Source organism: Paracandidimonas soli (assembly GCF_004342005.1).
GTDB lineage: Bacteria > Pseudomonadota > Gammaproteobacteria > Burkholderiales > Burkholderiaceae_B > Paracandidimonas > Paracandidimonas soli.
This window is the reverse complement of record NZ_SMBX01000002.1, coordinates 57672-519044: the sequence shown is the minus strand read 5'-3', so window position 1 is coordinate 519044 and position 461373 is coordinate 57672. Positions and strand designations below refer to the sequence as shown.

Genomic DNA, 461373 nt, shown 5'->3' with positions numbered 1-461373 from the left:
CAGCGCAGCGGAGAGCCGCTGAACAAGCAATACATACTCGAACGCATGTTTTCCGGCGATACCGATGTCAACCTGGAGGCCATCGAAGTCGCCATCCACAGACTGCGCAAGAAACTGATGGACTCCGACGTCCAGATCGTCACCATGCGCGGGCTGGGCTATTCACTGGACGCTCTGAACGGCTCAGGCGATATCGCCGGCTCCGCGACAGAGGCCCGGGCGACCGGCAACGACAGATGAGCGGAGAGATTTCCTCATCCGCTCTTCACTACCAGGACGCTTTGCGATAGCCATGCCGGCAAAAGACAAACCCCATGCGAACAGACCGCAGCGCAGCCTGAAGAGCCTGCTGCTGCTATGGATCATCCCCATCCTGCTGCTGGTTTCGTCCCTCGGCCTGTGGAGTTCCAACACCGTGCTCAAGGAGCAGGTCGAGGCCGCGTACGACCGCTCCCTGGCGGGCGTGCTCAGAGCCATCGACATCAATATTTCCACGGATAGCGGCGGCCTGGCGCTGGAGCAGCCATACCGCCTGCTGGAGTTCTTCGACCTGACCGCCAGCGGCAATGTGTACTACCGCATCGCCACCGAGGACGGCCTGGCCGAGATCGGTCACGGCGGCCTTCCCCTGCCCTCGCATGCCATGGAGTCGGGGAAAATGTATTTTTTCAATGCCCGCTACCTGGACGAAGAACCTGTGCGGGCCGCCGTGCTGGCCCGCCCTTTGAGTCCGCCCCTGCATACGCAGCAAGGCGTCAGCCAGCGGGTCGTCATCCAGGTGGCCGAAAGCCTGGAACAGCGCCAGTCCTTCATCCAGGACATCCTGCTGCGGGCGGCAGGCCGGGACGTGCTGGTCATCGTTCTCAACGGCGTGCTGCTGGTCTGCGGCGTAATTTTCGCCTTGCGGCCGCTGCTGCGCCTGAGAAACGAGTTGGCGCAGCGCAGCACGGATGACCTCAGCCCCATTTCGCAGAAAGACGTGCCCTCCGAGGTCCTGCCGCTGGTGGAGGCCATCAATCACCATATGGAGCGCTATGCCCGCCAGGCAAAATCGCAGCGGCAGTTCCTGGATGACGCCTCGCATCAATTGCGCACGCCGCTGACGATACTGCGCACCCAGCTGGACTATGCGCTCAGGGAAAACGATCTGGAGGAAACCCGGGCCGCCATACACGCCATGCGCGATGGACTGGAGCGGGCAACGCGCGTCACGAACCAGATGCTGGCGCTGGCCAGGGCTCATGGCGCCGCGCAGCCGGAAGCCGCCATGGCGCGTGAATCGTTCTCGCTGAACAGGCTGGTGGAGGAAAGCACGCGCCTGATGCTGCCCGCAGCCAAGGCCAAGCGGCTGGACTACGGTATGGATCTCCCTCCTCGGCAAGTGCCTTTCACGGGCATGAAGCTGCTGCTCCAGGAGGCTATCGTCAACCTGATCGACAATGCGATCCGCTACAGCCCCGAGGGAGGCAGCGTCATGGTGCTGCTCTCCGCATCCGCGGATGAAATCCGCATCACGGTGGCCGACGACGGCCCGGGCATGAGCCCCCAGGACATGGCCAAGGCCGGCGTGCGTTTTCGCCGTGGCGCCGCCGGGAAAAGCCAGGCCGGCGCCGGGCTGGGGCTGGCCATTGTCAAGGCCATCGCGGAACTGCACATGGGCGAGCTGCGGCTTGCCTCTCCACGGAATCGCCAGGGGCTGGATGCTGAATTGGTGTTTTCCCTAATAAGGGTTTCCGCTAGTCCTGGGGATTCTGAAAGGTAACGGAAAGCTGGGAAGGCGTAACTTTGCCGGCGTGCCATTCTGCGCAACCGCAGAATCCGCTTACGATAATTGATGACCTTCCAGTCAACCGGAGAGACATATGTCCATGAAAACCGTTTCCAAGGCCATTGCGGGCGCAATGCTGGTGTCCGCATGTTTTGCCACGGCAGGCACCGCTGCGGCGGAACCCAACCGTCCCGAATGCGTTGCGCCGGCCCAGCCTGGCGGCGGCTTCGACCTGACCTGCCGCCTCGCCCAGGCTTCCCTGAAGGAAAGCGGCGCCCTGGAGAGCCCTCTGCGCATCGTCTACATGCCAGGCGGCATCGGCGCTGTTGCCTATAACAACATCGTTGCTCAGCGTCCCGGCGAAGCCGGCACTATCGTCGCCTTTTCGGGCGGTTCGCTGCTGAACCTGGCGCAAGGCAAGTTCGGCCGCTACAACGTCGACGACGTGCGCTGGCTGGCCGCGATCGGCGCGGACTACGGCGTCGCCATGGTGCGCGAGGACTCCGAGTTCACCAACCTCAACGAATTGATGGAAGGGCTGAAGAAGGACAGCAGCAAGATCATCTTCGGCGCCGGCGGCACTGTCGGCAGCCAGGACTGGATGAAGGCAGCCCTGACAGCGAAAGCGGCCGGAGTCGACTACAAGCGCATGCGATTCGTCGCCTTCGAAGGCGGCGGCGAAGGGGTCACCGCTCTGCGCGGCGGCCACATCCAGGCCTACATGGGCGACGCCGCCGAGGCCATCACCATGCTGGAAGGCGGCACGCCCATCCGCATCCTGGCCGTCTTCCACAACGAACGCCTGCCCGGCCGCCTGGCGGATGTCCCCACGGCCAAGGAACAAGGCTACGATATCGAATGGCCCATCATCCGCGGCTTCTATGTCGGCCCCAAGGTCAGCGACGCCGACTATCAGTGGTGGGTCGATGCGTTCGACAAGACCATGGCTTCGGAAAGCTTCGCCAAGCTCCAGACGCAGCAAGGCCTGTTCCCCCTGGCTCTGACTGGCGAGAAGCTTGACGCCTACGTCAAGGAGCGGGTCAAGCAGTACGCCGAGCTGGCGGACTCCTTCGGCCTGATCAAGAAGTAATTCCTGGCTGATTGATCTTTCATCCACCAACCGATGCCGGCCCAGCCCTTGCCCATGCGAGGCTGGGCCGGCATCGGGCCAACCAAAGACATATCCCATGAACGATCGCATACTCGGTATTGCCTCCCTGTTGCTGGCAATCTTCCTGACGTGGCAAAGCTACGGCATGGAGGCTCCGTTCTCCTATGAGCCTCTGGGGCCGAACGCCTTTCCCCTGATGATCGCATTCATCATCGGCGTCTGCGGCCTGATCCTCATCGTCAAAGGCAGCCTGATCGTCGATCGCAATCCTCCCGGCGCCAATGCCCGGATCGCCTCGATGGTGATCTGCATTGCCGCCTACGCCTTTCTGTTCCAGTGGGCGGGCTTCGTGATTGCGACCGCGGGCATGACCGCGATCGTGGGAAGACTGTTCGGCGGTAAATGGCTCTGGACCATTCTCAGCGGCGTGATCCTCGGCGTTGCTTTCTTCCTGCTGTTCGACAAGGCACTCGATGTGGTGCTTCCCACCGGCCTTCTCGGAGATCTCCTGTGAGCGGAATTCTTGATCATCTCTCTCTGGGCTTTGGCGTTGCGTTCTCTCCGCTGAATCTCCTGGTCGCCGCCATCGGCTCGTTCTTTGGCACGATCGTCGGGGTTTTGCCGGGGCTTGGGCCGATCAATGGCGTCGCCATGCTGATCCCCATCGCCTTCGCCATGAATCTGCCGCCCGAAACGGCGCTGATCCTCCTGGCGGCGGTTTATGTCGGCGCCGAATACGGCGGTCGCATTACCTCCATTCTCATCAACGTTCCCGGCGAAGCCGCGTCCGTCATGACGACGCTGGACGGTTATCCCCTTGCCCGCCAGGGCCTGGGCAGCGTGGCGCTGTCGCTGTCGGCATGGGCCTCGTTCGTCGGCTCTACCGTCGCCTTCATCGGCATCCTCGTCTTCGCTCCGATCCTCGCAAGCTGGGCGCTGGCATTCGGGCCGCCCGAGTACTTCGTGCTGATGGTATTCGCGTTCTGCTGCCTGACGGGCCTGCTGGGCAACCAGCCCACCAAGGGCGTGCTGGCCGCCATGATCGGCCTGGCCATCTCGACTGTCGGCGTCGACTCCAACTCGGGCGTGTATCGCTTTACCTTCGACCACCCCAATCTCGCCGACGGCATCGACTTCGTCGTCGTCGTCATCTCCCTGTTCGCTATCAGCGAAATGCTGCAGATGCTGGAGAACGTGGCGGGCGGCATGTCGGTCAAGGTGCCCAAGAGCGGCCGCAAGCTGTTCAATATGCAGGAGCTGCGCTTTACCTGGCCTACCGTGATGCGCAGCGCGCTGACCGGAGCCGGCATGGGCGTGCTTCCCGGCGCCGGCGCCAGCGTGGCGTCCGCCGTGGCCTATGCCAACGAAAAGCGCCTGATTGAGCAGCGCGACCCGAAAAACGCCAAGTTCGGCCAGGGAGACATGCGCGGCCTGGCCGCGCCGGAAGCGGCGAACAATGCCTCGGCAACCGGCTCCTTCATTCCAATGCTGACGCTGGGCGTGCCGGGTTCGGGAACGACGGCCGTCATGATGGGTGCGCTCACGCTCTACAACATTACGCCCGGGCCCGTCCTGTTCGAGACGCAGCCTGCGCTGGTGTGGGGCCTGATCGCTTCGCTCTTCATCGCCAACGTCATGTTGCTCGTCATGAACATCCCCATGGTGCGCGTGTTCGCCAGCATTCTGTCCATCCCGCCATGGCTGCTGGTGCCCGGCATCGTATCCGTCAGCATGATCGGCGTCTATGCCATCAATGCTACGACGTTCGATCTGTTGATGGTCTCCGGCCTCGGCCTGGTCGGTTACTTCCTGCGCAAGGCTTCGGTGCCCTTGGCTCCCCTGGTGCTGGGCGTGGTACTGGGCAATCTGATGGAGCAGAACCTGCGTCGCGCGCTTTCCATGTCGGACGGCGATGTAAGCATCCTGTTCCATAGTTCGGTGTCCATCACCTTCTGGGTGCTGACGGCGCTGGTCATCGCCTTGCCCATCACGTTCCGCCGCATTGCCAAGCGGCGTGCCAGGCAGCACGAGGCGGCCAATGATTCTCAGGCCTGATCGGCCGATGTAATCCGCTGCGAAGACACAATCTCCCGCGGCGCATGGCTGGAATGCTATCGGCATCCCAGCCATTTTGCATTTTTGCACGTGGTCATTTGGCGTCCTGGCGCTCCATGGCCGATAATCCCGGCTTGCGAATGTGGAATATCGAAGCATGAATATCGTTCGGCGCTTCCTGCTCGGTCTGGCCATCGCCCTGGCTGGTGCGGGAATTGCAAAGCTGCTGTCCTTTCCCCTGCCCTGGCTGCTCGGTCCGCTGCTGGCAACGGCGGCCACGAGGATGTCCGGCTTGCGCAGCTTCTGTCCACGCATGGTGCGCAATGCCGGCCAATGGGTGATCGGCATTTCCCTGGGGCTGTACTTCACACCGGAAGTCGCACGCCATGTGATCGACAATGCCTGGCTGATCTTTGCCGGCGTCCTGCACGCCCTGTTCCTGGGCTCTCTGGGCTGCTGGGTCATGCACCGCTATGCGGGACTGGATGCCAAGAGCGCCTGGTTCGCGGCTGCAATCGGCGGCGCCAGCGAAATGACGACCCAGGCGGAGCGCTATGGCGCTCAGGCGGATCGCGTGGCGACGGCGCACAGCCTGCGCGTATTGCTGGTCGTCGTGCTCGTCCCCTTCTTTTTCCAGTGGTGGATGGGTGCGCAGATGGTTCCTCGCGCTTACGCGACGCTGAGCGAAATCGACGCGCATCTGGGCGCCGTCGCGCTGTTCGTTCTGGGCAGTTGCGCAACGGTATTCCTGTTCCGGAAGCTGCGCGTGCCCAGCGCCTGGGTGCTGGGGCCGATGACCTTCACTCTGCTGCTGAGCACACAGGAAATCCGTGTATTCTCCGCCCTGCCGCAGGGTGTCCTGATCGCCGGGCAATTGATGATCGGCTGGTCGCTCGGCGACCGCTACCGCCCCGATTTCTTCCGTACTGCGCCGCGCCTGCTGGGTATCGTGACCGCATTTACCGTTGTCATGCTGCTGTTGTCCGCCGGCGTCGCCTGGATACTCGCGCGCTTGTCGGGCGCGTCCCTGCCGGTGATGCTGCTGGGCATGGCGCCAGGCGGAATTGCGGAAATGACCATCACAGCCAAGGCGCTCGGCCTGGCCGTGCCGCTGGTCACAGCCATGCAGGTCGTGCGTATGATAGTCGTGGTGCTGCTGACCACCCCTATCTATCGCTGCGCGCACGCCTGGGCGCGCAAGCGGCGCGTCACCGCATAGAAAAGCGATGCCGGCCCGGATCGAGATGCAATTTACTGCTTGATTTGATATTAATCATGATGCGACGGCATCGATGCTTTACCATATATACTGCTGTCTTTTTACAAATCCCCTACTGGGGTTCATGGTATAGGCCCATTGGGCAATCGCACTTCAAAGGACATTTATGACAACGATTCTCGTGCCGGTCGACGGATCCGTCTCCTCGCAAAACGCCGTAAAAGCAGCGCTCGACTGGACCAAGGGACGTAGCGATATTTCCCTGCATGTCATTACGATACAGCCGCCTATCCTGTCGGGCAATGTCAGCCGTTTTGTATCCGCCCAGACCATCCATGACTATTATCAGGAAGAAGGCCAGAAAGCGCTGGACGCAGTCAAGCCCCTGCTCGAAGGCAGCGGCGTGGAATGCAAGCAAAGCGTCGAGATCGGTCCGATCGCCCAGACCATCGTCGACTATGCCAATGCGCACAAGGCTGACTACATCATCATGGGTACACGCGGCTTGAGCCCTGTTTCGGGCCTGCTGCTGGGTTCCGTGGCCACCAAGGTCCTGAGCCTCGTCAACATTCCCGTGACCCTGGTGAAATAAGCTGCTATCAGCCGGCGAAGGGCTTCGCCCCTCGGGGCGGGCTCCGAAAGCCAAGGGCCGCAAGACATCGTGTCTGCGGCCCTTGTTTTTAATTTGTCAGTCCGATACGCAGCAGCTTCCCGTCGGGGGAGTCCGTCAACACGTAGACGTACCCGTCATATCCTTGCCTGACGTCCCGGATGCGCTCCTTGAGGTCCTGCAGCAGCCATTCCTCACTGACGACGCGCTCTCCGTCCAGTTGCAGGCGGATCAGCGCGCCCTCTTTCAACGCGCCGATGAACACGGAGCGCCTCCAGGCGGGAAAACGGTCGCTGTCGTAGAAGACCATTCCGCTGATCGCCGGGGAACGGCTCCAGTAATAGGCGGGCTGTGCCGTGCCATCGACATGGCTGCCCTCGGCCTCAGGGATCGCGAATCCCGTGTAGTTGCGGCCATAGGTCGCCAGCGGCCAGCCGTAGTTTTCTCCCGGCCTGACCCGGTTGATCTCGTCCCCGCCCCTGGGGCCGTGCTCATTGACCCACAGCTCGCCGTTCCATGGGTTCAGTGCCGCACCTTGCGGATTGCGGTGCCCGTAGGACCAAATAGCATCGAGGGCGCTTTTTCCCTGGGAAGGTCCGGCGGCGAAAGGATTGTCCGCCGGTATGCCGCCATCGGCATCGATCCGGATCACCTTGCCCTGCAGCTTGTCCAGATCCTGCGCCGTGGGGCGCTGGTTGTTCTCGCCCAGGGTTGCGTAGAGATGGCCCTTGCCGTCGAAGACCAGCCTTGCGCCGAAATGGTGTCCGCTGGACAGCTTGGGCGTCTGGCGGAAAATGACCCGGAAATCGGACAGCCGGTCGCCATCCTCGGAAAGCCGGCCATAGCCTATGGCCGTGCCCGCCTTGCCGTCCTCGCCAGCCTCTGCATAAGCCAGGTATACGCGCCGGTCCGAGACGAAATCCGGCGACAGTGCGACGTCCAGGAGCCCACCCTGCCCTTTGGCGAAGACCTCCGGCGTGCCCGCCACGGGCTCCCGCGCCAGCTCTCCATTGCGCAGCAGGCGCAGGCGTCCCGGCCGCTCCGTGATCAAGGCGTCCGTGCTGCCCGGGAAAAAGGCGATGGCCCAGGGGTGCTCCAGCCCCTGCACGATTTCCCTTGCCTGGATGGCGGATCCGGTTTGCGGCGCCGGCACGGGATCCTGGCCAGGGGCCTGCCCCGTCGATTGGGCCCAGGCGGACGGCGCCAGGATGACCAGGGCGGCCGCCAGGCGGATGGCTTGCGCCTGCGATGTCGAAATGAATGGCTTTCTGGTCATGAATGCTCTTTGAAGGAAAGCTGCCGTTTCAGCATGGGGTTCCATGCCACTGTACAACGGAATCCGGCATGCGTGCAGGAAGACTGTGCCGGGCTCCGGCTTGCGTTTCCGCCCGCCAGACAATAAAAAAACAGGCCCAGCCTGTTCAAGCGGAGCCTGCTGCAGAACGTGGTTTGCGTCGAGGCGAGAGGCGCAAGCCCTCCCGCCGCTCCCGCATCAGTTGTGCGTCATGTCGATGGGCACGATCCACTGGTCGTACTGCTCGTCGGTCAGGTGGCCCAGGGCAAGCGCTGCCTCGCGCAGCGTGGTCTGCTCTTTCTGGGCCTTCTTGGCGATGGCGGCGGCCTTGTCGTAGCCGATGTGGCGGTTCAGCGCGGTAACCAGCATCAGGTTCTTTTCCAGATTCGAGGCGATCTTTTCCTCGTTCGGCTCGATGCCCACGGCGCAGCCGTCATTGAAGGCGCGGCTGGCATCCGCCAGCAACTGGATGCTTTCCAGCACATTGTGCACCATGACGGGCTTGTAGACGTTGAGCTGGAAGTTGCCCTGCGTGCCCGAGAACGCCACCGCGGCGTCGTTGCCGAACACCTGAGCGCACACCATGGTCATGGCTTCGCACTGGGTGGGGTTGACCTTGCCGGGCATGATGGAGGAGCCCGGCTCGTTGTCGGGGATGATCAGCTCGCCGATGCCGCAGCGGGGGCCGCTGGCCAGCCAGCGCACGTCGTTGGCCATCTTGAACAGCGCGCCGGCCAGGGTGCGCAGCGCCGCCGATGTGTTGACCAGGGCGTCGTGCGCGGAAAGCGCGAAGAACTTGTTGGCGGCGGAACGGAACGGCAGGCCGGTGATGTCGGAAATGCGGGCCGCCGCGGTATCGCCGAATTTCGGGTGTGCGTTCAGGCCCGTGCCGACGGCCGTGCCGCCGATGGCCAGGTCATAGATGGCAGGCAGGGAGTTGCGCACGCTTTCCAGGCCGAAGTCGATCTGCGCGACCCAGCCGCCGATTTCCTGGCCCAGCGTGATGGGCGTGGCGTCTTGCAGGTGGGTGCGGCCGGTCTTGACGATATCCGCATATTGCTCTGCCTTGGCAGCCAGCGTGTTGCGCAGTTGCTCGACCGCGGGAAAAAGCTGGCGATGCAGTTCCTGCGCCACGGCGATGTGCATGGCGGTCGGGAACGTGTCATTGGAGGATTGGCCGCGGTTGACGTGGTCGTTGGGATGCACAGGAGCCTTGCTGCCCATGGTGCCGCCGGCCAGCTCGATGGCGCGATTGGAAATAACCTCGTTGGCGTTCATATTGGATTGCGTGCCAGAACCCGTCTGGAACACTACCAGAGGGAAGTGGTCGTTCAGCTTGCCCTCGATGACCTCGTCAGCCGCCTGCACGACCAGAGCCGCGATGTCCTTGGGGAGTTCGCCCAGTCCGGCATTGGCCTGGGCGGCCGCCTTCTTCAGAGTGCCGAGCGCGCTGATGACCGAGGGCTGCCACTGGAAACGCGAAACGCCAATGGGAAAATTCTGGATGGAACGCTGTGTCTGCGCACCCCAATAGCGATCCGCAGGGACCTCGATCGCACCCATCGAATCGGTTTCTGTACGGCTGGCGGCCATGGTAGAGCTCCTTAAAGTAAAAAACGGTGATTCTCTTGTTTCGGTACAGGTAATCAAACCCGACACTATACGACGTTTTCCTGCGGGCCGGCATATTCCCATGCCGTCCTCATGTAGTATTACCGGCGTGCCGCGGCGCCGCCCTGCTCCCGCTTGCCCACCCAGCAGTCCAGCACGTCGAGCATGCGGTTGGCGAAGCCCCATTCATTATCGAACCAGATGAAGAGATTGGCGAAACCGTCGCCATTTGTGCGCGTCTGGCTGCCATCGACGATGGCGGAATGAGGGTTGTGATTGAAATCGATGGACGCGTGCGGATTATCGGAATAATCCAGCAGGCCAGGCACGATTTCAGTGGCGTCTCGCATCAGCGCGTTGATGGCATCGGCGCCCTCGTTTTCCCGCAGGTTCAGCACCATGTCGATAGCCGAGACATTGTGGATGGGCACCCGGATGGCCTTGGCCTGCACCTTGCCGGCGAGATTGGGCAGGAGCCGCTCCACGCCCTGCGCCAGGCCGGTGGATACCGGCACGATGGATTGCATGGCCGAGCGCGTCCGGCGCAGGTCCCTGTGGTGGTAGCCGTCGATGAGCGGCTGGTCGTTCATGACGGAATGCAGCGTGGTCAGCAGCGCGTGCCTGATGCCATAGGCGCGGTCCAACAAGTCGAGCACAGGAACAATGGCATTGGTGGTGCACGAGGCCGCGGAAACGATGGTTTCGCCGCCGTGCAGCGACTCGTGGTTGACGCCATGCACGATGGTCGCGTCCACGTCCTGCGCGCTGTTGGCGGGCTGCGATACCAGCACCCTGGGACATCCGGCCCCGACGAAGCGCATCAGCCCTTCCCGGCTGCCGTACTGGCCGGAGCATTCCAGCAGATAATCGACGCCCTCTGCCCGCCAGTCCACCGCTTCCGGACTGTCGGCATGGGTGACGCGGATTTTCTGTCCGTTGATGCGCAGATGGCCGTCCTCGGCGGAAACATCGCCTGGGAAAATGCCATGAGTGGAATCGAAGCGGGTCAGGTAGGCCATGCTGTCCAGGTCCGAGGGTTCATTGACCAGAACCACCTGATAATAGTCGCCGCGGCCGGATTCCTGGAGGGCGCGCAGCACGCAACGGCCTATGCGGCCATAGCCATTGATGGCCAGACGGACCGGAAAATTCATGAAGTGCTCGACAGACGGCTGTTATTCCCAATCCGGTACTTTACTACGGATACCGCCCGACGTGGCCTGCCCGCGCCGCCTCAGTAGCGTACGGAAAAATCGATGACGATCTGGCCCGGCTCGCGGGATACATACTGGATGCCGAGCTGTTCGCCATAGAAATCGTCGATCTGGCGCAATAGCGGCAAAGGGTCGTGGTCATTGCAGAACCGCATGGTTTCCCCGGGCTGTAGTGAGGAAAGCGCGCCGAAGATGGCCGCATGCCGGAAACGCTTGGCCACGCCGCGCGCATCGAAGGGATAAGTGGCCTGCGGCAGGCTTTCGTCTGGCGTGCCGTGGTTCGTGGTCATGGCGGAACTCCTTGCAATGGTGGGTGAACCATCATTGTAGGCAGGCGTACCGCCGCAGCCGCGGTGAACCCTATGCGGATCAGGGTTACTGAAGGACTCAGAACGTAATGGAGAAACCGCCGTCCACGACCAGGATATGGCCGTTGACATAGCTTGCCGCCGGAGATGCCAGGAACACTGCCGCGCCGGCGATCTCGTCCGGCCTCGCCCAGCGCTCCAGGGGATTGCGCCCCACCACATGCCGGCCCTTGACGGGATCGGCGGCCAGCGCCGCATTGGATTCCGTGGCGAACGTGCCCGGCGCGATTCCGTTGCTCGTGATGCCGTGCCGGCCGTATTCCACGGCCAGCGACCTGACCATGCCTGCCAGCCCCTGCTTGGCGATGGGATAGACGGCGTCTCCCGCCCGCGCCAGCATGCCGGCGATCGATGTCATGGTGACGATGCGCCCCTGGCTGCCGGCAGCCAGCATCGCGCCCGCGGCCTGCCGCGACAATGTCACGCAAGAGGTCAGATTGGTATGCAGGTGCGCCGCGATCTCCCGCGTCGTACTGTCCTGCATCGAGCTGCGCAGCCTGACTCCCACATTGTTGACCAGGATGTCCGGCACGCCCGCATCCGCGCACAGGGCGGCATACGCCTGTTCCTGCCTGTCGATGTCGGAGACATCGGCCTGCCACGCATGGGGAACATGGCCCGTGCGCTCGGTCAGGCGTCGCGCAGCCAGCTCCAGGCGTTCGAGGTTGCGGCCATTGAGAATGACACGCGCGCCGCTGGCGGCATAGGCGCAGGCGATGGCGAAGCCCAGCCCTTGCGTCGATCCTGTGATCAACGCCAGCTTGTCCCGCAGCGAGAAATCCGGAGCGGCGCACGGCATGGCGGGCATATGGCTTTCCTGCATGGCTCAGGCGGATTTTCCGATGGACTGCGCCGCCATCCAGACCTGCATGACGGCGCGGCTGCGCTGGCGCAGGTACTGCGCCGCATTGCGGCATGCGTCCTCCAGCGCGACCGGTCCGGGTGCGATGCTGAAGGAGGCGGTGATGCCCGCCTCGTACAAGGCTTCGTAGCCGTCGCCCAGCGAGCCGGCGATGGCGATGACGGGAATGCGCTTTGCCGCTGCATGGCGGGCGACGCCGGCCGGCGTCTTGCCGAGCAACGTCTGCCGGTCCATGCGCCCTTCCCCGGTGATGACGAGGTCCGCGCCATCCAGCACCTCGTCCAGTCCGGACAGGGCTGCCACCAGTTCGATGCCTGGCTGGAACGTAGCGTCGAACAGGGCTTTCATCGGCAGGCCGATGCCGCCGGCGGCGCCCATGCCGGGCATGTCCCGGAAATCCAGGCCCGTGTGCGCCTGCAGGATATCGGCGAAATGCGCGAGCGCTGCATCCAGCTGCGCCACGTCGGCTGCCGAAGCGCCCTTCTGCGGGCCGAAAATGGCGGATGCGCCGCGTTCGCCGCAAAGCGGATTGTCCACATCCACAGCCAGTTCGAAACGCGCTTGCGCAAGGCGCGGATCGACGCCCGACGTATCGATGCGATGCAGTCCGGCCAGCGCCGCCCCGCCGGACGCCAGGTCTCGCCCTTCGGCATCCAGGAGGCGTACGCCCAGCGCCTGGATCAGGCCTGCGCCGGCATCGTTGCTCGCGCTGCCACCAAGCCCCATGATGATGTGCGTGGCGCCCGCCCGCAGTGCTTCCGCGATCAATTGCCCCACGCCGAAACTGCTGGCATCGAGCACCCGCCTGTCCTTCGGCGCGATCTGCTCGAGTCCGGCGGCCGTGGCCATTTCGACGAAGGCGCGTCCGTTGCCCAGCCAGCCCCAGGCGGCATCCACCTCCTGGCCGTTGGCGTTGCGGACCCTGGCTGCGCGGCGCTCTCCGCCCGTTGCCGCCAGTACGGCGTCCAGCGAGCCTTCGCCGCCATCGGCCATGGGGATGCAGATGGTTTCCGCCTCCGGGCAAGCAGCCTTGATGCCCTCGGCAATGGCCTGGGCCACACCGGATGCGCTCAGGCTTTCCTTGAAGGAATCGGGTGCAATGACGACACGCATGAAACAGGACTACCTATGTGTATGGATGAATGGAAGCTCAGCGCGCCGGCGCGGGCACCACGTTGCGCGGCGCGCCTTCGATGAAGGCTTCCACATTGTCGACCAATTGGTCAGCCAGGCCCTGCATGGCCTCGTCGCTGGCCCAGGCCACGTGCGGCGTCAGGATGAAGTTGGGAAGGTCAAGCAGGGACATGAATACATGATCCGGCGCGGGAGGTTCTGCCGTGACCACATCGAAGCCGGCGCCGGCAATCTGCCCGCCACGCAGCGCCTTTGCCAGGGCCTCTTCATTGACGAGACCGCCGCGCGAAGTGTTGATGAGCAGCGGCTTGCGCTTCATCAGGGCGAATTCCGGCGCATCGATGATGTTGCGGGTTTCCGGCTTCAGCGGACAATGCAGGCTGATGATGTCGCTTTGCTCCATCACGGTTTCGAACGGTGTATAGAGGCTGCCTTGCCTGGGCCCGTTCTTGCGCGCGGCAAACAGGACTTTCATGCCAAGGCCTCGGGCGATGGCCGCGACCGACTGGCCCAGCGCGCCTTCGCCGATGATGCCGATGACGGAGCCCGCCAGATCCCGGATCGGATAGTCGAAGTAGCAGAACTGCCTGGCTTCCTGCCAGCGCCCCGCCTTCACCGATGCGTGATAGGCCATGATGCTGCGCCGCAGGGCGAAGATCAGCGCGAACGTATGTTCAGGCACCGTGTTGACGGCATAGCCACGGATATTGGACACCACGACGTCCTTGTCGGCCGCCGCCTTGAGGTCGATGACATCCGTACCCGTTGCGGCCACGGCGATCAGGCGCAGGCGTTTCGCCCCGGCGATTGCGTCTTCGCGCACCGGAGCCTTGTTGGTGATGACGATGTCGGCGTCGCGGATGCGCTCGGCCACCAGTTCGGGGCTTGTGCGATCGTGGATGGTCAGCTCATGCGGAAATGCGAATGGGCGCAGGTGCGTGTGCGGGGCAAGGGTGTCGCGATCCAGGAATACGACGTTCAGCTTCTGTTGCGTCATAGCGTTGTCTCTTTGCTGTTATTGCTGTAGGGCCTGGCAATGGTAACACCCCTGCGCGGACTCAGGCGCCCAGATAGGCCTTGCGCACGTCGTCATTGATGAGCAGGTTTGCTCCCGTGTCCGCAAGCACCACCTTGCCCGTTTCCAGCACGTAGCCCCGGTCGGCGATCTGCAAGGCCTTGTTGGCGTTCTGCTCGACCAGAAACACAGTCATCCCCTCGTCCCGGATCGTGCGGATGATGTCGAATATCTGGGCGATGATCAGCGGCGCCAGGCCCAGCGTGGGCTCGTCGAGCAGCAGCAGGCGCGGACGTGTCATCAACGCCCTGCCGATGGCCAGCATCTGCTGCTCTCCGCCCGACATGGTGCCCGCCCGCTGGTTGCTGCGCTCCTTCAGGCGAGGAAAGAGATGATAGACATGCTCGATGCTTGCCTCGATCTCCTGCTTGCCGAGGAAGAATCCGCCCATGTGCAGGTTTTCCAGCACGGTCAGGTCGGGAAAGACGCGCCGCCCTTCGGGCGAAATGCCGATCCCGCGGCGCATGATGGTATGCGTGTCTTCCTTGGTGATGTCGTGGCCTTCGAAGGTGATGGCGCCCGAGCTCGCCCTGGGCGAGCCGCACACAGTCATCAGCAGCGTCGTCTTGCCCGCTCCGTTCGCGCCGATCAGGGTGACGATTTCGCCCTTGTTGACTTCCACCGACACATCGTTGAGCGCCTGGATGGCGCCGTAATGCGTGTGCACGTTCTGTAGCTTCAGCACTTATTCTTCCCCCAGATAGGCCTTGATGACGCGCGGATCCGTGCGCACATCGTTGGGCAGCCCTGTTGTAATGGGCTGACCGTGTTCCATGACCATGATGCGGTCGGAGATGCCCATGACGAGGCTCATGTCGTGTTCGATCAGCAGCACCGCAACGCCGAACTCCTTGCGCAGCCTGTCGATCAGCGCGCTGAGATCCCGTTTTTCCTGGGGATTCAGGCCGGCGGCGGGTTCGTCCAGCATCAGCAGTCGCGGAGAGGTGATCATGCAGCGCGCGATTTCCAGCCGGCGCTGGTGCCCGTAGGCCAGATTGCCCGCTTCGCGGTTAGCATAGTCGCGCAGGCCCATGAACTCCAGCCATTGCACGGCATTCGCCAGAGCCTGCGCCTCGGACCGCCGATAGGACGGGGTCTTCAGCAGCCCATGCAGCAAATTGGTGTTGATGTGCGCATGCTGGGCGACCAGCAGGTTTTCCAGCACGGTCAGTTTCTTGAACAGCCGGACGTTCTGGAACGTGCGCACCAGCCCGTGGCGCGCCACCTTGTGGCTGGAGAGGCCATGGATGGGCTTGCCGTCCATGTGGATGTTGCCGCTCGTCGGCTTGTAGAAGCCGCCCACGCAGTTGAATACCGTGGTCTTGCCCGCGCCGTTGGGGCCGATGATGGCGAAAACCTCGTCGCGGCGCACGTCGAAGGCGACCTTGGAGACAGCCAGCAGACCGCCGAAGCGCATGGTCAGGTCGGAAACGCTCAGTAGTACGTCGCTCATGATGCAAGCTCCACATGCGGGCGTTTCACCGGCAGCAGCCCCTGGGGCCGCCACATCATCATCAACACCATGACAAGGCCGAAAATCAGCATTCGGTATTCGGCGAATTCGCGCGCGATTTCGGGCACGACCGTCAACAGGACAGCGGCCAGGATGACGCCCACCTGCGAGCCCATGCCGCCCAGCACCACGATGGCCAGGATCAGCGCGGACTCGATGAAGGTGAAGGACTCGGGATTGACCAGGCCCTGGCGGGCGGCGAAGAAAGCCCCGCCGAAGCCGGCGAACATGGCGCCGATGGTGAAAGCCGACAGCTTGATGTTGGTGGGGTTCAGGCCTAGCGAACGGCAGGCGATCTCGTCTTCGCGCAGGGCTTCCCATGCGCGGCCCACCGGCATGCGGACCAGGCGATTGGAAACGAACAATGTGATCAGCGCCAGGCACAGCGCCATCAGGTAAAGATAAACAATGACGTCCTGGTTGGAGAACGTCCACCCCACCAGCTCATGGAACGTGGTCTGCCCTTCGGGCGCGCGCCTTGCCATGGGATAGCCGAATACGGTCGGCTTGGGAATGCCGGAGATGCCGTCGGGACCGCCGGTGAACGAGTAGAGATTGATCAGCAGCAGGCGGATGATTTCCCCGAAACCGAGCGTGACGATGGCGAGATAGTCGCCGCGCAGCCGCAGGACGGGAAAGCCCAGCAGATAGCCGAACAGCGCCGCGCAGCCGCCGGCCAGCGGCAATGCCTGCCAGAAGCCCCAGCCGGCCCAGTGATACAGCAGCGCATAGGTATAGGCGCCCACGGCGTAGAAACCCACGAAGCCGAGGTCCAGCAGCCCGGCGAAGCCCACCACGATGTTCAGGCCCAGGCCCAGCATGACGTAGATCAGCACCAGCGTGGCGATATCGACCTGCGCCCTGCCCGTGAAGAACGGCCATACCAGCGCGATGGCGATCAGCACGAGAATGATGCCCTTGCGCGCGGTCTCCGACAGCGGCGGCAGCGAGAAGGCTCGCTGCTTTCCACCCATGGCCTTGCGCAGCAGCGGCCTCACCATCTGGAAGACGAACACGACGGCCATGCCGCCCAGGATCATCTTCCAGTCGGCCTGGAGATGCGTCTGCATGCCGGAGCGCAGGATCTGGAAGCCGAAAATGGGCGCAATGATAACGCCCGTCATCAGCGCCGCGATGAATGCGTTTTTGAATGCTTTGTCCATTAGACTTTTTCCACTTCGGGTTTGCCAAGAAGTCCGGTAGGACGGAACAACAGGATCAGCACCAGCAGGCTGAACGCCACGATATCCTTGTATTGGGAGGAGATATAAGCGGCGGCGAATGTCTCGGCCAACCCCAGCAGCACGCCGCCCAGCATGGCGCCGGGAATACTGCCGATGCCGCCCAGCACGGCCGCGGTAAACGCCTTGATCCCGGCGATGAAGCCAATGAAGGGATTCAGCTTGCCAATGGCCAGCGCAATCAGCACGCCGCCCACGGCCGCCAGCATGGCGCCGATGATGAAGGTATAGGAAATGATCCGGTTGGTGTCGATGCCCAACAGGTTCGCCATGCGCATGTCCTGGGAGCAGGCGCGCGAGGCGCGGCCGGTGCGCGAGTACTTGATATACAGCGTCAATGCGGCCATCAGGATGACGGCCACGACGATGATCATGATGCGCGAATACGGAGCCGTGACGACGAAGTCCGAACCCAGGCTGAACTGGAACGAGCCGGAGACCAGCGCGGGAACGGCCATGTCGCGGGCGCCCTGCCCGATGGCAACCCAGTTCTGCAGGAAGATCGACATGCCGATGGCAGAGATCAGCGGCACCAGGCGCGGGCCTCCGCGCAGCGGCGCATAGGCGACTTTTTCGATGGCATAGCCGTAGACGCCCGTGACCAGCACGGCCACCAGCAGCATCAGGAGGATGACAACGGCGACGGGCAGGCCGCTGCCGACGCCGATGGCTGAAAGCGTGACCAGGCCGACATAGGCGCCGATCATGTAGATCTCGCCGTGGGCGAAGTTGATCATGCCGATGATGCCGTAGACCATGGTGTAGCCAATGGCGATCAGGGCATAGATGGCGCCCAGTGACAGGCCGTTGAACAGCTGCTGCACCAATTGGGGAAGTAATTCAGACATAAGAGTAGTTCCGGTAACGTTGCGACCCGGGGCTTGCGGAAAACGGCGTGCATTTTATGTTATTTGCCGTGCCGCCTGGTCTGATCCAGGGCGAAGCCATAGCATGAGAAGGAATAGGCCCCAGCCTGGAACAAGGCTGGAGCCCGGCGATCATGGAAAGCTTACAGCAATTCCAGATTGCCTTTTTCATCCCATTTGAAGACGGCGAACTCGAATTCCTTCAGGTCGCCCTTCTCGTCGTACTCGACCTTGCCGATGGCCGTGTCGAACGTGGTTGCGTGGATGTAGTCCGCGCCCTTCGTCGGGTCTTCGCCGACTGCGTCGATGGTCTGGGCGATGATCTGCACCGCGGCGTAGGCCGGGAACGTGAATGCGCCGTTCGGGCTGCGCTTGTAGGTCTTGAAGTGCTCCATGACCTTGGCATTGCTTTCCATCTTGGTGAAGTCGGTCGGCAGCGTAACCAGCAGGCCGCTTACAGCCGGGCCGGCAATGGCCACAAGATCCTGGTTGGCGACGCCTTCAGGCCCCATGAACTGGGTGGTCAGGCCCTGTTCGCGCGCCTGGCGCAGCAGCAGGCCGAGTTCGGCGTGGTAGCCGCCGAAATAGACCAGATCCGCGCCCGAACCCTTCAGCTTGGTGATGACGGCGGAATAGTCGCTGTCGCCGACGTTGATGCCCTCGTACAGCCCAATCTTGACGCCCGCCTGCTGCAGGCTGTCGCGCACCTGCGAAGCCACGCCGGAGCCGTAGGTCTGTTTGTCGTGCAGCACGGCGACGTTCTTGGGCTTGAGCGTGTCGGCGATGTACTTGGCCGCGAACGGACCTTGCTGGTCGTCGCGTCCGATGGTGCGAAAGAAGAAATGCGGCTTGATGGTGTCGGTCACCAGCGGAGAGGTCGCGCCCGGGGTGATCGCGACAATGCCCTCTTGCTCATACACGTTGACGGCGGGAACCGTCGTACCCGAGCAGGCATGCGCTACGGCGAACTTGGCGCCGGAGTTCACGACCCGGTTGGCCGCGGGAACCGCCTGCTTCGGCTCGCAGCCGTCATCGATGAGCAGCGGTTCGAGCTTGCGCCCCTTGACGCCGCCTGCGGCGTTGATGGCATCGATGGCAGTCAGCGCGCCGGCCTGGATCTGGTCGCCGTATTGCGTGGCCGGACCAGTCATGGGTTGCGGAATACCGATCTTGATGGGATCGGCCGCCATGACGCTGGCGGACATAGCGACTGCACTGAACGCCAATACCAGGCTTGGGGCTTTTTTGATCAGTTTCATGCAGATACATCTCCTGTGGCGCAGGTCGCAACGAGAGGCTTGTGGCGCCCGTTTCTGTTTGTTGCGGCAAGCTGTGTAATGAAAGGCTCCGCTTGTAGCGGCGAACGTATTCTGCCCACCGCAGCGGTGTCTTGTCACTACGGATAACTACCGAGGCGGCGCCGCGCCCCGCTTTTGTGCGGGCGGGGCCGTCTCCGGGGTGCGCCGCGCCCCGCATCAGGGCGCATTACCTGGCGAATTCGCCTGCCAGCTCTCCCGCGCGGACACGGGCCGCCTCCATGGCCTGCTTGACGGTGGCAGCCACCTTGCCCGTCTCCAGCACGCCCAGCGCGGCGGCGGTCGTGCCGCCCTTGGAGGTGACGCGGTCGCGGAGCACGGACGGGGGCTCGGGAGACATTGCTGCGAGCTCCGTCGCGCCGCGCAGCGTCGCCAGGGCGAGCATGCGGGATTTCTCCGGCGACAGACCCATGGCGATGCCGCCGTCGATCAGCGCCTCCAGGAAATAGAACACATAGGCGGGGCCGCTGCCGGAAAGTCCGGTGACGGCGTCGATTTGCTCGTCCGAGTCGACCCAGGTGATTTCTCCCGTCGCCTTGAGCAGTTGCTGCACCACGCCGCGGTCCTCGTCAGAAACATCGTCGAGCGCGAACAGGCCGCTGGCGCCCGCGCCGATGAGCGCAGGTGTATTCGGCATGCAGCGCACAATGCGCTTATGGCCGCCCAGCCAGCCGGAAATTGCGCTGCCCGGTATGCCCGCCGCCACGCTGACGATCAGGGTATCCGGCGTCAGGAACGGCCTGCAGGCGGCGACGACGTCCTTCATGACCTGGGGCTTGACGGCAAATACCCAGATGCGCTGCCCGGCGAGCTGCTCGCCGGCCTGGGCCGCGCTCTGCGTGCCCTGCTGCTCCCAGCGCCGGCGCGTATCCTCGTGCGGATCGATGACAAGGACGTCGTGCGCGCCGCAGCGCTTGCCGATCAGGCCCGAAGCCAGGGCGGTTGCCATATTGCCGCCGCCGATGAATGCCAGTGTCAATGCTTGTTGTGCGGAAGTATTCATGATTACTATTGCGAAGAGTTCCAGGGAGGGTGGGGATCCGGAATGGTGCGCCCGTGGCCGGCCCGTATCGCAGGGGCGAAATGGCAGGCAAAGACATGACATAATAATCCCTGACTTCCTTATTTGGCGAAACCATCCCGCTCATGGCGGGATCCGGGCCCGGCCAGCCGCCGGGACGGAAAGAACCTGCTTATCAATGACACACTCCCCCGGCAATATAAATTCGATGGCTCCCTGGATCCAGGCGCTGGGCGATGGGGCCTGGACCATCTACTTCGGTCGCGCCATCACGCGGCAGGCCAATGCACGCGCCCTCTCTTTTTGCTCCCTGCTGGCCCGTCATGCGGGCACAGGCGTCTTGACCGGCATTTTGGAATGGACGCCCGCCTTCACATCCGTCACAGTGCATGCGGATCCTCGCCAGGAGACGCTCTCGGGCCTGGACGCGGCCCTGCTGGATCTGGCGGGGCAGGCGGAAGACCAGTTGCCTCCAGGCAGGACATGGGAGATTCCCGCCTGCTTCGACGAAAACTATGCGCCCGATCTCCACTCTCTTGCCGAAGCCTGCTCCCTGAGCCCCGAGCACATCATCGAGCGAATGCAGGAATCCATGCTTACCGTGGGCATGCTCGGCTTCATGCCGGGGCTTCCCTACCTGGACGGCATACCGGCGGAAATGCAGCAGCCTCGCCGCAAGACGCCGCGCACTTCCGTGCCGGAGCGCTCCATTGCCGTCGCCGGGACCCAGTGCGTGATCTATCCCTGGCAATGCCCCGCCGGCTGGCACCTGCTGGGACGTACACCCGTCCCCCTGTTCAGCCTGAACTGGAAGAGCCGGCCCGCCCTGCTCGCTCCGGGAGACTCGGTGCGCTGGCGCCCCATCTCCGTGGACGAATACCTGGAACTCGAGCAAGCCTGCGCCGCTGCCGACTGGCAGCCGGAAAGCCTGCTGGCCGACGCACAGACGCAGGCGCAGACGCCATCCGCGCGCTTCAGCCTGGACAGCGAAGGATGTGCGCCGGCCGCCGTCGCAGAGTCCCGCTCATGCCTGGAAATCCTGGATGGCGCATGGGGCGTCTCCGTGCAGGATGAAGGACGCAGCGGCTGGCGCTATCTGGGCGTTCCCCTGGCCGGCGCGCACGATCCCGAAACCTTCCGGATCGCCAATGCGCTTGCCGGCGCGCCGGAAGGCTCGGCCGCGCTGGAGCTCCTGGGCGGCGGCCCCCGGTTCCGCGTCGCAGGCCCCGCCGTGCGCTGCGGTCTGGCCGGAGACGCACTGCTCAAGGTTTCCCGGGCTAGCGGCGAATCCCTGGAGATTCCCTCAGGGCGCGGAACCGTCCTGAAGCCGGGGGATGTCGCCAGCGTCGTCTGCCATTCGCCCCGCCCTGCCTATCTGGCTTTCAGCGGCGGCATCCAGCTCGATCCGGTCCTGGGCAGCCGCTCCACTTATCTGCGCTCCCGCCTGGGCGGCCTGGAGGGGCGCACGCTGCAGACGGGCGACCGGCTGGAAACCGGAAGCCTGCCGGCCAGCGAACAGGGCTGCGACCTCCTGCTAGGGCCGGATCCGGCCCGGGAGCCGGCGGACGACGCAGCGCCCGTCGAGCTGCGCGTGATCGCCGGCCCGCAGCGCGATCACTTTACGCCGCAGGCGCTGGAACAGTTCTACTCCACCGTCTATACCGTATCCCCGCAGGCGGACCGCATGGGCCTGCGCCTGCACGGGCCCGCGCTCGAGCACGGTGAGCTCGGCGCCGACATTCCCAGCGACGGCATCGTGCCCGGCGCCATACAGGTGCCCGCGGACGGCATGCCCATCATCCTGCTTTCCGATGCGCAGACCACGGGCGGCTACACCAAGCCTTGCGTCGTCATCCGCGCGGACATGCCGCTGCTGGGCCGGCTCGTTCCCGGGGATCGCATCCGCTTCGTCGAGATCGGCATGCAGGAAGCCCGACGGGTCCAACATGAAGCCGCCGCCGCATTCCGTCGCAGGCTGGATGCCATCGAGCGCCTCGCCGTGGCGGGCGCTCCGGACGAATCCCGGCTGCGCAGGGCCAACCTGGCCAGCGGCATCATTATTTCTTCTTCGAATGAATGACAGGCTTAGGGCCTGTTACCGCTAAAAGGAGCCTCGCATGGCAACGAACAGCACACACACTGAGACACCGACTGTTGGACTGAACGCCGATCTGGGCGAAAGCTTCGGCGCATGGAAAATGGGCATGGACGAAGCCTTGCTGCAGATTATCGACTCGGCGAATATCGCATGCGGCTTCCACGCAGGCGATCCTCTCGTCATGCGCAACACCATACGGACAGCCAAGGCAAACAACGTCGATATCGGCGCTCATCCCTCCTTTCCCGACCTGCAGGGCTTCGGACGCCGCAACATGGTCATGGCGCCCGATGAGCTCGAAGCCGCCATCATCTACCAGATCGCCGCGCTCGACGGCATGGCGAAGGCGGAAGGCGCCCGCGTCGTCCACGTCAAGGCGCATGGCGCGCTGAACAATATGGCCGCGGCCGACTATGCGCTGGCCCAGGTCGTGGCCAGGGCCATCCACGCCTACGATCCGTCGCTGGTCCTGCTGTCGCCCGCCCTGTCGCAGCTCAGCCGCGCCGGAAAGGAGCAAGGGCTGCGCGTCGCCGAGGAAGCCTTCGCCGACCGCGCCTATGAGGAAGACGGTTCGCTGGTCTCGCGCAGCAAGCCCGGCGCCATGATCCACGGCGCCGAAGCCTCGCTTGCGCACGTCAAGCGCATGCTGGAAAGCGGCGGACTGATTTCCGCGTCGGGCAAGGTGCTCTCCACTCCCATCCACAGCATTTGCGTGCACGGCGACGGCCCCGATGCGGTGAATACCGCCAGGTTGCTGCGCGACTCGCTGCGCGCCGAAGGCTATACGCTGAAAGGCCTTGCATGAGCCTCGCGGACAACCAGGTGCTGCCGCTGCTGTTCGACGACGGCAGCGCATCCGCCGGAGCGTCTGCCATGGTTCGCCATGGCGCGGCGGTATCCGGTATTCAGGGTCGGATCGCCGAAACCCCTGTCAGCCTGTTCCTGCTGTCGAGCGTGGACGGTGTTTCCGCCGGCGACCTGCGTCTTCTGGCCGGGCAGATACGCGCAGCCTCCGGCGAGGGGCATACCATCGTGCTGGCGTTGGGCGGCAACGTCATGTTGCGCGACGATCCGGGCCTGGCCGGGGCCCAGGCGGCGCTCTTTCTCGCCCTGTCGGAATCTGCCGAGAATCGCTGCCTGCTTTCCATTGTGGCTGCCGATACCAGCGGCTTCCTGTCCACGCTGCCCTGCCTTGCCGATGCGGCCTTCTTCGTGCAGGGTTCCGGCAGGTTGGCGCTGAGCGCGGCCGATGCGGTGGAAGCCGTCTGCGGCGTGCGCCAGGACCCGGAGCAATTGGGCGGAGCACTGGCCCATGCCCGCGCCGGCGGCATCGCCTGCCGGGCATGCCCGCACCTGCTCGATGCCGTGCTCCAGGCCAGGCGCTATCTGCTGGCGACATCGGATAGTTCACCGTCATTCCATGATCAGCTTCGCGCGCAGGAAGACGCGGCGCTGGCCTGCCTGGACGAGTTGCTGCCGCCGGACGATGGCAATGGAGCCTACGATATCCGTGTGCTGCTGGAGGCAGTCCTCGATCCCGGCAGCTTCCTGGAGCTGCAGGCCGGCAGGGAAACCTCGCTGATCACGGGGTTCGCCCGCCTGCGCGGACAGGCATGCGCCATCGTGGCCAGCGATCCCGGCATCCTGGCCGGCTGCCTGGATGCCGCCGCTCTGGAGAAGGCCAGCCGCTTCCTCGCGCTATGCGTCAGACGCCGCATGCCCGTCGTCAGCCTGATCGATGCGCCAGGTTTCGTCCCCGGAGAGGCGCAGGAGCGTGCGGGCATCGCAGCCCTGGCCGCGCGCCTCATGCAACAATGGCAGCGGCATGGCAAAATCGTCACGCTGGTCCTTCGCGATGCGCTGGGCGCGGCAGGCCTAGCCATGGGGCTGTCCGCCAGCCTGGATCGCCGGACCTGCCTGGCCTGGAACGGGGCCAGAATAAGCGCCGGCGGCAGGCGCGGCATACCCGCCGGGGACGACGGCATAACGCGCATCGCTCCGGCACTGACCGCCCAATCGCTCGCACGCCTGCTGTCCCGGGACGCAAGCGGCAAATTCACGGAATCACCCTCGGAAGTTCCTCATGTTCACTAAGCTCCTGATCGCCAATCGCGGAGAAATCGCCTGCCGCATCATGCGCACGGCCAGGCGCTTGGGGATCGCCACCGTAGCCGTCTATTCCGATGCCGACAGGCATGCGCAACACGTGCGCCTGGCGGACGAAGCCGTTCGCATCGGGCCGGCTCCTTCGCGCAATTCGTACCTGAATATCGAAGCCATTCTGCAGGCCTGCAGGCAAACCGGCGCTCAAGCCGTCCACCCGGGCTACGGCTTTCTTTCGGAAAATGCGGCCTTTGCGCAGGCGCTGGAAGACGCCGGCATCGTGTTCGTAGGGCCGCGAGCGGACGCCATCCGCGCCATGGGCGACAAGATCGCCTCCCGCCTGGTCGCGCAAAAAGCCGGCGTCAACACCATTCCCGGCCATGACGCGGTCATCGACTCCGCGGAAGAAGCGGTCGAAATCGCCCGCGGTATCGGTTACCCGGTCATGATCAAGGCCTCGGCGGGCGGCGGAGGCAAGGGCCTGCGCGTGGCCTACGACGACGCCCAGGCCCTGAGCGGCTTCCAGTCGTGCCGCAGCGAGGCCATGCGCAGCTTCGGCGACGACCGGATCTTCATCGAGAAATACATCGAGCAGCCCCGTCATATCGAAATTCAGGTGCTGGCCGATGCGCATGGCAATGCCGTCTATCTGTGGGAACGCGAATGCTCCCTGCAGCGCCGCCACCAGAAGCTGATCGAAGAAGCGCCAAGCGCCTTCCTGTCGGAGCCCACCCGCAAGGCCATGGGAGAACAGGCCGTGGCGCTGGCGCACGCCGTCGACTATCTCACCGCGGGCACAGTGGAGTTCGTAGTCGGCAAGGACCAGTCTTTCTATTTCCTCGAAATGAACACACGGCTTCAGGTAGAGCACCCCGTCACCGAAGCCATCACAGGCCTCGACCTGGTCGAATGGATGCTGCGCGCCGCCGCGGGCGAGCCCCTGACTTTCGGGCAGGAGGATATCCCCCGCAATGGCTGGGCCATCGAGTGCCGCATCAATGCGGAGGATCCCTATCACGATAATCTGCCGTCCACAGGCCGCGTGACCCTGTTCCAGCCGCCGGAAGGCATGGACGGCGTCCGGGTGGACAGCGGCGTGACGCACGGTTCCGATATCCCCGTGCACTACGATCCCATGATGGCGAAGCTGATCGTGCATGCGCCGGACCGCAAGCAGGCCATCGCGCGCATGGCGGAGGCCATCGACCGCTTCGTCATACGCGGGGTGGATTCCAGTTTGCCGCTGCAGGCCGAGCTGATCCGCCATCCGGCCTTCGCCGCCTGCGACTTCGATACCGGCTTCCTGCAGGCGCACTACCCCGCCGGGCTGCGGGCCGACGTTCAGTTCGACGGTATGTCCGACGCCCTGGCGGCGCTGGTCGCGGCAAAGCATTGCCTGGACGGATCCCTGCATGCCGCCCGGGACGAGGAAATCCGTCTGGCGGTCTACTCGGTTGCCGATCCGAAGACATGCCGCCTGCTGGCGCTGAAGCGGGAAAACCCGGATACGAACGATGCGCGCATTCGTTTTACCGTGCGGACGAAGGCCGGAACGCAGATCCGCATTGCGATTGCGCGCGGGCAGGTCGCGGGCCTGCTCTGTGCCGAAGCGGATGGCAAGCCCCTGGCGGCGCAGATAGTCCAGTTGCCCGGCGCCAAAGGCTATGAATACCGGCTCCAGCAGGCCGGCCTGCGCCTGGATCTGGGCGTCCTGTCCCAGGCCAGCCATCAGGCGCTGCTGTATATGCCTGCGCCCGAATCCAAAGACGGCGGACTGCGGATCTCCGTGCCCATGGCCGGCGTCCTGCTGTCCATCGCCGTCAAGGAAGGCGACGAAATCCATGCCGGCGACGTGGTCGGTGTCGTGGAGGCCATGAAAATGGAGCATGCCATCACAGCGCAGGCCGATGGCCGGGTGACGGAGGTCAATTTCCAGCCGGGACAAAGAGCCGGCTCGGGAGATGTACTGTTGAGGCTGTCCGCCCTGTCCTGAGGCCGGACTTGCGGGGACGCCAAAAAAAGGCGGGACGGTTCAGAACCGCCCCGCCTTTTTCTTTGCGTCGGCCCGATCAGGCGATGCATGCCCCGGGGCCGACCACCCTACTTACTCGTACAGGCTCTTGCTGCCGTCCTTGTGCCAGTTGAAGACATCGAAGCGGAAGTCTTTCAGGTCGCCCTGCTCGTTCCAGGAGATCGTGCCGATTGGCGTCTTGACTGAGTTGGCGTGCAGGTATTGCGCGACCTTGGCGGGATCGTTGACGCCAGCGCCCTTGATGCCTTCGGCGATGGCCTGCGTGGCTGCATACGCCGTCATCTGGAAGGCTCCGCTGGCGTCGCGCTTCTTGTCGGCGAATGCCTTGACGATGGCTGCATTGTCGGGATCCTTGGTGAAGTCGGCCGGCAGTGTCACCAGAAGGCCTTCCACGGCTTCGCCTGCGATGGCGTTGATGTCGGGATTGCCCACGCCTTCGGGGCCCATGAAGCGCACATTCTTCAGGCCCTGCTCAGAACCCTGGCGCAGCAGCAGTCCGGCTTCGGGGTGATAGCCGCCGAAATAGACGAAGTCGACGCCGGCGCTCTTGAGCTTGGTAATCACGGCGGAGTAATCGCTGTCGCCCGCATTGATACCTTCGTAGATGGCGACCTTGATGCCCGCGGCTTCCAGATCGCGCTTCACCGCGGCGGCGATGCCCTGGCCGTAGGACTGCTTGTCGTGCAGCACGGCGACCTGCTGCGGCTTGATCTTGTCGATGATGAACTTGGCCGCGGCCGGGCCCTGCTGATCGTCGCGCCCGATGGTGCGCAGGATCATTTCGTAGTTCTTGCCGTCTGTGACGGCCGGCGCCGTGGCCGAGGGCGTGATCATCAGTACGCCTTCGTTGTCGTAGACGTCGGTGGCGGCGATGGTCGCGCCGGAGCAGACGTGGCCGACGACATAGCCGATCTTGTCATTGACGACACGGTTGGCGACGACAGGCCCTTGCTTGGGCTCGCAACCGTCGTCGATCGTGACGACTTCCAGCGTCTTGCCCAGTACGCCGCCTCCGGCGTTGATGACCTCGACGGCGGTATCAACCCCTTGCTTCACCATGTCTCCGTATTGCGTGAGCGAACCCGTGAAAGGTCCGGCGATGGCGATACGGATGCTGTCGGCATGGGCGACCGGCGCGGCGGCCAGGCCCGCAACCATGCTCAATGCGGCAACCAGAGGGGTGAGGTGAGATTTGATGTTCATGTGTGCCTCCTTGTAGACCTGCGAAGGATACACCGAAGCCCATCGCCTTGCACGCCAAGCCCCTGAATGCAGCATGCCCGGCTTCGAGGCCGGGCATGCTGTGCTGGCGCTGGCGCGGTTGCGCTATTGCGCAGCCCTGAAACGCGTTACTGCAGCAGGCTGCGCAGCATCCAGGCGTTTTTCTCGTGCACGTCCAGGCGGCGCGTCAGCAGGTCGGCGGTCGGCGCATCGTCGGCCTCGTCGGCGCGCTTGAGCGCGGCGCGGGCGGTCTTGGCGACGGCTTCGTTGCCCTTGACCAGCAGTTGCACCATCTCGGTGGCGTCTGGCACGTTCTTGGGTTCCGCGATGGAGCTCAGGCTGGCGTACTGCGCATAGGTACCGGGAGCATAGTGACCCAGAGCGCGGATGCGCTCGGCGATCTCGTCCAGCGCCTGCCATTCTTCGCTGTACTGGTCCATGAACATTACGTGCAGCGTATTGAACAGCGGCCCGGTGACGTTCCAGTGGAAATTGTGCGTCATCAGATACAGTGTGTAGGAATCCGCCAGGAACTTGGATAGTTCCTTGACGATTGCCGCCCTGTCTTTTTCGCTGATGCCGATATCGATCCGGAGGCCCTCGCTGGGAATGGCCGTGGTTTTGCTTGTTTTGCGAGCTTTGGTCATGATGAACAATCTCCGTCAGTCATTCAATGAAGATAACGACTTCAGGATAGCACGGCGCACGGCAATATCACACCCCGGAGCACGGCCGCGGCGTCAGCCTTTGCCCACAGGGTTGCCGTCGTCATCCAGATACTGCACGCCGGGCAGGCCGCAGGCCCGGATCGCCTGCGTCAATGCGTCGATGGCGTTGATTCTGGGGAAGCTCTTGCGCCATGCCAGCACGATCCTGCGGTCGGGAATGGGCCTGGAAAACGGGACATAGGTCAGGTATTGGCTTTCCGCGCTGTTCGTGGCGATGGCGCTGGCAGGCAGCACCGTGACGCCGATCCCCGCCGCGACCATATGGCGTATGGTTTCCAGTGAGGAGCCTTCGAAAGTACGCTGGATGCCCTCGCTCGCGGCCGAGAAGCGCGCCAGTTCCGGGCATACGCCCAGAACTTGGTCTCGGAAACAATGCCCCGTACCCAGCAGCAGCATGGTCTCGTTTTTCAGTTCGGCGGCGTCGATCTGCTCTTTTTGCGCAAGCGGATGCTGGGACGGAACGGATACAACGAAAGGCTCGTCATAGAGCGGACGCACCGTCAACCCCACTTCCGGCAGCGGCAACGCGACGATCGCGCAGTCTATTTCCCCCTGCCGCAGCAGCTCAAGCAGGCGCTGCGTCATGTTTTCCTGCAGCAGCAGCGGCATCTGCGGCGTCATGCGTATCTGCTCCGGCACCAGCCTGGGCAGCAGGTACGGCCCCACGGTGTGGATGACACCCACGCGCAGCGGGCCTTCCAGCGGATCATTCCCCTGTCTCGCGATTTCCCTGAGATTGGCGCTTTCCTCCAGCACCCTCTGGGCCTGTTCCACGACGCGCATGCCGATGGGCGTCACGCCTATCTCGTTCCCGCCTCGCTCGAACAAGGTGACGCCCAGTTCGTCCTCCAGCTTGCGTATGGCGACCGACAGCGTCGGCTGGCTGACGAAACAAGCTTCGGCCGCCCTGCCGAAATGCCGTTCGCGGGCGACTGCGACGATGTATTTCAATTCGGTAAGTGTCATGTCCGCTCTCTTGCGATGCCGATGCCGGCATCATCCGTTCTTGTCATGTGCGCAGGAAATCCTGCTTGCCCTTCATCCACCTGTGCATGTGCCTGCGCGCATGCCCTGGATACCTGCTGCGCATCAGCCCAACCGCCTCCTGCGCCTTTTCCACCAGTTGCGTATCCTCCGCCAGGCTGGCGAACCTCAGGATATCGGTTCCCGATTGCCTGATGCCCAGAAACTCCCCCGGCCCGCGCAGATCCAGATCACGCCGCGCGATTTCGAAGCCATCCGTGGTTTCGTACATGGCGCGCAAGCGCTGCCTGGCAATGAGCGACAGCGGCGACTGGTACATCAGCACGCAGACAGACTGAGCGCTGCCCCGCCCCACCCGGCCCCTCAGCTGGTGCAGTTGCGCCAGGCCGAAGCGCTCCGCATGCTCGACGACCATCAGCGAGGCATTGGGGACGTCCACGCCCACTTCGATCACGGTCGTCGCCACCAGAACGTCGTACTCGCCCGAGCGGAAGGCATCCATGACCCTGGATTTCTCCGCCGTCGGCAGACGGCCGTGGATCAGTCCGATGCGCAGGTCGGGCAAAAGCCCGGCCAGGGACTGAAAGGTATCTTCCGCTGTCTGCAGCTGCAGCGCTTCACTCTCCTGAACCAGCGGGCACACCCAGTACGCCTGCCTGCCCTGCCTGACTTCTGCCACCACCCGCTGGATGACCTCGTCGCGGCGGGCGTTGTCCGCCAACTTGGTCACGACGGGCGTGCGTCCCGGCGGAAGCGTATCGATCACGGACACATCTAGGTCGGCGAAAAAAGTCATGGCCAGCGTGCGCGGGATAGGCGTGGCGCTCATGTGCAACTGATGCGGGATGATTGTGGTCGCCACCTCCTCTCCCTTGCGGCTCAGCTGCAGGCGCTGGCCCACGCCGAAACGATGCTGTTCGTCCAGGATAATGAGCCCCAGCCGGGCGAACGACAGCCCTTCCTGTATCAGGGCTTGCGTGCCTACGATCAGTTGCGCCGACCCGGACTCTATCGCCTGCAAGGCTTCCTTGCGCTTTTTGCCCGTCAGGCTCCCCGTCAGCCAGCACACGCTGATGCCCAGCGGAGCCAGCCAGCCCATCAGCTTGTCGAAATGCTGGGTAGCCAGGAGCTCCGTCGGCGCCATGATGGCGACCTGCTGACCACTGTCAATGGCCTGGGTAGCTGCGAATGCGGCGACGATGGTCTTGCCGCTGCCGACATCTCCCTGCAACAGTCTGTGCATGGGATGGGCACGCGTGAGGTCTGCACCGATTTCAGCGATGACGCGCTCCTGCGCTTCGGTCAGCTGGAATGGCAGGCTGGAGCGCAATGCCTGTTCCAGCGCGCCGTTGCGCACGGACAATTGGTGCGCATGCTGTCTCATGCGCTCTTCGCGGGCAATGGCCAGCGAAAGCTGCTGGGCCAGAAGCTCGTCGAACTTGATGCGCTTCCAGGCCGGATGCCCTTTCTCGCGCAAGGAGGCTTCCGACACATCGGGTGGCGGATTGTGCAGCAAGCGGATGGCATCGCGAAACGGCATCAGTCCGTGCTGCTCGCGCAGCGCTTCCGGCAGCGTGTCGGACAGGTCGGCGATGTCCAGCGCGCGCGCAATCGCCTTGCGCAGATAGCCCTGGGTCAGTCCGGCCGTCGATGGATAGACCGGGGTCAGCGAAGAAGGCAGCGGCTCTTCCTGGCGTCCGATATGCGGATGCACCATTTCCAGGCCGTCGAAGCCTCGCCGAACCTCTCCGCGCACTCGCAGGGCCGCACCCGCCTGCAGCTGTTTTTGCTGATTGGGATAGAAATGCAGCCAGCGCAGCGCGATGCGCCCGGTACCGTCCTCGACCACGGCATGGAGCTGGCGGCGAGGCCTGAGCTGGACTTCGCTGCGTATGACTGTCACATCCACCTGCGCCGCCTGCCCCGGCACCAACCCACCGACCGCGTGGATGCGCGTTTCGTCTTCATAGCGCAGCGGCAGGTGCACGATCAGGTCCTGCGGCGTCCTAAGCCCCAGCTGCAGCAGCTTGCGCTCGGACGGCGTCAACCCGTCGGGTCGCGCGGGCGCGCCGGAACGGGACGCCCGCCTGTCCGAAGTCGTGGGCATGCGCGTCAGATGACGATGATGGCCTCCACTTCGAACTGCGCCCCTTTGGGCAGGCTGGCCACTCCAACGGTAGAGCGTGACGGAAACGGCTGCGGAATCAGGTCGGCCATGATGGCATTCGCGCTGGCGAACTTACTCAGGTCCGTCAGGAACAGCGTCAGTTTGACGATGCTTTCCAGCGTGCCGCCCGCTTCTTCGATGACGGCCTTCATATTGGAGAAAGCCTGGCGCACCTGGGCTTCGAAATTCTCGGAAACCAGCTCGCCGGTCTCGGGTTCCAGTCCGATCTGGCCGGACAGGTAGACGGTCCGGCCCTGCGGAGCGACGATGGCCTGGGAATAAGGCCCGACTGCCGCCGGCGCGGCTTCCGTATGTATGACTGATTTGCCCATGTGACACCTCCGATGGATTTTTCAAATAGCTCCAGTTCCGGATCGTGCGTGAACGCGAAGGCGAAACGCTGGCATGGCAAGCGAAGCCGGCAAAGCGCACGTTCGATATGGAAATGGAATAAGGACTATCGGAGTGTATACATCTATAGCCGGAATTAAAAGCCCCGCGGGGTTGGCCGCAGGGCTTTAATGGATCGGGCTGGTACGGCGCCGGGATGGCGCGACGACTTTACTTGTCGACGAACGCGCGCTCGATGACGTAGTCGCCGGGCTGGCCGACGCCGGGAGAGACGGTGAAACCGCGGCTGTTGAGCATGTTGCTGATGTCCGCCAGCATAGCGGGACTACCGCAGATCATGCCGCGATCTGTCTCGGGGTTGAGCGGCGGCAAGCCGATGTCGGTGAACAACTGGCCGCTTTCCACCAGCTCGGTGATGCGGCCCTGGTTGCGGAAAGGCTCGCGCGTGACCGTGGGATAGTAGATCAGCTTTTCGCGGACGACGTCGCCGAAGTATTCGTTCTGCGGCAGCTCGTTCTGGATGAAATCCGCATAGGCCAGTTCGCTGACGAAGCGCACGCCATGCAGCAACACCACCTTTTCGAACTTTTCGTAGGTCTCGGGATCCTGGATGATGCTCATGAAGGGAGCCAAGCCCGTGCCGGTAGCGAACAGGTAAAGGTTCCTGGCGCCGGGTTTCAGATCGTCGATGACCAGCGTGCCCACCGGCTTCCTGCTCACAAGGACGGAATCCCCGACCTTCAGGTGCTGCAGGCGGGAAGTCAGCGGACCGTCCTGCACCTTGATGCTGAGGAACTCGAGGTTTTCGCTGTAGTTCGGGCTGGCGATACTGTAGGCGCGCATCAGCGGCTTGCCGTCGACTTCCAGACCGAGCATGACGAAATGGCCGTTATGGAAACGCAAGGAAGCATCGCGCGTCGTAGTGAAGGAAAAGAGCGTGTCGTTCCAGTGATGCACACTGAGAACCTTCTCGGTATTGAATGCAGCCATGAAGAAAAAATTATCCGTCGGGATCTGAAAAGATCGAAAAATTAGGTATGCCACGCAGCAAAAAAACGACGCCGGGCGGCAGGCAAGTCCAGGGGATTATATCGCCAGCAGGCGCTTGCTCTTTCCGCAAGGCCTTCTGCCATCGACAAGGACCTTAATATGGATCAAGGATTTACGCTGTTGTAAGCGCATGGATCCCGGATGGTGAAACGAATGGCTGCGCGCCATCGAAGCAGCAATCGCAAGATTCGTCATTCTACAGCAGCTTGTTGATAAGAATCATTTCTGATGAGTTAGAATAGCTGTTGCCCCGCCACTGGCAAACATGCGCCGCTCGCGAGACCTGTTTCCACCCAGGAAGCCTCATCTTCATGCGGCATCGGCGCCATCACGATTCCACACAGGAGACCCCCATGCGAACAGGTTCCGCACTACTGCCACTGATCCGCGGCCTTGCGCTGTCCGGACTCATCGCCCTTCCCGCCTTCGCCGCTGCCAACGACGTCACCGTCTACACGACGCGCGAGCCCAAGCTCATCCAGCCTCTGATCGAGGAGTTCACCAAGGATACCGGCGTCAAGGTCAATACCGTTTTCGTCAAGGACGGCCTGATCGAGCGTGTCAGGACCGAAGGCGAAAAATCCCCCGCCGACATCCTCATGACCGTGGATATCGGCAACCTGCTGGACCTCGTCGAGGCCGGCGTGACACAGCCCGTCGAATCCAAGGTGCTGCAGGAAGCCATCCCCAAAAACCTGCGCGGCAGCGACAACCAGTGGTACACCCTGTCCCTGCGCGATCGCGTGGCCTATGTCGCCGCCGACCTGAAAGTCGATGCCATCACCTATGAGGCCTTTGCCGACCCCCGCTGGAAAGGCAAAGTCTGCATCCGGTCCGGCCAGCATCCCTACAATACCGCGCTGATCGCGGCCATGATCGCCCACAATGGCGCCGAGGCCACCGAGGCGTGGCTGCGCAATCTCAAGAACAACCTGGCCCGCAAGGCGGCCGGCGGCGATCGCGACGTCGCCCGCGACATCCTGGGCGGCATCTGCGATATCGGCCTTGCCAATGCCTATTACGTCGGCCACATGAAGAATGCCGAGCCCGGCACCGACGCGCGCAAGTGGGGCGACGCCATCAAAGTAGTCCGTCCGACCTTCGCAAGCGCCGACGGCCAGGGCACGCACGTGAACATCTCGGGCGCCGCCGTGGCGCGCCACTCGCCCAACCGGGACAATGCCGTCAAGCTGCTGGAATACCTGGTTTCGGACAAGGCGCAGAATCTCTACGCCAAGGCCAACTACGAATACCCGGTCAAGGCCGGCGTGACGCTCGATCCGGTAGTGGAAAGCTTCGGCCCCCTGAAAGTGGACTCCCTTCCCCTGACGGAAATCGCCAAGCATCGCAAGCAGGCCAGCGAACTGGTGGACAAGGTAGGCTTCAACAATTGATGTCCATCCCGCCAGTTTCCACCCACGGAGCGGATCGGGTCTGAATCTTGCGATACCTGCGTCTTCTTCCCGGCGGGGCGGCCACGCCTTTTGCCGCCCTGCTCGTTGCGCTTTGCGTCATGGCCCCGGTGGCGACTCTACTGTGGCACGCGCTTCACGGCTCATTCGAGCATTGGGCCCACCTGGCGCAATACGTCCTGCCAGTAGCCTTGCGCAATACCGCCTTGCTGCTGGCGGGCGTGGGCGTTCTCGTATCCTGCCTCGGAGTGGGCAGCGCATGGCTGGTCACTGCCTACGATTTTCCTACCCGCCGCGTGCTCTCCTGGGCGCTGCTGCTGCCGCTGGCGGTTCCCACCTACATCATCGCATTCGCCTATCTGGACCTTCTGCATCCCATCGGCCCCATCCAGACGCTGGTCCGCGACATCCTGGGCTACGACAGTCCCCGGCAGTTTCGTCTGCCTGACATCCGTTCCCTGCCCGGGGCCGTGTTCCTGCTGGGATTCGTGCTGTATCCCTATGTCTACCTGACCACACGCATCATGTTCTCCTCGCAGGCAGCCAGCCTGCTGGAGGCCGGCCGCATCCTTGGAGAAACCCGCCGCAGCGTGTTCTTCCGGATCGCGCTGCCCATGGCGCGCCCCGCCATTGCCGTAGGAGTCAGCCTGGCCTTGCTGGAAACTCTCAACGACATCGGCGCATCGGAATTCCTCGGCGTGCAGACACTGACGGTATCCATCTACACGACCTGGGTGACGCGATCCGACCTGGCTGGCGCAGCCCAGATCTCGCTTGCCATGCTGGTGCTCGTGGCCGGACTGATCCTGCTGGAGCGCCATGGCAGGAGACATCAGCGCTACGCGCTCACGCAGCGCTCGCGTCCCTTGCGGCCCCAGACGCTCTCCCCCGCCCGGTCCCTCCTGGCCGCCCTGCTCGGCTGGACGCCGATCGTGATCGGCTTCGTCGCTCCAGCCCTGTACCTGTTGAACGAAACCGTCAAACGGCTGGGCTCGGCCGGCCAGTTGTCCAGCCAGTTGATCTCCAGCGCCGTCAATACCGTATCCGTCTCGCTGAGCGCTACATTGCTGACAATTCTCTGCGGCCTGCTGGTGGTGTGGGTGGCAAGGCCGTCCCGGCGCCCATCCGCGCTGTTCGGCATCGCTGCGCGCTTCTCTACCATAGGCTACGCGATTCCCGGCACTGTGCTTGCTATCGGACTGCTGACGCCGTTCGTCCTGGTCGACGGACTGTTCAACCATATCCTGTCGCTGTTTTCCCGGATCAGTCCCCAGCTCTGGCTGACGGGATCCTTCACCGCCCTCGTCATTGCCTATGCCATTCGTTTCCTGGCGATTTCCGTAGGCGGCCTCGAAGCCGGGCTGGCAAGGATTCCGCCCTCGCTGGAACAATCCTCCCGCCTGCTGGGCGAGACTTCGGCAGGCACGCTCAGGCGCGTGCATCTGCCCCTGCTGCGGCCGGCCATCGGCGCCGCCGCTTTGCTGGTATTCGTCGACGCCATGAAGGAATTGCCCGCCACGCTGCTATTGCGGCCCGTCAACTTCGAGACTCTGGCCACCTGGCTCTACGCGGAGGCGGCGCGCGGCACCTATGAAGAAGGAGCGATTGCCGCGCTCGGCATCGTGCTGGCCGGCCTCCTGCCCGTGATCCTGCTGGCAAGAACCCAGTTTTCCATGGAAAAGAAAACGTGATCGAAACATCGTCGCCCACCGGCCATAGTAGTGGCTCCGATTCGCCAAGGAGCGGAATGCCGCCCGCTCTCAGCGCCGCGCCGGACGCGCCTTCCGTCTCTACGCCCGATCGGCTTGTGCTGGACGGCATATCCCTCGGCTACGAAAGCCGCAACGGCTACCGCGCCGTCGTCGACGATTTGTCCCTGACTCTGGAGCAAGGCGCCATCGGCTGCCTGCTGGGCTCTTCGGGCTGCGGCAAAACCACGATATTGCGCGCCATCGCCGGCTTCGAGCCGTTGCGTTCGGGGGTCATCCGCCTGGGCAGCGAAACGCTGTCCGGCGATGGCATCCAGGTGCTTCCGGAGCGCCGCCGCGTGGGCATGATGTTCCAGGACTATGCTCTGTTCCCCCATTTGACGGTGGAGGGCAACGTGGCCTTCGGCCTGCGCAAGCGGCCCGCAGCGGAGCGCCTCCGGCGCACCGCCGAAATGCTGGAGCTGGTAGGACTTTCGGCGCTGGCGCGCAGCTATCCGCACGAATTATCCGGAGGGCAGCAGCAGCGCGTCGCCCTGGCCAGGGCATTGGCGCCGGAACCGGAACTGCTGTTGCTGGACGAGCCGTTTTCGAACCTGGACGTCGACACGCGCGAACGCCTGGCCTACGAAGTGCGCGATATCCTCAAGCGCACCGGCCACACCGCGCTGCTGGTCACGCACAACCAGGCCGAAGCCTTCGCCATAGCCGACCAGATAGGCATCATGCGAGAAGGAAAAATCGAGCAGTGGGACAGCCCATGGCGGCTGCATCATCATCCCGCCAACGACTTCGTGGCCGAATTCATTCGTCGGGAATCATTGATGAGCAGCCGCGCGAACGCCTCGATGCGCGGCGCTTCGACCGGCAGCCGCCACCCTTAGGACCGCGTCAGCGATCATCCAGCCCCAGTTCGGCGCACTTGCGCGTCAGCGTGTTCCTGCCGATCCCAAGCCGCATGGCCGCTTCCGCCCTGCGACCGTGCGTATGCCGCAAGGCGGCGGCGATCAGCACTTTCTCGAAATCCCGCAGCATGGAGCTCATCAGGGCGGGCTCATTGCATGCCAGCCTGCCGGACACATCCTCCTCCAGCAACGCCAGCCATCCCGCACCGCCCTGCTCCGGTTCACCTCCGGCCGCGCCCGCGGCTGTGGCTCCGGGAGCTGCATCGGAGAACGGCTCGCCAGGCTGCCGGACATCCTTCTCCAGGACTTCCGGAGGCAGATCCCTGGCATGCACGCGCTGGCTCGGCGCCATCACGCTCAGCCATTGGCAGATGTTCTCGAGCTGACGTACATTGCCCGGATAGTCGAACGCCTGAAGGGCCCGCATGGCGTCGTCCTCCAGGATGCGTACCGGGACGCCCAGGCTGCCGGCGCTGTTCTGCAGGAACAGGCGGGCCAGGGCCGGGATGTCCTCTTTCCGGTCGCGCAGCGCTGGCAGCCGCAGGCGAATCACGTTCAGGCGATGGAACAGGTCTTCGCGGAACTGGCCTTGCGCCACGCGCTGCTCCAGCGGCTGGTGCGTGGCGGTCACGATGCGGACATCCACCTTCACAGCCTGCGAGCCTCCGATGCGGTAGAAACAGCCGTCGGCCAATACTCGCAGCAGACGCGTCTGCAATTCGAAAGGCATGTCGCCGATTTCGTCCAGGAACAGCGTGCCTCCATCCGCCTCCTCGAAGCGGCCCCGGCGCGATTGCGCCGCGCCGGTGAAGGCGCCGCGTTCGTGGCCAAACAGCTCAGCCTCGAGCAGATCCTTCGGTATGGCGGCCGCATTCAACGCGACGAAAGGCCCCTTGGCCCGCGCGCTGTGTTCGTGCAGCGCCCTGGCCACTAGCTCCTTGCCTGTGCCGGACTCTCCTGTTATCAGGACCGTCGCGCTGGAGCCGGCCAGGCGCCCGATGGCCCTGTAGACATCCTGCATGGCGGGCGATGCGGACTGCAGCAGCGCTTTCTTTGCGATGCCCTGCGTTGCGGCCGGATATGCCTCCGGGTTCGAAGCCGACTCCAGCAGGGTATCATCCTCGGCCTGCGGCACGGGCGGCGCTTTCTGCCCGTGCTCATTGACGGCCCGCTGGATCAGCGCCACGGCGGCATCGATATCGAACGGTTTGGTCAGGTAGTCGTAGGCGCCGCGCTGGAAGGCGGCGACCGTACTGCTCAGATCGCTGAATGCCGTCATGACGATGACAGCGATCTCGGGGTAATCCTTGCGAATCCGGTTCAGCAGGCTGAGGCCGTCGCGGCCCGGCATGCGGATATCGGTCACGAGCACCGCAGGCCTGGCGCCCTGCAGCGCCAGCAGCGCCTCGTCGCCAGAGGCGAAGCTGCGCACCGGCAGGGACACGCGCCCCATCGCCTTTTCGAGCACCCAGCGGATGCTTTGGTCATCATCGACAATCCAGACTGCGCTCATCAAGACATCTCCATCGGCAATATCAGCCGAAATTCCGTGTGGCCCGGCCGTGACTCGAACTCGATCAGGCCGCCGTGCTGCTGCGCGTACTCCTGCGCCAGGTTGAGCCCCAGGCCGGTTCCCTGGGGCCGGCCGGTCGCCAGCGGATGAAAAATCGTTTCCTTCAGGGACTCTGGCACGCCTGGTCCGTTATCAATGACCGACAGAATGACGGCCAGGCCGCCATGGCTGTGCGGCAGATACAGGCAATGCCCGATCCGGGTGCGCAGCGTCAGCCGCGGCTCGCCGTACTCCCGGCCAGCCTCGCTGCGGCGGCCTTCCGTCAGCGCCTGCCCCGCATTGCGCGCCATGTTCAGCAAGGTTTGGACCAGGCGCTGGAAATCGCCGCTCACGTCCGGCACCGAGGAGTCGTAGTCGCGCACGATCTCGAACCGGTCGGCGAACTCCGAGCGCACCAGGGTGTAGACTCGCTCGCAGACCTCGTGGATATTGAAGGTCGACAGCTGCAGCGCTTCTCCCTGCGGCGCGATCAGGCGATCGATCAACGCCGACAGACGCCCCGTTTCGGCCACGATGACCCGGGTATAGTCGCGCAGCGAAGGATCGCCGCCCGTGCGCTCCAGACTGGCCAGTTCCCCGTCCAGCAGTTGCGCCGCGCCGCGTATCCCGCCCAGCGGATTCTTGATCTCGTGCGCAAGATTGCGCAACAGCGAACGCTGGGATTCGCGCTCGCGCGTCATGGCGTGATGCCTGTCGAGCAACTGCTCACGTTCCGGCGTGCGCAGTTCCAGCACTGCCGCCCATGGCGCTCCCGCAAGCGGCAACAGCGTCATGTTGACCGGCACGTCGCCAGTCCTGCGCCTGGCGATCAGCGCATAATGCAGCGTGCCGTATTCGCCCCGTAGCGCGCCGGGAAGCCGGTTCTGCAACACCTCGTCCGGCTCGAACAGGTCCTGCGCCAGCACGCCCTGCAGCACCTTGCGCGAGACGCCGAACAGCTCTTCCGCCGCGGCATTGGCATGCGCCACGGCGCCCTGCTCGCCCAGCATCAGGACGGCGGTGGAAAGCACATCGTAGGCGGCAAGATCCATGGCATGTTCCGTGCAGAATGCTGTCGGGCCTCATTCATGGCTTCCCGCCCCAGCCAAGGCGGCAGGAAGCCGCCGGCGCGACGCATGTCGCACCGGGCTGCAATATCCTGAGCCGCGAGCGGCCGTCGGATCAGAGGCTGTAGTACATGTCGAACTCGACCGGATGCGGCGTCATGCGCAGGCGAGTGACCTCCCCCATCTTCAGGGCGATGTAGGCATCCAGCAGATCGTTCGTGAATACGCCGCCGCGGGTCAGGAACTCGCGGTCCGCATCCAGGGCCGCCAAGGCCTCTTCCAGCGACGCGCAGACGGTCGGGATCTTCGCATCCTCTTCCGGCGGCAGATCGTACAGATTCTTGTCGGCGGGATCGCCGGGGTGGATCTTGTTCTGCACGCCGTCCAGGCCCGCCATCATCAATGCCGAGAATGCCAGGTACGGATTGGCCATGGGATCCGGGAAGCGGGCCTCGACGCGGCGCGCCTTGGGGCTGCTCACGTACGGAATACGGATGGATGCCGAGCGATTGCGGGCCGAATACGCCAGCTTGATGGGAGCCTCGTAGTGAGGCACCAGGCGCTTGTACGAGTTGGTCGCCGGGTTGGTGATGGCATTGAGCGCGCGCGCGTGCTTGATGATGCCGCCAATGTAGTACAGCGCGAATTCCGACAGGCCTGCATAGCCGTTGCCCGCGAACAGGTTCTGGCCATCCTTCCAGATGGACTGGTGCACGTGCATGCCCGAACCGTTGTCGCCGACGATGGGCTTGGGCATGAATGTGGCGGTCTTGCCGTAGACATGCGCAACGTTCAGGATGGTGTACTTCAGGATCTGGTTCCAGTCGGCGCGCTCGACCAGCGTGCTGAACTTCGTGCCTATTTCCAGCTGTCCGGCGCCGGCCACTTCGTGGTGGTGCACTTCGACGGGTACGCCCTGCTGTTCCAGCAGCAGGCTCATTTCGGAGCGCATGTCATGAAACGAATCGACAGGAGGAACCGGCACATAGCCGCCCTTGACGGTGGGACGATGGCCCAGATTGTTCTTCTCGTCGTTGGCGCGAGACCACGGCCCTTCGTCCGAATGGATCTTGACGAAGCTGCCCGACATGTCGTCGTTCCAGCTGACACCGTCGAAGACGAAGAATTCAGGTTCCGGACCGAAATAGGCAGTATCGCCCAGGCCGGAAGACTTCAGGTAGGCTTCCGCACGCTTGGCCAGCGAACGAGGATCGCGCTCATAGCCCTTGAGATCGGAAGGCTCGACCACGTCGGCCGTCAGGATCAGCGTGGGCTCTTCGCGAAACGGATCCATGCGTGCCGTCTTTGCGTCGGGGATCAGGACCATGTCGGAGGCTTCGATACCCTTCCAGCCCGGCAGCGACGAACCGTCGAACGCCTGCCCGGATTCGAGTTTTTCTTCGTCTACGGTGTGCGCAGGCAGGGTCATGTGATGCTCGCGGCCCAGCGTATCGGTAAAGCGCAGATCCACGAAAGCGATTTCGCGTTCGGCGATCAGTTTGATGACATCTTCATTTGTGGACATGGGGGCTCCTGCCTGGATAGAGTCGAAAATAAGTGGCGTTGCATGAACCATAAAGCAAAACCCGTGCCAGCGGGTTCCCGCCCTGAACTGCGCGGGACACAGGCAGTCTGACTATGGATGGATGCACTCTTATGGTGCATTATGCACCAAAACATGGCTCGTCATGGTGCGGAAGCTCCCCGTGGCGCGCCTTGTGCGCGGGGCTCTCGCCCTCAAACAGAGCGTTTTTCCGGTGCGGGCCGATGGGCCCGCACGCTTACGCAACAGTTGGACAGCTTACAGGAAGGATTCCTGCAGATCGTTGAGAAACTGCCATCCCAGCGGCGTGGCCTGCAGCCTGCCCACGCCAGGGTCCATCAGGCCCCGGGCCACTGCCTTCCGGATGGCCTGCTCCGCCTGCAGCAGCGGGTAGCCCGTCCTCTCGGGGTAATAGCTGGTGGGCACGCCCTCCCTGAGGCGCAAGGCATTCAGCATGAACTCGAAGGTGATTTCTTCCGCACTCACCTGGCGTGTTTCCGCAATGTGGCTGCCGTCGCGCAGCACTGCACTGCGCATCCAGGAGTCGGGATTGCGCAGCTTTGCATGGCGTTCGATGCGGTCATGAAAGGTAAGTTTGCCGTGCGCTCCGGGACCGATGCCGAGATAGTCGCCGAATTCCCAATAGTTGCGGTTGTGCCGGCACTCCGCCCCGTCTCTGGCGTACGCGGACACCTCGTAGCGCCGCCATCCGCCCTGTTCCAGCAGCAAGGCGCCCCGCTCCTGCATGGCCGCGCCCAGGTCGTCATCGGGAATCTTGGGTGGATATTTGGCGAATACGGTATTCGGCTCCAGCGTCAGGTGGTAGAACGAGAGATGCTCCGTGCCGAACGACATGGCTTCGCGCAGATCGCGCTCCATGGCATGCATATCCTGCCCGGGCAGTGCGAACATGATGTCCAGGTTGATCCGGGAGACGGCTTGCTGCGCAATGGCGATGGCCTTGCGCGCTTGGTCCGCGTCGTGGATGCGGCCCAGCGTCTTCAGCGCCCTGTCGTCGAACGACTGTATGCCGAGCGAAACCCGGTTGACGCCGCTGGCGGCGTAGTCCCGCAGCCGCCCCGCTTCCGTCGCTCCGGGATTCGCCTCGATCGTGATCTCCGCGTCCGGCAGCAGGTTGAGGCATGCGCGCAGCATCGCCAGCAACTGATCCATGGCCGAAGCCGACAGCAGGCTCGGCGTTCCGCCTCCGATGAAGACGGAAATGACCTGGCGCCCCCAGATCAGCGGCAGCGCCTGCTCCAGATCGGCGCTCAGGGCCTGCAGGTACTGCTGCTCGGGAATCTCGCCCGACAGGGCGTGCGAATTGAAATCGCAATAAGGACACTTGCGCACGCACCAGGGCACATGCACATATAAGGACAAAGGCGGCAAGGACGAGAACTGCGGCCTGCCCGACAGCATGGAGGGATCACGCGCCCTGACCTTGGGACGCGCTTTCATCTGGGAATCTGCCCGGGCTGACACTCAGACTGCTCCTTCCCGGGCTTTCAGGGCCGTCAGCAACGCCTGCAAGGCCTGGCCGCGATGGCTGATGCGGTTCTTTGCCTCGGGAGCCAGCTCGGCCACCGTCATGCCCTGCGCGGGAATATAGAAGTGGGGGTCGTAGCCGAAACCGTTTCCACCCTTGGGCTCGTCCACGATCTCGCCCGCCCACTCTCCCTGCGCCACGATGGGACAGGGATCGTCGACATGGCCGACATAGACCAGGACAGCGACATAGCGCGCCTTACGGTTGGGCTGGCCTTGCAGTTCGCGCACCAGATGCGCATTGTTGGCGGCATCGGAGCGCTCTCCGCCGGCAAGCATGGCGTAGCGTGCCGACATGACGCCGGGAGCTCCTGCAAGCGCATCGACGCACAGGCCTGAATCGTCCGCCAGCGCCGGCCGGCCGGTGAGGAGGCTGGCATGGCGGGCCTTGGCCAGCGCATTTTCCAGGAACGTGAAATAAGGCTCCTCCGCTTCCGGAACGCCAAGCTCGCCCTGGGCGATCATGCGGAACCCCGCCGTGCCGAGAATGGCGGAAAACTCGCGCAGCTTGCCTGCGTTATTGGAGGCCAGAACAATGTCCTTGCCGTCGGGGAGAGGTGTGGAAGATAGAGTTTCGGACATGAAGATACCGTAGGCAATACTTGTTCAGGGCTGCGCCGCGCGCGCGCCATCGTCTTCGCAGACGCTGCGCATCTGCGCCTGGGTCACAGAGCTTCCCGGCGGCACGCTCTGCGTCAGCCAGACATTGCCCCCGATGGTGGAACCTGCGCCGATCGTCACTCTGCCGAGGATCGTGGCGCCAGCATAGATGACCACATCGTCCTCGACGATGGGGTGGCGTGGATGCCCCTTGATCAGCATCCCCTTCTCGTCCGCCGCAAAGCTCTTGGCGCCCAGCGTCACATGCTGATAGAGGCGTACGCGCTCGCCGATGATCGTGGTTTCTCCAATGACCACGCCGATGCCGTGATCGATGAAGAAGCTTGCGCCGATCTGTGCTCCGGGGTTGATGTCGATGCCCGTCTCCCGCTGCGACAGGCTGGCGATCATCCTGGCCAGGAATTTCAGATCCATCCGGTACAGCGCATGCGCCATGCGATGGCACATGATGGCGCGCATGCCCGGATAGCACAGCAGGATTTCGGCCATGTGCGACGCCGCGGGGTCTCCAGCATAGGCGGCGCGCACGTCGCTGACCAGAAGGTTGCGGATTTCCGGCAGTTGCGCAGCAAAACGGGCCGTCAATTCCAGCGCCTTGTCGCGCAGAAGCTCTTCATCGTCCAGCGGATAGGGACTGCGCTCTTCTGCCTGCGGACGGAACCGCAGGCTGCGCCTGACTTGCTCAGCCAGCGCATTGAGCGCATTGCCCAGCGTATTGCCCACGAAATAATCGATGCTGCCGTCCGTCAGGTCGGACGGGCCGTAGTGCGTGGGAAACAGCGAGGAGGACAGATCGCCCAGGATGACCTCGAGCGCTTCCAGGGAGGGCAGCTCGCGTACGCCGCCCCGATGGCGGATGTGGTGCGTCTGCTCGCGCGAGTGCCGCAGCGCGCTCACGAGTTCCTGAAGCTTCCAGTCGCTGTCGGCTTCCGGAGTCAGAGTCGCGAAAACCCGTTTGTTGTTCACCATGTTTCCATGATCTCCATTATGTTGCGAACGAGCGCGGTCTCAGCGGCCGGACGCTTTGCCCAGCGCCTCCAGCTGCAGCCGCGTCAGCGATGCGATGCCCTGCCGTGCCAGGTCCATGAGGCTGTCCAGCGCCTGGCGGTCGAACGCCCTGCCTTCCGCCGTGCCCTGTACCTCGACGAAGCCGCCCTCGCCCGTCATGACAATGTTCATATCGGCATCGCAGGACGAGTCCTCCTGGTAGTCCAGGTCGAGCACCGCCCGGCCATCGACCAGCCCCGTGGAAACGGCTGCCACGCTGCCGATGATTGGATCCTGCTGCAGGATGCCCTCGCGCATCAATCGCTGCACCGCGATGGCGCTTGCCAGCCAGGCGCCCGTGATACTGGCGCAGCGCGTACCGCCGTCGGCCTGCAGGACATCGCAATCGATATGCAGCGTGCGCTCGCCCAGCAAGGACAGATCGAATACCGCGCGCAGGCTGCGGCCGATGAGCCGCTGGATTTCCTGGGTGCGTCCCGACTGCTTGCCCTTGGCCGCTTCACGGTCGGAGCGAGTATGCGTCGACCTGGGCAGCATGCCGTATTCCGCCGTGACCCAGCCCTGGCCTTTTCCCTTCAAAAAAGGAGGCACCTTCTCCAGCACGCTGGCATTGCAAAGCACATGTGTATCGCCGGCGCGAATGAGCACGGATCCTTCCGCATGGCGCGTAAAGCCCGGCTCCAGGGAGATATTGCGAAGCTGGTCGGGCGCGCGTCCGGAAGGACGCTGAAAAGTATTTTCTGGCAAAAGAAACTCCCGCAAACTGCCTGCGCCGCATGGGGCGCCGTAAAGCCTGACCACGTGCCAAAGCGCAAACCTCGGCCTTCAGGCCGAGGTCAAGCGAGGCAGTGTCCATACGGCGCCGCAGGCGCCTCTGTATGGTGGCGAGGAAGCTCCCGACTTCAGGCGGGAGCGACTCACAGTGTAAACCTTGTCCCGCATGACTGCACGATTGCGCGCGCCGTGGGCGATAATGGAGGCCGCCGTTCTCATCGCCGGGTCGTCCCGGGATGAAGGCCCCGCGCCCAGGCATCTTTTTCACATCGAATCAGGAACACACATGATTTCCAGCATGACAGCGTTTGGCAGTGCCCGCGTCGAAAACGAAGCGGGCAGCGTCAGCCTGGAGTTTCGCACCGTCAACAACCGCTTTCTCGACGTCAGCCTCAGGCTGCCCGACGACTTGCGCGCCGCCGAACAACCCTTGCGCGAACTGATCGGCAGAACACTGAACCGAGGCAAGATCGATGCACGTCTGAGCTACTCCCTGGCGGTCGCGCGCACTGTGCGCACGCTCGACGCCGGCATTCTCGAGGATCAGGCGGACCTGCTCGCGCAGGCCAGGTCCGTCATCCCCGATACACCCGCGCCCCGGCTCGAGGAATTGCTTCAGGCGTCCTCGGGCGGAAACGATGGCAGGGGCATGGAGCCGGACACCTGGGTTCCCATGTGCCTGCAGGCCGCGGAACAGGCCCTGGCCGAGCTGCAGGCCAACCGGCTGCGCGAAGGCGCCAGGCTGGCAACCGCCATGCTCGAACAGGCCGGGCAGATGCAGCAAATCGTGGATCAGATCGAGCAAGAGCAGCCCGCCCTGCTGGAGGAGCATCGATCCAAGATCGCGCGCAAGCTGCAGGACGCCCTCAATGCCGTCAGCCCCGAAGGGTTCGCGCAGATCAGCGGCGCAGAACTGTCGGCGCGCATCGCCCAGGAATCATCGCTGTTCTCGCTGCGCGTGGACATTGCGGAAGAGCTGGCCCGGCTGCGTTCGCACATCAGTGAACTGCGCCATCTGCTGGCGCCCGCCGAGTCTCGGAGCAATGGCTCGCACTCTTCCGCTGCTCCCGCGAAAAAAGCCGGCAGCACAGGCAAGCGCCTGGACTTCCTGTTCCAGGAAATGAACCGCGAAGCCAATACCCTGGGCTCGAAATCAGCCAGCCTGACCGTAACCCGCGCCGCCATCGACCTGAAGCTGCTGATCGAGCAGTTGCGGGAACAGGCGCAGAATATCGAGTAGGACTCCAGCACGCCTGATGCACCACCCGAAAGGCACCCAACGCTACAAGCGAGCATCGGTACTGCCGAGAGGCCGCAACAGCAGCATGAATAGACGACTTGCCGCGCTTGTCCTGGCGCTTGTTCCACTTGGCCTGCATGCCCACCCTCACGCATGGATCGATGTGCGAAGCACGATCGTCATGTCGGCCGAGGGTCTGATTTCAGCCATCGAGGAGGAGTGGCTGTTCGACGATATGTACAGCTCGGCCATTCTCGAGGGCTTGGCCGATAATGGCGCGGAGAAAGAGGTGGCCGTTCGCGACTTCGCCGCCGAGGTCATCGGGAACCTTGGCCCCTATGGCTATTTCATGAAGGTCGCCGAGGATGGCCGTCCGGTCCAGATAGACACCGTCACGCAGTTCAAAAGCGAAATGAAGGGCGAGCAATTGCTGCTGTCCTTTACCGCTCCCCTTGCCAGGCCCGTGGATCCCCAGCACCACGCCGTCCAGTTCTCCGTGTACGACCCCACCTATTTCATTCGGATGGTCCATCGTCCAGACGATCCGCCCTCCATCAAGAGCAAAGAAAAAAATCATTGCCGGGTCCACGTCGAACCGCCCAATCCGTCTCCAGCAACCATTGCGCGCGCGTTCGCCCTGGACCGCGGAGCCTCGCCCGACGACACGCTGGGCGATCTCTTCGCGGAAAAGGTGCATATCCGATGCAAATGATACGTGGCAAGAGGAGCGCTCGCATGCTGGCCGGATGCGCCCTGGCCGGCATCCTGGTCGTCCTGGCATGGGGGCTGCTGGACCGCTACGACGCATGGAACAGGCTTCTGGCCTGGATCATGACGACACAGGCCGACTTGCACCAGCAACTTGCCTCTGCCATGCGCCAGGTCTCCCGGCAAGGATGGGCCGCGACGTGGCCGCTCATCGGGATCAGCCTGCTCTACGGCATTTTCCATGCGGCCGGCCCCGGCCACGGCAAAGCGGTGATTGCTACCTACCTGGGTACCAGCAGGATGCGTTTGCGGCGCGGCCTGATCCTGTCGATCTCGTCGGCCATCATCCAGGGCATCGTGGCGGTGCTTCTCGTCGAAGTCGTGGCCAATCTGCTGAGCTTCTCGCTGCGGCGCACCCAGGGCGCCGCAGGCCAGCTGGAAAACCTCAGCTTCGCCCTGGTTGCGCTACTCGGAGCCGTGCTGGCCCTGCGCAGCGCAAGAGCGCTCTATCGCCGCTGGCACCATGCGAAGCGCCCCAAGGGCTCCCTGTTTTCAGGCGATGGCAAGATGCGGGCGTATTGCGCCGAATGCGGCGGCCCGCACCGCTTGTCGGACGAGCATATAGACCAGCCCCTGACATGGCGTACCGGACTGCCCATCATCCTAGCCATCGGGATGCGGCCATGTACCGGCGCCATACTCGTACTGCTTGTTGCCTATTCCCTGGACTTGCGCTGGGTCGGCATTGCCGCCGTACTGGCCATGTCGCTTGGTACCGCAGCAACTGTGAGCCTCCTGGCCACGGCGGCCGTGTCGTTTCGACATCTCGCGCTGCGCTTTTTCCAACGCGGGACGGCGTCCGGGCACCGAACTGCCACCATTTTCGACATACTGGGCCTCATCGGCGGAACGGCGATCGGTCTCATGGGGATCGGCCTGCTCCAGCAAGGGCTGAGCGCAGTGCCTCATCCCATCTTGTAGCAACGGCCTGGGCCTTATGGCTGCAACTCCAGCAGTCTGGCACGCAGCGCCTCGCTGAACGGCTGAGACCTGCGCTGCGCCTTATTGATCTGCACAATGACCACTTCTGCCCGCGCGGCGCATTTTCCATCCTGGAAAATAGCTTGGTCCAGCGTAAAGGAGCTGCGCCCGATCTTTTGCATGCGGATGCCGATCTCCACTTCTCCCGGGCAGAGAATCTCGCGCAGGAAATCGATGCCCAGCCGCGCCACGACATACTGGCACCCTTCGTCCAGCAGCCGGTCTTCGCGTTCCTGCACCATGACGACCCGGGCGGTTTCCAGGTAAGTGACGAACACAGCGTTGTTGACGTGGCCATGGCCATCCGTGTCGCGGTAGCGGACCCGCTCTGTTATCGTGAACGGATAGTCTTCGATGCCGGGAGTATCGTGCGTCGTCATTCTGCGTCTCCGGCGTCTTTTGCGCCCGATTTCGTGTTTTCGGGCCAGTAATAGTCCGAACCATAGTTGCGCGCGCCGAAGATCGCGGTTCCAATCCGCACCTCCGTCGAGCCTTCTTCGATGGCGATCTCGAAATCGCCGCTCATTCCCATGGAAAGGCGGTCCAGGGATACGCCGTCGATGGTCTCGTCGCGCAGGCGGTCGCGCAATTCGCGCAACTGCCGAAAGCACGAGCGTACCGCGGCGTCGTTGCTTTCGTTGATGGCCAGCGTCATCAGGCCGCGCACCCGGATCGTGGAGATGTCGCGCGCGAGAAACCTCAGGAAATCCGCGACTTCCGCCGGATCCATGCCGTATTTGGTCGGTTCCGAGGAGGTCTTGACCTGCACCAGGGCGTCGATGGCCCGCCCTTCCTGCTGCAACCTGCGGTCCAGAGCGATGGCCAGATCCTTGCGGTCCAGCGACTGGACCTCGGAAGCCATCCGGGCGATATCCTTGGCCTTGTTCGTCTGCAGATGGCCGATCATGACCCAGTCGATTCCGCAATCGGACAAGGGCTCGAACTTCTCGCGGATCTCTTGCGCCTTGTTCTCGCCGAAACGGCGCTCTCCCGCCGCAACGGCTTCTCTGATGGCCTGCTCGCCGAACGTCTTGGAAACGGGAAGCAGCACGACCGAGCCCGCCTCGCGGCCGCAGCGCAAGGCTGCCTCGTCCATGCGTCGACGGATCGCATCGAGCCGCTGGACCAACGAATCACTTCCGGAGTCTTTGTTCACCACGATATCACCCAACCAAACAAAACAATCAAAACGCTCTGAAAATCGAGCATCAAGACGCAATGTAATCGACCCGCCCCTCATCCGCAAACCGGCCAGACAGCCATTGATGAGTCATTCCCGCCTGAAGTCGAGAGCTTCCTCGTCACCATACGGGGGCGCCTGCGGCGCCGTACGGATATTACCTCGCTCGACCTCGGTCTGAAGGCCGAGACTTTCGCTTTGGCCCGTGGTCAGTCCCTAATTAGTTTGCATAGAAATGATTTATTGTCGTATGATTTCTTTAGCTATGATTAGACTGAGAAACAGCCAGGGCTCATACGCTTCATCGCATCGGCATGCCCGCTGAACACTACGGTATGCGCTGGCGCAAGATTGCCGAGGAGTCCGGCAGCTTCCTCCAGGCCGGATTCCGGCGAACACAACAGACAGAGGCAGACTCCATGACCAGACATCATTCCAGCAAAGCGGGTATCCGCCCCAACAACTCATTCTCTAAGGCATTGGCAGCCGCGACGCTCGTTTCCCTCGCCGCAACCGCGCCGTACGCCGCCCAAGCGGCCGATCTGGACGCCATCAAATCCAAGGGCACGATCCGCATCGCCGTCGCCAATGAAATTCCCTACGGCTACATGGACATCAGCGGCGAGGCCAAGGGCGCGGGCCCAGATGTGGCCAAGCACATCGTGAAGGAACTGGGCATAGCCAACATCGAGTGGATTCCCACCAGCTTCAGCTCTCTCATTCCAGGACTGCAGGCCAACCGTTTCGACATGGTCGCCGCCGAGATGGCCATCCTGCCGCAGCGCTGCCAGCAGGTGCACTTTTCCAACCCCAACAGTTCCTATGGCGAAGGCCTGCTGGTGGCCAAGGGCAATCCCGACGACGTCCATCGCTACGAAGACTTCGCAGATTCCGACAAAAAGGTCGCCATCATGGCGGGCGCGGACCAGTTGGAGATGTTCCAGGCCCTGGGCGTCCCAGCCGACAGAATGGTTACCATCGCCAATAATGCCGATGCCATCTCCACGGTATCCACAGGACGGGCGAGCGCATATGCCGCTACCAGTCTTACGGTCAGCGAGCTTGCCGGCAAGAGCGATCGCGTAGAGGCCGCCGAAAACTTCTCCGATCCGGTCGTCGACGGCGAGCCCGTGCGCAGCTGGGGCGGATTCACGTTCTCCAAAGATTCGGAAAGCCTGCGCGACGCCGTCAATGAACAACTGGCCGAGTTCAAGAAGACCGATGCCTGGAAGGAAATCCTGACCCAGTACGGCTTCAGCGCCGCCGACCTCGAAGGCTCGTTCACCAAGACGGCGGAAGACCTTTGCTCGGGCTGAGCCTCAGGCGATTCGCACTCTCTCCCCACGGCTCGAATGCCGCCCGGATCCGCCAGACGCGGCGCAAGCTCCTGCGGGCCGTGTCGTGTCCGGTTCTCTCCCCGGGAGCACGATCCCGTCATGACCAACGGTGGTATCCCGCATGAGCTGGACTGAATATCTGCCTCCCCTGCTGCAAGGGGCATGGCTGACCGCCCAACTGACGTTCTACTCGACGATACTCGGCGCCTTGTGCGCCTTTGCCTTCGGCATAGGAAAGCTGGCGCACAATCCCCTGCTGCGCTGGGTCTCGATCAGCTTCATCGAAGTCTTTCGCGGCACCTCGCTGCTGGTCCAGCTGTTCTGGCTCTACTTCGCCCTGCCCGTATTCGGGCAGTGGATCGGCGTGGACCTGCGCCTGCCGCCGCTCGTGGCCGGGGTGCTCGCGCTGAGCCTGAACATCGGCGCCTATGGCGCGGAAGTCGTCAGGGGAGCCATCCAGTCGGTGGCGCCATCGCAATACGAGGCGGCCAAGGCGCTGGACTTCACGCCGCGCCAGACGTTGTGGCGCATTGCCCTGCCCCAGGCCATCCCCGAGATGATGCCCAGCTTCGGCAACCTGGCCGTCCAGAATCTCAAGGACACGGCCCTGGTCTCCCTGATCAGCCTGGGAGACCTGGCCTTCCGCGCCGAGCAGATCCGCAACTTCACTCAGGACAGCACGACTGTCTACAGCATGCTGCTGCTCATGTACTTTGGCATGGCGCTGGTGCTCACGGCAATCATGAAGCTGCTCGAACGCTCCGTAGGCCGCTGGCGCGCAGGGAGGACATGACATGATGTTCGGAATCGAGTGGGACACCACCAACAACTGGCTGTTCGCCGCCTCCATACTGCCCATACTGCTCAGGGGCATGGTCGTCACGCTGCAGGCCACCGTCGTCGGCTTCCTGATTGCAGCCGTGCTGGGCCTGATCCTGGCCGCATTGAAGGCAGCCCGCCTGCGCATCATTTCCTGGCCGGCGCGGCTGTTCACCGAATTCGTCCGCGATACACCGCTGCTGGCGCAACTGTTCTTCCTGTACTACGTGCTGCCGGAATACGGTATCGTGCTGCCGGCCTTCCTGACGGGCGCCCTGGCGCTCGGGCTGCAATACAGCGCCTATACTTCGGAGGTCTACCGCGCGGGCATCGAGTCCGTCGCCCGTGGCCAGACCGAGGCGGCGTGCGCACTGGACATTCCTCCGCTGCGCACCTTCGGCACCATCATCGTTCCCCAGGCCATCCCCCGCATCATTCCCGCGCTCGGCAACTACCTGGTCTCCATCATGAAGGATGTTCCCATCCTGTCCGTCGTATCCGTCATCGAAATGCTGAGCGTCGCCAAAATCATCGGCGACCGCACCTTCAACTACTTGGTGCCGCTGTCCATGGTCGGAGCGCTATATCTGGTCATGACGCTGATCGCCGCGGCCGGCGTGCGCTATCTGGACCGGCGGCTGCCCAAACAAGGAATCCCCCTGCGATGAACACAAGCGATACTTCCCTTCCGGTTTCCGCCGCATCTCCCGCCGCGCAGGCATCCGAACCCGTCGACATCATCACGTTCAAGGATGTCGTCAAACGATTCGGCGACGTGACGGTTCTCGACCGCCTGAATTTCTCCGTGCGCAAGGGCGAGAAAGTCACGATCATCGGCCCTTCGGGCTCGGGCAAATCCACCGTGCTGCGCATACTGATGACACTGGAGAACATCGACGAAGGCGTCATTCACGTCGCCGGCAAGCCGCTGTGGCACGAAGAGAAAAATGGGGAGCTGCAGCCTGCCTCGGAAGAACACCTGCGTGAAATGCGCAAGGAAATGGGCATGGTGTTCCAGCAGTTCAATCTGTTCCCGCACATGACGGTGCGCCGCAACATCACCGAGGCGCCGGTCCATGTCCTGGGACTGGGCAAAGAAGAAGCCAATGCGCGCGCGGAAACCTATCTGGAGCTGGTGGGGCTTTCCGACCAGGCCGACAAGTTTCCCAGCCAGCTTTCGGGCGGCCAGCAGCAGCGGGTGGCCATTGCGCGGGCGCTGGCCATGAAACCCAACATCATGCTGTTCGACGAACCCACGTCCGCCCTGGATCCCGAGCTGGTCGGCGAAGTGCTCAACGTCATCCAGCGCCTGGCCGACCAGGACGATCTGACCATCCTTCTTGTGACGCACGAGATGCAGTTCGCCAAGCAGATCTCCGACCGCGTCTGCTTCTTTGACAAGGGCGTGATCGTGGAACAGGGACCGCCCGAACAGGTGTTCACCGAGCCTCAAGAGGCGCGGACACAAGAGTTCCTGAAGGGGTTCATCAATCCGGAAGGATGAAGGAAAGACCCCCACGCCGCGCAGGCTAGTGCCTGCTTGCGCTCCACCGCGCGGCCTGCAGGCCGCTTGGATTCGCCAGGCACAGGACAGTCCGCAGTGGACTGTCCTGTGCCCGGGCTCATCCCCAAGGGGGCGTTTTTACCTTGGGCCGGCCCGGCGGTAAAAATATCCCGATACCATCAGGTACCGGGATACGATTCACGCCATGCCCGAGCCTATTGGTACTCGGGCTGCCGCAGGGGTTTCAGGGGCTCGAACGCCTCCCTCGTCGCGATATGCTCCGGCCGTGGAGCCAGCCCGTACTTGGGATCGCCCAGGGTGTTCTCCATGCTGTTGTAGACCATGAAGACATTGGCGCGCGGCCACGGCGAGATATTGCTGCTCGACCCATGCATGGTGTTGCAATCGAAGAATATGACCGAGCCCGGCCGGGCGGTCGCGGCATGGACGCCGCCCTGCTCCGCCAGCAACTGAAGGCTGAGCTCGTCCGGTATGCCCGTTTCCTGCTTCTTGAGAGAACTCTTGTAGTTCTCCTCGGGGGTTTCCCCCTTGCACGAAATGAAGTGCAGATGCGAACCCGGCATCAGCATCAGCGGACCGTTGCAGGCGGTGTTATCGGTCAGCAGCACGGAGCAGCTCAGCGCGCGCATGCGCGGCATGCCGTCCTCCACATGCCAGGTCTCGAAGTCCGAGTGCCAGTAGAACTCCTTGCCGGTGAAGCCAGGCTTCAGATTGGCGCGGGTCTGGTGCAGATAGACTTCGGACCCCAGTATCTGGCGCGCCACATCGAGCAGTCGCGGATCACGCGCCAGGGCCGCCAGTTTCTGGCTGAGCTTGTGCACGGCGAAGACGGAGCGCACGACATCGCTGCCGCGCTCTGTCACTGCCTCTTCCCTGCGGCGTATGACTGGGTCGTTCGACAGGCGGACAACCTCGTCCAGCAGCGCCTGCGTTTCGGTGTCGTCGAAAACACCGTCCAGCACCAGGAATCCGTTTTTCTCGTAGGAGGCCAGCGTCTGCGCATCCAGCGCATCTGCATAGGCCCCGCCTTCATAGACTACAGGTTCTTCCCTGGCCATGATGGCGACGGCGCGTTCCGTGCGGGAAAGATAGCGTTCATGAACTAGACTCATGATGTCATCTCCTTGTTGTTGCCGCCGGACCGCCCCAAGGCAAAATGCGTCTCCCCGGCGAATCCCGGCGGCGTGCGGGCCGCGGGATGGAGCGCAAGCCAAGGCGCGGCACGGGGCGTGTTCCTAGGCCTCCGCCGTGTCGATGCTGGCTGGATAGATTCCGTCGGCGTCATGTACCTCGTCGCCTCTGAGCGGAGGGTTGAATACGCAAATGACGCGCAGCGGCGCGGCGCCGCCGCGCAGGTAATGAGCGTCGTGCTGGTCCAGCGCATACACCACGCCCGGTCCCAATGCATACCGCTTGCCATCCGCCGTGGTCTCGATCTCACCGTCGCCTTCGACGCACCACACGGCCTCCAGATGGTTGGCATAGCGGATGTAGGTTTCCGTGCCCGGAAAAATGACGGTTTCATGGAAAGAAAACCCCATGCCGTCCTTCTTCAGCAGCACGCGGCGGCTTACCCAGTTGTCGGTCCTGACTTCGTGCTCGGTGCCGATCACATCGTTGACATTGCGTACGATCATCCTGCTTTCCTCCCCAGTCGAACGACGCTGGCGGAGTGCCTGGACTCGCTCAGGACCTGCGCCACGCTGCGCTCGATGACTTCGAGGCCTTGCAGCAGATAGGTGTCTTCGATGGTCAGCGCGGGCAGCAGCTTGAGTACTTCGTCGTTCGCGCCCGAAGTCTCGATGACCAGACCCTGCAGGAAGGCTTCCTGCGACACGCGTCCCGCCATGCCTTCCTGATTCATGACCAGACCCTGGATCAAGCCGCGTCCGCGCACGCTCAGGCCTGTTCCGGGATAGCTGTGCACCAGGTTTTCCAGCCAGTCGCGCACGATGCGCTCTTTCCTGGCGACTTCACCCGCGAAGATATCATCGCTCCAGTAGCGCTCGAGCGCGTGCGCCGCCGTGACGAAGGCCAGGTTGTTGCCGCGGAAAGTGCCGCTGTGCGCGCCAGGCTTCCAGATGTCGAGCTCGGGCTTGAACATGACCAGCGACATGGGCAGGCCGAATCCGGAAAGCGATTTCGACAGCGTAATGATGTCGGGCTGGATGCCGGCGTTCTCGAAGCTGAAGAAGCTGCCCGTGCGCCCGCAGCCGACCTGGATGTCGTCGACGATCAGCAGCATGTCGTGCTTGCGGCAGAGGCGCTCCAGCTCGCGCAGCCAGCGCCATGTAGCGACATTGACCCCGCCTTCTCCCTGCACGGTTTCCACGATGACAGCCGCTGGATGGTCCAGCCCGCTGCTGGGATCCTCGAGCATGCGCTCGAAATAGCTGATGGTATCGACGTCCGGACCCAGATAGCCATCGAAAGGCATGAAGGTCGTGTTGGCCAGTGCAACGCCGGCCGCATTGCGGAACTTGGCGTTGGCAGTCACGGCAAGCGAACCGCCGCTGACGCCGTGGAAACCATGGGTGAAGCTGACGATGTTCTGGCGTCCTTTTACCTGGCGGGCAAGCTTCAGGGCCGCTTCGACGGCATTCGTGCCTGTCGGGCCCGTGAATTGCAGGGTATAGCGCCAGTTGCGGGGCTTCAGCAGGACGCGCTCGACTGTTTCAAGGAAATATTTCTTTGCCTCGGTAGCCATATCGAGGCCATGCACAATACCGTCGGTATTCAGGTATTCGATCAGTCTCTCTTTCAGTGCAGGATTGTTATGGCCGTAATTCAGCGTTCCTGCTCCGCTGAAGAAATCAACATATTCCTTGTTCGTGTCGTCAATCAGCAGGGAACCTCTGGCCTGGCTGAATATCACTGGGAAGGACCGGATGTACCCACGAACCTCTGACTCCATCCGGTCGAATATTTTTAATTTCATTCTCGGTTACCTCTCATGTAAGTGGCGCATTGGATCATTCTCATCCGCATGGCGGATGGCGCCGGTTCATTGGAATGGACCTAGCCTGAGCAAAGGCTCGTCCTCGTGCGACTGCCCGCCGAAAAGCGAACGGTCGAACATCGGGGTTTCCGACAGGACTGCGCCCCGGCGGCGGGCCAGCGCGTTGAACAATGCGCGCGAACCCTGGTTGTCGGGGCTGACGGTGGTCTCGATGAAACGCACGCCCCTGGAAATCTGTTCCTGCAGCAAACGGTCGAGCATGGTCGCAGCCAGCCCTCGTCCTCGCTGCGAAGGATGCACGGCAACCTGCCAGATGAACAGCGTGTCCGCGCGCTGCGGCACGATAAAGCCGGAGATGAAGCCCGCCAGATCATCATCTTCCTGACGGCAGGCTACGATGCATGTATCCTGGAAATATTGCGCCAGCAGCAGATAGGCATAGACGGTATTCGTGTCGAGAGGGGGACAAGCCGCGATGAGGGCATGGATTCGCGCGCCATCGTTTGCGCAAGGACGTCGCAGGATCAGTGCTTCATCGCGTACTGTGTCGGTATCCATGTTCAAACCGCAAGCCCCGACTCCGGCGGTACCTCGCCCAGAGGCACATCCAGGATGGGCGCTGCGCTATCCTGCCCAGCCTCTGCGGACACCGTTCCGTTGGCATCGATCAGGTCAACGATGCGCTCCAGCGACAGCGTGATGGTCGCCTGCTCGAGCTCCGGCAATGCATTGAGCGCATCCGCCAGCTTTTTCTGCAAGGGAGACGGCGTATCCTGGGCCAGCTGAATGCCCGTTTCGGTTGCCGTCACGAACACGATGCGGCGGTCCTGCTTGCCCCTTTCCCGGCGGATCAGGCCCTTGTCCTCCAGGCGGTCAAGAATGCCGACCACCGTGCTGGGGCTGACATGCACCTCCCGGCTGATCGCCGTGGCAGTCATCGGACCATGCTTGATGACCGCACGCAGGCAGATCAGCTGCGGCGCCGTGATGTTGCTGTAAGCCGCCAACTGCCTGGAATGCAGCGCGACCGAGCGGGTAATGCGGCGCAATGCGCTGAGAATGCGCAGATCATAGGATTGCTGTACGCCGGTTGAGTCCGTCATGATGATGACACCCTGCAGAAAATTGATTTCTATTCAAATGATACGAGAGCAAATTATTGCACCCATCATGCGGCAGGTCAAATAACGAAAACGAAAGGAAAAGCGGCCTGACTCAAGGAGCCAGGCCGCCCGGGAAATACGCCGCAGACTGCAGCGCGCTCGAGAAAACCGGGGACGGAGGCGCGGATCTGGACCGCCTCCCTGCGCGATCAGGTTCTGTCGGCGTTCCCAGCCACCGCCTTGTAGACGATGGCGCCGATGATGCCGCCCAGAATCGGCGCAACCCAGAACATCCAGAGCTGCGACAAGGCCCAATCGCCCACGAACAGGGCCGGCCCCGTGCTGCGGGCGGGATTGACGGAGGTATTAGTCACGGGGATGCTGATCAGGTGGATCAGCGTCAGCGCAAGACCGATGGCGATGGGCGCGAAACCGGCCGGAGCCCGCTTGTCGGTCGCCCCGAGAATGACAATAAGGAATCCCGCCGTCAATACGACCTCGAGCAGGAAGCCTGCCTGCAGCGTATAGCCGCCGGGAGAGTGCTCGCCATAGCCATTGGAGGCCATGCCTCCCGCCAGGCTGAAATCGGGATTGCCGCTTGCCACCAGATACAGCACGCCGGCCGCCAGCGTTGCACCCACGACCTGCGCGATGATATAGGCCGGCAGATCCCTGGCATCGAACCGGCCGCCGACAACCAGGCCGATGGATACCGCGGGATTCAGGTGGGCGCCGGAAATATGGCCGATTGCATAGGCCATGGTCAGCACGGTCAGACCGAATGCCAGTGCGACACCGGCAAAGCCGATGCCGAAACCGGGGAACCCGGCAGCCAGAACCGCGGCGCCGCAACCGCCGAGGACAAGCCAGAATGTACCGATCAATTCGGCCAATGCGCGTTTGCTCAATGACATGAGAGTACTCCTTGAACAGGATAATCAAAAACAGGAAAAATCATCCGCTGGGCGATATTTCGATCCAGCCTGGAGCGCATGATAGGTCAATCGTTACCGAATACAGCCATTAACTTCAGGGTTATTCACAATGCTTCACATTACTGTGACTGGCTCGTTCTTGCACAAGGGCGCAAATTTTCTGCCATAGCTAGAATTTTGTTTATAAAAACAGGGTAAACCACTAATACAAATAAGATTTTTCTGATATTATCGCAACCGTCAACCTGTCGCTGCCGCTCAGCCCCATTCTTCCTGGTCGAACCATGTCCACATTCCTTCCGGCATTTCCCGCCATCAGGCCATTGCTGCTTGCCATGCTGCTGGCGCTGTTCTGCCTGACAGGCGCCCAATCGGCCGTCGCCGCCTCGCAATCCTCGCTCAAGGCCAGCGCCTCAGGCTCGGCCAGTGCCAGCAAGGCAAAATCCACCAAGGCCAAAAAGACGGATGCAAAGGCGGTAGCCAAGACCAAAAAAAGCGGCAAAGGAAAAACCGCCGCGGCTGGCAGCGCCAAGAAAAGCACTGCCAAGGCAAGCCCTTCCAAAAAAACAGCCTCGAAGAAAGCCTCGGCCAAGAAGACAAGTACTGCCAAGGCAAAAAGCACCAAAAAAACGAGCCCGACCAAGACAGTCACAGCCAAGAAATCGGGTGCGGCCAAGGCCAGCGTGGCCAAATCCGGCGTCAATACGCGCGCCAGGCTGAGCCAGCGCGCCGCGGGCTCGGGCGCTGTCATGACGGCCGCGTACAGCCCTTCCGCCCACGCCGGCGCGGACTCCCTCGAGCCGCCCCGCTCCGAAGTCGCCCTGGTCATCGACCTGGAAAGCTCCAGCGTGCTGTATGAGAAAAACAGCAGCGAAGTCCGCCCCATCGCATCCATCACCAAGCTCATGACGGCGCTCGTCGTGCTCGAAGGCGGCCAGCCGCTGTCGGAAAAACTGGACGTCACCAGCGACGATATCGATCGCCTGCGCAACTCCGGCTCGCGGCTGCCCACAGGCGCCACGCTCACTCGCGAAGAACTGCTGCTGCTTGCGCTGATGTCTTCGGAAAACCGCGCGGCACATGCGCTGGGCCGCAATTATCCCGGCGGCATCACCGCATTCGTGAAGGCCATGAACCGCAAGGCGGCGGAGCTCGGCATGAGCCAGAGCCGGTTCGCGGACCCCACCGGGCTGTCCAGCGAAAACGTGTCTACCCCCTACGACCTCGTCAAGCTCCTGAAGGCGACCAGCGCGCATCCGCTCATCAGCCGCCACACGACCGAGCCGTCGCACGATATTTCGCTCCAGAACGGCAGCCAGCTGACCTACAAGAATACCAACCGGCTCCTGGGCAATGACGAATGGAACATCCAGGTATCCAAGACCGGCTTCATCAAGGAAGCCGGACGCTGCCTCGTCATGCTGACGCGCCTGCAGGATCGCGAGGTCGCCGTCATACTGCTGAACTCCAACGGCAGCCTCACCCGTTTCGCGGACGCCGTCAGGGTGCGGCGCCTGATCGAAAGCCAGGGCACCCTGGCCATGCTCTGAGTCTGAGCATGCAATGCCGTCCCCTTTGCGGCGCGTGCTGCATTGCGCCGTCCATTGCCAGCCCCATTCCCGGCATGCCTCGCGGCAAACCCGCAGGCGTGCCCTGCATCCAGCTGGATGAAGACTACCGCTGCAAGCTGTTCGACAAACCCGAACGACCAGCCTTCTGCGGCGGCCTGAAGCCGGCCGCCGACATGTGCGGCATGACGCGCGAACACGCCATCGCCTGGCTCGCCGACCTGGAAAAGGCGACAGCCCCGTCATGAGTGCCGGCATGCGCAACAAGTGGTAGCATCGCCTCTGCGTTCCATACCGGCGCCCGCGCATCAGACAATCACCAAAACATGCAGAACTGGTTCAGGCTTTCACTCATCTCTTCCGGCTTCATCGCCGTCCTGGTCGGCTACACCAGCTCGGTAGCCATCGTATTCCAGGCCGCCACAGCCGCGGGAGCGACCACCGAACAGATCAGTTCATGGATGTGGGCCCTGGGCCTGGGCATGGGCGCCACCTGCATCGGCCTGTCGCTGCGCTACCGCGCCCCCATCCTCACCGCATGGTCCACTCCGGGCGCTGCGTTGCTGGCCACCAGCCTGCCCGGGTTGGGTATCGGCCAGTCCATCGGAGTCTTCCTGTTCTGCTCGCTGCTCATCACTATCAGCGGCATGACCGGCGCCTTCCAGCGCATCGTCCAGCGCGTGCCGCACCATATCGCCTCCGCCATGCTGGCGGGCGTCCTGTTCCGCTTCGGCGCCGAACTGTTCATCGCCATGCAGAACCAGTGGCTGATGGTGGGGACCATGTTCATCGCCTTTCTGCTGGCTCGCCGCTACCTGCCCCGCTACACCATCCCCCTGGCTCTCGCCGCAGGGATCGCGGCCGCCGCCATGCTGGGGCAACTGCGCCTGGAACGGCTCGAATGGGAGCTTGCCCGCCCTGTTCTGATGATGCCCGAATTCTCCCTCTCCGCCCTGCTGGGCGTCGGCCTGCCCCTATTCATCGTCACCATGACGTCGCAGAACGTCCCCGGCCTGGCGGTACTGCGCGCCAACGGCTACCAGACACCCGCATCGCCGCTGATCAGCTGGACCGGATTCACGGGCGTCCTGCTGGCCCCCTTCGGCGGATACTCCTACAACCTGGCCGCCATTACCGCCGCCATCTGCATGAGCCGCGACGCCGACCCCGACCCCTCCCGACGCTATCTCGCCGCCGTCTGGGCCGGCATCTTCTACCTGGTGATAGGCATCTTCGGCGCCACCGTCGCAGGCCTGTTCGAGGCCTTCCCGCCCGCCCTGGTCGCAGCCATCGCCGGCCTTGCCTTGCTAGGCACCATCGGCAACAGCCTGGCCACAGCCCTGTCCGACGAAAAGGGCCGGGATGCGGCCCTGATCACATTCCTGGCCACGGCATCGGGAATTTCATTCGCAGGCATCAGCAGCGCATTCTGGGGCATGCTGCTGGGGTTCGCGCTGCACCTGCTGACCGCCAGGCGCAGGTAAGGCCGCGCGATCCGCAAAGCCCCCCTATTAGCCATGGCTAACAATCATGAGCCTGCATGCCTGATGCCAATGAGCGCCTGCTGCTCCCCCTGAGCGCCAATGCCCAGCCCGCTGCCGCACAGTCTCATCCAGGCACATTGGAGGGAGGGTAGCCCCGAAGGGGCCGAGGGCGCCTGCTGGCGCGCCCGAGCCGACTGACTGGGCCTGGATGAGACTGTGCGACAGCGGGCGGGTTAGCACTTAGCCTTGCATCAAACAAAACCGCCAACGCAAAAGTAAAGCACCCTAGCGCTGCGCCCGAGCCGATCTCTGTTGCCCCGTCTCGGTAGTCCCCCGCTTCGCAAGTTCGGCTGCACCCTGCCCGCCGATCTTCAGCCCCGCCTCCTGCAGTGCGACCGCTTTTTTACTCCCGATCCCCTTCACACGATCCGACAGATCCTCGAACGAAGCATAAGGACCGCCCCTGCCGCGCTCATCCAGTATCGTCTGGGCCGTCTTCGGTCCGATCCCGCGCACACCCTGCAACTGCTCCAGCGTCGCCTGATTGACATCGACCGCCAGCGCCGCGCCCGACGCCGCAAGCGCCACCGCCAGCCCCAGTGATCTCAGCAGCCTGGCTGGCCCGCGGATCCGCCGGGAAAACGCCGCCCTGCCGCCGATGCACCGGACAGCGAAAGGCGCACCTGCCGGACTCTCCGCTGAAGCGGGACTGGCAACGGTCGATTGAGTGAATGGATTCATGGCTGAGCTCCTTGCAGATTGGAAAGAAGACGCGCCCGGCAGCAAAATGCCTCCCACGCTGCGCCTTCGGCTTGCTGCATCCCACCTCGCGGCCTGCATGCCGCTCGGATTCGTCAGGCACCGCACAGCCCGCAGGGGCTGTCCTGTGTCCAGACTCATCCCAGGGAGGACGCTTTTGCCTAGGGGCGGCCCGGCGGCAAAAAAGCCAGCGCGACACGTCCCCACCATCATGCGACAGAACCCCAGTCCGTTCCCGCCAAAGAGGCGGAAATAGCCACTTCGGAAACTACCCCAGCAAATGCGTGACGTATTTTTCCACGCCGCGCTGGACATCCATGAAAGGCTTGTCATATCCCGCGGCGCGCAATGCCGTCAGATCGGCCTGCGTGTGGCTTTGGTAGCGGCCCTTCAGATCGTCCGGGAAAGGAATGTATTCAAGCTGCTCCTGCCCGACCAGGTCCTCCAGCGGCAAGACCGCCTGCCCCCCGTGCGTGCGCAGCGTATTGACCACGGTCTGGGCCACGTCATTGAAAGGCTGCGCCCTGCCCGTGCCGCAATTGAACACCCCTGAAACCTGCGGATTTCCCAGGAAGAACAGATTCACATCCACCACATCGTCCACGTGAATGAAATCCCGCATCTGGCCCCCGTCCGCATAACCGTCCCAGCCGCCGAACAGACGCACGCTGCCCTGCTCGCGGAACTGATTGAAATTATGGAAGGCAACGGATGCCATGCGCCCCTTGTGCTGCTCGCCCGGGCCATAGACATTGAAATAGCGCAGGCCCACCACCGGCGCGGAAAGCGCATCCAGGTGGCGGCGCAGCACCTGGTCGAACAGGAACTTGGAATAGCCGTAGACGTTCAATGGCGCTTCGTTGCGGATATCTTCCACATAGTTCGGACCAGCCCCATAGACGGCCGCCGAAGACGCATACAGGAACGGCGTGCGATGCTGCTGGCAGAACTGGAACAGCTCCAGCGTCACCCTGTAGTTGTTGTCCATCATGTAGTGGCCGTTGCGTTCCGTCGTGTCGGAGCATGCCCCCTGGTGCAGGACGGCTTCGACGCGCGGCAAAGTATTGCCCAGCACGCGCGCGCGAAACTCATCCTTGTGCATGTAGTCCGCAATGTCCAGATCGACGAGATTGACGAACTTGTCACCCTGAGTCAGATCGTCGACCACCAGGATGTCCTTGTGTCCGCGACGATTCAGCCCCCGCACGATATTGCTTCCGATGAAGCCCGCCGCGCCAGTTACGATAATCATTTCAATTCCTCCGCCGTCACAATCGACGTACCCAGTTTTCCTACGACGATGCCGCCCGCGCGGTTGGCCCAGTCCGCGGACCGGGTCCAGTCCTCTCCGGCCGCCCGCATGACGGCAAGCGTCGCCAGCACGGTATCTCCAGCGCCGGACACATCGAATACTTCCTGCGCATGTGTCGGGAAATGCTCCCGGCCATGCGCCGTGAACAGCGTCATGCCCTGCTCGGAACGCGTCACCAGCAACGCCTCCAGCTCCAGCTTCCGGCGCAGTTCCTGGGCGCGCTGCTGCAGGTCCTCTTCCGATTTCCAGCGCCCCACGGCCTCGATCAGTTCCGCGCGATTCGGCGTGACCAGCGTGGCGCCATGATAGCGTTCGTATGTCGCCCCCTTGGGGTCCACCAGCACCGGTACGCCCGCCTGCCTGGCATGGGCGATCAGTTGCTCGACGCGGTCCAGCGCACCCTTGGCGTAATCGGACAGCACCAGTACATCGTGCGAGGCGATCAGGCTCTCCGCCTGGCGGGACAAGGCATCCAGGCTTGCCGCCGAAGGATGCTCTTCGAAATCGACGCGCAGCAACTGCTGCTGCCGGCCCAGCACCCGCATCTTCAGCGTCGTCGGCAGGCTCTCGTCTTCGACGCAGTCCGCCTCGATGCCGGACTCCGACGCCAGCGCGGCGACGCTGCGCCCCGCTTCATCTCTGCCGACGATGCCCAGCAGCGTGGCATGCCCGCCCAGGGCCACGATATTGCGCGCCACGTTGGCCGCGCCGCCCAGGCGATCCTCGCGCTTGGCGATCTTCACGACCGGCACCGGCGCCTCGGGAGAGATGCGATCGACATCCCCGAACCAGTAGCGATCCAGCATGAGATCGCCGATGACCAGAATCCTGGTCTTGCGCACCGCCTCTTCGGGGAATCGGCTCATCGCAGTTCCTCCACGCGGCGGGGTGTATAGGTTTCCCATGAATTGCACCCCGGGCACTGCCAATAATACGTCTTGGCCTCGAACCCGCAAACCTTGCACGAATAGCGGTCCAGGCGCTGGGTGTGCCGATGGATCAGCGAGCGCAGCAGGCCGAAATCCGCCCCGCCCGTCAGGGGCGGCATATCGGTTCCGTCGAGCGGCGCGCTGGCCGCCTGCGCCTTGCCGATTTCCACATCCAGCACGCGATCCAGCCCCAGCAGCGAGGGATGCCGGCTCAGGGCATCGCGCGCAAAGTCCCAGGCGACCTGCCTGCCCCGGGCTTCCCTCAGTTCCCGGAACAGCACGCTGAACACATCCAGCGACGGATGAGAGGCGTAATGCTCCTGCAAGAGCTGCAGCCCCCTTTCCGGATCCCCCGCCTTGCGCCAGCTTTCCAGCAGCCCGGAGGCAATCAGGCTGGCGTAGGTAGGCGCGTTGCGCAGCACCGAGCCGAGATACGTACGCTCCAGGCCGTTGTCTTCGCGCAGGCGCGCCTGCAAGGCGCGCAGCATGGCGATACGGGCTTCTGCGCCCTCCGTGTCACCGCCGTGCGCACGCAGCGACTGCACCGCGTGCTCCGCCGCGTCCAGCGCTTCGTCCGCCTGATCGGGCTGCGGAGGGCGCGCCGTCAGCGCGGCATGGGCGCGCTCGCATTGATAGTGCGCCAATTGCGGCACGGGCTCGTCCACCAGCGCCCTCAGCCGCTTGACAGCGTCGATGGCGCGGATCCAGTCATGCTCCGACTCGTAGATGCGAATCAGCGCCTTGACGGCCGGCACAGCGAAGCGGGTATCGAGGAGTTGCTCGAACGCCTGCTCCGCGCGGTCGAGCAGGCCCGCCTTCAGGAAGTCCTGCCCCAGCTCATGCAAGGCATGCTCGCGTTCCGCCTCCGGCAGATCGGCGCGCGAAAGCAGGCTTTGATGAACACGGATGGCGCGCTCCATTTCGCCTCGCCTGCGAAACAGGCTGCCCAGGGCGAAGTGCAGTTCCGTCGTTTCCGGATCCAGCCGCGCAACTTCGATGAAGGCATCGATGGCGCGGTCGGGCTCTTCATTGAGAAGAAAATTGAGTCCCTTGAAATAGGACTTGGGCAGAGTGCGCGTCTCGGACAGCAATTGCCGTATGTCGACGCGTGCGGCAATCCAGCCCAGCGCGAACAGCAACGGCAGAAAAATCAGCCACCACGGTTGAAAATCCACAGATCATTCCTGTAAAAACCCCCACGCTGCGCCTTCGGCTTGCTGCCCCCAAGGGGGCGCTTTTTGCCTTGGGGCGGCCCGGCGGCAAAAAATTTCACAGCGGCGCCAGGGGCGCAACGGTTTCCGGGGCCTCCGGGCTCGTCGTGCCCGCCGGATAGCGGATCTCGTCTTCCAGGCGGGTGATCTCGCGCTTGAGGCGCTTGATTTCGCGGTTGCGCCGCATGACGGAGCCCATCGCCAGCAGCAGCCCGAAGACGGCGCCCAGCACAAACACGACCAGCATCACCACGATCAGCGGAACGCCCGTCAGATAGTAGTCTCCATAGAAACGGACATCGACTGCGCCTGTGTTGTTCAGCGCGAACATGAGTACCAGCACAAACACCAACAGCCGCACCAGCCAGACGACATAACGCATGGTGAAATCTCCGTTCAATTATTTTTGAGGCAATGTCCGCATTGTAATTGCATTTTCCCCGGATACGGACCCAGGCCGCACGGCTTGCGCAAACATGGAAGCCTGAACAGACAGGCCCCCTGGATGAGGGGGCCTGTTTTTACCTTCGTGTGACGAACCGCAATCGCACCAGAGTCATTCCGCAACCATGGTTGCGGGCTTCTCCGCCTGCTCGGGATCCACCCGTTCGCGCAATTCCTTGCCGGCCTTGAAATGCGGCACCTGCTTACCAGGCACCATCACTTTTTCGCCGGACTTCGGGTTGCGCCCTACCCTGGGCTGCCGGGACGACAGGGAAAAGCTGCCGAAGCCCCTTATCTCGATGCGCTGGCCGTCGGCCAAAGCCTGGGTCATGGCATCGAGCAGGGTCTTGACTGCATAGTCCATGTCGCGCCCCGCCAACTGCGGATAACGACTGGCCAGAATTGCGATCAATTCGGACTTCGTCACGCCGATTAGCCGTCGTCGCGCGCTTGGTCGAGCTTGGCCTTGAGCAGCGCACCAAGGTTGGTGGTGCCCGAGGAGGCGCTGGCTTCCGACATGCGCTGGATGGTATCGGCGGTTTCTGCGGTTTCGCGCGCCTTGATCGACAACTGGATCGAACGCGTCTTGCGGTCGATGTTGATGATCATGGCTTCGAGGTTTTCGCCTTCCTTCAGGACGGTGGTTGCATCCTCGACGCGGCCGGTGGAGATTTCCGAAGCGCGCAGGTAGCCTTCCACATCGACGGACAGCGTGACAACGGCGCCCTTGGCTTCGACGGACTTGATCACGCCGGGAACGACGGCGCCCTTGTCATGTGTTGCAACGAAGTTGTTGAAGGGGTCGCCTTCCAGTTGCTTGATACCCAGGGAGATGCGCTCTTTCTCGGTATCGATGCCCAGGACCACGGCGTCGATTTCGTCGCCCTTCTTGAAGTTGCGAACGGCTTCTTCGCCGGTTTCCGTCCAGGACAGGTCGGACAGGTGGACCAGGCCGTCGATGCCGCCGGGCAGGCCGACGAACACACCGAAATCGGTGATCGACTTGATGGCGCCGTGAACCTTGTCGCCGCGCTTGAAGTTGATGGAGAACTCTTCCCACGGATTGGCGCGGCACTGCTTCATGCCCAGCGAGATGCGGCGACGGTCTTCGTCGATCTCCAGGACCATGACTTCGACTTCCTCGCCCAGCGTGACGACCTTGCGCGGATCGACGTTCTTGTTGGTCCAGTCCATTTCGGAGACGTGCACCAGACCTTCGATGCCGGCTTCGACTTCGACGAACGCACCGTAGTCGGTCAGGTTGGTCACCTTGCCGAACAGGCGCGTGCCTTGCGGGTAGCGGCGGGCCAGGCCGATCCAGGGATCTTCGCCCAGCTGCTTGACGCCCAGGGAAACGCGGCTCTTTTCCTGGTCGAACTTGAGCACCTTGGCCTCGACTTCCTGGCCCACTTGCAGGACTTCGGAAGGATGGCGGACACGGCGCCATGCCATGTCGGTGATGTGCAGCAGGCCGTCGATGCCGCCCAGGTCGATGAACGCGCCGTAGTCGGTGATGTTCTTGACGATACCCTTGACGATGGCGCCTTCGGCCAGCGTTTCGAGCAGCTTCTGGCGCTCTTCGCCCATGCTGGCTTCAAGGACGGAGCGGCGCGACAGCACGACGTTGTTGCGCTTGCGGTCCAGCTTGATGACCTTGAATTCCAGAGTTTTGCCTTCGTACGGCGTGGTGTCCTTGACGGGACGCAGGTCGACCAGCGAACCGGGCAGGAACGCGCGGATGCCGTTGGTCATGACCGTCAGGCCGCCCTTGACCTTGCCGGTGATGGTGCCGGTGACCAGTTCGCCGGATTCCAGCGCCTGCTCCAGCGACAGCCAGGCCGACAGGCGCTTGGCGCGGTCGCGCGACAGGATGGTGTCGCCGTAGCCGTTTTCCAGGGAGTCGATGGCGACCGAGACGAAATCGCCGGCCTGCACTTCGAGTTCGCCCTGGTCGTTCAGGAATTCTTCCAGAGGAATCAGAGCCTCGGATTTGAGGCCGGCGTTGACGACGACGAAATTGTGATCGACACGCACGACTTCGGCCGAAATGACTTCACCGGACTTCATGTCCTGGTTCTTGATGCTTTCGGCAAACAGATCGGCAAAACTTTCACCGCCAAAAGCGGCGGTATTGGTGGAAGTGGAAGACATTAAATGAGATCCATGAGCCAGTACTGCGCTCGGTAAAAAGTGAAAAACACACCTGGGCGGCGCCTGCCGCTGCGGTGGAGTCAAAACATGACCCGGATGCTTCTTCGAAGATGGAATTGCCAAACCACCCTACGAATCGTTCCGGATCCCCAAGCCCGACCAGAGATCGAGCACTGCTGCAACGGTTTCCTCGATGGTCAGCGTCGAAGAATCCACTACCCTGGCATCGGGCGCCGCGGCAAGCGGCGCGACACTGCGCATGCGGTCTCTCTCGTCCCGAAGGCGCATATCCTCTGCCAAGCTCTCAAGATTAACAGAAATTCCTTTCTCCATCAACTGCTTACAGCGCCTTTCCGCCCTGGCCTGCACACTGGCCTCCAGAAAGATCTTCAGCGGCGCGTCCGGGAAGACCACCGTCCCCATGTCGCGGCCGTCCGCGACCAGCCCCGGCGAGCGGCGAAATGCGCGCTGGCGCTGCAGCAGCGCCTCGCGCAGCAACGGATAGGCGGCGATCCTGGAAGCCAGGTTTCCCACCGATTCCTGGCGGATATCGGCCGAGATGTCCCGCTCGCCCATCAGGACGGCGCCCGCGGAAAAGCGCACTTCCATGCTGGCGGCGATGGCTGCGACCGTACCCTTGTCCTCGGGATCCGTGCCCGACTCCTGCACGATCAGCGCAACGATGCGGTACAGCGCCCCGCTGTCGAGCACATGCCAGCCCAGGGCGTCCGCCACGCGGTGTGCGACCGTCCCCTTCCCCGATGCAGTGGGCCCGTCGATCGCGATGACCGGAGCCTGGCTTGTCTGATTCACCATAACGATCGCCCTCCTTCAGGAAACCATGCCCTGGAACACGGGGAAGTAGCCCGGGAACGTCTTGCCCACGCACTCCGGATCAAGGATGGTCACCGTTTTCGGTCCGAAGGACGCCAGTGAAAAGCACATGGCCATGCGGTGATCGTCGTAGGTGGCGATCTCGGCCTCCTTCCAGCCGTCCCTGGACAAGGGGTGGACGGTCAGCCAGTCATCGCCGGACGCGACCGTGGCGCCCAGCTTTTCCAGCTCGGTGTGCATGGCATGGATGCGGTCTGTTTCCTTGACCCGCCAGCTGCCGATATTGCGCAGCGTGCACGGACCGTCGGCGAACAGCCCCAGCACGGCGGCCGTCATGGCGGCATCGGGAATCAGGTTGAAGTCCTCATCGAAGGCGCGCAGCGTGCCGCCCTGCGCGACACGCACGCCCGAGACTTCGAGCGCATGCGCCTCCCGGCGAACCTTGGCGCCCATGCGCTCCAGCACGTCCGCAAACGTAATGTCGCCCTGGATGCTTTCCCCGCCCACGCCGTGGATGACGACGGGACCGCCGCCGATGGCTCCCAGCGCCATGAAATACGAAGCGGTGGAGGCATCTCCTTCGACGCGCAAATCGCCAGGCGAACGGTAGGCCGCATCCGCGCCGATGACGAAGCGCTGCCAGCCTTCGCGAGTCACCTTGACGCCGAAGCGGTCCATCAGGTTCAGCGTGATATTGATGTAGGGCTTGGATATCAGCTCGCCCTCGACTTCGACGGTCAGGGGCTGGCCCGTGGCCGCCGTATGCAGCGGCGCAGCCATCAGCAGCGCCGTCAGGAACTGGCTGGAAACAGAGCCCTTGACGCGCACCGGCATGCCGGACTTCAGATCGGGCATGCCGATCCTGAGCGGCGGATAGCCTTCATTGCCCTCGTAGAGGATGTCGGCCCCCATGCTGCGCAGGGCGTCGACCAGGTCTCCGATCGGGCGCTCGTGCATGCGCGGCACGCCCGACAGGCGGTATTCCCCGCCGCTCAGCGCCAGGGCGGCCGTCAGGGGCCGGAATGCGGTGCCCGCATTGCCGAGATGGATATCCTCCGGCCCCGGCCGCAGCGCACTGCCGCCATGGACGACGACCTCGTCCTGGGCAATGCGATCCACCCGGACGCCCAACTGGTCCAGCGCCTGCAGCATGACGCGCGTATCGTCGGAATCCAGCAGGCCCGAGATGCGCGTTTCACCTTGCGCCAGCGCCGCCAGCAGCAACACGCGGTTGGAAATGCTCTTGGATCCCGGCAGGTTCATTTGCCCTGCCGCCTGCGCCACCGGCGCAAGCGGCAGCATTGTTGTCTTGCTCATTCGTGTCCGCTCCTGCTTCCCCAGAACCGGCGCGCCACGGCGGCGCGTTCCAGCAGCTCGTGCAATTCCCGCGCATCCCCTTGCGCCAGCGCGCTTTCCGTCTGCTCGAGAAGCGCGCGGAACGCTTTCAGCTCCTGCAGCACCGCATCCCGGTTCGCCATGAAAATGTCCTGCCACATCTCCGCCGAGCCGGCCGAGATGCGCGTGAAATCCCTGAAGCCGCTGCCCGCCAGGGAAAGCCGCAGATCGGCGTCGTCCGCGCCGGAGACCTGCGCCATGAATACCGACGCCAGGAAATGCGGCACGTGGCTGACCGACGCCAGCGCGGCATCGTGCGCATCAGGCTCCATCAGCACGACGCGCGCGCCGCAGGCTTTCCACAGGTCGATGGCAAGCGTCCTGCACTGTTCCGTGTTTTCTTCCAGCGGCGTCAGCACGACGGTGCGTCCCACGAACAAGTCCGCGCTCGCCGCCTCCGGGCCCGTCTTCTCGGCGCCCGCGATGGGATGCCCCGGAACAAAACATTCCGATCGATCTCCCAGCGCGCTCCTGGCCGCTTTCACGACATCCGCCTTCGTACTGCCGACATCGGTCAGCAAGGCATCCGGCTTCAGGAACGGCAGCAGGCGGGAAAGAATCGCCGGAATGGCGCCCACCGGCGTCGCCAGGACTATGATGTCCGCCTGCCGCGCGGCATCCTCCAACGCTACGGCCTCGTCGATGAGTCCCAGGCCTTTCGCGCGGACCAATGCATCCCTGCTGCGGCCGGCGCCAATCACCTTGCCGACCTTGCCCGCCCTGCGCAACGCCGCGGCGAACGAACCTCCGATCAGCCCGACGCCAACGACGGCAAGGACAGGAAGCTCCCGCCCGGGAGCCGCATCGAGCGCTGCGCTCATCGTTCCGCCAGGCTGTCTTTCAGCGCATCGATCAGCCTGGCGTTTTCTTCCGGCAGGCCGATCGAAATGCGCAGCCACTCCGGCAGGCCATCGCCGACGACGGGACGCACGATGACTCCTCGGCGCAGCAGCGCCTGGTTCAACCGCGCGGCATCGCCGACACGCACCAGCACGAAATTGCCGTAGCTGGGCACATACTCAAGCCCCATTTCCTCGAAGGCGCTCGACAGGACCTTCTTGCCGTCGCGGTTCAGTTCGTAGGTTCGCTGCAGGAACGCCTTGTCCTGCAAGGCTGCGATGGCCGCCGCCTGCGCCAGGCTGTTGACATTGAAGGGCTGGCGCACGCGGTTGAGCAGGTCGGTCAGGCGCGGCTGCGCCAGGCTGAATCCCACACGCAGTCCCGCCAGGCCATAGGCCTTGGACAAGGTGCGCGACACGATGAGATTGGGGAAACGCTCGACCAGCCTGGCGCTGTCGAAACGCAGCTCCGGATCCAGGTACTCGTTGTAGGCTTCGTCCAGCAATACGGTGACGCGCTCCCCATGCGTATTCCAGACCTTTTCCAGGAACGCGGTCACGGCCTCGCCCGGCTGGTAGGTGCCCGTGGGGTTGTTGGGATTCGCGATGAACACCAGCCGCGTGTCCGGCTCGATGGCGTCGAACATGGCATCCAGGTCATGCCCGTGGTTCCTGGCGGGCGTCATCAGGTGGCGCGCGCCGCGCGCCTGGGTCGCCAGGCGATAGACGGCGAACGCATATTGCGAATAGACGGCCGAGGTCCCGGGACCGAGCAGGGCTAGCGATGCCAGTTCCAGCAGATCGTTCGAGCCGTTGCCCAGTGTGATCCAGGCGGCGGGCAAGCCGTAGATCTTCGATAGCAGCGCCTTCAGTTCGAAACCGTTGGGATCGGGATAGCGTCCCAGGTCGCTCACAGCCTGCGCAATGGCCATCTTTGCCGATTCCGGCATGCCCAGCGGGTTTTCATTGGAAGCCAGCTTGATGATACCGGCGGGATCCAGGCCGAATTCCCGCGCCAGTTCCGAAATGGGCTTGCCCGGCTGGTATGGCGCAATCGACAGGATATGCGCTGCAACCGTCGGCGCTTCGCCGACAGCCGCCGTTGCTTGCGTCGTCATTGTCTCGTCCTCATTGCCTGGGATAGGAGCCCAGCACCTTGAAAAATGCCACCTGCTTCTTCAGGTCCGTCAATGCCTGCCTGACCGAAGGCTCCTCCCTGTGGCCCAGGAGGTCGATATAGAAGTAGTACTCCCACTGCCCCGTGCGCGCGGGACGCGATTCGAGACGCGTCATCGATACGCCGTTGGCCGCCAGCGGCGACAACATGTCGTAGACCGCGCCGGGCCTGTTGGGTACGGCCAGAATGATGCTGGTCTTATCGTCCCCGCTGGGCAGCGTTTCGATATTGCCGATGGCCAGGAAGCGCGTACGGTTCTGCGCATCGTCCTGAATGCCCGGAACGGTGATTCCCAGCCCCCAGGCCAGCGCCGCGCCTTCGCCTGCAATGGCGGCAACCGTCGGATCCTGCGATGCGATGCGGGCCGCCTCGGCATTGCTCGCTGCTGTTTCGCGCAGCAGCCCCGGCTGGTTGCGCGTCAGCCAGTCCTGGCATTGCGCCAGCGCCTGCGGATGCGCCATGACCCGGGTCACGCCTTCGAGGGTGCCCGATTGCGTCAGCAGGTTGTGGCGGATGTACATGGAGCGCTCGCCCAGCACCCTGAGCGGAGAGTTCAGCAACAGGTCCAGCGTGCGGTTGACAGCGCCTTCGGTCGAATTCTCGACGGGAACCATGCCCGCATTGGCCTGGCCCGCCTCGACGGCCCGGAAGACCTCGTCGAACGAATCGCACCGGACGCGCCGGATGGCGTGCCCGAAGTGCTGCAGCGCGGCTTCCTCGGAGAAGGATCCCTGCGGCCCGAGATAGGCGACCGCCAGCTCGCTCTCCAGCCCGCGGCACGTGGAAATGATCTGGCTCCAGACCGCTTCGAGCGCCTGCGAGGTGAACGGGCCGCGATTGAGCTCCTGCAGCCGCCGTATGACCTGGGCCTCGCGCTCAGGCTTCAGGATGGGATCGTTGGCATCGAATTCTTTCTTGGCGTCGCCGACGGCCAATGCCGCCTTCGCCCGCTCGTTCAGCAGGCCTAGGATCTGCTCGTCGATGGAATCGATCTTCTCGCGCAGCGGAAGCAGTTTGTCTTTCAGGGAATCAGCCATGGCGACGTTCGAAGTCCTGCAGGAAGGAGATCAATGCCTCGACCCCTTCCAGGGGCATGGCGTTGTAGATGGATGCGCGCATGCCGCCCACGGCCTTGTGGCCCTTGAGCTGGAGCAGGTTCGCTGCTTCCGATTGCGCCAGGAACTCCGCGTTCAGGGTTTCGTCGCGCAGGAAGAACGGCACGTTCATGCGCGAGCGCGACGCGGGATGCACGCGGCTGACATACAGCTTCGAGCTGTCCAGGTAGCTGTACAGCAGCTCGGCCTTGCGGCAGTTCAGTTCTTCCATGGCCGCGATGCCGCCATGCGCCTTGATCCATTTGAACACCAATCCAGCGATGTAGATGGCGTAGGTCGGCGGCGTATTGAACATGGAGTCGTTTTCCGCCACGGGCTGGTAGTTCAGCACCGACGGGCATTCGGGCAAGGCATGCCCCAGCAGATCCTTGCGCACGAATACCATCGTGACGCCGGCGATGCCGGCGTTCTTCTGCGCGCCGGCGTAGATGACGCTGGCTTTCGAGAAGTCGATGGGACGCGACAGGATATGCGAAGAAGCATCGACGACCAGGGGCACGTCGGGCGCGCCGAGCTCGCGCATCTCCGGCCAATCGGCGAACTCCAGCCCGCCGATGGTCTCGTTGCTGCACAGATGCAGGTAGGACGCGTCGGGACGCACGCGCCAGAGGTCCGGGGTCGGATACCAGGTCCAGGGATCCTGGCGCGCGCCGTCGACGACGATCTCATCGCCGCTGGAGGCTGCTATGGCAATGTCGCCGTAGCGCTGCGCTTCCTTGTAGGACTTGTTCGACCAGTGGCCCGACAGAATGTAGTCGGCCTTGCGGGCGGGCTTGCGCGCGATCAGGTTCAGCGGCACAAGCGCGTTCTGCCCGCTGCCGCCGCCCTGCATGAACAGGATGGCGAAATCGTCGGGTACGGACAGCAGCTCGCGCAGATCCGCCACCGTTTCCTGGTAGATGCGCGTGAAATGCTTGCCCCTGTGGCTCATTTCCATGACGGACATGCCGCTTCCCTGCCAATCGGTCAGTTCGGCCGCCGCCTGTTCGAGTACTTCCAGCGGCAGGGTCGAAGGACCCGCCGAAAAATTCCATGCTCGTGTCACGATGCTTCCCCGTTCCCCTGTGAACCTTCCTGTGCGCCATCGTCCCCGACGGCAGTATCGGTAGCGGCGCCTTGCACGGCGTCTTCGCCATCGCCCTCCTCTTCGTCGTCGGCATCGCTTTCCACGACACGCCTGACGCCCGAAAGCACACTGCCCTCATCGACATTGATGAGCGTGACGCCCTGCGTGGCGCGGCCCATCTCGCGGACCTCGGACACGCGCGTGCGCACCAGCACCCCGCCGGTCGTGATCAGCATGATTTCGTCCGCAGGATCGACCAGCACCGCGCCCACGACCTTGCCGTTGCGCGCCGAAGTCTGGATGGCGATCATCCCCTTGGTGCCGCGGCCATGGCGGGTGTATTCGGTGATGGAAGTGCGCTTGCCGAAACCGTTTTCGGTGGCCGTCAGCACGCTTTGCGTTTCGTCGCCGGCGACCAGCAGCGCAATGACGTTCTGGCCGTCTTCCAGCTGCATGCCTCGTACGCCGCGCGCGGTCCGGCTGAGGGGGCGCACGTCGTTTTCGTCGAAGCGCACGGCCTTGCCCGCGTCGGAGAACAGCATGACGTCATGCTCGCCGTCGGTGAGGTCCGCGCCGATGAGGTAGTCGCCCTCGTCCAGCGCCACGGCGATGATGCCCGACTTGCGCGGATTGGAGAAATCGGAAAGCGGCGTCTTCTTGACTGTGCCCCGCGAGGTCGCCATGAATACGTAGTGATCTTCGCTGAATTCCTTGACGGCCAGCACGACCGTGATCTTTTCGCCGTCGACCAGCGGGAACATATTGACGATGGGCCGCCCGCGCGAGTTGCGCGACCCTTGCGGCACTTCCCAGACCTTGAGCCAGTAGACGCGCCCGCGATCGGAGAAGCACAGCAGGTAATCATGCGTGTTGGCGATGAAGAGCTGGTCGACCCAGTCATTCTCCTTCATCGCGGTCGCCTGCTTGCCGCGCCCGCCGCGCTTCTGCGCACGGTACTCGGACAGCGGCTGGCTCTTGATATAGCCGCTCTGCGACAAGGTCACCACCATGTCCATCGGCGTGATGAGGTCTTCGGTATCCAGTTCGGTCGCGTTGTGCTCGATGTGCGAGCGGCGCGTATCCTTGGCGCCGGTGCCGAACTCCTGCTTGATGGCGGTCAGTTCGTCGCCGATGATGGCCGTGACGCGCTCCGGCCGGGCCAGGATGTCAAGCAGGTCCGTGATGGTTGCCATGACGTCCTTGTATTCGCCGACGATCTTGTCCTGCTCCAGGCCGGTCAGGCGCTGCAGGCGCATGTTCAGGATTTCCTGGGCCTGCACTTCGCTGAGGCGGTACATGCCGTCGTCCTGCATGCCGAAGCCGGCGGCCAGGTGGTCCGGCCTGTAGGCGGCGCGCCCGCCGGGCGTATTGCCCGCATCGGCGCGATCCAGCATTTCACGCACCAGCGCGGAATCCCAGGTACGCTCCATCAGCGCCTGTCGCGCGACGGGGGGCGTCGGCGCGGCCTTGATGATGGCGATGAAATCATCGATATTGGCCAGCGCAACGGCCAGGCCTTCCAGCACGTGCCCGCGTTCGCGCGCCTTGCGCAGCTGGAACACGGTGCGGCGGGTGACGACCTCGCGGCGATGCGACAGGAAGTACTCCACCATCTGCTTCAGGTTCAGCAGGCGCGGCTGGCCGTCGACCAGCGCCACCATGTTCATGCCGAACGTATCCTGCAGCTGCGTATTCTTGTACAGGTTGTTCAACACGACCTCGGGCACTTCGCCGCGCTTGAGTTCGATCACCAGGCGCATGCCGTCCTTGTCGGACTCGTCGCGGATATCGGAGATGCCCTCGATCTTCTTTTCGTTGACCAGTTCGGCGATGCGTTCCTGCAGCGACTTCTTGTTGACCTGGTAGGGAATCTCGTCGACCACGATGGCCTGGCGATTGCCCTTCTCCATGTCCTCGAAATGGGTTTTGGCGCGCATGATGACGCGGCCGCGGCCGGTGCGATAGCCTTCGCGCACGCCGGACATGCCGTAGATGATGCCGCCCGTGGGAAAATCAGGCGCCGGAATATGCTCGATCAGTTCATCGACCGAGCACAGCGGATTGCGCAGGCAGAACAGGCAGCCGTCGATGATTTCCGACAGATTGTGCGGCGGGATGTTGGTGGCCATGCCCACGGCGATGCCGGAGCTGCCGTTGACCAGCAGGTTCGGCAGCCGCGACGGCAGCAGCAGCGGCTCCTGCTCGCTTCCGTCGTAGTTGGGGCCGAAATCCACGGTCTCCTGGTCGATATCAGCCAGCAGCTCGTGGGCGATCTTCGCCAGGCGGATCTCGGTGTACCGCATGGCGGCCGCATTGTCGCCGTCGACCGAGCCGAAGTTGCCCTGCCCGTCCACCAGCATGTAGCGCAGCGAAAAATCCTGCGCCATGCGCACGATCGTGTCGTAGACGGCGGAGTCTCCGTGCGGGTGATATTTACCGATGACGTCGCCGACGATACGCGCCGACTTCTTGTAGGCTCGGTTCCAGTCGTTGTTCAGCTCATGCATGGCGTACAGCACACGCCTGTGCACAGGCTTCAGCCCGTCACGTACATCCGGCAACGCACGCCCCACGATCACGCTCATCGCATAATCGAGGTAGCTGCGACGCATTTCGTCTTCCAATGAAATTGAAAGCGTCTCCCTGGCAAAGGAATCCATATGGCTCAGAAACTCGCTAAATACTGGTAAGAGAGGCCCGCGGGCAAAGGAGAAATTCTAGCACCCCGGCCGGATTAATCCCGAACCGCGTTGAAGGCCGGGGCTCGCCGCGAGAAAAACACCCTCATGCCTGATGCTTCGCATCAGCGCCTCCATCCGGGACGGATGTTTTATATAAGGCTTGCCTGGCGCTAAAAAGACAGGCGGAATGAGATAAAAATGCGCATTTGCGCAACACTCGTGTGTAGCCAAAAACCAACAATATTGTCAAAGATGTCCTGGAAATCCAATTATCTGCGGGATATGGGCCAAACAAGCTTAACGAAGCCAGCGTAAATGCCGTAAGATTCGCCCTAACACGCATGAAGCCCAGCGCAATACCTTGATCAACCTCATGGCGTTGCTATACTGGTTCCGTTTTCTTGATATGCGGCGGGGGTTCGCTGCGGTCACTTACCAGCATTAAGCTCAAACGAGGAGAAACATGAACAAACCCTCCAAAATCGCTCTCGCTCTTGCCTTTGCTGCTGCTACGGCAGCCGGCTCGGCTTCCGCACAAACCGTCGACAACTGGCGCGGCAACTTTGGTGACGTCTGGAAGAACGGCACCAACGAACTGTGCTGGCGCAACAACTTCTGGACGCCTGCCACCGGCATCGCCGGCTGCGACGGTGTTCCTGTTGCCCAGGCTGCTCCCGCTCCCCAGGTTGTCGCCCCCACGGCTTCCAAAGTTGTCCTGAACGCCGACACGTTCTTCGACTTCGACAAGGCCACCATCAAGCCCGAAGGCCGTCAGATTCTGGATCAGGTTGCATCGCAAGCCGCTTCCATCAACCTGGAAACGCTGATCGCCACCGGCCACACGGACTCCACTGGTCCTGAAGCCTACAACCAAGGCCTGTCCGAGCGTCGTGCAAACGCCGTCAAGGACTACCTGGTCGGCAAGGGCGTGCCCGCTGACCGCGTTTACGTTGAAGGCAAGGGCGAAACCAGCCCCGTCGCTTCCAACGCTACTCGCGAAGGCCGCGCACAAAACCGTCGCGTGGAAATCGAAATCGTCGGCACCCGCCGCTAATTTCGACCGGAAGGCAGCCTGACGCTGCCCTCCTTCGCTTCAGGGCTTGCCCTGGAAGCCGCGAAATCCCCTGCACCCTCGGTCAGGGGATTTTTCTTTGCCTGCGCCAGGCACTCGTGCAGGTACAATGGCGTTTTCTGTCCCCCCCGGATGCATCAGTCATGACCAGCCAGACCACACACAGCAACGCCGACCAGGCCGAGCTCGACAAATTCAGCGCGCTTGCCTCGCGCTGGTGGGATCCCGAAAGCGAATTCAAACCGCTCCATGCCATCAACCCGCTGCGGCTGGGCTGGATCATCTCCCATACCGGAGACCTGTCCGGCAAGCGCGTCGTGGACGTCGGCTGCGGCGGCGGCATACTGTCCGAAAGCCTGGCCACATCCGGCGCCCAGGTAACGGGCATCGACCTTGCCGAGCGCTCGCTCAAGATCGCGCGCCTGCACGGCCTGGAGTCCGGCGTGTCGGTGGACTACCGCGCCGTCAGCGCCGAACAGCTGGCCCAGGAAGAGCCAGAGCAGTTCGACGTCGTTACCTGCATGGAAATGCTGGAACACGTCCCCGACCCCGCCTCCATCGTCCGTGCCTGCGCCGACATGGCCAAGCCCGGCGGCTGGATCTTCTTCTCCACGCTGAACCGCAACCCCAAATCGTTCCTGTTTGCCATCATCGGCGCTGAATACGTGCTCAAGCTGCTGCCCAAGGGCACGCACAGCTACGAAAGCTTCATCAAGCCCAGCGAGCTGGCATCGGCCGCCCGCCAGGCCGGCCTGGAGACTTGCGGCATGAAAGGCCTGGAGTACAACCCGTTCAGCAAAACCTATCGCCTGTCCGGCGATGTTTCGGTCAACTACCTGATGGCCGCGCGCAAGCCGGCACGCTCCGCATGACACGACTGGTACTTTTCGATTTCGACGGCACGCTGGTCGACAGCGCTCCCAACCTCGCCCTGGCCGCCAACAGGCAGCGCGAGCGGCGCGGACTGCCGCCCCTGCCCTATGAGGCCTATCGCCCCCATGCCTCGCACGGCGCGCGCGGCCTGCTCAAGGTGGCGCTGGACATGGACTCTTCGCACCCGGAATACGACAAGACGCGCCAGCAATTCCTGGACGACTACGCCGGCGACATGACGTCCCGCACGTCGCTGTTTCCCGGTATTGCCGAACTGCTGGACGCGCTGGACGCCGAAGGCCTGGCCTGGGGCATCGTCACCAACAAGCTCAGCTATCTTGCCCTGCCGCTGATAGAACACCTGGGCCTGGCCGGCCGCACTCGCGTCATCGTCGGCGGCGACACCACCGGATACAGCAAGCCGCATCCGGAGCCGCTGCAATACGCCGCGCGCACGGCCGGCTTTGCTTGCGAAGCCTCCCTCTACATCGGCGACGACGAGCGCGACATCATCGCCGGCAAGGCCGCGGGCATGCCGACCATTGCGGCCACCTACGGTTATTGCGATCCCGCCTCTGCGGCGCAATGGCAGGCGGACTGCATCGCATCCAGACCGATCGACCTGCATCCAGCCATACGCAGATTTGCCTGAACCCGGCGAAACGTCCGCCGGGCGGGTCCCCCATGGCTCTTGCCGGGCATATCCTCCATAATCAGGGATATCGCCAACCACTTCATGGAGCATGCGAGATGGATATGCCCACCCCAGGCCGGCCCGCTGTCACGGCAGACCTCGATCTCAGGGCTCACTGGATGCCCTTCAGCGCCAACCGCCAATTCCAGCAGGACCCGCGCTTCATCGTGGGCGCCCATGGCAAGTGGCTGGTCGACAGCAGCGGACGCCAGGTATTCGACAGCCTGTCGGGTCTGTGGACCTGCGGCGCAGGGCATTCGCGCGAAGGCATCCGCAAGGCGGTGTCCGACCAGCTCGGCTCGCTCGATTACTCACCCGCATTCCATTTCGGCCACCCTTTGTCCTTCCAGTTGGCCGAGCGCATTGTCTCTCACCTTCCCGATAATCTCGGCCACGTCTTTTTCACGGACTCGGGCTCCGAAGCGGCCGATACCGCGCTGAAGATGGCGCGCGCCTACTGGCGCATCAAGGGCCAGCCCGCCAAGACCAGGCTGATCGGCCGCGCCCGCGGCTATCACGGCGTGAACATTGGCGGGACGAGCCTGGGCGGCATCGGCGGCAACCGCAAGATGTTCGGGCAGTTGCTGGACGCGGACCATCTTCCCCACACCCTGCAGGCCGGGCAGGCATTCGTGCGCGGCATGCCGGAAACCGGCGGCGTCGCACTTGCGGACGAACTCCTGCGGCTCATAGAGCTGCATGATGCCTCCACCATTGCCGCCGTCATTGTCGAACCCATGTCCGGATCCGCCGGCGTGCTGGTTCCGCCGCAAGGATATCTGCAACGGCTCAGGGAAATCTGCGATAAGCACCAGATCCTGCTGATCTTTGATGAGGTCATCTCGGGCTTCGGCCGTCTCGGCGCCTACAGCGCCGCGGAGAAATTCGGCGTCTCTCCCGACCTGATGATGCTGGCCAAGCAGATCACCAACGGCGCCGTCCCCATGGGGGCCGTCGTCGCCAGCCGCGACATCTACGATGCCTTCATGCAGCAAGACCTGCCCAGGCACGCCATCGAATTCAGTCACGGCTATACCTATTCGGCCCATCCCGTCGCCTGCGCCGCCGGCCTCGCATCCCTGGACATCCTGCGCGACGAACAATTGGTCTCGCAAGCGGCGGAACTGGCGCCCGTATTCGAATCCGCCATCCATGGGCTCAGGGGGTGCAAACACATCGTGGACATCCGCAACTGCGGGCTGGCCGGCGCATTGCAGCTCGAAGCGCGCGATGGAGACGCCGCGGTCCGGCCGTTCGAGGCGGGGCTGAAGCTCTGGCAGGCGGGCTTCTACGTCCGCTTCGGCGGAGATACGCTGCAGTTCGGGCCGCCCTTCACCACGACAGCCGAGGAACTGGACCGGCTGTTCAGCGCTGTGGGCGATACCCTGCAGCAGATCGCCTGATACCAGCGCTGGAAAAAGCAGCATCGCAATCCGCCCTGTGCCTCGCATAGGGCGTTTTTTTGCCGCCGGGCCGCCCCTAGGCAAAAAGCGTCCCCTTGGGGATGAGCCCGGACATAAGACAGTCCACTGCGGACTGTCTTATGCCTGGCGAATCCAAGCGGCCTGCAGGCCGCGCGGTGGAGCGCAAGCGGGCGCCAGCCTGCGCAGCGTGGGGGCCTTTTTTTCATACTTACTCCGGATTGGTGCAATACACGGCCCTTTGCGCCCCGGATGCGTGCGCATGGGGAAAACCCCGGCAAGAAACATTTGTTTTTCCCGGCAAAGCTTAAGTATCATTTGTTTTATTTCAGGGCCCGACGGCCTTGCAGCAGAAAGCAGGAGTAGGACGTACCCCCCATGCCGGCAAAAGAAAAGCATCTTCCTGAAGACCGACTGCGGCAGCACTATCATGCGCTGTCTCCGGAACTTCAGCGCGCCGCAGACTGGGTCATGTCTCATCCTGCGGAGGTCGGACTGTGGTCCATGCGCCGCCAGGCAATGGCGCTTTCCGTCTCACCCGCCACCATGCTCAGGCTCGCCCGCTCCGTCGGCTATCCCAGCTACAACAGTTTCCGTCTGCCTTTTCAGAAGGCGCTGACCGAGCCCCTTGCCGCCAGCGTCCAGCATGTGCAGCGCACGCATCGCCACGCGGGTCCGATGCAGCGCGACCAGCTTGCCGACATCCAGCGCCAGGCCGTTTCGGCGGCGGCAGGCCTGAATACGTCCGAGGCCATCGACGCGGCCGCCCGCGCCATCCTCCAGGCCAGCCATGTCGGCTTCCTCGGATCGCGCATCTGCCATGCCCTGGCCTTTCACCTGAACTACTCCTATCACCTCCTGAAGGGCAACGGCAGCCTGATCGACGGCGTCGGCGGCACGCTGTCCGAACAGATCCATGCCATGCAGTCCCGGGACGTCGTCGTCGCCATCGCGCTGAATCCCTATTCCCGCTCGACCATCGAGGCGGCGCGCCTTGCCTGCCAGCAGGACGCCTGCCTGATCGCCCTGACCGACAGCAGCCAGTCTCCCCTGGCGCAGATCGCGAAGCACACGCTGCTGTTCGGAGCCGCGTCCTCTCGCAGCTCCGAAGCCATGGAGGCTCCCGCCACCTTCTTCCATACCGTGACCGGCGCGACTGCGCTGATCGAACAGTTGCTTGCCCGCATCGCCGCGCTCGGCGGCGGCGCAGTGCAGCGGCGCGCCGCCGAGATCGGCAGGCGCCTGCACCAGACCCAGGCCTACTGGGAGGCCAGTATTCCCAGAGAATTCCCTCGCACAATCTCCAGGACATCATCATGAGCTCCACTTACGTCATGCACCGCTCCCTGCGCAACACGCCGCCAGTCGCCACCCGTGGCAAAGGCGTATGGCTCTACGACGCCGGAGGCAACGCCTGGCTCGACGGTTCGGGCGGCGCGGCGGTCTCCTGCCTCGGCCACGGCCATCCGGCCGTCATCGACGCCATGCACAGGCAGATCGACCAGCTTGCCTACGCCCATACCGGCTTCTTCACCACGGAGCCGGCAGAAACGCTCGCCCAGCGCCTGGTCGACGACGCCCCGGGGGACGCCTCGCATGCCTACTTCGTATCCGGCGGCTCCGAGGCGATCGAAGCCGCGCTGAAAATGGCACGCCAGTATTTCGTCGAAATCGGCCAGCCCCAGCGCACGCACATCATCGCCCGCCGTCAAAGCTATCACGGCAATACGCTCGGCGCGCTCGCCGTGGGAGGCAACGAATGGCGCCGCCAGCAGTTCGCCCCACTGCTGATCGACGTCGCACATGTCTCGCCCTGCTATGAATACCGCGACAGGCACGAAAACGAAACAGCCGAGCAGTACAGCCAGCGGCTGGTGCGCGAGCTCGAAGACACGATCCTGAAGCTGGGCGCGGACAAGGTCATCGCCTTCTGCGCCGAGCCCATCGTCGGCGCCACCGCCGGCGCCCTCCCGCCCACGCCCGGCTACTTCAAGGGGGTGCGCGAGATCTGCGACAAATACGGCATCCTGCTGATCGCCGACGAAGTCATGTGCGGCATGGGCCGCACCGGCACGCTGTATGCCGTCGAACAGGAAGACATCGTCCCCGATCTCATCACCATCGCCAAGGGCCTGGGCGGCGGCTACCAGCCCATCGGCGCCGTCGTCGTGCAAAAGCGCATTGCCGATGCCATGCAGAAAGGCACCGGCTTCTTCCAGCACGGACACACTTACATTGGCCATGCCACGGCCTGCGCCGCCGCGCTGGCCGTGCAGAACGTCATCCGCGACGAAAACCTGCTGGAGCGCGTACGCCAGCTGAGCCTGGTGCTGCAGCAAGAGCTGCGCGAACGCTTCAGCGGCCATCCCCATGTCGGGGACATACGCGGCCGCGGGCTGTTCTTCGGCCTGGAACTGGTGAAAGATCGCGCAACGAAACAGGTATTCGACCCCGCCCTGCAACTGCATGCGCGCGTCAAACGCGAGGCTTTTGCCCGTGGCCTCATGGTTTACCCTATGGGGGGAACTATTGATGGACGTCAAGGAGACCACATTTTGCTTGCGCCTCCGTTTATTATTACGGAAAACGAAATAGACATGCTCGTGCAACGCTTGGCGGCCGCCATCCAGGCTGCCATCGAAAGTCTGCCGGCCTGACCAGGCCCAGACCGACACGTTGTCCAGCAGGATTCGGTTTTCGGCGCCATGTGCGCCATAATCCATCCGGCCACAAACCGGTTTACAACAATGACCAAGGAGTACAACACCATGACAGCAGCTCTGCTCAAATCCCCCCTGAAAGGCAAACGTTTCGTCGTCACTGCGGCTCTTACTGCAGTCATCGGCGCAATGGGCGTATTCCACCAGCCCGCGCAGGCCCAGCAGAAATTCGTTAGCATCGGCACCGGCGGCGTGACGGGCGTCTATTACGCAGCCGGCGGCGCCATCTGCCGTCTGGTCAACAAGGACCGCGCGGAGCACGGCGTGCGCTGCTCCGTCGAATCCACCGGGGGTTCCGTCTTCAACGTGAACACCATCAAGGCTGGCGAACTGGATCTGGGCGTCGTGCAGTCCGACGTAGGGTTCAACTCCTACAATGGCGAAGGCCAGTTCAAGGATTCGGGCGCCTACAAGGACCTCCGCTCCGTCTTTTCCCTGCACCCCGAACCTTTCACCACAGTGGTCCGCAAAGAATCCAACGTCAAGACATTCGACGACCTGAAGGGCAAGCGCTTCAACGTCGGCAACCCTGGTTCGGGCACTCGCGCCTCGCTGGAGCAGTTGATCGCCGCCAAGGGCTGGACGCTGAAGGACTTCGCACTGGCCTCCGAACTGCGCCCCGATGAACATGGCGCCGCCACTTGCGACGGCAAGATCGACGGCTTCTTCTACGGTGTGGGTCACCCGTCCGCCAACATCCAGGACCCCACCACCACCTGCGGCGCGCAGCTGGTTTCCATCACCGGCGAAGCCGTGGACAAGCTGGTCGAGCAGTACCCCTACTATGCCAAGGCAACCATCCCCGGCGGCCTGTATCCCAACAATCCCAACGACACTGAAACCTACGGCGTGCTCGCCACCATGGTCACATCGGCCAAGGTTCCCGATGACACCGTCTACAAGATCGTGAAGGCTGTCTTCGAAAACTTCGAGGACTTCAAGAAGCTGCACCCCGCCTTCGCCCATCTGAAGAAGGAAGAGATGGTCAAGAACGGCCTGTCCGCTCCGCTGCATCCGGGCGCCGAGAAGTACTTCAAGGAACAGGGTCTCCTGTAATCAGCTCGCAGAGATCCGCGCAACCAGGCTCCACGGGCCTGCGCGCGGACAATTCGGTATCGGTCCCGGCGCACTCCGCCGGGACCGAGCAGATCCTCCGGGGTGCAATGCCCCGGCATAACCAAGATCGAGACGAATCATGAGCAATAAACCCAACGCCAGCGCAACGAACGAAGAACTCGAACAGCTGGTTGCCGACGTCGACCGTGGCGGCCGCGACATTTCCGGCTTCGCTGGCGCTGTCCTGTTCGGAGGCGCCGTAGTCTGGGCGCTGTTCCAGCTGTGGTACGCATCGCCCCTACCGTTTACTCTGCGCCTGGGCATCTTCAACGATACCGAGGCGCGCTCCCTGCACCTGGGCCTGGCAATGTTCCTGGGCTACCTGGCATTCCCCGCGCGCAAATCATCGCCCAAGGACAGGATTCCCCTGCATGACTGGGTCCTGGCCATCGTGGCCGGCCTGTGCGGCGCCTACCTGTATCTGGCATACAACCAGCTGGCCATGCGCCCCGGCCAGCCCACCACGTTCGACGTCACCGTCGCCGCCATCGGGCTGGTGCTGCTGCTCGAAGTGACCCGGCGCGCCCTTGGCGCTCCCATGGCCATCCTGGGCACCGTATTCATCCTGTACGTGTTCCTGGGCCCCTGGCTGCCCGACGTACTGGCGCACCGCGGCGCATCGCTGGAGCGCATGGTCAGCCACATGTGGCTGACGACCGAAGGCGTGTACGGCGTGGCGCTAGGCGTATCCGTATCGTACATCTTCATCTTCGTCATGTTGGGCTCGCTGCTGGACAAATGCGGCGCGGGCAACTACATGATGCAGGTATCGTTCGCCCTGCTCGGCCACTTGCGCGGCGGCCCTGCGAAAGTGGCCGTCGTATCGTCCGCCGTCAACGGCATTGTGTCCGCCTCCTCCGTGGCCAACGTCGTCACGGGCGGCATCTTCACGATACCGCTGATGAAAAAAGCGGGCTATGGCGGCATACGCGCAGGCGCCATCGAAACGGCATCGTCGGTCAACGGACAGATCATGCCTCCCGTCATGGGCGCGGCGGCCTTCCTGATGATCGAATACGTCGGCATCCCCTATACCGACATCATCAAGCACGCCCTGCTGCCCGCCTCCATCTCCTACATCGCCCTGTTCTACATCGTGCACCTGGAAGCGCTGAAACTCGGCATCCAGCCCATGATGTCGGCGGGCGCTCCCAAAACGCCGATGCAGAAACTGGCGGGCTGGGGCATGGGGGTCTCGGGCACACTGATCGTCGTGGGACTGGTCTACTGGATCGGCGTCGGCGTGCAGGCGGTGGCCGGCAATGCCGCCATGCCCATCCTGCTGGGACTGCTGCTGGCGCTGTATGTGTGGCTGCTGCATATCGCCTCGCGCCATCCCGACCTGCCGGAAGAAATCAGCATCACCAATCCGCAGCGTCCCGAAACCTGGCCCACAGTGCGCGCAGGCCTGTATTTCCTGATCCCGATCGGCATCCTGGTCTGGTGCCTGACGGTGGAAATGCTGTCCGCCGGGCTGTCGGCATTCTGGGCCGTCGCATCCATGCTGTTCCTGATGGCGACCCAGCGTCCGCTGATCGCCTGGTTCCGCAAACAGGCCGTTCGCCCCGCTGCGGAACACGGCCTGAAGGAAACCATCGTCGGGCTCCAGGAAGGCGCGCGCAACATGATCGGCATCGCCATCGCCTGCGGCACGGCCGGCCTGATCGTGGGCGGCATCACGCTGACCGGCCTCGGGCTGCGCATGACTTCGTTCGTGGAATTGGTTTCCATGGGCAATGTGCTGCTCATGCTGGTGTTCACGGCGGCCGTCTGCCTGGTGCTCGGCCTGGGCATGCCCACGACAGCCAACTATATCCTCATGGCGACACTGATGGCGCCCGTCGTCGTCGAACTGGGCGCGCAGAACGGCCTGATCATTCCGCTGATCGCCGTGCACATGTTCGTGTTCTACTTCGGCATCATGGCGGACATCACGCCGCCGGTGGGCCTCGCGACATTCGCGGCGGCGGCCATTTCGGGAGAAGATCCGATCAAGACGGGCGTGCAGGGCGTCACCTACGCCATGCGTACCGCCGTGCTGCCCTTCATGTTCATCTTCAATCCGCTGCTGCTGCTGATCGACATCGAAGGCACCTGGGAACTGATCCTGGTCGTGGCCGGCGCAACGCTGGCTTCGCTGACCTTCGCCGCCGCAACCATACGCTGGATGCGCGTTCGCTGCACATGGACCGAAACGCTGCTGCTGTTGTTGGTGACCTTCATGCTGTTCCGTCCGGACTGGTTCATGAACTACCTGGCGCCCAAGCACGTCGCCAGGCCGGCCGCGGAAATCCTGCAGATCGCCACGGAACTGCCGCCCAAGGCGCGCATCGTCGCCGTCCTCGAAGGCATGAATATCGAGGGTGACGAACTGGTCAAGACCGTGGCCGTGCCGTTGCAGGCGCTGCCCGAGGACAGCAACCTGGAAGGCGAGGCCATCGGCCGGCAACGCCTGCGCAATGCGGGAGTCACGCTGTCGGCGCTCGGCGACCAGGTGCAGATCGCCAACGTGGGTTTCAGCACGGCCGCCTATCGCGCCGGCTGGGAACAAGGCTGGGACGTCAAGGAAGTCAAGATACCCAATCCATCCCGCCCGTCCGAGTTCTGGACCTATCTGCCCGCGGTTCTGATCCTGATCGCCATCTGGCTCGCGCAAGGCCGCCGGATGCGCAAGGAGTCCGAAGCCTGATCCCGCTTCATCGGGGATCGAACACAGGGGCGGCAGGATGCCGCCCCTGTGCTTTTCCGCGTGACCTTCCTGCAATGGACAATATCTCCCAAGGGTGTATATTTACGTCGATGGAACAAGCGCAACACCCCGACAGCAATCCTCTTCCTCCCAATACGAACAAGACACGCCTGCTCGCCATGGCCGGAGTCGCGGCTACCGTGGTGCTGGTGGCATTCGACTCCACCATCGTCGCCAACATGCTGCCGCGTGCGGCGCAGGCGCTGGGCGGCATGAGCCTCTACGCGTGGGCGGGCACCGGCTACCTGTTGTCGATGGCGGCCTCCATCCTCGTCTTCGGCCGCATCGGCGACCTCTACGGGCGGCGCGAACTCATGCTTCTGTCCGTGGCCATCGTCGCCTTCGGATCGCTCATGTGCGGCTTTGCCGACAGCATGCCTCAACTGATCGCGTGGCGTACTTTCCAGGGCATAGGCGGGGGCATGATGATCGCTACCGCGTTCGCCGCGCCGGCCGATCTGTTCCCCGATGTGCGCGAGCGCGTGCAATGGATGGCCCTGGTCTCCGTCACCTTCGCCATCGCCAGCGGCATAGGTCCGGTCCTGGGCGGCGCCATCACCCAGGAGCTGGGCTGGCGCGCCGCGTTCTTCGTCACTCCTACCGCAGGCGCATTCGCCCTGTTCATGCTGTTCCGTTTCTTCCCCAGGATCGCCTGCCCCACGCCGCGCGATGCCCGGCATATAGACTGGCCCGGCGCCGCGCTGCTGGTCGTCGCCATTGCCTCGCCGCTGGCGGCCCTCGAACTGGGCCTGTCTTCCGGCGCGCATCGCAAGCCGGTGCTGGCCGCGCTCCTGACCCTGGCGGGCCTCGTCGCCGCGCTGCTGTTCCTATGGCACACCAAGCGCGCGGCATCGCCGATATTTCCGCCGCGCGTGCTGGGCACGCGCGATGCCCGCCTGCTGAACCTCAGCGCCATTCTCGTCGGCGCCATCATGTTCATTCTGATCTTCTATTCACCGCTCATGCTGCAAGACACGCTGGGGCTGCGGCCCGGAAAAGCAGGGCTGCTGATGACACCGCTGGTCGTCGGCATCCCCGTGGGCAGCCTGGTCAACGGCAGGCTGTTTCCCTTGCAGAAGCAGCCGCAGCGCCTGCTGACCTTCGGCTTCAGCGCCTTGCTGGCCGGATGCCTGATGATACTGACCATCGGCAACGACTCAGGGGCGCTCTGGATACTGCTCAGCTTTTCCATGGCCGGCTTCGGGCTCGGCTTTATCCTGCCCAACCTGACACTGTTCATGCAGATGCTCAGCGAGCCCAGGGACATCGGCGTATCATCCGGCCTGGTGCAGACTACCCGCGCCATCGGCAGCGCCCTGGGCACAGCCGCCATCGGCATCGTCATCGCCAGGAGCTCGGTCGCATCGGGAATTCAGGCGGGGCTGATCGCATGCGGAGCCATGAGCATCATCTGCATGCTGCTGTCCAGCAGGATACAAATGCGCAATACTCCTCGATAAGGCCGCATTCCCTGACCAGGCCGGGAAAAAGCCTAGCCGCCCTCCGCCCCCGTCGACACGACCTTGCCGGCATCGCGCGAAGCACGCCACTGCCTGTGCTTGCTGTCCATGCTCAGGCCGATGATGGAGTCTCCCGCCACCCTGCCGATATACTGCGTCGCTTCGGCGCCGTCGCGAACCAGGAAATGCACGTCTGTGCCTCGCATGGCTCCCGCCTCGACCAGCAGCTCCCTTCCGTTGCGCTCGAGCGTCCCCTGGAGACGCTGGAATGTCTGCCGCAAGCTCAGCCGATGCGGCTCGCCGTCGATATCGACATTCCATTCGCCTTCGATATTGGCAGGGACGATCCAGAGGTACAGGCTGGCGCCGTCGCGGTGATCGCTTTCATCGCTTTCCCATTCGCCCATGTCGAAAGCATGCGATACCACCCGCGTTCCCGGCGCAAGCTCGCTCAGAATCCGCGGACGCAGCTTCATGTTGACGTCCGGCAGCAGGTACATGGTCAGCACCGTGGCGCTCGAGATATCCGTCTCGAACAGGTCCTGGACTTCGAATCTCACACGATCGCCGACACCCGCCTCGCGGGCCGATTCGCGGGCCTTGTCCACCAGATCGGGAACGATTTCCACCCCAAAGCCATACCTGGCCTTGCGGTCCCTGACGGCGGCGATGGGAATGCGGCCATCCCCGGAGCCCAGGTCGATCAGGTAGTCCTCTTCGTTGACACCGGCAAGGTCCAGCATGCGCTCGACCACGCCGTCCGCCGTCTTCACGTAGGGCACGTCCAGCTCGAGGAACGGGAAGGGTATGCCGCCCGGCTTGACCGAGCTCTGCTCGAACTCCAGGGTCTGGGCCGAGCCGGCACCGCAGAAGGCCGCCAGCATCAACGGAGCCAGCCTGGCGGCAAAAAAGGCCCCCACGCTGCGCAGGCTGGCGCCTGCTTGCTTCCCCCCAAGGGGGCGCTTTTTGCCTAGGGGCGGCCCGGCGGCAAAAGAAGAACGGCGTCGGGAGGCTCCCGGCGTCAACAGCATCATGACATCGACTCCATGAGAACGGTACCGCCGTACCGGAAAGACCATGCGAACAACATCACTTTACCCGAAATACCCAGGTGCCCGCCTGTTTTTCCCTCTTTTTAATCTGGATCAAGAAAAAACGAAATGCCCGCGATGCTTTCTTGACCACACTATATATTGAAAATAATATACATGAAACACTATATATAGTGAATCGGAGGTCTCATGGCGCCAGATGCCATTTCGCTGTCTCAGCATCGCAATCGACAAACCAGCGCGCCGTCCGGGCAAGGCGCATCTCATGCCGGCAAACCCGCCGGGCACGAATCCCCGCCCCTCATCGACGTCGCAACGTCCGTCAACGAATACCTGGCGCAGCAGGATTGGCGGGTCAACGCCAACGCCAACCAGGGCTATTCCCTGGGCGGGCTTATCCTGAACGTCTCCGGCAAGGTCATCGCCAATTACTGGCTCAGCCATGTCTATCCGGCGGAAATCGGCAACGCCCACCGCGAAGCCGATCTGCACATCCACGACCTCGACATGCTTTCGGGCTATTGCGCCGGATGGTCCCTGCGCACCCTGCTCAACGAAGGCCTGAACGGCGTTCCCGGCAAGGTGGAATCCATCGCGCCCAGGCATATGTCCAGCGCGATCGGCCAGATCGTCAACTTCCTGGGCACGCTGCAGAACGAATGGGCCGGCGCCCAGGCGTTCAGCTCCTTCGACACCTACATGGCGCCCTTCATCCGCAAGGACGATCTGCGCTACGAAGAGGTCAAGCAGTACATGCAGGAGCTGATCTACAACCTCAACGTTCCTTCGCGCTGGGGCACGCAGACGCCATTCACCAACCTCACATTCGACTGGGTCTGCCCGGAAGATCTGCGCGAGCAGGTTCCCGTCATCGGCGGCGAGGAGATGCCTTTCACCTATGGCGAGCTCCAGTCCGAAATGGACATGATCAATCGCGCCTACATCGAGATCATGACGGCGGGCGACGCCAAGGGCCGGGTCTTCACCTTTCCCATTCCCACCTACAACATCACGGCGGATTTCGACTGGCACAGCCCGAATGCCGATCTGCTGTTCGAAATGACGGCCCGCTACGGCCTGCCGTATTTCCAGAACTTCATCAACTCCGAGCTGTCCCCCAACATGATCCGCTCGATGTGCTGCCGCCTGCAACTGGACCTGCGCGAACTGCTCAAGCGCGGCAACGGTCTGTTCGGCTCCGCCGAGCAGACCGGATCGCTGGGCGTAGTCACCATCAACTGCGCGCGCCTGGGCTACCTGCATGCGGGAGACGAGCCCGCCCTGCTGCGGCGTCTGGACGAGCTGCTCGAACTGGGCAAACGCAGCCTGGAAATCAAGCGCACCGTCATCCAGGAATACATGGACAACGGGCTGTTCCCCTATACCAAGCGCTACCTGGGCACCTTGCGCAATCATTTCTCCACACTGGGCGTCAACGGTATCAACGAAATGATCCGCAACTTCACGCGCGACCGGCACGATATCACAACCGCCGAAGGCTATGCGCTGGCCGTGCGCCTGCTGGATCACGTGCGCATGCGCATGGTGCAATTCCAGGAAGAAACCGGCCACATGTACAACCTCGAGGCCACGCCAGCCGAAGGCACGACCTACCGCTTCGCCAAGGAAGACCGCAAGCGCTTCCCCGATATCCTGCAGGCGGGCACCGAGGACATGCCCTACTACACGAACTCGTCGCAATTGCCCGTGGGCTTCACCGACGATCCGTTCGAGGCGCTAGAACGCCAGGACGAGCTGCAGCGCAAGTACACCGGTGGAACGGTACTGCACCTGTACATGACGGAGCCCATCTCCAGCGCCGATGCCTGCCGCAATCTGGTCAAGCGCGCGCTGAGCCGCTTTTCGCTGCCCTACATTACCGTCACGCCGACCTTTTCCATCTGCCCCAAGCACGGCTACCTGGCCGGCAAGCATCCCTTCTGCCCCAAGTGCGACGAGGAACTGCTGGCGCAAAAAAGGCAGCAGGCGGTCGCCTGAACATCGCATCCCCCACCCAACCAACCATACGAGGCCTATCATGATCCAGACACAAGCCATGCAATCGACCGACACCATCACACTGCGCGACGACGAGCGCCAGCCTTGCGAAATCTGGACGCGCGTCATGGGATACCATCGCCCCATGTCGTCGTTCAATATCGGCAAGAAAGGCGAGTTCCACGAACGCAAGTACTTCGTCGAAGGGCGCGCCAAAGCGCTGTCCAAAGCCGCATGACCGAAGAAGCCTGCCGTGCGATCCGGATCGGTGGGCTGGCGCCTTTCAGCGCCACCGACTATCCGGGTGTGTTTTCCGCAGTCCTGTTCGTCCAGGGCTGTCCCTGGCGTTGCGGCTATTGCCACAACCCGCACCTGCAACCGCGCGGCACAGACCATGCCATCGCCTGGCATGACATCATGGACCTGCTGCAGCGCAGGCGCGGCCTGATCGATGCCGTCGTCTTCAGCGGCGGAGAGCCGACCATAGACCCCGGACTGCGCAGCGCCATGGACGACGTGCGCGGCCTGGGGTTCCGCATCGGCCTGCATACCGGCGGCATCTACCCCGACCGCCTGGCCGATGTGCTCCCGCTCGTCGATTGGGTGGGACTGGACATCAAGGCCCCCTTCGACGTCTACGATACCGTCACACAGGTCAGCGGCAGCAGCCAGCCTGCCCTGCGCAGTCTCGAAATGATACTGTCGCACGGCACGGACCTCGAATGCCGCACCACGCTGCATCCCTCGCTGCTTGCGCCGGACGATATCCTGCGCCTCGCCAGATCGCTGGCCGATATGGAAGTGGAGAACTACGCGTTGCAATTGTTCCGCAAGCAGGGCTGCAGCGACAGCGGGTTGCTGCGCGCACCGATGCACGACTACCCCGGCAAGTCCCTGATCGATACCGTGCGCGGCCTGTTTCCCCGCTTTACGTTTCGGGAAGGCTGAGTTCGGGTTCTCGGCCAAATTCCGGCCTTCTTCTTTCTTATGGGGCAAGCGGCGGCGTGGGGGCTTTTTTACCGCCGGGCTATCTCAGCCTTCCTGGCAGAGGCAGGCCCCTGGCGCGCAGGCGCTGCATCAGCGCCATGGGCAACAGGTGCTGCGGAACCAGCGACGACAGGTCGATGGCATCCAGTGTGTTCTTGACCAGCAGACCCAGCTCGGTATCCCCTTCCAGCACCAGCCTGCGGCTGAAGAACAGCGTATCGGGATCCTCCTTCCGCATGGCAAGCAGGAAAAAATCATGCAGGCTGGCACAGATCGCCAGATCCACTTCGCCCTCGTGGCGCGCGGCGATGAACGCCCGGTTGCGCCAGATGAAATCGAATGCGACTCCGGCATCGCGCACCTGGATGCGCAAGGTCCGGTTCTCCAGCAATAGCAGGATGTCTGGCTGCAGATGCCTTGCCAGGGCAAGGTTCAGCCCCAGGACGAACAGTACCGAACCGGGATAGGCAGGCAGAACGGAAAAGGCTTGTCGTACCGGGGCCGGTACCTGATAACCTGGTGTCGTCATGGCCGTAAGCTCCTTCGAAAGGTGAATGTGCTCCACCTTCGCGCGGGACCGCTATCCGGGGATGCGGCGAAGTGGGCGTGCCACGCATGATGCCCTCGCTCACATTCGCACGCCATGATCTGCCTCAATAATCAAAGCCGGGCCGCAACGTATTTCGTCCCGGCATGATCTGCATCAGGTTTTGCTGCCGGGCCGCCTTAAGCAAAAAGGCCCCCTTTCGGGGGCAGCAAGCCGAAGGCGCAGCGTGGGGGCATTTTTTGCCGCCGGGACGCCTCTGGACGCTTCAGGCCGCCATTTCCAGGCCAGGCCGGCCGAACCAGTACCCGTTGCAGGGCCCCTCGGGCATCAGCGGCAACAACTGGTCGTTGGCTTCGGCGAGCCCCAGCGTTCCATCCATCACCTTGCGGAAGATGGACAGGATCTCCAGCGTATGCCTGGACTGCGGGCTGATACGCACCACCTCGGCGCCCAGGGCGCCGAACGCATGCAATTGGTCCAGCAAGGTGTAGACCAGCGCCGACTGCGTCTGGATGCCGTTGATGGTCAGGAACGGCTGCCCTTCTTTCGTGCGCATGAGCAGCCCGTCGGGATGATCCATGCAGACATACTGGCAGTTGTCCTTGGGAATGTTGCGATTGCGCGCCGTGAAGCAGCGGGCAGAGAACGCCAGCGGCAGCTTGCCGTAGGAGAAAATCTCCGCCGGAATGCGCCGCTCGCCCTCGGACTGGATCTGGCCCAGCGTATCCCTGCCCATTTCCAGCGGCATGACCCAGCGCACGGCGCCGAGGCCAGCCAGCAAATCACGCGTAGGCGCATTGTAGATGTTCAGGAAAGGCCCCGCGATGAACGGCCTGCCTTGCATCAGGCGTACGGCTCCCATATCGTTGGCTTCGACCTGATAGCGCGTGTTCTCGGCAATCTTGCGCAGTGTCGTCAGGTCCTGGCCGGATTCCAGCAGGACCTGCGTCGACAGGATCACTTTCTTGCCCGCTTCGTCCAGCATTTCCGCAACTTCCAGCCAATCGGCAAGACGCAGCTCGTGCCTTCGGGAACAAACGGTTTCGCCCAGGTAGACGATGTCGGCACAGGAATCGCGCAGACTTTCATAGAATTGCAGCACCTCGACGCGCGACCAGTAGTACTGCAGCGGCCCGACGGCCAGTTTCAGTTGTGTCTTCATTTCCATGGCCTGTGATACGCTCCGAGTGTGTGCTGCTGCCCCTCGGCAACCTTGTTCAATTCCGCCATCCAGGCGGGCTTCACGGAATAACGGGCCATGTTGGCCGCGCACTGATCGATGGCCTCGCGCCATACCCTGGCCACCTGTCCGGCGTAGGCCGGACTGCGTTGCCTGCCTTCAATCTTGACGGCGCTGATGCCAAGCTGCATCAGCCTGGGCAGCAATTCCAGCGTATTCAGGCTGGTAGGCTCTTCCAGCGCATAGTAGTTTTCATCCGCGACGTCGAAACGGCCTTTGCATAATGTGGGATAGCCCGCGTTTTCTCCTTCTTCGTAGCGGTCGATCAGGACGCCGTTCAGGCGCGACTCCAGGCCCTTGCCCGTCTGCTGCCAGCGCACGTATTTGGCCGGAGAGCAGACACCCTTGGTATTGGGGGACTCGCCAGTCACGTAGGACGATAGTGCGCAGCGCCCTTCCACCATTACGCACAGGCTGCCGAAACCGAACACTTCGATTTCGATGTCGGTCTTCTCGCAGACCATTTCCACCTGGGCCATGGAAAGCACACGGGGCAATACGGCGCGCGTTACGCCGAAATGCTCCTGATAGAAGTTGATGGCCTCGTAGTTGGTGGCCGATCCCTGCACCGACAGATGCAGTTCGAGATGCGGATAATGCGTGCGCGCATAGCGCATCAGCCCCGGATCCGCCAGCAGGATAGCGTCAATGTCGGCGCGCGCGGCGCGATCGACTGCCGCGTGCCATTGCTGCCATGCATTGCCCTGGGGGTAGGTATTGAGCGCCAGCAGTACCTTGCGGCCGCGCGCATGGGCATAGCAGATACCTTCGTTGATCGCGGCTTCGTCGAAATTGAGCCCCGCGAAATTGCGGGCATTGGTAGCGTCGCGAAACCCCAGATAGACGCTGTCCGCCCCGTTGTCTATCGCGGCCTTCAGGCCGGGAAGACTGCCCGCGGGACAAAGCAGCTCGGGTTTGGCGAACGATTGGGGCGGGGGCGCATGCGTGGATGCGCTGCTGGAAGGCAACATCGGCAGAACTCCTGAAACAAGGACAACAATCGAATGACTGCTGCGCCTGGTCCTGGAGTTCGATGCCGGCAAACCTGGCGACAATGCCATTGTCGCTAACACGGGTATATCGACTTGCCTGTCCCGTGCCGCCGGCACTGCCTTCGTCTACCCCGCCGTTGCTTCGGTGGCGGGGCGTCGTGGTTTACACAGTCGTCGATTCCGTATAGGAATATGCCGGCACGACGGTAGGCGCCGCAGCCGACATGAAGGCGGGCTTGAGGCCCGCTATCATGTATTCGATCAGTTCCCGCACAGGACGGATGGCGCTGCCGAACGGCAGTTTTTCCGAGCCACGGAAAAACAGGCCGCGCTTGACATCGCCCGCCAGCGCGAACGCCAACTGGGTATCGATGCAGAACTGGCCTGCCTTGTCATTGCCGTCGCGCCAGCCGCACTGATGCAGGCAATCGAAACCTGCCGTGCAAGGCTTGACCTTGGCAATGCGTTGCATCTTTGCTTCCTTGTCGAGGTAGTTTTCCAGCCAGGGCGTACGCACGGCGCGCGCGGGCAGGCCCGCGGTGCTCATGAACGTGACGATGTCCTCCGGCTTGGCCTCGGCAAGCACTCTCTTGAAATTGATGTGGGCATCGCCTTCCTGCGTGACGGCAAAGGCCGAGCCCAGTTGCACCGCGTCCGCACCCATCGCCAGCAGCGAACCGACCTGCTCGTGAGTATGAACGCCGCCCGCTGCGATCAGCGGAATATTCTCGCCTTCGATGCCCAGGTCCTTGAACAATTGCCGGGCACCCGGCAGGACGCTGGTGAACTGGAAGGCGGGATTGTCGATATCGGCGATCGAAGCCGCGCCCAGGTGGCCCGCCGCGTGCTTGGGATTCTCGATGACGATGGCATCGGGAAGGCGATTCTTGCGCATCCAGCGCTTCAGAATGACGCCGATGCCGCGCACGTCGGACAGGATGGGAATCAGGGCGACCTTGGGAAAATTGGCGGTCAGGTCCGGCAAGTCGAGCGGCAGGCCCGCGCCGACGACCACGGCGTCGGTCTCGCTTTCGCATGCCTGACGCACATAGGGAGCGTATTCGGCCACGGCGCGCATGACGTTGACGGCGATGGCGCCGTTTCCGCCCGACAACTGCTTGGCCGCCTTGATCTCGCGGTCGAGCGCAATCAGGTTGACCGAATTGATGAGTTCCTTGTCTTTGTTTTTCGTGAGGTTGGTCTGCGCCATCAGGTCCGGGTGATGCCGGCGCAGATCCACGCTGGAAATGGTGCCGAGCGCGCCATATGACGCAACGGTGCCGGCCAGACGATGCGCCGAGATGCCTACGCCCATCCCGCCTTGTACGATGGGAAGCAGCGATTTGCCCTTGAGCTTGACGCGTTCGAATAAGGTCTGCAACACGATAAGTTGATCCTGATAGTGACTAGTTGTGACCAGCCATTCTAAAGCAGTCATGTACTATGACGCCAGACGAGGCCGGGCTCTTTAATTTAAATCAAAGATGTGGAGATTTTATGGCTTCAGAATCACGACATGCCGAAAGACCCTGAACCCACCATTACATTGGACGTGCGCCACCTGGCGCCGCCGGAACCACTGGAACTCGCCATGGAAGCGATTTTCCGGCTGCCTCCCGATGGCAGACTGTGCCTGCGCATCCATCGGGAACCTTATCCACTGTACGATATTTTGCGCAACAATGGGTACTTTTATGCTGTTTTTCCAACAAAAACAGGGTTCGATATCCACATTTGGCAAGATAGCTCATGCAACGCGCCCTGAACTATGACCTGACTCCGGCGCTTTCGGTTCCCCTGCGTTTTTTCCTGTCCGCCCTGATCTTCGCCCTGCTGGCGAGCCTGCTGCTGCTCTGGGCCGGTCCTCAGGCCCTGTCATCCCGCTGGACGCCAGCCGTGCTGGCCATGACCCACCTCTGGCTGCTGGGCTGCTTCACCCTGACCATCATCGGCGCCCTGTTCCAACTGTTTCCCGTCGTCGGCGGGCGCTCCCTTCCTGGAGGAAACCTCTACGCCAACACCATCCTGGCCTGTATCTCGGCCGGCGCGCTGCTGCTGGCACTGGCCTTCCTGTCCGGCACGCGCCAGTTGTTCCCCATGGCCGCCGTCACAGCCGGCGGAGGCCTGACCCTCTTCCTGCTGGGCTGCCTGCATGCGCTCGCCAGTCCGCGTCCTCCTCTGCCCGAAGGCGCGAAACCCATGTTCCGGACCCTGGCGCTCGCACTGTGCTTCCTGTCGTTCGCACTATTGAGCGGCGTCGTCAACGCCATGCTGCGCAGCGGCTCTCTCGCTACTCATCAATGGCTGTCCTCCATCGCATGGCTGGCTCCCGGAGCTCTGACGGATGCGCATGCCGTGCTCGGACTGCTGGGATGGATCGCAATGATGATCATGGCGGTCGCACCGCAAGTCATTCCCATGTTCCAGGCCACCGAACCCTATCCCTACCGATCGGAATGGCGACTCCCCATCCTGTTCGCCCTGGTCCTGCTGTCCTGGCTGCTTTGCGCGTTGCTGCCCGCATTCTCGTGGATACGGCAGACGGCCGTGGCCGCAATACTGCTGGCCTGCCTGGCATTCGCCCTGCTGACGCTGAAAACCCTGAAAACGCGCAAGCGCGCCGAGCCCGACGGCACCACTGGCTTCTGGCAAGCGGCCATGGCCTTCCTGATCCTGGCCTGCTTCTCATGGATGGCAGCCGACACGCCCCTGCTGGCCGGCGTGCTGCTGGCCGGCGCCGCCTTTTCCGCCATCAACGGCATGCTGTACCAGATAGTTCCTTTCCTGATCTGGCTGCATGCGCATCACCAGGCAAAACAGCGCAGACCCATCATGCCGAAAATGCGCGACATCATTCCCCTGCGCCAGGCGCGCCGGCAATGCGGATTACATATTGCCGCCCTGGCCCTGCTGGCCGGCGCTACGCTGTATCCCGCATATCTTGCCCGACCCGCCGCCCTGGCGATGCTGGCATCCGTGCTATGGCTGTGCGCCAATCTGTGGCGGGCGCTGCGCATTTACCGCGCAGCGTTGCAAAGCCTGCAGTAGGCGAGAATCGAAGGCATAAGTGTGCTGATCGATGCCAGCGAGCGCCTGGCCCGCCTGGCCACCGATGTCTAGCCTGCTGTCGGGCAGTGCCATCCAGGCACATTGGAGGGAGGGAAGCCCCAACGGGGCCGAGGGCGCCTGCTGGCGCGCCCGAGCCGACCGACTGGGCCTGGATGGCACTGCCCGACAGCAGGCGGGTTAGCACTTCCGCCTGAAGACATGGCCTGACTAATAAACCGAGCGGCCAAGGCCCTGTGTTCCAGAAAGCGCTCAGGCCACCAGTATCGTCAGCTTGGCCACGCCCAGCGCGAGCGTCTTCAGCCCCACATCCCGGAACTGGATCTGCGCCTGCGCATCCTGGCCGCTGCCGCTCAAACCAATGACAGTGCCCTCGCCAAACCGAGGATGCGCCACCCCCGTGCCGATGCGGAAATGCTGCTCGCCCACCGTCACACCCGAGCTCGCCCTCCTGGGCGCCATCGGCGCAATCGCATTCGTCGACGGCCGACTATACGCATCGCCGTGCCAGCCGCTCTCCGGCATCCGCTGCCGAACCTTCGGACTCAGCCACTTCACATGCGCATCGGGCAGCTCATCCAGGAAGCGCGAACGCATCGCATAGCGCGTCTTGCCATGCAGCATTCGGCTTTGCGCCAGCGTGACATACAGCTTCTTGCGGGCGCGCGTAATGGCCACATACATCAGCCGGCGCTCCTCCTCCAGCCCTCCCTGCTCCAGAATGCTGTTCTCATGCGGGAACAGCCCCTCTTCCAGGCCGGTGACGAACACCGTATCGAACTCCAGCCCCTTCGCCGCGTGGACAGTCATCAGCTGGATCGCGTCCTGACCCGCCTGCGCCTGGTTTTCTCCGGCCTCCAGCGAAGCATGCGTCAGGAACGCCGCCAGCGGCGAAAGCGCCGCCGCCACCGTGAGCCCGCTGTCCGCCAGGCCGAAAGGATCGTCCTCAGTGTCCGAAGGCTCGGCGCCGACTCCGGGCATCTGCACGGCAACGCCAGCAGGCAAGCCCTCCATGTTCTCTTCGGCCGCGAACATGGCCGCGGCATTCACCAGTTCCTTCAGGTTCTCGATGCGGTCCGCGCCCTCTTTGTCGTTCAAGTAGTGCGTCAGCAGGCCGCTATGGTGCAACACATGCTCGATCAGCTCCGGCAGGCTCAGGGATTGCGCCTCGAAACGCATTTCCTGGATGCGCTGCACGAACGCCGCCAGATTGCCGCCGCCCTTCCCGGGCACGAACGGCACTGCGCGGAACAGGCTGATACCGTGCTCGCGCGCCAGATCGCCAAGCTGCTCCAGCGTGCGTGCGCCGATGCCGCGCGCCGGAAAATTGACGACCCGCAACCAAGAAGTGTCGTCGTGCGGATTATCCAGCAGCCGCAGATAGGCCAGCGCATGCTTGATCTCCTGCCGCTCGAAGAAACGCAGGCCGCCATAGACCTTATAGGGAATGGCGGCGCGGAACAGCGCATGCTCGACCATGCGCGACTGCGCATTGCTGCGGTACAGCACGGCAATTTCCTGGCGCAGGCTGCCATCATCGATCTGCGCCTTGATCTCATCCACGATCCATTGCGCCTCGAGCTGGTCCGACGGCTGCTCAATGATGCGCACCGGTTCGCCATGGCCCGAGTCGGTCCAGAGATTCTTGCCCAGCCTGTCCTCGTTGTTGGAGATCAGCGCATTCGCGCAATCGAGGATGTGGCCCGAAGAGCGATAATTCTGCTCCAGGCGTATCACACGGCCCCTGGCGTAATTGCGCTCGAAATCCTTCATGTTGCCGACGTCGGCTCCGCGGAAGGCGTAGATGGACTGATCATCGTCGCCGACGGCGAAGATCGGCGCGCCTGCGCCGGCAAGCAGCGTCAGCCAGCGATACTGCAGGGCATTGGTGTCCTGGAACTCGTCGACCAGGATATGGCTGAAGCGGCGCTGGTAATGCTCGCGGATCGGCGCATTGCGCACCAGCAGTTCATAGGCTCGCAGCAGCAGCTCGGCGAAATCGACCACGCCCTCGCGCTCGCACTGCTCCTGGTACAGGCGATAGATGTCGATCTGGCGCCTGCGGTGCGGATCCCAGGCCTCCATGTCGTCCGGACGCTCGCCCTGTTCCTTGGCCCCGTTGATGAAATACTGCATATCCCTGGGAGGGTACTTTTCATCGTCGATGCCTTCGTTCTTCAGCAGGCGCTTGATCGCCGACAGCTGATCGGCGCTGTCTAGTATCTGGAAGGTCTGCGACAGGCCCGCGTCGCGATGGTGCGCCCGCAGCAGGCGATTGCACAGCCCGTGGAACGTGCCTACCCAAAGCCCGCGGGTATGAATGGGCAGCATGGCCGAGAGCCTGGTCAGCATCTCGCGCGCCGCTTTGTTCGTGAATGTGACGGCCAGCAGGCTGTAAGGACTTGCCTGCCCCGTCTGGATGAGCCACGCCATGCGTGTCGTCAGCACACGCGTCTTGCCGCTGCCCGCGCCGGCGAGAACCAGCGCGTGCTCGGAGGAAAGAGTAACGGCGGCCTGTTGCTGGGGATTGAGCCCTTCGATCATGCCGCGTAGCGGCGCAGGCGGCTGGCGAATTCCTGCAGGCTTTCGATGCCGCTTTGCTGCGCGCGCTGGCACCAGGCCTGGAGGTCATGCAGGAGCTGCTCGCTGGTGGCGCTGGAGCTTTCCCAGACGCGCTCCAGCTCCTGGCGCATCTGCACCAGGGTGGACAGCGACTTGTTCTGCGCCAGCACGGTGTCGACCGCGACACGCTGTTCCGGTGCCAGTTCGCTGGCGTCCGGCTGGGTCAGCCACTTGCCCGCCTGCTTGAGCGAGACGAAAGCGTTGTTCATCTGGTCTGCCGGCTTCAGGCGCTCGAGTTCCTCGCTGACGGCCTTCTTGATCAGCCTGGTATAGCGGGCCAGGATCTCGTAACGGTGCGTGATGACGCCATTCAGGGTGTTGAGGCTGATGGGGTCGGCGTCCGTCACCGGCTCCAGCTTGAGCTTGGGTGCACGCTTCTTCACCTTGGCAAGGCCGAGGAGCTCCAGGGCGCGGATATAGCCCCAGCCCAGGTCGAATTCGTACCACTTGGCGGAAAACTTGGCCGACGTGCCGTAGGCATGGTGGTTGTTGTGCAGTTCTTCGCCGCCGATGATGATGCCCCAGGGAGCGACATTGGTGCTGGTGTCCGGGCTGGCATAGTTGCGGTAGCCCCAGAAGTGGCCCAGACCGTTGACCACGCCGGCGGCCCAGAACGGAATCCATGCCATCTGCACGGCCCATACCGCCAGGCCCAGCACGCCGAAGAGCGCCAGGTCGATGCCCAGCATGATCATGATGCCCAGCAGGCTGTGGCGCGAATACAGCTTGCGCTCGATCCAGTCGTCGGGAGTGCCGTGGCCGAAGCGCTTGAGCGTTTCCGGATTGGTCGCCTCTTCGCGGTACAGCTCGGCGCCGCGGAAGAAGACTTTGCTCAGCCCGAACACCATGGGCGAATGGGGATCGCCTTCGCGCTCCACCTTGGCGTGGTGCTTGCGGTGGATGGCAACCCATTCCTTGGTAACCATGCCCGTCGTCATCCAGAGCCAGAACCTGAAGAAATGCATGACGGCGGGATGCAGGTCGAGCCCGCGGTGCGCCTGGCTGCGATGCAGGAAGACCGTGACGGAGATGATGGTGATATGCGTCAGCACCAGGGTGATGATGACAACTTTCCACCAAGCCAACTGAAGCAGGCCGCCGGAAAGGAACGCAAGGATGGAGTCCATAGGGCTGATGGGCCTTTAATAGAAGAACAGGAAAAGTGTATCCCGTTAACAGCCTCTATGACAATGGAATGACGGTCAAGTTCAGGCAGTTTTTCCCCACACCCCCTGCGACACTCTCTTAATTTGTTGTTTTTTCTTCAAAATCAACAACCTGCGTGCTCTCCTGCGTACGCTCCAGCACAGCGGCAAAAAAGCCGTCCGTGCCATGCGCATCCGGCCGCAGGCGCAGGAAATCGTCCTCCATTGCCAGGCCCTGGCAGCGGTCCGCAAGGATTTCGCCCGCGTTGCGCAGGCGAAATGCGGGGTTTTCCTCAAGGAAGCGCATCACCTGCTGCTCGTTTTCCTCCGGCAGGAGACTGCAGGTCGCATAGACCAGGCGCCCTCCCGGCTTCACGCAGCGGGCCGCCTGGCGCAGGATCTGCGCCTGCGTCTTCAGCAGTTCTCCCACCGATTCCGGGTGCTGGCGCCACTTCAGGTCGGGATTCCGCCTCAGGGTGCCGATGCCGCTGCAGGGCGCATCCACCAGCACGCGATGCGCCTTGCCCCGCAGGCGTCCCACCCGGGTGTCGTTGCCCGTGCTGATGACGACCGGCACCACATTGGACAGCCCGCTGCGCGCCAGCCTGGGCTTGGCGCGCGCCAGCCTGGGCGCGGACACGTCAAATGCATACAGCCGTCCGGTCGAACGCATCAGGGCGCCGATCAGGAGCGTCTTTCCGCCCGCGCCCGCGCAATAATCGATGATCATTTCGCCACGCTTCGGCGCCACCAGGGCCGCCAGGAGCTGGCTGCCCTCGTCCTGCACCTCGATCTCGCCCTTCTCGAACAGCTTCCAGCGGTTAAGGGGCGGCCTGCCCTGCAGACGGATGCCCCAGGGTGAATAAGGCGTGGCCTGCGCCGCGCAGGCCGCGTAAGCGTCTTCCTGCAACTGCCCCAGAACTTCGTCCCGTGAGGTTTTCAGGGGATTGACCCGGATGTCCAGCGGCGCATTCTGATTCAGCGCCTCCATCAGAGCCTCGGCATCGGCCATGCCGCCCAGTTTCTCGTCCAGCCAGTCCGGCAGACTGTATCTGACCCCGCGAGGCAGCGTATCGGGACGTATGGCAAGCACATGCGACAGCCAGCCCTGCTCCGCATCGCCCAGGCTCTGCATCAGGCGCTCGGCGCCCAGCGTACTCGCCAGCCCCAGAACGGCCAGGCGGCGGGCCGCCGGCCCCGAGCCGCTTTGCGCATAGTGCCTGTAGCGGCGCAGATGGCGCAGCACGTCGAATACCGCGTCGGCCACCTCGCTGCGATCCCTGGAACCCAGCTTGGGATTCTGGCGCAGCCAGCGCGACAATACCGCGTCCGCGGGCAGGCTCCATTGCAGCACCTCGCCCAGTACTTCGCGCACCTGCTCGATGCGAACCGCCACGATGTCCCTGCGTTCCGCGCCCGCGTCAGCGGCACCGGTACGGCGCATCGATTTTCCTGGAGCGGGCTTTCCCGCCAGCCTGCGGCGATCCCTGCCCTTGTCTGTCGTCGTACGGCTCATTCCTGCTCTCCCGGCGCAATGCGCCCTTCGTCCGCCGCCAGCCAGAAGGACCGCATCGGATTTCCTGTGATCGATACCCTGCCCTGACCGTCCAGCGATACACTGCCCTGCGCGAGCCAGCGCGCCGCACGTGCATAGAGGGGGTGCTCCACTTGCAGCACGCGCTGCGCCAGGGTTTCCTCGCTGTCGTGCGCCTCGACCGGCACTGCCGCCTGGGCGATGATGGGACCGTGATCCAGCACGGGAGTGACGAAATGCACCGTGCAGCCGTGCCATGCCACGCCCGCCGCCAGCGCCTGGCGATGGGTATGCATGCCCGGAAACGCGGGCAGCAGCGAAGGATGGATGTTGACGATGCGGCGCTCGAAGCGCTGCACGAAGGCATCGGTCAGCACCCGCATGAAGCCTGCCAGCAGAATGTAGTCCGGCCGGAAGGACGCAACCGCATCCCCCAGGGCGGCATCGAACAGCTCGCGCGAAGCATAGGCGCGGTGATCCAGCGCCACGGTTTCCAGTCCCTGCCGGCGCGCCCACTCCAGGCCCGAAGCATCCGGCCGGTTGGAGATGACCGCGCACACCCGGGCCTTCAGCGCGGGATCGGCCAGAACCTTCACCAGCGCCTGCATATTCGATCCGCGGCCGGAAATCAGGATCACGAACCGCCGTGTTTCAGAATTTGTTGCGTCCAAGACTACAATTCCAGATTCAGCAAAAACGGGATTGTAATCTTTTGCCGTGAAACCTACGCCGAGCATCTACCGCCATCTCCCCCGCCACGACACACGCCGCCCCAGCGCCGTGACGATCGGCAATTTCGACGGCGTTCACCTGGGGCACCGCGCCATCCTCTCCTGTCTGCGCGCTGCGGCCGCCGAGCACTCGCTCTGCCCGACCGTCATGACGTTCTCCCCTCATCCCCGGGCTTTCTTTGCCCGGCGGGCCCAGCGGCCCGAGCTGATCCCCACGCAGATCAGCAGCCTGCGCGACAAGGTCGCGCTGCTGGCGGGCGAAGGCATCGAACAGATTGCGCTCGTCCGCTTCAACCAGGCCTTCGCCGAGCTTTCGCCGGAAACCTTCATTTCGCGCCTGCTGGTCGACGGACTCAACACCCGCTGGCTGCTGGTCGGCGAGGATTTCCGCTTCGGCAACAAGCGAGCCGGCGACATCGCCCTTCTGCGCCAGGCCGGCGAACGCTACGGTTTTTCCGTCCAGACCATTGCCGACGTCACCGACAGCCACGAGCGCCGCATTTCCAGCACCGATGTGCGGACTGCGCTGGCCGTGGGCGAACTGGAGCGGGCCCGGGCCCTGCTGGGAGCGCCGTTCCGCATCAGCGGCCACGTCATTCACGGCCGCAAGCTGGGACGCACCATCGGCTTCCCCACGCTGAACCTGCGGGTTCCCGACCCCTGCGCGGCACGCTCCGGCATCTACGTGGTGCGCGTGCACGGACTGGCCGACGAGCCGCTGGCCGGCGTGGCCAGCCTTGGCGTGCGCCCCACGGTGGCCGACGGCGGCGCATTGCTGCTGGAAACACACTTGCTCGACCGCAGCCTGGACGCATACGGTAAACTCGCGTCTGTAGAATTCCTCAGATACCTGCGGGACGAAGAGAAATTCCCCGACCTTCCCACACTGACTGCCGCCATTGCCAGCGATGTGCGTGGCGCACGCGACTATTTCGCCATCCATGGACTATAAAAACACGCTGAACCTTCCCGATTCCCCGTTTCCCATGCGGGGCGATCTGGCCAAACGCGAACCCGGCTGGATTGCCGAATGGGAGAGCAACAAGATCTACGCAGCCATCCGCGCCGCCTGCAAGGGCCGCCCGCGCTTCGTGCTGCACGATGGTCCTCCCTATGCGAACGGCGACATCCACATTGGCCATGCAGTCAACAAGATACTGAAGGACATCATCGTCAAGAGCCGCAACATGGCCGGCTATGACGCGCACTACGTGCCCGGCTGGGACTGCCACGGCATGCCCATCGAGATCCAGATCGAAAAGAAATACGGCAAGCACCTGCCGGTCGCCGAAGTCCAGGCCAAGGCCCGCGCCTATGCGCTGGAGCAGATCGACCGCCAGCGCAAGGACTTCAAGCGCCTGGGCGTGCTGGCCGACTGGGACCATCCCTACCTGACCATGAACTTCAGCAACGAAGCCGACGAGCTTCGCGCGCTGGGCAAGATCCTGGAAAAAGGCTACGTCTACCGCGGCCTGAAACCCGTCAACTGGTGCTTCGACTGCGCTTCCGCGCTGGCCGAGGCAGAAGTCGAATACGCAGACCGCAAGGATCCCGCCATCCATACTGCATTCCCGTTCGACGAACCGGCACGCCTGGCCGCTGCATTCGGCTTGCCGTCCGTTGCCGACGGCGCGCTGGTCATATGGACCACAACGCCCTGGACCATTCCCGCCAACCAGGCGCTGAATGTGCATCCCGAGATCAGCTACGCGCTGGTCAGGCTGGACCAGCCCCGCGAAACGGGAGAGTTGCTGCTGATCGCCGAAGATCGCGTCGCAGCCTGCCTGGACGAGTGGAAGCTGTCGGCCAGCGTCATCGCCACGGCGCCAGGCGCGGCGCTCGACGGCATCCGCTTCCGCCATCCGCTGCACGACGTCCACGAAGGCTACCGCCGCACCTCGCCCATCTACCTCGCGGACTACGTCACGCTGGACACGGGTACCGGCATCGTGCACTCGGCGCCCGCCTATGGCGTGGAAGACTTCATTTCCTGCAAGCAGCACGGCCTGGCCGACGACGACATCATCAGCCCAGTCCTGGCCGACGGCCGCTATGCCGAAAGCCTGCCGCTGTTCGGCGGCCTGACCATCTGGGACGCCAACCCCAGGATCGTGCATGCGCTGCAAACCGCCGGTGTCCTGCTCAAGTCCGAAAACCACGTGCACAGCTACATGCATTGCTGGCGCCACAAGTCTCCCGTCATCTACCGCGCCACCAGCCAGTGGTTCGCAGGCATGGACCGCACGCCGGCCGACGGCGGCAAGAGCCTGCGTGAATCCGCGCTCGAAGGCATCGAGGCGACCGCCTTCTACCCCGCCTGGGGCAAGGCCCGCCTGCACGCCATGATCGCCAACCGGCCCGACTGGACCTTGTCGCGCCAGCGCCAGTGGGGCGTGCCCATGGCATTCTTCGTGCACAAGGAAACCGGCCAGCTCCATCCCCGTACTCCCGAGCTGATCGAACAGGTGGCGCAACGCATCGAAGCCCATGGCATCGAAGCCTGGCAATCCCTGGATCCGCGCGAACTGCTGGGCGACGAAGCCGACCAGTACGAAAAAAACCGCGACACGCTGGACGTCTGGTTCGATTCCGGCACGACCCACGCCACCGTGCTGGGCGGCCAGGACCACGCCATCAAGGGTTCGCATGGCGAATCGCTGCAATGGCCCGCCGACCTCTACCTGGAAGGGTCGGACCAGCATCGCGGCTGGTTCCACTCCTCGCTGCTGACCGGCTGCATGCTGTATGGCCGCCCGCCCTACAAGGCCTTGTTGACGCACGGCTTCGTGGTGGACGGGGACGGCCGCAAGATGAGCAAATCGATCGGCAACGTCATTTTCCCGCAGAAGATCGCCGACTCCCTGGGCGCGGAGATCCTGCGCCTGTGGACCGCATCCACGGACTACTCCGGCGAGCTGTCCATCTCCGACGAAATCCTCAAGCGCGTGGTCGAAGGCTATCGCCGCATCCGCAATACGCTGAAGTTCCTGCTGGGCAACCTGGCCGACTTCGATCCCGAGCAGCATGCGGTTCCCTACGGGCAATTGTTCGACATCGACCGCTACGCCCTGCTGATGACTGCGCAGATGCAGGCCGAGGTCCTGCCCCTGTACGAACGCTACGAGTTCCACCCCGCCGTGGCCCGGCTGCAGATCTTCTGTTCGGAGGACCTGGGCGCGTTCTACCTCGACGTGCTGAAGGACAGGCTCTACATCACGGGCAAGGACAGCCTGGCCCGCCGCTCGGCCCAGACCGCGTTGTATCAGCTGACGCAGGCCCTGCTGAAGCTGCTGGCGCCCATCCTGTCGTTTACGGCCGAAGAAGCCTGGAAAGCGCTGCACGGCGAAAAGGCCGGCGCCACGATCTTCACCGAGCTGTTCCAACCCTTGCCCGACCCGGCAAGCGACACTGCGCTGATTGCCGCCTGGGAGCGCCTGCGCGCCATCCGCGCCAACGTCATGCGCAGTATCGAGGACGTCCGCTCCGCCGGCAATATCGGCTCGTCCCTGGCCGCGGAAATCGACATCCATGCTGGCGGCGAGGACTACGATGTCCTGGCAGCACTGGAAGACGATCTGCGCTTCGTCCTGATCACGTCGCGCGCCACCGTGCATCGCAGCGAAGACGAAACGCCGCGCATCGTGGTCACGCCCTCGTCGCACGACAAGTGCGGCCGCTGCTGGCACCACCGTCCCGAGGTCGGCCAGGATCCGGAGCATCCGGAACTCTGCGGCCGCTGCGCCGATACGCTGAATGGCAAGACGGAAGACCGCAGCCATGCCTGACCAGGCATCTCCCCGCGATGAGCGGGCAGCGACAGGAAAACCCTTCCTGTTCTGGCTGCTCGTCGCGCTCGGCATCATCGTCCTCGATCAATTGACCAAGCTGTATTTCGACACGCAGCTGGCATATGGCGAGCGCTGGCCGCTGCTGCCGGTCTTCGACTTCACGCTGCTCTACAACAGGGGCGCCGCCTTCAGCTTCCTGGCGTCGGGCGAAGGCTGGCAGCGCTGGCTGTTCACCGGCATCGCGCTGGGCGCGTCGGTGCTGATCCTGCATCTGCTGCGCAGACATCCCGGGCAGACCCTGTTCTGCACGTCGCTCAGTCTCATCCTTGGCGGGGCCATCGGCAATCTCGCGGATCGCCTGTATCATGGTCATGTCGTCGATTTCCTGCTTTTCTACTGGAACGACTGGTATTTCCCGGCCTTCAACGTGGCGGATATCGCCATTACGTGCGGCGCGGCCCTCCTCATACTGGACGAGCTGCTGCGCATGCGCCGCGACAGGAAGCAGGCGGCCGGCGCCAGCGACCAATAAACACGGGCCCTTCATCAAATGAAACAGGTAACGTCCATCCCCGACCTTGCCGGCAAGCGCATCGTCCTCGGACTGACCGGCGGCATCGCCTGCTACAAGTCGGCCGAGTTCCTGCGGCGAGCCCAGGATCACGGCGCCGTCGTCGATGTCGTCATGACGCCCGCCGCCACGCATTTCATCACACCGACCACCATGCAGGCGCTGTCGGGCAATCCCGTTTTCATCGATACCGATGACGGCAGGGTTTCGAACAGCATGGCGCACATCAACCTGGGCCGCAGCGCCGATGCCATCCTCATCGCGCCGGCCAGCGCCGACTTCATCGCCAAGCTGGCGCACGGCATGGCCGACGATCTGCTGTCCACGCTATGCCTGGCGCGCGGGCAGTGTCCCCTGCTGGTGGCTCCCGCCATGAACCGCGAAATGTGGGCGCATCCCGCCACGCAGCGCAATGTCGCCCAGTTGCGGGCTGACGGCGTCGTTATTCTCGGCCCGGGCTCGGGCAGCCAGGCCTGCGGGGAGACCGGCGACGGCCGCATGCTGGAGCCGCATGAGCTCCTGTCCGACCTGATCGATCACTTCCAGCCCAAGCACCTGGCAGGCAAGCGCGTGCTCATCACGGCAGGCCCGACTTCGGAGGCCATCGATCCCGTGCGCGTCATCACCAACCGCTCGTCGGGAAAAACAGGCTACGCCATCGCTCAGGCGGCGCGTGAAGCCGGCGCGCAGGTCGTCCTCGTTTCCGGCCCCACTTCGCTTCCCTGCCCCCGGCATGTCCTGCGCATCGATACCGAAAGCGCCATAGACATGCATGCCATCGTGATGAACGAGGCTACGCAGGCTGATATTTTCATCTCCGTCGCCGCCGTCGCCGACTGGCATGTCATCAACAGCAGCCAGCAAAAACTGAAGAAGACGGAACAAGGCCAGGGACTGCCCGAATTGCAGTTCGCCCCCAACCCCGACATTCTCGCCGAAGTCGCCAGGCTCAGTGACGGCCCCTGGTGCGTGGGCTTCGCCGCCGAGACCGAAAACCTGCACGAGCATGCCGAAGCCAAGCGCAAGCGCAAAGGCATCCCCCTGCTGGTCGGCAACCTGGCCCAGCACGCCATGAACGCCGATACGACCCAGTTCGTTCTGTTCGACGACAAGGGTCACCAGGCACTGCCCGCGCAGCCCAAACTGTCCGCCGCGCGCGAGCTGATACTCGCCATTGCGCAGCGGCACTCTTCCATACAGGCAAAATCGCAAGGAACCCATCGCAAATGAAGCGTGTAGCACTGAAAATCCTGGATCCGCGCATGCGGGACAATCTGCCCGCCTATGCCACCTCCGGCTCGGCCGGCCTTGATCTGCGCGCCTGCCTGGATGAAGCCATCACACTGCAGCCGGGCCAGACAGAACTCGTATCCACAGGACTTTCCATCCACCTGGCCGATCCGGGCTACGCCGCCGTCATCCTGCCCCGCTCAGGGCTGGGCCACAAGCACGGCATCGTGCTGGGCAATCTGGTCGGCCTGATCGACTCCGACTATCAGGGCCCCCTGATGGTGTCCGTCTGGAATCGCGGCAATACGCCGTTCGTGCTCGAACCCATGGAAAGGCTGGCGCAACTGGTCGTGGTTCCCGTCGCTCAGGTCCAGTTCGACGTCGTCGACAGCTTCGAGGACAGCGAGCGCGGCAGCGGCGGCTTCGGCAGCACCGGACGCGGCTGAGCGGCCGCGGGCCGCCCGGCCCCGCCTTGCGGTAGACTGTCTTACCTGCGCGCATGCAATGCGCATCCGCGCCACGATCCGCTACCGCACAGGAGGAAGCCTTGTCCAGCACATCACTCTATCGGCGCCTCGGCGCCAGCAATCTGCGCGTCTCCAGGCTGTGCCTGGGCGCCATGATGTTCGGCGGCGCGACCGACAAGGCCGAATCCGGCCGTATCGTCGCCTCGGCGCGCGAGCGCGGCCTGAATTTCATCGACACGGCCGACATCTACAACCAGGGCGCCTCGGAAGAGGTCGTGGGCGAACTGCTGGACGGCCAGCGCGACAGCTGGGTGCTGGCCACCAAGATCGGCAATGCGGCCCGCCCCGACATTCCGAACGAGTCCCGCTATTCCCGCCAATGGCTGGTTCGCGGTGTGGAGAACAGCCTGCGCCGCCTGCGCACGGACTATATCGACATCCTCTACCTGCACCGCGACTTTCACCGGGAAAACCTGGAAGAAACCGCCCTGGCGCTGGGCGACCTGATCCGGGCCGGGAAAATCCGCAGTTTCGGCCTGTCCAATTTCCGCGGCTGGCGCATTGCCGAGATGGTCCATCTTTGCAGACAGTTGCACGTGCCGCAGCCCGTCGTGCTGCAGCCCTGCTACAACCTGCTCAACCGGGGGCCCGAGGTCGAGGTCTTGCCGGCCTGCGAACACTACGGACTGGGCGTGGTGCCATACAGCCCGATCGCGCGCGGCGTGCTGACCGGCAAATACCAGCCCGGCGCACAGCCCGATGCAGATACGCGCATGGGCCGCGGCGACGTCCGCATTCGCGAGACGGAGTTTCGCGAAGAGTCCCTGGCCATCGCCCAGACCATTGCGGAGCATGCGCGCCAGCGGGGCGTGAACCCGGGTCAGTTCGCCACCGCCTGGGTGCTGGCCAATCCCATCGTCACCTCCGTCATCGCGGGCCCGCGCACCCTGGCGCAGATGGAAGACTACTACGGCGCGCTGGACATCGCGATTTCGCCCGAAGAAGAAGCCATGGTCGATGCGCTCGTCTCGCCCGGACATCCTTCCACGCCGGGCTACAACGACCCCGGCCATCCCTTCTACGGACGGCCTGTGTAGATACGCTCGAATACCGCCAGCGATTCGACATGCCCCGTATGCGGAAACATGTTGATGACGCCGGCGGCAAGCAGCCGATAGGACTTGGCAAGGATGCCCGCATCCCTGGCCAGCGTCGCCGGATTACAGGACACATAGACGATGCGCTCCGGCGCCTCTCCCGGCGCCAGGCCGGCGAGCGCCAGGCAAAGCGCCTGGGCGCCGTCGCGCGGAGGGTCCAGGAGCACGCGGTCGAAGCGCTTTTGCCGGCGCAGCCAGTGCGCGTCAACAGCAAACAGGTCCGTCGTCGCAAAGCGCACTTTTTCCTGCAGATGGTTGTCCTGTGCAGCCTGCATCGCGCGCTCGGTCAAGGCGCGGCTGCCTTCGACGCCAAGCACCTGTCTTGCCTGAATGGCCAGCGGCAGCGAGAAATTTCCCAGGCCACAGAAGAAATCCGCCACCCGGTCCGTCGGCCTGGCATCCAGCAATTGCAGCGCCTTCGACACCATGACCTGATTAAGTCCCGGATTGGCCTGGGTGAAATCCGTCGGGAAATACGGCATGCGCAAGCCAAACGCAGGCAGAGCATAGGACAGCGCATCCCGGTCGCCAGGGTTCAGCGGATGCAGTTCGCGCCTCGACGGCGGCTGCAGCCACCAGAGGATGCCGTGCCGCGCCGCGAATTCGCGCAGAAGGGCAATATCCTCACGGCTCAGCGCATGCTCATGGTGCAGCACCAGGGCGGTTGCAGCGCTGCCCGCCGCCACGCCGATTTCCCGGATCGACTGCGGCATCGACAGACTGGCAACCATTGCATGCAGCGCCGGCAGCAGACTCGAGACGTGGGCCGGCAATACGGCGCAGCTTTGCACATCGGCGATACGATGGCTGCCCTGCTCGCGATAGCCTATGCGCACGACGCCCGCCGCTGCGCGCACGGCCAGCCGGGCGCGATGGCGGTAGGCCCATTCGGGACCGTGCAGCGGCGGCAGTATCTGCTCAGGCTTCACACCTCCGATCCGCCGCAGAGTATCCTCCAGCACGCGCTGCTTTGTCGCCACCTGGGCCGAAGGTTCTAGATGCTGCATGCTGCAGCCGCCACAGGTATCCGCATACAGGCACGGCGCCCGCCTGCGCTGCGGCGAAGGCTTCAGCACCTGGTCCAGTCTGGCCAGCGCATATCGCGCCTTTTCCTGGAGCACGCTGGCCCGTACCAGTTCGCCGGGCAAGGCGCCCTCGACGAAAAATACCTTGCCGTCATGCCTTGCCACTCCCCTTCCTTCGATATCCAGGGAGTCTATGTGCAATACGCAGGCCGGAGGCATGATGGATGAAAGGTTCGGCGTATGAAGAGGAACGGTATTTTATACGCATCCCCGCTGCAGACATGTCCGCAGGGAATTCACGGCGGCCCCGGTTCTCAGCCGGCGGCGCTCGCGGTACTGCAGCGCAGGCTCTGCAGGCCGGCATCCCGCGACAAAGCTTCTCCCTTCACGCTTGAAGCAATGGCCTGCGAGAAACGCTCCAGCAGTGCCTTCTGCGCCTCGACCAGCGGTTCCACGCCCGCTGTGTCGACAGGCTGCGTGGCCATTGCGCGGCAGAAGCGCGCTCCTGTCGTCGCCGAAGGCGGGGACAGCCGCCAGGTCGCCTCCAGCGTTGCGCCATCGCCGTTGCGCATCTCGAAGCGATTGACCGTAAAACCTATCGTCCAGACTGCGAGCCCCTGCGGCGCACGCATGCCGTCGATCGACAAGGCATCCAACCGGTCTGCCAGCGACAGCGACAGCGCCTGCCGTATCTCATCGGCCAGCGGAGCTGCCCAGACACTTTCGTTGAGCAGCAGCAGCAGCGCATCGGAATCCGGCCTGGACAGGACGATCTGGGGCCGGTCCACCTGAGCGGGAAGGCCTACGGGCTGCAGATGGATGGCAATCGCCTGCGAGGCCGCCGCGCGGCCGGAGGCCGACTGTCCATTCTGCGGTGAAACCAGCGAAAAATAACGGCTTGCCGGCGTCGTTGCGCAAGCGGCCAGCAACAGGGCTGGAATCGCCGCCAGTAATCGGAAAGATTGCTTCATCTCTTTTCTCCAAATCCTTTGCCGAAGCGCTCGTGAGTCACTCCCGCCTGAAGTCGGGAGCTTCCTCGCCACAATACGGGGGCGCCTGCGGCGCCACATGAACACTGCCTCGCTTGACCTCGTCGTGAACGACGAGGCTTGCGCTTTGACCCGTGGTCAGTCGGTCAGGACGGCATCGCGCGGCCTGCCGCGCAGCAATGCCCCGGGATTGGTCTGCAGGTAGTCCGCCAGCGCACGCATGGAACGCGCCGCGCTGTTGAGCTCCTTGAGGACGGTATCCATGGACCCCGTGATGCCGGAGTCCGGAGCCAGCAGCCCCGAGACCGCGTCCAGGGACTTCCTGGCCGACTTCAGCATTTCAGCCGCCTGCGGCGTCAATGTCTTGTCCATGCTGTCGGCAAGCTTGCCGAACGACTGCAGACTGCTGCGCAGGTCCTGACTGATGCCGTCGAACGGTATGGCATCAATCTTCGACACGATGCTGCTGATCTGCTGCTGCAAGCGGTCGAAATCGCCGGATATGACCGGAATCTGCAACGGCCGGTAGGCATCGTTGAACGTGACCTTTTCGGCCTTCGGGAAGAAATCCAGGGCAATGTACTGCTGCCCCGTCAGCAGGTTGCCCGCCCGCATCTGCGCCCGCAGCCCATTTTCCACCATGGGCTTGAACAGGGCGGCGACCGTATCCTCGCTCATCTGGCCCTTCATGCGCGCCAACTGCTGCTCGAAAAGCTCTCCCAGACGCGCAGGGTAGATATCGGCGCTCACCAGCGCGTAGAAGCGCATGGTGTTGTAATCGAACGCCATATCGATTTCCGTCACATGGCCCAGTTCCAGCCCCCTGAAATCGACGGGCGCGCCGATCTTCAGCCCGCGTATGGAGTGGCGCAGTTCCATCTCGATCTCTATCGGTTCTCCATCCGGCTTGGCAAGCGCTTCTTCCTTGCTTCTCGCCAGCTTGAACACGGCCTCCGGCTCGGCGCGGGCAGTATCGTCCTCTCCTCCCGGTGCGAAGGAAATGGCCCCGGCAACGATGGATGCCAGCGACACCGCCTCCATATTGAAGCCGTCGGCGCCAACCGAAGCCTGCAGCCCGCTGGCGTTCCAGAAGCGCGCATCCCTGGTCACCAGGCGATCGTGCGGCGCATCGATGAACACCTGTATGTCCACGGAAGCCCCGCTATCCTCGAGCGCATAGCCGATGACCCGCCCCACTTCGATGCGGCGGTAATAGACGGGAGATCCTACTTCGAACGCGCCCAGCTCCGACGCTTTCAGGGTGAAGCGCGATCCCGCGCGCGTGCTGACCACCTCGGGCGGTTTTTCCAGCCCCTCGAATTCATACACGGCATCTGCCGACGCACTGTCGTCGGCCCGGGGAATATCCACGCTGATATACGGCCCCGACAGCAGCGTTCCCAGCCCGGAGACGCCGCTGACACCCAGACGGGGCCGGACAACCCAGAACCTGGTTTCCGGGCGGGTGATGTGCTCTGAACCTTCGCGGTCCAGCTGTATCTTCACGAGCACGCGCGAGCGGTCCGGCGCAACCCGGATATCCGATACGGCGCCGACGGCCACGTCGCGATAGCGCAATTTGGTCTGCCCTACCTCCAGCCCTTCCGCCGACTCGAAACTGACGGTGACTTCGGGCCCGGTCTGCAGCCAGTCCCTGACCAGCAGCGACGCGCCTGCCAGCAGCGCGACCAGAGGCACCAGCCATATCCAGGAAATGCGTCCCTTCTCCCGCTGGACCACTTCCGGCTCCTGCGCGGGCGCCGCTTCCGGCGCTCCGCTCTTGTCTTCAGTCATCTTGTCTTGCGTCATGAGTGATTTGTGGAATGATTGCGCGGCCTGCCGCCCCTGTCCGATTGCCGGGAACCGGCCTGCCGGCATCCGGGACGCTGTGCGCCTGCGCCGGCCTGGCGTCCCAGCCCTTGCGCGGATCGAAGCTCAGCGCGGCCAGCATGGTCAGCACCACGACCAGACCGAAGCTGAAGGCTCCCGAGCCCGCTTGGACCTGGGATATGCCCGGGAAATCCGCCATGGCTGAAAGCAGTACCACCACGAACACGTCCAGCATGGACCATTGCCCGATGAACTCGACCAATTCGTACAAGCGCGTGCGCTGGCGCTGCGTGGCGGCGTTGGCCCATCGCCGTTTTAACATAAGTACAGACAGCGCAAGCAGCTTGGTCATGGGCACCACGACGCTGGCGATGAATACGATGACGGCCAGGTCCCAGGAGCCGAGCTGCCACAGCTCGATCACGCCGCCGATGATGGTGTGGGAACTCAGTCCGGCGGGCGTGCGCACCCACATCACAGGCAGGATGTTTGCGGGAATATAGAGGATCGTCGCGGCAACCACCAGTGCGGCGGCCCTGGACAGGCTGTCCGGCTTGCGGCGATGCACCCGGGCGCCGCAACGGCCGCAATGCGCCAGGCCGGCCGGCTGGACATAGCCGCAATCGGAACACGACGCAGCCATCTGCCGGTCTTTCAGCCTGCGTCCCGATACCGGCGCCAGGCCGGCATCCTCCGCCTCGCGCCAGAGCGACAGCGCGGTAACACGGCTGAGCATGGTCATCAGGATGGACAGCACGGCAAACGCCCAGATGGCTGGACCCGGCTCCAGCCTCGCCATGCCCGCCAGTTTGACGATGGCGACGACGATGGCGAGCAGCAGGACCGGCATCATGCTCCAGGGAGCCAGATGGCGCAGTATCCGCATGCCATGGCGGAAATCCCAGGGCAGGCGCCCCTTGGCCAGGCAAAGCAGCGCCCACAACAGAAACAGCAGCTGCGTCAATGGAATCAGGAAAGCGAACAACCCTGTCATCAGGGACAGGCCGATATGCCCCTGCACCCATGTCATGCGCAGCGCCTGCGGCAGCGTCGCATGGACTTCCTTGCCGGCCAGCGTCAGCGAGCCGAGCGGCGACAGATTGGCGATGGCGAACACCATCAGCGCGGCCAGCACCAGCGCGATCCAGCCCGTCAGGGAAATGCTGCTCCTGTGATAGAGCACATAGCCGCACTGGCGGCAGTTGGCCTGGGCGCGCACCGCGATGGGAACCCGCTCATGCATACTGCCGCAGTGCGGGCAAGCCACACGGGGATGGAATCCCTCCATCAATCTACCAGTTCGGGTTCCGGCTGTATCGAAGCTGGTTTCTGCGCGCTGCCGCCGTCCTTGTCATCGAAGCGCAGCACCACCTTCGAAGCCTCGTCCAGGTCAACCGTCACGCTGCCCCCGGAAACCAGCCTGCCGAAGAGCAGTTCGTCCGCCAGAGCGCGGCGGATCGTATCCTGGATGAGCCGCTGCATGGGCCTTGCCCCCATCGCCGGGTCGAAGCCGTTGCTGGCAAGGTAGTCGCGCAGCGCCTGCGTGAAGACGACATCCACGCGCTTTTCGTGAAGCTGGTCTTCCAACTGCATCAGGAACTTGTCGACCACCCGCAGGATGATTTCCCGCGACAGCGGCGTGAAGCCGATGATGGCGTCCAGCCTGTTGCGGAATTCGGGCGTGAATGCGCGCTTGATCTCCGCCATCTCGTCCCCCGAACGCGAGGCCGCGGCAAAGCCGATGCTGTTGCGGTTCAGGGTGTCGGCGCCGGCATTGGTCGTCATGACGATGATTACGTTGCGGAAGTCGGTCTTGCGCCCGTTGTTGTCCGTCAGCGTGCCATGGTCCATGACCTGCAGCAGGATGTTGTAGACATCGGGATGCGCCTTCTCGATTTCATCGAGCAGCAGCACGCAATGCGGCTGCTTGCTGACGGCCTCGGTCAGCAGTCCGCCCTGGTCGAATCCGACATAGCCCGGCGGCGCGCCGATCAGCCGGGATACGGCATGGCGCTCCATGTATTCCGACATGTCGAAGCGCAGCAGCTCCACGCCCAGCATGAATGCCAGTTGGCGCGCGACTTCGGTCTTCCCGACACCGGTCGGGCCGGAAAAGAGGAAGGCGCCGATGGGCTTCTCTGGTTTGCCCAGGCCGGAGCGCGCCATCTTGATCGATGCCGCCAGCGCCTCGATGGCCTGATCCTGGCCGAACACCACCGTCTTGAGGTCGCGCTCAAGCGTGGCCAGGCGGTTGCGGTCGTCCGTGGAGACCGTCTGCGGCGGAATGCGCGCGATCTTGGCCACCGTCGCCTCGATCTCGGCCTTGCCGATGACCTTCTTCTGGCGTGAACGCGGCAGCAGCCGCTGGGCGGCGCCCGCCTCGTCGATGACATCGATGGCCTTGTCCGGCAGGAAGCGGTCGTTGATGTGCCTGGCCGCCAGTTCCACCGCCGCCGTCAGGGCCGCGGCGGAATAGCGTACGCCGTGGTGCGCCTCGAAGTGCGTCTTGAGGCCGCGCAGGATCTGGATGGTCTGTGCCACCGTGGGCTCGGCCACGTCAATTTTCTGGAACCGGCGCGACAGCGCGTGGTCCTTCTCGAAAATGCCGCGGTATTCGTTGTAGGTGGTGGCTCCCATGCACTTCATCTGTCCCGACGACAGCGCGGGCTTGAGCAGGTTGGAAGCATCCAGCGTGCCGCCCGAAGCCGAACCGGCCCCGATCAGCGTATGGATCTCATCGATGAACAACACCGCATGCGCGTTGTCCTGCAGGGACTTCAGCACGCCCTTGAGGCGCTGCTCGAAATCGCCCCTGTACTTGGTGCCGGCCAGCAAGGCGCCCATGTCCAGCGCATAGACCTGCGCCTTGAGCAGGATGTCGGGCACTTCGCCGCGCGTGATGCGGCGGGCCAGGCCTTCGGCGATGGCGGTCTTGCCCACACCTGCCTCGCCCACCAGCAGGGGGTTGTTCTTGCGCCTGCGGCACAGCACCTGGATGACGCGCTCGACTTCGGATTCGCGTCCGATGAGCGGATCAATGCGGCCGCGCCTGGCCTCGGCGTTGAGGTCGATCGCGTACAGCTCCAGCGGAGACTTCTGCTGGTCGGATTTGGTCTCGACCGTATTCTGCGCACCGCCCTTCGATTGTTCCAGCACGGGCGGCGTGTCCTGCGTCTTGGTGATGCCATGGGACAGGAAATTCACCACGTCCAGCCGCGTCACGCCCTGCTGCAGCAGATAATAGACCGCGTGCGAGTCCTTTTCGCCGTACATGGCGACCAGTACGTTGGCGCCCGTGACCGAGTTCTTGGCGCTGTTGCCCGAGGACACGTGCATGATCGCCCTCTGGATGACGCGCTGGAACCCCAACGTGGGTTGCGTGTCGACTTCGTCCTCTCCGGGAAACACCGGCGTGTTCTCGGAAATGAATTTGCGCAGATCGCGGCGCAAGGCTTCGATATCGGCGGCGCAGGCGCGCAGCACCTCGACGGCGGCAGCATTATCGAGCAGCGACAACAGCAGATGCTCGACCGTGATGAACTCATGCCGCGCCGCGCGGGCATCGACAAAAGCCATGTGCAGGCTGACTTCAAGTTCTTCGGAAATCACGCTTCCTCCATTACATTTCGAAGCGGACACAACGGTATCATGCCCTCATCCCGCGCCTTCGGACTTGCCGGATCATGCTCCCGGCTTCCGGCGCCGATATCGCTCGACGACATGAACGATATCCACAGTTCCTATTCTATGACTAAAACCTCATTGCGGCATGCACCGGGCGGCAGTTCAATTGCCGGCGGGCACCGGTTCCATGACGCATTGCAGCGGGTGCTGCCTGGCATACGCCAGCTGGCGCACCATTTCAACGCGGGTAGCCGCGATATCGCGCGGATAGATCCCGCAGATGCCGCGTCCCTCGTGATGAACTTTTAGCATGATTTGCGAGGCTTCTTCCTCGGATTTGCCAAAAATACGCTGCAATACGCTGACGACGAAGTCCATCGGCGTGTAATCGTCATTGAGCAGCAGCACCTGGTACAGCGGCGGCGGCGATATGCGCGCGGGAGCCTTTGCCAGCGCGGTATCCTGATTCATCGTGATCTGCGTAATAACCATAAAAGATCAAAGCGCTTTTGTCCTGGGCCAAGCCCGCGGCAAAAAGCTGAAAACTAAGTAATTTCCATAGTTGACCATATCGGCTGGAATTGCGCATTATCACACTGTTCCGGAGCCGGGCAAGTCTTGTTTTTTCCCCCGGCTCCGGAATGCGTTGGCTAAAGGTTAAAGTATGACTTGTAGTCCAGCTTCAACTCAACACTCTAGTCGAGAGGCAGTCAGAATGTCCGATTCAACCGCAACCCCCACGCCCGGCGACGCCGAAAAGCTGACCGGGACCGTCAAATGGTTCAATGACGCCAAAGGCTTTGGCTTCATTACTCCCGACAACGGGGGCGAGGACCTGTTCGCTCATTTCTCCTCCATCCAGATGAGCGGCTTCAAAACCCTGAAAGAAGGCCAGAAGGTCTCGTTCGAGATCGCACAGGGTCCGAAAGGCAAGCAGGCGCTGAATATCAACGCTGCCTGAACTGATCCGACGGGTTGAGTGCACCTCCACACCGCAGGTGCATTGACGGCGCCTGCATTCTGTTCCAGCCAACAGTATGATGACGCGACAAATTCCATTCCCGAAGCCGGGGCAGAAAAGCCCCGGCTTTCTATTGTTCCTTCTTCTCGTTTTCCTGTTCCTGTCGCAGGCGGATCGCGCGCATGCTCGCCAGGCGATGCTGCTGCCCACCGCCTCGCTGACGCTGAAGCAACGTGAAATACGGGTCGAAGTCGCCGCCACGGACGCCAGCCGGAACCAGGGCCTGATGTTCCGCACCAGTCTGCCTCCCGATCACGGCATGCTGTTTGCGTTCGATACGCCGAGCCGGACCTGCTTCTGGATGAAGAACACGCTGATCCCGCTGTCGATCGCCTTCATCGACGGAACAGGCAGGATCATCAACATACTGGACATGCAGCCTCATAGCCTGGACAACCATTGCCCCGAAAGCGCCATGCGTTATGCGCTGGAAATGCCCAAGGGATGGTTCCGCGATGCCGGCATCGAGGCGGGCGACAAGGTCGAGGGCCTGCCGGCGGCCAACTAGCGCGTATCACTCTCCCGGCCGCCCGCCTGGGCCCGGACGCGGCCGTCGCTGAACTGCAACTCCAGCGCCTGGCCCGGACGCACCTGCCCCATGCTGCGCACCACCCTGCCTTCCGCGTCCCATACCAGGGCATAGCCGCGCTCCAGCACCCCCTCGGGGTTCAGGGCCTCCAGCATCTGCGCCAGCGTCGAAAGGCGCGCCCGCTGCCGCTGCAGGCGATGCTCCAGCAGGCGCTGCAGATCTCCGGAAAGACGCTGCACCTGCAAGCGCCGATCCTGGAGATCCGGAGAGGCCTGCCGCAAGCGTCCCGCCAGGACCTCCAGCCGCCCCCGCCCCTGGGCAGGCTGGCGCATCAGGCGCAACAAGCGCTGCTGCAACGAAGCCAGGGACTGGCGCCGCTGCGCCAGGCGCTGTCCGGGCGACACCAGCATTGCCGCCGCCCTGTCCAGCCGCAGGGACGCCATTTGCAGGTGGCGCGTCTGCAAAGCGTGCAGATTCCTGGCCAGTGCCTGGAGCTGGGCCAGGCAGCGGCTGCGCGAGCGGCAGCACAGTTCCGCCGCGGCCGTCGGCGTCGCCGCCCGGACGTCGGCGGCGAAATCCGCCAGCGTCACATCCGTCTCATGTCCGACGCCGCTGATCACGGGCAAGGGACTGGCGGCCACCGCCCGCACCACGCGCTCGTCATTGAAGCACCACAGATCTTCCAGGCTGCCGCCGCCGCGCACAAGCAGGATCGTATCCACCTCGCCGCGCGTTCCCGCCGCCTCCAGGGCCGCCAGCAGGCCTGAAGCAGCCTCGGCGCCCTGGACCGGGCTGGGGTAGATCACCACCCGGACATGCGGCGCCCTGCGCCTCAGCGTGGTCAGCACGTCTCTGAGCGCCGCCGCAGCCAGCGAAGTCACTATTCCGACCGCCCTGGGCATGGCCACGGGCTCGCGCTTGCGTCCGCTGTCGAACAGGCCCTCGGCCGTCAACTGCTCCTTCAGGCGCAGGAACTGCTCATGCAGATTGCCCAGTCCCGCGCGCCGCATGGCATCGACCTGGAGCTGGTAGTCTCCCCGCGGCTCGTACAGCGTGACCGTGGCCCGGAACTCGAACTGCTCGCCGGGCCTGGGCGTCAGGCCGACCAGCCTGGCCCTGTTCCTGAACATGACAGCCCTGACCGCGGCCGCCTCGTCCTTGATCGAAAAGTACCAATGCCCCGAAGCCGCCTGGGTGAAATTGGAGATCTCTCCACGCACCCAGACCTGGGGAAACTCCGAGGCCAGCAAGCGCCCTACGGCGCGATTGAGCTGCCCTACGGAGAAAATGACGCCGGATGCAGCATCCACCATAAAAAAAACTCCCACGCTGCGCGGGCCTGCCGCCCGCTTGCCATCCCCAAGGGGACGTCCTTAACCTTGATCCGACCGGCGGTAAAAACCTTGTTCACCAATGCCGGGTGTCCATGCTGTCCACAGAAAACGGCCTTTTGTCAAATCATCGAAATATCAATCCGATTCTGCCCAATGATGCGTAAAAACTTTAAACAAAATCAGCAAGTACATGATTTTAAAATAATTTAAATAAACCTGGTCCGGTGTTCGAGAAATGCCCAACGGACCGCAAAACGCCACAAAGACTGCACTCCCGCTCTTTTATGCACAGAATTATCCACAGATTCTGTGGATACCCTGCGCAAAGCCAGCACCATCGCGGATTTGCCCTCCGGAAATGGCGTAAACAGGCCTGATCCGAGGATCAGGAACTGGCAACAGCCGCCCCGTCCGCCTTTTCCCTCACCGCAGCCTTTACCTCGTAAAATACCGCCAGACCACATTGCGATGCTTCCATCGCCCGTGCCACCCGAACCCGAGACGGAGCCCACCTTGCTTGAAATCATCGACGCCGCCGGCTGGCCGATCTGGCTGCTTATTGCCGCTTCCGTCATCTGCCTTGCACTGATCCTGGAACGCCTGCTGTCGCTGCGGCAAGCACGCATCGCGCCCGCAAGGCTGGCCGAGCACGTGGCCGAGCTTGCCCTACGCCGCACGCCCTCGCCGGAGGCGCTGCGCAAGCTGTCCGACAATTCCGCGCTGGGGCGCGTGCTGGCCGAAGTCTTTCTTCAACGCGACAAACCGGAATCGTACCGCATCGCCGCCATCGAGAGCACGGGCCGCGACATGGCCATGCGGCTGAACCGCTACCTGCCCGCGCTGGGCACCATCGCCGTCGTCGCTCCGTTGCTGGGGCTGTTCGGCACGGTGGTCGGCATGATCGAGATCTTCGCCTCCTTCACCCCCGAGGGAGGAGACCCCGCCCAGTTGGCGCGCGGCATCTCCGTTGCGCTCTACAACACGGCCTTCGGCATCATCATCGCCATCCCCGCCCTGGTGTTTCACCGCCTGTTCCGCACTCGCGTGGACGGCTATCTGCACCGGATGGAGCGGGATGCCTCCGCATTGGACCGGCTATTGGACGACCTGGCCGACGCCTCCCGGGAGCCCCGGCAATGAATTTTCGCCGAACGCTGCGCGAGGATGAGCTGGAAATCAACCTGATTCCGCTCATCGATGTGCTGCTGGTCATCCTGATCTTCCTTGCCGCCAGCACCTCGTTCGTGCGCTACCAGCAGATGCAGCTGGCGCTGCCCCAGGCGCAGGCCGAGGCGGCCGAACCCCAGGCGCTGACGCTTGCCGTCAGCCAGGACAATCAGTACGCCCTGGAAGCGCAATGGCTGTCCGGCGCCAATGTCGACGAAATGGCGGCCGAGCTGCGCAAAGCCGCCGCCGGGATGGAAAATCCGCTGCTTGTCATCTACGCCGACGCCAAGGCCACGCATGAGTCCGTCGTCCGCGCCATGCAGGCGGCGCGGCAGGCGGGCATCAGCCGCGTCAGCTTCGCCACGCAGGGGACGCCTTGAGCTTCGGTGCCCGTCTGGCCGCCTTCGCCCATGGCGTATGGCGCGGGAAAGGCATCGTCAGCACGCTGCTGCTGCCCCTGTCCTGGCTCACCGCACTGGCGGTCGAGCGCAAACGCAGGCGCTACCGCGACAGCCCCGGCCTGGCCTGGCGCGCCCCGACTCCCGTCATCGTGGTCGGCAATATATTCATCGGCGGCACGGGCAAGACGCCGGTCGTCATCGCGCTGGCGCAGGCGCTGCACAGGCACGGCTGGCGCCCCGGCGTCATCAGCCGGGGCTACGGCATCGAGACCGGAGCCGAGCCACGCGTCGCGCAGGGCATGCCCGATCCGGCCCTGGTCGGGGACGAACCCGCCCTGATCGCCCGCGCAGCAGCGACGCCGATCGCGGTACATCCGCGCCGCAAGCTGGCGGCGCAGGCATTGCTGCAGGCCTGCCCGGAAGTCGACGTGCTTATTTCCGACGACGGTCTCCAGCATCTGGAACTGGCCCGCGACATCGAAATCGTCGTCCAGGACGAGCGCGGCGCAGGCAACGGCAGGCTCCTGCCGGCAGGCCCGCTGCGCGAACCGGCCGAACGCCTGTCATCGGTCGATTACCTGGTCACGCAACAACTGCAGCTGTCTGAATCGCAGGACGCCGTGCGGGCCGAGATGCGCCCTCTGTCTATCGGCATGTGCATGCGCCCCGTACGTGTCGTCCACTTGATTTCGGGCGAAGAAATGGACTGGTACGCCTGGGTGGAAAAGCACGCCGGCCAGCGTCCCGCCGCAGCGGCAGCCATCGGCAATCCGGCCAGGTTTTTCGACATGCTGCGCCGGTCCGGCCTGGCGCCGGATCCAACTCTGCCGCTTCCCGACCATTATGGCTACCGGGAGTCTCCATTCGATGGCTTCGGCGCGGCCCCGATACTGATCACGCCAAAGGACGCCGTCAAATGCCAGCATCTCGCGGACGACCGGCTGTGGTCGGTGCAGACCGAAACGGTGTTCTCCGATCCGGGCTGGCCGGACTCCGTCCACCAGCGCCTTCTAGGCCTGCGCAGCCCGCATTAGCGCGCTACACTCACGCCATACGCAATTTCACTCCACAGGACCGCTTATGCAAACCCGTCTGCTAGAAATTCTGGTCTGCCCCGTCACCAAAGGCCGGCTGCGCTATGACCGCGACCGCCAGGAACTGATCAGCCAGGCCGCCAAGCTGGCATTTCCGATCCGCGACGGCATCCCCATCCTGCTGGAAAGCGAAGCGCGCCGACTGGACGACGCCGACGCACAATGAACTTCACCGCCATAGTTCCCGCGCGGGCCGCATCCACGCGCCTGCCCGACAAGCCGCTGCTGGACATCGCCGGCAAGCCCATGGTCGTCCGCACGGCGGAGCAGGCCCTGAAGTCCGGCGCGCTGCGGGTCGTCATCGCCACTGACGACACACGCATCCTCGATGCGGCGCAATCCCACGGCGTGCACGCCGTGCTGACGCGACGGGACCATCCCACCGGCACCGACCGGCTGGCGGAAGCCGTGGACATCCTCGGCCTGCCCGATGACGCGATCATCGTCAATGTACAGGGCGACGAACCTCTGATCGACCCTGCGCTCGTGCGCTCGGTCGCAGAACTGCTGTCCCGCACGCCTGAAGCGGCCATCGCCACCTGCGCGGCGCGCATCACGCAGGCGGAAACCCTGTTCAACCCCAATGCCGTCAAAGTCGTCCTGAACGCCGCCGGACTGGCCCTGTTCTTCTCCCGCGCGCCCATTCCCTGGGCCCGCGACGCCTACGGGCAGACGCGCGACAACATCCTCGAAAAAGCACAGCAGGCGCTGGACGACGGGCTTCCCGCATTGCACCATATCGGCCTGTACGCGTACCGGGCGGAGTTCCTGCGCCGCTTTCCGGCCCTTCCCGAAGGGCATCTGGAAAAACGCGAATCCCTGGAACAACTGCGCGCGCTGGAGCACGGCCACGGCATTGCCGTGCACATTGCCGACTCGCACCCGGCCGCCGGCGTCGATACCCGGGAAGATCTCGGCCGGGTGCGCCAGGTTTTTGCAAATCGGTTATAAATCGTTCTCGGCCAGATTTCACAGCGCACGGTACGCGGCTTTCCCGCACCTGCATGGCGTTCCGGCGCCCTTGCCCGGCATCGTCCCGCGCCGCGTCCGATCTGTTCCATGCAAGACATGCTGCATTGCGGCATAATTCAAAAAATCCAGAAAAACCCTGCAGGAGGAATTCATGCGACTGATATTGCTAGGCGCACCAGGTGCCGGCAAAGGCACACAGGCTGCCTTCATTACCGAAAAGTTCGGCATCCCCCAGATCTCCACCGGAGACATGCTGCGCGCAGCGGTCAAGGCACAAACCCCTCTGGGTATCGAAGCCAAGAAGATCATGGATGCGGGCCAGCTCGTATCCGACGACATCATCATCGGCCTGGTCCGCGACCGCCTGCAGCAGCCCGACTGTGCCAACGGTTATCTGTTCGACGGTTTCCCCCGCACCATTCCCCAGGCCGACGCCCTGAAAGAGGCCGATATCGCCCTGGACTATGTCGTTGAAATCATCGTCCCCGAAGAGAACATCGTCGAGCGCGTAACGGGACGCCGCGTGCACCCCGCAAGCGGCCGCTCCTACCACGTGAAGTTCAATCCGCCCAAGGTCGAAGGCATCGACGACATCAGCGGCGAACCTCTGGTCCAGCGCGACGACGACAAGGAAGACACCGTGCGCAACCGTCTGTCGGTCTACCGCAACCAGACGCAGCCCCTGGTCGAATACTATTCGTCCTGGGCCAAGTCCGGAGACGCCAGGGCCCCCAAATACCGGCATCTGTCCGGCGTGGGCAGCGTGGATGAAATCCGCGAACGGATTTTCCAGGCGCTGGAAAACTGATCCACAGGGGCTTTCTAGCCCCTGTTTTCAATGGGTACGCAACCAGGGGAAGCAATGGAAATCAAGGACAAGGTATTTCTCGTCACGGGAGCGGCATCAGGGCTGGGCGCCGGCACCGCAAAGATGCTCGTTTCGCAAGGAGCCAGCGTCGTGCTGGCGGACCTGCAGGACGAGGCCGGCCGGGCGCTGGCGAGCGAGCTTGGACAGGCCTACGTCCATTGCGACGTCACCAGCGAGGCCGACGGACAGGCTGCCGTGGATGCCGCTACCGCCATCGGTCCGCTGTTCGGCCTGATCAACTGCGCCGGCATCGCGCCAGCCTCGCGTACAGTGGGAAAGAACGGTCCGCATGCGCTGGATCTCTTTCAGAAAGTCATTTCCATCAACCTGATCGGCACATTCAACATGATCCGGCTGGCCGCCGCCGCCATGAGCCGCAACACGCCCGAACCAACGGGCGAACGCGGCGTCATCGTCAATACAGCCTCCGTCGCCGCCTACGACGGCCAGATCGGCCAGGCGGCCTATGCCGCCTCCAAGGGAGGCGTCGTCGGAATGACACTGCCCATCGCCCGCGATCTCGCCAGGGACGGCATCCGCAACGTCACCATCGCCCCGGGCATCTTCGGCACGCCCATGATGTTCGGCATGCCCCAGGAAGTCCAGGATTCGCTGGCCGCCAGCATCCCCTTCCCCTCGCGCCTCGGCACGCCTGAAGACTACGCGAAGCTGGTCCACAGCATTCTGACCAACGACATGCTCAATGGCGAAACCATCCGTCTCGATGGCGCCATCCGCATGGGGCCGAAGTAAGGCGATCCCGGCCGCGCATGGGTCTGTTCAGGTCCGCCGCCACCGTCAGCGGCTTCACTCTGCTTTCCCGCATCACAGGTCTGGTGCGGGACATTGTCATCGCGGCCACGCACGGCGCGGGCCCGCTGACCGATGCCTTCTGGGTGGCCTTCCGCATCCCCAACCTGCTGCGCCGCCTGTTCGCCGAAGGCGCTTTCTCGCAGGCCTTCGTTCCCATCCTGGGCCAGGCCCGTACCACGGAAGATGAACACCAGGTCAGATTGCTGCTCGATCGCGTCGCGCGCCTGCTGACGCTGGCGCTGATGGTGGTCACCCTGCTGGGCATTCTAGCAGCCCCCTTGGTCGTCAGCGCCATGGGCAGCGGCATGCGCGCGCCGGACAGGCAGGAGGAATTCCTCTCCGCCGTGTGGATGACTCGGGTGATGTTCCCCTATATCGTCTGCATGTCGCTGGTCGCACTGGCATCCGGCGTGCTGAACACCTGGAGCCGATTCGCGGTACCGGCCTTCACGCCAGTCCTGCTCAACCTGTCCATGATAGGCGCCAGCCTGTGGCTGGCGCCCCTGTTCGAGACGCCCATCCACTCCCTGGCCGTCGGCGTCATGATCGGCGGCATCCTGCAGCTTGCCGTGCAATGGACCGCGCTGGTCCGGCTGGGCATGCGGCCCCGCATCGGCGGCTCCGTCGGGGACGCCTGGCGCGACAGCCGTGTCCGGCGCGTGCTGAAACAGATGGCGCCCGCCATCCTGGGCGTGTCCGTGGCCCAGATCTCCCTGCTGATCAACACCAATATCGCCACCTGGCTGACGCCGGGCAGCGTGACGTGGCTGTCGTTCGCCGACCGCCTGATGGAATTCCCCACCGCTCTGCTGGGCATCGCCCTCGGCACCGTACTGCTGCCCAGCCTGTCCGCCGCCAATGCGCGCTCGGACGCGGCGGGCTACAGCGCCCTGATGGACTGGGGACTGCGCCTCGTTCTGCTGCTGGGCCTGCCCGCCATGCTGGGGCTGGCGCTGTTGTCGGACGCGCTGGTCGCCACCCTCTTCCACTACGGCGCATTCTCCGCTTCGGACGTGGCGCAGACGCGGCTGGCGGTCACCGCCTATGCCGCCGGGCTGCTGGGCCTGCTGTCGATCAAGATACTGGCCCCGGGCTTCTATGCCAAGCAGGACATCCGCACGCCCGTGCGCGTCGCCATTATCGTCCTGGTCCTGACGCAATTGATGAACCTGGCGTTCGTTCCCCTGTTCGCCCATGCCGGCCTGGCGCTGTCCGTCGGACTGGGGGCCATGTGCAATGCCGCCATGCTGCTCGTCATCCTTCATCGCAGGCGCATCTATCGGCCCTCTCCCGGCTGGCCGGCCTTCCTGCTGCGCCTGGCCTTGCCGCTGTGCGCGCTTGCCGCCACCCTGCTGCTGGCCTCCCGCGAACTGGACTGGATCGCGCTGGGCAATACCCCCCTGCTGCGCGCCGCCTGGCTGGCGGGCGTCATCGCCGCATGCATGGCCGTCTATTTCACGACACTGTGGATTACAGGTTTTAGGCCAAAAGACTTTACACGGCGCGGCAGGTAGGATAGAATTATTGTCTTTGCCGAACCTCGCATATACTACAACTGCACTATACGTTGTACGCAAGCCCGGCTCAATACACCAACGCAACAGAACTACAGCAGATACACAACTATGGCCAACACCGCCCAAGCACGCAAACGCGCCCGTCAATCGGTTGCCCGCAACTCGCACAATGCCAGCCTGCGCTCCATGCTGCGCACGTCCATCAAGCGCGTGCGCCAGGCCATTGCAGCTGGCGACAAGACCGCTGCCGCCGAAGTCTATCGCAAGACGACCAGCATCATCGATCGCGTGGCTGACAAGAACATCATCCACAAGAACAAGGCCGCTCGCCACAAGAGCCGCCTGGCTGCTGCCCTGAAGGCACTGGCCTGATTCCAGGCGGGCCTCGGCCCGCCTTGCCCTGAACACAGACATCGGGGCAACGCCGCAAGCGGCAGCCATCGCGCCGCTGGAATGGGACGCTATTTATGCGTCCCTTTTTGCGTTTCCCCATCCGCCCGCCCCTCTCCCAGCTCCACACCTTCTCATTCCGGCCCGCTCTCCACAGGCCAATTCCCTGCGCCACAGCCGCGGTCTTCGGTGCCAGAAGCATCCGAAGCGCCGCCGGCTTGCAACGTCCCGCTTACCACCCAAGCCAGCCTGCTCAGCCATCGCGCACGCGACAACAGCATATCCGGCGATCCAAGCTGACACGATCTCTCACAATTCGACCGGCGCATTCATCTCCGTATATACCCTTAAATTTGTTCTATATAAAAACTATTGTTCTATATTCGAATTTTTAATAGAATACCAGAATCGATAACAGCTTGAGCAGGACCGCTTTTCCGGTCCGTCAAGTCAATCTCGCATCCGCAGGAGACACTCTTGATCAATAAGATCTCGGCATCCGTGGCCCAGGCTCTGGAAGGCATTCAGGATGGCGCCACCGTCCTCATCGGGGGCTTCGGCACGGCCGGCATTCCGGTTGAACTGATCGACGGGCTGTGCGCAATGCCCGTGCGCGACCTTACCGTTGTCAACAACAATGCCGGCAATGGCGATACGGGGCTGGCCGCCCTGCTGAAGTCCGGCAAAGTACGCAAAATCATCTGCAGCTTTCCACGACAAGCGGATTCACACGTATTCGATGCGCTCTACCGCGCAGGAAAGATCGAGCTCGAACTGGTTCCACAAGGCACGCTGGCCGAAAGGCTGCGCGCGGCGGGCGCAGGCATCGGCGCATTCTTCTGCCCGACCGGCTACGGCACCGAGCTGGCCGGCAATCGCGAAACACGGGAAATCAATGGCCGCCATTACGTACTGGAAGAGCCCATCCATGGCGATGTCGCGCTCATCAAGGCCGAGCGCGGCGACCGCTGGGGCAATCTGCTGTATCGAAAATCGGCGCGCAATTTCGGACCTGTCATGGCAACCGCCGCGCGCCTGACCGTCGCCTCCGTGCATGACATCGTTGAACTGGGCGAACTGGATCCGGAAGCCATCGTGACGCCGGGCATCTATGTCGATCGCATCGTCAAGATCGAACGTCGCGCGACTACGGCCGGCGGCTTCGTGCGTTGAGCCGCGCCAGCCGTACCGAATCCGTACCAACAAATGATGACCGCCACCGCGCAGACGCGGCCGCACATTGCAGCAAAAGGAATACACATGGCCAACTACCGACCACGCTCCAGAGATGAACTCGCCCAGCGCATCGCGCAGGACATCCATGAAGGGGCCTATGTCAATCTCGGCATCGGCATGCCCACCCTGGTCGCCAACTATCTGCCACCGGATCGCGAGGTCGTGCTGCACAGCGAAAACGGTATTCTCGGAATGGGGCCTGCGCCGGCGGAAGGCGACGAGGACTACGACCTCATCAATGCCGGCAAGCAGCCCGTCACCCTGCTGCCAGGCGGCGCCTATTTCCATCACTCCGACAGTTTCGCCATGATGCGCGGCGGCCACCTGGACATCTGCGTGCTGGGCGCATTTCAGGTATCGGCCACCGGCGATCTGGCCAACTGGAGCACGGGCGAATCCGGCGCCATCCCGGCGGTCGGAGGCGCCATGGATCTGGCCATCGGGGCAAAACAGACCTGGGTCATGACCAATCTGTTGACACGCAACGGCGACAGCAAGATCGTCGAACAATGCGCCTACCCCCTGACCGGCGTCGGCTGCGTTTCGAGAGTCTACAGCGACCTTGCCACGTTGGAATGCACACCCCGCGGGCTCGTACTGATCGATCTGGTTCCGGGACTGGACAAAGCGGAGCTGGAGCGCATCATCGCACTTCCGATCGCCGACGCAGCCTGAGCGAACATCGACATCCTCCACATGCAACGGACATGACCATGACTCTGAAAACCGCCACTCTTGTCACTGGAGGCAGCGCCGGCATCGGCCGAGCCATCTGCGAAATGCTTCTGGCCGAAGGACGGACCGTCATCAACCTGGATTATGTTCGTCCAGACTGGCAGCATCCCAAGCTGGCCTTTTTTCAGGCCGATCTGACGAACGCGGAGCAAACCCAGGCGCAGGCGCGCAGCATCACGCAGCAATATGCCGTCACGGCTCTGGTCAACAATGCCGGAGCCACGCGTCCGGGGACGATCGATACCGCCAGCCTCGCCGATCTCGACTATGTCGTCGCGCTGCACTTCCAGGCCAGCATCCTCCTGACTCAAGCGGTTCTGCCATCGCTGCGCGCCTGCGGCAATGGCCGCATCGTCAACATCAGTTCCCGCGCCGCGCTGGGCAAGCCCGAGCGCATCGTCTATTCCGCGACGAAGGCCGGCCTCATCGGCATGACCCGCACGCTGGCCATGGAGCTGGGCGGCGACGGAATCACGGTCAACGCGATCGGACCCGGCCCCATCGCAACAGAATTGTTTCGCAACAGCAACCCGGAAGGCGCGCCCAGGACGCAGCGCATCATCGACAGCATCGCCGTCAAACGCCTCGGCACGCCCGAGGACGTTGCCCGCGCGGCCATGTTCTTCCTTTCCCCTGACAACGGTTTCGTTACAGGACAAGTCCTGTACGTATGCGGCGGCACGACGCTCGGCACGGCCGCCATCTGAACCCCCTTCCGCGCCCGCCTTGCCGGCCACGAACCGGCAGGGATGCGCAGGACAGGATTGCCGGCACCCTCATAACCATAATGCATTATCCAAGGAGCCTGACATGCAAAAGCAAGCAAACACCTTTTTCTCCGGCAGGGCCCGCCGCTCCATCCTGCGCGCGCTCGGCTTGACCGGTGCGCTAGCATTCACCGGAATGACCGCGACGGCCCCCAGCGCCTCGGCCGCCCAGGCATTCCCACAGAAGCCGATCACCATCATCGTGCCGTTCTCCGCGGGTGGAACCACCGATATTCTGGCGCGCATCGTCGGTCAATACCTCGCCGCCAAGTTCGGGCAAAGCGTCGTCATCGACAACCGGGCCGGCGCCGGCGGCAATATCGGCGGACAGGCCGCCGCCCGCGCGGCTGCGGACGGCTATACCCTTTTCATGGGAACAGTCGGCACCCATGCCATCAACGCCAGCCTGTACCGCAACATGCCGTTCGATCCAATCAAGGACTTCGCTCCCCTGACCCGCGTCGCGCTGGTTCCCAACCTGCTGGTGACCAATCCGGCGCAGCCCTACCGCACCGTCAAGGAGCTCATCGAATACGCCAAGGCAAACCCGGGCAAGATCAATTTCGCCTCCTCCGGCAACGGCAGCTCCATTCACTTGTCGGGCGAGCTTTTCAAGCAACTGGCCGAAATCGACATGCAGCACGTTCCCTACCGAGGCAGCGCGCCAGCCGTCACGGATCTGCTTGGTAACCAGGTGGACATCATGTTCGACAACCTGCCCTCAGCCATGCAGCATGTGCGCGGCGGCACCCTGGTTCCCATAGCCGTGACGACCGCGGAGCGTTCGCCGGAACTCCCTGAAATCCCGACCATTGCCGAATCGGGCCTGCCCCGCTACGAGGCCACTTCATGGTTCGGTATGTTCGCTCCGGCTGGCACGCCGGCGGACATCATCGGCACGCTGAATACCGCCATCGTGGAAGCCCTGAAGAACCCCGAAGTCATCGAAAAATTCACCGCGCAAGGCGCCCAGGTTTACAGTGAAACACCCGAATCCTTTGCCAAATTCATCGCGAGCGAGCATGAAAAATGGGCTGGCGTCGTGCAAGCGTCCGGTGCCAGCGTCGATTGATACAGGAAAGACAACATGAATCCGCAAGCTTTCATCTGCGATGCCATTCGAACGCCCTTCGGCCGCTACGGCGGCGCGCTTTCCAGCGTACGCCCCGATGATCTGGGCGCCGCTGTCATCAAGGCGCTTATGGAGCGCAATACAGGCGTCGACTGGCAGGCGCTGGACGACATCCTGTTCGGCTGCGCCAACCAGGCCGGCGAAGACAACCGCAACGTCGCCCGCATGTCCGGCCTGCTGGCGGGGCTTCCCGTCGAGGCTCCAGGCGCCACCATCAACCGCCTTTGCGGTTCCGGGCTGGATGCCATCGGCTCCGCGGCGCGCGCCATTCGCGCCGGCGACGCCACGCTCATGCTGGCCGGCGGCACGGAAAGCATGAGCCGTGCGCCATTCGTCATACCCAAGGCGGACAGCGCCTTTACGCGCAACGCGGCCATCCACGATACGACCATCGGCTGGCGGTTCGTCAATGCACGCATGAAGGCGCTATATGGCGTCGATTCCATGCCGGAAACTGCCGAAAACGTCGCCACCGATTTCGGTATCGAGCGCGAAGCCCAGGATCGCATGGCGCTGGCCAGCCAGACCAAGGCACTGGCCGCGCAGCAGGCCGGCATTCTCGCCGAGGAAATCACGCCTGTCGGCATCCCGCAACGCAAAGGCGATCCCATCATCGTCGCGCACGATGAACATCCACGCCAGACCTCAATGGAGGCGCTTGCCCGTCTGAAAGGCGTCGTCCGTCCGGACGGCACCGTCACGGCCGGCAACGCCAGCGGCGTCAACGATGGCGCCTGCGCCTTGCTTCTGGCCGATGAGGCCAGCGCCGCGCGGCACGGACTGACGCCGCGCGCACGCATTGTCGGCATGGCGGTCGCCGGCGTCCCACCCCGCATCATGGGCATCGGTCCCGCGCCCGCCACCAGGAAACTGCTGGCGCAAACCGGCATTTCCCTGGACCAGCTCGACGTGATCGAGCTGAATGAAGCCTTTGCCGCGCAAGGCCTGGCCGTACTCAGGCAATTGGGCCTGCCGGACGACGATCCTCGCGTCAATCCGAATGGCGGCGCTATTGCGCTCGGCCATCCGCTGGGAGCCAGCGGCGCCAGGCTGGCGACGACTGCGGTCAACCAGTTGCACCGCACCTCCGGCCGCTATGCGCTCTGCACCATGTGCATCGGCGTGGGACAAGGCATTGCAATCCTTCTGGAACGCGTATGAAGCGCCTCTCCATCATAGGCGCCGGCAACATGGGCAGCGCCATTGCCAGCCTGTTCTTGCTTCATGGCTGGCAGGCACGCCTGATCGATCCCTCCGAGCAGGCGCGGCTATCGTCCCGGCGCAAAGTGCTGGGCGCTCAGGCCGGCGGATCGGAGGACGATTCGCGCATCTCCTGGCATGCCAGTCTGGCCGCCGCGCATGACGCCGAGCTGGTCATCGAAGCCGCACCGGAAAACCTGGAGCTGAAAACAGAGATATTCCGGCAGCTCGAAGACATCTGTTCGCCGCAGACCATCCTGGCGAGCAATACCTCCGGCATACCGATCAACATGCTCGCGCAGGCCCTGTCCCGTCCTGAGCGGTTCATCGGCGCTCATTTTTTCACGCCGGCGGACATCATCCCCCTGGTCGAAATCGTGCCATCCCTGCTCACCGCCCCGGAAACCGGCGAATACATGCTGGCCGTCCTGCGCGGCACTGGCAAGCTGCCGGTTCTGCTGAAGCAGGACATTCCGGGATTCATCGCCAACCGCCTGCAGCACGCCCTGGCGCGCGAAGCCATGTCGCTACTGGAAAAAGGCGTCGCTTCCGCCCGGGACATAGACACTGTCGCGAAATGGAGCCTGGGAGTGCGGCTGGCGCTCACCGGCCCCCTGGAGCAGCGCGACATCAACGGACTCGACATCCATCACGCCATTGCCGGCTATCTTTACGAAAATCTGGAAAGCTCCCGGCAGCCTCTGCGCATCCTGGCGGAAAAGGTCGAGCAAGGCCGTCTCGGCGTCAAAAGCGGGCACGGCTTCTACGACTGGGACCAGCCGGAGCAACGCCGGTCGCTGCGGCGCAAAGATGCCGCGCTGCGCCGCCTGGTGTCTCTGCTCCGGGAGTCCGAAACTGAAGGGCATGCCGAACAGTGACGGAGAAGCTCTGTTCCCCGGACCGGAGTTCTTCATTCACTGCCTGCCCGACGGCTCGCTTATAATTTGCGATCCTCCGAACCTCCCGCCCGGCGCCCGCAGGCGTCCGCTTCCTGTTTCATGACCGACACCACTCCCAGCACGGAAGGCAAAAAGACTCCTGGCGACAGCTATGTGCAGTCTTTTGCCCGCGGCCTTGCCGTCATCCGCAGCTTCAGCGCCCAGCATCCCTCTCAGACCATGACTGAAGTCGCCCAGCGCACAGGCCTGACCAGGGCCGGGGCCAGGCGAATCCTGCATACGCTCCACGGCTTGGGCTATGTGGATATCAATGGGCGCCAGTTCCGGCTGACAGCCAAGGTCCTGGACCTGGGCTTCGCCTATCTCAGCTCCTTGCCGCTCTGGAGCCTGGCCGAACCGTTCATGGAGAGCTTCGTCCAGGAAGTGCAGGAATCCTCGTCCGCCGCCGTCCTGGACGACAAGGAAATCGTCTACGTGCTGCGGGTGCCGACCAAGAAGATCATGTCGATCACACTGGGCATAGGCAGCCGGCTGCCAGCCTACTGCTCCTCCATGGGCCGCGTGCTTCTGGCCGGCCTGGACGACGCATCGCTGGAACAGCAGTTGGCCAGCACCGAGCTACTGGCGAGAACGCCCCACACACTGACCGATCGCGCGGCATTGCGCGAGGAAATCCTGCGCGTGCGCCAGCAAGGCTGGGCCCTGATCAATGAAGAGCTGGAAGAAGGCCTGATATCGCTAGCGGCCCCCATACGCTCACGCAGCGGCCACGTGGTCGCTGCCATCAATGTCAGCATGCACAAAAGCCGGCAATCCGTCGAAGGCATGCAACAACACATCCTGCCCAAGCTTCTGGCGACGGCCAGGCAGATATCGGAGCGCATCTCGCACTCCGCCGGCTTCTGATCCTTGCGGGAAAACCGCATCTCTCCCGCAAAACACAATCTGCGGAACGGACGGCTGCCTACATACGGAAACAAAGAAGCCCCCACGCTGCGCCTTCGGCTTGCTGCCCTCCCAAGGAGGGCGCTTTTTTCCTAGGGAGCGGCCCGGCGGCAAAAAAGGCCTCCCACGCTGCGCCTTCGGCTTGCTGCCCTCCCAAGGAGGGCGCTTTTTTCCTAGGGAGCGGCCCGGCGGCAAAAAGGCCCCGCCATGATGAATCTCTCATGACGGGGACGCAGGTATCCGGACCAAGGTCTGACTGTCTCTGGGCCCGGCAAATACGCCATCAGGCCGCGACGGTTTCCTCGACAGCGGTCTCCACCGAATGACGGATAAGGTAGTCGAAGGCCGACAGCGAGGCCTTCGCGCCCTCGCCCGTGGCGATGATGATCTGCTTGTACGGCACGGTCGTCACGTCGCCTGCGGCGAATACGCCGGGCAGCGAGGTCTGGCCCCTGGCATCGACCTCGATCTCGCCATGACGGCTGAGATCCAGCGTTCCCTTCAGCCATTCGGTATTCGGCATCAGCCCGATCTGGACGAACACGCCTTCCAGTTCGATGTGATGCTGTTCGCCCGTGACGCGATCCTTGTAGTCCAGCCCGTTGACCTTCTTGCCGTCGCCCGTGATTTCCGTGGTCTGGGCGCTGACGAAGACCTTGACGTTGGGCAGGCTGCGCAACTTGTCCTGCAGGACCTGGTCCGCCCTGAGGGCATCGCCGAATTCCAGCAACGTGACTTCGCTGGCCACGCCGGCCAGGTCGATGGCGGCCTCGACGCCGGAGTTGCCTCCGCCGATGACAGAGACACGCTTACCCTTGAACAGAGGACCGTCGCAGTGCGGGCAGTAGGCCACGCCATGGTTGCGATACTCGCGCTCGCCCGGCACGTTGACCTCGCGCCAGCGGGCTCCCGTAGCCAGGATGACAGTGCGCGCCTTCAGCGTTGCGCCGCTTGCCAACGAGACTTCGTGCAGATTGCCTGCCGTCTTCAGCGCGGTCGCCGTCTGCAGGTTGATGATGTCGACGTCATATTCGCGCACGTGCTGTTCCAGCGCCGCGGCAAACTTCGGACCTTCGGTATGCGGCACGGAAATGAAATTCTCGATTGCCAGCGTGTCCAGCACCTGGCCGCCGAAACGCTCCGCAACGACACCCGTGCGGATACCCTTGCGGGCGGCATAGATGGCCGCAGCCGCGCCGGCCGGGCCGCCGCCGACCACCAGCAGGTCGTAGGGCGCCCTGGCGTTGATCTTTTCCGCCTCGCGCTCGGCCGCTCCGGTATCCAGCTTTGCCAGGATCTCCTCGGCGCTGCTGCGGCCCTGGCCGAACAGTTCGCCGTTCAGGTAGACCGTGGGCACCGACTGGATCTCGCGCTTCTCGACCTCATCCTGGAACAGCGCACCGTCGATCGTGACCACCTGGATGCGGGGGTTGATGACGGAAAGCGCGTTCAGCGCCTGCACCACGTCGGGGCAGTTCTGGCAGGAAAGGGAGATATAGACTTCGAAGCGGTAGTCGCCGTCGAGCTCGCGCACGTGGTCGATGACATCCTGTTCCAGCTTGATGGGATGTCCGCCGACCTGCAGCAATGCCAGTACCAGCGATGTGAATTCGTGTCCCATCGGGATGCCCGCGAACTGGACGCCGATATCGGTGCCCGCGCGCTGGATGGTAAACGAAGGCTTGCGCTGGCCTTCCGGCGCATTCTCGACGTATGTAATCTTGTCCGACAGAGTCGCGATGTCCTGCAGCAGTCCGTGCAGTTCACCCGCTTTTGCCGAGTCATCCAGCGACGCCCGCAGCTCGATTGGAAAGGTGACCCGTTCCAGATAGGATTGCAATTGTGACTTCAGCGATGCGTCCAGCATGACGACTCCTTGAATGATGCGGTTTTGCTATTGTCTTGTCTTTGCTGCGGCTCCGGGCATGTCGCGCCCGGGCGCATCCCGCCCGACCGATGCAGTGCCGGATAAGGCACCGCATCGGCCCAGCAGGTGTTCCTGATCCAATTCAATGTTTCAGGCTTGGCGCCTGGATTTAGATCTTGCCGACCAGATCCAGCGAAGGCTTCAGCGTTTCAGCGCCTTCCTTCCACTTGGCGGGGCAGACTTCGCCGGGGTGCGAAGCGACGTACTGGGCGGCCTTGACCTTGCGCAGCAGTTCGGAAGCATCGCGGCCGATGCCGTTGTCATGGATTTCGCACAGCTTGATCTGGCCTTCGGGGTTAATCAGGAAGGTGCCGCGCAGCGCCAGGCCTTCTTCTTCGATCAGCACGTCGAAGTTGCGCGCCAGCGTTGCGGTGGGGTCGCCGACCAGCGGGTACTGGACTTTCTTGATGGCGTCCGAAGTGTCGTGCCATGCTTTGTGCGAGAAGTGCGTATCGGTGGAAACGCCGTAGACTTCGACGCCCAGCTTCTGGAACTCGGCATAGTTGTCAGCCAGGTCTTCCAGTTCGGTCGGGCACACGAACGTGAAGTCGGCGGGGTAGAACACGACGACCGACCACTTGCCCTTGAGCGACTCGTCGGTAACTTCGATGAACTTGCCGTTCTGGTAAGCCGTTGCCTTGAATGGTAGAACCTGGGTGTTGATCAGAGACATTGCAGATATCCTTTTGCTAAGTCGTGTTGAGGAAAACCGTAGAATAAACAATATCTGGAAATTAATAAAATTGATTAATTTTATAAAGCAGATATGTAAATTCTATGATTGGGGCGGAAAGCCATATTTCAAGAGCCGGCCCGCAGGGAGATTCATTCCTGAGATTTCGCCCGACGAAAGACTAGTCTGACTCCATGACAATCTGACGTCAAACTCCGGCCGCAACATGGCACAGATCCGCGCCTGCCCGCAATACCCCTACCCTTCGGGCCCATCCGCGGATGACGCCGCCCAGCGAAGACGCATGTTCTGATGCGTGCCCGACCGCCTCGCCGCCGTAGCATCTTGTCATCTCTTTTCTTGACAAGAAACCGTCCAGGCGGTATCTTTCTACGATGTCCGAAGCCCATCATCGCAAAAAACAACCCGTCGTAGTCCGCCGGCAGTTGCTGGACGAGGCTGCGGCATTGGCCGTGGAGCAAGGCCTTACCGGCCTGACCCTGGAGGCGGTCGCTCGCGCCGCCGGCGTCAGCAAGGGCGGCCTGCTGCACCACTTCCCCAGCAAGCACGCCCTGCTCGAAGCCCTTTGCGACGAATTCCTGCGGCGCCTGGAAGAGCGCATCGCCCAGGCGATGGCCCAGGACGAAATCGAAACCGGCCGCTTTGCCCGCGCCTATCTCGATGCCATGGCCAGCCGCGACTGGATGGCGGGAAATGGCCAATGGGCAGTGCTGTCCGTCATGCTGTTCTCCGAGCCGGAATGGCGCAGGCGCTGGCACGACTGGGTCGAAGGCCGCCTACGCCAGAACGGGGATATCGACGCTTCTCCGGCAACCTGGATCGTGCGGCTGGCGGCCGACGGCCTCTGGCTGTCCGACCTGGTCGAGGGCCGGCAAAACCAGCCGCAAAGGCGCAAGGCAGTCCTGGAAGAACTGCGCGCCATGACCACGCGTCCGAAGGACTATCCCTGCCTGGAGCCCAAGGCTCCCGCCGAAGGTTTCCAACACTAGCCGGCGGAGGAATACCTCCGCCCCCGAGGGCCGCAGTTATCCGGATCGCGAAAACAGGCATCCGGCCCGCCCAGCAACCGAACGCACTGTCCTGGAACAGGCGAGCAGACCATCACATATGCTGCAGACACCCTACTACCTGATCGATGAATCCCGTCTCCTGGAGAACCTGCGCATCATGCAGCGCCTCCGGGAGCGCTCCGGCGCCAAGACGCTGCTGGCCCTGAAGTGCTTCGCCACCTGGTCCGCCTTCGGCCTCATGCGCCAGTACATGGATGGCACCACATCCTCCTCGCTGTACGAAGTCAAGCTGGGCCACCAGAAGTTCGGTGGAGAAACCCACGCCTACAGCGTCGCCTATGCCGATCACGAAATCGGCGAAGTGCTGGCGCATTCGGACAAGATCATTTTCAACTCCATCAGTCAGCTCGAGCGCTTCGAGCAGGCATCTTCCGGTCACGTGCGCGGGCTGCGCGTCAACCCGCAGGCCAGCAACTCCCCCTACCTGCTGGCGGATCCCTCACGCCCTCACAGCAGGCTGGGCGAATCCGATCCCGAGCGCATCGCCTCGGTCATCGACCGGATCTCGGGCTTCATGATTCACAACAATTGCGAAAACCGCGACTTCGCCCTGTTCGACGAAATGCTGTCGCAGATCGAATCCCGCTTCGGCCATTTGCTGCATAAAGTAGAATGGGTCAGCCTGGGCGGCGGCATCCACTTCACGGGCAAGGACTATCCCCTGGATGCCTTCGCCGACCGCCTGAAGGCCTTCGCCGAAACCTACGGCGTCCAGGTCTACCTGGAACCCGGCGAAGCAGCCATCACCAACAGCGCTACGCTGGAAGTCTCGGTGCTGGATGTGCTGGAAAACGGCGGCAAGAAGCTGGCCATCGTCGACAGCTCGATCGAAGCCCATATGCTGGACCTGCTGATCTACCGGCTGAGCGCCAGGATCGAGCCCGACGCAGGCGAACATGCCTACATGGTCTGCGGCAAGTCCTGCCTGGCGGGCGACATCTTCGGCGAATTCCGCTTCGATCGGCCGCTGCGGGTCGGCGACCGCATCTCCATACAGGACGCGGCCGGCTACACCATGGTAAAGAAAAACTGGTTCAACGGCGTCAACATGCCGTCCATCGCCGTCAAGCGCCTCGACGGCACCACTCAACTCGTCAAGGAGTTCGTTTTCGATGATTACGTACAGAGTCTTTCCTGACCATCCCTGCCCCCACTAACCACTATCACGAGAGTCCGAACCGACATGAAAAGAAATGTCCTCATTATCGGCGCTGGCGGTGTAGGCCAGGTCGCTGCGCACAAATGCGCTCAACACAACGATACGCTGGGCGACATCCATATCGCCTCGCGCACGGTCGAGAAATGCCAGGCCATCATTGACAGCATCCATGAAAAACGCAGCCTGAAGGCTCCAGGCGTGCTGCAGGCTCATGCACTGGATGCGCTGGACATCGAGGCGGTCAAATCCCTTATATCCAGCACCAATGCACAGATCGTCATCAATGTCGGATCCGCTTTCGTCAACATGCCGGTGCTGCAGGCCTGCATCGAAACAGGCGCCGCCTACATCGACACTGCCATCCACGAAGACCCGGCCAAGGTCTGCGAACAGCCTCCGTGGTATGCCAACTATGAATGGAAGCGCCGCGACGCCTGCAGGGAAAACGGCATTACCGCCATCCTCGGCATCGGCTTCGATCCCGGCGTCGTCAACGCCTACGCCGCGCTGGCCTGCAAATCCTATTTCGACCGCGTGGACTCCATCGACATCATCGACGTCAACGCCGGCAGCCACGGCCGCTACTTCGCCACGAACTTCAACCCGGAAATCAACTTCCGGGAATTCACTGGGCGCGCATGGACGTGGCAGAACAATGCCTGGGTAGCCAACAGCATGTTCGAAGTCCACCGCACGGACTTCCTCCCCGTCGTCGGCACGCAGACCACCTACCTGACCGGCCATGACGAGATCCACAGCCTGTCCCATCACCTGAAAGTACCGAACATACGCTTCTGGATGGGCTTCGGCGAACACTACATCAATGTATTCAATGTCCTGAACAATCTGGGCCTGCTCTCGGAAAAGCCTGTGCGCCTGGACGACGGGCAGTCCGTCGTCCCCCTGCAAGTCGTCAAGGCCATCCTGCCCGATCCCGCGTCCCTTGCGCCCGACTACACCGGCAAGACCTGCATCGGCAATCTCGTCAAGGGAGAAAAGGACGGCAGGCATCGCGAGATTTTCATCTACAACATCTGCAGCCACGAGGAAAGCTATGCGGAAACCGGCAGCCAGGCCATTTCCTACACGGCCGGCGTTCCAGCGGCGGCCGCCGCATTGCTGATCGCCCGCGGAGACTGGGACGTCAAGACGATGGCCAACGTGGAGGAACTGCCTCCCGAACCTCTGCTGGAACTGCTCAACGACATCGGCCTGCCCACACGCATCCAGGAGGGCGAATCGGACCAGTTGCTGGAACTCTGCGCCGAATCCTTCGCCGAATGAAAGAAAGCGGCGCTTCCCATCCACGGGAAGCGCCGCTTTCCATTGCGCATCGGGTTGAAGGCGGCGTCGCCGCCCAACACCACTTTCGGTTTACATTGCGGCCATCATCGCACGCTGAATGAATTCCTCGACGGGCATGGTCTGGCCATTGAGATCGATATTGCCATCCGTGTACGAAATCTTGATGGCGATATCCCCGCTCTCCTGCGCCACGAGACCCGCACCGTGCAGCCTTGCCGTGTACTGGTCGAACAGCATGCCGCCGAAGCTTTCCATGGCTTCCGCATCGCCGCCTTCGCCGCCCTGTGCCTGGCTGAAGAGACGCAGGAACATGTCGCGGGAGATCATCACATCCAGGTTAGCCTTGTCCAGATAGGCCAGCTCGGCGATTTCGGCTTCCTGGGCGCTGCCGTCCTTCAGGTCCACGTTCAGGATCAGGCGGCTTTCTCCCTTATCGTTCCTCCAGGACAGGGGATCGATCGAAATGCTGGGAGCGGTCTTGAACAGCTCCACGAACTTGGCGGCCAGCGCGCCGGAAGCTTCCGTGCCCATGCCGACCTCTTCCGGATCGCTTTGCTCCAACAGCGCGGCCAGCTCTCCGAGTACTTTGGCATCCAGCCCGGTCGCGCTCACGCGCAGGCCGATGGTGCCCAGATCCATGCCAGACGCCTTGACCGAACCAAAGGTATAGCGCAGATCGCCATCGATGATGTCGCCCTGCTGCTCGCTGCTCAGCGCAACCTCCAGCTTGCCGAGCTCGACGTCGGCAAGTTCCGATCCTGAAACCTGCACCAGGCCGACGGATGCCTTGCTCTCCGACTGCAACACATTCTCGTCATTGCGCTTCGCATTGCTTTCCAGGACGACATCGCGAATCAGCAACTGGCCGGTATCGTCCTTGATGTCCAGCAGCGCGAATCCGCCATCGGCCGTACCTTCTTCCCAATTGCCGGCGAAATTCATGTTCAGATCGGCGCCGCTGAAGCTGATGCGCACATCGTCCTTGGCCAGATCGACAGGCGCGAAGCGCCAGTCGGATACGCCCTCGCCGCCCAGGCCGATGCTGGTACGCACCCGCATCGGCTCGCCCTTGGCCGAATCGAACCACGGCTTGAGCGTTTCGGTGGGGATGAGCTTGGACTGGCTATAGGCCAGCAGCGGCTTGAGAGTGCCGGACGCCAACGCTCCCCAGGGGAAAGGCCCGTGCTGCAGGTCGTCCTGCAGCAGCAGCTCGATGGCCTCGCCGTCGGCATCGCGCAATTGCAGCGAATACTTCACATCCGACGAAAAGATTCCGCGCTGGTACTCCAGAATGGAAATCTTCAGGTCTTCGCCGGAAAAATCCGGTCCGAGCACGGTAATCAGCTTCTGGTTGGCCTCTTCGACCGCCTGCGTCACCTTGGTCTGGGCCTGCTTGCCAATGTACCAGGATGCCCCGCCATAAGCCAGGACAAGCGCTGCCACCACCGCAACGACGGCTGTACTTTTTTTCATAGAAAGATTTCCTTGGTTTGAAACAATGGATGATCTGGGATTACTTGCCGGACCCGCTCTTGGAAACGGATTCGTCCGCCAGCTTGCGCGACAGCTCCCTGGGCAGGGGGAACGATACGTTTTCCTCCGCTCCCTCCAGCGTGCGCACGGAAATTGCGCCCAGTTCCTTCAGGCGGCCTATCACTTGCTCCACCAGCACCTCGGGCGCGGACGCGCCCGCCGTCACCCCGACGCGCTTCGCGCCTTCCAGCCATGCCGGATCGATCATGCCCGGGTCGTCCACGAGGTAAGCGGCCGCGCCCTTGCGCTCGGCAACTTCCCTCAGGCGGTTGGAATTCGAACTGTTCGTACTGCCCACCACGATCACCAGATCGCACGTCGGCGCCATGATCTTGACGGCGTCCTGGCGGTTCTGCGTGGCATAGCAGATATCGCTTTTCTTGGGCTCGGCGATGCCGGGGAAGCGGTCGCGCAGGGCTTGCGCCACGCGCTGCGCATCGTCCACGGAGAGTGTCGTCTGCGTCACGAACGCCAGATTGCCGGGATCCTGGACTTCGAGCTCCAGCACGTCTTCCGGCGTTTCCACCAAGTGCATGCCGCCATCGGCCTGCCCCAGCGTCCCTTCGACCTCGGGATGACCCTTATGGCCGATCATGATGATTTCGCGGCCTGCCGCGCGCATGCGCGACACCTCGATATGCACCTTGGTCACCAGGGGGCATGTAGCATCGAATACCTTGAGCCCCATGCGCTCGGCATCCTCCCGCACCTTCCTGGAGACGCCGTGCGCGGAAAACACGACGATAGAGCCTTTCGGCGCTTCCTCGAGTTCCTGGATGAACACGGCGCCTTTCGCCCTCAGGTCCTGCACCACGTAGCGGTTATGCACGATTTCATGGCGGACATAAATGGGCGCGCCATGCAGTTCGAGCGCGCGCTCGACGATATCGATGGCCCTGTCCACCCCGGCGCAAAAACCGCGCGGCTGCGCCAGCACGATTTCCGCATGCATATCGGTATTGGATGACTGCGCCATTACAGCACTCCGAGGATGGAAACATCCAGCTTCAGGTCCGCGCCCGCCAGCGGATGGTTGAAATCGAACAGCGCCCAGTCGTCGCCCAGCTCCTTGAGCACGCCCGAATAGCTTCCCCCATTGGGCGCGGAGAACTCGACCAGGTCCCCGGGCTGGAAGTTCGCATCCTCGCCGCCGTGCTCGGCCAGCAGGCTCAGCGACACGCGCTGGAGCAGCTCGGGGTTGCGCTCGCCGTAGGCCTGCGCCGCCGGAATCTCATAGCTGAAGGCCTCGCCTTCCTGCCGGCCGACCAGCGGCGCTTCCATGGCCGGGGCCCATTGGCCGTCGCCCATCTGCAGGGTGCCCGGCCTGCCGGTGAACGTATCGGCAAAGACCGAACCGGCGGCGGAGCCGCTCAGGAGCGTCACGCGATAGTGCAGGGTCAGGTAGGAATCTGCAAGGACAAAAGCATTCACTGGTTCAGACATGGCAATCTAATTCTGTCACTGTAGCGGGTAGTTTGAAAGTCACCGGATGAAACACTGCCTGCGGCACAATCATGAAAAACCAAGCAATCGTCCCGTTGCACGAGCGTCCCCGCGAACGCCTGCTGGCCCACGGGCCTTCCGCCCTGACATCGCCGGAACTGCTGGCCATCATCCTGCGCACCGGCATTCCCGGTTGTGACGCCGTGGCCCTGGGCCACGCGCTGATGCAGCAGTTTAACGGTTTACGAGGCCTGCTGTCAGCCGACGCAGGCAGCCTGATGCGCACGCGCGGCCTGGGCAAGGCCAAAACCTGCGAACTGCTCGCCGTCAGCGAACTTGCCCGCCGCTCGCTGGGAGAGACCCTGGCCAACGGGCACTGCCTGGATCAGCCCGGCAAGGTCAAGCAATTCTGCGCGGCGCACCTGGCCCACCTGAAGGTCGAGCACTGCATGGCCCTCTTCCTCGACAGCCAGCACAGGCTGATCTGCCACGAAACCCTGTCCCGCGGCACGCTCAGCCAGGCGTCGGTCTACCCTCGCGAGGTGGTCAAGGCCGCCCTGGCCCATCATGCCGCCGCAGTCATCCTGTCGCACAATCACCCGTCCGGCGTCCGTGATCCCAGCCACGCCGACCTGGCGCTGACCCGCCACCTGCGCAATGCCCTGCAGCTCATCGACGTGCGGCTGCTGGATCACATGATCGTCACGCCCGACACCGTGACATCCCTGGCGGAGCGCGGCGACATGGCATAATTCCCGCATGCACAGTTCCATCCTTGCGACACCGTCCAGCGCTCCCGCCACCGTCCTCGTCGTGGATGACGACGCCGTCATGCGGCAGCGCCTGCACGCCTATTTTTCCAAAGAGGGCTACCGCGTGCTTGCAGCCGAGGACGGATCGGGGATGTGGAGCATACTGGCGTCATCTCCCGTCGCGCTGATCCTGCTGGACATCAATCTTCCCGGCCAGGACGGCATTTCCCTGGCGCGCGAGATCCGGGCCCGCAATGCGGGCATCGGCATCATCCTCGTCACCAGCCGCACGGAAGACATCGACAAGATCGTGGGCCTGGAAGTGGGCGCCGACGACTATGTCACAAAGCCTTTCAACCCTCGGCTCCTGCTTGCACGCGCGAAAACCCTGCTCAGGCGGACAGTGGCCGCTCAAGCGCCAGGGAGCATCGGACACCGGCGCCTGTCTTTCGCCGGCTTCGTCCTGGATACGGAACAGCGGCGCCTCTTCAACACCCAAGGCCGGGAAGTGCCCCTGACGCGCGGCGAGTTTTCCCTGCTGCGAACACTGGTGCAGCATCCGGGCGCCGTACTCGACCGGGACCGCCTATGCCATGCCATCGGGGGCAAGGACTGGAGTCCGGCCGACCGCACCGTCGATGTGCTGATCCGCAGGCTGCGCGCCAAGCTGGACACGGATACGCTGCCATCCCTGATCACGACCGTCAGGGGAGAAGGCTACCGTCTTGCGGCCGAGGTCACGGCGGCCGACAACCACGCCAACGCAGCCGGAACCGCCTGACACAAGGCCTGCGCCTCTCCAGTCCAGGCCGCTTCGGCGCTCGTCCCGTCCATCAACCCCGCTTCCAGCGCGGCCGCTTGCGCCGCAAGCCGCTCCAGCCCAAGGTTGGCGGCCGAACCTCGCAGGCGATGGACATGGTAGCGGCACGCATCCCTGTCCCTCGTGGATATCGCAGCCTCCAGCGCCGTCATCGACTCCTGGCTCTGCCTCTGGAATGCATCGGCGATCTGCCACAATACATCGGCGCCCAAGGCTTCGGCCTCTTCCCGCAGGAAATCGAGATTTCCCCAGGTCTGTCCGCAGGCTGGCGCCGGCTCGCTCCTCTGCTCCACGGTTTCCGGCGCCAGCCCGCCTGCCGCGCCACTCGGTTCCTGCGCCTCATCTCCCCCGATGCGCGCCTCCATGACCTGCACAATGACGTCGGCAAGCCGTTCCCTGCGAAATGGCTTGCCCAGATAGGCATCGCAACCAGCAGCCAGCAAATGGCCTGCCTTCGCCTCCGACACATGCGCGGACATCAGGATGACGGGGAATGTCTCTTTGCCAGGCAAGGCGCGCAGCCTGGCCATGAGATCCAGGCCGTTGCCGTCCGGCAGATGCATGTCGATCAACGCCAGATCGAATGCCCGGCGCTCGAAAGCGCGCAGCGCGTGCGCCGCGCTGTCCGCAGCCTCCACGGCATGCCCCGTGGACGCCAGGAAGCGGTTTGCCACCATACGTGTCACGGCATCGTCCTCGACCAGCAGGATCCGCTGCGCGGCAACGCCCCCCTTCCGCTCCTGTTTCGACCGTGGCGGCAGGACCTCCGTCTCGGCCTGCGCCATCTTCAGAGGCAGTGCAAACGACACCGTCGTTCCCTCTCCCGGCGAGCTGTCCATCCAGATGGAACCTCCCATGGCCTCCACCAGACGGCGGCACACCGCCAACCCCAGCCCGGTTCCTCCATGCTGGCTGCGCCCCTCCTTCCCCTGGACGAAAGGCTCGAACAGGCTCGCCTGCTGCTCTCGCGGAATGCCGATGCCGCTGTCGATCACGGAAAATGCCAGGATGCAATGCTCCTGCGCCCTCTCGCGCACCTCCACGCAGATCTCGATCACCCCGTCATCGGTGAACTTGATGGCATTGCCGACCAGATTCAGCAGCACCTGCGCCAACTTGCGCCTGTCGCCAAACAGCGCGGCAGGCACATCCGTGGCGATGTTCTCCGTAAGGGCCAGGCCCTTCTCCTGCGCCCGCGCACCCTGCACGGCAAGAATATCGTCCAGCAACGCACGCAGCCGGAAGCGGCCATGATCGATCTGCGGCCGCGAGACTTCGTACTGGGCATAGCTGAGCATGTCTTCCAGAATCTCCAGCAGCAAGGTCGCCGCCGTGCGCATCTGCGCCGTCAGTTGCCGCTGCCAGGGCTCCAGGTCCGAGTCGTCCAGCAGTTCCAGCGTCCCCAGCACGCCGATCATCGGTGTGCGCAGCTCGTGGCTCATGACGCCAAGGAATGCCGTCTTGGAGCGGTTCGCCTGCTCCGCCTGCGTCCTGGCTGTAGCGTGTTCCTGCATTTCGCGGGCCAGCGCCTCGTTGGCCTTGCGCAACTGCGCCGTGCGCTGGGCCACCTCCTGCTCCAGGTTTTCCCGCTCCTGCTCCAGCTCGCGCGCCAACCGATCCCGCTCCAGTGCGTTGTCCCGGAAGCGGGACAACGCATGCGCCAGCGACGACAACTCGTCATCGCCCCGCAAATCGATGAAGACATCCCGCTGCCCGTCCGCAAGGTCCAGCGTGGCCGATTCCAGCTTCTTCAACCGGGAGAAGATATGCCTGCGCAGCACATAGAACAGCATGGCGCACGAAAGCAGCATCAGCAGGACCGCCATCGTGCCGAACGCCAGCATGCCGGAGGAGACCGCGTCCCTGGCCTTTGCGGTGGCGGACGCCAGCATCTGCCCGCTGCGCATTATCAGTTCCCCCGCCAGCGCATCCAGACGCGCGGTCTGCTGCCCCAGGCTCGTCTGCAGCCTGTCCGTCCTGTCGGACAGCGCAAGCTCTCTCGCCCGCAGCGAAAACACGCCATCACGGTCCAGCAGGCTGGCAAGATGCGCGTACAGCCGCCGGCTGGTACTGTGATCCCCCGGGTCCTGCACATTGAGCAGCCGCCGCCTCATGGTCTGCAGATGCCTGGCATAGTCCGCGCGCCCGGCCTCCAGCCTGCCCTCGTCGTCGAACTCCTGCAGCCGCTCGATCAGCGACGACAGATTGTGCACGGCCAGCCGCAGTTCGTACATGCGCTCCAGGTGATCAAGATCGATGTCGATGAGATTCTCCTGCACGCTCGGGCGCAGCTCTTCGCCGGCCACGAGACTGGAGGTCAGCACGGAAACCAGCCTCGCCATGGCATTGTCGGCCTGGTTCTCGGACAGTTGCTCCATGTCCCTGATGGTCGCGCGATGACTGCGCAGTTGCCGATCCCTCTCCGCGGACAAAGTCAGGCGCATGACGATAGCCTGCGTCATCTCCGTCACGGTATCGGACAAGTCCCCGTATGTCTGGCGCAGGCGGGCGATAAGCTCCTGTTCCACGTGTGTGCTCTTCAGCGAGTCGATGCGTGCGCGCATGGCCGTCATTTCGTTTTCCAGGGATGCGCGCAACAGTGAGACTTCCACGGTATCGGAGGCCCGGTTCATCTGCGGGGCCAGCGCCGCCAGCCGGGCATTGCCGCGGACCAGGGCATGCATGGCCTCCGCATCCGGCATGGTTTCCGCCAGGATGGTTTGCTGGCTGTCCACCACGCGCTGGAAGCTGACCCAGCCCACCACGGCAACCAGTGCAATGCCCAGGGCGCTGAGGATCAGGCCGAGCGCCAGCTTCTCGCGTATGCCGAACCGCCTTCGCGCAATGCCGCTATTGGCCAAGGCCTGCGTATTGCCGGACAATGTATGCTTCATGGATTCGATGATCTGGTGACATGGCGAGAACAATGGCCACATTCTACCGTCGGCACTCCCGGGCCGGTCGCCGCCTGCTGGCCGCCTTGGCGCTGCTTCCAGCGTTGTGGGGCAGCCAGGTCGCCGCCGGCGAGCGGTGGCCCCTGATGCTGTGGGATGCTCCACAAGAACAGCGCCAGCTGCTGCGCGAGGCCTCGGATACGCCGCTCGCCACACGCGGATGGCGGCTGTGCGCCATCTACCCGCACCTCAAGGACGGCTATTGGCTTGCCGTGAACTACGGCATGAAAGAAGAGGCCCGCCGGCTGGGCGTCGGGCTGGAAATAGCGGAATCGGGCGGATATCACAACCTGGAAGAACAGCGCCAGCAGGTCTCCAAAGCCCTGGACGACAAGAATTGCCATGCCTTGCTGCTCGGCACAGTGTCCTATGACGGCCTGAACGATCTACTGTCCGGTCATGCCGGCGCCAAGCCCGTGCTCGCCCTCGCCAACGACATCGCTCCCGCCGGCGTTCAGGGAAAGATCGGCGTCCCCTGGCAGCAACTGGGCCTGGAGATCGGGCGCTGGCTCGCCGAACGCCATCCGGCCGGAACTCCCTCCACCGATATCGCCTGGTTTCTCGGGCCGCAGGAAGCCGGCTGGGTCGGGTTCCTCGATGCCGGGTTTCGCGAAGGCATCGCCGGCAGCGCGATCAATGTAGCCGTCACGAAATGGGGCGACACGGGCCGGTTGACGCAGCGGCGGCTGGTCGAGGAAGCCTTGGAAGAACATCCCGGCCTGCGCTACCTGGCAGGCACCGCCGTCATGGCGGAGGTAGCCATCGCCGAACTGCGGCACAAAGGCCTGCAGGATCGCATAGGCCTGGTTTCCAGCTATATGACGCCCGGTGCCTATGGCGGCCTGTCGCGCGGCCGCATTCTCGCGGCAGTCAGCGACTTTCCCGTGCTGCAAGGCAAGCTCGCCGTGCAGCAGGCGGTCTCGCATCTGGAGGGAGTTCCGGCCAGATCCTTCATCGGCCCGGAGGTCTCCCTGCTCACTCGCGATACGGTGGCGCAATACCCCGCCCGATGGATACTGCCACCGGCCGGATTCACGCCGATCTATACATTGCCGCCCAATCCCGCCCTGCCATCGCCCTGATCATGTAAACGCCGTTAACAAAACCGGGGCCGACATTAACGCGATATCCAACCGGGTTAACACCCGGTTCGCATAATGGTCATGGAAACAATGCCCATGATGGGCGGGGAGCATGACCATGACCATGATTACACGCAGGGGATTCCTGAAAACGACGATAGCCACTGCAGTCGCCGGCAGCAGCCTGCGGGTGTTTTCACCCAGTGAAGCCTTCGGCGCCGATACCGTGCTGATCCCGCACGCCTCCCACTACGGTCCCTTCAAGGCCGTGGTGCAGAACGGCGTCCTCGTCGGCGTCCAGCCGCTGAAGAACTACGACGCCATGCCTACGGAAATGCTGCTCGACGGCGTGGTGAGCCGCACCTACCATCCCACGCGTGTGAAGTACCCCATGGTCCGCCGCTCTTATCTCGAAAATCCGCGCGGCGACACCAGGCCCGAACTGCGCGGCAAGGATCCGTTTGTGCGCGTCAGCTGGGACGAAGCGCTGGCCCTGACCGCCGATGCCATCCTGCGCACTATCGAAGAGCACGGCAACGAAGCCATCTTCAGTTCTTCCTATGGCGGCTGGTCGCATGCCGGCTCCTTCCGTCCCCAAGTGCTGCAAGGCCGCCTGTTCGGCCTGATCGGCGGCCACAGCGTGACCACGGGCGACTATTCCGCGGGCGCTTCCCAGGTCAGCCTGCCGCACATCATCGGCGACATGGAGGTCTACTCTCCACAAAGCGCCTGGGAAACCGTCATGAAGCACACAGAAGTTTTCGTGCTGATCGGCTGCGATCCCTGGAAGAACAACCGCATCGAATTCACGGTGCCCGACCACCAGATGTACCCGCTGTGGAAGAAGATCCGCGCCGCCGGCGTGAAGTTCATCTCCATCAACCCGCAGTACACCACGACGGACGAAGCGCTCGACGCCGACTGGGTGAAGATAGTGCCGAACACCGACACGGCCCTGTTCCTGGCCATGGCCTATCATGTCTACACCACGGGGCGCCACGACCAGAAATACCTGGACAAGTACACGGTCGGCTTCGACAAGTTCCTGCCCTACCTGCTCGGCAAGGACGCCGACGGCACGCCGCCCAAGACCCCCGAATGGGCGGCCTCCATCACCGGCATCCCCGCTGAGAAGATCCGCGAGCTGGCCGAGCTGTTCGCTTCGCGCCGCACGCAGTTCGCCGGCGCCTGGTCGCTGCAGCGCGCGCACCACGGCGAGATGTCTCACTGGGCCATCATCGCCCTCGCCTCCATGCTGGGCAAGATCGGCAAGCCCGGCGAAGGCGTGGGCTTCAGTTGGCACTATGGCGGCGGCGGCATGCCGGTATCCGGCAAGCGCGGCCCCGTCGGCCTGTCCCAGGGCCGCAATCCGGTCAAGACACGCTGCCCGGCTTCGCGCATTTCGGAAATGCTGCTCAACCCTGGCAAGGAATACACGCGCGACGGCTCCACAATGAAGTACCCGGACGTGCACATGATCTACAACGCCGGCAACAACTTCGTCTCGCACCAGCAGGACACCAACGAGCTGCTGCGCGCCATGAACGCCAAGGTCCACACAGTGGTCAACCAGGATCCCTGGTGGTGCGCCTCTTCACGCTATGCCGATATCGTGCTGCCGGCCAACACCACGCTGGAACGCAACGATATCTCCTCCGGCGGCACCTACAGCATGGACAAGGTCTATGCGCTACGCCAGGTCATCGAGCCCTACGGCGAAAGCCTGGACGACTACGAGATCTTCCGCAGGCTGGGCGGCATGCTCGGCGTCGAATTCGGCTTCACCGAAGGCAAGACCATGATGGATTGGATCAAGGAAGCCTACGCCAATACCGATACCGAGATATCCTTCGAAGAGTTCTGGGAAACCGGCGTCGCCGACATGTCCGTGCCCGATGAGGCCCGCGAGTGGGTGCGCCATGGCGACTTCTACACCGATCCGCAGGCTAATCCGCTGCACACGCAGTCCGGCAAGATCGAGCTTTATTGCGAAGCGTTCGCCCGCTTCAAGATGAATGAATGCCCGCCCATACCCAAGTTCCTGGAGCCTGCCGAGTACCTGGGCAACGCCAAGCCGGGGCAGGTGCATGTCGTCAGCCCGCACCCCTACATGCGCCTGCATTCGCAGATGGCCAACGCCAGCATCAACAAGATCCTGAACATCCAGGATCGCGAGTTCGCACTGATCAGCGTCGAGGACGCCAAGGAGCGCGGCGTGTCCGACGGCGATCTGATCGAGGTCTACAACGATCGCGGCGCGCTGATCGTCGGCGCGCGCGTGTCCGACAAAATCATGAAAGGCGTCATCAGCATCTTCGAAGGCGCATGGATATCCAAGGACAGCAAGGGCCGCTGCAACAGCGGCGCCATCAACGTGCTGACGACCAGCGTCGCCTCTTCGGATCTGAGCCAGGCCAACAGCGCCAATACCTGCCTGGCATACTTCCGCAAGTGCGAGGATGCCGAGGGTCCCAACCGGGCCTACGAGCCGCCCCGCATCGACGAGCGCGAAACGGTCTCGTACCAAACGGACATCGCCGCGCTGACCCTGGAAGACCGCGCCTTCAAGGCGCGCTCGGCCGCCACTGAAGAAATGCTGCCCGGCGAAAAGCTGTTCTACCAGCGCTGCACACTCTGCCACGTGGCTCGCGAACCCAGCGATCATACCGTGCTGCAGTGGTACGGCATCACGGAAAGCATGTTCCCGCGCGCCGGCCTGACCGACGAAGAACGCAAGCTGGTGATGGAGTTCCTGGAGGCCAATGCCAAGGACGCCGCAGTGAAATAGGCCGCTTCCACATCACGGCCGCATACAGGCGTTCGGTTTTTCGGGGAGCATCCGGCAGGAATGCGGACATGTCACCACATTGCAACATGACATCGTCACAATCATCTCATTTGATTGCATTTCCTTTGATGCTCCCCGACAGGATCGCCTCCATGCCGACCAAGTTGCACGTCCGCACCATTCTCCTGCTGGTGCTGTCCGGTTTCATCGTCCTTTTCATTTCTTCCGGAGTCGCTGGCATATTCATGCTCAAGAGCACTCAGAGAACGATATCGGACCTGGGGCGCCATGGCATCGAGCAGGCCAACCGCCTGTCGGATGCCACGCTCGCCCTTTTCCTTGGCCGGGTCGCATTGATCAATGCCAAGACATACATGGAAGGAGGGCTGGAGGAACAACGCGATGAAGCGCTGGCTCAGGCCGGTACGCTGCTGGAGCGCAGCGCGACCGCGTTCGGGCAATTCCATCAGTCCCTCCAGGCGGAGGCGGACAGCCCTCCCGCCGGGCAGCCCGCCTTGGTACAGCACTATCATGCCTTGCTGGACGATACCCTGCATCCGCTCTCAACCGCGCTGCGCAGCTGGAACGGCATAGAAGCCAACCGTATCGTGGACCAGGCGATGGAGCCGGCCACCAATACTTTCCTTGCCTCGCTGGAAGCATTCCAGCAACGCAACCGAACAATGGCGCAGCAAGGCATCCAGCATGCCAACCATATTTCGTTCAGGGCAATCCAGGCGCTGTCGCTCGTACTTGCGCTGTCGCTTCTCATGGCGTTCGGCATTCACCGAATTTTCCGCAAAGCCCTGCTGCGCCCTCTCAATGGCTTGCTGTCCCATTTCAATACCATGGCCACCGGCGACCTGCGACCGCAGCTTCCTTCCGGCGGCACGACAGAAATCGGCCGTCTCCAGGAAGGCGTCCGGCACATGCAGGCCAGCCTGGTCCGTACCGTGGCCTCCATGCAGGACGAGGCCAATGCCATGTATACCGACACAAATGATATCGCGCAGCGCAACCGGCAGATATCCACGCAGATCGACACGCAGGCCCAGGCGCTGGACCAGGCCGCGCTTGCCATAGACACACTGGAAAAAAACGTGGCGCAAAGCAGCCGCCATGCAACGGAAGCCACGGAGCTGGCCCAGGAGGCGCAGGCCACCGCCAGCCTGGGCCATACGGCGGTATCCGAGGTCATTTCCAGTATGGGCGAGATATCCTCGTGCGCAAAACATATCAGCACCATTGTTCAACTGATCAATGGCATCGCAACGCAAACCAATCTGCTGGCGCTGAATGCCGCCGTCGAAGCGGCACGGGCAGGCGTTCACGGCAGAGGGTTTGCCGTCGTAGCCAATGAAGTTCGGGAACTGGCGCATCGCAGCAGCCAGGCCGCCAACGACATCAAGGAGTTGATTGCCGCATCAGACCAAAGCGTGGCGGCAGGCACTATGCAGGTCCGGCAGGCAGGCCAGGCAATGGATGCCATCCTGACAGCCGTCGCATCCGTCAACCAGAGGATAGCCTGGATCGCACAAGCCAGCGCGCAACAGACGCAGGATATCGCTGAAGTCAAATGCGCGGTCGGCAGTGTCCGGCAGAATGCGCAGGCCAATCTCGATCTGGTCCAGCAGACAGGCAACGCCACCATGGCCCTGAGCGAACAGGCCCTGCGCCTGCATGCCATTGCCTCCGACTTCCGGTTTTCCGGCGATGCCGCCCAGCCCCAGCAGCCCGCAAGCGACACGGAAGCCTCGGCACATATCGTGCTGCTTTCCGCGACGGCGTAGCACTTCCTGGAGACAGGCACCGGCTGCCGGGCTTCCAATCAGCCGCGCTTTGGCGCGTGGTCAGTCGCGGCGGCCCTCACCCTGCCTGCGCAGTCGGGCGTGCAGGATCAAGCAGCACAACACCGCTCCCGCGGCCAGACTGGTATGGCCGCTGAACATGACCAGCCCCAGACTCCATCCTTGCCACCAGACAAGCAGCGCCAACACCGCCGCCAGGACGATGGCGCCGGACAGCCGCAACCATCGCGACGCGCGCGCATCAGGCTGGCGACCGCACAGATCTTCCCTCACCCGCTCCGCGGCGAACGCCAGAAAGCCAAGGCCAAGAATGCTTCCAACCAGTGCAAGCAAATGCATCATGCCTGCGCTCCCCGCGCCGCAGGCCTGGGCTTGGCATGCCTGGCCGCCGCCGGCACATGGCGCCACAGACGCCAGGCCAGCACGCCATGCAGCCCAGCCAGGCCAAGAAACAGGCAATCCGCCCCCACGAAAACCCAGTCTCCGGATGCAAGACTGCGAAACAAGGAGCGCTCAGTCGTCACGGCATTGAGCAAAGGAAGTCCCCCCAGGACAAGCGCCGCAAGCATCCACTGCTCCAGCCATGCCGCCTTTGGCGGCCGTACCAGCGCATGCGCCAGCGCAAGCAGCCAGGCGACAAAGAAAACCTGTATTTCCCCTGCCGCGCGCATCGGCGCGTCAACCGGCAGCAGGCGATTGGCCCAAAGAAAGGCTCCCATCGCCACCGACAGTCCGGCAATACCGGCGATGTTCAGGCGCTCGACCAGCCAAAGTCCCGCATGCCCATTCTTTCCTGAAGCCTGCAGCTTCTGCCTGCGCTTGACGGTCCACAACACCAGTCCGGTGCCCACCACCGCCGTGCCGGCAAGGCTTACGATAAAGTACAGCCACCGTGTCACGGTGTCGCTGAACCGCCCAAGATGCAATCCGTAAAGCACACCGCGGGTCTCCGCCGCAGCGCCGACGCTGTCGCGCGTTTCCAGCAGTCGCCCCGTGCTGCCTTCGAACAGCATGTATTGGGGACTCATGGAGACACGCCCCGCCTCTGCACGCACAATGGAAACACGCGCGGCAGCATCGCCGGCAAGGCTGACGCTGATGCGTCCCACATTGCCTCCACCCCAGCGTTCCTGCGCCTGGCCCGCCATTGGGCCCAGCGGCGCCAGCGCGACGCTCTGCCCGCCGGGTTGCGCGGGAGGAGAGAAAGCGCCGAGCTGCGCGCTGAGCGCCTGCCGCTCCTGCGGCGTGTTTACAGCGGCCTGCTGGCCCCACGGCATATACATCGCCATGAGCGTCACCAGGCCGGTGTAAGTGATCATCAAATGAAAAGGCAGCCCGAACACAGACAAGGCGTTGTGCGCATCCAGCCAGGAACGCTGCCCTTTACCCCAGCGGAAGGTGAAGAAATCCACGAAAATCTTCTTGTGCGTAATGATGCCGCTAATGATGGCGACCAGCATGAACATCGCAGCCAGCCCCGCCAGCCATCTGCCCCAGAACACCGGGATGTGGTGGAACTGGAAATGGAAGCGATAAAAGAAATCCCCGCCCATGGTTTCACGGGAATCGACGGCATTTCCCGTCAGCGGATCGAAATAGCCGTCCCGAAAACCTCGCCGGCCTTGCTCCTTCGGATCGCGCCAGAACGCGTAGACAAGCGGATTGCGCGCATCCGGGAGCCTTATGCTCCATTGCGGTGCACCATCGAATGCCTGCGCCATGCGCTGCGCCACGATGCCGGGATCCGGCACATTCAGCCGACGCGCCACCTCAGGCCGCATCCACTGAGACAGCTCGTCCTTGAAATAGGCGACCGTGCCAGTCAGGAACATGGCGTACAGCACCCAGCCCAGCAGCAGCCCGACCCATGTGTGCAGGCCGGACATGCTTTGACGCAGGCCCTGAGGTCGTTTGCCCATCGGTTTTCCCGCCATCATGCGGCCTCTGCACCAAACCAGACCCAGCACGACGCCAACAGCAACGGAAACGCCGCCAACAGCAGCCCGCCCCAGGCACGCGGCGCACTGCGGGCCGCGAACACCCAGATGACGGCTCCTGCATAGACGATAAAACTCAGCATCATTCCGGACAGGACTGCCTGCGGCTTGCTTGACGGTATTGCCAGCACGGCGACGCTGCTCAGCGCCGCCAACGCATAACCGCCGAACAGTGCAGCGGCTATACGGGATGCAAGAGGCGCAAAGCGATAAATACGTTGCATGTGTAACTTTATTGCTTTCATAAAAACGTCTTACGCTCTGTCATGCAGTCAAAAATCGACGGTTGCGGACAATACAAACGTTCGGCCTGCCGCATTGGTTGCATAAGTGCCTGAAGCCAGCCAATATTTTCTATCAGTCAAGTTCTCGACATTCGCGCGCAATACAACCGGCTTTCCTGCAATGACTGTGGAGTATCGTGCCCCCACGTCAAATCGCGTCACGCCAGGAAGACGACGCGTATTTGCGTTATCGAGATACATGGAAGACGTACGAATCATGCGCCCATTCAGGCTCAAGCCATTGACCCACGGCGTATCCCAATCCAGCCCCAGGTTATACATGCTGCTCGGCACGCCTGGAGCCCGGTTCCCTTCGTTAACCCCATTTTGGGTTTTGGTCAGCTTCCCATCGATAAAAGATGCACTGGCGAACATCCGCAGGCCTGGCTGCAGTTCACCATATGCAGTGATCTCGAGGCCACGGTTGCGTTGCTCACCAAAATAGCCATAGCTCTTTGTCCCATCGGGGTAGAATTCCTCCTGGCCAGCGGGCCGCGCCATCTGATAAACCGACACTGTCGTCATCAAGCTTCCCCAATCCACTTTGACGCCAGCCTCGTACTGCTTGGTTTTGTAGGGGTCGAGAACTTCGCCGGTATTCCTGTAGCCTGCTCCGACAACCCTGCCCGCCGAAAGGCCTGCGGTGTAATTGGCGTACAACGATACGTTTTCAGTAGGTTTCACCACCAAGCCGGCAACAGGAGAAATCGCACTGGCTTTATAGCCGCTGGTGCGTGCGCCGGTTGTTGTGTTGTAGTTCTCGGTATCGACGGTTTGCTTGCGTGCTCCCAGTGTCAGCAGCACGCGATCCTCCGCGAAAGACATCGTGTCCGCAATCACGATACTCGTCAATGTCTTTTCCGAACTACGCTTTGGCTCCAGCCTTTGCGTAGGCCCCGCGGGCAACGGCACGGGATCGTAGATATTCGACCACTCTCCAGGATCGTTTGCGATAGCGCTGTATGCATTGCCTGATTCTTGCGTCAAGCGCGTGGCGCCAAGCGCCAACCTGTGACCAATAGCACCCGTATTGAATACAGCGCTCAATCCAGCATCCGTATTCCAGGTTTCGCTATAAGAGTCATAAAATGTGCTGGCTACCCTGAAGTTTCCCTCTGCATCCGAGCGCTCAGGATTGACCGGGAATATCTGCCTGGCTTTGCCATCCCTATAGCCCACCGCCACATGCGCAGTGATCCTGTCCGTCAGGTCATATTCCAAACGAGAAGCTACAGTGCTATCCCGTTGTGTCAGTCGCGTACCGGGGTAAAAGCCGATGTCGCCATCCGGCGCTGCCGGCATCTCTGTCACATCATTGAGAAATCCGATCTGAGAACGAAAATCCTCTACCGTGTCGTCCAGATAAATAGCATCCATGGACCAGCGCAAACGCTCGCCCGTGTAATCAAGGCCAAGTGCAGCCAGTCCAAGATCTTGTTTGCCGCCCTTGATGGATGCCTCTCCGCCCTTCAGCACGCCATTGAAACGCACACCCCATTCTTTCGCCTCGCCGAAGCGCCTGCCGACGTCCATGTGCGCCGACAGATTCTTGCTGCTGACATATGAAGTCGTCAAACGCGTCAGTGGCTCGTTGCCCGCCCGCTTGCTCCGCATGTTGATGCTTCCGCCAATACTGCCATTCGGAGGAATGCCACGCATCAAGGTACCCGGTCCTTTGAGCACCTCGACTCGCTCAATGATCTGGACAGGAATACGACTGGAGGATACCAGACTGTACAGACCATTGAACCCGACTTCGCCACTGCCTACGCTCCACCCCCTGATCTGAAAATCTTCTCCGAAACCTGCCGGAGCAGTCGTCGTGCGCACGGACGCATCATTGACTACGATATCAGCCAAAGTCCGGGCTTGCTGATCTTCTATCATGGCCGAGGTGTAGTTGGTCATGCTGAACGGCGTATCCATGGTATCGCTCGTCCCCAGGATACCCAGGCTTCCACCTCGCGCCATCTGCCCTCCGGCATATGTTCCAAGCAGGCCTCCCTCGAACGAGCCGCGAACCTCCACGGTATCCAGTACCGCTGCCTCCGCATCGGCAACGCGCGACAAAGAAACATTGTTGCCATTCCTGCGGAACGCGATTCCTGTGCCAGCCAGAAGGCGACGCAGCGCCTCTTCCGGCGGCAGGTTGCCGGACAGCGCGGGCGCCTGATAGCCATCCACCAGATTCTGCGCAAAGAAAATCTGCAACGACGCCTGCTCGCCCAGTTGCAGCAACGCTTTGCTCAGCGGCTGAGACGGGATGCTGATCTGCACTGGCTGCTCCTGCGCCTGCGCGGGGAGTGTCCCGAACGCCACAGCAAGAGCAAGGGCCAGCGCCGTCATGCCCTGTTTCAGGCCAGACTTCCTTATGCGCGACTCTGCGCGAGATTTCGAAATATTCACTGTCTTACATCGTCCAATAAATGAGCATTCCACGCATCAGCGCAAAACGTTCGATCAAGAGTTCTGGCCGGACCTGTCGCGCAGAAACGGAACAGCTCCCCCTATCTAAACAGACGAGCGAGCGCGTCAAATATCGGAATAGAAATGATAATGATTATTGAAACTCAATGTAACAAAGAATAGGCATACCGTCTGCCCCGCAAGCTTCCCCCGTGCTTTCAGCGGTCGCTGATGCGTACCTGCCCGTCCGGAAGATGAAAGACGCGCACAGGCGCAAAATCCGGGAGCGTATCGATCAATGCAAGCGGATCATCCACACTGAAGATCCCCGCGATGCGATAGTCTTGCAGCGATGGCGCATCCAGTCTTGCCGGCTTGGGCAGATAGCGGTTGATTTCCTCTATCGCCTGCCGCAGCGGCGTATTTTCGAAAACAACTTTCCCGCGCTGCCAGGCCAGCCGCTTGGACAAATCGGTCGAATGCACTTCGCCCAGCATCTGCGCCGCATCCGACTCCACCGCCTGCCCTCGCGTCAATGCGCGCGACTCCCTGTTCCACCAGGGGCCGCGAGATACGCTGACGGATCCCGACGCGACACTGACCTGCATATGCCCGCGTTCATGGCGGACATTGAACTGCGTGCCTGTAACGACAATCCGGCTATCCGCCGCATTCACGATAAATGGGCGCTGCGCATCATGGCTGACGGAAAAGTAGATTTCTCCTTCCTCCAGATCAATGATGCGCCGGTCTTCATACAACCTCGCTTCCGCCAGAGTGCCTGTATTGATGAGCAGCGTGGTGCCGTCAGGCAAGACCACCTCGCGGCGCTCTCCGCGCAGAGAGGTGATCCGGTTTACATGGATGGGCGAGGCCTGGGTCAGCCATCGGAAACCAAGACTGCCAAGAACGCCCAGGGAACAGGCTCCCGCCACACCCACGCCCAAGGAGAACCGGCGCCGGCCGACATTCGCGGCCGGCTGCAGAACGGGATTCTGCCGGGCAAGAATACTGCGCAGCTCCCCTTCCGGTATCTGCAAGGTCGCACTCCATATCTGCTGCACATTACGGTATTGCCGACGATTCTCGGGATCGGCCTGGTACCAGCGCTCGAACTCGCACCGCCCCTCTTCCGTGACCTTGCCGGAATGCATATAGGCAAACCACGAGGCTGCCAGATCACGAGGGTCATCCGATATAGAAGTAACGCTTGATGGCTTCATTGAATACAGCACACATGCTTGCGCGACAGAGCAGCCGTGCATTGCAACACAGGTGCTTCCACTATTAAAGACGAACGAAGCCGGTCATTACCGGAATGATCATGGCGCATATTTTTGTAACTTTCTGTTTAGATGCTGCAGCGCCCTGGTCATATGCTTTTCCACCATCGCCCTGGATATCCCCATGGCGCGAGCGATCTCGGCATGCGTCCACCCTTCGAGCCGATGGCGTACGTAGACTTGCTGGCAGGATAGCGGCAGCTCCGCCAACGCGGTCTTTAGATCATCCACCAGTTGCCGGGAGAACACTTCCGACTCGAGATCCGAAACCATCGGATGCTCTCGTTCTTCAAGCTCATGCAATGGCAAGACAGGCAATATCGCATTGCGGCGATGCCTGTCGATCACGCCATTGGCCACGCTGCGCCTGAGATATGCCCTGGGATCATCGATGGCCGCAGCGTCGTTCTCCAGGATACGCAACACGGCGTCCTGCATTGCATCCTCCGCATCCTCATGGATACCGACCTTACGCCCCCATGTCTCCGCCAGCGCATGGTAATGCGCAAGCCAGCTTTTCAGGGAAACATTGAAACGGGCCATGAAAATACATATCGGGTGGGCGTGAAGAACAATAGATAATAACAATTATTCTCATTTATTAAAAATTATACCGAGCGGCTTTACAACACATCCGTGCTGCATTGACGGCGCACTACTTCCGCCCCGGCCGCATGCGATCCGGAAGCAAGCCATTCACGACCTGCATCACCATACCCCTCAGCCATAGACTCAGCCTATCCCGCTCATTGCGCTCGCTCCAGACCATTAACATGCGCGCTTCCCTCAGCTCGGTCGGCAACTGCACGAGCCCCAGGTCGAAATACCGGCAATACTTCTCGGCAATCAGGCGAGGCATAGTAGTGGCGTAGTCTGTTTCCATCAGGAAATACGGTGCCAGGCCGAAGTTGGAGACATAGGCGCTGAAACGCATGTTGTAGCCGCTGTCCTGAAGTGCGCGGTCGAAATTGGTCTGCTTCCCGTACATATGCGAAAACGCCAGCCACTTCACATGCTGAAGATCCTGCAAGCCGAAACGCTGACGCTTTGCCAGCGGATGACTGGACGAAAGCACACCCACCCGTTCATCCTCGAACAGGACTTGCCTTGGGAAACGCAGGGGCAAGCCCTGGAAAAGGCCGATGGCCAGATCCATACTGGCGGAATCAAGGTCGTCAGGAGAAAAATCGCCATGCACCGGCTGGAATCGCACCGTCAGGCCTGGCGCTTCCTTCTGCAAGGCCAACGTCAGGGGCGCCGCCAGCAGCAGTTCGATATGCGCAGCCGCACCGATATTGATGACGCCGGCAAGCTCGGAAGCCTTGAATGGCTGGCCTTCGCCCAAAGCGTGCTCCAGGCCCGCCAAAGCCTCGCGTACCTGCCTGTGCAGCGCCAGCGCGCGCTCGGTCGGCACAAGGCGTTTCCTGATGAAAACAAACACCGGATCTTTCAGCAGCGCTCTCAAGCGCGCAAGATCCCGGCTGATGGCGGGCTGGCTTTTATTCAGGCGCGCAGCGGTCAGCGTGACGCTGCGCGTGTCCATCAGCGAATCAAAACAGAGCAGCAGCGACATGCTGGTGCGACGCAACAGGGAAAAATCCTGCGATTGATCCAACTGCATAAAGCTGCCCTATGCATAACATTAATGATATGAATTTTATCAAAACTAATCATTATTCAAATACAAGGCGGCTGACTAGAATCCTGCCATGATCCCAACGACTAGGAGGCAACACATGAGATCCCTGAAACTATCCACCCTGGCCCTGGCCACGGTAGCCGCCGTCGCGCTGCCCGCCCTGACGCAAGCTGCGGACGCCTTTCCGCAACGCCCCGTCACCATCGTGGTTCCCTTCCCCGCCGGAGGCACGCCAGACATCATTGCCCGGATGCTTGCGGACAAGGCCGGCGCAAGCCTGAAACAGACCGTCATCGTGGAAAACAAAGCGGGAGCGGGTGGAAACATCGGCGTCAAGCATGTCTCCCGCACAAAATCCGACGGCTATACGCTCGTCATGTGCGCCTACAGCTGCGCTGTATCGCCCTCCCTCTACAAGCCTGCGCCCTACAGCATTTCGGATGACTTCACGCCTGTGACCCTTGTAGGCACTGTTCCCAGCGTCTTGGTTGTGAATCCCCAGGTGCCGGCAAAAGACGTGAAAAGCTTCGTCGAATATGCCAAGGCCAATCCCGGCAAGCTGAACGCCGCGTCTTCGGGCATCGGCGGCTCCGCCCACCTGGCGCTCGAACTCCTGAAACGCGAGGCCCAAGTGGACATCGCCCATATCCCCTACAAGGGAGCCGGACAGGTTGCCGGCGACCTGCTCGGTGGACAGGTCGACATGTACTTCGACAATCTGCCAGCCTCTCTGGCAAGCATCCGGGACGGCCGCCTGGTCGCCATCGCCATAGCGGGAAAGACGCGCGCCAACGCAATTCCCGATGTGCCCACGTTTGCCGAATCCGGCTATCCCAAAATGCTGATCAACCCATGGTTCGGACTGCTGGCCCCCGCGGGAACGCCGGCAGGCGCGGTCGAAGCCCTGAATACGGCATTCAATCAGGCGCTGAACGATCCCGACATCAAAAAGCGCCTGGATACGCTCGGCGTGAATCCGGCGGGAGGCTCGCCCGCAGAACTCGCCTCGTTCCTGGAAAGGGAAACTTCCGCTATCGCGCAACTGATCGAAGAAAACGGCATCACCGCGAAGGAATAAGTCTTTTTCCGCCAGGCAATTCTTCTCCCCGCGCCGGCGCATGCCGACGCACGACATGAAACACGCATGAGCACGACCGCAGCACCAGAACCGCTACACCTTCGCGCAATGGGGTCCTTCCATGTAGGCGGGCGGCGCGTCCTGCTTTCAGGCAAGCCCTGCTACAGCCGCACCATGAGCGAAGGCGGGGAGCCCGTCAACATCAATCCGAACGGAACCTACGCCATCGAGCAGATGTACGTCCAGTACTTTTTGCCCCAACATCCCAACGGCAAAGGCCCCCTGGTTTTCTGGCACGGCGGAGGCATGACGGGCGCCGCCTGGGAAACCAAGCCCGATGGCGCAGACGGCTGGGTCAATTATTTCATCCGTCAGGGCTGGGATGTCTATGTCTGCGATGCCGTCGAACGAGGACGGTCGGGCTTCGCCCCGTTCCCGGATATCTGGCCGGAGGGTCCCATCATCCAGACAGTGGACGATGTGTATGCTCGCTTTCGCATCGGCAGGGGCGAGCACAGCTATTATCCCGACCCAGCGTTGCGTACAGCTCATCCGGATACTCGCTTTCCGCTGGCGCATTTCGATGATTTCTGTATGCAGATGGTGCCGCGCTGGACACATACCAATCAGGCCATGATAGATGCATTCCAGGCGCTGCTTGAACGCATCGGCCCGGCCAGCATCGTCTGTCACTCCCAGTCAGGGCCGTTGGCAATGCAACTTGCCAATGCTGTCCCCAAACACCTTCGCGCGCTCGTCGCCATCGAGCCTGCCGGCATTCCTGCGGAAATCGAAACCTACGCTACCCCTACCCTCATCGTCATGGGCGGCAATCTTGCCGGTGACGAGCGCTGGCAGCGATTGGGCGAAAAGATATCTGCCTTTGCCGGCCGGCATGAATGCGTGCAAGTGCTTGACCTGGAAGCGCTGGGCATCTCAGGCAACTCGCATGTGCTGATGATGGATGACAACAGCGACGATATCGCCCTGCACATCCAGAAGTGGCTGCTGCACACCCTTCCCCAGTGACCGCGCACCCAGGCGCAGGCTCGTCGTCCACGGCAGGATCACGCGATACGGTACGCCTTGTAATGCAACGAAAAAGCGTCCGGCTTCAGGCAGGAACAGCATACGCCAAGCTTTCCGCTCATGGCGGGCCTTGACGGAGTAGAATCCAGTCTTGGCATCACCACTGAACAGAAATTTCCATGAGCAACACATTGATAGAAGCTTTCAAGAAACGCCGCAGCCAGTACGCCCTGGGCAAGGATCTGCCCATATCGCAGCAGGAAACCTCCGCACTGATCCAGGAAGCCATCAAGCACTCCCCCTCGTCGTTCAACTCGCAAAGCTCGCGCGCCGTCATCCTGTTCGGCGCCCAGAGCGAAAAACTCTGGGGCATTGTCAAGGAAGAGCTGCGCAAGATCGTCCCCGTCGATGCATTCTCCGCCACCGAGGCCAAGATCGACAGCTTCGCCGCGGGCGCAGGGACCGTGCTGTTCTACGAAGACCAGGACGTCATCTCCGGCCTGCAGCAAAAATTCCCGCTGTACGCCGACAATTTCCCCGTCTGGTCCGAGCACTCCTCCGGCATCGCCCAGTTCGCCGCATGGACTGCGCTTGCCAATGCTGGCATCGGAGCCAGCCTGCAGCACTACAATCCCTTGCCCGACGCGGCCGCGGCGGCGGAATGGCAGCTCCCCGCCAGCTGGAAGCTGCGCGCGCAGATGCCGTTCGGCTCGAACCAGGGCGGCTTCAAGAACAAGACCTTCATGGACGACGCACAGCGCTTTCGCGTGTTCGGCTAGATAGCGTCCTCCCCGAGCGCGGCCCATTTCCGGAGTCTCCATGTCTCTGTCCGCCTTTGCCTTGATCGTCCTGGCCGCGCTCATCCACGCCAGCTGGAACCTGCTTGCCAAGCGCGCGGCACAGGCGGGACCGGTCTTCGTATTCGCCTATACGGGAGTTTCCTGCGTCACCTACTTTCCATGGGTGCTCTGGATCTTCCTGGGCGACGGCATCTCCTGGAGCGGCGCCGGCATCGCCTGCATACTGGCCAGCGGCGCCCTGCACCTGGCCTACAGTCTGTGCCTCCAGCGCGGCTACCAGGTCGCCGACCTGTCGGTGGTCTATCCCGTGGCGCGCGGCACCGGACCGATGCTGTCCACGATAGGCGCGTTCCTGCTGCTGGGGGAATCTCCGTCGATCACCGGCGTCGCCGGACTGTTGGCCATCGTCGTCGGGATCCTGCTGATCTCCACGCAAGGGCAACTGTCCCGCTTCGCGGATCCCGCCGCATTGGTCGGCGTCCGCTGGGGAGCGACCACGGGCACGGCCATCGCTGGCTACACGGTCGTCGATGCCTACGGCGTCAAGATGCTGGGCATACACCCTGTCGTGCTGGACTGGTGCGCCAATGTCGTGCGCATGCTCATGCTGCTGCCCTGGCTCATGGCACACCGCCGCGAAGCCATGGCCAGCATGCGCGGGCACTGGGGCCTGGCCATCGCGGTGGGCGTGCTCTCTCCCCTGTCCTACATTCTTGTGCTTCAGGCCCTGAGAGCGGGCGCGCCGCTGAGCCTGGCCGCTCCCGCTCGGGAAATGTCGATGATGGCCGGCGCTCTGATGGGTGCGCTCATCCTGAAGGAGGCTGTTGGAATATGGCGCCTGGTCGGCTGCCTCGTCATGATCTGCGGCGTGGCATTGCTGGCTCAGTAACGAATCACGCTCCCGGCAGCCTGCCGGGAGCGCTGCAGCTTGGGCGCGTGGTCACAGCACCGGCGCGATCGCCAGCAGATGATTGGAAAACCCGGTTTCCGTCTCGCAGCGCCAGGTCGCCCACAGCTTGCGGTTCTCGGCCGAGCCCGCATCCAGCTCCAACGCCAGCCAGTTCCGGGCAGCCTTGACGTACTGGTCATGCCCGGGAAACATCATCATCTCGGCGACATACTGGACATCGATGTTCTGCTGGCTCTTGGCGCTGCTGTTGAGCCAGAACAGGAACAGCCGCTCCATCACTCCCATCAGCGAAGGATGCACGACCGCCGACGACGTCAGTTGGTGGATCTGCGACCATGTCTCGGAAGCCGGCAGATCCTTCTTGTAGGCGGTCCCCCAGGCGGCCACGTGCACGTCGCCCGATACCAGCGACACGCGAATCTTCTTGTCCCGCGCCAGGCTGCTCAGCACCTCCAGCAGACGCTTGCGCTCCCCTTCGTGATCATCATGGGACCAATGGTCCTTCAGGTCGTCGGCATTGCTGTCCGTAACGTGATCCTGCCCGAACTTGTCGAGCAGCAGCTCCGCCATCGACAACTTGGGGTGTACGACCGGCACCGACGACATGAATAGCAAATGCCCACAGGCCGATCGCGTCGACCGGCGGCTTCCATTGCCTCCGCCCAGGCCGCCTATCCACGCCTTGAGCCGGCCCCAGGTATCGTTGCCAATGACCTGGGTGCGCGAACGCTCGGTCCGCAGATCCGCCGCCACAATGGCCACGGGCCCGACCGCATACGCCGAACTGAAGCCGGGTTGCGCATCCAGCATGGGCAAGGCAAGCCTGTCCTGCGCCAGCGCCTGGCTCCAGGCAATGGGCCTGAACATGGGATCCTGGCGCGCGAATCCGGGCGGTGTCGCATCCTCCAGCTCCGGCAGATCCTGCAGCGCATGCTGCATCTGGAAGACCCAGAACGCCCGCCGGGCATGGCGGAACATGACTTCGAACAGCTGGCACTGCTGCATTTCGGGGCTGAAGGAACCCCAGCCATCGAAGATATCATGATCGTCCCACATCATGATGGCCGGGATGCTCGCCAAGGCTACACTGGCATCCAGCGCTGGTTCCGGAGACGACCAGGACTTGCGTCCCGCCGGCAGCCAGCGCTGCTGGTACAGGCCCAGATAGTAAGACTCGATCTCCCGTTCCAGCGCCTTGCCAACCTCGAAGGCCAGTTGCCGATCGCGCGGCATCGCAACCCATTCCCTCAGCGCCTTGATGTCTTCCCAGATCGAATCGAAATAGATCTGGTCTCCGCCCATCAGCATCAGATGGAAGCGCTGCAGCCCCCTGTCGTGGATGCGCTGCTCGTGCCACAACTGCTCCTTGTCCAGCAGCTTGGCTTCGCCCGCGCCCGACTTCGCGCGCAATTCGCGATCATGGCTGTAGAGCAGGTCTTCCCACACGGAATTCGCGGTCCGGACGATCTTGCGCATGGCTGACGGATCCGAAAAGCCATTGCAGGATACATACGCCATGCGCGGCGCATCCGCCTTGCCCGGCACGGTAAAGCTCCACTGCAGGCCGCCGGGAATTCCGTAAGACACCCTACGCTCCCCCACCTGCATATCGCAGGAAATGTCATAGCGCAGATAGCGCTCCCCTTTGTGCAGCAACAGTTCTCGCGGCGCGGGACACTTGTGCCCGTCGACCTCCAGAGCCGGCACGGGCGCGGACTCCTTCAATCCGATCAGCGCCGTCACCCGCCATGCATTGTTCTTGCCTACACCGCGAAACGACAGCACAGGCCCGAGCAGCAGATCTTTCTCGCTCATCCCCTGTATGCGTGATTTGGCCACGGTACACCCCCTATCGCGTGAAAACCGCCAGACCGGAAATAGTCTTGTCTCTATTGCTTCATTATTGATTCTTGCCACGATACGCCGGCGCGGGTGATACATCCATCCGCCGGGCGGCAGCATCGCGATCGACTTTAACAGAAACGCCGTCGTTGGCGCATGGCCAGCGACGGCGTCGAAAAGAAAAATACGGTCTCGCCATAACGGCAGAATTCACGTTCCGGCCCGATACCTGGTTTCTGCCTACGGCATATCGGGCTTTGTCTCCTCTGAGGGCAGCGGCTTGGGATTACGCTCCGGTACGGGCGGCCGGCCAACGGCCTGGCTTAGCGCCTCGACGGTACGCGCATCCGCCGGCTCGATATGGCCGTCCTTGCCGCGCCCGAACTGCAGGACAGTATGCGGGTAGGGAATCTCGATGCCAGCGGCGTCGAAGTATTTCTTCACCAGGCGATTGAAGGCGCGCTGCACGGCCCATTGCATTCCCGGAGTCGTCTTGATCAGCACTCGTATCGTAAAGCCGCGCTCGTTCAGGGCGGTCACTCCCGGAATGGAAATATCCTCCAGGATCTCGGAAGCCAGCTCCGGATCCTGTTTGAGCTCGGCGAACGCCTGTTCCAGCTGCTTGACGGCCTCGTCCACGTTCTCGCGATGACCGATGTTGTATTCACCGAAGTGATAGCCGTAATCCCGAGTGTGGTTGCTCACCTTGTCGATGGTGGAAAACGGAATCAGGTGATAGCCGCCATCCAGCGTGCGAATGGCCACCGACCGTATCGTGATTTTCTCCACCGTGCCGAACAGGCCCACGACCTCGACAATATCGTTCTGGTTCATCCCGTTTTCCAACTGGATGAAAATCCCGGTAATGACATCCTGCACCAGCTTCTGGGCGCCAAAGCCGATGGCCAGGCCGACCACCCCGGCCCCCGCGATCAGCGGGCCGATATCGATGCCGATCTGCGACAGCACCACCAGCACCGTCAAGGTGGCGATCACGGCCGATGCCGCGCTGCGGAACAGCATCAGCAAGGTCTTCTCGCGTTCCGTCGGCTTGTTCTTGCCCGTGGAAATGCCCAGCCTGTGCTCGATGATGCTGGCCAGGACCGTCCAGACCAGGGCCGCGACCAGCAGGATGATGCCGACGTGGATCAGCGTGCCGACCGCCTTCTGCCCGTTCTCGGAACCAAGCCAGCCGGCCAGATCGAAGATCCTCCATGCATCCAGCACCACCAGCACGACCACGATGAGGATCAGCAGGCGCAGGCTGCGCAGGAATGCCGGCACATAGGCATTGACGCGCGCCTCCAGCAGGGGCAAGGCCTTGCGCCAGTTGTCCGGCAGATTGATATGGCGAGCCAGCAGTGCGGACAATATCGCCGACAGCAGCAGGCCGGCAAGCACCGCCACGATGGTCTGCACCGTGGCATGGAACATGAAATCGAAGGCATGCTGCTGATTGGTCTGGCTGACGATGAAAAAGACGGTGAAATACGTCAGCACCATCCAGTGCCATATCCTGGCCAGGATCCGCAATAGAGTACCGAATACCGGCGCGGCGGATTTCTCGGCATAAGCCCGCAGGCCCTCGCTGACTTCCCGGCGATTTCTCCACACCATGGAAATGGCATACAGGTAAACCATCAGCATCAGCACCAGCCCCAGCAACCGACCCGTCCCCTCGCTCAGCAATGCCTGAGCCACAGGCACCGCCACCATCAGGCTGTAGCCGGCCGCCGCGATCAGGATGATGAGCCAGCGGTTCCAGTAGGCAGCCGTCTCCGAGGACAGGGGCAACAGGCGCAACTGATCATAGCGGGTCGAGAACACTGCGCGGGAAACCGCCTTGGAGGACTCCACCAGCACGAACGCCGTCAGGAACTGCATGGCGAACAAGGACGCGCTCGCGCCCGGGCTGGCAAACAGGATCACCGCGGCATAGGCCGCCAGCGCCGCCAGCGCGACCACGGCGATATCGACAGCAAAGGCTCCGATGACGGCCAGCAGCTTGCGCCCCAGCGCCAGCGACTTCAGCCGGCGCTTCGCCTTGCCCGGCTCCTGGACCGGCGCGGCAGGCTGCGGCGGCTTGCCGGCATCGAGCATGACCCAGTCGTTCATCCGCCTGAATGCGTAGCTGGCCGCCAGCCGCAGCAAGACATAGGCAAGCAGCGCGGAAATGATGGCGATGGCCAGGCCAGCCAAGGCAGGCCGCCACTGCTCCATCCGGTTCGCCGGCACAGGATTGCCAGTCGCCAGCGCCTTGACCACCAGCCAGGTTTCCGCGATATCGCTCTTCATGCCTGCGGCAAATGCCTGGAGTGCGCCGGGAATCGTATCTTCCGGTTTTCCGGGCGTCTGCGCGGGAGGGCTGCTCCCGGCCTGCCTGCTCGCGGCGGACGGCTGCGCCGCAGCCTCGGCGCCCGCCTCTCCCGCCCGGGAACGCAGTTGCTGAATCAGTTGTTCGCGCATCTGCCGGTCCTCCAGCAGATCGGCAAGCGCTTCATACGAGGCATCCCTGCTCTCTGCCGGAGCCCCGCCCTGCTGCGCATGGCTCGCGGAGATGGAAAACCACAAGAGCACCGAGCACAGCAAGGCCATGAGCCCCTTGCCTGCCCGGCCGACTTTCAAATGATTGTGCGCCCTGAAAGAAAACAAATTCCCGGCTCCCTTTGCTGAATGATCGACTGAAAAGCAAAAGCGGCTTGCTACAGGCATGCCGCTTGTTTCTTTAAAGGGTAACATCCGGGGCTGGAAGAGGACAAAGAGATGTAACTTCATCCTTCAGGAGCCGGATCCAAAGCAGCATCGAACGGAAGCGCACCGGTAACCACCAGATTCCGCGCTTCCCTCGATCCCATTCACGGCGCCATCCGTTCGAGAACGGCGGCCGCCTGCTCGACGCCGCCCAGGATGGCATCCGCGACACGCTGGGAAAATCCTCGGGGCAGTTCCGCCTGGACCTGAGCAATGGCCGCCGGCGTGCGAGCCAGTATGTCTTCGATGATCGGCTCGGCCGTAGAGGCATAGCCCACTTTCTTCGCAGTGCTGTTGAAATGCCTGCGCTGGATGCCATGCATTTCATAGTGCCTGTTCTTGCCGAGCAAGGCCATGGCCAGCTTGATCTCACGCGGCGACCATTGATTGGAGCCGCGGCCCAGGACCGGATACGCCGACATCACATCGTACAGGTGCGTCAGTTGGAAACGGCCGCGCGGCAGTATCCGGAGGCTGAAGTTCTTGGCATGGCCGTCAGGCGCGCGCAAAAGCCAGAACAGGACCTGGGCAGCCATCAGCGCCTTCATGTCGGCCTCGGCATTCATCGACTGACGCAGCGTAGAGAACAAGGCCTTGAGCCCCGGCCCTCCCTCGCTCTCGTATTTGCGCAACGGCGAGCAGCCCTCCACTTGGCAGAAATCCTCCTGCGGCAAGCGCATGAGCCACCCGCCATCGGGAGAGATGCGACGATCGAAGCGCTCGACAACCAGAACGCGTTGCGTTCCAAAAGTCGCAATATCGGCCTCGGCTGCGCTCAATCCATAGGCCTTCAGCAGCCTGAGGCACAGCCATTCATTGTCGACGGAAGTGCTGAAATCCGCCCTCCTGCCGCCCACCAGCCCAAGCGGCAACTTGAAAATATGGCTCGTAGGCGTGGCGCCGAGCGGCACATGCCATTTCCCGTTCCACCACAGGAAAGCGGTCTTTTCCTGGGCGCCCGCCAGGGAAATGCGGAAATCCGCATCCCTATCCCTGCCTGCCGCGAACGCGTGCGGCGAAACCATTTCAAGCAGATGCCGTTCGATATCCTCCTCGGACACAGGCGCCGCATCGATGCGGTCATGGCCGTCCGGCGCCTCATCCTCCCCCAGTATCTGTACCGCGCCCACGCAATCGCGTCCGATGGCCGTCAGCAGATCGAAGGGGCCGGTCGAGTCCGCCCTGAAGCGCTCGGCCACTCGCCTGCGGATGGCGTCGCTATCAGGCAGGAGATTGTCGAAATAATTCGCCACCTTCTCGCCCTTGAGAGGCAAATTCTGCAAATTGAACGGCAAGGACAAAGAAAGCGGGCGGCCGATCCCGGCGTCCACCCACTGAGAGTCATACTGCAGCTCCATCTCGCCGCGCGCAGGAAGGGTCCATCGCCCCACACGGACGCCATTGGTCCAGATGGACAGGCTTCGGCTATGCGATCTGCGACCCATGCTCACCAGTCCGCGCTCTTGCCGGAATACGGGGCAAGAACGCCGCGCAGACCGACGGCCAGCTCCAGGTCCAGCACGGAACACCAGGCCAGCAATTGCTCCACGCTCAGCTCGTGCGCATTCAGCTCCAGATGAGAAACGCGAGACTGGCTCAGGCCGATACGGCTCGCCAGCGACGACTGGGTCATTCCCTTGGCCTTGCGGGCGGCTTGAAGAAGCGGCCCGAGCTGCGAGGCAGTCGCCAGGATTTGAGGCGATGAAGACATGGCAAAATACCTGAAATTCAAGTAAATCGAATTTATCTGAAATTCAGGTATTCGTCAATTATTTGTATTCCAAGTATTTAATGCCATACTGCGCGGCTTACTCTCCAAGTGCCAGTCGCAAGGCGGCATCGCAATGCACCAGCGTGGTGTCGAAGACCGGCACCGGCACATTGTCCTGATCGAGCAACATCCCCACCTCGGTGCAACCCAGGATCAGGCAATCCGCACCGCGATCCACAAGACGCCCTGCAATCGCCACATACGCCGCCTCGCTCTGCGGAGTGATCACGTCGCGGCAAAGTTCTTCATAGATGATGCGATGGGTTTCAGCGCGATCCGGCGCTTCGGGAATGACAGGCGCAAGGCCTGCCTGTGCCAGGCGGTCGGTGTAGAAAGTCTGCTCCATCGTGAACGCGGTAGCCATCAAGCCCGGCGAATGCAGCCCCTCGCGCTGAATGGCGCCAGCGGTTGCATCCGCAATATGCAGCAGCGGAATCGAAACGCCTTCCATCATCCGGTCGGCCAGCTTGTGCATGGTATTGGTCGCCAGAACGACGAAGCCCGCTCCTCCGCGCTCCAGCGCCTTGGCCTCACGGTTCAGGATCTCGCCGGCCTTGTCCCAGTTTCCCGCCATCTGCAGCGCCTCGATCTCCGCAAAATCGAGGGAGCGGATCAGCAGTTCCGGGGAATGCAGCCCTCTCAGGCGCTCCCTGGTCAGTTGGCAAAGCTGGCGGTAGTAGATCTGGGTCGAGGCGGCGGACATGCCCCCCAGTATGCCTATTGTCTTCATGTGGTTCGATCCTTGGCGGGAATTGCGCAAATCCAAGTATACGAGGCCGAACCCTCATTCCACCCTGAGCACATCCAACTGCCAGACCGACAGCCCAAAGGATTCCTCGCGCTCCTTCTGCGGCAAGTTGTCATAGGGATAAATCACGAACAGAGGCCCCTTGTCGCGCGCCGGCAAGGGCCTGCCATCCATGCGCAGCGCGACGATCACGTCGTATTTTTCGGTGTGCTCGAAAGGAATGTCGGCGGTGAAATCACTCACCGCGACGGCCGCAATGCGGGTGCCGCTGACATCGGCGGTCGCAAGCACGTCCCTCAACAGCGGCCCCTGGAATGACACAGGCCGCAGATACCAGGGCGTACTCACTTTATGGATGTGTTGCGGCAGCGCCTGCAGCGTGCTCATGTCGAATGTCGTCCGCCGCCCATGACCCTCAACCGTCAGAACAACTTTGCCGGCATTCGCCGATTGCCCAGGCGCTGCGATCTCCCGCGGACGTATGGAGACTGCAACCAGCACCGCCACGGCGGCGAGCAGCATAAGATAGAATACGCCAAACAGCATGAGACGCCTGCCGTCTGTCTGGCGGCGGCGCTCCTGGAATGAGGTTTGCGGCTTGCTGCGCAGGAAACGGATCATGTCGATTCCTCCTGCCGCGCGACTCGCGCAAGCGTTTCGATATCCACGTCGTCGATCTGCTCGGACTTCATGAAAGTCCGGGCATAATCCAGCCATACAAGGCTGCGCAGGAAATACTGGTACAACTCTGGATCCAGATGTCCGTCCCTGCACATGGCAGCCATGATGCCCAGCGACTCAGACAGTGTCTTGGATTGTTTGTAGGGCCTGTCAGCAGCGGTAAGCGCCTCGAACACATCCGCCAGCGCCATGATCCGTTCGGTGGTCTGCAACTGATCACCGCGCAGGCGGCGCGGATAGCCATTACCGTCCATGCGCTCATGATGATTGCCCGCAATGTCGGGCACTCGTTCCAGATGCGGGGGCCAAGGCAGACGCTTGAGCATGATGATTGTCTGCACGATATGATCGTTGATGATGAAACGATCCTCATCGGTGAGCGTACCGCGCCGAATGGACAAGTTATGCAGTTCTCCCATGTGCTGCCGGTGCGCGGGCAGCTTCATGTCGAACCCCCATATGTTGCGCGGATCGTCGCGCTCCACGGCAGGCCTCTGCGTATCATCCCAGGGCACCATATGATGCGGCTGATCGGCAAGCAATCGCTCGACAGCGGGCAAGACGGGCGGCTCTGGCCGGCTTTGCGCAAGCCGCAGTGCGGCCTGCGCATCCAGGCCCAGTGCATCGTCAAAATGACGCAACCAAGTCTGCGCGCCAATGGCTTGCAGACGCTCGACGGCCTCGTCAGACAGGAACTCGCTGCCGATATTGCATTCGGCGATGAAGCTGAAGTCTTCGCGCAGCTGCGCTTGGCGCACATCGCGCTGGAGGCCGGCAACGTGCGCGTCTTCTCCGTTCAATCGGGCCTCAAGACAGTGGATCTCGGCATCGCGCCAGAGGATTTCGAAGCGCATGCGGATCTCATGGATGCGGTTGTAGACGACTTCCAGCTTGGTAGCCTTGTCCATGATGTGCTCCGGACTGGTCACCTTGCCGCAATCGTGCAGCCACGCCCCAAGCTGAAATGACTGACGTTCGTCATCGTCAAGATGGAAGTCCGCGTATGGTCCGCTGCTTTCGGCTTCCATGCGATCCGCCAGCAAGGTAGCCAATTGTGGCACCCGCTCGCAATGTCCGCCTGTATAGGGGCTCTTGGCATCGATGGCATCGGCCACGATCCGAGTCACGGATTCGAACAGCCTGCGCTGCGCCTCGATGAGCTGGCGCGTCTCGATGGCCACGGCCAGCATGCCGGTCAGGCGATCGGTAAAGGCCAAAAACTCCGGTGTTGCATGATCCCAGTCTTCATCGTGCACCAGCACAAGCAGTCCTTGCGGCTGGCTGTGGCGGCCATGCAGCGCAAAAGCGATGCGGCGGCGTCCCCGGTCCTGGGCGCCGGCAAGCGCCGCCTCCCCTTCATGCGCACTCATCGATTCCCGCAACGCGCCCTGCTCTCCGAATGCGGCCGCACGAGTCAGGCCGTTCCTATCGCGATCGAAGAGGTAGACGGCGCCGCCTTCGCAGCGTGTGGCATGGACGAGTTTTTCCAGCACCTGCACGAGCATAGTCTCGATGCGAGGCTCGGTGCCAAGCACGCGGCTGATCGACAGCAGTGCTTCCATTGAGCCCGCGACCTTGTCCATCACGCCATTGAGCGCATCCACCTCGCGCAACATCGAAGCAGAGCGCTCCTTGCGGCGACGGAAATCGAACCGCGACATGCGCAGTGCCTGCGCCGTCATGCCCTCCAGCGCATGGCCTACGGCACTGCCGACCTGCCAGCCGAACGGCAGGAACAGCACGATCAGCGCAATCGATATCAGGATCATGCGTGTTCGATTGAGTGCCAGCGCACCTAGCAATTCGTCCGAGGGAGCTGCGGCCAGCAAGCGCATGTCCACGCCGTCGATACCATCGAAGGGCAGCACCACCCCAGACCATTCAAGCCCATCGGACGTATAGGAAACGACCCGGCCGTCATCAGCGGCAACTTGCCACAAGCTGGCAAGCGCATCGATTCCCAGCGTATCCAGCGAGTGGAGGGCAAAATCGTCCCAATCCGGCTTGTGCACCAGCAACGCTTCCATGTCGCGATAGCCGATCACTCTGCCGTCCTCTTCCACCAGCGCCAGCTCGGTGTTGGGGGTCATGCTCAGGCCGCCCAACGCTTCGCCCAAGTCCTCAAGCGTCACATCCACGGCCACGATAGCGTTCCCCGAGTGGGACAGGCGTGACAGCGTGATCCCCACCTGACGGGTCGAAAAGAAGACATAAGGCCTCGAAGTGACAGTGGCCACCGTATCCATCGCGCCGATATACCAGGGCCGCTCGCGCGGATCGAATCGATAGTCCGGCTCGGAGCGGCGCATAACCAGGTCGTGCTTGGCGTCGTAGAACAGGTACTGCCCGCGCCGGGTGCCGTCATTCCCGCTCTCCACCGTTTGCACAAGGTAGTTCGCCTGGGGAGGGGCCTGGAAACGCGCGCGGATGTCGCGCCTGTCCAGCGCCCGCATGAGAAGGAAGTCGCCATTCTGATAGCCTACATGGATGGCTGATACCAGCGGATTTGCGACCAGTTCGGCCGCCAGGGCGCTGCGCCGCTCTAGCCGCTCATCGAGCTCCGCCGCATCGGCTATGGGATCGAACGCAAGCGTGCGCAGCGAGACCGAGCCGGGCTCGATGATGCGGCGCGAACGCTCCGCCACAATCTGGCTTGTATCGCGCGCTACCGTCGCAGCCATATCCAGCAGAATGGCCCGTGATCCATACCAACTGAGCGTGATCAGCGCCAAAGCGACGAGGGCCATCGCTGCTACTGCGATGCACGCGATGACAAGCCGCACAGGCCAGGAGCGAGCCGGATGGGGATTCCGAGACGTTTGCAGCACTTGTGACATGGATATCTCCCTTTCCGAGGGAATCGACGCGAGCCCGCCGTTACCCATGCTCAAGGGCTCTCATGTCTTCCGATGCCATCGTGCCGCAGAATGGCGATTTTTATCTCAAGCTATGACGCCTGCCCGTTCATGGCGGGAAGCTATTGATCGCAGCGCTGTCCCCTGCCGCATATCACGCCTTGCAAACAGCTTCCAGCCGCTCCAAAACAGGATCGAGCACCCTGCTTGCATCCATGAATATCGATCCAGAACGTCATGACGTAAGAAATATTATATGGAAGTATTATTTTTTTGCTACTCTTTGGCGCAAAAAATATCGGTGCCCGGGGCCCGCAAATCGCCTCCGATGCGCCTTGACCCTTGCCCGTGGCTCCGCCATGCATCCACACCAGCACCGGGCAGCAGCCTGCAGTGGAAGGCGTCCAGACACTGAGATACAGGCAGTCCTCCGCCATTGCCGCCGCAGGCTAGTTCAGCCAAGTCTGGTTGCCTCGCAGGGATTGCAGGCTGGCCGGGACAGATAGCCTCGCGCACGCCGACCCACGCCTTCGAGCCTCAGGCCGCCGCCAGTTGATGGACGCACTTCTGGACTTCATCGGCGCTGCAGGCCACACGGGCAGGCACGCGATAGACTTTTTCCAACGGTCCCAGCCTGGCCTGCAATACCGCCAAGCCGCTGGTGTCTTCGCACATCAGGATCATGCCTTTGCAATACATTCCAAAAGCATCGCGGTGCGCCTTCAGCCACAGGACGGTTTTCTTGAAGCCTTCGGGATCCCCTTGCTGACCAGGGCCTGGCAAGCGCTCGTAAACCAGTACGAAAGCCTGTCTCGCCTGTAGCAGACTTTCCATGTCGGCAAGCCACTGGCCGATCTGTCCGGGAGACAACGGAAACTCGCGCATGCGTGCCGCAGGCAACGCAGACGTGTCCAGGAATCGGGTCGGGCCAGACAACATGCATCTCCTTGTGTGAGTCTCGCTCATCAATCTACTCCCAGGCCCTTACCGGGATTAACATATCAAAAAGAGCCAAAGAAATACCATGGCGACGGGCTGCATAGAAATCTTTATTGGAGAACTGCAGCATGATGAGACGCCTTGCCCCCACAAAAATCTTCACGCTGCTCGAACCCGGCCCGGTCGTGCTGGTCACGACGCACCATGCAGGGCGAAGCAATATCATGACCATATCGTGGACGATGGTAATGGAATTCACGCCGCGCTTTGCGATCTGCACCGGAGCGTGGAACCACTCGTTCATCGCGCTGGAAAAAACGCGCGAATGCGTAATCGCCATCCCCTCCGCCGACATGCTCGACACCGTCGTCGGCATCGGCACCTGCTCAGGTGCGGACACCGACAAGTTCGAGCGCTTCGGCCTCACGCCCTCCAAAGGCAAATACGTGCAGGCTCCGCTGGTCGCGCAATGCCTGGCGAACATTGAATGCAAGGTCGCCAATATCATCACTTCGCACGGCATTGTCGTGCTCGATGGCCTGGCCGCGTATGTCAATCAACAAAAACCCGACCAGCGCATGCTGCACGCCATCGGCGACGGCACTTTCGTCGCCGATGGCGAACGCTTCGACCGCAAGAAGGCGATGCGGTCGAAGCTGCCTGACGGCGTTTAGGCGCCTTGACGAAGTTGCGCGACAAAATTCGGCAGCTATGCAGACTTGTCTGTCATTTACGCGGGCTTAGGTGCCTTTTTTGCTATCTAGCGCCGGACATTGCCGAGCACCAGATCACTCCCATTCGATCGTCGCAGGCGGCTTCGAGCTCACGTCGTACGTAACCCGGTTGATTCCGCGGACTTCATTGATCACCCTACCCGACACCCGTTTGAGCAGTGCATAAGGCAGTTCGGCCCAGTCCGCCGTCATGAAGTCGCTGGTCTGCACGGCGCGCAGCGCCACGACGTAGTCATAGGTGCGGCCATCGCCCATGACCCCCACCGACTTGACCGGCAGGAATACGGTGAATGCCTGCGATGTCAGGTCGTACCAGCTCTTGCCCGTTTCGGGATCGATGGTGTTGCGCAGCTCTTCGATGAAGATGGCGTCTGCGCGGCGCAGCAAGTCGGCATACTCCTTCTTGACCTCGCCCAGGATGCGCACGCCCAGGCCGGGGCCGGGGAACGGATGGCGGTAAACCATGTCGTGCGGCAGGCCCAGCGCCACGCCCAGCTTGCGCACTTCGTCCTTGAACAGTTCGCGCAAGGGCTCCAGCAGCTTCAGGTTCAGCGTATCCGGCAGGCCGCCCACGTTGTGGTGCGACTTGATCGCCACCGCCTTGCCCGTCTTGGAGGCGGCGGACTCGATCACGTCGGGATAAATGGTGCCTTGCGCCAGCCAGCGCGCGTTCGTCATCTTGCCCGCCTCTTCCTGGAAGACCTCGACGAACTCGCGACCGATGATCTTGCGCTTGGCTTCGGGATCCGAAACGCCGGCCAGCTTGCCCATGAACTGTTCCGTGGCATCCACGTGGATGACGCGCACGCCCAGATTGTCGGCGAATGTCTTCATGACCTGGTCGGCTTCGTTCAGGCGCAGCAGGCCATGGTCGACGAAAACGCAGGTCAGTTGATCGCCGATGGCGCGATGGATCAGCGCCGCCGCCACGGAGGAATCGACGCCGCCCGACAGACCCAGCAGCACGTGCTCGTCGCCCACCTGCTCGCGGATGCGCGCGACGGCTTCTTCTATGTAGTCGGGCATGTTCCAGTCGCCCGAGCATGCGCAGATATCGCGCACGAAGCGCTTCAGCAAAGCCTCGCCCTGGACGGTGTGCGTGACCTCGGGATGGAACTGCACGCCGTAGAAGCCTCGCTCCTCGTCGGCCATGCCGGCGATCGGGCAGGACGTCGTCGACGCCATGAGATTGAAGCCGGGAGGCAGCTCCGTGACCTTGTCGCCGTGGCTCATCCAGACCTTCAGCATGCCGTGGCCTTCCGCCGTGGCGAAATCCTGGATGCCGTCGAGCAGGCGCGTATGCCCGTGGGCGCGCACTTCCGCATAGCCGAATTCGCGATGATCGGAAAACTCGACCTTGCCGCCCAGCTGCAGCGCCATGGACTGCATGCCGTAGCAGATGCCCAGCACGGGAACGCCGGCGCTGAATACGCCAGCAGGTACTTTCAGCGAGTTTTCGTGATAGGCGGAGGCATGGCTGCCCGACAGGATGATGCCCTTCAGGCCTTGCTCTTTCTGCTCCTGGATGAAGGCGTCGTCCACGTCTCCCGGATGGATTTCACTGTAGACGCCGGCCTCGCGCACGCGGCGGGCGATGAGTTGGGTGACTTGCGAACCGTAGTCCAGGATCAGGATGCGCTGGTGCATGATGAATTCGGCTGGTAGAAAAGATGGAATTGGAAAATCTGCGGGAGAAAATGCCAGCCTGTGCTGGACATGCGGCAATCATGCCGCATGGTGAAGCGCCGGAATGGACGGCCTGCGGCAGGCATGCGCGCCAGTCCGGCGGACATCAGGCTCAGTCAGCCCTGTAGTTGGGCGCTTCCTTGGTGATCTGCACGTCGTGCACGTGGGATTCGCGTACGCCGGCGGCGGTGATCTCGACGAATTCCGCTTTCTCGTGCAGGTCTGCGATCGAGCCGCAGCCGCAATAGCCCATCGAGGCGCGCAGGCCGCCGATCAGTTGGTAGATGATGGCGATGACGCTGCCCTTGTACGGCACGCGGCCTTCGATGCCTTCCGGCACGAGCTTGTCGACGTTGTTGGACGGATCCTGGAAATAGCGGTCGGCGGAACCGTCCGCCATGGCGCCCAGGCTGCCCATGCCGCGATACGACTTGTAGGAGCGTCCCTGGAACAGCACTACCTCGCCAGGCGCTTCTTCCGTGCCCGCGAACATGCCGCCCATCATGCAGGCGGATGCGCCAGCGGCCAGGGCCTTCGAAACATCACCGGAAAAGCGGATGCCGCCGTCAGCGATCAGGGGCACGCCAGTGCCCTTCAGTGCTCCGGCCACATCGGAAATGGCGGAGATCTGCGGTACGCCGACACCGGCGACGATGCGCGTCGTGCAGATGGAGCCCGGGCCGATGCCGACCTTGACGCCATCGGCGCCCGCCTCGACCAGCGCTTTTGCCGCGGCGCCCGTGGCAATGTTGCCGCCGATGACCTGGATGCGCGGGTAGTTCTTCTTGACCCAGCGCACGCGATCGATAACGCCTTTGGTATGTCCATGGGCTGTATCGACCACGATGACGTCGACGCCGGCATTGGCCAGCTTTTCGACGCGCTCGTCGGTACCCTCGCCCACGCCGACCGCCGCGCCTACGCGCAACTGGCCCTGGGCATCCTTGGATGCCAGCGGGTGCTCGGTGTTCTTGACAATATCCTTGACTGTCGCCAGGCCGCGCAGCTCGAAGTTGTCGTTGACGATCAGCACGCGCTCCAGGCGGTGCTTGTGCATCAGGGCTTGCGCTTCTTCCAGCGTGGCGCCTTCCTGCATGGTGACCAGGCGGTCTTGCGGGGTCATGATGTCGCGCAGCGGAAGATCGAGACGGTCTTCGAAACGCAGGTCGCGGTTGGTGACGATGCCGACCAGCTTGCGGCCTTCGACGACGGGCAGGCCGGAGAAGCCGTGCTGGCGTTGCAGCGCAATGGCGTCGCGCACCTTCATCGTGGGCGTCACGGTGACCGGATCGATGACGATGCCGAATTCGTGGCGTTTGACGCGCGAGACTTCGCGCGCCTGCTGATCGCTGGTGAGGTTCTTGTGGATGATCCCGATGCCGCCTTCCTGCGCCATGGCGATGGCCAGGCGCGCTTCGGTCACCGTATCCATTGCGGCGGAAACCAGAGGGATGTTCAGCGTGATGTCGCGTGTAAGACGCGAAGCCAGGGATGTGTCACGCGGGAGGATGTCGGAATAGGCTGGAACCAGCAAGACATCGTCGAATGTAAGCGCTTTTTTGATGAGACGCATAAACCTTGCTCCGGGCAAAGCGAGATTATACGCCTAAGTCGCTGCAAATGCAGAGCCGCCGCCGAAGAGCGCCCCCGGCGAGCGATTCGCTGCGAAAAGAACCATCTTTGCATTTATTGAAACATTTTCAATAAAAACCGGGCTTAACACATTGACATAAAATGGAAATTTAACTTTAATAACAAATAAGACGATTGTCTTACAAAGACTCATCACACATGCAGGAGGAAATATGCTCGACAGCGCACTTTCCGTTTTTCTGCTGACACTTGGCGGCGGCATCATAGCCACACTGCTCGTGATCGCAGCCTGGGAACAGAAACCCTGATTGTTTCCAAGCCCCCCGCCACGCAGAAATCGCACTAAGCGCAGCCTCGCGCGGCTCACAGCCCGGGCAACAAGTTGCGCGGCAGGACGGCATTTTTTGCCGCACCATAAAAAACGCTTGCCGTATAACTGCCGGCAAGCGTTTTTTATTGCAGCGCGGCATTTACGCCGCGCCTTATGCATCAGGAATTCTGGTCTTCGCCCTTGATGGCGTTTTCGGCTTCGGGGAGTATCTTGACCTTGGCCTGTTCGCGCAGCGCCCGCAACACTGCCTGCTCTTCCAACTGCCCCCAGGCTGACCCGATCTCTTCGTTCAGACCCGCCAGCAATCCCTGGTCGACGCTGCTGCCATCGCTGGCCTGCTCGACCCTTGCAATGACATAGCCCGTCTCGTCGCCAACGCCGACGTAGGCCGGCAAGGCGTCCGTGCCGGCAGCGAAGACCGCGTCGAACAACGGCTTGCTCAAACCCTGCGATTGCAGGCGGCTGACCTTGCGCGGCTCGGAGAAGCCTTCGGGCAGCACATCGGCGGATGCCGCCTTGTATTTTTCCAGCGCGGCCTCGCCCGCCTTGCGCGCGGCCTCTGCGGCACGCTCGTCGACCAGGCGGCTTGCGATACGATCCTTCACGGCGGCCAGTTCGGGAATGTGTTCAGGCTTGCGATCAGCAACGCGCACGACCACCATGGTGTCGGGAGAAATCTCGATCACGCCCGAATTCTGCTTGTCAGCCAGGACAGCCGAGGAGAAAAGCGCGCGTCTGACGCGCACGTCTTCGAGGATGGCTGCGTGCTGGCCCGCGCTTGCGGCATTCTTGCCAGCCTCGTCTTCGCTCAGCAGGCGGTCGCGCGCAACGCCGTCCGCCGCGCGGATCTCCAGTCCCAATGCGGAAGCGGCCGGCTCCAGGCTTTCGGGATTGTCATACACCAGCCCCGTCAGCTTGCTCGCCATATCGGAAAACTGCTCGGCGCCCAACTGGCGGCGAACCTCGGACTCGACCTTGGCGCGCGCCTGCTCGAAACTTTCTCCTTGCTCCGCCTGGACGTCATCGGCCTTGAACACATGGAAGCCTTCGGGACCTTCGACGACGCCGGACACCTTGCCTTTTTCCAGGGCAAACACCGCCTTTTCGATGGCTTCCGGCCACATGCCATGCGAAATCCAGCCCAGCTTGCCGCCATTGCGGGCGGTGCCCGCATCCTGCGACGCCTCGCGCGCCACATCGGCGAACGACGCGGGATCCGCCGCGACGCGATCCGCGATTTCCTGGGCGCTCTTGCGGGCGGCTTCGCGCGCTTCGCCGTTTGCGCCCGCCGGCACGGAAATCAGGATATGGCTGACGTCCACCCTAGGCGGCTGGACATAGCGCGCTTTGTTCTGCTCGTAGTATTTCTTGAGTTCGGCCTCGCTGATCGCGGGCAGGTTCTTCATTGCCGCCTCTTCGTTCAGCAGCAGGTACTGGATGCTTACCTGCTCCGGCAGGGCGAATTCCGACTTGTGCTCTTCATACCAGGCGGCGATGTCCTCGTCGCTGACCTGTATGCCTTCCCGGTAGTCGGCGGCATCGAAGCTTGCCAGGCGCAGCGTGCGTTCCGCCACCAGCGCCTGGCGCAGCAGGCTTGCCACGGGCGCGGGCACGGTGCCTGTCGCCCGCACGGGACCAAGCACGCGATCCAGGGCCAGCTCGGAGCGGCGGCCCTGCTCGTACATTTTGCTGTCCAGTCCGGACATGGCCAGCAGCTCGTTGTACCGGCCGGCGGAGAACTTGCCGTCTTCCTGGAAATCCGGGGTATTGGCGATCACATTGCGCAATGCGGCATCCGAGGCGCTGAAGCGCTCGTTGGTCGCCACGTCGATGATGACCCGGCGATCGATCAGGGATTCGAGCAGCGCCCGGCGCGTAGGCTCGTTTTCCAGCAGCGCGGGATCGAATGCGGTACCCATCTGGCGCTGGAACTGATCCAGTTGCGCGCGGCGGGCCTGGTCGTATTCCTGCGTAGTGATGGCGGAATCGCCCACCTTGACCAGTTCGTTGTCACCGGACACATAAGTGGTATAGCCACTGACGCCAATAAGAACGAACGAAGGCAGAATCAACACCAGCAACACCAGCTGCATCAGTCGCTGGTGCGTACGGATAAAATCAAACATGGATCTCTCTTTCGGGTCCCGGGAAACGCCGGTACACATGAAAATTTTCGGCAAGTTTACACTACATGAACCGGCTCATCGCGAATTCAGCCCGGCATCTTCCCGCCTTTTCTTGCAGAAAACGGTAAAAATATCTGTTTTCGCCCCCCCTCTTTTGATATACATCCGCAGCACAGGACTCAGAACATGCACAGCTATCGCCACGGCTTTCACGCAGCCAACCACGCCGACGTCCTGAAACACGCGGTTTTCGTGCATATTCTGGACTATTTCAATAAAAAGGATACTCCATACCGCGTCATCGATACGCATGCCGGCGCGGGCGTCTACGATCTTCACGACGAATGGGCCGCGCACAGCAATGAAGCCGCACAGGGAGGCCTGAAACTCGCCGGCCGCGCCGGCGACACTCCATCTCTCGTGCAGCGCTACCTGGAAGCTACAGGCCTGCAGCAGCCCGACGCCGCTGTGCGCAGCTATCCAGGCTCTCCCTGGCTGGCGCTCAATGCGCTGCGGCCCGGCGACCAGCTCCACCTGTTCGAAACGCATCCCACGGAGATCGAAGTCCTGTCCGGCAACCTGAGGCGGCGCCGTGGAATCCCTCCGAGGCAGGTCAGCCTGCACGCCTCGGACGGCTTCGACGGCATCAAGGGGCTGCTGCCGCCGCCCTCGCGCCGCGGCATCGTCATCATCGACCCATCGTACGAAGACAAGAACGACTACAAGCGGCTGCCGAAGGCGCTGGAAGAAGGCCTCAAGCGTTTCGCCACCGGCTGCTACGCAATATGGCACCCGCTGGTCCAGCGGAGGGAGGCGGACAATCTGGTGCGCAGCCTGCAGAAACTGCCGGACTGCGAATGGCTGCACGCTACGCTGTCGGTCAGCTCACCGTCTCCCGATGGTTTCGGCATGCACGGCAGCGGCATGTTCGTCATCAATCCTCCCTGGACGCTGCGCCAGGCGCTTGCCGACGCGCAGCCCTGGATGGCGCGCCAGCTGGGCCAGGACGCCAAGGCCGGCTACACGCTGCGGGGCAGCGAAGAGATGCGCGCCAAAGGCCATTCGGGTGCGGAGCGCAAGCCCGCCGCACCCGGCGGCACTCAGCGCAGGCCGGCCGGCGCCGGAAATCAGAAGAAACGCTCACCTTCCTTCAGGTAGCGCCACTGGCCGCTGGGCAGGTCGCCCAGCACGATCCTGCCCATGCGGACGCGCTTCAGGCCCACGACCTTCAGGCCCACCTGTTCGCACATGCGGCGGATCTGGCGCTTGCGCCCTTCGTTCAGGATGAAGCGCAACTGGTCCTCGTTCTGCCAGGTGACATGCGCCGGCCGCAGCTTCTTGCCGTCCAGCACCAGGCCGTGGTTCAGCAGCGCCAGGCCGCTGGCGCCTAGCTTGCCCTGCACGCGCACCAGGTATTCTTTTTCGATTTCCGAGTCTTCGCCGATCAACTGGCGGGCGATGCGGCCGTCCTGGGTCAGGATGAGCAGGCCTTGGGAGTCGATGTCCAGCCGGCCGGCCGGCGCCAGCCCGCGCAGATGCGACGGATCGAACTTGAGCGGAGAGCGGTCGTTGCGATAGCGGGTTTCGGGCCGGATCAGCGCGGCCGCCCAGCGATAGCCTTTCTCGGCCTGCCCCGAGACATAGCCCACAGGCTTGTTCAGCAGGATGGTGATGCGTTCCTGCTGGCGCTGGCGCGCCTGGCGCTCCAGCGTGATTTTCTGGTTTGGCCAGGCCTTGGAGCCCAGTTCGCTGACCACGACGCCATCCACGCGCACCCAGCCGCGTTCGATGAAGGCATCGGCCTCGCGACGGGAGCACATGCCTTGTTCGGCCATGAGTTTCGAGATTCGTATTTTTTCCATAGCCACTATTGTAGGAGTTTGGCGATAATAACGGGTATGGATGCACACAAGTTTCTGCCAACCCGCTGGACCGCCGTACCGCCCGCTTCCCTGCCCCTGCCGAAACGCCAATGGCTGCTGCGCCCCGGCGCCCTGACCAATGGGCTTCGCCAGCAGGGCAACATGCTGTTGAGAGTCATGGGCGAATGGGCCTGGGGCCTGTCCGCCATCGAAGCATGCATGCTGCAGATGCCGGCAGGCACCCCGGTCTGGATCCGCGAAGTCCTGATGTCCATCGACGGCGTCGACAGCGTCTACGCCCGCAGCTTCACACCCTTGAGGGCATCCCATGGCCTCTGGCAGGGAATGCGCAGCCTGCGCTCCCGTCCTCTGGCCGATATGCTGTATCACGATCCGCAGATCAGCCGCTCCCCTTTCATGGTGCGCAAGCTGGACAGGCGCGATCCCCTGTTCCGTTCCCTGTGCAAGGCGGGCCTGTCGGATCTCGACAGGCCGGACAGGCCCTGGGCGCGGTGCTCCATATTCCGCCGCAGCGGGCAGCCCCTGCTCGTGGCTGAATGCTTTCTGCCCGAATTCTGGCAACTGCTGGAACGTTGACCGGCGCGCCGTTCCGTTTATCTACAGGGCATCCTGACCCGTTTCCCCGGTACGGATACGCACCGCCTGCTCGACCGCGGTCACGAAAATCTTGCCGTCCCCGATCTTGCCCGTGAACGCGGCCTTGACGACGGCGTCGATGGCGGCTTCCGCCATGGCGGCGGGCACGACGACGTCTATCCTTATCTTGGGCAGGAAATCAACGACATATTCCGCCCCTCGATAGAGCTCCGTGTGGCCCTTCTGCCGGCCAAACCCCTTGACCTCCGTCACCGTCAGGCCGTTCACGCCGATTTCCGCCAGCGCCTCCCGTACCTCATCCAGCTTGAATGGCTTGATGATTGCCGTAACCTGTTTCATGATCGACGCTCCATGCGTTTCGTAGAAATATTATCCATCCAGGGCTTCCGTCGCGGCGCAAGCCACCGGCAGCCGCCAGCCGCGCCCGAAGGCGCGCGACGTGATATTCGGGCCGATGGCCGCCTGGCGGCGCTTGTATTCGCTGATGCGGACCAGGCGCAGCACGCGATGCACGGTATCCGCATCGTATCCCTGCGCGACGATGGCTCCCGCGCAGGCATCGTGCTCGATGTGCTGCTCGAGAATGGCGTCCAGCACATCATACGGCGGCAGGCTGTCCTGGTCGGTCTGGTCCGGGCGCAATTCCGCCGAAGGCGGGCGTTCGATGATGCGCACGGGAATGACGGGCGATTGCGCGTTGCGCCATCGCGCCAGCGCATAGACCAGAGTCTTGGGCACGTCCTTCAGGACGGCGAACGCCCCGACCATGTCGCCGTACAGCGTGCAATACCCGGTCGCCAGCTCCGACTTGTTGCCCGTCGTCAGGACCAGCGCCCCGCTCTTGTTCGATAGGGCCATCAGCAGGTTTCCACGAATGCGTGCCTGGATGTTTTCTTCCGTCGTGTCGGCGGCAAGCCCGGCGAACGCCGGCGCCAGCGCGGTATCGAAAGCTTCCACCAGGCCTCCTATCGCAATCTCGCGGTAGGCCACGCCCAGGCCTTCGGCCATTTCCCTGGCGTCGTGCGTGGAAATATCCGCCGTATAGCGAGAAGGCATCATGACCGTGCCGACGTTTTCAGCTCCCAGGGCGTCCACTGCAATCGCAAGCACCAGCGCGGAATCCATGCCGCCGGAAAGGCCGATCAGGGCGCGGGAGAAGCCGGTCTTGCCGACGTAATCGCGCACTGCCAGCACCAGGGCGCCCCAGACCTGCGCATGCATCTCGGACAAGGAATCCTCTCCCACCTGAGCATCGTCCGCCCTTGCGTCGGTATCCAGCATGCGCACGGCGACAGTCTCTTCGAACTGGGGCGCCTGGAAGCAGACATTGCCGCCGGCGTCCGTCATGAAAGAACCGCCATCGAACACCAGCTCATCCTGCCCCCCGATCTGGTTGACATACGCCACGGGCAGGCCCGCCGAATAGCGCCGCACGGTTTCCCTGCGCTCGCGGACCTTGTGCTGAGTGAAGGGCGACGCGTTTAGCACCAGCATGGCCTGCGCGCCCAGTTCCCGGGCGCGATATGCGCACCCTTCCTTCCACAGGTCTTCGCAAATGGCCACGCCGAACTGCACGCCATCGGCCTCGAACACGAGGGGTTCATCTCCCGCCCTGAAATAGCGGCGCTCATCGAACACGCCGTAATTGGGCAGTTCCTGCTTGCGATACAGGCCGATGCGCCTGCCGCCCTCGAAGACGGAAGCGGCGTTGAACAAACCGCCCGACTCGTGGCTCACATGCCCCACCACGGCCGTCAGACCCTCGAAAGCGGCCAAGCCGGCCTGCAGGCGTTCGAGCATGCGGTCCTGCTCGCTCAGGAAAGCGGGGCGGAACAGCAGGTCTTCCGTGGGATATCCGGTCAATGCCATTTCGGGAGTGACCAGCAGCCGCGCGCCGCCGGCATGCGCCTGGGCGGCAGCCGCCAGTATCTTCGCCGCATTGCCGGCCAGATCCCCGACCCTGGTGTTGATCTGCGCCATGCCGATCGCCACACGCCCCATGATGTTCACCACCCTGTAAAAAGCTTGAAAGGCAAAATTATCGCACGCGCCCGCCCTACTGCGAGGCCGGACCCGCCTCCTGGGGCGATGGCTGCACCGCATAGGCGCGCTCCATCGCCTCGCGCCGGGAACCGCCTCCCAGGCCTCTGGCGATATCGCTGCCCGACGGCGCCTGGTAGAGACGCAGCCGGAGTTCGGGCAGCACCGCCAGCAGATGATCGAAAATGTCTCCCTGGATGCGCTCGTACTCCACCCAGGCGGTCTTGTTGGCGAAACAATACACCTCGACCGGCACGCCCTGAGCGTCCGGCTCCATCATGCGCACGATCATCAGCATGTCCTGGTGCAGCTCGCGGTTTTGCCGCAGATAGGCCAGCGCATAGGCACGGAAGGTTCCGATATTCGTCAGCCGGCGGCGGTTCGCATCCACGCGCGCCGCTTCGCCCAGCGCTCGATTGGTCTGCTCCACCTCGCGCTGTTTTTCCAGCAGGTATTCGTGCAGCAGGGAATAGCGGCTCAGGCTGCTGATCTCCTCATCGTCCAGGAAGCGGATGGAACTCGCATCGATGCGCAGGGTGCGCTTGATCCTCCGCCCGCCCGATTCGAACATGTGCCGCCAGTTCTTGTAGCTTTCCGAGAACAGCTTGTACGTGGGGATCGTCGTGACCGTCTTGTCCCAGTTCTGCACCTTGACGGTATGCAGCGCCATGTCGATGACGAAGCCGTCCGCCCCGGCCTGGGGCATTTCTATCCAGTCGCCGATGCGCAGCATGTCGTTGGCCGTCATCTGCGTGCTTGCCACCATGGACAGCAGCGTATCCTTGAATACCAGCAGCAATACGGCCGACAAGGCGCCGATGCCAGAGAGCATCAGCAGCGGAGAACGATTGATGATGATGGAGAGAATCAGCACCAGCCCGACGCACCAGACCACGATCTTCGCCAGCTCCAGATAGCCTTTGATCGAATATGTCTGCGCCCGCGCCGATTGCGCATAGATATCCTGCCATGCGGACAGGATGGCGTTGATCGCCACGAACAGGAACACCATTCCCGCGATCAGGAACAGCCGCGCCAGCAGGCTGCCCAGGGACGCATCCATCGGCAGCAGGTATATCTGGCTCATGACCAGCATCAAGGGCACTGCATAGCTCAGCCGCCGCGCCACACGCCTGCGCTTCAACGCCTCGGCCCAGTGTCCCTTGCCCACGGCGGTCAGCATGCGCCGGGCCAGCAACGCCAGCAGTTTCGAGACCACGAAGCCGGTCACGAGCGATATCAGCACCAGCAGCACCACGCCCGCCACGATCTGGCCCATAGCGGTATTGAGCACCCAATGACCGAGCGGTGTTTCTCCAAGTTCCGTCATCCAAGCTGTAATGTTCAGCATTTTTCCCCTGTTTACTGCATTGCGTAAGGTGACAACGGCAGCATACCGCAGCCTGTTTGCGGCCGAAACTATAACCTGCAATCCAGGCATTGGCGGGACCCGGAACCACTGCCCGCGCCAAGCGCAGGCCGGCTCATCTATAATGATCCGTATTATTTCAACCGCCAGAATCTCCCATGCAAAACCAGTTCGACAACAAAGCCCAGGCGTGGTCCGCCCGTTTCTCCGAACCAGTCTCCGATCTCGTCAAGCGCTATACCGCTTCGGTCGATTTCGACAAGCGCCTGGCCCTGTTCGACATCCAGGGGTCCCTGGCGCATGCCGACATGCTTGCCGCCGTCGGTGTCATAACCCAGGAAGACAAGACAGCCATCGAGCGCGGCATGGCGCGCATCCTCGAAGAAATCGAGCTCGACCGGTTCGAATGGTCGCTCGACCTGGAAGACGTGCACCTGAATATCGAAAAGCGCCTGGTCGAACTGATCGGCGATGCCGGCAAGCGCCTTCACACGGGCCGCTCCCGCAACGACCAGGTCGCCACCGACATCCGTCTCTGGCTGCGCAGCGAAATCGACATCGCCATCCAGCTGCTCGGACAACTGCGCGCCAAGCTGGCGACCCTTGCCCTAACGCATGCGGCAACCATCCTGCCGGGCTTCACCCACCTGCAGGTCGCCCAGCCCGTCACGTTCGGCCATCACCTGCTGGCATACGCGGAAATGTTCGGCCGCGACGCCGAACGCCTTGCCGACACCCGCAAACGGGTCAACCGCCTGCCGCTGGGCGCTGCCGCCCTGGCCGGCACCACTTACCCCATCGACCGCGAACGCGTCGCGAAGACGCTGGAATTCGACGGCGTGGCGCGCAACTCGCTGGATGCCGTTTCCGACCGTGATTTCGCCATTGAGTTCTGCTCGGCCGCCGCGCTGATCATGGTACACATTTCCCGCTTCTCCGAAGAGCTGGTCCTGTGGATGAGTCCGCGTGTGGGCTTCATCGACCTGGCCGACCGCTTCTGCACCGGCAGTTCCATCATGCCGCAAAAGAAGAATCCCGACGTTCCCGAGCTGGCGCGCGGCAAGACCGGCCGCGTCAACGGCCATCTGATGGCCCTGCTGACCCTCATGAAGGGCCAGCCCCTGGCCTACAACAAGGACAACCAGGAAGACAAGGAAGGCCTGTTCGACTCGGCCGACACCATCCGCGACACGCTGACCATTTTCGTCGACCTGGTCGACGGCATCCGCGTCAACGCCGAAGCCATGCGCTCGGCGGCGCTGCAAGGCTTTGCCACCGCAACCGATCTTGCCGACTACCTGGTCAAGAAAGGCGTGCCCTTCCGCGATGCCCACGAGGCCGTGGCCCATGCCGTGCGTACCTGCGAAGCCAAGGGCTGCGACCTGTCCGACCTGCCGCTGAACGAGCTGCAGCAGTTCCATGCATCCATCGGCGACGACATCTACCAGGTCCTGACGCTGGAAGGCTCGATCGCCGCACGCAACCATATCGGCGGAACCGCGCCCGAACGCGTCATGGAAGAAGCCCGCCGCATCCTGGCGCAATATCAGTGATGCCCTCCGCATCAAAGGCGTGAATGCACAAATGCCGGCTCCAGGCCGGCATTTTCATTTCCTGGAGCCCAGTCCCGGATAAAACAGATTCCGGCGCGGCTTCGCGCCGGAGCGGCATCACTCGAATACCGCCATGGACTCCACATGCCCCGTATGCGGGAACATGTTGACCACGCCGGCCGAACGCAGGCGGTATTTGCCGCGATGCACGAGTATCGCGGCGTCCCTGGCCAGGGTGACGGGATTACAGGAGACGTAGACGATGCGCTTCGGGCGCTCGTCCGGCGTCAGTTCGGCCAACGCCAGAGAGACCGCTTCCGCGCCCTCCCTGGGCGGATCGATCAGCATGCGGTCGAAATAGCCCAGACTGCGCAGCCAGCCCGCATCCACCTCGAACAGATTCAGCATCCCGAATGCCGCCTTGTCCTGCAAGCCATGCAGGACAGCACCCTGCATGGCGCGCTCGGTCAGGGCCTTGCTGCCTTCAACGCCCAGCACGCTGCCGGCAACCCTTGCCAACGGCAACGAAAAATTGCCCAGTCCGCAGAACAGATCCGCGACCCGATCCTGCGGACCCGGTTCCAGCAGACGGATGGCGCGCTGGATCAGCATGCGATTGATATGCGGGTTGACCTGAGTGAAATCCGTCGGCCTGTAGACCATGCGCAAGCCATATTCCGGCAATTCATAGGCCAGATCTTCGACACGGGCAGGATCCAGCGGCGCCACGGTTTCCGGCCCCTTGGGCTGCAGCCACCAGCTCACGTTCCAGGTCTCGCCGAATGCCCGCAAGGCGGACAGATCGTCTTCCGTCAGGGGTTCCAGGTGACGCAGCACCAGCGCCGTCGTGCGGTCGCCGACGGAAACTTCGATCTGCGGATAGCGATGCGGGTTCGACAGGCCGCCGATCAGTTCGCGCAGAGGCACCAGCATATCGGACACATGAACCGGCAAAATACGACAGGAAGCCATGTCCGTCACATAGCTGCCATTGCGTTCGCGGAACCCGACCAGCATCCCGCCTTTCTTGACCACCCTGCGCACGGAAAGACGCGCGCGATAGCGGTAGTTCCAGTACGGGCCGTGCATCGGCGCAAGCACATGCCCGATCTTCAGGCTGCCTTGCTCCTGGAAGGCCTCTTCGAGCACCCGCTGCTTCACCGCCACCTGCGCCGCAGGTTCCAGATGCTGCATCTTGCAGCCGCCGCAGACGCCGAAATAAGGACAGGGAGGCTCGACGCGCTGCGCGGAACGGCGCACCACCCGATCAAGCCTGGCCTTGTCGTATTCCGTACCCAGCTTGACCTTGTGCGCCATGACGCGCTCGCCCGGCAAGGCGGAATCGACCAGCACGCGCTTGCCGTCCTTTACGGCAATACCGCGCGCATCAAGGTCCAGGGATTCGATTTCGTAGAGTTCGGACATTCGCTTTCAGGCAAAACAAGGATAACTTTTGATTTTGACATTATTACCCTGTTTCCGTCGAGTCCGGCGATCCGGATCGTGCGATGGAATGCGGTATCTTCCGGCAGTGCAAACGCAAAGGGCGGCATGCCATGGCATGCCGCCCTTGTTGCAGGCCTCCCGCAGTGAACGGCGCGGCTTGAGCTTGGGCGCGTGGTCAGGATGCCTGGGGACCGCCTTCGTGACGTGGGTGCTCACGCCCCTCGCCGCGATGCATCCTGTCGTGGCGGCCCTTGCCGTCCTTCAAGTGCTGCGCGATTTTTTCCTGCTGGGCGGGCTGCAGCGCATCCCACAGGGCCAGCCATTTTTCCTGCACTTCCTTGCGCTTGCCGGCCTGCGCCTCATGCGCCGCTTCCATGGCGCCGATGGCCGCCCTGGGGTCCAGCTTGCCTTCCTTCAATTGAGCATCCCTGCTCTCGAAGGCCTGCTTCATCAGCTCGCGCCTTTCTTCATGCAATGTGTTCTGGGCCTTCCTGGCGTCCTCCAGCAGCGTTTTCTGCGCGTCCGTCAGTTCCAGATCCTTGAGCACCTTGCCGCTCAGGGGACCGATGCCGGGGATCATCAATGCGTTGCCGCCCCAGCGTTTCGCATGGTGGCGCCTGCCTTCCTTGCTGTCTTTGGCGTCGGCCTTGCCCGCATCGGCGGAAGCAAGCACCGTCACGGGAGCCAGCAACGTAGCCGTTGCAGGAGACGCAGCGGACGAAACGCCGGCGGCGCCAACGAGACCGCCGGCCACGACAGCCAGCAATGCGGATTTCAGGGTAACAATACGGGATGTCATGTGCGTGCTCCATACTGGATTGAAGAGCCTCCAGTATGGTGTCCGGGCCATTTCGAGCCTGTTTCAGGCAGGGGCCCCGATCTTTCAGCCGGTTTCAGTCCTGGGCTCCGTCCCAGGCCTCCAGGTACTCAAGCCAGTGGTCCGCATCGCTTTCCAGCAGGGTATCGCGCACGAGCTGCACCTCGGCCTCGTAGGCCTGGCGGTCCAGCTCGCCCTTGATCAGCCTGTACCGGCAGAACAGCAGCCAGGTATTGACCACATCGGTTTCGCAATAGGCGCGGACGCTGTCGCGTTCTCCTGCCGCCCAGGCGCGCCAGACCTGGCTGCCGTCCATGCCGAGCTTGCCGGGGAAGCCGCACAGCCTGGCAAGATCGTCCATGGGGGCATTGGCCCTGCCGTTGAACTTGGCCAGCAAATCCATCAGGTCGATATGGCGATTGTGATAGCGATTGATGTAGTTGTTGAACTTGAAATCGCGGTCGTCCTCGCCGGTATCCCAGTAGCGCGGCGCCTGCACGCCGTGGATCAGACTGCGATAGTGCAGGACGGGCAGGTCGAAACCGGACCCGTTCCAACTGACCAGCCGGGGCACATAGCGCTCGATCGTCTTGAAGAAGCCCGAGATCAGCGCAGATTCGGGGTCTCCGTCCTGACCGATGGTACGCACCCGAAAACCCTGGTCGTCGCGGAACACTGCGCCGATGACGGCGATCTTGTGCAAGTGCAGTGGCAGAAAATCACTGCCATGGGAAGCCTGACGCTCGGCAAGCGCCTTTTCCACCACCTGCACATCGTCCATTTCGCCGCCCCAGCCGTTGAGCTTGCGCAGCGCATCGGCATCGGGGATGGTCTCAAGATCGAAAACCAGCGTAGGTATCATGAGGCTTCCGGTCAGCGCGACGGCAGATAGGACAGCGGATTGACCGGCGTACCCCTGCGGCGGATTTCAAAATGCAGGCGCGGAGAAGTGGTATCCGTCTGGCCGATAGTCGCAATCTTCGCGCCCTTCTTGACCTGTTCGCCCGTCTTGACCAGCAGCGTCTGATTGTGCGCATACGCCGTGATGAAACCATCACTGTGGCCCAGCAGGATCAGATTGCCCAGGCCGCGCACGCCATTGCCCGCATACATGACCTTGCCATCGGCGGCGGCCTGGACGGGATCGCCTTCCGCGCCTTCGATGTCGATGCCCTTGGTGTTCGCATTGAACCCCTGGATGATCTTGCCGCCGGACGGCCAGCTCCATTGGATCAGGGCCGCATCGCTGGCGCGCGGCGCGCTTGCGGGCACCGACGGCGTCACCGGCGTCACGGGAGCCGGCGTCGACGCAGGCGGGGCCGGGGGGGTTTCCGTGCCTGGGGCCTGGGTCGGCGCCGGCGTGGGCGACGGACCCGTGGCGACGTTCGCGCTGCCACCCAGCCTGAGCACCTGCCCGATCCTCAACTGGCTCGGATCCGAGATGCTATTGAGCCTGACCAGCGTGCTGACGTCGACCCCGGTGCTTTGCGAGATTTTGTAGAGCGTATCGCCGGCGCGTACGGTATATGTCTTTCCTGCCATGTTGATGGCATTGTCCGTTGCGGGCGGTCCCTGCGTCAGGTCCGTGACCGGGGCCGGCGACATGCGCGAAGAGCACCCCGCCAGCGCGGCGGCAACCACCAGCAGCGCCACGAACGTTTTCCTGCCGGCGATGCCGGACACATCAGAACGTACCGCAAAGCACGGAGCGGATATCCCTGCGTGCATATGAATCTCCTAGATGAATCTTTGAATCCAAGCCTGTACTTCGAGTCTAAGCCTGTATGCCGGAACGCAACGGTACGAACCGGACCTGCTCGAGCTCTTCACGCCGCCATGACGCCTTGCCTGTGCGCTCGATCAGCACGAGGCGCTGCGACACCCCGCCCTCGGGCGCAATCAGCCGCGCACCGATGGCAAGCTGCTCCAGCAGGCCGCGCGGAATCTCCAGCCCGGCGGCGGCAACCACGATAGCATCGAAAGGCGCAGCCGACGAGACTCCCAGCGTACCATCTCCGAACGAAAGACGAACCCTGTTATTGAGCTTCAGGGCCTTCAAATGTTCCCGAGCCATGTCGTAAAGCCCGCGGATGCGCTCGACGGCGAACACCTCCCTGGTCACATGCGCAAGAACAGCCGCCTGGTAGCCGCAACCCGCACCGACCTCCAACACCCTGGCAGGCGAGCGCTCATGCAATACGGCGGAAATCATGCGTGCCACGACCCAAGGCTGGGAAATGGTCTGCCCGAATCCGATAGGCAGTGCGGCATCTTCATAGGCGCGGCTGGCAAGCCCCTGATCCACGAACAGATGGCGCGGAACCGCCAGCATGGCTGCCAGAACGCGATCGTCGACGATACCCTGCTTTCGCAGGCGCTCGACCATCATGCCACGCGAACGATCCGAGTTCAAACCCAAATTGACCATTGTTGATGGTGCCTGCGGCGCTTTTGCCGCTGCAAGCGCGGCAGCCACCGGACGCTGCATGGCCCCGGGCGCGGAAATCCGCGTATTGCTGTTGGCCGGCGTGAACGCCTGCTGGCCGCTCGTGCTGCGCCCGAAACGGGAGAATCCGTGGATGGCGCCGGGCGCTAGAGGCTTGCGCATGACTTTTCTGCCCAGGAACGGATCTTCTCCAGTTGCTCGTAATGGGTAAGATCGAATTTCAATGGCGTGATGGACACCATATTATGCCCCGTCGCGCCGAAATCCGTATCCGTCGCGTTGTCGGAGACACCGCCCACCGGACCTATCCAGTAGACAGGATCGCCGTACGGCGTGCTGCTGCGGATAACGGGCTCCGACGGATGGCGCTTGCCCAGGCGCGTGACGCGCATGCCCTGCAGTACCTGGTACGGCACCGCAGGTATATTCACATTGAGCAAGGTGCTGCCGTCGATCGGCTCCTGCAAATGGCGTTCGACAATCTGCCTTGCAATGCGCGCTGCCGTGTCGAGATGCTTCCAGCCTTTCTGCACCAGGGAAAACGCCATCGCGGGAATGCCGAACAAATGCCCTTCGGTCGCGGCGGCCACGGTGCCCGAATACAGAGTATCGTCTCCCATGTTGGCGCCGTTGTTGATGCCGGACACGATAAGATCGGGCCTGAAGTCCAGGATGCCTGTCAATGCGATGTGCACGCAATCGGAAGGCGTGCCGTTGACATAGTGGAACCCGTTGGGAGCCTGCCTGACCGACAGCGGCCGGTTCAGCGTCAGGGAGTTGGAGGAGCCGCTGCAATTGGTTTCGGGCGCGACCACCGTCAGCTCGCCAAGGCCCGCCAGTGCATCCACGAGCGCCTCGATTCCCGCTGCGTTGTAACCATCGTCGTTTGAAACCAGTATGCGCATATTCCTTACACTCTTGCTCATGCTTGCGAATCGTCAGGGATTGTACCCGTTCGTTTTGGCGTTTTGTGGGAGTGCCGTTAGAATCAGCTCCTCCGAGGAGAGGTGAGTCACCATGACATCCAGTTTATCCGTACTGTCCGGCCTTGTTGTCGTTCTGCTGTCCTACCTGGCGGGATCTATCCCCTTTGCCGTCGTCGTCAGCCGCCTGATGGGCCTGAAAGACCCGCGCACCTTCGGCTCCGGCAATCCGGGCGCCACCAACGTGTTGCGCACGGGCAACAAGACGGCCGCCATCCTCACGCTGCTCGGAGACATGGCGAAGGGCCTGGTCGCGGTTTGCGCCGCGGGCTATCTGCAGGAAAGCCAGGGGCTGCCCGATTGGGTTTTCCCCGCCAGCGCGCTGGCCGTATTCCTGGGCCACCTCTACCCCCTCTTCCTGAAATTCAAGGGGGGCAAAGGCGTCGCCACGGCGCTCGGCGTGCTGCTCGCCATTTCCCCCTGGCTCGGACTGGCCACCGCGGCCACCTGGCTCATCGTCGCCTACGCCACGCGCTATTCCTCCCTGGCGGCCCTGCTGGCCGCGGTTTTCGCCCCGCTCTATCATATCTTCGGCAGCAACGTGGCCTGGGAACGCGATACCAGCGTGACCCTGGCCATCTTCATCATCTCCGCTCTGCTTATCTCGCGGCATGGCGCCAACATCCAGCGCCTGCTCCAGGGCAAGGAAAGCCGCATCGGGGAAAAGAAGAAAACCCGCTGACAGCAAGCCGGAACGACAGGCAAAGGCAATACGGAATGAAAAAAGGCCCCCACGCCGCGCCTTCGGCTTGCTGGCCCCCAAGGGGGCGTTTCCATCCTGGGGCGGCCCGGCGATGAAAAAGGCACGGCTCGTGTCCGTCGTCGACGTGCACATCATCTTCGAAAACGAGAAAGGCGAATGGCTGTTCAGCCGGCGGGCCAACACCGGCTACAAGGACGGACAGTTCTCGCTCGTCGCCGGCCACCTGGAGCCCGGCGAGTCGCTCAAGGCATGCGCCATCCGCGAAGCCATGGAAGAAGCCGGCGTCGCCGTGGATACGGATGCGCTCGAACTCCGGCATGTCATGCGCCGCGATTCGGACCAGCACCGCATCAGTTTTTTCTTCTTGTGCCGGACATGGACGGGTACGTTGGAAAACAGGGAGCCCCACAAGTGCGCGGGATTCCTGTGGCGCAGGCCCGATGAGCCGCCCCTGCCCATCGTGGACCATGTGGAGCGGGCGATTCAGTCGATCCGCACCGGAGAGCTTGTGGGGGATTACACCGCTCCGGGCTTTGCGCCCTGAACCACCGGCGATTCGAGCGCCACGGCCCGACGCAGCGGCCCGGAAAGCCCGCCTCCGCTTCAGGCCTGCCCGACCTTGGCGCAGACATCCTCCAGCGGCCAGCGCGGCCTGACGGTGAAGGCATGATTCGTCGGCTCCAAACGCTCCAGCCCCGCCTTGATGCGCAGGGCCGCCGCATGGGCGATCATGGCGCCATTGTCGGTGCACAGCTCCAGCGGCGGGAAAAACACCTTGCCACCGCGCTTTTCCATGGTCCCCACCAGGCGCTCGCGCAACAGGCGATTGGCGCCCACGCCGCCAGCCACAACCAGCCTGCGCAAGCCGGTCTGCTTCATGGCCTTGAGCGCCTTGCCGGCCAGCACATCGACGATGGCCTCTTCGGTGGCTGCGGCAAGATCCGCCATCTGCTGATCCGACAGCGGCGTCTTCTGCGCCCTGACCTTGGTCAGCACGGCGGTCTTCAGGCCGCTGAAACTGAAATCCAGATCCTGGCTGCGCAGCATCGGCCTGGGCAGTTGATACTGCGAGGCATCCCCTTGCTGCGCCAGGCGAGACAGTGCCGGGCCGCCCGGATATCCCAGCCCCAGCAGCTTGGCCGTCTTGTCGAACGCCTCGCCCGCGGCGTCGTCCAGCGTTTCACCCAGCAATTCATAGGAACCCACGCCATCGACACGCATCAGTTGCGTATGTCCGCCAGACACCAGCAACGCCACAAACGGAAATTCGGGTACGGGATCGGCCAGCAAGGGCGACAGCAGATGCCCTTCCAGGTGGTGGACAGGCACGGCAGGCACTTCCAGCGCCCAGGCCAGGGATTGCGCCACGCTGGCGCCGACCAGCAGCGCGCCCGCCAGGCCGGGGCCCGCCGTATAGGCCACGGCATCCACATCGCCCAGGGACAGCCCCGCCTTGTCCAGGACTTCCCTGGTCAGCGGCAAGGCCCGCCGGATATGGTCCCGCGAAGCCAGTTCTGGCACCACGCCTCCATACTCCTGGTGCATGGCCACCTGACTGTGCAGGGCATGCGCCAGCAGGCCGCGTTCCGTACAGACCGCGGCCACGCCGGTTTCGTCACAGGAGCTTTCAAAGCCGAGAATAATCATGGCCGCAAGTTTACCCGGAATTGCCCGCCACATCAGTCCGGACGCAGGCCTGTGCCGCCGCTGCGAAATCGGGGCGGCATGGTGGCTGCGCAGCGCAGCCCCATAGCCCCGGCGCGCCGTCGAGAGTGCGGCTGAAGCCGAAATCGGCATAGAATGCCAGCTTGCAACGTTCAGCCAACCTGAGGGGGAAAGCATGCTCGAACGATTTTTCCAGCTGCGTGAGCACGACACGACGCTGCGCACCGAAATCCTTGCCGGTGTGACGACATTCCTGACCATGTCATACATCATCTTCGTGAACCCGGACATCCTGTCCTCTACTGGCATGGACCGCAACGCCGTCTTCGTCGCTACCTGCCTTGCGGCCGCGCTGGGTACGCTCATCATGGCGCTGGTGGCCAACTGGCCCATCGGCATGGCACCCGGCATGGGCCTGAACGCCTTCTTCGCCTTCACTGTCGTGGCGACCATGGGCTACAGCTGGCAGCAGGCGCTGGGCGCCGTCTTCATCTCCGGCGTGATCTTCCTCGTCCTCACCGTCACCGGCGTGCGCTCCTGGCTGATCGCCGGCATCCCCAAGTCCCTGCGCTCCGCCATCGCCGCCGGCATCGGCCTGTTCCTGGGCATCATCGCGCTCAGCAGCGCAGGCATCGTGGTTTCCCACCCGGCAACCAAGGTCAGCCTGGGCGACCTCACCGCCGCGCCCGCGCTCTACGCCATGCTGGGCTTCTTCATCATCGCCACGCTCGACAGTCTGAAGGTCCGGGGCGCCATCCTCATCGGCATCCTCGCCGTGACCGTCCTATCCATGCTGACGGGCCACAACACATTCAACGGCCTCGTCTCCATGCCACCCAGCCTTGCGCCCACCTTCATGAAAATGGACATCGTGGGAGCGCTGAGCACAGGCTTCATCCACGTCATCCTGGTATTCGTCCTGGTCGAAGTATTCGATGCCACCGGCACTCTGATCGGCGTGGCGAAGCGCGCCAACCTGCTGCCCGAAGGCAAGCCCAACCGCCTGGGGCGCGCCTTGTTCGCCGACAGCACCGCCATCGTGGCCGGCTCCGTGCTGGGAACCAGCAGCACGACGGCCTATGTAGAAAGCGCCTCCGGCGTCCAGGCCGGGGGACGCACCGGGCTGACCGCACTGACCGTCGCCGTGCTGTTCCTGCTGGCCCTGTTCCTGGCGCCCCTGGCCGGCTCCGTGCCTGCCTATGCCACAGCCCCGGCGCTGATCTACGTCGCGGGCCTGATGATGCGCGAACTGACGGAAATCGACTGGGAAGAGCTGACCGAGGCCATTCCCGCCGCCCTGACCGCCCTCATCATGCCGTTCACCTACTCCATCGCCAACGGCCTGGCCTTCGGCTTCATCAGCTACGTCGTCCTCAAGGCAACCACTGGACGCTTCCGCGACATCCACCCCGCCACGCTGCTGGTGGCGGCGCTGTTCGTCCTGAAATACGCCTTCTTCCCGGAGGGATGAGTCTGGACATAGGACAGTCCTGAGGACTGTCCTATGCCTGACGAATCCGAGCGGCATGCAAGCCGCGAGGTGGACCGCGAAGCGGAGCCTGGACACAGAATAGTCCCTGCGGACTATTCTGTGCCTGGCGAACCTGAGCGGCATGCAGGCCGCGAAGTGGACCGCGAAGCGGAGCTCGGACATAAGACAGTCCCTGCGGACTGTCCTATGCCTGACGAATCCGAGCGGCATGCAGGCCGCAATCACTCCCCTATTTCAGCCTGCGCCTGCCCCCGCGTAAGATCGGTCAGCACTTTCACGAACGCATCGACTTCCATCGAAGGCACTGCCAGCCTCCACTGCACGCCGCCGGCATCGAACTGCTCGTCCACCACGCGGATGCCGAATCCGGCAAAGCGCGACCGCACCAGCGCCATATCGCCGAACAGGCAACTACAGCGCACCTCGGTTTCCTGAACCAATTCAGTCTTGTCCGCCAGCCGCAGGCATTGCGCCGCGGTTCCGCCATAAGCGCGCACCAGCCCGCCCGGCCCCAGCTTGATGCCGCCGAACCAGCGCACCACCAGCACGGCGACCCGATCGCACTGCTGCGACTCTATGGCCTGGAGAATGGGTCGCCCCGCCGTGCCGCCAGGCTCGCCGTCGTCATTGAAACGATAGAGATCGCCGATCCGGTAGGCCCAGCAATTGTGGGTAGCCGCAGGCACCGAATTGGCCGCGAAGAAATCCATGGCCTCCTGCACGGAAGCCACGGACTGCGCAAACACGAGGAACCGGCTCTTGCGGATGTCTTCCTCGTAGCTTGCCGGCGCGGTCAAGGTATAAGGCATGGCGGCTCGCGCCTCGTCCGGCAGATTTACAGCAGGTTTTCGCGCGCCGCCAGATAATCCTCGTACTCGCCCGGATAATCGATGATCTTGCCGTCGGGCAGGATTTCAATAATGCGGTCGGCAATGCCGGATACGAACTGGCGGTCGTGTGACACGAAGATCAGCGTCCCCTTGTACAGCTCCAGCGCGAACTGCAGCGACTCGATGGACTCCATGTCCAGGTGATTGGTCGGCTCGTCCATCAGCATGACATTGTGCCGGCCCAGCATCAGCCTGCCGAAAGTCATGCGATTCTTCTCGCCGCCCGACAGGACATGGACTTCCTTGTTGATCTCGTCGCTGGAAAACAGCAGACGGCCAAGCACCGACCGCATGGCCTGGTCATCATCGCCGGGCTGGCGATAATCCGACAGCCAGTCGAACAGATTCACCTTGGCCTGGAATTGATCGGCGACATCCTGCGCCATATAGCCGATATCGGCATTCTCGGACCACTTCACCGTGCCCGAGTCCGGCGCCAGATCGCCGCCCAGCAGACGCAGCAACGTGGTCTTGCCCACGCCGTTCGCGCCAATGATGGCAACTTTCTGGCCCGCCTCGATCATGCCCGAGTAATTCGTGATAATGGGCTTGTCGTAAGCCTTGGACAGGCCTTCCACGGTAACCGCCAGGCGATGCAATGGCTTGTTCTGCTCGAAGCGGATATAGGGATTCTGCCGCGAAGAAGGCTTGACCTCGACCGTCTCCGCCTTGATGCGATCGATCTGCTTGATGCGCGAAGTCGCCTGGCGCGCCTTGGACTTGTTGGCCGAGAAACGGCGCACGAAGTCCTGCAGCTCGGCCATGCGCTCCTTGGCTTTGGCATTGACCGCCTGCGTCTTTTCCTTCGCCTGCGTCGAGGCCAGCATGTAATCGTCGTAATTGCCCGGATAAATGCGCAGCTCGCGATAGTCCAGATCGGCCATGTGCGTGCACACCTGGTTCAGGAAGTGCCGATCGTGACTGATGATGATCATCGTGCTCTGGTAGCCGTTGATCACATCCTCCAGCCAGCGGATGGTATTGATGTCCAGGTTGTTGGTCGGCTCGTCCAGCAACAGCACGTCCGGATTCGAGAACAGCGCCTGCGCCAGCAGCACCCGCAGCTTCCAGCCCGGCGCAATCTCGCGCATCGGCAGCTCATGCTGGCTGACCGGAATCTCCAGCCCCAGCAACAGCTCGCCCGCGCGCGCCTGCGCCGTATAACCGTCGTACTCCGCGAACTTGGCCTCGAGCTCGGCGGCGCGCATATAGTCGTCTTCCGTGGCCTCCAGGTTGGCGTAGATCGCATCCCGCTCCGCCATGGCCTGCCACATTTCCACGTGCCCCATCATCACCACGTCGAGCACGCGCTCATCCTCGAAGGCGAACTGATCCTGGCGCAGCTTGCCCAGCCGCACCCCCGGATCCAGCGCCACATTGCCGCTGGAAGGCTCGAGATCGCCGCCAATGATCTTCATGAAAGTGGACTTTCCTGAACCATTGGCCCCGATAAGCCCATAGCGATTGCCTTCGCCGAACTTGACGCTGACATTCTCGAACAAAGGTTTCGAGCCGAACTGGATGGTAAGGTTTGAGGTGGAGATCACGACGAAGTGTGCCTGCAAAAAATAAGAAATAACCGTCTAGTTTAACAAGACAGGCCATCCCAGGCAGCAAACACCCGCAGACAAAGAAGATTTACCCGTCTCACGGCCCAGGCACAAGACTGCAATCCAGCCCGCAAGCAAAACAGTCGAAGCAACATTCAACACGCTTGAGACAACGCCCAACAGCCTCCCACTCCAAGGCGTCTTAAAAAGAAAAGAGGCACCTATCAAATCAACAGGCACCTCCAAAATTCCTAGAGCGCAATAATCACCGCTTGGGCAAATACCGCATGGCATCGACCGCCTTGCCGTTGTACCTGAGTTCAAAATACAGCACCGTGCGATTGATATCCGTGCTCCCCATCTCGGCAACCTTCTGCCCCTGCTTCACCGACTGCCCCTCCGAAACCGCCAGCGAACGATTATGCGCATACACACTGATATAGTCCGAAGCGTGCCGGACAATGATCAGATTCCCATAACCCCGCAAGCCATTGCCCGAATAGACCACCGTCCCGGCAGCCACCGCCTTCACCGGCGTACCTGCCTTATTGCTGATATAGACGCCATGCGGACTGGGACCCGTACTGCTGCGAACCGCACTGCCCTCCGCCGGCCACGCCAGCCCGATCGTTGTGCGCGGCACCGCCGCGGCCGGCGCCTGGCGCTGCCCCCGCACCACCGTGCCGGAACCCGCATCAGGCAGGCTTCCCGAAGCGGCCGGGCCCGAAGACGCGCTTCCTACCCTCAGCACCTGCCCCACCTTGATATTGTTGGGATTGCGCAGATTATTCATCCGCATCAGCGAATCCACCGACTGGCCGTGCTTGCGCGCGATCTGCGTCAGCGTGTCCCCAGCAACGACACGATACTGTCCGGGCCCCACGGCCTTCTGCCCGGTCGTGCCGCAAGCCGCCAGCAGCGCCAGGCAGACGGCGGCCAGACACAGACGCAGCGAACGCAGATGCAACGCGGAAAGCCCGCCCCGCGGAGCAGCGACACATGGCGAAAACCGGAAAAACGACAATGAAGACACAGGGAGCAACCGAAGAATGACATTCGCAAACCAAAAGATTACCAAGAATCGCTCCCCATTGCCGGTTTCCATATGCAAGCGCAGGCCGAAGACGACCTGATATGATGCGCACACCTTTCGCGCACCAGCGCGTAATCCAGCGTAATCCAGAACACCAAGACCATCTCCATCCCATGACCTCCGCCCACCCACAGACCGCCGGAGCGGCCGAGCCCGAACTGCGCCGTGAACTCAAGGCCCGCCACCTGTCCATGATCGCCATCGGCGGCTCCATCGGCACCGGCCTGTTCGTGGCTTCGGGGGCCACCATCTCCCAGGCTGGCCCGGGCGGCGCATTGCTCGCCTATGCACTGATCGGCATCATGGTCTACTTTCTGATGACCAGCCTCGGCGAGCTGGCCGCCTGCCTCCCCGTATCGGGCTCATTCGCGACCTATGGCGCGCGCTACGTCGACGAAGGCTTTGGATTCGCGCTGGGCTGGAACTACTGGTACAACTGGGCCGTCACCATCGCCGTCGACCTGGTGGCCGCGCAGCTCGTCATGAACTACTGGTTTCCCGACATACCCGGCGTGCTCTGGAGCGCGCTGTTCCTGCTGCTGATGTTCCTGCTGAACAATATCTCCGTCAAAGGCTTCGGCGAAGCCGAATACTGGTTCGCCGCCATCAAGGTCGTGACGGTCCTGATCTTCATCGCCACGGGCCTGCTGATGATCGCAGGCATCCTGCAGGGACGCCACGCCGGCATCATGGAAAATTGGTTCATCGGCGACGCTCCCTTCGCGGGCGGATTCGCCGCCCTGATAGGCGTGGCCATGATCGTCGGGTTTTCCTTCCAGGGCACCGAGCTCATCGGCATCGCGGCGGGTGAATCCCAGGACCCGGCGCGCAACATCCCCCGCGCCGTCAAGCAGATCTTCTGGCGCATCCTGCTGTTCTATATTTTCTCCATCCTGATCATCGGTCTGCTCATCCCCTACACCGATCCGCAATTGCTGGGCAGCGAAGTCACTGACATCAGCATCAGCCCGTTCACCATGGTCTTCGAGAAAGCAGGCCTGCTGTCCGCCGCGGCCGTCATGAACGCCGTCGTGCTGACTTCTGTGCTGTCCGCCGGCAACTCCGGCATGTATGCTTCGACGCGCATGCTCTTCAACCTGGCCCGGGAAGGCAAGGCGCCCCGGATCTTCGCCCGGCTCTCGGCCAATGGCGTGCCGCGCTACGCGCTGCTGGCGACGACGCTGATCGCCGCGCTGTGCTTCGTCAGCTCGGTCTACAGCCCCAATGCAGTCTACATCTGGCTGCTGAACACATCGGGCATGACGGGCTTCATCGCCTGGCTGGGCATCGCCATCAGCCATTACCGCTTTCGCCGTGGCTACGTCCTGCAGGGCAATGACCCGGCCAGCCTGCCTTACCAGTCGAAGTTGTTCCCGTTCGGCCCGGTCTTCGCCTTCATCCTCTGCCTGATCATCACTCTGGGACAGAACTACCAGGCCTTCCTGCAGGACCGCATCGACTGGAACGGAGCTGTGGCGACCTATATCGGACTGCCGTTGTTCCTGGGCATATGGCTGGGCTATCGCCTGGTAAAGGGCTCTCGCATCATCCCCTACGCCGAAATGGTGTTCCCCGATGCGGCAAACGCCAGCAAGGCGTCGCCCGCCAGCCGGTAGCGCGTCCATTCGGATTGAGGCTGCGCGCCTATGGCTTCATAGACGCGAATGGCCGGCTCATTCCAGTCGAGCACGCTCCACTCCATGCGCCTGCAGCCTTCCCGTACGGCGATCCCGGCAACGGCATGCAGCAGGCGCTTGCCCGCGCCCAGGCCACGGTATTCCGGCGAGACATACAGATCTTCCAGATAGATGCCGTGATGGCCCAGCCAGGTGGAATAGCTGGCGAAATACACGGCGAATCCCGCCGGCTTGCCGTCCACCTCGCAGATCAGGGCCGCGCTGGACCTCGGCTCGTCGAACAGGCTGCGCTCGATATCCGCCACGCCGGATTCGACTTCGTGCTCGGCCCTCTCATAAATGGCCAGATCGACGATAAAACGATGGATGAGCGCCGCGTCGCCGCGTTGCGCCGGACGGATACTGATGTCTGCCATGATGCCTGGTTTCCCGCGATTGAAATGCAAGACCGCATTGTAGACAGGATCGGCTCGGGCATGCCGCCCGGGGCGGGCGGGTGAGTCACTCCCTCTGAACTGCTCGACCTCGGTCTGAAGGCCGAGGCTTGCGCTTGGGCGCGTGGTCACATGGTCTGCCTGCGCTCCCGGATTTCCAGGTCGTGCGTCCGCTGCTGCTTGCTTTCGTACATTCTCGCATCCGCCAGCGCAAGCGCTTTCTGCAGGGAGCCGGTTTCCGACTTGGCCGCCACGCCGATGGAAGCCATGATGCCTCTTTTCCCCAGCAGCCAGCACAGGCGCTCGCCCAGGCTGCAGGCATCGGCAAGCGACGTATCCGGCAACAGCATGGCGAACTCGTCTCCGCCAAGCCTGGCCACGCAGTCATGCGAGCGCAGGGATTTCCTGACCGCCCTGGCCGTGATCTTCAGGACGTCGTCGCCCGCCTGATGCCCGCGCGTGTCATTGATGCGCTTGAAATCGTCAAGATCAAGAAAAGCAACGGCAATTTCTCCCGCCGCCTTGCGCGCGCCGCTCAGCGCAAGCCCCCATCCCGCGCGGTTCAGCACCCCCGTCAAAGGATCGATGCGGGCTCCCTGCTGGGCTTTCAGCATCAGCTTGTCCGCCATGGCGAGATCGGCCTGCAGGCTGAGCGCATGGGCCATGGTATTGAGGCACAGCATGATCACGGGCGCGCAGAAAAGAGGAACCTCCCTCGGACCCTCCTCCCTGAACAGAAAGCCCGCGACGACACCGGTCAGATTGCCGTGCCTGTCGGGCAGGAAGGCCTTGAATACATATTTCGGACACGACGCCCTCTTCTGGTCGCATACCGGCGCCATGCGGCAGGCCTGCAGATCCGGCCAGCGGTGCAGCCTGCCGTCCATGCTGGAAGACAAGCGATCGCTGGCAAGCGCCTTGCGCATGCAGATGGCGGAAACCCCGTCCGCTTCGCCCTGCGTGGCGACGACCTCGAGCCGCTTGCCATCCCGCCTGCCCACCATCCAGCAGTCCATGGGCAGGAATAGCTGCAGCAGATCCAGCTGCGCCGGCAATATCTGCTTGGCGAGGCGATCAGCCCCCTTGATGGAGGCGTCGTACCCATCCGCAGCATTGGCCATAAACATATCCTCCATGCCTTCAATCCAGCAAGGCATCGTTCACTTGCTGCAGGCGGCCGTCACCCACATACGGGATCATGTCCAGCGCCCGGATCCGCTCCACGGTCTCCTTCAGGCACTGGTACTGCGCAGACGGGCAATAGTCGATGGCGATGACCGGCAGCCCATATTGCCGCTTCACCTCATCCACTCTATCCAGCAGCCATTTGCGATCATCTTCGGGCACGTCGACGTATTGGCCGCGCGCTTCGCTCCAGCCCTTGAACAGCGACTCGAACGCGACGGCGTACACATGCTCGTGCGTGGCGGGCAGGAGCTCGAACCCGCGATTCAGGATCAGGCGGGCCGTTGGAAAGCGCTGCCGTATCGCGCGTATGACGGCAATCAGCCCCGCCTGGCTGTCGCGCCTGTCCAGCGCATCCCGCGCGACCAACTGGTAGGAGTCCAGCGTATCGAGGAAGAATCCGGTGTAGCCTCTCTTCCATAGAGGAGCGATGATGCGTTCGGTCATGAACTCCGGCCATCCTTCCGCCGTCTGGTCGATGACGTCGGACCGCCATTCCTTGTTGTAGCCCGCGATCCACGACGCCGGAATTGCCTTGTAGTACTCCCTGGAGCGGCTCACTTCGCCCACGCTCACATAGGCGAACCAGCGCGTCCGCGTCTCTCCCTCCTTCGGCGGAGAAAAGCCTGTGTCGGGCTCGACCACTGCCAGGTCGAAACGGCTCAGCCGGTCCACCGCCGGCCGGTCTCCGTAATAGAATACGATGCTGTCGGCCGCAAACTCCGCCCCGGCCTGCATTTCCCCGATGGGCAAGGACAGGAACAGTCCCATGACCATGCGGGCATACAGGGGAATCTTGCGAACGGACGGCATGGCGGATTTCATGACCAGCGCGAGGCTCCTTTCAGTTTCGACAGGCCCTAGGCCTTCTGCAGCATGTAGGTTTCATATTCCAGACGGTCGAAGCCCCGGTTCAGCATGAAAACCGCCACGAGCACGACAATCACCAGGGCGCCGGCGAAGCCATAGCCATAGGTGTTGGGGCCAAGCTCCAGCGTAATCCACGTCAATGCGCCGTTCAGTCCCACGAACAGCGCCGTCAGCGCAAGCACGATGCCTCGGCGGTCCAGATACAGGAAAATGTTCAGGCACCCCAGGAACAGCACCTGCAGGCTGGCGGCCACCACATCGATCCGCAGCAGAGGCAGATACAGCACGGAAATGCCCGCCGCCTCCAGCAGCCTGTCGCCGAAGGCGAAAACCAGCAGGGTAACCACGGCCTGGATCTTCAGTATCTCGTACAGCCCCGCCCTGGCGCCGCGCACCATGTCATTGCGCATCTCCCGGATGTGCGACAGGGTGGAGCCATTGCGTACTGCGGAGTAATAGGCGTTGTAGCTGTCGGCAAAGTCTGTTTCCAGACGCAACAGGAAGACGGCCATGCCCGGGATGATGCACAGGTAGGCCAGGAATACCGGCAAATCGTAGATCACGGAAGCATGCAAGGGGCCTATCACCCTGGTCCCCGTGGCCGAGAACCAGAACATGAACTTGTCCAGCCACACGCCCAGGTTGAACAGCAGCCCCACCATGACCAGGCTGGGATAGACATAGCGCCGGTCGAACACCTCGAACGCCATGTAGCGCCTGTCCCCTGACATGTGATCGCGGCGCATGACCGCCGCCATGCAGGCCAGCAAGACGAAATGCCCCGCGACGAAGCCGGCCATCAGTCCCTCCAGCCCGTATCGGCTCAGGCCCGCGGCAACCGCTACAGTGACGGTGTAGCCCACGAAAAAGGCAGCCAGGATGATCGAGTACCGCTTGAGACTCGCCAGGAAGATGATGCATATCCAGATATTGCTCACGATGACGAAACCCATCACCATCAGCACGCGATACGACAGGCTCGTACCGTCGAACGCGAAGATGGCCAGGCACACCGCCAGCGATCCGGTGAAGAGGGTCGTAGTCACCATCATCCCGTTGTAATTGGGCAGGACCCGGTCATGCTGGCCCTGGAACAGGCGGTCGGAAATGAAACGCGTGAACAGCAGCTGCACGGCCCCGGTGATCACCAGGCTGAAGGAAATGAGGTAAGTTACCGATACCTGGAACTGCACGATCAATACCGGCGGATCCACGACGCCCAGGCTGAGCGCGCCGATGAACAGTATGCCCAATATCGACAGAATCAGAGGCCCCGCGCTGATGATGCCGGCATAGACGAACGCCGACAGATCCGAGCTCAGGCTGTCGCGCCGCAATAGCCTCTTTAGCTGGAATCCGACGCCGGCCATGGCTTAGCCCTCCTCCACGGATAAAACTGACCTATGCATCAGCTTCAGATACAGCTCCCGGTAGCTGTCCTGCATCAAGGTATCGGTGTAATAGCGCTCCACTCTGGCGACTCCGGCCGCCTGGGCGGCTTGCCAGACGTCGGGCCGCTCCAGCAGGCCGAGGATCGCCTGTGCGAACAGATCGGGATTGGCGATGGGCACCAATTCTCCGGCGCGGCCCAGCGCCCTGTCGGCCTCGTCCCTTCCTTCGATCAGGCTGCGGCAGCAGCCCACCTCGGTCGTGACGACGGGAACGCCTGCTGCAAAGGCTTCCAGGATCACCAGCGGCAACCCTTCGCTGATCGAGCTCAGGGCCACCAGGCCGACCTGGGGCAGGAAGCTGTCGACCCGCTGCATCCCCATGAATCTGAGCCTGTCCTGTATTCCCAGGCTCGCGGCCAAGTCGCGGCACTCCTGCGCATATTGGGGATCCTCACCATCGGGGCCGATGATCCAGCCTTCCAGCTCCGGCATGCTGCGGCTGGCCACGAAAATCGCCCGGATGAATGTCTTGACGTCCTTGATGGGCACGACCCTTCCGATGAATGCAACGACTTTCGCAGTTCCAGTCTCGCGCTGGTCCCGCAAGGGCGCGAATCTCGAAACCGCAATGCCGTTGGGGATGACGCGCGTCTTCTCCCGGCTGGCGCCATCGTGGATCTGGCGCATGCGATTGCCTTCGTACAAGGATACGATGTCGTCGGCGGCTTCATAGCAGATACGGCCCAGCGCCTCGAAAAACCGCACCCAAAGGTCCTGCAGATAGCCGACACGGCTCGTATCCCTTTCGAATACCCCGCGGTTGTCGCGTATCCATTGGCTTTGCAGCAGATCGATCTTGCGTTCCTTGGTGTAGATACCATGCTCCGACACCAGCAGGCGGCCCTGCCCCCGGAAACTGAGCAAAGCCCCCAGAAATCCCGCATAGCCGGTGGACACCGTGTGGTAGATCCTGGCGGAGGGCAGTTGCTCGCTGATGCGCACCAGCTGCCATATGGGTTTGTGCATGATGCGTATCGTCCAGAAATAATCCGTGAACGACGGATCCGTGCAATAGGCCTCATATCGCTCACTGATCATCTCCCATGAGTATTCGGAATGCAGGAACTCCTGCTCGCCCAGCCCGCCATTGGGTGCCAGCATGGGCATCAGTTCCCGCATCAGCCCGGCGATGGCGCCCCGCATCTCCGGCTCGCGCAGCGCATCGTGCATATGCGATACGCTCGCAAAGGCGTCGCGTTTTCCCATGCTCGCCCGCATGGGAGGAGGAGCCGGGGTTTCATGGATGAAATGCTCTTCGAAGTGCACCACATTATCGGGAAGCGCGTAGGAGGGATCGCCATAATCCTGGCGGCGGCCTCCCATGAACACCAGGGCGAAGGCGTATTGCGGAAAGGCCCGTATCATCTTGTCGACCCAGGACGACACGCCGCCGGGGACGTAGGGAAATGTCCCCTCCAGCAGCAGGATGATATCGGCCGAAGGCGCCCGGCGGTTCAGATGCGTTTTCATGTCGTCCAGTAGCGCACGCTAGCTTGCAGCGCCGGCGGCAGGATGCCGTCGCGCAATGGTTCAATGATCGGGCCGATGCGCGAATATTCGCGCTGCATGAAGGCGGCCTCCGCCAGCCAGGGCAGCAGGCGCTGGGCCGGAAACCGCCTGACCTGGGCGTGCTCCAGGAAAACCTCGGCCTGCTGCGGCCTGCCGTCCAGCAGGGCGCAGCGGCCAAGCAGATACCACATGGCCGCATTGTTTTCATCCAGCGCCAACGCGGAACGCGCATATCTCTCGACCCGCTCCAGCGCATGGCGCCGCAGTTCGCCCTGAGCCAGGTTCTGGTGGATCAGTTCCCAATGCAATTCCGCCAGCTCGCTGCTCAACAGGGATTTCTCTCCATCCGTCGCGGCCATGTCCCTGCGCCGCGACACGGCAAGAATCCTCTGCATGATGAGGTTCTCGGCCGCATTCGGAATGCCGTATGCCAGCAGCCGTATTTCTTCCAGGGGATCCGACAGCAGGTCGTGCAGCATCCCCCCGGTCACATTCAGGGGAAGGGAGCGCATGGCGACCATGGCCCCCACCCTGTCGTCGTCGAGGGCGCTGCGATTGTTCAGCCGGACCCGCAGGCGCGCCCCTGTTCCGTAGGAGACATGCGAAGCCAGGGACGGGATGAATCGGGGCGCTTCGAGCGCCTGCGACTCAGCTCCGCGTCCATCCCCGGGGAATATGGCAGGCGCCAGCACCATGCACAGGAACAGGATCTGGCCCGCAACCGGCAGGAACAGGGAAAGGCAGAAGGCATGGACGAACACTTCTCGTCTGTATCGGCGCGATTTTCCCGGCATGCAGCAGGCAAAGCACAACGCGGCGGCAAAGGCGGCCAGCGCCTGCCAGCCCAGCAGCACCGGCCAGGATACGCTCGTCCCGCGCCAGCCCGGCAACAGCGGCGCCGCCGCCTCGAACTGGGCGAACACGGCCAAAGCGGCCAGAAGGAGGGTGATCAGGAGCCTAATCATGGCGCCCGCACCGCAAAACAAGGTACTCCAACCCATATGCGGACGCCTCGGCATCCACGGCGACGCTGTGCGATACGGCGCCGGACTGCGCCAGATCCACGCCGAACTGCGTCTGGGCCACATGTGCAATACGCGAAAAATATCCGTTGACACCCACCTCGTCCGTCAGCGGCAGAAGCGCGATCGCCACCCTCGCCTCCTCCTGATCGTAGACCCACAGCAAATCCAGCATCCGGCGCTGCCTCGTCAGTTGCTCGATCATGGCATCGCCCAGCGTGCCGACGGGAAACACCATGCCCGCCATCATGGAGCGCACTCCGCTGCAGCGCTGTATATGCGCCAGCCTGGCCAGGTCCAGCGCGAACTCATGAGGGCACTGCGGCAACCGGCTCTGCACCGGCGCGACCAGGGCATGCTGCTCAAGGCCATCGGCGTAATAGCTCAACAGCACCAGCAGCAACTGCAGATTTTCATGCGTGAGCGACAGGAACGCCATCTGGCGCACGATCAGCACGCCAAACAGGCGTCCCGATGCGGACAGGAGAGGCGCGCACACCAGATAGCCGCCCTGCGCGTCATCGGTCTGGCGCAAATGCCGCAAATCCTTCTGCAGCAGGCACTCCCTTAGCAGCGCATCGCCGGTATCGGGCTTGAACGGCGCGCCGACAGATGCGGCGGGAGCCGGATCAAGGCCTTGCGCCGTCATGGCGAAGATCGAGGCCTGTCCGATACGGCAGCCGCTGGCTGCAAAGTCCAGGACGACATCGGCATTGGGCAGCGCGGCATCCCCGGAAGAACGGCTGGACGAGGGCACTGCGCGGGAGGCGTTCTCCGCCGGCAGGCTGCGCACGCGCTCGATAGCGTCGCGCAACGTGAAAGGCTTGCCCAGGATGTCCCGCTCCAGGCGCTCGTGCGAGACCCGCAGCAGATAATGGTTATTGGTGAGCGCCACCAGACTGTCGTCCAGATAGGCATTGATCGCGCGCAAGCGCCTTTCGCGCGCGGACCAGATGTCGCTGAAATGACCCGTAATGACCAGTTGCGCCATCCCGCCCGCAAACAGCATTTCGGGAAAGGCCATCGTTCCCTGGCCTCCGTGGAAGACGAACCAGGCAGCCGCGATGCACAATCCGGCAAGCACGCCCAGGATGGCCCCATAACGCAGAGCGAACACTGTGGCGGCAAGCCATATCCACGGAAATCCGATTTCCAGGAACAAGGGATCGGCAGGCCGCATCAAGCGGCACAACGCCAGCACCAGCGCCATGCCGGCAAGCACCTCGACGACGGCCAGCGGGCGTACGGCAACGGGCGCAAGCGTCCGTCCGTACGTGCTGGAGCCGCCCTCTCCCCTCTGATCGGTTTTTTGCTTCTTCGGCATCGCATGCGCCAGGCTGCTGTCGTGCACGGCATCACCTTTTATTTGACGGACAAGGGATCGAGCATTTCTTTGATCAGGGTCTGGCCGACCCCCGCCAGGCTGGAACGGCTCCAGCCGCTGCGGCTGCCCGTCGCGCTCCATACCACCGCGGCATTGGAGACATCGACAAGATGAAAGGTCACGCCCACGGCGGGCTCGCCGTCCAGGCCCACCTTGTAGCGCCACTCCTGCACCGAGCCGGTCAGCGCATAGCGGGCGCCGGAACTGCGCGCCCATTCCAGCGCCTGCTGCTGCATCCGGTCCGCGCTGCCGGCTATCAGCAGATCCGTGGTCTCGTCCTGCGGATACGACTGCAGGTTGGTAAAGCCCTTCTGATACAGCAGGCTCTGCGTGATGCTGCGCACGCGCTGCCCCGCCTCCGGCGTTTCGGTGTAGTTTGCGATCGGAAGCACCGCCAGCCCGTCGGCGGCGGCGAATCCAGGCCCGCTGCTGACATCGACAGTCGAACAAGCGCCGAGCAATCCCAGTGCAGCAAGGGCGGTCCACAACTTCGCGTGCTTGATATTGGAAACTTTCATATCTCACTCCAGGTTGTAATCAAGCGCAGTCCGGATTGGCGCCGCGCTCTGCGTTGCCATGACTAGAAAAACAATCGATAAGACAATCCGATACGGCTCATCGAGCTCCCGTCTCCCTGCCGCGCCGCCGTATGCGAATAGAAAACATGGAGATGGTCGCCGCCAAACACCGAGCCGCCGGCGCCGAAATTGACAAGGGCTCCCCAGCCCTCCTTGCTGTCATGCACATAGCCGGCGTCAAGAAACAATCGCCAGCGCCGCCAGTAGGCATTCTGGTCGCTGGAGCCGAAACCCACGATCACTCCGTACTGCGTAAAGTCTTCCGGCACGATTTCCGAGGCCGATAGCGAATGCCCGGAGGGCAGCAGCCTGCGCATGCGATGGATGGTGTTGCCGCTTGCCGAGTACGTGCCGTGCGCCGCCGTCAGCCGGACGCTCCAGTCGGGATGGGACAACAGGAATCGATAGCCCAGATCTCCCGAAACCTCCAGCCCGCGGCCGATATAGGTACGATCCTGATCAAGCAGGCGATTGGCCTGCGCGCTGCCCCACAGGAACCATCGCGCGCCGCTATCCCATTGCCATGACACCTGGGCCAGATCCTTGGCCCCTCCCGCCTGCAACAGTTGCGACGCATCGGTGAACTGGTTCAGTCCCAGCAGGAACGAAGTCTTGAAAGCGCCCTGCCGGTTCAGATCTGCACGCAGGCTGACTGTATGGAAGGTCTCGCTGGCGTTGCGCACGCCGACCGTCATGGAAAGCTTCCGCTCCGGCGTCGTATCGGAAAGCGTGAGGTTGAGTTCCCTGTCATGGGAAGGTACCCACGCCAATACGTCCTGGTCCGTCGTTTTCTGCCTCCGATCGATCGCCTCCATGCCGATGCCCCAGCGATTCGTCAGCTTCAATCCGCCAGTCACGGACGTTTGCAGGTATTTCAGCGAATCGTTATCGACATGCTCGACATCCATGCCCATCGCCGGACGATCGCGCATCAGGAGATCGGCCATCGCCTGGTACCTGGCATCGCTTTCCGGGGCCCCGTCCATAGCGTCGAACGCCAGCATCTGGGCTTCGGGTATCCGTCCGACGGCGGCAAGCGCATCGACCCTGCTTTCAACCGGTATGTTCTTGCGCCTGTCGTCCAGCAGGATTCCCAGTTCAACAGGATCACCTTCCATCAGCGCCAGCGTCACCTCGGCATCGACCGGGCTGAGCAGACGATCCGCATATCTCCTGGTCAGCCATGCCCGCGCCAGGCTGTCATGCTCCCCGCCCAGCGCCCATGCAAGCACCGCATCCCTCAGTACCGGCCCGATGGGCTCCCGCCGATTGCGTCCGCCATCCGCCGTCGAGGGAACGACCTCATCGAGCGCGGGCAGGCTCGCCTTGTCGCCAAGCAGGGACCGCGTCAGCTCGGCCTGTTCGGGTGAGCGGATTTCCTGGCGCAACAGCTTTACCAGCAGCGCGCGAGAGTAATCGCCGTTGGCCAGTTGCTGGCTCAACGCAATACGAGCGGCGTTGCGATGGCGGGCATCCTGCGGCGTCGGCCCGAACAGATCCCATGCGCCGCCCTCCGCGGCGCCCGAAGCTTCCAGATCCTGTCCCAGGGGAGCCTTCTCGCGCAACAGCTTCCAGGCCTGCCTCCTGATCCTCCATGCACGCTCGACGTGGCCCGACGCTTCTTCGGCATCCGCAAGCATCATCAGCCACAAAGGATCATCCCCGCTGCTCAATCGCTGCCTGCGCAAATAATGCGCCGCGCTGACTGGATTGCCCAGGCGCATCTGCGCGGCGGCAAGGACATCCCAATAGCTGGCATGGGTCTGCGCCGCCTTGCGCCAGCGGTGCACTGCCTTCCGGAGTTCTGCCTCCGTGCCGAACCAGGTCAGGGTCCACAGGTAGGCCACCCGCACATAGTCATCCGCATCCGGCATGTTCGCCGCTGCGCGCAGGTCGGCAAGCGCGGCCTCCCAGCGCTGGGTGCCGATGTAGTAATCGGCGCGGGCGCTCAGCAACTGCCCGGAATGCGCAAAGAACCCTCGCTGCTCCGGCGGCAGGGCGCGCAGCAACTGCTCGATCCGCCCCCAGGCGCGCACGGAAGCATACATGCGCAAGGCGGATTGCAATGCAGCGGGCGAGCCGTCCTTGCGGAACTGCGCCTCGGCCAGCCGGCCGCCATCGATCGGACTCAGCTCGTAAAGATAGGCAAGAGCATTCAGGTCGGCATCGTTGGCCTGCCCAGTCTCCAGCAGCCCCTCATGCGCGAATCCGGCGTCCTCGCGGCTTCGCGCCAAGCGTGCCAGCTCGCTGTACAGCCTCCAGTAAGGCACGGTCTCCGGGCCCCTTCCCGCCTGGTCGCGCGCATCGCGCAATCTGGCCAGGGCGCCGGCAAGATCTCCCTGTGCGTAATCCATGCTTGCCAGCCGCATGGCATATTGCCAGGCATTGGCGCCGGACCCTCCCAGCGCTTCATAGGCCTGCCTGGCGGCCTCATCATTTCCCGAGCGCTCGGCAAGGTCCGCATAGCGTTCGAGCATGGGCGTGCGCAGCGATCCCTGCGCCCTGCTCTTCAGGTAGGCCAATCCCGCCTCGGGCTGGCCGAGTAGCTCATAGGCGTGCACCACCTGGTCCAGCAGCTCCAGATCGCCGGGCGCCCGGGCCGACATGTGCTTGAGAGCCGCAAGCTGGGCGGCATTGTCGTTCAATTGCATCGACAGGACGAGGACATTGGCCCATGCCTGCTCGTTGCCCGAAGCCTGGGCGTATTGCAGCCAATGACGCAGCGCCGTCCTGGGATTGCCGTTCCATTCGGCCACCTGGGCCAGCCTGGGGCCCCATACCTGCGGATCCCTGCCTTCATCCAGAGCACGCTGCGCGGTCCGCTCGGCATCCGAAAGCTGGCGGCTTTCCACGAACGCCTGGAAGGCGATATCCAGGTCATCGACATCTCCTTCCTGATTTTCGGACATGCCTGCGGCGTTCTCCGCCATGAACCGGCCGGCCGCATCCGACGGCCTGAAATCCGCATGACGGACGGGCAATCCGCCTCTCCAGAAGCCGGCCTGCATCGACGCGCCCCCCATATCAGACCAGACCAGGCCGATGCGCGACGATCCGGCCCTGTCCTCCTGCCTCGTCTGGATCAGCGCGCGCGCATATCGCGTCATCAGGTCCGTCCGATGCGCCTGGCGGGCCAGATCGATCAGGTAGCGCAAAGTAGCGGGATCGTCCATCAGGTCTCCCGCACGTCGCTCGCCCGCCTCGCAAGCCTGGCCCACCTTTCCTCCGGCCACGAAGGCGCCCAGCCCGGCCTGGAAGTACCGGCGCTGCTCATCGCGGTCCTGTGCCGCCTCCCGGGCGGAAAAATAAGCCTCCGCCGCATCCTCATAGGCCTGCCGGCCCAGCGCGAAGTCCCCCCGCTTCCCCAGCCAATGCGCGGCATTGCCGGAGTCCTCCGCTGCCAGCCGGCTGTAATAGCGCTCCGCCACGGCGTCGGCGCCCGTCGCTTCCGCCTTCTGCGCCAGCCACTCCATGGAGGAAGGATCCAGCGGCAGCGGCAAGCTTCCCTCCATCGTTGCATGCAGCCGATGCATCAAGGCTTCGCGCCGGGGATCGCCCGGTTCAAACTCATAGGCATGCTGCTCGAGCGCCATGATTTCCAGCATCATGACACGCTGCCGCGCCTGGCCGTCGCCAAGCGGCTTCAGCCGCTCGATGACCCTCAGCATGGAAGTCCAGCGCCCCGCCCGCATGTATTCAGCCGCCAGCGCATTCAGCCCGGCCTGCGTGCCGGAAGCGCCTTCACTTGTCTCCGCGTGCTGACGCATCCAGGCCAGCAGATAGGCATCATCGTCATCCTGCGCGGGCGCCAAGGCCAGAACCTGACGCCAGGCCTCCTGGTCGTTGGAAGCCTGCGCATACCACAGCCAATGCTCCAGGGCGACGCCCGGATGCTGGTTCCACTGCGCCGCCCTTGCCAGATTCGCGCTCCATGCAAGACGGTCCAGGCCCGCATCCAGCGCCATTCGTGCAACCTGCTCCGCATCATCCAGCGCGCCGCTTTCAATGAAAGTCTGGTAGACCAGCTTGTACTCCTCCTCCAGCGCAGCCATGTCCGTGCCCGCATCGTGGCTCAGCGCGGACGCATGCGCCGCGACCAGAACGATGGAGGCATCCCTGCCGCGCGCCTGCTGGCGCGGCCCTCCGACCGCCTTGAGCAGGGATCGCGCATAGACGGCGGCCAGATCGCCCCTGTTGGCCTGCCGCGCCAGCGTCAGCAGATATCTCAGTGTCTGGCTGTCGCTTGCCAGCACGCCCAGCCTCTGCTGGGCTTCGGCGCAGGCCTGCTCGACCTTCCCCGCCGACTCCAGCACCTGCAGCGCCCGGATGAAATAATGGCGCTTCTCATCGAACAAAACGGCCGTCTCATAGGCGGAGAAAAAGGAGAAGGCAGCGGTTTCATAAGCCTGGGTAGCCAATGCCACTTCGCCGAGCCTGGCCTGCCAGCGGGCGGAATTCTCAGTATCGGTCTGCGCAAGCTTCTGGTAGAAGCGCACCATTGCATCATCGGCACCCGCCGTACGGGCCTTTTCCGCCAGCGAGCGCATGGCGGCGATATTCCAGGACAGCCCCGCCGCCTCGCCGAGAATCGCCGCAACGCGGTTCACACCCAGTTCCCGCTCAGGCGCGTCCTCCGGCAAGGCGTACGCCATCTGTTCGGTGGCCACAAGCTCCAGGAACAGCGCCTTCCTCTTGCCCGTATCGTCCTGCGCCGCCTGGGAGAAGCGACGGGACGCACCCAGGGCGGATTGCCAGCGTCCCAGCTCGAGATACTGCATGGCCAGGGACTCCAGATATGCGGGCGAATCCGGCTCGACCAGCAGCCAAGCCTCGAGATAGGCGACGGAAATCATCGATGCCTGCTGTGTCGACAGGCTGCGCGTATGCACGTCGGCCCTCGGATAGGCCGCCACCAGCGCAGCAATGACGACGGCGCCAAGCAGCAGGGACAGCCATGCGGGACACAATTGTTCTCGGATCTTATTCACAATGCACCCTGATCGAATGATAGACAACGGGCTTGGCCGCATTTCCCGCGACATCGACCCGGCCCGCGCTTCGCCCGGATCCCCTGGAGCCGTCGGCTACGCTCGACACGCAACCCGACATATCAGCAAACTGCACGAACGGCTTGTAGTAACCGCCGAGTTCGAACTGCATGCCGCGCCCCTGGCGCTGGAAATTCCTGACGAACCCGGATGCCTCCTGTATGTACGGCAAACCCTGCTTCCCGGCGGATGCGATGCGAAAAGATGCTTCATCCCCTCCCATGTGGATGTACAGTCCGCCTGGTCCCGGCTTGTAGCCCATCACGCCTGTGGCTCCGGCCAGTTCCGGCACCCCTGCCCCAGGCCAGCGCAACTGGCGCAGATCGGCGCCGGAACGGACTATCCACCGGTCCCCGTCCCTGGCAACCGACACTCGGCGCCACTGCAGGACCCGCTTGATGTATTCCGTGGTGTATACGGGAAAAACGGGCTGCTTCATTGCCGTATCGAACACATGCTCCAACGCCGCCAGTGATGCTTTTTTCGTGGCCGAATAGAAGTGGTAGTAGATATCCAGCGCCTTGAAGCGGATGGGCTCGTCCGTCATGGCGAACGTCTCGATCACGCGCTTGAATCCATAGAACGGCCCCAGCCAATCATTGGTGTACACGTTCTCGTTCATGGTGGCGGCATACACCTGGTATGCGTCGGGATCGTCATCCTTGGCCACGCCGTAAGGCGCGATATTGGTCCAGCTGTTCCTGGCCTTGGTGATCACCGTATTGCCGCCATTGATCGACAGCACGCCCGCCTGCGCCGCCTTGCGCAAGGCGAGCGGACGCATCTCGGTATCTCCCGTCCACAGCATGGCCTCCACCCTTTTACCGGGAGGCGCCAGGCGCTGATTGATGTAATCGATACTGCCGAAGATCTCCCTGTCCAGATCGAATTCGTATCCGGGAATATCCATGGAAAACGGATCGGCCGCTTCTTCCGGCGTCTGGTGGAAAGGCTTGATGCGCTTTCCCGTCCGATTGTCGATCTGCCACGAGAAGAAGGGGTGGGAATAGCTGTGGCTGGCTATCTCCACATTCGGCAGTGCGAAGATCTTTCTCGCCAGCGGCTCCAGCTTCGGACTGAGTTCCGGATAGGCGCCCTCGGGGCCAATCTCGCCCTCGATCACCGAGACCGTCATCGGCACGGGATACTTGGTCAGGATACGGCGATACAGTACTTCCGCACTGAACTCGTCCGCTGCGCTGGAAAACTCTGCCCTGGAAACGAAGCCATCGCCGTCCACCTGCGTGAACATCAGCCGGCGACCGTTTTCCGATGTCACGTCAGGTACCGGCATTTCCGGCAATTGCAATGCCTGCCTGAAGAAATCGATCGGCTGGAACACCAGGCGATATTCGCGCAAGGCATCCAGAAACACCACATCGTAAGGTGTCAGCGTATAGCCGCCCCACGATGTCAAGGCTGCGGCATCGTAAACATAGGAGTCGAACGCCAGTCGCAGCAAAGACGCATCGGCGGACCCCGCCCTGACTCCCACGACATCGCGCGCATCCGGCGACGGCAGCGTTTCGAAGCCCATCAAGGGCTCCTTGCCGACAACTTGAGGCACGCTGCCCGGCGGCACCTTGCCCGGCACGCCCTCGAGCCCCAGCGCAGCCAACGCGGCGCTATCCAGGGGAAAGCCGAAACTTCCGATCACGGCCACCCGCATTCCTTCCCGGATACGAGCCAGCAGCCATTGCCGCCAGATTCCCGCCTTCGGCGCCTGCTGATTCAAGGCCACCACAATGCCGGCATACCTGTCGCTGCCTATGTTCGCCGGCAGGTCCTTGCTGTTGAGATCCAGATACTGGACGTCGTATCCCAGATAGTTCAATGGCATGGAAAGCCCTATCACTCCCACGCTCTGATCGAGGGACTGGTCTCTGCCCAACGCCTGCACCATCAATATCTTGCGGGGCATCACCTCGATGCGTCCCGTCCCCACTATCCCCATGCCGGGCGCGGTGACGAAGGGCTGCACGCCATCTTCCTGCAAGCGCCGCGCCAGATCGCGGCGGCAGGCCTTGTCGCCGGCAAGACAGTAGTCGACGGCAACCACCGGCAGCGCGAATTCCGACTGCAATTGCCGGATTTCCCCCAGCAAGCCGTCGCGCAACCCATCGGGCGTTTTGCCCATCATCCCGGTAAAGCCGCCGGGCCGGTGATAAAGCGAATCGACCACCAGCGCGTACAGGCTTGCGGCGCGCGCGTGCGCCAGAGCGATATGGTTGCGCAGCATGAGCCTGGCTTCTGGATAGCGATCGCGGATAGCGTCCATCAGCGCCAGCATGCCGTCGTCGCTCCCGCCGGCATCGGCCTGCACGCCATCGTCGAGCAGAAAGCCGCGATACCCCTCGTCCCACAAGACCTGGATGCCGGACATGACGGCCTGGCCGGCAGCATCCGAAGCCGAACGCTTCCAGGATGCCAGATCCAGGCGGGCGAACCAGGACGTATGCGGAGCCGCGCTGGCATCCGGCAGGCGCGCCCGCGCGGGATCGATCACAACCGCATCGAAGGCCTGCAGCTCGTCGACCGGCAGCGCGTCCTGATAATAAAAAGCTACGTTGGGAGCTTTGGCGGAAACGAGCGACTGCGTCGTTTCCGCGGCATGCGCTGAAGCCAGCCAGGCGAAAATGAACGGCAGCCCCCATGCAAGGCTGTGCCGCAGCAGCCGGGCGATGCAAACATGCCGCCGCCATCCCTTCAGGCCGGCTGCCTGAATGTATACAAAACGTGTCTTGTTTTGCAGCGTCTTTGTCATGTTGGCACCGTCGGTCGACCATGCATGCATATCGTTCTTACGCACCGAAATGTTTTTTTTCTTTTGTAATAGGATAAAGACACCGCTGCGCGTACGACATGCGCCAATTACCCTAGGGCTGGCGCTCAAAAGGTCTAGTACTTTTGGCTGTTGGTACTAACCCTTAGCCATTTTTCATAGACAAAGGCCCGGTTTCCACCCAGGAAGCCTCACGTCGCAGCCTCGCAAAAATCATCAAAACAAACGACTCCGGTACGGCGAAGACGGAGGGATTCCAACCCTTGGAACGCGCGATCGGGCCGGCGGCACTCACACCGGCATTTGCTCCTAGGACAAATAACCGCCCGAGGCTTACGCCATACGCCGCATGTTCGGCGCGTTTTACATCTCTATCATTGGCTTGCAAACAGATTTCCAGACGTAAAAAAATTCAAGCTTGCACGGATCAATAGGGGCTTTGGCGATGAGACCGCTGACCATAGTTGCACTTTCCGTTGCACTGGCCTTGCCGGGAACACTGGTCCAGGCGCAGGGCGATATCGCAAAGGGCAACGCGGCAAAAAGCGCTGGCGCAAAGCAGAACGGCGTCAGGAACGGCAGTGCGGTCAAGAACAGCCTTCCCGAAACCGCCATGGACAAGCTTGCAGCGGAACAGGAGAAAAAGACGATTTTCGAAGATCCGCTCCAAGGCGTGATCGTGAACCGGACCGTCACGGTACTGGGCAACGATTTCTATCAGTACTTTTCCACGTACTGGAATGAGCTCAACGAAAACAACCGGTACTCGATCGCCATCTACGAGCGGCCGACGGCCCGCTGGGGCAGCGAGATCTGGATCCAGTTTCGCCAGGATCGCGTCTTCCATACATTCCTGTCGCCGGCCCGCCAGGCCGCCAAGGGAGTCGCGGAAGCCGCTGCCGCAATCGTCGAACAGAACATCACCCGCACCGAAATCCACCGCATGACCTTCCAAGACCACGATTTGGCGCCCGAAGAACTATAGCTATCCAAAGGAGAAGATGATGTCCGCACAAAAACAACCCCGAATTCGCAGCGCCGTGCTGACGCTATGCCTGTGCGCAGGCACGACATCCGCTGGAGCCACCGAACTGGTGTATTACCCGCTCAACCCCTCTTTCGGCGGCAGCCCCCTGAACGGGCCCGTGTTGCTGAATTCGGCCATCGCCACCAACAAGCACAAGGCGCCGGACATTGACTCCGACCGGCTCGGCATCGAACAGCGCACGCCGCTGCAGAACTTCCAGGAAAGCCTCGAGCGCTCGATCCTGAACCGCCTGTCTTCGGCAGCCGCATCGAAGCTGTTCGACGCGCAGGGAAATTTCGTGCCCGGCACGCTGCAGACGGAAAACTTCATCATCACGATCGCCGACATGGGCGGCGGCATCTTCTCGGTCACCACCGAAGACAAGTCGACCGGCAATGTCACCACATTCCAGGTCAGCAGTCTGGGAGGTTTCTGATGAACGCCCTGCCATGGCCCGGCCGCCTGTCGCCCTCGCAACGATCCCTCCGGCTCAGTCTGTCCATCCTTTCCTGCCTGCTGGTTTCGGCATGCGCCCTGCCCCGCGAACCTTCCCAGGTCGCCAATGCGGCGCAGCTCACGCCAGCGACTCCATCAACCTACGATCTGCGCAGCCTGCCTCCGCCCAAGGGAAAAATCACCGCCGCGGTCTATGGCTTCCGCGACCAGACCGGCCAATACAAGCCTGCGCCCGACAGCTCTTTCTCGACCTCGGTCACGCAAGGAGCGGCATCGATGCTGGTCAAGGCGCTGAAGGAATCGGGATGGTTCACTCCCGTAGAACGCGAGAGCCTGCAGGAGCTGCTCACGGAACGGCGCATCGTACGCGCGCTGGACGGATCGCAGGACAAGGCGCCAAGCATCCATATTCCCGCGCTGGTGCCCGCATCCATCCTGATCAACGGAGGCATCATCTCGTATGAAAGCAATGTGCGTACCGGCGGCCTGGGCGCCAGGTTCCTGGGCATAGGCCTGTCGACGCAATACCGCGTGGATCAGGTCACCGTGGGGCTGCGCAGCGTCGACATACGTACGGGAGAAGTCCTGCAGACGGTATCGACCACCAAGACCATCTTTTCCTATGAGGTCCGGCCCAGCGTCTTCAAGTTCGTGAACTTCAAGGACCTGCTCGAGGTCGAGGGCGGCATCACCCGCAACGAGCCGGCGCAGCTGTGCGTGAAGGAAGCGATCGAGGCTGCCGTCATCCATCTCACAGTCCAAGGCGTCAAGGCCGGCAACTGGGCGCTGGCAAACCAGGACGACTGGTATTCCCCCCTCTTCCAGAACTATTTGCAGGAAGAACAAACCTATGCATTGGCATTGCCCGAAGACGATGCCTCGACGAACCAGGCAAGCAGCGGCGCAGTCGAGCCCAATCAGTAGAAACATCGACCGCGCATTTTGCCAGGCAACAGCCGTCCGGTCTCAAAGGCCGCCGGATGACTGAGAAGGGAAGCAGGTCTTTATTTCGAGGAGAGCACACATGAAAACCAAACTGTCCACTCTGGCCCTGGGAATCGCCGTAGCCTTCGGCTCGACGGCCGTCATGGCCGCCAACACGGCGGACGTCTATCAAAAAGGCAACTACAACCAGGGCTTCATCACTCAGGACGACAACAACAACACCCAGGGAGCCATCAACCAGACCGGCGACAATAACTATGCCGCCATCACTCAGGATGACAACACGAACTCGACCGCGCTGGTCAATGTCTGGCAGGGTGACAGGGATAGAAGCTATATCAACCAGGACAACACGAAAAACAGCTCGGCCAAGATCTGGGTCAATCATGGGGATCGCAACCTCAATGTCATCGACCAGACCGGGACCAACTTCGTGACAGCCTATGTATCCACCACTGGCGACCGCAACAACAACACCATCGATCAGAACCGGGTCAGCAGCTCCAGCGCCGGCATCGACCAGGACGCCAGCCGGAGCTCCGCCTACATCGAACAAGGCCGGTCCGGCTATGGCTATCATAGCAGCGGCAACAACCAGAGCGCCTACATCAGCCAGTATGCCGGCAGCAGCCACGACGCCAGCATCGTGCAGAAAGGATCGCATCTCGAAGCCTACATCGAGCAAGGCGGCAGCAAATGGTCTTCCGGCAATACCGCCGCGATCAACCAGACCGGCACAGGCTCTCATTCCAGCGACAGGAACGTCGCTACCGTCGCGCAGCACGGCTCAGGCAATGACAGCTATACCATGCAAAACGGCAGGGATCTTCTTTCCTACGTTACGCAGGTCGGCTCCAACAATAGCTCCAACGTCGTCCAGATGGGCAGGAATCACACCAGCCACGTAACGCAGAATGGCTACGGAAATACGTCCAACGTCGTTCAGACCGGCTACTGATGCCGATCGGGCAGACTGCTTCGGCAGTCTGCTTGCGCACGAGCCCGGCACCCCAGGGCCCGTGCGTTTCCGACTCCAGTGATTGCCTCAGGAGAAAACGCTCATGAACGTGGATGCCGACATCCAAGTCTGGCTGGAAACTGTCGCCGGCACTCAGCCCAGCGTCATCGTTCCTTATGTGCAAAGCGCCGGAGGCGGCCCCCTGCACTACGAAATACAGGCTGTCAGGGAAGGCCCCCAAGGCCGCGCCGTCATCAGGCAAGGCAGCAATGTCACTCTTGCCGCCGGCAAGCCGACCGCGCTCAGCAATATGGCGATCAGCCGCAACTCGGGCGAAACCTGCGACATCGTCATTTTCATTACCGGAAAAGAGGGGTCATTGCCGGAATCCGGCAGAAGCTATCAATTTCCTTGCCCTGATTGAAATATCAAGGTATAAAAAATAAGCAAATTAATGCATCATTATTTCAATTTAATTCAAATATTACTCTTTCCATTATTCTACATTTCATAATTCAAGAATAATCTGTCGCTACAGCCGACAGTTAGATACGCAGTGGCGTTTGCCCCAGGCAGACGCACCCGGGAGGAATGCGACATGTCTGCGATCATGCTCGTTGAACCACACCCGCTGCTGCGGCTGGGTATCCTGCAGCTTTTGTCCTCAGGCCTGTCGGGCAGCACCGCAAAAGGCGTCGACTACACCGCCCTTTCGGAGACCTGCGCCGAAAAAGGGTGCGAGCTCCTCATCCTTTCCATCCCCTCATTCGAACGATTTCACCAGCTCATTTCGGCCGCCAGCCATGCCTATGAGCCCAAGGCGATACTCCTGCTTTCCGAAAGCAGCGGCATACCGGACTGGATCCAGGAATGTCCCCCCATCGTCCTGGGCTACGTCCCAAAGAGCGCCACTCCCGAATTGCTGCTTGCCGCCGTCAAGCTGGTCCTGGCGGGAGGAACCTGTTTTCCCCTCCAGAACCCGGCTGCCGCCGAAAGGCCGGCGAATGCGAATGGCATGGCGCCGATCCCCCATGCCGAACCCGCGCGCTGGAATGCACGAACAAGCGCATCCGGATCCGAACGCGAATGCGAAAAACTGGGCCTGACGCCGCGCCAGTACGAGGTGCTGGTGTTGCTGGCGCGCGGATATCCCATGAAGACGATCGGGAGCCTGCTGAACATTTCGGTTGCAACGGCAAAGGCGCATACGGAAATGCTGTATCAGCGGCTGGACGTCCATAGCCGGAATGCGGCGGTATATACCGCCATATCGCGCGGCGCCACTCTGGGCTGGCCCAGCATCCAGGCAGCACAACAGCAATACGGCGCAAGCCGCGATCATGACGGAGCTGAAGGTTTCCTGCCCCAAGGACAGGCATCCGGAGAGGGCCTGAGCATTACTGCCAGAAAATGAAAAAGGCCTTACAGTGATTCACTGTAAGGCCTTTCAGGGTATTTTTTTGGTCGGGACGGAGTGATTCGAACACTCGACCCCTTGCACCCCATGCAAGTGCGCTACCAGGCTGCGCTACGCCCCGAACAAGCAAAAGATTATAGAACACAATTTATTTTTTTTCAAACGCAAGAATCCTTCCACACTGTATCTTCAGCCTGCTGCATCCCGGCCCGCACGTGAGTCCGCTCCCGCCTGAAGCTCCCGATACCGCCCGCCTTGATTGATTGTCACAGGCAATCACTAACTATATAATTAGGAATAATTCTCGTTTACGAAGATAGGCAATGCCGTGCCCTCTCCTGATCCGTCGCCAGCCGCAACTTCTGTGGAAACGATCTATGCCAGTCATCATTGCTGGCTGAAAGGCTGGCTGCACCGCAAGCTGAACAACGCAAGCGATGCCGCGGATCTGATGCAGGACACCTTCCTGAGGTTGATGCAATCCCGATACAGGAATACGCCGCAGCCGCAGCCTCGCGCCCTGCTCACGCATATCGCCAAAGGCCTGCTCATCGATCACTGGCGGCGCAAGGACGTCGAGCAGGCCTATCTGGAAGCGCTGGCGCATGCGCCAGCCCAGCATGAGCCTTCACCTGAGGAGCGCTACCTGGTCATCGAAGCGCTGGTCCGAATCGACGCTATGCTCTCCAGCCTGCAGGAAAAGACGCGCACCGCTTTTCTGCTGGCGCAAATCCATGGCCTAACCCTGGAGCAGATATCCCAAAAAACCGGCATGCCCGTCATTACTGTGCGCAGACATCTGCACAAGGCGCTGGTCGCCTGCATGAGCGCCCGCCTAGCTTTCGACGATCCGCCAGACAAGGCTGACGTCCATGACTGCGCAGTGGCCAATCGATGCTGACCGGATCCGGCAACCCCGGTATATCCACTCGGACACCATCATGACAGCTCATCCTTCCTCCAGTTCTTCTCAAGCGGACCTGCTGAACGAAGCGGCCCACTGGGCGCTGACGCAGCAATTCGACACCTTTGGCGAAAAAGACCGCGAAGCTTTTGTGCGCTGGTATCGCCAAAGCCCGGCCCATGCGCAAGCCTGGGAGCATGCCCAGGCCGTCCTGCAGACATTCCGCCAACTTCCCGCCGACATAGGCAAAGACGCCATACAGGCGCTGAGCTCGATGAAACGACGCCATCTGCTGCGCACGCTCTGTACGGCAGGCGTCCTGATTCCCTCCGGCCTGCTGCTGGCGTATCGTATGCCATGGCAGTCTTGGACCGCCGACCTGACGACAGCCACGGGAGAAATCGGTTCTTTCACGCTTGCCGACGGCACCGAGCTGGTGCTGAACACGGCATCCGCCGTTGACGTCGCCTTCACGGCCAGCGAACGCCGGTTGCGCCTACGGCGCGGCGAAATTCTGGTCCGTACGCACCCGGATCAACAAACACCGTCCCGACCTTTCCTGGTGGAGTCATCGCACGGTTTGATACAAGCCATGGGCACCCGATTTTCCGTCAGGAACCTATCCAATGAAAGCACGCTCGTCGCTGTCCTTGAACACGCCGTTTCCATCCAGCCGAGCGAAATGGATCAAGCAGAACTCCTGATCATATCCGCCGGCTGGCAAACGACATTCACCCGATCCGGTATTGCGACGCCGTCCCGGCTGGAGAATTCCGCCGCATACTGGGAAAACCACATGCTGGTCGCCCAGAACATGCGCCTGGCCGACGTCATCCAGGAGTTGGGGCGTTACCACAAAGGTGTGCTGCGCTGCCATCCCGATGTAGCGGATCTGCGTATTTCCGGCGCCATCAAGCTGACGAATACCGATGCCGCCCTGGAATTGCTGCAACGCCATTTCCCCTTGCGCGTCAACCGGCTGAGCCGTTACTGGATCAACGTAGGCCCGGCCTGAAGACATCCCTTCAGGCCTTCAGAATTTTTTCTCGAACATCAAGCTGACCTCGGTGCGGTCTCGCTCGTATATGGGCAGGTTGCTGGTGATCTTCAGGTAGCTGACGTTCAGTTTTGGTTCCAGGCCGGCAATCTTGAAACCCGGCGCCCAGAGCGAAACATCGATGCGCAGTTCGCGATCGCGCCTCTTCTGGTTCAGGAACAAGGCATAGGGTGCGTCATAAGACTGCCTGCCATAGCGGGCGCTCACGCGGGCGCCGAGCGTATTGCCGAAGGTCTTGACCACGCCCGCTTGCAGCCAGGGAAACCGGTAGGAATATTCGGACGCGGCGACCGATTCGCGCTGCAGGCCAAGGCTACCGAAGGCCAGCAGGCTCGGCGAGAAAATACGCACCGCCGTCAGCGACATGATGTCCAGGTGGCCATCATAGGCGGCATAATCCTGATCATCATACTTGCGCTTGAGCCACAGCCAGGATCCCATCAGTTGCCAGGCCTGCGTGGGGCGCCAGCCGTATTCCATGCTCAGGCCGCGGTTGTGGCTGTAGCGGCCGCCTCCCATCCATATCTGGCCGATCTGCGGCGTAGCCGCGAACCAGGTATCGAAGTTCTGCCATTTATAGCCTCCGCGCAGGGTAAGCGAACGATCGCTGTAGTCGCGTTCCGTCTCGTAGGCCACGCCGTCGATGTCGGCGCTCACGGTGTAGTAGTGATGACCGGCGATATTGCGTTCGACGCTGGCGCCGCCCGCATATTTCAGCCCCCAGTCCGACTTGGGCAATTCATCCCGGCCCTTGGCGAAAGGCGCCCAGAATGTCCACTCGCCGACGGCCAGGGGCAGATAGAAGATACGGTCGCGGTTGGCCGAATTGACATTGTTGTTATAGGCCAGTCCGGCGCCCAGCCGGAAATCCCAGCGGCGCTGCTGCGCCAGCGCCTGCCGGTACAGCACGATGCTGCGCTGAGCCGCGGATTCCAGCGGACGCTGGCGCAACAGGGCGAGTTCGGCGTCGGACTGCCTGAACTGCCGGTCTTCCATCAGCATGGTGGCCAGTTCCAGACGCACATAATCCAGATCGGGATGCTGTTCGACGAGCCGGCGGTAGAGCATGATCGCTTCCGCCAGACGACCGTCGTGCCGCAGCAGCGCGCCCTGCACATAGTCGCGCAGGATGGAATCGACGCCTCGCATCCATGGATAGAAGCGCATGATCCGTCGCAGCGTGTCCCAGTCTTCCTGCAGCATCGCCTGGTTCAGGATCATCTCGGTCAGCTTGACGTCGCGCGCCAGGTCCTGATCGGTGAGCTCCACCTGCGGCTGTGCCGGCTGCGCGGGCTGGCGGTGCACGATCGACGGCGTGGGCGACTGCGGCTGTGGCAGAAACGGCTGCTCCGGCTCCAGCGGACGTATCGGCGCAGGCAGCCCCGGAGCCGGAGCGGCAGGCTGAGCTCGGATCGTACCGTGCAGGAAGCACAGTACGAGCAAGCCCGGGACGAGCGAAACGGCAAAACAACGGCGAAGCAGGATGAAAGACGGCATGGGATTTCCGGGATGCGGATGCGGGGATGCGCAAAAGGATTGCAGGGGCATGATGCACCCCTGCAATCCAGGACCGGCATGGTCCCTGGCCGTCGTCATTGGATATAAATAGAATTGCAAATAATATTGATATTTATTTATACACCAAGGACGACTGCCAGGCGCCATTGCGGCTTACTGCTTGACGCCGATGATGGCCGCAGAGCCGATGCGATCCGGCAGGCCCTGGATGGAACCGGCGATTTCCGCGCCGTTCGGGCCGAACAGGGTCAGGTTGTAGGTGGCGCTGGACGAGGGACCGCCGATTTCGGCCCATGCATCCGCATTGCTGACATCCGCATCGGTTACCGTGACGCCGCCATTGAACACCAACCCATTGGATGTAGCGATGAGATTGGTCGCGTTCAGCTTGCCGCTGTTGATGTCGAAGAAAATATCATCGCCGGTCGAGGACTGCGAACCGGGGATCTTGATCTCGTTCAGGGAGAACGTGCCTTGTCCCACGGCAGAGCTCGGGCCCAAAACCGTTACGCCATAGTTGAAGTCGCCGCGCGGGAAATTGGTGAACGCCACACCGGTATAGCTGTAGGTGCCGTTTACCAGCGTGCCGGGCGTGGTCTGCTCGCCGACCACGCTCTTGACGAAGTGGCGGGCCTCGGTACCGCGCGAGAGGTTGACCACGGCCGCCGAGTAGTTCTGGCGATAGAGGCGGTATACCACGGGCGCGTTGGCGGCAGCCGAGTTGTCGTTCACGCTTAGCAGAATGTCGTTGTGGCCATGGCCGTTGGCGCCGTCCTTGCCGTACAGCTTGAACGCCTGCAGGCTGTTCAGATCAAACGTGCTGGCAATGGTCGTGCTGGACTGGTCGGGCACGGACAGCGCCGTGGACGGACCATAGGTCTGGCCATTGTAGTTGAACGAACCCAGATAAGGCGCGTTGGCGACATTGCCGTTCTGGTTGAGGTCCAACTGGTTCCATGCGGCGGCGGCACCGCTGAAGCCAACGGCCAGCAAGGCGGCGGAAAACATGATGGGTTTACGGATCTTCATTGCAATACTCCTTGACGAAAGGAACATCAAATCGGCGCCAAAAGGCGGGCGCCTCGCCATGGCGGATAGCCTGTCGGACTACCCTTCCTTCGACCGTATGCATTGCGAGCGGGCGACCGACATTCCTGAAACCACTCGGGTTTCGCAAAAACAACTCTTACAGCCGATAGCTCAAGGTAAGCAACACATTTCGCGGCGCGCCAGAAATATAGGAACGCTCATGCTGGTAATAGACCTTGTCGAACACGTTGTTGACGTTCAGCTGCATACTGAAATTCCTGTCGATCTGGTAGCGGGCCATCAGGTCGACGAGGTGATAGGCGTCCTGCTTCATCATTTGCTGCTCGACCTGGGTTTTGTGCGTGGGAATCCAGGCCGACTGCGTGCTGCTCTGCCAGCGCCAGCCCAGCCCCAGCGTCAGCTTGTCCAGGCGGTAGGTCGTGAAAAGCTTGAAGGATTTTTCCGGCGCGCGATAGGAAGCGGTGAAATCGTCGCGCGCGCCCAGCAGGACTTCTCCCGCATTCGAGGGAACGACCTGTTTCTGCTTGACGTAACCGGCAGCGATATTCCAGTTCGGCGTAATGGCGCCGGCGATGTTGAATTCCCAGCCATAGACGCGCCAGCCCTCGTCGGTCGTGCCCGAGGTGCTGGCATCGTAGGTCTGGTAGGGGAAATCCTTCTGCCGCATCTTGAAATACGATGCGGCGACATTGAGCCGGTCGTCGAAGAATGCGCCTTTCAGGCCGCCTTCATAGGTGATGGAGCGCACCGGAGACAGCCATTCTCCCGTCGCGAGATTGGTCGTATTGTTGGAGTTGATGTCGCGCACATAGGTCGTGGTATAGCTGGCATAGGCGTTGATCTGCGGCGTGATTTCATAGATCAGCCCGGCATAGGGCAGGAATTTGGGTTCCAGCCTGTGCGGCGTGGCGGCCCGACTGACGTAATTGCCTTCGCAGTAATTCCTGATGGATTGAATGGCATCAGCGCTGCAGGTGAAGTAAGGATCATCCTGCCTGTCCCTGGCCCAGCGCCCCCCCAGGATCAGGTGCGTGCGCTCGAACGGACGCAGATGGCTGGCAAAATAAAGCCCAGTCTGGCGTGTTCTGGTATGTGTAGTGATCTGCCTGTCGAACAGGTTCTGATAGCCGGAATAGCCGCCCTCCACTGTCCATTCCGTTGGCGCCCTGTTGCCGCCGTTGGCATTCCATTCGCCGATGGAAATGCCGGATTTGTATTCGCATGTCTCAGTTCGTAGTTGAATCTGCTGATCAAAATGGGCCTCAAATGCTTCCAACGACCCCCAAATGAGTTCCGCGTATGGCCGATAGACTTCACGGCTATTGTCAAGTGCGGCAAATGCTTCCTCAGAACACATCTGCTTATGCTGCCCGCTGTATCCGCCAATGACTGCGTTATTGTTCGCTGAGTCCGATGCGTACCCCCAGTGCAGCTTGCGATGCACTGCATAATAGTTGGCCCCGACAACGAAATCCTGCTGCCGTCCGGCCAGTTCGAAGCTGCCCTTCAAGTGCAGGTCAAAGGCTTTGACTTCGTTTTCCCTATCGTCGCGTCTGGCAGCATAGGATGCGCGGTCGGCCGAGGGCACATAGTAAGTCGTGCCGATCTCTCCGTAGAGCTTGTCGTCCTTGTTGTTGGCGTAGTTGAAGCTGGCCTTCAGCGCCCAGTCGTTGTCGAATATGTGCTCCCAGCTCGCAAAGACGTTGGTGTATTTCCTCTTCGTGCGCGACCAGGGCGTGGCGTTGTTGAAGTTGCGGTCCACGGCTTCGGTTTCCTGCGCATATGGGCGGCCGTCCTGCGTATAGTCCAGAATTTCCGAATAGCGCGCAATCCCATGGGGTGAAGCTCCTTTCAGCTCATAGTCGAAATGCGTCACGCCCAGGCTGACACGGTCGCTGGCGGTCACGTCCAGTTCCCCTATCAACGAAACCGCCTGGCGGTCGCTGCTGACGCGATCCACCCAATGGTCGCCTTTCTGCAGGGCCGCCGCCAGGCGCACGCGCAGCCTGTCGTTGATCGGCGTGGAAAAGTCGAATTCGCCACGGCGCGTGTTCCAGCTGCCGTACTTCAGGCTGGCCGACAGGTGGCGATCCGCATAGGGATGCTTGCGCACGAAATTCAGGCTGGCCGAGGCATCCCCCGCCCCGCCCGTCAGGCTGTTCGAGCCGCGGATCACGTCAATGCGCTCGTACAGGAAGGAATCCTGCATGCCGATGTCGCCATTGGCCGAGCCCGACAGGATATAGGTGCTGGCCATGACGCCGTCCATCTGCACCGAGGTGACGGGAAAGGTGCGCGAGTAGATGGGCTGGCTGCCCGCGCCGGCCACGCCGGCGGTCACCAGCGTGATGCCGGGCGTCTGGTCCAGCACCTCATTGAGCGCCAGCAGACCCTGGTCCTGGATCTGCTGCGCCGTGAACGTGGTCATGCTTTGCGGGGTCTCCTTGGGCGCCAGGTCGAGCTTGGTGGCGCTGGAGGTGCGGGTGACGGTGTAGCCGGTGTTGGGGGCGGAACCTTCGCTTTGCGCGCCGGCGACGGTAATGCTCGCCAATGCCGTAACGTCGGCGTCAGCATCGGCGCCATCCGCCTGCGTCCGGGGCGTATCCGGCAAGGCGCGCAGCACATACTCCCCGCCAGGCGCGCGGATCGCTTCGAACCCCGAGCCGGACAGCAGAACGGCAAAGCCCTCGTCCACGGCATAATCGCCCTGCAGGCCTCCAGTCGTACGGCCCGCCAGCACCAGCGGATCGAACATCAGTTGCACGCCGGCGACTGCGGCGAACTCCGACAGGGCATGTCCCAGTTGGCCCTCACCAATCGTGTAATGGCGCGCCGCCGCCTGCGCCTGCGCTTCGCCATAATGCAACACCCCACCCGCCACGCCCGCCGCGGCAAGCACATGAAGCACCAGCGATGTTTTCATGCTGAACCGCCCGGCGGACCGGACGCAGCGACGCGACAAAGACCTCATTCTTCATTCCCCGTAGTTTTATTCGTTATGGTGAAGCGCCCCATGAAATAGGAAGCGTTATCATCCATACCGGATCAGAAACGAAAAATGATCACCCAGCGGCAAAAAAATCACCTGGCGGCGCTGCAGGATCTTGCGCTTTGAGGCAAACTATTCTGCTTCCCCCATCCGTTCCGGAGAACACGCAGTGAAATACCGCAACCTAGGCCGCACCGACGTCAAACTCAGCCTCATCGGGCTGGGCACCATGACGTGGGGAGAACAGAACACGGAAGCCGAAGCGCATTCGCAGATCGACTTCGCGCTGGATCGCGGCATCAACCTGGTGGACACCGCCGAGATGTACCCCGTGCCGCCCAGGCCGGAAACGCAGGGCCTGACGGAACGCTATATCGGCACCTGGCTCGCCAAGAGCGGCCGCCGGCAGGATATCTTCCTGGCCAGCAAGGCGGCGGGCCCGGTGCGCGACGCCAAGCGTCCGGGGCACATCCGCGAAGGCAAGACCTTCCTGGATCGCGCCAATCTGACCCAGGCGCTGCACGACAGCCTGAAACGCCTCCAGACAGACTACCTGGATCTCTACCAGTTGCACTGGCCCGACCGCACCACAGCGACGTTCGGCAAGCTGGCCTACCCCTGGGTCAAGGACGAAACCACCACGCCCATCCTGGAAACGCTTTCCGTGCTGGACGAGTTCGTCCGCGCCGGGAAGATCCGCCATATCGGATTGTCGAACGAAACGCCGTGGGGACTGGCGCAGTTCCTGCACCTGGCGCAAACGCACAATCTGCCCCGCGTCGCCTCCATCCAGAATCCCTACAGCCTGCTGAACCGCCTGTTCGAATCCGGCCTGTCGGAATTCACTCAGTTCGAGCAGGTCAGCCTGCTGGCCTACTCGCCGCTGGGCATGGGCATGCTGACTGGCAAATACCGCAATGGCGCGCGTCCCGAAGGCGCGCGCCTGAGCAGGTTCACCCGATTCGACCGCTACAGCCGCCCGCAGACGATCGCAGCCACCGACCGCTACGTCCAGCTCGCGCTGGATCACGGCCTGTCGCCCGCCCAGCTTGCCCTGGCATGGGTCAACGAACAGCCGTTCGTCGCCAGCAATATCATCGGCGCCACGACGCTCGAACAACTGAAGGAAAATATCGACAGCATCGATATCTCGCTCCCGGAAGAGGTTCTGAAGGAAATCGCGTCCATCCACCGGGATCATCCCAACCCCGCGCCCTGAGCGCGGCAAGGGCGGCGGCCTGTCCCGCCGCCCTTGCCTGCTACAATCGCGCCATCCCTCAACCGCACTCAACCTGCACCTCATACAGTACGTCCGACATGGGTTTTGAACAGCTCGCTGCTCTTCGCGATCAGCTAGCCGCGGAAGCGGCAAAAAACAAACGGCCCGCGCGCAAACCTTCCTCCAGGAAGGACGAGGCCTCGCACCCATCGCAGGCCGGCAAGCCCGCGCAGGAAAAGGCGCAGCGCAAAGCGCAGGACAAGAACCGTACGGCGCAGAAGCCGCGCCGGGAGCCGCAGCCCCAGGTCGAGCCCGTGGTGCTGAACATTTCACGCCTGCAGCGCCAGTACCCCAAGGCCTTTCCCAAGCGCCCCGATCCCAAGGTGCCGCTGAAGCTCGGCATCCACAACGATTTGTACGCACAATCGGAAACGCTGGGCCTGACTCAGGAAGAGATCAAGGAAGCCATACAGACCTGGTGCCAGGGCAGCCGCTACTGGAGCTGCCTGGTGCTGGACGCGCCCCGCATCGACCTGTCCGGCGAAGTCGTCGGCGTCGTCACCGAAGCCGAGGCCAAGCGCGCCAAGCAACTGGCCTCCCGCCAGCGCTGGCAGGCGCGCAACGCGCAGAAGAAAGCCGCCAAGGAGGTCAAGACGCCTGCTGCGAACGCGAAAACACCCGCTGAGCCCGGCGTTGAAACGAAGGCCGGCGCCGAAACAACGGCGGAACAGGCCGTCGAACAAACCCCTGCGCCGCTCGTAGCCGGAACTGCCCCTTTCGCATCCGGGCAGGAAAGCATTGCGGCGGTTTCGGAGACACAGCCTGCGGCCAGCGATAATGCTGCCGCCCCGGACTTCTTGCCGGAACAAGACAGCGATACGCCTCAAGGATCCTGAAAACAGGTCTGGCGCTGAATCTCCGATCCAGCGCCAGCGGGCACTCCGCCTCAATCGAACGCAATCTGCATCTTCATCCAGACAGTCCTGCCTGACTCGTACAGCCGCGTGCTTTGCGGGATGACGCCTATCTCCGCGCCGCTGCGCGACAGATGCTCGGCATAGGTCTTGTCGAATACATTATCGACTCCTGCCGTCAGCAGAATGTTCTTGCGTGGTTTCCAGCCGGCATTGAGCGACAGCACGCCGAAGCCCGCGGACTCGCCCACGTCCTGCCCGGCGATGCCGCCCATGCCTTTGTCATAGCGTCCCTGCGACGCAACCACACGCCATAACACCCCTGCAGAGTAAGGGCCTGTCTCGTAGTTCAAGCCCAGGCGCACTTCCAGCGGCGGCTGTTGCGCCAATGGGCGATCGTCGCTGCGGTTCTTGCCATAGACATAGGCCACGCTTGCCGTCGCCTGCCATTTCGGGTGAAAGCGGTAGCCCAGATCCAATTCCCCGCCCATGACGCGGGCATCGACATTGCGCGCAACGACGGCGCTGGCGTTTCTCCAGTCCAGCAGGATCTGGTCATCGACATGCGCATAGAAACCCGACAAGGAAGCCATCCAATCGCCACGCTTCCAGGTCATGCCGATATCGAGCTGCGTGGTCTTTTCCGGCTTGACGCTCAGGATGGCATCCTTGCCGTCGGCATCGACCCGGTTCATGCGCTCCCAATAGTCCGGAAAACGCTGGGCATGGCCGACGCCCGCATAATAGGTGCCGGCGCCATCGGCGAAATCGCTCTCGAACCTGGCGAACCCGCTGGTCAGCGTGCGTTTGTCCTTCTGTCCATGCAGGGAATTGGGGCGCTGCATCATCATGGAACCGACGGTCTTGCGCTGGTCCTCGGCCTCATGGCGATCCACCCTGACGCCGCCGATGACACGTTGCTCGTCGCTCAGTTCGTAGGTGGCCTCCGCAAACAGGCCGAACTGGCGGAATGCCATGTTTTTCTTGCGCTCCAGGTTCCTGTAGCCGTCCGCTGCCTCGGCGCTGGCGCCCATGCCCATGCGGCTGCGGTGAGAATCGTGCTTCATGTCGAAACCCGTCACCACCTGCAGCGGCTCAGCCAGGCGCAGCGTTACGGCCGCACGGCCGCCGACAGTTTCCCTGTCGGGATTCATGGCCCTGAAGGACATCATGCCGCCGCCGGGATTGTCGCGCAGACTGTAGTTGTCCATCACATGATCCACATAATTGCGATAAATGCGCGCCTCGACCTTTTCCAGCAGGGGAGATATGCGCTGCTTGTCGAATGCCAGCGACACATTCTCGCGTCGGAACTTCGATCCGTCCATGGAGCGATCTCCGTACGCTGCCTCGCCGTCGCTGAGGGCAGCCGACAGTTCCAGCCGGGTATTATCGTCCGGCGTCCAGCCTATGGCGGCATTGGTGCTCCAGCGCGTGTAGGAGGAATGCACCTTGCGGCCATCCCCATCCTTGTAGTCATCGGCATCGGCGCGCGTCGCGCCGGCCTGGACATAGAAGTCGGGATTGCCGACGCGCACATCAGCCATCTGGTCGTTGCGGCCAAAGCTGCCGAACGTAGCGCTGGCATTGCCCTTCCAGCCGAAGACATCGAACCGCCGGATATCGCGCTCGAACAGGACTACGCCCGCCGATTGCCCCGCACCGTACAGCACGCTCTGCGGCCCCTTGCGTACGATCACGCGATCATATTGTTCCGGGTACACATAGGCCGTTGGAGGGTCCATCCGGTTGCCACAACCGCCGTAGATCTCCTGGCCATCGAGCAGAATGCCCAGCCGGGAGCCGGAGAATCCGCGAAATACAGGATCACCGTCCGTGCCGCCTTTGCGGATGACGGAGAAACCGGGAATGCTTTTCAGGAAGTCGGCGCCATCATGGGCAGGCAATGGCTGCCTGGGCGCCTTGGGGTCGGTGATTACAGTCAATGGTGCTTCGGTGGCAGGGGCCGTCACGACCGTAGGAGACAAAGTAAACACGGGAACCGTCTGCGCATTGGCAAGCGGAAAGACCGTTATGAGAGACAGGAGAGCAAAGGAAGACTGGAGTTCTGGTTTCATGATTCGACTCGCAAGACTCGACGAGCGCTGGCGCAGCGCTTCATGCGGCTGCATACCGCGCAGTGATAAACGGACATCGCAGGCGCTCCGGAACACGGATGGTTCGCGCGCGATGCGGTCATTGCCGCATCCAGCCAGCAGGTCACGCCGCGCCGGCTTGCAGGCGCGCCATGTCCCGAACCGTCATTCGGCGGTATCAGCGGGTGGCTGTCGTGGTGCGGAAAACAATCCTGGAAACAGGATCAGCTTGCGAGCGGCGGCGCCCTGACGGGCAGCCGCATCCAGGCATCGTCATCCGGCAGGAAAACCTCCCGCCCTGCAGCGGGATATGACGGAGCCTGGGTATCTGAGGGAAGGAAGAAAAAGCTGAAAGCCAGCAGCGCCGGGACTGCATGCGCGGCCGCGCAGAAAATGCAGTGCTGCGGACTCTGGGCGATGATATCCGTCGTGTCGCCGTTGTCATCGAACAGATAGTCCGCCGGCAGCACCATCATGCCGGCTGGCGTGCAGATGACGATGGGAAAGTCGCCATGCCCGGATGAGGGCGAGGGAGAGAATGACAGCGACGCCGCGGCGACACCTTGCGCCCCCAGCGCGAGCAGCAGCGCCAGGGAGCAGAAACGGAGATGTCGTTGGAACCATCGCATCATGATGCGCACGATGGTATCACGCAGGGAACCGCCCGATATTGCGCCAAGACAAAGCTGGCGTCATTTGTCAGAAAATCGCGGCTACAGCATGCCGAGCTGCAGGCGCGCCACTTCGCTCATCATCTCGCGGCCCCAGGGCGGATCCCAGACCAGATCCATGACAGCCTCTTCGACGCCGGGGATGGCCAGCAGCTTGATCCTGGCCTCGTCGGCGATCATGGTGCCCATGCCGCAGCCAGGAGCAGTCAGCGTCATGCGAGCCTCAATGCGGTAGCGTTCCGGCCCCAGCTCGACCACGTCGATGCCGTAGACCAGCCCGAGATTCACGATATCGACGGGGATTTCGGGATCGAAGCAGGTCGCCAACTGATCCCACGCCATATTGCGCACGTACTCTTCCGTGATGGGGCCGTCCGGGCGTGGGAGCTCCGAATCCGTTGCTTCGAGCCCCAGCGCATCGGCGTCCTTGCCTTCCACCCGGTACAGATTGCCTTCCACCAGGACGGTATAGCTGCCGCCCAGCTGCTGCGTAATGCGCGCCATGCAGCCCTCTTCGATAGTGACCGGAGAACCGTACGGAATCGTGACCGCGGGGCAATCGCGGCTGACCCTGATTTCTTCTGTGTCGCTGTAGTAACTCATACAAGCAGACTCCTGTGATGCCTCATTGCTACGAGCCCCGGCCTATTCGGTCTTGGCGGTTTCCATCGATTGCGTGATGGCGTTGTGCAGCGTGTGCCACGCCAGCGTCGCGCATTTCACCCGCGCAGGAAATTCGCGCACGCCCGACAGCACCTCCAGCTTGCCGAAATCCTTTTCCGGGTGGTTCTCGGTCAGCATGATGTGCATGTCGCGGAACAGCGCCACGGCCTCATCCACCGTCTTGCCGCGCACGGCTTCCGTCATCAACGACGCCGATGCGGTTGAAATGGCGCAGCCATGGCCGATGAAGCTGACATCCTGGATGCGGCCGTCCTCCAGCCTGACATACACCGTAAGCTGATCGCCGCACAGAGGGTTGTGGCCATCGGCGGAATGCGTCGCGTCCTCGATCTTGCGGAAATTGCGCGGACTGCGATTGTGATCGAAGATGACTTCCTGGTAGAGCTCGCGCAGATCACCAGCGCCCATATCAGCTCCTTATGCCGAACAGTGATTGCGCCTTGCCGATGGCATCGACCAGCGCATCGACATCGGCCAGGCTGTTGTACAGCGCGAAAGACGCCCTGGCTGTTCCCGGAATGCCGAAATGCGTCATGATGGGCATGGCGCAATGGTGGCCGGCCCGGATCGCCACGCCCTCGGAATCCAGGATGGTGCCGAGGTCGTGCGGATGGATGCCGTCTACCATGAACGAGACGATGGCCGCCTTGTGCGCTGCCGTGCCCAGGATGCGGATGCCCGGCAGCCGCTGCAGTTGTTCCTGCGTGTAGTCGAGCAATATCTGCTCATGGCGCGCGATGGCGTCCAGCCCCACGGACTGCACATACTCGATGGCTGCGGCCAGGCCGACCGTGCCGGCAATGTTGGGCGTGCCCGCTTCGAAGCGCTGCGGCGCGGGGGCATAGGTGCTGCCTTCGAAAGCGACAGTAAGAATCATGTCGCCGCCGCCCTGCCAGGGAGGCATGGCATCGAGCAGGGCCTTGCGTCCGTACAATGCGCCGATACCCGTGGGGCCGTACAGCTTGTGTCCCGAGAACACGTAGAAATCGCAATCCAGCGCCTGCACATCGACGCGCTGGTGAGCCACCGCCTGGGCGCCGTCGATCAGCACCAGGGCGCCGGCCTCGTGCGCCATGCGCGTCATTTCCTCGACCGGATTCACGGTGCCCAATGCATTGGACACGTGCGTGAATGCAGCAAGGCGCGTGCGTTCGTTCAGCAGTGCACGAAATGCGTCAAGGTCGACTTCGCCGCTTTCGGTCATGGGCGCCACGCGCAACACCGCGCCGGTCTGCTCGCACAGTAGTTGCCAGGGCACGATATTGGAGTGGTGCTCCAGCCATGTCAGCAGGATCTCGTCGCCCGCCTTCAGGTTCGCCCTGCCCCACGATGCGGCCACCAGGTTGATGGCTTCGGTCGTGCCGCGCGTGAACACGATTTCGTTCGCCAGCCTTGCATTGAGCAGGCCGCGCACGGATTCGCGCGCAATCTCGTACAGGTCGGTGGCGTGCTGCGACAGCCAGTGCACGCCTCGATGGATATTGGCGTTCGAGCGTTCGTAGAAGACGCGCTCCGCCTCGATGACGGACGCTGGCTTCTGCGTGGTTGCGCCATTGTCCAGGTAATGCAGCGTCTTGCCGTGCACCGGATTCGCCAGCAGCGGGAAATCGGCGGCGCGATCCAGCAGGCCTTCCTGTACCTGAAGTGCTTCTGCTTCGCTCATGCGAGTTCTCCGAGAACATCGCCGCCAGGCAGCAGGCCGCGGATCGCGCCGATAGCCGAAGCCCTCAGCGATTGCGACTGGATGCGCTGCAGCGCTTCGGCGGCGAAAGCGTAGATCAGCATGCTGCGCGCATGCTCCTTGTCCATCCCGCGCGAGCGCAGGTAGAACAAGCTGTCGGCATCCAGCTGGCCGACCGTCGCGCCGTGCGCGCACTTGACGTCGTCCGCGTAGATTTCCAGCTCGGGCTGCGCATCGGAGCGCGCCAGGCGCGACAGCAGCAGACTGTCGGAACGCTGGATCGCATCGGTGCGGTCGGCGCCTTCGGCCACCAGGATGCGGCCGTTGAATACCCCGCGCGACGCATCGGCCAGGATGCCGCGATAATACTCGCGGCTAGCGCCATGCGGATGCGCGTGGTTGATCAGGGTATGGTGATCCACATGCCGGCGGCCGTCCACGAAATACAGCCCGTTGAGCAGGGTTTCGCAATGCGTGCCGAGCAGATGCGTCGCAATGTCGGTGCGGGCCAGCCTGGCCCCGAAGGACAATGAATGCGATTCATGGCTGGACTTGCCTTCCTGCGTGATATCGATGGCGCCGATATGGAAGGTTTTGTCGCCTTCCTGCTGCAGCTTCAGATGCGTGATGTTCGCATCACTGGCCACGAATGTGCGTGTCGCCGTATTCGTGAAGCTGTTCAGCCCGTTTTCACCCAGATAATGCTCGACGACTGTGGCGATCGCGCCGTTGTCGGCCACGATGATATTGCGCACGAACGACGCGCTGTCACCCGTCAGCGTCAGGAAAACCAGGTGGACCGGCGCTTCCAGCGCCGCGCCGCGAGGCAGCGACACGAACGCGCCGTCGGCGGCGAGCGCCAGGTTCAGCGCATGTACGGAAGCGCCCTCGTCCGCGTCTCCAAGCCAGCCTTCCAGCGCGGCGGGATCGCGATCCACGGCCGCGGCCAGCGTCTCGATGCGCACGCCCGACGGCAGCGAGCCGATATCGGACAGCGCCGCATCATGAACGCCGTCGACGAAAACCAGCCAGTGTCCAGTCTGTGATTGCTTCAACGGCTGCAGCAAGGCCTCGGCCCTGCCACGTGCATCCCGCCCGCCGTCGGCCCAGCCGAAAAATGACTGTTCCAGGCTGGCCAGCGAGGTATGGCGCCATCCTTCCTGCTTCGCGCCGGGCCAGCCTTCGTCGGCAAAGCGGTTGATGGCCTGCTGGCGGCGCTGCGCCAGCCAATCGATCGATGCGCCGGGCAGGGACGCCGCCCTGGCCCGGAATGCATCGTTCCAGGGTTGTACGCTGCTCATGCCCGGGCTCCCTTGGCCGCTTCTTCGTCGATCCAGCCGTAGCCGTGCTCTTCCAGCTCGAGCGCCAGCTCGCGGCCGCCCGAGCGGACGATGCGGCCCTTGGACAGCACATGCACGTAGTCCGGCACGATGTAGTCCAGCAGGCGCTGATAGTGCGTGATCACGACCAGGGCGCGCTCGGGCGAGCGCAAGCGGTTGACGCCGTCGGCCACGATCTTGAGCGCATCGATATCCAGACCCGAATCGGTTTCGTCCAGGATGGCCAGCTTGGGCTCCAGCAGCGCCATCTGCAGCACTTCGTTGCGCTTCTTTTCGCCGCCCGAGAAGCCTTCGTTCACAGAACGGTACAGGAATTCCTCGCGCATGCCGACGGCCTTCATTTCGGCCTTGACGCGCTGCAGGAAGTCCATGGCGTCCAGTTCGGGCAGGCCGCGGTGCTTGCGCACGGCGTTGACGGCAGCCTTCAGGAAGTAGGCGTTGGAGACGCCGGGGATCTCGATGGGATACTGGAACGCCAGGAACAGGCCGGAGCGGGCGCGGTCCTCGATGGACATTTCCAGCAGGTCCTGTCCTTCATACTCGACCGAGCCTTCGGTCACTGTGTAGTCGTCGCGGCCGGCCAGCACTTGCGACAGCGTGCTCTTGCCCGAGCCGTTGGGCCCCATGATGGCATGGACTTCGCCCGCGTTCACGTTCAGCGACAGGCCGTTGAGGATCGCCTTGTCTTCGACGGTGGCGTGCAAATTGTTGATTTTCAGCATTTTCATATGACTCCGATTAACCCACGCTGCCTTCCAGGCTGACGCCGAGCAGATTCTGCGCCTCGACCGCGAATTCCATGGGCAATTCCTTGATGACTTCCTTGCAGAAACCGTTCACGATCATCGAAACGGCGTCTTCGGCCGACAGGCCGCGCTGCATGGCGTAGAACAGTTGGTCTTCCCCGATGCGCGAAGCGGTAGCTTCGTGCTCGACGCTGGCGCTGGGGTTCTGCACCTCCACTGTCGGGAAAGTGTGCGCCGCGCAGGTCTTGCCGATGAGCAGCGAATCGCATTGCGTGAAATTGCGCGCCCCTTCCGCCTTGGGCGTGATGCGCACCAGGCCGCGGAAGGTGTTGCTGCCGTAGCCCGCGGAAATACCTTTGGAGATGATGGTGCTGGTCGTGTTGCGGCCCATATGGATCATCTTGGTGCCGGTGTCGGCCTGCTGGCGATGATTGCTGAGCGCCACGGAATAGAATTCGCCGACGGAATCATCGCCGCGCAGGATGACGCTGGGATACTTCCAGGTAATGGCCGAGCCCGTTTCCACCTGCGTCCAGGAAATGCTGGAGCGCGCGCCGCGACAGTCGCCGCGCTTGGTCACGAAATTGTAGATGCCCCCCTTGCCATCCTTGTCGCCGGGGTACCAGTTCTGGACGGTGGAGTACTTGATGCGGGCGCCGTCCAGCGCGACCAGTTCCACCACCGCCGCATGCAACTGGTTTTCATCGCGCATTGGCGCAGTACAGCCTTCCAGGTAGCTGACCGAAGCGCCCTCGTCGGCGATGATCAGCGTGCGCTCGAACTGCCCGGTGTTCTGCGCATTGATGCGGAAATACGTGGACAGTTCCATCGGGCAGCGCACGCCCTTGGGAATGTAGACAAACGATCCGTCGGAGAATACGGCGGAATTCAGCGCGGCGTAGAAGTTGTCGCCCTGGGGGACCACCGTGCCGAGGTATTGCTTGATGAGCTCGGGATGCTCCTTGACCGCTTCCGAGAAGGAACAGAAGATCACGCCGGCTTCCGCCAGTTGCTTGCGGAATGTCGTGGCCACGGATACGGAATCGAACACGGCGTCCACGGCGACGCCTGCCAGGCGGGCGCGCTCGTGCAGCGGAACGCCCAGCTTCTCGTAGGTGCGCAGCAGTTCGGGATCGACTTCATCCAGGCTCTTCGGCCCGTCTTTCTTCTTGGGCGCGGAATAATAGCTGATGTCCTGGAAGTCGACCGGCGGGAAGTCCACCTTGGCCCATACGGGCGGCTTCATGGTCTGCCAGAGACGGAAGGCCTCGAGCCTCCAGTCCAGCAGGAACTGAGGCTCGCCCTTGATTGCGGAAAGACGGCGTATGACATCTTCCGACAGGCCGGGAGGGAATGTCTCGGATTCGATCTCCGTGACAAAACCCGCCGTGTATTCCCGATCCAGGAACGAATCGAGTTGGTCGTTGACGGTGCTCATTTACGAAAACTCCAGGGCGTGGAATGCTGGGATTCGGTACAGACCGCGGCATCGAGGGCGGTTCTGTCCATCAGGGGAAATTCGACAGGGGGCGAAGGCGCGGGGCGCATCATGTCGGCCACGCTGACGTCTTCGAGCGTGCGCCGCACGATGGCATTGATACGCTGCCAGTTCATGCGCATATTGCAGTCGGACTCGATGCTGCAGGTGCCGGGCTGCGCCGTGCACTCGGTCAGGCCGAACGGCTGCTCTTCGAGGGCGTCGATGATCTGCGCGACATTGATCTGCTCCGCCGGACGCGCCAGCGCGTAGCCGCCGCGCACTCCCCTGCTGCTCTTGACCAGATCGTGCTGGCCCAGCAGCTTGAGGATCTTGCTGGCGACAGGCTGCCCCAGGCCAAGCGTGGCCGCGAGCTCGGATGCGCTGAAAAGGCGATCGGGCTGCTGGGCCATGTGAGCCAGCATCAGGGTGCCGTAATCGATGAGTTTGCTGACACGCAGCATGAAGGAGATCTCCGAAGCGGAACTACAGTACATATAGTACTACTTTGGTACTATATTATCAACGCCTGGAGCCTGAAAAAGAAGCAGGCCGAATACTAGCACGGGCGGCCTGCCGTTCCTGGGCAAAGCGCCGGGCGCCGGAGCCCCTTGTTGTAAATTTGCAGCAACCGGTATCGCTCAGGCATCGTCCGACTGGCTGGCCTGCATGGCCCACATGCGCGCATAACGTCCGTTGCCCCGCATCAGCGTATCGTGCGAGCCGCGCTCCATCACCCTGCCGCCCTCCATGACGAGAATCTCGTCGGCATCCACCACGGTGGACAGGCGGTGCGCGATGATCAGCGTGGTCCTGTCCCTGGAAATCCGGCTCAGCTCATCCTGGATGGCTCGCTCCGTACGGGTATCGAGCGCGCTGGTCGCTTCGTCCAGGATCAGGATGGGAGGATTCTTCAGCAGGGTCCGGGCAATGGCGACACGCTGCTTTTCCCCGCCCGACAGTTTCAGCCCGCGCTCGCCCACCGGCGTATCGTAGCCCTGGGGCAGGCTCATGACGAACTCGTGGATGCTGGCGGCCTTCGCCGCCTGGATGATCTCTTCGCGCGATGCCAGCGGATTGCCATAGGCGATGTTGTACAGGATGGTGTCGTTGAACAGCACGGTATCCTGCGGCACGATGCCGATATGCCGGCGCAGGCTGGCCTGCGTCATGTCGCGGATATCCGTGCCATTGACACGTATCGCGCCCGAGCCTGCGTCGTAGAAGCGATACAACAGCCGCGACAGCGTGGATTTCCCCGCTCCCGAAGCGCCCACCACCGCCAGTGTCGAACCTGCCGGTATCGCAAAGCTCACGTCGAACAGGATCTGCCTGTCGGGGTTGTAGCCGAAATCGACGTGCTCGAATTCGACGCTGGCCGCATCCGCGCGCAGGCATGCCGCATCCGGCTTGTCGGCGACCTCTGCGCCCTGGTCCAGCAGGCCGAACATGCGCTCCATATCCGCCAGCGCATGCTTGATTTCCCTGTATACGAAGCCCAGGAAGTTCAAGGGTGTATAGAGTTGCGTCAGGAAGGCGGACACCAGCACCACGTCGCCGACCGACATCGTCCCCTCGACCACGCCGTCGGCCGACAGCCACAGCAGCAGGACGATGCCCGCCGAAATGATGGCGCCCTGCCCCATGTTGAGGAGGTTCAGCGACACCTGGTTGCGCACGGCGGAATCGACCCAGCGCTCCAGGTTGGCGTCATAGCGCTTCAGCTCATAGGCCTCATTGCCGAAGTACTTGACCGTCTCGTAGTTGAGCAAGGCGTCGATCGCCTTGCTGTTGGCCTTGCTGTCCAGGTCGTTCATGCTGCGGCGGTACACCATCCGTTTTTCCGTCACGACCAGCGTGAACACGATGTAGGCCAGGATCGTCCCCAGCGTGACCACGGCGAATGGCCATTCATAGCGCCAGAGCAGGATGGCTGCCACCATGACGATTTCCAGCAGCGTCGGCAGGATGCTGAACAGCATGAAGTTCAGCAGGAAGCCGATGCCTTTCGTGCCCCGCTCGATGTCTCGGCTCAGGCCTCCCGTCTGGCGATCCAGGTGGAAGCGCATGGAGAGCGACAGCAGATGCTCGAACACGCGCGTGGCGATGCGGCGTATGGCGCCCTGCGTCACGCGGGCGAACAGGGCGTCGCGCAGTTCGCCGAGCACTGTGGTCAGCAGGCGCGCCAGGCCATAGCCCAGCAGCGCGGCCACGGGCAGGACCAGCAGGCTGGGTGCTACGCCCAGCTGGTCGACGATATCCTTCAGGTACAGGGGCGCACTGACGCTGGCGACCTTGGCGCCCACCAGACAGGACATCGCCAGGATGACGCGCCACTTGAACTGCCAGACGTACGGCAGCAGCGACTTGATGGTCTGAAGATCGTTCCGGGAGACGGGAGAGGAAGCGGATGATGCTGGTTTCATGATGGCCGCATTGTACGTTGGAAGCCGCGGCGTCGCTTGAAACGGGGGCGCCGGGCCCTGCTGAATATCCTCCGTCCGGTGATACACTGCCCTGCATCCACTTGCCTTTCTTCTTACGGGTACCCGCATGCCAATTCTGCTTCTGGGAAAAACAGGCCAGGTCGGCCTTCAACTGCAACGCTCTCTTGCCCTGCTCGGCCAGGTCATCGCGCTGGATCGCAGCGAGGCGGATCTTTCGCAGCCTGACTCCCTGATGGCCATACTGGCGCGCCACAAGCCCAGCATCATCGTCAATGCCGCCGCCCACACGGCGGTGGACCGCGCGGAAAGCGACAGCGCCACGGCCCACGACGTGAACGCCCGCTCCGTCGGCGTGCTGGCCCAATATGCCGCCCGCCACGGCATCCTGCTTGTGCACTATTCGACCGACTATGTCTTCGATGGCAGCAAGTCCTCGCCTTATGTGGAAACCGACCCGACCAACCCCCTGAATGTCTACGGACAAACCAAGCTCGCCGGCGAGCAGGCCATTGCCGACAGCGGCTGCCAGTCGCTGGTGTTGCGCACCAGCTGGGTCGTGTCATCGCTGGGAAACAATTTCCTGACCACCATCCTGCGCCTGGCCCAGGAGCGCGAGCATCTGCGCGTCGTCTCCGATCAGTTCGGCGCGCCGACATCCGCCGAACTGATCGCGGATGCCAGCGCTCTCGCCATCCACGCCTGGCAGCAGCAGCGCCTGGCATGCGGCCTGTATCACCTGACAGCCTCGGGCTGTACCTCCTGGCACGGGCTGGCGGAGCATACCGTATGGCGCCTGCAGTCCGAAGGCGTGAAACTCGTCCTGAAATCAGAAAACATCGAGCCCATCGCCACCAGCGAATATCCGACGGCGGCCAAACGCCCGCTCAACTCGATCCTGTCCAGCGACAAGCTAAGCCAGGCATTGGGACTGCATCTGCCGGACTGGTCCTTTCACGTGGACCGCGCCATCGACCAGCTCGCAGCCAGCCGGGCGCCATAACCCGACTTCGCCAAGGGATATACCGCAATGCGGCATATGCCGTGCTAAACTCGCGCCTGTTCTTTGGGGAGTAGCCTGCTTCCGTCTCCGGAAGCGCCATCGTCAACATGCTTGGCCCACAAGGCCATGGCGATGGCATCATCCAGATTGGCAAGACCATCGACATATTCGCGCAGTCCTTTGGTCGGGCGCATGCGAATATGCCGTGGTAACCGCAGCCCGACCTGGAAGCCTCATGACTTTCGCCGCTACCATGCTCCTTGCCTTCGCCATGTCGACCGACGCCTTCGCCGCGTCCATCGGCAAGGGAGCCACGCTGCACAAGCCCCGTTTCGCCGATGCCATACGCATCGGCGCTCTGTTCGGCATCATCGAAGCAACAACGCCCGTCATCGGCTGGATGCTGGGCATGCTGGCCGCCAGCTATATTTCCGCCTGGGACCACTGGATCGCGTTCGCCATGCTTTCCTGTCTGGGCGCCGCCATGATCTGGCGCAGCTTCAGCCAGGAGGAACCGGAGCCGCCGCGCCCCGCGTCCAAGTCCGTCCGCACCCTGGCGCTGACGGCCGTCGCCACCAGCATAGACGCCATGGCCGTCGGCATCAGTCTTGCCTTCCTGGATGTCTCCATCATTCCGACCGCGCTGGCCATCGGCGCCGCCACCATGCTGATGACCACCATAGGCGTCATGCTGGGCCGCGCGCTGGGCGCGCTTGTGGGCCGCCGCGCCGAGCTGCTGGGCGGGCTGATCCTCGTCGGCATCGGTATCGGCATTCTCTATTCCCATATGCAATCCGTCGCCTGAGCCCGTTTCCCCGCCTGGCGGCGCCTTTTTACAACCGGGACGGGGGCGAAAAGATGACCCCAAGGCGGCTGGCGCAGTAGAATCTGCGTCTTTTGCATCTTTGCACGGACCTGCCAGCATGTCAGCCACCTCTTCGCCGCCCTCCGCATCCCGGGAGCCCAACGATCTCATCTACGGCCCGGAAGATTCGCCCCGCCCATTCGTGTCCCTGCTTGCGGCCTTCCAGCACCTGCTGGCCATCATCGTTCCCATCGTGACGCCGGGCCTGCTCATCTGCCAGGCCCTGGGCGTATCGCCGCGCGACACCAATATGATCGTTTCCATGTCGCTGGTCATCTCCGGGATTGCCACGTTCGTGCAATGCCGGCGCTTCGGTCCCTTCGGCGCCGGCCTCCTCATCGTCCAGGGCACCAGTTTCAATTTCGTCGGCCCGCTGATCGCGGGCGGCGCGCTGATGGTCAAGCAGGGAACCCCGGTGGAAGCAGTCATGGCGGCCATCTTCGGCGTCGTCATTGCCGGGTCCTTTGTCGAAATCGGCATTTCCCGCATTCTGCCGTTCGTCAAGCGCCTGATCACGCCGCTGGTGACCGGCATCGTGGTGCTGCTGATCGGCCTTACGCTGATCAAGGTCGGCCTGATCAGCATGGGCGGCGGCTTCTCCGCCATGGGCGACGGCACGTTCGCCAACCGCGACAACCTTATCCTGTCGGGCAGCGTGCTGGCCATCATCGTCATCCTGAACCGCATTCCTCTGGCCTGGATTCGCAGCGCCGCCCTGGTGATCGCCCTGTTGGCCGGCTATCTGATCGCAGGCTACATGGGGCGGCTGGATTTCACCGGCATGCATGAGGCCGCGCTGTTCGAGCTGCCTCGTCCGCTGCATTTCGGCCTGGGCTTTTCCTGGTCGCTGTTCATTCCCATGATCATCATCTACCTGGTGACTTCGCTGGAAGCCATCGGCGACATCACGGCGACCAGCAAGATCTCGCGCGAGCCCGTTGAAGGTCCCGTCTGGATGCGGCGCATCAAGGGCGGCGTACTGGTCAATGGCGCGAATTCTCTGCTGGCTGGCATTTTCAATACCTTCCCCAGCTCGGTCTTCGCGCAGAACAATGGCGTCATCCAGTTGACCGGCATCGCCAGCCGCCATATCGGCATGTGGATCGCCGCCATGCTGCTGCTTCTCGGCCTGTTCCCGACGGTCGCCGGAGTCATGCAGGCCGTTCCCGAGCCCGTGCTGGGCGGCGCCGCCATGGTCATGTTCGGCGCGGTTGCTGCGGCCGGCATCAATATTCTCGCCGGCATCCGCCTGGATCGCCGCGCGCTGCTGATCATCGCCGTGTCGCTGGCGCTTGGTCTGGGCGTGTCGCAGGTGCCGGAGTTCGTCGCACACATGCCGTCGGCCTTGCGCAATGTGCTGGAGTCGGGCGTGGCCACCGGCGGTATCTGCGCCCTGCTGATGAACTGGTTCCTGCCCGAGCTCGCGCAGGAAGACGCCGTACCGGAAGGAGCCTGAGCCATGGCGTTGCGCGCGACCGTCTACAAGGCGGAGCTCCATGTCGCCGACAATGACCGTGGCTACTATGGAAGCCACAGTGTCACGGTGGCTCGCCACCCATCGGAGACCGATGAGCGCCTGATGGTGCGCCTGCTGGCCTATGCGCTGTACGCCGATGCCGATGAGCGTCTGGCCTTCACGCGGGGGCTGAGCGAAACGGACGAGCCGGATCTGTGGCGCCAGGATCTGACTGGCGCCGTGGAGCTCTGGATCGAAACCGGGCTGCCGGACGAGCGGCGGCTGCTGAAGGCCAGCGGCCGTGCGGAACAGGTCGTTGTGTTCGCCTACGGGCGCAATGCGGAGCTGTGGTGGAAAGGCGTGCAGAACAAGGTTTCGCGCGCGCGCAATCTGAAGGTGTTCCTGTTGCCTGCCGAGCAGACGCAGGCTTTGGCGCAGCTGGCGCAGCGCAATATGACGCTGAACATGAATGTGCAGGATGGCACGGTCTGGGTATCCGGGGATGCTGGAGAGGCGTCAGTGGAGGTGATTGCGCGGGAAGACTGAGACGATGCGCCTTGCCGTTTGACACGCCCTCTTCTGTTTGAGGGCGTTTTCTTTTTTGCCGCACTTGTGCGCGTTCTTCTGGCTGCCTGTCGCGGTGCATGAGTGCTGCGCCTGTCGGCCTGGTTTGGCTCCGTCCGGAGCCAAACTTCCCCTGCGTCGGCTCGTCCGCGCCTCCGCGCTACCTTCGCCTGCACGCGGGCAGACCTCAAACGGCGCTGCACTCATGCACCACGACAGGCAGCTCACATCAGCGTAGCTTAAAGCACGCCAGGATGTTCTACTGTCAGATATATTCCCGCCTTGCCCTGGTTAGCAGCAAGACGGTTGGAAATTTAAAGCTTCGCCTTGACCTGTGCGGACACTGCGGACATGTCGGCGCGGCCTGCCAGCGAGGATTTCAGGATGGCCATGATCTTGCCCATGGCGGCGGGGCCTGTGGCGCCCTGCTCCTGCACGGAGGCGATTGCAGCATCGATGGCGGCTTCGACTTCCGCCGGATCGGCCGCCTTGGGCAGGTATTCCTGCAGTACCTGGATCTCGGCTTTTTCCTGCTCGGCGGTTTCCGTGCGGCCGGCCTGCTCGTAGGCGGCCACGGACTCGCGGCGCTGTTTTACCTGCTTCTCGATGATGGCGGTGACGTCGGCATCGCCCAGGTCCTTGCGCTCGTCGACTTCCTTCTGCTTGATGGCCGCCTGGAGCAGGCGCAGCGTGCCAAGGCGGGCGGTATCGCGGGCGCGCATGGCGGATTTGACGTCGTCGGAAATGCGGTCTTTGAGCGTCTGGCTCATGATGGAATCCTGGTAAGTCCAAAGCGCCATTTTACGCGATGCCAAAGCGCGAAGCCAATGCGCATCACCCTCCGGGATGTGCAGAAACCTGCGCCCGGCAGCCTGCCTGATCAACCCCGCGCTTGATCTCGCCGTGAACAACAAGGATCAGGCGCATTGGGGCTTGGTCACAGCTGATAGTTCAAGGTCAGCATGAAATTGCGGGGTGCGCCGTAGCTGTTGCCACCCGTCGACCATCCCAGTCCCTGGTAATACATTTTGTCGAACAAATTATTCACGTTCAGACGCAGATCCAGTTTGTCATTGAACCGATAACCGGCATGCAGGCCAAAGATCGCATATCCCCCCTGCTGGATACGCTCATCATCAGAAGCGCGAATGCCGCTCTGCACGTAAAGCGAACCGCCTACACGCCAACGGCTATAGTCGCCCGGCAGACGATATGTGGTGGATGCCTTGAATTGATGACGGGGATAATCGGTATCGAACGGTTTGCCGACATTGGCCGGATCCGAATCGCGCACGTATTTTGCCGAAACATAGGTATAACCGGCTGTTGCCTGCCAGCCCGACATAAGCTCGCCGCTGACCTCCAGCTCGACCCCTTTGCTTTCCACTTCGCCGGATGCGCGCTGGCAATACCCCTGGATGCTGCCGGGGCAAGGATTCGGGCCGGACAAGTCGCTGATGGCGCGATTGCGCTGGTTGATCTGGAACACCGCCAGGCTGGTATTCAGGCGACCACCATAGTATTCCCCTTTGATGCCGAGCTCATAGTTGGTGCCTGTAATCGGCTTGAGCAGCTCATTATTGATATCCCGCTTTTCCTGAGGCAGGAAAATCTCTGTCCAGCTGGCATATACCGAATGACGGTCATCCAGGTCAAAGACCAGGCCAGCGTACGGCGTAATCTCTTGCGTGATTTTGTAGCCAGCGCCGGTCCCGTTGTTTTCATAGTCATACCAGCTCATGCGCGCGCCGATGATGACCGAAAGCGGATCGCTGAGACTGAAGCGCGCCGAACTATACAAACCTTTTTCACGCAAGGTGTATTGGTATGTCCAGCGATCCGGATTGATAGGTCCCGGCGCCTCTGCGGCATGCGGATCCCAGTTCCATGGATCCAGCGGCAAGGGGTTTGAGCGGATGCTCCAGTCACCATAGTTGTCATTGATGGCCTTGCGCTGGCTGACACCAACAACTGCCTCGTGAGTACGGCCAAACAAGTCGAAGGGGCCGCTCAACATGGCGTCGAGACTGGTCTGCGAATTGTCCAGCCAGTAAGCCTGGGTATTTTGTGTGAACGCGCCTTCGGACCCACCGATGGACGAGAACATCATGTCCAGTTTTTGCCAGCGTTTGACGGCGGAGAGGCGCGCTTTCCAGCCGTTGGCGAATCGATGGTCGATTTCGGCAAAAACGGTCGTATCGGTCTGGTTCCAGAAATCGTAGGCATTGCCCAGCGTGGTCGAACGCGGCAAGCCAAGCTGGCTGCCGTCGTCGCGTGTTGGGAACTCCTGATAACCGCCATCGTTCTCGTACTTGCGGTAGTGGGCTCCAAATGTCAGTGTTGTGCCAGACGCGATGTCGGCCTCAAGAATGCCGTACAGTTGCTGAGTGCGGTCATGCGCCACACTGTAGAAGTTGTCCTTGTCCTGCATGGCGAATACGGCGCGGCCCCGTAATGTCTTGGCTTTATTGAGCGCATCGGCGGCATCGAGCTGCAACTGGTAGTTGTCCCAACTGCCTGCGCTTGCCGTAAGGGATACCTGAGGCTCCGCTGTGGGCCGCTTGCGTACCAGGTTGATGCTGGCGGCAGGATTGCCGCTGCCACTGGTCAAGCCATTGGCGCCGCGCACCACTTCAATGCGATCATAGATGGCGAGGTCGGCATTGTCCGCATTGAAAGTACCGTTGGCGCCCATGCCTGTCGGCAAGCCGTCGAGCATCATGTTATCGACCGCGAAGCCGCGCGCGCTGAAGCTGCCCGAGTTGCCTGAGTAATAGCCCTTTTGCATCACCAGGCCGGTAATGCTCTGCACGGCATCATCCAGCGTGGAGATCCCCTGGTCCTCCATCTGCTGGCGCGTCAGCACACTGACCGACTGCGGGGTTTCGCGCGGCGACAGGCTCAGCCGCGTCGCCGTGGACATGGCGCGCGTGGTATAGCTGCCCGTGCCTTCGGTAGTTTCGCCCAGACGGCTGCCCGTTACCGTCACGGCCCCCAGCTGCGCAACCCCTCCGGAGGACGCTCGTGGAATCTCGCGCAGGCGATACGTACCTCCCGGCTCAGGAAGCGCCACCAGCCCTGTTCCCGCCAGCAGCGCATCCAGCGCTGCCTGCGGCGCGAGAGAGCCCGACAGGCCAGGACTGGTCTTTCCCCCGGCCAGTTCACCGGCTCCAGCCACAAGCACGCCCGACTCGCTCGCGAAGCGCGCGAGCACCGTGCTCAATGGGCCGGCCGGAATATCGTAGCGGCGAATATTTTGCTGCGAGGCCTGCACCGGCAAGACAGCTTGCGCTTGAGCGCTTGCCGGCCATGCCGACAAGACCAGCACGCTGCCGGCAAAGGCCAGCTGGATCAGGCTCGCCATCGGCGCCATGCGGAAACCGGGGCTGTTGCGGCTCGATGAAGAAAAGGCGACCGCTTCACGGGCGGTGCAAACAGAATGACGGGACATGACGGGCTCTGTTCCTTGGAAACTGGATGATCGGCGAGAACGTGTTGTCCGCATCGATCAACGCCGTCTCCTGGTCTGCAGCCGGCGGCATATGCCTGCGTTTGATTACGTTCTCATCAGGTATATCGAATGAACCGCCCAAAAGCGGAACCTGCACCGATGCGATATTCCAGATTTTTCGACGGGACGCAGCACGACCACGCAAGGGCCGCTTGGCCAGAGCCGCAATGGAAAGGAACGCGGCCGCCTTCCAGCACTCAGCGACTGCGGCCGGAGCCACCTGCCGGCTCGATACTGATCCACCAGGACAAGGTGCGCTTGATCCTGATGGGCAGAACCGCTTCGAGCATCGCCAAGGCCCGGTCGGGATCCGTGGCCGGATAGCTGCCGATGACGGGCAGATGCGCAACTTCGGGCGCAACGCCCAGATGGCCGCCGCGATAACGCTGCAGCTCGCGCGCAACCTCGGCCAGCGGTGTGTTTTCCGTAACGAGAATGCCGCGAGTCCAGGCCTCGCGCGCCGGATCGGCGGTCTGCGTGCCTGCCAGCGACTCATCCGTGAACCGAGTCTGCCGGCCTGCCCCGACGATACGGGTAACGCCGGATTCCGCCGTGCGCACTTCGACCGCCCCCTGATAGACGGCCAGCAGGGTTTCACTGCCATCGCGCCTTACAGTAAAGCGCGTGCCCAGGGCACGCAACCGCCCCTGGGGCGTATCGACAACGAAGGGACGGCCCGGATCCTCTGCTGTCTGTATCAGTATCTCGCCGGAAACCAGCGACAGACGGCGCAAGCGGTCGCCATAGTCCTGATTGAAAGCGCCGCCGGGGCCCAGCCAGACCTCCGAACCATCAGGCAGCGCAAGCTGGCGCACTTCTCCCATAGCGCTGCGGTGATCAGCGGACCAGGCCAGCGCAATGCTCGATAGCGGCGTATGACGCCATGCCGTCCAACCCGCCAGACCGCCCCCGGCCAGCATTCCCAGGCCCAGCAATACCTGACGGCGACGCGCCATGCGATGGTTTGCAGAGCAAAAACCCTTGACGGCAGCTTCGCGGTTGACGCTGGCCTGGATAGGCTCGAAGCGGCCGCTGATCCGCTCGACATAGCGCCAGGCTGTGCGATGCTCCTGCCTGCAATCGAGCCAGGCCTGCCATCTCACGCGGTCCTCGGCAGAGGCTTCGCCAGACCGCAACAGCGCAAACCACTCTGCGGCCTGCTCCAATGCCTGATGCGATGGCTCGGGCGATCCGGCGAGGAGAAGATCGGACGCTGTCATGGGAGCTACTGGCGGAAGCGACACATCAAGCCGAGTCAGACAAGGCTGCACCGGAAAGCGGCATGGACAATGGCGACTCGCCCGCCACCCGCCGAGCCTCCAACTGGAGACAACACAACATGGCATGGGTCACGTACCTGCGCACCATGCGGGCAGAAACGCCCAAGGCCTCGGCGACTTCCCTGTCGGTCATTTCATAGGCCATCGCCATGATGAAGGCATTGCCGGCCTTCACGGGCAGACTGCGGATCATGCCGTCGATCTCATGCAAGGCTTCCAGCACGATGGCCTGATGCTCGGCTGACGGCGCCAGCGCCTCGGGGCGAGCGGCCAATTCTTCCAGCCATGCCTGCTCGATCTGACGGCGTCGCCACAGATCGACGCACATGCCGTTGGCCATCGTCCGCAAATAGACGCGCGCCTCCGGCTCGCTGCCGAAATGGCGCGGCTTGTGGAGCAACCGCAAAAAGATGTCGTGCGCCAAATCAGCCGCATCCGACGAATCGCCCAGCCGGCGACGCAACCATCCCTGCAACCACCCATGATAGTTGTGATACAAGGATTCCAGGTCCGGCGAAAATGCCTTGGTTTGCACAATGATTCCAGTCGTATTCGCTTATTCAATACAACGGATCAAGTTGAATTAAATAAGAATCATTCTCAATTATGATGAAAATACGATAGTTTTGCAACAACCACTTGCTCGCAAAGAAAGCGTCAAGGTCCAAGACGCCCCTCAAGGCAAACCACGTCCCGCCTTCCAGCCAGCAGCGTTTACAGCCACACAAATGCAAGCTGTCCGTTGCGGCGAATGGCAGTGGCGCCGGCTTGAGGCCCGCCCGCGTGCAGGCGAAGGCAGCACGGACGTGCGGACGAGCCGACGCAGGGGGCATTTGGCTCCGGATGGAGCCAAACCGGGCCGATAAGGCGCCACTGCCATTCGCCGCAACGGACAGCCAGCAGAAAGAGAAGAGAGAAAAACGGGAGAAGAGAAAGAAAACCCAAGAATGGCGCTTCAGGCCACCCCGTCGCACGACTCCGTCATCACTTTGCAAGGCAGGCAAGGATAATCCGTATATCCCTTGGCCCCATCCGCATAGAACAAAGACGCATCCCAGTCGTTCAGCTCGGCGCCCTCGCGAAGCCGTCGCACCAGATCCGGATTTGCGATGAACGCACGGCCAAACGCCACCGCATCCATCCTTCCAGCCCGCAACGCCGCCCGCGCGCTTTCCAAGGTAAGGCCGTCATTCAGGATCAGGGTACCGTTATAGTTCTGACGCACGCCATTGGCATAGACCTCGCCACCGGCGGCCTGCCTGACAAATACGAATGCCAGCCTGCGCTGATTCAACGCGCGCGCCACACTGTTGAATAACGTAAGCGGATCCGAATCGCTCATGCCATGCACCGTGCCGCCCGGCGACAGATGGACTCCCACGCGTCCGCTGCCCCAGACACCGATACATGCATCCACGACTTCCAGCAGCAAACGCATGCGGTTCTGTATCGAACCGCCGTACTCGTCGCAGCGATGATTGCTGCCATCGTGCAGGAACTGATCAAGCAGATAGCCGTTGGCCGCGTGGATCTCCACGCCATCGAAACCCGCGTCCATCGCATTTCTCGCCGCCTGCGCGAAATCCGCAGCAATGCCTTGCATCTCTTCCAGATGCAGCGCCCTGGGCACCACGAAATTGCGCTGGGGACGCAGCAGATTCACCGTTCCCGGACAGGCGATGGCGCTGGGCGCCACGGGAATGCCTCCGTTCAGATGCTCCGGATCCGACACGCGGCCGACATGCCAAAGCTGCAGAAACATCCTGCCCCCCTTGTCATGTACCGCCTTGGTGATCTTCTGCCAGCCCTCAACCTGCGCGCGCGACCAGATGCCCGGCGTATTCGGATAGCCTACTCCCTGCGGCGACACACTGGTTGCTTCCGACAATATCAGGCCCGCAGACGCCCGCTGCGCATAGTAGGTGCGCATGAGCTCATTGGGAATGCGGCCCGGCGCGGCACGTGTCCGCGTCAATGGCGACATGACAATACGATTGCGCAATTCAATTGCCCCCAAATGCATGGGGTCAAACAGATCAGCCATAAAGCTATACCACCCGGCACGCGCAATGCCAATACCGGAATTTTAGAATCTATCAGGGTTTCCACTATACTGCACGACGCCTGATCGTGCATCTTTGTTACATATATCCCATTCGTACAGCAGGGAAAAGCACCGCACCTGAAAGCAGTCTGAATGAATGGGAAACACCCGCCCAGCATCTGCGCTAAACTGGAATATGCAGTATCGAGCGTACTGCATTTCAAGGAAATCATACGATCATGGGACAATTCGCCGTCATCGGTCTTGGTCGCTTCGGCTCCGCCACCGCCCTTGAACTGACCAAGCTTGGACATTCCGTTCTGGGGGTCGATGCAGTCAACAAAATCGTGGATGCATATGCCGAGGAACTGACGCATGCCGTCATCGCCGATGCCACCGACCAGCACGCGCTGGAAGAGCTGGGCCTGGACAACTATGACGTCGTGCTCGTGGCCATGGGCGACCTGCAGCCCAGCCTGATGTGCGTCGTCCACCTGAAAAGCCTGGGCATCAAGACCATCTGGGTCAAGGCTACATCGCGCGCCCATCACCTCATTCTGAGCAAGCTCGGCGTCAACCGGATCATCCACCCCGAAGAAGAAATGGGAGTCCGAGTCGCCCAGGCGCTGAGCTATCCCATGGTGAACGACTACATCCCGCTGGGCAACGGCGAGTTCGTCGTGGAAATCGACGTAGCAACGCAACTCGAAGGCCAGACACTGGGCAAGCTGCTCGCCAGCGCGAAAAGCATCATCCATTTCCTGCTGATCAAGCGCAAAGGCGAAATCATCATGCATCCCGATAACGCCTTCACGCTACAGGCGCATGACGTGCTGCTCGTCTCGGGCCAGCTCCATGCCTTGAAAGCCCTGGCTCCGCAACTGAAATAGCCATGCGCAACTGGCATCCGCGCAGCACCATTGCGTCGTATCAGCGCATGCGGCGCAACGGCGTATTCCAGGCCAGCCCGCCCGCGGTGCTGGCCGGCGGATTCCTGCTGCTGATCCTGATCGGCACCGTACTGCTGTCCCTGCCCATCTCGCAGCGCGAGCCGTTCAGCGTGCTCTCGGCTTTCTTCACCGCCACTTCCGCGGTCACCATCACTGGCCTGACCGTAATCGACGTAAGCCAATCGTTGACTCACTTCGGACAGATCGTTCTGGCTCTGCTGGTGCAAATCGGCGGACTGGGGTTCGTCACGCTGGCAGTCGTCGCCGCGCTGACGCTGGGCCGGCGCATCAGCCTGAAACAGCAGGCGCTGGTGCTGGAGGCATTCAATCAGACCAGCGTAGTCAAAGTCAGACGTGCAGCCTTTGCCGTCTTCCGCATATCCATCACCATACAGTTGGCCGGCGCCCTGATTCTGTTTCTTTGGTGGCTGCAAGACAAGGCATGGCTGACCGCGCTGTACCACGCATTGTTCTACGCCGGCATTGCCTTCAATCAAGCGGGCTTTTCCCTGAATGCCGACAACCTGATGCCGTATGCGGGCTCGCCCGTGATCCTGCTGACCATCAGCTCTCTCATCATCCTGGGCGGCATCGGCTTTACCGTACTGAGCGAGGTCTGGCAAAAGCGGCGCTGGTCCCACTTCAGCGTCTATACGCGCGCCATCATCATCGCCACGCTGTGCCTGAACCTGTTCGGATTCGTCATGATCTTCCTGCTGGAGTCCGGCAATCCCGGCACGCTCGGTCCTATGTCCTGGGATATGCGCCTGCTCAACGCCTGGATGCAGGCCATCACGACCCGCACCGCTGGCTTCAACAGCGTGGACACCGCCCAGCTCACCGACAGCACCGCCTTGCTGATGATGGCCCTGATGTTCATCGGTGGCGGGTCGCTCAGTACGGCCAGCGGCATCAAGGTCGGCACCTTCATCGTGCTGCTTGCCGCCGTGCGCTCCTACTTGCTGCATCGTGAGGAAATCGTACTGATGAAGCGCAGCATTTCGCCCGAAATCGTGCGGAAATCGCTTGCGCTGCTGCTGGTCACCACCTTCAGCGCCTTCATGGGCATTTTCCTGATGACGCTGCTCGAGGATGCTCCCTTCCTGGACATCGCCTTCGAAGTCATCTCGGCGCTCAGCACCACCGGCCTGAGTCGCGACCTGACGATGAATCTCAGCCAGCCCAGCCAGTTCCTGCTGACCGTCCTGATGTTCGTCGGGCGGATCGGCCCGCTGACATTGATATACAGCCTGGCCACGCAAAGGCGCAGCCGCGTCCGCTACCCCGAAAGCCACTTCCAGGTGGGGTAAAGATCGAAAACAGCAGATCCTCCACCCAGCCCGCAAAGCACAAAAAAGGGAGACGGCCATTACGCTTCGTCTCCCTTTTCCATTAGCTGTCGGCACCCGATAGGCCAAGCACAGGCTGACAGACGGCTCTCGCCGCCTCATTGAACCTGCGGCCACTCCCCCGTCATCACCGTCTGCGCCAGCGTCGCCGGCGAGATGCCTTCGAGCGCGCCCTGGGCGGCAACCCGGCCCGCTTTCAGGATCACGACCCGATCGGCCACCTGGACAACGTCATCCATATTGTGGCTGATCAGCAGTACCGTGACTCCCGTGTCCTTCAAATGCCGGATCAGCGCCAGGACCTTGGCGGTTTCCTTGACGCCCAGCGCGGCCGTGGGCTCGTCCATGATCACGATGCTGGCGTTCCAGAGCAGGGCCCGGGCAATGGCGATGGCCTGGCGCTGGCCGCCGGAAAAATCGGCGACCGGGCGCTCGACATCGTCGATGTTCTGGTTCAGCCGGGCCAGGTATTCGGCGGCGCCGGCCCGCATGCGCTTTTTGTCCAGGATGCTGAAACCGGGGAACAGTGTCTTGCGTATTTCCGCTCCCACGAACACGTTCTGCCATACACTGAGCTGGGGCGCCAGGGCCAGGTCCTGGTAGATGGTGGCAACGCCATGGACCAGTGCGTCGTGCGGCGAAGACCAGCGGACTTCCCGGCCGTTCAGCCGCAATGTGCCCGAGGTCTGCGCATGCGCGCCGGAGATCACCTTGATCAGCGTGCTCTTGCCGGCGCCATTGTCGCCGCAGATGGCCAGCACCTCGCCCTCATTGGCATGCAGGCTCACGCCCCGCAACGCCTGGACCGCGCCATAGCTTTTGGTCAGGCCTTCCAGTTCAAGAACTTTGGTCACGGCGTTATTTCTGCAGGTATTTGTCGACGTTGCTGGCATCTACCAATTCCGCGTCCAGATAAATGTACGGCCCGTGGTGGATTGCACTCTTGTCTTCTTTCTTGATGGCGACGCGGTCGATGACCTCTACGGCCTTCTCGCCCATTTTCTCGAAAGGCAGCATGACGGTCGCCATCAGCAGCGAATCGGGATCCGCGATGCGGCGATAGGTTTCATCGCTGCCGTCGATGCTGACCAGCACCGGCTTGCCTTTCTTGGCACCCTGCTGGCGCAGGATATCGTCGATGATGTAGGCCTGCGCGTCGAAGGATGCCCAGATGCCGTCCACATTGCCCTGGTTCTTCAGCAACAAGGCATTCATGCCCGCCATGACGTCATCGCGCCACGAGGCGGTGCGCGCCATGCTGTGCGAGCCTATTTCCTTGACGGCGGTGTTTTCGCTGAGCACCGCATCCAGCATCTTGCCGCGTATGCGCGTGCCGACATTGCCTTCGAAGCGCTGGCTCAGGATATTGCCCTGATAATTCAGGTTGTCCAGCAGATACAGGGCCGCCTGCGCTCCGGCCGCGTATTCATTGACCGAGATGTCGAACAGCACGTCGGGGCTGGCGCCGCTGACGACAGTCACCACGGGAATGCCGGCCTCCTTGGCCTTCTTGAACTGTTCCGCGGCCTGCAAAGGCTTGCCCATGGCGACGATGATGCCGGCGGGCCTGGTCAGCAACAGGTTGTCCAACTGATGGATATGCGCGGCCATGTCTCCCTTGCTGTTCAGCACCTGGACATCCCAACCCTTGGCCTCGGCCGCCGCCTTGGCGGCATTGGCCACCCGGGCGTGGGTTTCGGAAGACATCTGGAAGCCGATGACGGCCAGCTTGGGCGCAGCGGCATGCGCGGCATGGGCAAAACAGACGGAAGCCAGCACGGCTCCCGCGTATCGCGCGAAATGATGCAACATAGAATCAGTTCCTGAAGTGACGTTGTTATATGGAGAATGCCGCTTTCTTGAGCACGGACGATGAGAAGGCCACCGACATCACGATGATGATGCCCAGCAAAATATCCTGGAAATAATACTCCATCCCCATCAGTATCAGACCGTTGCCCAACATGCCGATGATCACCGCGCCGAACAGGGTTCCGAGCACATTGGCGCGGCCAGGCTCGAACATGGTCATGCCCAGCAGCACGGCGGCGATGGCGGTCAGCATCAAGTCGGCGGCGGAGTTGGGAGAGGCGCTGGCCAGGCTGGAAGTCATGAGCACGGCCGTGATGCCGGCCGCCAGGCCCGACAGGGCCAGGCCGATGATCTTGATGGCCCTGACATTGATGCCCGCCAGGCGGGCGGCCTCGGTAGCCTCGCCCACCGCAAGCATGCGAAAGCCCAGCCTCGTCTGCTTCAGCAGGAACAGCGCCAGCACGCTGAGCAGCACAAGCCAGAAGATCAGGGCCGGAATCCCGAACACGTCGCCCCGCCCTATCCAAAGGAAGCGGCTATCCCACTGGCCGACGAAGGCCACGCCCTGCGTGACCATGAAGGAAAATCCATTGGCGATCGAGGCCGTGGCCAGCGTGGCGATCAGCGAGGGCACGCGCACCACCGTCACCAGGATGCCATTGAGCAGGCCCGCGCCAACACCGACCAGCAGCCCGGCAAGCACGGCAATCTCGGGACCGTGGCCGTGGTGGATGAACCACCCCGTGCAGACCGCGCACAGGCTGCAGACATTCGCGAACGACAGATCCAGTTCGGCTACCAGGAAGGCCAGGGAAAAGCCCAGTCCCAGTATCGCCATGAAGCTGATCTGCTTGATGATATTGGACAGGTTCTGCACCGCCAGGAAATTCGGCGCGAATACGGCGAAGAAAGCGAACAGCAGCAATCCGGCGACACATGTGCCGTAGCGTCCCAGCCATGTCTTGAAGACGGTGGAATTCATAGTAGCGTAAGGTCCCTGCTCAATCGGGTGGAAAACTCTTCTACCCGGGAATCATAATATGCGGCGCGAGCCGGATCCGGCTCGACCACCCTGCCGCCGGCATTGATCGCCGCCTGGGCCTGCGCAATGTCGCGGTACAGTCCCAGGCCTATGCATGCCGTCAACGCAGCGCCGGCCAGGGGCGAATCGCCGGACGCGCTGGGCCTGACCCGCATGCCGAATGCATCGGCGCGCGCCTGCATCCAGGCATCGTGCAAGGTGCCGCCGCCATCCATATACAGAAAAGCGTCCGGCCTGCGCGCATCCATGGCATCCAGCGCCAGCCGGTGCGCCAGCACCAGCCCTTCGACCAGAGCCAGCGCGAAATCGCAGCGCCGGTGCCTGTCCCGGACCTGCTGAAAACTGGCCGAAAGCGTGCTGCTCCACCACGGCATGCGTTCGCCGGACAGATAAGGCAGGCATATGGGCAGGTCCACGCCGTCCGACTCGGCGGCGGCCGCCAGCGTATCGGCCGGATTGTCGCTGTCCAGAAACGCCCGTGCAAACCATGCCAGGGTTCCCAGCCCGGTCTGGCAAGGGCCGCCGGTCTGCCATAGATCCGGCGTCCAGGCGATGGAAACCATGCCGGCCACCGTCCGCGGCATCCGGCTGAACGTTCCCAGCACCTGGGTCGTGCCCGATATGTCATAGACATTGCCGTCGGCAATCGCGCCCATGCCGAGGCTGGACGCCCAGGTATCGAAGCTGCCGACCACAACCGGCGTACCGGCCAATGCGCGCAGCGCTTGCGGAATCGAAGGCTGGACCGGTCCGAGGATATGCGTGGGCAAGGCCGGCGCCGGCACCACGGAGGCGGTAAAGCCCAGTCGGGCCAGTACGTCCTCCAGCCTCAGGCCGCTATCCTGCGCGGGGCGGATCCTGCTGTATGCCACCGTGTCCGTGGCCCACAGGCCTGTCAGGCGGAAATTCAGCCAATCCTTCAGTTCGACCATGGCATGCGGCCTGCCGCCATGCTCATGCGTGAACTGCAGCAGACGCGCCAGCGGATGGAATGCGCCATGGCCCGCTGTTTCCCGGTCGATGCCATAGGCCTGCGCCACGGCGCCGGACTGCTCCTCGCCGCTGGGATCGCTCCACAGCATGACGGGCGCCAGAGGCGCTCCCGCAGGATCGACAAATACATGAGAGCGCGTCACGCCTGTCAGCGCCAGCGCCAGGATATTGCGGGGCGCCTGCGGCGAACGGCACAGCCTGGCAAGCAGGCCTTCGACCGCCCGCCAGACGTCCTCGGCATTGATGGCATCCGAGCGCAGCGGGGATGCCGCGCGCTCGAGCGCCTCTATCTCTCCATCCGGACGCACCCAGCCAGCCTTGAGCCAGGTGGACCCCAGGTCCAGCGCCAGAACGGCGGAATCGTCAGCAACCATAGATACCCAAAATACTTTGCGACACGAAGAACGCAGGCTATTGCACAGCGGTACGTAGTTTATGCGCTATCACGGGTTGATGGGAGCGGCAGGACGGCCAGCCGCCACTCCCGCCATATTCGCCTAGGGTAATCACCTACTATCAATGATATGTTTATTTTCATAGAATTTTCATTAAAGAAAATTTTTATATCATCCCATGAAAACACAATCGACCGGACAGCCCAGGAAGAATCAGCAGGACGTATCGATACAGTCGCGTATCGCGCGCGCCCTGCCGACCTTGACGGCAGCACAAATCAAGATGGCCGAATTCACCCAGACGCAAATGCTGCGCTCGGCAACGATGAGCATCGAGGAATTCGCCAAGGCGAACGACGTATCCTGCGCGACGGCAAACCGGTTCGCCCGCATGCTCGGCTTCGACAAATACTCCAGCTTCCGGGCATGCCTGATGCGTGAGTTCGAAAAATCGATGGCTCCCGTCGCCCGGCTGCGCCAGGCGCAATCCGACAGCCAGGCCACCAATCACAAGATCATCGTTTCTGCGCTGGACATGGATATCGAGAACCTCCAGGCCACGCGCAAGATGCTGACCTCGACGGAGTGCGAACGCGCGGTCAAGGCCATCATCGGCGCCGATCGCGTTTTCATCATCGGCATGGGCACCAGCGCGCACCTGGCGGGCCAGTTCGAGTACGGGCTCAATCCCTATTGTCGCAATGTGCAATCGCTGGCCTCCATCGCAGGTTCCGTAGGCGCTGCCCGCCGGCTGCACGATGTCACGGAAAACGACCTGATCATTGCGATCATGTTTCCCCAATACGTGCACGATACGGCGCAACTCGCCCACTTTGCCCACAAGCGAGGCGCAAAGGTGCTGGCGCTGACCGACGGCCCCACCTCGCCCCTGGTCTCCTTCGCCGACATCTCGCTCTATCTGAAGACGCAAAGACAGTTCGCCTCGAACTCCGACGCCATCGTACTTTCCACGATCCAGGGCCTGTGCGGCGCCGTCGCCTACAGGCAGCCGGACGCGGCGGATGCCGCCGCTTCGATGAACTCCGCTACCCGGCCATGGCTGCTGACCAGCGACACGCTGCAGCATCTCAGCCGCTCAGGCCATAAACCATGACCAGCAACGCATCCACGCAGCCTTCCATGCCCACCTCGCCACGCTCCATCGGAACCCTGCCCTGGGCCACCTGCATTCACCGCGCCGTTGTCGCGCTCGTGTATGCCTTCATGCTGTGTCCCTTGTTCTTCGTCATCTGGCTGAGCTTCTTCCAGGATGCCATCCTGACATTCCCGCCGTCCGGCTATACATGGAAATGGTATGTGAACGCCTGGGAGAACCAGGCATTTCTCAACGGACTGATCATCAGCCTCCAGGTCGCCGCCGTCTCGGCCGTCGTCAGCGTCACCCTGGGCGTGACGGCGGCGCTGGGCCTGGTCCGCTATCGCTTCCGTGGCGCGGGCATCGTCAATACCCTGCTGCTTTCCCCCTTGCTCATACCGGGCATCATCATCGGCGTAGCCACCTACCTGTTCTACATCCGCGCGGAAAACATGCTGGACATGGACATCGTGGGAACGTACGGCGGCCTTCTGCTCGCGCACATCTGCCTGACCATCCCGTGGACCGTCCGCCTGGTCAGCGCCAGCCTGGTGGGCGTCGACCCGTCCATCGAGGAAGCCGCGCGAAACCTCGGCGCGTCTGCTCCCAAAGCCCTGCTGCTCGTGACGCTGCCCATGCTGCGTCCCGCCATCGTGGCGGCAGCGCTGTTCAGCTTCATCATTTCCTTCGAGAACCTGGAGTTGTCGCTGTCGCTGGTCGGTCCCGGCAGCACCACCCTTCCTATCGCGATCATGCAGTATCTGGAATTCAATCTCGACCCCACGCTGGCAGCCGTATCAACCGTGCAGATCGTCCTGCTCGGCGCGGCCATGCTGATCACCGACCGCTACGTCAAACTCAGCCAGGTAGTATAAAAATGGCCCATATTTCCATACGCAATCTCAAAAAACAATTCGGCCAGACCGTTGCCGTCTCGGATTTCTCGCTGGACATCGCGGACGGCGAACTGGTGACCTTTCTCGGCCCCAGCGGCTGCGGGAAAACGACAACGCTGCGGATGGTCGCAGGATTCATCGCCCCTACGGCCGGATCCATCCATATCGGCGACACCGATGTCACTCGCCTGCCGGTACACAAGCGCGAAACCGGAATGGTGTTCCAGCGCTACGCATTGTTTCCCCACATGACGGTGGAGCAGAACGTGGCATTCGGACTGGAAATGCATAAAGTCGATCGGCGCGAACGCCAGACCCGCATCCAGGAAGTGCTGTCGCTGGTGCGCATGTCGCACCTGGCCCAGCGCTATCCCCGCGAACTCTCGGGCGGCCAGCAGCAGCGGGTCGCAATCGCCCGCGCACTCGCCATCCGGCCCAGGGCCTTTCTGCTGGACGAACCGCTCTCCAACCTGGACGCGAAGCTCCGGCTCGAAGTACGCGAAGAAATCCGCACGCTCCAGCAGGAACTCGGCCTCAGCACGATTTTCGTGACACACGATCAGGAGGAAGCCCTGGCGATCTCCGACCGCATGGCGGTCATGTTCGACGGCAAGGTGCAGCAGGTAGGCACTCCCGAAGAACTGTACGAGCGGCCGGCGAATCTGTTCGTCGCCAGCTTCCTGGGGCGAATGAACTTTCTTCCCGGCAGCCATGCCGGCTCTACCGAGTTCATCGCAGCCTCGTCCACATCGATCAAAGCCGACGGCCTGACCGCAAGCACCAGGCAGTTGGGGCTGCGGCCCGAGCGCATACGCCTGAGCCCGACGCCGCAAGCCGGCTTCGCCAATCAGTTGGCCGGCGCCATCGATAACGTCAGCTATCTGGGCGATCAGCTCGATATCCGCTTCCGCGCCGCTTCAGGCTTGCAGCTGATCATCCAGGCGCCCAATCTCCCCGAGCCTGGCAACGGATTCCGGTGCTGGCAACCGGGCATGGCGGCTGTCGCAAACTTCCATGCCCATGACTGCATCGCTTTCTCAGAGGCCGCAGCATGACGCACGCAGCCTCCCGCGCCTGGCAAGGCCCCAGCCTGGCAGGCCCTGCATCTCTGGTCGTGCTGGCCATCATTGTCCTGCCCATGCTTGTGCTGCTGCAGGGCAGCTTCGAAGCCAGTTCCGCGCAATCCGTCATCCAGCAGGGATTGACGCTTGCCAACTACCAGAGGTTCTTTACGGATCCCTATTACCTGGACATCTTCTTCGTCACCGTCAAGGTCGCAGCGCTCTGCACCGTGCTCGCCCTGGTCCTGGGGTTTCCCGTGGCCTACTTCCTGGCTCGCACGCAAAGCCGGCACAAAAGCCTGCTGATCATTCTCGTGGTGTTTCCGCTTCTGGTCGGCAATGTCGTTCGCGCGGCGGGCTGGATGATCATACTCGGCCACGCCGGCGCGATTAACTCCCTGCTGGGCTGGCTGGGCCTGGCGGACGAGCCGCTCAAGCTGCTTTACACGCCCGCGGCCGTCGTGGTCGGAACCACCGGCATCGTTCTTCCCTACCTCATTCTGACGCTGCAAAGCGTACTGGAAGGCATCGACTTTTCAGTGGAAGAAGCAGCGCGCAACCTCGGCGCCAATCCCATCGTCACTTTCCTGCGCGTCACCCTGCCGATCGCGACGCCAGGCGTGGCGGCCGGCACGGTGCTGGTGTTCATACTTTGCATGAACGCCTACGCAACCCCCGTGCTGCTGGGAGGCACCGGCATCACCATGATGGCGCCCGCCCTGTACGACCAGATCACGAAAGCCGCCGACTGGCCTTTCGGATCCGCGATGGCGCTCATCCTCGTCGTATCGACCCTGGTCATGGCGCTGATCTCGCACAGCCTCATCAACCGCAAGTACGCCAAGACCATGGCAGCCTGATTTTCCGCCTCCGGGCCGCACCGGGGAAAATGCCTCCCTCAGGGGGCAGCAAGCCAAAGGCGCGGCGTGGGAGCATTTTCGAGCTTCACCAACCCAAAGCATAGAGAGCACCATGAATTTCAATCGCAGACATTTCATCAAGGCGGCAAGCTCATTGACCTTGGCCTCGACAGTCCCCTCGCTGGCATGGGCGGCCGGATCATGCGACAAGGACCTCGTTGTCGGAACCTGGGGAGGCGATTACCAACGGCTGCTGCAGCAGAACCTCGACCCGCTGGTGAAGCCCGAAGGCATCAATGTCGTCTACGATGTCGGCGCGGCCCTGCAGCGCCAGACGAAACTGCGCGCGGAAAGAGGCGCGCGCCGCAGCACCATGGACATCGTCCTGCTGCGCGACAACGACATGTACCAGATGGCGCACGAGAACACGCTCGCCCCGCTCGACGAAGCGGCCCTGCCGAACCTGCAGCATGTGATCCCTTCCCTCAAGACCGATTACGCCATTCCTCACATCTTCAGCGCACTGGTCCTCGTCTACAACACCGAGTTCCTGAAGACGGCCCCGGAGAGCTTTGCTTCGCTGCTCGACGCCAGCCTCAAGGGCAAAGTGGGCGTCGTCGACGATCAGTACGATTACCTGACGCTTGCCGGCGCCCTTGCATCAGGCAAACCGGGCGACGACCTGCAGGCAGGCCAGGACTTCCTCCTTGCCCTGCGCGAGAACGCGCCCAAGGTCTACCCCTCGGTGGATGCGCTGGCAAGCGCGCTCAAGAGCGGGGAAATCTGGGTCACTATGACATGGAAAGCGCGCGCGCTGCAATGGTCGAAGGCAGCGCTGCCCGTAGCCTATGTCTTCCCCAAGGAAGGCGCGCTTCCGGCCACGTTCTGCGCGGGCCTGTCGGGCGGCAGCAAGAATGCCGCATGCGCGGCCCGCTATCTGAACAGCATGCTCGAGCCGAAGGCCCAGCTCGCCTTCGCCGAAGCCATGGGCTATGCGCCGACGGTGCTGAACGCCCAGCTCCCTCCCTCTTTGCAGGACTCCGTCGGCTTCGACAGCGCCCAGCTGGACCTGCTCGTGCCTGTCAACTTCGAGCTGCTGATGCAGAACAAAAGCCGTCTGCTCGACTTCTGGAACCGCCAGTTCCGCGCAGGCCTCTGATATCGTCATGGCGCCATGGCTGGAGCATGGCGCCATCGTTCGCCAACAAGGAAGCTATTTTGATTATCGTATGCAACAACGAAGGTAAATCCGGCATCCCGGTCACGGCCGAGATGCTCTCGCGTGGCGCGTCGGCGCTGGATGCCCTGGAGGCCGGCGTGCGCGTGGTCGAGGACGACCCCGAAGTGCGCACCGTCGGCACCGGCGGCTGGCCGAATTTGCTCGGCGACGTCGAGCTGGACGCATCGGTCATGTGCGGCTCGACGCTGCGGACCGGCGCCATCGGCGCCCTGAAAGGCTACACCCACCCCGTCAGCATCGCCCGCCAACTGCTGGAGCGCCTGCCCCATGAATTTCTCGTCGGCGACGGCGCCGCCCGCTTCGCCCATGAAATCGGAGCGGAAACCGGCGAACTGCTGCGTCCCCATGCAAAGACCGCCTGGCAGCGGTGGTTCGACAGCGAAATCAAGCCCGAACACCAGGCCGCATGGCCCGATGCTCCCTTGATCGAATACTGCCACAATGCCGTGGATCCCGAGATAGGCAAGGATACGACCGTATTCCTCTGCATGGACCAGCACCGGCATATCGCCTCGGCCACAAGCACTTCAGGCTGGGGATGGAAGTACCCGGGCAGGCTCGGCGACAGCCCCGTCATCGGAGCCGGATCCTACGCCGACAGCCGCTATGGCGCATGCGCATGCACTGGCGCCGGAGAAATGACCATCCGCACAGGCACGGCCAGGGCCGTCGTGCTGTACATGAAGATGGGCATGAGCGTCGAACGGGCCGTCGATGAGGCGGTCAATGACATGCGCGCCCTGAAGGGCGGGCTGATCAGCCGCGTCACCATCCATGCCATCGACAATCGCGGCAACCATCGTACCGTGGCGGTCAACGGCCTGCCCGACAATCACTACTGGCTGTGGCTGCCCTCGATGAAGGCGCCCGAGGCGCGCCCCGCCGAAATCATCCAGATATCGGACGAGGAGCCCCAGAACAAGCCATTCGCAATGGCGGTGTATACGAAAGAGCCGTAAAGCCGCAAAGGCGCGGCGGAAACCCCGCCGATTACAGCGCTCTGACCCGGGTCTTCTGCGCGCCGCCCTTCTGCCGCCGCAGCGTATTCCTCAGCGGCAGCGCAAAGGGCCCGGCCTCGATATGGAAGACGTCGCCGGGCTCGGTGGCGATGCCGTCGGCGCAGCTGAGCGTGGCTGTGCCGAAGAAATGCGCGTGCACGTCGCCCGGGCGCAGGAACTGCGCATACTTGAAGTGATGCGCCTCCAGATTCGCCAGGGTATGCGACATGTTCGCCTCGCCCGACAGGAACGGCTTTTCCCACAGGGTTGCGCCATTGCGCACGATGCGCGAAACGCCGCGCACATCCTGGGGCAGCTCTCCCAGCAGCATGCACGGACCGAAGCTGGCCGGGCGCAGCTTGGAATGCGCCAGGTACAGGTAATTCTGGCGCTCCGTGACGTGATCCGAGAACTCGTTGCCCAGGGCGTAGCCCAGGCGCCTGGGCTCGCCCTGCGCGTCTATCAGGTACAGGCCCACGATTTCCGGCTCTTCGCCGCCATCCAGCGCAAAGGACGGCATGGACAGATCGCCTCCGGGCGGCGCGATGATGCTGCCATCCCCCTTGTAGAACCACTCGGGCTGGACGCCCATCCGCCCATCGGCGGGCTTGCCCCCCTCCAGGCCCATGCGGAACATCTTCATCGAATCGGTCAGGGAGTCGGCCTCGGCCAGGCTGCGATGCATCTGATCGCGCCCCTGGGCGCTGCCCAGATGCGTCAGGCCCGTCCCGCTCACCAGCATATGCGCCGCATCGGGATGATCCAGCGGCGCCAGCAGGCGGCCCTGCTCCGCCAGCGACTGGGCGTCTTCCTCGTGAGTTCCCAGGCGCTGATGCGCCGCCCGGGACAGGGTCAGGCCTTCGTTCAGGGCCTGTTGCGCCAGCTCGTAAATGGTCCCGACGCCTTCGATCCGCCGGGCCCGGCGCAGGTCGTCTGCGATGGCCAGAACCTGGCGGCCGCCATCGGGCGTCAGCGCTTGCAGCAATTGCATGATTGAAATCCTCGTCAAAGATCGCCCAGCCGGGCGGTGAAAAAGCCTTGGGGCTGCCCGTGGTCCAGGATGATGTTGTGCTCCTGGGCCTGATCCGGTGCCGGATGGTCCTCTCGGTAGTGGCTGCCCCGGCTCTCCGTGCGCTGCAGCGCCGCCTTCGCCATCAGGCCGGCCACCTCGATCATATTGTCCAGCTCCAGCGCCGCCACCCAGTCCTCCGAGGTCTGGATCAGCGTGTCCTGCAGCAAGGCCCGGCGCAGATCGCCGCACGTTTCCAGCAGCGCCTTCAGGCCTGCCTCATTGCGCAGAATGAGCAGGTGGCGGTTGGCCGCTTTCTGCAGCGCGCGGCGCAGCGCCTCCAGCGATTGCGCGCCCCGGCCCACGAAACGGTCCATGAACGCCTGGTGTCCCGCCAGGGGATCGGCGAGCTCGACATGCGCCATGCCTTGCGCCCGCCTGGCCGCCGCCCTGCCCGCCCTCGCACCGAACACCTGGCAGGTGACCGCCATATTGCCGCCCAGGCGATCCGCGCCATGCGGCCCCGCCGCCACCTCTCCCGCCGCAAACAGGCCTTTCAGGTTGGACTGGGCATCGGAGTCGATGCGCAGGCCGCCATTGATCGCATGCGCCGAGCAGGTGATCTGCACCTTGTCCTTGTACAGGTCGACGCCCTTGGCCTTGTACCATTCGTAGGTCAATGGCCACATCCTGGCGATGCTGCGCGTCTTGTCCGCCAGGATCGCATCGAAATCGCAGCCGATGAAGTCCATGTACACGCCGCCCTCGTCCGTGCCGCGCCCATCGTTGATGGCCTTCTGGATCGAGATCTCGATGTACTTGGAAATATCGCTGGAGCTGAAGGGAAAATGGCGTTCCTTCTGCTGCAGCACGGCGTCCAGGGTCAGCCCCTCGGGCAGGTAGTCCTGCACGAAGGGCCGGCCGTCGCGATCCGTCAGGTTGGGCCTGGCATCCCACAGATAGTTGCCGAACAGGTTGATGAACGGAGCAATGACGCTGACCCCGGCCTGCATGAACTCCATGTTCACCAAATGGGCGCCGGCGCGATACGCCATGGCGTAGCCATCGCCCGTGATGTCCGAAGGGTACAGGTTCTTGGCGAACAGCTGGCTGGAGCCGCCCGTGGTCAGGATGGTGGACTTGGCGCGGATCAGCACGGAATCGCCTTGCGCGTCGATGGCCCAGGCCCCCAGGCACTGGCCCTGGTGCGCCAGCAGGTTCACGATCATGAGCTGATCCATGACCCGGATGCCGCGGCGCGACGCCTCGGTTCCCAGCGCCTTCACGATGGGCTTGAAGTGATCCTGGATGACGTGCGAGCGCGGGCGCGAGGAAAAGCATGCCCGGAAGACCAGGTAATGGTCGTCCTCGCGTTCGAAATGCACGCCATGGCGCTCCAGGTAGCGCAGCGTGTCTTCGGCCTCTTCGGACAGGATGCGCGCCAGGCGGGGATCGGCCATCCCCTGGCCGGCGGCCAGGATATCGTTCAGGAAAACTCCCGGATTGTCCTCGGGATCGCCCGCGCCATCCGGTATGTTGAAGGCGCCCACCTCGGCCACGCTATGGAACGTGGCGCCGCTCTTGCGGAACTCCCCCTTGATGGCCACCAGCACATCCGCGCCAGCGGAATCCGCCTCCAGGATCGCGCGCAGCGCGGCGCCGCCGCTGCCTACGACAAGTACGTCGGTCGTAATTTCACGATAAGGTTTCTGCATCGTCTCCTCCCGGGCTATGCCGTTTTCAAGAGAAATGGCTTTCAGCCATGGATTTCAGGGTGGGCGACACCCGGACCTCGAACGGGATCAGGTCCAGCACCTGGGTCTGCAAATCGACGCCAGGCGCTACTTCCTCCACCTGCAGCCCTTCTTCCTGCAAGGAGAAAACAGCCCGTTCGGTCACATAGAGCACCTGCTGCCCCTTGGAACGGGCGCGCTGCGCGCTGAAGGTCACCTGCTCCACCTGGGGCACGAACTTGGAGAACTTCCCTTCGTTCTTGATCCGCAGCTTTCCCTGGCCGCTCTCGATCTCCACACCGCCTGCCGAGAAGGAACCGCAGAACACGATCCGGCGCGTGCGGTGCGTAATGTCCACGAAGCCGCCGCAACCGGGGATGATGCCGTTGAACTTGCTGACATTCACATTGCCCTGGGCATCGATCTGCCCGAAGCCCAGGAAAGTCATGTCCAGCCCGCCGCCCAGGAAATACTCGAACACCTGGGTGGAATCGACGATGGCCAGGGGATTGATATTCGTGCCGAAGATGGCCCGCTCTCCCGGCACCCCGCCGATCGAGCCGTGCTCGGGGAAAAAGGTGGCCTGGTCCGGCCCGCTGCGCTCGACCAGGATCTTCGGGATGTCCACGGGAATGCCCACGCCCAGGTTCACCACCTGGTGCGGCGCGATTTCGTTGGCTGCGCGGCTGACCACGATGCGCGAAATTCCGGCCGGCACCGGCTCGATGCGCCCCAGCGGCAGGCGGATCTCTCCGGTCAGGGCCGGATTCAGCGCCTGTCCGCCGGAAACGCTCTGCTCGGGCTCGATGACGATGGCGTCCACACAGATCCCCGGGATCTCGACCATGCGGGGATGCAGCGAGCCTCCCTGTGCAAGCCGGCGCACCTGGACGACGACCTTCCCGCCACTGGCCTTGGCCGCCATGGCCAGCGTCTTCACGCCCAGCGACACGGGCTCGTCTTCCATGCTGATATTGCCGTACTCGTCGGCCGTGGTCCCCCGCAGGAAGGCCACATGCACAGGTTCGCAGCCGTAACGCAGATAGGTTTCCTCGCCGATCTTCACGCGCCGGGCCAGGGATTCCGCCGCCGCCTGGTTGATGCGGCCCCCTTCGACATCCGGATCGACGAACGTATCCAGCCCGACCTGAGTGAAGGTTTCCTTCTTGCCCGACGCCGTATCGCGCAGCATCTGGAACAGTGTCCCCATGGGCACCACGTGCGCCTCGAATACGTTCTGCTTCAACAGCTCCGTATAGCGCGATGTCTTCAGGAAACTGTAGCCGCTGCCGATCGCCCGGCGCACCATGCCTGGCTGGGCAAGGTGTTCGAGCCCTAGCCCGGGCCCCATGCCTGTGATGATGGGATGGATCTCAGTCAGGTTGCGCGGCGAACCGCTGGCCGCGAAACGCTCTCCCAGCGCGCGCAGCAATGCATCCGGCAGCAGGACGTTTTCGCAGCCGCAAATGGCGATCGTGTCGCCATCCTTGACCAGTTGAGCCGCCTCTTGCGCACTCAGAATATCGACAGCCTTCATAAATCAGATAGTCCTCAAAGAAACGAACCCTTACGCCCCAAGCTCTTTCTCGATCTGTTGCGCAGCGTTCTTCAATTTTGCAAAAATGCCGGGAATGGATTCCTTCGGCATGCGCACCGACGGCACGGCGGTATTCAAACCGGCGATGACCTCGCCGCGGGCATTGCGGATGGGCACCGCCAGGCTGGAAACGCCCTCTTCGAACTCTCCGATATTCAAGGCGTAGCCTCTTTGCCGGATGCGGCGGCGTTCTTCCTGCAGCTCGCGCCTGTCCGTGATGGTTTTCTCGGTATAGGCCTGCAGCGCCTGCTGGTCCAGGAACTGCAGGACCTCGGCGTCGCTCATGTAGGTCAGGAATATCTTGCCCATGCTGGTGCAGTGCAAAGGCGACAAGGCTCCCACCTGCGAGTTCAGATCCAGCATGCGCGTCACCTTGCGGCTCACCGCCCTGTCCAGGAACGCCGCGAACATGCCTTCGCGTTGCCCCAAATGGACGATTTCGCCAAGATCGTCGGCCAGTTCCTGCACATAGGGGCGGGCGATCTCGACCAGGTCGTTCTCGCTGAAGCGCCGCACCGCCAGCTTCAGCAGCGCGGGCCCCACGCGATAGCTGCCATCCTTCGGATCCTGGGCGACATAGCGCATGAACTCCAGCGTCTTGATCAGATCGAAGACCGTACCTTTGCTCAACTGCAGTTCCTTGCTGATCGCGCTGATGCCCTTGCTGTCACCGCCGATCACGTTCAGCACCGATAGCGCCCGTACGACCGACCTGATGGTTTTTGGCGAATCGTTTTCCCGATCTTCTTGCATGACAGTTCCTGTGTGGTGTGGATACAAGGCTTTTAGCCTACCTTTTCCCTCAGCACTTTGATATTGGTATCTCCGATTGCACACAGCCTGCCATCCTGGCTGGTGATCTCGGCGGACATGAATATCTTCCTGCTTTCCCTGTCGATTCGGGATACCGCGACCTTCACCGAAATCGTATCGCCGATGAAAACGGGAGACAGGAACTTGATGTTGAAGGTCTGGGCCGCATAGCCCGGCGGATTCAGGCGCGGGCCGATCAGTTCGACCGTGCATCGCGACACGAAGCCCGGCAGCAGCGCCCCATGCGCGACGCGCGCGCCGAGCTTTTCTTCCGCGTAGACCGCATTGACATGATTCGGATGGAAGTCGCCCACGATGCCTGCGTACAGATAGACATCCGACTCGGATACGGTCTTCTGGATGGTGTGCTCTTCACCCAGCTTGATTTGTTCGAAAGGATCGATGGACATATTTTCTCCAGGGAACAGCAAAACATCAGGTGGTCAGCAATTGCGGCAGGAACAGCGCAATCTGGGGGAACACAATGATCAGGAAGATCAGTGCGATGAAAGCCAGAACAAAAGGCGCGGATGCGCGGATCATTTGCGGGACGGGCACCTTGGCGATCGAGCCGGCAATCAGTATGCACAGGCCGAACGGCGGCGTGATCAGTCCCATGGCGGCCGTCATGACGATCACAATGGCCATGTGCATCGGATCGATGCCGACCGTGGCGGCGATCTCCTGGGCGATTGGCAGGAAGATAATGATGGCCGGCACCCCGTCCAGGAAGCAGCCGATCAGCAGGAAAATGGCGAAGATGAAAATCAGCCCGGTCACCTGCGTCAGCTCGAACTGGGCAATGAACTCTCCCACTATGTTCGGAACCTGCAGAAAGGCGATCATCCAGCCGAACGCCACTGCCGATGCGATCGCGAATACCGGCAACGAAACCATGATCGATGCGCTCTTGGCGATGTTCGGCAACTCTCGCAGGCTGACGCTGCGCAGCAGAATGATCACCAGAACAGCATAGGCGACCGCCACCACTCCGGCTTCCGTCGGCGTGAATATGCCCGCCATGATGCCGCCGATGATGATGACGGGAATGCCCAGGGGCAGAAGACATTGCCTGAACGCACGCACGACTTCGGGCGCGCTGGCGCGCGCCTCGCGAGGATAATCATGCTTGCGTGCCACCACATAGGCGATCAGCATCTGCGAAACCCCGACCAGGATGCCCGGCACCACGCCGGCCAGAAACAGCTTGCTCATCGACAGATTGGCCAGCGAACCATAGACGATCATCAGCACGCTGGGAGGAATGATCGCGCCCATCGTGGACGAAGCCGCGGTAATGGCCGCCGAGAAGCCCGGCGAATAGCCTTTCTTGACCATGGCCGGGATCAGCATGGAGCCCATGCCGGCAGTATCCGCCGTAGCGGTACCGGAAACCGAGGCGAACATCATGCTGACCACTACATTCACCTGCGCCAGGCCGCCCTTGATATGTCCTACCAGGGCCTGGGCCAGATTGATGAAGCGATCGGTGATATTGCCCAGGTTCATCAGATAGCCGGCCAGGATGAAGAACGGAATGGCCAGCAAGGGGAAATAGTCCAGCGAGGCATACATGCGCTCGACCAGCAACTGGGTGGGCATATCGGACAGATATATGACCAACAGGGTCGGCAGCGACAGGCAGAAGGCCAGCGGCACGCGCAATAGCAGCAACAGCCAGAAGCTTCCGAACAGAATGGCGATAAGACTGGTTTCACTCATGATGATGCGATCCTTTTTCCGCAGCCACCCTCAACAAGCCGTAAACCGCATTGATGATGAACAGCGCACCGCTGATCGGCATGATCAGCATCAGATAACCCTGCTTGATGCCCAGCGAGAACGAATAGCGCCGCATGCCGCTTCCGACGAAATCCAGGCCATGCACCAGGAAAACCACGCCCAGCAAGGCGATCAGCAGATAGGACAGCACCTGCAGGAAGATCGATACCGGATGCCCTTCCGGAAACCAGCGATACAGCAAGTCGACGACGAAGTGCTCATTGCGCCGCACTCCGACCGTCGCCCCCAGGAACGCCACCCAGATGAAGCAGGCCGTCGCCAGCTCCATTGCCCAGACGAACGAATAACTGAAAAGATTCCGGCTGCCGACCTCCAGCAGGAGCGACACGCTCATGACAACCACGAGCAGACTGCAGATGTTCAGCACGCAGTCCTCCAGCCGGACGACCAGCCGGTCATAGACAAAAGAAAATCGATTCATGATGCCTTCCAGTGACGCGCGGCGGCGGGTCTCGCGAGAGTCCGCCGCCGCGCGGAAGCATTACAGTGCGCGAATGGCCTGCAACAGATCTTCTGCGCCGACGTCCTTGGCAACCTTGTCATACAGGGGTTCCAGCGGAGTACGGAATGCCGGCTTGTCCACATCGACGATGATGGCGCCTTCGGCCTGCATGCCCGCCACGGCCTTTTCCTGGAACTTCACCGACAGGTCGAGCACTTGCTGGCCCGCGGTGGCAAAGGCTTTTTCAACCGCGGGGCGGAGTTCCGCCGGAATCTTTTCCAGCGCGCGGTCGGATACCAGCACCAAGGCCACATAGAACGAGTGGTCGGTCTTGGACAAGTGCTTGGCCACCTCATGCAGCTTATAGGTGTACAGGATATCCGGCGCGTTCTCGACCGCCTGCACCACGCCCTGGCGCATGGCTGCGACCACCTCGGGCATGGGCATGTTCACCGGATTGGCGCCATAGGTGGACCAGACTTCGGACTCGATGGGGTTTGCCTGCACGCGCATGCGCAGCCCCAGGGTTTTCATGTCGGCCGGGGTGCGCACATCGCCCTTGGTATTGGCCACCCAGCGGCTGCCCACCGTGGTCGGCGCCAGAAGCTGCAGGCCCAGCTTGGCATCGGCAACGGACTTCTGCATGAACTTCCACAATTCGCTGTCCGGCGCCATGCCCTTTCGATACGTCTCATAGCTTTCGAAGATATACGGCACGCTGAACAGCTGGAACTGAGGCACGAACGAAGCGAAGTTTCCTCCGCCTGCGATCGCGATATCCAGGGAGCCGCTGCGCAGGGCTTCGATCATGCTGATTTCATTGCCCAGTTGCTGGTTCGGATAGATGCGCAGCTTGACCTGCCCATTGGTTTCCTCTTTCAGGGCCTTGTCCAGCAGATCAAGGGTGGCGTAGTACAGGCCGTCGCGATTCGATTCCGTGCCCGCCGTCAGCGTCAGATTGACGGTTTGCGCATGAGCGCCATTCGCCAGCCCCATGGAAAAAGCCGCCCCGGCCAGCAACCCGGCCATGTATTTCTTGATGCCCATTCAATATCTCCTCTCTGTGCATCCCCGTTTGCCGGGGTACGCGTGTATTGGAAAATCATGTTTTTCATTATCGTACGGCACTGTCGTACGACGTACGGAAATATCTTATGGACAAAAAAAAGGCCTGTCAAGAAGACAGACCAGCATGCATTTTGCAAGTGGAGCGAAGTCCGAAATCCGCTCGTCCGCCGACGCAAGTGGATTCCGCAAACAGTCCCTAAACCGCTCAGCCGTGCAGCGAATCGAAGGAAAACAGCCCGATCGGCAGGTCCGTGCCGCCGTCCAGCGCCAGATCCGCCAGGATCTCGCCGGTCACGCCGCCGAACTTGAAGCCATGCCCGGAACACGGCGAAGCCACCACGACATTGGGCTGTCCCGGCAACAGGTCCATCAGGAAGTTCTCGGTGGGGGTCATCGTATAGCGGCAGGTCATCGCCTTGCTGAAGATGCCGCCCGCACCTGGAACATAGCGGTCAATGGCATCTTGCAGCAATTCCAGATCGCGCTCGCAAACCGGCGCGTTGGGTGCGTCCGGGTTGGCGATGGGCTCGCGGAAATGCGCGTGGCGTCCCATCTTGATGCCATCGCTGCCGACCATGGGAAAGCCGAAGAAAGAGCCTTCGCCCGTCTTGTTGTCTTCACGCAGGAACACCGGCATGCGGTGCGGCGTGGTCAGGAAACGCTCGCGCGGCTGAAACCACGACACCACAACCCTTATCGGAGACACGGCTTCGCGCAGCTGCGGCACCAGCTCGGCAATCCATGCGCCGGTCGCCACCACGACCTTGCGGGCGCGGATGCTGCCCTGCTCCGTGCGCAGCGTTACGCCGCCATCGCCGGGTTCGACCCCCAGGACTCGCTGGCCGTATTGCAGGCTTGCGCCCGCCTGCGCTGCGGATTTCAGGAAGGCATTGACCGACCGTTCCGCCAGCAGGTACCCGCCCTGGTGTTCGAACAGGCCGGCTTCGTCCGGCTGCAATGCAAATACCGGAAAGCGCTCGCGCACCTGATCCGCGTCCAACCATTCATGCGCCAGTCCGTGCTGCTCGCAGGCCAGTCCGGTGCCCTTCAGGATCTTGCCGTCGCGTTTGCCGATATGCAGCACACCGGTAATGTGCAGCAAGGGTTCCTGCACACGCTCTTCCAGGCTGCGCCAGTTCCGGTAGGCGCGATGCAGCAGCGGGACATAGGCGGGGTCCTCGAAATACCCGAGCCGGATCAGGCGCGTGTCTCCATGGGAAGACCCCATGCCGTGCCCGGGATGGTAGGCCTCCAGGCCGATGACGGAGGCTCCGCGCCGCGCCAGTTCGTCGAGGGCGGCCGCCCCCGTGATTCCCAGCCCGATGACGGCGGCATCGTAGACTTTCTGCATTTCTGATCGTTCCGTCTTCAGTGCGTATGCTCGTCCAGCACCAGGTGGGCCATGCCGTCTTCCGTGGCGATGCCCACTTTGCGCCCGACGGGAAGCGTCGCCTTTACTTTGACGTGGCCGTAGGGCAGACCGGTGACGACAGGCACTTTCACCGTTGCGCGCAGCCAGCGCACGACGGCATCCAGGTCATAGCCATTGTCCACGGCGCTCAGGCGGTAATCCGTGAAGCGCCCCAGCACAATGGCTTTCTGGCGCTGCAGCACGCCGGCCTGCCACAGCTGCGCCAACATGCGCTCGATGCGGAACGGATGCTCGGCCACATCCTCCAGGAACAGGATACCGCCCTTCACCTTGGGGAAATAAGGCGTACCCAGCAGCGATACCACCATGGCCAGGTTTCCGCCCCACAGCACGCCGCGCGCATCCACGGGATCGGCATCGGGCGACTCGAAGCCCAGCACTTCCAGCTCACCGCGCACCGCCTCGCCGAACAGATCGGCCGTCAGTTCGTCCACGCTTTTGCCACCGAAGTCGGTGACGGCTGCCGGACCTGTCAGGCTTTCCGCACCGGTCTGCGCCAGCAGCGCCAGGTTGAACGCCGTGAAGTCGCTATGCCCGACAAAGATCTTTCCGCTGTCGGCCACGGCCTTCCAGTCGATCTGCGGCAGCAGCCGGCTCAGGCCGTAGCCGCCGCGAGTGGCCATGACCAGGCCGTGCTTCTGCTTGAGCGAACGTTGTATGGCGGCCAGGCGCTGCTTGTCGGTGCCGGCGAAACGCTCGTGCACCGCCAGGGCCGTGCGGTCCACGCTGGTCGTGAAGCCCCGCTCTTCCAGACGCTGGCAAGCCAGTTCCAGTTCTGCCGGATTGCGCACCGCGCCCGATGGCGAGATCAGATAGATGCCGCGCTTTCCGGCAGGCTTTCCCGCAGGTTCGTGATGGTCATGCGTGCATGATGGTCCGTGCTTGTGTTGGGATTCTTTCTTGCCTGCCATGAAAACTCCTGCGCTGAAAAGATATGCGTCGGCGATGCCGGATACGGGGGATATCTCCCGATCGCATGAAACCCTGCAAGTTTAAACGGATTGACGGAGCAATGCCTCGGAAGCCGCGGGCAGGCCGCCTTGGGAAGCACATCCGCTTATCGTTCGGCCGGATCAGCGGCTCCCTTGGCCTGCTGCCTGCGCTCGCGGAAGAACCGGCGCAGCATTTCGCTGCATTCGTCCGCCAGCAGCCCGGAACGTATGCCGGTCTGATGGTTCAGGCGGGTATTGGATGACAGGTCGATCAGGCCGCCGCAGGAACCCGTCTTGGGGTCCGGCGCGGCGAACACGATTTCCCGCAGCCGCGCATGCAGCATGGCGCCCAGGCACATGGCGCAAGGCTCCAGCGTCACGAACAGCCTCAGGCCGGGCAGGCGGTAGTTGCCCATCAGCCGCGCAGCCTCGCGCAATGCCACGATTTCCGCATGGGCGGTGGGATCGTGGTCGATGATCGTACGGTTGTATCCGGCGGACACGACATTGCCCTGCGCATCGACGATGACCGCTCCCACAGGGACCTCTCCCAGCGCGTAGGCCTGCCGCGCCTGCGCCATGGCCTGCCGCATCCAGCCACGCTCCTCTTCGGTGAAGACATGATCGGCCATCAGCGCGCCGCCGCTTTCCGCCTGCGCATCCTCTGCGGAATCGATGCGATCGTCCTGCCGGCGGTGCTCCGGCTGCGCCTGCCCTTCCCTGGGCTTCTTATCGGAACAGAATCCACACATACCGGCCTATCCCCTGTACATGCGCGACTTCAGCGTAATGCGCCCGGCGATGCTCTCCACCGCCTCTTCCAGCCACTGGTAAAGCTCAGCCTCTTCGTTGTAGCGCGCCTGGTTCAGGTTGGATACCCTGCCTTCCTGGATGAAGCCCCAGGCGCGGCTGCGCTTGTTCTTGTGCCTGGGATCCCAGACGCCGAAGGCGACGCCGCCCGAACGGCGGATCAGGGAAAAACACGGGATATCGGTATAGCCGTCGCCCACGAACACCATCTGTTCGAACGGAATGCGCAGCTTGTCCTCCGGCACCTTGCGGTTGACTTCGAACGGCTTGTTGCGCGATGCCGGGCCGATGATGCCTTTCTGGATGTGGAACAGGTAGCGTGTCTTGTCCGTGAAACTGACGATGCGGCGCGGGAAATGAATGCCGCCGACCTCGTCGTACATGAATTCCGAAGCCCAGATATCCGTGAACTCGTGCGCAATCGGAGTATGCCGCACCACATCGCCGATGCCGCTGGAGATCAGGTAGAACTCCAGCTGGACCTGCGGGTGATTCTGCCGCACGTGCGAACGCAGGCGCTCGAACAGCGTGGGCACCCCCTCATGCAGGGGCAGGCGCCTCCCCCAATCGGCAAGTCTCGCCTGAGTGATGGCGCCGTGGCTGCCGGACTTCGACAGCGCAATCATCTGGTGGAGATAGGCGGGCACGGGGTCCCAGTCCTGCTCGAACAACAGCGGATCGACATCCTGGTGCCAGAACTGCTGCACGTCCACGCCGATATCCGCAAGGAACCCGGACGTGCTGTCGGGCGCAAGAGTATCGTCGAAATCGAAAATCAGGGCAATGGCATCGGACATGATCGCATCATCGGAAATGGCATGCCGGCATCATAACCTGCACGTCTTTGACTCGACATGCGAGACCTGGATATCCGGCGGAAGTTCGTGAGCCGCACAGACGCCAATCTCCCTTCCATCGAGGCGGACATTGGCAGTCTGCGCCCGCCAATAACGTATAGTCAGTTCAAGCGGATGGAAAACCGCACGGCGGCTCCGCCGCCTTCCGGCAATGCATTGCAGACCAGCAACATTCCGGCATTCGGCGCACCCTGATCACATACGGGGGGAATATGCAAAGACCCGTCTTTTTCAATGTATTCCAGATCCAGATGCCCGTAGGCGCCATCGCCTCGATCAGCCACCGCATCAGCGGGGTGCTGCTGGCCGCCGGCATTCCCTTCTGTATTTATCTGCTCGATTCGTCGCTGGCAGGTCCGGACGGCTACCAGCACGCCGCAGACCTGCTCGACAGCCGCCCGGTCCGGTGGCTGTCGATACTCTTCGCCTGGGCGCTCGGCCATCACCTGCTGGCCGGAGTCCGCCACCTGCTCAGCGACATCGATATCGGTTCGAGGCTGCGGACGGCCCGTCGCAGCGCCTGGACGGTCAACTGCCTCGGTTTTTCGTTTGCCGTGCTTGCCGCCGTGGCCTTCCTATGAAAACGTCCCCTGTCAGCGGCCTGGGAGCCTGGCTCATCCAGCGGTTCACCGCCGTCTACCTGCTTTTCTTCTTTCTTTTCGCGCTGGCGTACTGGGTTTTTTTCCCGCCTGCCTCATACGACGCCTGGCGCGGCGCGATGTCTAGCGCCGCGCTCGCGGTTCCGACCGGCATGTTCTTCATCGCCCTGCTTGCCCATGCCTGGATCGGCCTGCGCGACATCGTTCTGGATTACGTCAAGCCCCTTGGGCTTCGGGTAGCCATGCTGGCATTGCTGGCGCTCGGCCTGGGCGGCATGGCTGCATGGGCGGTGCTGGCGTTGTCCGGCGCCCGGCCCTGACCCCGCCGGCCGCGATATTTCATACAGGAACCAGACATGCGACTCTCGATATACCGATTCGATCCAGACCTCGACACAAGACCCAGGATGCAGGATTTCGACGTGGAGCCCGGGCCCAACGACCACATGCTGCTGGACGTCATCCTGCGCATCAAGCGGGAAATCGACGATTCCCTGGGCATACGCAAATCCTGTCGGGAAGGCGTTTGCGGCTCGGATGCCATCAATATCAACGGCCGCAACGGGCTTGCCTGTATCACGCCGGTGCGCTCCCTGAAAGGAACGGTCGTGCTGCGCCCCTTGCCCACGTTTCCCGTCATTCGCGACCTGATCGTCGACATGACACAATTCTACAAACAGTACTGGTCGATCAAGCCGTACCTGATCAATCATGATCCCCCGCCCGACAAGGAACGCCTGCAGGCGCCCGAACAGCGCGAACTGCTCGACGGCCTGTACGAATGCATCCTGTGCGCCTGCTGTTCGAGCCAATGTCCCTCCTATTGGTGGAATCCTGACAAATTCGTCGGTCCCGCCGGACTGTTGAACGCCTATCGCTTTATCGTAGACGGCCGCGACCAGGCTACCGAAGAGCGGCTGGACGACCTGAACGACGCATATCGCCTGTTCCGCTGCCGCACCATCATGAACTGCACCGAAGTCTGTCCCAAGGGGCTCGAACCCTCGCGCGCGATCGAGCACATCCGGCTGGCGATGACGCAGCGCTCGATATAGGCGGGCACGTATTCCGGCCCAGTCCATACCTCCCTGACAAGGCAAAGGAATGACTATGCCACTCGTCCAAGCAATACTTCCCGCCGCCAGCAAGCGGCTGATCACGATCCAGACCACGGCGCCGCTGGTGGATGCGGCCAAGCTGCTGAGCACCATGAACATAAGCCTGATTGTCGTGTGCAATCTGGAGGGCTTCATGTCCGGAGTGGTCACGAAAAGCGACGTGGTGCGTCAAATCAGCGTCTGCGAAGGCTGCAGTTGCAAGACCATGGTGTCCGAGGTCATGAGCGGGAATGTCGTAACGTGCCATCCGGACCAGGATCTTTACGATATCTGGCTTCTGATGAAGAACAGGAAGCTGAAACAGATTCCTGTGAGCAGCCAGGATGCGCGGCCTCTGGGGCTGCTATACGCGAATGAGGCGCTGGAAGTGCTGCTGAAAGAAGAGGAGTATGAAAAGCTGCTGCTGCGGGACTACGTCATGGGCGTCGGCTACCGCTAGTCCGCCAGGGCTGCGGGCGGCAACGCTATCGCCGCATGCCTTGCCTGCCCGATGCGGGATGAATCAGGCGCAGCACGGCCGGCAGGCCCGCCGGCAAATCATCGGCGATCAGTCCCGGCCCGAACGCCCGGGCGACCTCGCCGTGCAGCCAGGCCGCCGCGCAGGCGGCTTCGAAGACCGGCATGCCCTGCGCCGCCAGCCCGGCGATCATGCCGGTCAATACATCCCCGGCGCCGCCCGTGGCCAGCGTGGGCGGCGCATTGGTATTGATGACGGCGCGGCCATCCGGCGCGGCGATGACGGTGTCCGCCCCCTTGAGCAACACGATCGCGCCGCTCTCCCGGGCCGCCTGCCGCGTCTTCGACAGCTTGTCGCCGTTTGCGGCAAGAGAAGGGAACAATCTGGCGAACTCGCCTTCATGCGGCGTCAGTACGCATGGCCCCTCGATGGCCCGGAATAAATCGGAGGGGGACAGGGAAGCGGCGCTGCGCGTCTTCTCGAAAACACTGAGCGCGTCCGCGTCCAGAACGGTAACGCGGCGCAGCGAGAGCACATGCAGGACCAGTTGCTCCAGCCACCGCTGAACGCCCGCCCCCGGTCCTACCGCAATGGCGGATTTGCGCGGATCCCGCAGCTGGGAGTGCAGCCCGGCATCGTCCTGCCAGCCTTGCAGCATGATGCTGGCAGGCGTGCTGGCATACAAAGGCAGCGAGCCCTGCGAAACAAGCAGCGTCGTCAGCCCCGATCCAATGCGTGCCGCAGCCGTAGCCGTCAGTCTCGCGGCGCCCGCCATCACGGCGCCGCCGATTACGACCGTGTGGCCCCTGTGATACTTGTGTCCTTCCATACTCGGCCAAGGGTAGCCGTCATGCCAAAGCGAGATATCGTTTTCGAAGACCAGGTTCCCTGGATCGACGCTCCCAGCTTCGTCCGACGCGCCTGACAGGCCATGCAGGACATGAGCCGGAATGCCGATATCGACAACCGCCACCTCGCCGCACAGCAGTCGGCCGGGCAACAGCACGTGCCCCGGCTTCTTGCGGAAGAATGTCACGGTCAGATCCGCCCTGACGGCAAGACCGCCCAGCGCCTGGCCGGTCGCTCCGTCGATGCCGCTGGGCATATCGACCGCGCATACCGGCGCAGTGCCCGCGTTCACGGACTCCACGAATCGCGCGACGACGCCTTCCAGCGGCCTGGCCAGCCCTGCGCCGAACAGGGCGTCGACCACGAGGTCCACAGATTCCGGCACGGTTTCCGGCAAGGGCGACACATCGCCCTGCCATTGCTGCGCATGCCATGCCGCATCGCCGCGCAGGGCCTGCCGTTCGCCCGCCAGCGCCAGATCGACCTGCCAGCCGGATGCCGCCAGGTGCCGCGCAATGACGAAGCCGTCTCCGCCGTTGTTGCCCGGGCCGCAGGCGACCAGCGCGCGTCCTGGGGGCCAGCGCGACATGATGGCCTGAGCGACGGCGGCGCCGGCGTTTTCCATCAGGACGGTTCCCGCAATTCCCGAGGCAATGGCTGCCGTATCCGCCCTGCCCATTTCGGCAGGCGTGAGCAGGCGAAATTCGCTATCGTGGAAGTCCTGCGTATGGCTCATGATGACCGCCCTTCAGCCGCCTGCTTCGTTCAGGCCGCAAACTATCGTGCACGACGTGGGAAATCGCGCACCGACGAAAAAATGCCCCCACGCTGCGCCTTCGGCTTGCTGCCCCCCAAAGGGGGCGCTTTTTGCCTAGGGGCGGCCCGGCGACAAAACAACGCCGGCGCGTGCGCATCAATCCCGGAAGTTGTTGAACTGCAGGGGCAGATCGACATCGGTCTTGCGCAGCAGAGCGATGGCTTCCTGCAGGTCGTCGCGCTTCTTGCCGCTGACGCGCACTTTGTCGCCATTGATCTGGGCCTCGACCTTGAGCTTCGCGCCCTTGAGAGCCGCGATCAGCTTCTTGGAAATCGCCTGCTCGATGCCCTGGCGCACCGTGATCTTCTGGCGGGCGCCGGCCACGTTCTCCAGCGGATCGGCCACTTCCAGGCAACGCACGTCTATGCCGCGCGCCGACAGGCGGCCGCGCAGGATGTCCAGCATCTGCTTGAGCTGGAACGCACTGGAAGCTTCCTGGGTGACGACGAACCCTTCCAGCGAAAACTTGGCGTCGGTTCCCTTGAAATCGAAGCGCGTGCTCAGTTCGCGGTTCGCCTGATCGACGGCATTGCGCAGTTCATGCGTATCCACTTCGGACACAATATCGAATGATGGCATGGCTGTTATCTATCCCTTGATTCATGAATACCGCGGGAATTCCGTCCCGCGCACGCCATTCAGTGTACAAAACCTGGGCCGAACCGTCCCGGCCGCGGTGATGTGAGTGTGCCCGCCTTGCGTCAACCCCGCAACGGCGCCAATGAGTGCACACTTGCAAGCCCTGCAAATGATTATCCGGCAAACAAAACAACCATTTGGTTAATTAAAAGTGAAATTAATTCGCTTATGGTTTTTATCGATCTCCTCTAGACTGCGCTCCATCGTCGTTGAAACAGGCTTTCCCGCAAAGGGACTGCACAGGAGCGCATCATGTCCGTCTACCGGGACGCCAACATCCGTCTAAGCGAAACCGTCCATCCACAGCTGACAGCCACGTGTCTGCCCGGCCCCGATGAGTCCGTACTGGGCCAATACGCCCGCATGCGTCCGCAACTGGCCGCATTCCATGCCTTCGACAAGGCGCATATCGTGATGCTGGCCGAGCAGCGCCTGCTGGATCGGGCGGATGCCGCCGCCATGCTGCGGGTATTCCGGGACATGGAGCAATCGGATCCCATCAAAATCCGCGCCGCCACCTCCGAAAACATGCATTCCGGCGAAGCGCTGCTCGTGCAGGCGCTCGGCAAGGAGATCGCGGGAAAGCTGCATCTGGGAAGAAGCTCGGGAGACCTGCTTGCCGTATCCTTCCGCATGACGCTGCGCGCGCGCCTGCTGGACTTGCTGGAAGAGCTCGGCGGCCTGCGCAAGGATCTGGTCCAGCTCGCCCGGCGCCATGTGGATACGGTCATGCCCGGCTATACCCATCTGCAGCACGCCCAGCCCCTGACATTCGGACACTACCTGTTGTCCATGCTCAGCGGATTCGACCGGGACATGGAGCGCTTTCGCGCGTTCTATGCCCGGCTGAATCAGAGCCCGGCCGGCGCCGCTATCCTGGTCGGATCGGCCTTCCCCCTCGATCGGCACCGGACTGCCAAGCTGCTGGGCTTCGACGGACTGGCGCTCAATACGCGCGATGCCGTCTGGGGCCGCGACCTGGAAATCGAAGCTCACGCCCTGGCCACCATCCTGGCCGGCAACGTCAATCGCCTGGCCGAAGACCTGATGCTGTGGAGCGCACCGGAATACGGCATGGTCGAATGCGCTGACGGCCTTTGCGGCACCAGCAGCATCATGCCGCAGAAGAAGAATCCGAACGGCCTGGAGCACCTGAAAGGCCTGGTCGCCACCAGCAGCGGCCTGCTGGTCAGCGCCGTCGTCGTCAACAAGAACCCATCGACCGCGCCCGTCTTTGAATGGATACACGCCTTGTCCGACCATTGGCGTTCTTACGACGAGCTGATCTCCGGGTTGCCACTGATGCGCGCCGTCCTGCAGACACTGGTCGTGCACGGCGAGCGCATGGAGACGCTGGCCGGCAGCCACGGCGCCACCATCACCGACCTGGCCGCGCTCATCGTGGAACAGGCGGGCCGCTCATGGCGCAACGCGCACCAGATCGCCGGCATCGCTGTCCGTCTGGCTCTGGAAGCCGGCAAGACGCCATCGGCGATCGATGCCGAGATCCTGGAACGGGCATCCGGTCTCCTCGATGGCCGCACGCTTGGCCTGCCGATGAGCGCCATCGCAAACGCGCTGGACGCCAGGGCTTCCGTGTCGCGCCAGCAATTGCCGGGCGGCCCGTCGGCAGCCCGCATGGCCGAGGCTCTGGCGCTGCACGAAGCCTCGCTGGATGCTGACACGGCATGGCTGAGCTCCACTCTGCAGTCCCAGGCCGATGCCGCGCAGGAGCTGGAGTCGGCCATCGACGGCCTGCTGGCGGACGACCGCACAGGCTGACGGCCGGCAAGAGATGAAAGGCAGGAACACGACGATCCCCGTCGACCCGACGGCTCCGGCAAGCCCGGCGCATGCGGACAAATGGAAACATCGATGATGAAGAGGAGCGGAAAATGAGACAATCCCGACGCAACTTTCTGTATGGCGCCGCCGCCGGCGCGCTGGCGCTGCACGGCCGGGCATGGGCGGCCCCAGGCAACTGGCCCGACCGTTCGATCCAGTTGGTCATGGGCTATCCGTCGGGCGGCGCCACCGACGGCGTGATGCGGCCCCTGGAAATGATTCTGCAGCGTGAACTGGGCCAGCCCGTCGTGTTCGACTATCGTCCCGGCGCCGGCGCGACCATCGCCGCCACGCACACCGCCCGGGCGAAGCCGGACGGCTATACGCTGCACGTGACCGACAGCGGTCCGATGACCATACTCCCCAACGGCAAGCAGCTCGCTTACGACCCGCTCAAGGATTTCACTCCCATCGGGCTGGTATGCGAAGGCGCCTCGATCATCGTGGCCCATCCCTCCCTGCCCGTCTCAAATCTGGGGGAGCTGATCGCCCTTGCCAAGGAAGAGCCCGGACAATTGCACTACGGCACCTCCGGCCTGGGCGGCGCTGCGCACCTGTCTGGCGAGCTCTTCCAGGCCGTGACAGGAGCTTCCCTGGAACACGTCCCGTACAAAGGTGGCAGCCAGGCCGCCATCGACCTGGTCGGCGGCCAGATTCCCCTGGCCTTCGCATCCACGGGAACGGCGCTGCCATTCGTCGAAACCGGCAAGATGAAACCCTTGGCCGTCACCTCGCGCAACAGGGTCGCCATTTTCCCCGACGTGCCCACGGTGGCGGAAGCCGGCTATCCCGACTATGACGCTACGGTCTGGTTCGCGATCGTCGCCCCGCCCAGCCTTCCCCGCCATATCGTCGACAAGGCTCATACGGCCCTGCAGACGGCGCTGAATACGCCCGAGGCCGGCAACGCCCTGCGCGCGCAGGGCTACGAGCCGGCGCCCGGTTCACCCGAAGATCTGCAGCGGCGGATCCAGGCGGACAATGAAAAGTGGCGAGCACTGATCCGCGACAAGCAGATCAAGTTCCAATAAGGCGGCGGCGTTCCCGCCCATGCGCGGCCGATACGTGCCATCTCGGCCGCGCATGCCGCATCATATTCACGGCGTACCCTGTTCCGGCTGCATGCCTTCCTCCACCTGGCGCCTAGGGCCTGTTAACAGGCCCTAGCATGTTCCAGGAAAAACCCGGCGGCGGGAAGCATGGGCAACTGGCCGTTCCAGATGATGCCAACGGCATCTTCCGGCGCCGGTACCGCCAGGGCAAGCGCCCGCCCGGTCGAGGCATCCATGAAGCGTTCCGCCACCCGGCGAGGCAGCAGGGTCAGGTAGGGCGACAGCCGGAACAAAGGCACGATCAGATTCACGTCGCTGGTTTCGACGAACTTCTCCGGCATGGACAGTCCTTCGTCCATCAGGGTCTTTTCGAGCAGATCCCGCATCAGCGTGCCTGGCACGGGCAGGCACCACGGGTATTGCAGCACGTCGGGCCATGCCAGGTCCGCCTTGGCCGCCAGCGGATGGGATGCGCTGGCCATCACGACGGCATCGTCGTGCAATACCTCCATGCACGAAAGCCCCATCTGCGTGATGACAGCGTTCAGCCGGGCGAAGAGGAACGACAGCTTCCCTTCTGCGACTTGCGCCAGCAGATCCGCCGATTCTCCTTCGACTAGCTCCACGCGCACCATCGGATACTGGCTGGAAAAGCTGGCGATCACCCTGGCCAGGAAAGGATTCAGCGAAACCGCCTTGACGCCGATGCGCAGTTCACCCTTGTGGCCGTGCGTCAGGGCATCCACCCGCTGTTCGAGCACGGCCAGCTCCGCCTTGATCGCGCGCGCAGAAGCGATCACCGTTTCCCCAAGCGGCGTCGGCGCTATCCAGCCTCGCCCCCGCTCGAACAGCGGCTCTCCGAGCAGGGCCTCCACTTCATTCAGCGCCTTGGAAACGGCCGCCGGCGATATGTGCAGGCTTTGCGCCACCTGCGCCAGGCTGCTGGCGTCGTGGATGGCGAGCACCAGCCTCAAATGCCTCAGCTTCAGCCGCTGGATCATCCCCTGCACCTTGCTGCCCCTGAAAATAGACGAACGTCGTGCAAGTTTACGTTTGCATCAGGATCGCCGCAACGGCGTTCGCCGCCCTCCGCGCTTCGGCGCATACGCAATGAGGCCGGGGAGCAGTCTACAATCCGGATGATTCGCATTTTCAATATGCCTACCCGCAGGCGCATCGCGCCGGAGCTGCAGATGACACTTTCCTCCCCCGACCCCTCGGCCGATCCGGCAGCCCTCCCCGCCGCCAACCGCGCAACCCGCACGATGATCTTCATCAGCGTCGCCTTTTCCGGGCTCGCCATGACGGTCATCCTGCCCATTCTCGCCCCGCTGATCCGCGAGCTCGGCCTGTCGGAAAGCCAGGGAGGCTGGATGGTCTCCATCGGCTCGGTCGCCATGGTGCTGATGGCGAACGTCTGGGGGCCCCGTAGCGATCGCACCGGCCGCAAGCCCGTCATCCTCGCGGGCTTCGCCGGCCTGTTCCTGGCCTACATCACGCATACCCTGGTGGTCTGGCTCGGCCTCGAAGGACTGCTGCTCGGACTTCCCCTGTTCCTGCTGCTGATCCTGACCCGCGCGCTGGTCGGCATGTTCATCCCCGCCGCCACGGCGGGCGCGCAAGCCTACATGGCCGACATCACCACGCCGGCCCAGCGCAGTTCCGGCATGGCCCTGATCAGCGCCGCCAACGGTGTGGGCATGGTGGTAGGTCCCGCGCTGGCGGGCACGCTGGCGCTGGCGGGGCTGATCTGGCCCATGCTGCTGGCTACCCTTCTTCCCCTGATTGCATTCCTTGTCGTCAGGCGCGGACTGCCGCATGTCGAGCCGCGCCAGCAGCCAGCGAAGGCAAGAATCAGCCCGTTGACTCCGGGGCTGCGCAACTGGCTGGTCGTCGCGCTGATGACCATGACCAGCATCGTCACGCTGCAGATCGTGGCCGGATTCTATTTCCAGGACCGCCTGGGTGTGGACACCAGGACCACCGCCCGCCTGCTTGCCGGAGCGCTGACCATCGTCGGTCTCGTCCTGGTGCTGACGCAGACTGTGCAGATCCGCTACCTGAAATGGCAGTCCCGCCGCCTGGCCATGGCGGGCGCCCCGCTGATGGCTGTCGGCATGCTCATCATGCTGAACACGCAGTCCGTGCCTGCCTATTACCTGGCCTATGCCTTCTTCGGTCTGAGCGGCGGATTGCTGTTTCCCGCTTTCATGTCCGGCGCATCGCTCAGCGTGGATCGCCACCACCAGGGAGCCGCGGCCGGCCTGGTCGCGTCGGCGCAGGGACTCGGCGCCATCCTGGCCCCCATTGTCAGCACGACGCTATATGAATACGATAAGGCACTCCCTTTCACGCTCCTGATAGGCTTGATGGTGATTGCCTGGATCGCCGCCTCCATGGCGCCCGCCCCGGCGATCAGTCCTCCGCCCAAGGCCGCTAACCCCAACGCCTGAGCATCTCCATGCGCTTGAGACACATAGAAATCTTCGAAGCCATCCGGCGTACCGGCACCCTGACTCAGGCGGCGAACCTGCTGCACATTTCACAACCGGCCGCCAGCAAGCTGCTGGCAAACGCGGAAGCGCAACTGGGCTTTCCCTTGTTCGAACGCGTCAAGGGACGGCTCGTCCCTACGCCGGAAGCCGACATCCTGGCACCCCGGATGTCGCGCCTGAGCCAGGACCTGGCCAACGCCAGGCGGCTGGCGCACAGCCTGAAGCAGGGCCGGCAAGGCCATCTGCGCATCGGCTGCACGCCAGCCATCGGCATGGCATTCCTGCCCGCGGTGGTTGCCGGCTTCCAGAAACGCAACCCAAGCGTCACTTTCGACATCCGCACCCAGCACACCTCCGAACTGATCGACAGCCTGCAGACACGCGACCTCGATCTGATCCTGACGCTCTCCGCCATGGGTTTCCCGGGGCTGCAGTTGCGGGAAATCGGTGGTACGGAGCTGGTGCGCCTCAGCCGCAATCCGCAGCCGCCCGTATCGTCGCTGTCCGATCTGGCTGGCATGCCCTTGATTCTGCTCGATGCCAGGGACTCCGCCGGCGCGTTGCTGCAGCAGGCGCTGGAGCATGCCGGGATTCCGGCCCAGCCCAGCATCCAGGTGCAGACGCATTATGTCGCCTGCGCCTTGGTGGAGGCCGGCTGCGGCGACGCCATCGTCGACGCGATGACGGCGCGCGCCATGACCAAGCCCGGCATGTACATCAGCCGCCTGGAGCCGGCCATCCGGATCCCTCTATGCGTCATGACGCATCATCACGAAGCCCAGGGAAGACTGCAGGCCGCCTTCATCGAAGCGCTGGAGGCGCAGGCCAGGGCCCCCTCCGTTTCCTGAACACGCGCCAGACACAATACTCGGCCCTCGGGACAAGTATTGCTTCGGCTGAAACCTATCGCGGGCGAACAGCCTTAGTCGCCAGCCTGGTCAACTCGTACCGAAAGCCCGCAGGTGCGAGGCAAGCATTGCGCATGCGTCAGTACGACTCCCTGCCGCTCCAGTCCCAGGATCACGTCCTGGACGGGCGGGTCTCCGGCTACCATGCCCTGCAACCCCGCCGCCTCTCGCGCCTGGCTCGCCGACAGGGCCTCCTGCAATCGTGCATGGACGTTCGCCGGCCCGCAATAATGGGTGACTCCGTGGGCCCCAATGAGCTCCGGCGCGCGATCGAAATGACCATCCCGAAGACAGACATTCACTCCTGCGCGCGCCGCCACCGACCACGACAGCGACCAGCCATTGCCATGAGGCATGGGTTGAGTCCATAGATAGGAGGCGTGCCGGGGCATGTCCCATTCCAGGATCACGGCCAGCGCACTGATGGCCGCGCCACGATGGCTGCACAGAAGGGACTCCAGGCCGCCGTCCGCGCAGGCGTAGCTGAGCGCGATGGCGTCGTTTTCGTCCTGGGGCAGCTTCCAGGCATAGGCTGGATCGCCCTGGGCAAGGAATTCCTCATAGCCGATGTCCCCCACCGGATTCGCCGCCCCCTCGAAGACGGGGTCGACGACATCGATGACAAACACGGGATGCCCAGAGCGGCGCAGATCGAGGGCATCGCGGGCGGATTCCGCGAACTCCGCGTCCACCAGGATCGCCTTCGCCCCGCTGTCATCCAGCATCTTCGCGATGACGGATGGCTCCTGGCGAGGATCCAGCGCGCAGAAGACAGCGCCCGCCATCGGGATGGCGAATCCGGCCTCCACCATGGCGGGCGTGTTGGGCAGCATGACGGCAACGACGTCGCCCTTGCCGATGCCCTCCTGCTTCAGCGCGCAGGCCAGGCTGCCGCATCTGGCATACAGCTGCAGCCAGGTGCGCTTGACGATCTGGTCTCCCGCTCCATGCGCGACGGCCAGGCGCTGCGGATGCATCGCCACCGTGCGCGCCAAAAAGGACAAAGGAGAAAGCGGCGCGTAGTCCACCTGCATTCCCGGCGGATTCCACCCCTGCGTACCAGTCATAATCGGCTCCGTATCGGTAGTGATAACATGCGTGACCGGGCCGGCTCCCCGGATTCTGCTGGATTATGGCACCATGGCGCTGTTCCCAAAACGAAGAACAGACGGCAGGCATGTGCATCTTCGCGCTCTTTGTGGCAGCGAAACGACGGCCTGCCGCGCAGGAACAGCTCACAAAGCAACGGACGATGAGAAAACTACTGCACACGGCGGACTGGCAAATCGGCAAGACCTTCGGGCAATTCTCGCCGGAAGATGCCGCCATTCTCACGGAATCCCGCTTCCAGGCGGTCGAAGCGCTGGCAGCGCTGGCCGCCGGGCGGCAGGTCGACGCCGTTCTTGTGGCGGGCGACGTATTCGACATGCAAAGCGTCAGCGACAGAACGCTGCACCGGCTGTTCCACGCCATGTCGGGCTACGGCGGCCCGTGGCTGCTGCTGCCCGGCAATCACGACGCCGCGCTGGCCGAGTCCGTCTGGACCCGCATCCGGCATCTGGGCGCGGCGCCGGACAATGTCAGGCTCTGCCTGGACAACACTCCTGTGCTACTCGAGTCCTCAAAGATTGCCGTCCTGCCCGCTCCATTGACGCAGCGCATCACCTACGACGACCTGACGCAGTGGTTCGATCGCGCAAGCTCGCCGGAAGGCTATCTGCGTATCGGCCTGGCGCACGGCAGCATCCAGGGACTCCTGGCGGACAACATCGACTCCAGCAATCCCATTGCTCCCGATCGCGCCGCGACGGCGCGGCTGGACTATCTCGCACTGGGAGACTGGCACGGAGCCCGCCGGATCGACGAACGCACCTGGTACAGCGGCACGCCGGAAACCGACCGCTTCCGCGCCAATGACTCCGGCAACGCGCTGCTCGTGGAACTCGCTCCAGAACAAGCGCCGTCCGTTTCGACGCACCGCGTCTCCCGCCATCAATGGCTATCCATCCGGTCGAGCCTCTACGGCGCCACGGATACGGATCAACTGCTGGCCCGACTGCAGGATGCCGGCACGGACCACGTCCTCCAGTTGCGCCTGGAGGGGCAACTGTCATTGACGGAATACCAGCGCCTGCAGCGCGCCCTGCAGCAGTTGCAAGGCAAAGTCCGCGCCATGGAGCTCGACTGCGAATCCCTGCGGGTCGAACCCAGCGACGACGACCTGCGCCAGTTGCATGCCGAAGGCTATCTGGCGCAGACACTGGAAGAGCTGCGGCAACTGCAACAGGGCGAGCAGTCCGCGCTGGCCCGCGATGCCTTGCTCATTCTCGGAGGACTGCTTGCCGAAACGCGACCCGCCGCACCCACGGAGGACGCTGGCGCATGAAGCTGACCCGCATCCGCCTCGAACAAGTCAGGAAATTCCGCGGCGCCATCGAAATCGACGGGCTGGAGCCCGGACTGAACCTGATCGTCGGCCCGAACGAGTCCGGGAAAAGCACGCTGGCAAGCGCCATACGCTCCGCCTTCTTCGAGCGCTACCGTTCCGTGGCAGCCGAATCCCTGCGTCCGCTCGGTGACAACAGCGCCGCCCCCGCCATCAGCATCGACTTCGATGTCGGAGGCACGGGCTACCGCCTCAGCAAGCGCTATCTCAGCCGGCCCAGGTGTGAACTCGCCGCCGGAGACCAGCGCTACGAAGGCAGCGAAGCCGAAGACCGCCTGGCCGCCCTGCTGGGCTATGAGTACGCCAAGTCCGGCGCCAGCCAGGCCAAGCACCAGGGCATCCCGGGGCTGCTGTGGATCGAACAGGGTCAGGCCCATGCGCTCGGCAGCGTGGTCGGGCATGCGATCGAGCACATCCGCTCCGCATTGGGCAGCGGATCCGGAGCATCGCAGGCATCGGAAGAAGCCGACAGCGTGATTTCGGCCGTGCAGGACATGCGCAATGCCCTGCTGACCCCCAGCACCGGTACGCCGCGCGGCAGCTACGCCGAGGCATTGCGCACCGTCGATACGCTGAGCGCCGAACTGGAACAGCTGCAGGCCGAAGCCGACAAATACCGCGCCTCCGTCGACCGTCTCGCCAACCTGCGGCTCGAGCATGCCGCCGGCGCAGAAGAGCGCCCATGGGAGGCACTGCGCCGGCAACAGCGCGATGCCGAACAACAGCGCGACGAAATCCGGAAACTGAGCGCCTCTCTCGAAGAAAAGACGCGAGAACGGACGGAGCTGGAAAACCGGGCATCGCTGCTGCACGACAGGCTCCAGACGCTGCTGCTGCAGGAACGGGAGCTCGAAGCGCGCGAGACCGCGCACGCAAAAGCGATGGAGGCCTTGCAGTCCGCCAGGGCGCAGGAAGCGCACCTGCAGCAGCGCTACGCCCAGGCGCACCAGCAGGTTCTGCAATCGGACGAAGCGCTTCAGTCCGCGCGCCGCCAACTGGAGGCGTCCCGACGCAGGGAGCAGCGTCAGGCGCTGGAACACCGGATCGCTCATTTGACGCACCAGCTCGAGCAGGCGCAGGCGCTCCAATCGAGACAGACCCGGCTTTCTGCAGAACTGGCCGAAATCGCCCTGCCCGACGGCGTGCTGGAACAGCTGCGCCAGCAGATCGCCAAACGGCGCGAGCTGGGCATCCGCCGGGAAACCATGGCCACCCGCCTTGCCTTCCGCCTGCAACCGGATGCGCAGGTCGCCCTGGACGGACAGGGGATCCGGGAGTCCGGCGAGCGGCTGCTGACGCAAGGCGCGACGCTTTCCGTTGCGGGCGTGGGTGAATTCACCATCACCCCAGGCGGAGACGATCTGGCCGCGCTGCAACAGGAGGACGCCGCGCTGGCGCGGCAGGTGGAAGCGCTGCAATCCGCCCACGACATCCGGGACCTCGCCCATGCGCAGGAGCGCCAGGAGAAAGCGCAGCATCTGCGAAACGATCTTGCATTGCTGCAGCGCGAACTGCTGCTGCGGGCGCCGGACGGCATCCAGGACATGCATAACCAGCTGGAGCAATTGCGCATCCAGCTGCAGGCATTGCCGGTACTGGACGAAGACGAATCGCGGCCGCCCGCGGATCCAGGCCCATCCCTGCAAGAAGCCGAAAGCGCTCATGCGCAGCACGCCAGGCTGCTGGAAACGGCCAAGCAGCAATGGCACCAGGCCCAACTGGACACGAGCCGCGCCCAAGCCCATGCCGAAACGGCCCAGCAGGAATACGACAAGGCCGGGGCCCTGCTGCGGGATGCCGGGCGCCAGGAACAGCAGCAGCGCTACCAGCGCCAACTGGTCGAGATCAACCTGTCGCTGGCGGATCTGCGCCAAAGCCTGCAAACCTTGCAGGACGGCATCCGCGCAGCCAGGCCGGACATACTCGAGCAGGATATCGCGCGCTACAGGCTCAGCGCGGAGCAGCAGGAGCAAGCGCACCATCAGCGGGCTGAGCAATTGCTGCGGCTGGAAGTGGAATTGCAGACGCTGGGAGCGCGTGGCCTGGACGAAGCGCTGGCCGACAAGCGGCAGGCGCTGGAACATGCCAGGCGCCGGACGGCGGAACTCGAACGCCGCGCCCGGGCGCTGGACTTCCTGCTGGACAGGCTGACCGCGCACCGCAGGCAGGCGACCCAGGCGCTGCAGGCTCCTCTGCAAGCACGCATGCTGCACTATCTGCGCCTGCTTTTCCCCGAGGCTTCCCTAGACCTGACGGAGCAGCTTGCCCCCGACAGACTGATACGGCCTGGCGGCCAGGGCCAGCAGGCGGAACTACTGGAACTGCTCAGCCACGGCGCCAGGGAGCAGCTTGGCATCATCGGCAGGCTGGCCTATGCCGATCTGCTGAAGGAAGCCGGACGCCCTACCTTCATCCTGCTGGATGACGCCCTTGTCCATACCGACGCCGAGCGCCTGGACCAGATGAAGCGCGTTCTGTTCGATGCCGCCACGCGCCACCAGATCCTCCTGCTTTCCTGCCATCCGGAAGCCTGGAGAGATCTTGGCGTACTGCCCCGGCACATGGACAGCCTGGCGGTCGCCCAGGGCTCGGGCGCATGATGCCGCCCGTCGCGCACCCTTGCCAATCACTCAATCTGCTTTTGCACACACCCGGGTAGAACATGAACAACCACACACGTTGCCGCTGGTGCTCCGGCGATCCGCTGTACCAAGCCTATCACGACCAGGAATGGGGCGTGCCTTCGCACGATGCGGCGCATCTGTTCGAGATGCTGCTGCTCGAAGGCTTCCAGGCCGGGCTTTCGTGGATCACCGTGCTGAAAAAACGCGACAGGTACCGCGAGGTGCTTTTCGGCTTCGATCCGGAAAAACTGGCCGCCATGAGCGATGCCCGGATCGAGGAACTCATGCAGGACAAAGGCATCATCCGCAACCGCCTGAAGCTGAATGCCGCGCGCCTGAACGCCCAGGCCTGGCTGCGGCTGGAGGATCCGGCAGCGCTGATCTGGTCCTTTACCGGCGGTAAGCCCATCGTCCACCATTATGCGCGCCAGGAAGATATTCCCGCCGTCAGTCCCGAGGCGGAGCAAATGAGCCGCGCGCTGAAAAAAGCCGGCTTCCGCTTCGTCGGCCCCACCATCTGCCATGCCTACATGCAGGCCGTCGGCTGCTTCATGGACCACACCACCGATTGCTTCCGCCACGATCAGCTCCGCCGCTGAAACCGGGATGCTCAGCCGTGCCTGGGCGGGAACCAGCGGTACCAAAGCCCATACACGGAGCATGCTGCGCAGAAAGAGAAAGCCCACTCCAGCGTGGTGAACACCATCAGCACAATGCAAGGAATTTTCCAGAAGTCACTGCCCAGCGCATAAGCCATCACCGATACCAGGCTGGCGATGAACAGGATCTTGTTCGCAAACATTTTGGCGCCCGCGTTCTCCTTTTTTCCGCCCCATCCGCGCGACTCGAAGAGCCTGGCCCACACGCGATGGGCCGGACATTTGTAATGCCCCAGGAAGCCGCGTACAAAGCCTTGCACCAGCGGAATGACCATCAGCCACGGCGTGACCAGCAAACTTGCGCCGCAGACGGCAAAGTTGACGAACGCCTCCCATCGGGTGACGTTGGACCAGACGGGCGGCAGATCGAAGCGAAGCATGTGAAACTCCTTCGGGAAAACAAGACAAGCCAGGAAATGGATTTCCTATTATATATTAGATTTATCTAAATTAGTATTTTCTAATTTATGTTACGACAATCGCGCCTGAGGCTGGCTTGCAACGAAACCACGCGAAAAGTCCGCGCATCCGCTAAAATTTCCGTCCCTTCGCGGAATTTCATGATGCGCCACCTACCGCCACACGAACACTTGGCCAGCCTGCCCGCAGCAGCGCCTCCGGCCGCCAACGACAGCGCCGCCAACAACCCCTGTCTCAGCTGCGGCGCTTGCTGCTCGCATTTCCGCGTTTCCTTCTACAGCGGAGAAATCGCCGGGGAAACCGGCGGCACAGTTCCCCCCGAGCTCGTCACTCAAATCGGTCCGCTGCGCGCCTGCATGAAAGGAACGGAGCTCGGAGGCAAGCCCTGCATCGCCTTGCGCGGGCAGGTCGGACAGGCAGGCGTGCATTGCAGCATCTATGAACTGCGCCCCTCTCCTTGCCGCGACTACCCCATATGGATGGAAGACGGCTCGCCAAATCCGGACTGCCAGCGCCTGCGCGCAGCCATCGGCCTGCCGCCGCTGCCTCCACGCCCCGACGACGAAGGCGACGACAACGATCCCGGAAACCACCCGCCGAGGCCGCACGATATCGCCGCTTGAGCTTGAGATCGTGCAGTGAAGAGTTCCGGCCCATCGGTCGGGGCTTCTCCTCTACAGCAAATACGCGGGAATTCCCAACGCTTCTCGCCGGGCAGCGCCGCTTTGAGTCACTCTCGCCTAAAGTCGGGAGCTTCCTCGCCACAATACGGGGGGGCTTGGGCGCGTGATCAATCGACGCAGAGATAGCCGATCGTGCGCCCCGAAGCCTCCGAGGCCGAAGCGACTCCGCTGTCGGATATCCGCAGCATGACGTAGCCGGCCGGGCACCAGCAGCCTTTCGTCACTGGATTGGCCGTGCTGGTTTTTTCCGGCGTCATGCAGCCATGCCTGCTGTTCGTGGAAAAACCGCCGCCCGCGCCCGGCGCGGTTCTCCAGGACCCATATCGGCAGAATAGGAGTCCTCCAGCCTGCTCCTGCGCAATCACGCCCTCCTCGGGGCAGGCCTCCGCCCTGACGGCGCGCGCGCCGATGGAGAGATAGGCAGAGGCCGAAACGGACCCTTCCGTGCCGATATCTCCCTTTACCCGCATCCCTCCCTGAAAATCCGGATCCCGCTTGTCGCGCACGCGCAAGTAATCCTCCTTGCCCGACAAGCCGGCTGCAAGCAGCGCCACCGTTCCCTCCGGCAAGGGCTGCACGCCCTCGCGCGGTGGGTTCTTCCAGGAAAACGATGGGCCGCGCACGAACTGGGGTGCGTTCGAGGACACTTGCCCTCCCTTCCCCCCGGCGGCCAGCAGCCACTGCGAAGCCAGCGCCCGCCAGCCATAATTCCCGCCATCGCCGTCGCGCCACAACACACCATGGACCAGTGCCTGCAAGACGCAATCCGTCTGGCATCCGGACACCGGGCCAACCGTGATATCCGCCCGGGCCCGCATTGGGCCTGTTTCAGGATAGCCCTGCGGCAGCAGCCCGTCGGCCTTGAATTCCGCGATCGAGGGGCTGCGCCAGTCGGCGTAACCGGCATCGGCCAGCGCGGCCGCCGGAGAGTCCGGAGTCAAGCGGCCGTCATAGCGCTGCAGGTAGCGCTGGGCCGCCGCGCGTACGCCATCCATCCAGGCATGGTGCGCATTCACTCCCGCCTGCTGCATCTCGCGCTTCCATGCACCGGCTGCCCAAACGGCGAACAAAAGAGCGATCAGCCCGGCGATCGCAAGCTCAAGCAGCACGAACCCTCGCTGTCGATGCCCGCCTGCGGATTGGCCGGCCTGCATGGACTCAGCTCACAACGAAGGTAAAGGTATTGCTGTCCCCCTTGCTGCAGCGCAACTGCGCCGCCAGGGCGCTGTATGACAGCGTTTCATCCTTCAGGACGGCAGCGGACTGCCCTTCGGCGGATAGCGTGATCCTGTCCGATACGCGCTGCAATACGGAGGCGATCGAGGGGCATGCGGCATGATTGACCTTGTCCAGCACGATGGAAAACGAGGCCCCTCCCCCCTGCGGCGCAACGGTCAATTCCCCGTTATTGCCCAGCCCGTGCAGAACCCGTGTCGTTCCCGAGCTCTCCCTGATGCTGATCACGCTGGAGTCGTGCAGGTATCTGGCCGCGGCATCCGTGCTGATGGAGGCATACGGCGCTCCCGTGCCATCGAAACTGCCCACCTGCGCCTGCAGGATGAAACGCACGAGATCCTCGCCCACCTTGGGCACCTTGTTTTCGATCAGGTAGCCGCTGATCGCTGGAATGCCAATGACCGCGAGCAGCAGCACGATCGCCGTCACGATGGATACCTCTACCAGCGAAAAGCCGCGCTGCGCCCGCAGTCGCCGGCTGTTCTCAGCCTGCGGCGGAGAAGCGCGCCGGCCGTCCGGCATTTTCTTTCCGGATGAGTCTTCATGCCTGCCGGCCCTGTGTACCAATTGATTCGCATACATACCTGCTCCTTCGTTCAGAAAAAAACCATGGAAATCCGTTGTTCGTGTTAACAGGCCCTAGGATGAGTACAGCAGCATCAACGCACGCCGGAACTCATCGATGACGGCGTAATGCCAAAGCACGCCGCCGAGAATGGACGCCACGCAGGACAACAGCAACACCCAGCGCAACAGCACCGCCTGGCGGCGTATCGCCTCCATCAGACAGTGCTCGAGGCGCCTTACCGTCAACTGCATGCCGGTCGACATGCCGCGCGCCCGCACCATATCGTCGAGAAACCAGAAATGCTCGCGGTCCAGCAAGCCCGTATCGAACACGCTCGCTCCCATGGCTCCGCCGTCCAGCCTGGCCAGCATTTCCTTCAGGTGGGTATCGGCCCAGGCAGCGGCATGCAAACGCTGCCCGGCCAGCGCCTGCCTGAGCTGAACGCGATTGGTATCCTGCGACTGGAGCGCAAGCTGCAGCATGGACAGGAAAGACAGGCTGTAGCGATAGCGATACAGGCTCCATGGAGGGAAACGGTCCAGCATGCGACGCATCCTTCCGCAATACGCATGCAGCGACCAGCGCGTCCACTGCGCGAAAAGCAGCAGCATGCCTAGAACGGCCCACCACTTTCCCTGCAACTGAGAGGCGAGCGCGATCAGGCGCACCGTGGCAGGACCGTGATGCCCGGCAGGCACCCTAGAAAATGCCTCGAGCAGACGAGGAACGCTGAACGCCGGGATCGCCGCCAGCACGAGACACATGACGGCCAGCGCTCCCCATGCCGCCATCAGCGTGGCATGTACATAGGCGCGGGACTCGTCCTCCAGGCGCACGATTCTCGCAAGATCAGCCAATGCCTGCCTGAGCATTGCATTTCCCAATTGCTGCGCGGCGCCTATCGCCGCCAGTTCCTGCTGCGGCACGCAGCCGCGCCAGGTATCGGACAGGATGCCTCCGGAAATGGCGTATCTCCCGATCCATTGGGAAGCCAGCCGGCCGCGCGGATGAGATGCTCCGTAACGCAGCACATCGTCGGCAAACACATCGCGCAGCGTGCGGCTGCCCCGCAAGCCTTCCAGCAAAGAGGCCAGGTAATCGAAATACGCCGCGCGGCGCCGAAGGAACCAGCGCTGGTCCGCGCGCAGGCGCCACTGCCCCGGGCGGGAAGACCGGCTCGACAGGTATGGGTTTCGCCGCGCCCATTCCTTCATATGCAGTCTCCGGGCCACCGTGGCGACGCAGGCATGAGGAATGCGGAAAAGCGCTCCTGCACATCCCGGGGATCCACCTGGCCGTCCAGCATTTTCCGCACAGCGGCGCCCAGCGCCGAATGCTTGTCCGGCCGTGCTCCGGGCAACGCACGATGCCGGGCAGGGAACAGGACCCTGCAATCCCCCTCATCGCGCGACGCATCGTCGCCAGGCGCCAGGATTTCCGCTGCAACCGTCCTTCCGACGTAGCCGTTCAATTCCGGCAATTCCCTGCGGCGGCAAGCCTCGCAGCCGCGCGGATCGCGCCAGCGTACGTGCCGGCAATCCTGCTGCAGCATTCGTTCCATCCTCCCGCTCCACTGCCGCCATGCCGCGCCCTGCCCGCCTGGAAGAACGCAAAGCTCCTGCAACCCGATTGCGCACCCGTCGCACACGACAGGCAGCAGCGCCTGATGGACGAGCAGCTTCAGAATACCCGGCGACATCAGCAGATCCCTGGGAATACCGATAAAGGAGGAGCACAGCCGATCCACGATGCCGGCCGCCGATGGCGCATGGACCGTGGTGTAGACGCCGACGCCCGAGCTGACGGAATCGGAGAACACTAGTCCGGTTTCACGGTCGCGGATTTCCCCGAGGCAGACATCGTCCAGCGCGGCGCGCTTCAGGCTGCGCAGCTTGGCCGTATAGGCCTCGTGCGAATCGCCGTGCAGGTCCCGGGCAATCGAATTCTGGATCACGCCCGGCAGCAGACGCTCCACCGGATCTTCGATAGTCACCACTTTGCGATGCGCGGGAACCAGGCCCAGCATGCTTGCCAGCGTCGTCGACTTGCCAGCCCCCACCGTTCCCGAAACGACGACCGCCCCTCCCTGCACGCCGACAGCCTGCCCTATGCGCGCCGCCTGCTCAGGAAAATAGCCCAGCGACTCCAAAGATATCTTGCCGCCGGCCTCGCTGCGATCCAGCAGGCGCAGGCAGACGCTGGGGCCCTGTTCAGCGGCCAGCGACGACCAGCGCAACATGAAGGGCCGGTCGCCGCACATTCTCGTCAGGCTGCCCTGCTGCTCCGATCCTGGGTCGAACACCGCGCCATTGCCGCCCCGGACATCCATCCAGGCGACGGACAGGATGTCCAGCACCATCCGGCTGGACAGGCTGCGAAAACGCTCCGGCTGGACATAGCGTCCTCCGATGGTAAAGCGCACCTGGGAGTGCGCCTGCCGAAGGCTGACATTGAAATGGATATCGCTGGCATGATGGGCAACCGCCCAATCCAGGACATCCTGAAATACATCCCCAAGCGCCGTGCCCGACTCTTCCAGCTCCCTGACGCCCGCCGGCTTCTGTCCGGACAAGGCATGCTGCCCCCTGGCAAGAGACAGCAACAATGGGGAGGCGACCGCATACCGCACAGGATGCGACAAACGGTAGCCGCACTCCAGCAGCCGCCGTTCCAGCGCATCCGCATGATCGCTGCGCACATAGCCCGGCGCGGCGAAAATGGCGACCGAGCCATCCTGCATTTCCACAGCCATCAGGCGCGATGCCATATCCTCCATGGCAAGGCGCTGCGCCATCGAAACCGCAACCCCAGGCTTCAGGGCGGCCAGGTCCCGAGGCGTTTCTATCGCGGGATCGCAAGCCTGCCCATCGTGCATGCCTCCCCATGGCGCGCGCACCTCGATATCGCTAGCGGCCCGCATGACCCGCTCCATCATGCGCAGGCCCGTTCACCGCATGCCTTGCCAGCATGTCCGGCAGGCAGGCTTCGGCGGAGCCTTCGTCGTGCTCCAGACTTGCGCAACGACCGGACATCCCGCGCAGGCGCAATGGCCCTTTCCCCGCCTCCCAGCCTACAGGATCGCGCCGGCCTGCCGGATAGCGATAGACGTGTCCGTCATACTTCACCTCTATCGACAGGCGGCCGCCCACGCCATAGACGGCCAGTAGCTCCGGCTTATGCTCGGGTTTCGCAACGCTTGCAGCGGAAGGCTCGCGCAGATCCAGCGACGCGGACGCGAAGCTTTCCATTTCCTGCCGCATCAGTTGCTCGAGCAGAGGCAGATGCGCATCCACGCCCGCCGCCGCGATATCGCCCCAGAGCAGCAACGGCACGGCCAGGCGCCGCAAACAGCGCAGGCTACATGGTTTCATGGATGTCTCCCGTGAGAACGATATTCAGCCTGCTGTCGCGCAATGCGGCGACGGCTTCAGAGCGATGCGCCAGCTCGATCCGGCTTAATGAGATTGGCTGCGCGTGCGCCAGCAGCAATGCGGCTGAACGCAGCGGGCCACTGAGCTGAAGGGGCCGGCGCGCCACGCGGGGAACCGACGGCGGCCTGGCAATGGCAGCCGCGCCGTCAGTATCCGGCAGCACCACCGTCATCGCCTCGGGCTGCCCCACGGATACCCGCTCGAATGCGGGCTCGATATGCTGCAATGCGCTCAGCAGGCTGCGATCCGTCGTTTCCCTGCCCTGCAGGACATCCAGCCTCAAGGGAGCGTCGCGATGCGACACATGCCAGCGCACGCGGATCTGGTCCAGCGCCATGACCTGAACCTTCCAGCCCGAGGGTATCTCCCGGAAAAATGCCTCGTTGTCCGCTCCGGCCTGTCCGCGCACATAAACGGCCTGGCAGTTCCAGCGCGCGCCCTCCGCCTGGCAAATGACATGCAGCAAGGACCAGCCCCCGATGCCCACCGGTACCGCATACACCGACCGCAACAAGGCCTCGCCGGCCACTGTTCCGGTTTGTCTTGCAGCCAGCTGTCGCTCTGTCGCATCCCGCCACAAGGCATGCGCATTCGCTTCCGAAGCCGGGCCGGACATGTCCGGTACTGCCTCGTCGCGCCATGCCGGGTACAGCAGTCCCGGAACCAGCAATGCCGGCAACAGCCACCGCCAGCGCCCGGCCGCCAGGTTGCGCAACGAGGCGATCCGCTCGAGCTGGCTGTGCCTGCCAGCCTGTCCCGCCAGCACTTCCAGCGAAAACATGGAGGGATCGGCAAGAGCATCGATCACCTGCAACTGCGCATAGACTTGGCGCAATTCGTCCGCGATGCGCCCGGCCTGCGCCGCACTGTCGCAAAAGCAGTCGGTCCTTGAAACGACAGTGCCTTCGTGGCAGGCGACCGTCCAGACGCCCATGTTTTCGATCGGCGCCATCAGCAGCACGGAGCCTGCCGCATGCAATGAAGCAACGCACTGCGCTGCCGAATGCATGGCCATGCCTCGTCTTGCGCCGCCTCCGGGAGAGCCATGGCCGACCGCGGCCATGACACCGCCGGGAAAAACCATGTGCGTTGAGCCCGCCCTGCGGCTTGCGCCCAGGGCCTGGGCCCTGCCGTCGCCACCGATGACCGGCTCCCACGCCAGTCCGAAGACCAGCACCAGCCCGGAGCATTCGCGCTGCGTCATGGCCGCCATGTCAGTAGCCCTCTTCCAGTTCCGCAGTCACCAGCATGACTGTCTTGAGGCGCTGCACCGACACGCGCTCCTGTCCGCCCAGCGCCAGGGGCAGGTCCGGCTGAAGCCGGCGCGAAGCATGCTCTTCCTGGCTGCGGTCGAATCCGGCGATCAGCAGCGGCTGGCCGGGACGCAACGCCACTTGCTGTACCGTGCCGTTGCCGTCGATTGTGATCTGCTGCAACTGCAGGGGATTCGACTGCGAGCCGAACGTCACGGAGCGCAAAGGCTGCGCCACGGTATTGTCATAGGCGATAGACAGCAGAATCTGGCCGTCGTCCTGCGCATCCGGCACCAGGGTGATCAAGGTGCCAACGGTTTCTTCGCGCTGGCTTACCGACACCGAGGGCAGCGCCATGCCGATCCCGTCGGACAAGGCCGTCGTTTCGACCCTGTCGATGTAGGAGAACGTGGTGCGCACGGCATGCGTGACAGGTCTGCGATTCAGGGTCAACAGGGGCACGCTGTTCCTGCGCACGACATGGCCAAGGCTGCTGAGCGCCCTGAGCACCGCTCCCGACCCGGAAAACGGCCCCTTGGCGGCATCCAGCGCCAGGCTGCCCGCCCCTATTGCGTCCGTACCCTGGTACAGCAGGCTGCCGGACAGCGCAGCACTGGAAAATACCACGCTCCAGTCTATGCCTGCCTCGGCATCGTCGTTCAGCGCCAGCGTCAGTTCCTCGAACACGATGCGCACCCGGCGCAGCATGCGCCTGTTTTCCCTGGCCAGATAATCTGCCACGGCCCGCAGAACCGCCGGCGTATCGCTCACGACGGCGGACATGCCGGCTCCCGTATCCAGGACAACGGAGCCGGCGCGCGACAGGAACGGCTCGATGCGCGCTTTCAGCACGGCTGCCATATCGTGCTGCCCGGACGCCAGTTGCGTGCGCGAGTGGCTGGAAAAGCCCTCCTGGTTCTGCGTCGACCCCAGTCCCAGCGACGCCTCGGTGCTTGCCGCCAGCGTCAGCGCATGGAGATCGAACACCCTGGTCTCGGTCCGATAGAACAGGATCTGCTGGTCTTCGTACTTCCACCAGACGCCCAGCCTGGCGCAAATGCGGTCTAGGATGCGCGCCAGCGGAGCTGACTCCCCCGACAGCCATACCCTGTCCGCTTCTCCGGCGCCCGGCTGAAGGATATCGCCCTGCACCCTGCTCATGAAAGCGCCTGCCGGCAGCATGGCCTCCGGCCGCACCCGGACGGGAATGCCTGTTACCTCGGTCAGACGCTCGGCGATTTCATCCAGGCTGAGTTCGCCATCGGCGAACATCATCGTGGTCCGGACATTCGCGCGCAGCGCCAGCGGAAGCGTGACATCGCGCGACAGGGGCTGGGACGCCCCGGCCAGCCAGGGCCGGGCGATATGCCGTGCCTGCCGCCTGGCTGCGCTGTCCGGCGCCATCGGGCGGAAGGCTTCGTGCGCGGCATCCAGATGCGCCGAGGCGTCTTCCCGCGCCTGCGAAAGCGACTGGATGCGCTCCTGGAGCGCGCATCCGCCAAGGAACAGCAGCACAGGAAAAGCATGGGCGAAGCGCTTCATGGCGCAATGCCTCCTGCGACGCGATTGCATGGAGTCGCATGCCGCACCACGCGCAGCACCTTGTTGGAATAGAAGCACGGCTGCAACGGATAATCCCCGAGCTCCGTGCTTGCCACCAGCTCCAGCACAGCGCCTTCGAATGACTGCGGGAACGAAGCGCTCCCGGCCAGGGGAATATCGACGTCGACAGCCCAATGCTCCGGCAGGAATGTCCATCCTGCGCTGTCCGCCCAGCGCTGCAGGGCGGCGCGCAGCGTCAGGTCTCCAGGATTGACTTCGAACAAGGTCTGCGGAGAATCCCCTGCCCGGGGTTCCGGCGATTGCGGAAGCGGTATTGCCGCCCGGGCATCTCCTGCGGCACTACGTTCCGGCTCCACTTCGGTCGCAGCCTGGACAGCAGGCGCCGGATCATCGAGCACAACCGCGCGTACTTCTGCCTGCGGAGCAGCAGCCAGCGGATCCAGCCTGATCAGCAGGCTTTGCTGACGCCCTCCCCGTACTCGCAGGCGCGGCCATACGCCATCCAGCACCTGATAGTCGCCCTGCAGCCTGGGACGCAGCAGCCTGTCGCCCTCCGGAGCAATCGCAAAAATGGCGGGAACCGGCTGCCCGGGAGGAAACTGCAGCCACGTCTTGTTCCCATCGTCAAATACCTGCAGCGGCGCAACGGCGCGATGTCCGGAAAGCTGCCATTCGAAGTGGTAATGCGCCGGCATGTCCGCCGGCGCATGCCGTCCCCCTCCCGGATGATCCAGGCTCACGCATGCCGAAAGGCTGCCGGCAAGCAGGCTGGCGAAGATTGCTCTGACCATGATGTGCGCTGTTGGTGATTGTTCATTTCATCGACAGACGCATCTTGCCCGCAGCCTGAAAAATGCAACAGATCGGCTTGTACGCATGGAGGAAAACAGCATCCATGCCAACAGGAGGCTAAAAAAGCAAGGGCGGCCAAGGCCGCCCTTTCGCACCGATCAGTCTGCGCGCATCAGCGCTGCTGCATGAGCTTTCCGGCTTCGGTGGAAGCCGATTTCAGCATGACCGTGGCGGGTTCCTGCCCCTTCAGCGCATTGTTCAGGCGCTGATTGAACATGGCCTTGATCTTGTCGTAGTTGCGCACCCTGAAGCCGCGATTGAGCGCGCTGGGATCCTTGGAATAGACCGCCACCAGCGGCTGCCATTGCCCAAGGTGCTTGTAATAGTCGTCCAGCGTAAGGTTGTAGGCGTCTTTCGTCAGCGGCAGGAAGCCTGTTTCCTGATACCACTGCGCCGCGCGCTTGGGCTCCGCAAGCCAGCCCAGGAACGCCGCCGTGGCCTTGTCCTGCTCCGCCGCGCGGCCATGCACGGCCCAGAACGCGGATCCGCCGACGAAGGGGTTGCCCGGCGACTTCGTGACCTGGGGATAATACGGCAGGCCGGACACGCCGAAGTCCAGGGCCTTCACTTTCCTGAACCAGCCGAGATTTCCGGAACTGGAAATCAGCACGGCGCATTCGCGGTCGGCAAAGCGCTGCGCGGCCTGCACGCTGAGCTCGGGATGCACCATGATTTCGCTGCGCACCCAGCTGATCATCAGCGAAAGATGGCGTACGTAGGTGATATCGAACAGGAAGGCGGGGTTGGTCTTTTGACCGATGCCGTTATTGTTCGAGGTGTACAGCTGGTTGTTCACAGCGGCCAGGTTTTCCAGGTTCATCGACACTACCTGGTCCGTGACCAGAGGGCAATGACGCGACCCGTTGTTCGCCAGCGTGACCAGTTGCCCCTGCAGCCCCTCCCAGGAGCGCTCCGGCGTCGTCGGCGTCAGGCCCGCCGTCTTGAAGGCTTCGGTGTTATAGAACATGACGGGAATATCCGCCATATAGGGAAAAGCCAGCAGATTGCCCTTTTCATCCCTGGCGAATGAATTGGAGCGCGACAGATACCACTGTTGGTTCTTGATCGGGTACTTGGCCAGCAGCACATGCATGGGCGTGATGTAGGACCGGCTGGCGACGCCGTCCGGAGAACGGTGGTCGTCCAGTTGCACCAGGTTGGGCGCGTTCTTGCCCTTGGCCTCCTTGACCAGTTCTGCTTCCACGGCATCCAGGGAGTCGAAGGACTTCAGCGTGACCTTGACATCCTTCTGATCCTTGTTGAACTGCTTGACCAGATCCTCGAACACATCTTTGTTGTGCGAGTTGAGCGCGTGCCAGACTTCGATGCTGGTTGCCGCCAGCACTGCGGGTGCGGCCGCCATGCCCGCCACCGCCATTGCCGCCGCAAGCAGATTCCTGCCGGGCAGGCGTGTGATCAAACGATTGATCTTCATGAAGTGCTTCAACCTATGAAAGGAAAGGAAATTCCGGTTCGGGCGTTTTCCCCGAGATGATATCGGCAAGCGCACGCCCCGAGCCTGCGCCCATGGTCCATCCCAGCGTGCCGTGCCCCGTATTCAGGTAAAGATTGGAGATTTTCGTGCGCCCAATGAGAGGCACGTTGGATGGCGTCGACGGCCGCAGCCCGCTCCAGAACCGCACATCGTCGAAATCGAGCGCATCCGGGAACAGCCCCCGGGCCTGCGCCACCATGGATGCGCACCGCGCCGGATTCAGGCTGCGCGAATAGCCGGAGAGTTCCGCCGTGCCGGCCATGCGCAGGGTATCGCCAAGCCTGGAATACACCACCTTGTGCTCGCTGTCGGTCAGGCTGACGAACGGCCCCTGCGCTTCGTCCTTGATGCGGAACGTGGCCGAATAGCCTTTTGCGGGATACACCAGGCAGGAAACGCCGAGCGGACCGACATAACGCGGCGTATGCACGCCCATCGCAGCCACGTAGCAATCGGCCTTGATATGGCCGTAAAGGCCGTCCGGCTGAATAACCTCGACGGACTCGATGGCGCCCCCCGCGGCCGCAAACCGGCTGACCTGCGTGGAAAAGCGGAATTCGACGCCGGCTTTTTCGGCCAGGCCCGCCAGGGCCGTGGCAAAGGCGTGGCAATCGCCGCTTTCATCGTCGGCGGTATAGTCGCCGCCCACGATCTGCTTGGCGGCATGCGCCAGCGCCGGCTCGATGCGCACGACCTCATCCGCGGACACGATGCGCCGGTCCACGCCGAAATCGCGCATGACATCCGCCGCCTTCTGCGACGCCTCGAATTCGCGCTGGTCGCGGTAGAAATTCAGGATGCCGCGCTGCAGGCCGTTGTATTCGATGTCCAGGCCGGCGCGCATTTCCCGCAATGTGCCCCGGCTGTACTCGGCCATGCGCACCATGGCCCTGATATTGGGTTCCAGGCGCGACGGCAGGCACTCCCTGAGAAAGCTCAGGCCCCACAGCCATTGCCGTGGATCCATGCGCAGCCTGAACCTGAGCGGCGCATCGCTGCGCGACAGCCAGCGCAGCAATCTCATGGGAGCCTGGGGATTGGCCCAGGGCTCGGCGTACGACACCGATATCTGGCTGCCGTTGGCCCTGCTGGTATCCTGTGCGGGCCCGGGCTCGCGATCGATGACCACGACATCATGGCCAGCCTGTCGCAGCCACCATGCCGTGGAGATGCCGATAATACCGCTGCCCAATACGGCGACTTTCATTGCGCGGACCTCTATTGATTGGGAAAAACCTGTGCAAAATACGCCTGCCGATCGGGTGCGTCAAGCAGGTGCGCCAGCCGCATCATGATACGACAGAATCAGGCGGTATCCGCTTGCGAAGTGAAAGCATCTGCAAAGAAGAATTCATCGGGCAGACTGCACTGCCGGGCGAATTCCCGCCTTGCGCTTTCCACGACGATCGGCGCGCCGCAGGCATAGACCTGGTATCCCGACATGTCCGGAATATCCTGCATGACCGCTTGGTGCACGAACCCCGTACGCCCCGTCCAGCCGTCCTCGGGCAAGGCGTCGGAGACCACGGGAACGTAGCTGAAACCCGGCAGCGCCTGCTCCCATTGCTTCGCTTTTTCGTCCAGATACAGGTCTTGCGGCCTGCGCCCTCCCCAGTAGAGCACGCACGTCTGGGTGCTGCCGTTTTCCATCATCCGCTCGATGATGGCCTGGATCGGGGCGAAGCCCGTGCCGCTGGCCAGGAATATGATCGGCCTGTCGATATTGTCGCGCAGGAAGAACGACCCCAGCGGACCTTCGACCCTGAGGATTTCCCTGATCTTCATCTGCGTTGCGCCGGTGCCGAACACGTGATCGGTGAACACGCCGCCCGGCATGTGGCGGACATGCAGTTCGACCAGGTTGTTGTCCCTGGGCGGATTGGCCATGGAATAGCTGCGCCGGCTGCCGTCCTTGAGAATGAATTCGATGTACTGCCCCGCGTAGTAGCGAAACGGCTCGGACGGCGGCAGTTGCACCATGATCTGCATGACGTCGTCGGCCAGGCGGTTCAGTTCCATGACGCGCGCGGGCATCTTGCGCACCTGGATATCCGTCGCCAGCCGCACCTGGTGCGACTCGATCACCAGATCGGAACAGGGCCTGGCCTGGCAGAACAAGGTATAGCCTTCGGCAAGGTCCTCCTCGGACAGGATCTTCGCCGGCGCGGCGCCGGCCTCGACCTGCCCCGACACCACCTTGCCCTTGCAGGTGGAGCACGCGCCATCCCTGCAACTGTACGGCAGGATGATGTCGGCGGCGATGGCGCCGTCCAGTACCGTCTGCCCCGGCTCGACCGTGAATTCCAGCTGGCTGGGCTCTATCTTGACTTTGAAACTCATGACATTCTTTTCAAATAGGTAATGGTGACGGCCCGCCGCGGCAGGCCATGATCCCGCCTCAGGACTGTCCGGACTGGCGCACGGCGCCAAGCACGGGCTGCTTGATCTTCAGCGACAGCACTTTGCCCTTCCTGGCCCGCTTGCCGGTATATTCGGACAGATCCTCCAGCGCAAGCTCCTGGACGGTTTCCTTGTTGCGGTAGATACCTTCGGCTCGCAGGCCCTGCGCACCGATAGGTATCCATTGCGACAGCCGGTCGTCATCGTCCAGGCCCATGAGTATGGTTCCCTTGCCGCCGGAAGCCAGTTGCTTGACCTCGTCCATGCCGATGACGAGCATCTTGCCCTTTTTGCTCACCATGGCAAGATGCGTATCGTCCTCGCGGACCGCCGCCGGCTTGAGCAGCTTGTCGCCGTCAGACAGGTTGAAGAACTGCTTGCCCGCCTTCTGCCGCGTGCTCATGTCCTTCACCCTGGCGATGAAGCCGTAGCCCTGCTGCACGCCCAGCAGATAGCGCTGTTCCTGCAAGCCCGCCACCATGTGCACAACGCGCGCGCCCGGCTCCAGCTCGATCATCGACGTCACCGGCTGGCCGTCCCCCCTGGCCGAAGGCAGGTTCGCCACCGCCACGGTATGCACGCGGCCGTTGCTGGCAATGGCGATCAACTCGTCCGTGCTGCGGCACTCGATGGCATCATACAGCGAGTCCCCTGCCTTGAAGCTGAAGAGCGAAGCATCGTGGCCATGCCCCTGGCGAGACCTCAGCCAGCCCTTCTGGGAGATGATGACCGTGACCGGCTCGTCGACGACCTTCGTTTCCAGCACGGCGCGCTCGGCCGCCTCTATCAGGGTGCGGCGGTCGTCGCCGTACTGCTTGGCATCCGATTCGATCTCGCGGATCATCAGCCGGCGGAAAGCCTGCGGGTTGTCCAGCAGTTCCTGCAGCTCGGCCTGTTCCTTGCGCTGGTTCTCCAGTTCTTTCTCGATGCGGAAGCCTTCCAGCCGCGCCAGCTGGCGCAGGCGCATTTCCAGGATGTCCTCGGCCTGACGCTCCGACAGATCGAAGCGCTCCATCAGGGCGGGCCTGGGCTCGTCCGATTCGCGGATCGTCTGGATGACCTCGTCCACATTCAGGTAGACCACCATGCGGCCTTCCAGCACGTGGATGCGGTCCGTGACCTTGTCCAGGCGGAACTGCGTGCGCCGCGTCAGCGTACGCGCGCGGAACTCCAGCCATTCCGTCAGGACGTTGCGCAGCCCGCGCTGGCGCGGGCGCCCGTCCGTGCCGATGCAGACCAAGTTGACGGAGACATTGGTTTCCATGCTGGTCTGCGCCAGCAGCGTATTGACGAACTCGTCGCGGTTGATGCGGCTGCTCTTGGGCTCGAATACCAGGCGCACCGGAGCCTGCTTGCCGGATTCGTCGCGCACGGCGTCCAGCAGGCCCAGCAGCAGCGCGCGCGTCTGCGTCTGCTCGTTCGTCAGCGTCTTCTTGCCCTGCCGCGGCTTGGGGTTGGTGCGATCCTCGATTTCCTCCAGGATCTTCTGCGCGGACACGCCCGGCGGCAGTTCGTGGATGACCAGTTGCCACTGGCCGCGCGCCATTTCCTCGAACACCCAGCGCGCGCGCGCCTTGATGGAGCCCCTGCCGCTTTCGTAGATGGCGGCGATGTCGGCAGGCTGGGAAATGATCTGCCCGCCGCCGGCGAAATCCGGTCCGGGAATGATGTCGTGCAGCGCCGCATCATCCAGCTTGGGATTGCGGATCAGGGCCACGCAGGCGCTGGCCACCTCACGAAGGTTATGCGACGGGATCTCGGTCGCCATGCCCACCGCGATGCCGGAAGCGCCATTGAGCAGCATGACCGGCAGGCGCGCGGGCAGCAGCAATGGCTCCTTCTGGCTGCCGTCGTAATTCGGCGTGAAATCGACCGTGCCCTCGTCCAGTTCATCGAGCAGCAGGCGCGAGAACGGCGTCAGCCTGGCCTCGGTATAGCGCATGGCGGCGGCATTGTCGCCGTCGCGCGAGCCGAAGTTGCCGTGGCCGTCGATGAGGGGATAGCGCAGCGTGAAGTCCTGCGCCATGCGCACCATGGCGTCGTAGGCCGCCTGGTCGCCGTGCGGATGATACTTGCCCAGCACGTCGCCGACCACCCGCGCCGACTTGACCGGCTTGGCTCCCGGACCCAGGCCCATGGCCTGCATGGCATAGAGGATGCGACGCTGCACCGGCTTCTGCCCGTCGGTCACGTCGGGCAGCGCGCGCCCCTTGACCACGGACACGGCATAGTCCAGATAGGCCTGCTCTGCGTACAGCCCGAGTGTGATGTGTTCCTCGCCGTCGGAGGGCTGCTGATCGAAAAGTCCTGCTTGTGTAGTATCCATTGAAACCCGTGTCATTCGTTTCGTGCCTTCATGGCACTGGAGGGAAATGGCCTGCCCGCGCCTGCCCCGCGTCTCCCGTCGCTCATCCGGCCGTGGAGGCCGGCTGCGTACGGGGAGTATTTACGGAACTCAGACATCCAGCTCGGCAAGATCTCCCTTGTCTTCCAGCCACTGGCGGCGCTGCTGGGACTCGCCCTTGCCCATCAGCATATTGAACATGGTCTGCGTGGCCTCCGCCCCCAGGTCTCCGAAGCGCACGGGCAGCAGTCTGCGCGTGTCCGGATTCATGGTGGTGTCCCAGAGCTGCTCGGCGCTCATTTCCCCCAGACCCTTGAAGCGGCTGATGCTCCAGGCGGACTCCTTGACGCCTTCGTTGCGCAGCTTTTCCTGCGCGGCCTCCAGCTCGCCCTGGTCCAGGCAGTAGATCTTGCGCGCCGGACGTTTGCCCTGCGCAGGCACGTCCAGCCTGAACAATGGCGGCCTGGCGACATAGACGTGGCCCGCCTCGATCAGCGCCGGGAAATGCCGGAAAAACAGCGTCAACAGCAGTACCTGGATATGCGAACCGTCGACGTCCGCATCCGACAGGATGCAGATGCGCCCGTAGCGCAGGCCGGAAAGATCCGGCGTCTGGCCGGGCGCATGCGGATCCACGCCGATGGCGACAGCGATGTCGTGGATTTCATTGTTCGCGAACAGACGGTCGCGGTCGACTTCCCAGGAGTTCAGCACCTTGCCGCGCAGCGGAAGCACCGCCTGGAATTCCTTGTCCCGTCCCATCTTGGCCGAACCGCCGGCGGAATCCCCCTCGACCAGGAACACCTCGGTGCGTGAGACATCGCTGGACTCGCAGTCGGTCAGCTTGCCCGGCAGCACGGCGACGCCGGAACTCTTGCGCTTTTCGACCTTCTGCGCCGACTTGGCCCGGGCCTGAGCCTGCTTGATGGCGCTTTCCGCCAGCTTGCGGCCGTACTCGACATTGCCGTGCAACCACAGATCCAGCGCGTTCTTGACGAAACCGCCCACCAGGCGCACGGCGTCGCGGCTGTTCAGCTTTTCCTTGATCTGCCCCTGGAACTGCGGATCCAGCACCTTGGCCGACAGCACGAAACTGGCGCGCGCGAACACGTCTTCCGGCAACAGCTTGACCCCTTTGGGAATCAGGCTGTGCAGCTCGGCGAACGAGCGCACGGCATTGAACAGGCCGTCGCGCAGCCCCGCCTCGTGCGTGCCGCCGTTGCTGGTCGGAATCAGATTGACGTAGGACTCGCGCACCACCGCGCCTTCCTGCGTCCAGGCCACCACCCATTGGGCGCCTTCGCCCTGGGCGAAACTGTCGTCGTCGGCGCCCGCGAACTGCTGGCCTTCGAACAGGGGCACGATGGTCTCGGTTTCTCCCAGCGCCTCGGTCAGATAGCCGCGCAGACCGTCGTCATAGCGCCACTGGCGCACTTCGCCGGTCTTTTCGATGGTCAGCGACACCTGCACGCCGCTGAGCAGGACCGCCTTGCTGCGCAGGGAGTGGGCCAATTCCGCCACCGGCACCACGCCGCTGTCGAAGTATTTGGGATCCGGCCAAGCGCGCACGCGCGTTCCCGTCTTGCGCTTGCCCACGGGCTCGGCCACCGTCAGCGGCTGCGCCAGATTTCCGTTTTCGAACACGATGTCGTGCGCATGGCCGTCGCGCCAGACCCTGACCTCGAGCCGGGTCGACAGCGCATTGGTCACCGATACGCCCACCCCGTGCAGCCCGCCCGAAAAGGCATAGGCTCCCTGGGATTTCTTGTCGAACTTGCCGCCCGCGTGCAGTCGGGTGTACACCAGCTCGACCACGGGCACCTGCTCTTCGGGGTGCTTGCCCACCGGAATGCCGCGTCCGTCGTCTTCCACGCTGACGCTGCCGTCGGCATGCAGGGTAACGGCAATATTCTTGCTGGATCCCGCCAGCGCCTCGTCGGCGGCGTTGTCGATGACCTCCTGCACGATGTGCAGGGGGTTGTCCGTGCGTGTATACATGCCGGGGCGCTGGCGCACCGGCTCCAGTCCTTTGAGCACCTGGATGGATGCTTCGTCATACCGGGAACTAGTCAATTTTGCTCCACTGCCAATATTTCGGAAAACGCCTATTTTACGTAGTAAGGCAAGTCAGGGGAAAAACGCCCGGACAATCCTTGACACAATCGCCGTCCGATACCGGCGAAAACCGCAACGGGCATGGCCTGTGCTCCGGACGGACGCCGATGGGGCGCAGTTTGTGGGCTACGGGCAACAAGACGGCGGGCCATACGACCGCAGCTCGTTTTACGCGGGATGGAATTTCCCGTATAGTCCTTCTGATACAGTCTTTACGTCTACAGTCTTTTCTTTAGCGACAAAACCATGAGCGACCTCATCAAACACGTTACCGATACCAGTTTCGAAGCCGACGTACTCAAAGCCGAAGGCCCCGTGCTGGTCGACTACTGGGCAGCCTGGTGCGGCCCCTGCAAAATGATTGCCCCTCTTCTCGATGCAGCCGCCGCCGAACACCAGGGCCGTGTTACTATTGCGAAGCTGAATGTCGACGAAAACCCCGATACCGCAGCAAAATTCCAGGTTCGTGGCATCCCTACCCTGATGCTGTTCAAGAATGGTCAGGTTGCCGCCACCAAGGTCGGTGCGCTGTCCCGCGCCCAACTCAATGCTTTCCTGGAAGAATCGCTGTAATACCGGACATGCGGGCCGCCAACCGGCCTGCCTCCCCTGACCCGGGCAAATCACTCCTCTGCCCGGTATCGGCTTGATGCGTCGCCATCTGTCACGCTGAAGTTTCCCAAAATACCTATAAACCTTCGTTTGCAAGCGCGCGGATTCCCGTCCGGGACCGCCATTTTTATCCGATTCCTCTTTCTTTCTCATGCACCTTACAGAACTCAAAGCACTGCACGTTTCGCAACTGCTCGAAATGGCGGCGACCCTGGAAATCGACAATGCCAATCGCCTGCGCAAGCAGGAACTAATGTTCGCCATCATGAAGCGGCGGGCAAAGCAGGGAGAACAGATTTTCGGCGACGGGGTCCTCGAGGTGCTGCCCGACGGCTTCGGTTTCCTGCGCTCACCTGAAACATCCTACCTGGCCAGCACGGACGACATCTATATCTCGCCCTCGCAGATCCGGCGCTTCAACCTGCATACCGGCGACTCCATCGAAGGCGAGGTTCGCGTGCCCAAGGACGGAGAACGCTATTTCGCCCTGGTCAAGGTCGACAAGGTCAACGGCATGCAGCCCGAGGCCATCAAGCATCGCATGATGTTCGAGAACCTGACGCCGCTGCATCCAGATCGCCCGATGAAACTCGAGCGCGACATCAAGAGCGAGGAAAACTACACCGGCCGCATCCTAGACATCTTTGCCCCGCTGGGCAAAGGCCAGCGCGCCCTGATCGTAGCCAGTCCCAAGTCCGGCAAGACCGTGATGATGCAGCATATTGCACATGCCATCACCACCAACTATCCCGACGCCGTCATGATCGTCCTGCTGGTGGACGAGCGCCCCGAAGAAGTCACCGAAATGCAGCGCACGGTGCGCGGCGAAGTCGTGGCCTCCACCTTCGACGAACCCGCCACGCGCCACGTCCAGGTTGCCGAGATGGTCATCGAAAAGGCCAAGCGCCTGGTCGAGCTCAAGAAAGACGTCGTCATCCTGCTCGACTCCATCACCCGCCTGGCCCGCGCCTACAACACCGTCGTTCCCGCATCGGGCAAGGTGTTGACCGGCGGCGTCGACGCCAACGCTCTGCAGCGCCCCAAGCGCTTCTTCGGGGCCGCGCGCAACATCGAGGAAGGCGGTTCGCTGACCATTATCGGCACAGCCCTGATCGAAACTGGCAGCCGCATGGACGAGGTCATCTACGAAGAGTTCAAGGGTACGGGCAACTCCGAGGTCCACCTCGAACGCCGTCTGGCCGAAAAGCGCGTCTACCCTGCCATCAATCTGAACAAATCCGGCACACGCCGCGAAGAGTTGCTGATACAGCCAGACCTTCTACAAAAAGTCTGGGTGCTCCGCAAGTTCATACACGATATGGACGAAATCGAAGCCATGGAATTCATCCTGGACAAAATCCGGGCGACAAAAACCAATGCCGAGTTCTTCGACATGATGAAAAAATAATCTTTCAACGACACGCGTCTCTGTGCGCAATTTAGAGCACGATTTGATGACACTACCGACAATTGAGTATTTTCTAGAACAAGTCCGGCGCCGGGATCCGCATCAGCCCGAATTCATGCAAGCTGTGGAAGAAGTCATGCACAGCTTGTGGCCCTTCATAGAGCGCAACCCGAAATACGCGGAACAGGGATTGCTTCAACGCCTGGTGGAACCAGAGCGCGTCATCCAGTTCCGCATTTCCTGGATGGACGACAAGGGCCAGATACAGGTCAACCGCGGCTTCCGCATCCAGCAAAGCTCCGCCATCGGTCCCTACAAGGGCGGCATGCGCTTTCACCCCTCGGTGAATCTCTCCATCCTTAAGTTCCTCGCCTTCGAGCAGACTTTCAAGAACGCCCTCACCACGCTCCCCATGGGCGGCGCCAAAGGCGGCTCCGATTTCGACCCCAAAGGCAAGTCCGACGCGGAAGTCATGCGCTTCTGCCAGGCGCTCATCCTGGAACTCCATCGCCACCTTGGTCCCGACACCGACGTCCCAGCGGGCGATATCGGCGTGGGCGGGCGTGAAGTCGGCTTCATGGCCGGCATGATGAAGAAGCTGACCAATTCCACGGCCTGCACGTTCACCGGCAAGGGTCCCAGCTTCGGCGGCAGCCTGATCCGCCCGGAAGCCACAGGCTACGGTACTGTCTACTTCGCCGAAGAGATGCTCAAGCACGTTGGCCAGTCCATCGATGGCCTGACGGTCTCCATCTCGGGTTCCGGCAACGTTGCTCAATACGCCATCGAGAAGTGCCTGCACCTGGGCGCCAAAGTGGTCACGGTTTCCGACTCGCAAGGCTTCGTCTACGACAAAGCCGGCTTCACTCCGGAAAAACTGGCCGCGCTGCTGGAAATCCGCAATGTCCGTCGGGAGCGCATCGAAGTCTACGCCAAGGAATTCGGCCTGGAATACCACGTCGGCAAGCGTCCCTGGAATGTCCCGGTCGACGTCGCCCTGCCCTGCGCGACGCAGAACGAGCTGGAACTGGAAGATGCGAAAGCGCTGCTGGCCAATGGCGTGCGCTGCGTCGCCGAAGGCGCCAACATGCCTACGTCGCTGGACGCCGTCGACGCCTTCCACGAGGCCGGCATCCTGTATGCGCCGGGCAAAGCCAGCAATGCAGGCGGAGTCGCCGTTTCCGGACTGGAAATGTGCCAGAACTCGCAGCGCCTGGCCTGGACTTCGGAGCAGGTCGACAGCAAGCTTCATGCCATCATGCGCAGCATTCACCAGAATTGCGTGGACTATGGCACAGAAGGCGGCCACGTCAACTATGTCGCCGGCGCCAACATCGCCGCTTTCGTGAAGGTAGCCGACGCCATGCTGCAGCAAGGCGTGTACTGACACCGAAGCGGTCTTGCAATGGGCCGGCCCGGGCCGAAAGGCGGGCCGACCCATTGCGGTTTTTCTTACGGCATCTGCTCCGAATCCGCGGCCTTGCGCCTGTCGGCATTCACCTCTTCCACCGCCACATTGTCCCAATCGCCGCTGATACGGTACTCGACCGTCATCGCCCGCGACAATGGCGTCTGCAGCAGCCATTGCGCCAGGAAGGCTCCCACGCCCACGATGGGATTCACCGCAATGCCGGCTGCAATGGCCGCGCCGCTGACATCCAGGCTGGGCACGACCACCGCCTGCAGATCCAGCGTCTGGCGCAACAGATGCACATTGCCGCCGATCACGATGGTCCCGACCGGCCCCACGACGCGATAGTCCTGCGTGCGCAACTCCCCCTGGTCCAGATCGAGCTTTCCCCTGAGCGCATCGTAGGGAAAGCCATTCTTCAGCAATCCGCCAGGGTTGAAGTCCAGGCTGGCCAGCCGCTTGACCGACTGCAACGACAACAGCTCCAGCAACCTTGCCACGCGGGAGTTGACCTGGTTGAAACGCCCCTTGTCCAGCTCCAGTTCCAATGTTCCCTGGATGCCGGAAATCTCCGGCGACCAAGGCAGGTCGTGCCAGAACAGATCCGCGCGCACGCTCCCATGCCCGTCCTGCACTGCGCCGGGAAAACCGATCTGTTCCATGTAGCCGCCGAGATTGTGTACCGCGATGTCGGCCTGCAGCTGCAGGCCCCGGCGTTCGCCCGACAATTGCCAACTGCCTTTGCCCTGCAACGATGCCGTGGGGCTATCAATACTGAACTTGTCCAGACGCCATAGGCGTCCCCGTTCCTGGTTGACTCCCGTCACCGCAAGCTCGCCCAGCATCTTGCCATATAAGGTAAATCGGCCAACCGTCAGATCGATGGCGGGAATATCCAGTTCGTCCGGCAGCGCCGAGCCCTCCGACTCGGCGATATCCGCGCCTTCCTTGTCTCCCGCTTCGCCGATGGCGAGCCTGTCCAGCCTGGCCTGTATGCTGCCCTCGACCTTTCCGGCGGCTTCCTGCCAGAACAGCGTCCCCGCCGTTTCCGTCGAGCTGATGTCCATGCGCCAGCGCTGCGCGTCCGTTTTCCCGCCGGTCAGGGTCAGTTGCGTCGTCCCGAGGCCAAAGATGCTGCCCTTGTCCGCCTGCACGCGAAAGCGCCGGAGCTCAGGCAGCAACGGCCTGCGCGCCGACGACTCCTGCGTCTGATTCGCCCCTGCGGCGCGGGAGAAATCCTCCACCACGGCCTCCCAGGCTCTGGCATTGAAATCGTCCACCTGCACGTCGATTTCCGCCCCCGAAGCCGGCGCGGGAAGGACCTGATCGCGTCCCACGCCCAGCGCATAGAAATAAGGCCCTTCGTTCTCGAGGCTGCGCCGCAGCGCCCTGGCATGTATTCCGCTCCCAAGCCGGATATCCAGGGCCATGACGTTTCGTTCGTCCTTGTGGCCGGACCAGTCGACCTTCAAGGCCATGGGCTGCTTCGCCGATTTTCCCAAAGGAGCAGGAAAATCCAGGCGCATGCCTTCCAGGCTGGATTCGGCTTCCATGACGAATCTGCCGGCTTTGTCGAGGCCTAGCCGCGCCGTATAGGCGATGCTGCCCTCCAGGCGCTCCATGCCTTTCAGGTCTATATATTCTGCCAGCGCGGGCGCCGTCATGCGGCCGCGCAGTCTCAGCCCCGCCTGTCCGCCGCCGATACCGTCCGCGAAGTCCACCTTGCCGCCGAGAAAGCGGCCGCTCAAGCCCTTTGCGCTGACTGCGGTTTCGCTGAACTCCAGGGTGCCGGACAGGCGCTCGAGCAGCGGCATTTCCGGCATCAGCCGCAGCGCCGAGCCTTCGCCGGGCAAAACGCTGCCCTTGACCGTCGTATCGATGCTGTGCATCAAGGGGATGGAGAGCTCCAGCGGCACGGACCACTCGCCGCTGGCCGTGGCTTCATCGAGCACGCCCCCGATCAGCTCTCCAAGCGGGGAATGATGCGCCAACGCGATATAGCTGGAAGCCTTGCCCGATGTTTCTCCCTTGATGGACAGCGTGGCGTTGTGCTCGAGATCGGGAATCGATGCCTGCACGCCCCGCAGCTCCAGCGCGGGCTGCTGCGCCGAAGGCAGCATCCGCGCCGTATCGGCATGGATGCCGAGGCTCGCCCTGTCCATGCTCAGCCTGCCTTCGATGGCGTCCACGCTGGGCCAGCCCTTTGCGCCATTGTGCGCCGGCAGGTAATCGATCTGCGTGTCTTCCAGCCTGCCCTCCAGCCGGAACTCGCCTTTCTCCGGGTCGATGCCGAAGGGAAATGCGTCCAGCTCTCCCTTGAGCCGGAAGGCGGCATCGCGCACCCGTCCTTTGATCAGGCTTTCCTTCATCCATATCCGCGCATCCTCGCTGACGACCGCAGGCAAGTAGCGAACGATGGCGGGTACGCTGACGTGTGTTGCCTGTCCCTGGATATCCGCCTCGCCCGACCCGGAAGTCTCACTCGAGCGCCAATGTCCCGAAAAATGCAGGTCGAGATCCGCATTGCCGACATCGGCCGAAGCCAGCGAGACCGACAGCCCGCCATCCGCGGCTCGTTCCACTCTTCCCTGCAGCCTCGTCTCATCGAAGGACAGCGCCTGCTCATAAGCCTCGGCGACCGCAACGGAAACGCCGCGTCCCTGCCACTGGAACGACAGCGCCCGAGGCGCTTCGCTCCATTCGCGCCATTCGCCTTCCGCATGCAGACGAGCGGCTTCCACGCCGATATGATCCTTGCCATCCAGCCGCCAGCGCAACGCTTGCACGCTGGCGTCCAGGGCCATACCGTCCGGTTTTCCGGCTGCAAACGACAGCGAGGCCTGTGCGGAGCCCCTGCCCGATTCCAACTGCGCCGGCAGTTCGAGCCACGGGCGCCAGGCCTGCGATTGCCAGTCCCTGACATGGACATACAGACGCCCCGACACCTGGTCCAGGCGGTCCACCCGGCCTTTCTCATCGGAGCGCAGTTCTCCCCTGACATCAATCATGGAGGCCAGTTCTTGGGGCGCAGCGGCCTGCAAGGCGAAGCGCCGATCGCGGCCGTCATTGTCGATCTGCATCCTGACCCGATCCAGCACCAGTGCGCCGCCGGCGCTGGACGCATCGTCCCAGCGCAATGTCACGTCCGTGAACAGCACCCGGCGCTGCAGCGACAGCCAGCCCAGGACCGGAGGCAACTCTCCGGACCGGGCATCATCGGCGGACAGCGAGAAGGACTGGCCGACCAGGTGCAGTTGCCCCTGGATATCCCGCCGGATGGTCAGGTCCAGCCCGCTGGCCTCGATACTGTCGAACTGGATATGCCCCAGTATGCTGCGCCAGTCGAGCACGGCGCGCAGATAAGGCAGCCTGAGAAGCGCCTGGTCGTTCGCATCGCGCAGCACCACGTCGGACAGCGTCAGCCTGGGATTCGCTCCCAGCCACTGGGCCTTGACCTCTCCCAGGGAAACCTCGGTTCCCAGCGCATCCGTCAGTTGGCTTTCCAGAGCGCCGCGCCATTCGTCCGCATTGGGCAGCAGCCAGTAGCGGATTCCGAGCAGGCCGATGCCGGCGACGAAATACACGAGCAAGGCGAAACGTCCCAACAGCCGCAGGAACCCGAAAAACCGATACAGAAGAAAGTGATTAGCCAAATTGCGTGTTTTTGCAGTATCTTGCGGGTCTGCCCAGGGAAGTCAGGCAAGAACATAACGAATGTCATTATCACCCATGTCCGAACTGATTATAGTAGAGCCCGCCCTGCGCTGGTCCGGCGTGCTTCGCCGCAAACTGGATGCGAATCCGGCCTTCAGCCTGTGGCTGGAAAGCGCGGCGCAGCATCCTGTGACGCGCAAGACAATTCCTCTGTGGCTGGACGAACTGAAAGGCGCCGCAGCGGACAGCGAACCGCCGGCCACGATGATCCGCCGCGTCCTGCGCCAGTTGCGCGAACGCGTATTTTTCACCTTGATGGTCCGTGATATTGCCGGGCTGGCTCCCTTGCACGAAGTCGTCGCGGCCATGTCCGCGCTGGCCGACCTCGCCGTCTCCGAAGCCTACCAACTGACAGCTGCGGAGCTGGCCGCCACGCACGGCACTCCCCTGGATCCCGCCACGGGCAAGCCCCAGGAGCTGCTGCTGCTGGGCATGGGCAAGCTGGGCGGACGCGAGCTCAATGTCTCTTCCGATATCGACCTGATTGCCCTTTACGGCGAAGAAGGAGAAACGAACGGCAGGCGCAGCCTCAGCCACCACGAATTCTATGGCCGCGTCGTCCAGCGCATGATGCCGGTCCTGTCCGAAATCGATGCCTTCGGGCAAGTGTTCCGCACCGATCTGCGCTTGCGGCCCGACGGAGACTCCGGTCCGCTCGCCTGGAGCCTGGACGCTCTGGAAAACTACCTCGTCGCGCAAGGCCGCGAATGGGAGCGCTATGCCTGGCTGAAGGCCAGGCCCATCCTTTGCCGCGCCTTCGAAGGCAGTGACCCGTCGGCGCAATGGCACCAGCTGGAAGCCCTGCGCGTCCCATTCGTCTACCGCAAGTATTTCGACTTCGACGCCCTGGCCGCCCTGCGCAGCTTGCGCGAGCGCATCCGCCAGGACTGGCAGCGCCGCGCGCTGGCCCGCAATGGCATCGATGCCACGCACAACATCAAACTGGGCGAAGGCGGCATACGCGAGATCGAATTCGTCGTCCAGTTGAACCAGTTGATCCGGGGCGGGCGCAGACCTTCGCTGCAGCAGCGCTCGCTTCAGGCTGCCTTGTACAAGCAGCGCCGGGCCGGGGTCATGCCGCCTGAAGACGCGAACAGGCTGGAAGCCGCCTATGTCTTCCTGCGGCGCGTCGAGCACCGGCTGCAATATCGAGAGGACGAACAGACGCACTTGCTGCCCAGGGATGCCGGACTGCGGCAAGAGCTTGCCGCCAGCATGCAGATGTCTCCCGAAGCCTTCGAAGAGACGCTGCAGGCGCATCGCAGCTTCGTATCCCAGGCTTTCCGCAACGCCTTTCGCATCGCAGGCATGCAGGACCCTGAAACCGCATCGTCCGAGCCGGCGCCAGAGGCCGATCTGGAGACCAGGCTGCAGGATTGCCTGGGCCAGGACTGCGGCGTCATCGGACAGCGCATGCAGACGCTGCTGGAAAGTCCCAGGCTGCGCAGCCTGCAGCGCACCAGCCGGGACAGGGTCAAGGCCCTGATGCCGCGCCTGCTGGAAGCCTCCGCCTCGACTGCGCATCCCGTCCAGACCGCCACTCGCCTGCTGGACCTGGTGGAAGCGATTGCGCCGCGCAGTGCCTATCTCGCCCTGCTGGCCGAATATCCCGACACGCTGGCTCGTGTCGCCCGCATTGTCAGCGCCAGCCCTTGGGCCTCCCAGTACCTGGAGCGTTATCCGCTGCTGCTTGACGGCCTGATCGAATGGCGCTCGCTCATGCTGCCGCTTGATCTCGCACAGGTCGCTCAACAGCTCAAGAGCGACCTGGACGCCTGCCTGCTGCCCGACGGCCGGCCCGATGTCGAGCAACAGATGAATCTCATGCGCGACTGCCAGCGGCAAACCACCTTCCAGTTGCTGGCCCAGGACCTGGAGGGCATCCTCAGCATCGAAGCCCTGGCCGACCAGCTCTCCGCCCTGGCCGATCTGCTGCTGCGGGAAACCATCCAGCGCGTCTGGCCACTGGTGCAGCCCAAGGGAACCGATCTGGCACAGCTGGAACCGCCCCATTTCGCCATCCTGGCCTACGGCCGCCTCGGCGGCAAGGAGCTGGGCTACGCCTCGGACCTCGATCTCGTCTTCCTGTACCAGGATACGCGCGAAGACGCCACGGAACTCTATACCCGCCTGGGTCGCAGGATCGTTTCCTGGCTTTCCACACTGACCTCGTCGGGCCGCCTCTACGACATCGACCTGCGGCTGCGGCCCGACGGGGACGCGGGGCTGCTGGCGGTTTCCGTGGACGCTTTCGAGCGCTACCAGAAGGAAAGCGCCTGGGCCTGGGAACACCAGGCCCTCACGCGCGCGCGCTACGCCGCGGGAGACCCGGCCATCGGCGCCAAACTGGAGGCATTGCGCAGGGAGATCCTGCTGCGCCCACGCGAGGCGGAAGCCCTGAAGAACGAAATCCGCAGCATGCGCGAGCGTATCAGCGCCGGCCATCCCAACCCGACAGCGGATTTCGATCTGAAGCACGACCGCGGCGGCATGGTGGACATCGAATTCATTACCCAATACTTGGTGCTGATGTGTTCCAACCAGCATCCCATCCTGCTGGAAAACCTGGGGAATATCGCGCTGCTCGGCATCGCCGGCCAGGCCGGACTGATCCCTGCTGACCTCGCCATCCCGGTCGCCGACGCCTACCGCACCTTCCGCCGCATGCAGCACGCCCTGCGCCTGCAGGGCGCCGAGAAGGTCAGGATCGGCCAGGACCAGTTGCTGGCGGAACGCAATGCCGTCATCAAGCTTTGGAACCACGTCATCGGTGCATAGGGAACAACGGAAGCCTCTTTGGGGACGGCCTGTCTCGCCTGAAAAGAGGCGCTTTTGCCTTGGAGCAACCCGGCGGTAAAATACTGCTCATGAACACGACCACTACCCGTCCGCTGCTCTCCTTGCCCGAAGGACGCCGCAAGGTGCTCATGCACTCGTGCTGCGCGCCCTGCTCAGGCGAAGTCATGGAAGCCATGACGCTCTCCGGCATCGAGTACGCCATTTATTTCTACAATCCCAACATCCATCCCGACCGCGAATACGAAATCCGCAAGAACGAAAACATCCGTTTCGCGGAAAAGCACAATATTCCATTCATCGACGCCGACTACGACCGCGACAACTGGTTCGAGCGCGTCAAGGGCCTGGAAGACGAGCCCGAACGCGGCGAACGCTGCACGGTCTGTTTCGACATGCGCTTCGAGCGCACCGCCCTTTATGCCCACGAGCACGGCTTCGACACCATCACCAGCTCGCTGGGCATCTCGCGCTGGAAAGACATGAACCAGATCAACGGCTGCGGCGAACGCGCGGCCGCGCGCTACCCCGACATGCTCTACTGGACCTACAACTGGCGCAAGGGCGGCGGCGCGCAGCGCATGCTGGAAATCAGCAAGCGCGAGCAGTTCTACCAGCAGGAATACTGCGGCTGTGTCTATTCGCTGCGCGACACCAACCGCTGGCGCCGCAGCCAAGGCCGCGAGCGCATCCAGATCGGCGTCAAGTTCTACGGCAAGGACGAGCTCGAGGCGATGCCCGCACCGCCCGCAAGCGGAAAGTGATGCTTCCGGTGGCAAGCCATTGGCGGATATGCGTCGCCAACGCCACTAGGCCCGAATAGCGCAAGAGTTCTCCCCGGCACCGTGGCGCTCCAGCAAAAATCCCCGCAGATGCAAATGCATCCACGGGGATCGCATGCTCCGGGAACCGCCAGGCGGCTTATGCCCGGCCAGCCGCCTTCGCCGGCACTGCGGGGCAACCCCAGTCATTCCATATCTTGGCGACGGCCGCATAATCGTCCCGGCCATAACCGGCAGCCAGCGCCATTTCATAGACGCTGTGCGCGCCCTGGATGGCGAACAGAGGCACCTTCAGCGACTGCGCAAGCTCCAGCGCCAGAACGGAATCCTTGCGCGCGGCCTCCAGTGGCATGCCGCCTTCATAATTGCCTTGCATGATGCGCTCGGCGTACCGATGCGTCAGCGGGCGGTGCAGCCCCATCTGCTTGTCGGCCAGCAGGCCCACAAGCTTTTCGCAATCCACCCCCGCCGCTGTGGCCATGGAGCCCGCTTCCGCGACGACAACCATCACTGCGTGCGCCACGGCATTGTTGATCACTTTTGCGGCGGCCCCCGAGCCTGCGGGGCCGAAGTGAATGCGCTTGTCGGAGATGGCGGCGAGCACGTCATCGCATGCGTCCAGGGCACCCTTGTCGCCGCCGACCAGCAGCATCGCAGTTCCGGCGGCCATCTGGCTGACTCCGGCCATGATCGATGCATCGATCAACGGAATGCCGAACTTGTCGAGAATGCGCGCGCTGGCATGGATATCGGACGGGTTGACCGTGCTGGTCTCGACCACCACGGCATTCCTGGGCAAATGCGGGGCAATCTGCGTCAGCACCGCCTGCGATGCTGCCGGGCTGGGCAGGCACAGTACGACCACGCTGGTCTGCTCCAGATCTTCAGGCGTCGAGACAGGACGCGCATCGAACTCTTTCCGAGCTCTTTCGACCGCCTGCTTGTTCAAATCCGCAACTTGAACAGGAAACTTCCTGGCGATCCGCTCGGCCACCAGATAACCCATATTGCCCAGCCCATAAAGGGCGACTTGCTTTGCACTCATAGGATTCCTGCTCTTGCTCTTATTCCGTCCAGGGGGTTTCCAGCCACAGCTTGCGGAAACGTTCGTCCGCCGCCTTCAGGCGGGCCAGCCATTCGTCGCCGTCCAAGTAGTCCATTTCAGTGAACTGCTGCTGCATGTGTTTCTGGAACTCGGGGGTGGCGGCGATCTTCTTCAGTGCGCCGCGCAGGCTCGCGGTCACGTCCTCGGGTATGCCTTTCGGGCCGACGATACCGCGCTCGGAGGCAAACACCAGATCGACGCCCTGCTCCTTGAACGTGGGAACGTCGGGAGCGAGCGGCGAGCGCTCTTCGCTTGCCTGCGCCAGGATACGCAGGTTCTTGCCATGGTAAGGCATGGCCTCGCCCAGGTTCATGCCGCCGACGGCGGTATGGCCGCCCAGCACGGCGTTGCGCAGCGGGCCGGCGCCGTTGTAGGGAACGTGGTTCAGGTCGGCCGAGGTTTCGTCCTCGAACAGGACCAGCGCCAGGTGATCGTCGGTGCCCACGCCAGTCGAGCCATAGCTGATCTCTTCAGGGCTCGCCTTCGCCTTTTCGATGATGTCCTTCACGGACTTGTACGGCGAGTCCATGGTGACGCTGAACGCGCTGGGATCGCGAACCAGGTTGCCCAGATAGGTAAAGCTGTCCAGAGTGAATCCGGCATCGCGCTCGATAGGCAGGCTGACCAGGCCGGGCATATTGGTCATCCCGATGGTGTAGCCATCGGGCTTGGAGCGGCCGACGTAAGCCAGGCCGATGGCGCCCGATGCGCCCGGCTTGTTGATCACGGTAACCGGCTTGCCCAGTTCGTCTTCCAAGAACTTGGCCAGCGTGCGGGCGGTGATGTCTGTGCCGCCGCCCGGCGCAAAGCCCACCACCAGTTCGATCGGACGATCCGGCCACGCCTGGGCAGCGCCCGAAACGGCCAGGGCCGCGCCTGTCAGTACCAGGGAAAAATATGTCTTGAGTTTCATTTGCCTCTCCTTCATTGGGGACTATAGGGACATGCTTTTTTCATGCATGCCAAAAAACACGCTCTTTACCTGGCTGTACAGACGCAGGCCATGCAGGCCTTTTTCACGGCCGATGCCGCTGTCCTTGAAGCCGCCAAAGGGCGTGGCGATATGGGATTGCTTGTAGGTGTTGATCCAGACGGAACCGGCCTCGATCTCGCGGGCGACGCGCCATGCGCGGGCATAGTCGCCAGTCCACATGCCCGCGGCCAATCCGAATACCGTATCGTTGGCCTGCGCCACGACATCGGCTTCATCCTCGAACGGAATGGCTACGAGCACGGGACCGAAGATTTCTTCCTGGGCCGAACGCGAAGCATTGCTCAGGCCATCGACAATGGTCGGCATATAGAACATGCCTTTGTCGAAAGGCTGCTCGCTCGGCATATTGCCTCCGACCAGGATGGAACCGCCTTCGCTGCGGGCCAGGTCAACGCATGCGGCGACCTTGTCGCGATGCGCGGCCGAAACCAGGGGGCCCATCTGGACTTCCGGATCATCGGGCAGGCGTACGCGGATTTCGCGGGTACGCGCCGCCAGATCGTCCAGCACTTTCTTGTAGACCGATTTCTGCACGAACAAGCGCGAGCCCGCCACGCAGCTTTGTCCCGCCGAGCCGAAGATACCCGACATCACGCCCGCCACCGCGCGATCCAGGTCGGCATCCTCGAAGACGATATGGGGCGACTTGCCGCCCAGCTCCAGTCCGACCGGAATCAGGCGCTGTCCGGCGATCGCGCCAATGGCCCGGCCCGTCTCGGTACCTCCGGTGAACGACACCATGCGCACGCCGGGATGCTTGACCAGCGCCGCGCCCACGTCTTCACCATAGCCGGGCAAAGCAATCAGCAGCCCTTCCGGCAGGCCCGCCTCGGTGCAGATGCGTACCAGTTCGAGCGCAAGCTGCGGCGTTTCCTCGGACGGCTTGATGATCACGGCGTTGCCGGCCGCCAGCGCGGGCGCGGCCTTTTGCGCCTCGTTCATGATCGGAGAATTCCAGGGCGTGATGCAGGCGACGACGCCATAAGGCTCGGCCAGCGCCATCGAGAAATATTCGCCGCGCGGCGAGGTCACTTCATTCTGCCAGGTTTCGCAAACCGAAGCGTAGTAGCGGAAATAACTGGCGGCCGAGGTCACCATGTTCATGCATTCTTTGTACGGCTTGCCGCTGTCGAGCATCTGCAAGCGCGCCAGGCTTTCGCGCTCGGCCAGGATCCTGCGGCCGATCTCGAACAGGATCGATGCACGCTGATCGGGGCGCAGCTTGCGCCACGGCTTGTTGCGGAATGCATCCCACGCAACCCGCACCGCAGTATCGACATCTTCGGGCGTCGCGCGCACGACCTGCCCCGCGATGCTGCCATCGGCCGGATTGATGGAGGTAATGACACCTGCATTGCCGCTCGTGTCTCGAACAATGCTGCCGATCAGAAAGGGTTTGACGGTAGTGGCCATGATAGTGGGATGTCTCCGTGAGTTGTCACAAACTCCGGCCATCATGCCCGACCTCATGCATAGACACAATTCGATATTAATTAGCTATTATTAGTCTATAACTAATTATTGAATCTCAGGCTCCATGGCTCTCAATATCAAATACCGGTCCCTCAAGGCTTTCCTGTACGCCGTGGAAACAGGCTCGTTCACCCTGGGAGCCAACCGCCTCGGGGTGACGCAGCCCTCATTCACCGCCTTGATCCAGGACCTGGAGCAAGTGCTCGACCTGAAGCTGTTCGAACGCAGTACGCGCGCCATTGCGCTGACGGCGGCCGGCGTGGAATTGCGCGACCGCATCCAGCGCCCCATCGCCGACCTCGAAGAAGCCTATCGCAGCATGGAAGACCTGGCCGCGGTCCGTCGAGGCCAGGTCGTCGTGGGCGCCCTGCCTTCCGCCTCCCTTGTGCTGGTGCCGCCCACGCTGGCCGCGCTGCGCGGCAGCCATCCGGGATTGGAGCCGAAAATCGTCGAGGCGTACAACGACGAGTTGCTGGACATGCTGCGCACGAATCAAGTGGAATTTGCGATTGCCGCGCAATTGGGCGACATGGCGGACATGATGTTCGAGCCGCTGGTGGACGATACGTTCTGCGTGGTGTTCCCGCCCGGCCATCCCATAGGAGAACACGATTCGGTCTCCTGGAACGACCTGCTCTCATACCAGTTGGTGCTGCTCTCGCCGGGCTCCAGCGCGCGCAGACAGTTCGACCAGGCGCTCGGACTGACGCATGCGCCCAAGCTGCTGCATTACGACATCACGCATATGACGACGGCCGTCGTGCTGGTCAAGCAGGGCCTGGGCATCGCCGTGCTGCCCAAACTGCCGCTGAGCGTCCTGCCAATGGGCAAGCTGCGGTACAAGCCGCTTTCCGACACATCCGCGCAACGGCGCATCGGAATCGTCTATCGCCAGAATCGCCACCTCTCCCCCGCCAGCCGCGCATTCATTTCGCAGGCCAAGCAAATGGCCGCCGCTACAGAAAAATGAGAGCCGGGCAAAACCCGGCTCTCATTACGTACGCAACAGACTAAGGCCTTCGCCTTACTGCAGCGTGCGCTCGAACACGAACTTGCCGTCGCGCCAGTCCACCGGCACCACATCGTTCGGGCCGAAGCGGCCTTCCAGGATAAGGCGCGCCACCGGGTTCTCGATCTGCTGCTGGATGGCGCGCTTGAGCGGCCGCGCCCCGAACACCGGATCGAAACCGGCCTTGGCCAGTTGCGTCAGCGCCATATCGGACACCTCCAGGCGCATCTCCTGCTGCGCCAGGCGCTCGCCCAGGCGCTGCAACTGGATCCTTGCGATGGACTCGATATGCTTCTCGTCCAGCGAGTGGAATACCACCACTTCGTCGATACGGTTCAGGAACTCCGGACGGAAAGAGGTCTTGAGTTCTTCCCACACGACTTCCTTGACCACTTCGTAAGGCTGGCCCGCCATGGTCTGGATATGCTGCGAACCCAGATTGGACGTCATCACGATGACAGTATTGCGGAAATCCACCGTCCGCCCCTGGCCATCGGTCAGGCGGCCATCGTCCAGCACCTGCAGCAGCACGTTGAACACATCGGGGTGCGCCTTCTCGACCTCGTCCAGCAGCACAACGCTGTAGGGCTTGCGCCGCACAGCCTCGGTCAGGTAGCCGCCCTCTTCGTAGCCGACGTAGCCCGGAGGCGCGCCGATCAGCCGTGCCACCGAATGCTTCTCCATGAACTCGCTCATATCGATGCGGATCATGTGCTCGTCGGAATCGAACAGGAAGCCCGCCAGCGCCTTGGTCAGCTCGGTCTTGCCCACGCCGGTCGGCCCCAGGAACAGGAACGAGCCATAGGGCCGGTTCGGATCCGACAGGCCGGCGCGCGAACGCCGCACGGCGTCGGCCACCAGGCTGACCGCCTCGTCCTGGCCCACCACCCGCTGGTGCAGTGCCGATTCCATGCCGAGCAGCTTGGCGCGCTCGCCCTGCATCATCTTCGAGACGGGAATGCCGGTTGCGCGCGACACCACTTCGGCGATTTCTTCCGCGCCGACTTCGGTGCGCAGCAGCTTGGGCCGCTCGCTGGACTGCTGCCCGGCTTCGGCAGCCTTCAGGCGGCCTTCGAGTTCCGGCAGCTTGCCGTATTGCAGCTCGGCCAGCTTGTCGAACTGGCCCTTGCGCTGCAACTCGGCCATTTCGGCACGCGTGCGCTCGATCTCTTCCTTGATCGACTGCGAACCCTGGACCGCCGCTTTTTCGGCCTTCCAGACTTCCTCGTAGTCGTTGTACTCGCGCTGCAGCTTTTCCAGCTCGTCCTCGATGACCTTCAGGCGGCGCTGCGAAGCCTCATCGCTCTCCTTGCGCACGGCCTCGCGCTCGATCTTGAGCTGGATGATGCGGCGATCCAGCCTGTCCATGACTTCGGGCTTGGAGTCGATCTCCATGCGGATGCGCGCCGCAGCCTCGTCGATCAGGTCGATGGCCTTGTCCGGCAGGAAGCGGTCCGTGATGTAGCGGTGCGACAGCTCCGCCGCCGCCACGATGGCCGGATCCGTGATGGCCACGCCGTGGTGCAGCTCATAACGCTCCTGCAAGCCGCGCAGAATGGCGATGGTGGATTCGACGTCGGGCTCGTCCACCAGCACTTTCTGGAAGCGGCGCTCCAGGGCGGCGTCCTTCTCGATGTACTTGCGGTATTCGTCCAGCGTGGTTGCGCCGATGCAGTGCAGCTCGCCACGCGACAGGGCCGGCTTGAGCATATTGCCCGCGTCCATGGCGCCTTCGGCCTTGCCCGCGCCCACCATGGTGTGCAGTTCGTCGATGAAGACGATAGTCTTGCCGTCGTCCTGCGACAGTTCCTTCAGCACGGCCTTCAGGCGCTCTTCGAATTCGCCGCGGAACTTGGCGCCGGCCAGCAAAGCGGCCAGATCCAGTGACAGCACCTTCTTGCCCCTCAGGGTCTCGGGCACCTCGTCGTTCACGATGCGCTGCGCCAGGCCTTCCACGATGGCGGTCTTGCCCACGCCGGGCTCGCCGATGAGGACGGGGTTGTTCTTGGTGCGGCGTTGCAGGATCTGGATGGCGCGGCGGATCTCGTCGTCGCGGCCGATGACGGGATCCAGCTTTCCCTGACGGGCGCGCTCGGTCAGGTCGGTCGTGTATTTGGCCAGGGCTTCGCGGTTGGAGTCGCCTTCCTGGTCGGACACATTGCCGCCGCCGCGCACAGCCTCGATGGCGGCTTCCAGCGCCTTGCGCTGCAGGCCGGCTTCGCGCAGCAGGCGACCGGCCTCGCCCTTGTCGTCCAGCAGGGCCAGCAGGAACAGCTCGCTGGCGATGTAGGAATCGCCGCGCTTGGCGGCCTCCTTGTCGGTGCGCACGAACGCAGCCTGCAGTTCGCGGCTGGCCTGCTGCGAGCCTTCGGCGCCTTGCACCTGCGGCAGCGCGGCAATAGCCGCGTTCACGGCGGGAATCAGCTTGTTGACGGCCGCGCCGGCGCGCGCCAGCAGGCTGCCGGTGCCGCTATCGGCATCGGACAACAGTGCGGCCAGGACATGCAGCGGCTCGATGTAGGGGTTATCATTGCGCCCAGCCAGACTCTGTGCTTCCGCAATCGCCTGCTGGAACCTGGTGGTAAATTTGTCGAATCGCATGATCGTAAGTATCTTTTCAATGAGGGCGGTTCGCCCGGATGAAGGATATATACGGCCATATTCCCCGATTTCAAGGTTGCACGGAAGCCGCGACATGAGCCATTTCAAACAACTGGAAAGCTTCGTTTCCGTCGCCATGCTGGGCAGCCTGTCGGCAGCCGCGCGCGCCGAGGGCGTCGCCCCCGCCATGATAGGCAGGCGCATGGATGCGCTGGAATCCCGGCTGGGCATCAAGCTGCTGACCCGCTCGACGCGCCGCATCGCCCTCACCTCCGAGGGCGAAATCCTGTTCGAAGAGGCCCAGCGCATCCTGCGCGAGCTGAAGGAAACGGAATCCCGTATTTCCCAGGGCAGCGCCGAGGCCAGCGGACACCTGCGCATCAGCGCCCCGGCGGGCTTTGGCCGGCGCCACGTGGCCCCGCTGCTGCCCGAATTCGTTGCGCTGCACCCACAAGTTACAGTCACGCTGGACCTCAGTGACCGCCTGGTCGACCTGATCGAGGAACGCTACGACTGCGCCATCCGCATCGGCGACCTGGCTGACTCGCAAAATATAGGCACCCGGCTGGCCGACAACCGCCGCGTCATCGTCGCCACTCCCGCCTACCTGGAACGCCACGGCCGTCCGCAAACGCCGGACGACCTGCTGCGGCACAACTGCCTGTCATTTGACGGCAGCGGCAACCAGAGCAAGGGCTGGCTGCTGCGCCACAAGGGACGAGTCAGCTCCATCCGCGTCAAGGGCAACCTGGCCTGCAGCGACGGCAGTTCGCTGCATGAATGGACGCTGGCCGGATGCGGGCTGTCGTGGCGGTCTTTGTGGGAGGTGTATGACGACATCCGCGACGGCAGGCTGGTCACGGTATTGGACGAATACGCCGCCCCTCCCAACGGGATTTTCGCGCTGACTCCAGAACGCCGCCACCTGCCCTTGCGCGTCAAGTCGTTCATCGATCTGTTGAAGGAACGCTACAGCGGCTTCACGCACTGGGGCGAAAAGCCTCGTACCTGATCAGGCCAACAGTCCTCGGCCCATCGCCAGCCGAACCGACCTCCCTGCCCGGCTCAACATTTCCACCAGTGTATCGATGGTGAACCTTGCTGTCTTCTTGTCCGACCTCAGTCGCCGGCAGTCGCTCCGTTGCAAGGCGGCTTCCCTGCTCCGGGACAGTCGTAGTCGAGACGCAAACGATTGCATGCAGCGTGTACTTTACTCGCATAACATGCACTATTATTTATTCCAAATTCCTTATAATAGAGGCGTGCACGCCATCGATTTCAAGTATCCTTGACGTACGTCCAACGTGTTTCCACCGCTATCTGGTAGCAGGACAGCCGGTACGGCGCAGTGGAAGAAGGGCCAGGGCTGCGCATTTCCAGCCCAGTTGTTACAAAACGGGAACTATCCTGCCGCATGCGCATGGCAGCCACGCAGCATTCATCAGCAGCTTGTCTGCGCATGTCCGAACGTAAGAGCACCCTTCATGACCGTCCCCCAAAGCTCCAGTATGCAAAAGAAAATACCGATCTCGCCTGAATCAACCCGCTGTTCAACCTGCATGCTGAACGAGCTGTGCCTGCCCGTGGGCATGTCCCACAACGATGTCATCAAGCTGGACGAACTCATCAAGGAACGCATCCGCCTGTCCAAAGGGTCCGCCCTCTTCCATCTGGGCGACCATGCGGAGGCCATCTACGCGATCCGCTCGGGCTCCATCAAGACGCAACTGGAAGACGCGACCGGCCAGGTGCAGATCACAGGCTTCCTGCTGCCCGGGGAGCTCATCGGGATGGACGGCCTTCTGAATTACGAGCAGACTTCGCACGCCATCGCGCTGGAAGACTCGGAGGTCTGTGTCATGCGCCTGGAAGACATGGACCGGCTGTCCATGCACATGCCGTCCCTGCAGCAGCAGTTCCGCAGGTTGATGAGCAAGGAAATCAATCGGTCCCACCGGCTGGTCATGTCCCTGGGTTCGCTGCGCTCCGAGCAGCGCCTGGCGGCATTTCTTCTGAATTTGTCGCACCGCCTGTCCGCGCTGGGCTATTCGTCCACGGACTTCATCCTGCGCATGAGCCGCGAGGAAATCGGCAATTATCTTGGCCTGACCCTGGAAACCGTCAGCCGCCTCTTTTCCCGCTTTGCACGGGAAGGTCTGATACGGATACAGCAGCGCGAAATCAAGCTGCTGGATTATCAGGCGCTGCAGGCCCTGTCCGGCTCGGACTGCGGGGACTGAGCCGCCGCGCTCCCGTCGCAAGGTCCGGGCTGGATGCCGCCGCACATCACGCCGGAAATCCGGCGCTTAGTCGTCTTCGTCGTCGCCGAACAAAGGGCTGCGGTCAGTCTTTGAGGGCTTTCCGATCTGCAGCGTCAGGGCGCTGGATATCGCCGCCATGATCCAGAACAGGAAAAATCCCCCTGCATAGACGACCTGCCGGTCATCCGTCTGAAGATGGCCCAGGAACCGTATGTCCAACGGATCGATGAGAGCGAACACGACAGCCCCGGTCACTCCCGCCATCAGAAAAGACGGCCAAAGCACTCGCATCAGGAAACGACCATTCATAGCCTTAATTCCGCATTGTGACCAGGGTTATTCTACAGATGTCGGGTCCTTGATGGAAGCGTCCGTTTTCACCGGCTCTTTTGTGACAACCAGCCCACGCTTGGTGCCGCCGTCGTTCACGGACTCGAAGCCCGAGCCTTCCAGCGCCAGCACGATGGTAATGGCGCAACCGACGATCGCAACCGCCGGCCCCGCCATCAGGATCCAGGGCCAGGGTTCGCGCCACCAGGGCTTGCCGCCTTCCGCCTGCTCATTCATGGTATTCACCTAAAAATCCTCATTACTGCGGTACGTAGAAACGGGTTTTCTCCAGAACCTTCCGGCCCGGCCCCGAACTCTCGTCCGAATCCACGCGCAGGACGATGTCGTGCAGGCCCGGCTCCAACTCTCCCGCCGGGACGCGCACCACGACGGGCACCAGCGCATTCGATGCGGCCTCCAGGCGGATGCTCTTCTCTTCGCCTTGGGCGGTAGAGATGCTCAGGCCGGGCGCGCCTTCGACACCCAGCGTCAGCGTCACCGGCTCCTCGGCCGCGTTCATCATCTGCAGTCGATAGACGTTTTCGATCAGGCCGCCGGGGATTTCCCTGCCCAGCACGCCCCGATCGCGGATGATGTCCATTCTCAGGGTCGTGCGCGTGGCAAGGGAATACACGAACGCCAGTGCGATCAGGCTGAGCAAGGCAATGTAAACGATGACGCGCGGGCGCAGCATGCGCTTCCTGACCTGGGACTGCGTCATGCGTTCCTCGATCGCCCTGCCGGAGGTATAGCGTATCAGCCCCTTATCGTAGTTCATTTTGTCCATGACCTGGTCGCAGACGTCGACACAGGCCCCGCAGCCGATGCACATGTATTGGAGGCCGTCGCGGATATCGATTCCGGTCGGGCAAACCTGGACGCACAGGCTGCAATCGACGCAGTCGCCAAGGCCTGCCTCTTTGTGGTCGATCTTGCGCGACCGGCCTCCCCTGGGCTCGCCGCGGACGTGGTCGTAGGTCACGACAAACGTATCATGGTCGACCATGACGCTCTGGAAGCGCGCATAGGGGCACATGTATTTGCAGACGGCCTCGCGCAGGAAGCCCGCGTTGCCCCAGGTGGCGACGGCATAGAAAACCATCCAGAACCACTGCCAGGGGCCCAGCGACAGCGTGAAGAGATCCATGCCCAGTTCGCGGATCGGGGCGAAATAGCCGATGAAGGTGGAGCCCGTCCACCAGGCGATCAGAATCCACAGGATGTGCTTGGTGGCCTTGATGCGGACCTTGCGCAGGCTCCATGGCTGCTCGTCGAGCCGGATGCGGGCGACACGATCGCCCTCGACCTTGCGCTCCACCCACATGAATATCTCGGTGTAGACCGTCTGGGGACAGGCGTAGCCGCAGAACAGCCGCCCCGCCATTGCCGTGAACAGAAACAGGGAAAAAGCGGACAGTACCAGCAGGACGGCAAGGTAAATGACGTCCTGCGGCCACATCACCATGCCGAAGAGGTAGAACTTGCGCTCGGCCAGATCGAACAGGACCGCTTGCCTGCCGTTCCAGTTGATCCATGGCAGGCCGTAGAAGATCGCCTGCGTCAGCACGACCAGTATGACACGCCAGCGCGCAAAGATTCCCGTCACGGAGCGCGAATAGATCTTCGAGCGGACATCGGTCAGCGCCTTCTCGACATGCGGAGACGATCCCCTGGGCTTCGTGATTTTTGGCGGTCTCCAGGCTGGGACTTCGGGATTATCCTGCTTTCCGGCGGCTTCTGGCTGCGTCGGCAATGCGTTCGATGGATCTTGCTCGGAACTCATGGCTTCTGGCCCCTGTTTCTGCGAAAAAGACTGGCTGCAGCATTGGCTGCCTGCAGCCGCATGGCGAAATAACCCTTCTGTCGTCAGGAGCATTCGCCAGATTGACAACGGCGATATGCCCATGTGCTGAGGATATCGCCGCTGCAGTCATGCCCTGGGGCGGGCATGTGGAACTCAGTGATGGATTACCTGGATGCCTGCGCCGCGCCGCCCTGGCGCGACAGCCCCCAGACCCATGCGGTCAACAGGCGGATCTGCTCGGGAGTCAGATTGCGCTCTTGCGCCGGCATGACGTTTTCCTTGCCGTTCAGGATGATGTTCACGATGGAGGCTTCGCTGCTGCCGTGCAGCCAGACGTTATCCGTCAGGTTGGGAGCGCCCAGCATGGGATTGCCCTTGCCTTCCGCTCCGTGGCAGGCCACGCAGTAGGTATCAAAGCCGCGCTTGCCGGGAACGACGCGCAGTGCATCGGCGGCCAGGCCGGACAGCGAACGCACATACTGCGCGATATCCGATGCCTCGGACGGGCTGATCGTGCCCTTCCAGGGAGGCATCAGGCCATGGCGGCCCTTGGCGATGCTCTGCTCGATCTGCTCGGGCTCGCCGCCATGCAGCCAGTCGGCGTCGGTCAGGTTGGGGAAGCTGGGGCCCCCGCGGGCATCCGAGCCGTGGCACTGCGCACAGCTGTTCAGGAACAGGCGCTGGCCGATGGCGCGCGCTTCAGCATCCGAGGCGATCTGGTCGATGGGCATCTGCGTATAGCGCTCGTATACCGGACGGATGCGCTCGGCCAGGGCTGCCTGCTCACTGCGGACCTGATCCGCCGAGCTGAAACCCAGCCACCCCTTGTAGGTGCCCAGGCCCGGATACAGCCACAGGTAGGCCAGCGCAAAAGCGCACAGCAGCAGATACATGACCGTCCACCAGCGCGGCACGGGATTGTTGAGCTCGGTAAGGTCGCCGTCCCATACGTGGCCGGTATCTTCCGCCTGCGCGACGGTCTTTTTCAGCCAGGCGCGCTGAGAGAACAGCAGCCATACGCACCAGACGATCCCCCCCAGCGCGATGGCGCTGATGAAGTAGCTCCAGAAAGAACTGACAAAATCACTCATGACTACCCTCTTTTTCAACACGGGGGGATTCATCAGGCAGCGCAAACGGCAGCATGGAAGCCTCACGATTGGCTTCGACACGACCGCGAGAGAACGCCCACCAGACGATGCCACCAAAGGTGAACATCGCAATCAATGTAACAATTCCGTTAAGAAGCGCCATGATCATTTTTCTCCTGCCATATAGCGGGCCGCAGCGTCATGGGATGCGACTCCCAGGCCCTGCAGGTACGCCACGATCGCGTCTTCCTCGGTCTTGCCCTTCAGGGCTTCCGGAGCGGCGGCGATCTGCTCGTCGGTATAGGGCACGCCCAGCTGGCGCAGGACTTCCATGCGGCGCTGTACGTTCGTGCCTTCGACCGTGTTCTTCGCCAGCCAGGGATAGGCGGGCATATTGGACTCGGGTACCACAGCGCGTGGATCGCGCAGGTGGATGCGATGCCATTCGTCGGAGTAGCGCTGGCCGACGCGCGCCAGGTCGGGACCCGTGCGCTTGGAGCCCCACAGGAAGGGGTGGTCGAAGGCCGATTCTCCCGCCAGCGAGTACGGGCCGTAGCGCTGCACCTCGGACTGCAGCATGCGGATCTGCTGCGAGTGGCAGCCGACACAGCCTTCGCGGATGTAGATGTCGCGGCCGATCAGGCGCAGCGAATCGTAGGGCTCCACGCCCTCGACAGCCTGGGTGGTGGAGTGCTGGAAAAACAGCGGCACGATCTGGACCAGGCCGGCGAACGATATAACCAGGATGCTCAGGATGATCAGCAGTCCGGTGTTGCGTTCGATCGTGGCGTGCGAAAAGCGCTTGGATTCGTGATTGCTCATGTTGCTCTCCTTACGCAGTCACGGATGCGGGGCCGACCAGCGAAGGATCGCGTGCGTCAGGGTTGCGAAGCGGAACGGCGGGGTTGACCTTGACCTGGCCCTTGACGGTCAGATATACGTTCCATGCCATGATCAGGATGCCTGCCAGGAAGAGCACGCCGCCCGACAGACGGATGATGTAGAACGGATAGGTCGCCTTGACCCCCTCGACGAAGCTGTAGGTCAGCATGCCGTCGGCGCCGACTGCGCGCCACATCAGGCCCTGCATGACGCCGGCGATCCACATGGAGGCGATATAGAGCACGACGCCCAGCGTGGCCACCCAGAAATGCAGCTCGATCAGGCGCGGCCTTGCCATTTCGACACGGCCGTACAGGCGCGGAATGAGGTAATACAGCGAGCCGAACGTGATCATGGCGACCCAGCCCAGCGCGCCGGAGTGCACGTGGCCCACCGTCCAGTCGGTATAGTGCGACAGGGCGTTCACGGAACGGATCGACATCATGGAGCCCTCGAAGGTCGACATGCCGTAGAACGACAGCGCGGTCACCATGAACTTCAGGATAGGGTCGGTGCGCAGCTTGTGCCATGCGCCCGACAGCGTCATGATGCCGTTGATCATGCCGCCCCAGGAAGGCGCCAGCAGGATCAGCGAGAAGGTCATGCCCAGCGATTGCGTCCAGTCGGGCAGCGACGTGTACAGCAGGTGGTGCGGACCCGCCCACATGTACGTGAACGCCAGCGCCCAGAAGTGGACGATCGACAGGCGATAGGAGTAGATGGGGCGCTCCGCCTGCTTGGGAATGAAGTAGTACATCATGCCCAGGAAGCTGGTGGTCAGGAAGAAGCCCACGGCGTTATGGCCGTACCACCACTGCACCATGGCATCCTGCACGCCGGCATAGGCCGAGTAGGATTTCCACATCGAAACCGGCAGCTCGATGTTATTGAAGATGTGCAGGACGGCGATGGTCAGGATGTAGGAGCCGAAGAACCAGTTGGCCACGTAGATATGGCGCACCCGGCGCTTGACGATGGTGCCGAAGAACACGATGGCGTATGCGACCCAGACCAGCGTGATGAGGATGTCGATGGGCCATTCCAGCTCGGCGTATTCTTTGGTCGTCGTGAAACCCATCGGCAGCGTGATGGCCGCCGCGACGATGACGATTTGCCAGCCCCAGAATGTGAAGGCCGCCAGCTTGTCGCAGAACAGCCTGGCCTGACAGGTGCGCTGGACGACATAATAGGACGTAGCGAACAGTGCGCTGCCGCCGAATGCAAAGATGACTGCATTGGTGTGCAGCGGACGCAGGCGTCCGTAGCTCAGCCAGGGCGTATTGAAATTGAGCTCAGGCCAGATGAGCTGAGCCGCGATCAGTACGCCAACCGCCATGCCGACTATGCCCCAGACCACGGTCATGATGGCGAACTGCCGCACCACCCCGTAGTTGAAGACTTCGGCGTTTTTTCCGACGGTATCGGAAGTGCCCATGAGATTCCCCCAAAAACAAATAATCAGCGATCATAACGCCGCCATAAATTATCCTGCACATCCCTTCCAGCAACCTTGATATGGATCAAGACTGGCAGAAGGGGAATATGCATATCAAAACAACAAAAGCAAAAAAACTACAATCTCATTACGTTCCACCGGGAGGCTGCTTCCCCGAGTCGCCCGGCCAGCCGGAATCGGACTGCCCGGAATCGTCGTCATCCAGGATAGACTCTCCGTGGCGCTGGACATCGTCGAACTGCCCCGAGAAAATGGCCCACCACAAGGCCGCGCCGATGAGCAGGACGAACAGAAAAGACAGCGGCAGCAACAGGCTCATTGCCAGCATGGCCCCTCCTTCCTGGACGGCGGAACGGCGCGCATCAGGCTGCCACCGCCTGCAGGCCGCCTTCTCCGTCCTGGCTGATCAGCTGGCGGTAGAGCCACCAGGCGTTCGCCGCGACCGCCAGCGAGGAAACCAGCATGGATACCGTGGCAAGCCAGGGCTGCACCAGCCCGATGGCAGCCAGCGGGGTCATGAGGAGGTGCCAGGCGATGGAGCCGTACAGGTTCTGGCGCGCCACACGCTGCCCCGCCCTGGCCACGGCCTCGACTTCGGCGTCGGATGGCGACTCCCGGCGCAGCAATGCGGCATCGGATGCGGCAAGCGCCGTGGGCACGGACATGGACATGGCACAGGGACAGCTCATGACGAACAGCGCCACCGTGACCGGGAGGGCATGCGCCGGATCCAGCACATACCATGCCAGGCCCACGGCAACCGCCAGCGCCAGCTGGATCACCACGAACCAGAACGCCACCTTGTTGGCGCTGGCGGACAGCCTTTCGCGCAGGCCGGCCAGCACGGGATGCCTGCCGGCAAGCCCGGATGTCACGCGGGCGCTGTATTCCAGGTACCTTGCCGTCAACAGGAAGGCCACGAACATGCAGACCGACTCGAAGTAGACCTCCCCGTAGCCGATCATGGTGGCGTAGGCGCTGGGCAGGAAAGCCGCCGCGATGCCCAGGGCAACGGGAACGTCCATGCTGACACCACCCTGCAGCATCCGGCGCAGCGCCCCGCCCCAGATGGGCCATGCGCAATAGACCATGACCGGCATGGTCAGGGCGAAGCTGATCCAGTTCATGATGAATACGGCCTGGTCCAGCATCAGCCGGTTGTCCAGATTGGTTTCGTATTCGCGCAGGTAGCCGGGGAAGGCGAACATCATGACCTGCATGGCAGCAAGCCAGGCCAGGCTCAGCCGCGCCAGCATGTGACGGCGCGCAAGCCGCTGCTCGTCCGTACTTGCGGGAGGAAGGGAAAAAATCGAAGGCGCACGCATGGCAGGAACTATAACCGCTGGTCTCAGATCTATATTGATCTGTATCAAATCCAGCAGAAGATAACGGAATAATAGTGCAGATTTGTTCAGTGCGAAGCTAGACGCCGGCCGTCAATGGCCGGCCGTCTTTTAGCTATCGCCGTATTTTACGCCCCCTGGGCCGCAGTTTTCTTTGCCGCGCCGAAGCGCGCCACCATGATGGCAAGCCATGCCGCCAGCGCAAAGGCGATCCCTGCACCATACCACGGACCTTCGCGCAAGCCATGATCCACCATCGCGCCGAACATGATCGGCCCGAGCGAAGACCCCACGTCCATGCCCGAATACACCAGTCCGTACACCGAGCCCGTCGACCCCTTGGGCGTGACTCGCCGTATCAGCATATCCCTCGACGGGGTGGAGACGCCGGAGGCGAATCCCGCCAGCACCAGAAGCAATACGGCAAGCGTGGAATTGGATACGACGCCCATTGCCAGAACCGCCAGCAACGCCCCCGCCAGCACCAGGGAGATCGCCAGCACGAGCTCATTGCGCGCCGATGCGCTCACCAGGAAGCCGCCAGCCAGCATGCCGAGGGCCGACAGTACCATATAGCTCGACAAGGCAGCACTGGCCAGAACTTTTTCCATCCCGTAGGTGCCGGTAAACAGCGGAATCGTGTACTGCTGCACCCCCGACCATGCGGTAGCCGTGCAGGCGAAGAACAGGAATGCGCCCCAGAGCGCGGGCTGGACCATCAGCGTGCGAAGCATGACGCCCACGGGCGCCTGGGGCTCTTTCGCCGGTTTTTCCGGAACACCGCCCTCTTCGGAGCGAAGCGCGCCCAGGGCCTGTCCCGACAAGCGATCCCGGCCGAGCCAGACGGCCGCCATGACAGCCGCAACCAGCAGGCCGGCGCAGATCGTGGCGACGCGCCAGTTGAACAGCAGCGTCAGGGTGGAAATGAAGACGGGCGACAGCGCCCACCCCAGGTTGCCCGTCAATCCGTGCGCGCTGAAGGCATGTCCCAGGCGCGGTTTGCTGACGCGATGGTTCAGGATGGAATAATCCACCGGATGGAATACCGAGTTGCCGACGCCTCCCAGCGCCGCGGCCAGCAGCAACACGGTATACCCGGGCGCCAGGCCGATCATGACGGCAGCGACGATAAGGCAGCCCAGCCCGAACAGCAGCACGGGAACCGGCCCGATGCGGTCCACCACGAACCCGGAACTGGCCTGCCCCATGCAGGACACCAGGAAGAAGACGGACGTCAGGAACCCCAACTGGACGAAATCGAACCCGAATTCCGCTGACAACGACAGGAACAGGGTAGGCAGCAGCAACTGGAAGAAATGGGAACAGGCGTGCGCCGAGCCGACCAGGCCGATGATCTGCCAATCGTTGCGCTTGATCATGCAGACGTCGCCCGCATCGGAAAATGTGAGTTCTGACATCGTTTTCGTTTCGCTCAGCTGGAGCGGGCCTGTATTTCAGGCCATGCCTTCTTCAGATAATAGAACATGGACCAGACGGTAAGCACTGCCGCTATCACGAGCAGCACGCTGCCGATCGCCGCGATCGGCAAGCCGTACGCCGGCTGCCAGTACAGCAGGCAGGGAATAGAGATCATTTGCGCCGCCGTCTTGAATTTGCCCAGCCAGTTCACGGCGACGCTGCCGCTAGCGCCGATTTTTGCCATCCATTCGCGCAGCGCGGAAATGGTGATTTCCCTGCCGATGATGATGAGCGCGATGAAGGAGTCGACTCGCCCCAGGTCCAGCAGCACCAGCAGCGCGGCGCAAACCATCAGCTTGTCGGCCACGGGATCGAGGAAGGCGCCGAACGAGGATGTCTGTTTCCAGCGGCGCGCCAGCCAGCCGTCGAGCCAGTCGGTCAGGGCGGCGACGATGAAGGCGAACGCGGCGATGCAATCGCGCGTCGGTGTTTCCAGCCAGCCGGAAGGCAGATAGAAAAGCCCGACGACGAGCGGGATCATGGCGATGCGCAGCCATGTCAATACGATAGGGACATTCAGTGGCATAAGCGAGATACTACCCTACTATCGCAGGGCGAAGTAGATGCGCTCCGCCAAAGCCGCGGAAATCCCCTCGACCGAACGCAGATCGTCGATGCTGGCATCGACCACGCCGGAAAACCCGCCGAACCTGGCCAGCAGCCTCTGCCGCCGCCTGGCGCCGACACCCTCGATCTCTTCCAGGCGCGATACCGTGCGCGCCTTGGCCCGTTTCGCCCGCATGCCGGTGATGGCGAAACGGTGCGCTTCGTCGCGTATCTGCGCAATCAGCATCAGGGCGGCGGACTCCACGCCCAGCGCCACGGGCTCGCGGCCATCGGCGAACACCAGCGTCTCCAGGCCGACCTTGCGCCCCTCGCCCTTGGCTACGCCCACCAGCACGCGCAGGTCCAGTCCAAGCTCGGCGAACACCTGCCGCGCCACTTCCACCTGCCCCTTGCCGCCGTCGATCAACACCAGCGACGGCATGGGCGCCTGCCCATCGGCCACGCGGGCGAAACGGCGCGACAGCGCCTGCCGCATGGCGGCATAATCGTCGCCGGGCGTGATGCCCACGATATTGAAGCGCCGGTACAGCGACGGCTGCATGTCGTGATGCTGGTACACCACGCAGGACGCCTGCGTAGCCTCGCCCGCCGTGTGGCTGATGTCGAAGCACTCGACGTGCATGGCGTCCAGAGCCGCCTCGTCGGTATCCATGTCCAGCACCTGGGCCAGCGCCAGCGTGCGCTCAGCCTTCTGGCTGGATTCCGACAGCAGGCGGGTCAATGCCAGTTCGGCATTGCGCAGCGCCTGTTCCAGCCAGGCCTTGCGCGCGCCCTGCGGCCGGGTCAGTACTCGCACGCCATGGCCGCTGCGCTCCGCCAGCAAATCCGCCAGCCCCTTGTCGGCCAGCGCATGGGAACAGACCAGGACCGGCGGCACCACGCTGTCCATATAGTGCTGCGCCACGAACGCCGACAGGATGTCGCCCGGCTCGTCGCCCTCCACCTGCGAGGGGAAGAACGGCTTGTCGCCCAGGTGGCGTCCGCCGCGCACCATGGCCAGATTGACGCAGACGCGCCCGCCGGCCGAGGCCAGCACGATTACGTCGGCATCGTCATTGCCCGCTTGCTCCATGCTCTGCTGCTGCAGGACGCGCGACAGCGCTCCCATCTGGTCGCGCAGCGCCGCGGCCTGCTCGAACTCCAGCGCCTCGGATGCCTTGAGCATGCGCTGCTCGATATCGCGCAGCACTTCATCGGCGCGGCCGTCCAGGAAGCGCACGGCGCGCTCCACGTCCGAGCGGTATGCTTCCAGGGAGATCAGCTCCACGCAAGGCGCGGAGCAGCGCCCGATCTGGTGCAGCAGACAGGGGCGCGACCGATGGGAGTAGACGCTGTCCTCGCAGGTGCGCAGCCGGAACACGCGCTGCAGGATCTGTATGGTTTCGCGCACAGCCCAGGCATTGGGAAACGGCCCGAAGAAATGCCCCTTGCCGCGCGTGCTGCCCCGGTAATAGGCGATGCGCGGCGCTTCGTGCCCGCTGATCATCAGGTAGGGGTACGATTTGTCGTCCCGGAACAGGATGTTGTAGCGCGGACGCAGCCTCTTGATGAGGTTGTTTTCCAGCAGCAGCGCTTCGGTCTCCGAGGACGTTACTGTGACCTCGACGCGCGCCACCCGCGCCACCATGTGGGCGATGCGCGGGCTGGACGGCGTGCCGCGAAAATAGGACGACACCCGTTTCTTCAGGTCGCGTGCCTTGCCGACGTACAGCACGGTGTCCTCGGCATCGATATGCCGATAGACGCCCGGCAGGTTCGGCAGGTCAGCCAGGAACGATTTCAGATTGAAGCTTTCTGGCATAGACGTAGCGTGTATCGGCCTGGAGCTGGCTCCAGGTGGGAGAGGACAATGCGGGACGCAAGCGGCGCAGGCGCTCGATGGACCGCCTGGGCATGCGGAACGACAGGCGTTGCAGCAGTTCGTCGGCCAGGTCCGGGCGGTTGCATACCAGCGCCATGTCGCAGCCCGCGCCGAGCGCGGCCTGGGCGCGGGCCAGGATGTCGCCCGCGACCGTCGCGCCCTCCATGGTCAGGTCGTCGGAGAAAATCACTCCGTCGTAGGCCAGCTGTCCGCGCAGGATGTCCTGCAGCCAGCGGCGGGAGAAGCCGGCCGGACGGGAGTCCACCTTGGGATAGATGACGTGCGCCGGCATGACGGAAGGCAGCACCATGTCGCCCAGCCAGTGGTATGGCTGTGCGTCTTCGTTCAGGATCTCGTCCAGTTCGCGCTCGTCCACGGGAATCTCATGATGGGAATCCGCCTGCACCGCGCCGTGTCCGGGGAAGTGCTTGCCGCAGGCGCCCATGCCGGCCTGGGACAGGCCCTGGATCAGCGCGCGCGCCAGCATGGCCACGACGCGCGGATCGCGGTGAAAGGACCGGTTGCCGATGACGCCGCTGACTCCGTAATCCAGGTCCAGCACAGGCGTGAAGCTGAAATCCACGCCGCAGGCGCGCAGCTCCGCGCCCAGCACATAACCCGCCTCGGTCGCCAGGCGCATGGCCCGGAGAGGATCGCGCATCCACAGTTCGCCCAGTTGCCCCATGGCCGGAATCGGCGTGAAACCGTCGGTGCGGAAACGCTGCACCCTGCCGCCCTCGTGGTCCACGGCGATCAGCAGCGGCTCGTCGCGCGCGGCGTGGATGCTGCGGCACAAGGCCGTCAATTGCTTCCTGTCGGAGAAATTACGGGCGAACAGGATGACGCCGCCCACCAGGGGATGCCGCAGCCTGCGGCGCTCCGCCGCCGTCAGGCGGGTTCCCGCCACATCGACCATGATGGGGCCCGGCGGCAGCGCAGCCAACCGTCCCGATGTCTTCGCCGCCATGCCGGCTTGCGTATCACTGCCCCGCTTTATGCTCATGCCTGTTGTTCCTTGGGTGATTCGATATCGTCCGTGCGCGTCTGCACGACGACGAACGCCGCGACTGTATCACTTTCATCGGTGACCGACACATGGGCCGTGCCGAATCTCTCCCCATACCAGCCTGCCAGCGGCTCGGACAGCACCACATGCGGCTTTCCGCCAGGCGCGTTGAGCGTCTGCATGCGGCGCCAGTCCATGGGGCTGCGCATGCCCAGGCCGATCGCCTTGGAAAACGCCTCCTTGGCCGCGAAGCGGGTCGCCAGGTAGCGCAAGCCGCGCTGGGGATCCCTGGCGCGGCGACGCTCGAACACCACCAGTTCTTCCGGCCCCAGGATGCGCGACGCGAAGCGCAGGCCGCGTTTCTCGTAGGCGGCGCGTATGCGATGCAGGTAGATCAGGTCCAACCCGATGCCTGCAACACCCGGCAGGCCGGACATGGCCTGGGCCGCCTGGCGGATGGCGCTGTCGGGCATGTCCGCCGCGCCCTGCACGATTGCATCCATGCTTACAGTCCCCTTCCAGATGTCGGTTCCTGCCGGAATACAGGCGCGTTCGCCAATTCCGCCAGAATGCCGCAATGCTGGGCCTCGTCCGGATGCGGACAGCGGCTGCGCAGGTCGCGCAGATAGGTTTCCAGCTGACGCAGTTCTTCCATGCGGCGCACCACATGCTCGATATGTTCGTCCAGCAACTGGTTCGCCGTGGCGCAGCTGGCCTGCGGCGTATCCATTACGCTCAGCAGCACGGTAATTTCTTCCAGCGTCATGTCCAGGCTGCGGCAATGGCGAATGAAGGCCAGCCGCTCGGCATGCGTATCGGAATAATGACGGTAATTATTGGCATGCCGCTCGGGCTCGGGCAGCAGGCCTTTCTGCTCGTAGTAGCGGATGGTTTCGACCGGTACGCCGGTGCGGCGCTGCAATTCTCCGATCTTCATGGCGACAAGCCTCCTGGCAATGGCGTTTTTACACATCATACCCGCTTGACCCTAAAGCTGCTACAGGGTTTTAAATGGAGGCACTATAGGAGAAACGCATGAATCCGCACTCCCCTCAGCACCATGCAAGCGAAAACACGCACAGCCATGGCCACCAGGATCACCGTCACACAGCAGGTTCCTGCTGCCAGGCGGAGCAAGCCCGTGGCAATAACGATCAATGCCGGACGGCGTGCAGCCATAGCGATGCGCACGAGCATGCCGCTCCCGCGCCGACGCCCGTCGTGCCGGGCGCGGTTGCATTCCACATTCCCGCCATGGACTGCGCTTCCGAAGAAAGCCAGATCCGCGAAGTGCTGGCTCCCGTGGGCGGCATCGAGCGCCTGACATTTTCCCTGGGCAGCCGCACGCTGTTCCTGCACGCGGCGGAAGGCGCCATTGCACAGGCGCGCCAGGCCATCGAAACCCTGGGGTTCCAGGTCCACGTCCAGGACGACGCCACGGCGCAGCAAAGCGGCCGGCGGCGCGCGCGCTGGATGGCGATACGCATGGGCGCGGCGCTCGCGCTGGCCCTAGTCGCCGAACTGATCGCTTCCGGCACCTCGCACGGCGCGGCTCCTGGCAGCCAAGCCTGGAACATCGCCGGCATGGCACTGGCCGGCATGGCCATCCTGCTGGCCGGATTCTCCACCTATATCAAAGGCTTGCACGCCCTGCGCAATCTGCGCCTGAACATCAGCGCCCTGATGACGGTCGCCGTCACAGGCGCCTTCCTGATCGGCCAATGGCCCGAGGCGGCAATGGTCATGGCGCTGTACGCCATCGCCGAGCTGATCGAGGCTCGCGCCGTGGATCGCGCCCGCAACGCCGTCAAGCAGTTGCTGGACCTGGCTCCCGTCTCGGCGGACGTCCTGCAGGCCGACGGCGGCTGGAAAAGCCTGACGGTGGAGAAAATCGCCGTGGGCGAGAGAATCCGCATCCGTCCCGGTGCACGGGTCGCGCTGGACGGCGTGATCGAAGACGGGCAGACCGCCATCGATCAGTCCTCCGTCACCGGCGAGAGCCTGCCGGTGGAGAAGCAGCCAGGCGACCATGTCTTTGCCGGCACCATCAACCAGAGCGGGCTGATCATCGTCCGCACGACGGCCCTGGCCAGCGACAGCACGCTGGCGCGCATCGTGCGCGAGGTGGAAACCGCGCAAAGCCGGCGCGCGCCCACGCAACAGTTCGTCGACAAGTTCGCTGCCGTCTACACGCCGCTGGTCTTCCTTCTTGCCATCGCCTCGACGGCATGGATGCGCCTGGTTTCGGGAGCGGACCTGCTCGACGCGATCTATACGGGACTGGTGCTGCTGGTCATCGCCTGCCCTTGCGCCCTGGTCATCGCCACGCCCGTAACCATCGTCAGCGGACTGACAGCCGCCGCCCGGCGCGGTATCCTGATCAAGGGCGGCGTCTACCTGGAAAACGCCCACCGGCTGCGCGCCGTCGCCCTGGACAAGACCGGCACCATCACCGAGGGCAAGCCTGGCCTGCTGGCCGTGGAGCAGGTCGCCGCCGAAATCCCACGCTCAACCGTGCTGCACTGGGCGCGCGGCCTGAGCGCTGCATCGGACCACCCGGTATCGCAGGCCATCGCGGCCGGGCTGGCAGCCGAGGCAAAAGCCGCCGCCGTCCAGGACTTCAAGGCGCTGTCGGGCCGTGGAGTACAGGCGGCCATCGACGGCAAGACGCTGTTTCTCGGCAATCACAGGCTGATCGAAGAGCTCGGCGTCTGCAATGATCAGGTCGAGGCCCTGCTGAGTACACACGAGCGGCAGGGGCGCACCGTCACGATGCTGGCCGACGAGACCGCCGTGCTTGCCGTTTTCGCCGTGGCCGACGCCATCAAGCCATCGTCGCGCGAGGCAATAGCCGCCATGCATGCGCAGGACATCCGCATCGTCATGCTGACCGGCGACAATCAGGCGACGGCCGACGCCATCGCCGCCCAGGCCGGCCTGGACACCGCCGTGGGCGAACTGCTGCCGGAAGACAAGCTGGCACGCGTCCGCGAACTGCAGCAGCAATATGGATCGACGGGCATGACGGGCGACGGCATCAACGATGCGCCGGCGCTGGCTCAGGCGGACATCGGCTTTGCCATGGGCAAGGCAGGCACCGGCATCGCCGTGGAAACCGCCGACATCGTCCTGATGACGGACGACCTGCGTCGCATCCCGGAGACCATCGATCTGTCCCGGCGCGCGCGCCGCATCCTTATCCAGAACATCGGCCTGGCGCTGGGGATCAAGCTGATATTCATGGTGCTGGCGCTGACCGGCAACGCCACCATGTGGATGGCAGTCTTCGCCGACATGGGCGCCAGCCTGCTGGTGGTATTCAATGGCCTGAGGCTGCTGTCGGGAGCGCAAGGCAAGGCAGGATGAGCGGAACGTCACGGAAGCCCGCCCTGTCGCTGGACGGGTATTACAGCTTGATGAAGTGCTCGCGGTAGTGTTTGAGCTCTTCGATGGATTCGTAGATGTCCGCCAGCGCCTCGTGCTTGCTGTGCTTGACGAAGCTCTTGTAGACTTCGGGCTTCCAGCGCAGCGCCAGCTCTTTCAGGGTGCTGACATCCAGGTTGCGGTAATGGAAGAAGGCCTCCAGGCGCGGCATGTAGCGGAACATGAAGCGGCGGTCCTGGCTGATGGTATTGCCGCACAAGGGCGACTTGCCGGCGGGCACATGCTGCGACAGGAAGGCGATCAACTGGTCTTCGGCCTGCTCTTCGGTCAGCGTGGACGCCTTGACCTTGTCGATCAGGCCGCTGCGGCTGTGGGTGGACTGGTTCCACTTGTCCATGGCGTCGAGCAATTCGTTGCTTTGATGGATCACCAGCACCGGCCCTTCCGCCACCACCGTCAGATCAGGCTCCGTCACCACCACGGCAACCTCGATGATGCGTTCCTTCTCGGGATCCAGGCCCGTCATTTCCATATCGAGCCAGACCAGCCGCTGTTCGTTAACCGCCATATAATTCATTCCTTAAAATAGGCATTTTCGCATATCGCGCAAGGATCCATGTTCACCCTGCTCTTCCTGACCTTCCTGCTGGCCGACATCCTGATCAGGCTGTGGCTGGCTTCGCGCCAGATCCGCCATGTGCAGGCCAACCGCGACCAGGTGCCCCCCGCCTTCGCGGAACGCATCAGCCTGCACAGCCATCAGCGCGCGGCAGACTATACCGTGGATCGCGTCCAGCTGGGCATGGTCGAACGCGTCGTGGAGGCCGGCGTACTGGTCTGTCTGACCTTGCTGGGCGGGTTGCAATTCCTCGATCAGGCGATCGCGCGCGCGATCGAGCACGAACTCCTGCGCCAGTTGGCGCTGATCGGCGCGGTGCTGGCCATCCTGGGCGTCATCGGACTGCCCTTCGCCGCATGGTCAAAATTCCGCCTGGAGGCTCGCTACGGCTTCAATCGCATGACCCCGGGCCTGTTCATTTCCGACACGGTCAAATCCATCATCCTGGCCATGCTCCTGGGTGCCCCGCTTGCCGCCGCCGTGCTGTGGGTCATGCAGAACACAGGAACCGCCTGGACATGGTGGGCATGGGCGCTATGGGTCTTCTTCAACCTGCTCATCCTGTGGCTGTTCCCCACCGTCATCGCGCCGATCTTCAACAAGTTCACGCCGCTGGACAACCCCGAACTCGCGCAACGCATCAATGCGCTGGCCGAGCGCAGCGGCTTCCCTCTGTCGGGCCTGTACGTCATGGACGGCTCGCGCCGCTCCGCGCACGGCAATGCCTATTTCACAGGTTTCGGCAAGGCCAGGCGCATCGTGTTCTTCGACACCCTGCTCAACCGGCTCGACAACGACGAGGTCGAGGCCGTGCTCGCGCATGAGCTGGGCCACTTCCACCACAAACACATCCTGCGCCGCATCATCCTCAGCTTTGCGCTGTCGCTGGTCTTCTTCCAGGCGCTGGGCTGGCTGTCGGGGCAGGTCTGGTTCTACACGGGGCTGGGCGTCATGCCGCAATTCGGCCGGCCCAACGATGCGCTGGCGCTGATCCTGTTTTTCCTGGTGATCCCCGTGTTCACGTTCTGGGTCGGTCCGCTCGCCAGCCGGCTGTCGCGTCGCGACGAGTTCCAGGCCGACGCCTATGCGGTCAGGCAATCCAGCGCCCCGGCGCTGGCCTCGGCGCTGGTCAAGCTCTATGACGACAACGCGGCCACGCTGACGCCCGATCCACTGCACTCGGCCTTCTACGACAGCCATCCGCCGGCCGCCGTGCGCATCCAGCGCCTGGGACCGGCCAGCAGTCCCGCCCATGGCTGAGGCCCAGCGCATCGGCCGCGTTGTCGCGGCCCACGGACGCCACTTCATCGTGGCGCTGGACGACGGCACGACACGCCATTGCTTTCCCAGAGGGAAAAAATCCGGAGCATCGGTCGGCGATCATGTACGCATCAGTCTTCAGGGCAGCGGCGAAGGCGCCATCGACGAAATCCTCGAGCGGCGCAATTTGCTCTACCGCTCGGACCAGATGCGCAGCAAGCAGTTCGCCGCCAATATCGACCTGATCGCCATCGTCGTGGCCGTAGAGCCTTCGTTCTCCGAGGAGCTGGTCAGCCGCGCGCTCGTCGCCGCCGAAACGGCAGACATCGATACCCTGGTTCTGCTGAACAAGGTCGACCTGGCGGACGGGCTTGCCGCCGCCCGGGAACGCCTGGAAATCTTCCGCAAGCTGGGCGTGCGCGTCCTGGAAGTCTGCGCCGTCGATGCCGAGGCCACACGCGGGATTCTGCTGCCCGAACTTCGGAGCCGCACCACGCTGCTGCTGGGCCAGAGCGGCATGGGCAAGTCCACCCTGCTCAATGCGCTGGTCCCCGATGCGCAGGCCGCCACCCGGGACTACTCCACTGCCCTGGATGCCGGCCGCCATACGACCACCAGCACCCGGCTGTATGCGCTGCCCGAAGCGGATGCTGCCCTGATCGACTCCCCCGGCTTCCAGTCGTTCGGCCTGCTGCACCTCAGCCCGGGCGATATCGAGCGCGGCTTCCCAGAGTTTTCCGGGCCGAAGGCGCACTGCCGTTTCTACAATTGCTCGCACCGCAACGAACCCGGCTGCGGCGTGCTGGCCGCGCTGTCGCAAGGCGATATCGCGGCGCAACGCCACGCGCTGTACCTGAAGCTGCTGGACGAAAACGCCAGCCAGGCGCGCTACTAGGCCCGCGAGCCTGCCGGCCCGCGCCCTAACGGCCGGCGGCGGCCTGCAGGAAGCGATAGAAATTGCGGATCAGCGCAGCCGTCGCGCCCCAGATAAAGTGCTCTTCCCACAGCATGGAGAAATACAGCCTGTCGGTGCCGTCGGGCAGTGCGGCGCGGTGCAGGCTGTGCCGCGCGGGGTCCATCAGGACGCTGAGCGGCACTTCGAACACCTCGGCAACCTCCGAAGGGTCGGGCCGCATGCTGAATCCCGGCCTTATCGCCCCGACGATCGGCGTCATGGTGAACCCCGTCGAAGTCAGCATGCTGGGCTGCGTGCCGATGAAATCCAGGTAGACCGGATCGATTCCGACCTCTTCCTGCGTTTCCCGGATGGCGGCGGCAATGGGGTCGCGGTCGGAGGCTTCGATGCGCCCGCCCGGAAAACTGATCTGCCCCGCGTGATCGGAAAGATGCGTCGCCCGGCGGGTGAACAGCACATGCAAGCCATCCAGGCGCTGCACCAGCGGCATGAATACCGCCGCATGCACCAGGCCCGGCTGGCGCAGGCCATGCGCATCGAACAGCTCCGCCAGCAACGGTTCGACCTGCCACGAACCGCCCTGCCGAAATGCCCGGCGGATGAAATCCTCGCTAAGCGCGTCCTGGGGCAAGATGGTTCCGGGCGACAGCGGAACCACGGGCTGCAGCCGCGGATCGAATCCGGGCCTGGTCAGTCGCAGCCGGGGAGTGCCGGAGATGATCGGAGTATTTGCCATGGGGAAGATCCGCGCAGCAACGTCGGTGAAGCAGAATCCAGGCCATGTCCACGCGGAACATGGGAAAATATGCCATGCATACTAACCCAGCGAAAGAAAATTGGCATTTCATCCCTGGCCTGGAGCGGTATTTTCTTCGTCACAGACAAACTGTCGCATTTACACACTGCACTTGTCGCTATCTCCTTGCGGTAGCAAAATGAGGTCTGGACTGCTTTGCCCAGGGTCTGCCAGGAAACAGAAAGCGTACCGAACCGGCGCTGGAAGGCGCGCTTTCCATTTCCTGGCAGACCCTAAGTTTTCCTGGCGTATGCGCAGCCCTTTTCCCATTCATCCGGAGTCATCACAATGTCCCAGAAAGTCCCAGTCACGCGCACCGACTTCGATCGGTACCTGGTCCCCAGCTACGCACCCTCACGGATCGTGCCGGTGCGAGGCCGAGGTTCGCGCGTCTGGGACCAGCAGGGCCATGAGCTGATCGATTTCGGCGGCGGCATCGCCGTCACAGGGCTGGGCCATGCCCACCCCGCGCTGGTTGCCGCCATCACGGAGCAGGCCAACACTCTGTGGCACGCCTCCAACCTGTTCACCAACGAGCCCGCGCTCAGGCTGGCCAGGAAGCTCGTCGAGGCCACGTTCGCCGACAAGGTGTTCTTCGCCAATTCCGGCGCCGAAGCCAACGAGGCAGCCTTCAAGCTGGGCCGCCGCTACGGCGCGAATACCGGTGGCGAGAACAAATACGAGATCGTTTCGGCCATCAACAGCTTCCACGGCCGCACGCTGTTCACCGTCAACGTCACGGGCCAGGCCAAATATTCCTCCGGCTTCGGTCCGCGCATCGAAGGCGTGCGCCACGTCGCCTTCAATGACATCGCCGCGCTGGAGGCCGCCGTCGGTCCGAACACCTGCGCCGTCGTCATCGAGCCCATCCAGGGCGAGAGCGGCGTGATCCCCGCCGATCCGGCCTACCTGAAGCGCGCGCGCGAGCTATGTGACGCCAACAAGGCGCTGCTGATCTTCGACGAAGTGCAGACAGGCATGGGGCGCATCGGCAAGCTGTTCGCCTACGAGCACTACGGCGTGGTGCCGGATGTCCTGACCAGCGCAAAATCCCTGGGCAACGGCTTCCCCATCGGCGCCATGCTGACCACCGACGCCATTGCCGGCCACTTCACGCCCGGTACGCACGGCAGCACTTATGGCGGCAACCCGCTGGGCTGCGCCGCCGCCGAGGTCGCGCTGGACATCATCAACAGCCCTGAAGTGCTGGAAGGCATTCCCGCCCGCCACGAGCGCTTCATGCAGCGGCTGGAGAAGATGGCCAAGGACTACGGCGTTTTCTCTCAGGTGCGCGGCATGGGCCTGCTGATCGGCGCAGTACTGTCTTCGCAGTGGCAGGGCCAGGCGGCGGACTTCGTCAGGGCCTGCGAAGACCAGGACCTGCTGATCCTGCAGGCGGGCCCCAATGTGCTGCGCTTCGCTCCCAGCCTCATCATCGACTTTACCGATATCGACGAGGGCCTGGACCGCCTCGAACGCGCCATCAAGAGCTACATCGGCGCCCACGAAAGCGCCACCGCCTGACGCATTGCAAGCCAGGCTCCGGCCCCACGGCCGGAGCCTCCCTGTCCTGTAGATAAAACATTACCCCAGCCATGGTCTTGCGGGTGTGCAGCCACCCCGTCGCTACAATGGCAAGCTGAGTCTCACAAGCCGCATGTACATGGCGGCCATCCATCAAGACACAGCAATGAGCCAGCCACTCCATCCCGAAGCAGTCCCCGCATCCGACGGCGATGCCGCCATTCACTCCCAGGCCAGCCAGGCCCCCTGTCCCGTCGGCCGACATGCGGCTCCATCGTCCGAAATCCCACACTGGGATCCCCGCTCGAACGCAGTCTTGCAAGACCAGATCGCCGCCTATGATGCAATGCGGCGCACCTGTACATTGGCGCAAAGCGCTTATGGATACACCTCCGTATTCCACCACGCGGACGTACTGCGAGTGCTGCAAGACCACGAAGCGTTCAGCAATGCAGTCTCGCGCTTTCCTTCCGTGCCCAACGGCATGGATCCGCCTGAGCACACACCATTCCGCAAGCTGATCGAGCCCTATTTCGACCGGGATCACATGGATGCCTTCGCGCCGCGCTGTCGGGAAATCTCCGCCCGCCTGGTCGATGGCCTGTCGTCCGGAACCGACATAGAGCTGATCGGCGAGTTTGCGCAGATATTCGCACTGCAGATCCAGTGCGCCTGGCTCGGCTGGCCTTCCAGCCTGCACGAACCCCTGCGCCTGTGGACTCTCAAGAACCAGGCAGCCACACTGTCGCGCGACCACGAGGCGCAAAAAGCGGTGGCATGGGAATTCGACGGCTATATCAGGGATCTGCTTGCGGCAAGGCGCGACGCCGGAGACGCCGCCCCCGACGACATCACCACGCACCTGCTGCGCAACAACGCATTGGGCCGCCTGCTGACGGAAGAGGAAATCATCAGCATCCTGCGCAACTGGACGGTGGGCGAACTGGGAACAATCGCGGCATCCATCGGGATCATCGCGCACTATCTTGCGACGCACCCCGACGTCCAGCGCCAGTTGCGCGACGACTTTTCGCTGCTGCCGGCGGCCATCGACGAGATCCTGCGCATCCACGCTCCGCTCATCATGAATCGCCGGGTAACGACAAGGCCGGTCGAGCTGGGCGGATATGCACTGCCGGCCGGTACCCGCATCGCCATCCTGTGGGCCTCGGCAAACCGGGACGAGGCGGTATTCGGCTGTCCCGACGAGTTCCGCCTGGATCGCGATCCGGCCCTGAACCTGCTCTACGGCGCCGGCGTCCACGTCTGTCCGGGCGCACCGCTGGCGCGGCTGGAACTCCTGGTCGTCACGGAGGCCTTGCTGGCAGGCACATCATGGCTGGCGGTCAGCGAAGGCCGCCCGCCGGCCAAGGCCTGCCTTCCCGGCAGCGGGTTTTCATCCCTGTTCGTGAGAATCGACAAGGCGCAGGCAGCTGCGTAGACCTTTGCCCGTGCCGGGGCCTCGCTTCACAACCCACCCGCCGCCTGCATGCCGTTCGGATCCACCACCAGGCACAGGACAGTCCGCAGGGACTGCCCTGTGTCCATCACCCTTCTACAACTGCGTAGGCGGAGTGGTTGTGGATGGATTCGAAGTTTTCGGCCTGCACCCGGTAGGACGTCAGGCCCGGCAGCTTCCTGACCTGGCCGGCGACGTCGCGCACCAGGTCTTCGACGAATTTCGGATTCTCGTAGGCGCGTTCGGTGACGTATTTCTCATCGGTCCGCTTCAGCAGCCCCCAGAGCTCGCTCGAACCTTCCTTCTCGATGGAGCGGATCAGGCCGTCGATATCCAGCGAGGAAAGATCGTCCAGCGCCACGGTCACCGTAACGTGCGAGCGCTGGTTATGGGCGCCGTATTCGGAGATGGCCTTGGAGCACGGACACAGGCTGGTGACGGGCACCAGGACCGACAGTTCGAACGCCACGCCGTTTTCCGCGGCCCTGGCCACCCAGGTCAATTCGTAGTCCATCAGGCTGGTGACGCCCGACATTGGCGCCGTCTTGTTGATGAAATACGGGAAATGCACCGTAATGTCGCCCTTCTGCGCATTGAGCAGGGGCAGCATCTCGCGCGCCAGGTCGCAGAACAGCGCAGGAGTCAGCGCAGTGGTGCGCGACTTTTCCAGCAGCGCCACGAAACGGGACATATGCGTGCCCTTTTCATGGGCGGGCAGCGCAACCGTCAGTTCCCATTGGCCGATCGTCGGCAGAGGCTGGCCGTCGCCGCCGGCCACCAGCATCGGATGGCGCACGCCCCTGATGCCGACGCGCTCGATGGGGATATGACGCAGATCGGTGCTGCTCTGCACATCAGGCATGGCAACAGCCGAATCAATAACAGAATTCATGATGATAATTACCCGACGGAAACCCGTTCGATGAAATTGGACGCTGCCCGGCAGCGCCGCCCCGTTTTTCCTGTGGCGGGGCGAAATAAGCGGAAAATGTACTTTAAACCATATTCCGCCCGAGAGCCAAACAACCGCATGTCATATCATGCAGTCCTGGCTCAGGCGGAATGCCTGTCAGGCGTCGAAGCTTCAATCGTAACCTGCTTTTCCATGCTTTTCAGCAATGAGGAAAAGCGCTTGCGAATGGACGCTTCGATGCCCGCGCCGTCCAGGCCGATTTCGGACAGAATGGCCGCCTGGTCGCCGTGATCAATGAACCGGTCCGGAATACCGAGCGCCAGCACAGGCTTTTCGATGGATTCGGCGCTGAAAAACTCCATGACCGCGCTGCCCGCGCCACCCATGATCGCCCCTTCTTCCAGCGTGGCGAAAGCGTCGTGGCTGGCGGCCAGCTCGCGCAACAGCGCCTCGTCCAGCGGCTTGACGAAGCGCATGTCCACCAACGTGGCATCCAGGGCCTCGGCGGCCTGCAGGCCGGCCTGCGCCAGCGTGCCGAACGCCAGGATGGCGATCTTGCGTCCTTCCCTGCACACCACGGCCTTGCCGATGGGCACCTCGTCCAGCGATGCGCCAGCCTCGGCTCCCCGGCCCGCACCTCTGGGATAGCGTACCGTGGCCGGCCCGGGATGGCGATAACAGGTGCTCAGCAGCAGCCGCGCTTCGTGCTCGTCCGAAGGCGTCGCCACCACCATGTTGGGGATGCAGCGCGTATAGGCGATGTCATAGTTGCCCGCATGCGTGGCGCCATCGGCACCCACGATGCCGGCCCGGTCCAGCGCGAATGTGACATCCAGGTTCTGCAAGGCGACGTCGTGGATCAGTTGATCGTAGCCTCGCTGCAGGAAAGTGGAATAAATGGCGACCACAGGCTTGGCGCCGTCGCAGGCCAGGCCCGCGCCGAAGGTGACGGCATGCTGCTCCGCGATGCCCACGTCGAAATAGCGCATGGGGAAGCGCTTTTCGAACTCCACCATGCCGCTGCCCTCGCGCATGGCGGGGGTAATGCCCACCAGCCGCTCGTCGACCTGCGCCATATCGCAAAGCCATTCGCCGAATACCTGGGTGAACGTCCGGCGCGACGGCTTGCCCGAAGACTGGATGCCGACGGCGGGATCGAACTTGCCCGGCCCGTGATAAAGCACGGGATCCGCCTCGGCCAGCTTGTAGCCCTGGCCTTTGCGGGTCACGACGTGCAGGAACTGCAGGCCGCCCAGCTGGCGCAGATTCTCCAGCGTGGGGATCAGCGCGTCCAGGTCGTGGCCATCGATGGGCCCCACATAATTGAAGCCCAGCTCCTCGAACAAGGTGGCGGGCGCGATGATGCCCTTGGCATGGCCTTCGAACTTCCGGGCCAGTTCCAGCACCGGCGGGACGTGCTGTAATACGGCGCGCCCCACGTTCTTCGCCGTGGCGTAGAACTGGCCCGAAAGCAGCCTGGCCAGATACTGGTTCAAGGCGCCCACGGGAGGGGAAATCGACATGTCGTTGTCGTTCAGGATGACCAGCATGTTGATGCCCGGGATGACGCCGGCATTGTTCAGCGCTTCGAACGCCATGCCCGCCGTCATTGCGCCGTCGCCTATTACTGCGATGTGCTGGCGCTGGCGCTGGCCCGCATTGCGCGCCGCCACCGCCATGCCCAGCACCGCCGAGATCGAGGTGGACGAGTGCGCCGTACCGAATGCGTCGTATTCGGACTCCGAGCGCCTGGGGAATCCGGAAATCCCGTCCTTCTGGCGCAGCGTGCCCATGCCTTCGCGGCGACCTGTCAGGATCTTGTGCGCATAGGACTGGTGCCCCACGTCCCACACCAGGCGGTCGGAAGGCGTGTTGAATGCATAATGCAGGGCGACCGTCAGCTCGACAGTGCCCAGATTGGATGACAGATGTCCGCCGGTGCGCGACACGGACTGGAGGATGAACTGGCGCAACTGGGTTGCAACGGTCTTCAGTTCCCGCCGGTCGAGTCCGCGCAGATCGGATGGCGAATGGATCTGCTCGAGAGATATCGTTGACATAGAGGTAATGATACCTTGTTCAGTGCAGGCTTTCGGCGCTATCGGTCGCGGCCGACGATGAAATCCGCCAGCTCGGCCAGCCTGCCCGACGCGGTTCCCAGGGGCCTCAGCGCCGTATGCGCCGTATCGCGCAGTTCGAGCGACAGCGAACGGGCGTCGCCCAGGCCCAGCAGGGAAACATAGGTCGGCTTGTTGCTGGCCTCGTCCTTGCCCGCAGTCTTGCCCAGCGTCGCGGTATCCGCGGTCACGTCCAGAATGTCGTCCGCCACCTGGAACGCCAGGCCGACGGCCTGCGCATAGGTCTCCAGGCCCGCGCGGACGGTGGAGCTGGCTCCCGCCACGATGCCGCCCAGCAACACGCTGGCTTCCAGCATTGCGCCGGTCTTCATGACATGCATCTGCTGCAGTTGCTCGCGCGTCAGGCTGCGGCCCACGCTGGCGCAGTCGATGGCCTGTCCACCCACCATGCCCTGGCTGCCGGCGGCCCTGGCCAGCAGTACCGTCGCCTGCACTGTCAGCGCCGGCGCGATCGGCATTTGCGACAGGACCTCGAACGCCAGCGGCTGCAAGGCGTCGCCCGCCAGCATGGCGGTTGCCTCATCGTACTGCACATGCACGGTCGGCTTGCCCCGGCGCAGATCGTCGTCGTCCATGCAGGGAAGATCGTCATGCACCAGGGAATAGGCATGGATCAGTTCGACGGCCGCCGCCGCGTGGTCCAGCGCAATTTCCTGCGCGGACGCGGATATGCCCGGCGTCAGGCTGGCTTCTCCGGCCGCATAGACCAGCGCCGCGCGTATGCGCTTGCCGGATCCCAGCACCGCATAACGCATGGCCTCGTGCAGATGGGGCGGCAGCGTCGCCGGCTCGGGTAGCAATTCATCCAGCACCGACTCCACCTGCTGCGCGCGCGCCTTTAGCCAGTCGCCGAACTCTGCCCGCGTGTCGCCCATCTTCAATCCTCGCCGTCCAGGGTGTCTTCGTTCAGCGAGCGCAGCAGATTGTCCTGCAGGACCTGCACCCGTTGCTCCGCCGCATCGAGGCTTTTCTGGCAGATGCCGACCAGCTCCACGCCTTTGGCATAGGCCTTGATGGACTGCTCCAGAGGCAGGTCGCCCCGCTCCATCTGCCCGACCAGCGCCTCCAGTTGCGCCAGCGCGGCCTCGAAATCGGGCGCGCCCGCGTCATCCGGCTTGGCCTGCCCGGCGGCCTCCTGGTCGAGATCCAGCATGGCATTGGTGTTCGTATTCTGCTTTCCCATAGACATCATTCCATCATCAATACCGGAATTGTACGTGAAGCCCGAGCACAGGGCAGTCCTCCGAGGACTGTCCTGTGCCTGACGAATCCGGGCGGCATGCAGGCCGCGCGGTGGAGCGCAAGCCGAAGGCGCAGCGTGGGGGCATTTCTTGTGCGGTACAATTCGCGGTCCAGGCATCCGGCCAACCATTTCAATGCCGCCGCATTCCGGCCTTATTCAGCGGGGTGAATCATGACCGATACCGGTCGAGCCGCGCGACTGGCACCGGCCCTGTCCCAATTGCCCGTCAGCAGCTACTTCGACGAATCCATCTTTGCCCAGGAACAGGAACGCATATTCAAGCGCTCCAGTCTCTATGTCGGCCACGAAAAACTCGTTCCCTCGCCTGGCGACTGGCGCACCCTCGCCCAGGAAAAGGCCGGCCGCATGCTGCTGCGCACGCCCGAAGGCGTGCAGCTCATGTCCAATGTATGCCGTCACCGCCAGGCCATCATGCTGGGCGGCCAGGCCGGCAACGTCACGGACCATGCCTGTGCCAGCGGCAATCTGCAGGGCACGGGCGGCAACATCGTCTGCCCCATCCATCGCTGGACGTACAACCAGTCGGGTTCGCTCATCGGCGCCCCGCATTTCTCCGAAACGCCTGGGTTGAACCTGCAGGCTTATCCCCTTCGGCACTGCCATGGACTGCTGTTCGAAGGCGCAAGGGACCCGGCCGCCGACATGTCGGCCCTGTTCTCGCGGCCCGAGTTCGACCTGTCCGGCTATGTGTTCGACCACATGGAAGTCCACCGCTGCAACTACAACTGGAAGACCTTCATCGAAGTCTACCTGGAGGACTACCATGTCGCCCCCTTCCACCCCGGACTGGGGCACTTCGTCACCTGCGACGACCTGAGCTGGGAGTTTTCCGACTGGTACAGCCTCCAGCGCGTGGGCGTGAACCAGGCGCTGAACCAGCCGGGTTCCGACGTCTATCGCCAGTGGCACGACCGCCTGCTGGATTACCGGGGCGGCGAGGCCCCGGACTTCGGGGCTATCTGGGTCACCTACTTCCCCACTCACATGATTGAGCTCTATCCCCATGTGGCCGTGCTGTCGACGCTGTACCCGGTCAGCCCCCAGGAAACCGTCAATATCGTCGAGTTCTACTACCCCGAGGATATTGCCGCGTTCGAGCGCGAATTCGTCGAGGCGCAGCGGGCCGCCTATATGGAAACCGCCATCGAGGACGACGAGATCGGCGAGCGCATGGACGCCGGCCGGCGCGCCCTGATGCAGCGCGGCGTCAGCGAGTCCGGCCCATATCAATCCCCCATGGAAGACGGCATGCTGCATTTCCACGAGTGGTATCGCCGGATGATGGAACACCCCTGAGCCGCCAGTGATCCGGACGAAAAAGGCGGTCAATTCAAATCGAGACCGCCTTTTTCTTTTCTTCATTTGCGCGATAAACGCATCACCCTCTGGCCACCGGCCTCTCGGGATCGCTGCACCACTCGCTCCATGAGCCATGATACAGCCTGGACCCCTGCAGGCCCGCCAGCTCCATGGCGAACAGGTTGTGCGAAGCGGTGATGCCCGAGCCGCACTGGTGCACAACCTGTTCCGGGGGAGTATCGCCCAATGCCTCGAGAAACTCGCTGCGCAGCGCTTCGGACGACTTGAATCGCCCTTCGGGCGTCATATTGGCCGTGTTCGGACGGTTCAGCGCTCCCGGGATGCGTCCCGCAACGGGATCGATGGGTTCCTGCTCGCCCCTGTAGCGCTCCGGAGAACGCGCATCCAGCACGGTAAAGGCAGGTTTTTCGGATCGGATGTTTTCCAGCACCTGGTCGGCTGTGACGACCTGCATGACAGGTTTGCCCGACCACCCAGCACTTTGTATGGCCTGGGCCTCGGTCACGAGGGAGGCCGGCGCCGCGGTATCGACCTTGCCGCCAGCGGCAACCCACGCCGCCCAGCCGCCGTCCAGCACCCGGACGCGCTCATGCCCCAGCCAGCGCAACAGCCACCACAGATGCGCGGCAAATGCGCCGCCACCCGAATCGTAGGCCACCACCTGTTTTTCCGGCGACAGGCCGTGCAGACGCATCAGCACGGCAAAATCACCGCGATCCGGCAAGGGGTGGCGGCCGTTCTTTCCTGTGCGCTGCCCGGACAGCTCGGTTTCGTGATCCAGAAAGATGGCGCCGGGAATGTGTCCCTGCGCATAGTCCCGGGCGCCAGCGTCATGATCGGCAAGGTCGTGTCTGACGTCGAACACCAGCAGTCCTTCGCCTGCCGCCAGTGCTTTCTTCAGCTCATGCGCCTCGATCAGCAAATGTCCCATGATTTACCTCCTGCGATTTACTCTGCGGCAGTCTGCCCCGCCTGGCCGCGCATGAGCCTGTCTTCCGAATAGGTACGCCAGGTGGACAGCAGACCCGCGGAAATGATCAGCGCCATACCAAGCCATGCGATGGCATCGGGGATGTCATCCCAGAACAGGATGCCCAAGCCCGCGCCTGCGATAATGGTGGTGTACTGAAGAACCGCTGTCAACAGCGCCGATCCCAGGCCAAACGCCCTGGTCATGGCCAGCTGCCCGACCAGCCCCGAAAGGCCGATGCCTATCAGCGCCAGCCAGCCATCGGCGTGAATGGGCGTCCAGCCATAGACGGCCAGTCCGCCAAAGCTGCTGAGACAGACGAAACAGGAAAAAATGAAAACCGTGCGCCACTCCGGCTCGCCGATACGGCCCAGGCTGCGGATCTGCATCATGGCCGCCGCCGACAGGCAGCCCGCCCCAAGGCCGACGGAGGCGGCAAGCCACTGGTCGTCTCCCAGGCTGGGCCGCAGCACGGACAGGACCCCCAGGAACCCGAGCACGACCGATGCGACGCGCACCATGTCGCGCTGGCCGCCGCCCCAGCCCAGCATCCAGACCGCGATGAAGAGCGGCGACGTATAGTTCAGGCTGATGGCGGTGGAAAGCGGCAGGTGGGTCAGTGCAAAGAAGCCCATCCACATGGAAACGATACCCGTGCCGTTACGCAGGATATGGGGTTTCCATTGCTTGGGGCGCAGGGAACGATGTGTCGTATGCGCCCAAACCAGCAACAGCAGGACGGAAGGCAGGCCGCGGAACAGGACCACCTGGGACAGCGATACGCCGGATTCGCCAGCCACTTTGACGCATGCACCCATGATGGCAAACATGACACACGCCAGGAGCATCCACAGAGACTGCATGTTCGAAACCGGTATCAGAGGAATGAGCAAAGACGTTACTATACCCTCGAACCTGGAAAAATATCTGGCCAAGGGGCTTTAAAAATACGGAACCTGACCTTATCTGACATATCCAATGCCACAGACTGCGCAAGCAGCCCAAAAACGCATGACCCATCCCTGGGTTCGGCTTGTCCCAAAGACCAACCGGAAACCGCTACATGAAACGAATTTTCCTCTTCCTTCTCACCAACATGGCCGTGCTGCTGGTACTCAGCGCCACGATGAATGTGCTCGGCGTCGGCCGCTTCCTGACCGCGGAAGGCCTGGATCCGACACAGCTGCTGATTTTCTCGGCTCTGATCGGCTTTACCGGCGCCATCATCTCCCTGCTGCTGAGCAAATGGATGGCCAAGCGAAGCACCGGCGCCCGGGTCATCGATCCGCAGGCGCCAGGCAATGCGCGCGAGGCATGGCTGGTCGATACCGTGCATCAGCTGGCCGACCGCGCCGGCATCGGCAGGCCCGAGGTTGCCATCTACGAAGGCGCTCCCAATGCCTTCGCCACCGGCGCCTTCAAGAACGACTCGCTGGTCGCCGTCTCGACCGGTCTGCTGGAAAGCATGACGGAAGAGGAAGTCGCGGCTGTTCTCGGCCATGAAGTCGCGCACATCGCCAATGGCGACATGGTCACCCTGACGCTGATCCAGGGCGTCGTGAACACCTTCGTCATCTTCTTCGCCCGCGTCGTGGGCTATTTCGTGGACCGCGTCCTGCTCAAGAACGACCGGGGCGTGGGTATCGGTTACTACGCCACCGTCATCGTCTGTGAAATCGTGTTCGGCATCCTGGCATCGCTGGTCGTCGCCTGGTTCTCCCGCCAGCGCGAATATCGCGCGGACGCCGGATCGGCCCAGTTGCTGGGCTCGCGCGAACCCATGATCCGCGCTCTGGCGCGGCTGGGCGGCGTGGAAGTCAACGATCTTCCCAAGACATTCCAGGCTTCCGGCATCGCCAGCGCCAAGGCGGTCTCGGCCATGTTGGCGTCGCACCCGCCCATCGAGGCCCGCATCCACGCGCTGCAGGCGGCTCAGCACCTGTGATTCCCCGCCTCCGGCAACGCCGGGGCGGTGATTCGCCGAACGTGCCGCCAAGGAAACGGCCAGCCCCTTCCGGGACTGGCCGTTTTTCATCGCCGGGTCGCCCCATGATGAAAAGCGCACCCTCGGGGATGAGCTCGGACTGAAGTCCGAGGCTTGCGCTTGGGCGCGTGGTCAATAGAGCCAGCTGGCGGGCACAGTGATCAGGCTGGGGAAAAGGATGAACAGCAGCAGCAGGCCCACCTGGGCCACCAGGAACGGCCACACTCCCTTGACCACCGCACCCAGATCGACCCGGGCCACGCCCGCCACGACGTTGAGCACCACGCCCACCGGCGGCGTCAGCAGGCCAATGGCGTTGTTCATGATGAACAGCACGCCAAAATAGATGGGATCGATGCCCGCCTGCTTGACCAGCGGCATCAGCACCGGCGTCAGAATCAGCACGGTAGGCATGAAATCCAGCGCCGTGCCGACCACGACCACCAGCGCCATCATCATGAACATCAGCAGGATCTTGTTTTCCATGAATGGCTCCAGGATCGCCGAGATCTGGCTGGGCACATCGGCAATCGTGATCAGCCAGGCCGACACCATGGCGCAGGCGACCAGGAACATAACGACGCTGGAAACCTTGGCCGCCGACAGCATCAGCTCGGGCAACTGCGACCATTTGATCTGGCGATAGACAAACATGCCCACCAACAGCGCATAGACCACGGCTACCACGGCCGCCTCGGTCGGCGTGAACACGCCGAACCTCATGCCGCCGATAATGATGACGGGCATGCCCAGCGCCCATACGCCATCGGCGATCGCGCGACGCAGCTCTGCGGCGTCGAAGCGCTTGTCCTCGACGGGAGGCGCCTCACGCCGGGCGCAGATCCACCAGGTCACCCACAATGTCAACGCCATCATCAGGCCGGGAAAGACGCCTGCCAGGAACAGCTTGGTGATCGACACCTGCGCGGCCACGCCAAACACGATGAATCCGATCGAAGGCGGAATCACCGGCGCGATGATGCCGCCCGCGGAGATCAGGCCGGCCGCGCGCGGAATGTTGTAGCCGCCCTTGCGCATCAGGGGGATCAGCACGGCTGCCAATGCCGCCGAATCGGCGACCGCCGACCCGGAGATGCTGGCCAGCACCAGCGCGCCGATGATGGCCACATAGCCCAGGCCGCCGCGAATATGGCCCACCAGCGCCTGCGCCATGGCGATGATGCGATTGGACATGCCTCCGGCATTCATCAGCTCGCCGGCCAGCATGAAGAACGGGACAGCCATCAGGGGGTAGTTGTTGGTGCCTTCCAGCAGGTTCTGCGCCAGGATCTGCGCATCGAAATTACCCAGGAAGAACATCAGGCAGATGCCGCAGACGAGCAGCGCGAAGGCAATCGGCATGCCCAGGCTCATGGCGCCCAGCAGCGACAATACGAAGATTGCAATAGTCATTTTTATGGCTCTTGATTGGCTGGTTACTCGGTGACTTCCCCGTTATTGGGCACCAGCTCGCTGGCAGGCATCCGTCCGGTGACCTGCCGCCACAGATCGTGCAGCAGCACCCAGGCCATGCCCAGGCTGCAAATCAGCAGCGAGGAAAACACCAGGCCCATCGGAATGCCGGTCACCGGCGCGTGATCGACCATCGCCAGCTTTACCTGCACCCAGGTGCCCCAGGCCATCGTCAGGCAGCAACCCAGCATGATCAGATCGGAAGTGAAACGCATGAGGCGTCGCCAGGGCACCGGCACCGCAGCGATCAGGCTGTTCATGCCCAGGTGCGAGCGATACGCCATGGTCAGCAGCGCGCCCATCAGCGTCAGCCACATGAAGATGAAGCGCGACACCTCCTCCGAGAACACCAGGCCCGAATTGAAGGCGTAGCGCAGCACCACGTTGCCGAACACCAGCACGACCATCAGCCCCAGCAGAATCACCAGCAGCCATTCGATCGCCTTGAGAATGACGCGGGGGATCATTTCGCGCCTCCCGCCTGGCTGCTTGCGGCCAGGGCCTGCCGGAACTGCTCGGTCACATCGGCGCCCGATACCGCGGCGTGCTTGTCGATCACGCCCTGCAGCGCCTCGCGCATGCGTTCGCGCTCCTCAGGCGCCACGTCGTTGATCTGCATGCCCAGGCCGACCAACTCCTCGCGCAGCTTCGCGTTGAGCTCGCGGCTGGTCTGGCGCTGGTACAGCGTAGCCTCGCGGGCCACCTCGCGCAGCAGTTGCCGGTCGCTCTCGGACAGGCGGTCCCAGAACTTGCCCGAAGCCACCAGCACCAGCGCGTCATAGGCATGGCCGGTGGTGGAGAGATACTTCTGCACGTCGTAGAACTTCTGCGCATGCACCACCGTGTAGGGATTCTCCTGGCCATCGACCGCCCGCGTTTCCAGCGCGGTGAACAGCTCGGTCACCGCCAGCGGCACGGCATTGGCGCCCAGGCCGTTGAACATGTCGATGTAGAGCGTATTTTGCATGGTGCGCACTTTCAGGCCGCGGATATCCTCCACGCGCTCGACCGGGCGACGGCTGTTGGTCAGGTTGCGAAAACCGTTTTCCCAGAACGCCAGGCCCACCATGCCGACCGCGGGCAAGCGGTCCAGCAGGCTCTGCCCGAAGGGGCCGTCGAGCACCGCGTCGGCCTGGGCCTCGGAAGCGAAGGAGAACGGCATGCCGATGATGCCGAACGATTTATCCAGGTTGGCCAGCGTGGCTGTCGACGGCACCGTGAACTCCTGCGTGCCGCCGCGCAGCGCGGCCTGCATCTGCTGGTCGCTGCCCAATTGGCCGTTGGAGAACACGGCGATCTTGATGCGGCCGTCACTTTTCTGCTCGACCAGCTCGGCGAACTTGCGCGCTCCCATCGTCTGCGGATGGGAGTCAGGCAGGCTGGTGCCCAGCTTGGCCTTGATCTCCTGCGACCAGGCCGGCGCGGCGCCGCCCACGACCGCCGCCATCGTCAGCGCCGCGATAGTACGCAGCCATGTTTTGCGATGCATTTTCATCGATGTCTCCTTTGCTGTTTTTCAGATCATGAAAGTCGGTAGAGCCGGGCGGCGTTGTCGCAGAACAGCGCCAGTCGCGCGCCGGGCTCCAGGTGTCGGGTCAGCGTCTTGAAAACGCCGAAGATGATGCTCAGGTCCCCGGTGAGCGAATCCACCGGATAGTTGCTGGCGAACATGCAGCGGTCCGTGCCGAAGGCAGCCAGCAGTACCTCCACCACCGGGCGCTGCAGCTCGGCGGTCCACGCCCGGCCCGGCACGCCCAGGCCGGAAATCTTCATGTAAACATTGGAGCAGTCGGCCAGCCGCGAGACGGCCCGGGCCCAGGCAGCCAGCGATTCAGCGTCGCGCTGCGACGGCAGCGCGGCATGATTGACGATGATCGTCGTTTGCGGGAAATCCCGCGCAAGCTCCACCGCCTCGGCGGCATGCCACCAGGGCGCCTGCAGCTCGAACATCAGCCCCGCCCCGGCCAGCCTGGCATAGCCGTCGCGCCAGCGCGCACAACGCATGGAGCCCGGAGGCGCCCAATCTTCGCGATGCTGTTCCCGCGAGGCGGCGCAACGCGGCTTGTGGCGCACGCTGCGCACCAGCGGCAGCGCCCGATAGGCGGCCAGCACTTCGGGCAGATCGTCCCGATCCAGCCAGGCCTGCGCCGCCATCGCATGCGGCGTACCGTGCCGCTCGGCCAGATCCTGCACCCAGCGGGCCTCGCCCGTGGGATCGCTGGAATCCCACTCTCCCTCCATCAGCACACTGCGCACCAGCTTGTGCGGCATGGCCGCCGCGGCATGATCGCCGGGCAGCCAGTCGCGGCAGATGGCCTCGTAGTCTCCATAGCGGAACGGAATGCGCGGCAGCGTCTGCAGCCATGGATGCGGATTGCGCACCAGGTCCCAGAAATGATGGTGCGCATCGACGATGGGAAGAAGGCGGTCGTCGCCGCTTTCGAGGAAAGCCCGGCGCGCCGCTGGCAGATCGATGGGAGCAAGCGGCGCACTCATGCCTGCGCTCCTTCAATGCGATAGAACCTGACGGCGTTGTCATGCCAGACCGCCCGCCGCTGCGCGGAATCCAGGCCAGCCAGCGCCAGGCCCCGCCCCGTCATGCAGATCAGTTCCTGGTAATCGGCTCGCAACGACGCCACTGGGAAATTGCTGCCGAACATGCAGCGCTGCCAGCCGAAGATGGCGACGACTTCGGCGGCCAGGCGCGCATTCTGTTCGCTGTCCCAGGCCGCTCCCTGCAGGCCGAACTCCGAAAGCTTGACGTGCACGCGAGGGTTGGCCGCAAGCGCCTCCATGCCCTTGCGCCATGCCGCCAGGCCGGGCTCGCTGCGATCCCATGGAAGGCCGGCATGCTCCAGCGCCACGTCGACCGGCGGCGAATCCGCCAGCACGGCGGCCGCCTGCTCCAGATGCCAGAACGGCACTCGCAGATCCCAGCACAGTCCGTGCCTCGCCAAGCGCTCCAGGGCCTGCGGCCAGGCGGGATCATGCAGCGAACCGCTTCCGCCGCAGATATCTCCGGCATGCCTGGCCGTCACAGGCTTGAAGCGCACGCCTCGCACCAGCGGCCATGCCGCCTGCTCGGCCAGGCGCTCGTCGGCATCCGGCGCCAGCAGGTCGACCCAGGCGACCACCGCGCTGGGCAGGCCGTGCTCGCCGTGCTGCTTATGCAACCAGACGGTCTCGGCCATTGCTTCGTCGCGCGAACGCTCGGCCTCCACATGCACCGTGGCCGCCACCGGAGCTGCTCCAAAGCTGCGGCGCAACTCGGCTACGCCGAAATCACGGCAAATCGCGCGATACTCCCCCAGGATGAAGGTCTGGGAGTCGTATGCATCCTGCAGCCAGGGGTAGCGCCCCTGGTCGAGCTTCCACAAGTGGTGATGCGCATCGACGATCGCATCGGGCATGGCGGATGCCAGGCTCATTGCGTCGCCTCGATCGCCTTGAGCAGTTCGTCGCCGTGCTTGTCCGTGTAAAGCTTGCGCGTCTCTTCCTGCACCACGGCGCGCAGGCTGTCGGTATCGGGCGTCTCGACCACTTGCACGCCGTGGGACCGGAGTTCCTCGATGGCCTTGGCTTCATTGCTGGCGTTGTATTCGCGCTGGAAGCCGGCAGCCGCCTTGGCCTCCTCCCGCAGGATGGCCTGGTGCTCCGCCGACAGGCGGTCGAACTTCGCCTTGTTCATCGACAGCGGCATCGCGGTATAGGCATGGCGCGTCAGCGATACATGCTTCTGCACCTCGTGCATCTTGGTCGCCAGCATGATGATGGGCGGATTCTCATGGCCGTCCAGCGCGCCCGACTCCAGGGCAGGATACACCTCGGACAAAGGCATGGGCTGCGGATTGGCTCCCAGCAGCTGGAACGCCCGGATGTGCGCGGGGTTGGGCGTGGTGCGGATCTTCAGGCCGCGCAAGTCCTCGGCCTTGTTGACCGCCCGTTTGTTGTTGGCCAGGCTGCGGAAGCCGACTTCCCAGAACGCCAGCCCCTTGAGCTGGAACTGCTCGAACTGGTCGAGCAGCTTCTGGCCGACCTCGCCATCCAGCACCCGGTAAGCCTGCTGCGCGTCGGTGAAAAGGTACGGCAGGTCCAGCACGTTCAGTACCGGCATCAAGCCTGTGTAGTAGGGATTGCCCACCAGTACCATGTCTATCGTGCCGCCGCGCGTGCCGGACAACACAGTATTGTCGTTGCCCAGTGCACTGTTGCCGAAGATCTGGACCTCCAGTTCTCCATTGCTGCGCGTCTTGACACGCTCGGCGAAATGCACGAGTGCGATGTGCTGCGAATCAGCCTCCGAGCTGGAGTGCGCCAGGCGCAGCTTGATCGGCGCAGCCTGCGCCAGAGGGGCCGCCAGCAGGCCGGCAACGGCCAGTGTCAATGCAAAAAATCGCTTCTTCATGGGTTGTCTCCCGGTAGTTTCTCGTTTTTGAACAACAGGTATATGGCAGGAGGGAAGCCCCCCTCCTGCCTGGGGTCTCCATCCCGGATGCGGATATCGCGGGACGGAGAGGTTCATGCTTCAGCCGGGGCTCACTTTCCCCAGCGCAGCACCAGCGGATCCAGCCGGCGCGCGATATCCAGCAGTTGCCGGCGCACCTCCGGATGCAGGGGCGGCCACGGCGAACGCGGCGCCTCGCAGGCGATTACCCCGCCCTCCTTCATCAGCGCCTTGGCGGCCAGGAAGCCGGCCTGGCGATTCTCGTGGTTGATCAGCGGCAGCCAGCGCTGGTACTCGGCGAAGGCCTTGTCCTTGTCGCCGCTCCTGTGCGCCTCGATGATGGGGCGGATGCCGTCGGCAAAACCGCCGCCCGTCATTGCGCCGGTGGCGCCGGCCTCCAGATCGGCCAGCAGAGTGATGGCTTCCTCGCCATCCCACGGACCCTCGATAGCCTCGCCGCCCAGCGCGATCAATTCGCGCAGCTTGCTGGCGGCGCCGGCGGTTTCCATCTTGAAGTAGCTGACCTGCTCGATCTCCTTCGCCATGTTCGCCAGGAAGGCGGGCGGCAACGGCGTACCGGCGGCCGGCGCATCCTGGATCATGATGGGAATGTCGATGGCATCGGACAGTCCCTGGAAGAAGGCGCGGACCTGCGTCTCGCTGAACCGGAAGGTGGCGCCGTGGTAAGGCGGCATCACCATCACCATCGCCGCACCCATGTCCTGCGCCCGGCGGCTGCGCTCGGCGCAGATCCTGGTGCTGGTGTGCGTGGTGGTGACAATCACCGGCACGCGGCCGGCCACGTGTTCCAGCGAAGTGCGCGTAAGGATTTCCCGCTCGTCGTCCGCCAGCAGGAACTGCTCCGAGTAATTGGCCAGAAGGCACAGACCGTCGACGCCGGAATCGATCATGAAATCCAGGCAGCGCTTCTGGCTGGACAGATCCAGCGAGCCGTCCTCATTGAAGGTGGTCGGCACGACCGGGAAAATGCCGCGATAGCGCGGGTTGGACAATCCAGGCATGTCGCCCTCCCTATTCAATGATGTCGAACTGGTCGAGGAATTCGGTCTTGAGTGTCAGGCCCAGGCCCGGCACGTCGTCGCGCAGCTGCAGGAAGCCCTGCTCCGCCACCGGCTCGCCATCGAAGATGTAGTAGAAAAGCTCGTTGCCGACTTCCACGTCGAACATGGGGAAGTACTCGCTCATCGGCGAGGCCAGCGAGCTCATGGTCAGGTGGTAGTTGTGCATCTGGCCAGCGTGCGGGATCACCGGTACCGAATAGGCCTCGCACAGCGCATTGATCTTGTGCGCGGCCGTGATGCCGCCGACGCGGTTGGTGTCGTACTGCACGACGCTGACGGCCTTCTTGTCCAGCAGTTGCTTGAAGCCATAGAGGCTGAACTCATGCTCGCCGCCGGAGATCGGGATGCTTGTCAGCTGGTTCAGCTCGGCATAGCCGTCGATGTCGTCGGCGATCACCGGCTCTTCCAGCCAGCGCGGCTCGAATTTCTCCAGCTTGGGCAGGATGCGCTTGGCGTATTCCAGGTTCCAGCCCATATAGCACTCCAGCATCAGGTCATTGTCGTAGCCGATGACTTCACGCACGGCCTCGACGGACTTGAGGTTTTCCTTGACGCCGTGCTGCAGATGCGCGGGACCGTAGCCAAAGCGCATCTTGAACGCGGTGAAGCCCTGGTCCAGGAATTTCTGCGCCTCTTCCTGCATCGCCTTGAGGTCGGTGCGGTACAGCTTGCTGTAGTAGCAAGGGATCTTTTCCTTGGTGCGCCCGCCCAGCAGCTTGAACACGGGTTTGTTCACGCTCTTGCCCAGGATGTCCCAGATCGCCAGGTCAACCGCCGATATGGCGGCCATGGTCACGCCCTTGCGACCCCAGGCATGGGTGCTGCGGTACATGCGCTGCCACAGGTATTCGTAGTCCCACGGATCCTGGCCGATCACCAGCGGCGCGAGATACTGGTCGATGATGGCCTTGGCGATGCTGGGCGCCAGCGCCACGTTGCCCAGGCCGACGATGCCGTCGTCGGTTTCGATTTCCACCACGGTCCAGGAGTGGAAGCGGAACGTGGACATGGTTTCCTGCGGCGCGTACAGCAGGTCCATCGCGTTCGAGCAGAAGTTGCCCTGGGGAGGTACGGTCTTGCCCTTCCACTGGAATACACGGGCTTTGACGGATTTGATTTTCATGGAATTAGCTTTCTCAAAGACAAAAGAATCAGGATTTGCCGCCCGAGGACGCCCGCATCTGCTGCAGCTGCCGCTGCGCCTGCTCGACCAGTTCAGGACCGATCTCATTGGTGTACTTGCCGATGATCGGCTGAATCTGCTCGCGCAGCCGCTGGGTCTCGCTGGGGCTCAGCGTGCTCAGCGTCAGGCCCTCTTTCTTGAGCAGCTCCAGCAGCTCGGCTGTCATGTCGCGGCTCAGGGCGCGCTGGTAGTCGCGCGCTTCCTGGCAGCTCTGTTTCATGGCCTTCTGCTCGTCCTCGCCCAGCTTGTTCCACGTCTTCCTGGACATCAAGACCACGTAGGGCGCATAGGCGTGGTTGGTCAGCGTGAGATACTTCTGCACTTCATAGAACTTGTTGGAATGGATGATGGCGACCGGGTTTTCCTGCGCATCGATGGCGCGCGTCTCCATGGCCGTATACAGCTCGGTGAAGGGCATGGGAATGGCGTTGGCGCCCAGCGCCTTGAACGCATCGATATAGACCGGGTTCTGCATGGTGCGCAGCTTCAGCCCCGAGAGATCTTCCAGGCTTTTGACTTCGCGCTTGCTGTTGGTCACCTGGCGGAAGCCGTTTTCCCAGTAGCACAGGCCCACCATTTCCCTGGACTCGGCCAGATCGAGCAGCTTTTGCCCGATGGGGCCATCGAGCAATGCATCGGCCTCGGCATCGGTTTCCAGCAGGAACGGTAGATCGAACAACAGGTATTCCTTGATCTGCGTCGCCACCGGCGCCGTCGAAGTGATCACCAGATCCTGCACGCCGCCGCGCACCGCGCCGATCATCTGCCCTTCGGAGCCCAGCTGCGTCGCCGGAAAGACCTTCATCGCCAGCTTGCCGCCGGAGTTCTTCTCCAGGATCTCGGCGAAGCGCAATGCGCCCTGGCCCAGGGGATGCTCCTGGGCGATACCGTGGCCCAGGCGCAGGGTATGGGTTTGCGCCGCCGCGGTCGTCAGCCCCATGGCCATGCAGGCAGCCAGCAGGGGTTTCAAATGTGTCTTGATAGTCTTGATCATGTCGTTCGGTCTCCTCCGAGAATCAATCCGCCGTAGCGTGCGCTTTCAATCGATGCGCCCCCATGCGGCATGCAATCTGGAACGCCTGCCACATGGCTTCGACATTGGCGCGCCCCTGGCCCGCAATGTCGTATGCCGTGCCGTGCGCAGGCGTGGTGATGGGAATGGGCAGGCCGCCCTGCACCGTTACCCCGCGGGAAAATCCCATCAGCTTGATGGCGATCTGGCCCTGGTCGTGATACATGGTCACGACAGCCTGGTACTCGCCTGCCTGCGCCTTGAGAAACACGGTATCGGCCGGGAACGGGCCATGGAACGGGTCGGGTGTCGGCCATTGGCGCGCGCGCAGCGCACGTACCGCAGGCTCGATGATGTCGATCTCCTCGCGCCCGCAGGTGCCGCCGTCCCCGTTGTGCGGATTGAATCCGGCGATGGCAACCTTGGGGGCCTCGACACCGTTGGCCAGCAACGAACGGTAAATGAGCTCGGACGCCTGCTGGATGCGCTCCTCGCTGAGGTAGCCCGCAACGTCCTTCAGCGGCACATGCGAAGAAATCCGGGAGGTCCACAGGTCGCCCAGCGTGTTGAACTCGCAGAAATAGCCCGTGACGCCCAGATATTCCGCAAAATGATGCAGTTCATCTTCGTGCTTCAGGCCGCCCATCTTCATCGCCTGCTTGTTCAGCGGGGCGAAGCAGATCGCATCGATCTCCCCCGCCTGGACCGCATCCATGCATAGGTTCAGCAACTGCAGCACGGAGCGCCCTCCCGGAGCCTCCGCCTTGCCCCGGTTGACATGTTCCGGACTAACCGTGTCCATGGACAGGAAAGCGGCCCGCGACGTATCCGAGCGGCCGCGCACCTGGGCAAGGCTTTGCACAGGGCTGACATCGACCTGCACGTCCGCGATGCGCTGCCCTTCTTCCCACAGCCAGGCGTCACCGACCAGGACGATATTCGCAAGTCGATACACCTCCGGCTTGTTCAATAAACGGGCGATCAGTTCCGCGCCGATCCCGGCTGGATCGCCCAATGTCAGTGCCACCACAGGTTGCATAGAGAAAGTCATGAGATTCCGTCAGTCGATGGTGATGTTGTTCTTGCGGATGATGTCGCCATAACGCTGGTACTCCGCATCATGGAACGCCTTGAATTCTTCCTGGGAGATCGGCTTGGCCTCCGAGCCTATGCCTTCGAGCCGCTCCTTGGTGACTGGCATTTCCAGGATCTGGTTGACCAACCCATGCACCTTGCTCTGCACTTCCGGCGGCGTGGAGGCCGGCATGTAGATGCCGTACCAGGCCCTGACGCTCACATCGGGCAATCCCGCTTCAGCCATCGTCGGCACATCGGGCAGCTGCTTGCTGCGCTCGCTGGTGGTCACCGCCAGAGGGCGGATCTTGTCGTTCTTGATATGGCCGATCACGGACGGCATGGTATCGAAGCTCATCTGCACCCGGCCGCTGACCAGATCGATCAAGGCCGGAGCGCTGCCCCTGTAGGGGATATGCTCGATCTTGATGCCCGCGGCGTCCTTGAAGATTTCCGCGGCGATATGCTGCGTGCTTCCCGCGCCGCTGCTGGCGAAGTTGATGGCGTTGGGCTGCTTTTTCGCCAGGTTCACCAGATCGCTGACCGATTTGGCAGGCAGGTCGTTGGTCACGACCAGCACGTTCGGAACAGCGCCGACAAACACCACCGGCACGAGATCCTTGTTGCTGTCATAGCCCAGCTTGAACAGGTGCGGGGCGATCGCATGCGCGGTGCTCACCCCCATCACCATGGTATGGCCGTCGGTGGATTTCGCTGTCATGTCCACCGCCAGCGTGTTCGAGACGCCCGGGCGGTTTTCGACCACGACCGACTGGTTGAGCAGCGGCCCCAGTTGATCCGCGATCGCGCGCGCCATCGCGTCCGTGCCGCCGCCGGGAGCCGACCCCACCAGCATGCGGATCGGCCTGTCGGGCCACTGCGCATCATTTTTCTGCGCCATAGCCTGGCCCGATGCCAGAGCCATCGCCAATGCCGTGAATACGAATAGTCTACGTTTCATTCCTAGTCTCCTGTCGAGTGTTGTTTGTTCATGCAACTTGTTTATGGATGCCATCGTACTGACCGTTTAATATTCCGTAAATTGAAATTAATTGATAAATTGATAGCCTGTGGATATCAACTAGGACGCCTCACATGGGATCGGTCGACAGGAAAGACAGCACCATTCAACTGCTGAATCGGCTGCGCATGCGCCAGGTGGCCCTGCTGCTGGCCATTCACGAAGAACACACGCTGCATCAGGCGGCCAACCGGCTGGGCCTGTCCCAGCCCGCGGCGACCAAGATGCTGCATGAGCTCGAGGAGACCCTGGGATTCCATCTGTTCAACCGGGTTCACCGGAGACTGCAGATCAACGAAGCGGGCATGCGCGTCACGGAGTACTTCCAGAGCCTGCACGGGACGATGGAAGCCTTGAACCGCGAACTCACCGAGATCCGGCAGGGAAGCGCCGGCAGGCTTGCCATCGGCTGCATCATGGCGGCCTCTCCCGGGCGCCTGACCAATGCCCTGCTGCATCTGAAACAGCACTACCCCTTGCTGAACATCGAAGTGGCGGTGGATACCAGCAACCGCCTGATGGCGCAGCTGCGCGAAGGCGTGCTGGAAGTCGTCATCGGCCGCATGTCCAGCGAACAGCAGCAGGACCATTTCTTCAAGTCGATCGACGACGAGGCGCTGTCCGTCATCGCGGCGATCGACCATCCCCTGTCCAGGAAAAAGAAGGTGCGCCTGGAGGATATGCTGGAATACGGATGGATCGTGCAACCCGTCGGCAGTCCCATGCGTACCGTCGTCGACCAGGAATTCCTTTTCCACAAGCTCGATCAGCCGCGCGGCTTGATCGAAACCGGATCCATGCTGACCAGCATGAACCTGGTGCGAAATTCCGAGCTGATATCCGTCGTGCCAGCCACCGTCGCCCGCTACAACGCGGAGCACGGCCTATTGACGATACTGCCCTTCAAGTTCCAGCAGAAACTGGAAGAATACGGAAGTATCGTGCGGCGCGACCGCGCCTTGAGCGTTGCCGCCAGGCAGTTCCTGGAATTGATCCACGAAGACGTAATGGCCGCCTGAGCGGGACGCCCGTCAGCGGGCATGATGCAGCAACGCCATGTTCCTTACGCATGCGGCGGCTGGAACTTGCGCAAGCGCAGGGCATTGCCGAGCACGAATACGCTGGACAACGCCATCGCACCGGCGGCGAACATGGGCGACAGCAGTACGCCATAGGCCGGATACAGCACGCCCGCCGCTACCGGGATCAGGGCCGTGTTGTAGGCAAAGGCCCAGAACAGGTTCTGGCGGATATTGCCGATGGTCGCCCTGGACAGGGCGATGGCATTGGGCACGCCCTGCAGGTTGCCGGACATCAGCACCACGTCCGCCGCCTCCATGGCCACGTCCGTGCCCGTCCCGATGGCCAGCCCGACGTCGGCCTGCGCCAGCGCGGGCGCGTCGTTGATGCCGTCGCCGACGAACGCCAGCCGTCCATGCTTGTCCTTCAGGCTGCGCACCGCCTCCACCTTGCCTTCCGGCAGGACTTCGGCCACGACCTCGTCGATTCCCAGGCGGTTGGCAATCGCCTGCGCGGTGCGCCGGTTGTCGCCTGTGATCATGACCACTTTCAGGCCAAGCCCGTGCAGGGCCGCAATGGCGTCCGGCGTGCTTGTCTTGATCGGATCCGCCACGGCGATGATGGCGGCAAGCCTTCCGCCAATGGCTGCGTAGAGCGGCGACTTTCCTTCCTCGCCCAGCCGTGCCGCCGTATCGGCGAACACATCGGCGTCCAGTCCCAGGCTGCGCATGTAGCGGTCCGCACCGATCTGCACGTCTTCACCCGCTACCTGCGCATGCACGCCGAAGCCGGTCACGGAGGAAAAGCCGGAGATGGCGGGCAGCTCCAGCCCCTCTTCCCGCGCCGCCGCGACGATGGCTTGCGCGATCGGGTGCTCGGAGCGCGACTCGACCGCGGCAACAGCCGCCAGCACGCTGGAACGGGAGAAGCCTTCCGTCAGCTCGAGATCCGTCAGCGCAGGCCGGCCTTCGGTCAGCGTTCCTGTCTTGTCCACGGCGACGATGCTGGCGTCCTTGAGCAACTGCAGCGCCTCTCCCTTGCGGAACAGCACGCCCAGCTCCGCGCCCCGCCCGGTGCCGACCATGATGGAGGTCGGCGTGGCCAGGCCCATGGCGCATGGGCAGGCGATGATCAGGACCGCCACGGCATTGACCAGCGCAAACGTCAGCGCCGGCGACGGCCCGAATGCCAGCCAGGCCAGGAAGGTCAGCAACGCCGCCGCCATCACGGCCGGCACGAACCACATCGTCACCTTGTCCACCACTGCCTGGATGGGCAGCTTGGAAGCCTGGGCCTGCTCCACCAGGCGAATGATCTGCGCCAGCACGGTCTTGCCGCCCACGGCGGTCGCCCGCAGGGAGAAGGCCCCCTGCTGGTTGACCGTTCCGCCCACGACCTGCGATCCGACGGTCTTCTCCACGGGAACCGGCTCACCGGTGATCATGGACTCATCGACATAGCTGCCACCTTCCACCACCTCGCCGTCCACAGGCACCCGCTCGCCGGGCCGCACTTCGACGAGATCCCCGGCGACGACTTCCGCCACCGGCAGGTCGACCGCACTGCCGTCGCGCACGACGCGCGCGGTCCTGGGCTGCAGGCCGACCAGGCGGCTGATCGCTTCGGAAGTCCTGCCCTTTGCGCGCGCCTCCAGGTAGCGCCCGAGCAGGATCAACGCAACGATGACCGCCGCCGCTTCGTAATAGACATTGACGGTACCGGCAGGCAGCAGCCCGGGGAAGAAAGTCGCCACCACGGAATACGAATAGGCCGCCAGCGTGCCCACGGCCACCAGCGAGTTCATGTCCGGAGCCAATCGCGCCAACGCCGGAAATCCCTTGGCGTAGAAACGCCGGCCGGGGAACAGCAGCACCAGCGTCGTCAGGATGAACTGCAGATACCAGCTCTCCTGCATCCCGATGGTGCGCATCACCAGTTCGTGCATGCCGGGGATGACATGCGATCCCATCTCGATAATGAAAACGGGCAGCGCCAGCGCGACAGCGATGAACAGGTCCCGCCTCAAGGCCAGGCGCTCTTCGTCCTTCCTGGCTTCATCGCTTTCGCCGGTGTCGGCGATTCCCGCCTCCACCAGCTCCGCTTCGTAGCCGGCCTTGGCGACGGCTGCGATCAGCGCCCGGGGATCGGCGACGCCCTGCACCACCGCGCGCTCCGTCGCCAGGTTGACGGAAACCTCCGTGGCGCCCGGCACGGCCTGCAACGCCCGCTCGACCCGTCCCACGCAGGAAGCGCAAGTCATGCCCTCTATCCGAAGCTCGACCGGGCCTGTCTTTACCGGGTAGCCCGCCTTTTCGATCGCTTGCACCACCGCCATACGGTCAGCCGAGCCGAGCGCGATATCGGCGCGCTCGGTGGCCAGGTTGACCGAAGCGCCCTGCACGCCGGGAACGGCCTTGATCGCCTTCTCGACACGCCCCACGCAGGAAGCGCAGCTCATGCCCTCCACCTGCAGGTGAATCGATTCGGCACCATTCTGTATGGATGTTGGTTCTGTGTTCATGAAAACCCTCTGAAACGCCCAAGCGTCAATCGACTTGTCTATGAACACAGACTAAACCTTGCCATTAGGTCAAGGTCAAGAAGCAGGTTGACCAACTCCTCCACATACTGAAATCCAGCGACCGATTCCCGGGGATATCCCGAGAGCCGGCGCGGCATCATGCATTTTCTGCTGTCTTGTCGTCCTTATTTTCCAGGCTCCGGACCAGACGCTTCGCCTTCATGCCCGACCAGACGCCCCACAACGCGATCAGCAGCGTCAGGACAAGAATCGTCAGACTGACAGGACGCTCGACGAATGTCATAAGCGAGCCGTCGGATATCAGCATGGCCCTGCGGAAATGCTGCTCGACCAAGGGGCCCAGCACAAAGCCCAGGATCAGCGGCGCCAGCGGGTACCGCAGCACGGCCAGAAAATAGCCGACCAGCCCGAAGCCTGCCACCATCATGATGTCGATGATGCTGCTGTTGACGCTATAGGTTCCGATGGCGATGAACATCAGCACCGACGGATACAGATAGTGATAGGGAACGGTCAGCACCTTCACCCAGACACCGATCAGGGGAACGTTCAGGATGACCAGCAGGATGTTGCCGATCCAGAAGCTCATGACCAGGCCCCAGAACAAGGACGGCTGCTCAGTCATCAGTTGCGGACCCGGCGCAATGCCGTGAATCATCAGGGCGCCCAGCATCAACGCCATCGTGGGGCTTCCGGGAATTCCCAGCGACAGCGTCGGAATGAACGAGGTCTGGTCAGCGGCGCTATTGGCGGACTCGGGGCCGGCAACGCCTTCGATGGCGCCATTGCCGAACTTTTCCGGTCGTTTGGAAACCCGCTTTTCAACGGCGTAAGACACGAACGCCGCCAGCGACGGTCCTGTTCCAGGCAATGTGCCGAAGAAGGAACCGATGCCCGACCCTCTGACCATGGGCATCCATGAGCGGCTCATGTCATCCTTGGTCGGCTTCATGGCGGCAAAGGACACTGACTTCTTGTCCAGTTCTCGGGTGTTGACCCGTCCGATGCTGGCAATCACCTCGGCCACGCCGAATACGCCCATGGCAAGCGCGATCAGGCTGACGCCATCGCCCAGTTCCAGCAGGCCGAACACGAAGCGCGGTGTTCCTGTATAGATGTCCGTTCCTACCGAGCCGACCAGTATGCCCAGCGCCACCATCATCAGGCCCTTCATGAACGAGCCGTCGGATATGCTGCTGGCCGCCACCAGGCCCAGCAGCATCAGCGAAAAATACTCGGGCGCTCCAAAGGTGATGGCATAGCTTGCGATGACGGGCGAGAACATCATCAGCAGCAGGATGCCGAAGGTTCCTCCGAACAGCGAGGCCACGGTCGTCATAAGCAGGGCCACGCCGCCGCGTCCCTGCTTGGTCATGGGATAGCCGTCCAGGCAGGTCACCGCGTTGGTCGGCGTACCGGGTACATTGAGCAGCACCGATGCCGTACTGCCGCCGTAAGTCGTGCCGTACCAGATACCGGCCAGCATGATCAGGGCTGCGGTAGGCTCCATGTGGAATGTCAGGGGAAACAGCAGAGAAATCGAAGCCAGCACCCCGATGCCCGGAATCACGCCCAGGAACGTGCCGATCAGAACGCCCAGGAAGCAGTACAGCAGATTGTTCCAGCTCAAGGCCACGCTCAGGCCGAGCATTGCATTATCGAACAATTCCATTACAGAACTCCCGGGACAAGACTGAAATTCATGCTCAGCCCGAGCTTGAACACGACGCAGGCGATCACCACCAGCGCTACGGCCAGGATCAGCGTCCTGCGAAAGTTCAGATTGCGGTCCGGCCAGGCCGAGATGAATACGAGAGCGAAAATGGCCGCCAGCGCGCCCAGGCGCTCTATGGCCAGAGCGAAGACAACGATGCCCGTCACAACGGCGATCATCGGCCCGATATTCAGGCTGCGCCGCTGATGCCTTTTGTACAGCGCTTCAATCGTGATGCCCGCCCCCAGCAAAGTCATGATGACGCCAAGGTAGGCGGGAAAAGCCCCCGGCCCCATTTCGGCAAGGCTGCCCAGTTCGTACTCCGACTGGGAATAGAAAAAGACGGAGATGCCGAGAATGCAGAACAGCGCGCCTCCGATCACATCCATCGAATCGATTTTTTTCATACTGATATCCATACTCTAAGGAAGCAGCCCGGCGGCAAAAACTGCCGGCTTGCCATTGGACAAGCCAGCAATCCCTGCGGGATTACTTCTTCTTGGCGATGCCTGCGCTCTTGACCACTTCCTGCCAGCGCACCTGCTCACGCTCCATCAGCGTCTTGAAGTCCTCGACGCTGCCGCCCACGACGTCGCTGCCCTCGCGCTCGAACGCCTGCACCAGATCCTTGTCCTTCAAGGCATCGTTTACCGCGGCGTTCAACTGCGCGGCCAGCTCGTCCGAAATGCCTGCCGGAGCGACCACCGCCTTCCAGTCGCCAACGTCAAATCCGTCGTAGCCGAGCTCGGCGATTGCGGGAACGTCGGGCAGGCTCTGGTTCCTTTCCTTGGAAGTCACGGCCAGCGCACGGACCGAACCCGAGCGGATATGCGACAGTGCGCTGGGCAGGCTGGTAGCCGCAAAGCTCAGTTGCCCGCCCATGACTTCGGTAATGGCCTGGGTCGCGCCCGGATAAGGAATATGACGGAAGGCCACCCCGGCCTGCTGGCCAAAATACTCCATGGACATGTGGCTGACGGTTCCGATGCCGGGCGTACCCATCGTCAGGCGTTTCTGAGCCTTGGCGTCGGCCACCAGGTCCTCGAACGTCTGGTATTTGGATTTGGTGGAAACGACAACCACCATGGGCTGCGAGGCCACGATCGCGATCGGCGTGAAGTCCTTGATCGGGTCATAGGCGATATCGCTGTTCAGGAACGGGTTGATGCTCAGGTTGGACGTCTGCCCCATGCCCAGGGCATAGCCGTCGTTCTTCTGGCGGGCCAGATAACTCAGGCCCACGCTGCCGCTGGCTCCGGGACGGTTGTCCACGATGAACGACCACCCTTTGTCCCTGGCGATTTTCTCCGTCAGCAGACGGCTGGAAATATCGGTTCCTCCGCCTGGCGAATAGGGAACCACGAAATTGATGCTTTTTTCGGGGAATCCGGCGCTTGCCGCCGTATTGGCGAATGCCGCCATGCAGCCTGCGAACACAACACTCATAACTCGTTGCTTCATCATCCTGTTTCTCCTTCCTTTTGGTAAATAACGGGCTCGGCAGGCCCAGAGAGAGCTATCCGTTTTCATTGAAGGGCGCTCGCGGACGGATGGCCGACGGCGCCCAATGCGGCTTCCTGCATCCAGGCTGCTCAGGACTCTTGCTCACCGCTTCGCCGGACGGGCTTGCCCGTATAAGTCCACAGCCAGCCCTTGGGGATCGGCCCTTTGTTGCGTTCGCTGCGCTGGAACTGTTCCCAGGAATGGGCCAGGATCCCTACCGAGCGCGACAGCACGAACAAGCCACGGCACAGCTGCGGCTCGAACCCCAGGGCGCCGTAGATTGCGGCGGTGGCGCCGTCGATATTGATGGGAATTTTCTTGCCCTTGCGCGCTTCGATCGCATCGATGACCGCCTCGGCGGCCTCTACATAGCCGGGGCGCACCACACCCTCCTGTTCCGCCTTGCGCAACAGCCCCAGCAAGGGAGCTGCCCGCGGATCCACAGGATGAAAGCGGTGTCCGTAACCCGGCACATACTTGTTGCCATCGTCGAAATAAGCCGCCAGCACTTCTTCCGCCGCCTGCGCAATCGTCAGTTCCGACGTCTCGCTCAGCGCGATGATCTGTCTGAGCAGCGACACGCACTGCTCCCCCGCTCCGCCGTGCACGTCGCCCAGGACATTGGCGGCGGAAGCCATCGCATTGTTGATTCCCACTCCGCAAGACGACGCGATGCGCGCAATGGCGATACTGGGCGCCTGCGGGCCGTGATCAACGCCGGCCATCAGCGCAGCGTTAAACAACGCCGCTTCTCCCTGGCTGGGAAGCTCGCTCTTGAGCATCAGCCAGATCATCTCGACGAATCCCGCCTTTCCGATCAAGTCCTGTATGGGATAGCCGTGGAAATTGATGACGCCGGGGCTCATCTGTATGATCGATGTCGACCACCAGTCAGCCGCTTGCTGCTTGGCTGGATTTTCATTCATGCCGTCTCTCCTTATATGACGTTATCCGCCTGCAATGCGGCTATCTCCTGAGTCGATAGGCCCAGGCTTTCGAGTATGGACAGGGTGTGCTCGCCCAGGCGCGGAGGATACGAAGTCGGCGCTGGATCGCCGGACTCCAGCCTGAAGCCAGAGCGCACCACCTTGATCTCGTCGCCACGCGTTTCATCGCGCACCGTCTTGATGAAACCGCGCGCCTCCATGTGCGGGTTGTCCAGCGCCTGCTCGACGGTCCTGACCTCTCCCGCGGGAATGTCCCGCGCATTGAAGATTTCCGACCATTCGGTCGCCGAGCGCTCCCGCAGCGCGGCCTCCAGAAGCACATTGAACTGCTCCCGATGCTGCTTGCGCTTGTCCCTGGTTTCGAACCGCGGGTCGGCCAGCCACTCCTCATGGCCGACGGCTTTCGCAAGCCGCTCGAACTGGGCCTGCTGATTCGCGGCGATGTTGATCAGCCCATCGCCGGTCTTGAACGTACCCGACGGCACGGCAGTCATGTTCTGATTACCGAACCGTTCGGGACGAATGCCGGAAACCAGCCAGTTCGACACCACCCATCCCATGGTCCCCAGTGTGGACTCCAGCATGGATACATCGATGCTTTCTCCCTGGCCCGTGCGCTCACGCCGAAACAGCGCGCTCGCAATCGCGAAAGCCGCCGTCATGCCGCCTATCGTGTCGCACACTGGATATCCCACCCGCAAAGGGCCGCTTTGCGCATCGCCAGTGACACTCATCAGACCCGACTGTCCCTGGATGATCTGGTCGTAGGCGGGCAGCGTGGACATGGGGCCGTCCTGCCCGAAACCCGATATGGCGCAATAGATCAGATCGGGCTTGATTTCTTTCAGATCGTCGTAGCCCAGCCCCAGCCGGTCCATCACGCCCGCCCGGAAATTCTCGACGACGACGTCCGCCGTCGCCACCAGCTTCTTGAACAGCGCTTTGCCCTGCGGATGCTTGAAGTCGATCGTCACGGACTGCTTGCCGGCATTCTGCGCAAGAAAGGATACGCCCATCATTTCGGCATTGCGCTGCGCGTCGGCGCCCAACTGGCGCGCCAGATCGCCCTGAAGCGGACGCTCCACCTTGATGACTTCCGCGCCCAGCTGAGCCAGTTGGTAACACGCATAGGGACCGGCAAGCACATTCGTCAGATCCAGAACACGCACTTGATTCAACAACTGGGTCACATACGACTCCTTCATTCTTAATCGCCATACCGTTCCGAACAATAGAATTTTAAATTCTATTCAACGGAACCTGGAGTTTGATTTAGAATGCTTCGTGCGGTCAACCTCAAAATATCAGTGAATACCCTGAGCATGTCCTGATTCGCCGTTGGCCCAGCCAGTTTTCCGACAACAAGGATCAGACAGGATGTCCAAGAACACCAATCGGGTGGAAGCAGTAGAGCGTGCGCTTATCGTGCTTGACGCTTTCAAACAGGGAAAATTGACATTGACGCTGGCCGAACTGGCGGCTTGCACGGGGCTGTACAAAAGCACCATCCTGCGTTTGATAGGGTCGCTCGAGCAATACGGCTATATCACTCGCACCCCGCAGGGTTCCTATCATCTGGGCATCAGCATTTTTCAGCTGGGCATGCGGTACAAGCACACATTCGATGTGGAAGACATCATCCGGCCCTGCCTGCGCAACCTGGTCGCCAGCACACATGAAACGGCGGCCTATTACATACGGGTCGGCGACCAAAGGCTGTGTCTGTATCGCGAAAACTCCCCTCGATCCGCGCGCCACCATCTGGAAGAAGGCTCTTTTCTGCCTCTGGAGTTTGGCGCCACCGGCCATATACTGAGGGTCTTCGGCGGCCAGGCGAATGAAACCGAACAGGACAGGCAGACTCATGCCCAGGGCCACTACATATCACTGGGAGAGCGGGATCCCGACGTCGCCGCTGTCGCCGTGCCTATTCTGGACAAGCATGGCACCGCCTACGGCTCTTTGTCGGTATCCGGCCTGAGGTCGCGCTATACCGAGGAAAAACGCCTTTTCGCGCTGAAGGAACTGGTAGCGGAAGCGCAAAAACTGTCGGAATCGCTGCAGAACCGCCTGCCGAAAACCTGAACGGCCGCAGCGCGGCAGTGCGACCTTGGGTAACGCCAGCTATTCTTGGCGGCTTACTCGCACGGCAGGCATACTCATTACAATGTCTGTTCTGCGAGCACATGCCTTCCGCCCATGAGCACAGCAATATCGGAATTGCCTCGAATTTGCCCCAGCCTGCCATCTAAAAAAACGTAATCTATTGAGCTTAATGGAAAAACAAGATTTATCGTCGCACACCCCGATGATGAGGCAATACCTGGCCCTGAAAAAAGAGGCCGGATCGCATCTGCTGCTCTACCGCATGGGCGACTTCTACGAGCTGTTCTACGAAGACGCCGAGCGCGCCTCCCGGATGCTGGGCCTGACGCTGACCAAGCGCGGCACATCCAACGGCGCGCCGATTCCGATGGCGGGCGTTCCGGTGCACTCCCTGGAAGGCTACCTGGCCCGCCTCGTGGCCATGGGAGAATCCGTGGCGATCTGCGAGCAGATCGGCGATCCCGCCGCCAGCAAGGGGCCGGTCGAGCGCAAGATCGTGCGCATCGTCACGCCGGGCACCCTGACCGACGACGCCCTGCTGCCCTCCAAGGCGGACCGCATGATCGCCGCCTGCTGGCAGACACGCGTCAACCGCGTGGATCGCATCGGCCTGGCCTGGATGAACCTGGCCAATGGCGAGTTCCTAGCGACGGAGTGCACTCCCGAGATGCTGGAATCCGAACTCCACCGCATTTCTCCCGCCGAGCTGCTGGTGCCGGAAAGCCAGCGCGAGCACGCACTGGAAGGCGTGGCGCTGAGCACCCTGCCCGACTGGCACTTCGACACCGCCAATGCCCACGGCGTCCTGCTGAAGCATTTCCAGGTGGATACGCTGGGCGGTTTCGGCATGGAGGAGTTCCCCGCCGCCGCCAATGCCGCTGGCGCATTGCTTCACTACGTCGGCCGTACGCAGAACCAGACGCTTTCCCACGTCCAGAACATGCGTGTGGATCAGGTCAGCGCCTACGTCGTGCTGGATCCGGTCACCCGCAAGAACCTGGAGCTGACATCCACGCTTGCGGGCGAGGACAGCCCTACCCTGTTCTCGACGCTGGATCATTGCCACACGCCCATGGGCAGCCGCATGCTGCGCCGCTGGCTGCATCATCCGCTGCGCTCCAACGAGCAGGCGTCAGAGCGTCAGAAAGTCATCGCCACACTGCTGTCCGATATAGCCGGAGCATCCGCCCAGGATATGCCTGCCGCCTCCGATCCGCTCGATCTGCTGCAGGCCAGCCTGAAGCGCTATCCGGACATCGAGCGCATCGCCACGCGACTGGCGCTGCGCAGCGTGCGTCCGCGCGAACTGGCCAGTCTCAGGGATGCCATCCGAACCCTTCCCGACACCATCGCCATCCTGTCGGGCCGCTTCGCATCGCCCGAACAATTCACGCCATACCTGGATCGGCTGCAGGTTCCGGAAGACATCGGAGGGCTGCTTCAATCAGCTGTCGCGGAAGAACCGGCCCAGCTTATCCGCGACGGCGGCGTCATCGCCGCCGGCTATGACGAGGAGCTGGACGAACTACGACGCCTGGCCTCGGACAGCGGGGATTTCCTGGTCGAGCTGGAGGCACGCGAGCGCGAGCGCACCGGCATCGGCAATCTGCGCGTGGAGTACAACCGCGTCCACGGCTTCTACATCGAGGTTTCCCGAGGCCAGGCGGACAAGGTACCCGACGACTACCGCCGCCGGCAGACGCTGAAGAATGCCGAACGCTACATCACACCGGAACTGAAGTCATGGGAAGACAAGGTGCTGTCCGCCAAGGACCGCAGCCTTGCGCGCGAAAAGTGGCTGTTCGACACGCTGCTTGACACGCTGGCTCCATATGCTCTCCTGCTGTCCGCCTGCGCCGCGGCCCTGGCGGAAATCGATGCGCTGGCCGCCCTGGCCGAGCATGCGCGGGACAATCTGTGGGTCGCCCCCGAGCTCAGCGATGGCAGCGAAATCTGGATCGAAGCGGGCCGGCATCCTGTCGTCGAGCACAGCATCGAGCGCTTCACGCCCAATGACTGCGAGCTGCACGCGCAACGCCGCATGCTGCTGATCACCGGCCCCAATATGGGCGGTAAATCGACCTACATGCGGCAGATCGCGCTGATTGCGCTGCTGGCGCGCGTCGGCAGTTTCGTACCGGCGCGCAACGCCCGCATCGGCAGCATCGACCGCATTTTCACGCGCATCGGCGCCGCGGACGACCTGGCCGGCGGACGCTCTACCTTCATGATGGAAATGACGGAAGCCTCCGCCATCCTGGCCGCCAGCACCTCGCAGAGCCTGGTGCTGATGGACGAAATCGGACGCGGCACGTCCACTTATGACGGCCTGGCGCTGGCCTGGGCGATCGCGCACCGGCTGCTGACTCACAACCAGGCCCTGACCCTGTTCGCCACGCATTACTTCGAGATCACGCGTCTGCCGTCGGAGGCTCCGGCTGCCGCCAATGTGCATCTGGCGGCGGCGGAATCCCCGTCCGGCATCGTGTTTCTGCACGAAGTGCGCCCGGGCGCCGCCAGCCGCAGCTATGGTATCCAGGTGGCGCAACGCGCCGGCATTCCTTCCGCCGTCATCAGGCATGCCGCCCGCGAGCTGGCGCGCCTGGAGGCTTCCGGCGCGCCGACGCCGCAACTGGACCTATTTGCCGGTCCCGCCGCCGATACTTCCCCGCAGGCGCCCATCGAAGCGCAGGACGAATGCAGGCCCGATCCAGACACTGCGTCGGCCCTGGCGTTGAAGGAAGCGCTCGAACAAATCGACATCGACAACCTGACGCCCAGGCAAGCGCTGGAAGCCATGTACCGCCTGCAGGCCGGGCTGCGGCTGGGCCTATAGGCTGCTGCGACAAAAGCAAACGGGGGTTCCGCCATCTAGGCGGAACCCCCGTCCGTCGCACGCGCCGAAGCGCGCGGAATTTTATTACCTGACCCGCATCTGGTCCGCCAGCACGCCGATGATGCGCTGCGCCGTCTGGCTGGTATCGCGATTGCCGCTCTTGTCCAGGACGGTCACGACAGTACCGGACATCTGCTCCGTCACGCGGATGCGGAACTGGTCGGCTTCCGTCGTGTTCTTGCCGCCGAACATGCGGGAGAAGATGTTGGGCTGCTCGCGCTTGATGCCCGTATCGGTATCGAGGTAGCGGATGAAATAGTCGCCGCTGGAACGATCCCGGTCTTCCACCGTGAAGCCGGCGGAATCGATGGCCACGCCCACGCGGCGCCATGCCCGGTCGAAGGGCTCGTTCAGCGTCAGCTCCGCCTGGCCGCTGGCGGACGTCACCACCTGCGGGCGATCCACGCCCTGTTCGGCCTGCGTCACCAGCGTGCGCGCCTGCTCGACGTCCGTTCCCAGATACACCATCAGACGGGCCAGCATGACGGCATTCAGGTTGGGATCTTCCTTGCCCGGAACCCAGCGGAACGTCGCTTCATCGCCTGCGGGAGTCTCGATCATTTGCTGGTGGCTGATATAGATCTCGGTGGCGCCGTTGACGCGCTCCATTCGCGAGCGGAAGCGTTCGCGCTCTCCGCTGTCGAAGACCTGGTCGACGATCTTCAGCAGGCTGCGAAGCCAGCCTTCGGGAACCTTCTTGCGGTTTTCCGCCCAATTGGTCTCGATCACGCCGGTGCGGGGATCCTGGGACTGGATGGTGAAACCCTGGTCGCCCCAGAACTCGATGAGACGCGGATAGACCTCTTCCGGCGGACGGTCGACGGACAGCCAGCGGATATCGCCGTCGCGCATGACCTTGATGCCGCTGGCCTCGGGCAGGATCTCGCTGTCCTTGGATGCCACCGCCCGTTCGGCGTTGCCCTGCGCATAGTCGCTGAACGTGGCCGTGCCTTCCGGCGCGCGGTACTGGGTGGAAGTATTTGCCTGCGTCAGATCGGGCGGAATGCTGAGTGACTCGCCGCGCACGGTGCTTTTGTAGTCCACCGATTCTTCGCTGCCCAGCAATTCATTGACCTGGGAGCATCCGGAAAGCGCCATTGCACTGGCCGCCAGCACGATGCCCGCGATTTTCGACTGTTTATGCATCATCGTCATTTCAGAGTAAGCCTGCTTCTTTCATGGAATTGCGCACAATCGCGTGGTATTGCTCGTGCAGAGGCGTCAAGGGCAGGCGGTAGCCCAGCTGGGAAAGACCAAGCTCGGCCACTGCCCACTTGACGGGAATGGGGTTCGACTCGATAAACAGGTTTTTGTTCAAACCGGCCAGCTTGGCGTTCAATTGACGCGCCAGGGGAACATTGCCTTCCCGCGCGGCCACGCAAAGCTCGTGCATCAGCCGCGGAGCGATATTTGCCGTCACGGAGATATTGCCCACGCCGCCCAGCAGCATCAATGCGGCGGCGGTCGGATCGTCTCCGCTGAATACCAGGAAATCTTCGGGCGCATCGCGCAGCAGCAGCGCGCCGCGGCCGATATCGCCAGTTGCATCCTTCAGACCGATGATTCCCGGTACCTGCGCCAGCCTGAGCACTGTATCGTTCGACATGTCCGCGGCGGTACGGCCCGGTACGTTGTACAGGATGGTAGGAAGATCGACCGCTTCGGCGATCGCGCGGAAATGCCGATACAGGCCTTCCTGGGTAGGCTTGTTGTAGTAAGGCACGACCGACAGCCCCGCCTGGGCGCCCACGTCCAGCGCATGCTGGGCGAGATGGATGGCTTCATCGGTGGAGTTGCCGCCGACGCCGGCAATGACAGGCAGGCGTCCGGCCGCATGTTCAACCGCCACACGGATCAGCTCCGCATGCTCGTCCACCGTGACCGTGGGCGACTCGCCCGACGTTCCCACGACCACCAAGCCGTCGGTGCCTTCCTGCACATGCCAGTCGATCAATTTTCGGAAGGTCTCGAAATCGAGCGTCCCGTCGGGATGCATGGGAGTGATGAGGGCAGGAATACTGCCCTGGAACATTCGTGCTGCGGAATCCGCGCTTGCCATGATGAAAGTGTCTCCAGAGACGCGCCTGAACCATCAGGCGCACAACAATCTTGAAGTTTAACGGATTCGCCGCCGAAGTGATCAAAGAAACCAGCGAATGATCGTTTGCCCGAACAGGAGCAGCGGCTGCAGGAACACCCAGAGCACGCCTGTCAGCATCAGGACGATCAGGATGACCATGCCGTAGGGCTCGATGCGCGAGAACTGCCATGCCATGCGATCCGGCAGCAGGCTGAAGACGATGCGCCCGCCGTCCAGCGGAGGCAGCGGCATCAGGTTCAGCGCCATCAGCACCAGATTGACCTGGACGCCCGCGATGGCCATGCGCACCCAGAAATCGTTGGGACCCGCTCCCGCCTCGACCAGCAGGCGCAGGCTGAGCGCCCACAGGATGGCCATGAACAGATTGGAGGCCGGGCCGGCCAGGGCCACCCAGAGCATGTCCTTCTTGGGGCGGCGCAGCCTGCTCCAATCGACGGGAACAGGTTTCGCCCAGCCGAACAGCACCCCCGCCCCGCCCAGCAGCTTGGTGCTGAACAGCAGCGCCAGCGGCACCACGATGGTTCCGATGGGGTCGATGTGCCTGACCGGATTCAGGCTGACGCGCCCGGCGTGATAAGCCGTGGGATCGCCCAGCATCCGGGCGACATAGCCGTGCGCCGCTTCATGCAGCGTAATACCGAACAGCACCGGCAAGGCATAGACGGTAATGGTCTGGATAAGGGATTCCACGCGATCAGTCCAGTCCCAGCGTCGAAGGATCTCCCGCGCCGAGGCGCAGCACTTCCGGCACGGATCCTGTCAGGTCGATGACGGTCGTGGGCCGCAATGGGCATGCCCCGCCATCGACCACTGCGGCCAGTTGCCCCGAGTACCTGTCCATGATTTCCTGGGCATCGTTCAGCGGATCTTCCTCTCCTTCGGGAACCAGCGTCGTGGACATCAGGGGGGAACCGGCGAACTCGATCAGGTCGCGCGCCACGGGGTGGCTGGGCACGCGGATGCCGATCGTCTTGCGCGAAGGGTGCGACACCCTGCGCGGCACTTCGCGCGTAGCCTCCAGAATGAAAGTCCAGGGGCCGGGCGTGGCCAGCTTGAGCAGGCGGTACTGCTGGTTGTCGACTTTGGCGAAATGGCCGATTTCGGCAAGATCGCGGCACAGCAGCGTCAGATGATGGCGCTCGTCCAGGCCGCGCAGACGGCGCAACGCATCGGCAGCCGCCTTGTCGTCGAGGCGGGCGAGGACCGCATAACTGGAATCCGTAGGGACTGCAACCAGCCCGCCGTCAGCCAGTAGCGCCCCTGCCTGTTTCAACAGCCGGGCCTGTGGGTTCTGGGGGTGGACAACGAAAAGCTGCGCCATGCCGGATATCCTGTGACGGTCAAAGAAACAAGTTTACGTGCCAGCCAGAAGCAAGGCAAACGGGATGTGCGGCCTTCAAAAACAAAATGTCCCGGAACGTGGCAATAAGCCATGTCCGGGACGAACCGGACACACTGGAGGCGTGTCCGGATTCCGCGACCTTTACGGTCTGTCGAAGCCAATGCCAGTCCGTGCCGCGGTTACCCCAGAATACCCATTACTGCTGCGGGCGCGGCGTCTTGCTGGTGCTGCGCGGCAGGGTCGGGTACTCGACCTTGGGCTGTTCGCCGGTCAGCGTGTGCAGGAAGGCGGTGATGGCCTTGACTTCCTGATCGTTCAGCTCGTGGCCCAGCTGGCTGCTGCCCATGATCGCGACGGCTTCTTCAAGATCCCACACTTCGCCGCTATGGAAATAAGGTGCGGTCAGCGCGATATTGCGCAGCGGACCTGCACGGAAGACGTACTCGTCGGCCGCGGTGTTGGTCACGGCGAAGCGACCCTTGTCGCCCTCGGGCAGAATGTCCCCGCCAGGCCTCTTGATGACGCCGAACGGGAAGTAGGACTGTCCGCCCACGTTCACGCCCGCATGGCAGGCCACGCAGCCCTTGTTGATGAACAGTCCGAGGCCGGTCAGTTCATGATCGTTCAGGCTGTCCTTGCCTTCCAGGAACTGGTCGAAACGCGAGTTCGGCGTCGTCAGTGTGATTTCGAAGGCCTCGATCGCACGCGCCATGTTCTCGAAGCTGACCGCATCCTTGTCGTTGGGGAACGCCTTGTTGAACGCATCCACGTATTCGGGGATGCTCTTGAGCGTTTCCTCGACGGCGTCGGGCGTGCTGTTCATTTCGACGCTGGCCTGCACCGGACCCATGGCCTGCTCTTTCAGGTCGGCCGCGCGGCCGTCCCAGAACTGGGCAATGTTGAACACGGCATTCAGCACCGTAGGCGAGTTGCGGGGGCCCTTCTGCCAGCCGTGGCCGATGGAGGTCGGCACGTTATCGGCGCCACCCGTGCCCACGCTGTGGCAGGTATTACAGGTAATGACATGGCTGCGCGACAGGCGCGGTTCGAAGAACAGCCATTTGCCCAGCTCGATCTGTTCGGCGCTCACGCCCTTTTCCTTGACCGTGACTTCGACGGGAGGAATGGGCTTGAAGAGGTTGCGCGAGGTCTCACGCAACTCGGCTGCCGGAGGCACCGGCAGGGTATTGGCGGCGGCCGGACCAAAAACAGCCGAAATGGCGCAGGCGGCGGCAAGTGTACGTAGACGCATGGTGGCTTCCCTATGAGTGAAGTGAAACAGAAGTCTTTTAATTACCCTCATGACAACATGGTTTATTTGTCTCTGTATTGATTCGAATCAAACGGTTGTCCAACGAAAGAACTCCATGCGAAAACAAGGCTGCCTCCATGGGGCGCGCCGGATAAAAGTTGCAATAAAACGACAAGCGCCAAAGGAGCATTTTTCCATGGGCCGATTCGGGATGCGCATCCATCCCGGATGCGTTTTTCATCCTTCCGAAGAAGCTGGAACAAAAGCTCAAGTTCGTGCTAGAATCTCGTTTCTTTCGCGGAAGCAAGCGCAAAAGAACGATACGAAGACATGCATTTCGGCATGGTTCTACGTTTCAGTGGTGACCGTAGCTCAGTTGGTAGAGTCCCGGATTGTGATTCCGGTTGTCGTGGGTTCGAGCCCCATCGGTCACCCCAGAATTTCTTTGGTTTTCATGCTGTTATGAAACTCAGGCAGTTTCGGCACCTGAAAACCGGATCAAAGCCCGCCAATTGAGCGGGCTTTTTCGTTCAGGCCCCTACTCAATAGAAAAAGCGCGCCGGCCGTCTCTCAACGGCCGGCGCGCCTCGTGCATGCAAGCGATCAGTTAAAAACGCGTTTTCCAGTACAAGGAAGCGCTGTTATCGGTGTTTCCGTCGCCGAACTGGCCTGCGTACGACAAGCCGGCCGATGATTTCTTGCCGATGCTGAACTCTGCGCTCAAATCGACGACCGCCGCATTTTTGGCGATCGGCGCGCCCGCCACCGCAAACTCGGCGCCGCCGCCCTGCCTGAAGGCCATATGACGGCGAGGGTCGATATCGCCTGCGGCATGACGCCACCCCAGGCCGCCTTTCAGGGTCGCCTGCCTGTCCCCCATATCGAGCGCGGTTGCGCCGCGCAGCCCAACAGTCGTGCTCACGACATCGTCATGCGTGCTTTTTCCTCGCAGCGCCGCCACTCCGCCCGTTTCAGCAAAGCTTTTCGCGCGTTGGCTTGCCCATGCCAGGCCAAGGTAGGGTTCGAGCGTACTGGCCTGCCCAAGCGGGAAGGTGTGGGCGAGTTCGGCAAATAGCTGCGTGGTATTCGCCTTATAGCCTGCCTTCAAGGTCTGGGGCCCGCCCACGCTCACACTGCGGCGGGTATCGATATCGTGGTGGGTATAGGCGAAACCACCCAGCCAGTTCAGATTACCTCGGCCGGTAGGCCAGCTGTTGCCAGCATACAAGGCTGCGGTATAACTTGTAACGTCGGACTTGGACGAACGTCCGTCCACCTTGACCTGGCCATCGGTAAAGCCCAGGGCGCCGCCGACACGCCAGCCCTGCCCTGCTTCCGCATCGCCCCCAAGGAACAAGCCTCCGGTCCGAGTGTCCACCTTCGCGGCATTCCCGTCGCTGTCCAGCGTACTCCAGTTGCCAACCACTTCCGCCCACAGCGGATAGCCGGAAGTTATCGCGGAGGCATCTGGATTGGCCGGGACAGGGATGGCGCCGGCCGACAGGCTGTCACGCATCCGGTTGGACAAGGTACGCACCATCAAATGACTGGCATTGAGCAGTGCGGCTTGCGTGCTGCCATGCAACTCACCCGAAATCTGGTTCAACGCATTATCCATGTCAGGGGATGCCAGAACCGCGAAAGCCAGCGGGTTGCCAGAGCCAGCGGATATGACGCCCCGATAGGCGGCCTGCTGGTTCGGGCTCCAGGATGTGCTGTCGATGCCGGCTTCGTCGACTGAAAGGCTGATCTGCACATTCTTCTGGCCATACTGGACCGGATCAAGCCTGACCCTCGCATTTGCAAAGCTGACAGGATCCAGGGTTTCCGAGGCGAATTCATTGACGATATCGCCGGCCTCCGTCCTTACGATGGTATATGCATGGTTGAGCAGATAGCCGCCATCGCCGTTTTCCTGTGCAACAGTCAAGCCGATCCCGGACAGATCAAAGTTGCCGTCCCGGATAACGATAAGGTCAGAGAGACCTTTCCCGTTCACCTCGGCGACATACGCGCCGCTGAAGCCGGCGCTTGTCGCATAGCTTTGGGTGCCGATGGAATTGCCTGGGCTCAACGTGCCGCCGCTGCCGCCCAGCGCGCCCTCTACGAACAGGTTGCCGCCAAGAATCGAACCGTTATGGACATTGGCGTTGCCGTGGATGACGACAGGCGTTGCGCTTGAGCCGCCGTTCAGGACGGAGCCCTGGTCCAGGTCCACGTCACCCCCAATGATCGTGGGCGCGCTGGTGCTGAATGCAACGGTTGTCGATGCCGTACTGATTCCGCCTCCGATGTTGGCGGAATCATTGAACCGCAAGATTGAACCCGTGCCGACAATACTGCCGCCCAGCGTCGCTGCTCCGTTGAATATTCCTTGGGTACCGGTTGATGTCGACAATCCGCCGCCTATCGTCGCGCCGTTATTGAAGATCAGCGTCGCGTTTTCTCCAACTCTCACATTACCGGCAATGGGGGCGCCGCCCTCGTCGACAAACGAGGTCCCGTCTTCCATGCTGACATCGTTGATGCCCTGGACCATGCCGACCCAGCTGGCGCCACTGTCGACAATGAAATTCGTCCGCCCCTCGCGTGCCGGGCTCCCAGGACTCAAACCGTCCAGATCGACGATATCGCCGCGCGCGCTGGAACCGGCTCCAAGGGTGAGATTGACAACGCCATCCATCCCTTCGCTGGAGCGATTGACTTGCAGCAATGTGCCATTGTTCATGGTCAGCGTAGAACCAGAGCCGATCACGATGTTCTGGGTCCGTCCCGCCGAGTTGAGATTGGAAACCAGCGAGGCACGCGCCGCTTCGATATTTGTCCCGACCAGATGCACGGTCGCATCATCAGTCATGACAATGCCGTTGCCCTGCGCCGAACGCAGCATCGAGCCTGTCGCGTTCAAGGTTCCGCCATAGCTGACCCGGGCGGCAACGCTTCCCTCGCCAAGCACATCAACCGACGAATCTGTCAGGTTGACGGTCCCTTTGACAGGTACCGTGCCGTTTCGAGCGCCGGCCACAACGCCAGCGCTATCGGTCCCCATCGTCCGGATCCGGGCGCCAGTGGCATTGATGACGCCTCCCGCCTCCAGGTCCGTTCCGCCAACCGCCACCAGGCCGTTGGCAGTTTCATGCGGCCAGTTGGGATTCGGTTCCCCGCCCACCGTGACGGAGCCTCCGTTCAAATTGACGACGCCGCTCCAGGCCCAGACTCCATCGCCCACTTCCCCTGTCGTCGTGATGTCCACATTGTTTGCTTCGATCGTCGAGCCTTCCCAGTTCGCATAGATGCCATAGGCCATGAACCCGTGAGTCGCGATGGTCGCGTCATTCAATTCTATGCGGCCGCCATGCTCGGCATAGGCGCCATACGCCCGCTGGCCCAGGGTAGTAACCTGCGTCCCGCCTTGCGATCTTATTTCCGAGCCGGCTCCTTTCGCGTACAAGGCGTAAGCCCGCGAACCGTCGCCATCCTGGGAGCCTTGCCCTTTTGGATTGGCTGTCGTTACGGACCCTCCCTCCAGATCGACCACCCCGCCGCCGTCGGCATGCGCCCCATAGCCGCGGATTCCGTTCGTGGTCACATTGGTATCAACGGCCGAAATCGTGGAACCTGAACCTGAGGCGAACATGCCGTATGAATGCAGCCCGTCGGTAGTGATCGAATCGCCATTCAGTGCAGCCGAGCCGCCGTTATGTATGTAAACGCCGTGCGCTTGGTCGCCCCCAGTGCGCAGGCTGGAATCAGTGCTGAGAACGAGACTGCCATGGGCGGCCTCGATGCCGGAGGCGTGGTTGCCCGCCGTGGCAATATCGACATTCCGGACGCCAACGACGCCGCTGGTGGGCTCGGCAGCATCGCCGGCCAGGATGCCCGAGGAATATTGGCCTTCGGTGACGATCCGGGTGCCGTCCACGCTGACCAAGCCCGAACCCAGAGCGCCGCCATACACGCGCACACCGGCTGCAACGTCGCCTTTGGTGGTGATGGAGCCATTTACAAGCTCAGCCGTGGCGCCGTTGAAAACTTCGACGCCGGAGCTGGCTGCTCCTTCGGTAACGATGCTGGTATCGGTTGCGGCAAGGCTTGCGCCCTTGTTCGCAACCTGTACGCCAAGAGAGTAGTTTTCTCCCAGCGTTCTGATCGACACCCGATCCAGACTGACATACGTGTCGATTTCTGCTCCGGCGGGATTCCGATACACCTGCACCGCGTGCCCGAAGTGATTGTGCGTAGTGATCTCGAGATCACGCGCGCTGATCGAACCCCCGTCATTGGCCTGCATGCCAACGGTGCGCTTGCTCCCTTCCGCGGTGATGCTGCCTCCCTGGATGTCCACATGTCCGCCGCCATCGGCGCCGACGCCGGCGGTAAACGCATGGTTGTAGTCCGCGCCAGCGTTCGTGGAATGCGCGCTTATCCCGATATCTGAGTCGATCAAGGTCAGGTTGGCGTTGGCGCCCGTGGCTCTTGCGGTACGGCCGTTTGTCCCCGTCGGATGATCGAGATCATTGGACAGGCTGGTATTTACCAGTGTCGCGCTGCCGCCGGAATCGACACGCAGGACATCGTATGCGCTACCGCTTACCGACGCCCCATCCCCCGTAAGAACCCCGCCGTCAATCACAGTGATCGTGCTTGAGGTCATATTGGATTGTCCCAGGTCGTGCTCGTTGCCAACAACCAGGTCAACCGCGCCGCTGGACGGAACATATCCGAATACACCAAAAAGAGCGACGGCAAGCGCCGTTCGCCTCAGTGCAATCCCGCGTGTCGTAGCTTTACTCATCTCTCACTCCTCGTCCGCCTCTCAAAGAATCGGTGTTTCGTCATTGCTGCAGTTACTGAAAAAGATGGCGGCTCGCGCCATGGTCATTGATTCTTAACAACTTCCTCCGTATGAAGCGCCCTCCCCTGAAAAAATAGCCTTCACCTTGGTAGGAATAGATCGGCACTGATGTGCCTGCTTCCCGGAACTTCCGGCGAAGGCTGGCGACGACGCTCCTCAGGCTTTCGCCGTTCAAGCCATGGCCTGGGTAAAGCGATGAATCATCAAACTCTTTGGAGGTGATCACCTTGGACGGCGATTTAAGAAATCTGCGCATCAGTTTTCGCTCCACACGCGTCAGCGCCACCGCCTCTCCTGTGGGTGCGACAAGGGTCCGGCCGTCATCCTTGAACCCCCAGAAGCTCTTTCCATAAGGGTTCGAAGACGGCGAAGGCGGTTGACGCCGGTGTGACTCAACATCGTCCTCGTCCACGTATGCCGGACCGTCATACAGCGCCGCCAGTATTTCTTCGGCCATCAGCACGTGGTTCGTTCGGATGGAGAAACAGAGATCCACATTCAGCGGCGGACTAAAGGCCTCGAACGAGCGTTCTTCGTTATCAAGAAGCAGGACCACAAATGCGCCCCGCTCATCGCGCAAGGCCGATGCGATGGCGCAAGAATCCTGTGTTTCGTTGTCTGTCCCATCCACCACGATCACATGGGGCCGCAGCATGGGGCGGGCGCCGGAAACCTCGAAAGCAGCCGTCGATACCTTGCAGTTCAGTCCTATTGCGGTGAAATGCTCGAACAGCCTCATGAGCTGAATCGACGCCAGGCTTGACGGCCGGCTCAGCACGAGCAGTGTGATGTCGAACTTATGCACGCGGGCTCCTGCTTTCTTCGCGGTCTTCCCGATTTGCCGACGCGGCGGAAGCGCGGACCATGTGCGCAAACAGAGGAGACGAGCCGTGACTCTCGTGGCCCGATGCAAAAGCATCGCAGACGATTGCCGGCGCGCTCAGCCAGGGAGGCGACACGCCAGGCCGGCCGAGAACGTAGCCCTGGAGGCCATGCGCGCCCCAATCCGCCACGGTTGTCGCGTCGTCCTCGGACTCTACTGCTTCCACGATGACGCATGAACCGAGATGGCTGCAAAGCTTGATGAGCTGCTTCACTACCCTGTCCCGGCGCAGCGATATGGGTTCGTCGCTCAAGGCCAGGCCAGTCTCGTTTATCTTTATAAAATCCGGCTTCGCCCGTAGAGCGAAGCTCAAGGTGCTGTAGCCCGCCCCCATGTCGTCGATGGCAATCTTGCAACCCAACAATCGCAGCGTCCGCAGCAACAGCATTGCTTCGTCGTCAGCGGTAACGGGACTGGTTTCCGTGATCTCGATGGTCAGTCGGCTTGCCGCATCGGGCTGCCCGGACAAGGCATCGAACAATACGCGCCACCAGGCATCGAACTTCAATGACTGGGCAGAGATATTGCAGCCCAGCTTCACGTCGGGATGCGCCTTCAACAAGGCAATATGGGCCCAGAGCACGCTGCGATCCAGCCGGCTTGCCAAGCCTGCTCTTTCCGCGGCAGCGATGTAGTCCGCGCAAGTCGTTAGTCCAGGGGGCGACTGATTGACTCGTCGTCTCAATAGCGATTCCCAGTAGATCACTACATTTCTGTCATGAGCCGATCGGATAGGCTGAAAGGCCAGAACGAGTTCGCCATTCGCCAACTGGGAAAACAGGGAGACCGTCAGCGCCATATCAGCCCTGAAAGCCTTTTCTTTTCCGTTTTTTTCCTTGAGTTTCAGGGTGTCGAACAGGTGGTTCGCCAGTCTGGAGATTCCTCCATCCCGTAGCAGCCTCCATTCGCTATCCGGGCATTCGATCAGCGTGGTTTCGACTTTCAGATATACGCTCGTCGTGCCGCACATCACCGGCTCTTCCATCACAAGAGCATTGAGCTGCTCGCACAGAACGTCCTCATTGCGGATGCTCCCTGCCATGCATGCCGGCAGATCCACGAGGAGGCACGGACCATCCTGGAAGAAAATCCCGGGAACATGTCGCCAGACCGAGGCCAGCCGGTGCTTTACGTGCCTATCGACGATCGACCGTGCGTCGACCGAGTAAGCGGATGTCAATTCGGAGAGATTCGTGATCCGAATGATCGCGAAATAACGCGATACCGCCACACGAGCAGCCATGCGCATTGCGTGGAGATCGATCGGCGTTCTCATTATTTTGTCCGATCGCGCTTAACGACAGAGGCTGGATGGAACTGCGCCATGCCGCCGCCCACGCCATGGCGGGCCGACAAAAGGGACCCCTTGTGTCAGAATGGGACGGTACAAGAAAACCCAGCGAAAGGGTGAAGCTTTATGCCAGTTTTTGTAAAGAAATTTGTAATTCCAAAAGGGGTGCCTTTTGTCAAATCTCGCTACACCCGCAATTTACATATTGGCTTAACACTTGGTAGCATTCTTTTCTCAAAGGAAAGCTTCAGGTTACGTGTCCGGAAGCTGGAGCTTGCTTAGCGCGGCGTCATTGATTCGTTTGGTGTTGAAGTGATATGAGATAGTCCACTCCTTGGCGATGTCATCAACTAAGGGTGACATCAGAGCCGTGCGACGGTCATGTTGTTGCCTGTAACTGGCAAGTGACTTTTTCCACGGGAAGACCATAGAGATGTCAACCAACAATGTACGGTATGGATACGCGCGCGTATCTACCGAAGATCAAAGCCTCGAACTCCAGATAGCCGCGTTGAATCGTGCCGACTGCCTGAGGATCTATACTGACCATGGCGTTTCGGGTGCTGTTCATTCCCGTCCCGGGCTGGACAAACTTATAAAAAGGCTGAAGCCAGGCGATACCTTGGTGGTATGGCGCCTGGATCGCCTGGGCCGCTCGTTGCGATATCTCGTCGACCTGATCGAGCATTTCGGGAAAAAAGATATTCATTTTGTATCATTGATGGAAAGCATCGATACCACAAGCTCGGGAGGACGGCTGCTGTTTCACGTAATGGCTGCGCTGGCCGAATTTGAACGCGCGCTCATCAGTGAGCGCACAAAAGCGGGAATGGCCGCCGCGCGCGCGGCGGGCAAGCATGTCGGCCGCAAGCCATTGTTGAGTTGCATTCAGCGTACGGAAATAGAGATCGCGATCGCGAATGACACTCCCATCGAGACATTGGCGAAACAGTATGCCGTCCATCCCCGGACGCTTCAGCGCTTCCTCGAGTAAATTGATACCCCTGGATACAGGAGATGACGATGCCATATGACTCCCCTGCCGAGCCCATGCCCGACTGGAACGACGCCCCCGCCGGATGGGACTGGCTGGCCCAGGACGAAGACGGCCGATGGTTCTGGTATGCAGTAAGGCCGCAGCCCGGCATCGGCGGCGGCGTCTGGCGCTCTCCGTCCAGGCTCCAGAAATTCGCGGGCCAGGGAAGTGCCAACCCGGCCTGGTTCGACAGCCTGAGAGGACGCCCCGGCACCGACGGCGCCCGCTAAAACAACCCCTGCCCCGCATGCCGGATGCGCCTGCCGATCGCAGCCGCATTCCCGCCACGGCGCCAATAAGCCGCCCTTTAATGCGGTTCTGCCGATATACTTGCCGAGTCGCACAGAACCTATCTATGTAAAGGCGCCTCCTCACGCATGGACGATCTGCATGCCCTGTTCCAGGAATACTGGCCGCACCTGATCTTTGCCGCCGGCATCATCGCCAGCGCCACGGCCGCCACGCATGCAGCCATGACCAAGCAGGACGTGCGCGCCGCCATCGCCTGGGTCGGCGTCATCCTGCTGTCCCCCATCTTCGGTTCCGCCTTCTATCTGATCGCCGGCATCAACCGCGTGCGCCACAGCCAGTTGCAGCAGCAACGCGACCGCAGCTTCCGCCAGTATCTGGGCGAGCAAAACGGCAACTGCCCAGATGTCTCGGACATATCGGGCAGCCAGTTCGACTCGCTGTGCAAGGTAGGCAACCGCGTTTCGCGCTTTCCCCTGCGGTCTGGCAACGCCATCGCACTGCTGTGCGGCGGCGACGAAACCTATCCCGCCATGGTGCAGGCCATCGACGGCGCAACCCGCACCATAGCGCTGCAAAGCTACATCTTCGACAAGGACCGGGCTGGACTGGAGATTGCCCAGGCCCTGCTGCGCGCCCGGAAGCGGGGCGTGGAGATCCGGGTGCTGATAGACGCCGTAGGCGCGAAATACTCGCATCCGCCGATCAACCGCTGGCTCAGGAAACACGGCATACGCACGGCGCTATTCATGACGAATCCGCTGGGCCTGCGCATGCCCTACGCCAATCTGCGCAGCCACAGGAAGATACTGGTCATCGACGGCCGCATCGGCTTTACCGGAGGCATGAACATCCGCGAAGGCTTCGTCCGGGAGCTTGCGGGAACGAAACTGGCCAAGGACACGCACTTCCGCCTGGAAGGCCCGGTAGCGCAGCAATTACTGTCGGTATTCGCCCACGACTGGGAATTCACGACACATGAAATCCTGCCGCATTCCACCTGGTACGAGCCGGAACCCGGGCTGATGCCGGCCAATATCGTGGCCCGCTGCATACAGTCCGGACCGGACCGCACCATCCTGAGCACTCATCACCTGCTGCTGGGCGCCTTTGCCGTCGCGCAGCGCCATATCCGCATCCAGTCCCCCTACTTCCTGCCCGACCTGGTATTGGCCGGCGCGCTGAACACCGCAGCCAGGCGCGGCATCACCGTGGACATTGTCATCCCGGGGAAAAACAACCTGCGCCTGGTCAACTATGCCATGACTGCGCAGTTGGACCAGTTCATCAGGAACGGCTGCCGCGTCTGGCGGCAAAACGGCAATTTCAATCACTCCAAGCTGCTGACCATCGACGAGGGCTGGAGCCTGATGGGCTCATCAAACATGGATCCGCGCAGCCTGCGGCTGAATTTCGAGCTGGACGTCGAAATCTACGACCCCGCCATCACGGCGGAAATCGCCCGGCGCATCGACGCTGATATCGCCGACTCCGTCCCGCTTACGCTGGACGACCTGGCGGCCATTCCGTTCCGCAAGCGCCTGCGCAATCGCATCATCTGGCTGGCCAGCCCTTATCTTTGAGCGCACGTCAAAGTACAGTCGCGGCCGGGGCCGGCTGGTCCAGACTGTATCCGCCTCATACGGCGCATGCCAGATTCTTTGTTTCGGCATCATCCGCCATTTCGATTGCATGCGCCCATAATTCCCATATAATGAATAAATATTCAACATATCGAATATTTCCGGTATTTTGGAATTGCGGAGATTGGGCATGACACATGAACAACGGATCCTGGTAATTGGCGCCAACGGCCAACTGGGAACAGAACTGGCGGCCGGACTTGCCGCACAGGCAGGCAGCGCCAACGTCCTCACCAGCGACATTGCGCCGCAGGGCAAGCTTGCCGAACTGGCCTATGAACAACTCGACGTGCTGGACGCCGCCGCGCTGCGCGACATGGTGGAGAAACATGGCATCACGCAGATCTACCATCTGGCGGCAACCTTGTCCGCCGTGGGCGAGCAATATCCATTGCGTGCCTGGCACCTGAACATGCAGGGCCTGCTCAATGTGCTGGAACTGGCCCGCGAAACCGAGGTACGCGTCTTCTGGCCGAGCTCTATCGCCGTCTTCGGTGAAACCACGCCCGCGCAGGACACGCCGCAGAAAACCATCATGGAGCCCTCGACGGTCTACGGCATTTCCAAGCAGGCCGGCGAAGGCTGGTGCCGCTGGTATCACCAGAACTACGGCGTGGACGTGCGCAGCCTGCGCTACCCAGGCCTGATTTCCCATCGCTCTCCTCCCGGCGGCGGCACGACGGACTACGCCATCGATATCTTCCATGCCGTGCGCAACGGCAAGCCCTACCGCTGCTTCCTCGACCATGACGAGGCCCTGCCGATGATGTATATCGACGATGCGGTCAGGGCGACGCTGGAGCTGATGGCCGCACCGTCCGAAAGCATTCGCGAACGCGGCAGCTACAATCTTGCCGGGCTGAGCTTCACTCCCGCCGAAATCGCCGCGGAAATCCGCCGTCACGTCCCCGACTTCAGCATCGTCTACGAACCCGACTACCGTCAGCAGATCGCCTCCACCTGGCCGGACTCCATCGACGACAGCGCCGCCCGCCAGGACTGGGGCTGGAAACCGGGCATCGGCCTGCCCGAACTGGTGACGGAGATGCTGACCGGGCTCGGATGCCCCTGCTCCGCCACTGCCTGATCGCCGGACACGCGTTTTCCGTGAAAAAGCCTCCCGCTTGATGGCCGGGAGGCTTTTGCTTTTAGTGCCAGTGAAGCCCCGGAACTTCCAGGACGGGCATCCGTTGACCCGCTTGCTATCGCACCCTGCCGGGCAGCCAGGTCGCCAGTTCGGGAACGGCAATCATCAGCAGCACCATCAGCACCATGATCAGGAACATGGGCGACGAGACCTTGGCGAGATAGAGCAGGCTGCGGCCCGTCATGCCTTGCAGCACGAACAGGTTGAAGCCCACGGGAGGCGTGATCTGCGCCATTTCCACGGTAATCACGACAAAAATGCCGAACCAGATCGGGTCGATGCCGGCCTGGCGGATGACGGGTTCGATGACCGCCATGGTCAGCACCACGGAGGAAATGCCGTCCAGGAACATGCCGATCACGATGTAGAACACCATCAGCGCCATCAGCAGCTCCATCTTGGACAGGCCAAGCGACCCGATCCAGGCCGCAAGCTGCCTGGGAAGCCCGGTAAAGCCCATGGCCAGCGTCAGGAAGGCGGCTCCCGCCAGGATCAGCGCGATCATGGCCGAGGTGCGCGTGGCGCCCATCAGGCTGTCCACGAACGTGTGCCAGTTCAGGGACCCCTGGACCGCGGCCAGGATCAGAGCGCCCAGCACCCCGATCGCGGCTGCTTCCGTCGCCGTGGCAATGCCGAAGTACATGGAGCCGATCACGAAAACGATCAGGACCACGACCGGCAGCAGCGCGCGCGAGGCGCGCAGCTTCTCGAGGAATGGAATGGAGGGCTCCGGCCTGGGATTCCAGTTCTTGTCCAGCTTGGAAGCAATGGCGGTATACACCATGAACAGCAAGGCCAGCACGAGCCCCGGGATAACGCCGGCGACGAACAGTTTGGTGATGGACTCGTTCATCGTGACGCCATAGACGATCAGGATGAGCGACGGCGGGATCAGCAGGCCCAGCGTCGCGGCCCCCGCCAAAGTGCCCAACACCAGATGCTCCGGATAGTTGCGGCTGCGCAGCTCCGGGATGGCCATGCGGCCCACCGTTGAGCAGGTGGCCGCCGAAGAGCCCGATACCGCGGCGAAGATGGTGCAGCCGACCGTATTCGTATGCAGCAGGCCGCCGGGCAGGCGCGACATCCAGGGCGCCAGCCCCTTGAACATATCCTCCGACAGGCGCGTGCGATACAGGATTTCTCCCATCCAGATGAACAGCGGCAGCGCCGTCAGCGACCATGAGGACGACGCGCGCCACAGCACGGTCATCATGGCATCGCCTGTGGGACGAGATGTGAACAGTTCGATACCGATATAGGCGCAGCCCAGCAGCGCCAGCCCCACCCATACGCCGCTGCCCAGCAGGAGCAGCAGGATGAGCAGGAAAATCCCGATTACGTAGAATTGATCCATGATTGTTGCTTTTCGGTATCCGGTGTGGCTACTCGACGATGTCGGCCACGATATTGTCTTGCCTGCGCAGCAGCATCGAGACGAAATTGTCGATGAAGCAGATGGCCAGGATGATGGAGCCGACGGCCACCGGCATCTGCACGATCCACAGCGGCGTGGCATCCTGCCCCTGGCTGACATCGCCCAGCATCCAGGACCAATACACCATCGTACTGGCATGCCAGGCCAGCAGGCAGGAGAAAATCGTGGCGATCAGATGGCAGACCGTATCCACCAGATAGCGGCGCTCGCCGAACAGCCCCAGGAGCAGGCTGACGCGCACATGGCCACCGCGGTTCAGCGTATAGGCGAACGCCATGAACGAAGCCGCTGCCATCATGTAGCCGGCGTAATCGCTGGATCCGGGAAAATTGATGCTCAGCGCGCGCGCCGCGATCTGCATCGTGATGATGACCAGGATGGCCACCAGGAAAATGGCCGAAATCACGCCGGCCAATAGATAAAGAGTATCGAGTGGCTTGCGCAACTTGCAAAGCAATGCGGTCACGGGATCGATTCCTTGAGCAGGGTTGAAACAAGCCTGGCCGCAATGGCCAGGCTTTTTATCGAAGCAAGTTAATTGGCTGCCTTATAGGCGTCGATGATGGCTTTCCCATCCGGGCCGGCCTTCTTCAGCCACTCTTCCGTCATGACTTCGCCGAACTTGGCCAATCCAGCCTCGAGCTCGGGGCTGGGGGGCTCGACCGTCATGCCGTTGTCCTTCAGCGTCTGGATGTACTTCGCAGCCAGGCCCTTGACCTTTTCGAGCCCTGTCTTCTGCATGATGTCGCCGCATTCCGTGATGGCAGCGCGGGTCGAATCATCCAGGCCGTTCCATGCGCGCTTGTTGACGAACACGGTATTGCGCGGCAGCCATGCCTGCACGTCATAGAAATGGCTGACTTGCTCCCAGGCCTTGGTATCCACGCCTGTCGTGCTCGACGTCATGAAGCTGTCGACCACGCCCGTGGCCAGCGCCTGGCTGAGCTCCGCGGCTTCGATCTGCATGGGGATCATGCCGGCCAGTTCTGCGATGCGGGCGGTTGCGGCGTTATAGGCGCGGAACTTGATGCCCTTGAGATCGTCCACTGTATTGATGGCCTTCTTGGTGTAGAAGCCGCTGGCGGGCCATGGCACCGAATAGACATAGACCAGATTCTGCGAATCGAGCACCTGCTTCATCTTGTCCAGCGCCGTATTCCACAGCTTGTCCGAAGCGTCGAACGACGAAGCCAGGAACGGAATGGCTTCGATGCCGAAGATGGGGTTCTCGTTTTCATGCGCGGACGTCACGCGTTCGCCGATCTGGGCCTGGCCGGTCTGCACGGCGCGCTTGATATCGTTGCCGGCGAACAGGGAACCATTGGGGTGCGTGACGATCGTCAGCTTGCCGCCCGTCTTGTCCTTGACGCAAACGGCGAATTCCGCCGCGTTCTCGGAGTGGAAATTGCTTGCCGGATAGGCCAGCGGCATGTCCCATTGCTCGGCATGCGCCGCCGTTGCGGCCATACCCAATGCGGACGCGCCCAGCAGAACTGTCAATTTGATGCGCATGGAAATCTCCTTGTGATTTTGTATCGATGTTGCGAATCCGTTCAGATTACTCCCAATTGCTTCCCCACTTTGGCGAACGCATCTACGGCGCGGTCGAGCTGTTCCGTTGTATGCGCGGCGCTCATCTGCGTGCGAATGCGGGCTTTGCCCTTGGGGACGACAGGGAAGGAGAATCCGGTAACATAGATTCTATATCCAAGCATCGCCTGCGCCATTTCTGCCGCCAAGCGAGCATCGCCCAGCATAACAGGGATAATCGGATGTTCACCGGGAATTAGCGTAAATCCTGATTCCGACATCACTTTGCGGAAATACGCACCATTCTGGTGCACTTTTCGGCGCAGCGCAGCGCCCTCCTCGCTCTGGAGCAGCTCCAATACGCGCAAGGTTGCGGCTGCAATGCTGGGCGCGAGCGCATTGGAGAACAGATAGGGACGGCTGCGCTGGCGCAGCAGCGCGACGATCCTGGCGGACGAAGCCACGTATCCGCCTGAAGCTCCACCCATCGCCTTGCCGAAGGTTCCGGTGAGGATGTCCACCTTGTCCGCCACGCCGCAGTAGTGCGGCGTGCCCTGGCCTCCCTCTCCCATGAAGCCCACCGCGTGGGAGTCATCCACCATGACCAGCGCATCGTAGCGTTCGGCCAGCGCACAAATGCCCCGCAGGTTGGCAATGATGCCATCCATGGAGAAAACCCCGTCGGTAGCGATTAGCTTGAAGCGCGCACCAGCGGCGTCGGCCGCCTGCAATTGCGCTTCCAGGTCCTGCATGTCGTTGTTGCGGTAGCGGAAACGCTTGGCCTTGCACAGGCGTACACCGTCGATGATGCTGGCGTGGTTCAGTTCATCGCTGATGATAGCGTCCTGGTCGTCCAGCAGGGTTTCGAAGAGGCCCGTATTGGCGTCGAAGCAACTGGAATACAGAATGGTGTCGTCCTTGCCCAGGTAGGAGGACAGCGCGGCCTCCAACTGCCTGTGGACCGTCTGCGTGCCGCAGATGAACCGTACCGACGCCATGCCGAAGCCGTCCTTGTCCAGGCTGGACCTGGCCGCTTCGATCAGGCGCCTGTCATCGGCCAGCCCCAGATAATTGTTGGCGCAGAAATTCAGTACGCTGCTGCCATCGGCCAGGCGGACTTCGGTGGACTGCGGCGCAGCAATGATGCGTTCTGTCTTGTAAAAACCCGCTTCGCGGATACCCTCCAGGATGGTTTCCACATGGGCTTCGTAACGTGCATTCGACATAGTGAACTCCGATAGAATAGAATTCCAATATATAGGAAACCCATACGGCAGGCAATCGGCTGCCCGGATCATCATGGCAACACGCACGCCCAAGGAAACATCTCCCTCGGACACCCTCGGCACTCCTCCGCGAGTCGGGGAGCATATCCAGCGCCTGCGCATGGCCCGCAAGCTGACGCTGGAAGACCTGTCGCGCGCAGCCGGCGTTTCGAAATCCATGCTGTCCGAAATCGAGCGCAACAAGGCGAATCCCACCATCGCCGTAGCATGGCGGCTAACGAATGCACTGGGGATCAGCCTGGATCAGTTGTTCACGCCCAGCCGCCCGCAAAACAGCATTCGCGTCATGGGGCAGCAAGACTGTCCCACGCTTGCCGGCGAAGACAAGGGCTACCAGTTGCGCGTCTGGGGACCGATCGAGCTGGCGGGAAAATTCGAATGGTACGAGCTGACACTGAACGGCGGCGGCGAGCTAGTGTCCGAGGCGCACGAGCCTGGCACGCACGAGCATCTGACAGTGCTGTCCGGCGCGGTATCTGTGGAAATCGAAGGCGAGCAGCGCAAGCTGCGCGCGGGAGAGACCGCCCGCTATCCCGCGGACGTAAACCATGCCATCCGCAACACAGGCAAAATGGAAGCGCGCGCCCTGCTGGTGGTGATCCACCGCTGAACGAGCGCTCCGCCCTTTCACTGCCCGGCGGGCGGGACTAAGCCTTTACTCGATGGTGATGCCGCGCGATTCGATCAGGTCCTTCCAGCGATGGAATTCCGCTTTCTGGAACTCGGTCATTTGCTCGGGCGTGCTCGGCTCGACCACAAAGCCCAGCTTCTCCAGCTTTCCGGAGACCTCCGGATCCTTGAACCCCTCGATCACGGCATCGGCGATCTTCTTCTTGATATCGGCCGGCAGCCCCTTGGGAGCCGATAGCCCCTGCCAGGAATAGATGACGGAATTGGCCACACCCTCTTCCGCCAGCGTGGGAGTATCGGGAAGCACGCTGGAGCGCTCGGCGCCCGTCACCGCGATCGCCTTCAGCTTGCCCGAGAGAATATGGGGCAGCACCGCGTTCACATTCTGGAAGGAATAATCCACCTGCGATCCCATCAGGTCATTGATGGCCGGCGCCCCTCCCTTGTAGGCCACGTGCATGCCTTCGGTGCCGGTCTGCTGCAGGAACACTTCCGCGGACAGGTGATCCGACGCGCCGTAGCCCGAGTTGGCGAAGCTGATCTTGCCCGGATTGGCCTTCAGTTCCGCCACCACGTCCGCCACGGTGCTTGCCGTCTTGGCCGGCGCCGCCACCAGCACGTTGGGCGCCTGCACCGGAATGCTGATGTAATCGAAATCGGTCAGCGCGTCATAGGTCACCGACTTGTACAGGTGCGGCGCAATGACGTAGGTTCCCAGCGACGACAGCATGAGCGTATAGCCGTCGGGGGCCGAGCGCTGCACATAGGTCGCGCCGATGGTGCCTGTCGCGCCCGCGCGATTGTTGACCACGAAGCTCTGGTTCAGCCGCTTCTGCAGCTGCTCCGCCACGAGGCGGCCTATGGTGTCCGTGGATCCCCCGGGAGGAAACGGGACCACCACCTGGACCGGCTTTTCCTCCGGCCACTCTTTCGCCAGCGCCGGCGCTGCCGCCGTCATGCATCCCAGCACTACACCCGCAACGATCATGTTCTTCATTATTGCCTCCGTTTTTTCGTGGCGCGACGACATATCGGCCACAGATTACCTTCAGATCACTCTTATCGGCTGACGCGGACGACCGCGTCCTCGCGCTGCGCCACCTGCGGGTGCAGCTCCGTTCCAAGCCCAGGGCCTTGCGGCGCCATCACGATGCCCGAACGCACCTCGGGCAGGACCGTCACCAGATCGCGGTACCACGTGCTCAGCGTAGCCCTGACGACCTCCTGGAAGATTGCGGTCGGCGCATGCAGGGCCAGGTGCAGCCCCGCCACCAGCGTGACCGGCCCGGTGCAGTCGTGCGGCGCCAGCGGACGGGAGTACGCCTGCGCCAGAGCGGCGATTTTGCGGCCTTCCGTCAGGCCGCCGCACCATGCCAGGTCCAGCATTACGATATCCAGCGCATCGGCGGCCAGGAGATCGCGGAACGGCACCGTTCCGGCCAAGGTCTCGCTGCCGCAGATGGGCGTGCGCGTCTGGCGCCGCAAATCCGCCAGCGCCTGCCCGTCGCTCATTTTGTTGATGGGGTCCTCGGCCCAGAACACGCCGTACTCCTCCAGCCCCTGGCAGATGCGCACGGCGGCATTGTGCGTCCACAGGCTGTGCAACTCGCACATCACCTCGATCTTGTCGCCGACCGCGGCGCGTATCTTGCGGAACGGCTCCAGTCCACGCTTCAGGTCCGGCAGAGTGATGAGATGCCCGCCGCTGGATGCCGCATAGGCGTCGAACGGCCAGATCTTCATGGCGGTATAGCCTTCGTCCAGCAGGCTCTGCGCCAGTTCGCCGGCATCCCGCATGAACGCCACCTGGTCGTCGTACGGCCCTATCGGCTTCTCCGTTCCGTCCGTGCTGCGACGCGCGACGCCGCCGGTGTTGTAGGCGTAGCCCGCGCAAGTGTTGTAGGCGCGAATGCTGTCGCGCACGCCTCCGCCCATCGCCATGTAGACGGGCAGGTTCTGGCGCTTGCCTGCCAGGTCCCACAGCGCGATATCGATGGCGCTGGCCGCCCGCACTTCCGCGCTGGCGCTGTGGAATCCCACGTAAGGATGCATCAGGTGCGTGGAAACCGCCTCGATCTGCCTGGCATCGCGCCCCAGCAGCCAGGGCGCCACCTGCTCGTGCAGCACGGCCTCCACGGCCTGTGCGCCGCGAAAGGATTCTCCCAGCCCTTTCAGGCCGTCTTCGGTTTCGACTTCCACCCAGATCAGATTGGGACGTTCCTTGATGCGGATGCTGCGGATAGCTGTAATTTTCGACATGGATCTTCAGACTTCAAAGAGTGGCTCGGATTGAACGGCGCAGGGTCCATCCTGTTTCCGTTCACGCATCGCATCGTCGTTCAAGCCAGAAAAGTTGTCAATTACAATGGAAAGTTGTATTACTAATAATGATCGATGTACCTGCCGATCGTGCGTGTCCGTTGACCATATTATTCCGGGGCTCCCACAATGACCATTTCCCCCCTCAGCGATATGGCGTATCGCCAGATCCTGGATTTCATCCAGCACGAAGGCCTGCAGCCGGACGACCGCCTTCCCGCGGAAAACCGGATGGCGGAAACGCTGGGCATCTCGCGCCCCGTAGTACGCCAGGCGCTGGCAAGACTGCGCTCCGAAGGCTGGGTCCACGCCCGCCGCGGCTCGGGCAATTTCGTCGGCAAGCCTCCCGTTTTGCAACACACGTCATTCGATCCGCTGCAGAGCATTCCCGACGTGCGCAACTTCCTGGAGTTCCGCCGCCTGATCGAAGGAGAAAGCGCCGCCTGCGCGGCGCGCCACGGCACGCCCGAGATGATAGAGAACATCACCGCCAAACGCCGCCAACTGGATGCGGCCATGTCGCGGGGCGAACCAGGCATCGAAGAGGACATCGCCTTCCACGGGGCCATTGCCGTGGCCAGCGGCAACCGTTTCTTCTCCATGACCATGGCCGCGCTGGCCGAGCAGACCCGTATCGCCATCCGCCTCATCCGGGACCTGTCTCCGCAGCCCGGCATCAAGCGCGCCGCCGATACGCGGCGCGAACACCATGCCATCGACAACGCCATCCGCAGCCGGGATCCCCAGGCTGCGCACGATGCCATGATGGCGCACCTGCGGGGCGGGCTGGAACGGCTTTTCGGAATTTCTGAAACTCGGCCAAGAGACTGATACCGCAAAGGGTTCACGCTTTTCACACCATTCCCGCAGTCAGGGTAAAATGCTTGATTGCCTGAAGCAAGAAGTCTGCCCTTAGCTCAGTTGGATAGAGCACAAGTCTTCTAAACTTGGGGTCACAGGTTCGATTCCTGTAGGGCAGGCCATTTTCCAGATCGCATCAGCCTTTTCGCTCCACGCGGCTTACAACCGCCAGGACAAACAAGGCAACGAGCGTGCTGGCCACGGCGGTGGCTTCTCGTCCATAGCCTGCCGCCATGCCGATGGCCGCGGCGACCCAGATGCTTGCGGCCGTCGTCAATCCTCTTACCGCCTGGTCTTTTTCCTGCTTCAGGATGGCGCCTGCCCCGAGAAAGCCAACCCCGGCAATCACGCCCTGCATCACCCTGCTCATGTCAGCCACCTGCATGCCGCTGGCAACCGGCACCAGAACGAATATCGCAGCCCCCAGGGAAACAAGCATATGCGTGCGCAAGCCCGCGTCTTTTCCCCGCCTCTCGCGCTCGTAGCCGATGGCGGCTCCCAAAGCGACGGCGAGCCCCAGGCGAAGCACGATTATCGTGGCCTCTTTGATGTCCGCGATATCGGAAAACTCGCTTGCCACTGTCTGCCAAATCTCGGCCAATGCTGACATGGAATATCCTTTGATTTCCGGGGCGCAACAGCCAAAACGGCATATCCCGGCAGACTGCGAAAACTCGGGAGTTACATCGCGTAGCGTGCACCCGCACATTCCGGTGTAAATTAACCCGCCTGTCCGAAAGGCTGCGGGCCGATATGCCCTTCGCCCCACGATTACCGCCAACACAATACATCCGTCAAAATGAGTTCCGCAAGTTCCGTGCTTCGTTCCCGCCTTCCCCGCATCGTCCTCCTGGCTTCGCTTGCCCTCATTGCCGCATTCGGCGCATCGCGCGCGCACGCCGGCATCCAGTACACGCTGGAGCAGGCGCATGCCGTGCCCGGAGAAACCGTCACCATCCGCGCCGTCCTGTTCAACGATACGGACAGCGCACTGGACTGGACGCCGCCGGAGAACCTGGTGCTGCAGTGGCGCGGCAACGACGGCAGCGCGCTGCGCAGCCTGGCGGCGCTTTCCGCCGGCTATGGCAGCGTCAGCGTGCCGGTCAACAACTTCGTCACCTTCACCTGGAGCGCCGTCGTCCCGCCATCGCTGACAGGCCTCCAGGCAGTCAACGTCGAGGGCACGCCCACGCTGCTCGCACTGGACACCAGCTCATTGGAAGGCAGCTCCATCGCTGGAACTCCGGCCAACGGCCCGGTGCTGGCGTCCTTGCCTGGATCGCGGGAGCTGGCGCCGGCGGATCCGGCCACGGTGGCCGCAGCCGGCGCTTCAACGGAGTCCGGCCCCGCGCCGGCCGAGGTGGCCGCGAGGCCCGCCTCGCACTCCCCTTTCGAGAGCTTCCGCAATGCGCTGTCGCCGCACGATCCCATGTATTTCCTGCTGGGCAACAAGGGCGGCCTGAACGCCCGCTTCCAGCTGAGCTTCAAGTTCCGCCCGTTCACGCCGCCCAGCCCCGACAAGGCCGGCTTCATGAACCACTGGTACGTGGGCTATACCCAGACCTCGATCTGGGACCTGTCGTCCGACTCCAACCCATTCATCGATACGACGTACAACCCCAGCCTGTTCTGGCAAAAGGACGCCATTCTCCAGTCGGATGACAGGCGCTGGTTCATGGGCCTGACCTCCGGCGTGGAACACAAGTCCAACGGCAAGGAAGGCCCCGATTCGCGCTCGATCAACGATGTCTTCATCCAGCCTGAATTCAGCCACCGCTTTGCCGGCGGCAGCACGCTGACCTTCGCGCCCCGCATCAAGGCCTACTTCAAGGCCGACGAAACCACGCCGCACTATCGCGACTACGCAGGCAATGTGGACTGGAAACTGCGCTGGGCGCAGGACAATGGGCTGGTGCTTTCCGGCATGTACCAGCAGGGCAAGCACGGACGCACAGCAACGCAGATCGACCTTGCCTGGCCGCTGCGCCGCACGTTCCTGAACATGGGCGGCTATTTCCATGTCCAGTACTTCCAGGGATACGGCATGACGATGCTGGACTATCGCGAGAAGACGTCCCCGCAAGTCCGTATCGGCCTGTCGCTGGTACCCTGATCCGCAACAGGACGGCCAGGCCCGGGATGCCGGCGCATTGCGTGCGCCGGCATTCTCAAATGGAAAGCAGGCTGCGCAGCTTTTCCTCATCCTGCCGCAGTGCCGAAAGGCTGCCGTCATAGCGCACGCAGCCTTTCTCCAGCACATAGGCGCGCTCGCATACCAGCGCGGAGAAATGCAGGTTCTGCTCGGACAGCAGCACGCTGACGCCGTGCGCCTTCAGGGCCTGGATCATTTCCACCATCTGCTCGACCACCACGGGCGCGACACCTTCGGAGGGCTCGTCCAGCAGCACGAGATACGGATTTCCCATGAGCGTGCGGGCTACCGACAGCATCTGCTGCTCTCCCCCGCTCAGCAGGCCCGCCGGGCGCTTCAGCAACGGAAGCAGCAAAGGGAACAGATCCAGCAGGCGCTCGACAGTCCATTGCGGAACTTCGCTTCCATCCGGCCAGACGCGGACCGGCTGCCGACCCAGGTCCAGATTCTCCAGCACCGTCAGCTCGGAAAACACGCGCCTGTCCTCGGGCACATAGCCCAGTCCGCAACGCGCGGCCTGATACGGCTGCAGGCGCAGCAGATCATGCCCCATGAAGTCCAGGACGCCGCTGCGGCGCGCCACCAGTCCCACCAGGCTGCGCATGGTCGTGGACTTGCCTGCACCGTTGCGGCCCATCAGCGCGACGACTTCGCCGCGCCGCACCTCCAGCGACACATCGTGCAGGATCTGGGCCTCGCCGTACCAGGCGCACAGCCCCGCGACGCGCAGCAAGACTTGCTGCGCGGAAGTCCCGGATGATGAAGGCATGTGCTCACCTGGCATCGAAAGTCTTCCCCGTCCCGAAGTAAACCGCCTGGACCTGTGCATGGCTCTGTATCGCTTGTGCGTCGCCCTGCGCAATCAGCCTGCCCCGCGACAGCACCACGATGCGATCCGCGTAGCCGAACACCACGTCCATGCTGTGCTCGGTGAACAGGACGGCCATATCGCGCTCCCTGGCCAGCCGCCGCACCAGCGCCATCAGGCCTGCGCGCTCGGAAGGCGCCATGCCCGCCGTCGGCTCGTCCATCAGCAGCAGCCTGGGCCGCGCAGCCAGGCTGACGGCCAGTTCCACGCGCTTGACGTCGCCATAGGCCAACTGGCTGCAGGGCAGGTCCGCCTGGTCCCGCATGCCGACCTGATCCAACAGCTCCAGCGCAGCTTCGCGCCCGATATCCGCCGCGGCCTTCCAGGCATTCCAGATCCTGCCCTGACTGGCCATCAGCGCAATCTGCACATTTTCCACGACCCGCATCGAAGCAAACAGCGTCGATATCTGGAATGTGCGTCCGATCCCCATGGAGGCCATCGCGCCCGACGGTCTTCCCAGCAGCTCCGTCCCGTCGAACAGCACCGAGCCTCCGTCCGCTTTCAACTGCCCGCCAAGCATATTGAATGTCGTACTTTTTCCCGCACCGTTCGGTCCGATCAGCGCCAGCATCTCGCCTGGCGCAAGGGAAAACTCGACCTCGTCCACGGCCACATTTCCACCAAAGCGCTTCGTCAGGCCCCGAACGTTCAGCAAAGGCTCTCCCGAGGACGCGGATCCGCCGCTGTGCGCGGGACTTGGGGCAGGCATCGCCGCCGTGCCGCCGTCCGTGCGCGCCGCTCCGGGCAGACCGTCCATGGCCTGGGCCAGTTCCTTCCACGGATCCTGCTCATGCAAGGGCTTGCCTCCTTCGGATATTTTGCCCGTCCGAAGACTGCGCCGCTTTCCGCGGGCCTTGTCCCGCAATAGCTGGATCGCCCCCGCCAGCCCCGAAGGAAACAGCAGCACGAGCATCAGGATCACAAGACCGAACAAGGCCCTCCAGTATTCCGTCGCGCCGACGAACCAGTCCTGCAGCAGCGTGAAGGCCGTCGCGCCCAGCACAGGACCGGCCATTGCCTGGATCCCGCCAAGCAGCACCATCACCAGGGCATCGACCGACTTGGCCACTGAAATGACTTCCGGAGAGGCCCCGCCCTTGGCGAACACGAACAGTACTCCCGCAAGACCGGCGAACAGGCCCGCCACGCTGAACGCCGCCCACTGCACCGAGCGCACCGGGATGCCGCAGGCATCGGCGCGCATGGCTGAGTCCCGGCTGGCCCGCAAGGCATGACCGAACGGCGAGAACTGCATCCGCCGCAACATCCATGCCCCCGCGACGACGACAGCCAACACCAGGTAGAAGAACCGGTCGCCGGACAGCCACTGCGCCGGCCAGATGCCGATGATGCCGTTGGAGCCCCCCGTCAGGCCGTCCCACTGGAAAATGATGGACCAGACGATCTGCGCGAACGCCAGCGTCAGCATGGCCAGGTAGACTCCCGACAGCCGCACGCAGAACCAGCCGAAGACGATGGCGGCCAGCAGCACCAGCACCGGCGCGCCCAGCATGGCCGCCGGCATGGACCATCCCGCCAGCTTGAACAACAGCGCGGCCGCATAGGCGCCCAGCCCGAAATAGGCCGCGTGCCCGAAAGACACCATGCCGCCGGGCCCCATCATGAAATGCAGGCTCGCGGCGAACAGGACCGTCATGAGGATATCCTGGATCAGAATCGGCGCGTAAGGCAGGCTTGAGGACAACAGCGGCGTCAAGGCCAGCGCCGCCAGCAATAGCAGCCAGACCCGGCGCTCGCCAGCCGAACTCTGCGCCAGGGGGGCTTCCACGGCGGACTGGTGCCGCAGTTGCGCCAGAGGCTTGCCCAGCAATCCCCAGGGGCGGAACACCAGCACCAGCGCCATGCAGATGAATTCGACGGCCAGCGTCAGCTTGGGAAAGGCGAATTCGAATCCGCCGATGGACACCACGCCCAGCGCAATGCACAGCGCCTTGACCTGGGCAATCAGCAAGGCGGCAAGATAGGCGCCAGGAATGGATCCCATGCCGCCGACCACCACGACCACGAAGACATCGCCGATGATGCTCAGATCCAGGGCCAGCGCGGCCGGCTGGCGCGGTATCTGCAACGCGCCGCCCAGGGCCGCCAGGAATGCGCCCAGCGCAAAGACGCTGGTGAACAGCCAGGCCTGGTTCACGCCGAGGGCGCCCAGCATTTCGCGGTCCTGCGTGGCGGCGCGGATCAGCGCGCCCCAGCGCGTGCGCGTCAACAGCAGCCACAGCGCCAGCAGGACCAGCGGCCCGATGGCGACCAGCAACAGGTCATAGACGGGAACATAGCGGCCGAACAGTTCCACCGCGCCATCCAGCCCCGGCGCCAGGGGGCCCAGCAGATCGTCCGGCCCCCACAGCCACAGCGCGGCATCGTTGAATATGAGCACCAGCGCGAAGGTCGCCAGCAGCTGGAACATTTCCGGCGCGCGATAGATGCGGCGCAGCAGCAGCACTTCGATCAACAGGCCCAGCATGGCGATGAGCAAGGCCGCGCACAGCAGCGCCGTCCAGAAGCCCAGCGCCGAATCCCCCCAGCGCTCCACCAGGCTGTAGGCCACGTACAGCCCCAGCATGTACAGCGAACCGTGCGCGAAGTTCACGATGCGCGTCACGCCGAAGATCAGCGACAGGCCCGCCGCGACGAGAAATAGCGACGAGGCCTCCGCCAGGCCGTTGATGAACTGGACGAACAGGCCCGACAGCGTCATGCGCCCGGCCCCGAATAGAAACTGCACCGCTCGGCCTCGCCGTGAGCGGCGAGGCCTGCGCTTCGATCCATGGTGAAGAACTCCGGCCCAAGGGCCGGAGCATCTCCGCCACAATACGGGGGCGCCTTCGGCACCGCATGGGTACTGCCTCGCTCGACCTCGGCCTGAAGGCCGAGTCCTGCACTCCGGCGCGTGGTCACTGCGCGTCCGCCGGGCGCAGCTTGCGCACCAGTTCGTCGTCGGGCTGTACGGTCGCGCCGTCCACGTAGCGGACATCCGTCATCACGCCCTTGCCGTTTTCGATGGCCAGCGTGCCCACGTGCGCACCCATGGTCGACTGGTGATCCAGCCCGCGGTAGGTGATGGGCCCGACCGGCGTGTCCAGCGTCAGATCCTTGAAAGCGGCGATCAGCGCCTCGGTATCGGTGGAGCCCGCCTTTTCAATACCGGCCGCCAGCGACAGGATGGCGTTGTAGCCGATCAGCGTCCCCAGGCGGGGATAATCATTGAACCGATCCTGGTAGGCCTTCAGGAAGCGGTTGTGCTCCGGCGTGTCGATGGCATACCACGGATACCCTGTCACCACCCAGCCCACCGGCGTTTCGCGACCCAGCGGATCCAGGTATTCCGGCTCACCCGTCAGCATGCTGACGACCGGCAGGTCCTTCAGGAAACGGCGCTGATTGGCGGCGCGCACGAACTTGGCCAGATCGGTGGCAAACAGCACGTTGAACATGGCGTCGGGCTTGGCGTCCGCCAGCGCCTGCACCACATTGCCGGCATCGATGCGGCCCAGCGGCGTAGCCTGCTCGACCACGAACTCCACGTCCGGCTGCGCCTCTTTCAACAGGCGCTTGAACGTGGCGACCGCCGACTGTCCGTATTCATAGTTGGGATAGACGATGGCCCAGCGCTTGCGGTTCATCTGCACAGCGGCGGGGATCAGCATGGACACCTGCATGTAGGTGGAATTGCGCAGGCGGTAGGTATAGCGGTTGCCCTGCTCCCAGACCATCTTGTCGGTCAGCGGTTCGCTGGCCAGGAAGAAGCGCTTGCGCTGCTTGGCGAAATCCGACACGGCCAGCCCGATATGCGACAGGAAGGTGCCGGTCAGCACGTCCACGCGGTCGCGCGTGATCAATTCCTCGGCCGTGCGCACGGCATCGCCCGGATTGGAGTTGTCGTCCCTGACGATCAGTTCCAGCTTCTTGCCGTTGACTCCGCCAGCCGCATTGATCTGCTCCACGGCCAGATCCATGCCCTTTTTGTACGGCTCCAGGAACGCGGGCTGCGTCTTGTAGCTGTTCAGTTCGCCGATGCGGATGACATCACTGGCAGCAGCCGCCTGGAAGGAGACTGCCGCCGCAGCCATGTACAGTATTTTTCCCAACCGCTGACGATACATATCGGTTCCTTTTGCCCCGAAGGACTCCGTTCATGGACGCACATCCGCGCCCGAATAATTATACTCATTTTGAGCATTTTATGGTCCAATAAAACACGGAAGCAACAGTGGAACACATTGCATCCGTGTGACAACGGTTCAAATCCTACCGCCGCTGTTTTTTCAGGTCAAGAAAAATATTGCCTTGGGCAGTTGCCTCCGGCGGCAAAAATCCATATGACCATATTGCGCCGCAATACTTTTGTTTTCGTCTCAAATCCTTATAATCGGACTTTTAATTCACGGATAGTCCCTCATGGAGTTCCTCCTGGATCCGGCCATATGGCTAGGTCTCATCACCCTGGTACTGCTTGAAATCGTACTGGGGATCGACAACCTGATCTTCATTGCCATTCTGGCAGACAAGCTCCCACCCTCACAGCGCGACCGCGCGCGTATCATCGGCCTGTCGCTCGCCCTGGTCATGCGCCTTGGCCTGCTGACCGCCATTTCCTGGATGTTCAAGCTCACGGAGCCGCTGTTCACCGTATGGGACTCCAGCTTCTCGGGACGCGACCTCATCATGATCCTGGGCGGTTTCTTCCTGGTGTTCAAGGGCACCATGGAAATGCACGAGCGGGTCGAAGGAAAGACACACTCAATCTCCGGTCCGCGCGTCTACGCCAGCTTCTGGGTCATCGTCACGCAGATCGTCGTGCTCGATGCCGTGTTTTCGCTCGACGCGGTGATCACCGCCGTCGGCATGGTCGATCACCTGCCCGTGATGATGGCTGCCGTCATTATCGCCATCGGCATCATGCTGGTGGCGTCCAAGCCGCTGTCTCGTTTCGTCAGCGCCCACCCGACCGTCATCGTGCTGTGCCTGGGCTTCCTGCTGATGATCGGTTTCGCCCTGGTGGCCGAAGGCTTCGGCTTCAAGGTGCCCAAGGGCTACTTGTACGCGGCCATCGGCTTCTCGGTCATGATCGAGACGCTGAACCAGCTCGCCCGCCGCAACATGCTGACGGCCGAAGCCCACAAGCCCATGCGCGAGCGCACCGCCGAAGGCATCCTGCGCATGCTGGGCAAGCGCCCCGCATCCGACGAGCCCGTCTCCGAAATCGTCGCGCTTCCTCCGGGCGGCGAGCTGCCTTTCGGCGTGGAAGAGCGCAACATGGTCAGCGGCGTGCTGAGGCTGGCCGAGCGCAGCGTGCATTCCATCATGACGCCCCGCACGGACATCAGCTGGATCAACCTGGACGACGGTCCCGAGGCCATCCGCGAGACACTGACAGTCACGCCGCACGGCTTCTATCCGGTCTGTCGCGGATCCCTGGATGAAATCGTCGGCATCGGCCGCGCCAAGGACATGATCGCCGACCTGCTCCAGCGCGGCAAGGTTAACGAAAAGCAGTTGCGTCCCGCCATCATCGTCCATGAAACCATCGGCATCCTGGACCTGATGGAAACGCTCAAGGGCGCGCGCGGCCAGCTGGTCATCGTCATCAACGAATTCGGCGCGGTGGAAGGCCTGGTCACGCCGATCGACGTCTTCGAAGCCATCGCCGGCGACTTCCCCGACGAGGACGAAACCCCGGACATCACGCCGGACGGCGAAAACAGCTGGATGGTCGATGGCGGCACCGACCTGCACCAGCTGGAGCAGACGCTGGACATCAGCGGCCTCAGCGACGAGGACGATGAATTCAGTACGCTGGCAGGCTACCTGCTGCAGGAATTCGGACGCCTGCCCGCGGTCGGCGACGAATACACCCTGCAGCGGCCCAATGTGCAACTGCACTTCGTGGTGCAGGCGCTGGAGGGCCGGAGGATCAGCCAGGTGCGCATCACCCGGCATATCGTCGACCCCAATGCTTCCGAGCCGCAGGAGGATGCCGGGGAGGAGTGATCGACATTGAGTGCGGAAAGAAACCAGAAACGGAGGCGGCAATCCGACTGCACCCGTTCTGGTCCCGCAACTCACCGAAATCGAGGACAAGCCGCTCCCCTATAGTAGAGAAGTGCTTCCAAGACGATTTTCTATTGACCGAATCGTATCCAAATGGATACAATCACCCACATGAACACAATCAACCGAACCGATTTGTTCACTGCATGGCTTGCAGGACTGAAAGACTTGAAGGCCAAAGCAAGGATCGTGATCCGCATCAGGCAAGTCAGCCTGGGAAACTTCGGTGATGTGAAACCCGTCGGAGAAGGTGTGTGGGAAATGCGCGTCCACTTCGGACCCGGCTATCGGCTCTATTACGCACGTGAGGGCCGAGTGGTCTACCTGCTTCTCAACGGTGGCGACAAATCTACACAGAAGCAGGACATCAAGACTGCTATCGCCATGTGGAAGAAAATCCAAGAGGAACAATCATGAGCACCATCAAACTAGCCCCCTTCGATGCTGCCGAATACCTCGACAGCGAAGAAGCTATCGCAGAATATCTCTCCGCAGCTCTGGAAGAGGATGACCCCGCCCTTTTTCTGGCAGCGCTTGCTGATGTAGCCAAGGCACGGGGCATGACCAAAATGGCAAAAGACGCTGGCGTTGGCAGGGAAAGCCTTTACAAAGCCTTGGCGCCTGGCGCCAAGCCTCGCTATGACACCGTACTGAAGCTGGCTCGGGCGGCAGGAGTAAAGCTCACCGTAGAGCCTATCCATGCCTGACATCCAATTACCGATGCTTCATCGCAAAAGAAAAACACGGCGCTGCAAAAACCTTGCAAAGCCGCGTGAACATTGGTCGGGACGGTAGGATTCGAACCTACGACCCTCTGGTCCCAAACCAGATGCGCTACCAGACTGCGCTACGCCCCGACTGTCTCGCCTCATGTTACGCCGCAGAAAGGCGGCGAGGCAAAGAGGCGCAATTGTACACGAATACGTTCCGTGTGAGGAATTGCACTTTGTGAACACCGCCGAACGAGCAGTTTTGCCGGATGATTGCAAAGCCGCTTTGTTTTCCAAAAGCCGCGACATCCATCACTGCATCGGCCCAGCCTTATTGCGCCTTGATGTCATTGGCGGCAACCACCCTCCGCCATTTCTCGATTTCATCATCGATCAGGCTTCCCAGCGCCTCCGGAGAACTGCCCCCCAGCTCCGCCCCAAGAATGGAAAGCCGCTGGCGCAGCGCCGGATCCTTCATGACCTTTACGATCGCGCTGTTCAGGCGCTGCAGGACATCCTTGGGCAGGTCCGCCGGGCCGATGAAACCGAACCAGGCGGTAATGTCGAAACCCGGCACCCCGCTTTCCGCGATGCTGGGCACGCCCGGCAACGCCGGATGGCTGGTTGGCGTGCTGACCGCCAGGATGCGCACCTTGCCGCTCTGGACATAAGGATCGAGGGGTGGCGCGCCGCTGCAAAGCACGGATGCCCGGCCGGCCGCCAGATCGGTCGCGGCTGGCGCCCCGCCCTTGTACGGGACATGGGCCATGTCCAGCTTCGCCATATCGACCAGCATGGCGCCGCACAGATGCTGGATCGAGCCATTGCCCGCCGAGGCGTAGTTCAGCTTGCCCGGATTGGCCTTCGCTTTCTCGATCAGGTCCGACACCGAAGCGATGCCCTGCCCGGCATTGGCGGCCAGTACCAGCGGATAGGTTGCAATCAGGCTGATGGGCGTAAAGTCCTCGGGCGTCTTGTAGGGAAGCGATGACTGCAGGCTTGGATTGATGGTGAAATCCGGCGTCGCCAGCATGATGGTGTAGCCGTCCGCCGGCGCCCTGGCCAGCGTGCTCGTCCCGATGATGGTGCTGGCGCCGCCGCGGTTTTCGACCACGACTGGCTGCCCCAGCTCGTCTCCGAGCTTTTCGGCGATGACCCGGCCCACGACATCCGTCGTTCCGCCGGCGCCGAAAGGAATGATCATTTTGATGGGCTGGTCCGGATAAGCCGCCATGGCGGGCGAACCGCCAAGGCACAACGAAGCAGCCATGCATACGGTGGATAGCATTTTTTTCATGAAAGTCTCCTCAACATGAACGGCCTTGAGCTCCGGCATGGAGGCGCCGGACACTCTAGGCCAACCCGACTCAGTTCGCGGATACCAGCTTGTCTTCCCCCAACAGCTCTGCCAGCGCCATGCGCGCGTTGCGCCGCTGCTCCGCCGATGCGGGCGCGAGCGGCGAACGCGGCCCTCCGACCGGAATGCCTTGCAGCGACAGCACATGCTTCGTTACCGCCAGCCTGTTGTCGCCCGAAATGGCGTTCCAGACCTTCAGCAGGCGATTGTGCAGCTCGCGCGCGCGCTCGTGCTCTCCCTGCTGGACCAGATTCCACATTTCCACGCAGGGCCCCGGCATGGCAGCCAGGATCTGCGATATCGAGCCATGCGCCCCCAGCGCCAGCGTCGGATACAGCAATGCATCGATGGCGGCATAGATGCGCATATGGGGATCCGCCATCAACAGCAGGTCGGCCATCGACTTGACATCGCTCGCGCTTTGCTTGACGCCGAAAATTCCCGGCACTTCCCGCATGAGCCTCAACAGCAGGTTCACCGAAAGATAGTTCCAGGGGATGACGTTATAGATGATGATCGGAATGTCCACCGCTTCGCGAATGGCGGAAAAGTGCCGGATCATGGAATCATCGTCGTTCCTGTAGATATAGTGCACGGGCGTTATCTGCAAGGCGGATACGCCCAGGTCCGACACGGCCCTGGCTTTCTGGATGGCTTCCCGCGTGCTGTTGGCAATGATCCCGGCAATGACGGGCACGCGCCCATCGACCTCTTCGCAAGTGACGCCGATGACCTGCCGCGCTTCATCGATAGACAAGGTATTGCCCTCGCCCGCGCTGCCGCCGGGGACCAGGCCATGCACGCCCTGGGCCAGCATATAGCGGACCTCTTCGCGCAGAACCGGCTCCACGATGTCTTCCTTTTCGTCGAAAGGCGTCAGCAGAGGCGGCAGAATGCCGATGATATCCTGCGGCGAAAAGCGCTTTTGATTCTCCATACCCGTATTCCTCGCAACAATGATGGTTTGATCGAAAAAAGCGGCCCACAGCCAACAGGCCACTTGCTTTGTTCACATATATAAACTATAGTTTATGAACATAAACATTCTAGGCCTGTTTTCCCAGGTCCGCAATGGACGTCTTTTCATGAATGACCATGTCAAATCCGCGACTCGCGTTCTCGATCTTCTGGAACTGTTCTCCGCCGCCACCGAGCCAATGGGCGTGACGGAGGTAGCCAGGAAACTGGATATCCCCAAAAGCAGCGCGCAAGCCTTGCTGCTGACCCTGACCGGCCGGGGCTATCTGCTGCGCGATGAAAACGGCTACACGCTGCCGCCGGAGCTGCGAGGAGGATGGGTGGGGGGGCTGCGCACCAGGCTGCTGGGCATCGCCGCGCCGATTCTGTCCAGGATGGCGCAGGAAAGCCTGGAATCGGCATTCATCGGCTCGCTGACGGGAGAAGGCAATGTGCAGTATCTGGCGAAGGCCGTCAGCCCCAAGGAAGTCCGGTACGACGCATCGCTGGACCATCCCAGGCCGCTGCATTGCACATCGATGGGGCTGGCCATCATGGCGCATTCGCCCGAACACGATCTGAAGCGATGGCTGCAGCCGCATCGCCTGGTCAAAGTCACCTCGCGCACGCAGACCGATCCCGAAGCCATCCGGCAATGGCTGGCAAAGATACGCAAGGACGGCTATGCCGAAGTCATGGATGCCAATGTGGAAGGCGCGTCGGGCGCGTCGGCGCCTATCTTCGGCACCGACGGCAGAGTCATTGCCGCCCTCAATCTGGGCGCTCCCACATGGCGCTACGAACAGGACCGCCGTCTGCTGATCGAAATCGTCTGCCGCGAGGCCGCCAGCATCACTCGTGTCTTGTCGGGAAACGATATCGAAGGCGGCAAAGCGCCAGGCAATTGAACGCTCCGCGCCCGCGGCAAGCGCTTCAAAGAACCGTGCACGGCATGGGCTCGCGTTTCTTCTTCAGCGCCCTTTTACAAGCCCCTTCGCCGCTTCCAGCACCGCCTCCGTCAACTGATCCATTGCCGCCGAGTTGACGCGCCAGTGCTGCCAGTATAGAGGGACGTCCTCCCAAGCCCGGGAACGCAGCAGGACCACTCGCCCGCTGTCCAGGTATTCCTGCACCAGAGGCAGCGGATTCATCGTCCAGCCGATGCCGCCCAGCGTGGCCTGGACGAACGCGCGGGAAGACGGCACCCACCATACGGGCGGCTTCCACGGAGCGTTGCGCATGATCCTGCGGGCAAAGTTGGCCTGCATGGCGTCCTTGCGGCTGAAGACCAGCACAGGCGCGACGGCCAGTGTGCGCGCATTGACGCCGCCATTGAAATAGCGCGCATGGAAATCCGGCGAGCAGCAGGCGACGTAGCGCATGCGCCCGAGCGAATAGGCACGACAGCCCTGGACCGGCTCGCTTCTGGATGTGACGGCCCCCAGCACCGCGCCATTGCGCAACAGCGTGTCGGTATGGTCCTGGTCCTCGGAATACATCTCCAGCGTGGCGGAAGCGCGGCTGGAAAACAGCTGGGCCGCTTTCATGAACCAGGTTTCCAGACTGTCGTGATTGACCGCCACGGAAATGCAGGCGCCCTCCGCCTCGTCCCCCAGGCCCAGACGATTCAAGGCGTCGTGCTCCAGCAGCGCCGTCTGCTCGGCCAGGTGGACCAGCACCTGACCGTCCTCGGTCGCAGCCGCTGGCACGGTGCGCCGGACCAGCAGGCGGCCCATGCGTTCCTCCAGTGCTTTCACGCGCTGCGACACCGCGGAAGGCGTGACATTGAGCACAGCCGCCGCGCGCTCGAAGCTGCCTTCCCGCACGACTGCGGCCAGCGCCTTGAGGTTTCCGTGGTCTATCTTCATATATTTAGCTTTTCTTCATATAGTTAAGATTAATTAGCTTTATTTTATATGCCGTATCCACAAAAATATGGCCTTGGCTGCGGTTTTTGCAACAGTTCCCTCATTCGGACAGCGTCACGCAGCCCCTTCCACCTTGTACCCGGCATCCATCGCTGCTGAAAACGCGGCGCGGGGGCTTTTGTACTCTTTAATCGGACGATCACATGTTTCCGCTGATTCTTTCTCCTTCCATGGCGTCCGCATGGGCGAGCGGCATCGCGACCGGCCTGGGCCTGTTCGCCGTCGTCGGGGCGCAAAGCGCCTTCATCCTGCGCCAGGGGCTCATGCGCTCCCACCTGTTCAGCATTCTTGCCGTCTGCGCGCTGATCGACGCGATCTTCATCTTCGGCAGCGTGCTTGGCCTGCAGGCAATCACCCGCCTGGCTCCCTGGCTGACCGGATTCGTGCTCTGGTTCGGGGTCGCCTTCCTGAGCTGGTATGCATTTCAGTCCGCCCGCCGGGCATTGCGCACGCCCAGCGCGATATCGCCGGACTCAAGCCGGGCCTTGTCCTCGCGCCGCGCCGCGCTGCTGGGAGCCATAGGGTTCAGCCTGCTCAATCCGCATTTCTGGCTCGACATGATGGTAGTGGGTTCGCTGGCGCAGAGCTTTGCGGACGCGCGCCTGGCCTTCGCCCTGGGAACCGTGATGGCCAGCCTGGTCTGGCTGCTGGTGCTGGGAGCCGGCTCGCGCATGCTTGCACCGCTGTTTTCCAATCCTCGCGCATGGCGGGTGCTGGACGGTCTCATCGCGCTCGTCATGGCCGCGCTGGCGCTGACATTGGCATTTGGCGGGATTGGATAAAAAAATCGGGCAAGGCCGCATGACGCATGCCTTGCCCGAACCAGATTTCCAGCGTCCGATTACGGGCGCTGCGCGCTTCCTTCCTTGTCCTTGACCGACTTGACCACAGTCATGGCCGAGGCGATCAGGCTGCCGACATCCCCAAGGTTTGCGGGCAGGATCAGGGTATTGCCCTTCTTGGCCACCTCGCTGAAGGCTTCCACATAACGCTCGGCCACCTGCAGATTGACTGCTTCGATGCCGCCGTTCTGCACGATGGAAGACCCCACTTTCTGGATGGACATGGCCGTGGCATCGGCGATTTCGCGGATGGCCGTCGCCTGGCCCTGGGCCTGGTTGATCTGCGCCTGCTTTTCCCCCTCGGAGCGGGCAATGGCAGCCTCGCGCTCACCAGTGGCGATGTTGATCTGTTCCTGCCTGCGCCCTTCCGACGCGGCGATCAATGCGCGCTTCTCGCGCTCCGCCGTGATCTGGGCCTGCATGGCGCGCAGGATCTCGTTGGGCGGGGTCAGGTCCTTGATCTCGTAGCGCAGCACTTTCACGCCCCAGTTCAGCGCCGCCTCGTCCAGCGCGGCGATGACGGCCGCATTGATCATGTCGCGCTCTTCGAAGGTCTTGTCCAGCTCCATCTTGCCGATGGCCGAGCGCAGCGCCGTCTGCGCCAGCTGCGTCACCGCATTGATGTAGTTGGACGATCCGTAGGACGCCATCCTGGGATCGGTCACCTGGAAATACAGGATGCCGTCGACCTGCAATTGCGTGTTGTCGCGCGTGATGCAGACCTGGCTCGGCACGTCCAGCGGAATTTCCTTCAGGCTGTGCTTGTATGCGACGCGGTCGATGAACGGAATGATGAACCCAGGCCCGGCCTGAAGAACCCGGTCGAACTTGCCCAGGCGTTCGATCACCCAGGCGCTTTGCTGCGGAACGATGCAGATGGACTTGAACAGCACCAGCACCGCGAGAAATCCGAGCACCAGCAAGGTGACTGTAGCGGAATCATAGAAATAGAACATGGATACATCTCCCTGAAAATCAAATGGCACAGGGCGAACGCCCCAGCCTGCGCCAGCTTTCGCCCACGCCATGCGCCGGCGGAAAATCCCGCATCCGGCGCGTCATCGTGCATTGGCGGACGTGTTGTCCGCCTGCGGGTACGCGACGATGAGCACGGTCCCACGCACCTCGACGATGCGGTAGCGACCCGGCTTGAGAGGCTCCGGGGATCCGTCCAGCATCACGTCCCAGCCCGAGCCCCGATAGCTGGCGCGATTGCCCTCTTCCTTGACTTCGACCAGCTTGCCTACGTCCGGCGAATTGAGGCTGTTGTCCTCGCGAAAACGCTTGCGCTTGCGCGAACGCATATAAACCACAAGGCCGATGAGCACGATCACGCTGAACATCAGCAGCTGGATGGAAAACGGCAGCTCCGGCCTGAAGAACAGCACGAGCCCGGGCAGGAGCATTCCCAGGCTGACGAACAGCAGGAATATCGTGCCCGACAGCAATTCGGCGACCAGCACGAGCAGTGCCAATCCCAGCCAGATCCAGGCCATATCTCACCCCTTCTTCAAAAAGCCCGACGTCCATCGATGCGCCCGACGCGGCATATAGTAAATCACTTGTGACAGGCGTCGGGCCAGATTGGATTGTTTCATTTTGATGCAATTTCGCGCCCTGGGCGCATTCTCGCGAAGAGCATCCGACTTCACAAACGATAAACCAAAAATACAGGAAATTGAAAGATTATTGTAGAAAAATAAAGGAATATAAAAACATTTGGATATTGCCACGGGGAAAATCCGTATCTACCATTCGCGGCTTGATCACTCATGCAACCGTCCCGCATCAAGGAAACCGCGCATGTCCGCTTTACTGGAAATTCCCGTTCAACGCCCCCGTTCCGGCACGGTACAGGCCGGCGCCTCTTCCCGCTGGACAGTCAGCAAGCTGCTGGCGCTGTATGCCCTGCCGTTCAACGACCTGCTCCATCAAGCACAGACCGTCCACCGTCAGCACCACGATCCGAACACGATCCAGCTCTCCAGCCTGCTGTCCATCAAAACCGGCGGCTGTTCCGAAGACTGCGCCTATTGCCCGCAATCCTCTGCTTACGATACCGGCATGGAAAAGGAAGCTCTCCTGCCCATCGAAGACGTGCTGGAAGCCGCTCGCCAGGCAAAGGAGCGAGGCGCGGAGCGCTTCTGCATGGGAGCCGCCTGGCGCTCTCCCACGGCAAGACAGCTGGACTCCGTGATGGAGATGGTGCGCGCCGTCAAGGCGATGGGCATGGAAACCTGTGTCACCCTCGGCATGCTGAAGGACGGCCAGGCGGAAGCGCTGCGCGACGCCGGACTGGACTACTACAACCACAACCTGGACACATCTCCGGAATTCTACGGAACCATCATCTCCACCCGGACCTACCAGGACCGCCTTGACACCCTGGAACGCGTGCGTAATGCCGGCCTGAACGTCTGCTGCGGCGGCATCGTCGGCCTGGGCGAATCGCGCCGCGAGCGCGCTGGCCTGATCTCGCAGCTGGCCAACCTCGACCCCTATCCCGAATCCGTCCCCATCAACAACCTGGTCAAGGTCGCAGGCACGCCGCTGGAGCACGCGGAAGACATCGATCCGTTCGAATTCGTGCGCACCATCGCCGTAACGCGCATCGCCATGCCCAAGGCCGTCGTTCGGCTTTCCGCCGGCCGCGAAAACATGGACGACAGCTTGCAGGCACTCTGTTTCCTGGCTGGAGCCAACTCCATTTTCTATGGCGAACGCCTGCTGACGACGGAAAACCCGCTGGAAGACAGCGACCGCCAATTGTTCGAGCGCCTGGGGCTGCGCAGCAGCGCTCATCGCCACTAACCATACCAAGAGAATCATTCCATGCTGATCCTTTTCACCAGCATCCTGTGCAGCGTCGCCGTCTCCGTACTGCTCAAGATTGCCCGCAAGCAGCAGATCGATGTGGCCCAGGCCATCGCCGTCAATTATGTCGTGGCGGCATCGCTGTGCTTTTTCATCCTGCGGCCCGATCCCGCCTCGCTGCTGGCGCCGGCCACGCCGTGGTGGATCCTGGCTGCACTGGGCTTTCTGCTGCCGTCCGTATTCCTGATCATGGCCGCCGCCGTGCGCCACGCGGGCATCGTACTCAGCGACGCGGCACAGCGGCTGTCCCTGTTCCTGCCGCTGATCGCTTCGTTCGTGATCTTCCAGGAAACCCTGACGCAATCCAAGGCCCTGGGCATAGTCACGGCGCTGGTCGCCCTGGTCTGCCTGCTGCTGCGTCCGAGGCAGAACCAGAATGCGGAGGCGGCGGCAACCCCAAGCTACACCGCCATCCTCGTCCTACTGGGCGTCTGGTTCGGCTACGGCGTGATCGACATCATGTTCAAGCAACTGGCGAAAAGCGGCGCGGCCTTCCCCAGCAGCCTGTTCACCGCCTTCGTGCTGGCTGGCATCCTGATCTTCGCCTGGCTGACGATTCGCCGCACTCAGTGGGCGCGACGCAACATCGTGGCCGGCCTGGCGCTCGGCCTGCTGAACTTCGGCAATATCTACTTCTACATCCGCGCCCACCAGGTCTTCCCGGAAAACCCGACGCTGGTGTTTTCCGCGATGAACATCGGCGTCATTTCACTGGGCACGCTGGTCGGCGCAGGCCTCTTCCGGGAAAAGCTATCCTGGGTGAACGCGCTGGGCATCGCCCTGGCCATCGGCGCCATCCTGCTGCTGATTCCCCGCTGACGGGTCCTCGCCCTCTCCTGCCGGGGGATGCTCCTCCGGCTCCTGGGAGCCGGCGTCGCCGTCCGGCGCAAGCAGCTCTTCCGGAACCGGCTCGTGCGATACATCGTGCTCCATATCGACGCGCGGATCCAGCACCGATGCAATGGGCGAGCTCTGCAAGGTATCCGGCATGGGCACGAAGCTCGTGGGAGCATCCTGGCTGAGATGGTCTCCGGAGATGTGCTGCGTGCGCACGAACACGGCAAGAACACCCGCGCACAAAGACGTGAAGATGTACAGCGCGTTGGGATTGAACTGCTGCATGAGCATGCCCGCCAGCAGCGGCCCGATACAGGCTCCCAGGCCGTACACCATCAGCAGGATGGCGCTCAGGCCAACCCGGCGGTCCGGATCGACATTGTCGTTGGCGAAGGCGGCCCCCAGAGGATAAAGCGTGAACTGCAGCACGCCCAGCATGCACGCAAGCGCGATCAGCGCCCAGAACGGCGCGCTCCACCACCCCCACAGAGGAATGGCGAGCAGGGTCAGGATGACCGCATTGATCCGTATCATGTCCGCGCGGTTGACGCGATCGGCCAGCCAGCCCATGGGCCATTGCGACACCAGGCCCGCCGCCACCGCCGAAGCCAGGAACAGCGCCACCTGCTCGCTGGAGACCTCCTGGCGCACGATGAACACGGGTGCCAGGCCGTAGAAGGCGCCGGTGATCATGCCCGCAATGAAAAGAACCGTCAGCGAGACCGGCACGCGATTGAGGTAATAGCGCACATTCAACGGCGCGGGCACTTGCAGCGCGGGGTGCAGGCGGCCGGTCAGCGCAATGGGAATGAGGCACAGCGCGGAACAGATGCCGACGAACACCAGGGGCTCGTACTCCATCTGGCCGAACAGCGGCAGCGTGAGCTGGCCCAGCACAGTGCCCAGCCCCGAGAACACCATGTAGAAGGCGAACACCTTGCCGCGCTGATGGTTTTCCGTCTGCTCGTTCAGCCAGCTTTCCAGCACCATGAGCATCGTCACCATGGCCATGCCGGCCACGAAGCGGAACAGCAGCCAGACCCACAGTTCGCTGATCAGCACCTGCAACAGCACCGTCACCGTGACGACGGCGGCGCTGGCGGCATAGGCGCGGATATGCCCGACCTTGATGATCAGCTTGTGGCCGGTGCGCGCCCCGAGCACCAGCCCGAGATAATAGACCGCCATCAGGGCGCCGACCCAGATTTCCGACACGGAGAGCGACGTCAGGTAGACGCCGACATAGGTATTGAACAGGCCCGAACCGACCAGCAACAGCAGCGTTGCCAGGTACAGGGAAAAAAACGCCAGGATCATCCGTATCACAACTGCATTCCTATGCGATTTGCGCGCGGTCATGTGCCGCAACCAAGGACTCAACAATCATACGGCAAGCCTTGGTACTATTACCATAATCATCCGTTACAGACGATGCCGCGATCACGGCAATTGCAACATGACAGAAACTTCCTCTCCCGCCGTCCTGACGCACCTCGATGCATCGGGCAATGCCCGCATGGTCGATGTGGCCGACAAGCGGAACACGCTGCGCACGGCCATCGCCAGCGCGCGCGTCCGCATGAGCCCGCAGGCCTACGGCCTGCTCAACGCCCAGGCCAACAGCAAGGGCGATGTGCTGAACACTGCGCGCATCGCCGGCATACTGGCGGCCAAGCGCTGCGCGGAGCTCATCCCTCTGTGCCACAGCCTGCCGCTGAGCTTTGCGGGGGTGGATTTCCAGCCCGACGACTACACGCACAGCATTACGGTCACCGCCACCTGCCGCACCGACTACAAGACCGGCGTCGAGATGGAGGCCATGACCGCCTGCAGCGTCGCCGCATTGACCATCTACGACATGTGCAAGGCCGCCGACAAGGGCATCGTCATCGAAACCATCAGGCTAAGCTATAAATCCGGAGGTAAAAGCGGTGAATGGCACAACCCTTGACGTACTCTATTTCGCCCGTGTCGCCGAACTGACCGGCGTGCGCGAAGAATCCTGGCCCCTGGCGGCTCCCATCGCCGCCAGCGCATGGCTGCGCGAACTGGAAGCGCGCTATCCCAGGCTGGCGCCCGTCTCGCGCCTGAAGCTGGCGGTCAACCAGCAGCACAGCCCGCACGACCGCGTGCTGCAGCCCGGCGACGAAGTCGCCGTGTTCGATCCGGTCACCGGAGGCTGACGCCATGATCCTGGTATCCCCTGCCGATTTTTCCGTGGCGGACCAGATCGCCGCGCTGCGCCAGCGCACGGCGGGCGACGCCGGCGCGCTGGTCTCCTTCACCGGCTACGTCCGCGACTACGCGCAAGGCCAGGGTACGCAAAGCCTGTACCTGGAACACTATCCCGGCATGTGCGAGAACGAAATCCTCTCCATCTGCCAGGAAGCCGCCGCCCGCTGGAGCGTATTGGACTACACCGTGGTGCATCGCGTCGGCGAACTTCCGCTGTCCGAGCAGATCGTGCTGGTGGCGGTCGCCAGCGCCCACCGGGGCGAGGCCTTCCGCGCATGCGAATACATCATCGACGCCCTCAAGACCAGGGCGCCGTTCTGGAAGCGCGAAACCCTGTCGGACGGGCAAAAGTTCTGGGTGCAGCAGCGCGAATCCGATACCGAGAAAACCGAGCAATGGCGGCATGGCGACAAAGGAGAATCCGCATGAGCAAGGCAGCCGAAACCTCCGTTGCCCTGAACATTGCCGTGCTGACCATATCCGACAGCAGGCACTCGGGCAACGACACCTCGGGCGACTATCTTGCAACCAGCGCGCAAGAAGCCGGGCACCGCTGCGTACAGCGCATGATCTGCCCGGACGACATCTACCGGATCCGCAGCGTCATCAGCCAGTGGGTCGTCGACGACGGCATCCAGGTCATCCTGAGCAACGGCAGCACCGGGCACGGGAAATCCGCCGCGCGCGCCATCGTTCCTTTGCTAGACAATCAGATCGCCGGATTCGGCGAGCTGTTCCGCCACCTTTCCTTCCTGGAAATCGGTTCCTCCAGCCTGCAATCCGACGCCTTCGCCGGCTCGGCGAACGGCACTCTCATTTTCTGCATGCCGGGATCCACCGGCGCATGCCGCACCGCATGGGAAGGCATTCTGCGCGATCAGTTGGACAGCTCCCATCGGCCATGCAACTTCGGCTCCGGCTTCCGCTCACCAAAGTAGACCAACATGCTTGATTTCGATACTGCACAGCAGCAGCTTGCCGCTGCCGGCGCCCCTTCGGGCCGCACGGAACACTGCCCCCTGCACCAGGCGCGCGGCCGCGTGCTGGCCCGCGACATCATCGCCAGCATCGACCTGCCGCCGCACGACAACAGCGCGATGGACGGCTATGCCATACGGTTCGCTGACTGGTCGCCGGATGCCCGCCTTCCCGTGCAGCAGCGCTGTTTCGCCGGCATGCAGCCGGAGCCGCTGCAGCCCGGCAAGACCATCCGCCTGTTCACCGGCAGCGTCATGCCGGAAGGCGCGGATACCGTCGTCATGCAGGAAGACTGCACAGAAGCCGATGGCGTGCTGCAGATCCACCAGGCTCCCGCCAAAGGCGCTCATGTGCGCTACCGGGGAGAAGACATGCATTCGGGCGGCAAGGTCCTGTCAGCCGGCACGCTGATCGGCCCCGCCGAGATCACCGTGCTTGCATCCCAGGGCATCGCCGAGGTCGAAGTCCACGCCCGCCTGCGCGTCGGCATCCTCACCACCGGCGATGAGCTGGTCATGCCGGGCAACAGCCTGGCTCCCTCGCAAATCTACAACTCCAATGGATTCATGCTGGCGGCGCTGGCCCAGGGGCTGGGCGCCGAGGTTTCCTGCGTGCTGCACGCGGAGGATACAGCCGAGTCCCTGGATGCGGCCTTTCGCCAACTGCTGGCCGAGTCCGACCTGGTGCTGACGGCCGGCGGCGTGTCCGTCGGCGAAAAAGACCTGGTCAAGCCCGCCATCGAGGCGCACGGCGGCACGCTTAGCCTGTGGCGCGTCAATATGAAACCGGGCAAGCCCGTTGCCCTGGCCCATATCGGCAAGACCCCCGTCGTATGCCTGCCCGGCAATCCGGTTTCCGCCTACTCGGTATTCACGCTGCTGGTGTCGCCGCTGATCCGCAACATGCAGGGCCGCGGCATCATTTATCCGCAGGTCCAGTGGGGCGTCTTCGCCAAGGACATCGTCAATAAAGACCCCAACCGCATCGAGTTCATGCGCGTGCAGGCATCGCTCAAACAAGGACAGCCCGTGCAACTGAGCGCCTATGCGCAGCAAAGCTCCGGCGTCATGAGCTCCCTCACCTGGGCCACAGGCCTTGCGCGCGTCGCCCCCGGCGCCAGCATGCCCGCGGGCTCGGCCGCTCCCTATTACCCGCTGGCGCTCTGGCTGGCCTGACCAGGCGCCCCGCCGGCCGCTTCGACATACGCCCGCAAGTCTTCCAGATCTGCGGGCGTATTCACATTCCAGACCTTGTCGTTTTCGTTACTGAAATCCACGCCGAGGCTGCGTTGCGACATCAGCCACCCATGCACCCTGCGCCCCCCCGACAGCAGATAGGCGCGCAGCGCCGGCAGGCAAGCAACATGGATGAGCATGCACAGCGGGTGGGTCCTGTCCGTCATCACGTAGGCGATGTCATGCCTGCCGTCCTGCAAGGCCTCCGCCAGGCGCGGCGCCATGCGCGGCGGCACGACGGGAGAATCCACCGGCAGCACGCACAGCCAGGGGGTGCGGATCAGCGCCAGCACGCTGGCGATACCCACCAGCGGCCCCTGGGATTCTCCATAGACTGGATCGTCCGGCACGACCGTGCCATAAGCACCGTAGACGTCCGCAAACCGGTTGGCGCTGATGTAGATATCGCCGACCCAAGGCGTGAGGTTATCTTTGCAAAAAGCGACCAGGGGACGGCCATTCAGCCTGAGCAGGCCCTTGTCCAGCACGGCGGATTCTTCGTCGCCCGCCCGCCATTGCGGCACGGGCTGCATCCGGCTGGAGCGCCCCCCCGAAAGTATCAGGCCGCTGACGCTATCCACACCGATCACCCGCCGATATAGCTCATTTCGATCTTTTGCGTCTGCGCCGTCGCCTTTCCGCGTATTTCGGAATAGCGATCGTTGCGCGGTATCCAGATGGAAGCCAGTTGCGCGGCAAGCGCCTCGTCGCTCGCGCCATTGCGCAGCAGCGTGCGCAGATCGTGGCCGCGATTGGCGAACAGGCACAGGAACAGCTTGCCTTCGGGAGACAGCCGAGCCCGCGTGCAATCGCCGCAGAAAGGATTCGTGACGCTGCTGATGATGCCGATTTCGCCTGCGCCATCCACATAGCGCCAGCGCTGCGCCACTTCGCCGCGATAGGACGACGGCACGGGCTCCAGCGGATATTCGGCATGGATGGCATCGTGGATCTCGCTACAGGACACGACCTCCCGCAGGTTCCAGCCATTGGTATTGCCGACGTCCATGAACTCAATGAAGCGCAATATATGGCCGCTGCCGCGGAAATGGCGCGCCATCGGCAGGATCTGGGCTTCGTTGAGGCCCTTGCGGACCACCATGTTGACCTTGACGGGCGCAAGACCGGCATTTGCCGCCGCCTCGATGCCTTCGAGCACGTCGTGCACGCTCGCCGAACCATCGCTCATTTGCCGGAACAAGGTATCGTCCAGCGCGTCCAGGCTTACGGTAACGCGATGCAGGCCAGCCTCTTTCAGCGCGGCGGCCTTTCGGGCCAGCATGGCGCCGTTGGTCGTCATCGCCAACTCGACCGGCTCTCCTTCGGGCGTGCGCAACTGCGCCAATTGCTCGATCAGCCGCTCCAGATGCCTGCGCATCAGGGGCTCGCCGCCCGTCAGGCGAAACTTGCGTATGCCCAGCGCCACGCCGGCGCGAGCCACGCGTGTGATTTCCTCGAAGCTGAGCAGCGAGCTCTGGGGAAGGAAAACATGTTCCTTGTCGAACACTTCGCGCGGCATGCAGTAGGAGCAGCGGAAATTGCATCGGTCCGTGACGGAGATGCGCAGGTCGCGCAGCGGCCTGCTCAGCGCATCGACCAGATGCCCCGGCTGGAAACCTTCCGCCGCCCCTCTGTTTTCCAGGGTTGCGGCCGCCTCATGAAAAATGACTCGACTCATGCCGACATGTTAACCGATGAATACCGCGATGCGTCCGGAGGGCGGCATCCAGAAAAAAACCCCGCTTCGAAGAGGCAGGGCCTTTTCTCTTTTCTTTTTGCCGCCGGACCGCCCCTAGGCAAAAAGCGCCCCCTTGGGGGGCGACAAGGGATGCGATCAGTCCTGCTCTTTGACCCTGTAGACCAGCACGGCCGTTTTCGCCAGGCTCAGCACCTTGCTGGTAACCGAACCCAGCAGCAGGCGGGAAAGACCGCTGCGGCCATGGCTGCCGATGAAGATGAGGTCGCAGTGTTCTTCTTCTCCCGCCTGGACGATGCCGTCCGCGACGTTGAAGTTGGAAACGGCGCGCCCGCTTGCCTTGACTCCGGCGGTTTCGGCGCGGTCCAGCACTGCCTGGATGTGCTTCTGCGCCTGCTCGGCCGCTTTCTTGTCGTAGTCTTCGTTGGTAATGGCATATGCGGCCGCCATGCCGTCGAAGCCCACGGTCGCGGAAAACGGCTGCGTCACGTAAAGCGCCACGACCTCTGCCCCGATGGAGCGGGCAAAACACACACCTTTGTTTGCGGCTTGCGCCGAAAGCGAAGATCCGTCGGTCGGAATAAGGATTTTCTTGAACATAGTGAGTGCTCCCCTTGTTGAATGATATTCAGCTTAACCCAACTTCCCCATCGGCAGTACTTTTGATGGGGCGTCTTTGTTGAAATAAATCAATGTCACATGCAATATGGTTCGTTACATTGCATGCCTATAGCTCGTCCAGAGCGGAGGCCGCCTGGAACAGCTGCGTGCAGCGACCGCCGGAGCGGCAATAGGCCAGGATCGGTTTCGGCATGGTCTTGAGCAACTCCGCGAAGGCAACGACATCCTCCTGGGTGATGGCTCCGCTGACGACAGGCAGATAGCTAACCGCCATTCCTTCGATCTGCGCCACGGCCATGACCTGGGCGGCAGCCGGCTGGTCCGGCCCTGCTTCATAATCGGGCCGGTTGATGATGACGCTCTTGAAGCCTGCCGCCGCGACGGCGGGCATGTCTTCCGCCGTCAGCTGCGGCGCCACTGCAAACGAATCCGTCAGCATTCTTACCGTCTGCGACATGGTGGTCTCCTTCTGATAGATAAATATAGTATGCGCTCGCCCAGTGACGCGCAAGCATGAATGAGGCCTTCATGACTCCGGCCCCAACACTCATGGCCTTGACGGATCCGGGATGCGGCGCGCCTGCGGATTCCGCCTCAAGCCTGCCTACGCGTTTTCCACGCTTCGCAATAGTTCAGGCATGGTTTTCGCGCTGTGGGCTTCGATGCTGGCAGACTGCCGCCGCAGTTGCTCCGCATCCGCCTGCCTTACTGCAGGCAGCAAAACCAGCTGCATTACCTGGCTGGTGCGCCAGAGCGCCTTGAGATCCCGGCCGGGAATGAAGGAAAGCAATTTCAGCAGCGGTCTCAGCCGGCGGAACCCGTTCGCCATGTCCGCCATGGACGCGCGCACGCTGGCATCCCGATTCCGTTCCAGGTAAAGCAGCAGCATCCAGGCGCCGATCGCCAAGCGGTCGGCCTCGGGAAATTCGCGCGACTGCATGGTCGACTGCAGCAACTGGAAAAAATCATAGGCCTGCGCCACCGGCAGCGCCAGGCCGTCGCCGACGGCTTCTTCGAAATCCAGCCGCCATACCTCGTCCTGGAACCAGGTGATATTGCGCAGCTGCGCCCCGCCATGCCAGAACCCCCGCCGGTGGAAGTCGGCCAAGGCTCGCGTGGCACGGTCCAGCCACGGCAACCGATCTCGGGGCTCTGTCTCTCGGATATGCTCCGGAAACACGCGCCCGATTTCCTGCATGACCAGGACCTGTTCCGTATGGTAGAAAACTTCCGGCACACGCACGCCGCGCCCATGCAGGAATTTCAGGCGCCTGCCTTCGAACCAGACATCGTTGCGCAGCAACTGGTCCGCCTGCGGGCGCTGTCCGAACAGCAGGCGGCACAGCCACGACACCAGTACCGCGCGGGCGCGGCGCGCGCCCATGGCCAACCGGGGAAACCGCCACCGCTCCTGGATCTTGACGATATATGCGCGGCCATCCACGCGCAGCTCGGTGATCCTCGAATCGTCATCCGCATTCGCCAGCAACGTTTCCAGCGGCTCGCGCAGGTTCTCGGGCAGATCCACCTCTTTCATTCCTTGCTCAATCGTGGGGAATGATTATAGGCGCTAAGCTTGACGCCGAATGCCGTCGCCTATAAGATTCATATAATATATATCTTAAAGAATTCCGCAGCGGCGAACGAGCCGCGCAAGCCTGCTCCGATATCCGCCCTTCCAGCCCTCAGCCCCGACGCAACAGTATCCACATGAGCAATACTCCCCTCTGTACTCCGCAGGAAATCCAGGATCTCGTGCACGATTTCTATGGCCGCGTCCGCAAGGACGGCTCCCTGGGTCCCATTTTCGACCGCCACCTGCACGACTGGGACGCGCACCTGGCCATCATGGTGCGTTTCTGGTCTTCCCTGCTGCTCGGCACGGGCGAATACCAGGGCTCTCCCATGACAAAGCACATCGCGCTGCCGGATCTCAGCGCCCCGCTGTTCGAGCACTGGCTCGATCTTTTCCACCAGACAACCCGCGACCAGCCCAACGCTGCAATGGCCAGGAAAGCAGAGGAGTTTTCTCAGCGCATCGCCCGCAGCCTCTGGTACGGCTACCAGATGAATCACGACCCCGACCAGATGACACTCACCGAGATCCGCCATGGCTGAACCCAAACTTGTTTCCATCAATGAGCCCTCCGCGTCTTTGAAGCAGTGCTCGAGCCCGGAATGGAAGGCTTTCCTGAGCCTGGGATTCCGGCCCCTGTACATCGCCGGCGCCTCCTGGGCGCTGATATCGCTTGCCATCTGGGTCTTCATGCCCCAGCTCATTCCCTCGCCCTGGCTGGGCATGGCATGGCACGCCCATGAAATGCTCTGGGGCTTCATCGCCACCATCGCCGCCGCATTCCTGCTGACAGCCAGCGCCACATGGACGGGATTCAACCCCATCAAGGGCAAACCGCTTGGATGGCTCTGTGTGCTGTGGGTTCTGGCTCGCATCGGCTACCTGCTGCCAGGCCACAACGCGATCGTCGTGGCCGGCGCGCTGGAAGTGGCGTTTTTCGGCATTGCCGGCATTGCCCTGGCCCGCGTCATGGTCAAAGGAAAAAGCCTCCGCAACTACGGCGTCCCCGTGTTGATGATCGGGCTGGGCTGTATCGCCAATACACTGTTCCTGATGGCGGTGCTGCGCCAGGACTACCTGGGGCTGATGCGCCAGTTCAACCTGGGCATGCTGGTCATGGCCATCCTGGCCCTGCTCATCGCCCGGCGCGTCATCCCTTTCTTCACCATGCGCATGGTGCCGGGCCTGCAACTGCCCATGCATACGCGCACGGGGCACGCGCAGATGGTATTGGGCGGACTGGCCGTGCTGCTGATCGCAGCGGGACAGAACACACTGCTGGCCGCCGTGCTGGCCGCCATCAGCCTGATCGCGCTGTGGCAATGGTTTGCCTGGAAGCCTATGTCCGTCCTGCACAAGCCCCTGCTCTGGATTCTCTTCCTGGGATATCTGTTCCTGGCGCTGGGCCTGCTGTATGCGGCATTCCTCTATTCCGGCCTGGCGCAGGGCGCCTGGGCGCGTCCCGCCATCCATGCCCATATCATCGGCATCGGCGGCTTCTGCGTGCTCATCATCGGTATGCTGACGCGCACCGCGCTCGGCCACCTGGGCTATCCCATCGCGCTGGACCGCAGCATGCTGGCCAGCTATTACCTGGTGCTGGCCAGCTTTGCGCTGCGGCTTGGGGCGCTATGGCCGTCGAGCCTCAGTCTGATGCTGCTGCACACGGCGACCGCTTGCTGGATCGGCGCCTTCGGGCTGTATCTCTGGCGTTTCCTGCCCCGGCTGATCCGTCCCCGCGCCGACGCTGCGGCAAATCGCTGAGAAGGATCCGCGCATGCGCCTGACCGCCATGACAGACTATGCAATGCGGCTGCTGATGTATGTCGGCGAGCATCCCGAACGCCTGTGCACCATTGCCGAAATCGCACAGGCCCACGGTATTTCCGAGCCGCACCTGATGAAAATCACGCACAGGCTGGCGCAGAAAGGCTGGCTGGAAACCGTCCGTGGCAAGAACGGCGGCATGCGGCTGGCCCGTCCGGCGCAGGAGATGCGCCTGGGCAGCATCGTGCGTGATACAGAAAACGATATGGCGCTGATCGAGTGCTTTCTGCCCGACAGCCGCTGCGCCCTGACGGGCCGCTGCCGGCTGACCCACATTATCGACCAAGCGCTGCAGGACTTCCTGCTGCGCCTGGATCAATACACGCTGGCTGACATCCTGGCGCAGCCCGGCGACGGCCTTGCGCTACCCGCCTGCGCCGAAGAAGATCAGACGATATCGCAGCGCACCGTGATCGGGTGGGCGCGCAAGGTCTGAAGCACGTCGTCGCCGACTTCGCCGTCAACGTCCGAAACCGCATAACCGATCTGGCCGCGCGTCTGCAGGTGCTGGCTGATGATGTTCAGCCCGTGCTGCGCCATCAGGCTGCTCAGCGTGCCCAGCGCGCCCGGCTCATTGCGATGCACATGCAGGATGCGCGCCGTGCCTTCGGCCGCCTGATAGGGAATCTCGGGGAAATTGACGGATCCCTTGGTGGTGCCGCCAAGCGCGAAGCTCACCAGCTTCTCGGCAACCTCGCGGCCGATGTTCTCCTGGGATTCCTGGGTGCTGCCGCCGATATGCGGCGTCAGGATGACGTTGGGCAAGCCGCGCAAAGGACTGTCGAGCGGTTCCGCCACGCTCTTGGGCTCGGTCGGGAAGACATCGAGGGCCGCGCCCGACAGATGGCCGCTGACCAGGGCGTCGTGCAATGCCTGGATATCGACCACGGTGCCGCGCGAGGCATTGATCAGGATCGCGCCGCGTTTCATCGACGCCAGCGCGGAAGCATTGATGATGTTCTGCGTGGCGCGGCCGCCCGGCACGTGCAGCGATACGACGTCCGCCTGAGCCAGCAGCTTCTTCAGCGAAGTGACGGCGCGGGCATTGCCCAGCGGCAGCTTGGCTTCGATGTCGTGGAATATGACGCGCATGCCCGCGGCCTCGGCCAGCGTGCCTACCTGCGAGCCGATATTGCCGTACCCGATGATGCCCAGCGTCTTGCCGCGCGCCTCGAAGGCGCCATCGGCCGTCTTGTCCCAGAAACCTTCGTGGACCCGCGCATTCTTCTCGGGCACGCGGCGCAGCAGCAGGATCGCTTCGCCCAGCACCAACTCCGCCACTGAGCGCGTGTTGGAGAACGGCGCGTTGAACACCGGCACGCCGCGCAGCAATGCCCCCTCCAGGTCCACCTGGTTGGTGCCGATGCAAAAGCAGCCGACGGCGCGAATCTGCGGGAAGGCATCGAACAGCGCCGCATCCAGGTGCGTGCGCGACCGGATGCCGACCAGGTCAGCAGTCTTGAGCGCTTCGCGCAAGGCGTCCGGAGCCAGCGACGATGCATGCGTAACGACATCGGTCAGTCCAGCGGCGGCAAAAACCTCCACGGCGCTGGGATGTATGTTTTCGAACAGAACGATACGGGTCATGAAGCAATCCAGAAAAAACACACGAAAGCAAAATTGCGAATCCCGGCACGATGCGATACCGCAACCGCCGTACGCAACATCAATCTAGTATTGTGAACTGTTTTTCAGGCGAACAGGGCAACACCCCTGGCGCCATCCAGGGTAATACCTTACAAACATGAAAAAAAGTGCCTGTTACTCACAGGGGCCGAACAGCGGCGGCCCGGCTTCAGGCCCGCAACGGCTCATAGCAATACCTGTTCTTTCCTGCATGCTTGGCTGCATACATCGCCCCATCGGCATGTACGACCAGAGTGGCGACGTCTTGCCCGTGGACGGGGAAGACCGCCACGCCCACGCTCGCGGAAATGACGGCCGGCCCCTCCTTCAGATGAAACGGCTCCGACAGCGCCGCGATCACCTTCTCGGCGACAACACCGCAATCCCGCTCGTCCGACAGCCACGGCAGCACGATGGCGAACTCATCGCCGCCCAGGCGGGCCACCATATCCTCTTCCCTGACGCTATTGCGCAGCCGCTCGGCAACCTGCTGCAACAACACATCGCCCACCGCGTGGCCGTAGCTGTCGTTGACTTCCTTGAAACCGTCGAGATCCAGGTACAGTACAGCGGCCAGCGTGTCGTGCCTGTGCGCGAACGCCAATACCTTGGACAACCTGTCATGGAACATGACGCGGTTCGGCAAACGCGTCAGCGCATCGTGCATGGCATCGTGCGACAGGCGTTCCTCGAGCTCCTTGCGCGCAGTAATGTCCTGCGTGACGGCCACGAGAAACTTCGGCTTGCCATGCGAATTGCGCACCACGCTCAGCGCTTCGCATACCCACAGCAAAGAGCCGTCGCCGCGCCTGTAGGCTTTCTCGATTTCCTGGGGATAGATCCGGGCATTGGAAGACAGGCGCTGCGCAATGAATTGCCGCATCCTGTCGCCGTCCCGCGCATTCCCCAGATCGTACACAGTCAATCCGCACAGCGTTTCGCGGCTGTATCCCAGCATGCGACAGAATTTCTCATTGACCCCCAGGATGCGGCCGTCCGGCGCGATATGCGCAATGCCCATCGCCGCCTGATTGAAGGTCGCCCTGAACAGGGCCTCGTTGGCCAGCAAGGCATTGGCCACCGCGCGCTGGCGCGCCAGCGCCCACATCAGCAGGGCCGAGAGTATCAACAGCGCGGCCGTCGCAACGCTCGCCAGGGCAAGATAGCTGATCCGACGTTGTCTGACCGGAGTCATCTCATCATCGTAGGATACCCCTACCGTCACCATCAGGGGATAATCCCGCATCCTTCGGTAGCTGACGATACGGACCACGCCGTCCAGCGCAGCGCCGTCATCGATGAAATCGCCCGCCGGCTCATCCAGCCGCCGCTGGAACCAGTGCAGATCCCTGACGTCGACGCCGAAACTGCTGTGTTCGCCGAGCTTGCGCTCGAACACGACGCCGTCAAGATCGACCAGCTCCATCAGCCCTTTGTCGCCCAGGTCCGTCTGGTGATAGAAAACGGAGAAGCTGGAAGGATCGACCGACATTACAACCACACCCGCGAAGCTGCCGTCCGGCGGCGAAATGCGCATCGACATCGGCACCTGCCAGCGCCCCGTCACGCGGCCGATCACAGGCTCATTGATGAACAGCGTGTCATGGCGATTGTTGCGCTGCATCAGGAAGAATTTCCGGTCGGCATAATTGACCAGCCCTCCCTCCTTGCTGCTGCTGACGACCGCGCCTGTTTCATCCACCACGCTGATAATGTTGAATGTTTCTTCGCGGATGATCCGATTTTCGACCCAATTGCGCAGATCGATATGCTTCCCGTTGCTGAGGTACTGCTCACGCACGAAGGCCGCCATCTGCTCGGCTGCCTGCAAGGTGCGGGATACCTGCTGCTCGAACGCAATCGCCAGATTGGCATTGGACTTCATGGCCGCCTCTATCGCCTGCTCGCGTTCGAACTCGATGCGCTGCATCGTCATCCACCAGAGGGCGACGACAACGGTGGCGCAAACCAGCACGATGACCGGACTCAGCGTCATGCGGAGCAGCCGGCGCCAGAAGGCGCCAGCCGGCTGCACGGCAGCATCCCCGACCTCAAGCGCCTTCAGGCGAATCATCCGGTCAATCCTCGTATATTTTTGTAAAACCGGATTATCGCAAATATTTGCGTTCTTGCTACGGCAATCCTCTCCTGTCCGCCACCATTCTGGCATTGGCCAGCCGCATGCCCCGTCTGGGGCATCTGGGGCGCCGATGACGCGCTGCACCGCGGAAACATGGAGTCCGTTCTGGACGCCGGCCTGTCTCGCGATCAATTGATGGATCTGAATGCCAAAGGCGTGATAAAAGTCACGGATCCAACAACCTCGACGGAAGAACAGCATGGATAGACCCGCAGCAGTATCGGCATTCAACCTTGCCCTGGAGACTGAAAAACCGGCCTTTGAAGAATTCTTCATTGCACGGCTCCTGGGCCTTGAATTCGACTATCTCGACGGCCAATGCATTGTCAGCTTCGAACTCAAGGACTTCATGTTCAATCCCCAGGGCTCGCTGCACGGGGGCATAATTGCCACCGTAATGGATATTTCAATGGGCCACCTGCTCAATCACGTCCAGGGGCCTGGCTCCACGCTGGAAATGAAGACGCAGTATGTGAAAGCCGCCCGCCAGGGAAAACTGCAATGCCGCGGAGAATTCACGCGCCGGGGACGGACCATCTCTTTCCTGAAATCCACCATGACCGATGAGCAGGGCGATATCATCGCCTTTGCGACGGCGACATGGCTGCAACTCAAGAAATGACGGCATGCGATCCGCGCATCAGTGCCGACCATGCCAGATTCGGCATGCCCGAGACCAAACTCAATGAAGAAGCCTGTGGATACTCCCCCGCGCCAGGTCGTTCTGGTTCCCGGGTTCATGCTCGATGAAACACTCTGGGATGAGTTCGGACGCCATCTTCCCGAGGACTGGGAGATTTGCCACGCTTCTCTGACAGGCGGCCAAACCATTCGCGATATTTCACGGCATATCGCGAATCATCTGCCCCAGCGGTTTGTGCTGATCGGTTTTTCCCTGGGCGGATACATTGCCAGGCAACTGGCGGCGGATTACCCGGAGAAAGTGGATGCGCTCGTGATCATAGCCAGTTCTCTTCGCGAGGACACCGAGCAACAGGCAAAGCACAAGCTGCAAGCCATAAAGGCCCTTTCTCCAGCCACATTCAAAGGATTGAGCCGAGGAACAGTCGCCAGATCATTGCACGCGGACCGATCCCAGGACGCCGAGCTCATCTCCCGCATCAAGCGCATGGGAGTCCGGCTCGGGTACGACGCCCTGGTAACGCAATCGGGACTGCGCAGATCCGGCGTTCCAACGACAGCCATACGATGTCCGACGCTGATTGTCGCGAGCGCAGGCGATGCGCTGCGTTCCCTGGAAGAAGCGAATGAACTGTTCGAGGCCATCCCCAATGCGTCTCTTCAAGTGCTCGACGGCAGCGGCCACATGATTCCCCTGGAGCAGCCCGAGGAGCTCGCCGCAGCCATCATCCGCTGGCTGAATGCGCAGGAACGGCACTGACGGTATCCTGATCGGACGCCCGGTGCAGGCCATGGCTGGGTCGGCTCTTCCCAACTCAGACATGGCGACGCGCCCCCTTGCCTATTGCCGTCTATGAAAGCACCAGTCTTGCCAAGCGCAGCGCAATCAATTCCCTCGCACGGCAGGGACGCCGATATCGCGTGGTTTACAACAGCTCCAGCCTGGCAGGCCAGATCGCAGCCATCGAAAGCGGGCTTGCCGGCTCCGTCATACAGTCCCATGGCGCCATTGTGTATCCCGAAGCGAAGTGCGTGAGCAAGCGGGGCTGCAGAAAAGGCTCGCGCGGGCTCAAGATGGGTTTACCGGGTGCTTGTCAGACAGTAACATCGGCAACGTATCCATCCTTTAACCCCGTCCGCAATGAATCCCGCCCGTTTCGATCTTGTGACACTTGCTCTGTTCGTGGATGTCGCCCGTGAAGGCAGCATCTCGGGCGGCGCCCGGCGGGCGCATCTTGCGGTGGGCGCCGCCAGCCGGCGCATCACCGACCTGGAAGCCGCGCTGGGGACGCCCCTGCTGTACCGCCTGAGCTCCGGCGTCGAATTGACACAGGCCGGACATGCCTGTCTGGCGCATGCTCAGCGCGTGCTGCACGAAGTCAGCCAGATGGCAGGCTCTCTGTCGGACTTTGCGCACGGGCTTCGCGGTCAGATTCGCATCGCCGCCAATACGTCTTCGCTTACACAGTTCCTGCCCGAAGACCTGGCCGCCTTCATGCAGGCGCAGCCGGGCGTACGCATCGACCTGGAAGAGCACAACAGCAATCACATCGTGCAGCTGGTGCGTGACAACCGCGCCGACCTGGGCATTTTTGCCGACCGCACTCCCTGCAATGATCTGGAAACCGTCCCTTACCGCCGGGACGAACTTGTGCTGGTGACTCACCCTGAACATCCATTGGCCGGGCGCAAGACGCTTTCTTTCATCGATACCATCGACTTCGACTATGTTGGCCTGCCCCCTACGACCTCGCTGGCCATGCGCCTGCAGGAAGAAAGCACACGCCTGGATCAAGTATTGCGGCTACGCATCCAGGTGCGCAGCTTCGACGCCATCTGCCGTATGGTCGCCACCACCCGGATGATAGGTATTCTGCCCCGGCGGGCCGCTGCTCCACACGCGCGCTCCATGAAACTCAAGCTGATCAGACTGAATGACGGCTGGGCGCGCCGCTGGCTGTTGCTCGGGGTGCGCAACAGCGAAGCCCTGACCACGCCCGCCCGCCTGCTGCTGTGGCACCTGAAACACCAGGCGGAAAGTACCGAACCTGCGTCTTCCGTCGCTTCAGACCGTTGAGCTTTCGCATTTGAAGAAAGCCCTGTTGCGCGATTGTCGATTCCTTCCACTCTCATGCAGGGGTTAGGCTTGCTCCGTAATAAGAAATATCATGAGGAGCAACAGTGTCCAGCCAGATTCTCGCCGGCTGCCGGGTCATCGAGCTTGGCCAGTTGATCGCCGGCCCCTTTGCCGCCAAGACACTTGCCGATTTCGGCGCAGAAGTCATCAAGATCGAACCGCCCGGCGTGGGCGACCCGTTGCGCAAATGGCGACTGCTGCATGAAGGCACCTCGGTCTGGTGGGAGGCCCAATCGCGCGGCAAGAAATCCGTCTGTGTGGATCTGCGCCAGAAAGAAGGCCAGGACATCGTGCGCAAGCTGGCGCAGGATGCCGACATCCTGATCGAGAATTTCCGCCCGGGCACCATGGAAAAATGGGACCTGTCCTGGGAAACCCTGCACGAACTGAACCCCCGGCTCATCATGCTGCGGGTATCAGGCTACGGACAGAACGGACCACGCGCCCAGGAACCGGGCTTCGCAGCCATCGGCGAAGCCTTTGCCGGCCTGCGTTATCTGAACGGCGAACCCGGAAGAGCGCCCGTACGCGCCGGCCTGTCCCTGGGAGACACCATCGCCGGGCTTCATGGCGCCCTGGGCGTGCTGCTGGCGCTCTATCAGCGCGACGCGCGCGGCGGCAAGGGACAGATGATCGACGCCGCCCTGTACGAAAGCCTGTTCAACCTGACCGAAAGCCTGCTGCCCGAGTATTCGGCATTCGGCGCCGTGCGCCAGCCCGCCGGAGCCGCCCTGCCCGGCATCGCCCCTTCCAACGCCTACCGCTGCCACGACGGCAGCCACATCCTGATCGCAGGCAATGGCGACGCCATCTTCCAGCGCCTGATGCGCTGCATCGGCCGGCAGGACCTCGCCGACGACCCGGCGCTGGCCCACAACGACGGCCGGGTCGCCCGGGTAGACGAACTGGACGCCGCCATCGAAGCCTGGACGGAATCGCAAACCGACATCGATGCCATGCTTGAAGCGCTGAAAGCCGCCGGCGTGCCGTCTGGCCGCATCTATTCGATACGCGAGATCGCCGAAGACCCGCACTACCGCGAACGTGGCGCCATCACACGCATACAGGCCGCCAGCGGCATCGACGTGGAGATGCCCGCCGTATTCCCGATACTTTCCGACAACCCCGGCGGCGTCGACCGTCGCGCGCCCACCTTGGGCGAGCACACCGACAGTGTCCTGGCTGATGCGGGCTTCGATGCCGCCACGCTGGCCGACCTGCGGGCACGAGGAGTCCTGGCATGATGATAAAAGGCGCTGCGCGCATCGAGATCAACGAAGTCGGTCCGCGCGACGGCCTGCAGATCGAACGCGCCCACGTTCCCACACCGGACAAGATTGCATTTGTCGACGCGCTTTCGGCCTGCGGCTTCGCTCGCATCGAAGTCACCAGTTTCACTTCTCCCAAGGCTATACCGGCCCTGGCCGACGCGCAGGAAGTCATGCGTGGCATCCAGCGCCGGCCCGGCGTCGTCTACACCGCCCTGGTTCCCAATATCCGGGGACTGGAACGCGCTCGCGAATGCGCCATGGACGAAATCAACCTGGTCATGTCAGCCAGCGAGACCCACAACCGCGCCAACCTGCGCATGACGCGCGAACAGTCCCTGGCTCAACTGCTGGGTATTCTGTCCGCTGCAAACACGCAGCCCGCCCTGCCCTGCAATGTATCGCTGTCCACCGTCTTCGGCTGCCCGTTCGAGGGCGAGGTCAACCCGGAAGACGTCATCCGGCTGGCACGCAGCGTGGTCGATGCCGGCGCCTCGGGCATCACACTGTGCGACACCACAGGCATGGCCTATCCCAGCCAGGTCGCCGAAATGTGCGAGCGCGTCCAGGAGGCCCTGCCCTCTACGCCGCTGACCATCCACCTGCACAACACCCGCGGCATGGCGCTGGCCAATGCGATAGCCGCCTGGCAGACCGGCGTCACCCGCTTCGACGCTGCCGCCGGCGGTCTGGGCGGCTGTCCCTACGCCCCGGGCGCAAGCGGCAATGTCAGCACCGAGGAACTGGTGCATATGTTCCAGTGCATGGGCATCGATACGTCCGTCGACCTGCCTGCTTTGCTTGCGGTTGTGCGCGGCCTGCCGGCCCTGGTGCAACGCGATTTCAACCTTCCCTTGCTCGCGGCCGGACACCGCCTGCATACCCACCCCGCTCCCGCCTGGCTGGCCGAGCGATTTCCACCGGACCAGCTCACGGCCGGCAACCCATAACAATCAGGAGATAAACAATGTCTACTCGCCAATTCCAGGCACTGCGCCGCCACACTTTCAAGCTGGCCTCCGCCGGCCTGCTGTGCGCCGCCATCACACCGGCCCTCGCCTCCGACTATCCGACCCGGTCCGTGAGCTTGATCGCCTCAGCGGCGCCAGGAGGCACCACCGACATCGCCGCCCGCATGATAGCCGAGCCGCTGGGCAAGGCCCTGGGCCAGACCGTCGTGGTCGACAACAAACCTGGCGCATCCGGCAACATCGCCGCCCAATTCGTGCTGCGGTCCCAGCCTGACGGCTACAACCTGCTGCTGCAGTATTCGGGCTTCCAGGTTATCACCCCGCATGTCCAGACCAATGTGGAATTCGATCCTGTTACCGACTTCGAGCCGGTGGCCAACGTTCTGTCGGCCCCCCAGGTCATCGTGATCCGTCCCGGGCTGCCCATCAACAGCCTGCAGGAGCTGGTGGAATACGCCAAGGCCAATCCTGGCAAGCTCAACTACGCATCCTCGGGCAACGGCTCGCTGCAACACGTGGCCACCGAGCTGCTCAACCAAATGGCCGAGATCAAGACCGTGCACATCCCCTATAAGGGCACCGGCCCCGCACTGACCGATCTCCTGGGCGGCTCCGTCGACATGACCATCACTACCCCTCCTCCGCTGCTGCCGCATATCCAGGCCGGCAAGCTGCGCGCCCTGGCCGTTACCGGCGCCCAGCGCATCGACTCCCTGCCCGACGTTCCCACGGTGGCCGAGGCCGGTTTCCCCGATCTGCTCATTGCGTCCTGGTTCGCAATGTATGCCCCAAAGGACACGCCGCGACCCGTGGTCGACAAACTGGCCGGTGAAATCGAACAGATCATGAAAACGGATGCCTTCCGCCAGCAGGCGGCCAAGCTCGGCGCGGACGCCGAATTCATGGGACCCGACACTCTGCGTAAATACACTCAGGCGGAACTGGATCGCTGGGGCCAGGTGGTGCGGTCAGCAAACATCACCGCTGAATAAACTCGCCAGGCTGCTCCATCGAGTCATAGAGCGTTACTGCGCCTTCGGCTTGCCGCCCCCTCCAAGGGGGCGCTTCTTTTCTGGGGCAGCCCGGCGACAGAAAAACCGGACATTTCATGCGCTTCTGGCAAAAAGCGGGCTTGCCGTTGCCGTCCTGACGCAATGCAGCGTACCATTGCGCCATGCAATTCGAAACCTGGCTTGTTTTCCTTGTCGCATGCGTGGGCCTGTCGATCTCTCCCGGGCCGAACGGCCTGCTTGCGCTCACGCATGGCGCGATGCACGGGAGCCGCAAGGCCTCGTTCACCATCCTTGGCGGAGCCGTAGGCTTCGTTGCCGTCATCGCCCTCAGCATGTTCGGCATCGGCGCCCTGATCAAGTCATCCGTCCTTTGGCTGACCGTGCTCAAATGGGCCGGCGGGCTCTATCTTGTCTGGCTCGGAATCCAGGTATGGCGCTCGCCCGCGATCACGATCATCGTCGACCGAAGCGCCCTGGAGGTGCAAGGATGGTCGCTGTTCCGGCAAGGGCTGCTGTCGGCGGTGACCAACCCGAAAGTCCTGCTGTTCTTCAGCGCCTTCCTTTCGCAGTTCATCGACCCGCAGCGCAGCCTGGCGCAGCAGTTTCTCGTTATCGCCGCCACATTCGCCGCCACGGAGATCATCACTGAATACGTGCTGGCAAGCGCCGCCCATCGCATCCGCCCCTGGCTTGCGCGTATCGGGCGGCGCTTCAATCGGTCTTGCGGGGGAGCTTTTATTGCAATCGGCGCGGCGCTACCGCTGCGGGGCTGACAAGAGCCTGGGGTAGAGCCAAGGAATGGTGGGCGGTACAAGGTTCGAACTTGTGACTTCCACCGTGTGAAGGTGGCACTCTACCACTGAGTTAACCGCCCAGGTTGCCGTGGTTTCCGCTGCTAGAAGCGCAGAACCAGGAACTGGAAAGACGGTGATTATACACAAATCCTGATCGCGCTGTGAAGCGCGATCAAAGCTGCCGCCACACGCAACCGCCGCCAGACGACTTGTCCAGGTCCTCCAGGTAGGACTCATGGGCCGCCAGTTCTTCGGCCTGCGCGAAGATCACTGGCAGGCTGCTCGCGTCGATGCGCTCCAACTGCACGTGGGATCCGCCCGATGAAGCATCTTCGTCGCTGAAGTCCATCATCAGGCCGTTCTGGCCGCGCGTCATGGCCAGCCAGACATCGGCGAGCAGCTCCGAATCCAGCAAGGCGCCGTGCAGGGTGCGGTGCGCGTTCGAAATGCCGTAGCGCTCGCACAGCGCATCCAGGCTGTTGCGCTTGCCGGGATGCAGTTCGCGGGCGTAGGTCAGCGAATCGGTGATCTTGGCGCAGACCTCGTCCATGCGCGGCCGTCCGGCCTTGGCCAGCTCGGCATTCAGGAACTTGGTATCGAACGGCGCATTGTGGATGATGATTTCGGCGTCCTTGATGTACTCCAGGAAGCGGTCGGCGATCTCGGGAAACCGCGGATGGTCCGCCAGAAACTCCGTCGTCAGGCCGTGCACGGCAAGCGCTTCGGGGTCGCTGTCCCGATCTGGATTGAGATACAGATGCAGGTGGTTGCCCGTCAGGAGGCGATTCACGATTTCCACGCCCGCCAGTTCCACCACGCGGTGTCCATCGGCGGGATCCAGGCCCGTCGTTTCGGTATCCATTACGATTTGACGCATATTCTCTCTGCTATCAGCAATTCCCGGGCCTCGAGGCCCGGGCTTCTTCAACATGGCTGCAGGCAGCCCGCAGTTCCAGGCCGGACTATCCGAAACCTTGCCATTCATTCACGCTTGCTGTTTACGAAGCGGAATGAGCCGGTTCCTCGATCTTCCCTTCGCCCGCTTCCGGGCCCTCCTCGCCTGCTTCGACGTGCTCCCGCACCTTGGGCGCGATGAGGGTGTAGGCTGCCGGCACCACGAACAAAGTCAGTATGGTACCAAGCATCAGGCCGCCCACCAGCACCCAGCCGATCTGCTGGCGCGATTCCGCGCCCGCGCCGGCCGCATAGGCCAGGGGCAGCACGCCCAGCACCATGGCGCCCGTCGTCATCAGGATGGGGCGCAGGCGCAGCACGCTGGCCTCGATGACGGCCTGGACCAGTTCCATGCCTTCGTCGCGCAGCTGATTGCTGAATTCCACGATCAGGATGCCGTGCTTGGTGATCAGGCCGACCAGCGTGATCAGGCCGATCTGGCTGTAGATGGAAAGCGTGCCTCCGGTCAGCCACAGCGCCAGCAGCGCTCCCGCCATGGACAGCGGCACCGAGAACATGATGATCAGCGGGCTGCGCCAGCTTTCGAACTGCGCCGCCAGCACCAGGTAGATGAAAGCCAGCGCCATCATGAACGCCAGGTAGATGCTGCCCGAGGAATCGCGGAACTCGCGCGATTGTCCGTCCAGGTCGGTCAGCATGGTCGGAGGCAGGACTTCCTTTGCTACCGCCTCCATATGCTCCAGCACTTCGCCCAGGGCATAGCCCGGCGCCACCGCCGCCTCGATCTTCACGGCGCGCAGACGGTTGAAGTGATTCAGCGACTGGGGCGATACGCTTTCCATCACGTCGACGAAGTTGGACAGCGGCACCATGCCGCCGTCGCGCGTACGCACGTGGATGTCGGAAATATCGGCCGGCGAAGAGCGGTCATAGTCGCGCATCTGCACGATGACATCGTATTGCTCGCCTTCGTCCTGGTAGCGTGTGACCTGGCGCCCGCCCAGCAGGGTTTCCAGCGTGCGGCCCACGACGCCCACGTCGACGCCCACATCGGACAGCTTGTCGCGGTTGACCTCGATACGCAGTTCGGGCGTGTTCAATCGCAGGTCGGTCTCCAGGTTCTGCAACCCCGGATAGGACTGCAGTTGCGCCATGAAGACGTTGGCCAGCTCCGCCATTTCCGCATAGGAAGTCTGCGCCATCAGGATGAAGTTGACCGGCTTGGCGGTGGCCCTCTGGCCCAGCGAGGGCGGATTGTTCACGAAGGCGTTGACGCCCGGCAGGCCGGAGAATTTCGGACGCAGGTCGCTGGCGATGTCCTGCTGCTTGCGATCCCTGTCGTCCCAGTGCTTGAGCCGCAGGATGACAAAGGCATCGGACACCGTGGGAAAGCCGATGGTCGCCTGGTAGCCGGCGGCTTCCTCGATCTCGCTGTACATGCTTTCGATCTGTTCCACATTGCGCAGCGTGTAGTTGACCGTGGATCCTTCCGGCGCCCTGACGATGCCGAAGACAACGCCGCGATCCTCGATGGGGGCCAGCTCGCTTTTGACGACGGTGAACAATACCCCGCTGCCCGCGGCGACCAGCAGCGCCAGTCCCATGACCAGCCAGCGCAGCCGCAATGCGCGCGCCAGCCCGCGCCGGTAAGCTTGGGTCAGCCACTCGAGAAAGCCTTCGATCAGACGGTAAAGCCGCCCATGCGAAGTCTGGTGGCGGAGCAGCTTGGCGCACATCATGGGTGTCAGCGTCAGCGCCACGAAGCCCGACACCAGCACGGCGCCGGCCAGCGTCAGCGCAAACTCGATGAACAGGCGGCCGGTGCGGCCCGTGGCGAAGGCCAGCGGCGCGTACACCGTGATCAGAGTCAGCGTCATGGCGACGATGGCGAAGCCGATTTCCTTCGCCCCCAGGAAAGCCGCCTGCATGCGCGATTTTCCTTCTTCGATATGCCGGAAAATATTCTCCAGCATCACGATGGCATCATCCACCACCAGGCCGATGGCCAGCACCATGGCCAGCAGCGTCAGCGTATTGATGGAAAAGCCGAACAGATACATGATGCCGAACGCGCCGATCAGCGACACCGGAATGGTGACGATGGGAATGATGCTGGCGCGCACGCTGCGCAGGAAAAAGAAGATGACCAGCACCACCAGTATCACCGCCTCGGCAATGGTGTGATAGACGGAGCGGATCGACTCCTGGATGAAGACCGAGCTGTCATAGGTGATGTTCAGCGACATGCCCTCGGGCAGGGTTTCATTGATCTGCGCGACTTCATCCCGCACCGCCTGCGACAGGTCCAGAGGGTTGGCCGTGGACTGCTTGGTCACGCCGATGGTGATGCTGGGGCGGCCATTGAAGCGGCCCATGACACGCTCGTCGGC

The 461373-nt window shown here is 62.7% G+C and carries 409 protein-coding genes, 5 tRNA genes, 2 pseudogenes and 1 riboswitch (2 of these 417 running past the window's edge); of the genes and pseudogenes, 166 read left to right on the top strand and 250 right to left on the bottom strand.

All coding sequences use genetic code 11. From position 1 onward, the window contains the following. From EV686_RS06040 to EV686_RS06010, 7 genes are all read left to right on the top strand, one after another. Window positions 1-240: the end of a response regulator gene (locus EV686_RS06040; RefSeq protein ID WP_132474530.1), read on the top strand. 489 nt of this gene lie to the left of the window's left edge; 240 of the gene's 729 nt are visible here — the last part of the coding sequence; its start codon lies off the left edge, out of view; it ends in the stop codon at window positions 238-240. A gap of 52 nt (window positions 241-292) precedes the next feature. Then, window positions 293-1762: a sensor histidine kinase gene (locus tag EV686_RS06035; protein WP_132474528.1), complete on the top strand. Its 1470-nt coding sequence runs from the start codon at window positions 293-295 to the stop codon at window positions 1760-1762. A gap of 106 nt (window positions 1763-1868) precedes the next feature. After that, the gene (locus EV686_RS06030; protein WP_165972531.1) at window positions 1869-2858 is read left to right on the top strand and encodes a Bug family tripartite tricarboxylate transporter substrate binding protein; all 990 of its coding nucleotides are present in this window, start codon (window positions 1869-1871) and stop codon (window positions 2856-2858) included. 97 nt (window positions 2859-2955) lie between these two features. Further along, window positions 2956-3393 (top strand): tripartite tricarboxylate transporter TctB family protein, encoded by a 438-nt coding sequence (locus EV686_RS06025; RefSeq protein WP_132474524.1) that lies wholly within the window; start codon window positions 2956-2958, stop codon window positions 3391-3393. Next, window positions 3390-4934: a tripartite tricarboxylate transporter permease gene (locus EV686_RS06020; protein ID WP_132474522.1), complete on the top strand. Its 1545-nt coding sequence runs from the start codon at window positions 3390-3392 to the stop codon at window positions 4932-4934. Before EV686_RS06025 ends, EV686_RS06020 begins: the two co-directional genes overlap by 4 nt. Before the next feature lie 157 nt (window positions 4935-5091). Then, complete coding sequence (locus EV686_RS06015; RefSeq protein ID WP_132474520.1) at window positions 5092-6153, top strand: AbrB family transcriptional regulator; 1062 nt, start codon at window positions 5092-5094, stop codon at window positions 6151-6153. Window positions 6154-6319: 166 nt separating this feature from the next. Then, complete coding sequence (locus tag EV686_RS06010) at window positions 6320-6745, top strand: universal stress protein (protein WP_132474518.1); 426 nt, start codon at window positions 6320-6322, stop codon at window positions 6743-6745. Between the two features lie 88 nt (window positions 6746-6833). On the opposite strand, the gene EV686_RS06005 is transcribed toward EV686_RS06010, so the two are convergent. The 13 genes from EV686_RS06005 to proC form a co-directional block, all read right to left on the bottom strand. Beyond that, entirely contained in the window at window positions 6834-8039 is a 1206-nt protein-coding gene (locus tag EV686_RS06005) for a PQQ-dependent sugar dehydrogenase (RefSeq protein WP_132474516.1), read from the bottom strand. Window positions 8040-8255: 216 nt separating this feature from the next. After that, window positions 8256-9650 carry a class II fumarate hydratase gene (fumC, locus tag EV686_RS06000; protein ID WP_132474514.1) on the bottom strand — a complete coding sequence of 465 codons (1395 nt, stop codon included), beginning with the start codon at window positions 9648-9650 and terminating at the stop codon, window positions 8256-8258. A gap of 119 nt (window positions 9651-9769) precedes the next feature. Beyond that, complete coding sequence (locus tag EV686_RS05995) at window positions 9770-10822, bottom strand: type I glyceraldehyde-3-phosphate dehydrogenase (RefSeq protein ID WP_132474512.1); 1053 nt, start codon at window positions 10820-10822, stop codon at window positions 9770-9772. Window positions 10823-10902: 80 nt separating this feature from the next. Continuing rightward, complete coding sequence (locus EV686_RS05990) at window positions 10903-11172, bottom strand: DUF2249 domain-containing protein (RefSeq protein ID WP_132474510.1); 270 nt, start codon at window positions 11170-11172, stop codon at window positions 10903-10905. A 97-nt stretch (window positions 11173-11269) separates the two neighbouring features. Further along, a complete protein-coding gene (locus tag EV686_RS05985) occupies window positions 11270-12049 on the bottom strand; it encodes an SDR family oxidoreductase (RefSeq protein WP_424451237.1) in 780 nt (259 codons plus the stop codon). 27 nt (window positions 12050-12076) lie between these two features. Continuing rightward, the gene (locus tag EV686_RS05980) at window positions 12077-13225 is read right to left on the bottom strand and encodes a glycerate kinase (RefSeq protein WP_132474506.1); all 1149 of its coding nucleotides are present in this window, start codon (window positions 13223-13225) and stop codon (window positions 12077-12079) included. Window positions 13226-13262: 37 nt separating this feature from the next. After that, window positions 13263-14243, bottom strand: a complete 981-nt coding sequence (locus EV686_RS05975; RefSeq protein ID WP_132474504.1) for a D-2-hydroxyacid dehydrogenase — start codon at window positions 14241-14243, stop codon at window positions 13263-13265. A 61-nt stretch (window positions 14244-14304) separates the two neighbouring features. Next, complete coding sequence (locus EV686_RS05970) at window positions 14305-15006, bottom strand: ABC transporter ATP-binding protein (RefSeq protein ID WP_132474502.1); 702 nt, start codon at window positions 15004-15006, stop codon at window positions 14305-14307. After that, entirely contained in the window at window positions 15007-15774 is a 768-nt protein-coding gene (gene livG, locus EV686_RS05965; protein ID WP_132474500.1) for a high-affinity branched-chain amino acid ABC transporter ATP-binding protein LivG, read from the bottom strand. Continuing rightward, entirely contained in the window at window positions 15771-16997 is a 1227-nt protein-coding gene (locus EV686_RS05960) for a high-affinity branched-chain amino acid ABC transporter permease LivM (RefSeq protein ID WP_132474498.1), read from the bottom strand. Before EV686_RS05960 ends, livG begins: the two co-directional genes overlap by 4 nt. Then, window positions 16997-17923: a high-affinity branched-chain amino acid ABC transporter permease LivH gene (livH, locus tag EV686_RS05955; protein ID WP_132474496.1), complete on the bottom strand. Its 927-nt coding sequence runs from the start codon at window positions 17921-17923 to the stop codon at window positions 16997-16999. Before livH ends, EV686_RS05960 begins: the two co-directional genes overlap by 1 nt. A gap of 161 nt (window positions 17924-18084) precedes the next feature. Continuing rightward, window positions 18085-19200, bottom strand: coding sequence for a high-affinity branched-chain amino acid ABC transporter substrate-binding protein (locus EV686_RS05950; RefSeq protein ID WP_132474494.1), 1116 nt, complete (start codon window positions 19198-19200; stop codon window positions 18085-18087). Window positions 19201-19426: 226 nt separating this feature from the next. Then, window positions 19427-20260 carry a pyrroline-5-carboxylate reductase gene (gene proC, locus EV686_RS05945; protein ID WP_132474492.1) on the bottom strand — a complete coding sequence of 278 codons (834 nt, stop codon included), beginning with the start codon at window positions 20258-20260 and terminating at the stop codon, window positions 19427-19429. A gap of 196 nt (window positions 20261-20456) precedes the next feature. Here proC and EV686_RS05940 point away from each other — a divergent pair, with 196 nt between their 5' ends. From EV686_RS05940 to EV686_RS05925, 4 genes are read left to right on the top strand one after another with little or no spacing between them, the layout of a single operon-like run. After that, window positions 20457-22358: a 5-oxoprolinase subunit B/C family protein gene (locus EV686_RS05940; protein WP_165972517.1), complete on the top strand. Its 1902-nt coding sequence runs from the start codon at window positions 20457-20459 to the stop codon at window positions 22356-22358. 37 nt (window positions 22359-22395) lie between these two features. Further along, entirely contained in the window at window positions 22396-23181 is a 786-nt protein-coding gene (locus tag EV686_RS05935) for a LamB/YcsF family protein (protein ID WP_132474488.1), read from the top strand. Beyond that, window positions 23178-24470: a carboxyl transferase domain-containing protein gene (locus tag EV686_RS05930; RefSeq protein WP_132474486.1), complete on the top strand. Its 1293-nt coding sequence runs from the start codon at window positions 23178-23180 to the stop codon at window positions 24468-24470. Before EV686_RS05935 ends, EV686_RS05930 begins: the two co-directional genes overlap by 4 nt. Next, complete coding sequence (locus EV686_RS05925; RefSeq protein WP_132474484.1) at window positions 24460-26472, top strand: acetyl/propionyl/methylcrotonyl-CoA carboxylase subunit alpha; 2013 nt, start codon at window positions 24460-24462, stop codon at window positions 26470-26472. The genes EV686_RS05930 and EV686_RS05925 overlap by 11 nt, the downstream gene beginning before the upstream one ends. Window positions 26473-26583: 111 nt before the next feature. On the opposite strand, the gene EV686_RS05920 is transcribed toward EV686_RS05925, so the two are convergent. From EV686_RS05920 to EV686_RS05895, 6 genes are all read right to left on the bottom strand, one after another. Then, window positions 26584-27714 carry a branched-chain amino acid ABC transporter substrate-binding protein gene (locus EV686_RS05920; RefSeq protein WP_132474482.1) on the bottom strand — a complete coding sequence of 377 codons (1131 nt, stop codon included), beginning with the start codon at window positions 27712-27714 and terminating at the stop codon, window positions 26584-26586. Between the two features lie 146 nt (window positions 27715-27860). After that, complete coding sequence (locus tag EV686_RS05915) at window positions 27861-28379, bottom strand: Dps family protein (RefSeq protein WP_132474480.1); 519 nt, start codon at window positions 28377-28379, stop codon at window positions 27861-27863. Between the two features lie 93 nt (window positions 28380-28472). Further along, window positions 28473-29426 carry a LysR substrate-binding domain-containing protein gene (locus tag EV686_RS05910; protein WP_132474479.1) on the bottom strand — a complete coding sequence of 318 codons (954 nt, stop codon included), beginning with the start codon at window positions 29424-29426 and terminating at the stop codon, window positions 28473-28475. 43 nt (window positions 29427-29469) lie between these two features. Beyond that, window positions 29470-31551: an ATP-dependent DNA helicase RecG gene (recG, locus tag EV686_RS05905; RefSeq protein WP_132474477.1), complete on the bottom strand. Its 2082-nt coding sequence runs from the start codon at window positions 31549-31551 to the stop codon at window positions 29470-29472. Window positions 31552-31556: 5 nt separating this feature from the next. Beyond that, window positions 31557-31943 carry a Rid family detoxifying hydrolase gene (locus EV686_RS05900; RefSeq protein WP_132474475.1) on the bottom strand — a complete coding sequence of 129 codons (387 nt, stop codon included), beginning with the start codon at window positions 31941-31943 and terminating at the stop codon, window positions 31557-31559. Between the two features lie 229 nt (window positions 31944-32172). Next, window positions 32173-32952 (bottom strand): ferredoxin--NADP reductase, encoded by a 780-nt coding sequence (locus tag EV686_RS05895; protein WP_132474473.1) that lies wholly within the window; start codon window positions 32950-32952, stop codon window positions 32173-32175. 413 nt (window positions 32953-33365) lie between these two features. Between EV686_RS05895 and EV686_RS05890 the strand changes: the two genes are divergently transcribed. From EV686_RS05890 to EV686_RS05880, 3 genes are read left to right on the top strand one after another with little or no spacing between them, the layout of a single operon-like run. Then, on the top strand, window positions 33366-34406 hold the full coding sequence (locus EV686_RS05890) for a Fe(3+) ABC transporter substrate-binding protein (RefSeq protein WP_132474471.1): 1041 nt from the start codon (window positions 33366-33368) through the stop codon (window positions 34404-34406). A 47-nt stretch (window positions 34407-34453) separates the two neighbouring features. Further along, a complete protein-coding gene (locus tag EV686_RS05885; RefSeq protein WP_243650764.1) occupies window positions 34454-36115 on the top strand; it encodes an ABC transporter permease in 1662 nt (553 codons plus the stop codon). A gap of 56 nt (window positions 36116-36171) precedes the next feature. Continuing rightward, window positions 36172-37014, top strand: coding sequence for an ABC transporter ATP-binding protein (locus EV686_RS05880; protein WP_132474469.1), 843 nt, complete (start codon window positions 36172-36174; stop codon window positions 37012-37014). 7 nt (window positions 37015-37021) lie between these two features. Here the strand turns inward: EV686_RS05880 and ntrC are convergent, their stop codons facing one another. From ntrC to rph, 7 genes are all read right to left on the bottom strand, one after another. Then, the gene (gene ntrC / locus EV686_RS05875; RefSeq protein ID WP_132474467.1) at window positions 37022-38548 is read right to left on the bottom strand and encodes a nitrogen regulation protein NR(I); all 1527 of its coding nucleotides are present in this window, start codon (window positions 38546-38548) and stop codon (window positions 37022-37024) included. Further along, window positions 38548-39639 (bottom strand): nitrogen regulation protein NR(II), encoded by a 1092-nt coding sequence (gene glnL / locus EV686_RS05870; protein WP_132474465.1) that lies wholly within the window; start codon window positions 39637-39639, stop codon window positions 38548-38550. Before glnL ends, ntrC begins: the two co-directional genes overlap by 1 nt. Window positions 39640-39769: 130 nt before the next feature. Beyond that, window positions 39770-41179 (bottom strand): type I glutamate--ammonia ligase, encoded by a 1410-nt coding sequence (glnA, locus tag EV686_RS05865; protein WP_132474463.1) that lies wholly within the window; start codon window positions 41177-41179, stop codon window positions 39770-39772. A gap of 276 nt (window positions 41180-41455) precedes the next feature. Further along, window positions 41456-42619 (bottom strand): radical SAM family heme chaperone HemW, encoded by a 1164-nt coding sequence (hemW, locus tag EV686_RS05860; RefSeq protein WP_243650780.1) that lies wholly within the window; start codon window positions 42617-42619, stop codon window positions 41456-41458. A gap of 63 nt (window positions 42620-42682) precedes the next feature. Further along, window positions 42683-43327 (bottom strand): RdgB/HAM1 family non-canonical purine NTP pyrophosphatase, encoded by a 645-nt coding sequence (gene rdgB, locus EV686_RS05855; protein ID WP_132474461.1) that lies wholly within the window; start codon window positions 43325-43327, stop codon window positions 42683-42685. A gap of 24 nt (window positions 43328-43351) precedes the next feature. Beyond that, a complete protein-coding gene (epsC, locus tag EV686_RS05850) occupies window positions 43352-44335 on the bottom strand; it encodes a serine O-acetyltransferase EpsC (RefSeq protein WP_132474459.1) in 984 nt (327 codons plus the stop codon). A gap of 39 nt (window positions 44336-44374) precedes the next feature. Beyond that, entirely contained in the window at window positions 44375-45121 is a 747-nt protein-coding gene (rph, locus tag EV686_RS05845; protein WP_132474457.1) for a ribonuclease PH, read from the bottom strand. Window positions 45122-45434: 313 nt separating this feature from the next. Here rph and EV686_RS05840 point away from each other — a divergent pair, with 313 nt between their 5' ends. The 3 genes from EV686_RS05840 to EV686_RS05830 all read left to right on the top strand — a co-directional run bounded on the left by EV686_RS05840 (window position 45435) and on the right by EV686_RS05830 (window position 48077). Then, window positions 45435-46388: a YicC family protein gene (locus tag EV686_RS05840; RefSeq protein ID WP_132474455.1), complete on the top strand. Its 954-nt coding sequence runs from the start codon at window positions 45435-45437 to the stop codon at window positions 46386-46388. A gap of 85 nt (window positions 46389-46473) precedes the next feature. After that, a complete protein-coding gene (locus EV686_RS05835; RefSeq protein ID WP_165972516.1) occupies window positions 46474-47100 on the top strand; it encodes a DUF1007 family protein in 627 nt (208 codons plus the stop codon). Window positions 47101-47123: 23 nt separating this feature from the next. After that, the gene (locus EV686_RS05830; protein WP_165972515.1) at window positions 47124-48077 is read left to right on the top strand and encodes a nickel/cobalt transporter; all 954 of its coding nucleotides are present in this window, start codon (window positions 47124-47126) and stop codon (window positions 48075-48077) included. A gap of 14 nt (window positions 48078-48091) precedes the next feature. Here the strand turns inward: EV686_RS05830 and EV686_RS05825 are convergent, their stop codons facing one another. Together EV686_RS05825 and EV686_RS05820 are read right to left on the bottom strand one after the other, a co-directional pair. Next, window positions 48092-48517 carry an acyl-CoA thioesterase gene (locus tag EV686_RS05825; RefSeq protein WP_132474449.1) on the bottom strand — a complete coding sequence of 142 codons (426 nt, stop codon included), beginning with the start codon at window positions 48515-48517 and terminating at the stop codon, window positions 48092-48094. Next, entirely contained in the window at window positions 48514-49293 is a 780-nt protein-coding gene (locus EV686_RS05820) for a YggS family pyridoxal phosphate-dependent enzyme (RefSeq protein WP_279389452.1), read from the bottom strand. The genes EV686_RS05825 and EV686_RS05820 overlap by 4 nt, the downstream gene beginning before the upstream one ends. A 443-nt stretch (window positions 49294-49736) precedes the next feature. On the opposite strand from EV686_RS05820, the gene ehuB reads away from it, so the two are divergent. From ehuB to ehuA, 4 genes are all read left to right on the top strand, one after another. Beyond that, window positions 49737-50633 (top strand): ectoine/hydroxyectoine ABC transporter substrate-binding protein EhuB, encoded by an 897-nt coding sequence (gene ehuB, locus EV686_RS05815; protein ID WP_132474445.1) that lies wholly within the window; start codon window positions 49737-49739, stop codon window positions 50631-50633. A 142-nt stretch (window positions 50634-50775) separates the two neighbouring features. Further along, the gene (gene ehuC / locus EV686_RS05810) at window positions 50776-51447 is read left to right on the top strand and encodes an ectoine/hydroxyectoine ABC transporter permease subunit EhuC (RefSeq protein ID WP_132474443.1); all 672 of its coding nucleotides are present in this window, start codon (window positions 50776-50778) and stop codon (window positions 51445-51447) included. A 1-nt stretch (window position 51448) separates the two neighbouring features. Then, window positions 51449-52141, top strand: a complete 693-nt coding sequence (ehuD, locus tag EV686_RS05805) for an ectoine/hydroxyectoine ABC transporter permease subunit EhuD (RefSeq protein WP_132474441.1) — start codon at window positions 51449-51451, stop codon at window positions 52139-52141. Further along, window positions 52138-52977, top strand: coding sequence for an ectoine/hydroxyectoine ABC transporter ATP-binding protein EhuA (ehuA, locus tag EV686_RS05800; RefSeq protein ID WP_132474439.1), 840 nt, complete (start codon window positions 52138-52140; stop codon window positions 52975-52977). Before ehuD ends, ehuA begins: the two co-directional genes overlap by 4 nt. 215 nt (window positions 52978-53192) lie before the next feature. Here the strand turns inward: ehuA and thpD are convergent, their stop codons facing one another. From thpD to EV686_RS05765, 7 genes are all read right to left on the bottom strand, one after another. After that, window positions 53193-54110: an ectoine hydroxylase gene (gene thpD / locus EV686_RS05795; RefSeq protein ID WP_377748100.1), complete on the bottom strand. Its 918-nt coding sequence runs from the start codon at window positions 54108-54110 to the stop codon at window positions 53193-53195. Between the two features lie 123 nt (window positions 54111-54233). Beyond that, window positions 54234-54635: an ectoine synthase gene (locus EV686_RS05790; RefSeq protein ID WP_132474437.1), complete on the bottom strand. Its 402-nt coding sequence runs from the start codon at window positions 54633-54635 to the stop codon at window positions 54234-54236. Next, complete coding sequence (gene ectB / locus EV686_RS05785) at window positions 54632-55936, bottom strand: diaminobutyrate--2-oxoglutarate transaminase (RefSeq protein WP_132474435.1); 1305 nt, start codon at window positions 55934-55936, stop codon at window positions 54632-54634. The genes EV686_RS05790 and ectB overlap by 4 nt, the downstream gene beginning before the upstream one ends. A 66-nt stretch (window positions 55937-56002) precedes the next feature. Next, complete coding sequence (gene ectA / locus EV686_RS05780; protein ID WP_243650763.1) at window positions 56003-56515, bottom strand: diaminobutyrate acetyltransferase; 513 nt, start codon at window positions 56513-56515, stop codon at window positions 56003-56005. A 2-nt stretch (window positions 56516-56517) separates the two neighbouring features. Next, the gene (locus EV686_RS05775) at window positions 56518-57060 is read right to left on the bottom strand and encodes a MarR family winged helix-turn-helix transcriptional regulator (protein ID WP_132474433.1); all 543 of its coding nucleotides are present in this window, start codon (window positions 57058-57060) and stop codon (window positions 56518-56520) included. A gap of 209 nt (window positions 57061-57269) precedes the next feature. Next, the gene (aqpZ, locus tag EV686_RS05770; protein WP_132474431.1) at window positions 57270-57974 is read right to left on the bottom strand and encodes an aquaporin Z; all 705 of its coding nucleotides are present in this window, start codon (window positions 57972-57974) and stop codon (window positions 57270-57272) included. 223 nt (window positions 57975-58197) lie between these two features. Then, window positions 58198-58746 carry a hypothetical protein gene (locus tag EV686_RS05765; protein WP_132474429.1) on the bottom strand — a complete coding sequence of 183 codons (549 nt, stop codon included), beginning with the start codon at window positions 58744-58746 and terminating at the stop codon, window positions 58198-58200. On the opposite strand from EV686_RS05765, the gene pbpG reads away from it, so the two are divergent. The 3 genes from pbpG (at window position 58745) to EV686_RS05750 (ending at window position 61047) form a co-directional block, all read left to right on the top strand. Then, window positions 58745-59545, top strand: coding sequence for a D-alanyl-D-alanine endopeptidase (gene pbpG / locus EV686_RS05760; RefSeq protein ID WP_132474427.1), 801 nt, complete (start codon window positions 58745-58747; stop codon window positions 59543-59545). The genes EV686_RS05765 and pbpG overlap by 2 nt on opposite strands. Before the next feature lie 8 nt (window positions 59546-59553). Then, complete coding sequence (locus tag EV686_RS05755) at window positions 59554-59811, top strand: YkgJ family cysteine cluster protein (RefSeq protein WP_132474425.1); 258 nt, start codon at window positions 59554-59556, stop codon at window positions 59809-59811. A gap of 78 nt (window positions 59812-59889) precedes the next feature. After that, entirely contained in the window at window positions 59890-61047 is a 1158-nt protein-coding gene (locus EV686_RS05750; RefSeq protein ID WP_132474423.1) for a benzoate/H(+) symporter BenE family transporter, read from the top strand. 285 nt (window positions 61048-61332) lie between these two features. Here the strand turns inward: EV686_RS05750 and EV686_RS18540 are convergent, their stop codons facing one another. The 14 genes from EV686_RS18540 to gyrA all read right to left on the bottom strand — a co-directional run bounded on the left by EV686_RS18540 (window position 61333) and on the right by gyrA (window position 76939). Then, complete coding sequence (locus EV686_RS18540) at window positions 61333-61788, bottom strand: ComEA family DNA-binding protein (RefSeq protein ID WP_243650762.1); 456 nt, start codon at window positions 61786-61788, stop codon at window positions 61333-61335. 286 nt (window positions 61789-62074) lie between these two features. Further along, entirely contained in the window at window positions 62075-63058 is a 984-nt protein-coding gene (gene rfaD, locus EV686_RS05740; RefSeq protein WP_132474419.1) for an ADP-glyceromanno-heptose 6-epimerase, read from the bottom strand. After that, on the bottom strand, window positions 63055-63984 hold the full coding sequence (gene rfaE1, locus EV686_RS05735; RefSeq protein WP_132474417.1) for a D-glycero-beta-D-manno-heptose-7-phosphate kinase: 930 nt from the start codon (window positions 63982-63984) through the stop codon (window positions 63055-63057). The genes rfaD and rfaE1 overlap by 4 nt, the downstream gene beginning before the upstream one ends. After that, complete coding sequence (gene lapB / locus EV686_RS05730; RefSeq protein WP_132474415.1) at window positions 63981-65222, bottom strand: lipopolysaccharide assembly protein LapB; 1242 nt, start codon at window positions 65220-65222, stop codon at window positions 63981-63983. Before lapB ends, rfaE1 begins: the two co-directional genes overlap by 4 nt. A 94-nt stretch (window positions 65223-65316) precedes the next feature. Then, window positions 65317-65640 carry a LapA family protein gene (locus tag EV686_RS05725; RefSeq protein ID WP_132474413.1) on the bottom strand — a complete coding sequence of 108 codons (324 nt, stop codon included), beginning with the start codon at window positions 65638-65640 and terminating at the stop codon, window positions 65317-65319. Window positions 65641-65814: 174 nt separating this feature from the next. Continuing rightward, window positions 65815-66129: an integration host factor subunit beta gene (locus EV686_RS05720; protein WP_132474411.1), complete on the bottom strand. Its 315-nt coding sequence runs from the start codon at window positions 66127-66129 to the stop codon at window positions 65815-65817. Between the two features lie 5 nt (window positions 66130-66134). Beyond that, window positions 66135-67853: a 30S ribosomal protein S1 gene (gene rpsA, locus EV686_RS05715; RefSeq protein ID WP_132474409.1), complete on the bottom strand. Its 1719-nt coding sequence runs from the start codon at window positions 67851-67853 to the stop codon at window positions 66135-66137. A 129-nt stretch (window positions 67854-67982) separates the two neighbouring features. Continuing rightward, window positions 67983-68669 (bottom strand): (d)CMP kinase, encoded by a 687-nt coding sequence (cmk, locus tag EV686_RS05710; RefSeq protein ID WP_132474407.1) that lies wholly within the window; start codon window positions 68667-68669, stop codon window positions 67983-67985. 15 nt (window positions 68670-68684) lie between these two features. Continuing rightward, window positions 68685-70004: a 3-phosphoshikimate 1-carboxyvinyltransferase gene (aroA, locus tag EV686_RS05705; protein WP_132474405.1), complete on the bottom strand. Its 1320-nt coding sequence runs from the start codon at window positions 70002-70004 to the stop codon at window positions 68685-68687. Next, window positions 70001-70903, bottom strand: coding sequence for a prephenate dehydrogenase (locus EV686_RS05700; protein ID WP_132474403.1), 903 nt, complete (start codon window positions 70901-70903; stop codon window positions 70001-70003). Before EV686_RS05700 ends, aroA begins: the two co-directional genes overlap by 4 nt. Then, window positions 70900-72039 carry a histidinol-phosphate transaminase gene (gene hisC, locus EV686_RS05695; protein WP_132474401.1) on the bottom strand — a complete coding sequence of 380 codons (1140 nt, stop codon included), beginning with the start codon at window positions 72037-72039 and terminating at the stop codon, window positions 70900-70902. Before hisC ends, EV686_RS05700 begins: the two co-directional genes overlap by 4 nt. 10 nt (window positions 72040-72049) lie before the next feature. Next, the gene (pheA, locus tag EV686_RS05690) at window positions 72050-73135 is read right to left on the bottom strand and encodes a prephenate dehydratase (RefSeq protein ID WP_132474399.1); all 1086 of its coding nucleotides are present in this window, start codon (window positions 73133-73135) and stop codon (window positions 72050-72052) included. Further along, on the bottom strand, window positions 73128-74261 hold the full coding sequence (gene serC / locus EV686_RS05685; RefSeq protein WP_132474397.1) for a 3-phosphoserine/phosphohydroxythreonine transaminase: 1134 nt from the start codon (window positions 74259-74261) through the stop codon (window positions 73128-73130). Before serC ends, pheA begins: the two co-directional genes overlap by 8 nt. Next, window positions 74255-76939, bottom strand: coding sequence for a DNA gyrase subunit A (gyrA, locus tag EV686_RS05680; protein WP_132474395.1), 2685 nt, complete (start codon window positions 76937-76939; stop codon window positions 74255-74257). The genes serC and gyrA overlap by 7 nt, the downstream gene beginning before the upstream one ends. 484 nt (window positions 76940-77423) lie before the next feature. Between gyrA and ompA the strand changes: the two genes are divergently transcribed. The 9 genes from ompA (at window position 77424) to EV686_RS05635 (ending at window position 89065) form a co-directional block, all read left to right on the top strand. Further along, a complete protein-coding gene (gene ompA / locus EV686_RS05675) occupies window positions 77424-78014 on the top strand; it encodes an outer membrane protein OmpA (protein WP_132474393.1) in 591 nt (196 codons plus the stop codon). A gap of 161 nt (window positions 78015-78175) precedes the next feature. After that, window positions 78176-78904 (top strand): bifunctional 2-polyprenyl-6-hydroxyphenol methylase/3-demethylubiquinol 3-O-methyltransferase UbiG, encoded by a 729-nt coding sequence (gene ubiG, locus EV686_RS05670; RefSeq protein WP_132474391.1) that lies wholly within the window; start codon window positions 78176-78178, stop codon window positions 78902-78904. Further along, window positions 78901-79557 (top strand): phosphoglycolate phosphatase, encoded by a 657-nt coding sequence (gene gph, locus EV686_RS05665; RefSeq protein ID WP_132474389.1) that lies wholly within the window; start codon window positions 78901-78903, stop codon window positions 79555-79557. The genes ubiG and gph overlap by 4 nt, the downstream gene beginning before the upstream one ends. 98 nt (window positions 79558-79655) lie before the next feature. Continuing rightward, window positions 79656-81002, top strand: a complete 1347-nt coding sequence (aptA, locus tag EV686_RS05660) for an omega-aminotransferase AptA (RefSeq protein WP_132474387.1) — start codon at window positions 79656-79658, stop codon at window positions 81000-81002. A gap of 396 nt (window positions 81003-81398) precedes the next feature. Further along, on the top strand, window positions 81399-82340 hold the full coding sequence (locus tag EV686_RS05655) for a MurR/RpiR family transcriptional regulator (RefSeq protein WP_132474385.1): 942 nt from the start codon (window positions 81399-81401) through the stop codon (window positions 82338-82340). Further along, window positions 82337-83677 (top strand): aspartate aminotransferase family protein, encoded by a 1341-nt coding sequence (locus EV686_RS05650; protein ID WP_132474383.1) that lies wholly within the window; start codon window positions 82337-82339, stop codon window positions 83675-83677. Before EV686_RS05655 ends, EV686_RS05650 begins: the two co-directional genes overlap by 4 nt. A 111-nt stretch (window positions 83678-83788) precedes the next feature. Further along, window positions 83789-84796, top strand: coding sequence for a TAXI family TRAP transporter solute-binding subunit (locus EV686_RS05645; protein WP_132474381.1), 1008 nt, complete (start codon window positions 83789-83791; stop codon window positions 84794-84796). Between the two features lie 139 nt (window positions 84797-84935). After that, window positions 84936-87545 carry a TRAP transporter permease gene (locus tag EV686_RS05640; RefSeq protein ID WP_132474379.1) on the top strand — a complete coding sequence of 870 codons (2610 nt, stop codon included), beginning with the start codon at window positions 84936-84938 and terminating at the stop codon, window positions 87543-87545. Between the two features lie 110 nt (window positions 87546-87655). Further along, window positions 87656-89065 (top strand): MFS transporter, encoded by a 1410-nt coding sequence (locus EV686_RS05635; protein WP_243650761.1) that lies wholly within the window; start codon window positions 87656-87658, stop codon window positions 89063-89065. A gap of 32 nt (window positions 89066-89097) precedes the next feature. Here the strand turns inward: EV686_RS05635 and EV686_RS05630 are convergent, their stop codons facing one another. Further along, a complete protein-coding gene (locus tag EV686_RS05630) occupies window positions 89098-90099 on the bottom strand; it encodes an SAM-dependent methyltransferase (protein WP_132474377.1) in 1002 nt (333 codons plus the stop codon). 207 nt (window positions 90100-90306) lie between these two features. Here EV686_RS05630 and EV686_RS05625 point away from each other — a divergent pair, with 207 nt between their 5' ends. From EV686_RS05625 to EV686_RS05615, 3 genes are read left to right on the top strand one after another with little or no spacing between them, the layout of a single operon-like run. Beyond that, window positions 90307-92115, top strand: coding sequence for a ribonucleoside triphosphate reductase (locus tag EV686_RS05625; protein WP_132474375.1), 1809 nt, complete (start codon window positions 90307-90309; stop codon window positions 92113-92115). Window positions 92116-92155: 40 nt separating this feature from the next. Beyond that, window positions 92156-92353 (top strand): anaerobic ribonucleoside-triphosphate reductase, encoded by a 198-nt coding sequence (gene nrdD, locus EV686_RS18945; RefSeq protein WP_132474373.1) that lies wholly within the window; start codon window positions 92156-92158, stop codon window positions 92351-92353. Next, window positions 92350-93063, top strand: a complete 714-nt coding sequence (locus EV686_RS05615) for an anaerobic ribonucleoside-triphosphate reductase activating protein (RefSeq protein ID WP_132474371.1) — start codon at window positions 92350-92352, stop codon at window positions 93061-93063. Before nrdD ends, EV686_RS05615 begins: the two co-directional genes overlap by 4 nt. 79 nt (window positions 93064-93142) lie before the next feature. On the opposite strand, the gene ubiT is transcribed toward EV686_RS05615, so the two are convergent. From ubiT to EV686_RS05595, 4 genes are all read right to left on the bottom strand, one after another. Continuing rightward, window positions 93143-93631 (bottom strand): ubiquinone anaerobic biosynthesis accessory factor UbiT, encoded by a 489-nt coding sequence (ubiT, locus tag EV686_RS05610; protein ID WP_132474369.1) that lies wholly within the window; start codon window positions 93629-93631, stop codon window positions 93143-93145. Between the two features lie 283 nt (window positions 93632-93914). After that, a complete protein-coding gene (locus EV686_RS05605) occupies window positions 93915-94799 on the bottom strand; it encodes a U32 family peptidase (protein ID WP_132474896.1) in 885 nt (294 codons plus the stop codon). Between the two features lie 8 nt (window positions 94800-94807). Further along, the gene (gene ubiU, locus EV686_RS05600; RefSeq protein WP_132474367.1) at window positions 94808-95860 is read right to left on the bottom strand and encodes a ubiquinone anaerobic biosynthesis protein UbiU; all 1053 of its coding nucleotides are present in this window, start codon (window positions 95858-95860) and stop codon (window positions 94808-94810) included. A 184-nt stretch (window positions 95861-96044) separates the two neighbouring features. After that, window positions 96045-97319, bottom strand: a complete 1275-nt coding sequence (locus EV686_RS05595) for an NAD(P)H-dependent flavin oxidoreductase (RefSeq protein ID WP_132474365.1) — start codon at window positions 97317-97319, stop codon at window positions 96045-96047. Between the two features lie 78 nt (window positions 97320-97397). On the opposite strand from EV686_RS05595, the gene EV686_RS05590 reads away from it, so the two are divergent. Next, window positions 97398-97646, top strand: coding sequence for a DUF2249 domain-containing protein (locus tag EV686_RS05590; RefSeq protein WP_132474363.1), 249 nt, complete (start codon window positions 97398-97400; stop codon window positions 97644-97646). Then, on the top strand, window positions 97631-98929 hold the full coding sequence (locus tag EV686_RS05585; RefSeq protein WP_132474361.1) for a hypothetical protein: 1299 nt from the start codon (window positions 97631-97633) through the stop codon (window positions 98927-98929). Before EV686_RS05590 ends, EV686_RS05585 begins: the two co-directional genes overlap by 16 nt. Window positions 98930-99199: 270 nt before the next feature. Here the strand turns inward: EV686_RS05585 and EV686_RS05580 are convergent, their stop codons facing one another. From EV686_RS05580 to purN, 4 genes are all read right to left on the bottom strand, one after another. Beyond that, entirely contained in the window at window positions 99200-101491 is a 2292-nt protein-coding gene (locus EV686_RS05580; protein WP_132474359.1) for a UvrD-helicase domain-containing protein, read from the bottom strand. Next, window positions 101488-102696, bottom strand: a complete 1209-nt coding sequence (locus tag EV686_RS05575) for a DesA family fatty acid desaturase (RefSeq protein WP_132474357.1) — start codon at window positions 102694-102696, stop codon at window positions 101488-101490. Before EV686_RS05575 ends, EV686_RS05580 begins: the two co-directional genes overlap by 4 nt. Window positions 102697-102814: 118 nt before the next feature. Further along, a complete protein-coding gene (locus EV686_RS05570) occupies window positions 102815-104230 on the bottom strand; it encodes an RsmB/NOP family class I SAM-dependent RNA methyltransferase (RefSeq protein WP_165972513.1) in 1416 nt (471 codons plus the stop codon). Beyond that, complete coding sequence (purN, locus tag EV686_RS05565) at window positions 104227-104919, bottom strand: phosphoribosylglycinamide formyltransferase (RefSeq protein WP_165972512.1); 693 nt, start codon at window positions 104917-104919, stop codon at window positions 104227-104229. The genes EV686_RS05570 and purN overlap by 4 nt, the downstream gene beginning before the upstream one ends. Before the next feature lie 46 nt (window positions 104920-104965). On the opposite strand from purN, the gene EV686_RS05560 reads away from it, so the two are divergent. The 6 genes from EV686_RS05560 (at window position 104966) to EV686_RS05535 (ending at window position 112132) form a co-directional block, all read left to right on the top strand. Beyond that, window positions 104966-105931, top strand: coding sequence for a bifunctional riboflavin kinase/FAD synthetase (locus EV686_RS05560; protein WP_132474353.1), 966 nt, complete (start codon window positions 104966-104968; stop codon window positions 105929-105931). After that, window positions 105921-108764: an isoleucine--tRNA ligase gene (ileS, locus tag EV686_RS05555; RefSeq protein WP_132474351.1), complete on the top strand. Its 2844-nt coding sequence runs from the start codon at window positions 105921-105923 to the stop codon at window positions 108762-108764. The genes EV686_RS05560 and ileS overlap by 11 nt, the downstream gene beginning before the upstream one ends. Next, window positions 108757-109299: a signal peptidase II gene (gene lspA, locus EV686_RS05550; protein ID WP_132474349.1), complete on the top strand. Its 543-nt coding sequence runs from the start codon at window positions 108757-108759 to the stop codon at window positions 109297-109299. The genes ileS and lspA overlap by 8 nt, the downstream gene beginning before the upstream one ends. Window positions 109300-109335: 36 nt before the next feature. Then, complete coding sequence (gene coaBC, locus EV686_RS05545; RefSeq protein ID WP_132474892.1) at window positions 109336-110568, top strand: bifunctional phosphopantothenoylcysteine decarboxylase/phosphopantothenate--cysteine ligase CoaBC; 1233 nt, start codon at window positions 109336-109338, stop codon at window positions 110566-110568. Then, the gene (gene dut / locus EV686_RS05540; protein ID WP_132474347.1) at window positions 110565-111014 is read left to right on the top strand and encodes a dUTP diphosphatase; all 450 of its coding nucleotides are present in this window, start codon (window positions 110565-110567) and stop codon (window positions 111012-111014) included. The genes coaBC and dut overlap by 4 nt, the downstream gene beginning before the upstream one ends. Before the next feature lie 101 nt (window positions 111015-111115). Further along, the gene (locus EV686_RS05535; RefSeq protein ID WP_279389451.1) at window positions 111116-112132 is read left to right on the top strand and encodes an aldo/keto reductase; all 1017 of its coding nucleotides are present in this window, start codon (window positions 111116-111118) and stop codon (window positions 112130-112132) included. Here EV686_RS05535 and rlmD (EV686_RS05530) read toward each other — a convergent pair. The 6 genes from rlmD (EV686_RS05530) to clpS all read right to left on the bottom strand — a co-directional run bounded on the left by rlmD (EV686_RS05530) (window position 112114) and on the right by clpS (window position 120131). Next, entirely contained in the window at window positions 112114-113436 is a 1323-nt protein-coding gene (gene rlmD / locus EV686_RS05530) for a 23S rRNA (uracil(1939)-C(5))-methyltransferase RlmD (protein ID WP_279389450.1), read from the bottom strand. The genes EV686_RS05535 and rlmD (EV686_RS05530) overlap by 19 nt on opposite strands. A 95-nt stretch (window positions 113437-113531) precedes the next feature. Beyond that, entirely contained in the window at window positions 113532-114188 is a 657-nt protein-coding gene (locus tag EV686_RS05525) for a PqiC family protein (protein ID WP_165972511.1), read from the bottom strand. A gap of 156 nt (window positions 114189-114344) precedes the next feature. Then, complete coding sequence (locus EV686_RS05520) at window positions 114345-116015, bottom strand: PqiB family protein (RefSeq protein WP_377748105.1); 1671 nt, start codon at window positions 116013-116015, stop codon at window positions 114345-114347. After that, window positions 115993-117279 carry a paraquat-inducible protein A gene (locus EV686_RS05515; protein ID WP_243650759.1) on the bottom strand — a complete coding sequence of 429 codons (1287 nt, stop codon included), beginning with the start codon at window positions 117277-117279 and terminating at the stop codon, window positions 115993-115995. Before EV686_RS05515 ends, EV686_RS05520 begins: the two co-directional genes overlap by 23 nt. A 44-nt stretch (window positions 117280-117323) precedes the next feature. Further along, on the bottom strand, window positions 117324-119645 hold the full coding sequence (clpA, locus tag EV686_RS05510; protein WP_132474337.1) for an ATP-dependent Clp protease ATP-binding subunit ClpA: 2322 nt from the start codon (window positions 119643-119645) through the stop codon (window positions 117324-117326). Between the two features lie 177 nt (window positions 119646-119822). Beyond that, the gene (clpS, locus tag EV686_RS05505; RefSeq protein WP_132474335.1) at window positions 119823-120131 is read right to left on the bottom strand and encodes an ATP-dependent Clp protease adapter ClpS; all 309 of its coding nucleotides are present in this window, start codon (window positions 120129-120131) and stop codon (window positions 119823-119825) included. Window positions 120132-120375: 244 nt separating this feature from the next. Here clpS and EV686_RS05500 point away from each other — a divergent pair, with 244 nt between their 5' ends. Both EV686_RS05500 and EV686_RS05495 read left to right on the top strand, forming a co-directional pair. Further along, entirely contained in the window at window positions 120376-120621 is a 246-nt protein-coding gene (locus tag EV686_RS05500; protein ID WP_132474333.1) for a cold-shock protein, read from the top strand. A 76-nt stretch (window positions 120622-120697) separates the two neighbouring features. Next, window positions 120698-121189 (top strand): DUF192 domain-containing protein, encoded by a 492-nt coding sequence (locus EV686_RS05495; RefSeq protein WP_243650758.1) that lies wholly within the window; start codon window positions 120698-120700, stop codon window positions 121187-121189. On the opposite strand, the gene xseA is transcribed toward EV686_RS05495, so the two are convergent. Beyond that, window positions 121186-122523 carry an exodeoxyribonuclease VII large subunit gene (xseA, locus tag EV686_RS05490; RefSeq protein ID WP_132474331.1) on the bottom strand — a complete coding sequence of 446 codons (1338 nt, stop codon included), beginning with the start codon at window positions 122521-122523 and terminating at the stop codon, window positions 121186-121188. The genes EV686_RS05495 and xseA overlap by 4 nt on opposite strands. Before the next feature lie 534 nt (window positions 122524-123057). On the opposite strand from xseA, the gene EV686_RS05485 reads away from it, so the two are divergent. The 16 genes from EV686_RS05485 (at window position 123058) to EV686_RS05410 (ending at window position 136641) form a co-directional block, all read left to right on the top strand. Beyond that, complete coding sequence (locus EV686_RS05485; RefSeq protein ID WP_132474329.1) at window positions 123058-123684, top strand: MotA/TolQ/ExbB proton channel family protein; 627 nt, start codon at window positions 123058-123060, stop codon at window positions 123682-123684. Beyond that, on the top strand, window positions 123681-124091 hold the full coding sequence (locus EV686_RS05480) for an ExbD/TolR family protein (protein ID WP_132474327.1): 411 nt from the start codon (window positions 123681-123683) through the stop codon (window positions 124089-124091). Before EV686_RS05485 ends, EV686_RS05480 begins: the two co-directional genes overlap by 4 nt. Then, window positions 124088-125146 carry a tetraacyldisaccharide 4'-kinase gene (gene lpxK / locus EV686_RS05475; protein ID WP_132474325.1) on the top strand — a complete coding sequence of 353 codons (1059 nt, stop codon included), beginning with the start codon at window positions 124088-124090 and terminating at the stop codon, window positions 125144-125146. Before EV686_RS05480 ends, lpxK begins: the two co-directional genes overlap by 4 nt. Window positions 125147-125192: 46 nt before the next feature. Beyond that, complete coding sequence (locus EV686_RS05470; protein ID WP_132474323.1) at window positions 125193-125372, top strand: Trm112 family protein; 180 nt, start codon at window positions 125193-125195, stop codon at window positions 125370-125372. Next, window positions 125369-126157 (top strand): 3-deoxy-manno-octulosonate cytidylyltransferase, encoded by a 789-nt coding sequence (gene kdsB / locus EV686_RS05465; RefSeq protein WP_132474321.1) that lies wholly within the window; start codon window positions 125369-125371, stop codon window positions 126155-126157. The genes EV686_RS05470 and kdsB overlap by 4 nt, the downstream gene beginning before the upstream one ends. 172 nt (window positions 126158-126329) lie before the next feature. Continuing rightward, entirely contained in the window at window positions 126330-126986 is a 657-nt protein-coding gene (gene adk, locus EV686_RS05460) for an adenylate kinase (protein WP_132474319.1), read from the top strand. Window positions 126987-127040: 54 nt separating this feature from the next. Next, a complete protein-coding gene (locus EV686_RS05455) occupies window positions 127041-127799 on the top strand; it encodes a 3-hydroxyacyl-CoA dehydrogenase (protein WP_132474317.1) in 759 nt (252 codons plus the stop codon). Between the two features lie 17 nt (window positions 127800-127816). After that, complete coding sequence (murJ, locus tag EV686_RS05450) at window positions 127817-129373, top strand: murein biosynthesis integral membrane protein MurJ (protein WP_132474315.1); 1557 nt, start codon at window positions 127817-127819, stop codon at window positions 129371-129373. A gap of 111 nt (window positions 129374-129484) precedes the next feature. Beyond that, window positions 129485-129748 carry a 30S ribosomal protein S20 gene (gene rpsT / locus EV686_RS05445; RefSeq protein WP_132474313.1) on the top strand — a complete coding sequence of 88 codons (264 nt, stop codon included), beginning with the start codon at window positions 129485-129487 and terminating at the stop codon, window positions 129746-129748. A gap of 495 nt (window positions 129749-130243) precedes the next feature. Further along, a complete protein-coding gene (locus tag EV686_RS05440; protein ID WP_132474311.1) occupies window positions 130244-130939 on the top strand; it encodes a 3-oxoacid CoA-transferase subunit A in 696 nt (231 codons plus the stop codon). Between the two features lie 87 nt (window positions 130940-131026). After that, window positions 131027-131677, top strand: a complete 651-nt coding sequence (locus EV686_RS05435) for a 3-oxoacid CoA-transferase subunit B (RefSeq protein ID WP_132474309.1) — start codon at window positions 131027-131029, stop codon at window positions 131675-131677. A 38-nt stretch (window positions 131678-131715) separates the two neighbouring features. Then, complete coding sequence (locus EV686_RS05430) at window positions 131716-132444, top strand: SDR family NAD(P)-dependent oxidoreductase (protein ID WP_132474307.1); 729 nt, start codon at window positions 131716-131718, stop codon at window positions 132442-132444. Between the two features lie 196 nt (window positions 132445-132640). Beyond that, the gene (locus EV686_RS05425; RefSeq protein WP_132474885.1) at window positions 132641-133576 is read left to right on the top strand and encodes a tripartite tricarboxylate transporter substrate binding protein; all 936 of its coding nucleotides are present in this window, start codon (window positions 132641-132643) and stop codon (window positions 133574-133576) included. A gap of 15 nt (window positions 133577-133591) precedes the next feature. After that, window positions 133592-134797: a 3-oxoadipyl-CoA thiolase gene (pcaF, locus tag EV686_RS05420; protein WP_132474305.1), complete on the top strand. Its 1206-nt coding sequence runs from the start codon at window positions 133592-133594 to the stop codon at window positions 134795-134797. Beyond that, window positions 134794-135714, top strand: coding sequence for a 3-hydroxyacyl-CoA dehydrogenase NAD-binding domain-containing protein (locus tag EV686_RS05415; RefSeq protein ID WP_132474303.1), 921 nt, complete (start codon window positions 134794-134796; stop codon window positions 135712-135714). Before pcaF ends, EV686_RS05415 begins: the two co-directional genes overlap by 4 nt. A gap of 120 nt (window positions 135715-135834) precedes the next feature. Beyond that, the gene (locus EV686_RS05410) at window positions 135835-136641 is read left to right on the top strand and encodes an IclR family transcriptional regulator domain-containing protein (protein WP_132474301.1); all 807 of its coding nucleotides are present in this window, start codon (window positions 135835-135837) and stop codon (window positions 136639-136641) included. Window positions 136642-136963: 322 nt separating this feature from the next. On the opposite strand, the gene ahpF is transcribed toward EV686_RS05410, so the two are convergent. Then, complete coding sequence (gene ahpF, locus EV686_RS05405; protein WP_132474299.1) at window positions 136964-138547, bottom strand: alkyl hydroperoxide reductase subunit F; 1584 nt, start codon at window positions 138545-138547, stop codon at window positions 136964-136966. Between the two features lie 169 nt (window positions 138548-138716). Then, a complete protein-coding gene (gene ahpC / locus EV686_RS05400) occupies window positions 138717-139280 on the bottom strand; it encodes an alkyl hydroperoxide reductase subunit C (RefSeq protein ID WP_132474297.1) in 564 nt (187 codons plus the stop codon). A 395-nt stretch (window positions 139281-139675) separates the two neighbouring features. Here ahpC and EV686_RS05395 point away from each other — a divergent pair, with 395 nt between their 5' ends. The 3 genes from EV686_RS05395 (at window position 139676) to EV686_RS05385 (ending at window position 142814) form a co-directional block, all read left to right on the top strand. Then, window positions 139676-140290 carry a TetR/AcrR family transcriptional regulator gene (locus EV686_RS05395; RefSeq protein WP_132474295.1) on the top strand — a complete coding sequence of 205 codons (615 nt, stop codon included), beginning with the start codon at window positions 139676-139678 and terminating at the stop codon, window positions 140288-140290. A 118-nt stretch (window positions 140291-140408) separates the two neighbouring features. Continuing rightward, the gene (locus tag EV686_RS05390) at window positions 140409-141509 is read left to right on the top strand and encodes a carboxynorspermidine decarboxylase (protein WP_132474293.1); all 1101 of its coding nucleotides are present in this window, start codon (window positions 140409-140411) and stop codon (window positions 141507-141509) included. Window positions 141510-141554: 45 nt separating this feature from the next. After that, window positions 141555-142814, top strand: a complete 1260-nt coding sequence (locus EV686_RS05385) for a saccharopine dehydrogenase family protein (protein WP_132474291.1) — start codon at window positions 141555-141557, stop codon at window positions 142812-142814. Between the two features lie 90 nt (window positions 142815-142904). On the opposite strand, the gene EV686_RS05380 is transcribed toward EV686_RS05385, so the two are convergent. The 3 genes from EV686_RS05380 to EV686_RS05370 are packed head-to-tail and all read right to left on the bottom strand — an operon-like array spanning window position 142905 to window position 145811. Next, on the bottom strand, window positions 142905-144308 hold the full coding sequence (locus EV686_RS05380) for a YdgA family protein (protein WP_132474289.1): 1404 nt from the start codon (window positions 144306-144308) through the stop codon (window positions 142905-142907). Between the two features lie 40 nt (window positions 144309-144348). Beyond that, window positions 144349-145344, bottom strand: coding sequence for a 4-hydroxy-3-methylbut-2-enyl diphosphate reductase (gene ispH / locus EV686_RS05375; protein ID WP_132474287.1), 996 nt, complete (start codon window positions 145342-145344; stop codon window positions 144349-144351). Further along, window positions 145344-145811 (bottom strand): FKBP-type peptidyl-prolyl cis-trans isomerase, encoded by a 468-nt coding sequence (locus tag EV686_RS05370; RefSeq protein WP_132474285.1) that lies wholly within the window; start codon window positions 145809-145811, stop codon window positions 145344-145346. Before EV686_RS05370 ends, ispH begins: the two co-directional genes overlap by 1 nt. Window positions 145812-145882: 71 nt before the next feature. On the opposite strand from EV686_RS05370, the gene radC reads away from it, so the two are divergent. Together radC and EV686_RS05360 are read left to right on the top strand one after the other, a co-directional pair. Beyond that, window positions 145883-146563 carry a RadC family protein gene (radC, locus tag EV686_RS05365; RefSeq protein WP_132474283.1) on the top strand — a complete coding sequence of 227 codons (681 nt, stop codon included), beginning with the start codon at window positions 145883-145885 and terminating at the stop codon, window positions 146561-146563. A gap of 7 nt (window positions 146564-146570) precedes the next feature. Then, the gene (locus EV686_RS05360) at window positions 146571-147344 is read left to right on the top strand and encodes a response regulator (RefSeq protein ID WP_132474281.1); all 774 of its coding nucleotides are present in this window, start codon (window positions 146571-146573) and stop codon (window positions 147342-147344) included. Here the strand turns inward: EV686_RS05360 and EV686_RS05355 are convergent. Beyond that, entirely contained in the window at window positions 147281-150277 is a 2997-nt protein-coding gene (locus EV686_RS05355) for an ATP-binding protein (protein WP_165972510.1), read from the bottom strand. The genes EV686_RS05360 and EV686_RS05355 overlap by 64 nt on opposite strands. A 32-nt stretch (window positions 150278-150309) precedes the next feature. On the opposite strand from EV686_RS05355, the gene torT reads away from it, so the two are divergent. The 3 genes from torT (at window position 150310) to EV686_RS05340 (ending at window position 155997) form a co-directional block, all read left to right on the top strand. Continuing rightward, a complete protein-coding gene (gene torT / locus EV686_RS05350) occupies window positions 150310-151419 on the top strand; it encodes a TMAO reductase system periplasmic protein TorT (protein ID WP_132474277.1) in 1110 nt (369 codons plus the stop codon). Between the two features lie 118 nt (window positions 151420-151537). After that, entirely contained in the window at window positions 151538-154207 is a 2670-nt protein-coding gene (locus EV686_RS05345) for a molybdopterin-dependent oxidoreductase (RefSeq protein ID WP_132474275.1), read from the top strand. Between the two features lie 152 nt (window positions 154208-154359). After that, window positions 154360-155997: a methyl-accepting chemotaxis protein gene (locus EV686_RS05340; RefSeq protein WP_165972509.1), complete on the top strand. Its 1638-nt coding sequence runs from the start codon at window positions 154360-154362 to the stop codon at window positions 155995-155997. Between the two features lie 60 nt (window positions 155998-156057). On the opposite strand, the gene EV686_RS05335 is transcribed toward EV686_RS05340, so the two are convergent. The 7 genes from EV686_RS05335 to EV686_RS05305 all read right to left on the bottom strand — a co-directional run bounded on the left by EV686_RS05335 (window position 156058) and on the right by EV686_RS05305 (window position 163606). Next, window positions 156058-156357, bottom strand: a complete 300-nt coding sequence (locus tag EV686_RS05335) for a DUF3325 family protein (RefSeq protein ID WP_132474271.1) — start codon at window positions 156355-156357, stop codon at window positions 156058-156060. Then, entirely contained in the window at window positions 156354-157934 is a 1581-nt protein-coding gene (locus EV686_RS05330) for a PepSY-associated TM helix domain-containing protein (RefSeq protein WP_243650757.1), read from the bottom strand. Before EV686_RS05330 ends, EV686_RS05335 begins: the two co-directional genes overlap by 4 nt. Window positions 157935-157948: 14 nt before the next feature. After that, window positions 157949-158257, bottom strand: coding sequence for a DUF3649 domain-containing protein (locus EV686_RS05325; protein WP_165972508.1), 309 nt, complete (start codon window positions 158255-158257; stop codon window positions 157949-157951). Between the two features lie 27 nt (window positions 158258-158284). After that, window positions 158285-160642 carry a TonB-dependent receptor gene (locus EV686_RS05320; RefSeq protein ID WP_132474269.1) on the bottom strand — a complete coding sequence of 786 codons (2358 nt, stop codon included), beginning with the start codon at window positions 160640-160642 and terminating at the stop codon, window positions 158285-158287. Window positions 160643-160920: 278 nt separating this feature from the next. Continuing rightward, a complete protein-coding gene (locus EV686_RS05315) occupies window positions 160921-161925 on the bottom strand; it encodes a FecR family protein (protein WP_279389449.1) in 1005 nt (334 codons plus the stop codon). A 99-nt stretch (window positions 161926-162024) separates the two neighbouring features. Beyond that, entirely contained in the window at window positions 162025-162528 is a 504-nt protein-coding gene (locus EV686_RS05310; RefSeq protein ID WP_132474265.1) for a sigma-70 family RNA polymerase sigma factor, read from the bottom strand. Between the two features lie 112 nt (window positions 162529-162640). Then, the gene (locus EV686_RS05305; protein WP_132474263.1) at window positions 162641-163606 is read right to left on the bottom strand and encodes a LysR substrate-binding domain-containing protein; all 966 of its coding nucleotides are present in this window, start codon (window positions 163604-163606) and stop codon (window positions 162641-162643) included. 115 nt (window positions 163607-163721) lie between these two features. Between EV686_RS05305 and EV686_RS05300 the strand changes: the two genes are divergently transcribed. The 4 genes from EV686_RS05300 to EV686_RS05285 all read left to right on the top strand — a co-directional run bounded on the left by EV686_RS05300 (window position 163722) and on the right by EV686_RS05285 (window position 167420). Further along, window positions 163722-164702 (top strand): Bug family tripartite tricarboxylate transporter substrate binding protein, encoded by a 981-nt coding sequence (locus EV686_RS05300; RefSeq protein WP_243650756.1) that lies wholly within the window; start codon window positions 163722-163724, stop codon window positions 164700-164702. Window positions 164703-164768: 66 nt separating this feature from the next. Then, window positions 164769-165731 carry an alpha/beta hydrolase gene (locus tag EV686_RS05295; RefSeq protein ID WP_132474259.1) on the top strand — a complete coding sequence of 321 codons (963 nt, stop codon included), beginning with the start codon at window positions 164769-164771 and terminating at the stop codon, window positions 165729-165731. 179 nt (window positions 165732-165910) lie between these two features. Beyond that, window positions 165911-166510: a nitroreductase family protein gene (locus EV686_RS05290; protein ID WP_132474257.1), complete on the top strand. Its 600-nt coding sequence runs from the start codon at window positions 165911-165913 to the stop codon at window positions 166508-166510. 40 nt (window positions 166511-166550) lie between these two features. After that, window positions 166551-167420, top strand: coding sequence for a DMT family transporter (locus tag EV686_RS05285; RefSeq protein ID WP_132474255.1), 870 nt, complete (start codon window positions 166551-166553; stop codon window positions 167418-167420). A 51-nt stretch (window positions 167421-167471) separates the two neighbouring features. Here the strand turns inward: EV686_RS05285 and EV686_RS05280 are convergent, their stop codons facing one another. The 9 genes from EV686_RS05280 to EV686_RS05240 all read right to left on the bottom strand — a co-directional run bounded on the left by EV686_RS05280 (window position 167472) and on the right by EV686_RS05240 (window position 179028). Next, on the bottom strand, window positions 167472-169256 hold the full coding sequence (locus EV686_RS05280; RefSeq protein ID WP_132474253.1) for an alkaline phosphatase D family protein: 1785 nt from the start codon (window positions 169254-169256) through the stop codon (window positions 167472-167474). A 267-nt stretch (window positions 169257-169523) separates the two neighbouring features. Further along, complete coding sequence (locus EV686_RS05275) at window positions 169524-171935, bottom strand: mechanosensitive ion channel domain-containing protein (RefSeq protein WP_243650755.1); 2412 nt, start codon at window positions 171933-171935, stop codon at window positions 169524-169526. Window positions 171936-172138: 203 nt separating this feature from the next. Then, window positions 172139-173479 (bottom strand): type II toxin-antitoxin system HipA family toxin, encoded by a 1341-nt coding sequence (locus tag EV686_RS05270; RefSeq protein ID WP_132474251.1) that lies wholly within the window; start codon window positions 173477-173479, stop codon window positions 172139-172141. A gap of 2 nt (window positions 173480-173481) precedes the next feature. Further along, window positions 173482-173745, bottom strand: coding sequence for a helix-turn-helix domain-containing protein (locus tag EV686_RS05265; protein WP_132474249.1), 264 nt, complete (start codon window positions 173743-173745; stop codon window positions 173482-173484). Window positions 173746-173842: 97 nt separating this feature from the next. Then, window positions 173843-174535 (bottom strand): aspartate/glutamate racemase family protein, encoded by a 693-nt coding sequence (locus EV686_RS05260; RefSeq protein WP_132474247.1) that lies wholly within the window; start codon window positions 174533-174535, stop codon window positions 173843-173845. Between the two features lie 54 nt (window positions 174536-174589). Further along, window positions 174590-175099 (bottom strand): putative pterin-binding protein, encoded by a 510-nt coding sequence (locus EV686_RS05255; protein ID WP_165972507.1) that lies wholly within the window; start codon window positions 175097-175099, stop codon window positions 174590-174592. 71 nt (window positions 175100-175170) lie between these two features. Then, a complete protein-coding gene (locus EV686_RS05250) occupies window positions 175171-177981 on the bottom strand; it encodes an HD domain-containing phosphohydrolase (protein WP_243650754.1) in 2811 nt (936 codons plus the stop codon). Window positions 177982-178211: 230 nt separating this feature from the next. After that, window positions 178212-178526 (bottom strand): carboxylesterase family protein, encoded by a 315-nt coding sequence (locus tag EV686_RS05245; protein ID WP_243650753.1) that lies wholly within the window; start codon window positions 178524-178526, stop codon window positions 178212-178214. A gap of 100 nt (window positions 178527-178626) precedes the next feature. Next, complete coding sequence (locus EV686_RS05240) at window positions 178627-179028, bottom strand: hypothetical protein (protein WP_132474241.1); 402 nt, start codon at window positions 179026-179028, stop codon at window positions 178627-178629. A gap of 128 nt (window positions 179029-179156) precedes the next feature. On the opposite strand from EV686_RS05240, the gene EV686_RS05235 reads away from it, so the two are divergent. Further along, window positions 179157-179702 (top strand): flavin reductase family protein, encoded by a 546-nt coding sequence (locus EV686_RS05235; RefSeq protein WP_243650752.1) that lies wholly within the window; start codon window positions 179157-179159, stop codon window positions 179700-179702. A gap of 114 nt (window positions 179703-179816) precedes the next feature. Here the strand turns inward: EV686_RS05235 and guaA are convergent, their stop codons facing one another. The 4 genes from guaA to EV686_RS05215 all read right to left on the bottom strand — a co-directional run bounded on the left by guaA (window position 179817) and on the right by EV686_RS05215 (window position 185498). Beyond that, entirely contained in the window at window positions 179817-181409 is a 1593-nt protein-coding gene (gene guaA / locus EV686_RS05230) for a glutamine-hydrolyzing GMP synthase (protein ID WP_132474239.1), read from the bottom strand. A gap of 151 nt (window positions 181410-181560) precedes the next feature. Beyond that, window positions 181561-183021, bottom strand: a complete 1461-nt coding sequence (gene guaB, locus EV686_RS05225) for an IMP dehydrogenase (protein ID WP_132474237.1) — start codon at window positions 183019-183021, stop codon at window positions 181561-181563. A gap of 33 nt (window positions 183022-183054) precedes the next feature. Continuing rightward, a complete protein-coding gene (locus EV686_RS05220) occupies window positions 183055-183531 on the bottom strand; it encodes a hypothetical protein (RefSeq protein ID WP_132474235.1) in 477 nt (158 codons plus the stop codon). Further along, window positions 183531-185498, bottom strand: coding sequence for a SurA N-terminal domain-containing protein (locus tag EV686_RS05215; RefSeq protein WP_132474233.1), 1968 nt, complete (start codon window positions 185496-185498; stop codon window positions 183531-183533). The genes EV686_RS05220 and EV686_RS05215 overlap by 1 nt, the downstream gene beginning before the upstream one ends. 186 nt (window positions 185499-185684) lie before the next feature. Here EV686_RS05215 and EV686_RS05210 point away from each other — a divergent pair, with 186 nt between their 5' ends. Next, window positions 185685-186656: a 23S rRNA (adenine(2030)-N(6))-methyltransferase RlmJ gene (locus EV686_RS05210; RefSeq protein ID WP_132474231.1), complete on the top strand. Its 972-nt coding sequence runs from the start codon at window positions 185685-185687 to the stop codon at window positions 186654-186656. Here the strand turns inward: EV686_RS05210 and EV686_RS05205 are convergent. After that, window positions 186626-187360: a pseudouridine synthase gene (locus EV686_RS05205; RefSeq protein ID WP_132474228.1), complete on the bottom strand. Its 735-nt coding sequence runs from the start codon at window positions 187358-187360 to the stop codon at window positions 186626-186628. The two genes, EV686_RS05210 and EV686_RS05205, sit on opposite strands and share 31 nt — an antisense overlap. A 36-nt stretch (window positions 187361-187396) precedes the next feature. Between EV686_RS05205 and EV686_RS05200 the strand changes: the two genes are divergently transcribed. Beyond that, window positions 187397-187957: a chorismate--pyruvate lyase family protein gene (locus tag EV686_RS05200; protein ID WP_132474226.1), complete on the top strand. Its 561-nt coding sequence runs from the start codon at window positions 187397-187399 to the stop codon at window positions 187955-187957. Between the two features lie 21 nt (window positions 187958-187978). Here the strand turns inward: EV686_RS05200 and EV686_RS05195 are convergent, their stop codons facing one another. Genes EV686_RS05195 through EV686_RS05185 form a run of 3 tightly spaced genes read right to left on the bottom strand, consistent with a single transcriptional unit; the run spans window position 187979 to window position 191348 of the window. Beyond that, window positions 187979-188317: a P-II family nitrogen regulator gene (locus EV686_RS05195; RefSeq protein WP_132474224.1), complete on the bottom strand. Its 339-nt coding sequence runs from the start codon at window positions 188315-188317 to the stop codon at window positions 187979-187981. A gap of 30 nt (window positions 188318-188347) precedes the next feature. Then, a complete protein-coding gene (locus EV686_RS05190; RefSeq protein ID WP_132474222.1) occupies window positions 188348-189979 on the bottom strand; it encodes an NAD+ synthase in 1632 nt (543 codons plus the stop codon). Window positions 189980-190034: 55 nt separating this feature from the next. Continuing rightward, window positions 190035-191348 (bottom strand): mechanosensitive ion channel family protein, encoded by a 1314-nt coding sequence (locus EV686_RS05185; RefSeq protein ID WP_132474875.1) that lies wholly within the window; start codon window positions 191346-191348, stop codon window positions 190035-190037. A gap of 197 nt (window positions 191349-191545) precedes the next feature. Here EV686_RS05185 and argH (EV686_RS05180) point away from each other — a divergent pair, with 197 nt between their 5' ends. After that, window positions 191546-192940: an argininosuccinate lyase gene (gene argH, locus EV686_RS05180; protein WP_132474220.1), complete on the top strand. Its 1395-nt coding sequence runs from the start codon at window positions 191546-191548 to the stop codon at window positions 192938-192940. 117 nt (window positions 192941-193057) lie between these two features. Here argH (EV686_RS05180) and rlmD (EV686_RS05175) read toward each other — a convergent pair whose 3' ends face one another. From rlmD (EV686_RS05175) to surE, 6 genes are all read right to left on the bottom strand, one after another. After that, the gene (gene rlmD / locus EV686_RS05175; protein WP_132474218.1) at window positions 193058-194365 is read right to left on the bottom strand and encodes a 23S rRNA (uracil(1939)-C(5))-methyltransferase RlmD; all 1308 of its coding nucleotides are present in this window, start codon (window positions 194363-194365) and stop codon (window positions 193058-193060) included. Window positions 194366-194561: 196 nt separating this feature from the next. Continuing rightward, on the bottom strand, window positions 194562-195185 hold the full coding sequence (locus tag EV686_RS05170) for a Spy/CpxP family protein refolding chaperone (protein WP_165972506.1): 624 nt from the start codon (window positions 195183-195185) through the stop codon (window positions 194562-194564). Window positions 195186-195279: 94 nt separating this feature from the next. Next, window positions 195280-196065, bottom strand: a complete 786-nt coding sequence (locus tag EV686_RS05165) for a 3'-5' exonuclease (RefSeq protein WP_132474214.1) — start codon at window positions 196063-196065, stop codon at window positions 195280-195282. 11 nt (window positions 196066-196076) lie between these two features. Next, window positions 196077-196931 (bottom strand): peptidoglycan DD-metalloendopeptidase family protein, encoded by an 855-nt coding sequence (locus tag EV686_RS05160; RefSeq protein ID WP_132474212.1) that lies wholly within the window; start codon window positions 196929-196931, stop codon window positions 196077-196079. A gap of 46 nt (window positions 196932-196977) precedes the next feature. Further along, entirely contained in the window at window positions 196978-197811 is an 834-nt protein-coding gene (locus EV686_RS05155; RefSeq protein ID WP_132474210.1) for a protein-L-isoaspartate(D-aspartate) O-methyltransferase, read from the bottom strand. Next, window positions 197796-198554: a 5'/3'-nucleotidase SurE gene (gene surE / locus EV686_RS05150; protein WP_132474873.1), complete on the bottom strand. Its 759-nt coding sequence runs from the start codon at window positions 198552-198554 to the stop codon at window positions 197796-197798. Before surE ends, EV686_RS05155 begins: the two co-directional genes overlap by 16 nt. Window positions 198555-198666: 112 nt before the next feature. On the opposite strand from surE, the gene plsY reads away from it, so the two are divergent. Continuing rightward, window positions 198667-199314, top strand: a complete 648-nt coding sequence (gene plsY / locus EV686_RS05145; RefSeq protein WP_132474208.1) for a glycerol-3-phosphate 1-O-acyltransferase PlsY — start codon at window positions 198667-198669, stop codon at window positions 199312-199314. A 130-nt stretch (window positions 199315-199444) separates the two neighbouring features. Then, a complete protein-coding gene (locus EV686_RS05140; RefSeq protein WP_243650751.1) occupies window positions 199445-199879 on the top strand; it encodes an NUDIX hydrolase in 435 nt (144 codons plus the stop codon). Window positions 199880-199938: 59 nt separating this feature from the next. Here EV686_RS05140 and tsaD read toward each other — a convergent pair whose 3' ends face one another. Further along, window positions 199939-200982, bottom strand: a complete 1044-nt coding sequence (gene tsaD / locus EV686_RS05135) for a tRNA (adenosine(37)-N6)-threonylcarbamoyltransferase complex transferase subunit TsaD (RefSeq protein ID WP_132474203.1) — start codon at window positions 200980-200982, stop codon at window positions 199939-199941. Window positions 200983-201175: 193 nt separating this feature from the next. On the opposite strand from tsaD, the gene EV686_RS05130 reads away from it, so the two are divergent. Beyond that, complete coding sequence (locus EV686_RS05130; RefSeq protein ID WP_132474201.1) at window positions 201176-202471, top strand: NCS2 family permease; 1296 nt, start codon at window positions 201176-201178, stop codon at window positions 202469-202471. A 242-nt stretch (window positions 202472-202713) separates the two neighbouring features. Here EV686_RS05130 and EV686_RS05125 read toward each other — a convergent pair whose 3' ends face one another. The 3 genes from EV686_RS05125 to EV686_RS05115 form a co-directional block, all read right to left on the bottom strand. Further along, window positions 202714-203301: an IMPACT family protein gene (locus EV686_RS05125; RefSeq protein WP_132474199.1), complete on the bottom strand. Its 588-nt coding sequence runs from the start codon at window positions 203299-203301 to the stop codon at window positions 202714-202716. A gap of 26 nt (window positions 203302-203327) precedes the next feature. After that, window positions 203328-204929: an ABC-F family ATPase gene (locus EV686_RS05120; protein WP_132474197.1), complete on the bottom strand. Its 1602-nt coding sequence runs from the start codon at window positions 204927-204929 to the stop codon at window positions 203328-203330. A gap of 268 nt (window positions 204930-205197) precedes the next feature. Beyond that, the gene (locus tag EV686_RS05115; protein WP_132474195.1) at window positions 205198-205899 is read right to left on the bottom strand and encodes a peptidoglycan DD-metalloendopeptidase family protein; all 702 of its coding nucleotides are present in this window, start codon (window positions 205897-205899) and stop codon (window positions 205198-205200) included. A 239-nt stretch (window positions 205900-206138) separates the two neighbouring features. On the opposite strand from EV686_RS05115, the gene EV686_RS05110 reads away from it, so the two are divergent. Then, window positions 206139-207641 carry an amino acid permease gene (locus tag EV686_RS05110; protein ID WP_132474193.1) on the top strand — a complete coding sequence of 501 codons (1503 nt, stop codon included), beginning with the start codon at window positions 206139-206141 and terminating at the stop codon, window positions 207639-207641. On the opposite strand, the gene EV686_RS05105 is transcribed toward EV686_RS05110, so the two are convergent. From EV686_RS05105 to EV686_RS05055, 11 genes are all read right to left on the bottom strand, one after another. Further along, entirely contained in the window at window positions 207578-208078 is a 501-nt protein-coding gene (locus EV686_RS05105; protein WP_132474191.1) for a GNAT family N-acetyltransferase, read from the bottom strand. The two genes, EV686_RS05110 and EV686_RS05105, sit on opposite strands and share 64 nt — an antisense overlap. Before the next feature lie 146 nt (window positions 208079-208224). Further along, window positions 208225-209232: a diguanylate cyclase domain-containing protein gene (locus tag EV686_RS18940; protein WP_165972505.1), complete on the bottom strand. Its 1008-nt coding sequence runs from the start codon at window positions 209230-209232 to the stop codon at window positions 208225-208227. Between the two features lie 4 nt (window positions 209233-209236). Beyond that, window positions 209237-210094 (bottom strand): endo alpha-1,4 polygalactosaminidase, encoded by an 858-nt coding sequence (locus EV686_RS05095; RefSeq protein WP_243650750.1) that lies wholly within the window; start codon window positions 210092-210094, stop codon window positions 209237-209239. Window positions 210095-210141: 47 nt separating this feature from the next. Continuing rightward, on the bottom strand, window positions 210142-211521 hold the full coding sequence (gene pelG, locus EV686_RS05090; RefSeq protein ID WP_132474185.1) for an exopolysaccharide Pel transporter PelG: 1380 nt from the start codon (window positions 211519-211521) through the stop codon (window positions 210142-210144). Between the two features lie 3 nt (window positions 211522-211524). Further along, window positions 211525-213072, bottom strand: a complete 1548-nt coding sequence (pelF, locus tag EV686_RS05085) for a GT4 family glycosyltransferase PelF (RefSeq protein ID WP_132474183.1) — start codon at window positions 213070-213072, stop codon at window positions 211525-211527. Continuing rightward, the gene (locus EV686_RS05080) at window positions 213069-214076 is read right to left on the bottom strand and encodes a tetratricopeptide repeat protein (protein WP_132474181.1); all 1008 of its coding nucleotides are present in this window, start codon (window positions 214074-214076) and stop codon (window positions 213069-213071) included. Before EV686_RS05080 ends, pelF begins: the two co-directional genes overlap by 4 nt. Then, the gene (locus EV686_RS05075; protein WP_165972504.1) at window positions 214069-215484 is read right to left on the bottom strand and encodes a PelD GGDEF domain-containing protein; all 1416 of its coding nucleotides are present in this window, start codon (window positions 215482-215484) and stop codon (window positions 214069-214071) included. Before EV686_RS05075 ends, EV686_RS05080 begins: the two co-directional genes overlap by 8 nt. An 11-nt stretch (window positions 215485-215495) precedes the next feature. Further along, window positions 215496-216035 (bottom strand): penicillin-binding protein activator LpoB, encoded by a 540-nt coding sequence (locus tag EV686_RS05070; protein ID WP_132474177.1) that lies wholly within the window; start codon window positions 216033-216035, stop codon window positions 215496-215498. A gap of 62 nt (window positions 216036-216097) precedes the next feature. Next, entirely contained in the window at window positions 216098-221083 is a 4986-nt protein-coding gene (locus EV686_RS05065) for a tetratricopeptide repeat protein (RefSeq protein ID WP_132474175.1), read from the bottom strand. Continuing rightward, window positions 221076-223907 (bottom strand): bifunctional glycoside hydrolase/polysaccharide deacetylase family protein, encoded by a 2832-nt coding sequence (locus EV686_RS05060; RefSeq protein WP_132474173.1) that lies wholly within the window; start codon window positions 223905-223907, stop codon window positions 221076-221078. Before EV686_RS05060 ends, EV686_RS05065 begins: the two co-directional genes overlap by 8 nt. A 163-nt stretch (window positions 223908-224070) precedes the next feature. Further along, entirely contained in the window at window positions 224071-224313 is a 243-nt protein-coding gene (locus EV686_RS05055; RefSeq protein WP_132474171.1) for a hypothetical protein, read from the bottom strand. 57 nt (window positions 224314-224370) lie between these two features. Here EV686_RS05055 and EV686_RS05050 point away from each other — a divergent pair, with 57 nt between their 5' ends. The 6 genes from EV686_RS05050 to EV686_RS05025 all read left to right on the top strand — a co-directional run bounded on the left by EV686_RS05050 (window position 224371) and on the right by EV686_RS05025 (window position 228725). Then, window positions 224371-224910, top strand: a complete 540-nt coding sequence (locus tag EV686_RS05050) for a curli production assembly/transport protein CsgE (RefSeq protein WP_132474169.1) — start codon at window positions 224371-224373, stop codon at window positions 224908-224910. Between the two features lie 16 nt (window positions 224911-224926). Then, window positions 224927-225388: a curli assembly protein CsgF gene (locus EV686_RS05045; protein ID WP_132474167.1), complete on the top strand. Its 462-nt coding sequence runs from the start codon at window positions 224927-224929 to the stop codon at window positions 225386-225388. Next, window positions 225388-226332, top strand: coding sequence for a CsgG/HfaB family protein (locus EV686_RS05040; protein ID WP_132474165.1), 945 nt, complete (start codon window positions 225388-225390; stop codon window positions 226330-226332). Before EV686_RS05045 ends, EV686_RS05040 begins: the two co-directional genes overlap by 1 nt. A 100-nt stretch (window positions 226333-226432) precedes the next feature. Continuing rightward, window positions 226433-227311: a hypothetical protein gene (locus EV686_RS05035; RefSeq protein ID WP_132474163.1), complete on the top strand. Its 879-nt coding sequence runs from the start codon at window positions 226433-226435 to the stop codon at window positions 227309-227311. Between the two features lie 103 nt (window positions 227312-227414). After that, window positions 227415-227735 carry a curli-like amyloid fiber formation chaperone CsgH gene (gene csgH, locus EV686_RS05030; protein WP_132474161.1) on the top strand — a complete coding sequence of 107 codons (321 nt, stop codon included), beginning with the start codon at window positions 227415-227417 and terminating at the stop codon, window positions 227733-227735. Between the two features lie 174 nt (window positions 227736-227909). Then, the gene (locus tag EV686_RS05025) at window positions 227910-228725 is read left to right on the top strand and encodes a response regulator transcription factor (RefSeq protein ID WP_132474159.1); all 816 of its coding nucleotides are present in this window, start codon (window positions 227910-227912) and stop codon (window positions 228723-228725) included. Between the two features lie 47 nt (window positions 228726-228772). Here EV686_RS05025 and EV686_RS05020 read toward each other — a convergent pair. Beyond that, a tRNA-Pro gene (locus tag EV686_RS05020) sits at window positions 228773-228849 on the bottom strand. A 243-nt stretch (window positions 228850-229092) separates the two neighbouring features. Between EV686_RS05020 and EV686_RS05015 the strand changes: the two genes are divergently transcribed. Continuing rightward, window positions 229093-229629 (top strand): sigma-70 family RNA polymerase sigma factor, encoded by a 537-nt coding sequence (locus EV686_RS05015; RefSeq protein ID WP_243650749.1) that lies wholly within the window; start codon window positions 229093-229095, stop codon window positions 229627-229629. 40 nt (window positions 229630-229669) lie between these two features. Then, window positions 229670-230647, top strand: a complete 978-nt coding sequence (locus EV686_RS05010) for a FecR domain-containing protein (RefSeq protein ID WP_165972503.1) — start codon at window positions 229670-229672, stop codon at window positions 230645-230647. 18 nt (window positions 230648-230665) lie between these two features. Here the strand turns inward: EV686_RS05010 and EV686_RS05005 are convergent, their stop codons facing one another. The 3 genes from EV686_RS05005 to EV686_RS18795 form a co-directional block, all read right to left on the bottom strand. Continuing rightward, window positions 230666-232186 carry a surface lipoprotein assembly modifier gene (locus EV686_RS05005; RefSeq protein WP_132474153.1) on the bottom strand — a complete coding sequence of 507 codons (1521 nt, stop codon included), beginning with the start codon at window positions 232184-232186 and terminating at the stop codon, window positions 230666-230668. Between the two features lie 174 nt (window positions 232187-232360). Next, window positions 232361-233236: a hypothetical protein gene (locus EV686_RS05000; protein WP_243650748.1), complete on the bottom strand. Its 876-nt coding sequence runs from the start codon at window positions 233234-233236 to the stop codon at window positions 232361-232363. 157 nt (window positions 233237-233393) lie between these two features. Beyond that, window positions 233394-236180, bottom strand: a complete 2787-nt coding sequence (locus EV686_RS18795) for a TonB-dependent siderophore receptor (RefSeq protein ID WP_243650747.1) — start codon at window positions 236178-236180, stop codon at window positions 233394-233396. A 235-nt stretch (window positions 236181-236415) separates the two neighbouring features. On the opposite strand from EV686_RS18795, the gene EV686_RS04985 reads away from it, so the two are divergent. After that, window positions 236416-237465: an NADP(H)-dependent aldo-keto reductase gene (locus tag EV686_RS04985; RefSeq protein WP_132474151.1), complete on the top strand. Its 1050-nt coding sequence runs from the start codon at window positions 236416-236418 to the stop codon at window positions 237463-237465. A gap of 98 nt (window positions 237466-237563) precedes the next feature. Then, window positions 237564-238361, top strand: a complete 798-nt coding sequence (locus tag EV686_RS04980; protein WP_132474149.1) for a ProQ/FinO family protein — start codon at window positions 237564-237566, stop codon at window positions 238359-238361. Between the two features lie 50 nt (window positions 238362-238411). On the opposite strand, the gene EV686_RS04975 is transcribed toward EV686_RS04980, so the two are convergent. The 10 genes from EV686_RS04975 to EV686_RS04930 all read right to left on the bottom strand — a co-directional run bounded on the left by EV686_RS04975 (window position 238412) and on the right by EV686_RS04930 (window position 249500). Then, window positions 238412-240457 carry a TonB-dependent copper receptor gene (locus EV686_RS04975; protein WP_132474147.1) on the bottom strand — a complete coding sequence of 682 codons (2046 nt, stop codon included), beginning with the start codon at window positions 240455-240457 and terminating at the stop codon, window positions 238412-238414. 242 nt (window positions 240458-240699) lie between these two features. Beyond that, a complete protein-coding gene (locus EV686_RS04970; RefSeq protein WP_132474145.1) occupies window positions 240700-241107 on the bottom strand; it encodes a DUF2946 family protein in 408 nt (135 codons plus the stop codon). Between the two features lie 81 nt (window positions 241108-241188). After that, complete coding sequence (sufT, locus tag EV686_RS04965) at window positions 241189-241749, bottom strand: putative Fe-S cluster assembly protein SufT (protein WP_132474143.1); 561 nt, start codon at window positions 241747-241749, stop codon at window positions 241189-241191. Window positions 241750-241791: 42 nt separating this feature from the next. Then, window positions 241792-242238: a Fe-S cluster assembly sulfur transfer protein SufU gene (gene sufU, locus EV686_RS04960; RefSeq protein WP_132474141.1), complete on the bottom strand. Its 447-nt coding sequence runs from the start codon at window positions 242236-242238 to the stop codon at window positions 241792-241794. A gap of 1 nt (window position 242239) precedes the next feature. Next, window positions 242240-243493, bottom strand: coding sequence for a cysteine desulfurase (locus EV686_RS04955; RefSeq protein ID WP_132474139.1), 1254 nt, complete (start codon window positions 243491-243493; stop codon window positions 242240-242242). Beyond that, window positions 243490-244812: a Fe-S cluster assembly protein SufD gene (sufD, locus tag EV686_RS04950; RefSeq protein WP_132474137.1), complete on the bottom strand. Its 1323-nt coding sequence runs from the start codon at window positions 244810-244812 to the stop codon at window positions 243490-243492. The genes EV686_RS04955 and sufD overlap by 4 nt, the downstream gene beginning before the upstream one ends. After that, a complete protein-coding gene (gene sufC, locus EV686_RS04945) occupies window positions 244809-245573 on the bottom strand; it encodes a Fe-S cluster assembly ATPase SufC (RefSeq protein WP_132474867.1) in 765 nt (254 codons plus the stop codon). Before sufC ends, sufD begins: the two co-directional genes overlap by 4 nt. Window positions 245574-245589: 16 nt before the next feature. Next, a complete protein-coding gene (sufB, locus tag EV686_RS04940) occupies window positions 245590-247035 on the bottom strand; it encodes a Fe-S cluster assembly protein SufB (RefSeq protein ID WP_132474135.1) in 1446 nt (481 codons plus the stop codon). Then, window positions 247032-247538, bottom strand: coding sequence for an SUF system Fe-S cluster assembly regulator (locus tag EV686_RS04935; protein WP_132474133.1), 507 nt, complete (start codon window positions 247536-247538; stop codon window positions 247032-247034). Before EV686_RS04935 ends, sufB begins: the two co-directional genes overlap by 4 nt. 177 nt (window positions 247539-247715) lie before the next feature. Continuing rightward, window positions 247716-249500, bottom strand: a complete 1785-nt coding sequence (locus EV686_RS04930; RefSeq protein WP_132474131.1) for an ABCB family ABC transporter ATP-binding protein/permease — start codon at window positions 249498-249500, stop codon at window positions 247716-247718. Window positions 249501-249627: 127 nt separating this feature from the next. On the opposite strand from EV686_RS04930, the gene rfbD reads away from it, so the two are divergent. From rfbD to EV686_RS04910, 4 genes are all read left to right on the top strand, one after another. Then, window positions 249628-250521: a dTDP-4-dehydrorhamnose reductase gene (gene rfbD / locus EV686_RS04925; protein WP_132474129.1), complete on the top strand. Its 894-nt coding sequence runs from the start codon at window positions 249628-249630 to the stop codon at window positions 250519-250521. 53 nt (window positions 250522-250574) lie between these two features. Further along, a riboswitch (yybP-ykoY riboswitch) is annotated at window positions 250575-250717 on the top strand. A 39-nt stretch (window positions 250718-250756) separates the two neighbouring features. Then, complete coding sequence (gene mntP, locus EV686_RS04920) at window positions 250757-251326, top strand: manganese efflux pump MntP (RefSeq protein ID WP_132474127.1); 570 nt, start codon at window positions 250757-250759, stop codon at window positions 251324-251326. Between the two features lie 118 nt (window positions 251327-251444). Then, window positions 251445-252842: a nucleobase:cation symporter-2 family protein gene (locus EV686_RS04915; protein WP_132474125.1), complete on the top strand. Its 1398-nt coding sequence runs from the start codon at window positions 251445-251447 to the stop codon at window positions 252840-252842. Between the two features lie 3 nt (window positions 252843-252845). Beyond that, entirely contained in the window at window positions 252846-253388 is a 543-nt protein-coding gene (locus tag EV686_RS04910; RefSeq protein ID WP_132474123.1) for a YaeQ family protein, read from the top strand. Between the two features lie 332 nt (window positions 253389-253720). On the opposite strand, the gene EV686_RS04905 is transcribed toward EV686_RS04910, so the two are convergent. The 5 genes from EV686_RS04905 to EV686_RS04885 all read right to left on the bottom strand — a co-directional run bounded on the left by EV686_RS04905 (window position 253721) and on the right by EV686_RS04885 (window position 260241). Continuing rightward, the gene (locus tag EV686_RS04905; RefSeq protein ID WP_132474865.1) at window positions 253721-254179 is read right to left on the bottom strand and encodes a GatB/YqeY domain-containing protein; all 459 of its coding nucleotides are present in this window, start codon (window positions 254177-254179) and stop codon (window positions 253721-253723) included. A gap of 164 nt (window positions 254180-254343) precedes the next feature. Next, window positions 254344-256857, bottom strand: a complete 2514-nt coding sequence (locus EV686_RS04900) for a TonB-dependent siderophore receptor (RefSeq protein ID WP_243650746.1) — start codon at window positions 256855-256857, stop codon at window positions 254344-254346. A gap of 257 nt (window positions 256858-257114) precedes the next feature. Continuing rightward, a complete protein-coding gene (locus EV686_RS04895) occupies window positions 257115-258137 on the bottom strand; it encodes a FecR domain-containing protein (RefSeq protein ID WP_132474121.1) in 1023 nt (340 codons plus the stop codon). 25 nt (window positions 258138-258162) lie between these two features. After that, on the bottom strand, window positions 258163-258732 hold the full coding sequence (locus EV686_RS04890) for a sigma-70 family RNA polymerase sigma factor (RefSeq protein WP_132474119.1): 570 nt from the start codon (window positions 258730-258732) through the stop codon (window positions 258163-258165). Between the two features lie 420 nt (window positions 258733-259152). Further along, window positions 259153-260241 (bottom strand): alkene reductase, encoded by a 1089-nt coding sequence (locus tag EV686_RS04885; protein WP_132474117.1) that lies wholly within the window; start codon window positions 260239-260241, stop codon window positions 259153-259155. 239 nt (window positions 260242-260480) lie between these two features. Here EV686_RS04885 and EV686_RS04880 point away from each other — a divergent pair, with 239 nt between their 5' ends. Both EV686_RS04880 and EV686_RS04875 read left to right on the top strand, forming a co-directional pair. Next, a complete protein-coding gene (locus tag EV686_RS04880; protein WP_132474115.1) occupies window positions 260481-261131 on the top strand; it encodes a potassium channel family protein in 651 nt (216 codons plus the stop codon). A 2-nt stretch (window positions 261132-261133) separates the two neighbouring features. Then, complete coding sequence (locus tag EV686_RS04875) at window positions 261134-262501, top strand: TrkH family potassium uptake protein (protein WP_132474113.1); 1368 nt, start codon at window positions 261134-261136, stop codon at window positions 262499-262501. Window positions 262502-262638: 137 nt separating this feature from the next. On the opposite strand, the gene EV686_RS04870 is transcribed toward EV686_RS04875, so the two are convergent. Genes EV686_RS04870 through EV686_RS04855 form a run of 4 tightly spaced genes read right to left on the bottom strand, consistent with a single transcriptional unit; the run spans window position 262639 to window position 266761 of the window. Continuing rightward, on the bottom strand, window positions 262639-263394 hold the full coding sequence (locus tag EV686_RS04870; RefSeq protein WP_243650745.1) for an ATP-binding cassette domain-containing protein: 756 nt from the start codon (window positions 263392-263394) through the stop codon (window positions 262639-262641). A 4-nt stretch (window positions 263395-263398) separates the two neighbouring features. After that, window positions 263399-264352 carry a sugar ABC transporter substrate-binding protein gene (locus tag EV686_RS04865; RefSeq protein ID WP_132474109.1) on the bottom strand — a complete coding sequence of 318 codons (954 nt, stop codon included), beginning with the start codon at window positions 264350-264352 and terminating at the stop codon, window positions 263399-263401. 25 nt (window positions 264353-264377) lie between these two features. Beyond that, window positions 264378-265334, bottom strand: a complete 957-nt coding sequence (locus EV686_RS04860) for an ABC transporter permease (protein WP_132474107.1) — start codon at window positions 265332-265334, stop codon at window positions 264378-264380. Beyond that, a complete protein-coding gene (locus tag EV686_RS04855) occupies window positions 265331-266761 on the bottom strand; it encodes a xylulokinase (protein WP_132474105.1) in 1431 nt (476 codons plus the stop codon). Before EV686_RS04855 ends, EV686_RS04860 begins: the two co-directional genes overlap by 4 nt. 199 nt (window positions 266762-266960) lie before the next feature. Here EV686_RS04855 and EV686_RS04850 point away from each other — a divergent pair, with 199 nt between their 5' ends. The 6 genes from EV686_RS04850 (at window position 266961) to EV686_RS04825 (ending at window position 272894) form a co-directional block, all read left to right on the top strand. Continuing rightward, a complete protein-coding gene (locus tag EV686_RS04850; RefSeq protein WP_132474103.1) occupies window positions 266961-267896 on the top strand; it encodes a MurR/RpiR family transcriptional regulator in 936 nt (311 codons plus the stop codon). A 26-nt stretch (window positions 267897-267922) separates the two neighbouring features. Further along, a complete protein-coding gene (locus EV686_RS04845) occupies window positions 267923-268753 on the top strand; it encodes an ABC transporter permease (protein ID WP_207901706.1) in 831 nt (276 codons plus the stop codon). A 2-nt stretch (window positions 268754-268755) separates the two neighbouring features. Then, window positions 268756-269829: an ABC transporter ATP-binding protein gene (locus tag EV686_RS04840; RefSeq protein WP_132474099.1), complete on the top strand. Its 1074-nt coding sequence runs from the start codon at window positions 268756-268758 to the stop codon at window positions 269827-269829. After that, window positions 269826-270695 (top strand): ABC transporter permease, encoded by an 870-nt coding sequence (locus EV686_RS04835; RefSeq protein ID WP_132474097.1) that lies wholly within the window; start codon window positions 269826-269828, stop codon window positions 270693-270695. The genes EV686_RS04840 and EV686_RS04835 overlap by 4 nt, the downstream gene beginning before the upstream one ends. Window positions 270696-270807: 112 nt before the next feature. Next, window positions 270808-271854: an ABC transporter substrate-binding protein gene (locus EV686_RS04830; protein WP_132474095.1), complete on the top strand. Its 1047-nt coding sequence runs from the start codon at window positions 270808-270810 to the stop codon at window positions 271852-271854. A gap of 59 nt (window positions 271855-271913) precedes the next feature. After that, on the top strand, window positions 271914-272894 hold the full coding sequence (locus EV686_RS04825; RefSeq protein WP_132474093.1) for a glycosylasparaginase: 981 nt from the start codon (window positions 271914-271916) through the stop codon (window positions 272892-272894). A 31-nt stretch (window positions 272895-272925) separates the two neighbouring features. On the opposite strand, the gene araD1 is transcribed toward EV686_RS04825, so the two are convergent. The 12 genes from araD1 to EV686_RS04765 all read right to left on the bottom strand — a co-directional run bounded on the left by araD1 (window position 272926) and on the right by EV686_RS04765 (window position 285369). Further along, window positions 272926-273924, bottom strand: a complete 999-nt coding sequence (araD1, locus tag EV686_RS04820; RefSeq protein WP_132474091.1) for an AraD1 family protein — start codon at window positions 273922-273924, stop codon at window positions 272926-272928. A gap of 14 nt (window positions 273925-273938) precedes the next feature. Then, window positions 273939-275657, bottom strand: a complete 1719-nt coding sequence (locus EV686_RS04815) for an FAD-binding protein (RefSeq protein ID WP_132474089.1) — start codon at window positions 275655-275657, stop codon at window positions 273939-273941. 25 nt (window positions 275658-275682) lie between these two features. Continuing rightward, window positions 275683-277212 carry an acyl CoA:acetate/3-ketoacid CoA transferase gene (locus EV686_RS04810; RefSeq protein ID WP_132474087.1) on the bottom strand — a complete coding sequence of 510 codons (1530 nt, stop codon included), beginning with the start codon at window positions 277210-277212 and terminating at the stop codon, window positions 275683-275685. A 30-nt stretch (window positions 277213-277242) separates the two neighbouring features. After that, complete coding sequence (locus EV686_RS04805; protein WP_132474085.1) at window positions 277243-278025, bottom strand: IclR family transcriptional regulator; 783 nt, start codon at window positions 278023-278025, stop codon at window positions 277243-277245. A 32-nt stretch (window positions 278026-278057) separates the two neighbouring features. After that, window positions 278058-278495: a MaoC/PaaZ C-terminal domain-containing protein gene (locus EV686_RS04800; protein WP_132474083.1), complete on the bottom strand. Its 438-nt coding sequence runs from the start codon at window positions 278493-278495 to the stop codon at window positions 278058-278060. Between the two features lie 25 nt (window positions 278496-278520). Further along, window positions 278521-279807, bottom strand: a complete 1287-nt coding sequence (locus EV686_RS04795) for a TRAP transporter large permease (protein WP_132474081.1) — start codon at window positions 279805-279807, stop codon at window positions 278521-278523. Then, window positions 279800-280309, bottom strand: a complete 510-nt coding sequence (locus tag EV686_RS04790; protein ID WP_132474079.1) for a TRAP transporter small permease — start codon at window positions 280307-280309, stop codon at window positions 279800-279802. Before EV686_RS04790 ends, EV686_RS04795 begins: the two co-directional genes overlap by 8 nt. 60 nt (window positions 280310-280369) lie before the next feature. Beyond that, window positions 280370-281377: a TRAP transporter substrate-binding protein gene (locus EV686_RS04785; protein ID WP_132474077.1), complete on the bottom strand. Its 1008-nt coding sequence runs from the start codon at window positions 281375-281377 to the stop codon at window positions 280370-280372. Window positions 281378-281603: 226 nt separating this feature from the next. Then, window positions 281604-282749, bottom strand: a complete 1146-nt coding sequence (solA, locus tag EV686_RS04780; protein ID WP_132474075.1) for an N-methyl-L-tryptophan oxidase — start codon at window positions 282747-282749, stop codon at window positions 281604-281606. Between the two features lie 17 nt (window positions 282750-282766). Continuing rightward, a complete protein-coding gene (locus EV686_RS04775) occupies window positions 282767-283741 on the bottom strand; it encodes an LD-carboxypeptidase (protein ID WP_132474073.1) in 975 nt (324 codons plus the stop codon). Window positions 283742-283887: 146 nt separating this feature from the next. Next, the gene (tadA, locus tag EV686_RS04770) at window positions 283888-284394 is read right to left on the bottom strand and encodes a tRNA adenosine(34) deaminase TadA (protein WP_132474861.1); all 507 of its coding nucleotides are present in this window, start codon (window positions 284392-284394) and stop codon (window positions 283888-283890) included. Window positions 284395-284520: 126 nt separating this feature from the next. After that, entirely contained in the window at window positions 284521-285369 is an 849-nt protein-coding gene (locus EV686_RS04765) for an HAD family hydrolase (protein ID WP_132474071.1), read from the bottom strand. A 272-nt stretch (window positions 285370-285641) separates the two neighbouring features. On the opposite strand from EV686_RS04765, the gene sdhC reads away from it, so the two are divergent. From sdhC to EV686_RS04745, 4 genes are read left to right on the top strand one after another with little or no spacing between them, the layout of a single operon-like run. Continuing rightward, a complete protein-coding gene (sdhC, locus tag EV686_RS04760) occupies window positions 285642-286010 on the top strand; it encodes a succinate dehydrogenase, cytochrome b556 subunit (RefSeq protein WP_132474069.1) in 369 nt (122 codons plus the stop codon). Then, complete coding sequence (gene sdhD / locus EV686_RS04755; RefSeq protein ID WP_132474067.1) at window positions 286007-286348, top strand: succinate dehydrogenase, hydrophobic membrane anchor protein; 342 nt, start codon at window positions 286007-286009, stop codon at window positions 286346-286348. Before sdhC ends, sdhD begins: the two co-directional genes overlap by 4 nt. A gap of 36 nt (window positions 286349-286384) precedes the next feature. Then, window positions 286385-287083: a succinate dehydrogenase iron-sulfur subunit gene (locus tag EV686_RS04750; protein WP_132474065.1), complete on the top strand. Its 699-nt coding sequence runs from the start codon at window positions 286385-286387 to the stop codon at window positions 287081-287083. Window positions 287084-287138: 55 nt separating this feature from the next. After that, complete coding sequence (locus EV686_RS04745; protein WP_243650744.1) at window positions 287139-287585, top strand: CBS domain-containing protein; 447 nt, start codon at window positions 287139-287141, stop codon at window positions 287583-287585. 25 nt (window positions 287586-287610) lie between these two features. On the opposite strand, the gene EV686_RS04740 is transcribed toward EV686_RS04745, so the two are convergent. Then, window positions 287611-289188 carry an NAD(P)H-hydrate dehydratase gene (locus EV686_RS04740; protein WP_132474061.1) on the bottom strand — a complete coding sequence of 526 codons (1578 nt, stop codon included), beginning with the start codon at window positions 289186-289188 and terminating at the stop codon, window positions 287611-287613. 177 nt (window positions 289189-289365) lie between these two features. Beyond that, a complete protein-coding gene (locus tag EV686_RS04735) occupies window positions 289366-289848 on the bottom strand; it encodes a YajQ family cyclic di-GMP-binding protein (protein WP_132474059.1) in 483 nt (160 codons plus the stop codon). A 312-nt stretch (window positions 289849-290160) separates the two neighbouring features. On the opposite strand from EV686_RS04735, the gene argH (EV686_RS04730) reads away from it, so the two are divergent. Both argH (EV686_RS04730) and EV686_RS04725 read left to right on the top strand, forming a co-directional pair. Beyond that, window positions 290161-291690, top strand: a complete 1530-nt coding sequence (gene argH / locus EV686_RS04730; RefSeq protein ID WP_132474057.1) for an argininosuccinate lyase — start codon at window positions 290161-290163, stop codon at window positions 291688-291690. A 113-nt stretch (window positions 291691-291803) separates the two neighbouring features. Next, a complete protein-coding gene (locus EV686_RS04725) occupies window positions 291804-292784 on the top strand; it encodes a Bug family tripartite tricarboxylate transporter substrate binding protein (RefSeq protein WP_165972501.1) in 981 nt (326 codons plus the stop codon). Between the two features lie 122 nt (window positions 292785-292906). Here EV686_RS04725 and EV686_RS04720 read toward each other — a convergent pair whose 3' ends face one another. Next, a complete protein-coding gene (locus EV686_RS04720; RefSeq protein ID WP_132474053.1) occupies window positions 292907-293806 on the bottom strand; it encodes a LysR family transcriptional regulator in 900 nt (299 codons plus the stop codon). A 192-nt stretch (window positions 293807-293998) separates the two neighbouring features. Between EV686_RS04720 and EV686_RS04715 the strand changes: the two genes are divergently transcribed. Together EV686_RS04715 and EV686_RS04710 are read left to right on the top strand one after the other, a co-directional pair. After that, a complete protein-coding gene (locus tag EV686_RS04715) occupies window positions 293999-295258 on the top strand; it encodes an MFS transporter (protein WP_165972500.1) in 1260 nt (419 codons plus the stop codon). Window positions 295259-295266: 8 nt separating this feature from the next. Then, window positions 295267-296148, top strand: a complete 882-nt coding sequence (locus tag EV686_RS04710; protein WP_132474049.1) for a LysR family transcriptional regulator — start codon at window positions 295267-295269, stop codon at window positions 296146-296148. 74 nt (window positions 296149-296222) lie between these two features. On the opposite strand, the gene EV686_RS04705 is transcribed toward EV686_RS04710, so the two are convergent. Next, entirely contained in the window at window positions 296223-297275 is a 1053-nt protein-coding gene (locus EV686_RS04705) for an AMP-binding protein (protein ID WP_132474047.1), read from the bottom strand. A gap of 185 nt (window positions 297276-297460) precedes the next feature. Between EV686_RS04705 and EV686_RS04700 the strand changes: the two genes are divergently transcribed. The 3 genes from EV686_RS04700 to EV686_RS04690 all read left to right on the top strand — a co-directional run bounded on the left by EV686_RS04700 (window position 297461) and on the right by EV686_RS04690 (window position 301877). Beyond that, the gene (locus EV686_RS04700; protein WP_132474045.1) at window positions 297461-298594 is read left to right on the top strand and encodes a metallophosphoesterase family protein; all 1134 of its coding nucleotides are present in this window, start codon (window positions 297461-297463) and stop codon (window positions 298592-298594) included. Further along, window positions 298591-301254: an AAA family ATPase gene (locus tag EV686_RS04695; RefSeq protein WP_132474043.1), complete on the top strand. Its 2664-nt coding sequence runs from the start codon at window positions 298591-298593 to the stop codon at window positions 301252-301254. The genes EV686_RS04700 and EV686_RS04695 overlap by 4 nt, the downstream gene beginning before the upstream one ends. Before the next feature lie 62 nt (window positions 301255-301316). Continuing rightward, window positions 301317-301877, top strand: coding sequence for a DNA-3-methyladenine glycosylase I (locus tag EV686_RS04690; protein WP_132474041.1), 561 nt, complete (start codon window positions 301317-301319; stop codon window positions 301875-301877). An 11-nt stretch (window positions 301878-301888) separates the two neighbouring features. Here the strand turns inward: EV686_RS04690 and EV686_RS04685 are convergent, their stop codons facing one another. Next, window positions 301889-302317: a DUF4395 family protein gene (locus EV686_RS04685; protein WP_132474039.1), complete on the bottom strand. Its 429-nt coding sequence runs from the start codon at window positions 302315-302317 to the stop codon at window positions 301889-301891. A gap of 183 nt (window positions 302318-302500) precedes the next feature. Between EV686_RS04685 and EV686_RS04680 the strand changes: the two genes are divergently transcribed. Next, entirely contained in the window at window positions 302501-302980 is a 480-nt protein-coding gene (locus EV686_RS04680; protein WP_132474859.1) for a YkgJ family cysteine cluster protein, read from the top strand. 167 nt (window positions 302981-303147) lie between these two features. Here EV686_RS04680 and EV686_RS04675 read toward each other — a convergent pair whose 3' ends face one another. The 13 genes from EV686_RS04675 to parE form a co-directional block, all read right to left on the bottom strand. After that, window positions 303148-304194, bottom strand: coding sequence for a type II secretion system protein (locus EV686_RS04675; protein ID WP_132474037.1), 1047 nt, complete (start codon window positions 304192-304194; stop codon window positions 303148-303150). Between the two features lie 4 nt (window positions 304195-304198). Next, entirely contained in the window at window positions 304199-304798 is a 600-nt protein-coding gene (locus EV686_RS04670; RefSeq protein WP_132474035.1) for a pilin, read from the bottom strand. A 117-nt stretch (window positions 304799-304915) separates the two neighbouring features. Continuing rightward, the gene (locus EV686_RS04665; RefSeq protein ID WP_132474033.1) at window positions 304916-306058 is read right to left on the bottom strand and encodes a general secretion pathway protein; all 1143 of its coding nucleotides are present in this window, start codon (window positions 306056-306058) and stop codon (window positions 304916-304918) included. Continuing rightward, window positions 306055-307764, bottom strand: coding sequence for an ATPase, T2SS/T4P/T4SS family (locus tag EV686_RS04660; protein ID WP_165972499.1), 1710 nt, complete (start codon window positions 307762-307764; stop codon window positions 306055-306057). Before EV686_RS04660 ends, EV686_RS04665 begins: the two co-directional genes overlap by 4 nt. Then, the gene (locus EV686_RS04655; RefSeq protein WP_132474029.1) at window positions 307751-308215 is read right to left on the bottom strand and encodes a hypothetical protein; all 465 of its coding nucleotides are present in this window, start codon (window positions 308213-308215) and stop codon (window positions 307751-307753) included. The genes EV686_RS04660 and EV686_RS04655 overlap by 14 nt, the downstream gene beginning before the upstream one ends. Beyond that, window positions 308202-309488, bottom strand: a complete 1287-nt coding sequence (locus EV686_RS04650; protein WP_132474027.1) for a hypothetical protein — start codon at window positions 309486-309488, stop codon at window positions 308202-308204. Before EV686_RS04650 ends, EV686_RS04655 begins: the two co-directional genes overlap by 14 nt. 1 nt (window position 309489) lies before the next feature. After that, window positions 309490-311070: a hypothetical protein gene (locus EV686_RS04645; protein ID WP_132474025.1), complete on the bottom strand. Its 1581-nt coding sequence runs from the start codon at window positions 311068-311070 to the stop codon at window positions 309490-309492. Then, window positions 311067-311882: a TrbG/VirB9 family P-type conjugative transfer protein gene (locus tag EV686_RS04640; RefSeq protein WP_132474023.1), complete on the bottom strand. Its 816-nt coding sequence runs from the start codon at window positions 311880-311882 to the stop codon at window positions 311067-311069. Before EV686_RS04640 ends, EV686_RS04645 begins: the two co-directional genes overlap by 4 nt. A gap of 173 nt (window positions 311883-312055) precedes the next feature. Continuing rightward, a complete protein-coding gene (locus EV686_RS04635) occupies window positions 312056-313378 on the bottom strand; it encodes an extracellular solute-binding protein (protein ID WP_132474021.1) in 1323 nt (440 codons plus the stop codon). A gap of 13 nt (window positions 313379-313391) precedes the next feature. Beyond that, window positions 313392-314645: a D-amino acid dehydrogenase gene (locus EV686_RS04630; protein WP_132474019.1), complete on the bottom strand. Its 1254-nt coding sequence runs from the start codon at window positions 314643-314645 to the stop codon at window positions 313392-313394. Window positions 314646-314743: 98 nt separating this feature from the next. Beyond that, the gene (locus EV686_RS04625) at window positions 314744-315778 is read right to left on the bottom strand and encodes a CDP-6-deoxy-delta-3,4-glucoseen reductase (protein WP_132474017.1); all 1035 of its coding nucleotides are present in this window, start codon (window positions 315776-315778) and stop codon (window positions 314744-314746) included. Window positions 315779-315836: 58 nt separating this feature from the next. Continuing rightward, entirely contained in the window at window positions 315837-318164 is a 2328-nt protein-coding gene (parC, locus tag EV686_RS04620) for a DNA topoisomerase IV subunit A (protein WP_132474015.1), read from the bottom strand. A gap of 129 nt (window positions 318165-318293) precedes the next feature. Beyond that, window positions 318294-320255, bottom strand: a complete 1962-nt coding sequence (parE, locus tag EV686_RS04615; RefSeq protein ID WP_132474013.1) for a DNA topoisomerase IV subunit B — start codon at window positions 320253-320255, stop codon at window positions 318294-318296. A gap of 288 nt (window positions 320256-320543) precedes the next feature. Between parE and trxA the strand changes: the two genes are divergently transcribed. From trxA to gdhA, 3 genes are all read left to right on the top strand, one after another. Next, window positions 320544-320870: a thioredoxin TrxA gene (gene trxA / locus EV686_RS04610; protein WP_132474011.1), complete on the top strand. Its 327-nt coding sequence runs from the start codon at window positions 320544-320546 to the stop codon at window positions 320868-320870. 190 nt (window positions 320871-321060) lie between these two features. Continuing rightward, the gene (gene rho / locus EV686_RS04605) at window positions 321061-322317 is read left to right on the top strand and encodes a transcription termination factor Rho (protein ID WP_132474009.1); all 1257 of its coding nucleotides are present in this window, start codon (window positions 321061-321063) and stop codon (window positions 322315-322317) included. A 46-nt stretch (window positions 322318-322363) separates the two neighbouring features. Continuing rightward, on the top strand, window positions 322364-323704 hold the full coding sequence (gene gdhA / locus EV686_RS04600; RefSeq protein WP_132474007.1) for an NADP-specific glutamate dehydrogenase: 1341 nt from the start codon (window positions 322364-322366) through the stop codon (window positions 323702-323704). Window positions 323705-323769: 65 nt separating this feature from the next. Here gdhA and EV686_RS04595 read toward each other — a convergent pair whose 3' ends face one another. Next, window positions 323770-327381 carry a YhdP family protein gene (locus EV686_RS04595; RefSeq protein WP_132474005.1) on the bottom strand — a complete coding sequence of 1204 codons (3612 nt, stop codon included), beginning with the start codon at window positions 327379-327381 and terminating at the stop codon, window positions 323770-323772. Between the two features lie 76 nt (window positions 327382-327457). On the opposite strand from EV686_RS04595, the gene glnE reads away from it, so the two are divergent. Both glnE and EV686_RS04585 read left to right on the top strand, forming a co-directional pair. Next, complete coding sequence (glnE, locus tag EV686_RS04590; protein WP_132474003.1) at window positions 327458-330220, top strand: bifunctional [glutamate--ammonia ligase]-adenylyl-L-tyrosine phosphorylase/[glutamate--ammonia-ligase] adenylyltransferase; 2763 nt, start codon at window positions 327458-327460, stop codon at window positions 330218-330220. Window positions 330221-330309: 89 nt separating this feature from the next. Then, on the top strand, window positions 330310-331002 hold the full coding sequence (locus EV686_RS04585) for an epoxyqueuosine reductase QueH (protein WP_132474001.1): 693 nt from the start codon (window positions 330310-330312) through the stop codon (window positions 331000-331002). A gap of 157 nt (window positions 331003-331159) precedes the next feature. Here EV686_RS04585 and EV686_RS19050 read toward each other — a convergent pair whose 3' ends face one another. From EV686_RS19050 to EV686_RS04570, 3 genes are read right to left on the bottom strand one after another with little or no spacing between them, the layout of a single operon-like run. Beyond that, window positions 331160-332065 (bottom strand): NAD(P)-dependent oxidoreductase, encoded by a 906-nt coding sequence (locus EV686_RS19050; RefSeq protein ID WP_132473999.1) that lies wholly within the window; start codon window positions 332063-332065, stop codon window positions 331160-331162. Window positions 332066-332084: 19 nt separating this feature from the next. Then, window positions 332085-333038 carry a tripartite tricarboxylate transporter substrate binding protein gene (locus EV686_RS04575; protein WP_132473997.1) on the bottom strand — a complete coding sequence of 318 codons (954 nt, stop codon included), beginning with the start codon at window positions 333036-333038 and terminating at the stop codon, window positions 332085-332087. 21 nt (window positions 333039-333059) lie between these two features. Further along, complete coding sequence (locus EV686_RS04570) at window positions 333060-334532, bottom strand: aldehyde dehydrogenase (RefSeq protein WP_377748121.1); 1473 nt, start codon at window positions 334530-334532, stop codon at window positions 333060-333062. A gap of 124 nt (window positions 334533-334656) precedes the next feature. Between EV686_RS04570 and EV686_RS04565 the strand changes: the two genes are divergently transcribed. Beyond that, complete coding sequence (locus EV686_RS04565; protein WP_132473995.1) at window positions 334657-335562, top strand: LysR family transcriptional regulator; 906 nt, start codon at window positions 334657-334659, stop codon at window positions 335560-335562. Window positions 335563-335616: 54 nt separating this feature from the next. Here the strand turns inward: EV686_RS04565 and clpB are convergent, their stop codons facing one another. Then, entirely contained in the window at window positions 335617-338202 is a 2586-nt protein-coding gene (gene clpB / locus EV686_RS04560) for an ATP-dependent chaperone ClpB (protein ID WP_132473993.1), read from the bottom strand. 94 nt (window positions 338203-338296) lie between these two features. Here clpB and EV686_RS04555 point away from each other — a divergent pair, with 94 nt between their 5' ends. Both EV686_RS04555 and EV686_RS04550 read left to right on the top strand, forming a co-directional pair. Then, window positions 338297-339214, top strand: coding sequence for a LysR family transcriptional regulator (locus EV686_RS04555; RefSeq protein ID WP_132473991.1), 918 nt, complete (start codon window positions 338297-338299; stop codon window positions 339212-339214). 496 nt (window positions 339215-339710) lie between these two features. Beyond that, the gene (locus EV686_RS04550) at window positions 339711-340442 is read left to right on the top strand and encodes a helix-turn-helix domain-containing protein (protein WP_132474855.1); all 732 of its coding nucleotides are present in this window, start codon (window positions 339711-339713) and stop codon (window positions 340440-340442) included. Window positions 340443-340508: 66 nt separating this feature from the next. Here the strand turns inward: EV686_RS04550 and EV686_RS04545 are convergent, their stop codons facing one another. From EV686_RS04545 to cadR, 15 genes are all read right to left on the bottom strand, one after another. Continuing rightward, the gene (locus tag EV686_RS04545) at window positions 340509-340772 is read right to left on the bottom strand and encodes a hypothetical protein (protein WP_132473989.1); all 264 of its coding nucleotides are present in this window, start codon (window positions 340770-340772) and stop codon (window positions 340509-340511) included. Between the two features lie 27 nt (window positions 340773-340799). Further along, a complete protein-coding gene (locus tag EV686_RS04540) occupies window positions 340800-341030 on the bottom strand; it encodes a hypothetical protein (RefSeq protein WP_132474853.1) in 231 nt (76 codons plus the stop codon). Window positions 341031-341052: 22 nt separating this feature from the next. Further along, window positions 341053-342576, bottom strand: coding sequence for a cytochrome c oxidase accessory protein CcoG (ccoG, locus tag EV686_RS04535; protein WP_132473987.1), 1524 nt, complete (start codon window positions 342574-342576; stop codon window positions 341053-341055). Window positions 342577-342761: 185 nt separating this feature from the next. Continuing rightward, window positions 342762-343688, bottom strand: coding sequence for a cytochrome-c oxidase, cbb3-type subunit III (ccoP, locus tag EV686_RS04530; protein WP_132473985.1), 927 nt, complete (start codon window positions 343686-343688; stop codon window positions 342762-342764). Next, on the bottom strand, window positions 343681-343851 hold the full coding sequence (locus EV686_RS04525; protein WP_207901702.1) for a cbb3-type cytochrome oxidase subunit 3: 171 nt from the start codon (window positions 343849-343851) through the stop codon (window positions 343681-343683). Before EV686_RS04525 ends, ccoP begins: the two co-directional genes overlap by 8 nt. 2 nt (window positions 343852-343853) lie before the next feature. After that, window positions 343854-344510, bottom strand: coding sequence for a cytochrome-c oxidase, cbb3-type subunit II (gene ccoO / locus EV686_RS04520; protein ID WP_132473983.1), 657 nt, complete (start codon window positions 344508-344510; stop codon window positions 343854-343856). A 10-nt stretch (window positions 344511-344520) separates the two neighbouring features. Next, on the bottom strand, window positions 344521-346005 hold the full coding sequence (gene ccoN, locus EV686_RS04515; RefSeq protein WP_132473981.1) for a cytochrome-c oxidase, cbb3-type subunit I: 1485 nt from the start codon (window positions 346003-346005) through the stop codon (window positions 344521-344523). Between the two features lie 148 nt (window positions 346006-346153). Then, complete coding sequence (gene ccoS, locus EV686_RS04510; RefSeq protein ID WP_132473979.1) at window positions 346154-346354, bottom strand: cbb3-type cytochrome oxidase assembly protein CcoS; 201 nt, start codon at window positions 346352-346354, stop codon at window positions 346154-346156. A 34-nt stretch (window positions 346355-346388) separates the two neighbouring features. Next, a complete protein-coding gene (locus EV686_RS04505) occupies window positions 346389-347351 on the bottom strand; it encodes a P-type ATPase actuator domain-containing protein (protein WP_132473977.1) in 963 nt (320 codons plus the stop codon). 146 nt (window positions 347352-347497) lie between these two features. Further along, window positions 347498-348787, bottom strand: a complete 1290-nt coding sequence (locus EV686_RS04500; protein WP_132473975.1) for an MFS transporter — start codon at window positions 348785-348787, stop codon at window positions 347498-347500. Between the two features lie 14 nt (window positions 348788-348801). Next, window positions 348802-349374 carry a CDP-diacylglycerol--glycerol-3-phosphate 3-phosphatidyltransferase gene (gene pgsA, locus EV686_RS04495; protein WP_132473973.1) on the bottom strand — a complete coding sequence of 191 codons (573 nt, stop codon included), beginning with the start codon at window positions 349372-349374 and terminating at the stop codon, window positions 348802-348804. Window positions 349375-349392: 18 nt separating this feature from the next. Continuing rightward, window positions 349393-351216, bottom strand: a complete 1824-nt coding sequence (gene uvrC / locus EV686_RS04490; protein WP_132473971.1) for an excinuclease ABC subunit UvrC — start codon at window positions 351214-351216, stop codon at window positions 349393-349395. Then, window positions 351179-352243, bottom strand: coding sequence for a beta-N-acetylhexosaminidase (gene nagZ, locus EV686_RS04485; protein WP_132474849.1), 1065 nt, complete (start codon window positions 352241-352243; stop codon window positions 351179-351181). The genes uvrC and nagZ overlap by 38 nt, the downstream gene beginning before the upstream one ends. 32 nt (window positions 352244-352275) lie before the next feature. Further along, entirely contained in the window at window positions 352276-352755 is a 480-nt protein-coding gene (gene acpS, locus EV686_RS04480; RefSeq protein WP_165972527.1) for a holo-ACP synthase, read from the bottom strand. Between the two features lie 32 nt (window positions 352756-352787). Further along, window positions 352788-353219 (bottom strand): Cd(II)/Pb(II)-responsive transcriptional regulator, encoded by a 432-nt coding sequence (gene cadR / locus EV686_RS04475; RefSeq protein WP_132473969.1) that lies wholly within the window; start codon window positions 353217-353219, stop codon window positions 352788-352790. Between the two features lie 98 nt (window positions 353220-353317). Here cadR and EV686_RS04470 point away from each other — a divergent pair, with 98 nt between their 5' ends. Then, window positions 353318-355648 carry a heavy metal translocating P-type ATPase gene (locus EV686_RS04470; protein WP_165972498.1) on the top strand — a complete coding sequence of 777 codons (2331 nt, stop codon included), beginning with the start codon at window positions 353318-353320 and terminating at the stop codon, window positions 355646-355648. Between the two features lie 40 nt (window positions 355649-355688). On the opposite strand, the gene orn is transcribed toward EV686_RS04470, so the two are convergent. After that, entirely contained in the window at window positions 355689-356234 is a 546-nt protein-coding gene (gene orn / locus EV686_RS04465; protein ID WP_132473967.1) for an oligoribonuclease, read from the bottom strand. A 48-nt stretch (window positions 356235-356282) separates the two neighbouring features. On the opposite strand from orn, the gene EV686_RS04460 reads away from it, so the two are divergent. Together EV686_RS04460 and rsgA are read left to right on the top strand one after the other, a co-directional pair. Beyond that, the gene (locus EV686_RS04460; RefSeq protein WP_132473965.1) at window positions 356283-357545 is read left to right on the top strand and encodes a M48 family metallopeptidase; all 1263 of its coding nucleotides are present in this window, start codon (window positions 356283-356285) and stop codon (window positions 357543-357545) included. Next, the gene (gene rsgA, locus EV686_RS04455; RefSeq protein ID WP_132473963.1) at window positions 357538-358440 is read left to right on the top strand and encodes a ribosome small subunit-dependent GTPase A; all 903 of its coding nucleotides are present in this window, start codon (window positions 357538-357540) and stop codon (window positions 358438-358440) included. The genes EV686_RS04460 and rsgA overlap by 8 nt, the downstream gene beginning before the upstream one ends. 25 nt (window positions 358441-358465) lie before the next feature. Here the strand turns inward: rsgA and EV686_RS04450 are convergent, their stop codons facing one another. Next, entirely contained in the window at window positions 358466-359197 is a 732-nt protein-coding gene (locus EV686_RS04450) for a CoA pyrophosphatase (RefSeq protein ID WP_132473961.1), read from the bottom strand. Window positions 359198-359545: 348 nt separating this feature from the next. On the opposite strand from EV686_RS04450, the gene EV686_RS04445 reads away from it, so the two are divergent. Together EV686_RS04445 and EV686_RS04440 are read left to right on the top strand one after the other, a co-directional pair. Continuing rightward, complete coding sequence (locus tag EV686_RS04445; RefSeq protein ID WP_132473959.1) at window positions 359546-360781, top strand: aspartate aminotransferase family protein; 1236 nt, start codon at window positions 359546-359548, stop codon at window positions 360779-360781. A gap of 166 nt (window positions 360782-360947) precedes the next feature. Then, window positions 360948-362222 (top strand): cytochrome P450, encoded by a 1275-nt coding sequence (locus tag EV686_RS04440; protein ID WP_132473957.1) that lies wholly within the window; start codon window positions 360948-360950, stop codon window positions 362220-362222. Window positions 362223-362328: 106 nt separating this feature from the next. Here the strand turns inward: EV686_RS04440 and folE2 are convergent, their stop codons facing one another. The 4 genes from folE2 to xseB form a co-directional block, all read right to left on the bottom strand. Further along, window positions 362329-363132 (bottom strand): GTP cyclohydrolase FolE2, encoded by an 804-nt coding sequence (gene folE2, locus EV686_RS04435; protein ID WP_132473955.1) that lies wholly within the window; start codon window positions 363130-363132, stop codon window positions 362329-362331. Between the two features lie 161 nt (window positions 363133-363293). After that, window positions 363294-365213, bottom strand: a complete 1920-nt coding sequence (gene dxs, locus EV686_RS04430; protein ID WP_132473953.1) for a 1-deoxy-D-xylulose-5-phosphate synthase — start codon at window positions 365211-365213, stop codon at window positions 363294-363296. A 38-nt stretch (window positions 365214-365251) separates the two neighbouring features. Further along, window positions 365252-366166 carry a polyprenyl synthetase family protein gene (locus tag EV686_RS04425; protein ID WP_132473951.1) on the bottom strand — a complete coding sequence of 305 codons (915 nt, stop codon included), beginning with the start codon at window positions 366164-366166 and terminating at the stop codon, window positions 365252-365254. Window positions 366167-366168: 2 nt separating this feature from the next. Further along, complete coding sequence (xseB, locus tag EV686_RS04420) at window positions 366169-366474, bottom strand: exodeoxyribonuclease VII small subunit (protein WP_377748125.1); 306 nt, start codon at window positions 366472-366474, stop codon at window positions 366169-366171. A gap of 231 nt (window positions 366475-366705) precedes the next feature. Here xseB and EV686_RS04415 point away from each other — a divergent pair, with 231 nt between their 5' ends. Continuing rightward, complete coding sequence (locus tag EV686_RS04415) at window positions 366706-367851, top strand: aromatic ring-hydroxylating oxygenase subunit alpha (RefSeq protein ID WP_132473949.1); 1146 nt, start codon at window positions 366706-366708, stop codon at window positions 367849-367851. An 82-nt stretch (window positions 367852-367933) separates the two neighbouring features. On the opposite strand, the gene EV686_RS04410 is transcribed toward EV686_RS04415, so the two are convergent. Continuing rightward, window positions 367934-368806: a sulfurtransferase gene (locus EV686_RS04410; protein ID WP_132473947.1), complete on the bottom strand. Its 873-nt coding sequence runs from the start codon at window positions 368804-368806 to the stop codon at window positions 367934-367936. A 17-nt stretch (window positions 368807-368823) separates the two neighbouring features. Further along, window positions 368824-369708 (bottom strand): DMT family transporter, encoded by an 885-nt coding sequence (locus EV686_RS04405; protein ID WP_132473945.1) that lies wholly within the window; start codon window positions 369706-369708, stop codon window positions 368824-368826. Between the two features lie 200 nt (window positions 369709-369908). Between EV686_RS04405 and htpX the strand changes: the two genes are divergently transcribed. Next, window positions 369909-370790, top strand: coding sequence for a protease HtpX (htpX, locus tag EV686_RS04400; RefSeq protein WP_132473943.1), 882 nt, complete (start codon window positions 369909-369911; stop codon window positions 370788-370790). Between the two features lie 171 nt (window positions 370791-370961). Here the strand turns inward: htpX and EV686_RS04395 are convergent, their stop codons facing one another. The 11 genes from EV686_RS04395 to EV686_RS04345 all read right to left on the bottom strand — a co-directional run bounded on the left by EV686_RS04395 (window position 370962) and on the right by EV686_RS04345 (window position 382058). Then, complete coding sequence (locus EV686_RS04395; protein ID WP_132473941.1) at window positions 370962-372242, bottom strand: TRAP transporter large permease; 1281 nt, start codon at window positions 372240-372242, stop codon at window positions 370962-370964. 23 nt (window positions 372243-372265) lie between these two features. Beyond that, complete coding sequence (locus EV686_RS04390) at window positions 372266-372769, bottom strand: TRAP transporter small permease (protein ID WP_243650742.1); 504 nt, start codon at window positions 372767-372769, stop codon at window positions 372266-372268. Continuing rightward, a complete protein-coding gene (locus tag EV686_RS04385; RefSeq protein ID WP_165972497.1) occupies window positions 372766-373791 on the bottom strand; it encodes a TRAP transporter substrate-binding protein in 1026 nt (341 codons plus the stop codon). The genes EV686_RS04390 and EV686_RS04385 overlap by 4 nt, the downstream gene beginning before the upstream one ends. A gap of 32 nt (window positions 373792-373823) precedes the next feature. Then, window positions 373824-374798, bottom strand: coding sequence for an amidohydrolase family protein (locus EV686_RS04380; RefSeq protein WP_132473937.1), 975 nt, complete (start codon window positions 374796-374798; stop codon window positions 373824-373826). After that, window positions 374795-375730, bottom strand: coding sequence for an amidohydrolase family protein (locus tag EV686_RS04375; protein WP_132473935.1), 936 nt, complete (start codon window positions 375728-375730; stop codon window positions 374795-374797). The genes EV686_RS04380 and EV686_RS04375 overlap by 4 nt, the downstream gene beginning before the upstream one ends. After that, a complete protein-coding gene (locus tag EV686_RS04370; protein WP_132473932.1) occupies window positions 375727-376707 on the bottom strand; it encodes a TRAP transporter substrate-binding protein in 981 nt (326 codons plus the stop codon). Before EV686_RS04370 ends, EV686_RS04375 begins: the two co-directional genes overlap by 4 nt. Window positions 376708-376838: 131 nt before the next feature. Next, window positions 376839-377768 carry a dihydrodipicolinate synthase family protein gene (locus EV686_RS04365; RefSeq protein WP_132473930.1) on the bottom strand — a complete coding sequence of 310 codons (930 nt, stop codon included), beginning with the start codon at window positions 377766-377768 and terminating at the stop codon, window positions 376839-376841. Window positions 377769-377778: 10 nt separating this feature from the next. Further along, window positions 377779-378951: an L-rhamnonate dehydratase gene (locus tag EV686_RS04360; RefSeq protein ID WP_132473928.1), complete on the bottom strand. Its 1173-nt coding sequence runs from the start codon at window positions 378949-378951 to the stop codon at window positions 377779-377781. A gap of 28 nt (window positions 378952-378979) precedes the next feature. Next, complete coding sequence (locus EV686_RS04355) at window positions 378980-380005, bottom strand: TRAP transporter substrate-binding protein (protein WP_132473926.1); 1026 nt, start codon at window positions 380003-380005, stop codon at window positions 378980-378982. 22 nt (window positions 380006-380027) lie between these two features. Next, window positions 380028-381074: a 4-hydroxythreonine-4-phosphate dehydrogenase PdxA gene (locus tag EV686_RS04350; RefSeq protein WP_132473924.1), complete on the bottom strand. Its 1047-nt coding sequence runs from the start codon at window positions 381072-381074 to the stop codon at window positions 380028-380030. 9 nt (window positions 381075-381083) lie between these two features. Continuing rightward, window positions 381084-382058: a Bug family tripartite tricarboxylate transporter substrate binding protein gene (locus EV686_RS04345; protein WP_132473922.1), complete on the bottom strand. Its 975-nt coding sequence runs from the start codon at window positions 382056-382058 to the stop codon at window positions 381084-381086. Between the two features lie 134 nt (window positions 382059-382192). On the opposite strand from EV686_RS04345, the gene EV686_RS04340 reads away from it, so the two are divergent. Further along, window positions 382193-383137 (top strand): LysR family transcriptional regulator, encoded by a 945-nt coding sequence (locus tag EV686_RS04340; protein ID WP_132473920.1) that lies wholly within the window; start codon window positions 382193-382195, stop codon window positions 383135-383137. A gap of 44 nt (window positions 383138-383181) precedes the next feature. Here EV686_RS04340 and EV686_RS04335 read toward each other — a convergent pair whose 3' ends face one another. From EV686_RS04335 to EV686_RS04310, 6 genes are all read right to left on the bottom strand, one after another. Beyond that, a complete protein-coding gene (locus tag EV686_RS04335; RefSeq protein ID WP_132473918.1) occupies window positions 383182-385659 on the bottom strand; it encodes a heavy metal translocating P-type ATPase in 2478 nt (825 codons plus the stop codon). Window positions 385660-385816: 157 nt separating this feature from the next. Next, a complete protein-coding gene (locus EV686_RS04330) occupies window positions 385817-387352 on the bottom strand; it encodes a tripartite tricarboxylate transporter permease (RefSeq protein WP_132473916.1) in 1536 nt (511 codons plus the stop codon). Then, window positions 387352-387801 (bottom strand): tripartite tricarboxylate transporter TctB family protein, encoded by a 450-nt coding sequence (locus EV686_RS04325; protein WP_165972496.1) that lies wholly within the window; start codon window positions 387799-387801, stop codon window positions 387352-387354. The genes EV686_RS04330 and EV686_RS04325 overlap by 1 nt, the downstream gene beginning before the upstream one ends. Before the next feature lie 82 nt (window positions 387802-387883). Beyond that, on the bottom strand, window positions 387884-388858 hold the full coding sequence (locus EV686_RS04320) for a Bug family tripartite tricarboxylate transporter substrate binding protein (protein ID WP_165972495.1): 975 nt from the start codon (window positions 388856-388858) through the stop codon (window positions 387884-387886). Window positions 388859-388986: 128 nt separating this feature from the next. Then, window positions 388987-389823 carry a citryl-CoA lyase gene (locus EV686_RS04315; protein WP_132473910.1) on the bottom strand — a complete coding sequence of 279 codons (837 nt, stop codon included), beginning with the start codon at window positions 389821-389823 and terminating at the stop codon, window positions 388987-388989. A gap of 11 nt (window positions 389824-389834) precedes the next feature. Next, the gene (locus tag EV686_RS04310; RefSeq protein ID WP_424451109.1) at window positions 389835-391034 is read right to left on the bottom strand and encodes a CaiB/BaiF CoA transferase family protein; all 1200 of its coding nucleotides are present in this window, start codon (window positions 391032-391034) and stop codon (window positions 389835-389837) included. Between the two features lie 187 nt (window positions 391035-391221). Here EV686_RS04310 and EV686_RS04305 point away from each other — a divergent pair, with 187 nt between their 5' ends. Next, a complete protein-coding gene (locus EV686_RS04305) occupies window positions 391222-391929 on the top strand; it encodes an IclR family transcriptional regulator (protein WP_132473906.1) in 708 nt (235 codons plus the stop codon). Between the two features lie 190 nt (window positions 391930-392119). Beyond that, complete coding sequence (gene mutS / locus EV686_RS04300; protein WP_424451107.1) at window positions 392120-394786, top strand: DNA mismatch repair protein MutS; 2667 nt, start codon at window positions 392120-392122, stop codon at window positions 394784-394786. Between the two features lie 84 nt (window positions 394787-394870). Here mutS and bamC read toward each other — a convergent pair whose 3' ends face one another. From bamC to EV686_RS04275, 5 genes are all read right to left on the bottom strand, one after another. Then, on the bottom strand, window positions 394871-395992 hold the full coding sequence (bamC, locus tag EV686_RS04295) for an outer membrane protein assembly factor BamC (RefSeq protein WP_132474839.1): 1122 nt from the start codon (window positions 395990-395992) through the stop codon (window positions 394871-394873). Between the two features lie 10 nt (window positions 395993-396002). Continuing rightward, the gene (gene dapA, locus EV686_RS04290) at window positions 396003-396905 is read right to left on the bottom strand and encodes a 4-hydroxy-tetrahydrodipicolinate synthase (protein ID WP_165972494.1); all 903 of its coding nucleotides are present in this window, start codon (window positions 396903-396905) and stop codon (window positions 396003-396005) included. A gap of 81 nt (window positions 396906-396986) precedes the next feature. Then, on the bottom strand, window positions 396987-397637 hold the full coding sequence (locus EV686_RS04285) for a site-2 protease family protein (protein WP_132473900.1): 651 nt from the start codon (window positions 397635-397637) through the stop codon (window positions 396987-396989). A gap of 4 nt (window positions 397638-397641) precedes the next feature. Then, window positions 397642-398268, bottom strand: coding sequence for an L-threonylcarbamoyladenylate synthase (locus EV686_RS04280; protein ID WP_132473898.1), 627 nt, complete (start codon window positions 398266-398268; stop codon window positions 397642-397644). Between the two features lie 217 nt (window positions 398269-398485). Then, window positions 398486-399541, bottom strand: a complete 1056-nt coding sequence (locus EV686_RS04275; RefSeq protein WP_132473896.1) for a cytochrome-c peroxidase — start codon at window positions 399539-399541, stop codon at window positions 398486-398488. A gap of 361 nt (window positions 399542-399902) precedes the next feature. Here EV686_RS04275 and EV686_RS04270 point away from each other — a divergent pair. Beyond that, window positions 399903-399978: transfer RNA gene (locus tag EV686_RS04270), tRNA-His, on the top strand. A 170-nt stretch (window positions 399979-400148) separates the two neighbouring features. Here EV686_RS04270 and EV686_RS04265 read toward each other — a convergent pair. Genes EV686_RS04265 through EV686_RS04255 form a run of 3 tightly spaced genes read right to left on the bottom strand, consistent with a single transcriptional unit; the run spans window position 400149 to window position 406555 of the window. Beyond that, window positions 400149-404336: an autotransporter domain-containing protein gene (locus tag EV686_RS04265; protein WP_132473895.1), complete on the bottom strand. Its 4188-nt coding sequence runs from the start codon at window positions 404334-404336 to the stop codon at window positions 400149-400151. A 52-nt stretch (window positions 404337-404388) separates the two neighbouring features. After that, entirely contained in the window at window positions 404389-405201 is an 813-nt protein-coding gene (locus tag EV686_RS04260) for a helix-turn-helix domain-containing protein (RefSeq protein ID WP_165972493.1), read from the bottom strand. Continuing rightward, window positions 405194-406555: an EAL domain-containing protein gene (locus tag EV686_RS04255; RefSeq protein ID WP_132473893.1), complete on the bottom strand. Its 1362-nt coding sequence runs from the start codon at window positions 406553-406555 to the stop codon at window positions 405194-405196. Before EV686_RS04255 ends, EV686_RS04260 begins: the two co-directional genes overlap by 8 nt. 448 nt (window positions 406556-407003) lie before the next feature. Between EV686_RS04255 and EV686_RS04250 the strand changes: the two genes are divergently transcribed. The 4 genes from EV686_RS04250 to EV686_RS04235 all read left to right on the top strand — a co-directional run bounded on the left by EV686_RS04250 (window position 407004) and on the right by EV686_RS04235 (window position 410585). Next, window positions 407004-407564, top strand: a complete 561-nt coding sequence (locus EV686_RS04250) for a recombinase family protein (protein WP_132473892.1) — start codon at window positions 407004-407006, stop codon at window positions 407562-407564. A 29-nt stretch (window positions 407565-407593) separates the two neighbouring features. Further along, on the top strand, window positions 407594-407836 hold the full coding sequence (locus EV686_RS04245) for a hypothetical protein (RefSeq protein ID WP_132473891.1): 243 nt from the start codon (window positions 407594-407596) through the stop codon (window positions 407834-407836). 147 nt (window positions 407837-407983) lie between these two features. Next, complete coding sequence (cls, locus tag EV686_RS04240; protein WP_132473890.1) at window positions 407984-409438, top strand: cardiolipin synthase; 1455 nt, start codon at window positions 407984-407986, stop codon at window positions 409436-409438. Between the two features lie 190 nt (window positions 409439-409628). Then, window positions 409629-410585 (top strand): NAD-dependent epimerase/dehydratase family protein, encoded by a 957-nt coding sequence (locus EV686_RS04235; protein ID WP_132473889.1) that lies wholly within the window; start codon window positions 409629-409631, stop codon window positions 410583-410585. A 115-nt stretch (window positions 410586-410700) separates the two neighbouring features. Here EV686_RS04235 and EV686_RS04230 read toward each other — a convergent pair whose 3' ends face one another. The 4 genes from EV686_RS04230 to EV686_RS04215 form a co-directional block, all read right to left on the bottom strand. Next, entirely contained in the window at window positions 410701-411999 is a 1299-nt protein-coding gene (locus EV686_RS04230; protein WP_132473888.1) for a TRAP transporter large permease, read from the bottom strand. A gap of 28 nt (window positions 412000-412027) precedes the next feature. Next, window positions 412028-412546 (bottom strand): TRAP transporter small permease, encoded by a 519-nt coding sequence (locus tag EV686_RS04225; RefSeq protein ID WP_132473887.1) that lies wholly within the window; start codon window positions 412544-412546, stop codon window positions 412028-412030. Window positions 412547-412614: 68 nt separating this feature from the next. Further along, entirely contained in the window at window positions 412615-413592 is a 978-nt protein-coding gene (locus EV686_RS04220) for a TRAP transporter substrate-binding protein (protein WP_132473885.1), read from the bottom strand. 41 nt (window positions 413593-413633) lie between these two features. Further along, window positions 413634-414836, bottom strand: a complete 1203-nt coding sequence (locus EV686_RS04215) for a glycine C-acetyltransferase (protein WP_132473883.1) — start codon at window positions 414834-414836, stop codon at window positions 413634-413636. Window positions 414837-414909: 73 nt separating this feature from the next. Here EV686_RS04215 and EV686_RS04210 point away from each other — a divergent pair, with 73 nt between their 5' ends. After that, window positions 414910-415506 carry a helix-turn-helix domain-containing protein gene (locus tag EV686_RS04210; RefSeq protein WP_132473881.1) on the top strand — a complete coding sequence of 199 codons (597 nt, stop codon included), beginning with the start codon at window positions 414910-414912 and terminating at the stop codon, window positions 415504-415506. A gap of 45 nt (window positions 415507-415551) precedes the next feature. Here EV686_RS04210 and EV686_RS04205 read toward each other — a convergent pair whose 3' ends face one another. Together EV686_RS04205 and EV686_RS04200 are read right to left on the bottom strand one after the other, a co-directional pair. Continuing rightward, a complete protein-coding gene (locus EV686_RS04205; protein ID WP_132473879.1) occupies window positions 415552-416523 on the bottom strand; it encodes a Bug family tripartite tricarboxylate transporter substrate binding protein in 972 nt (323 codons plus the stop codon). A 62-nt stretch (window positions 416524-416585) separates the two neighbouring features. After that, a complete protein-coding gene (locus EV686_RS04200) occupies window positions 416586-417785 on the bottom strand; it encodes a mandelate racemase/muconate lactonizing enzyme family protein (RefSeq protein ID WP_132473877.1) in 1200 nt (399 codons plus the stop codon). Between the two features lie 189 nt (window positions 417786-417974). Between EV686_RS04200 and EV686_RS04195 the strand changes: the two genes are divergently transcribed. Further along, window positions 417975-418676, top strand: a complete 702-nt coding sequence (locus tag EV686_RS04195) for a FadR/GntR family transcriptional regulator (RefSeq protein ID WP_132473875.1) — start codon at window positions 417975-417977, stop codon at window positions 418674-418676. A 75-nt stretch (window positions 418677-418751) separates the two neighbouring features. Beyond that, window positions 418752-418828 (top strand) — tRNA-Arg (locus EV686_RS04190). A 14-nt stretch (window positions 418829-418842) separates the two neighbouring features. On the opposite strand, the gene EV686_RS04185 is transcribed toward EV686_RS04190, so the two are convergent. Next, window positions 418843-419316: an MgtC/SapB family protein gene (locus tag EV686_RS04185; RefSeq protein WP_132473873.1), complete on the bottom strand. Its 474-nt coding sequence runs from the start codon at window positions 419314-419316 to the stop codon at window positions 418843-418845. A 189-nt stretch (window positions 419317-419505) separates the two neighbouring features. On the opposite strand from EV686_RS04185, the gene EV686_RS04180 reads away from it, so the two are divergent. Further along, window positions 419506-420819 carry a phospholipase A gene (locus EV686_RS04180; protein ID WP_132473871.1) on the top strand — a complete coding sequence of 438 codons (1314 nt, stop codon included), beginning with the start codon at window positions 419506-419508 and terminating at the stop codon, window positions 420817-420819. Between the two features lie 55 nt (window positions 420820-420874). Here EV686_RS04180 and EV686_RS04175 read toward each other — a convergent pair whose 3' ends face one another. The 4 genes and pseudogenes from EV686_RS04175 to EV686_RS04165 all read right to left on the bottom strand — a co-directional run bounded on the left by EV686_RS04175 (window position 420875) and on the right by EV686_RS04165 (window position 425823). Then, complete coding sequence (locus EV686_RS04175; RefSeq protein ID WP_132473869.1) at window positions 420875-421627, bottom strand: ABC transporter ATP-binding protein; 753 nt, start codon at window positions 421625-421627, stop codon at window positions 420875-420877. A 4-nt stretch (window positions 421628-421631) separates the two neighbouring features. Next, a complete protein-coding gene (locus tag EV686_RS18790; protein WP_243650773.1) occupies window positions 421632-422300 on the bottom strand; it encodes an ABC transporter ATP-binding protein in 669 nt (222 codons plus the stop codon). A 246-nt stretch (window positions 422301-422546) separates the two neighbouring features. Beyond that, window positions 422547-424451 (bottom strand): annotated as a pseudogene (locus tag EV686_RS04170) (ABC transporter permease); the annotation flags it as partial. Window positions 424452-424647: 196 nt separating this feature from the next. After that, the gene (locus tag EV686_RS04165; RefSeq protein WP_243650740.1) at window positions 424648-425823 is read right to left on the bottom strand and encodes an ABC transporter substrate-binding protein; all 1176 of its coding nucleotides are present in this window, start codon (window positions 425821-425823) and stop codon (window positions 424648-424650) included. A gap of 328 nt (window positions 425824-426151) precedes the next feature. On the opposite strand from EV686_RS04165, the gene EV686_RS04160 reads away from it, so the two are divergent. The 3 genes from EV686_RS04160 to EV686_RS04150 all read left to right on the top strand — a co-directional run bounded on the left by EV686_RS04160 (window position 426152) and on the right by EV686_RS04150 (window position 428511). Next, window positions 426152-427744 carry a TerC family protein gene (locus EV686_RS04160; protein ID WP_132473865.1) on the top strand — a complete coding sequence of 531 codons (1593 nt, stop codon included), beginning with the start codon at window positions 426152-426154 and terminating at the stop codon, window positions 427742-427744. Between the two features lie 171 nt (window positions 427745-427915). Beyond that, on the top strand, window positions 427916-428221 hold the full coding sequence (locus EV686_RS04155; RefSeq protein ID WP_132473863.1) for a type II toxin-antitoxin system RelE/ParE family toxin: 306 nt from the start codon (window positions 427916-427918) through the stop codon (window positions 428219-428221). After that, window positions 428218-428511 (top strand): addiction module antidote protein, encoded by a 294-nt coding sequence (locus EV686_RS04150; protein ID WP_132473861.1) that lies wholly within the window; start codon window positions 428218-428220, stop codon window positions 428509-428511. Before EV686_RS04155 ends, EV686_RS04150 begins: the two co-directional genes overlap by 4 nt. A gap of 73 nt (window positions 428512-428584) precedes the next feature. Here the strand turns inward: EV686_RS04150 and EV686_RS04145 are convergent. From EV686_RS04145 to EV686_RS04135, 3 genes are all read right to left on the bottom strand, one after another. Then, window positions 428585-428661: transfer RNA gene (locus EV686_RS04145), tRNA-Pro, on the bottom strand. Between the two features lie 184 nt (window positions 428662-428845). Then, window positions 428846-429811: a Bug family tripartite tricarboxylate transporter substrate binding protein gene (locus EV686_RS04140; protein WP_165972492.1), complete on the bottom strand. Its 966-nt coding sequence runs from the start codon at window positions 429809-429811 to the stop codon at window positions 428846-428848. Between the two features lie 70 nt (window positions 429812-429881). Beyond that, entirely contained in the window at window positions 429882-430808 is a 927-nt protein-coding gene (locus EV686_RS04135) for a dihydrodipicolinate synthase family protein (protein ID WP_132473857.1), read from the bottom strand. Between the two features lie 148 nt (window positions 430809-430956). Between EV686_RS04135 and EV686_RS04130 the strand changes: the two genes are divergently transcribed. Further along, complete coding sequence (locus EV686_RS04130; protein WP_165972491.1) at window positions 430957-431736, top strand: IclR family transcriptional regulator; 780 nt, start codon at window positions 430957-430959, stop codon at window positions 431734-431736. 63 nt (window positions 431737-431799) lie between these two features. On the opposite strand, the gene EV686_RS04125 is transcribed toward EV686_RS04130, so the two are convergent. After that, a complete protein-coding gene (locus EV686_RS04125) occupies window positions 431800-432696 on the bottom strand; it encodes a LysR family transcriptional regulator ArgP (protein WP_132473853.1) in 897 nt (298 codons plus the stop codon). Window positions 432697-432899: 203 nt separating this feature from the next. Here EV686_RS04125 and EV686_RS04120 point away from each other — a divergent pair, with 203 nt between their 5' ends. Further along, on the top strand, window positions 432900-433538 hold the full coding sequence (locus tag EV686_RS04120; protein ID WP_132473851.1) for a LysE/ArgO family amino acid transporter: 639 nt from the start codon (window positions 432900-432902) through the stop codon (window positions 433536-433538). 59 nt (window positions 433539-433597) lie between these two features. Here EV686_RS04120 and EV686_RS04115 read toward each other — a convergent pair whose 3' ends face one another. Further along, window positions 433598-434554 (bottom strand): SPFH domain-containing protein, encoded by a 957-nt coding sequence (locus EV686_RS04115; protein ID WP_132473849.1) that lies wholly within the window; start codon window positions 434552-434554, stop codon window positions 433598-433600. 102 nt (window positions 434555-434656) lie between these two features. Beyond that, the gene (locus EV686_RS04110) at window positions 434657-435094 is read right to left on the bottom strand and encodes an NfeD family protein (protein ID WP_132473847.1); all 438 of its coding nucleotides are present in this window, start codon (window positions 435092-435094) and stop codon (window positions 434657-434659) included. Window positions 435095-435401: 307 nt separating this feature from the next. Here EV686_RS04110 and bioB point away from each other — a divergent pair, with 307 nt between their 5' ends. Both bioB and EV686_RS04100 read left to right on the top strand, forming a co-directional pair. Next, entirely contained in the window at window positions 435402-436409 is a 1008-nt protein-coding gene (gene bioB, locus EV686_RS04105; RefSeq protein WP_132473845.1) for a biotin synthase BioB, read from the top strand. A gap of 21 nt (window positions 436410-436430) precedes the next feature. Further along, a complete protein-coding gene (locus EV686_RS04100; RefSeq protein ID WP_132473843.1) occupies window positions 436431-437291 on the top strand; it encodes an EamA/RhaT family transporter in 861 nt (286 codons plus the stop codon). On the opposite strand, the gene EV686_RS04095 is transcribed toward EV686_RS04100, so the two are convergent. Further along, window positions 437223-438635: an MFS transporter gene (locus EV686_RS04095; protein ID WP_132473841.1), complete on the bottom strand. Its 1413-nt coding sequence runs from the start codon at window positions 438633-438635 to the stop codon at window positions 437223-437225. The genes EV686_RS04100 and EV686_RS04095 overlap by 69 nt on opposite strands. A 130-nt stretch (window positions 438636-438765) precedes the next feature. Here EV686_RS04095 and moaC point away from each other — a divergent pair, with 130 nt between their 5' ends. Genes moaC through EV686_RS04070 form a run of 5 tightly spaced genes read left to right on the top strand, consistent with a single transcriptional unit; the run spans window position 438766 to window position 441697 of the window. Beyond that, the gene (gene moaC / locus EV686_RS04090; RefSeq protein WP_132473839.1) at window positions 438766-439260 is read left to right on the top strand and encodes a cyclic pyranopterin monophosphate synthase MoaC; all 495 of its coding nucleotides are present in this window, start codon (window positions 438766-438768) and stop codon (window positions 439258-439260) included. Continuing rightward, complete coding sequence (locus EV686_RS04085; RefSeq protein WP_132473837.1) at window positions 439241-439492, top strand: MoaD/ThiS family protein; 252 nt, start codon at window positions 439241-439243, stop codon at window positions 439490-439492. Before moaC ends, EV686_RS04085 begins: the two co-directional genes overlap by 20 nt. 4 nt (window positions 439493-439496) lie before the next feature. Then, complete coding sequence (locus tag EV686_RS04080) at window positions 439497-439973, top strand: molybdenum cofactor biosynthesis protein MoaE (protein ID WP_132473835.1); 477 nt, start codon at window positions 439497-439499, stop codon at window positions 439971-439973. Then, window positions 439970-440482 carry a molybdopterin-binding protein gene (locus EV686_RS04075; protein ID WP_132473833.1) on the top strand — a complete coding sequence of 171 codons (513 nt, stop codon included), beginning with the start codon at window positions 439970-439972 and terminating at the stop codon, window positions 440480-440482. The genes EV686_RS04080 and EV686_RS04075 overlap by 4 nt, the downstream gene beginning before the upstream one ends. Window positions 440483-440488: 6 nt before the next feature. Next, complete coding sequence (locus tag EV686_RS04070) at window positions 440489-441697, top strand: molybdopterin molybdotransferase MoeA (protein ID WP_132473831.1); 1209 nt, start codon at window positions 440489-440491, stop codon at window positions 441695-441697. Here the strand turns inward: EV686_RS04070 and mobA are convergent. From mobA to EV686_RS04045, 5 genes are all read right to left on the bottom strand, one after another. Next, a complete protein-coding gene (mobA, locus tag EV686_RS04065; RefSeq protein WP_132473829.1) occupies window positions 441670-442338 on the bottom strand; it encodes a molybdenum cofactor guanylyltransferase in 669 nt (222 codons plus the stop codon). The two genes, EV686_RS04070 and mobA, sit on opposite strands and share 28 nt — an antisense overlap. Window positions 442339-442343: 5 nt before the next feature. After that, window positions 442344-443435, bottom strand: a complete 1092-nt coding sequence (gene moaA, locus EV686_RS04060; protein WP_132473827.1) for a GTP 3',8-cyclase MoaA — start codon at window positions 443433-443435, stop codon at window positions 442344-442346. 156 nt (window positions 443436-443591) lie between these two features. Continuing rightward, complete coding sequence (locus tag EV686_RS04055; RefSeq protein WP_132473825.1) at window positions 443592-444053, bottom strand: universal stress protein; 462 nt, start codon at window positions 444051-444053, stop codon at window positions 443592-443594. A 127-nt stretch (window positions 444054-444180) separates the two neighbouring features. After that, window positions 444181-444531, bottom strand: coding sequence for a protein tyrosine phosphatase family protein (locus EV686_RS04050; RefSeq protein ID WP_132473823.1), 351 nt, complete (start codon window positions 444529-444531; stop codon window positions 444181-444183). Between the two features lie 147 nt (window positions 444532-444678). Further along, window positions 444679-445611 carry a BUD32 family EKC/KEOPS complex subunit gene (locus EV686_RS04045; RefSeq protein ID WP_132473820.1) on the bottom strand — a complete coding sequence of 311 codons (933 nt, stop codon included), beginning with the start codon at window positions 445609-445611 and terminating at the stop codon, window positions 444679-444681. A gap of 173 nt (window positions 445612-445784) precedes the next feature. On the opposite strand from EV686_RS04045, the gene EV686_RS04040 reads away from it, so the two are divergent. Genes EV686_RS04040 through EV686_RS04030 form a run of 3 tightly spaced genes read left to right on the top strand, consistent with a single transcriptional unit; the run spans window position 445785 to window position 447913 of the window. Further along, window positions 445785-446192 carry a group III truncated hemoglobin gene (locus tag EV686_RS04040; RefSeq protein ID WP_132473818.1) on the top strand — a complete coding sequence of 136 codons (408 nt, stop codon included), beginning with the start codon at window positions 445785-445787 and terminating at the stop codon, window positions 446190-446192. Continuing rightward, window positions 446185-447414 carry an NnrS family protein gene (locus EV686_RS04035; RefSeq protein ID WP_132473816.1) on the top strand — a complete coding sequence of 410 codons (1230 nt, stop codon included), beginning with the start codon at window positions 446185-446187 and terminating at the stop codon, window positions 447412-447414. The genes EV686_RS04040 and EV686_RS04035 overlap by 8 nt, the downstream gene beginning before the upstream one ends. A 13-nt stretch (window positions 447415-447427) precedes the next feature. Continuing rightward, window positions 447428-447913, top strand: coding sequence for an RrF2 family transcriptional regulator (locus tag EV686_RS04030; RefSeq protein WP_132473814.1), 486 nt, complete (start codon window positions 447428-447430; stop codon window positions 447911-447913). Here EV686_RS04030 and serA read toward each other — a convergent pair. Both serA and EV686_RS04020 read right to left on the bottom strand, forming a co-directional pair. Next, window positions 447865-449064, bottom strand: a complete 1200-nt coding sequence (gene serA, locus EV686_RS04025) for a phosphoglycerate dehydrogenase (RefSeq protein WP_132473812.1) — start codon at window positions 449062-449064, stop codon at window positions 447865-447867. The two genes, EV686_RS04030 and serA, sit on opposite strands and share 49 nt — an antisense overlap. A gap of 208 nt (window positions 449065-449272) precedes the next feature. Then, window positions 449273-451177, bottom strand: a complete 1905-nt coding sequence (locus tag EV686_RS04020) for a sensor domain-containing diguanylate cyclase (protein ID WP_132473810.1) — start codon at window positions 451175-451177, stop codon at window positions 449273-449275. 265 nt (window positions 451178-451442) lie between these two features. Between EV686_RS04020 and EV686_RS04015 the strand changes: the two genes are divergently transcribed. The 8 genes and pseudogenes from EV686_RS04015 (at window position 451443) to EV686_RS03980 (ending at window position 458047) form a co-directional block, all read left to right on the top strand. After that, on the top strand, window positions 451443-451865 hold the full coding sequence (locus EV686_RS04015; RefSeq protein WP_132473808.1) for a PaaI family thioesterase: 423 nt from the start codon (window positions 451443-451445) through the stop codon (window positions 451863-451865). Between the two features lie 63 nt (window positions 451866-451928). After that, a complete protein-coding gene (locus tag EV686_RS04010) occupies window positions 451929-452645 on the top strand; it encodes an alpha/beta fold hydrolase (RefSeq protein WP_207901691.1) in 717 nt (238 codons plus the stop codon). Between the two features lie 59 nt (window positions 452646-452704). Continuing rightward, window positions 452705-452866 (top strand): annotated as a pseudogene (locus tag EV686_RS18785) (LysR family transcriptional regulator); the annotation flags it as partial. Between the two features lie 160 nt (window positions 452867-453026). After that, the gene (locus EV686_RS04000) at window positions 453027-453962 is read left to right on the top strand and encodes a LysR family transcriptional regulator (RefSeq protein ID WP_132473806.1); all 936 of its coding nucleotides are present in this window, start codon (window positions 453027-453029) and stop codon (window positions 453960-453962) included. Between the two features lie 104 nt (window positions 453963-454066). Beyond that, window positions 454067-455266 carry a CaiB/BaiF CoA transferase family protein gene (locus tag EV686_RS03995; protein WP_132473803.1) on the top strand — a complete coding sequence of 400 codons (1200 nt, stop codon included), beginning with the start codon at window positions 454067-454069 and terminating at the stop codon, window positions 455264-455266. A 2-nt stretch (window positions 455267-455268) separates the two neighbouring features. Further along, window positions 455269-456240: a hydroxymethylglutaryl-CoA lyase gene (locus tag EV686_RS03990; RefSeq protein ID WP_132474833.1), complete on the top strand. Its 972-nt coding sequence runs from the start codon at window positions 455269-455271 to the stop codon at window positions 456238-456240. Between the two features lie 17 nt (window positions 456241-456257). Beyond that, on the top strand, window positions 456258-457253 hold the full coding sequence (locus EV686_RS03985; RefSeq protein ID WP_132473801.1) for a Bug family tripartite tricarboxylate transporter substrate binding protein: 996 nt from the start codon (window positions 456258-456260) through the stop codon (window positions 457251-457253). A gap of 182 nt (window positions 457254-457435) precedes the next feature. Further along, window positions 457436-458047: a LysE family translocator gene (locus EV686_RS03980; protein WP_132473799.1), complete on the top strand. Its 612-nt coding sequence runs from the start codon at window positions 457436-457438 to the stop codon at window positions 458045-458047. Between the two features lie 26 nt (window positions 458048-458073). Here the strand turns inward: EV686_RS03980 and EV686_RS03975 are convergent. The 3 genes from EV686_RS03975 to EV686_RS03965 all read right to left on the bottom strand — a co-directional run. After that, a tRNA-Val gene (locus EV686_RS03975) sits at window positions 458074-458148 on the bottom strand. A gap of 92 nt (window positions 458149-458240) precedes the next feature. Next, on the bottom strand, window positions 458241-458945 hold the full coding sequence (gene dnaQ, locus EV686_RS03970; protein WP_132473797.1) for a DNA polymerase III subunit epsilon: 705 nt from the start codon (window positions 458943-458945) through the stop codon (window positions 458241-458243). A 121-nt stretch (window positions 458946-459066) separates the two neighbouring features. After that, window positions 459067-461373, bottom strand: partial view of an efflux RND transporter permease subunit gene (locus tag EV686_RS03965; protein ID WP_132473795.1) — the 3' portion only. 795 nt of this gene lie beyond the right edge of the window; only the last 2307 of its 3102 coding nucleotides appear in the window; the start codon falls outside the window, past its right edge — the gene reads right to left on this strand; it ends in the stop codon at window positions 459067-459069.

Bases quoted from the DNA above. Each gene is read 5' to 3' on its own strand.
- EV686_RS06035 (WP_132474528.1), top strand. From the start codon at position 293: ATGCCGGCAAAAGACAAACCCCATGCGAACAGACCGCAGCGCAGCCTG.
- EV686_RS06030 (WP_165972531.1), top strand. From the start codon at position 1,869: ATGAAAACCGTTTCCAAGGCCATTGCGGGCGCAATGCTGGTGTCCGCA.
- EV686_RS06025 (WP_132474524.1), top strand. From the start codon at position 2,956: ATGAACGATCGCATACTCGGTATTGCCTCCCTGTTGCTGGCAATCTTC.
- EV686_RS06015 (WP_132474520.1), top strand. From the start codon at position 5,092: ATGAATATCGTTCGGCGCTTCCTGCTCGGTCTGGCCATCGCCCTGGCT.
- EV686_RS06010 (WP_132474518.1), top strand. From the start codon at position 6,320: ATGACAACGATTCTCGTGCCGGTCGACGGATCCGTCTCCTCGCAAAAC.
- EV686_RS06005 (WP_132474516.1), bottom strand. From the start codon at position 8,039: ATGACCAGAAAGCCATTCATTTCGACATCGCAGGCGCAAGCCATCCGC.
- fumC (WP_132474514.1), bottom strand. From the start codon at position 9,650: ATGGCCGCCAGCCGTACAGAAACCGATTCGATGGGTGCGATCGAGGTC.
- EV686_RS05995 (WP_132474512.1), bottom strand. From the start codon at position 10,822: ATGAATTTTCCGGTCCGTCTGGCCATCAATGGCTATGGCCGCATAGGC.
- EV686_RS05990 (WP_132474510.1), bottom strand. From the start codon at position 11,172: ATGACCACGAACCACGGCACGCCAGACGAAAGCCTGCCGCAGGCCACT.
- EV686_RS05985 (WP_424451237.1), bottom strand. From the start codon at position 12,049: ATGCCGTGCGCCGCTCCGGATTTCTCGCTGCGGGACAAGCTGGCGTTG.
- EV686_RS05980 (WP_132474506.1), bottom strand. From the start codon at position 13,225: ATGCGTGTCGTCATTGCACCCGATTCCTTCAAGGAAAGCCTGAGCGCA.
- EV686_RS05975 (WP_132474504.1), bottom strand. From the start codon at position 14,243: ATGACGCAACAGAAGCTGAACGTCGTATTCCTGGATCGCGACACCCTT.
- livG (WP_132474500.1), bottom strand. From the start codon at position 15,774: ATGAGCGACGTACTACTGAGCGTTTCCGACCTGACCATGCGCTTCGGC.
- EV686_RS05960 (WP_132474498.1), bottom strand. From the start codon at position 16,997: ATGGACAAAGCATTCAAAAACGCATTCATCGCGGCGCTGATGACGGGC.
- livH (WP_132474496.1), bottom strand. From the start codon at position 17,923: ATGTCTGAATTACTTCCCCAATTGGTGCAGCAGCTGTTCAACGGCCTG.
- EV686_RS05950 (WP_132474494.1), bottom strand. From the start codon at position 19,200: ATGAAACTGATCAAAAAAGCCCCAAGCCTGGTATTGGCGTTCAGTGCA.
- proC (WP_132474492.1), bottom strand. From the start codon at position 20,260: ATGAATACTTCCGCACAACAAGCATTGACACTGGCATTCATCGGCGGC.
- EV686_RS05940 (WP_165972517.1), top strand. From the start codon at position 20,457: ATGACACACTCCCCCGGCAATATAAATTCGATGGCTCCCTGGATCCAG.
- EV686_RS05935 (WP_132474488.1), top strand. From the start codon at position 22,396: ATGGCAACGAACAGCACACACACTGAGACACCGACTGTTGGACTGAAC.
- EV686_RS05930 (WP_132474486.1), top strand. From the start codon at position 23,178: ATGAGCCTCGCGGACAACCAGGTGCTGCCGCTGCTGTTCGACGACGGC.
- EV686_RS05925 (WP_132474484.1), top strand. From the start codon at position 24,460: ATGTTCACTAAGCTCCTGATCGCCAATCGCGGAGAAATCGCCTGCCGC.
- EV686_RS05920 (WP_132474482.1), bottom strand. From the start codon at position 27,714: ATGAACATCAAATCTCACCTCACCCCTCTGGTTGCCGCATTGAGCATG.
- EV686_RS05915 (WP_132474480.1), bottom strand. From the start codon at position 28,379: ATGACCAAAGCTCGCAAAACAAGCAAAACCACGGCCATTCCCAGCGAG.
- EV686_RS05910 (WP_132474479.1), bottom strand. From the start codon at position 29,426: ATGACACTTACCGAATTGAAATACATCGTCGCAGTCGCCCGCGAACGG.
- recG (WP_132474477.1), bottom strand. From the start codon at position 31,551: ATGCCCACGACTTCGGACAGGCGGGCGTCCCGTTCCGGCGCGCCCGCG.
- EV686_RS05900 (WP_132474475.1), bottom strand. From the start codon at position 31,943: ATGGGCAAATCAGTCATACATACGGAAGCCGCGCCGGCGGCAGTCGGG.
- EV686_RS05895 (WP_132474473.1), bottom strand. From the start codon at position 32,952: ATGGCTGCATTCAATACCGAGAAGGTTCTCAGTGTGCATCACTGGAAC.
- EV686_RS05890 (WP_132474471.1), top strand. From the start codon at position 33,366: ATGCGAACAGGTTCCGCACTACTGCCACTGATCCGCGGCCTTGCGCTG.
- EV686_RS05880 (WP_132474469.1), top strand. From the start codon at position 36,172: ATGCCGCCCGCTCTCAGCGCCGCGCCGGACGCGCCTTCCGTCTCTACG.
- ntrC (WP_132474467.1), bottom strand. From the start codon at position 38,548: ATGAGCGCAGTCTGGATTGTCGATGATGACCAAAGCATCCGCTGGGTG.
- glnL (WP_132474465.1), bottom strand. From the start codon at position 39,639: ATGGATCTTGCCGCCTACGATGTGCTTTCCACCGCCGTCCTGATGCTG.
- glnA (WP_132474463.1), bottom strand. From the start codon at position 41,179: ATGTCCACAAATGAAGATGTCATCAAACTGATCGCCGAACGCGAAATC.
- hemW (WP_243650780.1), bottom strand. From the start codon at position 42,619: ATGCTGTCGGGCAGGCCGCAGTTCTCGTCCTTGCCGCCTTTGTCCTTA.
- rdgB (WP_132474461.1), bottom strand. From the start codon at position 43,327: ATGTCCGAAACTCTATCTTCCACACCTCTCCCCGACGGCAAGGACATT.
- epsC (WP_132474459.1), bottom strand. From the start codon at position 44,335: ATGGTGAACAACAAACGGGTTTTCGCGACTCTGACTCCGGAAGCCGAC.
- EV686_RS05840 (WP_132474455.1), top strand. From the start codon at position 45,435: ATGATTTCCAGCATGACAGCGTTTGGCAGTGCCCGCGTCGAAAACGAA.
- EV686_RS05835 (WP_165972516.1), top strand. From the start codon at position 46,474: ATGAATAGACGACTTGCCGCGCTTGTCCTGGCGCTTGTTCCACTTGGC.
- EV686_RS05830 (WP_165972515.1), top strand. From the start codon at position 47,124: ATGCTGGCCGGATGCGCCCTGGCCGGCATCCTGGTCGTCCTGGCATGG.
- EV686_RS05825 (WP_132474449.1), bottom strand. From the start codon at position 48,517: ATGACGACGCACGATACTCCCGGCATCGAAGACTATCCGTTCACGATA.
- ehuB (WP_132474445.1), top strand. From the start codon at position 49,737: ATGACCAGACATCATTCCAGCAAAGCGGGTATCCGCCCCAACAACTCA.
- ehuC (WP_132474443.1), top strand. From the start codon at position 50,776: ATGAGCTGGACTGAATATCTGCCTCCCCTGCTGCAAGGGGCATGGCTG.
- ehuD (WP_132474441.1), top strand. From the start codon at position 51,449: ATGATGTTCGGAATCGAGTGGGACACCACCAACAACTGGCTGTTCGCC.
- ehuA (WP_132474439.1), top strand. From the start codon at position 52,138: ATGAACACAAGCGATACTTCCCTTCCGGTTTCCGCCGCATCTCCCGCC.
- thpD (WP_377748100.1), bottom strand. From the start codon at position 54,110: ATGAGTCTAGTTCATGAACGCTATCTTTCCCGCACGGAACGCGCCGTC.
- EV686_RS05790 (WP_132474437.1), bottom strand. From the start codon at position 54,635: ATGATCGTACGCAATGTCAACGATGTGATCGGCACCGAGCACGAAGTC.
- ectB (WP_132474435.1), bottom strand. From the start codon at position 55,936: ATGAAATTAAAAATATTCGACCGGATGGAGTCAGAGGTTCGTGGGTAC.
- ectA (WP_243650763.1), bottom strand. From the start codon at position 56,515: ATGGATACCGACACAGTACGCGATGAAGCACTGATCCTGCGACGTCCT.
- EV686_RS05775 (WP_132474433.1), bottom strand. From the start codon at position 57,060: ATGACGGACTCAACCGGCGTACAGCAATCCTATGATCTGCGCATTCTC.
- aqpZ (WP_132474431.1), bottom strand. From the start codon at position 57,974: ATGTCATTGAGCAAACGCGCATTGGCCGAATTGATCGGTACATTCTGG.
- pbpG (WP_132474427.1), top strand. From the start codon at position 58,745: ATGACGGCCGCGTACAGCCCTTCCGCCCACGCCGGCGCGGACTCCCTC.
- EV686_RS05765 (WP_132474429.1), bottom strand. From the start codon at position 58,746: ATGACAGCGCCCGAGCCCGCGGCGCGCTGGCTCAGCCTGGCGCGCGTA.
- EV686_RS05755 (WP_132474425.1), top strand. From the start codon at position 59,554: ATGCAATGCCGTCCCCTTTGCGGCGCGTGCTGCATTGCGCCGTCCATT.
- EV686_RS05750 (WP_132474423.1), top strand. From the start codon at position 59,890: ATGCAGAACTGGTTCAGGCTTTCACTCATCTCTTCCGGCTTCATCGCC.
- EV686_RS18540 (WP_243650762.1), bottom strand. From the start codon at position 61,788: ATGAATCCATTCACTCAATCGACCGTTGCCAGTCCCGCTTCAGCGGAG.
- rfaD (WP_132474419.1), bottom strand. From the start codon at position 63,058: ATGATTATCGTAACTGGCGCGGCGGGCTTCATCGGAAGCAATATCGTG.
- rfaE1 (WP_132474417.1), bottom strand. From the start codon at position 63,984: ATGAGCCGATTCCCCGAAGAGGCGGTGCGCAAGACCAGGATTCTGGTC.
- EV686_RS05725 (WP_132474413.1), bottom strand. From the start codon at position 65,640: ATGCGTTATGTCGTCTGGCTGGTGCGGCTGTTGGTGTTTGTGCTGGTA.
- rpsA (WP_132474409.1), bottom strand. From the start codon at position 67,853: ATGTCTTCCACTTCCACCAATACCGCCGCTTTTGGCGGTGAAAGTTTT.
- cmk (WP_132474407.1), bottom strand. From the start codon at position 68,669: ATGGTGAATCAGACAAGCCAGGCTCCGGTCATCGCGATCGACGGGCCC.
- aroA (WP_132474405.1), bottom strand. From the start codon at position 70,004: ATGAGCAAGACAACAATGCTGCCGCTTGCGCCGGTGGCGCAGGCGGCA.
- EV686_RS05700 (WP_132474403.1), bottom strand. From the start codon at position 70,903: ATGAGCGCAGCGCTCGATGCGGCTCCCGGGCGGGAGCTTCCTGTCCTT.
- hisC (WP_132474401.1), bottom strand. From the start codon at position 72,039: ATGACGACGCAAGCAACGGCGGCTGTCGGCGAAGCGCCGACGGTTGCA.
- pheA (WP_132474399.1), bottom strand. From the start codon at position 73,135: ATGGCTGATTCCCTGAAAGACAAACTGCTTCCGCTGCGCGAGAAGATC.
- gyrA (WP_132474395.1), bottom strand. From the start codon at position 76,939: ATGGATTCCTTTGCCAGGGAGACGCTTTCAATTTCATTGGAAGACGAA.
- ompA (WP_132474393.1), top strand. From the start codon at position 77,424: ATGAACAAACCCTCCAAAATCGCTCTCGCTCTTGCCTTTGCTGCTGCT.
- ubiG (WP_132474391.1), top strand. From the start codon at position 78,176: ATGACCAGCCAGACCACACACAGCAACGCCGACCAGGCCGAGCTCGAC.
- gph (WP_132474389.1), top strand. From the start codon at position 78,901: ATGACACGACTGGTACTTTTCGATTTCGACGGCACGCTGGTCGACAGC.
- aptA (WP_132474387.1), top strand. From the start codon at position 79,656: ATGGATATGCCCACCCCAGGCCGGCCCGCTGTCACGGCAGACCTCGAT.
- EV686_RS05655 (WP_132474385.1), top strand. From the start codon at position 81,399: ATGCCGGCAAAAGAAAAGCATCTTCCTGAAGACCGACTGCGGCAGCAC.
- EV686_RS05650 (WP_132474383.1), top strand. From the start codon at position 82,337: ATGAGCTCCACTTACGTCATGCACCGCTCCCTGCGCAACACGCCGCCA.
- EV686_RS05645 (WP_132474381.1), top strand. From the start codon at position 83,789: ATGACAGCAGCTCTGCTCAAATCCCCCCTGAAAGGCAAACGTTTCGTC.
- EV686_RS05640 (WP_132474379.1), top strand. From the start codon at position 84,936: ATGAGCAATAAACCCAACGCCAGCGCAACGAACGAAGAACTCGAACAG.
- EV686_RS05635 (WP_243650761.1), top strand. From the start codon at position 87,656: ATGGAACAAGCGCAACACCCCGACAGCAATCCTCTTCCTCCCAATACG.
- EV686_RS05630 (WP_132474377.1), bottom strand. From the start codon at position 90,099: ATGATGCTGTTGACGCCGGGAGCCTCCCGACGCCGTTCTTCTTTTGCC.
- EV686_RS05625 (WP_132474375.1), top strand. From the start codon at position 90,307: ATGGCGCCAGATGCCATTTCGCTGTCTCAGCATCGCAATCGACAAACC.
- nrdD (WP_132474373.1), top strand. From the start codon at position 92,156: ATGATCCAGACACAAGCCATGCAATCGACCGACACCATCACACTGCGC.
- EV686_RS05615 (WP_132474371.1), top strand. From the start codon at position 92,350: ATGACCGAAGAAGCCTGCCGTGCGATCCGGATCGGTGGGCTGGCGCCT.
- ubiT (WP_132474369.1), bottom strand. From the start codon at position 93,631: ATGACGACACCAGGTTATCAGGTACCGGCCCCGGTACGACAAGCCTTT.
- ubiU (WP_132474367.1), bottom strand. From the start codon at position 95,860: ATGTTGCCTTCCAGCAGCGCATCCACGCATGCGCCCCCGCCCCAATCG.
- EV686_RS05595 (WP_132474365.1), bottom strand. From the start codon at position 97,319: ATGACTGCTTTAGAATGGCTGGTCACAACTAGTCACTATCAGGATCAA.
- EV686_RS05590 (WP_132474363.1), top strand. From the start codon at position 97,398: ATGCCGAAAGACCCTGAACCCACCATTACATTGGACGTGCGCCACCTG.
- EV686_RS05585 (WP_132474361.1), top strand. From the start codon at position 97,631: ATGCAACGCGCCCTGAACTATGACCTGACTCCGGCGCTTTCGGTTCCC.
- EV686_RS05580 (WP_132474359.1), bottom strand. From the start codon at position 101,491: ATGATCGAAGGGCTCAATCCCCAGCAACAGGCCGCCGTTACTCTTTCC.
- EV686_RS05575 (WP_132474357.1), bottom strand. From the start codon at position 102,696: ATGGACTCCATCCTTGCGTTCCTTTCCGGCGGCCTGCTTCAGTTGGCT.
- EV686_RS05570 (WP_165972513.1), bottom strand. From the start codon at position 104,230: ATGAGCCGTACGACGACAGACAAGGGCAGGGATCGCCGCAGGCTGGCG.
- ileS (WP_132474351.1), top strand. From the start codon at position 105,921: ATGGACTATAAAAACACGCTGAACCTTCCCGATTCCCCGTTTCCCATG.
- lspA (WP_132474349.1), top strand. From the start codon at position 108,757: ATGCCTGACCAGGCATCTCCCCGCGATGAGCGGGCAGCGACAGGAAAA.
- dut (WP_132474347.1), top strand. From the start codon at position 110,565: ATGAAGCGTGTAGCACTGAAAATCCTGGATCCGCGCATGCGGGACAAT.
- rlmD (WP_279389450.1), bottom strand. From the start codon at position 113,436: ATGCCTCCGGCCTGCGTATTGCACATAGACTCCCTGGATATCGAAGGA.
- EV686_RS05525 (WP_165972511.1), bottom strand. From the start codon at position 114,188: ATGAAGCAATCTTTCCGATTACTGGCGGCGATTCCAGCCCTGTTGCTG.
- EV686_RS05520 (WP_377748105.1), bottom strand. From the start codon at position 116,015: ATGACGCAAGACAAGATGACTGAAGACAAGAGCGGAGCGCCGGAAGCG.
- EV686_RS05515 (WP_243650759.1), bottom strand. From the start codon at position 117,279: ATGCATGAGCGGGTTCCCATCGCGGTGCGCGCCCAGGCCAACTGCCGC.
- clpS (WP_132474335.1), bottom strand. From the start codon at position 120,131: ATGAATCAGGATACCGCGCTGGCAAAGGCTCCCGCGCGCATATCGCCG.
- EV686_RS05500 (WP_132474333.1), top strand. From the start codon at position 120,376: ATGTCCGATTCAACCGCAACCCCCACGCCCGGCGACGCCGAAAAGCTG.
- EV686_RS05495 (WP_243650758.1), top strand. From the start codon at position 120,698: ATGATGACGCGACAAATTCCATTCCCGAAGCCGGGGCAGAAAAGCCCC.
- xseA (WP_132474331.1), bottom strand. From the start codon at position 122,523: ATGGTGGATGCTGCATCCGGCGTCATTTTCTCCGTAGGGCAGCTCAAT.
- EV686_RS05480 (WP_132474327.1), top strand. From the start codon at position 123,681: ATGAATTTTCGCCGAACGCTGCGCGAGGATGAGCTGGAAATCAACCTG.
- EV686_RS05470 (WP_132474323.1), top strand. From the start codon at position 125,193: ATGCAAACCCGTCTGCTAGAAATTCTGGTCTGCCCCGTCACCAAAGGC.
- kdsB (WP_132474321.1), top strand. From the start codon at position 125,369: ATGAACTTCACCGCCATAGTTCCCGCGCGGGCCGCATCCACGCGCCTG.
- adk (WP_132474319.1), top strand. From the start codon at position 126,330: ATGCGACTGATATTGCTAGGCGCACCAGGTGCCGGCAAAGGCACACAG.
- EV686_RS05455 (WP_132474317.1), top strand. From the start codon at position 127,041: ATGGAAATCAAGGACAAGGTATTTCTCGTCACGGGAGCGGCATCAGGG.
- murJ (WP_132474315.1), top strand. From the start codon at position 127,817: ATGGGTCTGTTCAGGTCCGCCGCCACCGTCAGCGGCTTCACTCTGCTT.
- rpsT (WP_132474313.1), top strand. From the start codon at position 129,485: ATGGCCAACACCGCCCAAGCACGCAAACGCGCCCGTCAATCGGTTGCC.
- EV686_RS05435 (WP_132474309.1), top strand. From the start codon at position 131,027: ATGGCCAACTACCGACCACGCTCCAGAGATGAACTCGCCCAGCGCATC.
- EV686_RS05430 (WP_132474307.1), top strand. From the start codon at position 131,716: ATGACTCTGAAAACCGCCACTCTTGTCACTGGAGGCAGCGCCGGCATC.
- EV686_RS05425 (WP_132474885.1), top strand. From the start codon at position 132,641: ATGACCGCGACGGCCCCCAGCGCCTCGGCCGCCCAGGCATTCCCACAG.
- pcaF (WP_132474305.1), top strand. From the start codon at position 133,592: ATGAATCCGCAAGCTTTCATCTGCGATGCCATTCGAACGCCCTTCGGC.
- EV686_RS05415 (WP_132474303.1), top strand. From the start codon at position 134,794: ATGAAGCGCCTCTCCATCATAGGCGCCGGCAACATGGGCAGCGCCATT.
- EV686_RS05410 (WP_132474301.1), top strand. From the start codon at position 135,835: ATGACCGACACCACTCCCAGCACGGAAGGCAAAAAGACTCCTGGCGAC.
- ahpF (WP_132474299.1), bottom strand. From the start codon at position 138,547: ATGCTGGACGCATCGCTGAAGTCACAATTGCAATCCTATCTGGAACGG.
- ahpC (WP_132474297.1), bottom strand. From the start codon at position 139,280: ATGTCTCTGATCAACACCCAGGTTCTACCATTCAAGGCAACGGCTTAC.
- EV686_RS05395 (WP_132474295.1), top strand. From the start codon at position 139,676: ATGTCCGAAGCCCATCATCGCAAAAAACAACCCGTCGTAGTCCGCCGG.
- EV686_RS05390 (WP_132474293.1), top strand. From the start codon at position 140,409: ATGCTGCAGACACCCTACTACCTGATCGATGAATCCCGTCTCCTGGAG.
- EV686_RS05385 (WP_132474291.1), top strand. From the start codon at position 141,555: ATGAAAAGAAATGTCCTCATTATCGGCGCTGGCGGTGTAGGCCAGGTC.
- EV686_RS05380 (WP_132474289.1), bottom strand. From the start codon at position 144,308: ATGAAAAAAAGTACAGCCGTCGTTGCGGTGGTGGCAGCGCTTGTCCTG.
- ispH (WP_132474287.1), bottom strand. From the start codon at position 145,344: ATGGCGCAGTCATCCAATACCGATATGCATGCGGAAATCGTGCTGGCG.
- EV686_RS05370 (WP_132474285.1), bottom strand. From the start codon at position 145,811: ATGTCTGAACCAGTGAATGCTTTTGTCCTTGCAGATTCCTACCTGACC.
- radC (WP_132474283.1), top strand. From the start codon at position 145,883: ATGAAAAACCAAGCAATCGTCCCGTTGCACGAGCGTCCCCGCGAACGC.
- EV686_RS05360 (WP_132474281.1), top strand. From the start codon at position 146,571: ATGCACAGTTCCATCCTTGCGACACCGTCCAGCGCTCCCGCCACCGTC.
- EV686_RS05355 (WP_165972510.1), bottom strand. From the start codon at position 150,277: ATGAAGCATACATTGTCCGGCAATACGCAGGCCTTGGCCAATAGCGGC.
- torT (WP_132474277.1), top strand. From the start codon at position 150,310: ATGGCCACATTCTACCGTCGGCACTCCCGGGCCGGTCGCCGCCTGCTG.
- EV686_RS05345 (WP_132474275.1), top strand. From the start codon at position 151,538: ATGACCATGATTACACGCAGGGGATTCCTGAAAACGACGATAGCCACT.
- EV686_RS05340 (WP_165972509.1), top strand. From the start codon at position 154,360: ATGCCGACCAAGTTGCACGTCCGCACCATTCTCCTGCTGGTGCTGTCC.
- EV686_RS05335 (WP_132474271.1), bottom strand. From the start codon at position 156,357: ATGATGCATTTGCTTGCACTGGTTGGAAGCATTCTTGGCCTTGGCTTT.
- EV686_RS05330 (WP_243650757.1), bottom strand. From the start codon at position 157,934: ATGGGCAAACGACCTCAGGGCCTGCGTCAAAGCATGTCCGGCCTGCAC.
- EV686_RS05325 (WP_165972508.1), bottom strand. From the start codon at position 158,257: ATGAAAGCAATAAAGTTACACATGCAACGTATTTATCGCTTTGCGCCT.
- EV686_RS05320 (WP_132474269.1), bottom strand. From the start codon at position 160,642: ATGACGGCGCTGGCCCTTGCTCTTGCTGTGGCGTTCGGGACACTCCCC.
- EV686_RS05315 (WP_279389449.1), bottom strand. From the start codon at position 161,925: ATGAAGCCATCAAGCGTTACTTCTATATCGGATGACCCTCGTGATCTG.
- EV686_RS05310 (WP_132474265.1), bottom strand. From the start codon at position 162,528: ATGGCCCGTTTCAATGTTTCCCTGAAAAGCTGGCTTGCGCATTACCAT.
- EV686_RS05305 (WP_132474263.1), bottom strand. From the start codon at position 163,606: ATGCAGTTGGATCAATCGCAGGATTTTTCCCTGTTGCGTCGCACCAGC.
- EV686_RS05300 (WP_243650756.1), top strand. From the start codon at position 163,722: ATGAGATCCCTGAAACTATCCACCCTGGCCCTGGCCACGGTAGCCGCC.
- EV686_RS05295 (WP_132474259.1), top strand. From the start codon at position 164,769: ATGAGCACGACCGCAGCACCAGAACCGCTACACCTTCGCGCAATGGGG.
- EV686_RS05290 (WP_132474257.1), top strand. From the start codon at position 165,911: ATGAGCAACACATTGATAGAAGCTTTCAAGAAACGCCGCAGCCAGTAC.
- EV686_RS05285 (WP_132474255.1), top strand. From the start codon at position 166,551: ATGTCTCTGTCCGCCTTTGCCTTGATCGTCCTGGCCGCGCTCATCCAC.
- EV686_RS05280 (WP_132474253.1), bottom strand. From the start codon at position 169,256: ATGAGCGAGAAAGATCTGCTGCTCGGGCCTGTGCTGTCGTTTCGCGGT.
- EV686_RS05270 (WP_132474251.1), bottom strand. From the start codon at position 173,479: ATGGGTCGCAGATCGCATAGCCGAAGCCTGTCCATCTGGACCAATGGC.
- EV686_RS05265 (WP_132474249.1), bottom strand. From the start codon at position 173,745: ATGTCTTCATCGCCTCAAATCCTGGCGACTGCCTCGCAGCTCGGGCCG.
- EV686_RS05260 (WP_132474247.1), bottom strand. From the start codon at position 174,535: ATGAAGACAATAGGCATACTGGGGGGCATGTCCGCCGCCTCGACCCAG.
- EV686_RS05255 (WP_165972507.1), bottom strand. From the start codon at position 175,099: ATGCTGTTTGGCGTATTCTATCTTATGCTGCTCGCCGCCGTGGCGGTG.
- EV686_RS05250 (WP_243650754.1), bottom strand. From the start codon at position 177,981: ATGGCCCTCGTCGCTTTGGCGCTGATCACGCTCAGTTGGTATGGATCA.
- EV686_RS05245 (WP_243650753.1), bottom strand. From the start codon at position 178,526: ATGGCGGAGGACTGCCTGTATCTCAGTGTCTGGACGCCTTCCACTGCA.
- EV686_RS05240 (WP_132474241.1), bottom strand. From the start codon at position 179,028: ATGTTGTCTGGCCCGACCCGATTCCTGGACACGTCTGCGTTGCCTGCG.
- EV686_RS05235 (WP_243650752.1), top strand. From the start codon at position 179,157: ATGATGAGACGCCTTGCCCCCACAAAAATCTTCACGCTGCTCGAACCC.
- guaA (WP_132474239.1), bottom strand. From the start codon at position 181,409: ATGCACCAGCGCATCCTGATCCTGGACTACGGTTCGCAAGTCACCCAA.
- guaB (WP_132474237.1), bottom strand. From the start codon at position 183,021: ATGCGTCTCATCAAAAAAGCGCTTACATTCGACGATGTCTTGCTGGTT.
- EV686_RS05220 (WP_132474235.1), bottom strand. From the start codon at position 183,531: ATGCATAAGGCGCGGCGTAAATGCCGCGCTGCAATAAAAAACGCTTGC.
- EV686_RS05215 (WP_132474233.1), bottom strand. From the start codon at position 185,498: ATGTTTGATTTTATCCGTACGCACCAGCGACTGATGCAGCTGGTGTTG.
- EV686_RS05210 (WP_132474231.1), top strand. From the start codon at position 185,685: ATGCACAGCTATCGCCACGGCTTTCACGCAGCCAACCACGCCGACGTC.
- EV686_RS05205 (WP_132474228.1), bottom strand. From the start codon at position 187,360: ATGGAAAAAATACGAATCTCGAAACTCATGGCCGAACAAGGCATGTGC.
- EV686_RS05200 (WP_132474226.1), top strand. From the start codon at position 187,397: ATGGATGCACACAAGTTTCTGCCAACCCGCTGGACCGCCGTACCGCCC.
- EV686_RS05195 (WP_132474224.1), bottom strand. From the start codon at position 188,317: ATGAAACAGGTTACGGCAATCATCAAGCCATTCAAGCTGGATGAGGTA.
- EV686_RS05190 (WP_132474222.1), bottom strand. From the start codon at position 189,979: ATGGGGCGTGTGGCGATCGGCATGGCGCAGATCAACACCAGGGTCGGG.
- EV686_RS05185 (WP_132474875.1), bottom strand. From the start codon at position 191,348: ATGACGGAACTTGGAGAAACACCGCTCGGTCATTGGGTGCTCAATACC.
- argH (WP_132474220.1), top strand. From the start codon at position 191,546: ATGCAAAACCAGTTCGACAACAAAGCCCAGGCGTGGTCCGCCCGTTTC.
- rlmD (WP_132474218.1), bottom strand. From the start codon at position 194,365: ATGTCCGAACTCTACGAAATCGAATCCCTGGACCTTGATGCGCGCGGT.
- EV686_RS05170 (WP_165972506.1), bottom strand. From the start codon at position 195,185: ATGACATCCCGTATTGTTACCCTGAAATCCGCATTGCTGGCTGTCGTG.
- EV686_RS05165 (WP_132474214.1), bottom strand. From the start codon at position 196,065: ATGATACCTACGCTGGTTTTCGATCTTGAGACCATCCCCGATGCCGAT.
- EV686_RS05160 (WP_132474212.1), bottom strand. From the start codon at position 196,931: ATGCACGCAGGGATATCCGCTCCGTGCTTTGCGGTACGTTCTGATGTG.
- EV686_RS05155 (WP_132474210.1), bottom strand. From the start codon at position 197,811: ATGCGCAAGCCTCTAGCGCCCGGCGCCATCCACGGATTCTCCCGTTTC.
- surE (WP_132474873.1), bottom strand. From the start codon at position 198,554: ATGCGCATACTGGTTTCAAACGACGATGGTTACAACGCAGCGGGAATC.
- plsY (WP_132474208.1), top strand. From the start codon at position 198,667: ATGACATCCAGTTTATCCGTACTGTCCGGCCTTGTTGTCGTTCTGCTG.
- tsaD (WP_132474203.1), bottom strand. From the start codon at position 200,982: ATGATTATTCTCGGCTTTGAAAGCTCCTGTGACGAAACCGGCGTGGCC.
- EV686_RS05130 (WP_132474201.1), top strand. From the start codon at position 201,176: ATGCTCGAACGATTTTTCCAGCTGCGTGAGCACGACACGACGCTGCGC.
- EV686_RS05125 (WP_132474199.1), bottom strand. From the start codon at position 203,301: ATGCCTTATACCTTGACCGCGCCGGCAAGCTACGAGGAAGACATCCGC.
- EV686_RS05110 (WP_132474193.1), top strand. From the start codon at position 206,139: ATGACCTCCGCCCACCCACAGACCGCCGGAGCGGCCGAGCCCGAACTG.
- EV686_RS05105 (WP_132474191.1), bottom strand. From the start codon at position 208,078: ATGGCAGACATCAGTATCCGTCCGGCGCAACGCGGCGACGCGGCGCTC.
- EV686_RS18940 (WP_165972505.1), bottom strand. From the start codon at position 209,232: ATGGAGGATATGTTTATGGCCAATGCTGCGGATGGGTACGACGCCTCC.
- EV686_RS05095 (WP_243650750.1), bottom strand. From the start codon at position 210,094: ATGCCGTCCGTTCGCAAGATTCCCCTGTATGCCCGCATGGTCATGGGA.
- pelG (WP_132474185.1), bottom strand. From the start codon at position 211,521: ATGGCCGGCGTCGGATTCCAGCTAAAGAGGCTATTGCGGCGCGACAGC.
- pelF (WP_132474183.1), bottom strand. From the start codon at position 213,072: ATGAAAACGCATCTGAACCGCCGGGCGCCTTCGGCCGATATCATCCTG.
- EV686_RS05080 (WP_132474181.1), bottom strand. From the start codon at position 214,076: ATGATTAGGCTCCTGATCACCCTCCTTCTGGCCGCTTTGGCCGTGTTC.
- EV686_RS05070 (WP_132474177.1), bottom strand. From the start codon at position 216,035: ATGAAAGTTTCCAATATCAAGCACGCGAAGTTGTGGACCGCCCTTGCT.
- EV686_RS05060 (WP_132474173.1), bottom strand. From the start codon at position 223,907: ATGACAAAGACGCTGCAAAACAAGACACGTTTTGTATACATTCAGGCA.
- EV686_RS05050 (WP_132474169.1), top strand. From the start codon at position 224,371: ATGAGACCGCTGACCATAGTTGCACTTTCCGTTGCACTGGCCTTGCCG.
- EV686_RS05045 (WP_132474167.1), top strand. From the start codon at position 224,927: ATGATGTCCGCACAAAAACAACCCCGAATTCGCAGCGCCGTGCTGACG.
- EV686_RS05040 (WP_132474165.1), top strand. From the start codon at position 225,388: ATGAACGCCCTGCCATGGCCCGGCCGCCTGTCGCCCTCGCAACGATCC.
- EV686_RS05035 (WP_132474163.1), top strand. From the start codon at position 226,433: ATGAAAACCAAACTGTCCACTCTGGCCCTGGGAATCGCCGTAGCCTTC.
- csgH (WP_132474161.1), top strand. From the start codon at position 227,415: ATGAACGTGGATGCCGACATCCAAGTCTGGCTGGAAACTGTCGCCGGC.
- EV686_RS05025 (WP_132474159.1), top strand. From the start codon at position 227,910: ATGTCTGCGATCATGCTCGTTGAACCACACCCGCTGCTGCGGCTGGGT.
- EV686_RS05010 (WP_165972503.1), top strand. From the start codon at position 229,670: ATGACAGCTCATCCTTCCTCCAGTTCTTCTCAAGCGGACCTGCTGAAC.
- EV686_RS05005 (WP_132474153.1), bottom strand. From the start codon at position 232,186: ATGCCGTCTTTCATCCTGCTTCGCCGTTGTTTTGCCGTTTCGCTCGTC.
- EV686_RS05000 (WP_243650748.1), bottom strand. From the start codon at position 233,236: ATGAAGATCCGTAAACCCATCATGTTTTCCGCCGCCTTGCTGGCCGTT.
- EV686_RS18795 (WP_243650747.1), bottom strand. From the start codon at position 236,180: ATGAAAACATCGCTGGTGCTTCATGTGCTTGCCGCGGCGGGCGTGGCG.
- EV686_RS04980 (WP_132474149.1), top strand. From the start codon at position 237,564: ATGGGTTTTGAACAGCTCGCTGCTCTTCGCGATCAGCTAGCCGCGGAA.
- EV686_RS04975 (WP_132474147.1), bottom strand. From the start codon at position 240,457: ATGAAACCAGAACTCCAGTCTTCCTTTGCTCTCCTGTCTCTCATAACG.
- EV686_RS04970 (WP_132474145.1), bottom strand. From the start codon at position 241,107: ATGATGCGATGGTTCCAACGACATCTCCGTTTCTGCTCCCTGGCGCTG.
- sufT (WP_132474143.1), bottom strand. From the start codon at position 241,749: ATGAGTTACTACAGCGACACAGAAGAAATCAGGGTCAGCCGCGATTGC.
- sufU (WP_132474141.1), bottom strand. From the start codon at position 242,238: ATGGGCGCTGGTGATCTGCGCGAGCTCTACCAGGAAGTCATCTTCGAT.
- EV686_RS04955 (WP_132474139.1), bottom strand. From the start codon at position 243,493: ATGAGCGAAGCAGAAGCACTTCAGGTACAGGAAGGCCTGCTGGATCGC.
- sufD (WP_132474137.1), bottom strand. From the start codon at position 244,812: ATGAGCAGCGTACAACCCTGGAACGATGCATTCCGGGCCAGGGCGGCG.
- sufC (WP_132474867.1), bottom strand. From the start codon at position 245,573: ATGCTGAAAATCAACAATTTGCACGCCACCGTCGAAGACAAGGCGATC.
- sufB (WP_132474135.1), bottom strand. From the start codon at position 247,035: ATGAGCACCGTCAACGACCAACTCGATTCGTTCCTGGATCGGGAATAC.
- EV686_RS04935 (WP_132474133.1), bottom strand. From the start codon at position 247,538: ATGCTGCGTGTCAGCAAACTCATCGATTACGGCACCCTGATGCTGGCT.
- EV686_RS04930 (WP_132474131.1), bottom strand. From the start codon at position 249,500: ATGAAACCAGCATCATCCGCTTCCTCTCCCGTCTCCCGGAACGATCTT.
- rfbD (WP_132474129.1), top strand. From the start codon at position 249,628: ATGCCAATTCTGCTTCTGGGAAAAACAGGCCAGGTCGGCCTTCAACTG.
- mntP (WP_132474127.1), top strand. From the start codon at position 250,757: ATGACTTTCGCCGCTACCATGCTCCTTGCCTTCGCCATGTCGACCGAC.
- EV686_RS04915 (WP_132474125.1), top strand. From the start codon at position 251,445: ATGTCAGCCACCTCTTCGCCGCCCTCCGCATCCCGGGAGCCCAACGAT.
- EV686_RS04910 (WP_132474123.1), top strand. From the start codon at position 252,846: ATGGCGTTGCGCGCGACCGTCTACAAGGCGGAGCTCCATGTCGCCGAC.
- EV686_RS04900 (WP_243650746.1), bottom strand. From the start codon at position 256,857: ATGTCCCGTCATTCTGTTTGCACCGCCCGTGAAGCGGTCGCCTTTTCT.
- EV686_RS04895 (WP_132474121.1), bottom strand. From the start codon at position 258,137: ATGACAGCGTCCGATCTTCTCCTCGCCGGATCGCCCGAGCCATCGCAT.
- EV686_RS04885 (WP_132474117.1), bottom strand. From the start codon at position 260,241: ATGGCTGATCTGTTTGACCCCATGCATTTGGGGGCAATTGAATTGCGC.
- EV686_RS04880 (WP_132474115.1), top strand. From the start codon at position 260,481: ATGGGACAATTCGCCGTCATCGGTCTTGGTCGCTTCGGCTCCGCCACC.
- EV686_RS04875 (WP_132474113.1), top strand. From the start codon at position 261,134: ATGCGCAACTGGCATCCGCGCAGCACCATTGCGTCGTATCAGCGCATG.
- EV686_RS04865 (WP_132474109.1), bottom strand. From the start codon at position 264,352: ATGTTGCATCATTTCGCGCGATACGCGGGAGCCGTGCTGGCTTCCGTC.
- EV686_RS04860 (WP_132474107.1), bottom strand. From the start codon at position 265,334: ATGAATTCCACCGTCTTCAAGACATGGCTGGGACGCTACGGCACATGT.
- EV686_RS04855 (WP_132474105.1), bottom strand. From the start codon at position 266,761: ATGGTTGCTGACGATTCCGCCGTTCTGGCGCTGGACCTGGGGTCCACC.
- EV686_RS04850 (WP_132474103.1), top strand. From the start codon at position 266,961: ATGAAAACACAATCGACCGGACAGCCCAGGAAGAATCAGCAGGACGTA.
- EV686_RS04845 (WP_207901706.1), top strand. From the start codon at position 267,923: ATGCCCACCTCGCCACGCTCCATCGGAACCCTGCCCTGGGCCACCTGC.
- EV686_RS04840 (WP_132474099.1), top strand. From the start codon at position 268,756: ATGGCCCATATTTCCATACGCAATCTCAAAAAACAATTCGGCCAGACC.
- EV686_RS04835 (WP_132474097.1), top strand. From the start codon at position 269,826: ATGACGCACGCAGCCTCCCGCGCCTGGCAAGGCCCCAGCCTGGCAGGC.
- EV686_RS04830 (WP_132474095.1), top strand. From the start codon at position 270,808: ATGAATTTCAATCGCAGACATTTCATCAAGGCGGCAAGCTCATTGACC.
- araD1 (WP_132474091.1), bottom strand. From the start codon at position 273,924: ATGCAATTGCTGCAAGCGCTGACGCCCGATGGCGGCCGCCAGGTTCTG.
- EV686_RS04815 (WP_132474089.1), bottom strand. From the start codon at position 275,657: ATGCAGAAACCTTATCGTGAAATTACGACCGACGTACTTGTCGTAGGC.
- EV686_RS04810 (WP_132474087.1), bottom strand. From the start codon at position 277,212: ATGAAGGCTGTCGATATTCTGAGTGCGCAAGAGGCGGCTCAACTGGTC.
- EV686_RS04805 (WP_132474085.1), bottom strand. From the start codon at position 278,025: ATGCAAGAAGATCGGGAAAACGATTCGCCAAAAACCATCAGGTCGGTC.
- EV686_RS04800 (WP_132474083.1), bottom strand. From the start codon at position 278,495: ATGTCCATCGATCCTTTCGAACAAATCAAGCTGGGTGAAGAGCACACC.
- EV686_RS04795 (WP_132474081.1), bottom strand. From the start codon at position 279,807: ATGAGTGAAACCAGTCTTATCGCCATTCTGTTCGGAAGCTTCTGGCTG.
- EV686_RS04790 (WP_132474079.1), bottom strand. From the start codon at position 280,309: ATGAATCGATTTTCTTTTGTCTATGACCGGCTGGTCGTCCGGCTGGAG.
- EV686_RS04785 (WP_132474077.1), bottom strand. From the start codon at position 281,377: ATGGGCATCAAGAAATACATGGCCGGGTTGCTGGCCGGGGCGGCTTTT.
- solA (WP_132474075.1), bottom strand. From the start codon at position 282,749: ATGCAGAAAGTCTACGATGCCGCCGTCATCGGGCTGGGAATCACGGGG.
- EV686_RS04775 (WP_132474073.1), bottom strand. From the start codon at position 283,741: ATGGCAGGCAAGAAAGAATCCCAACACAAGCACGGACCATCATGCACG.
- tadA (WP_132474861.1), bottom strand. From the start codon at position 284,394: ATGGCCGATCATGTCTTCACCGAAGAGGAGCGTGGCTGGATGCGGCAG.
- EV686_RS04765 (WP_132474071.1), bottom strand. From the start codon at position 285,369: ATGTCCGATGCCATTGCCCTGATTTTCGATTTCGACGATACTCTTGCG.
- sdhC (WP_132474069.1), top strand. From the start codon at position 285,642: ATGCAAAGACCCGTCTTTTTCAATGTATTCCAGATCCAGATGCCCGTA.
- sdhD (WP_132474067.1), top strand. From the start codon at position 286,007: ATGAAAACGTCCCCTGTCAGCGGCCTGGGAGCCTGGCTCATCCAGCGG.
- EV686_RS04750 (WP_132474065.1), top strand. From the start codon at position 286,385: ATGCGACTCTCGATATACCGATTCGATCCAGACCTCGACACAAGACCC.
- EV686_RS04745 (WP_243650744.1), top strand. From the start codon at position 287,139: ATGCCACTCGTCCAAGCAATACTTCCCGCCGCCAGCAAGCGGCTGATC.
- EV686_RS04740 (WP_132474061.1), bottom strand. From the start codon at position 289,188: ATGAGCCATACGCAGGACTTCCACGATAGCGAATTTCGCCTGCTCACG.
- EV686_RS04735 (WP_132474059.1), bottom strand. From the start codon at position 289,848: ATGCCATCATTCGATATTGTGTCCGAAGTGGATACGCATGAACTGCGC.
- argH (WP_132474057.1), top strand. From the start codon at position 290,161: ATGTCCGTCTACCGGGACGCCAACATCCGTCTAAGCGAAACCGTCCAT.
- EV686_RS04725 (WP_165972501.1), top strand. From the start codon at position 291,804: ATGAGACAATCCCGACGCAACTTTCTGTATGGCGCCGCCGCCGGCGCG.
- EV686_RS04720 (WP_132474053.1), bottom strand. From the start codon at position 293,806: ATGATCCAGCGGCTGAAGCTGAGGCATTTGAGGCTGGTGCTCGCCATC.
- EV686_RS04715 (WP_165972500.1), top strand. From the start codon at position 293,999: ATGACACTTTCCTCCCCCGACCCCTCGGCCGATCCGGCAGCCCTCCCC.
- EV686_RS04710 (WP_132474049.1), top strand. From the start codon at position 295,267: ATGCGCTTGAGACACATAGAAATCTTCGAAGCCATCCGGCGTACCGGC.
- EV686_RS04705 (WP_132474047.1), bottom strand. From the start codon at position 297,275: ATGACTGGTACGCAGGGGTGGAATCCGCCGGGAATGCAGGTGGACTAC.
- EV686_RS04700 (WP_132474045.1), top strand. From the start codon at position 297,461: ATGAGAAAACTACTGCACACGGCGGACTGGCAAATCGGCAAGACCTTC.
- EV686_RS04695 (WP_132474043.1), top strand. From the start codon at position 298,591: ATGAAGCTGACCCGCATCCGCCTCGAACAAGTCAGGAAATTCCGCGGC.
- EV686_RS04690 (WP_132474041.1), top strand. From the start codon at position 301,317: ATGAACAACCACACACGTTGCCGCTGGTGCTCCGGCGATCCGCTGTAC.
- EV686_RS04685 (WP_132474039.1), bottom strand. From the start codon at position 302,317: ATGCTTCGCTTCGATCTGCCGCCCGTCTGGTCCAACGTCACCCGATGG.
- EV686_RS04680 (WP_132474859.1), top strand. From the start codon at position 302,501: ATGCGCCACCTACCGCCACACGAACACTTGGCCAGCCTGCCCGCAGCA.
- EV686_RS04675 (WP_132474037.1), bottom strand. From the start codon at position 304,194: ATGCAGGCCGGCCAATCCGCAGGCGGGCATCGACAGCGAGGGTTCGTG.
- EV686_RS04670 (WP_132474035.1), bottom strand. From the start codon at position 304,798: ATGCCGGACGGCCGGCGCGCTTCTCCGCCGCAGGCTGAGAACAGCCGG.
- EV686_RS04665 (WP_132474033.1), bottom strand. From the start codon at position 306,058: ATGAAGGAATGGGCGCGGCGAAACCCATACCTGTCGAGCCGGTCTTCC.
- EV686_RS04660 (WP_165972499.1), bottom strand. From the start codon at position 307,764: ATGCGGGCCGCTAGCGATATCGAGGTGCGCGCGCCATGGGGAGGCATG.
- EV686_RS04655 (WP_132474029.1), bottom strand. From the start codon at position 308,215: ATGAAACCATGTAGCCTGCGCTGTTTGCGGCGCCTGGCCGTGCCGTTG.
- EV686_RS04650 (WP_132474027.1), bottom strand. From the start codon at position 309,488: ATGGCGGCCATGACGCAGCGCGAATGCTCCGGGCTGGTGCTGGTCTTC.
- EV686_RS04645 (WP_132474025.1), bottom strand. From the start codon at position 311,070: ATGAAGCGCTTCGCCCATGCTTTTCCTGTGCTGCTGTTCCTTGGCGGA.
- EV686_RS04640 (WP_132474023.1), bottom strand. From the start codon at position 311,882: ATGGTCAGAGCAATCTTCGCCAGCCTGCTTGCCGGCAGCCTTTCGGCA.
- EV686_RS04635 (WP_132474021.1), bottom strand. From the start codon at position 313,378: ATGAAGATCAATCGTTTGATCACACGCCTGCCCGGCAGGAATCTGCTT.
- EV686_RS04630 (WP_132474019.1), bottom strand. From the start codon at position 314,645: ATGAAAGTCGCCGTATTGGGCAGCGGTATTATCGGCATCTCCACGGCA.
- EV686_RS04625 (WP_132474017.1), bottom strand. From the start codon at position 315,778: ATGAGTTTCAAAGTCAAGATAGAGCCCAGCCAGCTGGAATTCACGGTC.
- parC (WP_132474015.1), bottom strand. From the start codon at position 318,164: ATGGATACTACACAAGCAGGACTTTTCGATCAGCAGCCCTCCGACGGC.
- trxA (WP_132474011.1), top strand. From the start codon at position 320,544: ATGAGCGACCTCATCAAACACGTTACCGATACCAGTTTCGAAGCCGAC.
- rho (WP_132474009.1), top strand. From the start codon at position 321,061: ATGCACCTTACAGAACTCAAAGCACTGCACGTTTCGCAACTGCTCGAA.
- gdhA (WP_132474007.1), top strand. From the start codon at position 322,364: ATGACACTACCGACAATTGAGTATTTTCTAGAACAAGTCCGGCGCCGG.
- glnE (WP_132474003.1), top strand. From the start codon at position 327,458: ATGTCCGAACTGATTATAGTAGAGCCCGCCCTGCGCTGGTCCGGCGTG.
- EV686_RS04585 (WP_132474001.1), top strand. From the start codon at position 330,310: ATGAACACGACCACTACCCGTCCGCTGCTCTCCTTGCCCGAAGGACGC.
- EV686_RS19050 (WP_132473999.1), bottom strand. From the start codon at position 332,065: ATGAGTGCAAAGCAAGTCGCCCTTTATGGGCTGGGCAATATGGGTTAT.
- EV686_RS04575 (WP_132473997.1), bottom strand. From the start codon at position 333,038: ATGAAACTCAAGACATATTTTTCCCTGGTACTGACAGGCGCGGCCCTG.
- EV686_RS04570 (WP_377748121.1), bottom strand. From the start codon at position 334,532: ATGGCCACTACCGTCAAACCCTTTCTGATCGGCAGCATTGTTCGAGAC.
- EV686_RS04565 (WP_132473995.1), top strand. From the start codon at position 334,657: ATGGCTCTCAATATCAAATACCGGTCCCTCAAGGCTTTCCTGTACGCC.
- clpB (WP_132473993.1), bottom strand. From the start codon at position 338,202: ATGCGATTCGACAAATTTACCACCAGGTTCCAGCAGGCGATTGCGGAA.
- EV686_RS04555 (WP_132473991.1), top strand. From the start codon at position 338,297: ATGAGCCATTTCAAACAACTGGAAAGCTTCGTTTCCGTCGCCATGCTG.
- EV686_RS04550 (WP_132474855.1), top strand. From the start codon at position 339,711: ATGCAAAAGAAAATACCGATCTCGCCTGAATCAACCCGCTGTTCAACC.
- EV686_RS04545 (WP_132473989.1), bottom strand. From the start codon at position 340,772: ATGAATGGTCGTTTCCTGATGCGAGTGCTTTGGCCGTCTTTTCTGATG.
- EV686_RS04540 (WP_132474853.1), bottom strand. From the start codon at position 341,030: ATGAATGAGCAGGCGGAAGGCGGCAAGCCCTGGTGGCGCGAACCCTGG.
- ccoG (WP_132473987.1), bottom strand. From the start codon at position 342,576: ATGAGTTCCGAGCAAGATCCATCGAACGCATTGCCGACGCAGCCAGAA.
- ccoP (WP_132473985.1), bottom strand. From the start codon at position 343,688: ATGAGTGATTTTGTCAGTTCTTTCTGGAGCTACTTCATCAGCGCCATC.
- EV686_RS04525 (WP_207901702.1), bottom strand. From the start codon at position 343,851: ATGGCGCTTCTTAACGGAATTGTTACATTGATTGCGATGTTCACCTTT.
- ccoO (WP_132473983.1), bottom strand. From the start codon at position 344,510: ATGAGCAATCACGAATCCAAGCGCTTTTCGCACGCCACGATCGAACGC.
- ccoN (WP_132473981.1), bottom strand. From the start codon at position 346,005: ATGGGCACTTCCGATACCGTCGGAAAAAACGCCGAAGTCTTCAACTAC.
- ccoS (WP_132473979.1), bottom strand. From the start codon at position 346,354: ATGCTGGCAATGAGCCTGTTGCTGCCGCTGTCTTTTCTGTTCGTCCTG.
- EV686_RS04505 (WP_132473977.1), bottom strand. From the start codon at position 347,351: ATGCGTGCGCCTTCGATTTTTTCCCTTCCTCCCGCAAGTACGGACGAG.
- EV686_RS04500 (WP_132473975.1), bottom strand. From the start codon at position 348,787: ATGTCAGAACTCACATTTTCCGATGCGGGCGACGTCTGCATGATCAAG.
- pgsA (WP_132473973.1), bottom strand. From the start codon at position 349,374: ATGCCACTGAATGTCCCTATCGTATTGACATGGCTGCGCATCGCCATG.
- uvrC (WP_132473971.1), bottom strand. From the start codon at position 351,216: ATGCCAGAAAGCTTCAATCTGAAATCGTTCCTGGCTGACCTGCCGAAC.
- nagZ (WP_132474849.1), bottom strand. From the start codon at position 352,243: ATGGCGGCGAAGACATCGGGACGGTTGGCTGCGCTGCCGCCGGGCCCC.
- acpS (WP_165972527.1), bottom strand. From the start codon at position 352,755: ATGCCCGACAGCGCCATCCGCCAGGCGGCCCAGGCCATGTCCGGCCTG.
- cadR (WP_132473969.1), bottom strand. From the start codon at position 353,219: ATGAAGATCGGAGAATTGCAGCGCCGCACCGGCGTACCGGTCGAAACC.
- EV686_RS04470 (WP_165972498.1), top strand. From the start codon at position 353,318: ATGAATCCGCACTCCCCTCAGCACCATGCAAGCGAAAACACGCACAGC.
- orn (WP_132473967.1), bottom strand. From the start codon at position 356,234: ATGGCGGTTAACGAACAGCGGCTGGTCTGGCTCGATATGGAAATGACG.
- EV686_RS04460 (WP_132473965.1), top strand. From the start codon at position 356,283: ATGTTCACCCTGCTCTTCCTGACCTTCCTGCTGGCCGACATCCTGATC.
- rsgA (WP_132473963.1), top strand. From the start codon at position 357,538: ATGGCTGAGGCCCAGCGCATCGGCCGCGTTGTCGCGGCCCACGGACGC.
- EV686_RS04450 (WP_132473961.1), bottom strand. From the start codon at position 359,197: ATGGCAAATACTCCGATCATCTCCGGCACTCCCCGGCTGCGACTGACC.
- EV686_RS04445 (WP_132473959.1), top strand. From the start codon at position 359,546: ATGTCCCAGAAAGTCCCAGTCACGCGCACCGACTTCGATCGGTACCTG.
- EV686_RS04440 (WP_132473957.1), top strand. From the start codon at position 360,948: ATGAGCCAGCCACTCCATCCCGAAGCAGTCCCCGCATCCGACGGCGAT.
- folE2 (WP_132473955.1), bottom strand. From the start codon at position 363,132: ATGAATTCTGTTATTGATTCGGCTGTTGCCATGCCTGATGTGCAGAGC.
- dxs (WP_132473953.1), bottom strand. From the start codon at position 365,213: ATGTCAACGATATCTCTCGAGCAGATCCATTCGCCATCCGATCTGCGC.
- EV686_RS04425 (WP_132473951.1), bottom strand. From the start codon at position 366,166: ATGGGCGACACGCGGGCAGAGTTCGGCGACTGGCTAAAGGCGCGCGCG.
- xseB (WP_377748125.1), bottom strand. From the start codon at position 366,474: ATGGGAAAGCAGAATACGAACACCAATGCCATGCTGGATCTCGACCAG.
- EV686_RS04415 (WP_132473949.1), top strand. From the start codon at position 366,706: ATGACCGATACCGGTCGAGCCGCGCGACTGGCACCGGCCCTGTCCCAA.
- EV686_RS04410 (WP_132473947.1), bottom strand. From the start codon at position 368,806: ATGGGACATTTGCTGATCGAGGCGCATGAGCTGAAGAAAGCACTGGCG.
- EV686_RS04405 (WP_132473945.1), bottom strand. From the start codon at position 369,708: ATGCAGTCTCTGTGGATGCTCCTGGCGTGTGTCATGTTTGCCATCATG.
- htpX (WP_132473943.1), top strand. From the start codon at position 369,909: ATGAAACGAATTTTCCTCTTCCTTCTCACCAACATGGCCGTGCTGCTG.
- EV686_RS04395 (WP_132473941.1), bottom strand. From the start codon at position 372,242: ATGACTATTGCAATCTTCGTATTGTCGCTGCTGGGCGCCATGAGCCTG.
- EV686_RS04390 (WP_243650742.1), bottom strand. From the start codon at position 372,769: ATGATCCCCCGCGTCATTCTCAAGGCGATCGAATGGCTGCTGGTGATT.
- EV686_RS04385 (WP_165972497.1), bottom strand. From the start codon at position 373,791: ATGCATCGCAAAACATGGCTGCGTACTATCGCGGCGCTGACGATGGCG.
- EV686_RS04380 (WP_132473937.1), bottom strand. From the start codon at position 374,798: ATGAGTGCGCCGCTTGCTCCCATCGATCTGCCAGCGGCGCGCCGGGCT.
- EV686_RS04375 (WP_132473935.1), bottom strand. From the start codon at position 375,730: ATGAGCCTGGCATCCGCCATGCCCGATGCGATCGTCGATGCGCATCAC.
- EV686_RS04370 (WP_132473932.1), bottom strand. From the start codon at position 376,707: ATGAAGAAGCGATTTTTTGCATTGACACTGGCCGTTGCCGGCCTGCTG.
- EV686_RS04365 (WP_132473930.1), bottom strand. From the start codon at position 377,768: ATGCCTGGATTGTCCAACCCGCGCTATCGCGGCATTTTCCCGGTCGTG.
- EV686_RS04360 (WP_132473928.1), bottom strand. From the start codon at position 378,951: ATGAAAATCAAATCCGTCAAAGCCCGTGTATTCCAGTGGAAGGGCAAG.
- EV686_RS04355 (WP_132473926.1), bottom strand. From the start codon at position 380,005: ATGATCAAGACTATCAAGACACATTTGAAACCCCTGCTGGCTGCCTGC.
- EV686_RS04350 (WP_132473924.1), bottom strand. From the start codon at position 381,074: ATGACTTTCTCTATGCAACCTGTGGTGGCACTGACATTGGGCGATCCA.
- EV686_RS04345 (WP_132473922.1), bottom strand. From the start codon at position 382,058: ATGAAACGTAGACTATTCGTATTCACGGCATTGGCGATGGCTCTGGCA.
- EV686_RS04340 (WP_132473920.1), top strand. From the start codon at position 382,193: ATGGGATCGGTCGACAGGAAAGACAGCACCATTCAACTGCTGAATCGG.
- EV686_RS04335 (WP_132473918.1), bottom strand. From the start codon at position 385,659: ATGAACACAGAACCAACATCCATACAGAATGGTGCCGAATCGATTCAC.
- EV686_RS04330 (WP_132473916.1), bottom strand. From the start codon at position 387,352: ATGGAATTGTTCGATAATGCAATGCTCGGCCTGAGCGTGGCCTTGAGC.
- EV686_RS04325 (WP_165972496.1), bottom strand. From the start codon at position 387,801: ATGAAAAAAATCGATTCGATGGATGTGATCGGAGGCGCGCTGTTCTGC.
- EV686_RS04320 (WP_165972495.1), bottom strand. From the start codon at position 388,858: ATGATGAAGCAACGAGTTATGAGTGTTGTGTTCGCAGGCTGCATGGCG.
- EV686_RS04315 (WP_132473910.1), bottom strand. From the start codon at position 389,823: ATGAATGAAAATCCAGCCAAGCAGCAAGCGGCTGACTGGTGGTCGACA.
- EV686_RS04305 (WP_132473906.1), top strand. From the start codon at position 391,222: ATGTCCAAGAACACCAATCGGGTGGAAGCAGTAGAGCGTGCGCTTATC.
- mutS (WP_424451107.1), top strand. From the start codon at position 392,120: ATGGAAAAACAAGATTTATCGTCGCACACCCCGATGATGAGGCAATAC.
- bamC (WP_132474839.1), bottom strand. From the start codon at position 395,992: ATGCATAAACAGTCGAAAATCGCGGGCATCGTGCTGGCGGCCAGTGCA.
- dapA (WP_165972494.1), bottom strand. From the start codon at position 396,905: ATGGCAAGCGCGGATTCCGCAGCACGAATGTTCCAGGGCAGTATTCCT.
- EV686_RS04280 (WP_132473898.1), bottom strand. From the start codon at position 398,268: ATGGCGCAGCTTTTCGTTGTCCACCCCCAGAACCCACAGGCCCGGCTG.
- EV686_RS04275 (WP_132473896.1), bottom strand. From the start codon at position 399,541: ATGCGTCTACGTACACTTGCCGCCGCCTGCGCCATTTCGGCTGTTTTT.
- EV686_RS04265 (WP_132473895.1), bottom strand. From the start codon at position 404,336: ATGAGTAAAGCTACGACACGCGGGATTGCACTGAGGCGAACGGCGCTT.
- EV686_RS04255 (WP_132473893.1), bottom strand. From the start codon at position 406,555: ATGAGAACGCCGATCGATCTCCACGCAATGCGCATGGCTGCTCGTGTG.
- EV686_RS04250 (WP_132473892.1), top strand. From the start codon at position 407,004: ATGTCAACCAACAATGTACGGTATGGATACGCGCGCGTATCTACCGAA.
- EV686_RS04245 (WP_132473891.1), top strand. From the start codon at position 407,594: ATGCCATATGACTCCCCTGCCGAGCCCATGCCCGACTGGAACGACGCC.
- cls (WP_132473890.1), top strand. From the start codon at position 407,984: ATGGACGATCTGCATGCCCTGTTCCAGGAATACTGGCCGCACCTGATC.
- EV686_RS04235 (WP_132473889.1), top strand. From the start codon at position 409,629: ATGACACATGAACAACGGATCCTGGTAATTGGCGCCAACGGCCAACTG.
- EV686_RS04230 (WP_132473888.1), bottom strand. From the start codon at position 411,999: ATGGATCAATTCTACGTAATCGGGATTTTCCTGCTCATCCTGCTGCTC.
- EV686_RS04220 (WP_132473885.1), bottom strand. From the start codon at position 413,592: ATGCGCATCAAATTGACAGTTCTGCTGGGCGCGTCCGCATTGGGTATG.
- EV686_RS04215 (WP_132473883.1), bottom strand. From the start codon at position 414,836: ATGTCGAATGCACGTTACGAAGCCCATGTGGAAACCATCCTGGAGGGT.
- EV686_RS04210 (WP_132473881.1), top strand. From the start codon at position 414,910: ATGGCAACACGCACGCCCAAGGAAACATCTCCCTCGGACACCCTCGGC.
- EV686_RS04205 (WP_132473879.1), bottom strand. From the start codon at position 416,523: ATGAAGAACATGATCGTTGCGGGTGTAGTGCTGGGATGCATGACGGCG.
- EV686_RS04200 (WP_132473877.1), bottom strand. From the start codon at position 417,785: ATGTCGAAAATTACAGCTATCCGCAGCATCCGCATCAAGGAACGTCCC.
- EV686_RS04195 (WP_132473875.1), top strand. From the start codon at position 417,975: ATGACCATTTCCCCCCTCAGCGATATGGCGTATCGCCAGATCCTGGAT.
- EV686_RS04185 (WP_132473873.1), bottom strand. From the start codon at position 419,316: ATGTCAGCATTGGCCGAGATTTGGCAGACAGTGGCAAGCGAGTTTTCC.
- EV686_RS04180 (WP_132473871.1), top strand. From the start codon at position 419,506: ATGAGTTCCGCAAGTTCCGTGCTTCGTTCCCGCCTTCCCCGCATCGTC.
- EV686_RS04175 (WP_132473869.1), bottom strand. From the start codon at position 421,627: ATGCCTTCATCATCCGGGACTTCCGCGCAGCAAGTCTTGCTGCGCGTC.
- EV686_RS18790 (WP_243650773.1), bottom strand. From the start codon at position 422,300: ATGCTGGCGCTGATCGGACCGAACGGTGCGGGAAAAAGTACGACATTC.
- EV686_RS04165 (WP_243650740.1), bottom strand. From the start codon at position 425,823: ATGGCTGCGGCGGCAGTCTCCTTCCAGGCGGCTGCTGCCAGTGATGTC.
- EV686_RS04160 (WP_132473865.1), top strand. From the start codon at position 426,152: ATGGAGTTCCTCCTGGATCCGGCCATATGGCTAGGTCTCATCACCCTG.
- EV686_RS04155 (WP_132473863.1), top strand. From the start codon at position 427,916: ATGAACACAATCAACCGAACCGATTTGTTCACTGCATGGCTTGCAGGA.
- EV686_RS04150 (WP_132473861.1), top strand. From the start codon at position 428,218: ATGAGCACCATCAAACTAGCCCCCTTCGATGCTGCCGAATACCTCGAC.
- EV686_RS04140 (WP_165972492.1), bottom strand. From the start codon at position 429,811: ATGAAAAAAATGCTATCCACCGTATGCATGGCTGCTTCGTTGTGCCTT.
- EV686_RS04135 (WP_132473857.1), bottom strand. From the start codon at position 430,808: ATGGAGAATCAAAAGCGCTTTTCGCCGCAGGATATCATCGGCATTCTG.
- EV686_RS04130 (WP_165972491.1), top strand. From the start codon at position 430,957: ATGAATGACCATGTCAAATCCGCGACTCGCGTTCTCGATCTTCTGGAA.
- EV686_RS04125 (WP_132473853.1), bottom strand. From the start codon at position 432,696: ATGAAGATAGACCACGGAAACCTCAAGGCGCTGGCCGCAGTCGTGCGG.
- EV686_RS04120 (WP_132473851.1), top strand. From the start codon at position 432,900: ATGTTTCCGCTGATTCTTTCTCCTTCCATGGCGTCCGCATGGGCGAGC.
- EV686_RS04115 (WP_132473849.1), bottom strand. From the start codon at position 434,554: ATGTTCTATTTCTATGATTCCGCTACAGTCACCTTGCTGGTGCTCGGA.
- EV686_RS04110 (WP_132473847.1), bottom strand. From the start codon at position 435,094: ATGGCCTGGATCTGGCTGGGATTGGCACTGCTCGTGCTGGTCGCCGAA.
- bioB (WP_132473845.1), top strand. From the start codon at position 435,402: ATGTCCGCTTTACTGGAAATTCCCGTTCAACGCCCCCGTTCCGGCACG.
- EV686_RS04100 (WP_132473843.1), top strand. From the start codon at position 436,431: ATGCTGATCCTTTTCACCAGCATCCTGTGCAGCGTCGCCGTCTCCGTA.
- moaC (WP_132473839.1), top strand. From the start codon at position 438,766: ATGACAGAAACTTCCTCTCCCGCCGTCCTGACGCACCTCGATGCATCG.
- EV686_RS04080 (WP_132473835.1), top strand. From the start codon at position 439,497: ATGATCCTGGTATCCCCTGCCGATTTTTCCGTGGCGGACCAGATCGCC.
- EV686_RS04075 (WP_132473833.1), top strand. From the start codon at position 439,970: ATGAGCAAGGCAGCCGAAACCTCCGTTGCCCTGAACATTGCCGTGCTG.
- EV686_RS04070 (WP_132473831.1), top strand. From the start codon at position 440,489: ATGCTTGATTTCGATACTGCACAGCAGCAGCTTGCCGCTGCCGGCGCC.
- moaA (WP_132473827.1), bottom strand. From the start codon at position 443,435: ATGAGTCGAGTCATTTTTCATGAGGCGGCCGCAACCCTGGAAAACAGA.
- EV686_RS04055 (WP_132473825.1), bottom strand. From the start codon at position 444,053: ATGTTCAAGAAAATCCTTATTCCGACCGACGGATCTTCGCTTTCGGCG.
- EV686_RS04050 (WP_132473823.1), bottom strand. From the start codon at position 444,531: ATGTCGCAGACGGTAAGAATGCTGACGGATTCGTTTGCAGTGGCGCCG.
- EV686_RS04045 (WP_132473820.1), bottom strand. From the start codon at position 445,611: ATGAAAGAGGTGGATCTGCCCGAGAACCTGCGCGAGCCGCTGGAAACG.
- EV686_RS04040 (WP_132473818.1), top strand. From the start codon at position 445,785: ATGAGCAATACTCCCCTCTGTACTCCGCAGGAAATCCAGGATCTCGTG.
- EV686_RS04035 (WP_132473816.1), top strand. From the start codon at position 446,185: ATGGCTGAACCCAAACTTGTTTCCATCAATGAGCCCTCCGCGTCTTTG.
- EV686_RS04030 (WP_132473814.1), top strand. From the start codon at position 447,428: ATGCGCCTGACCGCCATGACAGACTATGCAATGCGGCTGCTGATGTAT.
- serA (WP_132473812.1), bottom strand. From the start codon at position 449,064: ATGACCCGTATCGTTCTGTTCGAAAACATACATCCCAGCGCCGTGGAG.
- EV686_RS04020 (WP_132473810.1), bottom strand. From the start codon at position 451,177: ATGATTCGCCTGAAGGCGCTTGAGGTCGGGGATGCTGCCGTGCAGCCG.
- EV686_RS04015 (WP_132473808.1), top strand. From the start codon at position 451,443: ATGGATAGACCCGCAGCAGTATCGGCATTCAACCTTGCCCTGGAGACT.
- EV686_RS04010 (WP_207901691.1), top strand. From the start codon at position 451,929: ATGAAGAAGCCTGTGGATACTCCCCCGCGCCAGGTCGTTCTGGTTCCC.
- EV686_RS04000 (WP_132473806.1), top strand. From the start codon at position 453,027: ATGAATCCCGCCCGTTTCGATCTTGTGACACTTGCTCTGTTCGTGGAT.
- EV686_RS03985 (WP_132473801.1), top strand. From the start codon at position 456,258: ATGTCTACTCGCCAATTCCAGGCACTGCGCCGCCACACTTTCAAGCTG.
- EV686_RS03980 (WP_132473799.1), top strand. From the start codon at position 457,436: ATGCAATTCGAAACCTGGCTTGTTTTCCTTGTCGCATGCGTGGGCCTG.
- dnaQ (WP_132473797.1), bottom strand. From the start codon at position 458,945: ATGCGTCAAATCGTAATGGATACCGAAACGACGGGCCTGGATCCCGCC.